This is a genomic window from Actinokineospora cianjurensis (assembly GCF_003663795.1).
Classification (GTDB): Bacteria; Actinomycetota; Actinomycetes; order Mycobacteriales; family Pseudonocardiaceae; genus Actinokineospora; species Actinokineospora terrae.
Genome location: NZ_RCDD01000001.1, coordinates 1,888,648 through 2,350,020 on the forward strand (window position 1 = coordinate 1,888,648; position 461,373 = coordinate 2,350,020).

General features: G+C 70.8%; 307 protein-coding genes, 1 tRNA gene and 1 pseudogene (2 of these 309 cut by a window edge). 187 read left to right on the top strand and 122 right to left on the bottom strand.

The features are described 5' to 3' along the window. A protein-coding gene (locus CLV68_RS34975) for a type I polyketide synthase (protein ID WP_425454844.1) crosses the window boundary here: on the top strand, positions 1 to 2,713 show its 3' end. It extends 7,484 nt beyond the left edge of the window; the window shows 2,713 of its 10,197 coding nt (coding positions 7,485-10,197); its start codon lies off the left edge, out of view; the stop codon is at positions 2,711 to 2,713. Positions 2,714 to 2,722: 9 nt separating this feature from the next. Here the strand turns inward: CLV68_RS34975 and CLV68_RS08905 are convergent, their stop codons facing one another. After that, entirely contained in the window at positions 2,723 to 3,907 is a 1,185-nt protein-coding gene (locus CLV68_RS08905) for an MFS transporter (protein WP_121389960.1), read from the bottom strand. A gap of 93 nt (positions 3,908 to 4,000) precedes the next feature. Between CLV68_RS08905 and CLV68_RS08910 the strand changes: the two genes are divergently transcribed. The 21 genes from CLV68_RS08910 (at position 4,001) to CLV68_RS09295 (ending at position 133,127) form a co-directional block, all read left to right on the top strand. Next, entirely contained in the window at positions 4,001 to 5,566 is a 1,566-nt protein-coding gene (locus tag CLV68_RS08910) for an acyl-CoA carboxylase subunit beta (protein ID WP_121389961.1), read from the top strand. Positions 5,567 to 6,331: 765 nt separating this feature from the next. Further along, complete coding sequence (locus CLV68_RS08915; protein ID WP_246009729.1) at positions 6,332 to 7,108, top strand: ABC transporter ATP-binding protein; 777 nt, start codon at positions 6,332 to 6,334, stop codon at positions 7,106 to 7,108. Continuing rightward, positions 7,093 to 8,976, top strand: coding sequence for a hypothetical protein (locus tag CLV68_RS08920; protein ID WP_121389963.1), 1,884 nt, complete (start codon positions 7,093 to 7,095; stop codon positions 8,974 to 8,976). Before CLV68_RS08915 ends, CLV68_RS08920 begins: the two co-directional genes overlap by 16 nt. 195 nt (positions 8,977 to 9,171) lie before the next feature. Then, complete coding sequence (locus CLV68_RS34980; RefSeq protein ID WP_246009730.1) at positions 9,172 to 24,906, top strand: type I polyketide synthase; 15,735 nt, start codon at positions 9,172 to 9,174, stop codon at positions 24,904 to 24,906. A gap of 22 nt (positions 24,907 to 24,928) precedes the next feature. Continuing rightward, the gene (locus CLV68_RS34985; RefSeq protein WP_425454845.1) at positions 24,929 to 48,511 is read left to right on the top strand and encodes an SDR family NAD(P)-dependent oxidoreductase; all 23,583 of its coding nucleotides are present in this window, start codon (positions 24,929 to 24,931) and stop codon (positions 48,509 to 48,511) included. Positions 48,512 to 48,579: 68 nt separating this feature from the next. Further along, positions 48,580 to 71,457, top strand: a complete 22,878-nt coding sequence (locus tag CLV68_RS34990; protein WP_246009732.1) for a type I polyketide synthase — start codon at positions 48,580 to 48,582, stop codon at positions 71,455 to 71,457. A 247-nt stretch (positions 71,458 to 71,704) separates the two neighbouring features. Beyond that, positions 71,705 to 86,308, top strand: coding sequence for a type I polyketide synthase (locus CLV68_RS34995; protein ID WP_246009733.1), 14,604 nt, complete (start codon positions 71,705 to 71,707; stop codon positions 86,306 to 86,308). A gap of 38 nt (positions 86,309 to 86,346) precedes the next feature. After that, positions 86,347 to 95,436, top strand: a complete 9,090-nt coding sequence (locus CLV68_RS09190; RefSeq protein ID WP_425454827.1) for a type I polyketide synthase — start codon at positions 86,347 to 86,349, stop codon at positions 95,434 to 95,436. Next, the gene (locus CLV68_RS09195) at positions 95,433 to 105,467 is read left to right on the top strand and encodes a type I polyketide synthase (protein WP_121389964.1); all 10,035 of its coding nucleotides are present in this window, start codon (positions 95,433 to 95,435) and stop codon (positions 105,465 to 105,467) included. The genes CLV68_RS09190 and CLV68_RS09195 overlap by 4 nt, the downstream gene beginning before the upstream one ends. Continuing rightward, positions 105,467 to 120,931, top strand: coding sequence for a type I polyketide synthase (locus CLV68_RS35000; RefSeq protein WP_246009734.1), 15,465 nt, complete (start codon positions 105,467 to 105,469; stop codon positions 120,929 to 120,931). The genes CLV68_RS09195 and CLV68_RS35000 overlap by 1 nt, the downstream gene beginning before the upstream one ends. After that, on the top strand, positions 120,928 to 121,821 hold the full coding sequence (locus tag CLV68_RS09245; RefSeq protein WP_121389965.1) for an ABC transporter ATP-binding protein: 894 nt from the start codon (positions 120,928 to 120,930) through the stop codon (positions 121,819 to 121,821). Before CLV68_RS35000 ends, CLV68_RS09245 begins: the two co-directional genes overlap by 4 nt. A gap of 10 nt (positions 121,822 to 121,831) precedes the next feature. Beyond that, the gene (locus tag CLV68_RS09250) at positions 121,832 to 122,569 is read left to right on the top strand and encodes an ABC transporter permease (RefSeq protein ID WP_121389966.1); all 738 of its coding nucleotides are present in this window, start codon (positions 121,832 to 121,834) and stop codon (positions 122,567 to 122,569) included. Positions 122,570 to 122,584: 15 nt separating this feature from the next. Beyond that, positions 122,585 to 123,190 carry a dTDP-4-dehydrorhamnose 3,5-epimerase family protein gene (locus CLV68_RS09255; protein WP_121389967.1) on the top strand — a complete coding sequence of 202 codons (606 nt, stop codon included), beginning with the start codon at positions 122,585 to 122,587 and terminating at the stop codon, positions 123,188 to 123,190. Continuing rightward, positions 123,187 to 124,122: an NAD-dependent epimerase/dehydratase family protein gene (locus CLV68_RS09260; protein WP_121389968.1), complete on the top strand. Its 936-nt coding sequence runs from the start codon at positions 123,187 to 123,189 to the stop codon at positions 124,120 to 124,122. The genes CLV68_RS09255 and CLV68_RS09260 overlap by 4 nt, the downstream gene beginning before the upstream one ends. A gap of 1 nt (position 124,123) precedes the next feature. Then, on the top strand, positions 124,124 to 125,314 hold the full coding sequence (locus tag CLV68_RS09265) for a macrolide family glycosyltransferase (protein ID WP_121389969.1): 1,191 nt from the start codon (positions 124,124 to 124,126) through the stop codon (positions 125,312 to 125,314). A gap of 63 nt (positions 125,315 to 125,377) precedes the next feature. Beyond that, positions 125,378 to 126,607, top strand: coding sequence for an activator-dependent family glycosyltransferase (locus tag CLV68_RS09270; protein WP_121389970.1), 1,230 nt, complete (start codon positions 125,378 to 125,380; stop codon positions 126,605 to 126,607). Next, complete coding sequence (locus tag CLV68_RS09275) at positions 126,594 to 127,307, top strand: class I SAM-dependent DNA methyltransferase (RefSeq protein WP_121389971.1); 714 nt, start codon at positions 126,594 to 126,596, stop codon at positions 127,305 to 127,307. Before CLV68_RS09270 ends, CLV68_RS09275 begins: the two co-directional genes overlap by 14 nt. 90 nt (positions 127,308 to 127,397) lie before the next feature. Then, the gene (locus CLV68_RS09280) at positions 127,398 to 128,825 is read left to right on the top strand and encodes an NDP-hexose 2,3-dehydratase family protein (RefSeq protein WP_246009735.1); all 1,428 of its coding nucleotides are present in this window, start codon (positions 127,398 to 127,400) and stop codon (positions 128,823 to 128,825) included. After that, positions 128,822 to 129,931, top strand: a complete 1,110-nt coding sequence (locus CLV68_RS09285; protein WP_121389972.1) for a DegT/DnrJ/EryC1/StrS family aminotransferase — start codon at positions 128,822 to 128,824, stop codon at positions 129,929 to 129,931. The genes CLV68_RS09280 and CLV68_RS09285 overlap by 4 nt, the downstream gene beginning before the upstream one ends. 158 nt (positions 129,932 to 130,089) lie before the next feature. Then, entirely contained in the window at positions 130,090 to 131,385 is a 1,296-nt protein-coding gene (locus CLV68_RS09290) for a cytochrome P450 (RefSeq protein WP_121389973.1), read from the top strand. Between the two features lie 1,160 nt (positions 131,386 to 132,545). Further along, positions 132,546 to 133,127, top strand: a complete 582-nt coding sequence (locus CLV68_RS09295) for a copper resistance CopC family protein (protein ID WP_121389974.1) — start codon at positions 132,546 to 132,548, stop codon at positions 133,125 to 133,127. Positions 133,128 to 133,541: 414 nt separating this feature from the next. On the opposite strand, the gene CLV68_RS09300 is transcribed toward CLV68_RS09295, so the two are convergent. Continuing rightward, the gene (locus CLV68_RS09300; protein ID WP_121391069.1) at positions 133,542 to 134,129 is read right to left on the bottom strand and encodes a DinB family protein; all 588 of its coding nucleotides are present in this window, start codon (positions 134,127 to 134,129) and stop codon (positions 133,542 to 133,544) included. A gap of 134 nt (positions 134,130 to 134,263) precedes the next feature. On the opposite strand from CLV68_RS09300, the gene CLV68_RS09305 reads away from it, so the two are divergent. Next, positions 134,264 to 135,973: a PstS family phosphate ABC transporter substrate-binding protein gene (locus CLV68_RS09305; protein ID WP_121389975.1), complete on the top strand. Its 1,710-nt coding sequence runs from the start codon at positions 134,264 to 134,266 to the stop codon at positions 135,971 to 135,973. On the opposite strand, the gene CLV68_RS09310 is transcribed toward CLV68_RS09305, so the two are convergent. Beyond that, entirely contained in the window at positions 135,970 to 138,411 is a 2,442-nt protein-coding gene (locus CLV68_RS09310; RefSeq protein WP_121389976.1) for a P-loop NTPase fold protein, read from the bottom strand. The two genes, CLV68_RS09305 and CLV68_RS09310, sit on opposite strands and share 4 nt — an antisense overlap. Positions 138,412 to 138,424: 13 nt before the next feature. Further along, a complete protein-coding gene (locus tag CLV68_RS09315; protein WP_121389977.1) occupies positions 138,425 to 139,288 on the bottom strand; it encodes a hypothetical protein in 864 nt (287 codons plus the stop codon). A 613-nt stretch (positions 139,289 to 139,901) separates the two neighbouring features. On the opposite strand from CLV68_RS09315, the gene CLV68_RS33325 reads away from it, so the two are divergent. Further along, positions 139,902 to 140,699 (top strand): hypothetical protein, encoded by a 798-nt coding sequence (locus CLV68_RS33325; protein WP_147459923.1) that lies wholly within the window; start codon positions 139,902 to 139,904, stop codon positions 140,697 to 140,699. After that, positions 140,693 to 140,911 carry a hypothetical protein gene (locus tag CLV68_RS09325; RefSeq protein WP_121389978.1) on the top strand — a complete coding sequence of 73 codons (219 nt, stop codon included), beginning with the start codon at positions 140,693 to 140,695 and terminating at the stop codon, positions 140,909 to 140,911. Before CLV68_RS33325 ends, CLV68_RS09325 begins: the two co-directional genes overlap by 7 nt. A 925-nt stretch (positions 140,912 to 141,836) precedes the next feature. On the opposite strand, the gene CLV68_RS09330 is transcribed toward CLV68_RS09325, so the two are convergent. Beyond that, positions 141,837 to 143,036 (bottom strand): cytochrome P450, encoded by a 1,200-nt coding sequence (locus tag CLV68_RS09330; RefSeq protein WP_121389979.1) that lies wholly within the window; start codon positions 143,034 to 143,036, stop codon positions 141,837 to 141,839. A gap of 417 nt (positions 143,037 to 143,453) precedes the next feature. Between CLV68_RS09330 and CLV68_RS09335 the strand changes: the two genes are divergently transcribed. After that, a complete protein-coding gene (locus CLV68_RS09335; protein ID WP_121389980.1) occupies positions 143,454 to 143,714 on the top strand; it encodes a hypothetical protein in 261 nt (86 codons plus the stop codon). A 224-nt stretch (positions 143,715 to 143,938) separates the two neighbouring features. On the opposite strand, the gene CLV68_RS33765 is transcribed toward CLV68_RS09335, so the two are convergent. Together CLV68_RS33765 and CLV68_RS09345 are read right to left on the bottom strand one after the other, a co-directional pair. Beyond that, the gene (locus tag CLV68_RS33765) at positions 143,939 to 144,394 is read right to left on the bottom strand and encodes an ester cyclase (RefSeq protein WP_170224169.1); all 456 of its coding nucleotides are present in this window, start codon (positions 144,392 to 144,394) and stop codon (positions 143,939 to 143,941) included. Beyond that, a complete protein-coding gene (locus tag CLV68_RS09345; protein ID WP_121389981.1) occupies positions 144,391 to 144,945 on the bottom strand; it encodes an acyl-CoA thioesterase in 555 nt (184 codons plus the stop codon). The genes CLV68_RS33765 and CLV68_RS09345 overlap by 4 nt, the downstream gene beginning before the upstream one ends. Before the next feature lie 367 nt (positions 144,946 to 145,312). On the opposite strand from CLV68_RS09345, the gene CLV68_RS09350 reads away from it, so the two are divergent. Together CLV68_RS09350 and CLV68_RS09355 are read left to right on the top strand one after the other, a co-directional pair. After that, a complete protein-coding gene (locus tag CLV68_RS09350) occupies positions 145,313 to 148,291 on the top strand; it encodes a glycine--tRNA ligase (RefSeq protein WP_121391071.1) in 2,979 nt (992 codons plus the stop codon). Between the two features lie 692 nt (positions 148,292 to 148,983). Continuing rightward, positions 148,984 to 149,385: a histone-like nucleoid-structuring protein Lsr2 gene (locus CLV68_RS09355; RefSeq protein ID WP_092775693.1), complete on the top strand. Its 402-nt coding sequence runs from the start codon at positions 148,984 to 148,986 to the stop codon at positions 149,383 to 149,385. 62 nt (positions 149,386 to 149,447) lie between these two features. Here CLV68_RS09355 and CLV68_RS09360 read toward each other — a convergent pair whose 3' ends face one another. The 4 genes from CLV68_RS09360 to CLV68_RS09370 form a co-directional block, all read right to left on the bottom strand. After that, positions 149,448 to 149,795: a hypothetical protein gene (locus tag CLV68_RS09360; protein WP_121389982.1), complete on the bottom strand. Its 348-nt coding sequence runs from the start codon at positions 149,793 to 149,795 to the stop codon at positions 149,448 to 149,450. A 262-nt stretch (positions 149,796 to 150,057) separates the two neighbouring features. Beyond that, entirely contained in the window at positions 150,058 to 151,146 is a 1,089-nt protein-coding gene (locus CLV68_RS09365; RefSeq protein WP_121389983.1) for a hypothetical protein, read from the bottom strand. Positions 151,147 to 151,200: 54 nt separating this feature from the next. Next, positions 151,201 to 151,347: a hypothetical protein gene (locus tag CLV68_RS33770; protein WP_170224171.1), complete on the bottom strand. Its 147-nt coding sequence runs from the start codon at positions 151,345 to 151,347 to the stop codon at positions 151,201 to 151,203. A gap of 570 nt (positions 151,348 to 151,917) precedes the next feature. Further along, positions 151,918 to 153,081: a cytochrome P450 gene (locus CLV68_RS09370; protein WP_121389984.1), complete on the bottom strand. Its 1,164-nt coding sequence runs from the start codon at positions 153,079 to 153,081 to the stop codon at positions 151,918 to 151,920. 97 nt (positions 153,082 to 153,178) lie between these two features. Between CLV68_RS09370 and CLV68_RS09375 the strand changes: the two genes are divergently transcribed. Next, entirely contained in the window at positions 153,179 to 154,216 is a 1,038-nt protein-coding gene (locus CLV68_RS09375) for a TetR/AcrR family transcriptional regulator (RefSeq protein ID WP_121391072.1), read from the top strand. A gap of 403 nt (positions 154,217 to 154,619) precedes the next feature. On the opposite strand, the gene CLV68_RS09380 is transcribed toward CLV68_RS09375, so the two are convergent. The 4 genes from CLV68_RS09380 to CLV68_RS09395 are packed head-to-tail and all read right to left on the bottom strand — an operon-like array spanning position 154,620 to position 157,025. Further along, positions 154,620 to 155,243, bottom strand: a complete 624-nt coding sequence (locus CLV68_RS09380; protein WP_121389985.1) for an alpha-ketoglutarate-dependent dioxygenase AlkB family protein — start codon at positions 155,241 to 155,243, stop codon at positions 154,620 to 154,622. Further along, positions 155,234 to 155,695: a hypothetical protein gene (locus CLV68_RS09385; RefSeq protein WP_121389986.1), complete on the bottom strand. Its 462-nt coding sequence runs from the start codon at positions 155,693 to 155,695 to the stop codon at positions 155,234 to 155,236. Before CLV68_RS09385 ends, CLV68_RS09380 begins: the two co-directional genes overlap by 10 nt. Next, complete coding sequence (locus CLV68_RS09390) at positions 155,695 to 156,450, bottom strand: methylated-DNA--[protein]-cysteine S-methyltransferase (protein ID WP_121389987.1); 756 nt, start codon at positions 156,448 to 156,450, stop codon at positions 155,695 to 155,697. Before CLV68_RS09390 ends, CLV68_RS09385 begins: the two co-directional genes overlap by 1 nt. Continuing rightward, entirely contained in the window at positions 156,447 to 157,025 is a 579-nt protein-coding gene (locus CLV68_RS09395; RefSeq protein WP_211346448.1) for an RNA polymerase sigma factor, read from the bottom strand. Before CLV68_RS09395 ends, CLV68_RS09390 begins: the two co-directional genes overlap by 4 nt. Before the next feature lie 116 nt (positions 157,026 to 157,141). Between CLV68_RS09395 and CLV68_RS09400 the strand changes: the two genes are divergently transcribed. Further along, positions 157,142 to 158,425 carry an aminotransferase class V-fold PLP-dependent enzyme gene (locus CLV68_RS09400; protein ID WP_121389988.1) on the top strand — a complete coding sequence of 428 codons (1,284 nt, stop codon included), beginning with the start codon at positions 157,142 to 157,144 and terminating at the stop codon, positions 158,423 to 158,425. Between the two features lie 5 nt (positions 158,426 to 158,430). On the opposite strand, the gene CLV68_RS09405 is transcribed toward CLV68_RS09400, so the two are convergent. Continuing rightward, complete coding sequence (locus tag CLV68_RS09405; protein WP_121389989.1) at positions 158,431 to 159,459, bottom strand: TRM11 family SAM-dependent methyltransferase; 1,029 nt, start codon at positions 159,457 to 159,459, stop codon at positions 158,431 to 158,433. 118 nt (positions 159,460 to 159,577) lie between these two features. On the opposite strand from CLV68_RS09405, the gene CLV68_RS09410 reads away from it, so the two are divergent. Continuing rightward, positions 159,578 to 160,171: an ArsR/SmtB family transcription factor gene (locus tag CLV68_RS09410; protein WP_121389990.1), complete on the top strand. Its 594-nt coding sequence runs from the start codon at positions 159,578 to 159,580 to the stop codon at positions 160,169 to 160,171. A gap of 22 nt (positions 160,172 to 160,193) precedes the next feature. Beyond that, a complete protein-coding gene (locus CLV68_RS09415) occupies positions 160,194 to 160,901 on the top strand; it encodes an SRPBCC family protein (RefSeq protein WP_121389991.1) in 708 nt (235 codons plus the stop codon). 262 nt (positions 160,902 to 161,163) lie between these two features. Here the strand turns inward: CLV68_RS09415 and CLV68_RS09420 are convergent, their stop codons facing one another. Beyond that, positions 161,164 to 161,514 (bottom strand): hypothetical protein, encoded by a 351-nt coding sequence (locus CLV68_RS09420; RefSeq protein WP_121389992.1) that lies wholly within the window; start codon positions 161,512 to 161,514, stop codon positions 161,164 to 161,166. Positions 161,515 to 161,671: 157 nt separating this feature from the next. Here CLV68_RS09420 and CLV68_RS09425 point away from each other — a divergent pair, with 157 nt between their 5' ends. The 9 genes from CLV68_RS09425 to CLV68_RS09465 all read left to right on the top strand — a co-directional run bounded on the left by CLV68_RS09425 (position 161,672) and on the right by CLV68_RS09465 (position 175,407). After that, entirely contained in the window at positions 161,672 to 162,496 is an 825-nt protein-coding gene (locus CLV68_RS09425) for a helix-turn-helix domain-containing protein (RefSeq protein WP_170224173.1), read from the top strand. 324 nt (positions 162,497 to 162,820) lie between these two features. Next, positions 162,821 to 168,964, top strand: a complete 6,144-nt coding sequence (locus CLV68_RS09430) for a PA14 domain-containing protein (RefSeq protein ID WP_211346449.1) — start codon at positions 162,821 to 162,823, stop codon at positions 168,962 to 168,964. Positions 168,965 to 169,110: 146 nt separating this feature from the next. Further along, positions 169,111 to 169,608 carry a hypothetical protein gene (locus CLV68_RS09435; protein WP_147459924.1) on the top strand — a complete coding sequence of 166 codons (498 nt, stop codon included), beginning with the start codon at positions 169,111 to 169,113 and terminating at the stop codon, positions 169,606 to 169,608. Positions 169,609 to 169,727: 119 nt separating this feature from the next. Further along, on the top strand, positions 169,728 to 170,855 hold the full coding sequence (locus CLV68_RS09440; protein ID WP_121389995.1) for an efflux RND transporter periplasmic adaptor subunit: 1,128 nt from the start codon (positions 169,728 to 169,730) through the stop codon (positions 170,853 to 170,855). Further along, positions 170,852 to 171,538, top strand: a complete 687-nt coding sequence (locus CLV68_RS09445) for an ABC transporter ATP-binding protein (RefSeq protein ID WP_121389996.1) — start codon at positions 170,852 to 170,854, stop codon at positions 171,536 to 171,538. Before CLV68_RS09440 ends, CLV68_RS09445 begins: the two co-directional genes overlap by 4 nt. Continuing rightward, on the top strand, positions 171,535 to 172,734 hold the full coding sequence (locus tag CLV68_RS09450) for an ABC transporter permease (RefSeq protein ID WP_121389997.1): 1,200 nt from the start codon (positions 171,535 to 171,537) through the stop codon (positions 172,732 to 172,734). The genes CLV68_RS09445 and CLV68_RS09450 overlap by 4 nt, the downstream gene beginning before the upstream one ends. Positions 172,735 to 172,742: 8 nt before the next feature. Continuing rightward, the gene (locus tag CLV68_RS09455) at positions 172,743 to 173,279 is read left to right on the top strand and encodes a DUF5666 domain-containing protein (RefSeq protein WP_121389998.1); all 537 of its coding nucleotides are present in this window, start codon (positions 172,743 to 172,745) and stop codon (positions 173,277 to 173,279) included. Then, positions 173,276 to 173,959, top strand: coding sequence for a response regulator transcription factor (locus tag CLV68_RS09460; RefSeq protein ID WP_121389999.1), 684 nt, complete (start codon positions 173,276 to 173,278; stop codon positions 173,957 to 173,959). Before CLV68_RS09455 ends, CLV68_RS09460 begins: the two co-directional genes overlap by 4 nt. 56 nt (positions 173,960 to 174,015) lie before the next feature. Beyond that, positions 174,016 to 175,407 carry a sensor histidine kinase gene (locus tag CLV68_RS09465; protein ID WP_211346450.1) on the top strand — a complete coding sequence of 464 codons (1,392 nt, stop codon included), beginning with the start codon at positions 174,016 to 174,018 and terminating at the stop codon, positions 175,405 to 175,407. A gap of 250 nt (positions 175,408 to 175,657) precedes the next feature. Here the strand turns inward: CLV68_RS09465 and CLV68_RS09470 are convergent, their stop codons facing one another. Genes CLV68_RS09470 through modA form a run of 3 tightly spaced genes read right to left on the bottom strand, consistent with a single transcriptional unit; the run spans position 175,658 to position 178,196 of the window. Continuing rightward, positions 175,658 to 176,680, bottom strand: coding sequence for an ABC transporter ATP-binding protein (locus tag CLV68_RS09470; RefSeq protein WP_121390000.1), 1,023 nt, complete (start codon positions 176,678 to 176,680; stop codon positions 175,658 to 175,660). Beyond that, positions 176,677 to 177,444 carry a molybdate ABC transporter permease subunit gene (gene modB / locus CLV68_RS09475; protein ID WP_211346531.1) on the bottom strand — a complete coding sequence of 256 codons (768 nt, stop codon included), beginning with the start codon at positions 177,442 to 177,444 and terminating at the stop codon, positions 176,677 to 176,679. Before modB ends, CLV68_RS09470 begins: the two co-directional genes overlap by 4 nt. 26 nt (positions 177,445 to 177,470) lie before the next feature. After that, positions 177,471 to 178,196 (bottom strand): molybdate ABC transporter substrate-binding protein, encoded by a 726-nt coding sequence (gene modA, locus CLV68_RS09480; protein WP_121390002.1) that lies wholly within the window; start codon positions 178,194 to 178,196, stop codon positions 177,471 to 177,473. Between the two features lie 171 nt (positions 178,197 to 178,367). On the opposite strand from modA, the gene CLV68_RS09485 reads away from it, so the two are divergent. Together CLV68_RS09485 and CLV68_RS09490 are read left to right on the top strand one after the other, a co-directional pair. Beyond that, a complete protein-coding gene (locus CLV68_RS09485) occupies positions 178,368 to 178,904 on the top strand; it encodes an EF-hand domain-containing protein (RefSeq protein ID WP_121390003.1) in 537 nt (178 codons plus the stop codon). Positions 178,905 to 178,954: 50 nt separating this feature from the next. Continuing rightward, positions 178,955 to 179,557 (top strand): flavodoxin family protein, encoded by a 603-nt coding sequence (locus CLV68_RS09490; protein WP_121390004.1) that lies wholly within the window; start codon positions 178,955 to 178,957, stop codon positions 179,555 to 179,557. Between the two features lie 10 nt (positions 179,558 to 179,567). Here the strand turns inward: CLV68_RS09490 and CLV68_RS09495 are convergent, their stop codons facing one another. The 4 genes from CLV68_RS09495 to CLV68_RS33775 form a co-directional block, all read right to left on the bottom strand. Beyond that, positions 179,568 to 180,155, bottom strand: coding sequence for a hypothetical protein (locus tag CLV68_RS09495; protein ID WP_147459925.1), 588 nt, complete (start codon positions 180,153 to 180,155; stop codon positions 179,568 to 179,570). Between the two features lie 11 nt (positions 180,156 to 180,166). Next, a complete protein-coding gene (locus CLV68_RS09500) occupies positions 180,167 to 180,865 on the bottom strand; it encodes a response regulator transcription factor (RefSeq protein WP_246009736.1) in 699 nt (232 codons plus the stop codon). Next, positions 180,862 to 182,031: a hypothetical protein gene (locus tag CLV68_RS09505; protein ID WP_170224174.1), complete on the bottom strand. Its 1,170-nt coding sequence runs from the start codon at positions 182,029 to 182,031 to the stop codon at positions 180,862 to 180,864. Before CLV68_RS09505 ends, CLV68_RS09500 begins: the two co-directional genes overlap by 4 nt. A 102-nt stretch (positions 182,032 to 182,133) precedes the next feature. Then, complete coding sequence (locus CLV68_RS33775) at positions 182,134 to 183,267, bottom strand: sensor histidine kinase (protein ID WP_170224176.1); 1,134 nt, start codon at positions 183,265 to 183,267, stop codon at positions 182,134 to 182,136. A 221-nt stretch (positions 183,268 to 183,488) separates the two neighbouring features. Between CLV68_RS33775 and CLV68_RS09520 the strand changes: the two genes are divergently transcribed. After that, positions 183,489 to 183,761, top strand: coding sequence for a hypothetical protein (locus CLV68_RS09520; RefSeq protein WP_121390009.1), 273 nt, complete (start codon positions 183,489 to 183,491; stop codon positions 183,759 to 183,761). On the opposite strand, the gene CLV68_RS09525 is transcribed toward CLV68_RS09520, so the two are convergent. From CLV68_RS09525 to CLV68_RS09535, 3 genes are read right to left on the bottom strand one after another with little or no spacing between them, the layout of a single operon-like run. After that, positions 183,758 to 184,582 (bottom strand): ABC transporter permease, encoded by an 825-nt coding sequence (locus CLV68_RS09525; RefSeq protein WP_121390010.1) that lies wholly within the window; start codon positions 184,580 to 184,582, stop codon positions 183,758 to 183,760. The two genes, CLV68_RS09520 and CLV68_RS09525, sit on opposite strands and share 4 nt — an antisense overlap. Then, positions 184,583 to 185,407 (bottom strand): ABC transporter permease, encoded by an 825-nt coding sequence (locus tag CLV68_RS09530; RefSeq protein ID WP_121390011.1) that lies wholly within the window; start codon positions 185,405 to 185,407, stop codon positions 184,583 to 184,585. Then, on the bottom strand, positions 185,407 to 186,360 hold the full coding sequence (locus CLV68_RS09535; RefSeq protein WP_121390012.1) for an ABC transporter ATP-binding protein: 954 nt from the start codon (positions 186,358 to 186,360) through the stop codon (positions 185,407 to 185,409). Before CLV68_RS09535 ends, CLV68_RS09530 begins: the two co-directional genes overlap by 1 nt. A 255-nt stretch (positions 186,361 to 186,615) precedes the next feature. Between CLV68_RS09535 and CLV68_RS09540 the strand changes: the two genes are divergently transcribed. Both CLV68_RS09540 and CLV68_RS09545 read left to right on the top strand, forming a co-directional pair. Beyond that, complete coding sequence (locus CLV68_RS09540) at positions 186,616 to 186,936, top strand: hypothetical protein (RefSeq protein WP_121391077.1); 321 nt, start codon at positions 186,616 to 186,618, stop codon at positions 186,934 to 186,936. 36 nt (positions 186,937 to 186,972) lie between these two features. Then, positions 186,973 to 187,746, top strand: a complete 774-nt coding sequence (locus CLV68_RS09545; RefSeq protein WP_121390013.1) for an SDR family oxidoreductase — start codon at positions 186,973 to 186,975, stop codon at positions 187,744 to 187,746. Positions 187,747 to 187,750: 4 nt separating this feature from the next. On the opposite strand, the gene CLV68_RS09550 is transcribed toward CLV68_RS09545, so the two are convergent. The 7 genes from CLV68_RS09550 to CLV68_RS09580 all read right to left on the bottom strand — a co-directional run bounded on the left by CLV68_RS09550 (position 187,751) and on the right by CLV68_RS09580 (position 214,524). Then, positions 187,751 to 189,478: a carbamoyltransferase family protein gene (locus CLV68_RS09550; RefSeq protein ID WP_121390014.1), complete on the bottom strand. Its 1,728-nt coding sequence runs from the start codon at positions 189,476 to 189,478 to the stop codon at positions 187,751 to 187,753. Positions 189,479 to 189,492: 14 nt separating this feature from the next. Next, positions 189,493 to 190,635, bottom strand: coding sequence for a glycine amidinotransferase (locus CLV68_RS09555; protein WP_121390015.1), 1,143 nt, complete (start codon positions 190,633 to 190,635; stop codon positions 189,493 to 189,495). A gap of 129 nt (positions 190,636 to 190,764) precedes the next feature. Next, positions 190,765 to 191,796 carry an isopenicillin N synthase family dioxygenase gene (locus CLV68_RS09560; RefSeq protein ID WP_121390016.1) on the bottom strand — a complete coding sequence of 344 codons (1,032 nt, stop codon included), beginning with the start codon at positions 191,794 to 191,796 and terminating at the stop codon, positions 190,765 to 190,767. Continuing rightward, complete coding sequence (locus CLV68_RS09565; protein WP_121390017.1) at positions 191,793 to 197,585, bottom strand: type I polyketide synthase; 5,793 nt, start codon at positions 197,583 to 197,585, stop codon at positions 191,793 to 191,795. The genes CLV68_RS09560 and CLV68_RS09565 overlap by 4 nt, the downstream gene beginning before the upstream one ends. After that, the gene (locus CLV68_RS09570; RefSeq protein ID WP_121390018.1) at positions 197,582 to 203,452 is read right to left on the bottom strand and encodes a type I polyketide synthase; all 5,871 of its coding nucleotides are present in this window, start codon (positions 203,450 to 203,452) and stop codon (positions 197,582 to 197,584) included. Before CLV68_RS09570 ends, CLV68_RS09565 begins: the two co-directional genes overlap by 4 nt. A gap of 12 nt (positions 203,453 to 203,464) precedes the next feature. Further along, the gene (locus tag CLV68_RS09575) at positions 203,465 to 207,685 is read right to left on the bottom strand and encodes a type I polyketide synthase (protein WP_121390019.1); all 4,221 of its coding nucleotides are present in this window, start codon (positions 207,683 to 207,685) and stop codon (positions 203,465 to 203,467) included. Continuing rightward, positions 207,682 to 214,524, bottom strand: a complete 6,843-nt coding sequence (locus CLV68_RS09580) for a polyketide synthase (RefSeq protein ID WP_121390020.1) — start codon at positions 214,522 to 214,524, stop codon at positions 207,682 to 207,684. Before CLV68_RS09580 ends, CLV68_RS09575 begins: the two co-directional genes overlap by 4 nt. Positions 214,525 to 215,044: 520 nt before the next feature. On the opposite strand from CLV68_RS09580, the gene CLV68_RS09585 reads away from it, so the two are divergent. From CLV68_RS09585 to CLV68_RS09600, 4 genes are read left to right on the top strand one after another with little or no spacing between them, the layout of a single operon-like run. Then, positions 215,045 to 215,911, top strand: a complete 867-nt coding sequence (locus CLV68_RS09585) for a 3-hydroxyacyl-CoA dehydrogenase family protein (protein WP_281274645.1) — start codon at positions 215,045 to 215,047, stop codon at positions 215,909 to 215,911. Next, on the top strand, positions 215,912 to 216,157 hold the full coding sequence (locus tag CLV68_RS09590) for an acyl carrier protein (protein ID WP_121390021.1): 246 nt from the start codon (positions 215,912 to 215,914) through the stop codon (positions 216,155 to 216,157). Further along, entirely contained in the window at positions 216,157 to 217,365 is a 1,209-nt protein-coding gene (locus CLV68_RS09595; RefSeq protein WP_121390022.1) for a class-II aminoacyl-tRNA synthetase family protein, read from the top strand. Before CLV68_RS09590 ends, CLV68_RS09595 begins: the two co-directional genes overlap by 1 nt. Then, complete coding sequence (locus CLV68_RS09600) at positions 217,343 to 218,476, top strand: acyl-CoA dehydrogenase family protein (RefSeq protein ID WP_121390023.1); 1,134 nt, start codon at positions 217,343 to 217,345, stop codon at positions 218,474 to 218,476. The genes CLV68_RS09595 and CLV68_RS09600 overlap by 23 nt, the downstream gene beginning before the upstream one ends. Positions 218,477 to 218,589: 113 nt before the next feature. Here CLV68_RS09600 and CLV68_RS09605 read toward each other — a convergent pair whose 3' ends face one another. The 4 genes from CLV68_RS09605 to queC are packed head-to-tail and all read right to left on the bottom strand — an operon-like array spanning position 218,590 to position 221,264. Continuing rightward, a complete protein-coding gene (locus CLV68_RS09605) occupies positions 218,590 to 219,543 on the bottom strand; it encodes an epimerase (RefSeq protein ID WP_121390024.1) in 954 nt (317 codons plus the stop codon). Positions 219,544 to 219,574: 31 nt separating this feature from the next. Continuing rightward, positions 219,575 to 219,934, bottom strand: coding sequence for a 6-carboxytetrahydropterin synthase QueD (gene queD / locus CLV68_RS09610; protein ID WP_121390025.1), 360 nt, complete (start codon positions 219,932 to 219,934; stop codon positions 219,575 to 219,577). Further along, the gene (gene queE, locus CLV68_RS09615) at positions 219,934 to 220,572 is read right to left on the bottom strand and encodes a 7-carboxy-7-deazaguanine synthase (protein WP_246009738.1); all 639 of its coding nucleotides are present in this window, start codon (positions 220,570 to 220,572) and stop codon (positions 219,934 to 219,936) included. The genes queD and queE overlap by 1 nt, the downstream gene beginning before the upstream one ends. Further along, a complete protein-coding gene (queC, locus tag CLV68_RS09620; RefSeq protein WP_121390026.1) occupies positions 220,572 to 221,264 on the bottom strand; it encodes a 7-cyano-7-deazaguanine synthase QueC in 693 nt (230 codons plus the stop codon). The genes queE and queC overlap by 1 nt, the downstream gene beginning before the upstream one ends. A gap of 144 nt (positions 221,265 to 221,408) precedes the next feature. Here queC and CLV68_RS09625 point away from each other — a divergent pair, with 144 nt between their 5' ends. From CLV68_RS09625 to CLV68_RS09635, 3 genes are all read left to right on the top strand, one after another. Next, positions 221,409 to 222,428 carry a tRNA-guanine transglycosylase gene (locus tag CLV68_RS09625; protein ID WP_121390027.1) on the top strand — a complete coding sequence of 340 codons (1,020 nt, stop codon included), beginning with the start codon at positions 221,409 to 221,411 and terminating at the stop codon, positions 222,426 to 222,428. 12 nt (positions 222,429 to 222,440) lie between these two features. Next, on the top strand, positions 222,441 to 223,286 hold the full coding sequence (locus tag CLV68_RS09630) for a class I SAM-dependent methyltransferase (protein ID WP_121390028.1): 846 nt from the start codon (positions 222,441 to 222,443) through the stop codon (positions 223,284 to 223,286). 66 nt (positions 223,287 to 223,352) lie between these two features. Beyond that, a complete protein-coding gene (locus CLV68_RS09635; protein WP_121390029.1) occupies positions 223,353 to 224,309 on the top strand; it encodes a 2-oxoglutarate and iron-dependent oxygenase domain-containing protein in 957 nt (318 codons plus the stop codon). Here the strand turns inward: CLV68_RS09635 and CLV68_RS09640 are convergent. Further along, positions 224,306 to 225,625 (bottom strand): ATP-grasp domain-containing protein, encoded by a 1,320-nt coding sequence (locus CLV68_RS09640; RefSeq protein WP_121390030.1) that lies wholly within the window; start codon positions 225,623 to 225,625, stop codon positions 224,306 to 224,308. The two genes, CLV68_RS09635 and CLV68_RS09640, sit on opposite strands and share 4 nt — an antisense overlap. Positions 225,626 to 225,972: 347 nt before the next feature. Between CLV68_RS09640 and CLV68_RS09645 the strand changes: the two genes are divergently transcribed. Then, entirely contained in the window at positions 225,973 to 227,913 is a 1,941-nt protein-coding gene (locus CLV68_RS09645) for an ABC transporter ATP-binding protein (RefSeq protein WP_121390031.1), read from the top strand. Positions 227,914 to 228,247: 334 nt separating this feature from the next. Here CLV68_RS09645 and CLV68_RS09650 read toward each other — a convergent pair whose 3' ends face one another. Together CLV68_RS09650 and CLV68_RS09655 are read right to left on the bottom strand one after the other, a co-directional pair. Then, complete coding sequence (locus tag CLV68_RS09650) at positions 228,248 to 228,916, bottom strand: response regulator (RefSeq protein ID WP_121390032.1); 669 nt, start codon at positions 228,914 to 228,916, stop codon at positions 228,248 to 228,250. Continuing rightward, a complete protein-coding gene (locus CLV68_RS09655; RefSeq protein ID WP_246009739.1) occupies positions 228,892 to 230,094 on the bottom strand; it encodes a sensor histidine kinase in 1,203 nt (400 codons plus the stop codon). The genes CLV68_RS09650 and CLV68_RS09655 overlap by 25 nt, the downstream gene beginning before the upstream one ends. 109 nt (positions 230,095 to 230,203) lie before the next feature. Between CLV68_RS09655 and CLV68_RS09660 the strand changes: the two genes are divergently transcribed. Together CLV68_RS09660 and CLV68_RS09665 are read left to right on the top strand one after the other, a co-directional pair. After that, positions 230,204 to 230,941, top strand: coding sequence for an ABC transporter ATP-binding protein (locus CLV68_RS09660; protein WP_121390034.1), 738 nt, complete (start codon positions 230,204 to 230,206; stop codon positions 230,939 to 230,941). Further along, positions 230,935 to 233,328 (top strand): ABC transporter permease, encoded by a 2,394-nt coding sequence (locus CLV68_RS09665; RefSeq protein ID WP_211346451.1) that lies wholly within the window; start codon positions 230,935 to 230,937, stop codon positions 233,326 to 233,328. The genes CLV68_RS09660 and CLV68_RS09665 overlap by 7 nt, the downstream gene beginning before the upstream one ends. 29 nt (positions 233,329 to 233,357) lie before the next feature. Here CLV68_RS09665 and CLV68_RS35975 read toward each other — a convergent pair. The 4 genes and pseudogenes from CLV68_RS35975 to CLV68_RS35855 form a co-directional block, all read right to left on the bottom strand. Then, positions 233,358 to 233,733 (bottom strand): annotated as a pseudogene (locus CLV68_RS35975) (acyltransferase domain-containing protein); the annotation flags it as partial. Positions 233,734 to 234,507: 774 nt separating this feature from the next. Beyond that, positions 234,508 to 235,971, bottom strand: coding sequence for an ABC transporter ATP-binding protein (locus tag CLV68_RS09675; protein WP_211346452.1), 1,464 nt, complete (start codon positions 235,969 to 235,971; stop codon positions 234,508 to 234,510). 125 nt (positions 235,972 to 236,096) lie between these two features. Beyond that, positions 236,097 to 237,620, bottom strand: coding sequence for an ABC transporter ATP-binding protein (locus tag CLV68_RS09680; RefSeq protein WP_342772777.1), 1,524 nt, complete (start codon positions 237,618 to 237,620; stop codon positions 236,097 to 236,099). A gap of 158 nt (positions 237,621 to 237,778) precedes the next feature. After that, entirely contained in the window at positions 237,779 to 237,985 is a 207-nt protein-coding gene (locus CLV68_RS35855) for a hypothetical protein (RefSeq protein WP_342772762.1), read from the bottom strand. Positions 237,986 to 238,037: 52 nt separating this feature from the next. Here CLV68_RS35855 and CLV68_RS09685 point away from each other — a divergent pair, with 52 nt between their 5' ends. Further along, the gene (locus tag CLV68_RS09685) at positions 238,038 to 238,679 is read left to right on the top strand and encodes a TetR/AcrR family transcriptional regulator (protein WP_121390036.1); all 642 of its coding nucleotides are present in this window, start codon (positions 238,038 to 238,040) and stop codon (positions 238,677 to 238,679) included. A 1-nt stretch (position 238,680) separates the two neighbouring features. Here CLV68_RS09685 and CLV68_RS33780 read toward each other — a convergent pair whose 3' ends face one another. Next, positions 238,681 to 240,930 carry a hypothetical protein gene (locus tag CLV68_RS33780; protein WP_170224177.1) on the bottom strand — a complete coding sequence of 750 codons (2,250 nt, stop codon included), beginning with the start codon at positions 240,928 to 240,930 and terminating at the stop codon, positions 238,681 to 238,683. Positions 240,931 to 241,820: 890 nt separating this feature from the next. Between CLV68_RS33780 and CLV68_RS09695 the strand changes: the two genes are divergently transcribed. Then, complete coding sequence (locus CLV68_RS09695; protein ID WP_121390037.1) at positions 241,821 to 244,004, top strand: hypothetical protein; 2,184 nt, start codon at positions 241,821 to 241,823, stop codon at positions 244,002 to 244,004. Beyond that, on the top strand, positions 244,001 to 245,833 hold the full coding sequence (locus CLV68_RS09700; protein ID WP_121390038.1) for an SNF2-related protein: 1,833 nt from the start codon (positions 244,001 to 244,003) through the stop codon (positions 245,831 to 245,833). Before CLV68_RS09695 ends, CLV68_RS09700 begins: the two co-directional genes overlap by 4 nt. Positions 245,834 to 245,977: 144 nt before the next feature. Here CLV68_RS09700 and CLV68_RS09705 read toward each other — a convergent pair whose 3' ends face one another. Next, entirely contained in the window at positions 245,978 to 246,904 is a 927-nt protein-coding gene (locus CLV68_RS09705) for a cation diffusion facilitator family transporter (RefSeq protein WP_121390039.1), read from the bottom strand. Between the two features lie 153 nt (positions 246,905 to 247,057). Between CLV68_RS09705 and CLV68_RS35585 the strand changes: the two genes are divergently transcribed. Beyond that, positions 247,058 to 248,221, top strand: coding sequence for a lytic transglycosylase domain-containing protein (locus CLV68_RS35585; protein ID WP_281274646.1), 1,164 nt, complete (start codon positions 247,058 to 247,060; stop codon positions 248,219 to 248,221). On the opposite strand, the gene CLV68_RS09715 is transcribed toward CLV68_RS35585, so the two are convergent. Beyond that, complete coding sequence (locus tag CLV68_RS09715; RefSeq protein ID WP_121390040.1) at positions 248,218 to 249,318, bottom strand: ABC transporter ATP-binding protein; 1,101 nt, start codon at positions 249,316 to 249,318, stop codon at positions 248,218 to 248,220. The two genes, CLV68_RS35585 and CLV68_RS09715, sit on opposite strands and share 4 nt — an antisense overlap. Positions 249,319 to 249,524: 206 nt before the next feature. On the opposite strand from CLV68_RS09715, the gene CLV68_RS09720 reads away from it, so the two are divergent. Continuing rightward, a tRNA-Arg gene (locus CLV68_RS09720) sits at positions 249,525 to 249,596 on the top strand. Positions 249,597 to 249,800: 204 nt separating this feature from the next. Then, positions 249,801 to 250,625, top strand: a complete 825-nt coding sequence (locus CLV68_RS09725) for a DUF72 domain-containing protein (RefSeq protein WP_121390041.1) — start codon at positions 249,801 to 249,803, stop codon at positions 250,623 to 250,625. 63 nt (positions 250,626 to 250,688) lie between these two features. Here CLV68_RS09725 and CLV68_RS09730 read toward each other — a convergent pair whose 3' ends face one another. The 7 genes from CLV68_RS09730 to CLV68_RS09760 form a co-directional block, all read right to left on the bottom strand. Further along, a complete protein-coding gene (locus tag CLV68_RS09730; RefSeq protein ID WP_246009741.1) occupies positions 250,689 to 250,889 on the bottom strand; it encodes a hypothetical protein in 201 nt (66 codons plus the stop codon). Between the two features lie 74 nt (positions 250,890 to 250,963). Then, positions 250,964 to 251,509 carry a hypothetical protein gene (locus CLV68_RS09735; RefSeq protein WP_121390043.1) on the bottom strand — a complete coding sequence of 182 codons (546 nt, stop codon included), beginning with the start codon at positions 251,507 to 251,509 and terminating at the stop codon, positions 250,964 to 250,966. Continuing rightward, on the bottom strand, positions 251,493 to 252,884 hold the full coding sequence (locus tag CLV68_RS09740; protein WP_121390044.1) for a hypothetical protein: 1,392 nt from the start codon (positions 252,882 to 252,884) through the stop codon (positions 251,493 to 251,495). Before CLV68_RS09740 ends, CLV68_RS09735 begins: the two co-directional genes overlap by 17 nt. Continuing rightward, positions 252,881 to 253,168 carry a hypothetical protein gene (locus tag CLV68_RS09745; protein WP_121390045.1) on the bottom strand — a complete coding sequence of 96 codons (288 nt, stop codon included), beginning with the start codon at positions 253,166 to 253,168 and terminating at the stop codon, positions 252,881 to 252,883. The genes CLV68_RS09740 and CLV68_RS09745 overlap by 4 nt, the downstream gene beginning before the upstream one ends. Before the next feature lie 157 nt (positions 253,169 to 253,325). Then, the gene (locus tag CLV68_RS09750) at positions 253,326 to 254,006 is read right to left on the bottom strand and encodes a DUF305 domain-containing protein (RefSeq protein ID WP_246009742.1); all 681 of its coding nucleotides are present in this window, start codon (positions 254,004 to 254,006) and stop codon (positions 253,326 to 253,328) included. Further along, positions 254,003 to 254,842, bottom strand: coding sequence for a thioredoxin-like domain-containing protein (locus tag CLV68_RS09755; RefSeq protein ID WP_121390046.1), 840 nt, complete (start codon positions 254,840 to 254,842; stop codon positions 254,003 to 254,005). Before CLV68_RS09755 ends, CLV68_RS09750 begins: the two co-directional genes overlap by 4 nt. A 124-nt stretch (positions 254,843 to 254,966) precedes the next feature. Next, positions 254,967 to 255,653 carry a thioredoxin-like domain-containing protein gene (locus CLV68_RS09760; protein WP_121390047.1) on the bottom strand — a complete coding sequence of 229 codons (687 nt, stop codon included), beginning with the start codon at positions 255,651 to 255,653 and terminating at the stop codon, positions 254,967 to 254,969. Between the two features lie 58 nt (positions 255,654 to 255,711). Here CLV68_RS09760 and CLV68_RS09765 point away from each other — a divergent pair, with 58 nt between their 5' ends. The 6 genes from CLV68_RS09765 to rho all read left to right on the top strand — a co-directional run bounded on the left by CLV68_RS09765 (position 255,712) and on the right by rho (position 263,858). Continuing rightward, the gene (locus CLV68_RS09765; RefSeq protein ID WP_121390048.1) at positions 255,712 to 256,572 is read left to right on the top strand and encodes an arginine--tRNA ligase; all 861 of its coding nucleotides are present in this window, start codon (positions 255,712 to 255,714) and stop codon (positions 256,570 to 256,572) included. 5 nt (positions 256,573 to 256,577) lie between these two features. Then, on the top strand, positions 256,578 to 258,014 hold the full coding sequence (gene lysA, locus CLV68_RS09770; RefSeq protein WP_121390049.1) for a diaminopimelate decarboxylase: 1,437 nt from the start codon (positions 256,578 to 256,580) through the stop codon (positions 258,012 to 258,014). Next, entirely contained in the window at positions 258,011 to 259,327 is a 1,317-nt protein-coding gene (locus CLV68_RS09775) for a homoserine dehydrogenase (RefSeq protein WP_121390050.1), read from the top strand. The genes lysA and CLV68_RS09775 overlap by 4 nt, the downstream gene beginning before the upstream one ends. Then, positions 259,324 to 260,400: a threonine synthase gene (thrC, locus tag CLV68_RS09780; protein ID WP_121390051.1), complete on the top strand. Its 1,077-nt coding sequence runs from the start codon at positions 259,324 to 259,326 to the stop codon at positions 260,398 to 260,400. Before CLV68_RS09775 ends, thrC begins: the two co-directional genes overlap by 4 nt. After that, the gene (thrB, locus tag CLV68_RS09785) at positions 260,397 to 261,293 is read left to right on the top strand and encodes a homoserine kinase (protein ID WP_121390052.1); all 897 of its coding nucleotides are present in this window, start codon (positions 260,397 to 260,399) and stop codon (positions 261,291 to 261,293) included. Before thrC ends, thrB begins: the two co-directional genes overlap by 4 nt. Positions 261,294 to 261,749: 456 nt before the next feature. Continuing rightward, complete coding sequence (rho, locus tag CLV68_RS09790; RefSeq protein WP_121390053.1) at positions 261,750 to 263,858, top strand: transcription termination factor Rho; 2,109 nt, start codon at positions 261,750 to 261,752, stop codon at positions 263,856 to 263,858. A 9-nt stretch (positions 263,859 to 263,867) separates the two neighbouring features. Here the strand turns inward: rho and CLV68_RS09795 are convergent, their stop codons facing one another. Further along, complete coding sequence (locus CLV68_RS09795; RefSeq protein ID WP_121390054.1) at positions 263,868 to 264,260, bottom strand: hypothetical protein; 393 nt, start codon at positions 264,258 to 264,260, stop codon at positions 263,868 to 263,870. 236 nt (positions 264,261 to 264,496) lie between these two features. Between CLV68_RS09795 and rpmE the strand changes: the two genes are divergently transcribed. From rpmE to prmC, 3 genes are all read left to right on the top strand, one after another. Then, the gene (gene rpmE / locus CLV68_RS09800) at positions 264,497 to 264,718 is read left to right on the top strand and encodes a 50S ribosomal protein L31 (protein ID WP_092775607.1); all 222 of its coding nucleotides are present in this window, start codon (positions 264,497 to 264,499) and stop codon (positions 264,716 to 264,718) included. An 81-nt stretch (positions 264,719 to 264,799) separates the two neighbouring features. After that, positions 264,800 to 265,876, top strand: coding sequence for a peptide chain release factor 1 (gene prfA, locus CLV68_RS09805; protein ID WP_121390055.1), 1,077 nt, complete (start codon positions 264,800 to 264,802; stop codon positions 265,874 to 265,876). 3 nt (positions 265,877 to 265,879) lie between these two features. Next, on the top strand, positions 265,880 to 266,746 hold the full coding sequence (gene prmC / locus CLV68_RS09810) for a peptide chain release factor N(5)-glutamine methyltransferase (RefSeq protein WP_246009743.1): 867 nt from the start codon (positions 265,880 to 265,882) through the stop codon (positions 266,744 to 266,746). Positions 266,747 to 267,648: 902 nt separating this feature from the next. Here prmC and CLV68_RS09815 read toward each other — a convergent pair. Beyond that, positions 267,649 to 268,224 carry a hypothetical protein gene (locus CLV68_RS09815; protein ID WP_147459928.1) on the bottom strand — a complete coding sequence of 192 codons (576 nt, stop codon included), beginning with the start codon at positions 268,222 to 268,224 and terminating at the stop codon, positions 267,649 to 267,651. A 173-nt stretch (positions 268,225 to 268,397) separates the two neighbouring features. On the opposite strand from CLV68_RS09815, the gene CLV68_RS09820 reads away from it, so the two are divergent. The 11 genes from CLV68_RS09820 (at position 268,398) to atpD (ending at position 279,507) form a co-directional block, all read left to right on the top strand. Beyond that, on the top strand, positions 268,398 to 269,222 hold the full coding sequence (locus CLV68_RS09820; RefSeq protein WP_121390057.1) for a hypothetical protein: 825 nt from the start codon (positions 268,398 to 268,400) through the stop codon (positions 269,220 to 269,222). Between the two features lie 1,055 nt (positions 269,223 to 270,277). Next, complete coding sequence (locus CLV68_RS09825) at positions 270,278 to 270,925, top strand: L-threonylcarbamoyladenylate synthase (protein WP_121390058.1); 648 nt, start codon at positions 270,278 to 270,280, stop codon at positions 270,923 to 270,925. A 95-nt stretch (positions 270,926 to 271,020) separates the two neighbouring features. Beyond that, positions 271,021 to 272,175, top strand: coding sequence for a glycosyltransferase family 4 protein (locus CLV68_RS09830; RefSeq protein WP_246009744.1), 1,155 nt, complete (start codon positions 271,021 to 271,023; stop codon positions 272,173 to 272,175). Continuing rightward, positions 272,172 to 272,690 carry a Cg1360 family ATP-synthase-associated protein gene (locus CLV68_RS09835; RefSeq protein ID WP_121390059.1) on the top strand — a complete coding sequence of 173 codons (519 nt, stop codon included), beginning with the start codon at positions 272,172 to 272,174 and terminating at the stop codon, positions 272,688 to 272,690. Before CLV68_RS09830 ends, CLV68_RS09835 begins: the two co-directional genes overlap by 4 nt. 210 nt (positions 272,691 to 272,900) lie before the next feature. Further along, positions 272,901 to 273,683, top strand: a complete 783-nt coding sequence (gene atpB, locus CLV68_RS09840) for a F0F1 ATP synthase subunit A (protein WP_121390060.1) — start codon at positions 272,901 to 272,903, stop codon at positions 273,681 to 273,683. Between the two features lie 59 nt (positions 273,684 to 273,742). Then, positions 273,743 to 274,009, top strand: coding sequence for an ATP synthase subunit c family protein (locus CLV68_RS09845; protein ID WP_121390061.1), 267 nt, complete (start codon positions 273,743 to 273,745; stop codon positions 274,007 to 274,009). A 37-nt stretch (positions 274,010 to 274,046) separates the two neighbouring features. Next, complete coding sequence (locus tag CLV68_RS09850; RefSeq protein ID WP_121390062.1) at positions 274,047 to 274,601, top strand: F0F1 ATP synthase subunit B; 555 nt, start codon at positions 274,047 to 274,049, stop codon at positions 274,599 to 274,601. Positions 274,602 to 274,613: 12 nt separating this feature from the next. Next, positions 274,614 to 275,450, top strand: coding sequence for a F0F1 ATP synthase subunit delta (locus CLV68_RS09855; protein ID WP_121390063.1), 837 nt, complete (start codon positions 274,614 to 274,616; stop codon positions 275,448 to 275,450). Positions 275,451 to 275,493: 43 nt separating this feature from the next. Further along, positions 275,494 to 277,134: a F0F1 ATP synthase subunit alpha gene (gene atpA, locus CLV68_RS09860; RefSeq protein WP_121390064.1), complete on the top strand. Its 1,641-nt coding sequence runs from the start codon at positions 275,494 to 275,496 to the stop codon at positions 277,132 to 277,134. Positions 277,135 to 277,144: 10 nt separating this feature from the next. Further along, a complete protein-coding gene (locus CLV68_RS09865; protein WP_121390065.1) occupies positions 277,145 to 278,071 on the top strand; it encodes a F0F1 ATP synthase subunit gamma in 927 nt (308 codons plus the stop codon). Next, complete coding sequence (atpD, locus tag CLV68_RS09870; RefSeq protein ID WP_121390066.1) at positions 278,071 to 279,507, top strand: F0F1 ATP synthase subunit beta; 1,437 nt, start codon at positions 278,071 to 278,073, stop codon at positions 279,505 to 279,507. Before CLV68_RS09865 ends, atpD begins: the two co-directional genes overlap by 1 nt. A gap of 61 nt (positions 279,508 to 279,568) precedes the next feature. Here atpD and CLV68_RS09875 read toward each other — a convergent pair whose 3' ends face one another. Together CLV68_RS09875 and CLV68_RS09880 are read right to left on the bottom strand one after the other, a co-directional pair. Next, positions 279,569 to 280,909 (bottom strand): hypothetical protein, encoded by a 1,341-nt coding sequence (locus CLV68_RS09875; RefSeq protein ID WP_121390067.1) that lies wholly within the window; start codon positions 280,907 to 280,909, stop codon positions 279,569 to 279,571. 1 nt (position 280,910) lies between these two features. Beyond that, positions 280,911 to 281,426, bottom strand: coding sequence for a SigE family RNA polymerase sigma factor (locus CLV68_RS09880; RefSeq protein WP_121390068.1), 516 nt, complete (start codon positions 281,424 to 281,426; stop codon positions 280,911 to 280,913). Positions 281,427 to 281,546: 120 nt separating this feature from the next. Between CLV68_RS09880 and CLV68_RS09885 the strand changes: the two genes are divergently transcribed. The 3 genes from CLV68_RS09885 (at position 281,547) to CLV68_RS09895 (ending at position 284,044) form a co-directional block, all read left to right on the top strand. Next, positions 281,547 to 281,912, top strand: a complete 366-nt coding sequence (locus CLV68_RS09885) for a F0F1 ATP synthase subunit epsilon (protein WP_121390069.1) — start codon at positions 281,547 to 281,549, stop codon at positions 281,910 to 281,912. A gap of 27 nt (positions 281,913 to 281,939) precedes the next feature. After that, complete coding sequence (locus CLV68_RS09890) at positions 281,940 to 282,377, top strand: DUF2550 domain-containing protein (protein ID WP_121390070.1); 438 nt, start codon at positions 281,940 to 281,942, stop codon at positions 282,375 to 282,377. Positions 282,378 to 282,754: 377 nt separating this feature from the next. Beyond that, the gene (locus CLV68_RS09895) at positions 282,755 to 284,044 is read left to right on the top strand and encodes a helix-turn-helix domain-containing protein (protein WP_121390071.1); all 1,290 of its coding nucleotides are present in this window, start codon (positions 282,755 to 282,757) and stop codon (positions 284,042 to 284,044) included. 51 nt (positions 284,045 to 284,095) lie between these two features. On the opposite strand, the gene ggt is transcribed toward CLV68_RS09895, so the two are convergent. After that, positions 284,096 to 285,904, bottom strand: a complete 1,809-nt coding sequence (ggt, locus tag CLV68_RS09900; RefSeq protein WP_170224178.1) for a gamma-glutamyltransferase — start codon at positions 285,902 to 285,904, stop codon at positions 284,096 to 284,098. A gap of 124 nt (positions 285,905 to 286,028) precedes the next feature. After that, a complete protein-coding gene (gene murA / locus CLV68_RS09905) occupies positions 286,029 to 287,300 on the bottom strand; it encodes a UDP-N-acetylglucosamine 1-carboxyvinyltransferase (protein ID WP_121390072.1) in 1,272 nt (423 codons plus the stop codon). Positions 287,301 to 287,362: 62 nt separating this feature from the next. On the opposite strand from murA, the gene CLV68_RS09910 reads away from it, so the two are divergent. Both CLV68_RS09910 and CLV68_RS09915 read left to right on the top strand, forming a co-directional pair. Beyond that, complete coding sequence (locus CLV68_RS09910; protein ID WP_121390073.1) at positions 287,363 to 287,935, top strand: cob(I)yrinic acid a,c-diamide adenosyltransferase; 573 nt, start codon at positions 287,363 to 287,365, stop codon at positions 287,933 to 287,935. 229 nt (positions 287,936 to 288,164) lie between these two features. Continuing rightward, positions 288,165 to 289,343 carry a chymotrypsin family serine protease gene (locus CLV68_RS09915; protein ID WP_147459929.1) on the top strand — a complete coding sequence of 393 codons (1,179 nt, stop codon included), beginning with the start codon at positions 288,165 to 288,167 and terminating at the stop codon, positions 289,341 to 289,343. Positions 289,344 to 289,388: 45 nt separating this feature from the next. Here CLV68_RS09915 and CLV68_RS09920 read toward each other — a convergent pair whose 3' ends face one another. Continuing rightward, positions 289,389 to 289,694 carry a hypothetical protein gene (locus CLV68_RS09920; protein ID WP_147459930.1) on the bottom strand — a complete coding sequence of 102 codons (306 nt, stop codon included), beginning with the start codon at positions 289,692 to 289,694 and terminating at the stop codon, positions 289,389 to 289,391. Positions 289,695 to 289,935: 241 nt separating this feature from the next. Continuing rightward, positions 289,936 to 290,223 carry a hypothetical protein gene (locus CLV68_RS35590; protein WP_121390076.1) on the bottom strand — a complete coding sequence of 96 codons (288 nt, stop codon included), beginning with the start codon at positions 290,221 to 290,223 and terminating at the stop codon, positions 289,936 to 289,938. A gap of 88 nt (positions 290,224 to 290,311) precedes the next feature. On the opposite strand from CLV68_RS35590, the gene CLV68_RS09930 reads away from it, so the two are divergent. After that, positions 290,312 to 292,333, top strand: coding sequence for a protein meaA (locus CLV68_RS09930; protein ID WP_121390077.1), 2,022 nt, complete (start codon positions 290,312 to 290,314; stop codon positions 292,331 to 292,333). Here the strand turns inward: CLV68_RS09930 and CLV68_RS09935 are convergent. Next, positions 292,330 to 292,881 carry a cysteine hydrolase family protein gene (locus tag CLV68_RS09935; protein ID WP_121390078.1) on the bottom strand — a complete coding sequence of 184 codons (552 nt, stop codon included), beginning with the start codon at positions 292,879 to 292,881 and terminating at the stop codon, positions 292,330 to 292,332. The two genes, CLV68_RS09930 and CLV68_RS09935, sit on opposite strands and share 4 nt — an antisense overlap. 71 nt (positions 292,882 to 292,952) lie before the next feature. On the opposite strand from CLV68_RS09935, the gene CLV68_RS09940 reads away from it, so the two are divergent. Next, entirely contained in the window at positions 292,953 to 293,894 is a 942-nt protein-coding gene (locus tag CLV68_RS09940) for a GlxA family transcriptional regulator (RefSeq protein ID WP_121390079.1), read from the top strand. On the opposite strand, the gene CLV68_RS33785 is transcribed toward CLV68_RS09940, so the two are convergent. Next, positions 293,891 to 294,046, bottom strand: a complete 156-nt coding sequence (locus CLV68_RS33785; protein WP_170224180.1) for a hypothetical protein — start codon at positions 294,044 to 294,046, stop codon at positions 293,891 to 293,893. The genes CLV68_RS09940 and CLV68_RS33785 overlap by 4 nt on opposite strands. Positions 294,047 to 294,073: 27 nt before the next feature. Here CLV68_RS33785 and CLV68_RS09945 point away from each other — a divergent pair, with 27 nt between their 5' ends. Further along, on the top strand, positions 294,074 to 294,715 hold the full coding sequence (locus tag CLV68_RS09945) for a C40 family peptidase (RefSeq protein WP_121390080.1): 642 nt from the start codon (positions 294,074 to 294,076) through the stop codon (positions 294,713 to 294,715). Here CLV68_RS09945 and CLV68_RS09950 read toward each other — a convergent pair. Both CLV68_RS09950 and CLV68_RS09955 read right to left on the bottom strand, forming a co-directional pair. Continuing rightward, positions 294,712 to 295,359: a response regulator gene (locus tag CLV68_RS09950; RefSeq protein WP_121390081.1), complete on the bottom strand. Its 648-nt coding sequence runs from the start codon at positions 295,357 to 295,359 to the stop codon at positions 294,712 to 294,714. The two genes, CLV68_RS09945 and CLV68_RS09950, sit on opposite strands and share 4 nt — an antisense overlap. Beyond that, the gene (locus tag CLV68_RS09955) at positions 295,356 to 296,504 is read right to left on the bottom strand and encodes a sensor histidine kinase (RefSeq protein ID WP_170224182.1); all 1,149 of its coding nucleotides are present in this window, start codon (positions 296,502 to 296,504) and stop codon (positions 295,356 to 295,358) included. The genes CLV68_RS09950 and CLV68_RS09955 overlap by 4 nt, the downstream gene beginning before the upstream one ends. A gap of 371 nt (positions 296,505 to 296,875) precedes the next feature. On the opposite strand from CLV68_RS09955, the gene CLV68_RS09960 reads away from it, so the two are divergent. Continuing rightward, the gene (locus tag CLV68_RS09960; RefSeq protein WP_121390083.1) at positions 296,876 to 298,423 is read left to right on the top strand and encodes a chitinase; all 1,548 of its coding nucleotides are present in this window, start codon (positions 296,876 to 296,878) and stop codon (positions 298,421 to 298,423) included. Between the two features lie 61 nt (positions 298,424 to 298,484). On the opposite strand, the gene CLV68_RS09965 is transcribed toward CLV68_RS09960, so the two are convergent. Both CLV68_RS09965 and CLV68_RS09970 read right to left on the bottom strand, forming a co-directional pair. Continuing rightward, positions 298,485 to 299,258, bottom strand: coding sequence for an enoyl-CoA hydratase-related protein (locus CLV68_RS09965; protein WP_121390084.1), 774 nt, complete (start codon positions 299,256 to 299,258; stop codon positions 298,485 to 298,487). Positions 299,259 to 299,316: 58 nt separating this feature from the next. Then, positions 299,317 to 299,856, bottom strand: a complete 540-nt coding sequence (locus CLV68_RS09970) for an NUDIX domain-containing protein (RefSeq protein WP_211346453.1) — start codon at positions 299,854 to 299,856, stop codon at positions 299,317 to 299,319. 44 nt (positions 299,857 to 299,900) lie between these two features. Between CLV68_RS09970 and nucS the strand changes: the two genes are divergently transcribed. Continuing rightward, on the top strand, positions 299,901 to 300,560 hold the full coding sequence (gene nucS, locus CLV68_RS09975) for an endonuclease NucS (protein WP_170224184.1): 660 nt from the start codon (positions 299,901 to 299,903) through the stop codon (positions 300,558 to 300,560). Here the strand turns inward: nucS and CLV68_RS09980 are convergent. Next, positions 300,557 to 301,180: a hypothetical protein gene (locus CLV68_RS09980; RefSeq protein WP_121390087.1), complete on the bottom strand. Its 624-nt coding sequence runs from the start codon at positions 301,178 to 301,180 to the stop codon at positions 300,557 to 300,559. The two genes, nucS and CLV68_RS09980, sit on opposite strands and share 4 nt — an antisense overlap. Positions 301,181 to 301,599: 419 nt before the next feature. Between CLV68_RS09980 and CLV68_RS09985 the strand changes: the two genes are divergently transcribed. The 5 genes from CLV68_RS09985 to CLV68_RS10005 all read left to right on the top strand — a co-directional run bounded on the left by CLV68_RS09985 (position 301,600) and on the right by CLV68_RS10005 (position 308,688). Next, positions 301,600 to 302,388 (top strand): phytanoyl-CoA dioxygenase family protein, encoded by a 789-nt coding sequence (locus tag CLV68_RS09985; protein WP_211346454.1) that lies wholly within the window; start codon positions 301,600 to 301,602, stop codon positions 302,386 to 302,388. Further along, positions 302,388 to 304,163: an NAD-dependent epimerase/dehydratase family protein gene (locus CLV68_RS09990; RefSeq protein WP_211346455.1), complete on the top strand. Its 1,776-nt coding sequence runs from the start codon at positions 302,388 to 302,390 to the stop codon at positions 304,161 to 304,163. The genes CLV68_RS09985 and CLV68_RS09990 overlap by 1 nt, the downstream gene beginning before the upstream one ends. Positions 304,164 to 304,244: 81 nt before the next feature. Continuing rightward, positions 304,245 to 306,050, top strand: a complete 1,806-nt coding sequence (gene asnB, locus CLV68_RS09995) for an asparagine synthase (glutamine-hydrolyzing) (RefSeq protein ID WP_121390089.1) — start codon at positions 304,245 to 304,247, stop codon at positions 306,048 to 306,050. A gap of 94 nt (positions 306,051 to 306,144) precedes the next feature. Next, on the top strand, positions 306,145 to 307,362 hold the full coding sequence (locus CLV68_RS10000) for an MFS transporter (RefSeq protein ID WP_246009745.1): 1,218 nt from the start codon (positions 306,145 to 306,147) through the stop codon (positions 307,360 to 307,362). 36 nt (positions 307,363 to 307,398) lie between these two features. Beyond that, on the top strand, positions 307,399 to 308,688 hold the full coding sequence (locus CLV68_RS10005; RefSeq protein ID WP_121390090.1) for a UDP-glucose dehydrogenase family protein: 1,290 nt from the start codon (positions 307,399 to 307,401) through the stop codon (positions 308,686 to 308,688). 54 nt (positions 308,689 to 308,742) lie between these two features. Here the strand turns inward: CLV68_RS10005 and CLV68_RS10010 are convergent, their stop codons facing one another. Continuing rightward, on the bottom strand, positions 308,743 to 309,882 hold the full coding sequence (locus CLV68_RS10010) for a substrate-binding domain-containing protein (RefSeq protein WP_170224186.1): 1,140 nt from the start codon (positions 309,880 to 309,882) through the stop codon (positions 308,743 to 308,745). A 292-nt stretch (positions 309,883 to 310,174) separates the two neighbouring features. Here CLV68_RS10010 and CLV68_RS10015 point away from each other — a divergent pair, with 292 nt between their 5' ends. The 8 genes from CLV68_RS10015 (at position 310,175) to CLV68_RS10050 (ending at position 317,580) form a co-directional block, all read left to right on the top strand. Next, positions 310,175 to 311,863 carry a sodium:solute symporter family protein gene (locus tag CLV68_RS10015; RefSeq protein WP_121390092.1) on the top strand — a complete coding sequence of 563 codons (1,689 nt, stop codon included), beginning with the start codon at positions 310,175 to 310,177 and terminating at the stop codon, positions 311,861 to 311,863. Between the two features lie 11 nt (positions 311,864 to 311,874). Then, positions 311,875 to 312,138, top strand: a complete 264-nt coding sequence (locus CLV68_RS10020; protein WP_121390093.1) for a hypothetical protein — start codon at positions 311,875 to 311,877, stop codon at positions 312,136 to 312,138. A gap of 45 nt (positions 312,139 to 312,183) precedes the next feature. Continuing rightward, positions 312,184 to 313,173, top strand: a complete 990-nt coding sequence (locus tag CLV68_RS10025) for a DUF3558 family protein (RefSeq protein WP_121390094.1) — start codon at positions 312,184 to 312,186, stop codon at positions 313,171 to 313,173. Positions 313,174 to 313,207: 34 nt separating this feature from the next. Continuing rightward, on the top strand, positions 313,208 to 314,197 hold the full coding sequence (gene dhaK / locus CLV68_RS10030) for a dihydroxyacetone kinase subunit DhaK (RefSeq protein WP_121390095.1): 990 nt from the start codon (positions 313,208 to 313,210) through the stop codon (positions 314,195 to 314,197). After that, positions 314,197 to 314,826, top strand: a complete 630-nt coding sequence (gene dhaL, locus CLV68_RS10035) for a dihydroxyacetone kinase subunit DhaL (RefSeq protein ID WP_121391088.1) — start codon at positions 314,197 to 314,199, stop codon at positions 314,824 to 314,826. Before dhaK ends, dhaL begins: the two co-directional genes overlap by 1 nt. Next, on the top strand, positions 314,823 to 315,464 hold the full coding sequence (gene dhaM / locus CLV68_RS10040) for a dihydroxyacetone kinase phosphoryl donor subunit DhaM (RefSeq protein WP_121390096.1): 642 nt from the start codon (positions 314,823 to 314,825) through the stop codon (positions 315,462 to 315,464). Before dhaL ends, dhaM begins: the two co-directional genes overlap by 4 nt. Positions 315,465 to 315,578: 114 nt before the next feature. Continuing rightward, a complete protein-coding gene (locus CLV68_RS10045; protein WP_121390097.1) occupies positions 315,579 to 317,360 on the top strand; it encodes a 3-hydroxyacyl-CoA dehydrogenase family protein in 1,782 nt (593 codons plus the stop codon). Positions 317,361 to 317,373: 13 nt separating this feature from the next. After that, positions 317,374 to 317,580: an FmdB family zinc ribbon protein gene (locus tag CLV68_RS10050; protein ID WP_121390098.1), complete on the top strand. Its 207-nt coding sequence runs from the start codon at positions 317,374 to 317,376 to the stop codon at positions 317,578 to 317,580. 43 nt (positions 317,581 to 317,623) lie between these two features. On the opposite strand, the gene map is transcribed toward CLV68_RS10050, so the two are convergent. Then, positions 317,624 to 318,388 (bottom strand): type I methionyl aminopeptidase, encoded by a 765-nt coding sequence (gene map, locus CLV68_RS10055; protein WP_121390099.1) that lies wholly within the window; start codon positions 318,386 to 318,388, stop codon positions 317,624 to 317,626. Between the two features lie 46 nt (positions 318,389 to 318,434). On the opposite strand from map, the gene CLV68_RS10060 reads away from it, so the two are divergent. Continuing rightward, complete coding sequence (locus tag CLV68_RS10060) at positions 318,435 to 318,701, top strand: helix-turn-helix domain-containing protein (protein ID WP_121391089.1); 267 nt, start codon at positions 318,435 to 318,437, stop codon at positions 318,699 to 318,701. 90 nt (positions 318,702 to 318,791) lie between these two features. On the opposite strand, the gene CLV68_RS10065 is transcribed toward CLV68_RS10060, so the two are convergent. Then, on the bottom strand, positions 318,792 to 319,727 hold the full coding sequence (locus tag CLV68_RS10065) for a carbohydrate kinase family protein (RefSeq protein WP_170224355.1): 936 nt from the start codon (positions 319,725 to 319,727) through the stop codon (positions 318,792 to 318,794). Between the two features lie 208 nt (positions 319,728 to 319,935). Between CLV68_RS10065 and CLV68_RS10070 the strand changes: the two genes are divergently transcribed. Continuing rightward, complete coding sequence (locus CLV68_RS10070; RefSeq protein WP_143073385.1) at positions 319,936 to 320,169, top strand: hypothetical protein; 234 nt, start codon at positions 319,936 to 319,938, stop codon at positions 320,167 to 320,169. A 141-nt stretch (positions 320,170 to 320,310) separates the two neighbouring features. Here CLV68_RS10070 and CLV68_RS10075 read toward each other — a convergent pair whose 3' ends face one another. Together CLV68_RS10075 and CLV68_RS10080 are read right to left on the bottom strand one after the other, a co-directional pair. Then, the gene (locus CLV68_RS10075) at positions 320,311 to 320,673 is read right to left on the bottom strand and encodes a HesB/IscA family protein (protein ID WP_092775567.1); all 363 of its coding nucleotides are present in this window, start codon (positions 320,671 to 320,673) and stop codon (positions 320,311 to 320,313) included. 122 nt (positions 320,674 to 320,795) lie between these two features. Then, complete coding sequence (locus CLV68_RS10080; protein ID WP_121390101.1) at positions 320,796 to 321,824, bottom strand: glycerate kinase family protein; 1,029 nt, start codon at positions 321,822 to 321,824, stop codon at positions 320,796 to 320,798. A gap of 44 nt (positions 321,825 to 321,868) precedes the next feature. On the opposite strand from CLV68_RS10080, the gene CLV68_RS10085 reads away from it, so the two are divergent. Beyond that, positions 321,869 to 322,519, top strand: coding sequence for a DUF3043 domain-containing protein (locus CLV68_RS10085; RefSeq protein ID WP_121390102.1), 651 nt, complete (start codon positions 321,869 to 321,871; stop codon positions 322,517 to 322,519). Between the two features lie 64 nt (positions 322,520 to 322,583). Here CLV68_RS10085 and CLV68_RS10090 read toward each other — a convergent pair whose 3' ends face one another. Then, positions 322,584 to 322,904 (bottom strand): hypothetical protein, encoded by a 321-nt coding sequence (locus CLV68_RS10090; protein WP_121390103.1) that lies wholly within the window; start codon positions 322,902 to 322,904, stop codon positions 322,584 to 322,586. 214 nt (positions 322,905 to 323,118) lie between these two features. On the opposite strand from CLV68_RS10090, the gene CLV68_RS10095 reads away from it, so the two are divergent. The 5 genes from CLV68_RS10095 (at position 323,119) to CLV68_RS10115 (ending at position 325,704) form a co-directional block, all read left to right on the top strand. Then, entirely contained in the window at positions 323,119 to 324,012 is an 894-nt protein-coding gene (locus CLV68_RS10095; protein ID WP_121390104.1) for a helix-turn-helix domain-containing protein, read from the top strand. Between the two features lie 5 nt (positions 324,013 to 324,017). Further along, positions 324,018 to 324,206 (top strand): DUF397 domain-containing protein, encoded by a 189-nt coding sequence (locus tag CLV68_RS10100; RefSeq protein WP_121390105.1) that lies wholly within the window; start codon positions 324,018 to 324,020, stop codon positions 324,204 to 324,206. Positions 324,207 to 324,210: 4 nt separating this feature from the next. Beyond that, positions 324,211 to 324,393 (top strand): DUF397 domain-containing protein, encoded by a 183-nt coding sequence (locus CLV68_RS10105; protein ID WP_121390106.1) that lies wholly within the window; start codon positions 324,211 to 324,213, stop codon positions 324,391 to 324,393. 85 nt (positions 324,394 to 324,478) lie between these two features. Continuing rightward, positions 324,479 to 325,273 (top strand): DddA-like double-stranded DNA deaminase toxin, encoded by a 795-nt coding sequence (locus CLV68_RS10110; protein ID WP_121390107.1) that lies wholly within the window; start codon positions 324,479 to 324,481, stop codon positions 325,271 to 325,273. Beyond that, positions 325,270 to 325,704, top strand: coding sequence for an Imm1 family immunity protein (locus CLV68_RS10115; RefSeq protein WP_170224188.1), 435 nt, complete (start codon positions 325,270 to 325,272; stop codon positions 325,702 to 325,704). Before CLV68_RS10110 ends, CLV68_RS10115 begins: the two co-directional genes overlap by 4 nt. 284 nt (positions 325,705 to 325,988) lie before the next feature. Here the strand turns inward: CLV68_RS10115 and asnB (CLV68_RS10120) are convergent, their stop codons facing one another. Then, positions 325,989 to 327,917, bottom strand: coding sequence for an asparagine synthase (glutamine-hydrolyzing) (asnB, locus tag CLV68_RS10120; RefSeq protein ID WP_121390109.1), 1,929 nt, complete (start codon positions 327,915 to 327,917; stop codon positions 325,989 to 325,991). A gap of 305 nt (positions 327,918 to 328,222) precedes the next feature. On the opposite strand from asnB (CLV68_RS10120), the gene ctaC reads away from it, so the two are divergent. From ctaC to CLV68_RS10140, 4 genes are all read left to right on the top strand, one after another. Then, complete coding sequence (gene ctaC / locus CLV68_RS10125; RefSeq protein ID WP_121390110.1) at positions 328,223 to 329,182, top strand: aa3-type cytochrome oxidase subunit II; 960 nt, start codon at positions 328,223 to 328,225, stop codon at positions 329,180 to 329,182. A 50-nt stretch (positions 329,183 to 329,232) separates the two neighbouring features. Next, complete coding sequence (locus CLV68_RS10130) at positions 329,233 to 329,634, top strand: cytochrome c oxidase subunit 4 (RefSeq protein WP_121390111.1); 402 nt, start codon at positions 329,233 to 329,235, stop codon at positions 329,632 to 329,634. Positions 329,635 to 329,814: 180 nt separating this feature from the next. Further along, on the top strand, positions 329,815 to 330,459 hold the full coding sequence (locus CLV68_RS10135; protein WP_121390112.1) for a hypothetical protein: 645 nt from the start codon (positions 329,815 to 329,817) through the stop codon (positions 330,457 to 330,459). Continuing rightward, positions 330,456 to 331,601, top strand: a complete 1,146-nt coding sequence (locus CLV68_RS10140) for a PrsW family intramembrane metalloprotease (protein ID WP_121390113.1) — start codon at positions 330,456 to 330,458, stop codon at positions 331,599 to 331,601. Before CLV68_RS10135 ends, CLV68_RS10140 begins: the two co-directional genes overlap by 4 nt. Before the next feature lie 102 nt (positions 331,602 to 331,703). On the opposite strand, the gene CLV68_RS35595 is transcribed toward CLV68_RS10140, so the two are convergent. The 4 genes from CLV68_RS35595 to CLV68_RS10155 all read right to left on the bottom strand — a co-directional run bounded on the left by CLV68_RS35595 (position 331,704) and on the right by CLV68_RS10155 (position 334,369). Continuing rightward, complete coding sequence (locus CLV68_RS35595) at positions 331,704 to 331,826, bottom strand: hypothetical protein (protein WP_281274648.1); 123 nt, start codon at positions 331,824 to 331,826, stop codon at positions 331,704 to 331,706. A gap of 628 nt (positions 331,827 to 332,454) precedes the next feature. Then, positions 332,455 to 333,492, bottom strand: a complete 1,038-nt coding sequence (gene trpD / locus CLV68_RS10145) for an anthranilate phosphoribosyltransferase (RefSeq protein ID WP_121390114.1) — start codon at positions 333,490 to 333,492, stop codon at positions 332,455 to 332,457. A gap of 1 nt (position 333,493) precedes the next feature. Next, positions 333,494 to 333,904 carry a hypothetical protein gene (locus tag CLV68_RS10150; RefSeq protein ID WP_092775555.1) on the bottom strand — a complete coding sequence of 137 codons (411 nt, stop codon included), beginning with the start codon at positions 333,902 to 333,904 and terminating at the stop codon, positions 333,494 to 333,496. 57 nt (positions 333,905 to 333,961) lie between these two features. Beyond that, positions 333,962 to 334,369, bottom strand: coding sequence for a hypothetical protein (locus tag CLV68_RS10155; RefSeq protein WP_121390115.1), 408 nt, complete (start codon positions 334,367 to 334,369; stop codon positions 333,962 to 333,964). Positions 334,370 to 334,452: 83 nt separating this feature from the next. Here CLV68_RS10155 and ctaE point away from each other — a divergent pair, with 83 nt between their 5' ends. From ctaE to CLV68_RS10180, 5 genes are all read left to right on the top strand, one after another. Continuing rightward, on the top strand, positions 334,453 to 335,082 hold the full coding sequence (gene ctaE / locus CLV68_RS10160; protein WP_092775553.1) for an aa3-type cytochrome oxidase subunit III: 630 nt from the start codon (positions 334,453 to 334,455) through the stop codon (positions 335,080 to 335,082). A gap of 82 nt (positions 335,083 to 335,164) precedes the next feature. Then, entirely contained in the window at positions 335,165 to 335,962 is a 798-nt protein-coding gene (gene qcrC, locus CLV68_RS10165; protein ID WP_092775552.1) for a cytochrome bc1 complex diheme cytochrome c subunit, read from the top strand. Continuing rightward, positions 335,959 to 337,092 carry a cytochrome bc1 complex Rieske iron-sulfur subunit gene (gene qcrA / locus CLV68_RS10170; protein WP_121390116.1) on the top strand — a complete coding sequence of 378 codons (1,134 nt, stop codon included), beginning with the start codon at positions 335,959 to 335,961 and terminating at the stop codon, positions 337,090 to 337,092. The genes qcrC and qcrA overlap by 4 nt, the downstream gene beginning before the upstream one ends. Continuing rightward, positions 337,089 to 338,741, top strand: a complete 1,653-nt coding sequence (gene qcrB, locus CLV68_RS10175; RefSeq protein ID WP_121390117.1) for a cytochrome bc1 complex cytochrome b subunit — start codon at positions 337,089 to 337,091, stop codon at positions 338,739 to 338,741. Before qcrA ends, qcrB begins: the two co-directional genes overlap by 4 nt. 106 nt (positions 338,742 to 338,847) lie before the next feature. Next, positions 338,848 to 339,786: a serine hydrolase gene (locus CLV68_RS10180; protein WP_246009746.1), complete on the top strand. Its 939-nt coding sequence runs from the start codon at positions 338,848 to 338,850 to the stop codon at positions 339,784 to 339,786. Here the strand turns inward: CLV68_RS10180 and CLV68_RS10185 are convergent. Further along, entirely contained in the window at positions 339,783 to 340,061 is a 279-nt protein-coding gene (locus CLV68_RS10185) for an Lrp/AsnC family transcriptional regulator (RefSeq protein WP_121390118.1), read from the bottom strand. The genes CLV68_RS10180 and CLV68_RS10185 overlap by 4 nt on opposite strands. A 94-nt stretch (positions 340,062 to 340,155) precedes the next feature. Between CLV68_RS10185 and CLV68_RS10190 the strand changes: the two genes are divergently transcribed. Together CLV68_RS10190 and CLV68_RS10195 are read left to right on the top strand one after the other, a co-directional pair. Beyond that, on the top strand, positions 340,156 to 340,578 hold the full coding sequence (locus CLV68_RS10190; RefSeq protein WP_170224189.1) for a YbaB/EbfC family nucleoid-associated protein: 423 nt from the start codon (positions 340,156 to 340,158) through the stop codon (positions 340,576 to 340,578). Between the two features lie 504 nt (positions 340,579 to 341,082). Next, a complete protein-coding gene (locus CLV68_RS10195; protein ID WP_121390119.1) occupies positions 341,083 to 342,801 on the top strand; it encodes a DEDD exonuclease domain-containing protein in 1,719 nt (572 codons plus the stop codon). A gap of 226 nt (positions 342,802 to 343,027) precedes the next feature. Here the strand turns inward: CLV68_RS10195 and CLV68_RS35980 are convergent, their stop codons facing one another. Continuing rightward, positions 343,028 to 343,975 (bottom strand): cold-shock protein, encoded by a 948-nt coding sequence (locus CLV68_RS35980; RefSeq protein WP_121390120.1) that lies wholly within the window; start codon positions 343,973 to 343,975, stop codon positions 343,028 to 343,030. Positions 343,976 to 344,205: 230 nt separating this feature from the next. Here CLV68_RS35980 and CLV68_RS10205 point away from each other — a divergent pair, with 230 nt between their 5' ends. The 6 genes from CLV68_RS10205 to CLV68_RS10230 all read left to right on the top strand — a co-directional run bounded on the left by CLV68_RS10205 (position 344,206) and on the right by CLV68_RS10230 (position 352,204). Next, positions 344,206 to 345,558 (top strand): NYN domain-containing protein, encoded by a 1,353-nt coding sequence (locus tag CLV68_RS10205; protein WP_121390121.1) that lies wholly within the window; start codon positions 344,206 to 344,208, stop codon positions 345,556 to 345,558. Between the two features lie 6 nt (positions 345,559 to 345,564). Beyond that, complete coding sequence (locus CLV68_RS10210; RefSeq protein ID WP_246009747.1) at positions 345,565 to 347,742, top strand: D-alanyl-D-alanine carboxypeptidase family protein; 2,178 nt, start codon at positions 345,565 to 345,567, stop codon at positions 347,740 to 347,742. Positions 347,743 to 347,870: 128 nt separating this feature from the next. Continuing rightward, on the top strand, positions 347,871 to 348,056 hold the full coding sequence (locus CLV68_RS10215; protein ID WP_092775543.1) for a hypothetical protein: 186 nt from the start codon (positions 347,871 to 347,873) through the stop codon (positions 348,054 to 348,056). 458 nt (positions 348,057 to 348,514) lie between these two features. Next, on the top strand, positions 348,515 to 349,570 hold the full coding sequence (locus CLV68_RS10220; RefSeq protein ID WP_121390122.1) for a C40 family peptidase: 1,056 nt from the start codon (positions 348,515 to 348,517) through the stop codon (positions 349,568 to 349,570). Positions 349,571 to 349,680: 110 nt separating this feature from the next. After that, positions 349,681 to 351,036, top strand: coding sequence for a peptidase MA family metallohydrolase (locus tag CLV68_RS10225; RefSeq protein WP_246009748.1), 1,356 nt, complete (start codon positions 349,681 to 349,683; stop codon positions 351,034 to 351,036). A 19-nt stretch (positions 351,037 to 351,055) separates the two neighbouring features. After that, the gene (locus tag CLV68_RS10230; protein WP_121390123.1) at positions 351,056 to 352,204 is read left to right on the top strand and encodes a glycosyltransferase family 4 protein; all 1,149 of its coding nucleotides are present in this window, start codon (positions 351,056 to 351,058) and stop codon (positions 352,202 to 352,204) included. Positions 352,205 to 352,245: 41 nt separating this feature from the next. Here CLV68_RS10230 and CLV68_RS10235 read toward each other — a convergent pair whose 3' ends face one another. The 6 genes from CLV68_RS10235 to CLV68_RS10260 all read right to left on the bottom strand — a co-directional run bounded on the left by CLV68_RS10235 (position 352,246) and on the right by CLV68_RS10260 (position 356,210). Then, positions 352,246 to 352,494 carry a hypothetical protein gene (locus CLV68_RS10235; RefSeq protein ID WP_121390124.1) on the bottom strand — a complete coding sequence of 83 codons (249 nt, stop codon included), beginning with the start codon at positions 352,492 to 352,494 and terminating at the stop codon, positions 352,246 to 352,248. A gap of 34 nt (positions 352,495 to 352,528) precedes the next feature. Beyond that, positions 352,529 to 352,765, bottom strand: coding sequence for a hypothetical protein (locus CLV68_RS10240; protein WP_121390125.1), 237 nt, complete (start codon positions 352,763 to 352,765; stop codon positions 352,529 to 352,531). Continuing rightward, the gene (locus CLV68_RS33790) at positions 352,762 to 353,016 is read right to left on the bottom strand and encodes a hypothetical protein (protein ID WP_170224191.1); all 255 of its coding nucleotides are present in this window, start codon (positions 353,014 to 353,016) and stop codon (positions 352,762 to 352,764) included. Before CLV68_RS33790 ends, CLV68_RS10240 begins: the two co-directional genes overlap by 4 nt. Next, positions 353,013 to 354,047: a C40 family peptidase gene (locus CLV68_RS10250; protein ID WP_211346456.1), complete on the bottom strand. Its 1,035-nt coding sequence runs from the start codon at positions 354,045 to 354,047 to the stop codon at positions 353,013 to 353,015. Before CLV68_RS10250 ends, CLV68_RS33790 begins: the two co-directional genes overlap by 4 nt. Positions 354,048 to 354,050: 3 nt before the next feature. After that, positions 354,051 to 354,386, bottom strand: a complete 336-nt coding sequence (locus CLV68_RS10255; protein WP_121390126.1) for a hypothetical protein — start codon at positions 354,384 to 354,386, stop codon at positions 354,051 to 354,053. 87 nt (positions 354,387 to 354,473) lie between these two features. Continuing rightward, on the bottom strand, positions 354,474 to 356,210 hold the full coding sequence (locus CLV68_RS10260) for an AMP-dependent synthetase/ligase (protein ID WP_211346457.1): 1,737 nt from the start codon (positions 356,208 to 356,210) through the stop codon (positions 354,474 to 354,476). Between the two features lie 78 nt (positions 356,211 to 356,288). Here CLV68_RS10260 and CLV68_RS10265 point away from each other — a divergent pair, with 78 nt between their 5' ends. The 11 genes from CLV68_RS10265 to CLV68_RS10315 all read left to right on the top strand — a co-directional run bounded on the left by CLV68_RS10265 (position 356,289) and on the right by CLV68_RS10315 (position 366,682). After that, positions 356,289 to 356,669, top strand: a complete 381-nt coding sequence (locus CLV68_RS10265; protein ID WP_121390128.1) for a polyketide cyclase / dehydrase and lipid transport — start codon at positions 356,289 to 356,291, stop codon at positions 356,667 to 356,669. Between the two features lie 10 nt (positions 356,670 to 356,679). Beyond that, complete coding sequence (locus CLV68_RS10270; RefSeq protein WP_121390129.1) at positions 356,680 to 357,468, top strand: metallophosphoesterase family protein; 789 nt, start codon at positions 356,680 to 356,682, stop codon at positions 357,466 to 357,468. Between the two features lie 983 nt (positions 357,469 to 358,451). After that, positions 358,452 to 358,889, top strand: a complete 438-nt coding sequence (locus CLV68_RS10275) for an SRPBCC family protein (RefSeq protein ID WP_121390130.1) — start codon at positions 358,452 to 358,454, stop codon at positions 358,887 to 358,889. Then, positions 358,890 to 360,023 carry an ArsA family ATPase gene (locus CLV68_RS10280; protein WP_121390131.1) on the top strand — a complete coding sequence of 378 codons (1,134 nt, stop codon included), beginning with the start codon at positions 358,890 to 358,892 and terminating at the stop codon, positions 360,021 to 360,023. A gap of 166 nt (positions 360,024 to 360,189) precedes the next feature. Continuing rightward, entirely contained in the window at positions 360,190 to 360,552 is a 363-nt protein-coding gene (locus tag CLV68_RS10285) for a hypothetical protein (protein ID WP_121390132.1), read from the top strand. Further along, positions 360,533 to 361,435, top strand: a complete 903-nt coding sequence (locus CLV68_RS10290; RefSeq protein WP_121390133.1) for an ROK family protein — start codon at positions 360,533 to 360,535, stop codon at positions 361,433 to 361,435. Before CLV68_RS10285 ends, CLV68_RS10290 begins: the two co-directional genes overlap by 20 nt. A gap of 313 nt (positions 361,436 to 361,748) precedes the next feature. Further along, positions 361,749 to 362,234, top strand: a complete 486-nt coding sequence (locus CLV68_RS10295; protein ID WP_121390134.1) for a TspO/MBR family protein — start codon at positions 361,749 to 361,751, stop codon at positions 362,232 to 362,234. Positions 362,235 to 362,273: 39 nt separating this feature from the next. After that, positions 362,274 to 363,641: an amidase family protein gene (locus CLV68_RS10300; RefSeq protein ID WP_121390135.1), complete on the top strand. Its 1,368-nt coding sequence runs from the start codon at positions 362,274 to 362,276 to the stop codon at positions 363,639 to 363,641. After that, a complete protein-coding gene (locus tag CLV68_RS10305; RefSeq protein ID WP_147459932.1) occupies positions 363,638 to 364,468 on the top strand; it encodes an aminoglycoside phosphotransferase family protein in 831 nt (276 codons plus the stop codon). The genes CLV68_RS10300 and CLV68_RS10305 overlap by 4 nt, the downstream gene beginning before the upstream one ends. A 214-nt stretch (positions 364,469 to 364,682) precedes the next feature. Continuing rightward, entirely contained in the window at positions 364,683 to 366,071 is a 1,389-nt protein-coding gene (locus CLV68_RS10310; RefSeq protein WP_121390137.1) for a class II 3-deoxy-7-phosphoheptulonate synthase, read from the top strand. 203 nt (positions 366,072 to 366,274) lie between these two features. Beyond that, positions 366,275 to 366,682: a peptidase inhibitor family I36 protein gene (locus tag CLV68_RS10315; protein WP_246009749.1), complete on the top strand. Its 408-nt coding sequence runs from the start codon at positions 366,275 to 366,277 to the stop codon at positions 366,680 to 366,682. A 324-nt stretch (positions 366,683 to 367,006) separates the two neighbouring features. On the opposite strand, the gene CLV68_RS10320 is transcribed toward CLV68_RS10315, so the two are convergent. After that, positions 367,007 to 367,456, bottom strand: coding sequence for a hypothetical protein (locus tag CLV68_RS10320; protein WP_121390139.1), 450 nt, complete (start codon positions 367,454 to 367,456; stop codon positions 367,007 to 367,009). Next, a complete protein-coding gene (locus CLV68_RS10325) occupies positions 367,453 to 368,223 on the bottom strand; it encodes an alpha/beta hydrolase (RefSeq protein ID WP_246009750.1) in 771 nt (256 codons plus the stop codon). Before CLV68_RS10325 ends, CLV68_RS10320 begins: the two co-directional genes overlap by 4 nt. Before the next feature lie 178 nt (positions 368,224 to 368,401). Between CLV68_RS10325 and CLV68_RS10330 the strand changes: the two genes are divergently transcribed. Then, positions 368,402 to 369,130, top strand: coding sequence for a lysophospholipid acyltransferase family protein (locus tag CLV68_RS10330; protein WP_121390140.1), 729 nt, complete (start codon positions 368,402 to 368,404; stop codon positions 369,128 to 369,130). 132 nt (positions 369,131 to 369,262) lie between these two features. After that, complete coding sequence (locus tag CLV68_RS10335) at positions 369,263 to 370,420, top strand: hypothetical protein (RefSeq protein WP_121390141.1); 1,158 nt, start codon at positions 369,263 to 369,265, stop codon at positions 370,418 to 370,420. Positions 370,421 to 370,489: 69 nt separating this feature from the next. On the opposite strand, the gene CLV68_RS10340 is transcribed toward CLV68_RS10335, so the two are convergent. Further along, complete coding sequence (locus CLV68_RS10340) at positions 370,490 to 371,581, bottom strand: hypothetical protein (protein ID WP_121390142.1); 1,092 nt, start codon at positions 371,579 to 371,581, stop codon at positions 370,490 to 370,492. A 43-nt stretch (positions 371,582 to 371,624) separates the two neighbouring features. Between CLV68_RS10340 and CLV68_RS10345 the strand changes: the two genes are divergently transcribed. Together CLV68_RS10345 and CLV68_RS10350 are read left to right on the top strand one after the other, a co-directional pair. After that, on the top strand, positions 371,625 to 372,128 hold the full coding sequence (locus CLV68_RS10345; protein ID WP_121390143.1) for a polyadenylate-specific 3'-exoribonuclease AS: 504 nt from the start codon (positions 371,625 to 371,627) through the stop codon (positions 372,126 to 372,128). Between the two features lie 100 nt (positions 372,129 to 372,228). Next, positions 372,229 to 373,254 (top strand): 6-phosphofructokinase, encoded by a 1,026-nt coding sequence (locus tag CLV68_RS10350; protein WP_121390144.1) that lies wholly within the window; start codon positions 372,229 to 372,231, stop codon positions 373,252 to 373,254. A gap of 627 nt (positions 373,255 to 373,881) precedes the next feature. Here the strand turns inward: CLV68_RS10350 and CLV68_RS10355 are convergent. Continuing rightward, the gene (locus CLV68_RS10355; RefSeq protein WP_121390145.1) at positions 373,882 to 376,035 is read right to left on the bottom strand and encodes a Stk1 family PASTA domain-containing Ser/Thr kinase; all 2,154 of its coding nucleotides are present in this window, start codon (positions 376,033 to 376,035) and stop codon (positions 373,882 to 373,884) included. Positions 376,036 to 376,180: 145 nt separating this feature from the next. Between CLV68_RS10355 and CLV68_RS10360 the strand changes: the two genes are divergently transcribed. Then, on the top strand, positions 376,181 to 376,549 hold the full coding sequence (locus CLV68_RS10360; protein ID WP_211346458.1) for an Rv2175c family DNA-binding protein: 369 nt from the start codon (positions 376,181 to 376,183) through the stop codon (positions 376,547 to 376,549). Here the strand turns inward: CLV68_RS10360 and CLV68_RS10365 are convergent. From CLV68_RS10365 to CLV68_RS10380, 4 genes are all read right to left on the bottom strand, one after another. Next, positions 376,543 to 377,439: a phytoene/squalene synthase family protein gene (locus CLV68_RS10365; protein WP_121390147.1), complete on the bottom strand. Its 897-nt coding sequence runs from the start codon at positions 377,437 to 377,439 to the stop codon at positions 376,543 to 376,545. The genes CLV68_RS10360 and CLV68_RS10365 overlap by 7 nt on opposite strands. Continuing rightward, positions 377,418 to 378,839, bottom strand: a complete 1,422-nt coding sequence (locus CLV68_RS10370; protein ID WP_147459933.1) for a hypothetical protein — start codon at positions 378,837 to 378,839, stop codon at positions 377,418 to 377,420. The genes CLV68_RS10365 and CLV68_RS10370 overlap by 22 nt, the downstream gene beginning before the upstream one ends. Positions 378,840 to 378,915: 76 nt before the next feature. Next, complete coding sequence (gene crtI, locus CLV68_RS10375) at positions 378,916 to 380,454, bottom strand: phytoene desaturase family protein (RefSeq protein ID WP_121390149.1); 1,539 nt, start codon at positions 380,452 to 380,454, stop codon at positions 378,916 to 378,918. Positions 380,455 to 380,456: 2 nt separating this feature from the next. Next, positions 380,457 to 381,533, bottom strand: coding sequence for a polyprenyl synthetase family protein (locus CLV68_RS10380; RefSeq protein WP_121391096.1), 1,077 nt, complete (start codon positions 381,531 to 381,533; stop codon positions 380,457 to 380,459). 156 nt (positions 381,534 to 381,689) lie between these two features. Here CLV68_RS10380 and metF point away from each other — a divergent pair, with 156 nt between their 5' ends. Continuing rightward, positions 381,690 to 382,571: a methylenetetrahydrofolate reductase [NAD(P)H] gene (gene metF, locus CLV68_RS10385; RefSeq protein WP_121390150.1), complete on the top strand. Its 882-nt coding sequence runs from the start codon at positions 381,690 to 381,692 to the stop codon at positions 382,569 to 382,571. A 23-nt stretch (positions 382,572 to 382,594) separates the two neighbouring features. Here the strand turns inward: metF and CLV68_RS10390 are convergent, their stop codons facing one another. Next, positions 382,595 to 383,296 (bottom strand): LppM family (lipo)protein, encoded by a 702-nt coding sequence (locus CLV68_RS10390; protein ID WP_121390151.1) that lies wholly within the window; start codon positions 383,294 to 383,296, stop codon positions 382,595 to 382,597. Between the two features lie 63 nt (positions 383,297 to 383,359). Here CLV68_RS10390 and CLV68_RS10395 point away from each other — a divergent pair, with 63 nt between their 5' ends. After that, positions 383,360 to 385,027, top strand: coding sequence for a DUF885 domain-containing protein (locus CLV68_RS10395; protein ID WP_121391097.1), 1,668 nt, complete (start codon positions 383,360 to 383,362; stop codon positions 385,025 to 385,027). On the opposite strand, the gene CLV68_RS10400 is transcribed toward CLV68_RS10395, so the two are convergent. Together CLV68_RS10400 and CLV68_RS10405 are read right to left on the bottom strand one after the other, a co-directional pair. Then, on the bottom strand, positions 385,024 to 385,593 hold the full coding sequence (locus CLV68_RS10400; protein ID WP_121390152.1) for a GNAT family N-acetyltransferase: 570 nt from the start codon (positions 385,591 to 385,593) through the stop codon (positions 385,024 to 385,026). The genes CLV68_RS10395 and CLV68_RS10400 overlap by 4 nt on opposite strands. After that, complete coding sequence (locus CLV68_RS10405) at positions 385,590 to 386,099, bottom strand: YbaK/EbsC family protein (RefSeq protein ID WP_121390153.1); 510 nt, start codon at positions 386,097 to 386,099, stop codon at positions 385,590 to 385,592. The genes CLV68_RS10400 and CLV68_RS10405 overlap by 4 nt, the downstream gene beginning before the upstream one ends. Positions 386,100 to 386,330: 231 nt before the next feature. Between CLV68_RS10405 and CLV68_RS10410 the strand changes: the two genes are divergently transcribed. The 6 genes from CLV68_RS10410 to CLV68_RS10435 all read left to right on the top strand — a co-directional run bounded on the left by CLV68_RS10410 (position 386,331) and on the right by CLV68_RS10435 (position 390,262). After that, the gene (locus tag CLV68_RS10410; protein WP_092775510.1) at positions 386,331 to 386,741 is read left to right on the top strand and encodes an SAV_6107 family HEPN domain-containing protein; all 411 of its coding nucleotides are present in this window, start codon (positions 386,331 to 386,333) and stop codon (positions 386,739 to 386,741) included. Next, entirely contained in the window at positions 386,738 to 387,496 is a 759-nt protein-coding gene (locus CLV68_RS10415; protein ID WP_121390154.1) for a maleylpyruvate isomerase family mycothiol-dependent enzyme, read from the top strand. Before CLV68_RS10410 ends, CLV68_RS10415 begins: the two co-directional genes overlap by 4 nt. 133 nt (positions 387,497 to 387,629) lie before the next feature. Continuing rightward, the gene (locus CLV68_RS10420) at positions 387,630 to 388,334 is read left to right on the top strand and encodes a VOC family protein (RefSeq protein ID WP_121390155.1); all 705 of its coding nucleotides are present in this window, start codon (positions 387,630 to 387,632) and stop codon (positions 388,332 to 388,334) included. Positions 388,335 to 388,400: 66 nt separating this feature from the next. Continuing rightward, positions 388,401 to 388,901, top strand: coding sequence for a SigE family RNA polymerase sigma factor (locus CLV68_RS10425; protein WP_121390156.1), 501 nt, complete (start codon positions 388,401 to 388,403; stop codon positions 388,899 to 388,901). Positions 388,902 to 388,913: 12 nt separating this feature from the next. Then, positions 388,914 to 389,483 carry an META domain-containing protein gene (locus tag CLV68_RS10430; RefSeq protein ID WP_121390157.1) on the top strand — a complete coding sequence of 190 codons (570 nt, stop codon included), beginning with the start codon at positions 388,914 to 388,916 and terminating at the stop codon, positions 389,481 to 389,483. A 50-nt stretch (positions 389,484 to 389,533) separates the two neighbouring features. Continuing rightward, positions 389,534 to 390,262, top strand: coding sequence for a VOC family protein (locus CLV68_RS10435; protein ID WP_121390158.1), 729 nt, complete (start codon positions 389,534 to 389,536; stop codon positions 390,260 to 390,262). 83 nt (positions 390,263 to 390,345) lie between these two features. On the opposite strand, the gene CLV68_RS10440 is transcribed toward CLV68_RS10435, so the two are convergent. Continuing rightward, positions 390,346 to 394,989, bottom strand: coding sequence for an ATP-dependent helicase (locus tag CLV68_RS10440; protein ID WP_121390159.1), 4,644 nt, complete (start codon positions 394,987 to 394,989; stop codon positions 390,346 to 390,348). A gap of 281 nt (positions 394,990 to 395,270) precedes the next feature. Between CLV68_RS10440 and CLV68_RS10445 the strand changes: the two genes are divergently transcribed. The 9 genes from CLV68_RS10445 (at position 395,271) to CLV68_RS10485 (ending at position 405,829) form a co-directional block, all read left to right on the top strand. Then, positions 395,271 to 397,208: an Hsp70 family protein gene (locus tag CLV68_RS10445; RefSeq protein ID WP_121390160.1), complete on the top strand. Its 1,938-nt coding sequence runs from the start codon at positions 395,271 to 395,273 to the stop codon at positions 397,206 to 397,208. Positions 397,209 to 397,213: 5 nt separating this feature from the next. Further along, complete coding sequence (locus CLV68_RS10450) at positions 397,214 to 398,941, top strand: Hsp70 family protein (RefSeq protein WP_121390161.1); 1,728 nt, start codon at positions 397,214 to 397,216, stop codon at positions 398,939 to 398,941. Positions 398,942 to 399,090: 149 nt separating this feature from the next. Beyond that, positions 399,091 to 399,285, top strand: coding sequence for a DUF3046 domain-containing protein (locus tag CLV68_RS10455; protein WP_121390162.1), 195 nt, complete (start codon positions 399,091 to 399,093; stop codon positions 399,283 to 399,285). A gap of 185 nt (positions 399,286 to 399,470) precedes the next feature. Beyond that, positions 399,471 to 400,511 (top strand): recombinase RecA, encoded by a 1,041-nt coding sequence (gene recA / locus CLV68_RS10460; RefSeq protein ID WP_092775501.1) that lies wholly within the window; start codon positions 399,471 to 399,473, stop codon positions 400,509 to 400,511. 674 nt (positions 400,512 to 401,185) lie between these two features. Then, the gene (locus CLV68_RS35035; RefSeq protein WP_246009856.1) at positions 401,186 to 401,656 is read left to right on the top strand and encodes a regulatory protein RecX; all 471 of its coding nucleotides are present in this window, start codon (positions 401,186 to 401,188) and stop codon (positions 401,654 to 401,656) included. A gap of 382 nt (positions 401,657 to 402,038) precedes the next feature. After that, on the top strand, positions 402,039 to 402,320 hold the full coding sequence (locus tag CLV68_RS10470) for a hypothetical protein (protein WP_092776021.1): 282 nt from the start codon (positions 402,039 to 402,041) through the stop codon (positions 402,318 to 402,320). 33 nt (positions 402,321 to 402,353) lie between these two features. After that, the gene (locus CLV68_RS10475) at positions 402,354 to 403,136 is read left to right on the top strand and encodes a hypothetical protein (RefSeq protein ID WP_121390164.1); all 783 of its coding nucleotides are present in this window, start codon (positions 402,354 to 402,356) and stop codon (positions 403,134 to 403,136) included. Between the two features lie 22 nt (positions 403,137 to 403,158). Beyond that, a complete protein-coding gene (locus CLV68_RS10480; RefSeq protein ID WP_121390165.1) occupies positions 403,159 to 405,072 on the top strand; it encodes a fumarate reductase/succinate dehydrogenase flavoprotein subunit in 1,914 nt (637 codons plus the stop codon). A 1-nt stretch (position 405,073) separates the two neighbouring features. After that, the gene (locus CLV68_RS10485) at positions 405,074 to 405,829 is read left to right on the top strand and encodes a succinate dehydrogenase/fumarate reductase iron-sulfur subunit (protein WP_121390166.1); all 756 of its coding nucleotides are present in this window, start codon (positions 405,074 to 405,076) and stop codon (positions 405,827 to 405,829) included. An 81-nt stretch (positions 405,830 to 405,910) separates the two neighbouring features. On the opposite strand, the gene CLV68_RS10490 is transcribed toward CLV68_RS10485, so the two are convergent. The 4 genes from CLV68_RS10490 to CLV68_RS10505 all read right to left on the bottom strand — a co-directional run bounded on the left by CLV68_RS10490 (position 405,911) and on the right by CLV68_RS10505 (position 409,188). Continuing rightward, positions 405,911 to 406,792, bottom strand: coding sequence for an amino acid ABC transporter permease (locus tag CLV68_RS10490; RefSeq protein ID WP_121390167.1), 882 nt, complete (start codon positions 406,790 to 406,792; stop codon positions 405,911 to 405,913). Further along, positions 406,789 to 407,439 (bottom strand): amino acid ABC transporter permease, encoded by a 651-nt coding sequence (locus CLV68_RS10495; protein WP_121390168.1) that lies wholly within the window; start codon positions 407,437 to 407,439, stop codon positions 406,789 to 406,791. The genes CLV68_RS10490 and CLV68_RS10495 overlap by 4 nt, the downstream gene beginning before the upstream one ends. Before the next feature lie 72 nt (positions 407,440 to 407,511). Next, complete coding sequence (locus CLV68_RS10500) at positions 407,512 to 408,396, bottom strand: glutamate ABC transporter substrate-binding protein (protein ID WP_121390169.1); 885 nt, start codon at positions 408,394 to 408,396, stop codon at positions 407,512 to 407,514. Positions 408,397 to 408,459: 63 nt separating this feature from the next. After that, complete coding sequence (locus tag CLV68_RS10505; protein WP_211346533.1) at positions 408,460 to 409,188, bottom strand: amino acid ABC transporter ATP-binding protein; 729 nt, start codon at positions 409,186 to 409,188, stop codon at positions 408,460 to 408,462. 187 nt (positions 409,189 to 409,375) lie between these two features. Between CLV68_RS10505 and CLV68_RS10510 the strand changes: the two genes are divergently transcribed. Both CLV68_RS10510 and CLV68_RS10515 read left to right on the top strand, forming a co-directional pair. After that, positions 409,376 to 410,053, top strand: a complete 678-nt coding sequence (locus CLV68_RS10510) for a response regulator transcription factor (RefSeq protein ID WP_121390171.1) — start codon at positions 409,376 to 409,378, stop codon at positions 410,051 to 410,053. Between the two features lie 22 nt (positions 410,054 to 410,075). Further along, on the top strand, positions 410,076 to 411,482 hold the full coding sequence (locus CLV68_RS10515) for a sensor histidine kinase (protein WP_121390172.1): 1,407 nt from the start codon (positions 410,076 to 410,078) through the stop codon (positions 411,480 to 411,482). Here CLV68_RS10515 and CLV68_RS10520 read toward each other — a convergent pair. Further along, a complete protein-coding gene (locus tag CLV68_RS10520) occupies positions 411,479 to 412,420 on the bottom strand; it encodes a TAXI family TRAP transporter solute-binding subunit (protein ID WP_121390173.1) in 942 nt (313 codons plus the stop codon). The two genes, CLV68_RS10515 and CLV68_RS10520, sit on opposite strands and share 4 nt — an antisense overlap. Before the next feature lie 115 nt (positions 412,421 to 412,535). On the opposite strand from CLV68_RS10520, the gene miaB reads away from it, so the two are divergent. Then, positions 412,536 to 413,999 (top strand): tRNA (N6-isopentenyl adenosine(37)-C2)-methylthiotransferase MiaB, encoded by a 1,464-nt coding sequence (miaB, locus tag CLV68_RS10525; protein WP_121390174.1) that lies wholly within the window; start codon positions 412,536 to 412,538, stop codon positions 413,997 to 413,999. Between the two features lie 504 nt (positions 414,000 to 414,503). Continuing rightward, the gene (locus CLV68_RS10530; RefSeq protein WP_121390175.1) at positions 414,504 to 414,989 is read left to right on the top strand and encodes an Rv2732c family membrane protein; all 486 of its coding nucleotides are present in this window, start codon (positions 414,504 to 414,506) and stop codon (positions 414,987 to 414,989) included. 652 nt (positions 414,990 to 415,641) lie between these two features. Here CLV68_RS10530 and CLV68_RS10535 read toward each other — a convergent pair. Further along, positions 415,642 to 416,976 carry a DUF349 domain-containing protein gene (locus CLV68_RS10535; protein ID WP_121391098.1) on the bottom strand — a complete coding sequence of 445 codons (1,335 nt, stop codon included), beginning with the start codon at positions 416,974 to 416,976 and terminating at the stop codon, positions 415,642 to 415,644. A 734-nt stretch (positions 416,977 to 417,710) separates the two neighbouring features. Here CLV68_RS10535 and CLV68_RS10540 point away from each other — a divergent pair. The 3 genes from CLV68_RS10540 to dapF all read left to right on the top strand — a co-directional run bounded on the left by CLV68_RS10540 (position 417,711) and on the right by dapF (position 420,660). Next, positions 417,711 to 418,433, top strand: coding sequence for a class III extradiol ring-cleavage dioxygenase family protein (locus CLV68_RS10540; protein ID WP_121390176.1), 723 nt, complete (start codon positions 417,711 to 417,713; stop codon positions 418,431 to 418,433). After that, the gene (gene miaA / locus CLV68_RS10545) at positions 418,430 to 419,515 is read left to right on the top strand and encodes a tRNA (adenosine(37)-N6)-dimethylallyltransferase MiaA (protein WP_211346459.1); all 1,086 of its coding nucleotides are present in this window, start codon (positions 418,430 to 418,432) and stop codon (positions 419,513 to 419,515) included. Before CLV68_RS10540 ends, miaA begins: the two co-directional genes overlap by 4 nt. Positions 419,516 to 419,829: 314 nt before the next feature. Further along, positions 419,830 to 420,660 carry a diaminopimelate epimerase gene (gene dapF / locus CLV68_RS10550; RefSeq protein WP_121390177.1) on the top strand — a complete coding sequence of 277 codons (831 nt, stop codon included), beginning with the start codon at positions 419,830 to 419,832 and terminating at the stop codon, positions 420,658 to 420,660. A gap of 476 nt (positions 420,661 to 421,136) precedes the next feature. Here dapF and CLV68_RS10560 read toward each other — a convergent pair whose 3' ends face one another. Continuing rightward, positions 421,137 to 422,474 carry an MFS transporter gene (locus tag CLV68_RS10560; RefSeq protein ID WP_121390179.1) on the bottom strand — a complete coding sequence of 446 codons (1,338 nt, stop codon included), beginning with the start codon at positions 422,472 to 422,474 and terminating at the stop codon, positions 421,137 to 421,139. 114 nt (positions 422,475 to 422,588) lie between these two features. Between CLV68_RS10560 and CLV68_RS10565 the strand changes: the two genes are divergently transcribed. From CLV68_RS10565 to CLV68_RS10575, 3 genes are all read left to right on the top strand, one after another. Continuing rightward, positions 422,589 to 423,059, top strand: coding sequence for an ArsR/SmtB family transcription factor (locus tag CLV68_RS10565; RefSeq protein ID WP_246009858.1), 471 nt, complete (start codon positions 422,589 to 422,591; stop codon positions 423,057 to 423,059). Positions 423,060 to 423,156: 97 nt separating this feature from the next. After that, the gene (gene hflX / locus CLV68_RS10570) at positions 423,157 to 424,602 is read left to right on the top strand and encodes a GTPase HflX (RefSeq protein ID WP_425454828.1); all 1,446 of its coding nucleotides are present in this window, start codon (positions 423,157 to 423,159) and stop codon (positions 424,600 to 424,602) included. 116 nt (positions 424,603 to 424,718) lie between these two features. Continuing rightward, on the top strand, positions 424,719 to 425,765 hold the full coding sequence (locus CLV68_RS10575; protein WP_170224195.1) for a hypothetical protein: 1,047 nt from the start codon (positions 424,719 to 424,721) through the stop codon (positions 425,763 to 425,765). A gap of 1 nt (position 425,766) precedes the next feature. On the opposite strand, the gene lexA is transcribed toward CLV68_RS10575, so the two are convergent. Next, the gene (gene lexA / locus CLV68_RS10580; protein WP_121390182.1) at positions 425,767 to 426,462 is read right to left on the bottom strand and encodes a transcriptional repressor LexA; all 696 of its coding nucleotides are present in this window, start codon (positions 426,460 to 426,462) and stop codon (positions 425,767 to 425,769) included. A gap of 309 nt (positions 426,463 to 426,771) precedes the next feature. Here lexA and CLV68_RS35045 point away from each other — a divergent pair, with 309 nt between their 5' ends. The 6 genes from CLV68_RS35045 to CLV68_RS10610 all read left to right on the top strand — a co-directional run bounded on the left by CLV68_RS35045 (position 426,772) and on the right by CLV68_RS10610 (position 434,104). Then, complete coding sequence (locus CLV68_RS35045) at positions 426,772 to 427,260, top strand: LysM peptidoglycan-binding domain-containing protein (RefSeq protein WP_121390183.1); 489 nt, start codon at positions 426,772 to 426,774, stop codon at positions 427,258 to 427,260. A gap of 437 nt (positions 427,261 to 427,697) precedes the next feature. Further along, positions 427,698 to 428,174 carry a transcriptional regulator NrdR gene (gene nrdR / locus CLV68_RS10590; protein WP_121390184.1) on the top strand — a complete coding sequence of 159 codons (477 nt, stop codon included), beginning with the start codon at positions 427,698 to 427,700 and terminating at the stop codon, positions 428,172 to 428,174. A gap of 124 nt (positions 428,175 to 428,298) precedes the next feature. Continuing rightward, on the top strand, positions 428,299 to 431,100 hold the full coding sequence (locus CLV68_RS10595) for a vitamin B12-dependent ribonucleotide reductase (protein ID WP_121390185.1): 2,802 nt from the start codon (positions 428,299 to 428,301) through the stop codon (positions 431,098 to 431,100). Positions 431,101 to 431,359: 259 nt separating this feature from the next. Continuing rightward, complete coding sequence (locus CLV68_RS10600; RefSeq protein ID WP_121390186.1) at positions 431,360 to 432,046, top strand: ferritin family protein; 687 nt, start codon at positions 431,360 to 431,362, stop codon at positions 432,044 to 432,046. A 159-nt stretch (positions 432,047 to 432,205) separates the two neighbouring features. Beyond that, positions 432,206 to 433,129: an NADP-dependent oxidoreductase gene (locus CLV68_RS10605; RefSeq protein ID WP_342772764.1), complete on the top strand. Its 924-nt coding sequence runs from the start codon at positions 432,206 to 432,208 to the stop codon at positions 433,127 to 433,129. A 75-nt stretch (positions 433,130 to 433,204) separates the two neighbouring features. Continuing rightward, entirely contained in the window at positions 433,205 to 434,104 is a 900-nt protein-coding gene (locus CLV68_RS10610; RefSeq protein ID WP_121390187.1) for a neutral zinc metallopeptidase, read from the top strand. Between the two features lie 4 nt (positions 434,105 to 434,108). On the opposite strand, the gene CLV68_RS10615 is transcribed toward CLV68_RS10610, so the two are convergent. From CLV68_RS10615 to CLV68_RS10630, 4 genes are read right to left on the bottom strand one after another with little or no spacing between them, the layout of a single operon-like run. Continuing rightward, positions 434,109 to 435,155 (bottom strand): DUF2293 domain-containing protein, encoded by a 1,047-nt coding sequence (locus CLV68_RS10615; RefSeq protein ID WP_121390188.1) that lies wholly within the window; start codon positions 435,153 to 435,155, stop codon positions 434,109 to 434,111. Positions 435,156 to 435,167: 12 nt separating this feature from the next. Next, entirely contained in the window at positions 435,168 to 435,977 is an 810-nt protein-coding gene (locus tag CLV68_RS10620) for an SWIM zinc finger family protein (protein ID WP_121390189.1), read from the bottom strand. Next, positions 435,970 to 438,984 carry a DEAD/DEAH box helicase gene (locus CLV68_RS10625; RefSeq protein ID WP_121390190.1) on the bottom strand — a complete coding sequence of 1,005 codons (3,015 nt, stop codon included), beginning with the start codon at positions 438,982 to 438,984 and terminating at the stop codon, positions 435,970 to 435,972. Before CLV68_RS10625 ends, CLV68_RS10620 begins: the two co-directional genes overlap by 8 nt. 58 nt (positions 438,985 to 439,042) lie before the next feature. Beyond that, positions 439,043 to 441,058, bottom strand: a complete 2,016-nt coding sequence (locus tag CLV68_RS10630; protein ID WP_121390191.1) for a prolyl oligopeptidase family serine peptidase — start codon at positions 441,056 to 441,058, stop codon at positions 439,043 to 439,045. A gap of 39 nt (positions 441,059 to 441,097) precedes the next feature. On the opposite strand from CLV68_RS10630, the gene CLV68_RS10635 reads away from it, so the two are divergent. Then, a complete protein-coding gene (locus CLV68_RS10635; RefSeq protein WP_121391102.1) occupies positions 441,098 to 442,006 on the top strand; it encodes a TIGR03619 family F420-dependent LLM class oxidoreductase in 909 nt (302 codons plus the stop codon). On the opposite strand, the gene CLV68_RS10640 is transcribed toward CLV68_RS10635, so the two are convergent. After that, positions 442,003 to 443,598 (bottom strand): mucoidy inhibitor MuiA family protein, encoded by a 1,596-nt coding sequence (locus tag CLV68_RS10640; protein ID WP_211346461.1) that lies wholly within the window; start codon positions 443,596 to 443,598, stop codon positions 442,003 to 442,005. The two genes, CLV68_RS10635 and CLV68_RS10640, sit on opposite strands and share 4 nt — an antisense overlap. Before the next feature lie 9 nt (positions 443,599 to 443,607). Next, positions 443,608 to 444,618, bottom strand: coding sequence for an adenosine deaminase (add, locus tag CLV68_RS10645; RefSeq protein ID WP_246009751.1), 1,011 nt, complete (start codon positions 444,616 to 444,618; stop codon positions 443,608 to 443,610). Positions 444,619 to 444,884: 266 nt separating this feature from the next. Here add and CLV68_RS10650 point away from each other — a divergent pair, with 266 nt between their 5' ends. The 3 genes from CLV68_RS10650 (at position 444,885) to CLV68_RS10660 (ending at position 448,434) form a co-directional block, all read left to right on the top strand. Next, positions 444,885 to 446,690 carry a Xaa-Pro dipeptidyl-peptidase gene (locus CLV68_RS10650; RefSeq protein WP_121390192.1) on the top strand — a complete coding sequence of 602 codons (1,806 nt, stop codon included), beginning with the start codon at positions 444,885 to 444,887 and terminating at the stop codon, positions 446,688 to 446,690. A gap of 102 nt (positions 446,691 to 446,792) precedes the next feature. Next, positions 446,793 to 447,308, top strand: coding sequence for a M23 family metallopeptidase (locus CLV68_RS10655; protein WP_121390193.1), 516 nt, complete (start codon positions 446,793 to 446,795; stop codon positions 447,306 to 447,308). A 100-nt stretch (positions 447,309 to 447,408) separates the two neighbouring features. Continuing rightward, entirely contained in the window at positions 447,409 to 448,434 is a 1,026-nt protein-coding gene (locus tag CLV68_RS10660) for a DUF4192 domain-containing protein (protein WP_121390194.1), read from the top strand. 280 nt (positions 448,435 to 448,714) lie between these two features. Here CLV68_RS10660 and galE read toward each other — a convergent pair whose 3' ends face one another. The 3 genes from galE to CLV68_RS10675 all read right to left on the bottom strand — a co-directional run bounded on the left by galE (position 448,715) and on the right by CLV68_RS10675 (position 451,906). Then, complete coding sequence (gene galE, locus CLV68_RS10665) at positions 448,715 to 449,671, bottom strand: UDP-glucose 4-epimerase GalE (protein ID WP_121390195.1); 957 nt, start codon at positions 449,669 to 449,671, stop codon at positions 448,715 to 448,717. A 97-nt stretch (positions 449,672 to 449,768) separates the two neighbouring features. Next, complete coding sequence (locus CLV68_RS10670; RefSeq protein WP_121390196.1) at positions 449,769 to 451,211, bottom strand: galactokinase; 1,443 nt, start codon at positions 451,209 to 451,211, stop codon at positions 449,769 to 449,771. Further along, a complete protein-coding gene (locus CLV68_RS10675; protein ID WP_092786856.1) occupies positions 451,208 to 451,906 on the bottom strand; it encodes an iron-dependent transcriptional repressor DtxR in 699 nt (232 codons plus the stop codon). Before CLV68_RS10675 ends, CLV68_RS10670 begins: the two co-directional genes overlap by 4 nt. 101 nt (positions 451,907 to 452,007) lie before the next feature. On the opposite strand from CLV68_RS10675, the gene CLV68_RS10680 reads away from it, so the two are divergent. The 3 genes from CLV68_RS10680 to CLV68_RS10690 all read left to right on the top strand — a co-directional run bounded on the left by CLV68_RS10680 (position 452,008) and on the right by CLV68_RS10690 (position 456,882). Beyond that, complete coding sequence (locus CLV68_RS10680; protein WP_246009752.1) at positions 452,008 to 452,862, top strand: sulfurtransferase; 855 nt, start codon at positions 452,008 to 452,010, stop codon at positions 452,860 to 452,862. A gap of 158 nt (positions 452,863 to 453,020) precedes the next feature. Continuing rightward, positions 453,021 to 454,202: an acetoin utilization protein AcuC gene (locus CLV68_RS10685; protein WP_121390198.1), complete on the top strand. Its 1,182-nt coding sequence runs from the start codon at positions 453,021 to 453,023 to the stop codon at positions 454,200 to 454,202. 1 nt (position 454,203) lies between these two features. Continuing rightward, the gene (locus CLV68_RS10690) at positions 454,204 to 456,882 is read left to right on the top strand and encodes a bifunctional acetate--CoA ligase family protein/GNAT family N-acetyltransferase (RefSeq protein ID WP_121390199.1); all 2,679 of its coding nucleotides are present in this window, start codon (positions 454,204 to 454,206) and stop codon (positions 456,880 to 456,882) included. Between the two features lie 37 nt (positions 456,883 to 456,919). Here the strand turns inward: CLV68_RS10690 and CLV68_RS10695 are convergent, their stop codons facing one another. The 4 genes from CLV68_RS10695 to CLV68_RS10710 all read right to left on the bottom strand — a co-directional run bounded on the left by CLV68_RS10695 (position 456,920) and on the right by CLV68_RS10710 (position 460,411). Continuing rightward, positions 456,920 to 457,621 (bottom strand): anti-sigma factor family protein, encoded by a 702-nt coding sequence (locus tag CLV68_RS10695; protein WP_121390200.1) that lies wholly within the window; start codon positions 457,619 to 457,621, stop codon positions 456,920 to 456,922. Continuing rightward, positions 457,618 to 458,166 carry a sigma-70 family RNA polymerase sigma factor gene (locus CLV68_RS10700; RefSeq protein ID WP_121390201.1) on the bottom strand — a complete coding sequence of 183 codons (549 nt, stop codon included), beginning with the start codon at positions 458,164 to 458,166 and terminating at the stop codon, positions 457,618 to 457,620. The genes CLV68_RS10695 and CLV68_RS10700 overlap by 4 nt, the downstream gene beginning before the upstream one ends. An 84-nt stretch (positions 458,167 to 458,250) precedes the next feature. Then, on the bottom strand, positions 458,251 to 459,114 hold the full coding sequence (locus tag CLV68_RS10705) for a DUF1996 domain-containing protein (RefSeq protein ID WP_121390202.1): 864 nt from the start codon (positions 459,112 to 459,114) through the stop codon (positions 458,251 to 458,253). A gap of 112 nt (positions 459,115 to 459,226) precedes the next feature. Further along, positions 459,227 to 460,411 carry an acetyl-CoA C-acyltransferase gene (locus tag CLV68_RS10710; RefSeq protein WP_121390203.1) on the bottom strand — a complete coding sequence of 395 codons (1,185 nt, stop codon included), beginning with the start codon at positions 460,409 to 460,411 and terminating at the stop codon, positions 459,227 to 459,229. Between the two features lie 124 nt (positions 460,412 to 460,535). On the opposite strand from CLV68_RS10710, the gene CLV68_RS10715 reads away from it, so the two are divergent. Beyond that, positions 460,536 to 461,373: the 5' portion of a carotenoid oxygenase family protein gene (locus CLV68_RS10715; protein ID WP_121390204.1), read on the top strand. The gene runs 665 nt beyond the window's last position; only the first 838 of its 1,503 coding nucleotides appear in the window; it begins with the start codon at positions 460,536 to 460,538; the stop codon falls past the right edge of the window.

The following is a 461,373-nucleotide window of genomic DNA, read 5'->3' on the forward strand; positions in this document are numbered from 1 at the left end:
CGCCGTCGATCCTGCTGGTGCGCCGGTCATCTCCGTCGAGAACGTCGTGCTCCGACCGGTCACCACCGCTGTGTCCGCCGCGCCGCCGCTGCACCGCTTGGCGTGGCAGCAGGTCCAGCGGGTTGAACCGGGCGCCGGGACGTGGGCGGTCCGCGGCAAGGACGTGTTCGGTGCGGCACAAGGACTCTCCGCCGCAGGTGCGACCCTGGTCGACGCCGATGCGGACCGGGTGGTCTTCAGCTCCGCCGGACCTGACCTGCTCTACCGCGTCACCGAGGTGCTCGCGGTGACCGCCGATGCCCAGGTGATCGTCCTGACCCGGGGGGCGGTGGCCGCCGAACCCGGTGACGACGTCCCCGACCTCCCCGGCGCCGCTGTCTGGGGTCTGCTCCGGGTCGCGATGAGCGAGGACCCCGGCAGGCTCCGGCTGGTCGACGTCGACGCCGACCCGTGGGCCGCGCTCGTGTGCAGTCCTGACGAACCGCAGCTCGCGATCCGTTCCGGTGCGGTTCTGGCCCCTCGCGTCGTCCAGGACCCCGGCACCGACCTGGTGGCCCCGACGGGCCCGTGGCGGCTCGACACCACCGGCCGCGGCACCCTGGAGAACCTCGTCCTCGCCCCTGTGACCCCACCTGACCTGGGGCCGGGTGAGGTCCGGGTCGCGGTGCGGGCCGCTGGGCTCAACTTCCGGGACGTCCTCAACGCGCTGGGCATGTACCCGGGTGAGGTCGCGATCGGCGGCGAAGCGGCCGGTGTCGTGATCGAGGTCGGGCCGGAGGTCACCGAGATCGCCGTCGGGGACCGCGTGCTCGGGCTGTTCTCCGCCGCCTTCGCGCCCGAGGCGGTCACCGACCAACGGCTTCTCGTTCCCCTGCCCGAAAACTGGGACTTCGCTGACGGCGCATGCGTTCCTATCGTCTACGCCACCGCCTACTACGGCCTCGTCGACCTGGCGAACCTCAGCGACGGCGAGTCGGTCCTCGTGCACGCGGCCGCCGGTGGTGTCGGTATGGCCGCGGTGCAGTTGGCCCGGCACCTCGGCGCGGAGGTGTACGGCACGGCCAGCCCGTCGAAGTGGGCCGCGACCGGCTTGGCTGACGAGCGCCTGTCGTCGTCGCGCGACCTCGCGTTCGCCGCCAAGTTCCCCGAGGTGGATGTCGTGTTGAACGCCCTGGCGGGCGAGTTCGTCGATGCCTCGCTGGGGTTGTTGCGGCCCGGTGGTCGATTCCTGGAGATGGGCAAGACCGACATCCGCGCCGATGTGTCCGATGTGGACTACCGGGCGTACGACCTGGCCGAGGCGGGTCCGGATCGGATCGGCGAGATCCTGGGTCGGGTCATGGCGTTGTTCGCCGAGGGTGCCCTGACCTTGCCCCCGCGTCGGGCCTGGGACGTTCGCCAGGCGCGTGCGGCGTTCCGGTACATGAGCCAGGCCAAGCACGTCGGCAAGGTCGTGCTGACCCTTCCCGTGCAGCCGGACCTCGACGACCCGGTGCTGATCACCGGCGGTACGGGGGCGCTTGGCGGGGTTGTCGCTCGACACCTTGCTGCTGCGGGTCGCCGCCACATCGTGCTGCTCAGCCGTAGTGGCAAGGCGCCCGACGGCTTGGTGTCCAGTGTGGAGGAACTGGGCGCTGACGTGCGGGTTGTCGCGGGTGATGCGGCAGATCGCGAGCTGGTGGCGGGCCTGGGCGTCCGATCCGTCTTCCACGCCGCTGGAGTCCTTGACGACGGAGTGTTCTCCGGTCTGACTCGAGACCGGCTGGCCGCCGTGCTGCACGCCAAGGCCGACGCCGCGGTGGCGTTGCAGGAAGCCGTGCCGGACGCGGTCGAGTTCGTCCTGTTCTCGTCCATCGCCGCCACGATCGGCACCCCGGGCCAGGCCGCCTACGCCGCCGCGAACGCGTTCCTCGACGGTCTCGCGCACCACCGGCACACTCGTGGCCTTCCCGCCCGCGCGCTGGCCTGGGGTCCGTGGGACCTCGACGGCGGCATGCTCGGCCCGCTGACCGACGCCGACCGGGACCGCCTTGCCCGGACCGGATTCCCCCCGCTCACCCCCGACGCGGGTATGGCGATGCTCGACCGCGCGCTGGCCGATCCCACCCCCGCTGTCGTCGCCGCGACCATCGACACCCGCGCCCTCGACGACCCGCCCACCGTCCTCAGTGCACTCGCCCGCCCCGCTCGCCGGGTGGCCGAGGCCGCCGCTCCGCAAGACCTGGGCGCCCGACTGCTCGCCCTGCCCGGCGCGGAACGCACCCGGGTGCTCGTCGACCTCGTGCGCGCCAACGCGGCCACGGTCCTCGGCTTCCCCGGCACCGACGCCATCGACCCGGCCAGGGCGTTCTCCGACCTCGGCTTCGACTCGCTCACCGCCGTCGAACTCCGCAACCGCCTCACGACCACCACCGGCGTCCGCTTGCCCGCCACCCTGGTGTTCGACCACCCCTCGCCTGCCGCCCTTGCCGAGCGCCTGCTGATCGACCTGGTTCCCGCGCCGCCGAGTCCCGCCGTGACCGTATTGTCCGAATTGGACAACCTCGACGCCGTCCTGCCTTCGCTGTCCACCGAGGAAGCCGCGCGGGTCCGCGCCCGGCTCGCCGCGCTGCTGACCAAGTGGACCCCGGCGGACGACGCCACCGACGACGACCTGGACGAGGCCACCGAGGACACCATCTTCGCCCTGATCGACAGCGAGCTGGAGGGCTAGCCGAGGTGTCTACAGTGGATGCGAAGGCAGGTCGGCGTCGCGGAACGCCGAGGTCAACAAGGCCAGCGCGGCAACCGTCATCCCGGTGCCGCCGACGATGATCGCCGTCGGCAAGGACACCAGGTCACCGATCACCCCGCCGATCGGGGCGCCGATGGTGATCATGCCCCAGTTGAACGACCGGATGGTGGCGTTGCACCGGCCCTGCAGCCGGTCCGGGGTCACCTGCTGCCGATAGGTGACGTCGTGCGGCCCCTCGACCCCGAGGCCGAGCCCTAGGACGAACTGGCCTGCGAACACCGCCCAGTCGCCGCTCAGCACCAGGACGAACCCGGCGGCGACCAGCAACCGGCCTAACACGATCGTCCGCGCCAACCCGAGCTTGCGGTGCACGCGCAACGACACCGCGCCGCCGAGCACGGTCCCCACACCCGCTGCCGCGTAAGCGAAGCCGAGCCCGGTCGCGCCGACCGCGGTCACCGCGTACGGGACGAACGCCGTGCTCGCCATCGCGGTGAACAGGAACCGCAGGTGCGAGGTGATCGAGAGCGGCGCCAGCATCCGGTGCCGGTAAACCCATCGCAGACCTTCGCGCAATTCGGTGAGAAGGTGCCGCTCGACCCGTTCCGGCACTTCTTCTTCCACCCGCAGAGTGGCGACCAGGATCCCGGACACCGCGTAGGACACGGCATCGGCGAGCACGGCCAGCGGCGCGCCGAGGAACTTGATCAGCGCACTGCCCAGCAGCGGCCCGGAGGTCTGCGCGACCGAACTGGTCTGCTCGATCCGGACATTCGCCCACGCCAGGCGGTCGCGCTCCACGATGCGCGGCAGGAACGACTGGAACGCCGCGTCGCCGAACAGCGACAGCGCGCCGACGCCGAACACGACCGCCACCAGCGCGGGCATGCTGAGCCGGTCGAACGCCGCGAGCACCGGGACCAGCCCCAGCAGCGCGGCCCGGCCGAGGTCGGTGCCGATCATCATCGGCCGTCGCCTACAGCGGTCGACGATCACGCCTGCGACGAGCCCGAACAGCAGGTACGGCAGCCACCTGGCCGCGTTGAGGACGCCGACCTCGGTCGCCGACGCCGACAGCACTACCACCGCGATCACCTGGACGGCCACCGTGGTGATGTACGTCCCGAACATCGAGATCGCGTCGGCCAGCCAGAACCTCCCGAACGCCCCCATGCCCCAGACCCTAGCCGGCCCAGGGGGGACTAGGGGTACCCGCCCCGCGCGGGCACGTCCTACCTTGGGATCGAGTCGTGAGGAGGGCCGGGCATGTCGACCACCGCGGACCGGATTTCCGACCTCACCGCCCGGCGGGCGCAAGCCGTCGAGATCGCCGAGAAACGCGCGGTCGACCGGCAGCACGCCAAGGGGAAGCTGACCGCCCGCGAGCGGATCGACCTGCTGCTCGACCCCGGTTCGTTCACCGAGCTCGACGAGTTCGCCCGGCACCGGTGCACCGACTTCGGCATGGAGCAGAACCGGCCGTACGGCGACGGCGTCGTCACCGGGTACGGCACCGTCGACGGCCGCCAGGTGTGCGTGTTCTCCCAGGACTTCACCACCCTGGGCGGCAGCATGGGCGAGGCGTTCGGCCTCAAGGTGCTCAAGGTGATGGACCTGGCGCTGACCATCGGCTGCCCGGTGATCGGCATCAACGACTCCGGCGGCGCGCGCATCCAGGAGGGCGTCGTCTCGCTGGCGCACTACGCGGAACTGGGCATGCGCAACGTGCGCGCGTCCGGTGTGGTGCCGCAGATCTCGCTGCTGATGGGGCCGTGCGCGGGTGGCGCGGTGTACTCGCCCGCCATCACCGACTTCACGGTGATGGTGGACAAGACCTCGTACATGTTCGTCACCGGGCCCGAGGTCGTGTCCGCCGTGACCGGTGAGAACACCACGCTCGACGAACTCGGCGGTCCGGCCGTCAACAGCGAGGTGTCCGGCAACGCGCACTACGTCGGCGATGACGAGCAGGACGCCATCGCGTGGGTGCAGGCGTTGCTGGGATACTTGCCCAGCAACAACATGGACCCGCTGCCGGTGTACGACCACGATCATGAGTCCGCGGTGACCGAACAGGACAGTCGGCTTGACACGCTGATCCCGGACTCGGAGAACCAGGGTTATGACGTCACCGAGGTGATCCAGGCCATTGTGGACGATGGCGATTACCTTGAGGTGCAACCGGAGTACGCGCGCAACATCGTGTGCGTACTGGCCAGAGTGGACGGTCACTCGGTCGCGGTGGTCGCCAACAACCCGCTCGTGAACGCCGGTGCGATCGACATCGCCTGCTCGGAGAAGGCGGCGCGCTTCGTCCGGTTCTGCGACGCGTTCAACATCCCGATCGTCACCCTCGCCGACGTCCCCGGCTACCTGCCCGGCGTCGTCCAGGAGCGCAGCGGCATCGTCCGCCGCGGCGCCAAGCTGATCTACGCCTACGCCGAGGCCACCGTCCCCAAGGTCACCGTCGTCCTGCGCAAGGCGTACGGCGGCGGCTACGCCGTGATGGGCTCCAAACACCTCGGCGCCGACGTCAACCTCGCCTGGCCCACCGCCGAGATCGCCGTCATGGGCGCCACCGGCGCGGTCCAGATCCTGCACCGCAAGACCCTCCAGGCCGCCGACCCCGCCGACCGCCCCTCCGTAGCCGCGGGCCTGGCCGACGAGTACCGCCGAGCCTTCAGCAACCCCTACGCGGCGGCCGAGCGGGGCTACGTAGACCGAGTGATCCAACCCGCCAGAACCCGCCTCGAAATCTCCACCGCCCTGCGCGTCCTGCGCACCAAACGCACCACCCCGCCCGCGCGCAAGCACGGCAACATCCCGCTTTGATGTCCACTGTGGACATTTAGGCCCGTGCGGACGCCGTTGTCGATCACTCGCCGGACGACTTCTCTCTCGCCGCCCCTGCTGCGGGCCTCTTCGGCTGCATTGTTGACTCTGACCAGGTGATTCTCCTTCCGGCCCGCTCTCGGATTCACCCGGTCCAGCGACAGAAGTTATCCACATGTGGATCTTCGGCGGGCTGTGTGAAGATCGTCTGTCGGTGGATGCCGGTAGAGTGGGACCTGGGACGCCCCCCGGAGCGGGTGGGGGCTGGGCGGGGTCGGGACCGCGTGCGCGCGAAGCGGTTGGGGTGGGGGCTACGGCGCGCACGGGGTGGTGTGGCGGGGTTAAGGGGCGTATGAGGTGGCTCTACCGGCTGTCGGTGCCCCTCAGGGGCTACCGGGCTAAGACGCCATCACTAGTCCGTCGAGCCAAGGCGGCGTTGCTGCCTGCCGAAGCTTGTTGTGCCACGGCGGCGCTGCTGCCTTTATGCCAGGGCGGCACTGCCCATCGCGCACAGGTGGGGAATCGCCGAAGGGGTGAGCGCGTAGTGGACCGTGGTCCAGACCGCCGTCCCGAGGGGTGCGTTCGAAGTGGGGCAACGGATGCGCGTGGTGCCGTGGGAGAAGTGTGATCCGGGGTTCACCCCGGTGACGGCGAGCAACGGTACGATCACCCGCCACGGGTCGGGCTGGGTATGTCCGGCGCGGTCTTTCCGTCCGGGCGCTGGTGGCGTTGGGGCGGCCACGAGCCTGAAGGGGATCCCCAAGCGTGAACGCGGTGGAGGGTGGGTCGGCGGCGTTGCGGCTGTTCGGTCTGCACAAGGTGTTCGGTGAGTACACGGCGGTCGAGCACGCCGAGCTGACCGTCGCGGCAGGCTCGTTCTACGGGCTGGTCGGGCCGAACGGGGCGGGGAAGACGACGGCGCTGTCGATGGCGGTCGGGTTGTTGCGGCCGGACGAGGGCCGGTCCGAGGTGTTCGGGGTGGACGTCTGGGGTGACCCGCTGGCGGCGCGCAAGCTGATGGGGGTCCTGCCCGACGGCCTCGCCCTGCCCGAGCGGCTCACCGGTCGGGAGCTGCTGACCTACCTGGGGCAGTTGCGCGGCCTCGACGCCGCGACCGTCGCCGAGCGCGCCGCCGAGCTGCTCGAGGTCATGGAGCTCACCGGCGACGCCGAGCGCACCCTGGTGGTCGACTACTCCACCGGCATGCGCAAGAAGATCGGCCTGGCCACCGCGCTGCTGCACGCCCCCCGCCTGCTGGTGCTCGACGAGCCGTTCGAGGCGGTCGACCCGGTGTCGGCGGCCACCATCAAGCGCATCCTCAACCGGTTCGTCGCGGGCGGCGGTTCCGTGCTGCTGTCGAGCCACGTGATGGCGCTGGTCGAGCAGCTGTGCGACACGGTCGCGGTGATGGCCAAGGGCCGGGTCGTCGTCGAGGGCCCGCTGGACGTGGTGCGCGGCGGGTCGTCGCTGGAGGACACGTTCGTCGAATTGGTGGGCGTCAAGGTCGGCGGCGGGGAGGGCCTGTCGTGGTTGGCGTCCTGATCCGGATGAAGCTGGCCGTCCTGCGGCACACCATCGCCGGTCCCCGGGCGACCTGGATGCTCACCGGCGGCCTGGCCGGGCTGGCCATCGCCGCCGGGACGATCGCGCTGGCCACCACCGAGGCCGCCCCGGGCACCGTGGCCGACCTGCTCGCGGTCACCTTCACCATCTGGGCGCTCGGCTGGATGCTGGGTCCCGCGTTCGGCGGCGACCCGGTGCTGCGCGCCGAGCAGTTCGCGCTGGAACCCGTCCCGCGCACCCGCCTCGCGATCGGGCTGCTCGGCGCGGCCTTCGTCGGTGTCACCACGGTGGTCACCCTGATCGCCTTCACCGCGCTCGTCGTCTACGCGGCCCGGCTCGGCGCCGCGGCGGTCGTCGTGTCGATCCCGGCCGTCCTGCTCCAGCTGACGCTGGTCGTGCTGCTGTCGCGGCTGGCCGCCCGGTTCTTCGGCGCGCTGGCCAGGTCCCGCACCGGCGCTGCGGTGACCGCGGTGATCACGGCGACGATGATGGTGCTCAGCCAGTCCGGCTGGATCGTGTTCATCGCGCTGGACGTGGTGCTGGAAACGGGGTTCTCGCGGGCGTTCTCGCTGACCGTGCGCGCGTTGCCCTCCAGCTGGGGTGTCGTGGCGGTCGAGGCCGCCGGGCGCGGGGACTGGCTGTGGGTCGTCGGACCGCTGGTGGCGCTCGCGGTCCTGGTCGTGCTGCTGGTCGTGCTGTGGGGGCGGGTGCTCGGCCCGCAGCGGCTCGCCCGGCCGGTGGTGCGCGGCAGCACGGCGGCGTCGGCGGCGAGGTGGGCCGATCGCGGGCCGGTGGCCGCCGTGTACGTGAAGGAGGTCCGCACCTGGCTGCGGGATCCGTTGCGGGTGCAGGGTCTGCTGGTCGCGCCGGTGTTCGCCATCCTGAGCGGGCTGCTGCCGCTGATGTTCGGCTCGACCGGGTTCCTGCCGTTCGTCGGGGCGATCACGGCGTTGCTGGCGGCCACGACCAGCGCGAACCTCTACGGCCAGGACGGCACCGCGCTGTGGTTGACGCTGATGGTCCCCGGCACCGAGCTCGCGGACGTGCGGGGGCGGCAACTGGCGTGGCTGACCTGGTTCGGTCCGCTGTCGCTCGTGCTCACCGTCGTCGGGACCGCCATCCACGGCGACCTGTGGCCGTGGGCGCTCGCCGCGACAGCGGCCATCCTCGGCGGCGGCGCGGGTCTGGTGCTGCTGGTCGCGGTCGACCAGCTCGTGCCGGGGCCCGACCCGCACCGCGCCAAGAACTCGCCGCTCGAACACGGCGACGTCACCGGCCAGGGCTTTGTCGCACTGTTCCTCGTCTTCGCCGCGGCGACCCCCGCGCTGAGCGTCGTGCTCGCCGGTGAGCTCCTCGACCAGCCGCTGCTGAGCTGGGCGGGCGGTCCGGCAGGCGTGCTGACCGGGCTCGTCGCGTACTGGGTGATCGGCGGCGTCGCGGCCAAGCGGCTGGCCTCGCGCGGGCCGGAGCTGCTGTACCTGATGCGCGCTGGCAAGGAGCACGAGGCGGCGCTGAGCGCGGAGACCTCCGTGATCAAGGCGATGCCCCGGCACCGGCGCGGCCTGCTGTGGACCAGCTTCTTCATCGGCTGCCTCGCCACCTTCCCGCAGGGCCTGGTGCCGCTGGGGATGAAGCTCAGCGGCGAGGTCGAGCGGGTCTGGTTCCTCGCGCTGTACCTGCCGGAGGGCGCGCAGTGGCCGGTGATCGCGCTGATGCTGCTGCTCGGCCTGTCCGCGTTCGGGCTGGCCGGGTGGGTCTACCTGGTCGAGTCGCGCAAGCTGAAGGTCCGGCTGGAGCGCACGGCGCAGGAGCGCGCGCGGATCGCGGAACCCGTCTCGGTGGGCTGAGCGCGGATCCCCGACGGCGGCCCCGGTCCTCGCGACCGGGGCCGCCGTTTTCGTGCCCGGGTTTAGGGGCGGCGTAGGGGTGTTCGCGCTGGAAGCGGCTAACTAGGGTCCCGAGTGAGGAAATGGAGGGTTTCCGTCCCGGCTCCGGTGGGTTTCCGCGCGGGAATCCGCGGTATCGAGTGGGTTGAGGCAGTCATGTCGCCAGTGCGCGCCGAGGCCATCGCGGTGGTCGGGTTCTCCTGCCGTTTCCCCGGTGCCGTCGACCCGGGGGCCTATTGGGAGTTGTTGCGGGACGGGGTCGACGCGACTTCGCCGGTGCCCGCCGACCGGTGGCGATTGCCCGAGGTGCCCCGGGGTGGGTTCCTCGACCACGTCGACCGGTTCGACGCGGCGTTCTTCGGGATCTCCCCGCGTGAGGCCGCCGGGATGGACCCGCAGCAGCGGCTCGCCTTGGAGTTGGCCTGGGAGGCGCTAGAGGACGCGCGCCTGTTGCCCCAAGACTTGCGCGGTAGCCGTACCGGTGTGTTCGTGGGTGCGATCTGGGACGACTACACGACCCTGTTGCGCCAAGAGGGCGCTGTCGACCGGAACACGCTGACCGGGACTCACCGCAGCATCATCGCCAACCGCGTCTCTTACCTGTTCGGGCTGCGTGGGCCTAGTTTGGCCGTTGACGCTGGTCAGTCGTCGTCTCTGGTGTCTGTGCACCTGGCGTGTGAGAGCCTGCGCAGCGGTGAGTCCGACCTGGCCATCGCCGGTGGAGTGAGTCTTAACCTGGCCGAAGAGAGCACGGTGAGCGCGCTCAAGTTCGGTGGACTCTCCCCGGATGGTCGTTGCTTCACCTTCGACGCTCGGGCTAACGGCTTTGCCCGGGGTGAGGGCGGCGGGCTGGTCGTCCTGAAGCCTCTGCGGACAGCACTGGCTGACGGCGACAGGGTCCACGCGGTGATCTTGGGGAGCGCCGTCAACAACGACGGTGGCGGCGCCAGCCTGACCGCTCCTAGCCGCTATGCCCAGGAAGACGTACTGCGGACCGCTCACCTCGGCGTTGACCCCAACGACGTCGGTTACGTCGAACTGCACGGCACCGGCACGCCGATGGGGGATCCGATCGAGGCCGCGGCCCTGGGGGCCGCGCTGGGACAGCACCGGTCCGCTGTGCTGCCTGTGGGTTCGGCGAAGACGAACCTCGGGCACCTGGAGGGCGCGGCCGGGATCGCGGGTCTGATCAAGGCCGCGTTGGTCGTGGAACACGGGCTCGTCCCGCCGAGCCTCAATTTCGAGTCGCCGAATCCGCGTATTCCGCTCGACGAGCTGAATCTGCGGGTGCAGACCGAATTGGCGCCGTTGAGTGGTCCGGGAATCGTCGGGGTCAGCGCGTTCGGCATGGGCGGGACGAACTGCCACATCGTGCTCGGCCCGGGGGCGGAGAAGTCTGCGGAATCCGCGGGCGGCGGGCTTTCCCTCGCTTTGGTCAGCGGTAAGACAAAGGCCGCACTGCGGGAACAGGCTCGACGGCTGGCTTCGGTCGACGCGTCGGTCCACGACATCGCCCATTCATTGGTGACGACCCGGACCGCGTTCGACCACCGCGCCGCTGTCGTCGCTGCCGACCTCGACGGGCTCAAGGCCGCGTTGTCCGCTGTTTCCGCAGGTCTTCCCGCCGCGGGGGTCGCCGAGGGCAGGGTGGTCGAGGGCAAGGTCGCGTTCCTGTTCTCCGGGCAGGGCTCGCAGTGGGCGGGGATGGCCGTCGACCTGCTCGACTCGGACCCGGTCTTCGCCGCGAAGATCGCCGACTGCGCGCGGGCGCTCGACCCGCACGTCGACTGGTCGCTGCCGGACGTGCTGCGGTCGGGGGAGTTCGACCGGGTCGACGTCGTGCAACCGGCGCTGTTCGCGGTCATGGTGTCGCTGGTCGAGGTGTGGCGGTCGCTCGGGGTCGTGCCGGACGCGGTCGTGGGGCACTCGCAGGGGGAGATCGCCGCCGCGCACGTCGCCGGGGTGCTGTCCCTGGACGACGCGGCGAAGGTGGTGGCGCTGCGGGCGCGGGCGATCACGGCGTTGGCCGGTCAGGGCGGGATGCTGTCGGTGGCCGCGCCGGACGCGGATGTGCGCGCGTGGCTGGCGGACTGGCCGTCGCTGTCGGTCGCCGCGGTGAACGGGCCCTCGGCTGTCGTGGTCGCCGGTGATCCTCCTTCACTGGACGGTTTCGCGGCGGCGGTTGGCGTTGACACCAAACGGATTCCGGTCGACTACGCGTCCCACTCGATCTATGTCGAGTCCATTCGCGACGAGATACTGGCGACGCTGGCGGATGTCGCTCCGAGCGCTGGGAACGTGCCGTTCCTGTCGACAGTGACAGGGGAGTGGACCTCGGATCTCGACGCGGACTACTGGTACCGCAACCTGCGCGGCACCGTCGAGTTCGCCGCCGCCACCCGGACGCTCGTCGAGTCCGGGTTCCGGTTCTTCGTGGAGTCCACGCCGCACCCGGTGCTCGCTGCCGCCGTCCGGGACACGGTGTCCGAAGTGGACGCGGTGGTGGTCGGGTCGTTGCGCAGGGACGACGGCGGGCGGGAACGACTGCTGGGCAACGCCGCCGAGCTGCTGGCGCACGGGGTGGACATCGTGATCCCCGCCGGGTCGGTGATCGACCTGCCGACCTACGCGTTCCAGCGGGAGCGGCACTGGCGGCCGGGCAACGCCGAGGTCACGCAGGCCGTGCCGGGCGAATCGCCTCGGGACGTGCTCGACCTGGTTCTCGCGCACACCGCCGTGGTCGGCGGGTTCGGCGGCGCCGTCGACCCGGCACTGACGTTCAAGGACCTGGGATTCGAGTCGCTGACAGCGGTCGAACTGCGGGACCGGCTCTCGGCGGCCACCGGGGTCCGGTTGCCGACCACACTGTTGTTCGACCACCCGACGCCCCAGGCGGTCGCGGAGTACCTGCGCGGGGCGTCGACCCCGGTCGTGCGGCGCCGGGTCGCCGTCGCCTCGGACGAGCCGATCGCGATCGTGTCGATGGCGTGCAGGCTCCCCGGGGGCATCGACTCGCCGGAAGCCCTGTGGCAGTTGGTCTCGGAGGGGCGGGAGGCGTTGAGCCCGCCGCCGACCGACCGCGGCTGGGACCTGGACGGCCTGCCTGAGCGCGGTGGGTTCCTCGCGGACATCGCCGGGTTCGACGCCGCGCTGTTCGGGGTGTCACCGCGCGAGGCGCTGGCCATGGACCCGCAGCAGCGGCACTTGCTGGAGATCACCTGGGAGGCGATCGAGCGCCTCGGCGTGGACCCGGCCTCGTTGCGCGGCAGTCGAACCGGGGTGTTCGTCGGTGCGATGGCGCAGGAGTACGGGCCGCGCATGCACGAGGCGGGCGACGACACCGCGGGTTACCTGCTGACCGGCAACACCGCGAGTGTCGCATCCGGACGGATCGCCTACACGTTCGGGTTCGAGGGACCGGCCATCACCCTGGACACGGCGTGCTCCGGAGGGCTCGTCGCGCTACACCTGGCCGCGCGGTCGTTGCGATCCGGTGAGTGTGATCTCGCGTTCGCCGGTGGCGTGACGGTGATGTCCACCCCGGGCATCTTCGCGGAGTTCACCCGCCAGGGCGGGCTGTCGGCTGATGGCCGCTGCAAGGCATTCGGGGCGGGAGCGGATGGCACCGGTTGGGCGGAAGGCGTCGCGGTCGTCGCGGTCCGCCGCCTCTCGGACGCCTTGCGCGATGGTGACCGGGTGCTGGCCGTCGTCCGGGGGACCGCGATCAACTCCGACGGCGCGTCCAACGGCTTGACCGCGCCCAACGGACCTGCCCAGCAACGGGTCATCCAGGACGCACTGGCCGCCGCAGGATTGACTCCGTCCGATGTGGACGTTGTGGAGGCGCACGGTACCGGCACCACCCTCGGCGACCCCATCGAGGCCAACGCCCTTCTGGCCACCTACGGGCAATCCCGGACCACTCCGTTGTGGCTCGGTTCGGTGAAGTCGAACATCGGCCACACCCAGGCCGCCGCCGGTCTGGCGGGGCTCATCAAGCTCGTCGAATCGCTCAACCGCGACGTTCTCCCGCCCACACTGCACGCCACCACCGCCACCCCCCACGTCGACTGGACCACCGGTTCCGTCGAACTCCTCACCGAGTCCCAGCCCTGGCCGCGTACCGACAGCCCTCGTCGCGGTGCCGTGTCGTCGTTCGGCATCAGCGGCACCAACGCCCACGCCATCATCGAGGAACCCCCGGTGGCGGTCGAGCAGGCCGCGGTGTCCGGACCTGCCTTCCCAGTGGTGCTGTCGGCTCGGTCGGACGAGGCTTTGCGGGCTCAGGCGGCGCGGGTGCTCGGCGTGGGCGTCGAGATCGGATTGCTGGGCAAGGCTTTGGCGACTACTCGGTTCGCTTTGGACTACCGGGCGGCGGTACGCGGCGGCGACATCGACGCGGTTCGTGCGGGGTTGGCGGATCTCGCGGGCGGACGAGACTCGGCCCTGGTCAGCACGGGGCGCGCGGCGGCGAGGAAGGTCGCGTTCCTGTTCACCGGGCAGGGGGCGCAGCACGCGGGGATGGGGCAGGACCTGCGGGTCTTCCCGGCGTTCCGTGCGGCGTTCGACGAGATCCGGGACCGGCTGCCGGTCGACGACGACGCCATCGACCAGACGGTGAACGCCCAGGCCGCCCTGTTCGCCTTCGAGGTCGCGGCCTTCCGCCTGCTCCAGTCCTGGGGCGTCCACCCCGACGCCCTGGTCGGCCACTCCATCGGCGAGATCGCCGCCGCCCACGTCGCGGGCATCCTCTCCCTCCCGGACGCCTGCGCCCTGGTCGCCGCCCGATCCCGCCTCATGCAGGCCCTGCCACCCGGCGGCGCGATGCTGGCCGTCGAGATCTCCGAGGCGGAGTTGGCCCTGGAGTTCCCCGAGGGCCTGCCCGCCGGGGTCGATCTGGCCGCGGTGAACTCGGATCGTTCGATTGTCGTATCGGGGGATCGTAGGATTGTTGAACTGTTGGATCGTAGGTTTGGTGAACAGTCCCGGCGGGTGAAGCGGCTCGCGGTGTCGCACGCCTTCCACAGCCACCACATGGAGCCGATGCTCGCGGACTTCCGCCGCGCCGTGGCCGGGCTGTCGTTCGCCAGTCCGACGATCGCACTGGTCAGCACCGCGCCGGGCGACCCGAGCACGCCGGAGTACTGGGTGCGGCAGGTTCGGGAGCCGGTCCGCTTCGCTGACGCCGTCGCCGGGCTGGACGGGTCGGTGTTCGTCGAGTTGGGGCCGGACGCGGTCCTGTCGGCGCTGGTCGCGGACGGGATCCCGGTGGCAAGGGGTACTCGACCGTCGACCGAGGTCATCGCTGACGCCCTCGGTGAGCTGTGGGTCCGCGGCGTCGAGGTGAACTGGCAAGCCGTCCACGCGGGCCCCAGGACCCTGGTCGACCTGCCGACCTACCCCTTCCAGCACGAGCGCTTCTGGCCGACCCCCACCACCTCGGGCCTGGCCGCCGCCGGTCTCACCCCCACCGACCACCCCCTTCTCGGCGCCGCCGTCACCCTCGACGACGGCCTCGTCCTCACCGGCAGTCTCTCCCTCGCCACGCATCCCTGGCTTGCCGACCACGCCGTCCGCGGCACCCCGGTGCTCCCCGGCACCGCGTTCGTCGACCTGGCCCTCCACGCAGGCGCCCAGGTCGGCAAGCCCGTTCTTGCCGACCTGACCCTGCTCGCCCCCCTCGTAGTCCCCGCCACAGAGTCGGTCCGCCTCCGCGTCACGGTCACCGGCCCCACCATCACCATCGACAGCCACACCGCCGACACCTGGACCTCCCACGCCACCGGCACCCTCACCGCCGCCAGGTCCACCTGGAGTGCGGTCGATCTCCCCGCGGGCCACGCTGTGGAACCCGCCTACGACACCTTGGCTGAGCTGGGGTTCGAGTACGGCCCGGCTTTCCGGGGACTCCGTGCCGCGTGGCGGGATGGGGACACCGTGCACGCGCGGGTCGAGCTGGATGGGCCGCAGGCCACCGTGTTCGACTCGGTCTTGCACGCTCTCGGTCCCGCGCTCGCCCGCGATGGCGCGCCGCTGCTGCCGTTCGCGTGGTCCGGGGTCACCCGGCACTCGGTCGCCACCACGCTGCACGCCAGGATCACCCGGCGCGGCGAGGACGAGTACGAACTCCACGCCGTCGACCCCGCCGGGAATCCGGTGCTGACCGTCGACTCCCTGGCGTTCCGCCCCGCGCGACTGCGGGATACCGGCGTCGCCTATGTCCTGGACTGGCAGCAAGCACGGGCGACAGCGCCGGTCGGTGAGACCGCCGTCATCGAGATCCCCGATGGCTCACTGGTCGACCGGGCGCACGCGGCTGTGCGGCTTGCGCTCGGTGTGGTCCAGGACTGGCTGACCAGTGGCTCCGGCGAGTTGGTCGTCAACACCGCAGGCGCGGTGTCCACTCAGGACGAATCGGTGGACCCGGCCGCCGCCGCCGTGTGGGGCCTGGTGCGTTCGGCCCAGACCGAGCACCCCGGCAGGTTCGTCCTCGTCGACGGCGAGCTCCCGTCGACCCTCCCGGCGGGTGAGTCGCAGGTCGCGGTGCGGGCAGGCAGCACGTTCATCCCCCAACCAGTCCGGGTTCCCGTCGATGGGCAAGCCGACTGGGGCGACAGAGTCCTCGTCACGGGTGGCACCGGCGGACTTGGCGCCCACGTCGCCCGCCACCTCATCCGGCTCGGCGTGCAGGTGGTCCTGGTGAGCCGCCACGCCACATCCAGTGCGGCGGCACCGGAACTGGCCGAGCTGGGCGCCACGATCGTCGACTGCGACGTCACCGATCGAGCAGCCGTCGCCGACCTGCTCGCCACCCACCCGGTCGCCGCGATCATCCACGCCGCCGGGACCCTCGACGACGCCCCCGTCCACGCCTTGGACGCCGACCGCGTCGACGCCGCGATCCGATCCAAAGTGGATGGTGCGAGCAACCTGCACGAGTTGAGCGACGGCCTCAGCGAGTTCGTCCTCTTCTCCTCCGTCGCGGGCACCTTCGGTACCGCGGGGCAAGCCGCCTACGCTGCCGCGAACGCCTTCCTCGATGGACTCGCGGCCCATCGCCGCGCCTCCGGTCTGCCCGCGCGCGCCGTGGCGTGGGGCCACTGGGCGGACGGCATGGGTGCCACCGTCGACCGGTCCCGCTTCGGCCACCTCGGTGGCACGCTCACCGCCGCGCAGGGCATGACCCTGCTGGACCAGGCCCCGGACCGCGCCCACGTCGTCGCCGTCGCGACCCCGCTCAAGACGCAGCCTGCCGCCGCGGTGGCGCCTGCCGATGTTGATTCCCTTGTCCTCCAGAGCATCGCGACCGTGCTGGGCCACTCGTCGACCGATCGCGTCGACCCGACTCGGACGTTCAAGGACCTGGGCTTCGACTCGCTCACCGGGGTCGAACTGCGCAACCGTATCGCCGCCGCGACCGGCCTGGCGCTGTCCGCCACCATCGTGTTCTCCCACCCCACCCCGGCGGCCCTCGCCCAGTTCGTCGAGGCGGAACTCGCGGACGGCCCTGCCAAGTCCACTGTGGTCGTCACAGCGGCGGTCGACGACCCGATCGCGATCGTCGCCATGGCCTGCCGCTACCCGGGCGGCGTGGACAGCCCAGAGTCACTGTGGCAGATGGTGGTCGAGGGCCGTGACGGTATCAGCGAGTTCCCCACCGCACGGGGTTGGGACCTCGCCGGGCTCTACCACCCCGACCCGGACAACCCCGGCACCACCTACACCCGGCACGGCGGCTTCCTGCACGACGCCCACCTGTTCGACCCCGAGTTCTTCGGCATCTCCGCCCGCGAGGCGCTGGCGATGGACCCGCAGCAGCGGATCATGCTGGAACTCTCCTGGGAGACCTTCGAACGCGCGGGCATCGACCCGACCTCCCTGCGCGGCAGTCGAACCGGTGTGTTCGCGGGTGTGATGTACCACGACTACGCCTCGGGCAGCGTTCCGTCCGATGTGGAGGGATACATCGCCACCGGTGGTGCGGGCAGCGTGGTGTCCGGTCGGTTGGCCTACACCTATGGCTTCGAGGGGCCCGCGGTCACGGTCGACACGGCGTGTTCGTCGTCGTTGGTGGCGCTGCACTGGGCCGCGAAGGCGTTGCGGTCGGGCGAGTGCGACATGGCGTTGGTCGGCGGTGTGACGGTCATGTCGACGCCGACGGTGTTCGTCGACTTCAGCCGCCAGCGCGGGCTCGCGTCCGACGGCCGGTGCAAGTCCTTCGCGGCAGGCGCAGACGGGACGAGCTGGGCCGAGGGTGCCGGACTGCTCCTGGTCGAGCGCTTGTCGGACGCGCAACGCAATGGCCACACGGTGCTGGCTGTCGTCCGTGGGACCGCGGTGAACTCGGATGGCGCGTCCAACGGCTTGACCGCCCCCAACGGGTTGGCGCAGGAACGGGTCATCCGACAGGCGTTGGCTGACGCGGGACTCGCGGTGTCCGATGTGGATGCCGTGGAAGCGCACGGAACCGGAACCGCGCTGGGTGACCCGATCGAGGCGTCCGCGCTCCTCGCCACCTACGGCCAGGACCGCGACGAACCGCTCTGGCTGGGCTCCTTCAAGTCCAACGTCGGCCACACCCAGGCCGCGGCCGGCGTCGGCGGCATCATCAAGATGGTCCAGTCGATGCGCCACGACACCCTGCCGCCCACCCTGCACGTGGACACCCCGTCGCCCCACATCACCTGGACCTCCGGGGCGGTCTCGCTGCTCACCGAGGCGCGCCCGTGGCCCGAGGTCACCCGACCGCGTCGAGCCGGGGTGTCGTCGTTCGGCATCAGCGGCACCAACGCCCACGCCATCCTCGAACAGGCACCCCCAACCCCTGGCGACACGAGCCCGCTCCTCGATCCGGCTGTCGACGCGCCGTTGCTGCTGTCGGCGTCGTCGCACGCGGGGCTAGTGGCCCAGGCCGCGCGGTTGCTGGAAGTGGAAGCAGGCTCGGCGGACCTCGCGGTGTCGCTGGCGGCGCGTCCCCTGCTGCCGCACCGGGCGGTCGTGTTCGAGCGGGCTGGTTTGGCCGATCTTGCGGCTGACCTGGTGTCGGGCTCGGTGATCCGCGGTGCGGCGAGCTCGCACCGGCTCGCCTTCCTGTTCACCGGACAGGGCTCGCAGCGGGCGGGCATGGGCGAGCAGCTCCGGGCCTTCCCGGTGTTCGCGAGCACCTTCGACGAGATCCGGGCCCGGGTCCCCTTCGACGACGCCGCGATTGACGAGACCGGTCACGCGCAGCCCGCGATCTTCGCCCTCCAGGTGGCGCTGTTCCGCCTGCTGGAGTCCTGGGGTGTCCGCCCTGACGTGCTGATCGGCCACTCCATCGGCGAGCTGGCCGCCGCCCATGTCGCGGGCATCCTCTCCTTGGACGACGCGTGCACCCTGGTCGCAGCCCGTGCCCGCCTGATGCAGGCGCTTCCGACCGGCGGCGCCATGCTGGCCGTCGAGATCTCCGAGGCTGACCTGGTCGCCGAGTTCCCCGATGGCCTCCCCGCCGGGGTCGACTTGGCCGCGGTGAACTCGGATCGTTCGATTGTCGTATCGGGGGATCGTGGGATTGTTGAGTTGTTGGATCGTAGGTTTGTTGAACAATCTCGTCGGGTGAAGCGGCTGGTGGTGTCGCACGCCTTCCACTCGCACCTGATGGACCCCATGCTGGGGGAGTTCCGGCAGGTCGTGGCCGGGCTGTCGTTCAGCAGTCCGACTGTCCCGATGTCGACCAGTTCGGCCGGTGACCCGAGCACGCCCGAGTACTGGGTGCGGCAGGTGCGGGAGACGGTCCGGTTCGCCGACGCGGTGGCGCGGGTCGAGGACGGGACCCGGTTCCTGGAGTTGGGGCCGGATGCCGTGCTGTCCGGGCTGGTCGACGCGGGGACGCCGACGGTGCGCGCCGGGGTGGACGAGCGGACGTCGGTGCTCAAGGCGCTGGCCGTCGCGCACGTCAACGGACGCGCGGTCGACTGGCGGGCGGTGGTCGAGCACTGGGGTGGTCAGCGGATCGACCTGCCGACCTACCCGTTCCAGCGCGAGTCGTTCTGGATCTCCCACACCGCGGTGGCGCCGGTCGACGGCCGGTTCTGGGCGGCCATCGAGCATGAGGACATCGAGTCCCTCGCCGCCACCTTGCAGGTGGACGACCGAGAGAGCCTCGCCCGCGTTCTCCCAGCCCTGGCCTCTTGGCGGCGTTCCCAGGCTCTGGTGTCCACAGTGGAAGACTGGCGCTACCGCATCACCTGGCACCCGCTGGACCTCCGGGCGGAGCAGCTCGCAGGCGCCTGGGCTGTGGTCGGACCTGATCCGGCCGACGTCGCCAACGCCTTGCGCGCGTCGGGCGCCACCATCGTCACCGAGTTGACGGAGGCCACCGGCATCATCTCGACGGGCGACCTGGACGACGCCCTCCGCCTCGTGCAGACGGCCACGGTCCCCGTGTGGTGCGTTACCCGTGGCGCCGAGAGCGACCCGGGCCAGGCCGCCATCTGGGGCTTCGGGCAGGTCGCGGCCCTGGAACACCCCGAGCGCTGGGGCGGGCTCGTCGACATCGCGGAACCTCTCACCGCGCGCTCCGCGGGTCGTCTCGCCACTGTCCTCAACGGACAGGAGAACCAGGTCTCGCTTCGTCAGAACGGAGCGCTGGCCCGGCGGCTCGAACGCGCCCCGCATAGTGCTCCTCGTCCAGGGTGGCGGCCGAGCGGACCTGTCCTGATCACCGGAGGCAGCGGGGCCATCGGCGCCCACGTTGCCCGCTGGTTGGCCGGTCGCGGTGCCACGTCGCTCATCCTCGCCAGCCGCCGCGGTCCTGATGCTCCCGGTGTCGCCGATCTCGTGGCCGAACTGGCTGATCTGGGTGCCCGAGCCACAGTTGTCTCGTGCGACACCGGCGACCGCGACGCCGTGGCCGCCCTGCTCGCCGAGCACCCGGTCACCGCCGTCTTCCACACCGCGGGCACGGTCGACGACGGCGTCATCGAGTCCCTCACGCCGGACCGCTTCACCGCCCTCATGCGATCCAAAGTGGACTCGGCGGCCCACCTCGACGAACTCGCTGGTGACGTCGACGCGTTCGTCGTGTTCTCCTCCCTCGCGGGCGCCATCGGCAACGCGGGCCAAGCCAACTACGCCGCCGCCAACGCAGCCCTCGACGCCCTCGTTGCCCGCCGTCGAGCCCAGGGCCGTCCCGCCACCGCGATCGCCTGGGGCCCCTGGGCTGACGCGGGCATGGCCGCGGGCCCAGTCGCCGACCGACTCCGTCGCGCGGGCCTGAACCCCATGCCTCCCAACGCTGCCCTGGCCGCCCTGGCCCAGTCGCTCGACGGCGACGAGCCGCACACCGTCGTCGCCGACGTCACCTGGGCACGATTCCCCGCTCGTCCCGACCGCCTCCTTTCCGGCTTCGTCGAGGCCGCGGCCCTCCCGGAACTCCCACCGGCAGACCTGGCCCGCCACCTTGAGACCCTCGTCCGCACCCACGCCACCGCCATCCTCGGCCGCCCCAACCCCGTCCCCGCGGATCGCGCGTTCCGCGACCTGGGCTTCGACTCGCTCACAGCACTGGAACTCCGCAACGCCCTCGCCACGGCCACCAACACCCCACTGCCCGCCAGCCTGGTCTTCGACCACCCCACCCCGGCCGCCGTCGCCGCCCACCTGCAGACCGTGCTCGGCCATGAACTCCCTGCTCGCCCACAGGCCGAATTGCCAGTCCCCCACGCGGTGGCGGACGACGCCGTGGTGATCGTGGGCATTGCCTGCCGGTTCCCGGGCGGGGTGACGGGGCCGGATGACCTGTGGCGCTTGGTCAGCGACGGTGCGGACGCCGTCGGCGGATTCCCCGGTGACCGGGGATGGGACCTGACCGGAGCGCCGGAGTTCGCCCGGGTCGGCGGATTCCTCGACGACGTGGCCGGGTTCGACGCGGCGCTGTTCGGGATCTCGCCGCGCGAGGCGTTGGCGATGGACCCGCAGCAGCGGGTGTTGCTGGAGGCCACCTGGGAAGCGTTCCAGGCGGCTGGGCTCGACCCGGCTGGGCTCAAAGGCTCCAGCGTCGGGGTGTTCGCCGGGACCAACGGGCAGGACTACGCACCGCTTGTCGCAGCAGCGGGTGAAGGACTTGAGGGACACCTCGCGATCGGCAGTGCGGCGGCGGTGTTGTCGGGTCGGGTGGCGTACGCGTTCGGGCTCGAAGGCCCGGCGCTCACCGTGGACACCGCGTGCTCGTCGTCGTTGGTGGCACTGCACTTGGCCGTGCGTGCGCTGCGCGGCGGCGAATGTGACATGGCGTTGGCCAGCGGTGTGACGATCATGTCGACGCCCACCGCGTTCGTGGAGTTCGGACACCAGGACGGACTCGCGTCGGACGGCCGGTGCAAGGCTTTCGCCGCGGGGGCGGACGGAACCGGTTGGGGTGAGGGGGTTGGCGTTCTCCTGCTGATGCGGCACTCGGACGCCATCGCGGCGAACCGGCCCGTCCTGGCGGTGGTCCGTGGCACGGCCGTCAACCAGGACGGCGCGTCGAACGGGCTTACCGCGCCCAACGGGCCGTCGCAGCAACGTGTCATCCGGGCGGCGCTCGCCGACGCCGGGTTGCGACCATCCGATGTGGACGCTGTGGAGGCGCACGGCACCGGCACCGCCCTCGGCGACCCGATCGAGGCCCAGGCGCTTCTGGCGACCTACGGCCAAGACCGCCCGCGGCCGCTCTGGCTCGGGTCCATCAAGTCCAACATCGGCCACACCCAGGCCGCGGCGGGCGTCGCCGGGGTCATCAAGATGGTCCAGGCCATGCGGCACGGCACCCTGCCTCGCACCCTGCACGCCGACGCACCCTCCCCGCACATCGACTGGTCCGGCCCGATGCGCCTGCTCACCGAGGACCAGCCGTGGCAGCCGGGCCCGCGCCGTGCCGCCGTCTCCGCCTTCGGCATCGGCGGCACCAACGCCCACGTCATCCTCGAACACGTTGCCCCGCCGCCGCCCGCTCCTGAGCCGCAACTCCCCACCGCCTGGGTCCTCTCCGCCCACACTGCCGAAGCCCTTCACGCCCGCGCGACCAGCCTCGCCCATCTCGACTTCCCGGCCACCGGGATGGCCCGCGCGCTGGCCGCCACCGACCCGCGTCTTCCCCACCGCGCGGTCGTGGTGGTGGACGGTGATCTTGGGGAGCGTCTGACCCGGGTGTCGTCGGTCGAGCACCGGGCTCACTCGGCGTTCCTGTTCACCGGGCAGGGGTCGCAGCACGCGGGCATGGGACAGGAGCTCTACGCCGCCTATCCCGTCTTCGCCGACGCTTTCGACGCGGTCCGTCTCCGGGTCCCCTTCGACGACTCCGCTATCGACGAGACCGGGAACGCCCAGCCCGCGATCTTCGCGCTCCAGGTGGCCCTCTTCCGGCTCCTGGAGTCCTGGGGTGTGCGTCCCGACTACCTGGTCGGTCATTCGATCGGTGAGGTGGCCGCTGCTCACATCGCAGGCATCCTCTCCTTGGACGACGCGTGCACCCTGGTCGCCGCCCGAGCCCGGCTCATGCAGGCCCTGCCCCCCGGCGGCGCCATGCTGGCCGTGGAGATCTCCGAGGCAGATCTGGTCGCCGAGTTCCCCGATGGTCTCCCCGCCGGGGTCGACTTGGCCGCGGTGAACTCGGATCGTTCGATTGTCGTATCGGGGGATCGTGGGATTGTTGAGTTGTTGGATCGTAGGTTTGTTGAACAATCCCGCCGGGTGAAGCGGCTGGTGGTGTCGCACGCCTTCCACTCGCACCTGATGGACCCGATGCTGGCGGAGTTCGAGCGGGCGTTGAGCGGGCTCTCGTTCAGCGGGCCGACCATCCCGTTGGTGACCACCGCGACGGGCGACCCCGCGACGCCGGGGTACTGGGTCAGGCAGGTCCGGGAGACGGTCCGGTTCGCCGAGGCGGTCCGCCGACTGCCCGAGGACACCCGATACCTCGAACTGGGGCCGGACGGAGTGCTGTCGGCGCTCGTCGACACTGCGGCGCCGACATTGCGGCGACGACAAGGGGAGGTGGCCACCCTCCTGGCGGCGGTGGGCCACGACTATGCCCGCGGTGGCACTCCACAGTGGACGAAGATCCTCCCGCAAGGCGCTCCCGTCGCCCTGCCGCCCTACCCGTTCCAGCACCAGCGCTTCTGGCCCAAGACCAACCCAGCCGACTCCTGGTGGTACGAGGTCGACTGGACCCCCACCTCCCAGCACCCCAGCACCCCCACGGGCACCTGGCTCCTGGTCGACCCCACCGACGACATCACCGCGGCCTTCGCGGACGTCGACACCATCACCCGCACCAGCCTGGAAGACATGCGCGACCTCCCGGTCACCGCGGTCTTCGCCACCACCCCGACCCCTGAGACCGCCCTCGCCCTCCTCCAGAACGTCAACGCCCCCCTGTGGTGCGCGACCCGAGGAGCTGTCTCCACCCCCGGCGCTCCAGCCCACAATCCCCACCAGGCGGCCATCTGGGGCTTAGGTCAAGTCGCCGCCCTGGAACTCCCACGCCGCTGGGGCGGACTCCTAGACCTGCCGGAAACCGTTGACCCTCAACAGCTCCATGCCGCACTAGTCGGCACCGAGACTCAACTGGCCTTGCGCGAGAACGCAACTCTCGCCCGCCGACTCACCCGCACCACCCCTAACCGAACCCGCACCTGGACTCCCACAGGGACCGTTCTCGTCACCGGCGGCACCGGCGCGCTCGGTGCCCACGTCGCCCGTTGGCTGGCTGACCGGGGTGCCCCGCACCTGCTTCTCACCAGCCTGCGCGGTCCGCAGGCGCCATCGGCCGAGGCACTGGCCGCCGACCTGCGCCACCGCGGCGCCGAGGTCACCGTCGTCGCCTGCGATGTCACCGACCGCGACGCCCTCGCCACCACGATCGCGGGTCACGAGATCACCGCCGTCTTCCACACCGCCGGAACGGTCGACGACGGGGTGATCGACACGCTCACCCCCGCGCAGTTCGACACCGTCTGGCAGGGCAAGGCAGCCGCGGGCCACCTCGACGAACTCCTGCCCGACGCCCACCTCGTGCTGTTCTCCTCCTTCGCGGGCGTCGTCGGAAACCCGGGCCAGGCCAACTACGCCGCCGCCAACGCCTACCTCGACGCCCTCGCCGAACACCGCCGCGCCCAGGGCCGTCCCGCCACGGCCATCGCCTGGGGCCCTTGGGCGGGAACGGGTCTGGGCGCCGAAGCCGCGGCGTCGGACCAGCAGCACCGCACCGGCGTCACCGCGTTGGATCCGGCCCGGGCGATCGCGGCCCTGGCCACCGCCCTCGACGCGGATCTGACCACCGTCGCCGTCGCCGCCATCGACTGGTCCCGCTTCGCCAACGGCCGCCCCCTGTTCGAGCGCCTGATCGCGACCGCGCCGACGACCGCCGCGCCTGACCTGCGCGCGGTGCTGGCCGAAACCCCTGCGGGCCAACGCGATTCGCTCCTGCTCGACCTGGTCACCGCCCGCGCCGCATCGGCTCTCGGGCACCGCGAAGGCGAGCTGGTCGACCCGCGGCGCGCCTTCCGCGACCTGGGCTTCGACTCCCTCACCGCCGTCGAACTGCGCAACCAGCTCGACGCCGCGACCGGACTCGCGCTGCCCGCCGGGGTCGTGTTCGACCACCCCACCCCCGAGGCGCTGGCCGCGTACCTGCTCGACGAGCTGACCGAGGACCCCGGGTCACCCGCGGTCGCCGAGCTGGACAAGCTGGAGGCCGCGCTCGCCGAGCTGCCGCCGACCGGGGCCGAGGCGAGCGCGATCACCACCCGCCTGCGCGGCCTGCTTGCCCTGCTGGAACCCGAGCCGCAAGCGGTGGCCGACGACCTGGCCGACGCCTCGGCGGACGAGCTGTTCGACCTGATCCACCAAGAGTTCGGCAAGTCCGGATGATGTTCGTGGCGGGGAGTCGCTGATCATGGCGGATGAGAAGAAGCTGCTCGAGAACCTGAAGTTCGTCACCGGCGAACTCCGGGTCGCGCGCCGCGCGCTGCGCGAGGCGCAGGAGCGGGCAGCCGAGCCGATCGCGATCGTGGCGATGAGCTGCCGCTTCCCCGGCGGCGTCGAGTCACCCGACGACCTGTGGCGGCTGGTCAGCGAGGGGCGCGACGCCATCGGGCCGTTCCCCGACGACCGCGGCTGGGACCTCGACGCCCTGTTCGACCCCGACCCGGACACCCTCGGCACCAGTTACGGCCGCACCGGCGGCTTCCTCGACAGCGCGACGCGGTTCGATGCCGGCCTGTTCGAGGTGTCCCCGCGCGAGGCGACGGCCATGGACCCGCAGCAGCGCTTGCTGCTACAGGCGTGCTGGGAGGCGCTGGAACGCGCCGGGATCCCGCCGACCTCGTTGCGCGGTGAGTCTGTCGGCGTCTTCGCCGGTACCAACGGGCAGGACTACGCGAGTGTGATCGCGGCCGACCAGGAGGCGGCGGAAGGCTACCTCGCCACGGGAAGCGCGGCGAGTGTCCTTTCCGGACGTGTCGCGTACTCGTTCGGGCTGGAGGGCCCTGCGGTCACCGTGGACACAGCGTGCTCGTCGTCCTTGGTGGCACTGCACCTGGCTATTCGATCGCTGCGGGCTGGTGAGTGCCGGTTGGCACTGGTCGGCGGCGTCACGATCATGGCGACCCCGGCTGCGTTCATCGAGTTCAGCCGACAACGCGCGCTCGCCCCGGACGGGCGGTGCAAGGCGTTCGGCGCAGGCGCGGACGGCACGGGCTGGGGCGAGGGCGTCGGCGTGCTGGTGGTCGAGAGGCTCTCCGACGCGCTCACCGCAGGCCACCGGGTCCTGGCGGTCGTGCGGGGGAGCGCGGTCAACCAGGACGGCGCGTCGAACGGGCTGACCGCCCCGAACGGACCGGCGCAGCAGCGGGTGATCCGGGCGGCGCTGGCGGACGCGGATCTCGGTACGTCCGATGTGGACATGCTGGAGGCGCACGGCACCGGCACCCGGCTCGGCGACCCGATCGAGGCCGAGGCACTGCTGGCCACGTACGGCCGCGACCGGACCGAGCCGCTGTGGTTGGGCTCGGTGAAGTCCAACATCGGTCACACCCAGGCCGCGGCGGGCGTCGCGGGCATCATCAAGGCCGTCATGGCGTTGCGGCACGGCGTGCTGCCAGCCACCCTGCACGCCGATACTCCGACGCCGCAGGTGAACTGGGCCGCCGGAGCCGTGGCGCCGCTCACCGCGAACCGGCCCTGGCCCGCGGTCGACCGACCGCGCCGGGCCGCGGTCTCGTCGTTCGGGGTCAGCGGCACCAACGCGCACACGATCCTGGAGCAGGCGCCCGAGGTCGACCCGCCGACGGTAGCCGCTGATCCGCGCGCGGTGCCGCTGGTGCTGTCCGGGCGCACGGATGCGGCACTCCGCGAGCAGGCCGCCGCACTTCGGTTGACTGGCAACGGTTTGCTCGACACCGCGTTCTCGCTCGCGACCACGCGTTCGGCGCTCACGCACCGCGCGGTCGTCGTCGCTCGCGACGCTGCCGCCGCCGATGCCGCGCTGGCCGAGATCGCCGCTGGCGCGACGCCCGCGTCCGTCGAGTTCGGACTGGACGTGCCGGGCCGGTTGGCGTTCCTGTTCACCGGTCAGGGTTCACAGCGCCAGGGCATGGGTGACGGCCTGCGCTCGTTCGACGTCTTCCGGACGACCGCCGACGAGATCGCCGCCCGCCTCCGCTTCGACGGGTCGGACCTGGACCGGACGGGCAACGCCCAACCCGCGCTCTTCACCCTCCAGGTGGCCCTGTTCCGGCTGCTGGAGTCCCTCGGCGTCCGCCCTGACCTGCTCCTCGGCCACTCCATCGGCGAACTCGCCGCCGCCCACGTCTCCGGCATCCTCACCCTCGACGACGCGTGCACCCTGGTCGCCGCCCGAGCCCGGCTCATGCAGGCCCTGGCCCCCGGCGGCGCCATGCTGGCCGTCGAGATCTCCGAGGCCGACCTCCTCCGCCAGTTCCCCGACGGCCTGCCCGCAGGCATCGACCTCGCCGCGGTCAACTCGGATCGTTCAATTGTCGTATCGGGGGATCGTCAGATTGTTGAACTGTTGGATCGTAGGTTTGTTGAACAATCGCGGCGGGTGAAGCGGTTGGTGGTGTCGCACGCGTTCCACAGCCACTTGATGGACCCGATGTTGGACGAGTTCCGGCAGGTGGTCGGCGGGCTGTCGTTCGCCAAGCCGACGATCCCGCTGGTGAGCACCGCCACCGGCGACCCGGCCACGCCGGAGTACTGGGTGCGGCAGGTCCGCGAGCCGGTGCGGTTCGCGTCAGCGGCGGACGAGGTGCGGCGGCGCGGAGCCAACCGGTTCCTGGAGCTGGGGCCGGACGGTGTGCTCAGCGCGTTGGTGGGGGACGGCGCCGCACCGCTGCTGCGCTCGGGCCGCGACGACCACGAGACCCTGCTGCACGCGCTTGGCCGCGTCCACACCCTCGGGACCCGCGTCGACTGGGCTGCCCTGCTGCCGGGCGGCAACCGCGTCGACCTCCCCACCTACCCCTTCGAACGCGTCCGCTACTGGCCACGCCCCTCCGCCCGCGCGGACCTCACCGCCGCGGGCCTGGCCGCCGCCGAACACCCCATGCTCGGTGCCGCGGCCCCCCAACCCGACGGCGGCCACCTGTTCACCGGTCGCCTCACCTCGACCACCCACGCCTGGCTCACCGACCACAAGATCCAGGGCGACGTGCTCGTCCCCGGGACCGCCTTCGTCGAACTGGCCCTGCACGCGGGCACCCAGGTCGGCCACCCGGTCCTCGACGACCTCATCATCGCCGCCCCCCTGCCCCTGACCGGCCCCCTCCGCCTCCAGGTCACCGTCACCCCGCCCGCCGACGACGACACCAGGACGGTGGAGATCCACTCCACCCCCGACGGCACGACCTGGACCCGCCACGCCGAAGGCCGCCTCTCCCGCGCTGCCTCGTCGACCCCCCACGTGCAGGCGCCGATAGCCGACGCGGTCGGTTCCGGGGCGCAGACGGCGGGCCATCCGAGCGCCGAGTTGATCCGCCGTGCCGATGGGCACCCCTCCGGCGCCACGCTGCCCTGGCCCCCAGTGGCGGAACCGGTCGATCTCGAGTCCTTCTACGCGGCCGCGGCGGACAACGGGTTCGCCTACGGACCCCTGTTCCAGGGCCTCCGAGCGGCCTGGCGGAGCGACGACGCCTACTACGCCGAGGTCGCGCTCCCCGAGCACGCCCACCGCGACGCCACCCGCTTCGGCCTGCACCCCGCCCTCCTCGACGCCGCGCTGCACCCGACCGGGCTCGACCCCGCCAAGGCCGGCCTGCCGTTCGCCTGGTCCGGTGTCACCCTGCACAACCCGGGCGCCACCAGCCTTCGCGTCGTGATCAGGACTACCGGAGCCGACACGTATTCCCTCGCCGCCACCGACCCGGCGGGCGCCCCGGTCATCACGATCGCCGGTCTGACCCTGCGGAAGTCCGCCCGCCGCGATGCCGATCTGTTCGCCATCGACTGGACGCAGCTCCAGGCCGCGGAGTCCACCAAGTCCGTCACGCGCGGTACCCCCACCGACTGGCTGCCCGCCGACGCTGTGGTGTGGCAGGTTCCCGCAGGCGATATCGAGTCCACTGTGGTCGATGTGCTCGCCGGGATCCAGGTGTGGCTGGCCGACGAACGGTTCGGCGACTCGACCCTGGTCCTGCACACGCGCAACGCCGTCGCCGCGCTTCCCGGCGACGAGATCACGGACATCGCTGGTGCGGCTGTCGGCGGCCTGATCCGATCCGCACAGTCCGAGCACCCGGGCCGGTTCCTGCTCCTCGACGCCGAGAGCACCCCGTCGGACGAGACCATCGCGTCCCTGCTGGACCTCGATGAACCCCAACTCGCGTTACGCGGCAACGAGATCCTCGCCCCCAGGTTGGCCCGCGCCACCGGCACCCTCGCCCTCCCGGCCACGTCCACCTGGCGACTCGACCCGGGCGGCGACTCCCTCGACGCCCTCACCCTGACCCCGATCACGATCGACGCGCCCGGCCCCGGCCAGGTCCAGATCGCGGTCCACGCGACTGGCGTCAACTTCCGCGACGTCCTCATCGCGCTCGGCCAGTACCCGGAGCGCGCCCTGCTCGGCTCCGAGGGCGCGGGCGTGGTCACCGCGGTCGGACCGGACGTCGACCTCAGGCCGGGCGACCGCGTCTTCGGCTTGTTCGCCGGGGGTTTCGGACCATCGGTCGTGGTCGATCGGCGGATGGTGGCGCCGGTACCGGACGACTGGTCGTTCGCCGAGGCCGCGACCGTCCCGATGGCGTTCCTCACCGCCTACTTCGGACTGGTCGACCTCGCGGGTCTGCGCGCGGGCGAGCGGGTGCTCGTCCACGCCGCCGCCGGTGGGGTCGGCATGGCGGCCGTGCAGGTCGCGCGGCACCTCGGCGCGGAGATCTTCGGGACCGCGAGCCCGGCCAAGTGGCGGGCCACCGGGCTCGACGACGACCACCTCGCCTCGTCGCGAGACCTCGGTTTCGCCGCCAAGTTCCCGAACGTCGACGTTGTCCTCAACGCGTTGGCTGGCGAGTTCATCGACGCCTCGGTCGGGCTGCTCGCCGCGGACGGCCGGTTCATCGAGATGGGCAAGGCCGACCTCCGCGCCGACATCCCTGGGTACCGCGCGTTCGACCTGGGCGAGGCCGGACCGGACCGCCTCCAGGAGATGCTCGTCGAGGTGCTGGACCTGTTCGCGCGCGGCGTGTTCACGGTGCTGCCGTGGCGGGCGTGGGACCTCCGGGAGGCGCAGGCGGCCTTCCGGTTCGTGGGCCAGGGAAAGCACATCGGCAAGAACGTGCTCACCATCCCCAGGTCGGTCGATCCACAGGGGACAGTTCTCATCACCGGTGGTACTGGCGTCCTCGGCCGGATCATCGCGCGCCACCTGGCCGACGAGTACGGGGTGAGCAAGTTCGTCCTCGCCAACCGCAGCGGCACGGGAGACGTTCCCGGAGCACGGATCGTTGCCTGTGACACGTCCGATCCGGACGCTCTCGCCGAGCTGGTAGCGGGAATCCCCGACCTGACAGGCGTGATCCACGCGGCGGGTACCGCTGACGACGGCGTGATCGACGCCCTCACTCCCGAGCGTGTGTCCAGTGTGCTCGCGCCCAAGGCCATCGGGGCCATGGTGCTCGACGACCTCGTGGGCGACATCGCGCTGTTCGCCCTGTACTCGTCGGCATCGTCGGTGTTCGGCTCGCCAGGGCAGGCGAACTACGCGGCGGCGAACGCGGTCCTGGACGCCATCGCACACCGTCGCCGGTCCCGTGGTTTCGCCGCGGTGTCACTGTCCTGGGGCCTGTGGGCGACGTCGAGCGCGATCAGCGGCTCCCTGGACACCGTCGACCTCGCCCGTGCGACCCGGGTCGGCCCGGCGCTGACCGAGGCACACGGCCTGGCACTGTTCGACGCCGCCCAGCTCGACGGCCGTGCTCACCTGGTCACGATCGCCTACGACCCGGCCACCGCAAGGAAACTCACCCCGGTCCCGGCTCTCTTGCGCGGACTGGTGCACACACCACGTCGCGTCACCCGCACTGGATCAGTCGACCACCTGCGCGCGCTCAGCCCGGCCGAGGCGGGCCGCGCACTGCTCACGACCGTGCGCGCCGAGATCACCGCCGTGCTCGGCCACACCTCGGCCGACACGGGCCGCCCGTTCAAGGAAATGGGCTTCGACTCCCTCACCGCCGTGGAGTTCCGCAACCGGCTCAACACCGCGACCGGCTTCCGGCTCCCGGCCACCGCGATCTTCGACTACCCGACGCCCGCCGCGCTCGTCGACCACCTCCGTTCGCTGCTGCCCGCCGAGGAACGGCGGATCGAGGTCGTAACTAGTCCGAAGTCGACAGACGAACCGATCGCGATCGTCGGCATGGCCTGCCGCTTCCCCGGCGGCGTCAGCTCCCCGGACGACCTGTGGGACCTGGTGTCGCAGGGGCGAGAGGGCATCGGGCCGTTCCCGACCGACCGGGGCTGGGACCTGGGCGCGCTGTACAACCCGGACGCGGACGTCGTGGGCACGACTTACGCCCAGGCGGGCGGGTTCCTCGACGACGTCTCCGGGTTCGACGCGCGGCTGTTCGGCGTGTCGCCGCGTGAGGCGACCGCGATGGATCCGCAACAGCGGCTGCTGCTGGAGGCGACCTGGCAGTCGTTCGAGGACGCGGGGATCGACCCGAGCACCGTGCGCGGCTCCCAAACCGGGGTCTTCGTCGGTGCCGCGCACTCTGGTTATGGCGTCGGGATCCCGTTGCCGGAAGGCGTCGAGGGCCACTTCCTGACCGGTAGTTCGACCAGTGTGGCGTCTGGCCGGTTGGCGTACTTCTTCGGGCTTGAGGGTCCGGCGGTCACTGTGGACACCGCGTGCTCGTCGTCGCTGGTGGCGCTGCACCTGGCGACGCAGGCGCTGCGGTCCGGTGAGTGCACGATGGCGGTCGCCGGTGGCGTCACGGTCATGGTGGGGCCAGGGATCTTCACCGAGTTCTCCCGCCAGCGCGGACTTTCCGTCGACGGTCGGTGCAAGTCGTTCTCGGCTGAGGCCGATGGGACCGGGTGGTCCGAGGGCGTTGGCGTGTTGCTGGTGGAGCGGTTGTCGGACGCCGTCGCCCGCGGGCACCGGGTCCTCGCCGTGGTGCGGGGTTCGGCCGTCAACCAGGACGGCGCGTCGAACGGGCTGACGGCGCCGAACGGTCCTGCGCAGCAGCGGGTGATCAAGGCGGCGCTGCGGTCGGCCGGGCTCTCGGCGTCCGATGTGGACGCTGTGGAGGCGCACGGGACCGGAACGGTTCTCGGCGACCCGATCGAGGCGCAGGCATTGCTGGCGACGTACGGCCAGGATCGTGACGTGCCGTTGTGGCTTGGGTCCCTGAAGTCGAACATTGGCCACGCGCAGGCCGCGGCGGGCGTGGCGGGGATCATCAAGATGGTGCAGGCGTTGCGGCACGGTGTGTTGCCGCCGACGCTGCACGCTGCTGCCGCGTCACCGCACGTCGACTGGACGTCGGGCTCGGTGTCGCTGGTGACCGAGTCGCAGCCGTGGCTCCGACGGGACCGGCCGCGTCGAGCGGGGATCTCCTCGTTCGGGGTCAGCGGCACGAACGTGCACACGATCATCGAAGAAGCCCCGCAGTCACCCGGCATGGCGGCCGTGGAACCGGCGCACCCGGTGCCGATCGTGGTCAGCGGCCACTCACCACAGGCACTTGCCGCCCGGCTCGACCAACTGCGTCTGCTCGCCGAGTCGGCTCGGCCGGTGGACCTCGCCCGCGAACTCGCGGCTCGGGCCCGGCACCCGCACCGGGTCGCGTTCGCGGCAACCACCACCGCTGACGTCCTCGATGGCCTGGCCACCACCGCGCCCGAGGTCGTGGCCGATGGGGTCGCGTTCCTGTTCACCGGTCAGGGTGCGCAACGCCAGGGCATGGGCCGCGAACTCCACGCCGCTTTCCCGGTCTTCGCCGAAGCCTTCGACGCCGTCCGCGACCGGATCCCCTTCGATGACTCGGCGATCGACGAGACCGGGAACGCCCAGCCCGCGATCTTCGCCCTCCAGGTGGCCCTGTTCCGCCTGCTGGAGTCCTGGGGCGTCCACCCCGATGTCCTCGTCGGCCACTCCATCGGCGAACTGGCCGCCGCCCATGTCTCCGGCATCCTGTCGCTGGACGACGTGTGCACCCTGGTCGCTGCCCGCGCCCGCCTGATGCAGGCACTCCCGCCCGGTGGCGCCATGCTGGCCGTGGAGATCTCCGAGTCTGACCTGCGCCAGCAGTTCCCCGATGGCCTCCCCGAGGGGGTCGACCTCGCGGCGGTGAACTCGGATCGTTCGATTGTCGTATCGGGGGATCGTGGGATTGTCGAACTGTTGGATCGTAGGTTTGTTGAACAATCTCGTCGGGTGAAGCGGTTGGTGGTGTCGCACGCGTTCCACTCGCACTTGATGGACCCGATGCTGGCGGAGTTCGAGCGGGTCGCGGCCGGGCTCTCGTTCGCCACGCCGACGATCCCGCTGGTGAGCACCTCGACAGGGGACCCGGTCACGCCGGGGTACTGGGTGCGGCAGGTGCGGGACACGGTCCGGTTCGCCGACGCGGTGCGGACGGCCGGGGCAGGCACGCACCTGGAACTCGGGCCGGACGGGGTGCTGGCGGCGCTGGTCGACAACGGCATCGCCACCTTGCGGGCCGGGCGCGGTGAGGTCACCTCCGTGATCTCCGCGGTCACCGCCGCCCACGCGCGCGGGGCCGGCCTCGACATCGCGGCGCTCGTGCCCGCCGGTGCCCGGGTCCTGCTGCCCACCTACCCGTTCCAGCGCGAACGGTTCTGGCTCGACCACGCCCCCACCACGCCCGTGCTGGACAGCTACCGCGTCACCTGGACCGCGATCGACCCGACGCCCACCACCGGGGTGTGGCTGGTCCCCGACGACCTTCGGGCTCCCCTCAGGGCCGCGGGTCTGACCACCACCGACGACCCCACCACGGCCACCGGCGCGGTCATCGGGCCGACCATTGCCGACCTGCCCGGACTCCTCCGAGACACCCAGGTCCCGCTGTGGGTCATCACCCGCGGCGACACCCGACGCACGGCGCAGATCGCGGGCCTGGGTCGCGTCGCCGCCCTCGAACACCCCCAGCGCTGGGGTGGCCTCGTCGAACTGCCGGAGAGCCTGGACGCCCAAGCGGTCGCCCGCCTGGCCGCTGTCCTCGGCGGCGCGCACGACCAGGTGTCCATCCGCCCCGATGGCGTGTTCGCCCGGCGGCTCGTCAAGGCCACCGCGCGCGCAGCCGCTCCGTGGCATCCACAAGGGACGGTGCTGGTCACGGGCGGTACCGGTGCTCTCGGCGCCCAGGTCGTCCGGCACCTCGCCGCCCGTGGCGTCCGCGTGGTCGTTGCCAGCCGCCAAGGCGTTGCCGCGCCGAGAGCCGCTGATCTCCCCGCCGAGGTCGTGACCTGCGACGTGGCAGACCGAGAGGCGCTGTCCTCCCTGCTCGCCACGCACCCGGTCACGGCGGTTGTCCACGCCGCGGGCGTGGGCGAGGACGCACCGCTCGCCGACCTCACCCCCGATCGACTCGCCTCTGTCCTGCGCCCCAAGGCGGATGCCGCCTGGTTGCTGCACGAACTGGCGCCCGAGGCTCACCTGGTCCTGTTCTCCTCCATCGCGGGCGTGTGGGGCAGCGGGGGGCAGGCCGCTTACGCCGCGGCGAACGCCGGCCTGGACGCACTCGCCGAACACCGGTCCACGCTAGGGCTCCCCACGACGTCGATCGCCTGGGGACCGTGGGCCGAAGCGGGAATGGCGGCCGGTGCCGCAGCCGACTACCTGCGCCGCCGAGGTCTCCGACCCCTGTCGCCTGCGCGCGCTCTGGCGGCGATGGACTCCGCCATCGCCAGTCCGCACCCCACCAGCGTCATCGCCGATGTCGACTGGCCCACATTCCTGGCGACCTTCACCTCGGCCCGCCCAAGCCCTCTGCTCGCCGAGTTCACCTCTGACCCGGAGTCCTCTCCGGACAACGATTCCCGCTCGTCGCGACTCCACGGGCTCTCGGCGGCGGAACGCCACCGCGTGGTGCTGGACCTGGTGACCACGGCTGTCGGCGGCGTCCTCGGCTACCGCGACGCCATCGACCCGGCCTCGACCTTCAGCGACCTGGGCTTCGACTCGCTCACCGCGGTCGACCTGCGCAACCGCCTCACCACGGCGATCGGGATCGCCCTACCGTCCACTTTGGTCTACGACCACCCCACGGCCCTCGCGCTGGCCGACCACCTGGTGTCCCGGTTCGCCGTGCCGTCCCCGACGACCGAGGCCAGGCGTGCCGTCGTTGACGACGACCCGATCGTCGTGGTCGGCATGGCGTGCAGGCTCCCTGGCGGCGTCACCTCGCCGGATGACCTGTGGGACATGGTCGTCGAGGGCCGCGACGGCGTCGGCGGGTTCCCGGTCGACCGGGGCTGGAACCTCGGGGGTGCCGACTTCCCGCTGGTCGGCGGGTTCGTCCACGACGCCACCGGGTTCGACGCGGAGCTGTTCGGGATCTCGCCGCGAGAAGCCGTGGCGATGGACCCCCAGCAGCGGGTTCTGCTGGAAGCGGGTTGGGAGGCCGTCGAACGCGCGGGGATCGACGCGGGCACGATCCGGGGTACCCGCGGCGGGGTGTTCGTCGGCGCTTCCGGTTCCGGGTACGGGTTCGCGCAGGAGTCCGACGAGGGCAGCGGGCACCTGATCACCGGGACCGCGACCAGCGTGATCTCCGGTCGCCTCGCGTACACCCTGGGGCTCGAGGGCCCGGCGCTCACCGTGGACACCGCGTGCTCCAGTGGTCTGGTCGCGCTGCACCTGGCGGCCAGGGCCCTGCGGCACGGTGAGTGCGAGTTCGCGATCGTCGGCGGTGTGACCGTCATGCCCAGCCCGGCCGGGTTCGCCGAGTTCGCCAAGCAGGGCGGGCTCGCGCCGGACGGCCGCTGCAAGGCGTACGCGGAGGCCGCCGACGGGACCGGGTGGTCCGAGGGCGTCGCGGTTGTCGTCGTGGAGCGGCTCTCGGACGCGGTGACCAAGGGGCACACCGTGTTGGCCGTGGTCCGCGGCTCGGCGGTCAACTCCGACGGCGCGTCGAACGGCCTCACGGCACCCAACGGGCCCGCGCAGCAGCGGGTGATCCGCGACGCGCTCGCCGACGCCGGGCTCACCGCGTCCGAAGTGGACGCCGTGGAAGGCCACGGCACGGGCACGCGGCTGGGTGACCCGATCGAGGCCCAGGCCCTGCTGGCCGCCTACGGGCAGGACCGCGCGGAGCCGCTGTGGCTGGGCTCGGTGAAGTCGAACATCGGCCACACCCAGGCCGCGTCCGGGCTCGCCGGGCTGATCAAGACCGTCCAGGCCCTGCGGCACGGGGTGCTGCCCAGGACCCTGCACGTCGACTCGCCATCGTCCCATGTGGACTGGTCGGCAGGCGACGTCCGGCTGCTGGCCGAGCAGCGACCCTGGCCCGCGGGCGAGCGGCCCCGGCGAGCGGGCGTCTCGTCGTTCGGCATCAGCGGCACCAACGCGCACGTGATCGTCGAGTCGGCGTCGGTCGAGGTGCTGGCTGCCGAGGGAGAGCGGGAGCAGTCGCCGATCGCGCCCTTGGTGCTTTCCGCCCGGAGCGAGGCTGCGCTGCGGGCACGGGCGGCTGACCTGCGGCGGGTCGACGCCGATCCCCTGGACCTCGCGCACTCACTGGTGACGACGCGGGCCACGCTCGACCATCGGGCCGTCGCGCTGGATCTCGCCGCGCTGGCGGGTCTGGCCGAGGGGACTGGTGCGTCCGGGCTGGTCACCGGGGTTGCCGGGCCTGGTCGGCTGGCGTTCCTGTTCACCGGTCAGGGGTCGCAGCGGGCGGGGATGGGACAGGCGCTCCGGGTGTTCCCCGTGTTCGCGGCGGTGTTCGACGGGGTTGTGTCGCGGGTGTCGTTCGACGATGGTGCCATCGACCAGACCGGCAACGCCCAGGTCGCCCTGTTCGCCCTTGAGGTCGCGCTCTTCCGCCTGCTCGAGTCCTGGGGTGTCCGCCCTGACGTGCTGATCGGCCACTCCATCGGAGAGGTGGCGGCCGCCCACGTCTCCGGCATCCTGTCGTTGGACGACGCGTGCACGCTGGTCGCCGCCCGTGCCCGTCTGATGCAGGCGCTTCCGACCGGTGGCGCGATGCTGGCCGTGGAGATCTCCGAGGCGGAGTTGATCGCGCAGTTCCCCGACGGGCTGCCCGCTGGTGTTGATCTTGCGGCGGTGAACTCGGATCGTTCGATTGTCGTATCGGGGGATCGTGGGATTGTCGAACTGTTGGATCGTAGGTTTGTTGAACAATCCCGTCGAGTGAAGAACCTGGTGGTGTCGCACGCCTTCCACTCGCACCTGATGGACCCAATGCTGGCGGAGTTCCGGCAGGTGGTCGAGGGGCTGACGTTCACCAGTCCGACGATTCCCGTGCTGGCTACCTCGACGGGTGACCCGAGCACGCCCGAGTACTGGGTGCGGCAGGTCCGGGAGACAGTCAGGTTCGCGGGCGCGGTCACGCAGGCCCGGGGGATCGGAGCCACCAGGTTCCTGGAACTCGGGCCGGACGGTGTGCTCACCGCCCTGGCCCGCGAGGCAGGTGGCGGTGTCTTCGCAGGAGCGCTGCGTGCAGGGCAGCCCGAGCCGGATGCCCTGCTCCGCGCGGTGGCGACCCTGCACGTCCACGGCGTCAGCGTCGACTGGGCCGCGATGCTCAGCCCCTGGCGTGGCCGCAAGATCGACCTACCCGTGTACCCGTTCCAGCGGAAGCGCTACTGGCTCGGCACCGAACGCCTGCCCGCCATCGAGAACTGGCGCTACGCGACGGAATGGCTCCCCCTCTCGCTCACGCCTGCCCCGCGCGCGGGCGTGTGGTTCGTCGACGGACCGGTCCCGGCCGACATCACTGCCGCGATCACCACCTGCGACGACCCTGCCGAAGCGACCGGGATCCTCCGCCTCGCCGGCACCCCGGCAGACGTCCTGTCCGCAGTGGACATCAACCTTCCCGTGTGGACGATCACCAGGAATGCCCTCGACGGCGTCGACGGATCCGCGACCTGGGGCCTCGGCCGAGTGGCCGCGTTGGAACTCCCGCACTGGCGCGGTCTCATCGACCTGCCCACGACGCTCGACGAGCACACGGCAGGTCTGTTCCGTGCCGCACTCGCAGGCGATGAAGACCAGGTCGCCATCCGCGAGGACGGGGCCTTCGCCCGCAGGCTCCGCCGCGCCGCGCTGTCCCCGGCCGAACCGTGGCGCCCCCGATCCGTGCTGGTCACCGGCGGTACCGGCGCGCTGGGCGGACACGTCGCCCGGTGGCTCGCCGACCGCGGCGTCGGCAAGATCGTCCTCGCCAGCCGCAGCGGTCGGAACGCGCCGGGTGCTGACGCGTCGCGGGCCACGGTCGTCGCCTGCGACGTCACCGATCGCGAGGCGCTCGCCGCCCTGCTGGCCGAGCACCCGGTCGACGCGATCATCCACACCGCCGGGATCGTCGACGACGCGCCGTTGACCGGCACGACGGTCGAGCAACTCGCCCGGGTCGCGCACGCCAAGGTCACCGGCGCGCTGACCCTGCACGAACTCGCCCCCGACGCCCACCTCGTCCTGTTCTCGTCCATCGCGGGGACCTGGGGCGCGGGCGGGCAAGCGGCGTACTCGGCGGCCAACGCGGCGCTCGACGGACTCGCCGCGCACCGCAAGGCGCTCGGCCTGCCGGTCACCAGCATCGCGTGGGGGCCGTGGGCGGGCGCGGGCATGCTCGCCGCGGACGGAGCCGAGGAGTACCTGCGCCGCAGGGGTTTGCGACCCATGCGACCGGATCACGCCCTCGCCGCCCTCGCCCAAGCGCTCGACCACCCGGCCACCACCGTGACCATCGCTGACGTCGACTGGCCCCGCTTCACGGCCACGTTCACCGCGGGCCGCCCCAGTCCTCTGTTGACAGAGTTCGTCCCCGTTGTCGAGGCGCCGGTTCGCCCGGGCCCGATCCGGACCGACCTCGTGGCGCTGGTGCGCACCGAGGCCGCGGCGGTGCTGGGGCACGACTCGATCGACGCGATTGCCGCCGACCGGGCGTTCGCCGACCTCGGGTTCGACTCGCTGACCTCGGTCGAACTGCGCGACCGCCTGGCGGTGGCCACCGGTGTGCCGCTGCCCGCGGGTCTGGTGTTCGACTACCCCACCCCCGCCGCGCTCGCCGGGTTCCTCGCCGGTGGATCCACTGTGGACGAGGGGATCGCCACCACCTCGGTCGACGACCCGATCGCGATCGTGGCGATGGCCTGCCGGTTCCCCGGCGGCATCGACACGCCGGAAGACCTGTGGGCGGCGCTCGTCGGCGAGCAGGACGTCACCGGGCCGTTCCCGACCGACCGCGGCTGGGACCTCGCCACCCTGGTCGACCCGGACCCCGGGAACCCCGGTACTTCCTCTGTGGACAGAGGCGCGTTCCTGGTCGACCCGGCGCGGTTCGACGCCGACCTGTTCGGGATCTCCCCGCGCGAAGCGGTGGCGATGGACCCCCAGCAGCGGCTGCTCCTGGAGACGACCTGGGAGGCGTTCGAGCGCGCGGGCATCGATCCGAAGTCGCTGCGGGGCAGTCGAACCGGGGTGTTCGCCGGGACGAACGGGCAGGACTACACGCGGCTCACGCTCGCGGTCGACGTGCCGGAGGGGCACGTCGCCACCGGTGGTGCCGCGAGCGTGATGTCCGGTCGGGTGGCCTATGTGTTCGGGCTCGAAGGCCCAGCCCTCACCGTGGACACCGCGTGCTCGTCGGCGCTGGTCGCCCTGCACTTGGCCGCGCAAGCGGTGCGCAACGGCGAGTGCGGGCTCGCGCTCGCCGCCGGTGTGACGGTCATGGCGACCCCCGGTGCCTTCGTCGAGTTCAGCAGGCAGCGCGGACTCGCGGCGGACGGACGGTGCAAGCCCTTCTCCGAGGCGGCGGACGGCACGGCATGGGGTGAGGGCGTCGGGGTGCTGCTGGTCGAGCGGCTGTCGGACGCCCAGCGCCACGGCCACCCCGTGCTGGCCGTGCTCGAAGGCTCCGCGGTCAACTCCGATGGCGCCTCCAACGGCCTGACCGCGCCGAATGGTCCGTCCCAGCAACGCGTGATCCGCGCTGCCCTGGCATCTGCGGGCCTACGCCCGTCCGATGTGGACGCTGTGGAGGCACACGGCACCGGCACCACACTCGGCGACCCCATCGAGGCCGAGGCGCTACTGGCGACCTACGGGCGCGACCGGGACGTGCCGCTGTGGCTGGGCTCGGTGAAGTCCAACATCGGCCACACCCAGGCGGCCGCGGGTGCGGCAGGCGTGATCAAGACCATTCTGGCGCTGCGGCACCAGACCCTGCCCGCGTCCCTGCACGCCGACACCCCGACCACCCACGTCGACTGGTCGGCGGGCGCCATCGAACTGCTGGCCACGGCCCAGCCCTGGCCCGTGGCCGAGCGGCCGCGGCGGGCTGGCGTCTCGGCGTTCGGGATCAGCGGCACCAACGCGCACGTGATCATCGGGGAAGCGCCGGATCAGCCTGCCGTTCCCCGGTCTGCTCCGGCGCCGACCGTGCTGCCGTGGCCGGTGTCGGGCCACTCACCCACCGCGCTCGCCGCGCAGCTGGCGCGTCTCGCGTCGGTCGGGTCGCCCCCTGTTGACGTCGCTCGGACGCTGGCCGCGCGGGCCGCCTTGCCGCACCGGGCCGTGCTGCTCGGCGACCGGACCATCACGGCTCCCGAGCCACGCCCCGGTCGGCTCGGGTTCCTGTTCACCGGGCAGGGCTCGCAGCGGGCGGGCATGGGCGAGGGGCTGCGCGCGTTCCCGGTGTTCGCCGAGACCTTCGACGCCATCCGCGCCCGGATCCCCTTCGACGACGCCGCGATCGACGAGACGGGCACCGCCCAGCCCGCGATCTTCGCCCTGCAGGTGGCCCTGTTCCGGCTCCTCGAATCCTGGATCATCCACCCCGACGTCGTGGTCGGCCACTCCATCGGCGAGGTGGCCGCCGCCCACGTCGCGGGCATCCTCAGCCTCGACGACGCCTGCACCCTGGTCTCGGCCCGCGCCCGGCTCATGCAGGCCCTGCCCCCGGGTGGGGCGATGCTGGCCGTGGAGATCTCCGAATCCGACCTCGTTGCCGAGTTCCCCGATGGCCTGCCCGCTGGGGTGGATCTCGCTGCGGTGAACTCGGATCGTTCGATTGTCGTATCGGGGGATCGTGGGATTGTTGAGTTGTTGGATCGTAGGTTTGTTGAACAATCCCGTCGAGTGAAGCGGCTGGAGGTGTCGCACGCGTTCCACAGCCACTTGATGGACCCGATGCTGGCGGAGTTCGAGCAGGTCGCACGGGGACTGCGGTTCGGCGCTCCCGCGATCCGGCTGGTGAGCACGGCGACCGGTGATCCGAGCACATCGGGGTACTGGGTGCGGCAGGTGCGGGAGACGGTCCGGTTCGCCGGGGCGGTCGCGGAGGTCGAGAACGCGGCGTTCGTCGAGCTGGGGCCGGACGGCGTGCTGTCCGCCCTGGTCGAGGCGGGAGCGCCGCTGCTGCGCCGGGACCGCGACGACGTCGAGACCGCGCTGGCCGCCGTGGCGCACGCGTTCACCAGCGGCGCCAACCCCGACTGGACCGCCGTCCTCGCGCCCTGGGGTGGGCGGCTCGTCGACCTGCCCACCTACCCCTTCCAGGGGGACCGCTACTGGCAGCAGGTCACGGCCACCAAGCCCGCCGGTCTGAACGCCACCGACCACCCGCTCCTCGCCGCCACCATCACCCCCGCGGCAGGCACCCGGACCCTGTTCACCGGCGTCATCTCCACCGCGACCCACCCCTGGCTGGCCGACCACCGCGTCCACGGCGAGGTGGTCGTCCCCGGCACCGCCGTCCTGGACCTCGTCCTGCACGCCGCCGCGACCACCGCCACCCCGGCCGTCGACGAGTTGACCCTGCACGCCCCGCTCGCCCTCGGCGGCCCGACCGAACTCCAACTCGCCCTCGACGGCGCCACGGTCACCCTCCACGCCCGCCCCGACTACGGCCAGTGGACCCACCACGCCACCGCCACCCTCACCACGCCGTCGGACCCCACCGCGATCACCCCGGCGGACGCGCCCGAGATCGACCTCACCGGGCACTACCCGGCCCTGGCCGACGCCGGACTCGCCTACGGCCCGACCTTCCAGGCGCTCACGAACGTCCGACTCCTCGACTGCTCCAGCGAGCCGGACTGGCTGCTGCACAACGAGATCCGCGCCGAGGTCACCACCCCCGGCGGCGCAGGCCACGGCCTGCACCCCGCCCTGCTCGACGCCGCCATCCAAGCCGTAGCGGCAGCCGAGCCCGGCGGCGCGGCCAGAGTGCCGTTCGTCCTCAGTGGAGTCACGCTCCACTCCACCGGGGCGTCCCGGCTGTCCGTGCGCGTCGTGCCCACCGGGCGCGACACCGTGCGGGTCCACGCGCAGGACCCGGGTGGCCTGCCGGTCATCACCATCGACTCGCTCACCCTCCGCCCGGTCAGCACCGCCCGCGCGGGCGCCCTCTTCGAGATCGACTGGGTGCCGACCGACCTCCCCCGGGTGCGGCCGGACCACGTCTGCCGACCCTCCACTGTGGAAGACGCGCTGGCAGCGATCCACGACTGGCTCCGCACCGACTCCGGAACCCTCGCCGTGGCGACCAGGGGCGCGGTCGTGGCCGTCCCGGCCGACACGATCACCGACCCGGCCAGGGCCGCGATCTGGGGACTGGTGCGAACGGCGCAATCCGAGCACCCGGACCGGTTCGCGCTCGTCGACACCGACGATGACCCCGTTGTCATCCCGGGCGAACCCCAGGTCGCGGTCCGGGCAGGGGTGCCCTACTTGCCCAGGCTCATCCGGGCCCGACCTGTCATCACCCTCCCCGAGACCCCCTGGCGGCTCGTCCCCGGCGGCACGACGCTCGCTGACCTGCGCGCCGAGGAAGTCCCCGTCGTCGGGCTCGCGCCGGGTGAGGTGCGGGTCGCCGTGCGCGCGGCGGGCGTCAACTTCCGGGACGTGCTCATCACCCTCGGCACGTACCCGGACCAGGCCGACCTGGGGTCCGAGGGTGCCGGGATGGTCACCGAGGTCGGTCCCGATGTCGTGGACCTGCGCGTCGGTGATCGCGTCTTCGGCCTGCTCGGTGGTGGGTTCACGCCCAGCACCGTCGTCGACCACCGGCTCCTCGCGTCCATTCCGGACGGATGGTCGTTCGCTCAAGCGGCCGCCGTCCCGATGGCGTACCTCACGGCCTACTACGCGTTGGTCGACCTCGCCGGTCTGTCGAGCGGCGAGCGCGTCCTCGTCCACGCGTCGGCGGGCGGCGTCGGCGGCGCGGCCGTCCAGATCGCCCGGCACCTCGGCGCGGAGGTCTTCGGCACCGCCAGCCCGGGCAAGTGGGCCGCGACCGGACTGGACCACGACCACCTGGCCTCATCGCGGGACCTCGCCTTCGCCGACAAGTTCCCCGAGGTCGACGTCGTGCTCAACGCGCTGGCGGGCGAGTTCATCGACGCCTCCGCCCGGTTGTTGCGACCGGGCGGGCGGTTCCTGGAGATGGGCAAGGCGGATCTCCGCACGGACATCCCCGGCTACCGCGCGTTCGACCTGTGGGAAGCCGGTCCGGACCGCCTGCGCGCGATGCTGACCGAGGTCATGGCCCTGTTCGCCCAAGGCGCGCTGACCCTGCCACCGATCCGTTCCTGGGACCTGCGCACCGCGTCGGCCGCGTTCCGGTTTGTCGCGCAGGGCGGCCACACCGGCAAGAACGTGCTGACGGTGCCGCACTCCTTGGATCCACAAGGGACAGTTTTGGTCACCGGTGGAAACGGAGCGCTCGGCACACTGCTGGCAGGCCACCTGGTAGCCGAGTACGGAGTGCGCCAGGTCATCTTGGCCAGCAGGCGCGGCGCGGGGCCAGACCTCGGCCCGGCGGTCACCCACGTGTCCTGCGATGTCGCCGACCGCGCGGCCCTGGCTGGTCTGATCACGACCATCCCCGACCTCAGCGCCATTGTGCACGCCGCAGGCACTACCGATGACGGCTTGATCGAGTCGCTCACCTCGGACCGGCTGAGGTCGGTCTCCGCCAAGTCCGACGGCGCACTGCACCTGGCAGAGCTGGCGGGCGACACGCTGCTCGTGCTGTACTCCTCCGTCGCCGCCACGCTCGGCACGCCCGGTCAAGGCAACTACGCCGCTGCCAACGCCGTGCTCGATGCCGTGGCGCACTACCGAGCCGCGCGCGGACTACCCACCGTGTCGGTGGCGTGGGGGCTCTGGGAGCGGGTCGGTGAGCTCAGTGGCCACTTGGACGAGGCTGCCCTCGCCCGCGCCGCCCGTCTGGGTGCCCCGCTGTCCGATGTGGATGGACTGGCCTTGTTCGACGCGGCGCTGCGTGATGGGCGACCGCACCTGATCGCCGCCGCTCTTGACGCAGGCCGGATCGGTGCGGACGGACCGGCCATGCTGCGCGGGTTCGCTCGACCCGCCCCGAAGAAGGTCGTCGTCGACAGGTCCCGATCATCGCTCGACGCCGTGCGGACCGAGGTCGCCGCCGTACTCGGTCACGCCACTGTGGACACGATCGACCCCGTCAGGTCGTTCGCCGAGCTGGGATTCGACTCGCTCACGGCCGTCGAGCTGCGCAACCGGCTCACCACGGCCACCGGGCAGCGGCTCCCGGCGACCCTGATCTTCGACCACCCGACGCCCGCCGCACTCGCCGCTCACCTCGACGCCGAGGTCGTGGTCGAGCAGGCCCCCGTGCGGGCCCCGGTCGACGAGCCGATCGCGATCGTCGCCATGAGCTGCCGCTTCCCGGGCGGGATCGAGTCACCGGAGGACCTGTGGCGGTTGGTCGCCGAGGGCGGTGACGCGATCGGGCCGTTCCCGGAGGACCGCGGCTGGGACCTCGACGAACTGCTGCACCCGGAGCGGGGCACCAGCGACACCGATCGCGGTGGGTTCGTCGAGGGGGCAGGCCGGTTCGACGCCACCCTGTTCGGCATCTCGCCGCGCGAGGCGTTGGCCATGGACCCGCAGCAGAGGTTGCTGCTGGAGGCTTCCTGGGAGGTCTTCGAGCGGGCCGGGATGGACCCGTTGTCGCTCAGCGGTACCGACGCGGGCGTGTTCGTGGGTGCCGCGGCGTCGTTGTACGGGGCGGCGGTGCGGTCCTCCGAAGTGGAGGGTCACCAGATGACCGGCACCGCGACCAGCGTGGCGTCGGGTCGGCTGGCCTACTTCTTCGGGCTCGAGGGTCCGGCGGTCACCGTGGACACGGCGTGTTCGTCGTCGCTGGTCGCCCTGCACTGGGCGGCGCAAGCGCTGCGGTCCGGCGAGTGCTCGATGGCGCTGGTGGGTGGCGTCGCGGTGATGGCCACACCGGGGATGTTCACCGAGTTCTCCCGGCAGGGCGGTTTGGCAGCGGACGGTCGGTGCAAGTCGTTCGCCGCCGGGGCCGATGGGACCGGGTGGTCCGAGGGCGTCGGTGTGTTGCTGGTGGAGCGGTTGTCGGACGCGGTCGCTCGGGGCCACGAGGTGCTGGCTGTCGTGCGGGGTTCGGCTGTGAACCAGGATGGCGCGTCGAATGGCCTGACCGCGCCGAACGGCCCATCGCAGCAGCGGGTGATTCGGGCGGCGCTGAGGTCGGCTGGTCTCGCGGCGTCCGATGTGGACGTTGTGGAGGCGCACGGGACCGGCACGGTACTGGGTGACCCCATCGAGGCGCAGGCCCTGCTGGCTACGTACGGGCAGGATCGCGACCAGCCGTTGTGGTTGGGGTCGCTGAAGTCGAACATCGGTCACACCCAGGCCGCGGCGGGCGTCGCGGGGATCATCAAGATGGTGCAGGCGCTGCGGCACGAGGTGCTGCCGGTGACCCTGCACGCGCAGACGCCCGCCGAGCACGTCGACTGGTCGTCGGGCTCGGTGTCGCTGCTGACGGAGTCGCGGCCGTGGGCCCGTGGGGGTCGGCCGCGCCGGGCGGGGATCTCGTCGTTCGGGGTCAGCGGCACGAACGTGCACACGATCATCGAGGAAGCTCCCGCGCAGGTCCTGCCGCCCCGCGCGGTCGATCCGACGCCCGCGGTCGTCCCGCTCGTCGTGTCAGCGGGTAGTCAGGGTGCGTTGGACGCTCAGTTGGCGGCGGTCTCGACGGTCGCCGCCGCACCGGTCGAGGTCGCCCGCGCGTTGATCGCCACCCGCGCCGATCTACCGCACCGGGCGGTCCTGCTCGACCCACTGGCCCCGCCTGTCGCCACCGGGGTCGCGGGTCCTGGGCGGCTCGTGTTCCTGTTCACCGGCCAGGGATCGCAGCGGGCGGGGATGGGTCAGCAGCTCCGGACCTTCCCCGTTTTTGCCGATGCCCTCGATGCTGTCCGGGCCCGAGTCCCCTTCGATGACGCCGCGATCGATGAGACGGGCACTGCCCAGCCCGCGATCTTCGCGCTCCAGGTGGCGCTGTTCCGCCTGTTGGAGTCCTGGGGCGTGCGGCCGGACGTGCTCCTGGGGCACTCCATCGGCGAGGTGGCCGCCGCTCACGTCTCCGGCATCCTGTCGCTGGACGATGCCTGCACCCTGGTCGCTGCTCGTGCCCGCTTGATGCAGGCTCTCCCGGCCGGTGGGGCGATGCTGGCGGTGGAGCTCTCCGAGTCCGAGCTGGCTGCCGAGTTCCCCGATGGCCTGCCCGCTGGGGTGGACCTCGCGGCGGTGAACTCGGATCGTTCGATTGTCGTATCGGGGGATCGTGGGATTGTTGAACTGTTGGATCGTAGGTTTGTTGAACAATCCCGCCGGGTCAAGCGGCTGGTGGTGTCGCACGCGTTCCACTCGCACCTGATGGACCCGATGCTCGATGAGTTCGAGCGGGTGGTCAGTGGGCTCTCGTTCGCCGATCCGACCATCGCCCTGGTGAGCACTGCCGAGGGTGACCCGACCACACCGGGGTACTGGGTGCGGCAGGTGCGGGAGACGGTTCGGTTCGCCGGGGCGGTCGCGGGGCTGGGCGACGCGACCTTCCTGGAGTTGGGGCCGGATGGTGTGCTGTCGGCGCTGGTGGGCAGCGGGGCACCGATGCTGCGGGCAGGCGAGGATGAGCCGAGCACCGCGATCAGCGCGGTGGCGGCCGCCCACGTTCGTGGCGTACCGGTGAACTGGGCCGCCGTGGTGGGAGACGGACCGCGTGCCGTGCTGCCGACCTACCCGTTCGACCGGACGCACTTCTGGCTCACCGACGAACCGGCGGCGGCGGACACCTGGCGCTACCGGGTCGACTGGACCGAGGTGACCCCCGAACCCGCCACCGGCCACTGGCTGGTCGTGGGCGACAACGACCCCGCCATCGTCGAGGCGCTCCGCAAGACCGCGGAGGTCACCGAGGTCAGCCTTGCGCAGGTAGCCGACACCCCGGCCGACGGGATCCTCGTCCTGCCCGACTCGGCCGAGACCGTCCTGCACGTCCTCAAGGCCAACCCCTCGGCGCCCGTCTGGGCCGCCACCCGGGCAGGCAGTACCGACCCCGACCAGGCCCGGGTGTGGGGACTGGGCCGCGTCGCCGGTCTTGAGCGGCGGTGGGGCGGGCTCATCGACATCGACGGCGAGCCCACCACGCTTCCCCTGTCCGGCAGCGAGGACCAACTCACCCTCCGCGACGGCCGTGTGCTCGCCCGGCGCCTGGCGCGGGCGCCGAAACCCAGCGGGACACGGTGGACCCCCGATGGCCCGGTTCTGATCACCGGCGGGACCGGAGCACTCGCCGCCCATGTCGCCCGCTGGCTGGTTCGTCGTGGTGCCAGCCACCTCGTGCTGACCAGCCGCCGCGGACCGGGCGCGCCCGGGGTTGACGCGCTGGTCGCCGAACTGGGTGTCCGGGTCGACGTGGTCGCGTGTGACGCCGCGGATCGGGACGCCTTGGCCGCCTTGACGGCTGAGTACCGGCCCACCGTCGTCGTCCACGCCGCCGGGGTCGCGGGCACCACCCCCATCGCCGATCTCGACGACCTCGCCGACACGCAGCGCGCCAAAGTGGACGGTGCCCGGCACCTCGACGAGCTGCTCCCCGACGCCCACCTCGTGCTGTTCTCCTCCATCGCGGGTGTCTGGGGCAGCGGCGGCCAAGCTGCTTACGCCGCGGCGAACGCAGCACTCGACGCACTCGCCGCTCGCCGCCGCGCCCGGGGGCAGAAGGCGACCGCCGTGTCGTGGGGACCGTGGGCCGATGGTGGTCTCGCGTCGGGTGAGGCCGAGTCCTACCTGCGGGAACGCGGCCTGGCCCCGATGTCCCCGGACCGGGCCGTCGCGGCCCTGGGTGATGCCCTGGCAGCGGACGACACCCACGTGGTCGTCGCCGACGTCGACTGGGACCGGTTCCTGCCGACCTTCACCGCCACCCGGCCCAGCCCGTTCCTCGCCGCCTTCCAGGCAGTCCCCGCCGACGCCACCGGGCTCACCGACTTCGCCGCCCGCCTGACCACCGCGACCCCGGCCGAACGTCAACGGGCGTTGCTCGACCTGGTTCGCCGCACCGCCGCGGAAGTACTCGGCCACACCTCGGTCTCCGCCGTCCCCGCCCGCGCGGGCTTCGCCGACCTGGGCTTCGACTCGCTCACGGCGGTGCGGGTGCGCACCCGGCTGGCCGAGTCCACCGGCCTCGACCTGCCCACAGCGCTCGTCTTCGACTACCCCACCCCAGCCGCGCTGGCCGACCACCTGGCTGATGAGCTGGCCGTCGACCCCGAGGAAGCCGAGATCCGCCGCGCGCTCGCCGAACTCCCGCTCGACCGGCTGCGCGCCGCGGGCATCCTCGACCTGCTGCGCGTGGTCCCCGAACCGTCCACTGACGACAGCTCCGAGATCGACCTGATGGACGTCGACGCCCTCATCCAGTCCGCTTTAGACAACCCGGGTGCGTGACCGGGTGAGCCCCTCGCAGCGGTACCTGACCGTGCCAGCCCCGGCGGCGCGAACCCGTGGAGTCCAGCATGAGCCGTGAGCAGCAGATCGTCGAGGCGCTGCGGGCGTCGCTGAAGGAGACCGAGCGGCTGCGCAAGCAGAACCGGGACCTGGTCGCCGCCGCGGGGGAACCGATCGCCATCGTCGGGATGGCCTGCAGGCTGCCCGGCGGGGTGACCTCGCCGGACCAGCTGTGGGACCTGGTGTCGCGCGGCGGCGACGGCATCACCGGGTTCCCGGGCGATCGGGGCTGGGACCTGGTCAGCGACGTCGACTACGCCCGCGCGGGCGGATTCGTCGACAGCGCAACCACGTTCGACGCCGGACTGTTCGGGATCTCGCCGCGAGAAGCCGTGGCGATGGATCCGCAGCAGCGGCTGTTGCTGGAATCCAGCTGGGAAGCCCTGGAGCGCGCCGGGATCGCGCCCGACTCGTTGCGCGGCAGTGCGACGGGCGTGTACGCCGGTGCGTCCAACTCCGGCTATGGCGCCGGGGTCGCGCTGCCGGAGGAAGTCGCCGGGCACGCGCTCACGGGGACGGCGAACAGTGTGATCTCCGGGCGCGTCGCGTACGCGCTCGGGTTGGAGGGGCCCGCGGTCACCATCGACACGGCGTGTTCGTCGTCGCTGGTCGCCTTGCACATGGCGATGCAGGCGCTGCGTGCCGACGAGTGTTCGATGGCGCTGGTGGGTGGCGTGACCGTGGTGCCGTCGACCGCGGTGTTCGCGGAGTTCGCGCGGCAGAACGGGTTGGCTGCCGACGGTCGGTGCAAGTCCTTCGCTGGTGCGGCGGACGGGACCGGGTGGTCCGAGGGCGTCGCGGTGTTGGTCGTGGAGAAGCTGTCGGACGCGGTGGCCAACGGGCATGACGTGTTGGCCGTGGTGCGCGGGTCGGCGGTGAACTCCGATGGCGCGTCGAATGGTCTGACAGCGCCGAACGGCCCTTCGCAGCAGCGGGTGATCCGGGCGGCGTTGGAGTCCGCCGGGATGTCACCGTCCGATGTGGACGTGGTCGAGGGGCATGGCACCGGGACCCGGCTCGGGGATCCGATCGAGGCGCAGGCACTGCTCGCGACCTACGGGCAGGGCCGGGTGGAGCCGCTGTGGCTGGGGTCGCTGAAGTCGAACATCGGGCACACGCAGGCGGCCTCCGGTGCGGCAGGCGTGATCAAGATGGTGCTGGCGCTACAGCACGCGACACTGCCCAAGACGCTGCACGTGGACACGCCCACCCCGCACGCCGCATGGGGTCGCGGCGCGGTGTCGCTGCTGACGCAGGCGCGGCCGTGGCCCGAGGTGGACCGGCCCCGGCGTGCCGCGGTGTCGTCGTTCGGGATCAGCGGGACCAACGCGCACATCATCCTGGAGTCGTACGCGGCTGAACCGGCTGAGGTGCCCGTCGAGCCGGTTCTCGCCGGGACGCCGTGGGCGCTGTCGGCGCGTAGTGCGGAGGCGCTCCGGGCTCAGGCTGACCGGTTGGCGGCGGTCGAAGAGTCTGCTGTGGACATCGCGTGGTCGCTGGCCACGACTCGGGCCGTGCTGGACGAGCGGGCGGTCGTGGTCGGCGGCCGCGTCGGGTTGGACGCGGTGGCCCGCGGGGAGTCGGGTCCTGGTGTTGTCCGGGGCACGGCGGTCGACGGCGATCTGGCGCTCCTGTTCACGGGTCAGGGGTCGCAGCGGGCGGGCATGGGGCAGGCGCTGCGGGTGTTCCCGGTGTTCGCGGAGGTCTTCGACGACCTCCACGCCCGCCTCCCGTTCGACGATTCCGCGATCGACCAGACCGGCAACGCCCAGGTCGCCCTGTTCGCCCTCCAGGTCGCGCTGTTCCGGCTGGTCGAGTCCTGGGGCATCCGTCCCGATGTCCTCGTCGGCCACTCCATCGGCGAGGTGGCCGCCGCGCACGTCTCCGGCATCCTCTCCCTGGATGACGCGTGCACCCTGGTCGCCGCTCGTGCCCGGCTCATGCAGGCATTGCCTTCCGGTGGTGCGATGCTGGCCGTGGAGATCTCCGAGGCTGACCTGGCCGTCGAGTTCCCTGAGGGGCTCCCCGAGGGTGTTGATCTTGCGGCGGTGAACTCGGATCGTTCGATTGTCGTATCGGGGGATCGTGGGATTGTCGAACTGTTGGATCGTAGGTTTGTTGAACAATCTCGTCGGGTGAAGCGGCTGTCGGTCTCGCACGCGTTCCACTCGCACCTGATGGACCCCATGCTCGACGAGTTCGAGCGAGTCGTCCGTGGGTTGACGTTCGGCTCGCCTGCGATCCCGGTGGTGGCCACATCGACGGGTGACCCGGGCACGCCGGAGTACTGGGTGCGGCAGGTCCGGGAGACTGTGCGGTTCGCGGACGCGGTCGGCGGGCTGGACGAGAGCACGCGGTACCTGGAACTCGGGCCGGACGGAGTCCTGTCCGCGCTGGTGGGCGGTGTACCGGCACTGCGGGCGGGTCACGACGAGCCGGACTCGCTGCTCACCGCCGTGGCGCGGCTGCACGTCGTCGGTGTCCCGGTGGACTGGACGGCGGTCCTGCCGCGAGGTCGACGTGTGCCGCTGCCGGTCTACCCGTTCCAACGCGCCCACTACTGGCTCGCACCGGCTTCCACCGAGGCCGCGGTCGACGACTGGCGCTACCGGATCGACTGGTCCCCAGTGCACCCGAGGCCAGCCGGTGACCAGGGCTGGCAGGTCATCGGCGACGACCCCACCCTCGCTGACCTGCCCAGGAGCGACAACCCCGCCGCCGTCCTGGTGGCCCCGGGCGCCGACCCGGCGACCGTCATCGACCTGCTGCGCACCGCGACCGCCCCGATCTGGGTCCTCACCCGAGGCGCGGTCTCCACGAGCCCCACCGACCCGGTCACCGACCCTGCGGCCGCTCAACTCTGGGGGCTCGGGCAGGTGGCGGCCCTGGAGCACCCCGACCGCTGGGGCGGCCTCATCGACCTCGACGCCACTTTTGACCTGGCCCGGCTCGCCGCCGTCCTCGCCGGTGACGAAGACCAGGTCGCCCTCCGCGGCGACGCCACCTACGCCCGACGTCTGGTCCCCGCTCCCGCGAACAGCGGCACGCCTTGGCGCGCAACAGGAACTGTCCTCATCACCGGCGGCACCGGCGCGCTGGGTGGCCATGTCGCCCGGTGGCTCGCGGGTCGAGGCGCCCAGCACCTGCTGCTCACCAGCAGGCGCGGCCCCGACGCGCCCGGAACCGCTGACCTGGTGCGAGAACTGGCTACCCTCGGCACCCGAGCCGAGGTCATCGCCTGCGATGTCGCCGACCGCGACGCGCTCACCGCGCTGCTCGCCGAACACACTGTCACCGCCGCTTTCCACACCGCTGGCGTGGTCGCCTCGACCTCGCTCGCCGAGACCACTGTGGACGAGTTCACCGCGATCACCCGCGCCAAGGCGGACGGCGCTGCCACCCTGCACGAACTTCTGCCCGATGCCCACCTGGTGCTGTTCGGCTCCATCGCGGGCGTCTGGGGCAGCGGCGGCCAAGCAGCCTATGCCGCCGCGAACGCGCACCTCGATGCCATCGCGGCTCAACGGCGTGCTCAAGGGAAACCCGCGACCTGCGTCTCCTGGGGGCCGTGGGCCGGTTCGGGCATGCTCGCTGACGCCGATGCCGAGGACTACCTGCGCAAACGTGGTCTTACGCCGATGTCCCCGGTTCGGGCGGTGGCGGCGTTGGGTCGTGCGCTCGACGCGGGAGACACCAACGTCACCGTGGTCGACATCGACGGACCACGATTCGCCGCCGTCTTCACCTCCGGAAGGCCAAGTCGACTTCTCCCTTGGAGCGCGCCAACTGTCGCGGTGAAGTCCACGTGGGACGACAGCGGTGCTCTTGACCTGGTGCGTGCCGAGGTCGCCACCGTGCTCGGCTACACCGGCGCGGTCGACGCGCGGAAGCCGTTCAAGGACTTGGGGTTCGACTCGCTCACCGCGGTCGAGCTCCGGGACCGGCTGGTCAGTGTGACGGGGCAGCGGCTCCCGGCGTCCTTGGTCTACGACTACCCCACCGCGACAGCCCTTGCCGAACACCTCCGCCGCCAGGCACGAGGCGAGACCGCGCGAGCGCGGACCGAGGTCGTCACGCGGACCGACGAGCCCATCGCGATCATCGCCATGAGTTGCCGCTTCCCGGGTGGTGTCGACTCACCCGAGGCGTTGTGGGACCTGGTCGCCAACGGCCGTGAGGTCGTCGACGAGTTCCCCACCGACCGGGGCTGGGACCTCGACGCCCTCCGGTCCAGCTCGCACTCGCTGCGCGGCGCTTTCCTGCGCGACGCAGCCGAGTTCGACGCCGACCTGTTCGGCATCTCCCCGCGTGAGGCCACCGTCCTCGACCCCCAGCAACGCTTCCTCCTCGAGGCGACGTGGGAGGTGTTCGAGCGAGCCGGGATCGACCCGACCTCGCTCCGGGGTGAGCCGGTCGGTGTGTTCGCGGGCACCAACGGTCAGGACTACGCCGGGGTCGCGCTGGCCTCCGAGGGCATGGCGGGATACCTGTCGACGGGGATCACGGCGAGTGTCCTCTCGGGACGGATCGCCTACAGCTTCGGGCTTGAGGGTCCCGCGGTCACGGTGGACACGGCGTGTTCGTCGTCGCTGGTCGCGTTGCACCTGGCCGCGAAGGCCCTGCGGGACGGTGAGTGCTCGCTCGCGCTGGCCAGTGGCGTGACGGTGATGGCGACGCCGGGTGCGTTCGTCGAGTTCACCCACCAGCGCGGACTGGCGGCGGACGGCCGGTGCAAGCCGTTCGCGCAGGCGGCCGATGGCACGTCGTGGGGCGAGGGCGTCGGCGTCCTGCTCGTGGAACGGCTCTCGGACGCGGTGGCGAACGGGCACCGCGTGTTGGCGGTCGTTCGCGGCTCGGCGGTGAACTCGGATGGCGCGTCCAACGGCCTCACCGCGCCGAACGGTCCGTCCCAGCAACGGGTGATCCTCTCCGCCCTGGCCGCAGCGGGCTTGACACCGTCTGATGTGGACGCCGTGGAGGCACACGGCACCGGCACCGTGCTCGGCGACCCGATCGAGGCGCAGGCGCTGCTGGCCACCTACGGGCAAGACCGCGCGACGCCGTTGTGGCTGGGTTCGGTGAAGTCCAACATCGGTCACACCCAGGCCGCCGCGGGCGTCGCCGCTGTGATCAAGATGGTGCAGGCCATGCGGCACGGCGTCCTGCCGATGTCGCTGCACATCGACACACCGACCGCGCACGTCGACTGGTCGGCAGGTGCGGTGTCCCTGCTCACCGAGTCCCAGCCGTGGACGCCGGGCCCGCGCCGGGTGGGCGTGTCGTCGTTCGGGGTCAGCGGGACGAACGCGCACGTGATCCTGGAATCGGCCCCGGAGAGCGCGAAAGCCTTGACTGCCGGGGGATCGGGGCCAGTCGAGGCGGGGGTGTCGTCGCTGGAGGCGGGCGGACCCAACTGGAGTGCTGCCACTGAGGTGACTCGCGAATCCATTGTGGACGACAAGCAGCCCGGGTCGCGAACTGGTGTGGCTTCCGCGTGGGTGCTGTCGGCCGGTTCCGCGGTGGGGGTTCGGGAGCAGGCGGCGCGGTTGGCGCGCTTCCTGGAGGACCACCCGACCAACCCGGAAGCGGTCGCGCGCACGCTCGTCCACGGTCGGGCGGCGCTGGGGTACCGGGCCGTCGTGCCGGGTGGCGATCTTGCCGCGCTGGGGCGGGTGGCCGAGGGCGGCGGAGGCGTTGTCGAGGGGTCGGTGGTGGACGGGAAGCTGGTCTACCTGTTCACCGGTCAGGGGTCGCAGCGGGCGGGCATGGGGCGCGAACTGCGCGTGTTCCCGGTGTTCGCGGCGGCGTTCGACGAGGTCGTGGCCCGGGTGTCGTTCGACGATGGCGCCATCGACCAGACCGGCAACGCCCAGGTCGCGATCTTCGCCCTCCAAGTGGCTCTCCACCGACTCCTGGAGTCGCTCGGCATCCACGCCGATGTCCTCGTCGGCCACTCCATCGGCGAGGTAGCCGCCGCCCATGTCTCCGGCATCCTCTCCCTGGACGACGCCTGCACCTTGGTGTCAGCTCGGGCTCGGCTCATGCAGGCCCTGCCCCCGGGCGGGGCGATGCTGGCCGTCGAGATCTCCGAGTCTGACCTGCGCCAGCAGTTCCCCGATGGCCTCCCCGAGGGGGTCGACCTCGCGGCGGTGAACTCGGATCGTTCGATTGTCGTATCGGGGGATCGTGGGATTGTCGAACTGTTGGATCGTAGGTTTGTTGAACAATCTCGTCGGGTGAAGCGGCTGGTGGTGTCGCACGCCTTCCACAGCCACCTGATGGACCCGATGCTGGGCGAGTTCGAGCAGGTGGTGCGGGAACTGTCGTTCGCCAGTCCGACGATCCCGCTGGTGAACACCTCGACCGGGGACCCGGCGACGCCGGAGTACTGGGTGCGGCAGGTCCGGGAGACGGTTCGGTTCCACGAGGCGGTCAGCGGGCTCGGCGACGTGGGCACGTTCGTGGAGCTGGGGCCGGATGGGGTGCTGACCGCTCTCGTGCGGCAGAGCCTGGACGCGGGCGCCGTGCCGCTGGTGCGGGCCGGGAAGCCGGAGATCGACACCTTCGACCACGCGCTGGCCACGCTGTTCACGCGCGGTGTGCCGGTGCAGTGGCCGACCCGGGGGCCCGGGGCGGATCTGCCCACCTACGCCTTCCAGCGCCGCCACTTCTGGGCCAGGCCCAAGCCCACCCCGACCGGCCTCCAGCCCGCCGACCACCCGCTGCTCACCGGCTCCACCCCCCTCGGCGACGGCGGCCACCTGTTCACCGGCACCCTCCCCGCCGAGGGCTGGCTGGCCGACCACGTCGTCCACGGCGCCGTCGTCCTCCCCGGCACCGCGCTCCTCGACCTCGCCCTCCACGCAGGCGCCACCACCGGCACCCCCCACCTCGACGAACTCACCATCGAGGCCCCCCTCACCCTCCCCGCCACCCTCCAACTCTCCGTCGCCGCCCCGACCTCAGACGGCAGCCGCTCCTTCGCCATCCACTCCACCACCGGCACGACTTGGACCCGTCACGCCTCCGGTGTCCTCAGCGCCACCGAAGCCGAACCAGTCCTCCCCGCGGATGTCGCAGGCGAACACATCGCTGCCGCCCCCAGTCCGTATGGCACCCGCTCGTTCGCCGTCCACGCCACCACCGACGCCACTTGGACCCGTCACGCTTCCGGTGCCCTCGGCGCCGCCGAAGTCGAACCGGTTCTTCCTGTGGATGTGGCAGGCGAACACGTCGCCGCCCCCGCCCCGGATGGCACCGGCTCGTTCGCCGTCCGCGCCACCACCGACGCCACTTGGACCCGTCACGCTTCCGGTGCCCTGAGCGCCACCGAAGTCGAACCGGTCCTTCCTGTGGACGTGGCAGGCGAACACGTCGCCGTCGCCGCTTCCACTCCGGACGGCACCCGTTCGTTCGGCGTCCACGCCACTACCGGCACGACCTGGGCCCGCCATGCCTCCGGTGTCCTCGGCGCCGCCGGAGCTGAACCGGTCCTTCCTGCGGACGTGGCGGGCGAACCCATCGCGGTCGATGACCTCTACCCCGCGCTGGCCGCGGCTGGGCTTGACTACGGGCCCGCGTTCCAAGGCATTCACGCCGTCCGCCGCACCGGGCAGGGCTTGATCGTCGAAGTCAGTGCTCCCGTTGACATCAAAGGGTTCGGACTGCACCCGGCACTGTTCGACGCCGTGCTGCACGCGCTGGCGCTGGACTCCGATGGCGGCGAGCCCGTGGTTCCGTTTGCCTGGACCGGCGTCACGCTGCACGCCGCCGGGGCAGACCGCCTTCGTGCCCACCTGACCCGGATCGCCCCTGACGCGGTTCGAATCGTCGTCACCGACGATGACGGCGCGCCTGTGGCCAGTGTCGAGTCGCTGACCCTGCGCGTGGCGGCGAAGTCGGCTCGATCGCTGGACAACGCTCTGTTCACAGTGGACTGGGTTCCGGTGGCGGCGAGCGCCGACATCGAGGTTCGCGATGTCGTCGTCCCCATGCCCGACACCGTCGCCGACACCCTCGCGCTGGTGCAGGCGTGGATCAGGCACAACCCCGACCCGCGGCTCGTGCTGGTCAGCTCGGGTGCTGTGGCCGCGCTCCCCGGCGATGACATCACGGACCTGGCGGCCGCGGCGTCGTGGGGCCTGGTGCGTTCGGCCCAATCCGAGCACCCGGACCGGTTCGTGCTGGTCGACGCCGCCCAGGGGTGCGACCTCGCGGGCGTGCTCGCGCTGGACGAGCCGCAGCTGGCCGTGCGTGACGGCATGGTTCTCGCGTCCCGCCTCGTCCGCGCCCAGCCGGGCATCGCCATTCCCGACGAACCCTGGCGCCTCGACGTCACCACCGGTGGCACGCTGGAGAACCTGGCCGCACTGTCCACACCGGACCAACCGCTGCGCCCCGGTGAGGTGCGCGTCGCGGTCCGATCGGCGGGGATCAACTTCCGGGACGTCCTGATCGCGCTCGGCAGCTACCCCGAGCAGGCCGTCATGGGCTCCGAGGGCGCGGGCGTGGTCGTCGAGGTCGGGGCCGGTGTAACCGACCTGGCCGAGGGCGACCGGGTCTTCGGGCTGCTCACCGGCGGGTTCGGCCCGCACGCCGTCGTCGACCGGCGGCTGGTCGCGCCGATGCCGGAGTCCTGGTCGTACACCGAGGCCGCCGCGGTTCCCATGGCGTTCCTGACCGCCTACTACGCGCTCGTCGACCTGGCGGGTCTGCGCGCGGGTGAGCGCGTCCTCGTGCACGCGGCCGCGGGTGGTGTCGGTATGGCGGCTACCCAGATCGCCCGGCACCTCGGCGCTCACGTGTCCGGGACGGCGAGCCCGGCCAAGTGGCCGTCGACCGGTCTCGCTGACGAGGACCTGGCTTCCTCGCGGGACCTCGGGTTCGAGCAGAAGTTCGGCGCGACCGGGTTCGACGTCGTGCTGAACTCCTTGGCAGGCGAGTACATCGACGCCTCAAGGCGGTTGCTGGGCGACGGCGGCCGGTTCATCGAGATGGGCAAGGCGGATCTGCGTGACCCGGCTGGCTTCCCCGGTCTGACCTACCGCGCGTTCGACCTCGGTGAAGCCGGGCCGGACCGCCTCCAGGCCATGCTCCAGGAGTTGATCGCCCTCTTCGGACACGGTGGACTCCGGCTGCTGCCGACCAGGGCGTGGGACATCCGTGACGCCCGTTCGGCGTTCCGGCACCTCGGGCAGGGCCGCCACGTCGGGAAGAACGTCTTCACCATCCCGCGCCCACTGTCCACAGTGCTCATCACCGGCGGGACCGGCGTGCTCGGGTCGGCGTTGGCGCGCCACCTGGTCGACCAAGGCGTTCGCAGGCTCGTGCTCGTGTCCCGGAGCGGGCAGGCGAGTCAGGAGTTGCCGGGCGCGGACGTGACCGTCGTGTCCTGCGACATCAGCGACCCGACCGCGTTGTCCGAGGTGATCGCCGAGTACCAGCCCACTGATGTGATCCACGCGGCCGGTGTCGCCGACGACGGCCTGATCACCGACCTGACCCCGGACCGCCTGCAGACCGTCTTCGGGCCGAAGGCCGACGCGGCGCGGGTCCTTGCCAGCCTCGAACTCGACTCACTGACGTTCTACTCGTCGGCCTCCGCCACCTTCGGCACCCCAGGCCAGGCCAACTACTCGGCCGCCAACGCCTACCTGGACGCCCTGGCTCACCAGCTTCGCGCTCAAGGCAAGAACGCGGTGTCGCTGGCGTGGGGCCTCTGGGCGGAAGCCAGTGGGATCACGGCGAGCCTCACCGCCGCTGACCGTGAACGGCTGGGGACCGCGCTGTCCACTGAGGACGGACTGGCCCTGTTCGACCGCGCCCGGACTCTCCCGCAAGCGCACGTCCTCCCCATGCGAGTTGACGCCCGGTCAGCCCATCCGCTCCTGCGGGGGATGACCGTTGGCGCGCAACGGCGTGCGAAGGCTCTGGCACTGACCTCGGACAACGCGCTCGACCTCGTGCGGGAACACGTGGCCGCGGTCCTGGGCCACGCGTCCGCCGACGCGGTCGACCCGCGCCGGGCGTTCCGGGACCTCGGCTTCGACTCACTCACCTCCGTCGAACTGCGCAACCGGATCAACTCGGCCACCGGCCTGCGCCTGCCACCGACGGTCGTGTTCGACCACCCGACCCCGGTGGCGCTCGCGGCCCTCCTCTCGGAAACCCGACCGGCGGCCAAGAAGGCCGTGGTCCGCGCGGTCGACACCAGCGCGGACGGCATCGTCATCGTGGGCATGGCCTGCCGGTTCCCCGGCGGCGTTGGGTCGCCGGAAGAGCTATGGGACCTGGTGGTGTCCGGAGTGGACGCCATCGGCGAGTTCCCACGCGACCGGGGATGGGACCTCGACGCGCTGTACGACCCGGACCCCGAGCGCCTGGGTACCACCTACACGCGGGCAGGCGGGTTCGTCAGCACGGCAACCGAGTTCGACGCCGGGCTCTTCGGGATCTCGCCGCGTGAGGCGGCCGCGATGGACCCGCAACAGCGTCTCCTGCTGGAGACCACGTGGGAGGCGTTCGAGCGGGCGGGCATCGACCCGATGTCGTTGCACGGCAGCAAGTCCGGTGTGTTCATGGGCGTGGCGACCTCGCTGTACGGGTTGGACAGCGGGCCGTCCGAGGGGCACTCGCTGACCGGGATCGCGACGAGCGTGGCGTCCGGCCGACTCGCTTACACCTTCGGGCTCGAAGGTCCGGCGCTGACCGTGGACACCGCGTGCTCCAGCAGCTTGGTCGCGTTGCACCTGGCCGTGCAGGCGCTGCGGAATGGAGAATGCACGCTCGCGGTGGCCGGTGGCGCGACGGTCATGGCGACGCCGGGGATCTTCACGGAGTTCAGCAGGCAGAAGGGATTGTCGGTCGACGGGCGGTGCCGCTCGTTCGCGGCCGACGCCGACGGGACCGGCTGGGGCGAGGGCGTCGGGATCCTCGTGGTCGAACGGCGGTCGGACGCGGTCGCCAACGGGCACGAGATCCTCGCGGTGGTGCGGGGAACGGCGGTCAACTCCGATGGCGCCTCCAACGGTCTCACCGCACCCAACGGGCCGTCGCAGCAGCGGGTGATCGAGGCGGCCCTCGCGGTCGGCGGCCTGGCCCCGTCCGATGTGGACCTGGTGGAAGCGCACGGTACGGGAACCGTTCTCGGTGACCCGATCGAGGCGCAGGCGCTGCTGGCGACCTACGGGCAGGACCGGGCAGAGCCGCTGTGGTTGGGCTCGGTGAAGTCGAACATCGGTCACACGCAGTCAGCCTCGGGTGTCGCAGGCGTGATCAAGGTCGTCGAGGCCCTGCGGCGCGGTGTGCTGCCCGGCACCCTGCACGCCGAGGAACCGACGCCGCACGTCGACTGGACCGCGGGCTCGGTGTCACTGCTGACCGAGTCGCGGCCGTGGCCCCGGGTGGAGCGGCCGCGCCGGGCCGGGGTGTCGTCGTTCGGGGTGAGTGGCACCAACGCGCACGTGATCATCGAGCAGGCGGGGCCGGATCCGGTGGCGGTCGCCGAGCCTCGCGCGGCCGATCCGGTGGTGCCGTGGGTGCTGTCGGCGGCCTCCGCTGACGCGCTGCGGGCGCAGGCGTCGCGGCTGGCGGCGCACTCGGCTGAGCTGGACCCGGTCGACGTCGGGTTGTCGCTGGTCAGCGGGCGGGCTGATCTCGACCACCGACTGGTCGTGGTGGGTGCGACCACGGATGAGCTGCGGACGGCACTCATCGGGGCCGAGGGGCAGGTGATCTCCCGGGGGCGGGTCGCGTTCCTGTTCACCGGGCAAGGGTCGCAGCAGGCGGGCATGGGCCAGGAGCTGCGGGTCTTCCCGGCGTTCAAGGCCGCCTTCGACGACATCCGGGCTCGGCTGCCGTACTCGGACGAAGCCATCGACGAGACCGGCAACGCCCAGTTGGCCCTGTTCGCCGTCGAGGTGGCGCTGTTCCGCCTGCTGGAGTCCTGGGGCGTGCGGCCGGACGTCCTCGTGGGGCACTCCATCGGTGAGGTTGCCGCGGCTCACGTCTCCGGCATCCTGTCGCTGGATGACGCGTGCGCTCTGGTCGCTGCCCGTGCCCGCTTGATGCAGGCCCTGCCCTCGGGCGGGGCGATGCTGGCGGTGGAGATCTCCGAGGCTGACCTGGCCTTGGAGTTCCCCGAGGGGCTGCCTGCCGGGGTGGATCTTGCGGCGGTGAACTCGGATCGTTCGATTGTCGTATCGGGGGATCGTGGGATTGTCGAACTGTTGGATCGTAGGTTTGTTGAACAATCCCGCCGGGTGAAGCGGCTGGTGGTGTCGCACGCGTTCCACTCGCACCTGATGGACCCCATGCTGGGCGAGTTCCGGCAGGTCGTGGCCGGGCTGTCGTTCGCCAAGCCGACGATTCCCCTGGTGAGCACTGCTGCTGGCGACCCGAGCACGCCGGAGTACTGGGTGCGGCAGGTGCAGGAGACAGTCCGGTTCAGCCAGGCGGTGCGCGAGTCGGGCGCGGCGACGTTCGTCGAGGTCGGGCCAGGTGGGGTGCTGTCCGCACTGGTGCACCACAGCGTGGACGATGCGGTGACGGCTCCGGCAGTGCGCCCGGGAGACGAGGTGCCCGCACTGGTGCGGGCAGTCGGGACGGCGTGGACACGGGGTGTCGCCGTTGACTGGTCCGCTGTCTTCGCCCAGTGGGGCGGGCGGCGGGTTGCCCTGCCGACCTACGCGTTCCAGCGCAGTCGGTACTGGCTGGAGCCCCGGCGGCGAATCGAGTCCACTGAGGACTGGCGTTACCAGGTCGACTGGGCGCCGGTTGACGATGGCTCTGTCACCGCAGGCAAGTGGGCTGTCCAGGGCGCGGCGGACGTCGCAGCCGCGCTGAAGTCGGCGGGTGTCACCGTTGTCGATGACGTTGCGGACGCTGACGGATTGGTGGTCGAGGTCGACGCACCCGGGCTCCTGCGCGTGGTGGCGGAAGCGACGGTCCCGGTGTGGGCCGTGACCCGGGGTGGGGTCGACGCGGCCGAGGTCTGGGGTGTCGGTCGCGTCGCCGCGATCGAGATGCCGCAGGTGTGGGGCGGGCTCATCGATCTGCCCGCCGGTGCCGATGCGCGCGTGGCGGCAGTGCTGGGCGGCAAGGAGGACCAGGTTGTCCTGCGGCCCAACGGCGCCGTGGCGCGAAGGGTGCGACGGGCGCCCCTGGGGCACCGGCAACAGTGGACAGTGGACGGACCAGTCCTGATCACCGGCGGCACGGGCGCACTCGGCCTGGAAGTGGCGCGGTGGCTGGTCACCCGGGGCGCGACCGAGGTGGTCCTGGTGAGCAGGCGCGGCGGCACGGCCCCTGACCTGGGCGTCCCCGTGTATGTGGAGACCTGCGACATCGCCGACCGGGACGCGGTCTCCGCGTTGTTGGCCCGACACCCGGTGACGACGATCGTCCACGCGGCAGGCGTCGACACCCGAACCCCGCTCATCAGCGCGGATCCGACCGCGTACGCCGACGTGACCCGCGCGAAGGTGCTCGGCGCCCGCCATCTGCACGAACTGGCCCCGGATGCGCACCTGATCTTCTTCTCGTCCATCGCGGGGGTGTGGGGGAGCAGCGGCCAGTCCGCCTACGCGGCCGGGAACGCCTACCTCGACGCGCTCGCGGAACACCGAGTGGCCGAAGGCAGGCGAGCGACGTCACTCGCCTGGGGGCCTTGGTCGACCGGGATGGCCGCCGGTTCCGCATCCGACTACCTGCGTCGACGCGGCCTCACCCCGATGCGCCCCGACCGCGCCCTGTCCGCGTTGGGTGACGCCCTCGACGGCGGCGACACCGCTGTGGTCATCGCGGATGTGGACTGGGAACGCTTCATCCCGGCGTTCACCTCGGTCCGGCCGAGCCCGCTGCTGGCCGAGTTCGTACCCGCCGACTCCGCGCCGACGCACAGCTCGTGGGCGTCGACCATGGCCAATTTGTCCACTCAGGAGCGACTGGCGTCCGTGCTCGCCCTCGTCCGCAAGCACGCCGCCGACGCGCTCGGTCACCCCGACTCGACGACCATCGAGCCCGGCAAGCCGTTCAAGGAACTCGGTTTCGACTCGCTCACGGCGGTCGACCTCCGCAACCGGCTGGCGACCACCACCGCCATCGCGATCCCGGCGACCGCCGTGTTCGACCACCCCACCGCGCGGGCCCTCGCCGAATACCTGATCAGCTTCCTCGCCGAGGAGAAGCCCAAGTCCGCACAACTGGTCCAGACGCGCGACACGACGGATCCCGTCGTGATCGTCGGCATGGCGTGCCGCTACCCGGGTGGCGTGAACTCTCCCGAGGACCTGTGGGACCTGGTCACTAAGGGAACCGACGCGATCGCGGACTTCCCCACCGACCGCGGCTGGGACCTCGGCGCCGACGTCACCTACGCCCGCCGCGGCGGATTCGTCGACACGGCAACCCAGTTCGACGCGGACCTGTTCTCCATCTCGCCGCGCGAGGCGCTGGCGATGGACCCGCAGCAGCGGCTCGTGCTGGAGACGGCCTGGGAGGCGTTCGAGCGCGCGGGCGTGGACCCGTTGTCGTTGCGGGGATCGGCCACCGGCGTGTTCGTCGGCGCCTCGAACTCGGGGTACGGGACAGGCGCGGAACTGCCCGCCGAGATCGAGGGCCACTTCCTGACGGGAACCGCGAACAGCGTCATGTCCGGACGGATCGCCTACACGCTCGGGCTTGAAGGCCCCGCGGTCACTGTGGACACCGCGTGCTCCAGCAGCCTCGTGGCCCTGCATTGGGCCATTCGGGCCCTACGGGATGGTGAGTGCGACCTCGCGTTGGCAGGTGGCGTGACCGTCATCCCGTCGCCAGCGGTGTTCGCGGAGTTCGCCACCCAGGGCGGGTTGGCGGCGGACGGCAGGTGCAAGGCGTTCGCTGACGCGGCTGACGGCACGGGTTGGTCGGAGGGCGTCGGTGTCCTCGTGGTGGAGCGGCTGTCCGATGCACTCCGCAATGGACACCGGGTGCTGGCGGTGGTGCGCGGATCCGCGGTGAACTCCGACGGGGCGTCGAACGGGTTGACAGCACCGAACGGCCCGTCGCAGCAGCGGGTGATCAAGGCGGCGCTTGCCTCGGGCGGACTCACCGAGTCCGATGTGGATGCTGTGGAAGGTCACGGGACCGGTACCCGGCTTGGTGATCCGATCGAGGCGCAGGCACTGCTGGCGACCTACGGGCAAGACCGGGACGAGCCGCTGTGGTTGGGGTCGCTGAAGTCGAACATCGGGCACGCGCAGGCGGCGTCCGGTGTCGGCGGCGTGATCAAGATGGTGCTGGCGCTGCGCCACGGGGTGCTGCCGCGCACGCTGCACGTTGACGCCCCGTCCTCGCACGTGACCTGGGGTGCTGGGGCGGTATCGCTGCTGACCGAGTCGCGGCCGTGGCCCGAGGTGGACCGGCCCCGGCGTGCGGCTGTGTCGTCGTTCGGGGTGAGCGGGACCAACGCGCACACGATCCTTGAGGAGTACCCGGGCGCCGATCCGGCTGTCGAGGCCGAGGACCTTGTGCTGCCGTGGGTGGTTTCGGGTCGTAGTGCGGAGGCGCTGCGGGCGCAGGCGTTGCGGCTCAAGGACTTTGCAGGGCGCTACCCGGACACGGCGGTCGCGCGCGCGTTGGTTGCGAGTCGAGCCGACCTGTCGCATCGGGCGGTGGTCACGGGGGCCGCGGCGCTGGAGGCGTTGATCGCCGATCGTCCGGCACCGGGGTTGGTGCGGGGTGTCGCCGGGGATGGGCGCTTGGGGTTCCTGTTCACCGGGCAGGGATCGCAGCGGGTGGGGATGGGCCGGGGGCTGTACTCGGCGTACCCGGTGTTCGCGGCGGCGTTCGACGCGGTGTGCGCGCGGGTCTCGCTTGACGAGCCGCTCGCCGATGTCGTGTTCGGTGTTGGGGCGTTCGGTGACGGTGCGCTGCTGGACCAGACGGCCTACGCCCAGGCCGGGTTGTTCGCCCTGCAGGTCGCGGTGTTCCGGCTGGTGGAGTCGTGGGGCATCCGGCCCGACCACCTCGTCGGGCACTCGATCGGCGAGCTGGCCGCCGCCCACGTCGCCGGGGTGCTCTCGCTGGACGACGCCTGCGTACTGCTCACCGCCCGCGCGCGGCTGATGCAGGCACTGCCCCCCGGTGGGGCGATGCTCGCGGTCGAGGCTTCCGAGGCCGAGTTGGCCGCCGAGTTCCCCGAGGGGCTTCCGGCGGGGGTCGATCTGGCGGCGGTGAACTCGGATCGTTCACTTGTCCTATCCGGGGATTGTTCAACTGTAGAATTGTTGAACAGTCTGCTGGTCGACCGCGGCCGCCGGGTGAAGCGGCTCTCGGTCTCGCACGCGTTCCACTCGCACCTGGTCGACCCGGTGCTGGGCGAGTTCGCCGAGGTCGTCGAGACGCTGGCGTTCCGGCGACCGGAGATCCCGCTCGCGCTGACCTCGGTGGGCGACGTGGCGACCCCGGAGTACTGGGTGCGGCAGGTCCGCGAGACCGTCCGGTTCGCCGACGCGGTGCGGTCGGTCGACGTGGGCACCTGGCTGGAGCTCGGTCCGGATGGCGTGCTCGCCGCCCTGGTGCAGCAGACCGTCGCGGCACCGGCCGTGCCTGTTCTGCGAGGTGGGCGCGACGAGGTCGAGTCCACAGTGGATGCCGTGGGGCACCTGCACGTGAGCGGGGCGCGGGTCGACTGGACCGCGATCCTGGGGCGCGCGGTTCCGATCGACCTGCCGACGTACGCGTTCCAGCGGGAGCGGTACTGGCTCGACCAGGCGGTCGCCGCTGACGACGGCTTCTGGGCCGCTGTCGAGTCGGGGGCGGTGCGGGTCTCGGAAGGTGAGCGCGAGCAGTTGACGGCCGTGCTCCCGATGCTGACGGCACTGCGCCGCGACCACCGCGAACGCTCTACTGTGGACTCCTGGCGCTATCGGGTCACCTGGCGGCCGCTCGTCGACACCTCGCACGTCGTTTCGGGGCGCTGGCTGGTGATCACGCCTGATGGCGCGGTTCCGGACGACATCGCGGGTGCGCTGGCCGGGGTGGAGATCGTGTCGGCCGCGGCGGGCGCCCTGCCAGTGGTCGACGGGCTTGACGGCGTGGTGGCGCTGGTGCCTGTCGAGGACGTGCTGAGCCTGGTCCAGGCGGACCTGCCCGCGCCGCTGTGGTGCGTCACCAGGGGCGCGGTCGCTGTCGACGGGGAGTCCGTCGACCCGGAGCAGGCCCGGGTGTGGGGGCTGGGGCGGGTGGCCGCGCTGGAGGTTCCCGGGCGGTGGGGTGGCCTGGTGGACGTGCCCGCGGAGTTGACGGGGCGTGCGGCTCGGCGGTTCGCGGCGGTACTCGCCGGTGACGAGCGTGAGGTCGCCGTCCGAGCGTCCGGGGTGTTCGGGCGTAGGTTGCGGCGTGCCGCTGTGGGTGCCCGGGGGACGTGGTCGCCGGATGGTCCGGTCCTGGTGACCGGCGGGACGGGGGCGCTGGGCGCGGAGGTGGCGCGGTGGCTGGTCGAGCAGGGTACGACGGAGTTGGTCCTGGTCAGCCGCCGGGGGCCGGACGCTCCTGGGGCCGCCGAGCTCGTTGCCGGTCTGGACGCCTCGGTGAGCATCGTTGCGTGCGACGTCGCCGACCGGGACGCCGTTGCGCGGCTGCTCGCCGAGCACCCGGTGCGGGCGGTGTTCCACGCGGCGGGCACCGTTGACGACGGAGTGCTCGACGCGCTCACCAAACCGCGCCTGGACGCAGTGTTGCGATCCAAGTCCGCCCGATGGCTGGACGAGCTGGCCGTTGCGGCGACCACCTTCGTCGTGTTCTCGTCGCTGGCCGGGGTGATCGGCAGCGCTGGCCAGGGCAACTACGCCGCCGCGAACGCCGAACTCGACGCCCTGATCGAGTCGCGCCGCGCCAGGGGCCTGCCCGGCCTGTCCGTCGCCTGGGGCCCGTGGTCCGGCGCGGGCATGGCCGCCGACGTCTCGACCCGCCTCCGCCGGGGCGGCCTGCGCCCACTGGCCCCCCGCCGCGCGCTGACCGCTCTCGCCACGGCCCTGTCCGCAGCCGACACCACCATCACGATCGCCGACGTCGACTGGCCCAACTTCACCTCCACCAGCCCCCTCCTGGAGGACTTCCCCACCCGCCACCACACCCCCGAACCCGTCCGCGACCTCCTCGACCTGGTCATCACCCACACCGCCGCCATCCTCGGCCACCCCACCGTCGCCCCCGACCGAGCCTTCCGCGACCTCGGCATCGACTCCCTGACCGCCCTCGAACTCCGCAACTCCCTCGCGGCCGCGATCGCACACCCCCTACCCGCAAGCGTGGTCTTCGACTACCCCACCCCCGCCGCCGTGGCCGCCCACCTGGAAACCCTGGTTATCCACAACCCCACCACCCATCCACAGCCCGCCGCCGACCCTTCCCCCAACCCCACGGAGCCGGTAGACTGGACCAGGGCCGCCCCCCGGAGTGGGTGGGGGCTGCCGTCGCGGGCGGGCGCGCGCGAGCCGGGGGTGGACGAGCCCGGCAAGTCGCCCGATGGGGTGGCCCTGGACATCTCTCCGGGATCGCCCGTGTCCATCTCGGAGGCACCTGAACCCGGCCTCGCCGCTGTCGAACCCAACCGTGCCGGGCTCGAGGCCGTCGAAGTCGCCTGTGGCGGCGGCGCGACTGGCGCTGCCGTGGCAGGACCGACGGGGCTGCGGGATGGGGTGGATGAGGACTCCGTGGTGATCGTGGGGATGGCGTGTCGGTTGCCGGGGGGTGCTGAGGGGCCTGAGGGGTTGTGGCGGGTCGTTCGGGATGGGGTTGATGGGATGGCGGGGTTCCCGGACGACCGGGGGTGGGATCTCGGGCGGTTGTTCGACGACGACCCGGAGCGGGTGGGGACCTCGTACGCGCGGGTCGGCGGGTTCCTCAGCACCGCCACCGAGTTCGACGCGGCGTTGTTCGGGATCTCGCCGCGGGAGGCGGTGGGGATGGATCCGCAGCAGCGGCTCATGCTGGAAGCCTCGTGGGCCGCGATCGAGGACGCCGGGATCGACCCCCGGGGGCTGAAGGGCAGTAGGACCGGGGTGTTCGCGGGCACCAACGGGCAGGACTACCCGGCCCTGCTGGTGGGCAAGCCCGAGCTGGAAGGGCACATCGGGACCGGGAACGCGGCCAGTGTCCTTTCCGGACGGATCGCCTACACCTTCGGGCTTGAGGGCCCAGCGCTGACAGTGGATACCGCGTGCTCCAGCAGTCTTGTGGCGCTGCACCTCGCGGCGAAGGCGCTCAGGGGTGGCGAGTGCGACATGGCCCTGGCGGGCGGCGTGACGATCATGTCGACGCCGGGGGCGTTCATCGAGTTCAGCAGGCAGCGGGGGCTCGCGCCGGACGGGCGGTGCAAGGCGTTCGCGGCAGCGGCGGACGGCACGGGCTGGGGTGAGGGCGTCGGCGTCCTCGTCGTGATGCGGTTGGGCGACGCGCTGAAGGCCGGTCGGCGGGTGCTCGCCGTGGTCCGTGGTACGGCCGTCAACCAAGACGGGGCGTCGAACGGGCTCACCGCACCCAATGGCCCCGCGCAGCAACGGGTCATCGAAGCCGCCCTCGCCGACGCGCACCTGCGGACGTCCGATGTGGACGTTGTGGAGGCGCACGGCACCGGCACCTCGCTCGGTGACCCGATCGAGGCGCAAGCGCTGCTCAACACCTACGGCCAGGGCCGGGACGAGCCGCTGTGGATCGGGTCGGTGAAGTCCAACATCGGGCACACGCAGGCCGCCGCCGGTGTCGCGGGCATCATCAAGGTGGTCATGGCCATGCGCCACCGCGAACTGCCCAAGACGCTGCACGTCGACGCACCCAGCGCCCAGGTCGACTGGTCCACCGGCGACGTCGCGCTGCTCACCGAGCCGAGAGAATGGCCCGCGGACCGACCGCGCCGAGCGGGCATCTCGTCCTTCGGCGTGAGCGGCACCAACGCCCATGTGATCGTCGAGGACTACCCCGCGGCCGCCATTTCCCAGGTGGAGCTGGAAGAACCGGTGCCATTCGTCCTCTCCGCCGCGTCACCCGAGGCGCTCATCGGCCAGGCGCGGGCACTGCTGGGCACCAAGCCGACGCTGGACGTCGCCGCGTCGTTGCTCGATCGCGCCAAGCTCCCGCACCGGGCCGTGGTCATCGCCGCCGACGCGGACGAGTTCGCAACGGGCCTGCGTGCAGTGGCTGACAAGGGCCAGGCAGGCAATGGCGGACTGGCGATCCTGTTCACCGGTCAAGGATCGCAACGAGCGCGCATGGGACGCGAACTCCGGGCCTACCCCGTGTTCGCCCAAGCCTTCGACGACATCCGGGAACAGCTCTCGTTCGACGACAACGCGATCGACGACACCGTGCACGCCCAGGCTGCGATCTTCGCCCTGGAAGTGGCCCTCTACCGGTTGGTCGAGTCGTGGGGGATCGCGCCGGATGTCCTCATCGGACACTCGATCGGGGAGGTCGCCGCGGCCCACGTGTCCGGAGTCCTGTCGCTCGATGACGCGTGTGCTTTGGTAGCGGCCCGTGGTCGTCTGATGCAGGCCCTCCCGGTCGGCGGCGCGATGCTCGCGGTCGAGGCCGAACCGCACGAGATCGACTTGCCGCCAGGTGTCGCCCTCGCGGCGGTCAACGGCCCGCGCTCACTCGTGGTCTCCGGTGACGAGGACGCGGTGGACGCCCTCGCCGAGCGCTGGTCGACCGAGGGGCGGCGGGTGAAGCGACTCGTTGTCTCGCATGCCTTCCACTCGCACCGGATGGACCCGATGCTGCCGGAGTTCGGCGCGATCGTGCACCAGTTGACCCTGGTGCCCGGCCACCGCGCCGTCATCTCCACCGTTCACCCCGATGCCGACCTGAGCAGCCCCGACTACTGGGTCCGCCAGGTCCGCGAGCCGGTCCGCTTCACCGACGCGGTGGCCGAGGCCCGACGACGCGGCGTCACCCGGTTCCTGGAACTCGGTCCGGACGGCGTGCTGACCGCGCTGGTGGGTACCGACGCCGATGTCGCCGTGACGGCGCTGCGAGCGGGCAAGGGCGAGCGGGAGACGGTGCTCGCGGCAGTCGGACGGCTGCACGAGGCAGGCGTTGACGTCGACTGGCGGCCGCTCGTGGCGGGCGGACGGCAAGTCCCGCTCCCCGCCTACGCGTTCGACCGGCAGCGGTTCTGGCCGTTGGCGGCCAAGCGTTCCCGCGTCGACGACCTCACCTACGGCATCACCTGGGCACCCGTCGCGGCCCCGAACACCCAACTCAACGGAACCTGGGCCGTCCTGGGTGACGACACCCGCGGCATCGGCAAGCTCCTCGAATCCCACGGCGCCGAGGTCGTCACCGAAGAGGCCGACGGGCTCGCCGGGATCGTGTCCCTGCTGGGCCTCAACGACACCGTCGACCTGCTCAAGCGGGACGGCGCTCCCATCTGGTGCGTCACCGAAGGCGCCGTGTCCATCGACGGCGAGGCCACGGACCCCGAGCGGGCTCAACTCTGGGGCCTCGGCCGGGTCGCCGCGCTGGAACGGCCACGACGCTGGGGTGGTCTGATCGACGGCGACGGCCCCGGCGTGATCGCGGCCCTGGCGGGAACCGAAGACCAGGTGGCCGTGCGCAACGGTGAACTCCGGGCAAGGCGCCTGACAAGCACCAAGTTGTTGCCCGCCAAGACATGGCGCCCCACCGGACCCGTCCTCGTCACCGGCGGCACCGGCGCACTGGGCATCGAGGTCGCCCGCTGGCTGGTCGACCGAGGCGCCGACGAACTCGTCCTGGTCAGCCGCCGTGGAGCGGACGCGCCCGGGATCGCTGAACTGGTCGAGAGCATCGACGCCCGTGTCCACGTGGTGTCCTGCGACCTCGGTGACGAGGAAGCGGTCCGGCAAGTGCTGCGGGACCACCCGGTGACCGCCATCGTCCACGCGGCAGGCGTCGCCGGAGTCGCCGACCTGGTCGACCTCGGCGCCAACACGATCGCCGATGCACTGCGCGCCAAGGCAACCGGCGCGCGGCATCTGGACGAACTGGCCACTGTGGACACATTTGTGCTGTTCTCGTCCATCGCGGGGGTCTGGGGCAGCGGAGGCCAAGCCGCGTACGCCGCCGCCAACGCCGCACTGGACGCGATCGCCCACCGCAGGCATGCGGAGGGCAAGCCCGTCACCTCGGTGGCATGGGGCCCGTGGGCAGGCGCGGGCATGGCGGCTGGATCCGAGGACTACCTGGGCAAACGCGGCCTCACCGCCCTCGACCCCGCCGAAGCGCTCGAAGCCCTCGGCGCCGCACTGGACGCGGGCGTGCCGACCGTGACCGTGGCCGATGTCGACTGGCCCCGGTTCGCCGACTCCTTCCACACCGCCCGCTCCGGAACCCTGTTCACCGAGCTCCTGCCGAACGACCCGCGACCGGTCGACAGCGACCTGCGGGAACGCCTGGCCGGGCTCTCGGAGGCCGATCGGGACGCGACGCTGCTGGCGCTGGTCACCGCTGCCGTCGCGGAAGTCCTGGGCTACACCGGTGTCGACCCGAACCGGGCCTTCCGGGACCTCGGGTTCGACTCCCTCACCGCGGTCGAGCTGCGCGGCAAGCTGGTCGCGGCGACCGGCCTCGCGCTGCCCTCGTCGCTGGCCTTCGACTACCCGACCGCCACCGAGCTGGCCAGGCACCTGCGCGCCGAGCTCAGCCCGGCCACCGGGGTCGACGCGTTGTTGGCCGAGCTGGACGCGGTGGAGTCCGCCTTCGCTGGCGCGGCCCCGGACGGGCTGACCCGGATCAAGCTCGCCGTCCGGCTGCGGTCGTTCCTGGCTGGCTGGGACGGGGCGGCCACGGCCGAGCCCGCAGGCGACCTGGACGCCGCCGATGACGACGAATTCCTCTCGCTCATCGACCAGGAACTCGGCCGCTGACCCCCAGGTGTGCCATTGTGGAAAGGGCGGAAAGGTGCGGCGGAATTGCGCGGCGCCAATTCTCCTGACCGCCACCGGGTGTCAAGCCCCTAATGCCTGGCCAGCTAGGGGGGCTAGGGGGTTGTCCGGCCAGGACGGTGCTTCCTAGGGTCTGAGTCGTGTTCTGGCCCCGGAATGCCCGCCGATTTTCGACGGCGGGCAGGCGGGATTTGTGCGCGGACGTCGGCCCTGGAGAAGGTGGCATCGGGTGACTGACGAGAAGAAGTATCTGGAATACCTCAAGCGCCTCACCGCCGACCTGCGCCAGGCCCGCCGCCGACTGCGGGTGGCCGAGGACAGGCCGCACGAGCCGATCGCCATCGTGGGCATGGCCTGCCGCTACCCGGGCGGGGTCACCTCCCCCGAGCAGCTGTGGGACCTGGTCGCGCAGGGTCGGGACGGGGTCTCGCCGTTCCCCACCGACCGCGGCTGGGACGTCGTGTTCGACGACGACCCCGACGCGCCGGGGACCAGTTACGCGCGTGAGGGCGGGTTCGTCCACACCGCCGCCGAGTTCGACGCCACCCTGTTCGGCATCTCCCCGCGCGAAGCGGTCGCGATGGACCCCCAGCAGCGCATCTTGCTGGAGACCGCGTGGGAAGCCGTAGAGCGCTCCGGTTTCGACCCGCTGTCGTTGCGCGGTAGCCGTACCGGCGTGTTCATCGGTTCGTCGTCTTCCGCTTACGGGGCTGGCCTTCGAGAGTTACCGCCAGGTGCAGAAGGCCACCTGCTCACCGGCAACGCCCCTAGCGTCGTCTCCGGTCGTGTCGCCTACACCCTGGGGCTAGAAGGCCCTGCCGTCACCGTTGACACTGCCTGCTCCAGCAGCCTTGTCGCGCTTCACCTGGCTGTGCAGGCATTGCGCGCCGGTGAATGCGACCTGGCGCTGACCGGCGGCGTCACCGTGATGACCTCCCCGGGCATCTTCACCGAGTTCAGCCGCCAGAAGGGTCTAGCCGCGGACGGCCGCTGCAAGGCATTCGCCGCTGCCGCCGATGGGACGGGGTGGGCCGAGGGTGCGGGCGTGCTGGTCGTAGAGCGGCTCGCCGACGCGAAGGCGCGAGGGCACCGGGTCCTCGCTGTAGTGCGCGGCACCGCAGTCAACTCCGACGGCGCCTCTAACGGACTGACGGCACCCAACGGCCCCTCCCAAGAGCGGGTCATCCGCGCCGCGCTCGCCAACGCCCGTCTTGCCCCGGCCGACGTCGACGCCGTTGAGGCGCACGGCACCGGTACGACCCTCGGGGACCCCATCGAGGCGCAGGCGCTGCTGGCCACCTACGGGCAGGACCGCGACCGCCCGCTGCGGCTCGGGTCCGTGAAGTCCAACCTCGGCCACTCCCAGGCCGCCGCCGGTGCCGCCGGGATCATCAAGGTCGTCCAGTCGCTGCGCAACGACCTGCTGCCCAAGACCCTGCACGTCGACACCCCCACCCCGCACGTTGACTGGGCGGCGGGCGCCGTCGAACTGCTCACCGAGCCGTCGCCGTGGCCGCGCGACCCCGCGCGCCCGCGCCGCGCCGGGGTGTCGTCGTTCAGCGTCAGCGGCACCAACGCGCACATCGTGATCGAGGAAGCCGAACTCGAGCCAGCCGAGGCCGAGCCGGTCGCGCCGCCCGCCGTTGTGGCCTGGCCGGTCGCCGCCCGCACCGGCGACGCCCTGCGCGCCGCCGCCGCCACTCTGTCCGGTGTGGACGGACGGCCGGTCGACATCGCCTGGTCGTTGGCCACCGGCCGCGCCGGGTTGGAGCACCGCGCCGTGGTCGTCGGTACCTCGGTCGACGAACTCCGCGCCGGTCTTGCCGCCGTCGAGCGCGACGAGTCCGCGGTGAACGTGATCACCGGGATCGCCCGCGCCGAGGCGGCCCCGGTGTTCGTCTTCCCAGGTCAGGGCTCGCAGTGGGCGGGCATGGCCACCGGCTTGCTGGCCGGTTCGCCGGTGTTCGCCGCGCGGATGGCCGAGTGCGCGCACGCGCTGTCCCCGTACGTCGACTGGTCGCTGCTCGACGTCGTCCGCGAGGGCGACCTGGACCGGGTCGACGTGGTCCAGCCCGTGCTGTGGGCGGTGATGGTGTCGCTGGCCGAGCTGTGGCGCTCGGTCGGGGTGACGCCCGCGGCCGTGGTCGGGCACTCGCAGGGGGAGATCGCGGCGGCGGTGGTCGCCGGGGCGTTGAGCCTGGCCGACGGCGCGCGGGTGGTGGCGCTGCGCAGCCAGGCGATCGCGGAGGTGCTCGGCGGGACCGGCGGCATGGTGTCGCTCGCCCTGCCGCACGAAGAGGCCGCCACGCTGGTCGAGCGGTGGCCGGGCCTGTCGGTGGCCGCGGTCAACGGGCCGCAGTCCACTGTGGTGTCCGGTGACGTTGCCGGGCTGGACGAGCTGTTGGCGCACTGCGAGGACGCGGGCGTGCGTGCGCGGCGGGTGCCGGTGGACTACGCGTCGCACTCCGCGCACGTCGAGCGGCTGCGCGACCGGCTGGACTTCGCCGGTCTGACACCCAGGTCGGCCGAGGTGCCGTTCTACTCGGCGGTGACCGGCGGCATCGTCGACACGGCCGCGCTCGACTCGGACTACTGGTACCGCAACCTGCGGGAAACCGTGCGGTTCGACCAGGCCACTTCAGCGGTGCTGGCGGCAGGGCACACCGTGTTCATCGAGGTCAGCGCGCACCCGGTGCTCACCGTCGGCCTGCAGGACACGGCCGCCGTCGCGCTGGGCACGTTGCGCCGCGACGAGGGCGACCTGCGCCGGTGGATCACCGCCGTCGCCGAGGCGCACGTCGCGGGTGTGCGCGTCGACTGGTCGGTCTTCGCGGCCGGTGGTGTGCAGGTAGACCTACCGACGTATCCGTTCCAGCGGCAGCACTACTGGCTATCGGCCCCTGTGGTCGCGGCCGAGTCCTGGCGCTACCGGGTCGACTGGAAGCCATTCACGCCCGGCCAGGGCGCGACGGGGACCTGGGCCGTGGTGCGGACCGAGGGCGTGGACGGACAGTGGTGCCTTGACGCGTTGGCGGCTAGAGGCGTCGACACGGTCGAGATCGTGCTCGCGGACGATGACCTCGACCGGTGGACCCTGGCCGAACGCATGCGCGAGGTCGGTTACCCAGACGGTGTCGTGTCCCTGCTGGCGTTCGACGGCCGACCGCACCTCGACGACGACGCGGTCACGATCGGCGTCGGTGGCACCCTCACCCTCGTTCAGGCTCTCGGCGATGCTGGGGTAACCGCGCCGCTGTGGTGCGTCACGCGCGGGCTAGACGATCCGATTCAGGCCCAGGTGTGGGGCCTCGGTCGGGTCGCGGCGCTAGAGGCGCCTACGCGATGGGGCGGGCTGGTTGACCTGCCTTCCGGAGGCGACCCCACCGCGCTCGTGGCTGTGCTGGGTGGCAGCGAGGACCAGGTGTCCGTCCGAGGGTCGAGTGTCTTCGGTCGACGGTTGGAGCGGTTGGCTGAGCCACGCGCCACGGCGCCGTTGAAGCTGTCTGGGCCCGTGCTGGTCACCGGCGGCACTGGAGCCTTGGGGGCTTCGGTTGCGCGATGGCTGGTCGGTAGGGGTGCCTCCGTCGTCCTGGCCAGCCGTCGCGGGATGGATGCCCCGGGCGCGGCAGAGCTATCGGCTGAACTGGGTGCACCGGTCGTGGCGTGCGATGTCGCTGACCGGGCGTCTCTGGAAGCGGTCCTGGCAGAACACTCCGTGGTGGGTGTCGTGCACGCCGCCGGGGTGGATCACTCGGTGCCGTTGGACGAGACGGACGTTGCCGAGTTCGCCGACGGGCTGCGCGCGAAGGTCCTCGGCGCCGCGAACCTCGACGCACTCCTGAGCGATGCCGAACTCTTCGTCCTCTTCTCCTCGATTGCCGGAGTCTGGGGTAGCGGCAACCAAGCCTCTTACGCCGCCGCGAACGCCTACCTCGACGCTCTCGCTGAGTCTCGGCAGGCACGCGGCCTGAGGGCGACCTCTATCGCGTGGGGAGCCTGGGCGGACGCCGGTATGGCAACCCGAGGCGGTGCGGGTGAGTACCTCAGGCGCCGGGGCATCAACCCGATGTCGCCGCAGCGCTGCCTGGCCGGTCTGGCCGCCGCCGTCGACGCGGGTGAGACGGCCGTGACCATCGCCGACATCGACTGGACCAGGTTCGTCCCGACCTTCACCACCTCGCGGCCCAGCCCGCTGCTCGCCGCGTTCGCGCCGGACGTCGTCGTCGCCTCGGACGTGCCCGCGGGGGCGCCGCTGGTCCGGGCGCTGGCCGACCGCACCCCGGCCGAGCGGCGACGGCTCGTCGTGGACGCCGTGCGGCACGAGACCGCCGTGGTCCTCGGCTATTCCGACCCGGTCGACTCGGACCGGCCGTTCAAGGACCTGGGCGTCGACTCGGTCACCGCCGTCGAGGTCCGAAACCGGCTCACCGCCGTTGCCGGGGTCGGATTGCCCGCCACCGTGGTTTTCGACTACCCGAACCCGGTCGCGTTGGCCGACTTCCTGCTGGCCGAACTCCACCCGGAGGACACCGCTACCGCGAACGCGGTGACCCGGGTCGGCCACGCGGAGTCGGACGGCGTGGCCATCGTCGGGATGAGCTGCCGCTTCCCGGGTGGCGTGGACAGCCCGGAAGCGCTGTGGCGGCTGGTCCGCGACGAGGTCGACGGCGTTTCCGTCTTCCCGACCGACCGCGGCTGGACCGTCGACGGGCCGTACGCGCCGGAGGGCGGGTTCGTCTACGACGCGACCACTTTCGACGCGGACCTGTTCGGGATCTCCCCGCGCGAGGCCGCCTCGATGGACCCGCAGCAGCGAGTGCTGCTGGAGGCCGCGTGGGAGGTGTTGGAGCGCGCCAACATCGACCCGTACTCCCTGCGCGGCACCGACACGGGTGTGTTCGTCGGCGCCTCGGCCTCGGGCTACGGGGTCGGGATGAACACCGCCAGCGGGTCCGAGGGGCACTACCTGACGGGCACGTCCAGCAGCGTCATGTCGGGCCGGGTCGCTTACACGTTCGGGCTTGAGGGCCCAGCGGTCACTGTGGACACTGCCTGCTCGTCCAGCCTCGTCGCGCTGCACCTGGCGACGCGGGCGTTGGCGGCGGGGGAGTGCGGGATGGCACTCGTCGCCGGGGTCGCGGTGATGACCAGCTCGGACATCTTCTCGGAGTTCAGCCGCCAGAACGGGCTCGCCGGTGACGGGCGGTGCAAGTCGTTCGCGGGTGCCGCCGACGGGACCGGCTGGGGCGAGGGGGTCGGCGCGCTGCTGATCATGCCGCTGGCCGAGGCGCGGCGGCAGGGGCGCGACGTGCTCGCCGTCGTGCGCGGGTCCGCGGTGAACTCCGACGGCGCGTCGAATGGCCTGACGGCGCCGAACGGTCCGTCACAGCAACGGGTGATCCGGGCGGCGCTGGCATCGGCCGGGCTGTCCGCGTCCGATGTGGACGTTGTCGAGGGGCACGGGACGGGGACCCGGCTCGGCGATCCCATCGAGGCGCAGGCGGTGCTGGCGACCTACGGCCAGGACCGGGCCGTGCCGCTGTGGCTGGGGTCGCTGAAGTCGAACATCGGCCACACGCAGGCCGCGTCCGGGATGGCCGGGATCATGAAGATGGTCATGGCCATGCGGCACGGGGTCCTGCCGCGCACGCTGCACGTGGACGAGCCCACCCCGCACGTCGACTGGACCGCCGGGGCGGTGGAACTGCTCCGCGAGGCCCAGCCGTGGCCTGCCGGGCGGGTGCGCCGGGCGGGTGTGTCCGCGTTCGGGGTCAGCGGGACCAACGCGCACGTGATCATCGAGCAGGCGCCGGAAGTCGCCGACGAGTCCGTCCGACCGGCCGTTGCGGCGCCCTGGGTGGTGTCCGGCAAGACCGAGGCGGCACTCGACGCCCAACTCGGCGCTCTGGAAGCCCTGTCGCAGAACGCTTCCGACGTCGCCCACACCTTGGCGGTCGGCCGGGCGGCGTTGGGGCACCGGGCAGTCGTGCTCGACGGCGACACCGTCGCGCGCGGGATCGCCGAGCCGCACCGGCTCGGGTACCTGTTCACGGGTCAGGGGGCGCAGCGGCCGGGGATGGGCGAGGAGTTGCGGTCCGCGTTCCCGGTGTTCGCCGAGGCGTACGCCGCTGTCGTCGCCCGGGTGCCGTTCGGGGACGACCTGGACCAGACCGGCAACGCCCAGCCCGCGCTGTTCGCGTTGCAGGTGGCGCTGTTCCGGCTGTTGGAGTCGTGGGGGCAGGCGCCCGACCTGGTCATCGGGCACTCGATCGGCGAACTCGCGGCTGCCCACGTCGCCGGGGTCTTCTCGCTGGACGACGCGTGCGCCCTGGTCGCCGCGCGGGCCCGGCTCATGCAGGCACTCCCGCTGGACGGGGCGATGCTGGCGGTCGAGATCTCCGAGGCCGACCTGGCGGGCGCGTTCCCCGATGGCCTGCCCGCGGGCGTCGACCTGGCGGCGGTCAACTCGGATCGTTCGATTGTCCTATCGGGGGATCGTAGGATTGTTGAACAGTTGAATCGTAGTTTTGGTGAACAATCCCGGCGCACGAAGTCCCTGCGGGTCTCGCACGCCTTCCACTCGCACCACATGGACGCGATGCTCGCCGAGTTCGCCCAGGTCGCCGCCACCGTGACCTACCACGAGCCGGTGATCAGGATGGTCCCCACGGCGACAGGGGCCAGGGTCGACGCGGCCGAGTACTGGGTCCGGCAGGTGCGGGACACGGTGCGGTTCGGTGACGCGGTCGCCGGACAGGTCGCCGACTTCGTGGAGCTGGGCCCCGACGGGGTGCTGAGCGCCCTGGTCGAGGGACACGCGGCGCCGGTGCTGCGGGCAGGCCACGGCGAGGTCGAGAGCGCGGTCCGGGCACTTGCCGGGGTGTGGGTGCGCGGCGCCGAGGTCCACTGGGCGGAGGTCATCGGTGGCGGCGCGCCCGCGGACCTGCCCACCTACCCGTTCCAGCGGCAGCGGTTCTGGCTGGACACCTTCCCCGCGGTCATCGAGGGGGCCGACGACGAGATCGCGTTCTGGGCGGCTGTCGAACACGGGGACGTCAGCGCGCTGGCGGCCAGCCTCGACCTGGAGCAGGACGCCCTCGACGCCGTCCTGCCCGCGCTGACCGCGTGGCGGCGGAGCCGCGGCGATCGCTCCACTGTGGACTCGTGGCGGTATCGGACCACCTGGACCCCGGTGCACGAGCCGGAACGGGCCGAGCTCGGTACCTGGTTGGCCGTCGCGTGCCCGCAGGACGTCCGCGACGCGCTGCGCGGGCACGGTGCCGAGGTCGTCGAGCTCGACCTCACCGGCGACGAGACCGACCGCTGGAGCCTCGCGCAGCAGGTCTTGGGCGAGTTCGACGGCGTCATCGCGGGCACGCTCAGCGGTCCGCACCCCGAGTACCCGGACCTCCCCGCGGCCCTAGCGCTGCCGGTCCTGCTCATCCAGGCGCTCGGCGACGCGGGGAACACCGCGCCACTGTGGTTCGTGACCAGGGGAGCCCAGTCCGTCGGACGGGCCGACCAGCCGGTGGACGCCGACCAGGCCGCACTCTGGGGCTTGGGTCGGGTCGCCGCCCTGGAGTTCCCCAGCCGCTGGGGCGGGGTGGTCGACCTCCCCGACCAGTTCGACTCCCGCGCCGCCACCCGCCTGGTCGCCACCCTCACCCACACCGAGGACCAGGTCGCCATCCGCGGCTCCGGCGTCTACGCCCGCAGACTCACCAGGGCGGCAGCAGGCGCGGCGAACCCCTGGCACGCAAGGGGAACGGTCCTCATCACCGGCGGCACCGGCGCCCTCGCCGCCCGCGCCGCCGACCTGGCTCTCGACCGGGGTGCCGAACACCTCCTCCTGCTCAGCCGCAGCGGCCCCGATGCCCCACGCGCGCAGGAACTCCAGGCCAAGCACGGCGACCGGGTCACCATCAAGTCCTGCGACATCGCCGACCGCGAAGCCCTCGCCGACGCCATCGAGGGCCACGACATCACCGCCGTCTTCCACACCGCGGGCATGGTCGAGGCCGTGCCGTTGAGCGAGACCGGCCTCGGTGAGTTCGCCGACGTCCTGCGCGCCAAGGCAACCGGCGCCAGGAACCTGCACGAACTCCTGCCCACCGCCCACCTCGTCCTCTTCTCCTCCATCGCCGCCACCTGGGGGAGCGGCAACCAGGCCGCCTACTCCGCCGCGAACGCCTACCTCGACGGTCTCGCCGAGCACCGCCGCGCCCGCGACCTCCCCGTCACCTCCGTCGCGTGGGGACCGTGGGCCGGGGACGGCATGCTGGTCAGCGAAGACGCCGAGGAGTACCTGCGCCGTCGCGGACTGTCCGCTATGGACCCCGATTTGGCTATCGCGGCGTTGGCGAAAGCGCTCGACCACGGTGACACCACGGTCACCGTCGCCGATGTCGACTGGTCCCGGTTCACCCCTGCGTTCACCACGTCCCGCCCCAGCCCGCTGCTCGCCGAGTTCACCGAGCAGGCCGCCACGCCCGAGGTGAGGCCGGTCGACCAGGGCGACCTGCTCACCCTCGTCCGCACCAGCGCGGCCACCGTGCTCGGCCACCGCGACGCCGAGGCGATCGAGCCGACCCGCCCGTTCAACGACCTCGGGTTCGACTCGCTCACCGCCGTCGAACTGCGCGACCGCCTGGTCAGCGCCACGGGCCTGGCGCTGCCTGCCACCCTCGTCTTCGACTACCCCACGGCGAAAGCCCTCGCCGACCACCTCGCCGGTGACCTGCGCACGCCCGAGCAGACACCCACCACATCGGACCCCAACGAGCCGATCGCGATCATCGGCATGGCCTGCCGCTACCCCGGCGGCGTCAGCTCCCCGGACGAGCTGTGGGAACTGGTGCGCACCGGCGCCGACGGCATGGGGCCGTTCCCGACCGACCGGGGGTGGTGGCTCGACGGCCTCTACGACCCCGACCCGGACAACCCCGCGTCATCCCACGCCCACGAGGGCGGCTTCCTCTACGACGTGGCCGACTTCGACGCCGCGCTCTTCGGCGTGTCCCCGCGTGAAGCCGTGGCGATGGACCCCCAGCAGCGCCTGCTGCTGGAAGCGTCCTGGGAGGCGTTCGAGCGCGCGGGCATCAACCCGTTGTCGCTCAAGGGCTCCAGCACGGGAGTCTTCGCGGGAACCAACAGCCATGACTACATCTCGCTGCTCGCCGAGGCCCCGGAAGGCAGCGAGGGTTACCTGGCGACGGGCAGCTCGGCGAGTGTCGTCTCCGGTCGCGTCGCCTACACCTTCGGGCTTGAGGGCCCAGCGGTCACTGTGGACACGGCGTGCTCGTCGAGCCTGGTCGCGCTGCACATGGCGGTCCGGGCACTGCGGGGCGGCGAGTGCGACATGGCTGTCGCGGGTGGTGTCGTCGTCATGTCGACCCCAGGTGTGTTCACCGAGTTCTCCCGCCAGAACGGTGTCGCCCCGAACGGTCGCTGCAAGTCCTATGCGGACGCCGCAGATGGCACCGGCTGGGGCGAGGGCGTCGGTGTCCTGATCGTCGAGCGGCTCTCTGCCGCCCGGCGCAACGGGCACCGAGTGCTGGCCGTGGTCCGTGGCACCGCCGTCAACTCCGACGGCGCGTCGAACGGCCTGACCGCACCCAACGGGCCGTCGCAGCAGCGCGTGATCCGGGCAGCGCTCGCCGACGCCGGACTCACCACGTCCGATGTGGACGTCGTCGAGGGGCACGGCACCGGAACCCGGCTCGGTGACCCGATCGAGGCCCAGGCCCTGCTGGCCACCTACGGCCAGGAGCGGGAGACGCCGCTGTGGCTGGGGTCGGTGAAGTCGAACATCGGCCACACCCAGGCCGCGTCCGGCGTCGCGGGTGTGATCAAGATGGTGCAGGCGATGCGCCACGGCCTCCTGCCGCGGACCCTGCACGTCGACACCCCCAGCAGCCAGGTCGACTGGGCCGCCGGTGCCGTCCGGCTCCTCACCGAGCCCGTCAGCTGGACGGATCAGGGCAGGCCGCGCCGAGCGGGCGTGTCCTCGTTCGGTGTCAGCGGCACCAACGCCCACATCGTGCTGGAGTCGTTCTCCGACACCGAGGCGCCCGCTCCGGTCGAACGCCCGAGCGTGCCGTGGGTGCTCTCGGCGGACTCCGCCGAGGCACTGACGGAACAGGCGGGCCGTCTGTCCACAGCGGAGGCCCACCCGGTCGACATCGCCTGGACGCTCGCCACCACTCGGGCCGCGCTGCCCTACCGAGCCGTGGCTTTCGGCGAGGATGGACTGCGGGCACTCGCGGACGGCAGGCTGCTCGTCGGCACGGCCAAGTCCGCCGGTCCGGTGTTCGTGTTCCCCGGCCAGGGCTCCCAGTGGATCGGCATGGCGGTCGACCTGCTCGACGAACCGGCCTTCCGGGACCGCATCGAGCAGTGCGAACGCGCGCTCGCCCCGCACGTCGACTGGTCGCTGCTCGACGTCCTGCGCGGCGGCGACCTCGACCGGGTCGACGTCGTCCAGCCCGTGCTGTGGGCGGTGATGGTGTCGCTGGCCGAGCTGTGGATCTCCGTGGGCGTCCGGCCCGCCGCCGTGCTCGGCCACTCCCAGGGCGAGATCGCGGCAGCCGTCGTCGCCGGTGGACTGACGCTGGAAGACGGCGCCCGCGTCGTCGCCCTGCGCGCCAGGGCCATCGCCGAGCTGCTGTGCCCGCAGAGCTCCCCGCTCAGCGACATGCACCGCCAGTGGGAGGACTGCTGCGGCCTCAGCGGCGTCGAGGGCGGCATGGTGTCGCTCGCCGTCCCGCACGCCGACGCGCGGCGCCTGATCGAGTCCTGGCCGACCCTGTCCGTCGCCGCGGTCAACGGCCCACTGTCCACAGTGGTGTCCGGCGACGTCGATGCACTGGACGAACTGCTCGCCATCTGCGCCGACTGCGACATCAGGGCCAAGCGCATCCCGGTCGACTACGCCTCGCACTCCGCCCACGTGGAACGCGTCCGTGACCGCCTGCTCACCGACCTCGCCCCGATCACCCCGGTCACCGGCACCATCCCGTTCCACTCCGCGGTGACCGCTGCCGCCCTCGACACCGCGAGCCTCGACGCGAACTACTGGTACGACAACCTGCGCGACACGGTCCTGTTCGAGCAGGCGGCCGGAGGTCTGATCGACGCGGGCAGGACAGCGTTCCTAGAGGTCAGTGCGCACCCGGTGCTCACAGTCGGCCTCCAGGAGACGCTCGACGCTAAGGACGCCACCGGCACGGTTCTGTCCACTCTGCGCCGCGACGAGCCCGGCCGGTGGCTGACCGCGCTCGCCGAGGCTCACGTGGCGGGCATCGACGTCGACTGGACCGAGGTCCTGCGCGACTGGGGCGGCCGAGTCGTAGACCTGCCGACCTACGCCTTCCAGCGCCGCCGCTACTGGCCGAAGCCCGGCACCAGCACGGACGTCACCGCCGCCGGTCTCGTCGCCGCCGCGCACCCTCTACTCGGCGCCGCCGTCCCGCTCGCCGGTGACGAAGGCACCGTGTGGACCGGTCGGTTGTCCCTCGCGACACACCCGTGGCTGGCTGACCACGCCGTCAACGGTTCGGTGCTGCTGCCAGGAACCGCATTCGTCGACCTCGCCTTGCACGTCGGCGCGCACGTCAGCGAACTGACCCTGCGTGCCCCGCTCGCCCTGCCCGAGCGCGGTGCCGTCCACCTCCAGGTCCGCAGCGACGGCGTCGACCTGACCGTCCACTCACGACCCGAGACGGGCGGCGACTGGACCACCCACGCCACCGCGACGCTCAGCGACAAGACCATCACGCCCGAGTCGCTGCCGTGGCCGCCGACCGGCGAACCCCTGAACACAGAGGGCTTCTACGCCACACTCGCCGAGGCGGGATACGGCTACGGACCCACCTTCCAGGGTCTCACCGCCGCCTGGAAGGCCGGAAGCGACGTCTACGCCGAGGTCGAGCTAGCGGATCCGGGCAGCTTCGGCATACACCCCGCCCTGCTCGACTCCGCACTCCACGCCGCGTCCCTCGGTGGTCTTCTCGGCGGCGGCACCCTGCTCCCGTTCGCCTGGACCGGCGTCACGCTGCACGCCACCGGCGCCACCGCCCTGCGGGTGCGGATCAGCCCGCTCGGCGCCGACACCATCGCCGTCACCGCTACCGACCCGCACGGCACGCCCGTGATCACCATCGACGCCCTCGCACTGCGCCCGTTCGCCACCGCCCGTGACACCGAGTCCCTGTTCCGCGTCGACTGGATCCCCGTCGCCACCGGCGATCCAGTCGAGTTCACCACCTTCGACGACCTGACCGACGGCCCGGTCCCAGCGCACGTCCTCTGGTCCCCGACGATGTCGGACCCGGAAGCCGCGGCGCAGGAAGCCTTGGTCAGGGCCCAGGACTGGGCGATCGACGAGCGCTTCGCCGACTCCCGGCTGGTCCTGCTCACCCGTCACGCGGTGGGCACGGCTCCTGGCGAGGACGTCCGCGACCTCGCTGGCGCCGCCGTTCATGGCCTGTTCCGCTCGGCCGTGAGCGAGAACCCCGGTCGCTTCGGGATCGTCGACCTCGACGAGCACCCCGACTCCCGGTCCGCCCTCCCCGCCGCGCTCGCCGTGGACGAACCACAGGTCGCCATCCGGCGCGGCCAGGTGCTCGCCGCCCGGCTCGCCCGCGCCACCGCGCCCGACCTGGATCCCAGGCCCGGGACCAGGCTCGACGTGCTCGGCGACCGCACCATCGACAACCTCGCGTTCGTGCCGGACCCGTCGAGGGACCTCGGCCCGAACGAGGTCCGGGTCGCGATGCGGGCCATGGGCGTCAACTTCCGCGACGTCGCGATCACCCTGGGCCTGGTGCCCGACCAGCAGGGCATGGGCACTGAGGGCGCTGGTGTCGTGCTGGAGGTCGGCGCCGAGGTGTCCGATGTGGAGCCGGGCGACCGCGTGTTCGGCGTGTTCACCACCTGCTTCGGTCCGGAGGCCATCACCGACCGCCGGGCCCTTGCCCGGATGCGTCCGCAGTGGAGCTTCGCCGAGGCCGCCTCCGTTCCCACGCCGTTCCTCACCGCGTACTACGGCCTGGTCGACCTGGGCGGCATGGCCGAGGGCGACGCGGTGCTCGTGCACGCGGCCTCCGGCGGTGTCGGGATGGCGGCGGTCCAGCTGGCCAGGCACTTCGGTGCGGAGCCGTTCGGCACCGCGAGCCCGGCCAAGTGGTTGGCGACAGGTCTGGACGACGCGCACCTGGCGTCCTCGCGGTCGCTGGACTTCGAGGACCGGCTACGGGACGCGACCTCCGGCCGCGGGTTCGACGTCGTGTTGAACTCCCTGGCGGGCGAGTACGTCGACGCCTCGCTGCGGCTGCTCGCCGACGGCGGCCGGTTCATCGAGATGGGCAAGACCGACATCCGCGCCGGACTCCCCGGCTACCGGGCGTTCGACCTGGTCGAGGCCGGACCGGACCGGTTGGGCGTGATCCTGGCCGAGGTGCTGGCCCTGTTCGACCGGGGCGCGCTCGACCTGCTGCCGATCACCGGGTGGGACCTGCGGCAGGCGCCCGCCGCCTTCCGGCACATCGCTGGTGCGCGGCACATCGGCAAGAACGTCCTCACCCTGCCCGCCCCGATCGACCCGGGCGGCACGGTCCTGATCACCGGCGGCAGCGGCGTCCTGGCGGGCTTCCTCGCCCGGCACCTCGTCGACGTCCACGGGGTGCGGGACGTGTTGCTGGTCAGCCGCTCCGGCAACGCCCCGGCCGACATGCCCGAGCAGGCCCGCGCGATCGCCTGTGACGCCACTGATCGCGAGGCCCTCGCCAAGGTGCTCGCGGACGTGCGACTCACCGGTGTCATCCACGCCGCCGGGGTCCTCGACGACGGTGTGCTCGGCTCGCTCACCCCCGACCGCCTCGCCGCCGTGCTGCGCCCGAAGGTCACCGCGGCGCTCCTGCTCGACGACCTGACCGCGGGCCACGACCTGGCGTTCTTCGTGCTCTACTCGTCCGCATCGTCCACTTTGGGCACAGCGGGCCAGGCCAACTACGCAGCCGCCAACGCCGTTCTCGACGCCCTCGCCCATCGCCGCCGCGCCCGGGGCCTGCCCGGCCAGTCGCTCGCGTGGGGGTTGTGGGAGCAGGCGAGCACCATGACCGGGCACCTCGGCCAAGCCGCCAAGGCGCGCGCGGGCGGGACGATCACCGCCGCACGGGGGATGGCACTGTTCGACGCGGCGATCGCCCTGCCGGACGCGCACCTCGTGCCGATCAACCTCGATCTCAAGGCCGTCCGGGACGTCCCGCCGTTGCTGCGCGGGCTGGTCCGGCCGAGCGCACCGACCAGGGTGCGGGCCGGAGCCGCGAAGCCGGTCGACCTGGCCGAGCGGCTGGCCAGGCTGCCGGAGCCGGAGCAGCGCCGAACCTTGCAGGACATCGTCCGGGAGCACGCCGCCGCCGTCCTCGGTCACGGGGACGCGGGCGCGGTCGGTCCCGAGCGCGCGTTCAAGGAACTCGGCTTCGACTCGCTCACCGGGGTCGAACTGCGCAACCGGCTCGCGGGCGCGACCGGGCTGCGGTTGCCCGCCACGCTGGTGTTCGACCACCCGACACCGGTCGACCTCGCGGACCGGCTGTGGGGGGATCTGGTCAGCTCTGGCGACCCGGACGCCGCTGCCATCGCCGACCTCGACCGTCTCAGTGCGACAGTGGCCGCGCTCCCGGTGGGGGCCTTGGCCGACAGCGCGCTCGCGGACCGCCTGCGGGCGTTGCTGGAGACCGTGACCGGTGGCCCAGGGGTGGCCGGTCGGCTGGAGTCGGCCTCCGCCGACGCCGTCTTCGACTTCATCGACAAGGAACTCGGCGTGTCGTGACACCGGCCTGACCAGCAGCCCCGACCCGGACGGATGTGGTGGAGGACCCCGACATGGCTGACGACGAGAAGCTCCTGCGGTACCTCAAGCGGGTCACCGCCGACCTCGCCGACACGCGCGAGCGGCTGGCGGAGTTGCGGGAACCGATCGCCGTCGTCGGCATGGGCTGCCGCTACCCCGGTGGCGTGCGCACCCCGGACGACCTGTGGGACCTGGTCCGCGACGGGCGCGACGCGGTCACCGGGTTCCCCGAGGGGCGGGGGATCGAGGTCGACCCGGTCGCGGTGCGCGGCGGGTTCCTCGACGACGCCGACCGGTTCGACGCCGCGCTGTTCGGCATCAGCCCGCGCGAGGCGCTGACCATGGACCCGCAGCAACGGGTGCTGCTGGAGGTCGCGTGGGAGGCGTTGGAGCGGACCGGCATCGACCCGTTGTCGTTGCGCGGCAGCCGAACCGGGGTGTTCGCGGGGGCGGGCGCGTCGAACTACGGCATCGGGCTGGAGATCCCGGAGGGCGCTGAGGGGCACCTGCTGACCGGCAGTGCCGCGAGTGTCGTGTCCGGACGGGTGGCGTACTCGCTCGGGCTTGAGGGTCCGGCGGTCACTGTGGACACCGCGTGCTCGTCGTCGCTCGTCGCGCTGCACTTGGCGGTCAAGGCGTTGCAGGGGGACGAGTGTTCCCTGGCGCTGGTGGCCGGGGTGACGGTCATGGCCGGGCTTGGCCTCTACAGCGAGTTCGGCGCGCAGGGCGGGTTGGCTGGGGACGGGCGCTGCAAGGCGTTCTCGGCTGACGCCGACGGCACCGGGTGGGGTGAGGGCGCTGGAGTGCTGGTGCTGACCCGGCTCTCCGAGGCTCGTCGGCGCGGGTACGACGTGCTGGCCGTCGTGAGCGGCACGGCGGTGAACGCGGACGGGGCTTCGAACGGTTTGACAGCACCGAATGGTCCGTCGCAGCAGCGGGTGATCCGGGCAGCGCTGGCCGCGGCCGGACTGTCGCCGTCCGATGTGGACGCCGTCGAGGCGCACGGCACCGGGACCGTGCTGGGCGACCCGATCGAGGCGCAAGCCCTTGCCGCCGCGTACGGGCAGGACCGGGCCGAGCCGCTGTGGCTGGGGTCGGTGAAGTCCAACATCGGCCACACCCAGGCCGCCGCCGGGGTCGCCGGGGTGATCAAGTCGGTACTGGCACTGCGCCACGGGGTGCTGCCGCGGACACTGCACGCCGGTGAGCCGTCCCCGCACATCGACTGGACCGGTCTCGGGCTGCTCAGTTCGGCGCGACCGTGGCCGGAGGTGGACCGCCCGCGCCGGATCGGGGTGTCGTCGTTCGGCATGAGCGGCACGAACGCCCACGTCATCCTGTCCACCCCTGAGCAGGCCGACGACCAGCCGAGCCAGGCACCGCGTGCTTCCCGGCAGACACCGTGCCCGGTCTCCGGGCACAGCCCCGAGGTGTTGCGGGAGCAGGCGCAGCGGCTGCTCGGCGGGCTCGGGGGGAGCGTGCTCGACGTCGCGCATACCCTCGCCACCGGTCGGGCGAGCCTGGATCACCGAGCGGTCGTGCTCGCGGCGGATCGCGACGAGCTGATCGACGGGTTGCGCGCCGTTGCCGCTGGCCGGACCGCTGGGAACGTCGTGACCGGCACGGCGGACGACGGCCGCACGGCGTTCCTGTTCACCGGTCAGGGCGCGCAGCGGGCGGGGATGGGCGAGGAGTTGGCCGCCGCGTTCCCGGTGTTCGCGACGGCGTTCGCCGAGGTGCGGGCGGCACTCGGGGTCAGCGAGTTCGGGGACCTGGGGCGGACCGAGCACGCGCAGCCCGCGATCTTCGCCTTCGAGGTCGCGCTGTTCCGGCTCGTGGAGTCGTGGGGGGTGCGGCCGGACTACCTGGTCGGGCACTCCATCGGCGAGATCGCGGCCGCCCATGTCGCGGGGATCCTGACGCTGGCCGACGCGTGCACGCTGGTCAACGCCCGTGCCCGGCTCATGGGTGCCCTCCCCGAGGGCGGCGCCATGCTGGCCGTGGAGATCAGCGAGGCGACCCTCGCGCGACGGTTCCCCGGTGGGCTGCCGGACGGCGTGGACCTGGCGGCGGTCAACTCGGATCGGTCAGTTGTGCTATCCGGGGATCGTAGGATTGTTCAACTGTTGAAAGAGCGGATTGTTGAACACTCCGGCCGGGTGAAGGACCTGGCCACCTCGCACGCGTTCCACTCGCGGCTGATGGACCCCATGCTGGCCGACCTGCGCGCGGCCATCGCCGGGATCGCGCACGGCCGCGCGGCACTGCCCGTTATGTCCACTGTGTCCGGTGAGCTGCTGATCGACGTGGACGCCGACTACTGGGTGCGGCAGGTGCGCGAGCCGGTCCGGTTCGCGGCCGCCGTCGAGTGGCTGCGCGCGGCGGGCGTCACCCGGTTCGTCGAGGTCGGCCCGGACGCCGCGCTCACCGCCGTGGTCGACGGCGCCATCGCCCTGTCCCGGCGTGACCGCGACGAGGTCGACGCCCTGGTCACCGGCCTGTCCCGCGCCCACGCCACCGGCGTCGGCGTCGACTGGCGCGCCGTGTTCGAACCCTGGGGCGGCAAGCTCGTCCCCCTCCCCACCTACGCCTTCCGTCGCGACCGGTACTGGCTCAACCCGGCGTCCGCGGGCGGCACCGAGGACGACGCGTTCTGGACCGCCGTCGACCGCGCCGACCCGGCCGCGCTGGCCGCGACCCTGCGCACCGACGAGACCGCCGTCCGCGCGGTCCTGCCCGCGCTGGTCGACTGGCGCCGCGGCCAACGGGACCGCACCGAGGTCGACACCTGGTGCTACCGCGCCACCTGGACCCCGGTGACCGGCCTGACCGCGCCGAGCGCCCCCGGCACCTGGCTGGTCGTCGTCCCCAGCGCGAAAGCCGACGACCAGGCCGTGATCGGCACCGTGCGGGCGTTGCGCGGCCACGGGGTCGACGTGGTGGAACTGCCGCTGGCCCGCACCGAGGTGGACCGCTGGTCGGTCGCCGCCCGGCTGCGCGACGTCGCGGGCACGGGCTTCGCCGCCGTCCTGTCCCTGCTGGCCGACGACGACTCGGCGCACGCCGAGTACCCGCCGATGACCTCCGGCCAGGTCGCCACCCTGATCCTGCAGCAGGCGCTCGGCGACGCGAACCTGGACGCTCCACTGTGGATCGTCACCAGGGGCGCCGTGTCGATCGGCCGCGCCGACCGGCTCACCGCGCCGAGCCAGGCCCAGCTGTGGGGCGCGGGCCGGGTCGCCGCACTGGAACTGGGCGTCCGGTGGGGCGGCGTGGTCGACATGCCGGTGCCGGACGACCGTGCCGCTGCCGCGCTGGTGGCTGTCGTCACGAGCGGCGAGGACCAGGTCGCGATCCGCTCGACCGGTGTGTTCGGCCGCAGGCTCGCCCGAGCCGTCCCCACCGCCGGGATGCCCTGGGCGCCGCGGGGAACCGTGCTGGTCACCGGCGGGACGGGCGCGTTGGGGACGCACGTGGCCGCCTGGCTGGCCGAGCAAGGCGCCGAGCGCGTGATCCTGGCCAGCCGCACCGGCATCGGGGCAGGCGAGGTCGTCACGCTCGACGTCACCGACCGCGAGCAGGTCGTCGCGTTCCTCGCCGAGCACGAGATCGGCACCGTCGTGCACGCCGCCGGGGTCTCGGACCTCGTGCCGCTCAACGAGACCGGCCTCGCCGAGTACGCCGAGGTCCTGCGCGCCAAGGTCGTCGGCGCCGCGCTGCTCGACGAACTGCTGCCCGCCGCCGAGTTCGTCTACTTCTCCTCCGTCGCCGCGACCTGGGGTGGTGGCGGCCAGGGCGCCTACGCCGCCGCGAACGCCTACCTCGACGCGCTGGCCGAGTCCAGGCGCGGCAAGGGCCTTCCCGCCGTGTCCGTCGCATGGGGACCGTGGGAAGGCGCCGGGATGGCCGCCGACAGCCACGACCAGTTGCTGCGCCGGGGCCTGCGCCCGATGTCGCCTGCCAAGGCGATCAAGGCCCTCAGCCGCGCACTCGACAGCCGCACCGACCTCACCGTGGCCGACGTCGACTGGGCCGTGTTCGCCCCCGCCTTCACCAGCGCCCGCCGCAGTCCGCTGCTCGCCGACCTGGTCGACGAGAACCCCGAGCCCCTCGCCGCCGGAGACGTGCGCGCCCAGTGGGTGTCCAGGCTGGCCGACCTGCCCGAGGGCGACCGCACCGGCGTCCTGCTCGACCTGGTGCGCGCCGAGGTCGCCGCCGTGCTCGGCTACCGCGGGCCGGACGACATCGGCGCGCAGTTGCCGTTCAAGGACCTCGGCATCGACTCGCTCACCGCCGTCGAGGTCCGCGACCGGCTCGCCGCCGCGACCGGGCTCACCCTCACCGCGGGCCTGGTGTTCGACTACCCGAAGCCCGCCGCGCTCGCCGAGTACCTCGTCGCGGAACTGACCGGGACCACCCGTGTCGTGGACGTCGCGGCGCGGGTCACCGTCGACGAACCGATCGCGATCATCGGCATGGCGTGCCGCTTCCCCGGCGGCGTCACCACACCGGAAGACCTGTGGCGGCTGCTGCTGGCGGGCGACGAGGCCATCTCCGCGTTCCCCACCGACCGCGGCTGGGACCTCGACGAACTGTTCGCCGAGGACGCCGACGGCGGCACGTCTTATGTTCAGGCGGGCGGGTTCCTGCACGAGGCGGCTGACTTCGACCCGGCGTTCTTCGGGATCTCCCCGCGCGAGGCCATCGCGATGGACCCGCAGCAGCGGCTCCTGCTGGAAACCGCCTGGGAGGCGGTCGAACGCGCGGGCATCGACCCGCACGACCTGCGCGGCAGCCGGACCGGCGTGTTCGCGGGCAGCAACGGGCAGGACTACAGCTACCTGCTGCTCAGTTCCGAGGACGATGTCGAGGGGCACCTGCTCGCGGGGGCCACCGCCAGCATCCTGTCCGGCCGGGTCGCCTACAGCTTCGGCTTCGAGGGACCCGCGCTCACCGTGGACACCGCGTGCTCGTCGTCGCTGGTCGCGCTGCACCTGGCCGCGCGGTCGCTGCGGTCGGGCGAGTGCGACCTGGCGCTGGCCGGTGGTGTGTCGGTGATGTCGACACCGGGGCCGTTCGTGGAGTTCAGCCGCCTGAGCGGGCTCGCCCAGGACGGCCGGTGCAAGGCGTTCGCCGACGCGGCCGACGGCACGGGCTGGGGTGAGGGTGCGGCGCTGCTGCTCGTCGAGCGGCTCTCGGACGCGCAACGCAACGGGCACAACGTGTTGGCAGTGCTGAAGGGGAGCGCGGTCAACTCCGACGGGGCTTCGAACGGCCTCACCGCGCCGAACGGGCCGTCCCAGCAACGGGTCATCCGCGCCGCTGTCGCCGACGCGGGCCTCGAACTGTCTGATGTGGACGCTGTGGAGGCGCACGGTACCGGCACCACACTCGGCGACCCGATCGAGGCGCAGGCGCTGCTGGCCACCTACGGGCGCGACCGGGAGCGGCCGCTGCTGCTCGGCGCGGTCAAGTCGAACCTCGGGCACACCCAGGCCGCGTCCGGTGCCGCAGGCGTGATCAAGATGGTGCTGGCGCTGCGCCACGGGGTCCTGCCCAGGACGCTGCACGTCGACGCCCCGACGTCCCAGGTGGACTGGACGAGCGGGTCGGTCGACCTGGTCACCGACACCACCCCCTGGCCAGCGACCGGACGGCCGCGCCGGGCCGGGGTGTCGTCGTTCGGGGCCAGCGGCACCAACGCCCACCTCATCCTGGAGGAGGCAACCCATGGCCAGGACGATCCCACCGAGTCGACCTCCCGGCAGACCGGACGGGCCCTGCCCTTCGTCGTGTCGGCTCGCTCCGAGCAGGCCCTGCGCGGGCAAGCCGAGGCGCTGCGCGCGAACCTGACCGCCGCCCTGTCCGACATCGCCAACACCCTCGGCGGCCGGAGCACCTTCGAGCACCGGGCCGTGATCGTCGCCGACACCGAGGACGGCCTGCGCCAAGGTCTCACCGCTCTCGCCGAGGGCACGCCGCATTCCGCTGTCACAGTGGGGAAGGCGGGCGCGGTCAAGATCGCGTTCGTGTTCCCGGGGCAGGGCTCGCAGTGGCGGGGGATGGCGCTGGAACTGCTGGACGAGCCGGTGTTCGCCGATCGGTTCGCCCAGTGCGCGCACGCGTTGGCACCGCACATCGACTTCGTGCCCACCGAGGCCCTTGCCGACGAGGACGCACTGGCCAGGGTCGACGTCGTCCAGCCGGTGCTGTGGGCGGTCATGGTGTCGCTCGCGGCACTGTGGCAGGCACACGGGGTCACGCCCGCCGCGGTCGTCGGGCACAGCCAGGGTGAGATCGCGGCCGCCGCCGTCTCTGGCGCGCTGAGCCTCGCCGATGCCGCCGCCGTGGTCGCGTTGCGCAGTCAGGCGATCACGGAACTGGCGGGGCTCGGTGGCATGGTGTCCATCCCGCTCGGTGAGGACGTCGTGCGCGACCGCGTCGCCGCGTGGGGCGAGCGGATCTCCGTGGCGGCCGTCAACGGTCCGGAAGCGACAGTCGTCTCCGGTGAGCCCGGCGCGCTCGACGACCTCCTGGTGGAGCTGAACGGCGACAACATCAGGGCACGACGCATCCCCGTCGACTACGCCTCGCACTCCGCCCAGGTCGACCGCCTGCGCGAGCGCATCACCGCCGCACTCGCCCACATCGTGCCCCGCCGCGCCGCCATCCCGTACTACTCCGCGGTGACCGGCGACCTGCTCGACACCAGCGGGCTCGGCGCCGAGTACTGGTTCGCCAACCTGCGCGAGACCGTGCGGTTCGAGTCGGCGACCTCCGCCCTGCTGCGCGACGGCCACACGCTGCTGATCGAGTCCAGCCCGCACCCCGTGTTGACCGCGGCGATCCAGGACGCCACCGCGATCGGGACACTGCGGCGCGACGACGGTGGCCGGACGCGGTGGCTGACCGCGCTCGCCGAGGCCCACACCCGGGGTGCTGTCGTCGACTGGCGGCTCGACGGCCGGTTCGTCGACCTGCCCACCTACGCCTTCCAGCGGCAGCGGTACTGGCCCAAGCCGCACACCGAGGCGCCCGCGCCGGTCAGCAACCCGGGCGAGGCGAGGTTCTGGGCCGCCGTCGACCGCGCGGACGGTGCCGCCGTGGCGGAGGCGCTGGGTGTGCCGGAGTCTGCCGTCGAATCGCTGCTGCCCGCCTTGGCCGGATGGCACCGGCAGGTCGGCGCCGAGTCCGCTGTGGACGGGTGGCGGTACCGGATCCGGTGGTCCGCCGTCGACGAGGTCCGCACGCCCGTGCTCACCGGTCGGTGGCTGGTGGTGGTCAGCGAGGCGTTGGCGGGCTCCCCGATCGCGCGGGCTCTCGGAGACACCGAAGTACTGGTGATCGACCCCACCGAGGAGTCGTTGATCGCCAAGCTGAGCGGCTACGAGGTCGACGGGATCCTGTCGCTACTCGCCTTGGACGAGACCCCTCACCCGGTGCACACGGCGCTCCCGGTCGGCTTGACCGCGACGCTGTCGCTGCTGCACGCCGCTGCGGAAGCCGACATCGCTCCACTGTGGTGCGTCACGCAGGGCGCGGTCGGGACGGCCGGAGAGGTGCCGGTGAACCCCGGTCAGGCGCAGGTGTGGGGCCTGGGCCGGGTCGCCGCGCTGGAACACCCCAGGCAGTGGGGCGGACTGGTCGACCTGCCGGTGAACTTCGACGAGCGGGCCGCGAGCAGGCTGGTCGCCGCGCTGACGCGAACCGATGACGAGGACCAGTTGGCGGTCCGCGCGTCCGGCACCTTCGCCCGACGCCTGGTGCGGGCCGCGACCGGCTCGACCGCGCCGATCCGGTCGTGGCGGCCGGGCGGGTCGGTCTTGGTCACCGGCGGGACCGGAGCCATCGGCGGGCACGTGGCGCGGTGGCTGGCCGAGAACGGCGCCGAGCACCTCGTCCTCACCAGCCGCCGGGGCCAGGACGCCCCCGGCGCGTCGGACCTGGTGGCCGAGTTGTCGGCGCTGGGCGCCAAGGTCGACGTGGTGTCCTGCGACCTGGGCGATCGCGCTGACGTGGCCAGGATGCTGTCGGAACTGGACAGTCCCGTCACGACGGTCATGCACACCGCGGGCATGGGCACGCTGGCGCCGCTGGAGTACACGAGCGTCGGCGATCTGGCGTACCTGATCACCGCGAAGGTCGCCGGAGCCCGGCACCTCGACGAACTCATCGACCCCGCCCAACTCGACGCGGTGGTCTACTTCTCCTCCATCGCGGGCGTGTGGGGGGTGGGCAGGCACGGCGGGTACGCCGCGGGCAACGCCTACCTCGACGCCCTGGCCGAACACCGGCGCAGCGAGGGCGTGCCGGTGCTCTCGGTGGCGTGGGGGCCGTGGGACGGCGGCGGGATGGTCGCCATGACCGCCGTCGAACCCATGCTGCGCCGAGGCGTCCCGCTGATCACCCCGGGCCCGGCGATGGTGGCACTGCGCCAGGCCCTCGACCACGGCGACACCGTCGTCGCGGCGGCGGAGGTCGACTGGGCGAAGTTCGTGCCCGCCTTCACCTCGTTGCGCCCCAGCCGGTTGCTCGCCGAACTCCCGGAAGCCGCGTCCCGGCAGGTGGCCGCCGTGGTCCCGGCCGAGGCGGCGGCCGACTTCCGCACCCGGTTGGCCGGTTTGTCCGAAGTGGAGCGGTCGCGGACCCTGCTCGACCTGGTGCGCGCGCACGCCGCTGTGGTGCTCGGTCACCCCGGCCCCGAGGCGATCGACCCGGACCTGGCGTTCCGCGAGGTCGGCTTCGACTCGCTGACCGCCGTGGAACTGCGCAACCGCGTCGCCGCCGAGACCGGGCTCGCGCTGCCCGCGACACTGGTGTTCGACCAGCCCAACCCGACCGTGCTCGCCGCCCACCTGCGCGCCATCGCGCTGCCGGACGAACCCGAGGACGACCTGCCCTCGATCGCCGAGCTGGACCGCATCGAACTCGCACTGTCCACTCGGGCCGACGACGACATCGCCAGGGTCCGGGTGGTCATGCGGTTGGAGTCCCTGCTCGCCGCCCAGCGCGGCACCGGGTCCGGCGGCGACCTGCTCGACCGGCTCGGATCGGCCACCAACGACGAACTGTTCGACCTGGTCGAGAAGGACTTGGGGCTGACATGAGCGACAACGGCACCGCCGCCGAGCGCAAGCTCCGCGACTACCTCGGCCGGGTCATCGCCGAGCTGCACGACACCCGCGGGCGGTTGCGGGCTGCGGAGTCGACCGAGCAGGAACCGATCGCGATCGTCGCGATGAGCTGCCACCTGCCCGGCGGGGTGTCCTCGCCGGAGGACCTGTGGCGGATGCTGGTGGACGGCGGCGACGGGATCACCTCGTTCCCCACCGACCGCGGCTGGGTCGGCGACACCCTGACCCACCCGGACGGGCACACCTCCGTCGCGTCGGCGCAGGGCGGGTTCCTGCACGACGCAGGCATGTTCGACCCGGGCTTCTTCGGGATCAACCCGCGCGAGGCGCTGGCGATGGACCCGCAGCAGCGGCTCGTGCTGGAGGGCGCCTGGGAGGTCGTGGAGCGGGCGGGTATCCACCCGAAGTCGTTGCGCGGCAGCCAGACCGGTGTGTTCGTCGGCACCAACGGGCAGGGCTACGGCGCGGGTATGCAAGCGGGGATGGCAGGCTCTGAGGGTTACCTGCTCACCGGTGGTGCCACGTCTGTCGTGTCCGGGCGGATCGCCTACACGCTGGGGCTTGAGGGTCCGGCGGTCACTGTGGACACCGCGTGCTCGTCGTCGCTGACGGCACTGCACCTGGCGAGTCAGGCATTGCGCTCCGGGGATTGCACACTGGCGCTGGTCGGCGGGGTCACGGTGATGCCGCACCCGACCGGGTTCCACGAGTTCAACCGGCAGCGGGGATTGTCCTCCGATGGCCGGTGCAAGGCGTTCTCGGCGGGCGCCGACGGCATGGGCATGGCCGAGGGTGCCGCCATGATCCTGGTCGAGAAGCTGTCCGACGCCGTCCGCAATGGACACCCGGTGCTGGCGGTGGTGCGCGGGTCGGCGGTGAACCAGGACGGCGCGTCGAACGGGTTGACGGCGCCGAACGGCCCGTCGCAGCAACGCGTGATCCGGGCGGCGTTGGCCAACGCCCGACTGTCCCCGGAGGACGTCGACGCGGTCGAGGCGCACGGGACCGGTACCGCGCTGGGCGATCCGATCGAGGCGCAGGCGTTGCTGGCGACCTACGGGCAGGACCGGGACCGGCCGCTGTGGCTGGGGTCGCTGAAGTCCAACATCGGGCACACGCAGGCCGCGGCCGGGGTGGCCAGCATCATCAAGATGGTGTTGGCGCTGCGCAACGAACTCCTCCCGCTGACGCTGCACGCCGAAGAGCCGACCCCGCACGTGGACTGGTCGTCGGGCTCGGTGGAGTTGCTGACCGCCGCGCGGCCGTGGCCCGCTGGGGAGCGGGTTCGGCGGATCGGGGTGTCGTCGTTCGGGATCAGCGGCACGAACGCGCACGTCATCGTCGAGGAGGCACTAGTCGAGGAAGCGCCGGTCGCGGAGGTCGTCGACCGTGACCTGGCCGCGCCGCCGGTGGTGCCGCTGCTGGTGTCCGGGCGCACGGCCGCGGCGTTGACCGCGCAGGCCGACCGGCTGTCCGGTGTGGACGCGGAGGTGGTCGACCTCGGGTTCTCGCTGGCCACGTCGCGGCAGTCGTTCGAGCACCGGGCTGTTGTGCTGGCAGCCGATCGGGAGTCCGCTTCCGCTGGTCTGGCGGCCATCGCGGCAGGGGAGAGCAGCCCGGACGTGTTGCGTGGGGTGGTCGAACCCGGTCTGGTCGCGGTGCTGTTCACCGGACAGGGCGCGCAGGTCGCGGGGATGGGGCGCGAGCTGCACGAGACGTACCCGGTGTTCGCGCAAGCGTTTGACGCCGTGGCGGCGCGGATCGGGCTGCCGCTGCACGAGATCGTCTTCGGTGACCCCGGCACGATCGACCGGACCGACAACGCCCAGGCCGGGCTGTTCGCGGTCGAGGTCGCGACGTTCCGGCTGCTGGAGTCGTGGGGGGTGCGGCCGGACCTGCTGGTGGGCCACTCCATCGGCGAGGTCGCGGCGGCGCACGTCGGCGGGGTGCTCTCGCTGGACGACGCCTGCGCGCTGGTCGCCGCGCGCGGCAGGCTGATGGCCGCGCTGCCCGAGGGCGGGGCGATGCTGGCCATCGAGGCGTCCGAGGCCGAACTGGCCACCGAGTTCCCCGACGGCCTGCCCGAGGGGGTGGACCTCGCGGCGGTGAACTCGGATCGTTCACTTGTCGTATCGGGGGATCGTAGGATTGTTCAACTGTTGAATCGTAGGATTGGTGAGCAAGGGCGCCGGGTCAAGGAACTGGCGGTCTCGCACGCGTTCCACTCGCACCTGGTGGAGCCGATGCTGGCGGAGTTCGCCGAGGTCGTGGCCGGGCTGGAGTTCCACCCGCCGGTGATCCCGCTGGTGTCCACTGTCGAGCTGGACGCCGATGTGGCGACGCCGGAGTACTGGGTCCGGCAGGTCAGGGCGACCGTTCGGTTCCACGCGGCGGCGACCCGACTGCGCGAGCGGGGGGTCACCCGGTTCGTCGAGGTCGGCCCGGACGGGGTGCTGAGCGCCCTGGTCGGCGATGGTGCCGTGGCGTTGCAGCGGTCGGGGCGGCCTGGCGTGGAAACGCTGCTGCGGGGCGCGTCCCGGCTGCACGTCGCCGGGGTCGACCTGGACTGGGCCGCGGTGTTCTCCCCTTGGGGCGGAAAGCCCGTCCCGCTGCCGACCTACGCTTTCCAGCGCCAGCGGTACTGGCCCGCGCTCAACGCGGCCGGGGACGTGACCGCGGCCGGGCTCGGCGGTGCGGACCACCCGTTGCTCGGCGCGATGGTGTCCCTGGCGGGCAGCGACGGGCTGCTGCTCACCGGCCGACTGTCTTCGTCCACTCAGGACTGGCTGGCGCAGCACCGGGTGCACGGCGCCGCCCTGTTGCCGGGGACGGCATTCGTCGACTTGGCGCTGCGGGCGGGTGAGCAGGTCGGTTGCCCCGTGGTGGACGAGCTGACGCTGAGCACCCCGCTGGTCGTGCCGGATCGGGGCGCGCTTCAACTCCAGGTCGAGGTCGGATCGCCGACGCCGGATGGCAACCGGCCGATCACCGTCCACTCACGACCCGACGACGGCGACTGGACCGCGCACGCCACCGGTGTCCTGTCACCGCCGCGCGCTGGTGGTGTGCCGCTCGACGAGTGGCCACCCAGTGGTGCGGAACCTGTTGACACCACTGGGTTCTACGACGTGGTCCAGGCCGTCGGGCTCGACTACGGTCCGCTGTTCCATGGCCTCCGCGCGGCGTGGCGGCTCGGCGGCGAGGTCTTCGCCGAGGTCGAGCTGGACGCCGACGGGGAGCGGTTCGGCGTGCACCCGGCGCTGCTCGACGCGGCCTTGCACGCGATCGCCGTCGGTGGGCTGCTGGACGGTACCGAGGTCCGGCTGCCCTTCAGCTGGTCCGGTGTCACCCTGCACGCGGTCGGCGCGACGGCCCTGCGGGTGCGGATCAGCCCGGCGGGCCCGGACACTGTGTCCCTGGTGGCAGCGGACGCGACCGGAGCGCCGGTGATCACGGTTGACTCCCTCGTGCTCCGCCCCGCCGCGACCACCGACCCCACCACAGCTCCCCGCGACACCCTCTTCCGTCTCGACTGGCTCCCCCTCGACGGCGGCGAACTCGTCTCCTGGACGCTGGTCACCGACCTGTCGGACGCCACGGGTGACCTGGTCGCCGTGCGGGTCGACGGGGAGGACATCGGGGCGGCGGTTCGGCGGGCGTTGGCGTTGGTCCAGCAGTGGTTGGCCGATGAGCGGTTCGCCGAGTCGCGGCTGGTGGTGCTGACCGGCACGGGTCCCGCGGCAGCCGCCGTGTGGGGGCTGGTGCGGGCGGCGCAGACCGAGCACCCGGGGCGGTTCGTGCTGGCCGAGGCCGACGCGCCGTTCGTCGGGCTGGACACCGACGAGGCGCAGTTCGCCGTCCGGGACGGCGTCGTGCTCGTGCCCCGCCTCGCCCGGGTGCCGCGCGCGCCGGAGCCGGAGCGGATCGGCGGCACCGTGGTGATCACCGGCGGCACCGGCACCCTCGGCTCGCTGGTCGCCCGGCACCTCGTCACCAGGCACGGCGTCACCGACCTGCTGCTGCTCAGCCGCCGTGGTCCGCTCGCGAGCACCGACCTGGCCGACCTGGACGCGAACATCGAGGTCGTCGCCTGCGATGTGGCCGACCTCGACCAGCTCCGCACCGCCCTCGGCGGACGGGACATCGGCCTGGTCGTGCACGCCGCGGGCAGCACCGACGACGCCCTGGTCGAGAGCCTCACCGACGACCGGATCGACCCCGTCCTGGCCAAGGCGCACGCGGCGCTGCACCTCGACGCGCTGGTCGACGACGGTGTTCCCGTCGTGCTGTTCTCCTCGGCCGCCGCCACGTTCGGCGCCGCCGGGCAGGCCAACTACGCCGCCGCCAACGCCGTTCTCGACGCCGTCGCGCGCCGTCGCCCGAACGCGGTGTCGGTCGCGTGGGGCCTGTGGGCGGAGACCAGCGGCATCACCGGGCGGCTCGACGACGTCGAACGCGCCCGCGTCACCCGTGCCGGGGCCGCCCTCACCACGGCGGAGGGCCTGGCCCTGTTCGACGCCGCGCTCGCGGGCACCGAGCCCAACCTCCTCGCGATGCGCCTGGACCTCCCCGCCCAGCTCGACGGCGTCGTCCCGCCCCTGTTGCGCGGTCTGGTCCGCGGGCGGGCCAAGCGGGTCGAGGCGGCCCCGACCGCTGGGCTGGGTGCTCGCCTGGCCGCGTTGGGTGACGCCGAGAGCGGGCGGGTGCTGCTGGGTGTGGTGCGCGCCGAGGTCGCGGCGGTGCTCGGGCACGGGTCGGTTGAGCTGGTCGAGGCGAACAGCTCGTTCAAGGACCTCGGGTTCGACTCGCTTACCGCGGTCGAGTTGCGTAACCAGCTCGGCGCCGTGACCGGTCTTCGGCTGCCCGCGACCCTCGTGTTCGACCACCCGTCGCCGCGCGCTCTGGTCGAGTTCCTGCTGCCGAAGCTGCTTGGTGCGGTGGGTCCGGTTACCGCTGCCACGGTTGTTAAAGCCACCGACGAGCCCATCGCGATCGTGGCGATGAGTTGCCGCTACCCCGGTGGTGTCGACAGCCCGGAGGCACTGTGGCGGCTGGTCGCGTCGGGCGGTGACGCGATCACCCCGTTCCCCACCAACCGCGGTTGGGACACCGACGGCCTCTATGACCCGGATCCCGAGTCGGCCGGTAAGTCGTACGTGCTCGAAGGCGGGTTCGTGCACGACGCGGACACCTTCGACCCGTCGCTGTTCGGCATCTCTCCGCGCGAGGCGCTGGCGATGGACCCACAGCAGCGGCTGATGCTAGAGGCGTCGTGGGAGGTCTTCGAGCGCGCGGGCATCGACCCGACATCGGTGCGCGGATCCCGGACCGGTGTGTTCGCGGGTCTGATGTACCACGACTACGCCGCCACCATGCCCATCCTGCCTGAGGGCGTAGAGGGCTACCTGGGCACGGGGACTTCGGGCAGCGTCTTGGCCGGGCGGGTGTCCTACACGTTCGGGCTGGAAGGCCCGGCGATGACCGTTGACACTGCCTGCTCCAGCAGCCTTGTAGCGCTGCACCTGGCCGCGCAGGCTTTGCGGTCCGGTGAGTGCGACATGGCGCTCGCCGGTGGCGTGACAGTGCTGTCGACGCCCGCGGTGTTCATCGACTTCAGCCGCCAGCGCGGGTTGGCCTTCGACGGCAGGTGCAAGTCGTTCGCGGCGTCCGCCGACGGCACCGGGTGGTCCGAGGGCATCGGGTTGCTGCTGGTCGAGCGGCTCTCGGACGCGATCGAGCGCGGGCACCCGGTGCTGGCGGTCGTGCGCGGGTCGGCGGTGAACCAGGACGGCGCGTCGAACGGGCTGACCGCGCCGAACGGGCCGTCGCAGGAGCGGGTCATCCGGCAGGCCGTCGCCAACGCCGGGCTCGAACTGTCCGATGTGGACGCCGTGGAGGCGCACGGCACCGGGACCGTGCTCGGCGACCCGATCGAGGCGCAGGCGTTGCTGGCGACCTACGGGCAGGACCGGGACCGGCCGCTGTGGCTGGGGTCGCTGAAGTCCAACATCGGCCACTCGCAGGCCGCGGCGGGCGTCGGCGGCGTGATCAAGATGGTGCAGGCCCTGCGGCACGGGGTGCTGCCGCCCACCTTGCACGTCGACCAGCCCTCACCGCACGTGGACTGGTCGGCCGGGGCCGTCGAACTGCTGACCGCGCCAGTCGCGTGGGAGAGCGGTGAGCGTCTACGCCGCGCGGCGGTGTCGTCTTTCGGAGTTAGCGGGACCAACGCGCACACGGTCCTAGAGGAGTACCGGGCGCCTCTGGTCGACGGGTCCGCTGCTGCCGTGCCGTGGGTGTTGTCCGGGACCTCGCTAGAGGCAGTGCGCTCGCTCGCGGGCTCGTTGGCGACAGTGGACGAACTGCCCGGTGACGTGGCGTGGACGCTGGCCACAGGTCGGGCGGACTTGGACCACCGCGCTGTAGTGCTGGATCCCGCCGGGTTGAGCGCTGTCGCTGACGGGACCGCGGGGGCGATCACCGGGGTCGCCGGGCGCGGCGGGGTCGCGTTCGTGTTCCCCGGGCAGGGCTCGCAGTGGGCCGGGATGGCCGTGGGGCTCCTGGAGTCGCCCGTGTTCGCGCGGGCGTTCGACGAGTGCGCCGAGGCCCTGGCGCCGTTCGTGGACTGGTCGCTGCGGGACGCGCTCGCGGGCGAGGGCCTGGAGCGGGTCGACGTCGTGCAGCCCGCGCTGTGGGCGGTGAACGTGTCGCTCGCGGCGCTGTGGCGCTCCGCCGGGGTCGAACCGGCCGCCGTCATCGGGCACTCGCAGGGGGAGATCGCCGCCGCCGTGGTCGCGGGGGCGTTGAGCCTGGCGGACGGGGCTCGGGTCGTCGCGCTGCGCAGCAAGGCGATCGCGGAGGAGCTGCGCGGCGGCGGGATGGTGTCGCTCGCGGTGTCCATGGCCGGTGCCGCCGAGCTGATCGCGGGGCAGCCACTGTCGGTTGCTGCCGTCAACGGCCCGTTGTCCACCGTGGTCTCGGGTGACGCGGACGCGCTAGAAAAGCTGCTGACTACCTGCGAGGAGCGGGGACTGCGCGCGCGCCGTATCCCAGTGGACTACGCCTCGCACTCGGCTCACGTCGAACTCATCGAACAGCGACTGCTGCGGGATCTAGCGCCGGTGTCGCCCCGGGTTGGTGAGTTGCCGTTCTATTCGGCCGTCACCGGTGACCGGATCACGACCGACCGGATGGACGCGCGCTACTGGTACGACAACCTGCGCGAGACAGTGCGGTTCGAGGACGCCACCCGCGCGCTGCTGCGGGACGGCAACAACCTCTTCGTCGAAGTGAGCGCCCACCCTGTCCTGGTCACCGGGCTGCAAGAGACCCTCGATGGGCGCTCTGGGGCCGTGCTGGGCACGTTGCGGCGCGAAGAGGGTGGCCTAGAGCGGTGGTGGGCCGCGCTGGCCGAGGCGTACGTCGTGGGTGTTCCGGTCGACTGGGCGTCGGTCTTGCCGCGTGGGCGGTTCGTCGAACTGCCGACCTACCCGTTCCAGCGCACCCGGTTCTGGCCGGATCCCGTTCAGGTACCTGGTGATGTCACCGCTGTCGGGCTCGGTCTAGCCGGACACCCGCTCTTGGGGGCGTCCGTGCCGGTGGCCGGAACGGACGATGTCGTGTTCACCGGGCGCCTGTCGACGGCGACCCACCCGTGGTTGGCCGATCACGCCGTGCTGGGAACCGTGTTGCTGCCGGGGTCCGCTTTCATCGAGTTGGCGCTGCATGCCGGGGCACAGGTAGGCATGCCTGCGGTAGGAGAGCTGACCATCGAGGCGCCGCTGACCGTGGGCGACGAGGGCGTCTCGGTGCAGGTAGTCGTATCCGGCGCCGCTGTGGCCGTGTACTCGCGGTCGGGGGAGACCTGGGTCCGGCACGCCGCTGGGACGTTGACAGCGGAAACGGCCGCAGGCACTCGGTTGGACGTCTGGCCACCGTCAGCCACACCAGTGCCGTTGGGCGACTTCTACGCGGCCGCGGCCGAGGCGGGGTACGGCTACGGACCCGTGTTCCAGGGGCTGCAAGCGTTGTGGCAGGGCGACGGAGAGGTCTACGCGGAGATCGCCGGGCCCGCCGGTGACGGTTTCGGCCTGCACCCGGCCCTGCTCGACGCCGCCCTGCACGGGATCGGCGCGCTGCGGGACGACGACGGGGTGCGCCTGCCGTTCGCCTGGACCGGGGTGGCACTGCACGCCGCCGGGGCGTCGACGCTGCGGGTCCGGCTCAGCGGCGGCGACTCCGTGCGGGTGGACATCGCGGACGGCACGGGTGCCCCGGTGGCCACTGTGGACGGTCTGGTGCTCCGCCCGCTCACCGCCGACCAGCTGGAAGCCCGGCCATCGGACCTGCTCTACGCGGTCGACTGGGTCCCCGCCGCGCCCGGACCGGTACCCGCGTCGTGGGCCGTGGTCGGGCCGGACCCCGATGGCGCCGCGGAGCACCTCGCGGGGGTCGTGCCCGCCGTCGACTGGCACCCCGACCTCGCCGCGCTGGTGGAAGCCCTGGACGCCGGGATGCCGGTGCCGGAGGTCGTGGTGGTGACCGCGACCGGCGTCGGTGACCTCCTGGGCGCTGTGCAGGCGTTCCTCGGTGCCGAGCGGCTGCAGGACACCAAGGCCGTGGTGCTCGGGTCGGGTGCGCAGCGCGGGCTGGTCCGGTCCGCCGCCGCCGAGCACCCGGGCCGGTTCATGCTGGTCGATGGGGTGGACGGCCTCGCGGCGCTGCCCGACGAGCCCGAGGTGTCGCTGCGGTCGGGCGCGGCGTTCGTGCCCCGGCTGGTGCGGGCGCAGGGTGCCGCGCGGGTGCTCGGCGGCACGGTGTTGATCACCGGCGGGACCGGCGGGCTCGGCGCGCTGCTGGCCGGGCACCTCGCCGAGCGGCACCGGGTCGAGCGGCTGCTGCTGGTGAGCAGGCGTGGCCTGGACGCTCCCGGAGCGGCTGAGTTGGTGGCCGAGTTGGACGTGCCGGTCGAGGTCATCGCCTGTGACGCGGCGGATCGGGACGCTCTTGCCGAAGCGCTGCGGGGGCGCACGGTTGACGTCGTAGTGCACGCGGCTGGTGTGCTTGACGATGGTGTGATCGCGTCGCTGACGCCGGAGCGGGTCGCCGCGGTGATGCGACCGAAGGCCGACGCGGCCGCGAACCTGGACGAGTTGCTCGGCGACGCGGAGTTCGTGTTCTTCTCCTCGGGCGCCGCCACATTCGGTACGCCCGGCCAGGCCAACTACGCGGCCGCGAACTCTTACCTGGACGACCTAGCGGCTCGTCGCCGTGAACGCGGACAGGCAGCGGTATCCATCGCATGGGGCCTGTGGGCGCGCGAGACGGGTATGACCTCCGGCGCTGATCGATCCGGGCCAGCGCTCTCGGACACCGAGGGACTCGCGCTGTTCGACGTCGCTCTCGGCGCCGACCGGGCGCATGTCGTCGCCGCACGTATAGACCTACCGGGCTTGCGCGCACGTGGTCACGTACCGCCGCTGCTGCGTGGCTTGGTGCCTACTGTCGCCCGCCGGGAACAAGACTTGACCACGCGGCTTGCGGGCAAGGGCGCGGCGGAGCAAGGCGAGATTCTGCTGGGTCTTGTCCGCGACCACGCCGCTGCCGTGCTCGGACACGCCACCGGTGACGCTGTCTCGCCGGATCGCGGGTTCACCGAGATGGGCTTCAGCTCCCTGACGGCGATCGAGCTGCGCAACCACCTCGCCTCGGTCACCGAACTACGGTTGCCGACGACCCTGATCTTCGACTACCCGACCCCGGCGAAACTCGCGGACTACCTGCTCGACCGCGTGGGCGTCACGGAGACGTCGCCGCTGCTCACGCGCCTCGACCACGTCGAGGCGGACCTGGCGAGCGCGGACGACGACGTCCGGGCCAGGGCCGTGGCCCGCCTGCACGCCCTGGTCGCCCGCTACGACGCGGTGCCCGCGGTGGCGTCGTCGCTCGCGGAGGCGTCCGACGACGAGATGTTCGCCTTCATCGACAACGAGCTGGGGGCGTGATGACCTCCGCCGGGGGCACGGAGGCCAAGCTCCGCGACTACCTCAAACGGGTCACGACCGACCTCGCGCACACCCGGCAGCGGCTGAACCAGGTCGAGCGCGAGCCGATCGCCGTCGTCGGCATGGCCTGCCGGTACCCGGGCGGGGTCGACAGCCCGGACGCGTTGTGGGCGTTGGTGCGCGACGGGGTCGACGCCATCGGTGGCTTCCCGGCGGACCGCGGCTGGGACCTGACGCCGTTCGAACAGTCCACGGTGGCGTTCACGCGCGAAGGTGGCTTCCTTGAAGGCGTCGCCGACTTCGACCCGTCGCTGTTCGGGATCTCACCGAACGAGGCGCTCGGCATGGACCCGCAGCAGCGGCTCGTGCTGGAAACGTCGTGGGAGGCGATCGAGCGGGCCGGTGTCGACCCGCTGTCGTTGCGCGGCAGCCGGACCGGCGTGTTCACCGGCGTCATGTACCACGAGTACTCGGCGCGGGCCCTGGATATCCCGCCGGGCGTGGAGGGGTTCCTCGGCACCGGTAGCGCGGGCAGCGTCGTCTCCGGTCGCGTCGCCTACGCACTCGGCCTTGAAGGGCCAGCGGTCAGCGTCGACACCGCGTGCTCCAGCAGCCTGGTCGCGATGCACCTCGCCGCGCAGGCCCTGCGCAACGGGGAATGCTCGCTTGCCTTGGCAGGCGGGGTGTCCGTGATGGTCACCCCCAACACGTTCGTCGACTTCGGTATGTCCGGTGGCCTTGCCTCCGACGGGCGGTGCAAGTCGTTCTCCGCCTCCGCTGACGGCGCGGGCTGGGCTGAGGGCGTTGGCGTGCTGTTGCTTGCTCGGCTCTCTGACGCCGAACGAGACGGGCTCCCCGTACTGGCTGTCTTACGCGGCAGCGCCGTCAACTCCGATGGCGCCTCTAGCGGTCTCACGGTCCCCAACGGTCCGTCCCAGCAGCGGGTCATCAGGGCTGCCTTGGCCAATGCGCGTCTGAACACCGCCGACATCGACGCGGTGGAGGCCCACGGAACCGGGACCTCGCTCGGTGACCCGATCGAGGCCCAGGCCGTACTCGCCACCTACGGCCAGGATCGCGCTGAGCCGTTGTGGCTGGGGTCGCTGAAGTCCAACATCGGCCACGCCCAGTCCGCCGCCGGGGTCGCAGGCGTGATCAAGATGGTCATGGCCCTGCGCCACGACCTGCTCCCGCGCACACTGCACGCCGACACCGCCACCCCGCACGTCGACTGGGCCGCGGGCAACGTCCAACTCCTCACCGAGCCCCGGCCGTGGCCGCGTGGCGACGATCCGCGCCGGGCCGGTATCTCCTCGTTCGGGGTCAGCGGCACCAACGCCCACGTGATCATCGAGGAGTACAGGCCCGAGCCCGCCGAGCGGCCGGAAGGGACTGTCCCGGCGGTCCTGCCGTGGGTGATCTCGGGCAAGACCGCTGAAGCGCTGCGCGGCCAGGCTGGTCGCCTTCTCGACCACGTGCAGGCAGCGCAACCGGTCGACATCGCGCGTTCGCTCGTCCAGTCGCGAGCGGTGCTAGACCACCGTGCCGTCGTGCTGGGCGGATCGGCGGAGGAGTTCACGAAGGGACTCGCGGGGCTCGCCGAGGGCCGCGAGGTCCCGGGTGTCGTGGTCCGGACCGGGGACATCGGCCAGGGCGGCGTCGTGTTCGTGTTCCCCGGGCAGGGGGCGCAGTGGCCGGGGATGGTCGCGTCGCTGCTGGAGACCGAGCCGGTGTTCGCGGCCAGGATCGAGGAGTGCGCCGCCGCGCTCGCGCCGCACGTCGACTGGTCGCTGCTGGACGTGCTGCGCGGCGGCGGCGACCTCGCGCGGGTCGATCTGGTCCAGCCCGTGCTGTGGGCCGTGATGGTGTCGCTGGCCGAGCTGTGGCGGTCGGCCGGGGTCGTGCCCGCTGCCGTTGTCGGGCACTCGCAGGGCGAGATCGCGGCGGCCGTCGTGGCGGGCGGTCTCTCGCTCGCGGACGGCGCGCGGGTGGTCGCGCTGCGCAGCAAGGCGATCGCCGCCGGGCTCAGCGGCGGCGGCATGGTGTCTCTAGCGCTACCGGAGTCGGAGGCCGCTGAACTCGCTGCTCGCTGGCCTGGCGTCAGCGTTGCGGCTGTGAACGGCCCATCGTCCACTGTGGTATCGGGCGATGCGGTGGCGCTAGATGAGCTGGTAGAGCACTGCACGGCCGCTGACATCCGAGCAAGACGCGTCCCCGTGGACTACGCGTCGCACTCACCTCACGTCGACTCGCTCCGCGAACGCCTGATCGCGGACCTGGCCCCGATCCGGCCGCACACCGGCAGCATCCCGTTCCACTCCGCCGTGACCGCCGCCCGCGTCGACACAGCCACCCTCGATGCCACCTACTGGTTCACCAATCTGCGTGAACCGGTCCGGTTCGAGGCGGCCGTAAGAGGGCTGCTTGAGTCCGGCCGCTCCCTGTTCGTCGAGGTCAGCCCGCACCCGGTGCTCACCTACGGCCTGAACGAGACGGTCGCGGACTCCGGAACGTCGGCCGCTGTGCTCGCGACCCTCCGCCGCACCGAAGGCGATACCCGCCGTTGGCTCACCGCCCTGGCTGAGGCCCACGTCCATGGCGTCACGGTCGACTGGGCAGCCCTCACCCAGCCCTGGGGCGGTGCCCGCGTCGACCTGCCCACCTACGCGTTCCAGCGCAAGCGGTACTGGCTCAACACCCTCCACACCACCACGATCCCCGCCTCCGAGAGTTGGCGCTACCAACTCGCATGGCAGCCCGTCGCCCTTAACGCCGTTAAGGGCGACGCCCCCTGGGCCGTGGTCACCAGAGGCGATCACCCTCTAGCCGCCGCCATCGCTGAGCACCTCGGTGCCACCGTCGTTGACATCGAGGCGGTGGACACTCTTGTCCAGTCTCGGCCTGGCGGCGTGCTGTCGCTCTTGGCACTAGAGGAGCAGGCGACAGCCGAGTACCCGGCGGTGCCGCAGGGCTTCGCGGACACGATCACGCTGATCCACGCCTTGCACGCGGCCAAGCTCCAAGTGCCGCTGTGGTGCGCGACGGTCGACGTGGCGGCCAACCCGGTGCAGGCACTGGTGGTCGGCCTGGGGCGGGTCGCGGCGCACGAGTACCCGTGGTGGGGCGGACTGGTCGAGCTCCCGGCCGAGGTCGACGACCAGGTGCTGGACGGCCTGACGGCAGCGCTGGGGCAGCGGGACGAGGACCAGCTGCGCATCCGCCCCGACGGCGTCCACGCGGCCCGCCTGCGGCGCGCGGCCCAGCCTTCCCAGCGGCGCCCGTGGTCACCGTCCGGCACGGCCCTGATCACCGGCGGCACCGGGGCGATCGGCACCCACGTCGCGCGGATGCTCGCCCGTGGCGGCGCCGAGCACCTGCTGCTGCTGAGCCGCCGCGGCCCCGCCGCACCCGGGGCGGCCGACCTGGTGGCCGAGCTGGAAGACCTCGGCGCGCGGGTGACCGTGCTGGCGTGCGACCCGGCGGACCGGGAAGCGCTGGCGGCCGTCATCGCCGAACACCCGCCGACCTCGGTGTTCCACGCCGCAGGAGTGGTCGACTCCAGCATCCTCGACTCACTCACCCTCGACCGGGTCGACACCGCGCTGCGCGCCAAGGTCACCGCGGCGGTCAACCTGCACGAGCTGACCACCAACCTCGACGCGTTCGTCCTGTTCTCATCTCTAGCCGGTGTCTTCGGCGCGGCAGGAGAGGGCAACTACGGCCCAGGCAACGCCTTCCTCGACGCCTTCGCCCACCATCGCCGCGCGCTGGGACTCCCCGCGACCGCTATCGCGTGGGGATCCTGGGATGGCGCGGGAATGGCCGAGGGCGCTATCGGCGACGCCATGGCCCGCCACGGTGTTCCCCGCATGGCACCAGACCTGGCCCTTGACGCACTGCGTGCCGCTATCGACAACGACGACACCGCTATCGCCGTCGCAGACATCCGCTGGGACACCTTCGGCTGGTTCTTCACCGCGACCCGCCCCAGCCACCTCCTCGACGACCTCACCGGTGCCACAGAAGCCGGAGAGGCCGAGCCGGACGAGGACCAACCGCTGGCCGACCGGCTCGCGCGTGTGTCTGCCGCCGAACGCAACCGCACCCTGCTGGCCCTGGTTCGCGAACAGGTGTCCCTGGTGCTGGGCTACGACTCGGGCAACGCCGTCGAACCGAACCGTGCCTTCGGTGACCTGGGACTGGCGTCGGCGGGCGCGGTGGAGCTGCGCAACCGGATCACCCTCGCCACCGGGCTGCGCGTGCCCGCCACGCTGGTGTTCGACCACCCGACCCCGGCCGCGCTCGCCCGCTTCCTCAGCGCCGAGATCACCACCGCGCCTGCTGAACCCGCCACCCCACAGGTCACGGCCGCTGCGCCACTCGTGGACGACCCGATCGTGATCGTCGGCATGAGCTGCCGGTTCCCCGGTGGGGTGCGCTCACCCGAGGACCTGTGGGACTTGGTGGTCAACGGGGTCGACGCCATGGCGCCCTTTCCTGACGACCGTGGCTGGGATCTAGCCGCGCTTTACCACCCGGATCCGGACAACCCCGGCACCACCTACGCCCGCGAGGGTGGTTTCGTCGATGACGCCACCGCGTTCGACGCGGGCCTGTTCGGGATCTCCCCGCGTGAAGCGTTCGCGATGGATCCCCAGCAGCGGCTATTGCTAGAGGCCACGTGGGAACTATTCGAGCGGGCGGGCATCGACCCGCTGTCGCTGCGCGGATCCCGGACCGCTGTCTATGCGGGAACCGGTGGCCAGGACTACATGAGTTTCCTGACCGCGTCCGCGTCTGGCAGTGAGGGCTACCTCGCCACGGGCGGCTCGCCGAGCGTTGTCTCCGGTCGTGTCGCCTACACGTTCGGCCTCGAAGGCCCTGCTCTTACCGTCGATACGGCCTGTTCCAGCAGCTTGGTCGCCTTGCACCTGGCAGCGCACGCTCTGGGGCGCGGTGAATGTGATCTCGCTGTGGTGGGCGGGGTGACGGTGTTGTCCGGCCCTGGCATCTTCACCGAGTTCAGTCGCCAGCGCGGGATGTCGACCACGAGCCGGTGCCGCTCGTTCGCGGCCTCCGCCGATGGCGCTGGCTGGGGCGAAGGCGTCGGGGTCCTCCTGGTCGAACGCCTCTCCGACGCCCGACGCAACGGGCACGATGTCCTCGCCGTGGTCCGAGGCACCGCCATCAACTCCGATGGCGCCTCCAACGGCCTGACCGCGCCCAACGGTCCCGCTCAGCAGCGCGTCATTCGCGCCGCGCTCGACTCCGCCGCGCTGACCCCGGTCGACATCGATGCCGTTGAGGCTCATGGCACCGGTACGGCGCTAGGGGATCCGATCGAGGCTCAGGCGCTGCTCTCCATTTATGGGCAGAACCGCGAAGAGCCGCTGTGGCTCGGCTCGGTGAAGTCCAACATCGGTCACACCCAGGCCGCTGCGGGCGTCGCAGGCGTCATCAAGGCCGTCATGGCCCTGCACCACGGTGTCCTGCCCGCGACGCTGCACGTCGACGCCCCCACACCGCACGTCGACTGGACCGCCGGAGCCGTCTCGCTCCTCACTGACCAACGCCCCTGGCCCGTCGTGTCCAGGCCACGCCGGATGGCTGTTTCCTCGTTCGGCATCAGCGGCACCAACGCCCACACGATCCTGGAACAGGCACCGCTACCGGAACCGTTGGCACCCGCACCGACCAGCCCGACTCTGCCGCTGCCGATGTTGTACTCGGGAGACACCGCAGCCGCGTTGGAGCGGCAGATCACTGCGGTGTCTCTTGTGGACGAATCTGAGGCGGACGTCGCGTGGTCGCTAGCGGCAACGCGGGCGGATCTCAGCCATCGCGCCGTCCTGGTGGGTGGTAAGCGCGTCCAAGATGTGGTCGCGCATGGCGAACTGGCATTCCTCTTCACCGGCCAAGGCTCGCAGCGCGCGGGAATGGGCGCTGAGCTGTACGCGGCTTTCCCGGTGTTCGCGGATGCCTTTGACGCCGTGGCTGAGCGAGTCGACCTGGATCGCCCGCTGCTAGAGGCGCTCGGCGACGAGAGCATCAACCAGACCGTCTACACGCAGACGGGCCTCTTCGCGTTGCAGGTCGCCTTGTTCCGGCTCGTCGAATCCTGGGGCATCGTGCCTGACGTGCTGGTCGGCCACTCCATCGGAGAACTGGCTGCCGCACACGTTGCCGGGGTCTTGTCACTGGATGACGCCTGCGCGCTGGTGTCCGCGCGCGGACGGCTGATGCAGGCGTTGCCCGAAGGCGGGGCGATGCTGGCGGTCGAGGCCGCCGAATCCGACCTGGACCTCGGCGCGGGCGTCGACCTTGCGGCTGTGAACGGCCCGCGCTCGGTGGTGGTGTCAGGAGACGCGGCCGCTGTGGGCGAGCACGCGGCTAGATGGAGCGAAGAGGGCCGCAGGGTCAAGCGGCTCACGGTGTCCCATGCGTTCCACTCCCACCGCATGGAACCGATGCTGGAGGACTTCGCGCGCGTCGCCGAAGGTTTGACCTACCTGCCTCCGCAGATCCCGGTTGTCACTACCGCCCCAGGAGCGGTCGATAGCGCTGACTACTGGGTCCGTCAGGTTCGCGAACCCGTCCGCTTCGCCGACGCGGTCGGATCCCTCTCCGGGGTCACCACCGCGCTCGAACTCGGTCCCGACGGCGTGCTCAGCGCCCTGGCCCAGCAGATCGCCGCCGAAGTGGTAGCCGTCCCTGCCCTGCGCCCCAACCAGGATGAGCCCACCACGCTTGTCGCCGCTCTTGCCCGTCTGCACTCCCGTGGTGCTCACGTGGACTGGCAGGCATACCTGAGGCCCTGGGGCGCACGCCGCGTCTCGCTGCCGACCTACCCCTTCGAACGCGACCGCTACTGGCCCGACCCCGCGCCGGAACCGTGGTTCTACCGAGTCGAGTGGCAGGAGTTGTCGACCGCGCCGAGCCGCCTGTCCGGCCGTTGGCTCGTCGTCGGCTCCGAGGAGATCGCCTCTACCCTGCGGCAGGCCGGGGCCGCCCTCGCCGAAGACGGCCAGGACGGCCTGGCAGGCGTCGTCGTCGTTGTGGAATCGGCCGCTGACGTCCTCGCTGCGGCCCGCTTCGACGCCCCGGTGTGGTGCGTGACGGTTGGCGCCGTCTCGCTCGCTGAGGAGGCTCCTGAGCCCCGGAGCGCCGCTGCCTGGGGGATCGGGCGGGTAGTCGCGCTGGAAGACCCGGCTCGGTGGGGCGGGCTGATCGACGTCACCGACCTGGCGGACCAAGGCGTCGTCGCGGCGCTGCGGTCGGGTGAGGACCAGGTCGCGGTGCGGTCCGGCGGCCTGTTCGGTCGACGGCTGCGTCGGGCCGAGCGCCCCTCCGCGGCGGTGGCGGTTCCCGCGGGCACCGTGCTGGTCACCGGTGGGACGGGTGCGCTGGGTGGCCACGTCGCGCGGTGGCTGCGGTCGCGCGGGGTGACCGATCTTGTGCTGGTCAGCAGGCGCGGACCTGATGCTCCAGGTGCCGCCGAACTGGCAGAGGAAGTCGGCGCGCGGGTCGTGGCATGCGACCTCACCGACCGCACGGCCGTCGCCGAACTCCTCGCCCGGTTCACCGTGTCCGCTGTCGTCCACGCCGCCGGAGTGCTCGACGACGGTCTTGTCGCCGGGTTGACGCCCGACCGCCTGGCTGCGGTGGAGGCGGCGAAGGCAGGTTCAGCGGAACTGCTGGACGAACTCATCCCCGCCGACGCCCTGTTCGTCGCCTTCACCTCCCTCGCGGGTGTCTTGGGTAGCCCCGGGCAGGGCGCTTACGCCGCCGCGAACGCTTACCTCGACGCGCTGGTCGAGCGCCGCAAGCTAAGAGGCCGCCCTGCACTGTCCTTGGCCTGGGGAGCTTGGGCAGGGGAGGGGATGGCCGCCGCGGTGGCTGACCGCCTCGTTCGGACCGGTATGCGTCCGATGCCCGTCGCGCGCGCTCTCAAGGCGCTGTCGGACGCATGGGGACAAGAAGGCTCGCTCGTCGTAGCGGACATTGACTGGGATCTACTCGGTCCGGGTTTTGCCTCCGCCCGTCCAAGCCCGCTGCTCTCGGACCTTGCCCACAGGGCACCGAGTCCACAGCTGCCCGCGGAGCCGTCCCGACGCGCACGCGGAGACCTGGCCGCGGTGGTAGTCGAGCTGGCCGCGTCCGTGCTCGGGCACGCGGACACCACCGCGATCGAGACTGGCCGCCCGTTCCGCGACCTGGGGTTCGACTCGCTGACCGCGCTCGAACTGCGCAACCTGCTCGCGGCGGAGATCGGTGTGCCGCTGCCCGCGGGCCTCGTCTTCGACCACCCGACCCCCGCCGAACTCGCCAAACACTTGGCGGAGCTGGTCAACCAGCCCGCCGTAGAGGTCGTCGACAGGCAAACCGCGCGCGCAGTGGCCGATCCGATCGCGATCGTGGGGATGAGCTGTCGTTTCCCCGGCGGCGTCGACAGCCCGGAAGCGTTGTGGGACCTGGTGCGCGGCGGTGTCGACGCGATGGTCGACTTCCCCGGCGACCGCGGGTGGGACCTCGACGCCCTCGGCGGATCAGCGGCCAGGGTCGGCGGCTTCCTCGACGACATCGCCGGGTTCGACGCGGGCCTGTTCGGGATCTCCCCACGCGAGGCCCTGGCCATGGACCCCCAGCAACGCCTCTTGCTGGAAGCGTCGTGGGAGGTGTTCGAGCGGGCGGGCATCAACCCGCTTTCCGTCCGTGACAGCGACATCGGCGTGTTCGCGGGCACCAACGGGCAGGACTACGCCACCCTGCTTCTCGGGTCCGACGCCGCCGTCGAAGGGCACCTAGGCACCGGCAACACCGCGAGCGTCTTGTCGGGACGCGTCTCTTACGCGTTCGGTCTCCGTGGTCCCGCCATCACCGTCGACACTGCCTGCTCCAGCAGCCTGGTAGCGCTACACCTCGCCGCTAGGGCGCTACGAGACGGTGAGTGCTCGATGGCGTTGGCCGGAGGCATCACGGTCATGCCGCAACCCAGCACGTTCATCGAGTTCAGCGTTCAAGGCGGGCTTGCCTTCGACGGCCGGTGCAAAGCGTTCGCGGATGGCGCTGACGGGACCGGCTGGGGCGAAGGCGTCGGAGTTCTTCTCCTGACCCGTCTGTCGGACGCCATCGCCAAGGGCTACCGAGTCCTAGCGGTCGTGCGGGGTAGCGCGGTCAACCAGGACGGCGCCTCCAACGGGCTCACAGCCCCTAACGGACCCGCGCAGCAGAGGGTCATCCGCGCAGCACTAGCCGACGCGCAACTCCAGGCAGCGGACATCGACGTCGTTGAAGCACACGGCACAGGTACCGCGCTCGGGGATCCGATCGAGGCCGAGGCGCTGCTCTCCACGTACGGCCGCGACCGGCAGGCCCCACTCTGGCTGGGCTCTGTCAAGTCCAACATCGGGCACACGCAGGCCGCGGCCGGGGTCGCCGGGATCATCAAGATGGTCATGGCGCTGCGCCACCGCGAACTGCCCAAGACCCTGCACGCCGCGCGCCCCACCGCCCACGTGGACTGGTCGGCTGGCTCGGTCACGCTGCTCACCGAGAACCAGCCCTGGCAGTCAGAGGGCCTGCGTCGCGCGGCAGTGTCATCGTTCGGCCTTAGTGGCACCAACGCGCACACCATCATCGAGGAATACCCGGTCGAGGCTCACGGCACCGCGCGAGACGAGAACCAGGACCTGCCGTGGCTGCTGTCGGCCCGTAGTGCTGGAGCGCTGCGTGACCTGGCTGTGCGACTTGGTCAGGTAGAGGCCGACCCGATTGATGTTGCGACAACGCTGGCGAGTGCCCGAGCGGTCCTAGAACACCGGGCCGTGGTCTTCGGTGACCACGTGGCCGGGCTCGCAGCACTGGTTGCCGGAGAGGACTCGCCGCACCTGCTCCGAGGGGTCGTGCGGACTCCGATGGTGCCTGCGGAGCCGATGGCGGACGACTGGGTGGCGCTCGCCCGGGCCCATGTCGAGGGTGTTGACGTCGACTGGCCCACCAAGGCCCGCGAGTGGGGCGGGAACATCATCGACCTCCCCACCTACCCGTTCGACCGCACGCGCTATTGGCCGGACACCACCAGGTCTGTGTTCAGTGTCGATCCCGAAGAGCAGTCCTTCTGGACAGCGGTAGAGCAAGAGGACGCCACCGCTGTTGCCGACACCCTCAGGGTTGACGTCGACACGCTGGCAGACCTCTTGCCCGCGCTGTCCGCTTGGCGCAAGGCGCGCCGGGTTGAGTCCATCGTGGACTCTTGGCTCTACCGCGTCACCTGGCGTCCGGTTGAGTTACCTGCCGCAAAGCTCGGTGGTCGCTGGCTCGTCGTCACCACCGACGACGGCTGCCCCACCGACCTCACCGAGGTGGCCCCGGACGCGACCGTGGCCAGACTGGCCGACGGGCTACCAGCCGGCGACTGGGACGGCGTCCTGTCGCTGCTCCCCGCCCGCGACACGATCACGCTGCTGCGCACCACCGACGCACCGATCTGGGCCGTCACCAGGGGCGCCGTCAGCACCGGCCGGGCCGACGCGCCGCCCGACCCCGAGCAGGGGCTCCTCTGGGGCCTCGGCCGGGTCGCCGCCCTCGAACATCCAGCCCGCTGGGGTGGCCTGATCGACCTCCCCACCACGCTGGACGACCGGGCCCGCACCCGCCTGCGCGCGGTCCTCGCAGGCGCTCTCACCGGCGAGGACCAACTCGCCATCCGCCCGGCAGGCGTCTTCGCGCGACGGCTCACCCGGGTCAGCGTCAGCCACCGGCCGGAGCCGACCATCAGCGGCCGGATTCTCATCACCGGCGGCACCGGCGCGCTCGGTGGGGCCGCCGCCCGGTGGCTCGCCGACCATGGCGCGACCGACTTGCTGCTGGTCAACCGCTCTGGAGCGCAAGCACAAGACCTCGTCGATGATCTCGCTGCTCGTGGGGCAACCGCGAAGGTCATCGCCTGCGATGTGGCCGACCGGGACGCTCTGGCCGCGCTCTTGGCCGAGCATCCCGTCAGCGGCGTGATCCATGCGGCAGGGGTAGCGACCACTGTCCCGTTGGAGTTCACGTCGCCTGACGAGTTCGACGACGCACTCAGCGCCAAGGTTCTCGGCGCGCGTCACCTCGACGAACTCCTGCCCGACGCCGAGTTGTTCGTCCTCTTCTCGTCGATCGCCGGTGTGTGGGGCAGCGGCGGGCAAGCCTCTTACTCCGCCGCGAACGCCTACCTCGACGCGTTGGCCGAGCGTCGTCGCGCCCAGGGCAAGGCAGGAGCCGCACTTGCCTGGGGTCCATGGGCCGGGGCAGGTATGGCCGAGCGGGCTCACGACTACCTGCGCAAACGCGGCATCAACCCACTACGGCCAGATCTCGCTGTCGCAGCATTGGCGCTGGCTGAATCGACCACGGTCGCTGACATTGACTGGGCCAGGTTCGAACCGTCGTTCACGACTGGACGACCTAGCCCCCTGCTGGCCGAGTTCACGACGGTTACCGCTGACATCCCCGTTATCACCGGCATCGACGGTATCCGCGAGCTGGTCTGCCTAGAGGTGGCTGGCGTACTCGGTTACCCCGAGCCGGTGGCCGCGGATGTGCCGTTCACCGACCTGGGCGTCGACTCGTTGACCGCCGTGCAGGTCCGTGACCGGGTCGCGGCCGCGACCGGCGTCCGGTTGCCGTCAACCCTGGTCTTCGACTACCCGACGCCGGACGCCGTCGCCGACGAACTGGTCGTCCGGATCGGCGGCGGCGCCGACACCGACGTCGCCGTACCGGTGGGTGTCGCGGACGACGCCATCGCCATCGTCGCCATGAGCTGCCGCTTCCCGGGCGGGGCGACCTCGCCCGAGGCGTTGTGGGACCTCGTTGCCAACGGGGTGGACGCCCTGTCGCCGTTCCCCGACGACCGGGGCTGGGACCTCTCGGCGGCCGGGGAGATCACCGCCGAAGGCGGGTTCGTCCACGACGCCACGGACTTCGACGCGGAACTCTTCGGCATCTCCCCGCGCGAAGCCGCTGCGATGGACCCACAGCAGCGCCTGCTGTTGGAGTCCACCTGGGAACTCCTAGAGCGCGCGGGCATCGCCCCCGACTCACTGCGTGGCAGCACTACCGGTGTGTTCGTCGGCGCCTCTGCTTCCGGGTACGGCGCAGGCGGGGTGCTCCCGGCAGGCTCAGAGGGCCACGCGATGACCGGAACCTCGAACAGCGTCCTGTCCGGCAGAGTCGCCTACTCGTTCGGCCTGGAAGGTCCAGCGGTCACCGTTGACACTGCCTGTTCCAGCAGCCTCGTCGCACTACATCTCGCCGCACAGGCGCTGCGCTCCGGCGACTGCGCGCTGGCGGTCGCGGGCGGTGTCGCCGTCATGCCGACACCCACGGTCTTCGCCGAGTTCTCCCGCCAAGGTGGCCTCGCCACGTCCGGGCGGTGTCGGTCGTTCGCGGATGGCGCTGACGGCACCGGCTGGGGTGAGGGCGTCGGCTTGCTGCTCGTCGAGCGGCTGTCCGACGCGCGCCGCAACGGACACCAGGTACTGGCCGTGGTCCGCGGCTCGGCCGTGAACTCCGACGGCGCCTCGAACGGCCTGACCGCCCCGAACGGTCCTTCCCAGCAGCGGGTGATCCGGGCCGCGCTCGCGGGTGCCGGGTTGGCGCACTCCGAGGTGGACGCGGTCGAGGCGCACGGCACGGGAACCGCGTTGGGCGACCCGGTCGAGGCACAAGCCCTGCTCGCCACCTACGGCCGGGACCGAGCCGAACCGCTGTGGCTCGGTTCGGTGAAGTCGAACATCGGCCACACCCAGGCCGCCGCGGGTGCCGCCGGGATCATCAAGATGGTCGAGGCGATGCGCCGTGGTGTCCTGCCGGGCACGCTGCACGTCGACGAGCCGTCCAGTCACGTCGACTGGGACTCCGGCGCGGTGCGGCTCCTCAGCTCGCCGCGCCCGTGGCCCGAGGTCACACGCCCACGGCGCGCAGGCGTGTCGTCGTTCGGCATGAGCGGCACCAACGCGCACGTCATCCTCGAAGGCGTCCAGGAGACACCGGTAGCGCTAGAGGACGGCACCGCACCGACAGTCGTGCCGTGGGTGGTGTCCGGTCGATCCGACACCGCACTACGAGCCCAGGCACGGCAACTGCTCGCCGTCGCAGACCACGACCTGGTTGGCGCCTCCCGCGCATTGGCGACTGAGCGCGCCAGGTTGCCCCACCGCGCCGTCGTTCTCGCTGGCGACACTGTGGGACTGCGGCGCGGGCTCACAGCGCTGGCCGAAGGTCGCACGGATGCCGCTGTCGTGCGCGGAACAGCAGGCAAAGGCGGGCTGGCCTACCTGTTCTCCGGCCAAGGCGCGCAATGGGCAGGCATGGGCAAGGGCCTCTATGCCGCCTTCCCCTCTTACGCCGACGCGTTCGACGCGGTCTGCGCCCACCTAGACCTGCCGCTGCACGACATCATCGACACCGAGAACGTCCACGAGGCCACCTACACCCAGACCGGCCTCTTCGCCGTCGAAGTCGCGCTGTTCCGGCTGCTGGAGTCCTGGGGACTCAAGCCGGATGTCCTGGCCGGACACTCTTTCGGCGAACTGGCAGCGGCGCACGTTGCGGGCATCCTGTCGCTTCAAGACGCCTGCATGCTGGTGAGTGCCCGCGCACGGTTGACGCAAGGGCTCCCCGAAGGCGGCGCCATGCTCGCCGTACGCATGACCGAGGCCGAAGTCCTTACGGCTATCCAGGGCCACCAGATCGATATCGCCGCCATCAACGCCCGCGACTCGGTTGTCCTGTCCGGCGACGCTGACGTCATCGACGAACTGGAGGCTCTAGCCCGCTCCAGCGACCGTCAGGTCAAACGCTTGCGGACGGCCCGCGCCTTCCACTCGCACCGCATGGAACCCATGGTGGAGCCATTCGCCGAGGTCGCGCGAAGTGTCGCCTACGGCCCCGCGAAGCTCCCGATCGTGTCGACCCTGACCGGGCAACTCGACACCGGCGACATGTCGACACCGGACTACTGGATCCGCCAGATCCGATCCACCGTCCGCTTCGCCGACGCCATCCGGGCGCTCCGCGACCGCGGTGCGACCAGGTTCCTGGAGATCGGCCCCGACAGCCAGCTGACGGCCCTCGCCGACCAGACCCTCACCCACCCCGGCGACACCCGCCCCGCGACCGCCGTCGCCGCCCAGCGCGCGGGCAAGGACGAAGCCACCTGGCTCATCTCGGCCTTGGCCGCCCTGCACGTCAACGGCCAGGACATCGCCTGGAACCTGGTCCTGCGCGGGTGGGGTGGCCACCGGGTCGACCTGCCCACCTACGCCTTCCAGCGCAAGCGCTACTGGGTCGACGCCGTGGGCGCGCCTGCCGCGACCGAGCAGGCGCCTGCACCCCTGGCCCCCACCTCGACACTCGAACTCGTCCAAGCCGCGACCGCGCGGGTCCTTGGCCACGCGGACCCGGCGGCTGTCGAGGTGGACCGCGAGTTCCTCGAACTGGGCCTGGACTCCCTGACCGCGCTCGACCTGCGCGCGCTCCTCAGGGAGGAGACCGGCGTCGACCTGCCCGCGAGCATCGTGTTCGACCACCCGACCCCGGCCGACCTTGCCCGTCACCTCAAGGGCGAGCCGACCGCGGGCACGTCCGCCGGGCTCTTGGAGGGCCTCTACCGGGAGGCGATGCGGACCGGCCGGGTGTCCGAGTTCCTCAAGTTCCTCGGCGACGCGGCCAAGTTCCGCCCCGCGGCCGACCGCCTCACCGAGGTCACCTCGCCCGCGCGCCGGGTAGCCCTAGCGAGCGGCGACGCACCTGGTCTCCTCTTGTGTTGCAGTGGCCTGACCGCAGGCGGTGGCCCCCACGAGTTCGCGCGACTCGCGGCCGCGCTTCGCGGTAAGCGCGAGGTGGCAGCCATACCGCTGCTCGGCTACGCCCGCGACGACCTCCTTCCGTCCACACAAGAGGTCGCGTTGGACTGGCTGGCGGATGCCGTCCCGACCGACACCCCCGTCTACCTTCTCGGCCACTCCGGTGGCGCCACCCTCGCTCACAGCCTCGCTAGCAGGCTCGCCGCTCTCGGCAGACCCCCGGCCGGGCTGGTCCTTGTCGACATCTACCCCTTGGACCACCCGGTGATGACCGAGTGGTCGGGTGAGCTGTCCGAGGGCGTGTTCGAGCGCCGCGACCAGTACGTGCCCATGGACGACGCCAGGCTCACCGCGATGGCCTGGTACGGGCGGCTGTTCTGGCAGGTGCCCGACCCCGAACCCGCCATCCCCACGCTCCTGGTGCGCGCGACAGAGCCGTTGGGGGAGGCGACCGGTGAGTGGCGCAGCGATTGGCCCGGTTCGTCCACTGTGGACGTCCAGGGCAACCACTTCACCATGATGTCCGAGCACGCCGGATCGACCGCGGCCGCGGTCCACCACTGGATCGCCGCGCTCGTCGGCGAGCAGCCCCACGAAAGGAAGCACCAACGATGACCGAAGTCCTGGCCCGCGCGAGCGGCGTCACCCGGCGCTACGGCGACGTGGTCGCCGTGGACGACCTCAGCGTGGAGATCCCGGCCGGGCAGCTGCTCGGCCTGCTCGGCCCCAACGGCGCGGGCAAGTCCACCCTGATCAACATGTTCGTCGGCCTGCGCAAGCCCACCTCGGGCGCGGTCGAGCTCTTCGGCCACGACCCGCGCGACGTGCGGGCGCGGCGGCGGATGGGGATGACCCCGCAGGAGACCGGCATGCCGGAGACCCTGCAGGCGGGCGAGGTGATCGAGTTCGTCGCCGCGCACTACCCGAACCCGATCTCGCGCAAGGAGCTGCTGGCCCAGTTCCACCTCGAGGACGTCGAGCGCCGCCAGACCGGTGGCCTCTCCGGCGGCGAGAAGCGCAGGCTGGCCATCGCGCTGGCCTTCGTCGGGCGCCCCGACCTGGTGTTCCTCGACGAGCCGACCACCGGGCTCGACGTCGAGGTGCGGCGCGCGCTGTGGGACGGGGTGAAGGCGTACAACGCCGCGGGCGGCACCGCCGTCATCACCAGCCACTACCTCGAGGAGATCGAGGAGCTGGCCCAGCGGGTCATCATCATCGACAACGGCCGCGCGGTCGCCGACGACAGCGTGGACGCGCTGCGCCGGATCAGCGGCCTGCGCAAGGTCACCATCCGCGCGCTCGAGGTGCCCGCGCTTCCCGGTGTCGTCGGCGTCGAGCAGGCCGGTGACGTGGTCAGCCTCATCACCGCCGACTCCGACCAGCTGGTGCGCGACCTCGTCGCCTCCGGTGCCCCGTTCGCCGACCTGGAGGTCAGCTCGGGCTCGCTGGAGGACGCCTTCCTCGCCTACACCACCAAAGCCCCGACCGCGGCCCCCACGGCCTAGGAGACCACCCGTGAACACGATCGCCGCCTACACCAAGTTCGAGATCCTGGGTGCGATCCGCATCCCGATGGTCTTCGTCGCCCTGCTGTTCCTGCCCACCGTGGGCATGCTGCTGTTCGTGGTGCCCGCGCTCGGCGACGACCCGGTCGCCGCCACGCTGAGCACCGGCTCGATGTGCCTGTTCACCGTGCTGATCATCTGCTCCGCCCAGTACGGGCTCGGCATCGCCGACGCGCGGATGAAGCCGTGGGGCGGCTATGTGCGCACCCTGCCAGGCGGTCCGCTGCCCAAGATGGTCAGCATGATCGTGATGAGCTCGGTGTTCGTGGTCGCGGGCAGCATCCCGCTCATCGGCATCGCCGTCCTGGGCACCGAGGCCACCGCGTCCCTGCTCGACATCGTGCTCGGCCTCGGCGCGCTCGTGCTCGCCGTGGTGCCGTTCTCGCTGCTGATGCTGGCCATCGGCTACGCGGTCAACCCTTACCTGGTCAGCGTCATCACCAGCATCGCGCCGATCATCTTGGCCTACCTCGGTGGCCTGTTCACCGACCCGAACAGCACCGGTGGCTTCACCGCGAACGTGTCCCCGTTCATCCCCACGCGCGGATCGGCCGAACTGGTGTGGGCCGCGATCGGCGACTACACCCCCAACACGCTGTCGATGGTGATGCTGGGCGTCTGGACCGTGGTCCTGGCGTTCCTCGCCTACCGCGCCTACCGGTCCGACGAGGGCAAGCGTTTCCGCTGACACAGGAGGAGCACCGTGCAGTTCCGCAAGCTCAAGGTCGACGGCGCGCTGGAGTTCACCCCCAAGGTGTTCCCCGACGACCGCGGGTTGTTCCTGTCGCCGTTCCAGGAACCCACGTTCGTCGAGGCCACGGGCCACAAGCTGTTCCCGATCGCGCAGACCAACCACAGTCGTTCCCAGCGGGGCGTGGTGCGCGGTGTGCACTTCACCGTCACGCGCCCGGGTTCGGCGAAGTACGTGTACTGCGCGCGCGGTAAGGCCATCGACATCGTTGTCGACATCCGCGTCGGTTCCCCCACCTATGGGCAGTGGGACTCGGTGCTGCTCGACCAGGACGACTTCCGCGCGATGTACTTCCCGGTGGGCTGCGGGCACGCGTTCATCGCGTTGGAAGACGACACCGTCATGTCGTACATGGTGTCCAGCAGCTACGTCCCAGAGCACGAGTTGGCGCTGTCGGTGCTCGACCCGGCGTTGGGGCTGCCGATCCCGGAGGACATCACCGACCCGATCATCTCTGACCGCGACCAGGTAGCGCCGACGCTTGCCGACGCGCGCGAGGCCGGGATCTTGCCGGTGTATTCGCTGTGCCAGGAGATCGAGCAGGAGCTCTACAGGTGAAGGTCGTCGTCCTCGGCGCCTCCGGGTTCATCGGCTCGGGCATCGTCCGTGCTCTCGCCCAGCGGCAGATCCAACTGCGACTGGTCGCCCGCCGACCTACTCCGGTACCCGCCGACGCGGTCGCCGAGGTCGAGACGCGGGCGGTGGATCTGTGCGAAGGCGTGGCCGAGCACGTCGCCGACGCTGACGCGGTCGTGCATCTTGTCGCCTACACCGACGGTGGCTGGCGCGTCGCCGATGGGGACAAGACTGCTGAACGGGTCAACGTCGGCCTTGTCGCGGATCTAGTCGAGGCCCTGCGGGCGCACTCGACGCCGCCGGTCGTCCTCTTCTCCGGTACCGAGACGCAGGTCGGTCTAGCTGACCGCGTCCGCATCGACGGAACGGAGACGGACAACCCCCTCAGCGCCTACACCCGGCAGAAGCTCGCGGCGGAGAACCTGCTCAAGGACGCCACCCGCGACGGCGTGATCCGAGCCGTGTCGCTGCGGTTGCCGACCATCTACGGCGAGCAGGGCGACCGCGGCGTGGTGGCGTTCATGGCCCGCAAGGCGTTCGCGAACGAGCCGTTGACCATGTGGCACGACGGCACCGTCCGCCGCGACCTGGTCTTCGTCGACGACGTAACCGCCGCCTTCGTCGCAGCCCTCGACCACGCCGACGCGCTCGCCGGGCGGCACTACGTCCTGGGCAGCGGCGTGGGCGTGCCACTGCGCAAGGTGTTCGAGTTGGTCGCCGCGGAGGTCTCCGCCCTCACCGGTGCGCCACCCGTGCCCGTGGTGTCGGTACCGCCGCCGGGGCATATGGAGCCGACGGACCTCAAGAGTGTCGAGGTGGATGCCTCGGCGTTCCACTCGGTCACCGGGTGGACGACTCGGGTGGGACTAGAAGAGGGCGTTCGCCGCACGGTCGCCGCGGTCGCTGGGAGCTGACATGCGTGTGTTGCACCTGAACAACTCCGGCTTCGGCCACGTCATCCCCTCGTTGGGCGTGGTCGAGGAGTTGGTCCGCCGTGGTCATGAAGTCACCTATGTGACAGCGGCAGGCCCGGTGGCCAAGGTGGAGGCAACAGGCGCGACCGTGCTGCCATACGAGTCACGGCTACCGGGCATAGACCTCTCGGAGTACAACACCGCCGACGAGACAGCCGCGCTCACCGGGATCTACCTGACCGAGAGCGAGGAGATCCTCAAGGCGGTCGACAAGCACTACGAGGGCGTTCCGGACGTCATCTCCTACGACCTCACCGTCTACCACGCCGCTCGGGTGCTGGGCCGCCAGTGGGACGTCCCACTCGCCCAGTGCCTGCCCGTGTTCGCCTCCAACGAGCACTTCTCCCTGCTGGAGAAGATGGTCGAGAAGATGGGCCGCGCCGACCTGACCCACCCCGAACTCCAGTCGTTCTTCCGCCGCCTGACCGCGCTGCTGGCCGACCGCGGCCAGGCGGACACCGACCTGGAGGACTTCATCGGGCGCACCGAGGACCTCAACCTGGTGTACTTCCCGCGCGCGTTCCAGTTCGCGGGCGACACCTTCGACGACCGGTTCGTCTTCGTCGGCCCCGGCCTGGCCGCCGACCCGACCACGTGGACGCCCCCGGCGGACGACAAGCCACTCCTGTTCGTCTCCCTCGGCACCTGCGTGAACCGCCGCGCGGGCTTCTTCCGGGCGTGCGTGGCGGCCTTCCGCGACCAGCCGTGGAACGTCGTCATGGCCGTGCACGAGGGCGTCGACCGCGCCGAACTGGGACCCATACCGTCCAATGTGGAGGTCCACGGCTGGCTGCCGAACCTGGACGTGCTCGCCCACACCACGGTGTTCTTGTCCCACGCGGGCCTGGGTAGCGTCATGGGCGCGTTGTCGCGCGAGGTGCCGTTGGTGGTGGTGCCGTCATCCCCGGAGGACTGGGTCAACGCGCGACGGGTGGCGGAACTGGGCCTCGGCAAGGTAATCCGCGACGAGTTGCCCCCACCTGCCCGACTCCGCGCCGCGGTGTTGGAGGTCGACAGGGACAAGCGGACCCGCGAGCGCGTCGCCCGCATGCGGGCCGACATCGAAGCGTCCGGCGGTGGCGCTGCCGGAGCCGATGCCCTTGAAGCGTATGCGTCTAAGAGGGGCCGTTAGGGGTTGTTAGCTCTCTCAAACCGCCCATACCGTCCAGGGCAAATCGGACGATAGGGGCAAGACGTGCGAATACTCTTCGTGGCGCACTCCGAGAAGACCCACTACTTCAGCATGGTGCCGTTGGCGTCCGCCCTGCGCACCGCGGGCCACGACGTGCGGGTCGCCACGCAGCCGGACATGGCCGCCGCCGTCGTCGAGTCCGGGTTGGTGGCCGTGCCGCTGGGCACCGACCACAAGTGGAAGCAGGTCATGCAGGAGAAGGGCGACGACTCCTGGGCGGGCCGGGTCGTCGACGCGGTCACCAACGACGTCGACCACGACGCGCTGTTCACCTTCTTCGACGAGACCACCCGCGACTACTTCCGCACGGTCAACAACGAGGAGTTCGTCGCGGACCTGGTCGCGCACGCCAGGTCCTGGCGGCCGGACCTGGTGGTGTGGGAGCAGTTCACCTGGGCGGGGGCGATCGCCGCCGAGGCCGTCGGCGTCCCGCACGCCCGCATGCTCTGGGGGGCCGATGTCGTCACCCGCGGCCGCCTGCGCTTCCTCGACGGCGTCGACCACCGGGGCGACCCGCTCGCGGACTGGCTGACCGAGCTGCTCACCCGGCACGGCGGCGAGTTCAGCGAACGCGTGGTCACCGGCCACTGGACGATCGACCCCGGCCCGCCCAGCCACCGCATCGACAACGGCCTGGACGTGCAGCCGGTCCGCTACATCCCCTACAACGGCCCGGCAGCGCTACCCGCGTGGCTCACCGAGCCGCCGACTAAGCCCCGCGTCGTAGTCACCGCAGGGGTGTCGGTACGCGGCTACTTCGGCTTCGACATGTTCTCCCTAGGCGCGTTGCACGCCTTTGCGGACCTCGACATCGAGATCATCGCGACACTGCTACCGATGCCCGGTGAGACTGTCGACGACGCACCGGCCAACGCCAGGGTGTTCGATTTCGTCCCCATGGCCGGTCTTCTGCCCACCTGTGCTGCCGTCGTGCACATCGGCGGCGCGGGCATCCAGTCCACCGCCGCTGTGTACGGCGTCCCCCAGCTTGTCCTCCCCGGGTTCTGGGACACCGTCGTTCGCGCTACCAAGCTCGTTGAGTCCGGCGCGGGCCTGTCGATCCTGCCGCACGAGGTGACCTTGGAGCGCGTAAGAGAAGACCTGGTGCGCCTCCTGGAAGACCCGTCGTTCAAACAAGGGGCCGAGAAGCTCCGCGAGGACGTTCTCTCCGCGCCCTCGCCCAACGACGTCGTCGCCGAGCTGGAGCGGCGGGTGGCCGATGTACGGGCGTGAGTTCGCCGAGATCTACGACCTCCTGCACCACGGCCGCGGCAAGGACTACCACGCCGAAGCCGCCTTCGTCGCGGACCTGGTCCGCGCCAGGGCACCGCACGCCAGGTCCCTTGTGGACATCGCCTGCGCCACCGGCGCGCACCTGGTGGCCTTCGCCGAGCTGTTCGACGAGGTCGCCGGGGTCGAGATCTCCGAGCCGATGGTCCAGGTGGCGCGCAAGAAGTTCGACGGCGAGGTCGTGCACCTCGGCGACATGCGCGACTTCGCCCTCGGCCGCCGCTTCGACGCCGTCACCTGCATGTTCGGCTCCATCGGGCACACCATGTCCGAGACCGAACTCGACGCGGCCCTGACCTGCTTCGGCGAGCACCTCAACCCCGGCGGCGTGCTCGTGGTCGACCCGTGGTGGTTCGCGGAGACGTTCACCGAGGGCTACATCGCCGGCGACGTCGTCGAGCTGGAGGGCCTGACCGTCGCCAGGGTCTCGCACGCCACCCGCGTGTCCTGCAAGTCGCGCATGGAAGTCCACTACACCGTCGCGCGCCCCGAGGGCATAACCCACTTCGCCGAGACCTACCTCGCGTCCCTCTACACCAGACAGCAGTACGAGGACGCGTTCGCGCGCGCGGGGTTCACCGCCGACTACCTCCCCGGCGTCCAGAACGGTCGGGGTGCGTTCGTTGCGGTAAGAGGGACCTAGGGGTGGCAAGGGGTTGTCGCCTCTATGAAGCCTTCCTAGGTTCGCAATGAAGAGGAAATCCGCCGACACCGTAGGCGTTGGGACACCACCGTGACCGAACTGTCCGAGGCCATGCGGGTGGACTTCGCCGCCGGGGTCGCCCGCTCCGCGCTCGCAGGCCCCACCGGCGACTTCGACGGCTGGCTCGCCGACTGCCGCGCCCGGTTCCACACCCGCGTCGAGCCGGTGCCGCTCGACCGGCTCGACGGCTGGTCGGCGCACCAGGAGACCGGCGACATCGGCCACCGCAGCGGCAAGTTCTTCACCGTGCGCGGCCTCGACGTCGAGGTGGCCGGTGCCGCGGTGCCCCGGTGGAGCCAGCCGATCATCAGCCAGCCCGAGATCGGCATCCTGGGCATCCTGGTGCGCGAGTTCGACGGCGTGCCGCACCTGCTCATGCAGGCCAAGGTCGAGCCGGGCAACGTCAACGGCGTGCAGCTGTCGCCGACGGTCCAGGCGACCCGCAGCAACTACACCAGCGTGCACGGCGGGAAAGCCGTGCCGTACCTGGACTACTTCCGCGACACCGGCAGGCACACCGTGCTCGCCGACGTGCGCCAGTCCGAGCAGGGCGCCTGGTTCCACCGCAAGCGCAACCGCAACATGGTGGTGCTCGTCGACGAGCCGGTCGAGGTGCTCGACGGGTTCAGCTGGCTCACCCTGGCCCAGGTCCACCAGCTGCTGCGGCTCGACGACCTGGTCAACATGGACACCCGCACCGTGCTGTGCTGCCTGCCGTTCTCCGGCGCCGGGCTGGCCGGGCGCTACCCGGGCCTCGACGGGGTCCGCGCCGACCTGGTGCACGCGCTCGACCCCGCCGCGGCGACCGCGCACACGATGGGCGAGGTGCTGAGCTGGATCACCGACTCGCGCACCCGCCACGACGTGTCGGTCCGCGAGATCCCGCTCGCCGAGGTCACCGACTGGCGGTGGGTCGACGGCAGGATCAGCCACGACAGCGGCCTGTTCTTCGACGTCGTGGGGGTCTCGGTCACCGCGGCCGGGCGCGAGGTCGGCCGCTGGGACCAGCCGATGCTGCGCCCCCGCGGGCAGGGCCTCGCCGCGTTCCTGGTCCGCCGGGTCGACGGCGTCCCGCACGTCCTCATGCACGCCAGGGTCGAGCCGGGCTACTTCGACGTCGTCGAGCTCGCCCCGACCGTGCAGTGCACCCCGGACACCTACGCCAAGCTGCCCGCCGCGGCCCGGCCCGAGTTCCTCGACGAGGTGCTGTCCGCCGACCCGAGCCGAATCCTGTTCGACGCCGTGCACTCCGAGGAGGGCGGCCGGTTCATGCACGCGCGCACGCGGTACGTCGTCGTGGAGTCCGACGCCGACGTGGCCGCCGACCACCCCGACTACCGCTGGCTCGCCCCGCACCAGCTGGCGACCCTGCTGCGGCACAGCCACTACCTCAACGTCCAGGCGCGCAGCGTGCTCGCCTGCCTGCACAGCCTGGTCACCCCGGAGGGAACGCCATGACCACCCGCGTCTGGGACTACCTGCCCGAGTACGAGAACGAGCGTGAGGACATCCTCGACGCGGTCGACACCGTGTTCCGGTCCGGCCAGCTCGTCTTCGGGCCGAGCGTGCGCGGGTTCGAGGAGGAGTTCGCCGCCTACCACGGCCTCGCCCACTCGGTCGGCGTCGACAACGGCACCAACGCGCTGGTCCTTGCGCTGCGCGCGCTCGGCGTCCGCCCCGGCGACGGGGTCATCACGGTGTCGAACACCGCCGCGCCCACGGTCATCGCCATCGACCAGGTCGGTGCCACGCCGGTGTTCGTGGACGTGCACGAGCGCAACTACCTGATGGACGTGAGCCAGGTCGAGGCCGCGATCACCCCGCGTACGACCTGCCTGCTGCCGGTACACCTCTACGGGCAATGCGTCGATCTCGCACCTCTAGAGGCGTTGGCGGCCAAGCACGGGATCCCGATCCTGGAGGACTGCGCCCAGTCCCACGGCGCCCGCCAGAATGGCCGGATCGCCGGCGCTACCGGCAAGGCCGCCGCGTTCTCGTTCTATCCGACGAAGGTCCTTGGCGCGTACGGCGACGGTGGCGCTGTCGTCACCGATGACGCTGACGTGGACGGCGAACTCCGCAGGCTCCGGTACTACGGCATGGACAAGCAGTACTACGTCGTGCAGACACCCGGCCACAACTCCCGGCTCGACGAGGTCCACGCCGAGATCCTCCGCCGCAAGCTCCGCAGGCTCGACGGCTACCTGGAGGCCCGCCGCAAGGTCGCCGCCCGCTACGCGGAAGCCCTATCCGACACGGACCTGATCCTGCCGTCGGTAGAGCCGGGCAACGACCACGTGTACTACGTCTACGTCGTCCGCCACCCCCGCCGGGACGCGATCCTGGAGGCCCTCCAGGCATACGACATCTCGCTCAACATCAGCTACCGCTGGCCGGTGCACACCATGAGCGGCTTCGCCCACCTCGGCTACGGGCCGGGCTCCCTGCCGGTGACCGAGAAGCTCGCCGACGAGATCTTCTCCCTGCCGATGTACTCCTCGCTGTCCGAAGACCTCCAGGACAAGGTCATCAGCGCGCTGCGTGAGGTACTGCGCACGGTGTGAGGTGATCGGGTTCCCGAGCGAGCAAAACGGACTGAAGTTCGCCAACCGGACGCCGTGTGAGTTGGGTCATGTCGTCCACGCCTGCCTGAGAGGTCGCTGAGACCGCCGGGGGCACCCCGGTAGGGTCGGCTCCGGGAAGCGTCCCGGGGGAGGTCGCCATGGGTCTCATGCGGACGGTCGGCGGGACCGTCGCGTCCAGGCTTGCGCGCACCGCGCTGGCCCGGTTCGTGCTGCGCAAGGCGGGCACCAAGGCGCTGGCGCTGCTGCCGGAGGGGGCGCTGATCCCGCTGCGCCGCGACGGGCTGGAGCCGACCGCCGAGCTGGACCGGATGCGCGAGCAGGCGCCGATCACCCGGCTGCCGATCCCGTTCGGGGTCAGCGTCTGGCTGGTCACCGGGCACGCGGAGAACAAGCAGGTGCTGGCGGACACCACCTCGTTCAGCAACGACTACACCCACCTCGGCGAGATCATCGGCGCCCAGGGCGAGAACCCGGGCGGCCTCGGGTTCGCCGACCCGCCCGACCACACCCGGCTGCGCAAACTGCTCACCCCCGAGTTCACCATGCGCAGGCTCGCCCGCCTCGGCCCGCGCATCGACGCCATCGTCGAGGGTTGTCTGGACCGGATGGCCACCTCATCCGATCCGGTGGACCTGGTGGAGAACTTCGCGCTGCCCATCCCGTCGCTGACCATCTGCGAACTGCTCGGCGTCCCCTACGCCGACCGCGACGAGTTCCAGCGCCTCGCCGTCGCCCGGTTCGACCTGTTCAGCGGCGCGGGCGCCTCCATCGGCGCCATCTCCGAGTCCCTGATCTACCTCGAGGGCGTGGTCAAGGCCCAGCGCGCCGACCCGGGCGACGGCCTGCTCGGCATGATCATCCGCGAGCACGGCGACCTGGTCGACGACCGCGAACTGGCCGGGCTGGCCGACGGCATCCTCACCGGCGGTTTCGAGACCACCGCCAGCATGCTCGCCCTCGGCGCTCTGATGCTGCTGCGCGACCCGTCCACCAGCACCCTGCTGCGCGCCGACCCCGCCGCCATCGGCCCGTTCGTCGAGGAACTGCTGCGCTACCTGACCGTGGTCCAGGTCGCCTTCCCGCGCTTCGCCCGCCGGGACCTGGAGATCGCGGGCGCCCGCATCAGCGCGGGCGACGTCGTCGTCTGCTCGCTGAGCGCCGCCAACCGCGACACCACCCTCGTCGGCGCTGCCCCGGCCTTCGACCCCACCCGCCTGCCCACCCAGCACATGGCCTTCGGCCACGGCGCCCACCGCTGCATCGGCGCCGAACTGGCCAGAATGGAACTCCGCGCCGCCTACCCGGCCCTCGTCCGCCGCTTCCCCGACCTCCGCCTCGCCATCCCCGAATCCGCCCTCCGCTTCCGCAAGACCTCGATCGTCTACGGAGTAGAGGAAATCCCGGTCACCACCCGCCCCACAGGCACCCGCTGACCCCGGTCTCACCCTTCAGGCCCGCACCGCTCCGGCTGGCACTCCTAGCCCGCCCCGTGGCTCGCACCGTTCTGGCAGGCTCCCCCGTCACCCGCATCGCTCCTGCTCGCTCCGTGGTCCGCATCGCTCCGGCTGGGACCCCTGCCGCCTCGTGGCCCGCACCGCTCCCGGCAGGTACTCCTGCTCGCCCCGTGGTCCGCACCGCTCCGGCTGGTACTCCTGTCCGCTCCGTGGCCTGTATCGCTCTGGCAGGTACTCCCGCCCGCCCCGTGCCCGTATCGCTCCCGGCTGGCACCCCTGTCCGCTCCGGGGCCTGTATCGCTCCGGCAAGTACTCCTGCCGCTCCGGGGCCCGCATCGCTCCGGCTGGCACCCCTGTCCGCCCCGTGGCCTGTATCGCTCCCGGCAGGTACTCCTGCCCGCCCCATGCCCGTATCGCTCCGGTTGGCACTCCTGCTGCTTCGGGGCTTGCACCGCTCCGGCAGGTACTCCGCCGCCCCGGGGCCCGCACGCCCGGGCGACACCCGCGCCGACCTAGGCATCAGCCCCGCAGGCTGGGCGCGCACGCTCGGCGGTACCTGCGCTGACTCCGGCCCCCACGGCCCCATCGGCACCCCGCTGATCTGGGCGCGCCCCGCCCGACAACACCTCGCTGCCCGGGCCCCGGCTCCGTCACAACGTCCCCGCCAGCCCCCGAAATCACCGCCTCGCGCGCGCGGTCCCGACCCTGCCCAGCCCCCACCCACTCCGGGGGGCGTCCCAGGTCCCACTCTACCGGCACCCCCCGACAGTCGATCTTGGAGAAGGGGGTCCCAAGATCCAGATGTGGATAACTTCTGTCGCTGAACCGGGTGAATTGGCGGCGGTCTGGGCGATCGTGCTGCTGGTCAGGGCGCTGGTCTTGGGTGTCGAGGTGGCTCGACGGTCGAACTGAGTTCGGGGGGCTTGTTCGGGGATGAGGTGACGTGTGCACGTGGTCAGGGCTGTGGGGCGCCGGAACAGCCGGGCGGGCAGTGCCGGGGGCGATCACCGGGGATGGGGCTGGGTACGCTCCGGCACCGAGGGATCTGGGTGTTCGCTCGCGCCGTCCCCGTCGGGGCCTGGCCCCGGCGCGCGAGGTGGTCGGGGTCCCGCCCTGTTCCGACGTAAGGAAGGTCCACGATGGTCCTCCGCCGCCTCGCCGCCACCCTGCTCTTGGCGGGCGCAGCAGTACTGGGCACCGCGGTGCCCGCCTCGGCGCACGCCGAGTTGAAGTCGAGCGACCCGGCCAAGGGCGCCACCGTCGCCCAGGTGCCCACCAAGGTCACGCTCACCTTCACCGACACCGTCACCACCGTGGTCGACTCGGTGTCGGTCAGCGGTCCCGACTCGGTGCGCTGGGTCGTCGGCACCCCCGAGGTCGCCGGTGCCGTGGTGACCGTGCCGGTGACGCCGGTCGGCCCCGCGGGCGCCTACCAGATCGAGTACCGGGTGAACTCCGACGACGGCCACATCGTCAGCGGGGCCGTCGACTTCACCATGTCGGTCGCCGCCGCCCCGGCGCCGACCACCACGACCGAGGCCCCGGCCACCACCCCGCAAGAGGTCGCGACCGAGGCACCCGCCACGACCACGACCCCGGCGGCCCAGCCCGCCACCCTGGACGAGGGCATCCCGAAGTGGGTGTGGTTCGTCGTCGGCCTCGCCGCCCTGGTGGCGATCGTGGTCGGCCTGCTCGTGCGCTCCCGCCGCTCCCGCCAGTAACGGGCCAACGAGCACCACGCAACACACGCCAGGCGACCGAACGACGTCAGGCGGGCAGCACGGACGCCAGGCCGTGCTGCCCGCCTACGGCATGCCCGGTCCGCCTACGGCATGCCCGGTCCGCCTACGGCATGCCCGGTCCGCCTACGGCATGCCCGGTCCGCCTACGGCATGCCCGGTCCGCCTACGGCATGCCCGGTCCGCCTACGGCATGCCCGGTCCGCCTACGGCATGCCCGGTCCGCCTACGGCATGCCCGGTCCGCCTACGGCATCCGGCCGCAGAGCACAGCCGCGCGCCAGCGACAACAGCGTCAGGTCGCGGCACGCCAGCAGCGACCCACGCCAGCAGCGATCGCCCGCAGACGGTCAAAGCCAAGGCGCGCCGACCACCAACGAGCACAGCGGAAGGCAGGTCAGGCCGAGTCCGCCCTCCGCGCCACCTCCTCCAACCCGGCCCAGTACTCCGCCCACCACGCCGCGTCCCCCTCCGGCATGTTGTCCACTTCCTGCCGCAGGCCCGCCGCGCCGTCGATCAGTTCGCGCACGATGTCGGCGTGCCCCGCGTGCCGGTGCGTCTCGGCGATCATGTGCACCAGCAGTCGGTGCAGTGTGGTGTCCGCGCGGTCGGCGGCCCAGTGCGGTACCCGGGCGGGCGCGTCCAGGGCGTGGGCGGCGATGGTCGCGTCCGAATGCGCCCAGACGTCGCGGTACAAGCCGACGATGTCCGCCCGCGATTCCTCCGCCGTGGCCCACATGTCCGCGTTGGGCTCCGCGCCGTCCTCCATCCACGGGTAGCTCACCGGGAACGGGCGGCCGAAGCTCGACCCGAAGTAGGCGGTCTCGCAGCCCGCCACGTGCTTGACCAGCCCGAGCAGGTTCGTCCCCGTCTGGGTCAGCGGTCGCCGGATGTCGTACTCGGACAGCCCCTCGAGCTTCCACAGCAGCGCTTCGCGCGCCACCGTGAGGTAGCGGAGCAGGTCGTCCTTCGGGTCCGAGGTCATGGCCGCCAGCATCCCACCGACCCCCGACACTTGCGCGCGGCTGAACCACAGGTGAACGGATGGCGGTCATGGTGTCCAGCCGGGACGCCGCTGCCTAGGCTTTCGCGCGGTGGCGGCGGGGGAGGGAGATCAACGTGACCGACCTGCGGGACGCGTTGCGCGGGGTGTTGGACTTCCTCGGGGCTGGCAACCTGGTGCTGGGCATCGTGCTGCTGGTCGCGACCCCGTTCGTCGACCGGTTCCTGATCCGGCGCAAACGGGTCAGCTACCGGGTGCACTACAACTCCAAGATCGGCCTCGGCCCGGAGAAGCTGACCGACGAGACCGCTGGCGGTGATTCCGCGCAGCTGACCAGGCTGACCCGGCTGCTCGACCGGCTCAGCATCGTGGTCATCCGCATCCGCAACACCGGCGGGTACGACATCGACCCCGACGACTTCGACCGCCCGCTGACCTTCACCTTCGGCGAGCGGGTGGTGTGGAACGCGCGGATCTCCGAGGCCGGGTCGGTCGAGGTGCGGGAGAAGTTGCGCGCCGGACTGCGGTTCTTCCGCACCGACGGCACGGACGGCACCGACTCGGCGGCCAACGGCCAGGTGGGGCCGCCGGTGGCCGACGAGCGCGACAGCCTGCGCACGGTCAGGGACAAGATGGCCCAGCGCATGGTCCGCTGGATCGGCGGCCAGGCGCCCGCGCCGAAGGAGCCGGAGGCCGAGCCGCGCTGGCACGGGGTGCGGCTGGAGACGCTGGCGCTCAAGCGCAAGCAGAAGATCAAGCTGGTCGTCGTGCTGGAGGAGCCGGAGGACCACCCGGGCGGTGAGACGAGCAAGGAGATCACCGCGACCGGCAAGCTGGCCGACAACGGCATCATCAAGGACGAGAAGCGGCAGCGGCGGTTCACCCTGCCCAGGCTCACCGGCGCGTTGGCGTTGGCGCTGACCGCGTTCCTGGTGCTGAGCCTGGTGTTCGCCTCGCCGCCGGTGGACCCGTCGGTCCGCTGCGTCGCCGGTGAGCTGACCATCCGGGGTTCCAGCGTCTTCATGCCCACCATGAAGGCCATGGCCGCCGACTACACCGCGGCCTGCCAGGACGCCAAGATCACCACGCAGGCCACCGGCAGCATCGACGGCGTCCGCTGGCTCGCCTCGGCCGAAGCGGCAACCTCGGCCGCGCTGTCGGACGGCCTGCAGAACACGAACGGCCTTGTGGCGCAGCAGTTGGCCATCGTGGTCTACCACGTCGTCGTGCACGCGGGCGTCCCGGTCGAGACACTGTCCACAGCGGACTTGCGGCGCATCTACGACGGCACCTACACCGACTGGAACCAGCTCAACCCGCAGTCGCCGTCCCTGCCGATCCGCATCGTCGGCCGCGGCCAGTCCTCCGGTACCCGCCAGCTGTTCGAGAAGCAGGTCCTCAACGGCGGTGAGGGCGGCCTGTCCTCGGACGAGTGCGTCGAGAAGAACCGCGACCCCAGGGCGCGCACCATCCGCTGCGAGCGCGAGTCGAACTCCGACGTGGTCGCGATGATCGGGGCCGTGCAGGGCGCCATCGGCTACGCGGACGCGCCGTCGGTCGCCGAGGCACGCAAGAAGGGCGACCTCAAGGCGGTCAGCATCGACGGCAAGACCTTCGACACCGCGGCCGCCCTGGCGTCGAACTATCCTTTCTGGACGGTTGAGCACCTCTACCTCAAGGGCGAACCCGGCAAGGACACCCTGTTGGAGGCGTTTGCCGAGCACGTCCGCAAGCACGACAGCGCCCGGTTGCGGCTCAAGGACTCCGGCTACTTACCTTGTGTCACACCGCAGGGCGCTCCGCTGGAGCTGTGCAGTACCCGCTAGCCGCCGCAGGCTTCGCGGATCAGGTCGGGTGTGAGCTGCTTGGCGAGGATGACCAGGGATTCGTCGGCGAAGACCGGGTGTAGCGCCTCAGGTGCCTGATCTGCCTTGGTGTCGGCCAACAGGATCGCTTCCGGATTGGCGCGCAGATAGTCCGCGAGGCTCGGCCAACGGATCTCGACGACTGTCCACAGTGCCAGGGATTGGACCGGGACCACATTGCCCTCCAGGGTCCGCACGGCACGCGACATGCTGTAGGTGTTGATGAACCGCTTCATCGCCCGCGGGTTCGGCGGCAGCAGCCCGGCGTAGCGCTGGAGGCTGTGCTCGGTCGCGATCACCGCGGCCGGGGTGCTCATCCGCCGCAGCGCCTCCTCGGCCACGCGGCCGCGGACCACCGGGCTCGCGGTGCTCAGCGCGTCGACGACCTGGGCCTCGGTGACGCTGCGACCGAGTTGGGCCAGCACGCGGCCTTCTTCCGCCGCGATCTCCTGCGGTCGTGGGATGTCGACGGTGCGCAGGAGTTGGCGCAGGTAGTCCTGTCTACGCGGGGAGTCGATCGCCGGGACCTGGACGCGCAGCTGGAAGAACTTGTCCAGGAACAGGTAACCCAGCGGCCTGCCCGGCTCGGCGACGGCGGTGCTGAACTTCTCGTACGCCTGCTCGTAGCTCGCCCGGATCCAGGCCCCATCCGCGGCGACGACGAAGTGTGCTCCGGTGTCGCGCACCAACGTCTGCACGGTGTCCAACAATTCGACCACAGTGGACTCCTTGCACCTGTCGAGGTCGTCGACCAGGAACACGATGGGTCGCTTCGCCCGCTTGGCCAACCAGCTGAAGTGGCGGTTCACCTCCAGCATCGGGTTGGTGTTCGACTGCTCGAACAGCCGTGCCCCCCGCGCGGAGTCCCACAGCAGGAACCGGCTCGCCACCAACGCGCCCGCCCAGAGGGTGCCGACGCCCGCGATCGCCCCGGTGACGGACTTCGCGATCTCTGCGACGTTCTTGAAGTCCGAGGCGAACAGCCACCAGACGCCGAAAGCCAGCGCCAGCAACAGGATGAACGCGAGTACGACCGGCGCCCCCACGCGTCGCAGCCGGGCGAAGGACTCGCTGATCCTGAGCCCGAACCGGCCGAGGAACCCGCGCTGGCCGCGGATCGCGGTGCGCAGGGCGGTCAGCAGCGCCCACCAGGACGGGCCGACGCCCGCCTCGCGCCACGCGTCGAACGGCACGGTGGTGAAGTCGCGGTCCAGTTCGGTGCGCAGGAAGCCGAGGATGGTGCTCTTGCCGGAGCCCCAGGGGCCGTCCAGGTGCACGAGGAACGAGGAGTCGACCTGGCGGAGTTGTTCGGCGATCAGTGTCGCGAGTGGACGTCGGTGCAGGTCGTCCTGCGTGGCGGGGGCGTCGGCGGCCCATTCGACGTGGTCGGTGGTCGGGCGGGCCCACACGCGGACCGTGCCGTCCTCGCCGCCGCTGACCACGACAGGGCGTTCGTCTACGGTGCCGAAGGCGACTCCGCGCACCGGGCCGGTGTGACCGGGGAGGTTGATGAGGCCGCCGGTATCCGGCTCCCACAGCCGAACCAGCCCGTCCTCGCCGCCGATCGCGACCGTGGTGACACCGCTGATCGTGGTGACGGCGAGCGACACGGGCTTGGTGCCGAGCACGAGTCCGGGGCCACCAGGAGCGAGGTCGATGACATGGTTGTGAGCTGTCGCGAGGAATGCTCTGGACGCGCCAGTGGCGACACCAATGGCTGGGCCGCCCGAGGGGTGTGTCGGGCGGTCGTCGGGGTCCCAGGTCGTCATGGCCCCGTTGGCCGAGACTGACATCGGGACCAGGTCCTCGGACAACGCGACACCGGTGACGAAGTGTTCATGGCCACGGAGTTCTCGTAAGGTGCCGTTGGTCCAGAGGTGCACGATCCCGTCGTCGCCGCCGCTGATGACGGTGCTGCCCTTGCCGGCGGCGACCGCGTTGGCGATGCCGTTGTGCTGGTAGAGGGTGATGCTCTCGCCGCTGCCGTAGAGCGGCCAAGCGCGCACGGTGCCGTCCTGGCCCGCGCTGAAGACCTGGCCGGGGGAGTACCGGCTCGCCGCGACCGACCAGACCGGGCCCGCGTGTCCGCGCAGTCGCCGTTCGCCGAAGTGCTGGAGGTTCCACAGCCGGACCACGCCGTCCTCGCCCCCGGCGGCCAGGATCGCGGGCGTCTCGTCGGCGACCACGACCGAGGTGACCTTGGTGCCGATGTCGAACACCTGCTGCTCGCGGTAGGGCGCCATGGTGGGTTTGGCGATGTCGGTGCCGGACTTGACGACCTGGTCGGCGTCATCCGGCTGGTCGGTGAGCACGTACCCGGAATCGGCCGACAGCGACGCCAGGTCGGCGCCGCTGTGGCCTCCTTCGATGTGGAGGCGGATCTCCCGCTGCGGCGCCATGCGCCGAGATTACCTAGCCGAAGAAGACCGAGGTGGCCGAGTTGTCGAACCCGAGCGCGGCCAGATCCGGCACGTCACCGGTCACGACCAGCGACTTGCCCTCGCAGTCCTTCTCCGACCACAGCTTCAGCGACCCCTGCGCGGTCAGCGACGACGCGTTCCTCGGGCGGGCGAGGTTCTTGCAGCCCGGACCCGCGGTGCCCTCGGCCGCGCCGTTCTCGCTGAACCGCGGCTCGTCGAACAGGACGACGCTGGTGGCCTTCGCGCTCTGGGCGCCCGCCTTGGTGCCGGTGGGCGTCACGCCGAACCAGGTGCCGCCGACGCCCTGGCCGTTGGTGTCCCCGGCCTTGGTGTCCTTGGCGAACCGGTACACCGGCCAGCCACCGATCGTGACCTGCCTGCTGCCGTCGTCGCGGGTGACGAACCCGACCGCTGACTGCTGCACGCCCGACACGAACACCTTGCCGCGCTTGGCAACCGTCACCGGCGGCCATTGCTTCGCGCACTCCCCGACGCACACCGACTTCGACGGCGCCGCCGAGTCCTTGTCGAACCGGTACAGCGTGAGCCCGGCCCCGTTGACCACCACCGGGTCCAAGGCCCCCGCCTTGCCCGCGGTCAACTCCACCCACCTGCTCGAACTCTCCGCCCTGGCCGAGTTCACCGTGCCGTCCTGCCCCTTGGCCCAATCGCCGGTCCCCTCGGCCGCGTTGTTCGCTTTCGCCGTACCCGCGAGGAACGACGCATCGCCCTGAGTGTCCACTGTGTACTCATCGGTCGCCGCGACCTCAGTGGACACCGGCTCGGTCGTCCCACCACAAGCCGACAACACCAACATCCCCGCCGCGATGACGACGAACCCGCTCTTGCGCCCCATGCCAACTCCCCGATCTCCCGACAACCTCTCGACCTCCCCAACACGGCCGCCCCCTCCCCCCGGTTCACCCAACGAGTGATTCCCTCCCCGCTATGACCGCTTCCCCCAGGTCGAGTTGTCCACAATCCCCCCGGTTGTCCACAGATCCCCACAACTCCCGTTGACCGCAACCCAGCCCCGATAGACTGGCCTCGGGGACGCCCCCGGAGTGGGTGGGGGCTGCGCCCGGACGCGCGCGCGAAGCGGTTGGGTGTGAGAGCTCCCGAGAAGAGAGTGGTGAGGCTCTGAGGTGATCTCAACGAGTTCCAGGTGAGTCGGCCGTGTTCGAAATGCGTGACGAGTGCGGCTTTAACGATGTGGCCGATCTTGCTGGGGCTGGCGGTGAAGTGCCGCAGGGCTCGCCAGTGTCCGGCGAGCAGGGCGACGCCGCGTTCGCCGAAGCAGCGCAGGCCGTGGAGCTGCAGTCACGGTGCTCCCGTGAGACGTCATGCCTTCGGTGCGGGAATCTCTGTTGGTCAGTTACCTCAGTTATTCAGTGACGAGCCGCATGCGATAAGATTCTGCGCCATCGTCTCCGGCTGCCGTCTGCGGCTGTAGGAAGAGGAGAACAGCGATGGGCTTCGATTTAGGCGATGTGCCGACGTGGGCGGGTACCGTCGTTGCCTCTATCGCCGCAGCGATAGCTACATGGAACGCAAGATCTGCGAAGCGACAAGCGATTGCGGCGGACGTCTCTGCTCGTGAAGCACGCAAGCAGACGAAACTGGCTGAATCAGCCAATGAAACCGCAAATTTGGCGCTCCGCGCCGCCCAGGAAGCGGCGAATGCAGCGATCGCCAGCGCAGAATATTCGCGCGAAGCAAACGAGATAGAGCGAAGCCGAGATGAGCGCGCACGACGGGAGCGTATGTCGTCTGCGATGGCTGAAGCAAGCCGACTGTGGCTCTGGGGTGGAAAAGTTCGCACCGTCGCGTTTGAGGAGCGTGGAGAACCGAAGATGCTCAGGTCATCGATCCTTCCTTGGCTATTTGGCAAGGATATCCGGCAAGACGAGATTGAGGCACTAGGGTTCGAAGCGTCATTTTCGTCGGGAAGGCAGGCCGGGTTCGATCGCATTGCTATCGTCCGCATAGAGTGCGCTGGGTTTCCGCACTGGCAATGGCGCAGGATTGACGACTACGGCCCACCGAGGCTTATGTGGTCGAAACTCGAACGTAGGTTCAAGTATGAAGTAAGGGGGGTTTTTGTAAATGCGGACGGGAGCTTCATGACAGAAGCGCCTGATGGCTTCTTGGAAGGTGATGAGCGTTCGCGAATCTCCATCACTCTGCGCTATCGCGACAGTAATGGTCAGTACTGGACTCGTACCGACCAGTATGATCCAAAGCCCGCAGACGAAGGTGAATGTTGACCTATTTGACTAGTCTGGCGCGGATCCTGAATATAGTCACATTGAGGCAATTCCGGCAGAACGCCGAGGTCACCGCGTTGGCGCGGGACCACGGAGCCTGTCGTGTCAATGGATATCGCTACCTTGACGAGGTCATCGATGTGCTTGCCGACCAGGCGCTGGATCTGCATGACGCCTTGGAGAAGGCCAAGCCGACGGGCTCGCGTATGTGATCCTCGACAGAAAGATCTTCTCCACTGATCCGTGTAGCGAGAAGGCCCTGAGTGTCAAGGAAACAGATCGGCATCTGGCACTCCGGGAAAGCCACAAGCCTGGCGGCAACGTTTGAGCACTCTTTGGACCGGACGGGCTTCCGCGACGGGTGGCCGAGGTCGAACCCGGCTCAACCCACGACCTGACCGCGGCCCGCGAGCACGTCCTCGGCGCCCTGTGCCGAGCTCGACCTACCCGCGCTCGCCGACGGCGGCTCCGAAGGCGAGGGCATCGGGGTGCACACCCCGATCAAACAACCCGCCGGTGACCAAGAAACTCGATGTCGATAACCGCACCTACAGCACCCTGCTCCGTGGCCTGCGCTGCATCGGCGAACCCGGATTCGCCGTCCTCGCCGTCCGCTGGCGGACACTCCACCACGCCACAGCTAGCCCGGCAAGATCGGCCTCATCGTCAAAGCCGCCCTCGTGCTCGCCCATTTCGAACATGACCTACTCACCTGAAAGTTGGTGAGATCACCTCTCTGTGCTGCATTCACTGGGTAAAGGCGGCTGGAGAGCGAACGCCGGACGGTGGGTGAGACAAGGTCAGCGATTCGTCTGGGTGGATTGCTGGAGCTACGGACGTGCGTGGATTCGGGCGGCGGAGGCTCTAGTGCCGAGAAGGGCAACAAGGGTGTGCAAGACGCGATGGCGGCTTGCGCTGGAGGAGAGGTGGTGGCGGGAGAGGCGAGCGCCTGGCGGTGGGCCGCGAGCAGGGCCGCCGGGGAAGGTGGGGTCAGGAGCAGGAGATGGCCGCCAGCTGGCCAACGCCCGCTGCACCCGGCCGGGAAGGCTGCTAAGGCGACGGGGCGTCGGTAAGGATGAGGCTGTGCGGGCGAGGTGGCGGTGGCGGGAAGACGGCACCTGGGAGAGGGATGCGCGGTCAGCGGCCTAGGTGGAGGGGGAGTTCGGTGAGGCCGCGGAGGTTGAAGTGGGAGTGCCAGTGCAGGTCGTCGGTGGCCAGTTCGATCCGGGAGTAGCGGGCCAGTAGCTCCGTGAACACCGTGCTGGCCTCGAGCTTGCCCAGTACCGCGCCGAGGCAGTAGTGGTTGCCGGAGCTGAAGGCGAGGGACTTGGGGTCCGTGCGGGACAGGTCGAGGCGGTCCGGGTCGGGGTAGCGGGCGGGGTCGCGGCCCGCGGCGTCGAAGAGGACGAGGACGGTGTCGCCCGCGGGGATGAGCTTGTCGCCGATGGGGGTGTCCTCGGTCATGATGCGGGCGGCGAGTTGGACCGGGGGGTCGTAGCGGGACAGTTCCTCGACGGCGGTGCCCATCAACCCGGGGTCGGCGCGCAGGGCGGCCAGTGCCTCGGGCTGCTGGAGCAGGGCGAGCATGCCGTTGGCGATCAGGTTGACCGTCGTCTCGTGGCCCGCGTTGAAGATCAGCAGGATGTTGGCGACGATCTCCTCGTCGGTCAGCTTCTCGCCGTCGGCGTCGGCCTGCATCAGCACCGAGAGCAGGTCGTGCTCGGGGTCGGCGTCGCGGCGGGAGTCCATCAGGTCCAGCAGGTACGCGCGGAACTCGGGCTCGGCCTTGTTCATCGCGATCCGCCGCTGCGGGGTGACGCCAGGGTCGATGACGTAGCCGACCTTGTCGGTCCAGTCCCGGCACTTCGCGCGGTCTTGCGGCGGGATGCCCAGCAGCTCACCGACCACGAGGATCGGCATCGGCAGCGCCAGCCCGGTGATCAGGTCGACCGGTCCGTCGCCCATCTCGTCGATGAGCCGGTCGACGACCTGCTGGATCCGCGGCCGCATCCGGTCGATGTTGCGCGGGGTGAACACGCGCGCGATGAGCCTGCGCATCCTGCGGTGCGCCTGGCCGTCCTGCATCAGCATCCACTTGCTGGTGCTCTTCACCACCGGGCAGGTCGGCCCGCCGCGCACCATCGCCCAGCCCGGGTCGGCCGGGAAGTTGCTCGACGCGGACGGCGCGCGCAGCAGGGCGTCGACGTCGTCGTAGCGGGTGAGGACCCAGTAGCCGAACGGCGAGCGGTGCACCGGGTCGGTCTCGCGCAGCCGCCGGTAGTAGCCGAAGCGGTCGGCGGCAAGAGCCGGGTCGTTGAGGTCGAAAGTTGCGGTCATCGCGGGATCCGTCCCAGACAGTCCTGGTCGCTCGACGGCTCCGATCGTGCTGTTCCCCACAGGCACCGTCAACCCCTAGGTGGACCCCTAGTGACGAACCCGGTCACGCTCCGGAGTTTCCCAAGGCCATCACCGTGGGTGATCTAGGTGGTGGCGTTCGGTACAAGATCACTCGGTCGCGAGGCATCTCAGAGAGTCGTCAGCCGAGGTCATGGCGTTACTTTACGGCTCAACGTGTACGCCGTACGAGTGATACTTGGTTGCGAGTCGGTTGTCATAAGTCACGACGTGTAACTGATGTTATGGGTCGGTGCGATGGAACGGGCAACAGAGCCCCCGTGCGGACCAACGAGCGCCAGGACCTCCGCGCTCACCATCGGCACCCGGGCTTGGCACTCCAGAAGAATCGACATCGCCATGACACTGCTGTGGATCTTCGGTGGACTCGCGGTCATCGCCGCTCTCACCTGGCGTCTGCGTCGGGCCTCGGCACTGGTCGACCGCATGCTGCTCGAGGAACGAGTCGGCGCGGAACACGACGCCAGGATGGCCGACCACGCACTCGCGATCGAGGTGGAGCAGGAGCGGGAGCGGACCGTGGACTGGCCGCACCCGCCGCGCCTGGCCTGGTCGCGGCCGCAGTCGCGCACCGCCGCGCACAACCGGCTCGCAGGCTAGGGCGGACACTCCCGCCCGGCAACAGAAATGACCTCTACCCAGCGAAAGACCTGAACGCCCGGGCCGGGTGGCCCTGGCCGGTCACCCGAGGAGGGGCGAGGATGGAACGGGACAGCAGGGACTGGACGCGGTGGGCGCCGCGTCGCGGGCGGGGCAAGCGACCGCTCGGTCCCCCGGTCGGTGGGCGCCGACCGGGGGACCACGCCAGCGGGTGCGGGGGACGGTCAGTACGGGTCGCCGAGCGCGGCGCGCAGCCCCCGGTGGTCGACCCAGCCCAGGTGCGCGCGGGCCAGTGAGCCGCGGAAGGACCACAGGTGGTGCTGGCACCAGGTCGCCGAGCGGCCGTGCCGCTGGCTCGGTGCCAGGTTCGACCCCAGGTAGGTGCCGGACAGCTCCAGCCGGGTCTCGACCGTGTCGGCCCCGGTGCGCCTGGCGCTGAGAATGCGGGCGTGGATATCGGGCATCAACCGCCGCGCGGCCATCACCGAATGGCGCAGGCCGGATATCCCGTCGTCGAATACCCGGATGTCGGAGAGATCGCGGATATCGGGGTGGGCGAACTCGGCGAGCACGGTGTAATCACCCTCGTTCACCGTTTCCCGGACGAACGCGACGGCCACGTCGACCTGGTCGACGGTGCCGCCGACCACGGGTGGGCCGAGGGCGAGCACGCCGGTCACCGCTGTGCGGGGAGCGCGACCTCGGCCAGTGCTGCGCAGAGGGCTCTGCGGTGCTCGCGGCGGATGGCCGCGGCGCGGTGCTTGGCGTACTCGGCGTCGGTCTCCGGGTGCACCGGGCGGACCGGGCGCGGCGCGCCGTCGGCGTCGACCGCGACGAACACCAGGTGCGCCTCGGCGATCACCTCGAGCTCGTCGCGCCCCTGCCAGCGCCGGGCGCTGACCTGCACGCCGACCTCCATCGAGGTGCGGCCGGTGCTCTCCACGTGCGCGACGGCGGTGACGATGTCGCCCGCCCAGAACGGGGTGAAGAAGGTCATGTCGTTGACCGAGGCGGTGACCGCGTGGCCGTCGCTGTGGCGCACCGCGGCCGCCCAGCCGACCTCGTCGGCCAGTTCGAGGATCAGCTTGCCCTTCCCGGAGCCGAACATGTTCTCGTCGCCTGGCCAGATCACCCGGGACAGCTCGCACCGCGAGTGGCCCATCGGCCGCCCGGTCGGCAGCGGCTGCGCGTCGGTCAGCGGTGCCCGTGTTGGTGTGTCGACAGGGGTCATCGGAAGTGGTTCTCCAAAGGGGTATTCGGTCACGTCGAATGCGGAAACGCCCGCGGCGGGGGAGGCGGGGCCAGTCTAAACGATCACTTGGGTGACCCCGGCCAATTTCTCATGATCACCGAATATCTCCCTGTGTCGGGCGACAAAGTTGACTGGCTGTGATCGAAGTGGGCCCAAAATGTCGGATACCGCTAGCTCGATCCGGTGATGGTGGCGCGAATGTCGCGGCGCGGTGCCCGGCCGGGTGCTCCAACCTGTGGGTGACCCCGCTGACACCGACGCGTGCGCGGGGATGACCGGGAGGCACCCCTCTAGACTTCGCGGGCACCCCCCACCAGCCCGTTAGTGAGGTTTCGCCGTGCTGACCATGCAGGACGCGTTGCTGGCGTTGACCAGGTATTGGACCGAGCGCGGCGCCATGGTGGTGCAGCCGTTCAACACCGAGGTCGGCGCTGGCACCCTGAACCCGGCCACGGTGCTGCGCGTGCTCGGCCCCGAGCCGTGGCGGGTCGCCTACGTCGAGCCCAGCGTCCGCCCCGACGACGCGCGCTACGGCGAGAACCCGAACCGGTTGCAGACCCACACCCAGTTCCAGGTGATCCTCAAGCCGGACCCGGGCAACCCGCAGGAGCTCTACCTCGGCAGCCTCCAGGCGCTCGGCATCGATGTCGCCGCGCACGACGTCCGCTTCGTCGAGGACAACTGGGCCTCACCCGCGCTCGGCGCCTGGGGCCTGGGCTGGGAGGTGTGGCTCGACGGGCTGGAGATCACCCAGTTCACCTACTTCCAGCAGGCCGGTGGGCAGACCCTGGACCCGGTGTCGGTGGAGATCACCTACGGCGTCGAGCGGATCATGATGGCGCTGCAGGGCGTCGCGCACTTCAAGGACATCGCCTACGCGCCGGGCATCTCCTACGGCGAGGCGTTCGGCCAGGCCGAGTACGAGATGAGCCGCTTCTACCTCGACGACGCCGACGTCGACACCCAGCGCAGGCTCTTCGAGGACTACGCCGCCGAGGCGCGCAGGCTGCTCGACGCCCGGCTGCCGGTGCCCGCGCACATCCACGTGCTCAAGTGCTCGCACACCTTCAACGTCCTCGACGCGCGCGGCGCGGTCAGCACCACCGAGCGGGCCAAGGCGTTCGCCAGGATGCGCGGCCTGGCCCGCGAGGTCGCCGGGCTGTGGTCGCAGCGGCGGTCCGAATTGGACCACCCGCTCGGCATCGTGCCCCCACTGCCGCTGGCCGCCGCGCCGACCGAGTTCCCCGCCGTCGACGGCACGCACCCGCTGCTGTTCGAGATCGGCACCGAGGAACTGCCCCCGCACGAGGTGACCCGCACCGCGGCCGCCCTCGAGCGCGCGCTGACCGAGAAGCTGGCCGCGACCAGGCTCGGCCACGGCACCATCACCACCTACGCCACCCCGCGCCGGGTCATCGCCGTCGTCGACGCCGTCGAACCGGTCGAGCCGGACGCCGAGCGGACCGTGCGCGGGCCGAAGGCCGCCGCCGCGTTCGACGCCGACGGCAACCCGACCAAGGCCGCCGCCGGGTTCGCCAGGGGCCAGGGTGTCGACCCGGCGGAACTGCGCCGCATCGATGTCGACGGCGTCGAGTACGTGGGCATCACCCGCACCGACATCGGCAAGGGCGCGGTCGAGGTGCTCAGCGGCGTGCTCGGCACCGTCGTCGCCGAACTGCGCGCGGACAAGAACATGCGGTGGAGCGACCCGAAGCTGTCGTTCACCAGGCCGGTCCGCTGGCTGCTCGCGCTGCTGGGCACGACGCCGGTGCCGGTCGCGGTCTCCGCGCTCACCGCCGAGCGCACGACCCGCGTGCACCGCACCGCCGCGGCCCCGGTCGTCGAGGTCGCCTCGGCCGAGGGCTACCTGGACTTCCTGGCCGGGCACGGCATCGTCGCCGACCAGCGGCGCCGCCGGGACCTGGTGGTGTCGTCGGCCGCCGAGTTGGCCGCGACCGTCGGCGGTGTGATCGACGGCGCCTCGGCGCTGGTCGACGAGATCACCAACCTGGTCGAGGAGCCCAACGCGGTGCTCGGCTCGTTCGACGCCCGCTACCTCGAACTGCCCGCCGAGATCCTCACCACCGTCATGCGCAAGCACCAGCGGTACCTGCCGGTGCGCGACGCCGACGGCGCCCTGCTGCCGCACTTCGTCGCGGTGGCCAACGGCGCGTGCGACCACGACAGGGTCCGCGCGGGCAACGAGGCCGTGCTGCGCGCGCGCTACGAGGACGCCAGCTTCTTCTGGCGCGCCGACCTGCGCACGCCGCCGGAGCAGATGAAGGAGGGCATCGCCAAGCTGGCCTTCGAGGAGAAGCTCGGCTCGGTCGCCCAGCGCGCCGACCGGATCGCCTCGGTCGCGCTCACCCTCGGCGCGGCCGCCGGTCTGTCCGAAGAGGACGACGCGGTGCTGCGCGCGGCCGCGGGCCTGGCCAAGTTCGACCTCGGCTCGCAGATGGTCATCGAGCTGACCAGCCTCGCGGGCACCATGGCCAGGGAGTACGCCCGCCGCGCCGGGCAGCCGGAAGCGGTCGCGCAGGCCCTCTACGACATGGAACTGCCCCGCTCCGGCGGCGGCGCGGTGCCGACCACCGTCGCAGGCGCGCTGCTCGCCCTCGCCGACCGGTTCGACCTACTGGCCGGGCTGTTCGCCGTCGGCGCCAAGCCGACCGGAAGCTCCGACCCGTTCGGTCTGCGCCGGGCAGGCGCCGGTGTCGTGGCGATCCTGCGCGCTTTCCCGCAGTTGAGCGGGCTTACTGTCCCGTTCGGACTGTCCACTGCGGCCGATCAGGTGCGCGCCCAGGGCATCGAGGTCGATGGCGCGGTGCTCGGTGAGGTCGCCGAGTTCGTCAAGCGCCGCTACGAGCAGGTGCTGCTGGACGCGGGCACCCCGCACGAGCAGGTCGGCGCGGTGCTCCCGCTCGCCGACGCCCCCGCGGCCGCCGACGCCGCGGTGGCCGAACTGGCCGGTCTCACCACCGACCCCGGGTTCGCCGGTCTGGTCGCCGCGCTGCAGCGGGTGCGCCGGATCGTGCCTGCCGACACCGCGGCGGGCTACGACCCGGCCGCGCTGGTGGAACCGGCCGAGCTGGAACTGCACCAGGTGTTCACCAAGGCCCACGCCGCCGGTGGCGCCGGGCTGGCGGGCTTCGTGGTCGCCGCGTCGCCGCTGACCGAGCCGGTGAACACCTTCTTCGACGCCGTGCTCGTCATGGCGCCGGAACCCGCCCTGCGCGCGGCCAGGCTCGGCCTGCTCGCCTCGATCAGGGACTGGGCCGCGCCGGTGCTCGACTGGCAGGCCCTGGGCACCTCGCTGGAGGCGTAGGCCGCACCGCCGCGCACGACGACCCGGTCCAGGTTCGCCTGGGCCGGGTTTTCGCTATCCGGGCCACGTCCACGCGGTCAGTCTTACTGAGCAACCCACTCCGCCGCATTGTGCGCGCTGGGGCATTCGCCGGGACCGGCGGCGATCGGCGAATGTCGAACCAGCCCCCCGCGCCGGTGTCTCTTTTCGGCGGGGGACCGCTGTTCCGACCCCTCTGTTAACGAACACCGTGGGTGGTCGTCCGGTGGCCGAATTGCGTGGTCGCGTGACCCGGCGGCGTCCCGTTCGCCCGGCATTCGACCACCACCCCTGCCCGCGGTACGAGGCTGAACGGGTGTAATCGCCCGGGACGGGTGAGTCGAGTGCGCGGGCTAATCCCGACCGCCCGCCGTCGTCCGGATTGCCCGGAGGCGGCTTTCGCCCGCCGTCCGCCACGCCGCCGCGCGCTCGCCCCGACCGGCGGAATGGTCCACCGCGCCCGGGTGCCCGACTCGACGCGAAATCGGGTGTCCACCGGCGGATATGTGCCGAGGCACCCAACTTTCGCCGATGCGCGCACCGGCCGCGGCCGACACGCGAGGCATTAGCCGGACGGCACCTATTTGAAACACCGTTGCGCAGCGGGTACTGTTCACCGCAAGTGGGGAGCTGTTTTCAATTCCCGTGACACCCCGTGTGCAGTGAGGTGCCCTATGGCTCAGAAGACCATCGTCCAGCTTTACGACGACCTCGACGGCTCGGCAGGCGAGGACATCCGCCCGGTCGAATTCAGCCTGGACGGGGCGAACTACGAGATCGACCTGAATGAGGCGAACGCGACCCGCCTGCGCGAGCAGCTGGCCGAGTTCGTCGCCGCCGCCCGGCGCACCGGTGGTCGCGTCAAGCGCCACTCGGCGCCGTCGACCAAGCCCGCGGGCGACACCAGGTCCAAGGAGCAGACCAAGGCGATCCGGGACTGGGCGCGGCAGAACGGCCACGACATCTCCGAGCGCGGCCGCATCCCCAGCGCCGTCGTGGAGGCATTCGAAGAGGCGCACACGGTGAAGGCCAAGGGCAACGGCGGCAAGGCCAAGAAGGCCGCGTTCTCCGGCTGAACCAGCCACCGGGACGGACCGCGGCGGGGACGACCCGCCGCGGTCCCGCTGTGCTCCCGCGGCTAGAAGCTGACCCCGCCCTCGATGTCGCGGGCCTGCAGCACCTTGCCGCTCACCGTGCCGGTGATCTGGTTGATCACGCCGCCGTGCTCGGCGCGCAGCCCGGCTGATTCGACCGCCCAGTTGGCGCGCAGTTCCTCGGCGAACTCCGGATCGGCCCGCTCGGCCTGTTCCAGTTCCGCGGCGAGCGCGACCACTTCCGCGGACTCCGGTGCCGCCCCCGCCGCCGCGGTGAGCGCGGCCTCGGCTTGCGCACGCCGGGCGAACCTGGCTCGCACCAGTTCGTGGAGCGCGCCTGCCGACTTGGCCGCCAGGGCGGCCGCGATGGATACCAACACCGGTTCGGGCATCCGAACCCCTCCTTAAGCCTGTGTTCGTTCCACCCACCGTACGACCTTCCCGGCAGGGCGGGCACCGCCGACCCGAGTCCGCTTCCCGCTCCGGAATTCCGCCGGTCGGTGACCGGTGGCGCGGCGGTTTCTCGGCACCCGCCGCTAAGCCCGGTCGGCGTCCACCGGTGTTCCCCGGTTATTCACGTTCCGCCGGTGCGCCCGCGGCCGGTGGGTTATCCACCACCAAGATCCACGGGGTGAATCGGGTCGGCCACTCGGCCTACCCCGGTCGGCCGGTGTCGGCGCTCGGCGGGAAACCGCATTCGGCCAGGTCCGCGTGTTCGGCCAACTCCACGCGCAGCGGTTCGGCCCCGGCGCGGACCTCGGCGAGCAATTCGGCGTCCACGACCGGTATCCGGTTCGCCAGGTCGCGCAGCAACGGCGCGACGACCTCGGCCGCCACCGCTTCCCGGTCCCGGACATCGGCCTGAAGCGCGGTGAGCGGATCGACTCCGCGCGGCGCGCTCTCACCGCCATTGAGAACCACCAGAACCGGGGCGCCCGCTTCTCTTAGCACCGCCGCGGCCCGCGCGTCGGCATCACACCAATGGCCGCGGACCACGTGGAGCACGACATCTATATCCAGGCCGGTCACCACGTGCAGGTCGGTGCTGATGGTGACCGCGCCGGTGCTGGGCAGGTCGTACAGCGAGATCGGCACCCGCTCGCGCTCGACCAGGACCTCGCGGACCGCGTGCGGCGCCCTGGCCGCTGCCGCCGCGGCGTCGAGCGGGTCGTCGTACCGCAGTGGGCGACCCCGCCGGTCCAGCAGATCCACAGAGGACGCCTGGATGGCCCGCAGGTCGGCCAGCAGGCTGGGGTGGGCGCAGGCGAGGTAGCCCTGATCGCCCGGCTCGGGGTAGCGCCAGGCGCGCAGGTCGGCGGCGGAGGTGGGCGGCTCGGGCAGGCCGAGCAGCAGGTGCCTCGGCCGCAGGTGGGACGCGCGCAGGTCGGCAAAGGTACGGGGGAGCAGGGTCGCCCGACGGCGGGGACCCGCGCGCAGGACCAGCCGCGCCCCGGGTGCGGCGGGCAGGGCGGCGGGGTTCAGGCCCGCGATGGACCGGGCCAACGTCGACTTGCCGGTGCCCCGCTTGCCCCCGACGGCGACCGCGATCGCCGCCCGGTCCAGCCTGGCCACCACCCGGCGCAGGTCGCCGATCACCGCGGACACCCCGGCCAGCACCCCGGCCCCGGCGCCCGCCCTGGTCAACGCCCGCTCCGCGCGCCGCCACGCCTCGACCTCGGCCACCACCCCGGGAACCCGCGCGCGCCTGGCCGCCACGAACGCCGCGACCTCGTCGTCGAGCACCGCGCGACGCTATCGCCGATCAGCCGCCCACCGGGCCGATCGGCGGATTCCCGCTCACGCGACGCCGAGGTACCGCACGGGCGTGTAGTCGAGTTCGCCTGGTCCACCCCAGACGTAGACGCGGTGCTTGACCGGCGTGGACCCGAAGTCGTAGGCGAGGCGCTCAGCCCGCCCACACCTGTCCCGCCAGCCTGCCCGCACCCGCCGAGCCGATTCCGCCGGCCCGTGTGCGTCCCTGCCTGCCCCGATCGCCCCTGTCATTCCCGCCGCACCCGGCAGACCCGGCTCTGTCTCGCTGCGTTTCGCTGGCCCTCACTTCACCCTGCTGGCCCGCGACCGCCAATTCGCCCACGCACTCCGCCCGAATCCGCACTGCTGTTCTGCGCGACATTGTCGTCACCGAGCCCCTGACCCCGTCCAGCCTGCGTGACCACATCAGTCAGTCCGACTGCCCCGCCAGGCCAACCCCACCCGCCCCCCCGACCGCCCCCGCCGCACGGCGCCCTACGCCTCAAGATCACGCGCGCACTCCGCCGCCCTCGGAACCCCAAGGCGACCCAAGCCCACCCGCGCGATTGCGGAGGCCCTCCCCGCCCACCCCAGCCCCCACCCTCTCCGGGGGGCTGCCCCGACGCCAGTCTATCGGGGTGGTGGTGTGGGGCGGGAGAACTCGGCGGCATCTGTGGACAAAGGACTGCTTGTGGATAACGCGACCTGGGCGAAAAGGGCGGCCGGGTAAGGGGATTACCCGTTCGGAGGGTGATTGTGCGGTTATCCGGCCAGGTGTACCGGGAGTTCGGCCAAGCGCCAGGTGCCTGGGTCTGGGGTGCGGGTGAAGTGGTCGGTCGCGGGCCGGAGGGAGGGGAAGCGGGCCAACAGGGCGGTGAGGGCGATCTCGGTCTGCAGTCGGGCGAGGGGCGCGCCGAGGCAGAAGTGGGGGCCGTGGGAGAAGCCGAGGTGGGTGGGGGCGCCCAGCGGGCGGGTGATGTCGAGGGTGTCGGGGTCGGGGAAGGCGTCGGGGTCGCGGTTGGCGGAGCAGATGGCGACGGTCATGGCGGCGCCCCGGGGGATGATCGCGTCGCCGACGCCGATGTCCTCGGTGGCGAAGCGGGGGGTGGTGAGCAGTTGCGGTCCGCACCAGCGCATCAGTTCCTCTACAGCTGTAGACGCGAGCCCCGGGTCGGCGCGCAGCAGGTCGAGCTGCGCGGGGTGGGCGAACAGGGCCGCGACGCCGTTGGCGATCAGGTTGGTGGGGGTCTGCCCGGCCAGCGCGAGGTGCCAGACGAGGGTCACCAGCTCGGTCTCGGTCAGTTCGCTGTCGAGCAGGTGCGACAGGATGTCGTCCCCCCGCCGCGCCCGCTTGGCCGCCACCGCCGCCTCCGCGCTGGCCATGATCTTGGGGATGGCGGCGAGGAACCCGGGGCCGTAGCCCGCCGCGACCGCCCGCCCGTACTCCAGCCAGACCGGTCGGTCCGCCTCGGGGATGCCGAGCAGCTCGCAGATCACCACCATCGGCAGCGGCCCGGCGAAGTCGCGCAGCAGGTCAGCGGACGCGTCCAGCGAGTCGAGCAACCGACCGACGGCGGCCTCGATCCGCGGCCGCATGACGGCCGTCCGGCGCGCGGTGAACGCGGGCGCGGCCGCACCGCGAACACGCGCGTGCTCTGGCCCGTCCATCTCCGCCATGGTGTGCATGTACCGCTGGCAGTGCTCGGGGATGCCCGGCGGCCGCAGGAAACTGGCCTCGCTGAGCACGAACCGCGGGTCGTTCAGCACCTCCCGCGCGGGTTCGTGCCGGGTGACCGCCCACATCGGCGGCATGCCCGCCCCGGTCAGCTTCGCCACCGGTGACACCGCCCTGGCCTGGGCGTACGCGCTGAACGGGTCGGCGAGCACGGCCGGATCGGTGACCGGGACCTCGGGAACGACGGGCATGAGCGACCTCCGCAGGTAGATGTTCTGACCAGATGATGTCATCATCTGAACGGGCTGTCACGGCAACGGCGATGATGTGCGCGTGAAGGGTGCGAGGATGAGCCGGGCGGAGATCCAGGAGACCAACCGGGCGCGGATCCTGGACGCCGCGCGCGAGGAGTTCGTGGCCCGGGGCTACCGGGACGCCAAGGTCGACGACATCGCGGCGCGCGCCGACCTGACTAGAGGCGCGGTCTACTCCAACTTCCCCGGCAAACGCGCTCTCTACCTAGAGGTGCTCGCGGCCCGGGCGGAGAAATCGACGCCACGCGATCCGTCAGCGGACACGCTGTGGGACGCGGTAGGGGCATTCGCGCACGCCTGGGTCGCGCGGCTGGAAGAACCAGGTCTCGGCACGTACTTGGCGCCCGAGGTAGTCGACGATCTCGCGTTGCCCTACACGCGGCTGCGACAACTCAGCGCCCTCTTGCTCGGACTGGCGATGGAGCGCCTAGAGCCCGTGCCTTCCCCAAGCGGAGCGCCACCGGCCCGACGAGTGCGACAGGCTCAGGCAATCCTGACAACGTTGCACGGGACTACAGCGCTCGCCCGGGTCGCACCGGGCTTGGTAGAGCCCTTTGACGTGATCAGCGCCTGCGAGCAGTTGACGCGATTGGAACTGAACGACTGGTGGTCCTATCCGCACAACCCTGTCCCCGCGCACTCCGTCGACGAGCCGTGGCCGGAGACGACCGCACGTGACCTCGTCAGCGGTGAACCGGTGCACATAGACGGCGTCGTCGCTGTCGTAGGCACTCACCGGTTGATGGCGGTGGAAGAAGCGTTGCGGCTAGGGCATCGGGTGACTCTCGCGGTGGTGACAAGCCAGCCTGCTGAGCTGCATCCACTGACCCGGCTCGTGCTCGCCGAGACCGTCATCGGCTTGCGACAGTCCTTTCGGGGAGCGTTGCCGCTATCTGTGATCCGCGATGACACGCTCGCCGAGCGGGTGGGGATCACGGCGGTGAGCGACGCGACCGAGGTGGCGCTGCTGGTGCGCGGTGGCCGGATCGTCGCCATGGCCGAGGGGGCTGGTGCCTGCCACGCAGTGTCGGGCAGTCGAGCGGGGGTGTCCCGGACCCCGCCCATCGGGTGACCCCGCGGGGTCCGGGACGGCGTGCGCTAGCCGAGTAGGCCACCGAGGAGACTGGTGACGGTGCTGATCACGGTGTTCAGGATGCCGGTGACCACGCCGAGCAAGGGGCCGAGCAGTTGGCCGAGCATGTGAAACCTCCTCTGATCGAACCGGTCGGGGCGGACAACCCCGACACCGTTCTTTGTACGGTTCGGACGGTCGGGGAGCGAGCAAGTCCGCACTGTGGAGTGACACCCGAAAGAGTGGATTGGCGAAACGTTCTTGCCCCCTGATCGGGGGAATCGCGTCTACCAGCGGGTTGACGCAAAACCGAGGAATGCTCATCGGTGGGGTGTTCTACCCCGTTCGGTACGGAGCGCGTCACGCAGTGCGGCTGTGTGGGTGACCGTCGCCGCTGGACGGACTAGTCCAACCCGGACACTCGCAGGGTGATGTTCAGCCGCCCGCCCAGCCCCAGGTCGGGATCGGCCGTACCCGGCCTGATCTTGGTCACCCCGTGGTAGGCCAGCCGCGACTCGCCGCCGAACACCACCAGGTCACCGGACCGGAGATCGACATCGGTCCACGGGCGACCCCGGTCCTCGGTGTTGCCGAACCGGAACACCCCGGTGTCGCCGAGGCTGAACGACACCACCGGGTCCGGCGACCGCTCGTCCTTGTCCTGGTGCAGCCCCATCCGCGCCTCGGCGTCGTAGAAGTTCACCAGGGCGATGTCCGGCCGGTAGTCCCCGGTGAACCCGGCTGCCGCGACCGCCCGCCTGCCGAGGTCGCCGAGCCACCGCGGGAACGGCAGCACGGTCGAGCCGTCGTCGAGGGTCCTGGTGTAGCGGTACGGCGCCCAGTGCCAGCCGAGGCACACCATCCGCACCGACATGACCCCGCCGTTGGGCAGCCGCTGCTGCCGCATCCCCGGCGACCACTCCCGGCACGCGGCCAGCAGTCCGCGCTGGGCGTCGAGGTCGAGCCAGTCCGGCAGGTGCACCGCTCCCGGCGCGAGGTCGAGGCGGGGTCGGGGAATCAGCTCCACCGACCCTCCACTGTGCTCACTCCACTGCGGACATCCGACCGGTGGAGCCTGCCGTCGAAGAACGACCAACTCGACCCGTCCGACCCCGCGCCGGACAGTCCGTCGACGTCGCCGACCAGCCCCGGCAGGGCCGGGTCGGCCAAGCCGGAGAAGGCGATCGTCCGACCAGGCCGCCACTGCGGCTGGGCCACCAACCGCCGACCCATGCCCGCCCAGGACGCCGCGTCGTCCGCGATCACCCACAGGTCCGGGCTCCCGCCCGCGAACCGGCACGCCTGCCGCAGCCAGGACGCCGCCTCCGGTGGCCACGACACGACCGCGCACACCGTCCCCGCCCAGGCCGCGACGAACGCCGCCGCCGCGGCCGTCGACCTCGGGTCCCGCCCGTGCCCCACGTTCACCAGCCCGCCCCCGCGCCGCCGCGCCAGGGCCAACACCGTGTCCAGTTCCATTACCCTGCCGGGGTGCAGAGTTCGCACGGCCGCAGTCCGGCGGCACGCACGGCGGCCAGGGTGCGCAACCCGCGCGGGTCCGCTGCCGTCCTGGCCCTGGTGCAGGTCGGGTAGCAGTACACGCCGTCGGAGCCGATGTAGGCGACGCGGGACCTGGCGAAGTCCAGCAGTTCGTCCACATTGGTCTCTTCCGCGCGCAGCAGCCGCTCCTTGAGCTCGGCGCCGAAGACGTACTGGCCGAGGCTGCCGTCCGAGCGGGTCACCCGGTGGCACGGGATCAGCAGCGGCACCGGGTTGTTGCCCAGCGCCGTGCCGACCGCGCGGACCGCCTTGGGCCGCCCGATCGCGTGCGCGACCCAGGCGTACGGGCGGGTCTGGCCGGTCGGGATCTCCCGCGTCGCGGTCAGCACGTCCCGCTCGAACGGGGTCAGCACCCGCAGGTCGACCGCAACCCCGGCGGCGTCCTGGCCGCGCAACGCCCGCCGCAGTCCCGCGGGCACGTCGCTCGCCCGCCGCAGCGGGCGCTGGAACAGGGCGTGGAAGCGGTCGCGGAAGGTGTCGTCGTCGTCCCCGACCGAGGCCGCGGTGCGGATGTAGCTCACGCCGACCTCGGTGAAGGCGACCAGCAGCTCGCCGACCGGGCCGTCGACCCTGGTCCAGTCCCCGTACAGGGCACCGGTCAGGTCGCGCGGTGGTGCCACCGCCAGGCCGCCCAGCCGCAGCGCGAGCGGGTCGTGGCTGTCCTCGCCGGTCATCGGACCACCTCCTTCGCGTACTGCTCCCGCAGCCGGGCCAGGCCGCGGGAGACGTGTGACTTCACGGTCCCCTCGGGGATCCGCATGACGGCGGCGATCTCGGCCACCGGCAGCTCGACCACGTGCCGCAGCACCACGGCCAGCCGCTGGTTCTCCGGCAGCGCCGACACCAGGGCACCCAACTCGCCCCTGGTCTCGCTCCCGGTCACCATGTCCTCGACGGTCGGCCCCGGCGCGGGCCGTTCCGGCACGTCCGCCATCGCCACCGCCGGGCGCCTGCTCGCGCCGCGCACCGTGTTGCGCCAGGTGTTGAGCAGGATCGTCAACAGCCACGACCGCGGCCGCAGCGCGAGGATGCGCGAGCGGTCGTAACCCAGCAGCGCGCGGTAAGCGCGCAGGAAGCACTCCGCGGCCAGGTCGTCGGCATCCGCGCCCGCACCGACCCTCAGTGCCACCGAGTAGACCACCCGCTGGTAGGCGCGGACCATGCCCGCGAACCCCACGTCGAGGTCCTCGACGATGGCCGCGAGCATGACCACGTCGTTGTCGGCGTCGCTCTCGGGCAGGTCATCCATACTCAGGTAAACACCGAGGGGCCTTCCGGCGTTGCACATCCGTTCGCCTTCGAGCGTACCTGCGTTCCAGGGCCGTGGCCTGCGACACTGGGGCACGCCTGCCCCGAGGAGCACCCATGGACCTGACCCGTCGCCGGTTCCTCGCAGCGGGCTCCGGGCTCGCGGTAGCGGCAGGTGCCGTGGCCTGCACCGCCGAGGAATCGGCTACTGCGACGCCGTTCAACCCGACCGATTGGGGTTCGGTCCGCGGGCAGTTTCCGCTGACGCGCGACGTTCGACAGTTCTCCGCCTACGTGCTCGCCGCACCCCCGCGGCCGGTGAGTGACGCGATAGACCGGCATCGCGCGGGATTGGACCGCGACACACACGCTTACCTTGACGCTCAAGCAGGCGCTGCTGAAGAGGCCGTGCGCGCGGCCGCTGCGGAGTACCTGGGTGGTCGTGCCGAGGACATCGCCTTCACCGACAGCACAACCATGGGGCTTGGCCTGCTCTATGCAGGGATTCGCCTCTCACCCGGACAGCACGTTCTTACGACGGAACACGACTTCTACTCCACGCACCACGCGCTCAAACTCCGCGGCGCCGAGGTCCGTCGCGTCCGCCTCTACGACACCGCCGCGACTGCCTCCGCCGAGGAGATCGTCACCAGGCTCCGCGCCGGACTGACGCCCGAGACCAGGGTCGTCGCCATCACCTGGGTGCACTCCGTGACCGGGGTGAAGCTGCCTGTTCGCGCCATCGCGGACGCCATCGCCGCGCACAACGCCTCCTTGCCACCCCGACAACACGCCCTGCTGTGCGTCGACGCGGTGCACGCGCTCGGTGTCGAGGCGGCCACCCCGGCCGACCTCGGCTGCGACTTCCTGATCTCCGGAACGCACAAGTGGCTGTTCGGGCCTCGGGGCACGGGCATCATCTGGGCGCGCCAGGGTGCCTGGGCGGCGGTCGCGCCCGTGCTGCCGTCGTTCAGCGGACCGGCGTTCGACGAGTGGCTCAACGGCACCCCGGCAGGTCCGACCACGGCCGAGGTGGTCACCCCGGGCGGTTACCACTCGTTCGAGTACCGCTGGGCGCTGGCCGAGGCGTTCCGGTTCCACCTGGCCATCGGCAGGGACCGGGTCCTGGCGCGCACCAGGGCCCAGGTCGACCGGGTCCAGGCCGAGCTCAGGGGGATCCCGTCGATCACGGTGGTGACGCCTGCGGCGCCCGAGTTGTCGGCCGGGATCATCTGCTTCGACGTGGCGGACACCCCGCCGCAGGCCGTGGTGGCGGCGCTCTCGGCCAAGGGTGTGTCGGCGACCGTGACCCCGTACAACGAGCGGCACGTGCGGGTCGGGCCGAGCATCGTCACGTCCGACGAGGACGTGGACGCTCTTATCCGCGCGCTGCGTCCATAAGGGACCTACTTCCGCGCTACCACCACGTCGCGCACGATCGCCTGGTCGACCCGGTGGGAGAAACCGAGGTAGGCGCCTTCGTCGAGCGGCGTCAGGTCTGCCTCTGCCAGGGCGTCGACCAGAGCGGTGCGTGGGGCGACGTTCGTGTTCCAGGACAGGGCAATCGTTCCTCCCGGGCGCAAGAGCCGAGCCCAGCCGGGTAGTGCTGCCCGCATCAGTTCCAACGGGCCTCGGTGGAGGCCACCGCCTGCTCGACTGCCGTGCTGCACGCCGTAAGGGGCGTCGGCGACGATGAGGTCGAAGGTGGCCGCGCGGTGGAACCTGGGCGCCTCAGTGGTGTCCGCGTTGACGTAGTCGAGGCTGAGGGCGTCGCCTGCCTTGTAGCTCTCCTTGTCGACGCCGACGGACGCTGTGAGGCGGCGGGCGACGACCTTGCCGTCGCGGCGGACGCGGGTGACGTCGGCGGTGTGCTTGATCCGCTTGCGCTTGAGCCAGGTCTGCAGGAACGCCGAGTAGGCGTCGAAGTCCTTGGCGTCCAGGTCGATCCCGGCCGTGTCGTAGCCGTACATCAGGGCCTGGTTGAGCGTGGTGCCCCGGCCGCACAGCGGGTCGAGCACGCGGAGCCTGCGGTCCAGCATCTCCCCGGCGAACTCCGATGACGTCACCGCCAGGTTCAGCATCAGCTTGGTGAAGTGCTCGTTGGTCTTACCCGAGTACTTCTGGATGGTGACCAGGTCGTCGTCGAACTTGTCCAGCGGCGTCAGCTCTACCGGGGCCAGGAGATCGCCCTGTCGTTCGAACAGCGCGTAGGCCGACGACAGGTTGGCCAGGTAGCGCACATCGCGCTCGTCAAGGCTGTCGGCCTCGAACGCCAGGTAGGGCACTCCGCCGATCCGTACCGGCTCGATCCCGCCGACCCGCCCGCCCAACGCCCGGTCACCGAACACGGCGAGCTCGGCGGCCATCAGGTCCACCGAGGAGTCGGCGTAGACGCGGTTCAGCGCGGGCCGCACGAGCAGCGCGTAGGTGGGCATGGGCTCCCGTTCCTCGAGGTTTTCAGCGGATGGCCAGGTCAGAGCAGGGTACGGGCCGCGCGCACCGACAACTCGGGTCGTCCTTGACAAGAAAAGTTGTCGGTGAGAGGGTAGGCCCATGTTCGAGGTAGCGGTGATCGAGGACTCGGCGGCAGCCGAGGTCACGCTGGACCCGGTGCGGTCGGCCCTGCTGGCCGCGCTCGCGGAGCCCGGTTCGGCCAGTTCGCTGGCCGTGACCGTCGGGCTGCCGCGCCAGAAGGTCAACTACCACCTCCGTGCGCTCGAGAAGCACGGGCTGGTCGAACTGGTGGAGGAGCGGCGCAAGGGGAACTGCACCGAGCGGGTTCTTCGCGCTACCGCTGCCTCTTACGTCATCTCGCCCGCTGCGCTCTCCGCGGTCGCCCCTGATCCGTCGAAGTTCCCCGACCAGCTCTCCGCGCGGTGGCTGCTCGCCCTCGCTGCCCGACTGGTACGCGAACTCGGCCAGCTCATCGTCGGCGCCACCGCGGCCAAGCAGCGGCTGGCGACCTACGCCAGCGACTCCGAGATCACCTTCGCCACCGCGGCCGACCGGGCCGCCTTCGCCGGTGAACTCCAGGAAGCCGTGGCGGACCTGGTCCGCAAGTACCACAGCGAGGACGCGCCGGGCGGCCGCAAGCACCGGTTCATCGTCGCGCTGCACCCCAGCCTCAAGCCCCCGCAAGACCACTGACCCGTCCGTGAAGGAGCACACCATGTCGAAGCAGTTCGAGATCCGCCGCGAGATCGTCGTCGAGGCCACCCCGGAGCAGGCGTTCAACGCCATCACGGAGAACAACGGCTCGTGGCTGTTCCCGATCCCGTACCCGAACCCCGACGGGACGGTCGACGAATCCGGCAGCCGGGTCACCGCGTGGAACCCGCCGCACGAGGTCTCGGTCCGCACCGAGGGGCCGGACGGCTGGTTCAACGCGCTGGAGCACATCATCGAGGCGCGCGACGGTGGCACTACCGTCCTGCGGTACGTCCACAGTGGCATCTTCACCGACGACTGGGACACCCAGTACGACGGCGCGGGCAAGCACACGGACTTCTACCTGCACTCCCTCGGCCAGTACGTGAAGTACTTCCCGGGACAGGCCGCGACCTACGTTGCCGCTGACGGTCCTGAGGCGTCTACCGCGCAAGGTTCGGTTGACGTGCTGCGCCGCGCGTTGGGGGTTACCGGCGTCGGTCAGCGCGTACGGGTGGAGGTTCCCGGTATCGATCCCGTCGACGCGGAGGTCGACTACCTGGAGGGACAGTTCGTCGGCCTCCGGTCCGGTGACGCTCTCTACCGCTTCTACTGCCGCGAGGTCTGGGGCGCGCCGGTGTCGTTGGCGCACCACCTGTTCGATGCCCCTGCCGAGACCGACAAGACCGCCGCCGCGTGGCAGAACTGGCTGAACTCGGTGTTCGCCTGATCCAGCGCTGGTCTGCCGGAAATGCCCGGCGGCCTAGGACCAATTGCCACCGAAACGCCCCGGGACTGTCCCGGGGCGTTTCTCCGTCTCCGGCGCACATTCGCGGAACCGGACTCAAGACCGGCGGCTGACCTGTCGAAAGGTGTGCTTACAATCCATCACCTCCACCGATCGCGGGAACAGCCCCACCACACCAGCGCCGCATAGACCAGCAGCACCGGCACGATGAGTCCTAGGACCATCTGCCACACCTCGCCCCCGCTCACGGGATCCACAACGAGGTCGGCCGGATGACCAGGTTCGGTGCCCCCGGTTCGCCCGGTGCGGGCAGGCTCAGCAGGTCGTTGACCACTTCCACCAGGTCCGAGCCGTCCTTCATCCACACCACCCCGTCCTCGACGAGGCGGTTCGCCAGCACGTGGTGCTGGTCGAAGACGAACACCGCGTCGGTGTAGCGCTCCTCGGTGTTGGTCGCGGCGACCGCGACCAACTCGTCGTCCTCGGTCAACAGGTGGAATCGCCACTGCCGGTCGCGCAGGGCGACCAACGCGCCCAGTTCGGGGAACCGACGCAGCGCGTCCTCGGCCGAGATGGGCTCGCGGGTACCGGTCATCACCAACTCCGTGTGATCTACAATCGAAAACCGAATGCCCCGAGTCTCGCGCCACCGAGCCGAGTCCTGCGACGCGTTTGCCGTACGTGCATCAAGCGATTCTTTCACCCGGCCGGTCACTCTTCGTCGTCTCCGGCCGTCGACAAAGGGGAGAGCCATGCCGAGGACACCGAAAGCGGTCGCGTTGGGACGCGTGCTGCGCCGCTGCCGGGAGGCGTCCGACCTGTCGCTGCGCGAGGCCGCGCGGTCGCTCAACCGGGACGTCCCGAGCCTGTCCCGCTACGAGAACGGCATCCGGATCCCCAAGCCGGAACTGGTGTCCCGCATGCTGACCGCCTTCGGCGTCGACGGCCCGCGCCACGACGAACTGATGACACTCGCCTACCGGGTGGGTGATCCACAGTGGCTCGCCACCACCGACGCCGAACGCCGCCAACAGGCAGAAGCCTATGTGGAGTACGAACGCGCCGCGACCAGCATTCTGCAAGTCTCGCCCTTGGTCTTGCCCGAGCTCTTGCAGACACCCACGGTTCTTAGGTCCACGCACCGCACCGAAGCCGAGGTCCAACACGCACTACGCCGCCAACAGGTCATCACGGGCCCCAACCCCATCCGACTGACCGCCCTGATCGGAATGCCCGCCCTGCACCAACACATCGGCGGCACCACCGCAGCCGCCGAACAACTCCAACACCTCCTAGCCCTCTCCCGCCGCCCACATATAGAGCTACGGATAACCCCCTCCGGCCAAGGCTGGCACCCGGGCCTAGAAGGCCCCTTCACCATCGTCGACTCAACCCCAATAGGCCCAGTTGCCTTCGTGGAAACACGTTTCTCCACCCTCTGGCTCCACAACCCCACCGACGTATCCCCCTACCGCAGGGACGCCGAATCCATCCGCACCCTCTCCCTATCCCCACACGACACCAACACCTTCCTCGCCACCACCGCCCACCGCTTCCAGATGGCCGGTTGCCGGTAAGGGCACCGAGGCATGTGTTTGATGATGTCTCGGTGAGCGCTAACACGTGTTCTTGGTTGATCTCGTGCCTGATCTCTTAGGCCACCTGTGTGAAGGCGCTTGACATCACGGCCAAGTTGCCTGTGTCAAGCGGGGGCCGTGTGAGCAAACTGCCCCTCGGCAACCCGAACGGCGGATCGCGGCATGCGCGAGAACTCGACATGCTCGATTCGTTGCGATGGTGCGGTTTGTCCGAACCGCCAGAGATCTGGGGTGATCGTGAAACGTCGCTATAGCGGCGCGCGCGTAGGCGTGCGTCCGATGAGGGCTGTCCGGGGTGCGGGTGTGGCCTTGGTCGCCATGGTGGTCATTTCCGGGGTGACGGCGGTGACACCTGCCGCTGCGGCCGCGCCCAAACCTGGTCCTTCTACTGCTGTTGATGTTCGGACGTTGCCGCTGGCTGATGCGCCTGCGGCGGCGGGGAAGCGTGTGCCCGCGTCGCGGGTGGACGCTGATTTCGCTCCGTTGGCGCGGGCGGCTGATCCGGGTTCGCGGTTCGACCCGGTGCGGTCGCGGGTGGTGTCGCGGTCTGAGTTCGTCGAGGAGTACGTGAACCCGGATGGGTCGCGCACCACCAAGCAGTCCGCGGAACCGTTGAACGTCAAGGATGAGGCGGGGAACTGGCAGGCGATCGACGCCTCGTTGGAGGTCGACAGGTCGGGTCGGGCGAGGGCGAAGCGGCATCCGCTGAACCCTTCCCTGGGGGCTTCGGCGGACGATCCGGCGTTGGTCGGGATCGAGGTCGACGGCGCGAAGGTCTCCCTCGGTCTGGATGGTGCGGCGAAGGGCCGCACGGCCAAGGTCGCGGGCAAGAACGCCGACTACACGGATGTGGCGCCGGACACGGACCTGAGGTACGAGGTCACGGCGAGTTCGGTGAAGGAGACGATCGTCCTGCGCAAGCCGGGGCGTTCGTCGTGGCGGTTCACCCTGGACACCGGCAGCTTGACCCCGCGTCTTGCGGGCGATGGCGTGGAGCTGGTGGACGCCGCCGGGAAGATCAAGGCGGTGATGCCGCCGGTTGAGACCTGGGACTCGGCTGGTGACGGCAAGGACAAGGCCCCGGCGCAGACCGGTGGCCGGTACGCGTTGGAGCGGGTCGGGGGCAAGTGGGCCTTGACCGTCTCGGTCGACGAGGCGTGGTTGAAGGACTCGAAGCGGGTCTACCCGGTCAGCGTCGACCCGACGTTCAGCTTCAACACCGACAACGCGTGGGCGTACAAGTCGGACGGGTACTCGTGTCAGCACTGTGGTGTGCGGATCGGCAACTCCCAGTCCGGCTCCGGTGGTGGCGACACGTACTGGCGGTCGGCGTTCCACTTCAACTACCCGTCGCTGTCGGGTAAGACCGTGGTCGGTGTGCGCCTGGATGTCGCGCGCTCGGGTGGCGGTGGCTACAACAAGGCGTGGGGCACGAACCTCTACGACCTGAACAACTTCAGCTTCAACGGCCCTGGCCCGTTCCTAGCGTCCTCGGTCGTCGGTGATGTCGGCAGCTTCCAGAGCACCGCGTTGACCAACTTCATCAAGCACGCGGTCGACACGAACAACTGGGCCTACTGGTTCATGCTGACCGGCACCGAGAACCCCGGTGTCTACACCTACAAGAACCTCAACGCCGTCCTCTACGTCGACACCGGCAGCGCACCCCCGGCCCCGGTTCTCTCGGCGCCTGCGGACAACAGCGTGCTCACCTCGCTGACCCCGACCCTGGCGGTCAACCCGGTCACCGACGCCGACGGCGACGCGGTCAAGTACTGCTTCACCGTCGCCACCGGCACCGACGGCAAGTCCGGCCAGGTCGTCGACTCCGGTTGTGTGAGCACTCCGACGTGGACGATCCCCGAGGGTGTGTTGACCGATGGTGCGGCCTACACCTGGAAGGCAACGACAGCATCGGGTTACAGCCTGACGCCGTCCACCTGGGTCGGGCACTTCAAGGTCGACCAGCGCATCGGCGACCACGGCCCCTCCCCGATCGACACCGCGGGGCCGGTCACGGTGAACCTCGCCAACGGCAACGTCTCCACCAGCGCGGCGAGCCCGACGTTCACCACGGTAGGTGGTACCGCGGGGCTCACGTTCTCGTACAACTCGCAGCAGCCGGTGAACACAGGTGTGAAGGCGTCGTACTTCGACGACGTGTCGCACGCGGGTCTGATCAACGACCAGCAGGTTCCGGTGCTGGTGCGCAACGAGCCGCAGATCAACGTGAACTGGGGTACCGGTTCGCCGCACTCACCCGCCTTGGGTGGCGACTGGTGGCTGGTCCGCTGGGAAGGCTGGTTCATCCCGCCGGTCACCGGCACCTACCAGTTCGCCGGTATCCACGACGACGGACCGGTCATCTGGATCAACAACACCAAGGTCTACGACGTGCCCAACGCCGTCACCGCCCTGAACTGGGGCGCGGCAACGGGTATCGCGTTGACCCAGGGCGTCGCGGTGCCGATCAAGGTCGAACTGCAGGAGATGCAGGGCGCCGCCGAGATGCACCTCTACACTCGCACCACCTCCGGCGGCTCGGTGCCGGAGCAGGTCGTCAAGTCGGAGTGGCTGGCCTCCACCGACAGCCCGCCGCTGCCCAAGGGCTGGACCCTGTCGGCCGACCTGGACGGCACCGGCGGCACCTACACCGAGGCCAAGGTCGTCGACCAGACCATCGTCCTGACCGACGCCACCGGCGCCAAGCACACGTGGACCAAGAAGTCCACCGGCGGCTACGCCCCGCCGGAGGACGAAGAGGGCACCCTCGGTTTGGACAACTCGGGCCGGGTCACGTTGACCCAGGGTGCCGACATCTTCGTCTTCCGCACGGACGGCAAGCTCGACACGCAGTCCAATGTGGCCGACTCCCGCAAGCCCGCGGCGTTGCAGAACCTCTACAACGGCACCCCGTCGCGACTGGTCCAGATCAAGGACCCGGTGTCCAACCGCTACCACCAGCTCTACTACAACCGCCCGGGTGAGGACTGCTACGGCGGTGCCTCGATCCCCAGCGGCGCGGACTCGTTGCCGCCCGCCCAGATGCTGTGCCGCATCGTCTACTGGGACGGCTCCACCACCCGCCTGTGGTACAAGTCCGGGCAGTTGTTCCGGGTGGAGGACCCGGGCAGCGAGATCACCGACTACACCTACACCAACGGCATTCTCACCGGTGTCCGGGACGCCATCGCCGCGGACTGGGTCGCGGTCAACCCGGGAGTCCGTGACACGGCGGACGCCTACTCCGCGATCGGGTACGACAACACCGCCGCGATCAAGCCGGTCGCCACATCGGTGACCTTCCCGGCCCCGTCGGTCGGCGCGCCACGGCCGAAGCAGTCCTACCGCTACGACCGGCCCAACCGCATCGCCTACACCGACATCGCGGGCATCACACCGGCGATCGGGTTCTCCAGCAAGGTCACCTACGACGACGCCGACCGGCTTCTGTCCACAACGGACGCAACCGGCAAGGTTTCCTCGCAGACCTGGAACGTCAAGGACCAGAAACTCACCACCACCGACCCCGCAGGCCGGGTGTCGACCACGGTCTACGACAGCCAGGACCGCCCGACCGACAACTACGGCCCCGCACCGGCGTCGTGCTTCGCCGGCCAACTCCCGACCGTGGCCTGTGCGAGCACCGTGCCGAGGACATCGACCGGCTACGACGAGAACATCAACGGCCTGGCCGTGTCCTGGTACGACAACAACACCTTGTCCGGTGCGCCGAAGGTCTACACGACCGGTTTCGGCGACCCCACCGGCACCTTGCAGCAGACCTGGCCCGGAGTCCCCACCACCGGCATCCCGGCGGACTACTTCTCGCTGCGAGCCACAGGTGACATCGTGTTCCCGGCTGCCGGTACCTACAACTTGCGCATCCTGGGCGACGACGGCATCCGCGTCTGGGTGGACGACCAGTTGATCATCGACAGCTGGATCGGCACCTACCCGCTGTGGCGCAACGCCAACGTCACCAGCACCGCGGCAGGTCAGGCCAAGAAGATCCGCATCGACTACTTCGAGGTCAACCTCGGCGCCCAACTCGAACTCCACTGGACCACCCCGGCCAACGTGCAGGAGATCGTCCCCGGCTCGGCACTGCGACCGCGGCACGGACTGACCACCTCCAGCACCACGCACCAGTCCGGCGGCGTGGCGAACTCGACCAGCACGACGCGCTACGACCAGAACGGGCTGGACGCGACCTACGGCCAGGTGACCAGTGCGACCTCCGGCGGGTTGTCCAGCTCCATCGGCTACGAGGCGCCAGGGGTGGGGTACCTGCGCAAGACATCGAAGACCGCGCCGACCGGTGCGGTGACCTCCTACGAGTTCTACGGCGACACCGAGACGCGCGACGACCCGTGCGTCGCGGGTGACGTGCAGGTCAACCAGGGCGGGCTGGTCAAGAAGACCACCGCTGTGGCGCCCGCCGCGGGCCCGGCCCGCGTCGACGACCAGATCTACGACGCTTCCGGCCGCATCGTGGCCAAGGCGGTGTCGGGTGACTGGACGTGCACCACCTACGACGTCCGCGACCGAGTGGTGTCCGTGAAGGTTCCCGGCAACGCCGCCGCAGGTGAGCGGACGGTCACCACCAACTACGCGGTTGGCGGTGACCCGTTGACCACTTCTGTCACCGACTACAACGGGACGACGACCACCCAGACCGACCTGATCGGCCGCGTGGTCGCCTACACCGACGCCAACGGGGTCCGCACCGAGACCACCTACAACCAGGCGGGCCGGGTGACCCTGGAGAAGGTCGTCCCGCCCAACGCCACCGACACCCCGCAGGAGATCACCAACACCTACGACGACGCGGGCCGGGCGCTCACCACCTCGCTCGGGTCGACGGTCCTGGCCACCTCGACCTTCGACGCCGCGGGCGAGTTGGTGTCGGTGACCTACGCGAACGGCAGTTCGCTGACCGGCATCGGCAACGACGACGCTGGCCGCACCACGGCGCTGAACTGGAAGACCAGCGCCAACGTCGCGGTCACCTCGGCGGTGACCCGCACCAGGGCGGGAACCATCGTCGACGAGACCCTGGGTGGTGTCGACGCCCGACCGAGTCAGCCGAACTTCGTCTACGACTCCGCGGGTCGGCTCACCGAGGCGTGGGTGCAGGGCCACCACTACACCTACGACTTCACCTCGAACGCGCCTGCCGCCTGCCCGACCGGCAAGCAGGTCACCGCGGGTCTCAACACCAACCGAGTCCGCCTGCTCGACGAGACGGCGAGCGGCACGGCCGAGACCGGCTACTGCTACGACGCCGCCGACCGGCTGCTGACCACCACCGGGGCAACCGCCATCACCGGGGTGCAGTACAACGGCCACGGCTCGACCACCCAGTACACCGATGGCGCCGCGACCACGGTTCTCGCCTGGGACAACGCCGACCGCAACATCCAGGTCACGACCACTGGCGCGGACCCGGCCGCGGTGTCCTACACGCGGGACTCCACCGGTCGGATCCTCCGCCGCCAGACCAGTCAGGGCGACGTCCACACCGATGTCCGGTACGGCTACACCGGGGACGGGGACACCCCGGACTACGCACTGGCGGGGACCGACAAGAAGTTCCTCACCCGGAGCATCAGCCTGCCGGGTGGCGTCCTCTACACCTGGAAGCCGGTGACCGCCGACCAGACCTGGGACCACGCGAGCGTGCGTGGTGACCTCGTGCTCACCACGACCTCGACCGGTGTGCAGTCAGGTTCCCTGCGGACCTACGGGCCGTTCGGGGAGACGGGGAGCACGAGCAACGACGGCGTGCCGGACAACCAGCCGGGGCACTTCGACCACGGCTGGCTCGGGCAGCACCAACGGCCGTACGAGCACGCTGGGTCCCTGTCCTTGGTCCAGATGGGGGCGCGCCCGTACAGCCCGCTCCTCGGACGATTCCTCTCCGTCGACCCGGTCGAAGGCGGTAGCGCCAACGACTACGACTACACCAACGCCGATCCGATCAACAACACCGACCTGGACGGCCAGTTCTCTTGCAGCTGGTGCAGGTCGATGTGGAACGGCGCGAAGAACCTCGGCAAGAAGGCCCTGAACAACGGGCTGGTACGCGGTATCGCGGTGGGTATCGCCGTCGGTGCGGTGTGCGTCGGTACCGCGGGTGTCGGCTGCGCCGTCGGTGTGGGCGCGCTCGCGGGCGGCCTGCTCGGTGGAGCGAACTGGTATGTCAACCACCGGTCGGAAAGCCCGGTGCGCCATGTCGGAATGGGCGTTCTCAAGGGTGCGTTCAGCGGGTTCCTGAGCTTCCGCTTCGCGAAGGCGGCAGCTGCGAGGTACCCGGTCGCGGTGTCCCACCGGGCGTCGGCGTACGGCCGGGCAACGAAGTACTTCAAGCCCGCCAAGCTCTGGGCGATGGGCAGGCGCGCGTCGTCGCTGAGGCAGGCGGCGTTCAAGGCGCGGTACCGTTGATCTGAGGTGACCCGGGCGGCCACGCGGCCGCCCGGGTCACGCTCGGTGTACTGGCAGGATCGCCTGTCGTGGTGTCAAGCGGAGGTGTGATGGCGGGTCGGTTCCTCAGCGGTAGCCGCCCTATCAATGGTTTCGGCTTGGCTGTCATGTGTGTGTTGTCCGCGTTGGTACCCAGCTACCTGGTGCTCGAGTGGGGAGCCGGACTGCCCGCGATCCCGATCGCCGCTGTGGTTGCTGCTGGGGCGTGTGAGGTGATCTGGCGGTCGGGGCTGCGGCCGCGCCTGTTGTGGAACGAGGGCGGGCTCACGGCGGTGTGGGCGGTGCGGGTGCGGGCGCTCCGGTGGTCGGAGATCGCCAGGATCGACGTGCGGGGCAACGCCTTCCTGGTGGCCACCGGCGACGGGGAGTCGCTGCGCTGGGAGTTTGACCGGGTGTGGTGGCTGGCCAGGTTGTCCCGCCGGTACGCGGATGTCGGTAGTGGTGTCGGTGCGCGGTTGCAAGAGGCACTGGACAGCGGCCGGGCGGGCGGTGAGCTGCACCGTCCCCCGGAGTTCCGCGCGCGGCGGCCGTGGCTGGTGTTCGTCCTGGTGGTCGCGGCTGCGGCGGCGCTGACTCCGTTGGTGACGAAGCTGATGTTGGCCTGACCCGCCCCGCTTCGATGTCCCGGCCCCTCACGTTCGCGTGGGGGGCCGGTCGGTGTTCACAGGGAACTGCCGGCTTTCGCGTAGGTGGGGCACAGGGTTGGTGTCGAGGATAACCGGCCATGAGACGTGGGTGGCTCGTCAATGGGCTGTTGGTTGTGGTGTTGGTCGGTGTGGGGGTCGGCGGGTACTTCGTGTTCTTCGACTCCGGGACCGAGCAGGCGGCGGCTGCGACAACGCGGACCGCTGAGGTCGCCGCGCGCGATGTGACGGAGACCGTGACCGCGTCGGGGACCGTTGAGGCCGGCTATACCGGTACGGCGTCGTTCGGGGCGTCCGGGACGGTGGCGACGGTGAGCGTCAAGGTGGGGGATGTGGTGACCAAGGGGCAGACCCTGGGCGCGCTCGACACCACCGAGGCGAAGCTGGAGCTGTCGATCGCGCAGAACAGCCTCGCGCAGGCCGTGGACAGCCGGGACACCGCCGAGGCGGCGGGCAAGGACACCGATCAGCTCGACAACCAGGTCACCCAGGCCGTCCTGAACCGGGACAAGGCCAAGGCTGCGTTGGCGGACATGACGTTGGCCGCGCCGGGCGACGGTACGGTCACGTCGGTCAACGTCACCGTCGGCGGTAAGTCGGGATCGGGTGGGTCGTCGACGGGGACTACAGCGACCGGTGACTTCGTCATCACGGACCTGAAGAACCTCACCCTGCACGCGGACGTGGCCGAGAGCGACGTCAGCAAGCTCAAGGCAGGGCAAACGGCGACCGTTACCGTCAACGCGCTGCCCAACCAGCCCATTCAGGCGGCGGTAGCGGCGATCGACCTGCTGCCCACCACCGCCAACAACGTCGTGCAGTACGGCACCACGCTCGCCCTGACCAGCCCGCCCGCGAACCTCAAGCCGGGCCAGTCCGCCAGCGTCACCGTCACGGTCGCGAGTGCGACGAACGTGTTGGCCGTACCTTCGGCGGCAGTGCAAACGGTGGGCAACGCCAGTTCGGTCACTGTCGTGGTGAACGGACAAGAGACTCGTCGCACCGTTGAACTCGGCGTCAAGGGTGACACTTACGTCGAGGTCACCTCTGGGCTTACCGCGAACGAGCAGGTTCTTCTGCCGCAGGTAGCCACAAGCACCCAGAACAACAACAACCGCAACGCGGGCGGTCTAGGTGGCACAGGTGGCTTCGGCGGCACCGGTGGCGCAAGGCCCGGCGGTACTGGTGGAACCGGACCGGGCCGGTGACGGCCCCAGTCATCGAGGTCCGAGACCTGCGCAAGACCTACGGCAGCGGAGACACAGCCGTGCACGCGCTAAGAGGTCTCGATCTCACCGTCGCGCGCGGGGACTACCTCGCCATCATGGGCGCATCGGGCTCCGGTAAGTCCACCTTGCTCAACATCCTCGGCTGCCTCGACGTGCCCACCTCCGGCCGGTACCTGCTCGACGGCATCGACACCGTCGAGTTCGGCGAGGCCCAGTTGGGCATCCTGCGCAACCGCAAGATCGGGTTCGTGTTCCAGTCGTTCAACCTGATCCCGCGCACCTCCGCGCTGGCCAACGTCGAACTGCCGCTGGTCTACGCGGGCGTGCGCCGGGCGGAGCGGCGGGCCAGGGCGATGGCGGCGCTGCGGCTGGTCGGCCTGGACGACCGCGCCCACCACCGGCCCAACGAGCTCTCCGGCGGGCAGCAGCAGCGCGTCGCGATCGCCCGCGCACTGGTCACCGCCCCCGCGATCGTGCTGGCCGACGAGCCGACCGGCAACCTCGACACCCGCAGCAGCCAGGACGTCATGGGCATCCTCGACGCGCTCAACGCCAGCGGCCGCACGGTCGTCCTGATCACCCACGAGGACGACGTCGCCGCGCACGCGAACCGCGTGGTCCGGGTCGTCGACGGCCACATCGCGCAGGGGGTGCCCGCGTGAGGTTCACCGAGGTACTGGCCTTCGCGGTGCGCGGGGTGACCGCGAACAAGCTGCGATCGGCGCTGACCACGCTCGGCATCATGATCGGCGTCGCCTCGGTGATCCTGCTGATCGCGGTCGGCAACGGCGCCTCCCAGTCGGTGCAGCAGAGCATCGCCGGGCTGGGCACCAACGTGCTCACGATCTCGCCGCAGCGGGCCCAGGCTGGCTCGTCGACCAAGCCGCTGACCACCGCCGACGCCAAGGCGCTCGCCGACCCGGTCGAGGCGCCCGCGGTGAAGTCGGCGTCCCCGGTGACCTCGACCTCGGCGACCGCGGCGCACGCCGACGTCAGCTACAGCATCTCCCAGTTCGTCGGCACCGACCCGGCCTACTTCTCCACCACCAACAGCGCGGTGGCCCAGGGCGCGCTGTTCACCGCGGACGACCTGGCCCAGGGCCGCAAGGTCGTGGTCATCGGGGCCACGGTGGCGACGCAGTTGTTCCCGTCGGCCAGCCCGGTCGGCCAGTCCATCCTGGTCAACAACATCCCGTTCACCGTCGTGGGCGTGCTGGCCACCAAGGGCTCCAGCGGGCTGCAGGACGCCGACGACACCGCCGTGGCGCCGCTGAGCACCGTGCAGAACGCGCTCACCGGGTACGGCAGCCTGTCCCAGATCGTCGTGCAGGCCACCAGCGCCGACACCATCAGCGCGGCCCAGGCCCAGGTCACGACCATCCTGGACGGCCGCCACAAGATCGGCTTCGGTGCGACGGCCGACTACCGCGTGCTCAGCCAGGAGCAGTTGCTCACCGCCCGCACCGCGACCACCGACACCTTCACCGTGCTGCTGGCCTCGGTCGCGGCCATCTCGCTGCTGGTCGGCGGGATCGGCGTCACCAACATCATGCTGGTCACCGTCACCGAGCGGATCCGCGAGATCGGCATCCGCAAGGCCGTCGGCGCCCGCCGGGGCGCCATCCTCGGGCAGTTCCTGCTGGAGGCGACCATGCTCAGCCTCTTCGGCGGCCTGCTCGGCGTGGCGGCCGGCTTCATCGGCGCGCGGTTCACCATCGCGGGCATCACCCCGGTGATCGTGCCGTCGTCGGTGCTGCTCGCGTTCGCCGTGTCCGCGCTGATCGGCCTCTTCTTCGGCAGCTACCCGGCGAGCCGCGCCGCTCGCCTCCGTCCCATCGAAGCTCTGCGACACGAATAGGGGAAACCGTGACCACACCAGACCAAGACCCGCTGTTGGCCCAACCGGTCGGCGGTGACATCGACAAGGAGTTGCGCGCGGCGGGTAAGGGGATCAGCAAGGTCACCATCGGTCTCGCGGTCGCTGTGCTCGTAGTGCTCGCGTTCGGTGGTGGGGCACTGGCGCACAAGGCCCTCGCGTCGACCACTACGACCGCGGCGCCCGCTGTCGGAGGTAGAGGCGCGGGTGGCTATGGCGGCTTCGGCGGCGGACAGGGCGGGCAACCCGGACAAGGCGGTCAAGGTGGTCAAGGCGGTCAGCCAGGACAGGGTCGGGGAGGGACCACCGGCACCATCGACCACGTCGAGGGTTCCACCGTGTACGTGAAGACCCAGGACGGTAAGGTCGTCAAGGTGTCCACATCGGACTCCACGACGGTCGACCTGGTCAGCGCGGGCAAGCTCGCCGACCTGGCCGCGGGTGACACGGTCGTGGTGCTCGGCCAGCAGGCCGCGGACGGGTCGGTGACCGCGCGGTCGCTGACCCGCAGGCAGGCGGCGGGGTGACCCCGGCGTCGCTGCTGGTCGTCGAGGACGACGACGGCATCCGGGACCTGCTGGCGACCAGTCTGCGCTTCGCCGGGTTCACCGTGGCCACCGCCGCGACCGGCGCCGACGCGCTGCGCCAGGCCGAACGGCTGCGCCCGGACCTGCTGGTGCTGGACGTGATGCTGCCCGACCGGGACGGGTTCGACGTGCTGCGGCGGCTGCGCGCGGGCGGGCACGGCGTGCCCGTGCTGTTCCTGACCGCGCGTGACGCCAACCAGGACAAGGTCACCGGTCTGACCATCGGCGGCGACGACTACGTCACCAAGCCGTTCAGCTTGGAAGAGGTCATCGCCCGGGTCGCCGCGATCTTGCGCCGCACCCGACCCGCGGGCGGTGAGCCTGAACGGCTGACAGTGGGTGACCTGGAGCTGGAGGTCGACAGCCACACCGTGCGCAAAGCGGGCCGCGCGGTGGAGCTGTCGCCGACTGAGTTCAAGCTCTTGCACTACCTGCTGCGCAACGCTGGTCGAGTGGTGTCGAAAGCGCAGATCCTCGACCAGGTGTGGAACTACGACTTCAACGGCGAGGCTGGCGTCGTGGAGTCCTATATTTCGTACCTGCGCCGCAAGGTCGACGATGGCGAGACCCGCCTTATCCACACTGTGCGCGGGTTCGGCTATGTGCTGCGGTCTCCGTGAGCGGCTTGTCACGGGTTAAGGCCGCCTTCGGACGGTTACCGCTACGGGTCCACCTGGTGCTGGTCATCGTCGTGCTCACCGCGGCCGGCCTGCTCGGTACGTGGGCGATCGGCTCGCAGGTGATGCAGGACTACCTGCTCGGCCAGGTCGACGCCAGGCTCGACCGGATGAGCGGGTCGGCTCAACGGCAACTGCTCACCGGTTTCGAGCCCGCGCGCGCGAACAGGGGCCAGGCGTGGGCACAGCAAGAGGTCGTGGTGCTGCGCCACGCGGACGGCCAAGTGCTCGACCTGACCCCGCGCCGCGACAGCGGCCCACGGCCCGCGTTGCCCGCGTTCGGCACGGTCCCGTCGGGCACCTACGTGACCGTGGACTCGGCGGACGACTCGACGCCGCGGTGGCGGGTGCTGGTCCGGCCCGCCGGGGCGGACGAGGTGGTGGTCGCCGCCAGCCAGGCCGATGTCGACACCGCCGTCGACGACCTGCGGCGGACCTTCCTGCTGATCAGCCTCGGCGCGTTGGTGCTGCTCGCGGGCACCGGCTACGCGCTGGTGCGGGGCAGTCTGCGCCCGCTGGAGGAGGTCGAGTCCACGGCGGAGGTCATCGCGGCCGGTGATCTGTCGCGCCGGGTGCCCGTGCGGCGCCCGGGCAGCGAGGTCGGGCGACTGGCGGTGTCGCTCAACGGCATGCTCGGCCAGATCGAGCAGGCATTCCACGCGCGCGCCCGGTCGGAAGAGGCCGCGCGGGTGTCCGAGGGGCGGATGCGCCGGTTCGTCGCCGACGCCAGCCATGAGCTGCGTACGCCTCTTACTTCCATCCGCGGCTATGCGGAGCTATACCGGCAGGGTGCCGCTGCGGACGTCAGTGAGGTCATGGCCCGGATCGAGGGGCAGGCCGAACGGATGAGCGCGTTGGTGGCGGACTTGTTGTTGTTGGCGAGCCTGGATCGCCAGCGCCCGTTGGAGCTAGCGCCCGCCGATTTGGCTGTCATCGCTGTTGACGCTGTCCACGAGGCCAGGGTGGTCGCGCCCGGTAGGTCTATCTCGCTGAAGCTGGACATCGGCGATGAGCAGGCGGTGGTGCTGGGCGATACCCAGCGGCTGCGGCAGGTCGCGTCGAACCTGGTCGGCAACGCCCTGCGGCACACCGAGGGCGCCATCGAGGTGCGGGTTCGGTTGATCGGGCCGAGAGCGGCGTTGGAGGTCAGCGACGAGGGTCCTGGTCTTACGCCAGCGGACATGCAGCGCGTGTTCGAGCGCTTCTACCGGGCAGACCCGTCACGAACGCAGGAGAGCGGCGGTACGGGCCTAGGGCTGGCGATCGTGGACGCGGTTGTCTCTGCCCACGGCGGCTCGGTCGCGGTGGAGTCTGAACTCGGTAAGGGGACGACGTTCTCGGTAGAGCTACCTCGACTGCCGGAAACGTGGACCGACCAACACCGGGACTGAGGTGCTGCCGCCGAACTCCGCCGCTGACTCGTCCCGCCATCGGTAGGGGAAGACCTCAACGCCTGTGTCTACGGCGACCGTCAGGGTTGTCGTGAATGACAGCACGTCAATGACCGCGACCACCCACCCGGCTTCTGCGATCTCTTTCGCTCCCGACAGGCCCCAGTCGAAGCGGAACCGGTAACCATCCTGCGCATACGGACTCTTACCCACGCGCGCGATCTTGCCGCGCCGAGCCCGGATAGGCGACTCACTTGTACGTCTGAAGACTCTCCGGGGCGACCGTTGCCCATAGAGGCGCGTCGAGATCCAAGTCGGCCATGATTGCTGGGGCGAGGTCCGCGGAGATGCCGCCCTCTAGGTGGATACGGGCGGTGTGGGCGTGCTGCTCGACCCCGACCACGCTTGTATTCCATGTGTTGGGCGCGCTGGACTGCACGTGGTGCAGGGAGATCGCCGAAGGAGGACAGGCGACGTAGATGGCGCCGGTGTTGGCGCTGACTGTGGTGAGGGCGATACCGATGTCGAGAGTGACCGCGGTGCCGTTGGCGTTACCGCGCAACAGATTGAGCCCAACCAGGTCCGCGATGTAAGGCGTGCGTGGATGCCGTGCTACCTCGCGAGGCACGCCCGTTTGCGTTACCTGGCCGTCCTCGATGACAACCAGGCGATCGCCAAGGGCCATCGCGTCCACCGGGTCGTGGGTCACCAAGACCGTGCACCCGGGGAAGCCACGCAGGTGGCGGCCCAGTTCCGCGCGCACCTTCAGCCGGGTCGCCGCGTCCAGGGCGGCGAGCGGCTCGTCGAGCAGCAGCACCGCCGGTTCGGTCGCCAACGCCCGCGCCAACGCCACCCGCTGGGCCTGACCGCCGGACAACGCGCCGGGCCGCTTCCGCGCCTGGTCTCCGATCCCCACGGCATCCAGCCACGTCATGGCCCGCGTCCGCGCAGTGTCCCGCGGCGTTCCTCGCGCCCGGAGTCCAAAAGCGACGTTCTCCAGAGCGGACATGTGCTGGAACAGGAGATAGTCCTGGAACACCATCCCGACCTGACGCTGCTGCGGCTGCACGAATGTGCGCGGCGGCTCATCCCACACCCGCCCGTCTAGTCGGATGTGACCATCTTGCAGCGGGAGCAGCCCAGCGAGTGCGCGCAAGGCGGTTGTCTTACCGGCGCCGTTAGGCCCCAGCACTACGACCACCTCGCCTGGCGCAACGGTCAACGGTAGGTCTAACCCAGCGCGGTCCACTCGCAGCACGGCATCGAGGGTCATCCGCCCACCCACCGGTTGCGCAAACTGGCCAAGACCGCCACGGACACGACGAGCAGCACCACGCTCAACGCGATCGCCGCTTGCGGATCGGTCTCCAACGCCAGGTAGACGGCCAGCGGCATCGTCGTGGTCTCACCGGGGAAGTTGCCCGCGAACGTGATCGTCGCGCCGAACTCGCCCAACGCGCGCGTCCAGCACAGCACCGTGCCCGCCACCACCCCCGGCATGACCGAGGGCAGCGTGACCCGGCGGAACGCCAACCACCGCGACGCCCCCAGGGTCGCCGCGGCCTCCTCCACCCTCGGGTCCGTCGCCCGGAGCGCGCCCTCCACCGAGATCACCAGGAACGGCATCGCCACGAACGCCTCGGCGACCACCACCCCGGCCGTGGTGAAGGGCAACGACACTCCGAACCAGCTCTCCAACAACCCGCCTATCGGTCCCCTCTTACCCAGGACCAGCAACAACGCCACACCGCCCACCACGGGTGGTAGTACCAACGGCACAGTCACGAGTGCGCGAACTAACCGGCGTCCAGGTATGTCACCGCGAGCCAAGACCCACGCGAGCGGAACACCCAGCACCACACACACGACCGTCGCCAAGCTCGCGCACACCAACGACAACCGCAGCGCTTCGCCTACCTCCGCGCTCAGCAGTCGCGAGGGGAACTCAGCCCACGACGTCCGTGTGAGCAGACCGATCAGCGGTAGGACCAAGAACGCCAGGCCGAGCACGGCGGGCGCGATAAGGACGGCGGGCAGCCTCCCCTTGCCTACCCGCCGCCCGCTCACGGCGCTGAGAACCCGGCTTCGGCGAGCACGGCCTTACCCCGGTCGGACCGGACGAAGTCGACGAACGCCTTGGCCTGGGCAGCGTTAGGTGCCTTGCCCAGCACCGCGATCGGGTAGTCGTTGACCGCCTTGCTCGCCTCGGGGAAGTCGATGCCCTCGACCTCGGCGCCCGCGGCCTTGACGTCGGTCCGGTACACCAGCGCCGCGTCGACCTCGCCGAGCCGGACCTTCGTCAGCGCCGCCTTGACGTCCTGCTCCAGGGTGTCCGGCTTGGCCGTGATCCCGGCCGCGGCCAGCGCCTTCTTCGCCGCCGCGCCGCACGGCACCTGCTCGGCGCACAGCGCGATGTCGAGGCTCTCGTCGGCGAAGGCGGCCAGGCCGGTGACCTTGCCGGGGTTGCCCTTGGGGACCGCGATCTCCAACTGGTTCCTGGCGAAGGTCACCGGGTCCTTGGCGTCGGTGACCTGCTGCATGTTCGCTGGCGCGGCCGAGGCGAACACGTCTGCGGGCGCGCCCTCGGTGATCTGCTTGGCGAGCGCGGAACTGCCCGCGAAGTTGAAGGTGACCTTGACCCCCGGGTTGGCGGCCTCGAACTCCTTGCCCAGGGCGGTGAAGGTCTCGGTGAGTGACGCCGCGGCGAACACCGTCACCGTCCTGGGTGGTTCTTCCTGGCTGGAGCAGCCGGCTAAGACGAGGAGCACGGCGAGGAGCAGGGCGCGCATCCGGACCTCCGCAGATTCGGTGATATCGGCAGTCTAGTCACGCGACTGCGGTTCTGCGCCGTGCTGATGGCTGTGGGTAATCGCCCGTTTGCCCCCGCGCACCACTGGAGTGGAGGCTGCCGGGGCGCCGCCGGTGGGTGAGGCTTGACCTCCACCGAGCGGGGAGGCGGCATGGCCAGCGGGTTCCAGCGCGACAAGATCACCGGCGTGTTCACCGCGATGGACCACGACGGCGACGGCCTGCTCACCGAGACCGACTTCACCGCGCTGGCCGACCGCTGGCGCCAGGCCCGCGGCGCCCCGGTCGGCTCCGACGACCACCAGCGCATCGCCACGATCATGGTCGGCTGGTGGCACACCCTGCGGGTGGCCGCTGGCGGCGCCGACCAGGCCACCGTCGACGACGTGCTCGGCGTGGTCGACCAACTCCACGCCGCCCCCGACGCGGTCACCGAGACCGCGCACGCCATGTTCGACGCCGTCGACGAGGACGGCGACGGCCGGATCACCCCCGCCGAGCACCAGCGCCTAGTCGACGTCTGGAACGGCCGCCCCACCACTCTCGGCACCGTCTTCACAACCTTCGACCTCGACGACGACGGCACCCTCTCCCGCGCCGAGTTCACCACCCTCTGGACCGACTTCTGGGCGGGCGACGACCCCGCCGCACCTGGGACCTGGCTGTTCGGCCCGCTTGCCGGCGAGTGAAACCCGCGCGGACGGGTACCCGCAGGTCCGACCGGACCGAAAGGAACCCCGTGCGCGCCGTGGTGCTCAACTGCTCGCTGAAGCCCTCCCCCAATACGTCCAACACCCAACTGCTGGCCGACGTCGTCCTCGGTGAACTCAAAGGCCGCGGCGTCGCCGTGTCCGTGCACCGGCTCGCCGACCTGTCCATCCCACCCGGTGTCGAGACCGACCTCGGCGACGGCGACGACTGGCCGCGCGTGCACGCCGACCTGCTGGCCGCCGAGATCCTGGTCGTCGCCTCGCCGACCTGGGTGGGCAAGCCGTCCTCACTGGCCCAGCGCGCGCTGGAGCGGATGGACGCGATGATCTCCGAGACCGACGACGACGGCCGCCCGGTCGCCTTCAACCGTGTCGCGGGCGTGGTCGTGACCGGCAACGAGGACGGCGCGCACCACGTCATCGGCGAGATCGCGGGCGGCCTCGGCGACATCGGGTACACGATCCCGGGGCAGGCTTTCACCTACTGGAACATGGGTCCTGGGCCCGGTCCGGACTACACGGACACCGATCACGGCCACGAGTGGGCGCACGACACGGCCAAGACCATGGCGCACGTGCTGCACTCGACGGCCAAAGCGCTTGCCTCTAGTCCTATACCGCCGCGGTCGTGAACTGCGTGAGTCAGGGGAGGGCGAGGCGGGGTGTATAGCCCGCGGCGAGGATCGCGACCGTTGATGGCGGGGTCAGGACGTTCATGGGGCCGTCCGGGAGGGGGCGGGGGTCCGCGTAGCCCGCGGGGGTCCAGCGGTGGATCCGGTCCTCGGCGACCAGCCAGTGGTCGTCCTGGAAGGTGATGAAGCTGCCGTGTGGGGGGTTGGTCATGACGGTGGTGCGGCGGCGGCCGTTGTGCAGAGACCGTTCGGCGTCCAGGACGCGGTCCATGGTGTCGGCGCTAGGCGAGTCCTCTGTGGACCAGAGCGCGCGGTAGCGGAGATAGTCGGCGCGGCGGCACTCAGCGCAAGGGCGGTGGCCCGCCGCTAGAGCCACGGCTTCGTCCAGGAAGAACAGCTCGGTGTAACGGCCGGGGGCCATGACCGGGCGGTGGCGGCCGCGGAACTCGAGTTCGCAAGTGATCCAACGGCGGACCTGGGCCCTACGGACGATCTCGCCGCCGTGGTTGTGCAGGACGCCGCGGTTGCCCATGAGGCTGCCGCGGTGCGGGGTCTCGATGAGGTCGCCGCTAGGGGCCACCCGGTTGCGTCGTGCCACTACGGCCCAGGTTACTGGTCCCCAGCGGCGTGCGACCGGTACTCCCCGATCTCGTCCGCGCGGATCAACCCGTCCTCTATGGCGCGCGCGAGCAGTGCGGTCTTAGTGGGCGCCGGTCGCCCTATCTTCGCGTACTTGACCCTGGCCCGGTCGATGTACTGGCGCACGGTCGCCTCACTCAGCCCCATCCGCCTGGCCACCGACGCCTTCGACATCGACTGGAACCACAGCAGCAGCGCCGTCCGCTCCTGCACGGACAGGTGCGGTGCCTCGGTCAACAGCGCCCCCGCCACCGACGGCGTGACGTACGGCCGGTCGGTGGCCACCGCGACGATCGTGTCGACGCAGTGGCTGCCCGCCTCGTGCTTGGACAGGAACGCCGACGCCCCGGCCTCCAGCACGGTCAGGATGGTGCTCGGGTCGTCCATCGCCGAGTAGACGACGACCCGCCTGCCCTCGGTGCACAGCCGCGCCACCCGGTCCACCACGATGGTGTCGCCCAGTTGCAGGTCGAGCAGCAGCACGTCCGCCTCGCCACCCGGCCCGGCGAGGACCTCGTCGATGTCGTCGCCACTGGCCACGACCGTCGCCCGCTTGCCGGGATCGGTGGTGATCCAGGTGGTGACGCCGTCGACGACCACCGGGTGGTCCTCGATGATCGCCACGGTCACGGGCCGGTCGGTCATGGGCGCCTCGCTCGGGTCGGTCATGCGGTGCTCCAGCGGGTCTGCAGCCAGAGTTCGGTGCCGTCGTGGTCCTGGGTGAGGGTGACGCCGGTGGGGGTGGTGGGGTGGACGTCGGGGGCGTCGGCGACTACCGCGACGGTGACGTCGGTGCTGCTCGCGACCACGGTCACCCTGGCCGTGGATCTAGCAGCGCTCAGGCCCACTACGGGCGCCTCGGTCAATGCGCGGCGGATGTCGACCGGTAGGTCCGGCACCGCGCCGACCACCGACAGCGACACCTGGACCCCGCGCCGCTCGGCCACGTCGGCGCCCGCGCGCAGTTCGTGCAGCAGCGAGTCGGGGACGTCGTCGGTCTCGGCCATCAGGCGGCGCAGCCGGGCCGCGCCCGCCGCCGCCCTGCGCCGCACAGTCGGGTCGGCCGGGTCCGCTCCCGCGACCAGCTCGGCCAGGAGCGTGGCGGTCACCCGGTGCAGCTCCTGGTAGCGCACGGCCCGGTCCGCGGCAACCGCCTCCGCCGCCGCCCGGTGCGCCGTCGCCGCTGTCCTGGCCGCCGAGCTGCGCGCCGCCCACTGGGCCGCCGCGTGCAGGCCGTGCGCGCCGAGGCTGTAGCCGAGCTGGAGGGTGAACGCCCCGAGCAGCACCATGATCGCCCGCGACACCTGCTCACTGCTGCCCACGTCGAGCACCACCATCCCGACCACCAGGATCGCGGTGTCCGCCACCAGGAACGCCACCAGGTGCGCCGCCCGGTGCCGCCAGAACGCGATCACCGCCACCCACCCCACCGACCCCCACGCCCAGTTCGCGGGCAACACCACCGCCCCCGGCGCCGCCACCAGCAACAGCACGTCCACCCCGAGCGTCCCCACCCCCGCCAGCCACGCCACCCGCCGCGACCCACCCCGCAGCAGAACCGTCGCCGCCACACCCCCGACCACCAGGTACAACACCCACCCGGCAGCCGCCGCCCACTGCCTGCTGTAGACACCCCAGTTGGTCGCGGTGGCCGCCAGGTCGTACCCCAGGTGCCAGAACGCCGCGATCACCACCGCCGCCACGGTCGCCCCCCGCGCGTACCGCTCGGCCACCACCACGCTCGGGTCAGCGCTCATCGCCACGTCCCTGGTGCTCGACTCCGGGCTCGCCGACCAGGCATCGCTGCCGCGTATGTGCCCGCTCAGGGCGGACATCGGGTTGGCCTGCGTCGGGCAGCACGGTGGCCGCTGATGGGAATCCGTTCGCTGCCGTGCGCATCGCGGTGCCGGTGTTCCCCGGCTTCGGGTCGCGGCTCATCAGGTGGCCGCCGGTGGGCAGGGGGTGGTGTCGGGCCAGCGGAGGGTGATGGTGGTGCCGGACGGGGTCGAGGTGATGGTGGCGGCGCCGTCCACCGTGCGCATGCGGCCGAGGATGCCTTCGCGGACGCCGTAGCGGTGGTGGGGGATGGTGGTGGGGTCGAAGCCGGGGCCGGTGTCGGTGATGGTGACCAGGATCGAGGCGCAGTCGGTGGTCAGCGTCAGGCGGGCGGTGTCGGCCGAGGTGTGGCGGGCGGTATTGGCCAGGGCCTGTGCGGCGGCGGCCGAGAAGGCAGTGGCGACCAGGACCGGCACCTTGCACGGGACTAGATCCGCCGTGACGGCTACCTCTGCCCGGTCCGCGACCGCGCGCAGTTGGTGACGTAAGTCGACGTCGGTGTCAGGCTCGCCGAGATCGATGCTGCCCTCGACCACCGCCAGGTCTGCTGCGGCCCTCGTTCGTAGAGCCTGGGACGACGCGGTGACGCCATCGGTGCCGATGGTCGTCAGCGTCGCCAGCACCGTGTCGTGCAGCCTGCGCTTGTGCTCCCGCTCGTCCGCGCGCCGCGCGAGCATGACGGCGGCCGCACGTTCAGTGGCCTGGAGGTCGGCGAGCGCGTCGTCGGCCACCGCGGCGGAGCGGCGCAGCACCGTCATCAGCGCGGCCGTCGCGGCGATCTGGATCAGGTGGATGCCCAGCGTCCCCAGTGCGCCCCCGACCTGCCACGCGCCGACCACGTGCACCGCGGCCACCAGCAGACCGGCGGGCACGGCCAGCCGCGGCCGCCACGCGAAGTGCGCGATCACGATCGTCATCGAGGTCAGCCCGTCCACCCAGCTCGCCCCACCCGACCGCAGCTCCGGTGCCACCAGCCACGGCTGCGCCAGGCACAGCACGACGGTCAGCGCGATGTCGACCAGCACGACCCAGCCGCGCACCCCGCGCCGGACCACCGTCCACGCGAACCCCGCCGACCACACCACGCTCACGCCGACCGCGAGCACCACCCAGCCCAGCCCCGCGCGCGCCGACGCGATCGCGGCCACCCCGCCGAGCACCGCCGTGGCACCCCGCATCGCCGCGGCGCACCGCGCGACCACCCGATCCAGCGCGGCCTGGGCGTCCTCGGTCACGGCCACGCCCCTGTGATCGATCCGGGCCCCGCCACCGTTTCGCGTTCCACCCAACTCGGCGGGCGACCGCCGGTCCGCGGCCACCCTGTCCAACGCACCCGGCTCCCCGGGGATACGGTCCTGACCGCCGATCGGCTGTCAGCCGAAGACCGGTCGTTCCCCCGGGACTCGCCCCGGGCTCTACTGACCCCCATGGAATCCCACCGGAGAACGCGGCCCCCGTGCCCGGCGACGCCCTGATCATCACCCGGCTGGCCGCGGCAATCGGCGCCGCGGTCGCCGACCGGGGCCCCATCGACCTCCGGTTCGCCCTGATCGCCCGCACCGCGGGTCTCCCGGCGGGCCTGCGCTGGCTCATCACCACCCTGCGCAAGGGCACCGGCGTCGTCGGCTTGATCGCGGTACTGCGCGGCCTACTGGAGGCGGTGGAGTCTGGTGAGCCGCTGCGGACAGCTTGGCGGGTTGTGGCGGTGATCGAGGCGGCGCGGCGTTAGCTGAGGAGGAGTTTGCCGATGCGGCGGGAGGTGCCGTAGAGGCCCGCGGCTGTCAGGGCCAGTAGGTAGGCGATGTGGCCGAGTAGGGATGGGGTCAGTACGCCGACCGAGAAGCTCCTGGCCAGTTCCACGCCGTGGTAGAGGGGGGAGAGTTCGGCGATCACCCGCAGCGGCAGGGGGTAGCGGTCCACCGGGAAGAAGGTGCCCGAGAACAGGAACATCGGGACCACGAGCAGGTGGATGTACTCGAACTGAGCCGACGACCGGAGCAGGGTCGCGCACACCATGCCGATCGCCGCGAAGGCCATCGACACCAGGAGTGCGACCGGGACGAGCAGCAGTGCCCACGGGGTCGTCACCAGGCCCATCGTGGCCATGACGCCGAAGAAGGCGACCGCGTACAGGCCGCTGCGCAGGACCGTCCAGGTCAGTTCGCCCAGCGCCACGTCGTACGTGCCGAGCGGGGTGGCCAGCACCGAGTCGTACAGGCCGTCGAAGCGGAGCTTGTAGAACATGCTCATCGTCTCCGACACCGCGCCGTTCATGGCGGAGGCGACCAGCAACGCGGGGGCGACGAAGGCGACGTAGCTGAGTTCCACCCCGCCGGGGCCCACCACGACCGGGACCAGCGCACCGAAGCCGATCTGGAACGCCAGCACGTAGAACAGCGGCTCGAAGATGCCCGACAGCAGCACCATCCACGCCCGCGCGTACAGCAGTGCCGACCGCTCGACCAGCCGCCGCGCCATTCCGGCGTAGCTGCCCGACGGCAGGACCCGCTGCAGCACCGCCGTCCGCCGCCCAGTGTCCACAACAGACATTCAGACCACCAGCCTGCGGCGGAAGCACCGGCGCCCCAGCACCAACCCGAACACCAGCAACCCCACCAACACCGCCAGGTGGCCCACCGCGGGCCACAACCGCAACCCGCCCAACGCGACACCGCGCGCCAGTTCGTTCCCGTGCCACAGCGGCGAGATCCAGGCCAGCGGCCGGACCGCGACCGGCAGCCGGTCGATCGGGAAGAACGTGCCCGCGAACAGCGTCATCGGCATCACCACGAACCGGTTCACCGCGGCGAACGCGTGCCCGTCACCCTTGGTCGTCGCCGCGAACGCCATCACCGGGGTCGCGCACGCGGCGCCGGTCAGGATCGCGATCGGCGCGACCAGCAGCGCGCCCGCGCTCGTCCAGCCGCCCACCACAGCCGTGACCACCAGGTACAGCACCGCTCCCAGCACCAGCCGCAGCGTGATCCACACCAGTTCGGCGGTGAACAGCTGCCCCGGCGTGACCGGCGACGACGCGACCGCCCAGTAGTCCTGCTTCCACTTGAACCCCGACAGCACCGGCAACCCGGCCTCGGCCACCGCGATCGTGATCAGCCCGCTGACCAGGATCGTCGGTGCCACATAAGCGAGGTACGGCATGCCGCCGGTCAGCGGCCCCGGCCGCACCTGCGACCCGAACCCGATCCCCATCGCCGCCAGGAACAGCACCGGCTGCAACCCCGACGACAGCAGGCTCGCCGTCCAGTGCCGCCGGTACCAGGTCCACTGGCCCTCCACCCGCAGCAGCACCGCGCGCCACGGCCGGACCACCACACCGGTGGCCACCGCGACCGGCTGGTCGAGCGTCGCGGTCATCACTCCACCAACGTCCGGCCGGTGAGCCGGAGGAACACGTCCTCCAACGTGGACCGGCGCACCAGCGTCGAGGTCGGCCGCACGCCTCGATCATGCGCGCGGGCGGCAGTGGCGTCACCGTCGGTGGTGTAGAGCAACAGCCGGTCGGGCAGGACCTCCACCCGGTCGGCCAGATCGCGCACGGAGTCGACCGCGCCGTGCTGGTCGCCGGGGGAGAAGCGCAGTTCGAGCACCTCGCGGGTCACGTACCGGGCGATCAGCTCCGCCGGGCTGCCCTCGGCGACGATCCGGCCCGCGTCCATCACCACCAGCCGGTCGCACAGCTGCTCGGCCTCGTCCATGTAGTGCGTGGTGATGATGAGCGTGACACCCCGCTGCTTGAGCGCGAACAGCTTCTCCCACAACAGGTGCCGCGCCTGCGGGTCCAACCCGGTGGTCGGCTCGTCGAGCAGCAGCACCTCCGGGTCGTTGACCAGCGCGCGGGCGATGGTCAGCCGCCGCTTCATGCCGCCGGAGAGCGGCTCGACGTCGTGGTCGGCGCGGTCGGTGAGCCGGGCGAACTCGATCAGCTCGACCGCCTTGGCGCGCACCTGCTTGCGGGTCAGCCCGAAGTAGCGGCCGTAGACGTGCAGGTTCTGCCGCACCGTCAGCTCGCGGTCGAGGTTGTCCTCCTGCGGCACCAGGCCGATCCTGGCCCGGATCGCCGGGCCGTGCGTGTCCGGGTCCATGCCGAGCACCCGCAGGTCGCCGCCGCTGCGCGGGGACATGCACGACACCATGCGCATCGTGGAGGACTTGCCCGCGCCGTTGGGCCCGAGGAAGCCGAACGCCTCACCGCGGCGCACCTGGAAGTCGATCCCGCGCACGGCCTCGAAATCGGCGAACCGCTTCACCAGGCCGCTACCGGCTATCACCGGCGCGCCAGTATCCGAACTCACGAGCGCTGTCTCCATTTCTCCCGCCGCGGGCGTGGCCGTGAGCTCGGCGGTAATCGTCCCGACACTACCAGCGACGGACTCGTCCGGGTGCGGGTCGGTGAAACACCCACCACCGGCCGGGCGCTGTACGGTCCCAGTGGGCGGCAACGCGATCGGTGATCCACTGTGTCCATCCACTGTGGACGATCCACAAGTCCTGGGGTCGCTCACAAGGGTGATGTGCGCGCCACGACCGAACACCTGTTCGACTTCCGGGTTAGGGTGTCGCCCATGTACGACAACCGCCCGGCCGATGTGGCCGTCCGTTACCGCGTGAGCAACATCGGTGAGCGCGTGGCCATCCTCCCCGCGACCTGCAAGGTCGGCACCCACTCGCTGGCCAGGGTCGGTTACCTGGCGCAGGCGAGCGAACACGAGGGCGTGGTCCGCGTGTCCTGCAACGCCTGCAACGAAAACGTCGACGTCGACCACTTCTGGGCGCTCACCCTGGTCGGCGCCCCACCGGCCAGGGTGGAACTCGACGACACCCCGTACGCCGACGTCGTCCCGGTCATGGTCGACCCCAGGGGCAAGGTCGCCAGACTGCCCTGACGGACGGTCGCCGGGCTGCCCTGGTAGACAGGTCGGGTGACCGATCTCCCGCAGCGCGGCCGCGTCGCGCTGGTGACCGGGGTGAGCAGGCGCGCGGGCATCGGCTACGCCACCGCCCGCAGGCTCGCCGCCGCGGGCGCCACCCTGTTCCTGCACCACCACGCCCCGCACGACGCCGACCAGCCGTGGGGCGCCGACCCGGACGGCCCGGCGGCGCTCGCGGCCGAGGTCGGCGCCGCGCACCTGGGCCTGGACCTGGTCGCTCCCGGCGCGCCGGAGCACCTGCTGGCGACCGCCGCCGCCACCGCGGGTCACGTGGACATCCTCGTGTGCAACCACGCCCGCAGTGGCGGCGACGGTCCGCTGGGCACCCTCGACGCCGCGATGCTCGACGCGCACTGGGCGGTGAACACGCGCTCGACGCTGCTGCTCGTCCAGGCTTTCGCCGCCCAGCACGACGGCCGCCCGGGCGGGCGGGTGGTGCTGATGACCTCCGGCCAGGACCTCGGCCCGATGACCGGCGAGATCGCTTACGCCGCCAGCAAAGCCGCGCTCGCGGGTGTCACCAAGTCCCTCGCCGACCACCTGATCGACCAGGGCATCACGGTCAACGCCGTCAACCCCGGCCCGGTCGACACCGGCTGGGTCACGCCGGAGATCCGCGACGAGGTGCGCGCCGGGTTCCCGACCGGCCGCTGGGCCGAGCCGGACGACCCGGCACGGCTGATCGCGTGGCTCACCTCGCCGGACGCGGACTGGGTCACCGGGCAAGTCATCAACTCCGAGGGTGGGTTCCGCCGGTGGCGGTGACGGACTACGCGGTGACGGGCCGCGCGGTGGGTGACTTGCGCACCAGGAACGGCCCGATCGCCAGGTAGTCGATCTCGGTCTTGAGGAACGTGGCGACCGCGTCGGCTGGCGTGCAGATGATCGGCTCCTGGTCGTTGAACGAGGTGTTCAGCACCATCGGCACCCCGGTGCGCGCGTGGAACTCCCGGATGATCCGGTGGAACCCCGGGTTCGTCGCCTCGTGCACCGCCTGGATGCGGCACGTGTTGTCGACGTGCAACACCGCGCCCATCCGCGCGTACTTCTCCGGTCGCGCCGGGTACGCCATCAGCATGTAGTCGCCCGCCGTGGTCGGCTTGGCGACCTCGAACCACTCGTCCACGAACTCGCCGAGCACGCTGGGGGCCAGCGGCCGGAAGTACTCGCGGTGCTTGACCTTGTGGTTCAGCGTCTCCCGCATGGCCCGCTCGCGGGGGTCGCCGATGATGCTGCGGTTGCCCAAAGCACGCGGCCCCAACTCCATCGCGCCCTGGAACAGCCCGATGACGTTGCCCGCGACCAGGAGCTCCGCGACCGAGGCGGCGAAGTCGGCCGGCTGGTCGACCACCAGGGTCGGGTGCTTGCCCAGTTCGGCCGCGATCTCGGCGTCGGTGAACGACGGACCCCAGTAGGCGTGCGGCATCGACGGCGACCGCTCCTGGCCGAGCACGTGGTTCCACACGTGCAGCGCCGCGCCGACCGAGAGACCACCGTCGTGCGCGGCGGGCTGGACGTAGAGCTCCTCGAAGTCCGAGCGCTCGAAGGCGATCTGGTTCGCGACGCAGTTCAGCGCGACACCACCGGCCAGGCACAGCCGGGTCGACCCGGTGAGGCGCCGCAGGTGCTCGGTCATGTGCAGGACCAGCTCGTTCGTCTTCTCCTGCAACGCCGCGGCGACGTCCTGGTGGACCTGCTCCAGGTCCCCGGTGCGCGCCTGCACACCCAGCACCTCGACCAGGCCGGATGTGTCGGCTGACGGCGGGTAGTACAGGATGTCGGCGAACCGCAGCAGGTCGGTGGCCATCTCGAAGCCGCCGTCCGGTGTGGTCCAGGCCAGGCGGTCGAACGCGGCGGCGAAGCGGGTCGGGTCGCCGTACGCGGCCAGGCCCATCACCTTCGCCGCGTCGTACACGCCGAATCCCAAGTAGACCGACACCAGCTCCCACAGGTACCCGATGGACGCCGGGTACCGCACGCTCTGCACGCACTCCAGCTTGCCGCCGTCGGCGCGGTAGAACCGGGTGGAGAACGCGTCGTCGCCGAGCGCGTCGACCACCAGCACCGCGGCATCGTCGAAAGTGGACGCGAAGTAGGCCGACGCGGCGTGCGCGGTGTGGTGCGCGACCCAGTGGAACTCGCCGGTGAAGCCGAGTTCGGTGAACCGGAGCGGGATGTCGGGCAGCTTGGCCAGGAACTGCTCCTGCTTGTCGCGCTCGTCCCACGGCGACGGCAGGCCCTTGGCCAGCACGTCGGCGATGATCTCCGGGTCGGCGGCGACGGTCACGTGGTCGACGTCGGCCAGGGTGATCCCCGCGGTGGCCAGGCAGAAGTCGATCGCGGCCCGCGGCAGCTCGTCCGGGTTGTCCGCGCGGGCCTCCTTGCCGTGCTTGACCCGGTTGAAGCGCTCCTCCTCGGCCGCGGCGAGCACCACCCCGTCGCGGACCAGGCACGCGGAGGACTCGTGGTAGACGGAGTTGACCCCGAGGATGTACATGGCGAACCTTCCGCTCAGGCCAGTGGCTGGTAGTCGGAGTTGGGGAAGTAGTCCTCGCCCGCGCCGACCCGGCGTACGTCCCAGGTGGCGCAGTGCAGCGACCCGCCGTACTCGAACACGTTGCGGAACGGGACCGGGAAGACCTCGAAGTCCATCTTGTACAGCAGCTCCTGCAGCGGCTTCTCCTGCTGCTCGCAGATGACCTTGTTCGGGCCGATGCTGAGCACGTTCATCGACAACCACTTGGAGGACTGGCAGAACTCCGGCATCTCGTTGTTGCCCGTGGTCGGCTCCGGCGCCTCGACCAGCTCCCAGTCGTTGGCCTCGAACAGCTCCTCCTCACCCTCGCGCAGCGGCCGGTCCGGGTTGGTCAGCACCAGCCCCGGGCGCAGCGGCACGAACGTGCAGTCGATGTGCGAGGGGAAGAAGTCCAGCGGGAAGTGCACCGGCCGCACCCGGAAACCCTTGGGCTCCAGGTGCCGCTTGAGCCAGGTGATGCCCGCCCGGTTGGTGGTCATCGACTCCTGCACCACGATGTCGCGGCCGAAGCGGCTCATGTCGGCCGCGTCGAACACCACCTCGTCCTGGGTCACGCAGAACTCGAACGAGTGCATCCGCTCGTGCCGCTCCGCCAGCGGCCAGTCCCAGAACCCGTCGCGGTACATCTTGTCCGCCATCGACGGCTTCGGCGCGGTCGTCCACACCACCCGCGGGTCGGCGTTCCAGTACTCGTACACCAGCTCCCGGTACGGCTGGTACTCGAAGAACCGCGACCGCCGCGACATCGGCGCCTCGATGATCTCGTTGCCGATGGTGATCATCACGTCCCGCGGGCACACCGCGCAGTACTGGTTGGCCGCCTCGAAGTCGGGCGTGCGCACCGACTGCGAGAAGTCGTGCGGCGCGGGCCTGCGCACCCGGACACCCTCGGACTCCAGAAGCGACACCAGCCCGGCCAACTCCTCGTTGGCCCGGTCGACCGCCTCGGCGGACTTGGGCCCGGACGGGAACGGCGTCCCCGGCGGCGCGTTGCGGATCTGCGGCCGGTTGCCCGGCTCGGTCGGCTCGAAGTTGGCCCCGTCGGCCGACCCGACGACGATCTCCTCCAGCGGGTCCCACTCGTTCCACGAGTTGACGACCTCGGACACTTGCTGCATGCGGTTGCCTGCCTTCAGTGTGCGGAAACGGATCTTTCACATATCGGATGCACCAGTGTCGGATGGACGGTGCCATGTCGGGAACGATGCCGGGTGGGGAAGAGGGGGCGGGTGGTGGGAGAGAGTGATTCAGTCATACGCTTTTGCGAAAAGATCGACTACGTAAGGACCGAACTCGCACGGCTCGTAGCGCGGCGGGTTGTCGGCGTCGACGCACTGCGGCAGCGGTTCGACCACGGCGTCGAAGCGCGGCTCGAAGAAGAACGGGATGGAGTAGCGGTCGCTGGTGCCCGGGATCTGCACCCGGTGCCAGGTCGCCTGGTAGCGGTCGTTGGTCCAGCGCTGCATCATCAACCCGATGTTGACCAGGAACGTGCCGGGGATGTGCGGCGCGGCGATCCACTCGCCCTCAGCGTTGCGCACTTCCAGCCCGCCGACGCCGTCCTGTTGCAGCACGGCGAGGAACCCGTAGTCCACGTGCGCGCCGAACCCCAGTTCAGTCTGGTCGATGGTGACCCCGTCCGGCGCGTGCGGGTGCGCCTCCCGGCTGAACGGCGGGTAGTGCACCATCCGCAGGTCGCTGAGTTCGGCACCCTCGTACTGGGCGAAGAAGTGCTCGTCGAGCCCGAGGCTCAGCGCCATCCCGGCGGCGATCCGCGCGCTCAGCCCCCACAGCTGGTCCCAGGACCGCATCATGACGGTGCGGAACTCGGGCAGCGCGGTCGGCCACTGCTCGGGGTCGTCGAGCGGGTGCCCGTCGCGCGGGGCGCGCACGGTGGCCGCACTCGCGGCGTCGCGCCCCCACTTCGGTTGCAGGTCAAGGCATTCATGCCAGTCCGTCTTGCCGGCGGTGACCTCGCCGCCGAGCGGGACGAAGCCGCGGAACTGGTCGGTGTTGCCGCCGAGCCGGATCGCCATCTTGTCCGCGAGCGGCAGTGCGAAGAACGCCTTGGCGGCGGCGAACATCGTGGCGCTGTCGGCCGGGGCGATGCCGTGGTTGGTGACGTAGAAGAAGCCCACGTCCCGGCAGGCCGCGCCGATCTCGTCGACCACCCGCCGCCGCGCGGCCGGGTCGGAGTCGGCGGTGACCAGCGCGCCGATGTCGATCACCGGGACCTCGGTGAACGCGGTGTGGTTGTCCACGGTCGGGCTGCTGGTCATCGCGGGTCTCCTGGGGTGGGCAGCCGGTCGATCGGGCGGTCCCGGTCTGCCAGTGCGGTCAACAACGTCAGGTAGTGCTCGCACCACCGGCGCACCGTGGCGGCGTCGAACGAGTCGGCCCGGTAGTCGCAGTCGAACCGGATGCCGGTGCCGGTCTCGATCCCGTCGATCCGGAAGTCGACGAGCGCGAACCCGGCGGGCACCGGCTCGAACGCGCCGGTCAGGCCGTCGAACTCGGGCACCGGGATGGACCGGTCCAGGTTGAACACCGTGCGCAGCGGCGCCGGGTAGTCGTCGCCGGGGTGCAGTCGGGCGAAGGGGACGTCCTGGTTCTCGAACGCCGCCACCACCGTAGCCCGGATCTGGCGCAGGTAGTCGCCGACCGTGAGACCGGGCGTGATCGTGCTGCGGATGGGTAGGAAGTGGGCGCAGTAGCCGACAACAGAGCCGCTGCCGGGGAACCCGCGACCCGCGTGCGGCACGCCGATGACGATGTCGTCCTGCCCGGTCGCCTGGTGGGTGAGCAGCCCGTATCCGGCCAGCAGTGCCATGAACAGCGTCGCTTGGGCACTCTTCCCGGCTTCCTTGACGGTGGTGACGTCCTCAAGGGAGAAGGTGATCCGCTCGCCTCGCCGCGACGTCGAGGGCGTCTCCGAGGGGAACACAGTGTCTGGGAAGCCACCTGCGAACTTTTCTGCCCAGTAGCGTTCCTGAGTGGACAGATCACGCGACCGGTCGACGAAGTCCCGGTACTGGAGCGGGTCCGGCAGCTCGACCTGCTTGCCGTGCCGTGCAGCCGAGTACGCGGCGGCCAGTTCCTCCAGCACCACCGCCATGGACCAGCCGTCCGAGATCACGTGGTGGGTCAGCAGCGCCAGGTGGTGGGTGTTCTCGTCGACCCGCAGTACCGCGACCCGCCACAGCGGCCCAGCGGCCAGGTCGAACGGCTCTGCCAACGCCCGGTCCCACCAGTCCGGTCCGGCTTCCTCGACCGGCACGTCGACCAACGGCAGTACCACAGCCCCGTCCCGGAACACCGTCCGTAGAGCCTCATGCCGGGAACCGACCACCCGCACCGCGTCGCGGAGGGCGGCCAGATCCAGATCCCCCGTCAGCAGGACGTCTTCGGCGACTGTCCACTGTGGTGTTCCGGCGGGCAGGGCAAGCACCGCCCGCTGCTCGTCGCCGATCGGTGCGGCCACCGGCGTCACCGCAGGCAGGAAACCGCCCACGCGCATGGCCGCGATGGCCTCCTTGGCGGCCGTGATGATCACCGCGATGTCCTCGTCGGTGTGTGCGGTGGACAGGAAGCAGGTGCGGCCCTCCCACAGGTAGACGCCGCGGGTGAGCAGGTGGAAGTGGAAGACCTCGATCTCCAGCGGCTGGTAGGCGTAGCTGGCGTTGCCCTTCCACGCGAACCGGAACACCGAGGCGAACCGCAGCACCCGGATGGGCACCGACTCGGCCCGGAAGAACTCGTTGAGCGTGTCGGCGAGCCCCGCCGCCCGCTCGGTCAGCCGTCGTTGCAGGTCGGGGCCCTGCTCGCGCAGGTGCAGCAGCATGGCCTTGGTCGAGGCCATGGCGTACGGGTGCATCTCGAAGGTGCTGCCGATGTAGGTCTTCTGGCTGTCCGGGTCCGGCCCAGGCCCGTCGACCCAGTCGCCACCGTCGACCTGGTCGAGGAACTCGGCCTTGCCCGCAACGATGCTCACCGGCAGGCCGCCGCCGACAACCTTGCCGTACGTGGCGAGGTCGGCCCGCACCCCGAAGTGCGCCTGGGCACCGCCGGGGTGCACCCGGAAACCGGTGATGACCTCGTCGAAGATCAGCGGGATGCCCAGTCGGGTCGTCAGCGCCCGCAGGTCACGCAGGAACGCCTCGGGCTGCAACGTCGGGTTCCGGCTCTGCACCGGCTCGACGAGCACCCCCGCCAACTCGTGCGCGTGCGACTCGATGGTCTGCAATGCGGATGCGGCGCCATAGGTGAGCACCAGTGCGTCCGCCGCCGCACCGGGTGCGATGCCGGGCGCCATCGGGACCGACCGCTCCGGGTCGCCCAGGACGTCCGGCAGGGCGAGGACCCGGTCGTCCTGGCCGTGGTAGGAGCCGGAGAACATCGCGAACCGGGTCTTGCCGGTCTTGGCCTGCGCGATCCGCAGCGCTCCCCGGACGGCGTCGCTGCCGGTGACGGCGAAGAACATCCGCTCCATCCCGGTCAGCTCCCGCACCAGCTCCGCGACGTCGTCGGCCAGGTCCGTGATCGGCCCCAGCTGCAAGCCCCGGCCGAGGCGCTCGGTGACGGCGGCGGTGACGAACTCCGGGTCGTGCCCGCAGAGCAGCACGCCCACACCCATGGCGATGTCGACGTACTCGTTGCCGTCGATGTCGTGGAAGCGCGCACCGGTGCCACGGTCGGCGATGATCGGGTACGACACCGACCTGGTCTCCGGGCGCACGGACCGCATCCGGGTGTCGGCCCGGATGGCCCGGTGATCGGTGGCGCGGGTCAACGAGCCCGCCGTGCGCTTCTTGTGGGTGGCGAGCAGGTCGTCGAGGTGATCGCGCTGCTGGTCGGTCAACTCCCGGACCGGGGCGGGGGCGGGCTTCGGGGCCTGTGCCCGGACGGGCTGGGGTGCGGTCTTCGCGCCGGAGAGGATGTCCAGCTGTCGCGACATGATCTCCAGTTGGGTGGCGAACAGCTTGCCCACCGCGTCCTGGTCATCCACGGCGACCGGGGTGGGCGGCAGGACAGGAGCCGCCGGTGTCGCGATCGGGGTCTGGCCGGGCAGCGGGTGCCCGGCGGGCACCACTGTGTCCAGGTGGGCGGCGACGGCCTCGACAGTGTCCAGTTCGTCGAACAGGTGCCCCACGGTCAACGTGACCCTGTAGAGGTCGATGATGTCCTGGATCAGCTTGGCGATCAGCAGCGAGTCGGCGCCGAGGTCGACGAACGTGGTGCGCGGCGGCAGGTCGGCCAGCTCCAGACCCGCGCCGAGCCGGTCCCGCAGGTCGTCGAGGATCACCCGCCGCCGGTCGGTCGTGCCTGCCTGTACCGCGCTGGTTGGCGCTGTGTTGGTTGGCGCTGTGTTTGTTGGCGCTGCTGTGTTGGTTGGCGCTGCTGTGTATGTTGGCGCTGCGCTGGTCACCGGTAGCCCCTCCTGGCGTGCTCGCTCGTCGAACCAGTGCCGTTCGCGCTGGAACGGGTAGGTGGGGATCGGGACCCGGCGGCGCGGGTAGGGCTCGTCGAACGCGGTCCAGTCGATCTCGGCCCCGGCGGCGTAGAGGTCGGCGACGCTCTGCAGGACCTGCTTCCAGTCGTCGCGCCCCTCCCACAGCGACGACAGCCACCGCACCGGCGGCCCTTGCCAGCTCTGCCTGCCCAGCAGCTGCAACACCGGCTGCGGGCCGATCTCCAGCACGACCTGGCAGCCCTCGCCCGCCAGCGTCGCCATGCCGTCGGCGAACAGGACGGGCTCGCGGGTGTGCCTGCGCCAGTGCTCGGCATCGATCGACTCGACGATGCCGCCGGTGACGTTCGAGATCATCCGCACCGTGGGCGCGCGATAGGTGGCTTTCTCCGCGGCGGCCACGAGTTCTGGAAGCACTGGTTCGACCAGCGGTGAGTGCGGTGCGTGCGGGATCTTGAGCGGACGACCGTCCAAACCAGACGCCTTGGCCGCGATCAGCGCCTCGGCCACGGCATCGGCGTCACCGGCGATCAGAGTCTCACGTGGACCGTTGACCCCCGCGACCCCGACCTTGGTGAACGGGGCGAGTACCGGCTCGACCTCTTCGCGGGAGGCCAGCACGGCTGCCGTCGCGCCGCCGGAGGTCGCGTCCTCGATGAGTCGAGCGCGCCGGGTGAGCAGCGCGAGGGCGTCGTCCAGGTCGAGGAACCCGGCGGCGTGGGCGGCGGCGAACTCGCCGGTGCTGTGGCCCATCACCACGTGCGGCCGCACACCCCAGGACTCCCACAGCCGGGTCAGCGCGTACTCCAGGGCGAAGATCGCGGGCTGGGCGTAGGCGGTTCGGTCGATGAGACCGGTGGTGTCCGAGTACAGGATGTCGAGCAGCGGCACGTCGAGGGCGCGCAGGCTCTCGTCGCAGCGGGTCAGCGCGTCCCGGAAGACGGGGTGGGTCTCGAAAAGCACCTTGCCCATGCCCGCGTACTGCGAACCCTGGCCGGTGAACAGGAACGCCACGCGCGGCTGCTCGTCTACCTGGCCGCTAGCGGACGGCCTTCCGTCCAGGAATCGGGTCAACGCCTTGACGGCCTCGTCGCCGGTCGACGCGGTGATGGCCAGCCGGTGCGGGAAGCGGGTGCGACCGATCGCGGCGGTGTGGAAGTGGTCTCCGATGTCCTGCGCGCCTTCCAGGGCGGCGGCGTGCCGTGTTGCGAGGTCGCGCAAAGCCTCGGGTGAGCGGGCCGACAGGGGGAGGACGTGCCGTGGCCGGTCAGGTGCGTCCGGTGTGGACTGTTCGGGCGCGGCGGTGAGCACGACGTGTGCGTTGGTGCCGCTGAAGCCGAACGAGCTGACCCCGGCTGCCGTCGTGCCCTCCGGCCAGGGCGTGACCTCGGTCGGCACCGCCACGGCGTCCCACGGGATGTGCGGGTTGGGGCGGTGGAAGTTGCGGTTCGGTGGTATCTCCTGGTGGCCGAGCGCGAGCACCGCCTTGATCAGGCCCGCCGCCCCGGCCGCTGCCTCCAGGTGGCCGATGTTGGTCTTCGCCGCGCCGAGCAGCACCGGCGTCGACCGGCCCGCGAACACCGCGCTCAGTGCGCCGACCTCGACCGGGTCGCCGAGTTGGGTGCCGGTGCCGTGCGTCTCGACGTAGCCGACGGCCGCGGGCTCGATCTTGGCGTCGGCCAGCGCCGCGCGGATGACCTCTTGCTGTGCGGGACCATTGGGCGCGGTCAGGCCATTGGTGCGACCGTCCTGATTCACCGCACTGCCCTGGATGACCGCCCGGATCGGGTCTCCGGCGGCGATCGCGTCGTCGAGCCGCTTGAGCACCACCACCCCGGCGCCCTCACCCCGACCGTATCCGTCGGCCGCCGCGTCGAACGTCTTGCACCGACCGTCGGTCGCCAGCGCGTTGCCATCGGCGAACGCCACGAACGCGTCCGGCGACACCATCAGGCTCACGCCGCCCGCCAAGGCCAGGTCCGACTCGCCGCGCCGCAGACTGGCGATGGCCAGGTGCACCGCGACCAGCGCCGACGAGCATGCTGTGTCCAGGGCCAGGTTCGGGCCCCGCAGGCCGAGTAGATAGGACAGACGTCCACTCGCGACGCTCAGCGCGTTGCCGGTGAGGTCGTGCATCTGGACCGGGCCGCCCGCCTTGGCCCGCATGACCGGCAGGTACTCCGCCTCGGAGATCCCGACGAACACCCCGGTCCTGCTCCCAGCCAGCGACCTCGGATCACGCCCGGAGTCCTCGACCGCCTCCCACGCGACCTCAAGCAGCAACCGCTGCTGCGGGTCGATGTGCCTGGCCTCACGCGGCGAGATCCCGAAGAACCCCGGCTCGAACCCCGCGATGTCCGCCAGGAACCCGCCCCGCTCGGTGCCGCCGCCCCACCGCCCTTCCGGCACGGTGGAGATCGCCTCGCCGCCGGAGCGCAGCAGCTCCCAGTAGGCGGTCGGGTCCGGCGCGCCGGGGAACCGGCAGCCCAGGCCGATGATGGCGATGGGCGAGTCGGCTGACTCCAGTTCGCGCACCCGGCCTTGGAGGGTGCGGATCGCGGACAGGGCGCGGTGCAGGCGTTGGTCGTCGGCGGTGGTCACAGGGCTCCCTCCGGGAAGTCGCCGAGGAGCGCGTCCAGTTCGGCGCGCGGGTCCGAGGTGGTGAGGTCGAGGAGATCGACCAGGTGGTCGCGGAGTTGGGCGACGGTGGGGTAGTCGAAGGCGACGGTCGCGGCCAAGGGGACGTCCAGGGCGCGGTGCAGGCGGTTGCGGAGTTCGACCACCATCAGCGAGTCCATGCCCAGCTCGGTGAACGCCGCGCCCGGGTCGACCCGGTAGTCCGGTGGGAGGCCGAGCAGGCGCACCAGTTCTTGGTTCAGGTGATCCAGCAGTGCCTGAGGACTCTCGGGGCGCGTCGAGATGACTGGAGCATGCTCCACAGTGGACCTTGACGTTGGGTGGACGACCAGTTGTGCTGCTGGTGAGCCCAGGAGGCTGACGGCGGCGTCGGCGCCCTCTGCTGGCGGGATCAGCGGGGTGTCGGCCAGGCGTTCGGTGTGGGCGGCCATGCCGATCTCCGCCCACGGGCCCCAGTTCAGGGCCAGGCCGGGCTTGCCCTCGGCGCGGCGGCGCGCGGCGAGACCGTCCAGGAAAGCGTTTGCGGCGGCGTAGTTTCCCTGGCCGCCGTCGTCGAGGAGCGCGGCGATCGAGGAGTACCCGACGAAGAAGTCCACGTCACCGGCCAGTTCGTGCAGGTGCCAACCGGCGTCGACCTTCGGCGCGAGCACGGCGTGGAACCGGTCGGCGCTCTGGTGGGCGAGGATGCCGTCGTCGAGCACACCGGCGGCGTGGACGACCCCTCGCAGCTGGCCGAACTCGGCGAGGATCTTCTCCACAGTGGACCGATCGCTGAGGTCCCCTGTCCGCACATCCACCCGAACACCCAGGGCCGCGATCGTCGCCTCCTGCTCTGGACCGGGTGCCCTGCGGCTGGTCAGGACGAGGTGTCCGGCACCGCGATCCGCCAACTCCTGGGCTGTCCGCAGCCCTAGCGCGCCCAGGCCACCGGTGATCAGGTACGTGCCGTCCTGTCGCAGTTGGACCGGTCGGTCGAAGGTCAGCACGACCTTGCCGACGTGCCGGGCGCGTTGCATGAACGTGTACGCCCCCACCGCGTCGGTCCGGGGGAAGGTCGTCACCGGCAGTGGCCGAAGTGTTCCCGAGGCGAACCCGGCCGCGACCTCGGCGAACAACCCGGGCACCAGCGCCGGGTCCAGCTCGCCGTCATCCCCGAGGTCGAACGGGAAGTACCCGACGTCCGCGCGGACCTGCGACCTGATGTCCAGCTTCCCCATCTCGACGAACCGGCCGCCCTCGGCGAGCACCGACAGGCCCGCGTCGATGAACTCCCCGGTCAGGCTGTTGAGCACGACGTCGACCGGCGCCAACCCCTCGGCGAACGAGGTCGACCGCGAGTCCAGCACCTGCGTGACCCCCAGCGCCCGCACCGCGTCCCGTTTGGACTCACTGGCGGTCGCGATCACCTCGGCACCGAGCGCCAACGCGATCTGCACCGCCGCCTGCCCGACCCCGCCGGACGCGGCGTGGATCAGCACCCGCTCCCCGGCCCGCAGCTCGGCGAGCCTGGTCAGCGCATACTGGGCGGTGAGGAAGGCCAACGGGATCGTCGCCCCCTGCGCCAACGAAAGCCCAGCAGGCAGGGCGGTCGCATACCCGGCGTCGACGGTCACGTAGTCGGCGAACCCGCCCTCGGCCATCGCGATCACCCGATCACCAGGCGCGAAGACGTCCACCTGTGCGCCAACGGCGACCACCGTGCCCGCGCACTCGAACCCGAGCCGGACCTGCCTCGCGTCGGCGGGGTAGTGCTCGCCCATCATGCCGAGCGACACCAGCACGTCCCGGAAGTTGAGCCCGGCCGCGGCGACCTCGATCTCGATCTCACCCGGTCCCGGCTCACGGCGGGCCACCGGCTCGGACCGCGGGTTCTCCGGCGATCCGTAGGAGTCGAGCACCAGCCGGATCGGCTGACCGGAGAGGTCCACAGTGGCCTTGCGCAGGACCGGGATGTGGTTGACGCCGTTGCGGACCGCGTTGTGCGGGTGGTCCGTGCCGAACGGGATGGCGTCGAGGGAGTCGACGTCGATCGTGGTCGCCTGGAGCTCTGGGTGTTCCGCGGTGATGGTGTGCGTCAGCCCCCACAGCGCGGTGTGGGCCGGGTCGGGGAGGTCACCGGGCGCGACGGCTTGTGCGGTGCGGGTGACGACGTAGAGGCGCGGTGGCACCAGTTCCTTGGTGAGGTGCTGCACCAAGGCCAGGAGTTCGGTGGTCACGTGGTGCGCGTGTGCCGCGGCGTCATCCGTGGTGGTGTCGGGGAGGTAGACAACCGAGTCGAAGCCGTCGACCGGATGACGCGGGTCTCGGGTCTGCGTGCCCGGGATGAGCGGTTCGCCGATCACGAGCACGCGGCTGGCCGCACTCGAGTCGCTGGCCACCGGTTCCCAGTGGACTTCCTGGAGCCAATCGGTCCAGGCGCGGGTCAGCGCGGGGGCCGGGCGGTCCTCGAACCCCTCGACCCGGACGACCGGTGCGCCGTCCGCGTCGAGCAGGTCGATGTCCCAGCGCTCACCCGAGCGCCGGGCGTGCACCCAACGCCCCCGGGCATCGGCGTCCGCCCCGATCCACAGGCTGCGCACCGCGAACGGCACGCGCGCGCCATCACCGGACAGCGCCTCGGTGGCCTGGAACAACGCGTCCAACAGTCCCGGGTGGACAGGGGCGACCTTCCGCGTGCCGGATGGCCTCGTCACGGCGGCCAAGACCTCGCCATCGCCGGTGTGCACCTCGGTCAGCCAGCGGAACCGCGGCCCGAGGTCGATACCGCCATCGGCCAGCCGCTGGTACAGCTCGTCAGCCGAGACCGCCGCCGTCACCCGCGCTCGGATCGCCTCCAGCGGCTCGCCACGAGCCGCCTTCCCCTGTCCGATCGACCCGACAGCATGGACCGGTGCGGCGGCCTCCACGTCGTCCGGCACGCTGATCAGCTGGAAGTCGTTGCCGGTCAGCTCGATCTGGACGGTCTGGTTGGCCGCCAACGCCAACGGCTCCGGGAACACCACGTCGGTGAGGACCACATCACCGGGTGTGAGCACCTCGGCCGCGCTCGCGACCATGGCCACGTGCGCCGCCGCAGGTGACACGACCCGGCCGCCCACCCGGTGTTCGGCGAAGAAGTCCGTCGCGGTCAACTCCGACTGGAACACCGTCGACCGGTGCGCGGGCAACCGCAGCCGCACGTCCAGCAGCGGTCGAACCCGCCCCTTGTTCTGCGGCTTGGCCGCCAGCCAGTGCCGATCCCGCTGGAACGGGTAACCCGGGATGGTGACCTTCCGGTGCCCACCGTCCACAGCGGACCAGTCGACCGGCACGCCCCGCAGGTGCAGCTCCGCCGCTGTCGTCAACGGCTCCGCCCAGTCGCGCCCGGGCCGCAGGCTCGGCAGCCACGTCGCGTCCGGCGCGCTGAGCTGCGCTGATGCCAACAGCACCGGCTTCGGGCCGACCTCGACGAACACCCGCGCCCCCGCCGCGTGCGCCGCCAGGACACCGTCGGCGAACCGCACCGGCTCCAGCGCGTGCCGCACCCAGTACTCCGGGTCCGCCAGGTCCTCGACCACCTCGCCGGTCAGGTCCGAGATCACGGTGATCTCCGGCGCGGCGAAGCTGACCTTCCGCGCGGCCGCCCGCAGCCCGTCCGCCACCGGGGCCATCAGCGGCGAGTGGAACGCGTGTGACACCGGCAGGTACTTGCCCGGTACACCCAATTCGCCGAGCACCGCGGCCACCTGGTCGCGGTCACCGGACACCACCGCCTCGCCGGGCGCGTTCACCGCCGCCACCGACACCAGTGGGAACCGGGCTACCACTGGCGCCACCACGTCTTCCGCGACCCGGGCAGCCGCCATCACACCGGGCTGCTGGGCCTGCATCAACCGGGCGCGCTCGACCACCAGTGCCAGGCCATCCGCGACGCTGAACACGCCCGCGACGCAGGCCGCGACGATGCCGCCCACGCTGTGCCCGAGCACGACATCCGGCCGCACACCCCACGATTGCCACATCCTGGCCAGCGCGTATTCGACGGCGAACAGCGCGGGCTGGGTGTTGTCGGTGCGGTCCAGGTCGCCGCCCTCGTAGAGCAACGGGACCAGGCGGTCCACCACCTCGGCGCACTCCAGGATCGCCGCCCGGAACGCCGGTTCCCCCTCGAACAGCTCCCGCCCCATGCCCGCGTACTGCGATCCCTGACCGGAGAACAGGAACGCGACCTTCGGCGGTGCCTGGTGTGTCGTCACATGGCCGGTCGACGCGCCTGCCCGCAACCGTTCGGCCAGCTCGGCGGCGGTGCTGCCGGTGACAGCGAGCCGGTGCTCGTGGTGGTCGCGGCCGGTGTTGGCGGTGAAGCAGACCTCGGCGGCCGGCGGCCCGGTGTCCAGGAACTCGGCCATCCTGGTCGCCGCGTCGGCGAGTGCCTGCTCGGTGCGACCGGACAGCGTCAGCACCCTCGGTCGGTTCGGACTGTCTACTGTGGGCTGCTCTGGTGCCTCGGCGAGGATGATGTGGGAGTTGGTGCCGCTCATCCCGAAGGAACTGACCCCGGCCACCCGGTGCTCGGCCCACGGCCGGAGCGCGGTCGGGACCTCGAACGGCAGCCGCGACCAGTCGACGTGCGGGGTCGGGTTTGTGAAGTGCACGTTCGGCGGGATCACCCCGTGCCGCAGGGCCAACACCGTCTTGATCACGCCCGCGATCCCGGCCGCGCCCTCGGTGTGGCCGATGTTGCTCTTCACCGCGCCCAGCACCACCGGGTGCGCGCTCTTGCCGAAGACCGTGTCCAGCGCGCCGACCTCGATCGGGTCGCCCAACGCGGTCCCGGTGCCGTGCGCCTCGATGTACCCGACCGCACCGGCCTCGACCTCGGCGTTGCGCAACGCGTCCCGGATCAACGACACCTGCGCGCCCTCGTTCGGCACGGTGAACCCGCTCGCCGGGCCGTCGTGGTTGACCGCGGACCCGCGGATCACCGCCAGCACGGTGTCGTTGTCGCGCTCGGCGTCCGAGAGTCGCTTGAGGACGATCATCCCGCACCCCTCGCTGCGGCCGAACCCGTCAGCGGACGCGTCGAAGGTCTTGCACCGGCCGTCCGGCGCGAGCGCACGGGTCTTGGCCAGCGACAACGATGTCGTTGGTGCCAACCGCAGGTGCACGCCCCCGGCCACCGCGTGGTCGCACTCCCCGAGCCGCAACGCGCTCACGGCCTGGTGGATGGCCACCAGCGAGCTGGAGCACCCGGTGTCGACGGCGATGTTCGGGCCCTGGAAGCCGAAGACGTGCGAGATCCGGCCGGACGCGAAGCAGAACCCCGTTCCGGTGGCGTCGTAGTGCTCCAGCTCGCCGGAATCCTCGACCAGCCGCGCGTAGTCGTTCTCCGCGATGCCCACGTACACGCCGGTCTTGGTCCGGCGCAACGACCGGGGCGCGATCCCGGCGTCCTCCAATGCCTCCCAGGTGACCTCCAGCAGCAGCCGGTGCTGCGGGTCCAGCCGGGCGGCTTCCTTGGGGGAGATGCCGAAGAACAGCGGGTCGAACCGGTCGACGTCGGCGAGGAAACCGCCGCTGCGCGTGTTGATCGTGCCGGGGGTGTCCGGATCGGGGTCGTAGAAGGCGTCGACGTCCCACCGGTCCGGCGGCACCTCGGTGATCGCGTCCACCCCGTCGCGCAGCAGCTCCCAGAACCGCGCCGCCGACGCCGCACCGGGGAACCGGCACGCCAGGCCGACCACCGCGATCGGCTCGCGGGCGCGGGCGAGCCTGTCCTCGAGCCGGTCGATCACGCGCACCGACTGGCGCAGCGCGGTGACCAGCTCGTCGGTCGACCCGGGTCCGGACATCCGTGGTTCCTCTCAGTCCTCGTCGAGGTGGGTGTTGGCGCTGCGCGTGATGCGGGCGAGGAGATCGGCGGCAGACGTGTCGTCCACCTCTTCGATGGTCTCTTGTGGACCGATGCCGATCTCGTCGGCCAGGTGGGGGACGAGGTCGTCGAGCGTCGCGTACTTGAAGACGGCAGTGGGCGGGATGGCGATGGCCAGAGCAGCGGTCAGCCGGGCGTGGAACTCCACGGCCATCAGCGAGTCCATGCCCATGCTGAAGAAGCCCTGGTGCCTGCCGAGTTCCGACCGTTCGCCGAGGACATCCCGCAGGATCAGTTCCACCTGCTCGCCGAGGAACGCCACCTTGTCCTTGGCCGCGTCGATCTCGGTCCGCAGCGAGGGGCCGGTCTGCGGCTCGTCCGGCTCGACGCCGAAGAAGCCGGGGGCGGCGCCGGTCGTCGTGCTGAGCTTGGCCCAGTCCGCGTTCAGCACCGCGACGTTCTCCCCGCCCGCGAGGGCGATCGCCAGTCGGGCGCCCCGGTCCGGGGAGAGCATGCGCAGTCCCGATTTCTCGTGCGACTCGGTGGCGGCCATGCCGATGCCGGACCACGGACCCCACTGGATGGCGGCGCCGGGAAGCCCGGCGGCTCGGCGGTGCGCCATCAGACCGTCCAGGAAGGCGTTCGCGGCCGCGTACGCCCCAGAGGCGAAGGTCGGGATGAACGCCGACACCGAGGAGAACGCGACGAAGAAGTCCAGGCCGGTCGCCTGCTGGTGCAGGTGCCAGGCACCGTCGACCTTGGGGGCCAGCACGGCGTCGAAGCGCTGCGCGCTCTGCTGGGCCAGGATCGCGTCGTCGAGCACCCCGGCCGCGTGCACGATGCCGCGCAGCGGACCGTGTTCTTGTAGCAGGGCCGCCACGGCGGCCGCGTCGCTGATGTCTGCTTGGTGAATCCGGACGGTGGCGAACCGCTCGATCTCGGCGATTCTCGCGCGCTGGTCGGCGGACGGCTCGCGGCGGCTGGTGAGGACGATGGTGCCCGCGCCGCCCTTGGCCAGTTCACTGGCTGTGCGTAGTCCCAGTGCACCGAGGCCGCCGGTGACCAGGTACGTGCCGTCCCGCCCCAGGTCGACTTTGTCCGGCGTCGCTGCCGCGCCGAGTTTTGGCCAGTGGTGGATTCCCCGACGGATGACCGTGAACGGGGCGTTCGTGGGCAGGTCTATGTCGTCGGTGTCGACAGCGGTGAGGCGCACCTCGGGGTGCTCGGCGGCGATGGTGTGGATCAGGCCCCAGAGCGCGGTGTGCGCGGGATCGGTTGTCTCGCCGGGCGTCAGCGCGTGGGCGTTGCGGGTGATGACCCGCAACCGCGGGGGCTTCGGCCGGGCGGTGATGTCCTTGACCAGGGCCAGGAGTTCGGCCGCCAGCCGGTGGGTGTGCGCGACCGGGTCGCCGTGGCTGGGCTCGGGTTCGAAGCGGACGGTGTCCACAGTATCCACAGGGGCCTGTGGACTGGTCGGCTCCCACATCACCTGGTGCAGCCACTGGTCGTCTGATGTGGACTCCGGGGCGAACCAGTGCCGCTCGCGCTGGAACGGGTAGCTCGGCAGTGCAACCCGCTGGCGGTGCGGGAGGTACGGCTTCTCGTAACCCGCCCAGTCGATCGGGTACCCGCGCACGTACAGCTCGGCGAGGCCCTTGGCGTGCTCGTCGAACTCACTGTTGCGGCGCGCGCTGGGCAGCCACGCGTAGTCGTCGCCCGGGAGCAGTGCCCTGCCGAGCGCCGAGAGCACCGGCTGCGGGCCGACCTCGATGAACACCCGCGCGCCCAGCTCGTCCAACGCCCGCACACCATCGGCGAACAACACCGGTTCCAGCGCTTGCCGCACCCAGTACGCTGGGTCGGTCATCTCGTCGCCGACCAGCCGACCGGTCACAGTGGACACGATGGGGATGGTCGGCCCGGTGAGCGGGATTCCGCGCAGCACCTCGGTGAACTCGTCGACGATCGAGTGCATGAGCGGCGAGTGGAACGCGTGCGAGACCTTGAGCTCGCGACCGGTCACACCCTGCGCGGCCAGCTCGTCAGTAGCCAGGTTCACCTGAGCGCTGTCACCGGAGATGACGATCTCTTCGGGCCCGTTCACCGCTGCCACACCCACCAGGGGATGCCGAGCGACGACCTGCTCGACCAGCGCTCGATCGCCCCGCAGCGACACCATGACCCCGCCGTCGGGCAGCGCCTGCATCAACCGACCGCGTGCCACGACTACCCGGAGCGCGTCCTCAAGCGAGAACACCCCCGCCAGGCAGGCGGCCGCCAGTTCGCCGACGCTGTGGCCCAGCAGCGCGACCGGCGTGACGCCGCACGACTGCCACACCCTGGCCATGGCGTACTCGTAGACGAACAACACCACCTGCGCGTACTCCGTGCGCGCCAGCGTCTCCTCGTCGGGTTCACTCGCCAGCAGCGAGTTCAGTGGAGGATCCAGCTGACCCGCGAGCAGCTCCTCGCATTCGCTGACAGCCAAGGCGAAGACCCGGTTGCTCCACAGCGGTGAAGCGCCCATCTTCGGGTACTGCGCGCCCTGCCCGGTGAACAGGAACGCCACGTTCGGCGCCCGGTGACCAGCGGGGACGTACCCGGTCTTGGCGGCGCTCGCCCGCTCGGCCAGTTCGTCCAGTGTGGACGCCACAACCGCCGCCCGGTGCTCGAAGTGACTGCGCGCGGTAGCGGCGGTGTAGCTGACGTTGTGGATGTTGGCCCCACCCGCGCCACCCGCCGCGAACTCCGCCAGTCGCCGCTGGGCCGCACGCAGCGCGGACTCGGATGCGGCGGAAACCGTTACGACGCTCGCCAGCCGATCGCCGATCGGCCCGTGCTTCTCCGGTCGCGGGTCGACCGGATCGGCCAGCACGATGTGGCAGTTGGAGCCGCTGAACCCGAACGAGCTGATCCCGGCGACCCGACGGCCCTCCGGCCACCGCTCGGTCGTGGTCGGCACCCGCAGCGGCAGCGACCAGTCCACGTACGGGCTGGGCTCGTCGAAGTGCAGGGTGCCCGGGATGACGCCGTGCCGCACCGAGAGCACCGCCTTGATCACGCCCGCGATCCCCGCCGCCGACTCCAGGTGCCCCAGGTTCGACTTCACCGCGCCCAGCACCAGCGGCCGGTCCCGCTCGCCGAACACCGCGCCGAGCGCCGCCGCCTCGATCGGGTCACCCAGCGCTGTGCCGGTGCCGTGGGTCTCGACGTAGCCGACCTCCGTGGGCGAGAGGCCCGCGTCGCGCAGCGCCTCCCGGATCACGGCCTGCTGCGACGGTCCGTGCGGCACGGTCAACCCGCTGCGCCTGCCGTCCTGGTTCGTGGCGCTGCCCAGCACTACGGCCAGGATGTCGTCGCCGTCGCGCTGCGCGTCGGACAGCCTCTTAAGCACGACCATGCCGCAGCCCTCGGCGCGCACATAGCCGTTAGCTGCCGCTGAGAACGGCTTACACCGGCCGTCCGGGGCCATCATCCGGGCCTTGGACAGGCTTATGGTCTCGTGTGGGGTAAGGATCTGGTTGACCCCACCCGCCACCGCTACGTCGCACGCGCCCGTCCGCAGATCGCGTGCCGCGAGGTGTAGCGCGACCGACGACGACGAGCACGCCGTGTCCACCGACAACGACGGCCCGGTAAGACCCAGGAAGTACGAGAGGCGACCGCTGGCGGTGCTGGTGGTGCTACCTGAGCTGAAGTACCCGTCGATGCTGTCCTCGCCGTGGAGGACCATCGCCTCCCGGTAGTCGACATTGCTGATGCCGACATAGACCCCCGTTCGACCGGGCAGCTCTCTTACCGGCATCCCGGCGTGCTCGAATGCCTGCCAGGTGACCTCTAGCAGCATCCGCTGCTGCGGGTCGATGCCCGCCGCCTCTCGCGCCGAGATGCCGAACGCGGCGGTGTCGAACCCGGCCGGGTCGGGCACGAACCCGCCGTACCGGGTGGTCATCCGACCGGGGCGGTCCGGGTCGGGGTCGTGGTAGGCGTCGACGTCCCACCGGTCCGGCGGCACCTCGGTGATCGCGTCCCGGCCCTCGACCAGCAGCCGCCAGAACTCGTCCGGCCCGTCGGCGCCGGGGAACCGGCAGCCGATGCCCACCACGGCGACCGGCTCCGGGGCGAGCACCCTGGCCAGGTCCAGCTCGGCCTCCAGGTGCTCGATCCTGGCCAGTGCCTTGCGCAGCAGCGCGTCGTAGTCGGGGCTGCTCACGAGCCGCCTCCGGTCAGACCGAGCTTGGCCGCCAGCAGCCGCGCCACGTCCTCGGTGTCGTGCTGCGGTTCATCCAGCCCCAGCACCGTGACCAAGTGGTCCGTGAGGCCGGACAGCGTCGGGTAGTCGAAGACGACCGTCTGCCCGAGCGGCTCACTCACCGCTGCCTGGAGCCGGTTACGCAGTTCGATCGAACTCAACGAGTCCAGCCCTAGCGAGAAGAACCCCACGTCAGGTCCTAGTCCGCTATCGGTCCCGATGCTGCGCACGACCTGTTCGCGTACCTCGGCGGCGAGCAGGTCACGGCGCTTGTCCTCCGGCGCCGCATCCAGCTCTTGCCGGAACGAGCGATCCGCGGGCTTGGCCGTCTTCTGCTGGAACCGAGCGAGCACCGGCGGCACGCTGATCTGGTGGTTGAGGAACCTCGGCCAGTCGATCGGTAGGACTGCCCGCACGCCGTTAGTGCCGAGCAGCGCCGTCAGCGCAGACAGCCCGTCCTCAGTCGGGATGACACCTTCGCCCAGGGAGTTCAGCTTGTCGTTCAGACCCAACCGCGCGCTCATGCCCGTGTCCGCCCAAGAGCCCCACTGCACTGCTAGCGCGGGCAGCCCCAGACCGCGCCGGTACTCGGCGAGCCCATCGAGGAAAGCGTTTGCGGTGGCGTAGTTCCCCTGGCCGGGGGACCCGAGCGCGGAGCTGATCGAGGAGAACAGCACGAAGTGGTCGAGGCCCTCGGTCAGCCGGTGCAGGTGCCAGGCCGCGGCCGCCTTGGGCCCCAGCACGGTGCGGAACCGCTCCGGGGTCTGCTGGACCAGCACCCCGTCATCGAGGACGCCCGCCAGGTGGAAGACGCCACGGAGGGTGTCGAGTTCGGCGAGGAATGCCTCCAGCGCCACCGGATCGGTGACATCCACCTGGGCGGTGCGCACCTCGACCCCGGCATCCCGGAGTTCGCCGATGACCTTCTCCGCGTCCGGGCCGGGAGCCGAGCGCCCGACCAGCGCGAGCCGCCGGGCGCCCAGGCGGTGCAGCAGCCGTGCGGTCTCCAGACCGAGGCCGCCGAGGCCGCCGGTGATCAGGTACGTCCCCTCGGGACCGATGGCGGGCGCCGTGGCGGGGGCGGTCGCGCGCGACAGGCGAGCCACGTAGCGGGTGCTGCCCTGGTACGCGACCTGGCTCTCCTCGCTCGACAGCTCGCCTGCCAACACCGCGGTGGGGCCGTCCGGGTCGAGGTCGACCAGGGTGAGGTCCAGGTCGGGGTGCTCCAGGGCGATCACCCGACCGAGCCCCCACAGCGCGGCCTGGGCGGGGCTGGTGACCGCGCGGGTCCCGGCTGGCTGCGCGCCCCGGGTCACCAGGACGAGCTTGGAGCCGACATCGCCCACCTCGCGGACCAGCCGCAGCACCGGGGCGACGAGGTCCGCCGGGTCCGTGCCGGTCGACTCGGCGGGCAGGCAGACGACAACGGTCCGACCCGGGGTCAGCTCACCCGTGTCGCCCAGGTCGGCGAACTCGCCGCCGGTGATCACCAGCGGCCGCTCGCCCGACGGGGGACAGGCGGGCGCGGCGACCCACTCCGTCGCGTACAGCCAGTCCCGCCACACCTCGGCGCCCAGCATCGCCCGCCGGGTGGCCAGCTTGAGCAGGACGCCGCGCATGGTCAGCACCAGCGTGCCGTCGGCGTCGAACAGGTCGACGTCGCCGTGCAGGGTCTCCGGGGTCTCGCTGTCGCTCGGGCGCAACCGCGCGTGGCACCAGGCGTGCGCGCCGACCTTTCCGTGCAGGGTGAGCCGCTCGACGCCGACGGGCACGTAGGTGCGCCTGCCGTACTTCTCCGGGTAGGTGACCGTCAACGCGAGGAAGCACGCCTCCAGCAGCACCGGGTGCACGCGGTGCTCGGTCTCGCCGCGCAGGGCGGTGGGCAGCGCGATCTCGGACAGGCAGCTGGTGCCGTCCCGCCACAGCCTCTTGGTCGCCCAGAACAACGCGCCGAGGTCGATCTCCCGTTCCCGTTCGCCCTGGTAGATCTCCTCGACCGGGATCTCGGCGGTGAACCGGGACCGCACCTGGGCCAACGGTTCGACGTCGAGCGGGGCCGCTGGGGCCGCGGTGATGCCCGAGGCGTGCAGGGTCCACTGTGGATCACCGGGCGCCCTCGAGTGGACGCGCAGGCGGTGTTCGTCGCCCTCCGGTATCAGGGCGATCTGGACCTGGCGGGCAGTGTTCTCGTCGGCGAAGGGCATCGCGCGGTGCACGAAGAAGTCGCGCACGACCGCGCCCTCGCCGCCGAACGCCTCGTGGTGGGCGGCCAGGCCGGTCTCCAGGAACGCCACGCCGGGCATGACGATCGACTGGAACACCCGGTGGTCACCCAGCCAGGACAGCGCCCGCGGTCCGAGGGTCGCCTGGAACCGGATGTCGTCGCTGTCGGCGATGTCCAGCCGTTGCCCGATGAGCGGCTTGCCCTCGACCGGGGGTGCCTGCGGGACGGGCGGGTCGATCCAGTGCCGTTCCCGCTGCCACGGGTAGGTCGGCAGGGCCACCTTCCGGTGCTCGCTCTGGAACAGGCCAGCGGGGTCGATATCGATGCCTGCGGCGAACAGGTCACGCGCGCCGCGCAACAGCTGCTCGCGTTCCCGCTCTGGTCGCAGTGTGGGCACGAGCAACGCATCAGCGTCCACGTGGGACAGCAGCGTCGGCTTGGGGGAGACCTCGACGAAGACGTCCACACCGGACTCGACGAGCGTGCGCACGCCGTCGCCGAACCGGACGGTGTTCAGCACGTGGTCGACCCAGTACTGCGGCGTCGCGATGTCGCCCTTGGCCGTGGCGACAACCGGGATCGTCGGCTCGTGATAGGTGACGCCAGCGGCGATCTCGGCGAACCGCTCCAGCATCGGCTGCATCAACGGTGAGTGGAAAGCGTGCGACACCACCAGTTCCTTGGTCCGCACACCCTGCCGGTCCAGCTCGGCGCGGATCGCCTCGACCTCGGAGGAGGCACCGGAGATCACCGTCGCGGCAGGCCCGTTCACCGCCGCGATCGACACGCCGTCGTGCTGGGCGAGCAACTCCGCGACCGTCGCCTCATCGGCGGCCACCGACACCATCCGGCCCGGCGCGTCGAGCTCCTGCATGAGCCTGCCCCGGTGCGCGACCAGGATCACGGCGTGCATCAGGGAGAACACCCCGGCCAGGTGCGCGGCGACGAACTCGCCCACGCTGTGTCCGATGAGCACATCCGGCCGGACTCCCAGCGACAGCAACAGCTTCGCCACCGCGTACTCGACGGCGAACAGCGCGGGCTGGGCGTGCGCGGTCTCGTTGACCCGGTCGTCGGCGAGCACCTCGTGCAGGTCGAACATCCCGGACAGCAGTACGGCGCACTCGTCGAACGCCTCCCGGAACACCGGCTGCTCCTCGTAGAGCGCCTGGCCCATCCCCGGGTACTGCGAGCCCTGCCCGCTGAACAGGAACGCGACCTTCGACCGCCGCCGCTCCTCCACAAAGGACTCAAGTGCTCGACGGGCATCGTCCCGGGTACCCACCACGGCGGCGAACCGGTGCCCGAACACCTGCCGCCCGGTCGCGGCCGTCGCACACACGTCGGACAACGGCAGGTCGTGCCCGGCCAGGTGATCACCGTACCGGGAAACCAGCTCCCGCAACGCTTCCGGTGTCCGAGCGCTCACCGCGAGCAGGTGCGGACCAGGCGTGCCGGGCGCGTCTGGGCGGTCCGGCGCCTGCTCCAGCACGACGTGGCAGTTGGTCCCACCCATGCCGAACGAGCTGACCCCGGCCCGCCGCACACCGGACCACTCCGGCCACGGCGTCGCCTCGGCGGAGACGAAGAACGGGCCCGCGCCGAAGTCGATCTCCGGGTTGGGTGCGGTGAAGTGCACCGTCGGCGGCACCGTGCCGCGCTCGACCGCCAGCGCCGCCTTGACCAGCCCGGCGATCCCCGCGGCCTCGTCCAGGTGCCCGATGTTGGACTTCACCGACCCGAGCACGCAACTGCCCTCGGGCAACGGGCCGTCGACCTGGAACGCCGTGTTCAACGCCGCCACCTCGATGGGATCGCCGATCGCGGTCCCGGTGCCGTGCGCCTCGACGTACCCGACACTCCCGGCCGGAACCCCCGCGTCGGCCAGCGCGTCCGCCACGACCTCCGCCTGGCGCTGCACGCTCGGCGCGGTGAACCCCACCTTGGCCGAACCGTCGTTGTTCACCGCCGACCCCTTGACGACCGCGATCACCCTGTCGCCATCGGCCAGCGCGGCGTCAAGCGGCTTGAGCAGCACCACACCACAGCCGTTGCCGAACAGCGTCCCGTCGGCGCGCGCGTCGAAAGCCCGGCAGTGCCCGTCGCGCGAGCGGACCATGCCCTCCTCGTAGAGGTACCCGCCGTGCTGCGGGACGATCACCGACACGCCCCCGGCCAACGCCATGTCGCTCTCGCCCGACCGCAGGCTCTGGCACGCCAGGTGCACCGCCACCAGCGACGTCGAGCACGCCGTCTGCACCGCCACGCTCGGCCCGCGCAGGTCGAGCTTGTAGGACACCCTGGTGGGCAGGTAGTTGCGGTCGTTGCCCAGCTTCGCCTGGAACTGCGCCAGGTCCGCCTCGACGAACGGGCCGCTCGCGCCGGGGGTGATGTTGTTCACCAGGTACGTGCTCAGGCTCGACCCGGCGAACACGCCGACCGCGCCGTGGTCCGGACCCGGCCGGTAGCCCGCGTCCTCGAACGCCTCCCACGCGCACTCCAGGAAGATCCGGTGCTGCGGGTCGGTCGCCGCCGCCTCCTTCGCGTTGATGTCGAAGAACGCCGCGTCGAACCGGTCGACATCGGGCAGCACCGCCGCGGCCCGCACGTGGTCGGGGTTGTCCCGGAGCGCAGGGTCGACCTGGCCGAGGTCGTCGAACCCGGTGATCGACTCGACGCCCGCCACCAGGTCCCGCCAGAACGCCTCGACATCGCCCGCGCCGGGGAACCGGCCCGCCATGCCGATGATCGCGATGTCACCGTGCGCGTGCCGGGCCCGCCTGCGCGCGGTGGGCGCGGGCGCGTCCCGGTCCAGGTGGGCGGCGAGTGCCCTGATCGTGGGATTGCCGAACAGGTCGACGAGGGGGAACGGCACGCCGGTGCGCTCGGTCACCGCCTGCCGCAGCGCCACCAGGTGCAGCGACGTGCCGCCGATGTCGAAGAAGTTGTCGGTCGTGCTGACCTCGGCGAGCCCCAGCACCTCGCGCCACGCCGCGCTGAGCAGCCGCTCGGTGGGGGTGCGGGCGGCCACGACCGGGTCGTCGGCGAGCCGCTCGAACTCCTCCGGCGGGATCAGCGCGCGGCGGTCGGTCTTGCCGCTCGCCGTCCTCGGCATCGCCGCCAACTGCTCGTACGCCTCGGGGACCATGTACCGGGGCAGCCGCGCGGACACCAAGCGGTGCAGGTGGCGCGGGAGGGTCTCGTCGTACTCGCCCGTGGTCACCACGTGCGCGACCAGCCTGCGCACGCCCGCGACCTCCTGGGCCAGCACCACCGCCTCCCGGACCCGCGGGTCCGACTCCAGGACCGCCTCGACCTCGCCCGGCTCGACCCGCGCGCCGTGGATCTTGACCTGGTCATCGGCCCGCCCCAGGTGGTCCACCGTTCCGTCGGGCAGGATCCGGGCCAGGTCACCCGTGCGGTAGAGCCTGCCCGGCCCGAACGGGTTGTCCAGGAAACGCTGCGTCGTCTCCACCGGCCGGTTGAGGTACCCGGACGCGACGCCGACGCCACCTATGTAGAGCTCGCCCTCCCGCACCGGCCGCAGGTCCTCGTCGAGCACGTGCACCTCGACACCGGTGATGGGCCTTCCGATCGGGACCGTCGCGGGCCAGGCCGCCGGGTCGCCGTCGAGGGTGTGCGTGGTCGCGTCCTGGAACTCCGTGGCGCCGTAGTGGTTGTGCAGCCTCCCGCCGGTGGTGCGGCCGAAGAACTCGCGCAGCGCCGGGGTCACGCGCAGCCGCTCGCCGGTCGTGACCACGTCCCGGATGGCCAGTGGCCCCGGTCGACCCGCGGCGGCGTCGGCCAGCTGGGTGAGGGTGGTGACCGGCGCGAACAGCCGCTCGATCCCTTGCCGCTCAAGGAACTCCGCCAGCGCGAACGGGTCCCTGCTGGTCTGTTCGTCCGCGACGACCAGCGTGCCGCCGAAGCACAGCGTGGCGAACACCTCGTGGAAGGAGAAGTCGAAGCTCACCGCGCACACCTGCGCGGTGCGGGACTGGTTCGCCCCCGGTCGCGTGCGTTCGTGCCACCACAGCAGGTTGACCAGCGACCGGTGCGTCATCGGGACACCCTTGGGGCGCCCGGTGGAGCCCGAGGTGAAGACCGCGTACGCCGGGGAGTCAGGGTCCACCTGGACCGGTGCCCGCTCGTCTGGTTCGAGGTTGTCCTGTTCCTGCCACGTGTCGTCCAGCACCAAGGTGGTGGCCGGGAACGGGGCGGGCCGCGCGCCATCGGTCACCAGCACCGCGATGTCGGCGTCCTCGGCGATCGCCCGCAACCGCTCGACCGGGTCCTCGACGTCCATCGGCACGTAGCAGGCACCGGTCTTGAGCACGCCCAACATCGCCGCGAACAGCTCCGGGCCGCGCCGCAGGTGCAGTGCCACCAGGGAACCCGGACCGACACCCGTCCGCAGCAACCAGGACGACACCTGTTGCGCCATCCGGTCGAGTTCGGGGTAACTCACTTGGCGGTTGCCCTGCACCACCGCGACCGGTCCAGCCGGACGCCCGGTGAGCAGCCGCTCCACGAGTCCGTGCACCGTGATCACCGGCACAGCGGCGCGGTCATCCATCTACGAGCCCCCAACGAGCGAGTGTCGACGCCTGCCCGATCGCGGCGCGACTCGCGCCCCGACAAGGTCTTGCGCTCCGACTTCTGGTCCGACAACTGGTCCGATAACGACGACTGGCCCGACTGCGATTGCTGGTCCGACAGCGGGGCGAAGGCGCGGCAGCACCCCCACCACACAGCGGCACTCCGGTGGCGAGAACCACCTCGCATTCGACTATACCCAGCGGCGCCAGGAGTTCTACTCCCTCGCGAGTGGAACGGAACCGACCCCCTGCCGCATCAGTGCCTGTTGGGGTAGTGTCGGTCGAGGGCCGCCGATCGGGCCCGTTGGTTCAGCGCGCGACGGATCGTCCACAGTGGATCCCACCGTCAATTCCGGCACTACCCGACCGGGTATCCGGGCGGGGTCGCCGTGCCGTCTTCCCGTGCGTGGCAACCGGTGTCGAACTCACACGATTTCCCACCCGGTCGACGGGTGGTTCGGCGAGGGGGTTGAATCGGCAGTGGCCAGCGTTCATACCGTGGGCGTGGTCGGGGCTGGGGTCATGGGCCGGGGCGTCACGATCGCCCTGCGCCAGGCCGGGTTCTCGGTCGTGCTCATCGACCGCGAGACCAGTGTCCTGGACAGCGTACGACGCACGATCGCCGACGACGTCCGGCTCTACGCGTTGCTGGCGCCGGGGTCGGCCATCACCGCCGCCGAGGTCGTCGACGGCACGGTGTTCAGCACCGACCTCGCCGACCTCGCGGGCGCCGACCTGGTGGTGGAGAACGCCACCGAGCGCTTCGAGGTCAAGGCGCCGATCTACCGGCGGCTCGGCGAGCTGCTCGCCCCCGGCACCCCGATCGGGGTCAACACCTCGGCCATCCCGATCACCCGGCTCGGCGGGCTGACCGGGCGCCCCGAGGACGTGGTGGGCACCCACTTCATGAACCCGGTGCCGCTCAAGCCGACCGTCGAGGTCATCCGGGGTCGTCGCACGTCGGAGGACACCCTGGGGCGGATGCGGGAGTTCATCACCGCGCTGGGCAAGAAGAGCGTGGTGGTCAACGACTCGCCCGGGTTCGTCACCAACCGGGTGATGATGCTGACGGTCAACGAGGCGGTGTTCCTGCTGCACGAGCGCGTGGGCACCGCCGCGGACATTGACCGGCTCTTCGTCGAGTGCTTCGGGCACACCATGGGGCCGCTGGAGACCGCCGACCTGATCGGCCTGGACACCGTCCTGCTCTCCATCGAGGTGCTGCACGACGAGTTCAAGGACAGCAAGTACCGACCGTGCCCGCTGCTGACCAGCATGGTCGACGCGGGGCTGCACGGCCGTAAGAGCGGGCAGGGCTTCTTCCACTACGGATCCGGCGCTGGCGCGTCCGGAAAGGCGGGGTAGATGGGCGCGGACAGCAAGGCCAGGATCCGGGAGTTCGTCCTGGACAACATCGCCGAGACCGAACTGGCCGACGGCGACGACATCTTCGAGCGCGGCCTGGTGCGGTCGATGTTCGTGATGCAGTTGGTGGTGTTCGTGGAGCAGGAGTTCGGCGTCCAGGTGACCGGCGACGACCTGCAGTTCGACCACTTCCGCAGCGTCGACCGGGTCGACGAGCTGGTCGCCCGCAAACTCGCCGCGGTGTGATGCGCGCGCTGCGGGTGGCGCTGCCCGAACCGGTTCCCGACGGGTTGGCGCCAGAACTGGCGAAACGGCTGTTCTTCGTCTCCAGCGCGATAGCCGAGTTCGACCTGGTGGCCGAGGGTGGCGTCATCACCGCGGTCGACCTGGTCCTTTCCGGCGAAGTGGCGGAATCGGCCATCACGGCGAAAATCGGGAAAGTCATCGCGGCCGAGGTGTTGACGCAGCGCGCGTTGCCGCCGCGGCAGGTGTGGCGGTCGCCGGTGTCGGTCGAGTCGTTCACCGACCCGTTCCCGCTGCTGCTGGCCACCGACGCGGCGTTCGTCGCGGGGGAGGGGCAGGTCGGGTTCGGCGAGCCGTTGCTGTCCCTTGTGGACCACCTGGACGCGCGGCTGCGGTCGATCGCGCTGGAGCTGCCCCGGTCGCGGGAGTTCCGGTACCCGACGTTGTTGCCCACCAGCGTGTTGGACCGGTTCGGGTACTTCGGGTCGTTCCCGCAGTTCGCGATGTTCGTCACCAGGCTGCACAGCGACATCGACGTCTACACCGGGTTCGTCGACCGCTACCGCGCCGCGGGGCGGCTGCCGGACGACCTGTTCGACCAGTGCGGCGACAAGGACTACTGCCTGCCGCCGACGATGTGCTACCACACCTACCACCAGTACACCGGCCGCCAGTTGGCCGAGGAGATGGTGGTGACCGCGCGCGGCAAGTCCTTCCGCCACGAGTCCCGGTACCACACCAGCATGGAACGCCTGTGGGACTTCACCATCCGCGAGATCGTGTTCCTCGGCGGCGAGTCGTTCGCGACCGAGTGCCGCGACGCGGTGATGGCCGGGGCGTACGCGCTGCTGGAGGAGTTGGGGCTCGCGGGGCACTGCGAGGTCGCCAACGACCACTTCTTCGGCAACGCCGACACCGCTGGCAAGATCCTGTCGCAGCGGATGATGGAGCTCAAGTTCGAGCTGCGCGTCCCGGTCGCGGCGGACCGCACGATCGCCGTCGGCTCGTTCAACCTGCACGGCCACTTCTTCGGCGAGTCCTTCGGCATCACCGGTCCCGACGGCGCGGGCGTGGCCAGCGGGTGCGTCGGGTTCGGCCTGGAGCGGCTCGCGTACGCGTTCCTCTGCCAACACGGCACAGACCCCGCCGGTTGGCCCACCTCCGTCACCGACCGGATTGGGGACCCAGGTGCTGCACGGTCTCACCGCTGACCAGCGCGACGCCCAGACCGCCTTCGCCCACTTCACCGACGAGCGCCTCATCCCGCACGCGGGCGCCTGGGACCACGCCGAACGCCTCGACGACGCGGTCATCAAGGACCTCGCCGCCGCGCGCCTGCTGGTGCCCACCTTGCCCTCGGAGGCGGGTGGCACGGGGATGGACGTGGTGACGTACGGGTTGTTGAGCGAGGAGTTGGGGCGCGGCTGCGGGTCGGTCCGCAACCTGGTCGCGGTGCAGGGCATGGTCGCGCACGCCATTCTCCGTTGGGGCAGCAAGGAACTGGCCGACCGCTGGGTCCCGGCCATCGGCACCGGCACCACCATCGGCGCGTTCGCCCTCACCGAACCCGATGTCGGCAGCGACGCCCGCAACGGCACGACCACGGCGCGCCGGGTGCCGGGCGGGTTCGAGATCACCGGCCACAAGAAGTGGCTCAGCTTCGCCCAACGCGCCGGTGTCTTCCTGCTGTTCGCCCGCCTGGACGACGACCCGGCCGCGTTCGTGGTCGAGCGGGACACGCCGGGTTTGGTCGTCTCGCCCATCACCGGCCTGCTGGGGCTCCGGGCGTCGGAGTTGGGCGAGGTCGTGCTGGACTCGGTCGTGGTCCCCGAGTCGAGCCTGCTCAGCCACGGTCGGCTGACCTTCGACCTGGTGGCAACGTCCTCATTGGACTACGGCCGTTACAGCACCGCCTACGGCTCGGTCGGTCTGGCCCAAGCCTGCTTGGACGCCACCCTCGACTACACCCGAACCCGCACCCAGTTCGGCGTCCCCCTCGCGGAGCACCAACTGGTCCGCCAATCCCTCACCGACATGATCACCTCAGTGGAAGCCGCGCGCCTGCTGTGCCACCAGGCAGGCACCATGCGCGCCGCCGCCCACCGGGACGCCATCCGCCAAACCCTGATAGCCAAGTACTTCGCGTCCCAATCCGCGTACACCACCGCCACCACCGCCGTCCAACTCCACGGCGCCAACGGCGTGGGCCCCGCCTATCCCGTCCAACGACACCTCCGCGACGCCAAGATCCAGGAGATCATCGAGGGCACCAGCCAGATCCAACAACTCCAGATCGCCGACCTGACCCTCACCCAGCGCTGACCCATCCCCAACTCCCACGTTGTCCACAGCCCACTCCCCACCCACTCGCTTCTGTCGGCGGTTCCTGGGATCCTGTGGCTCAGCCGGCATGAACGTCGCTCAAGAAACCGGTATCAGGCCGAGGCACGCCGAGCACGCACCAGATCCTCAGCCGCGTCCCGCCACCGCGCGTGGTCGAACGTGAATCCCGCCTCCAGCAGCCGCCCCGGAACCACCCGGCGGCTCTTCAGCAGCAGTTCGGTGTCCGACCGCATCGCGAACGCCCCGACCTCGGCCATCCACTTCGTCGCGGGCAGCCCGAGTGGCATCCCCCAAGCCCGGCGCAACACCCGCATGAACTCGCGTTGCGGCAGCGGTTCCGGTGCCGCGACATTGACCGCGCCGACAACCTCCGTGGCGAGCAAGAACTCCACCGCCCGCAGGAAGTCGTGCCCGTGGATCCACGACACGTACTGCCGTCCCCCTCCCACCGGTCCGCCGAGGCCGAGTCGCGCCATCCACGAGAGCACGTCGAAGACGCTGCCCCGGTCCGGGCTCATCACCATCGCGGTCCGCAGCGCGACTTTGCGCGTTTCCGGCGCGGATGCTTCCTGCTGCGCCAGCTCCCACTGCCGTGCGATCTCGACGCTGAACGCCCAGTACCCCGGCACGTCGGGCTCCGACCCGCCGATGATGCCCGTCGCTTCGTCGTTGGGTGCATCGTTGCGATGGGCGTAGATCGTCGCCGTGCTCATCTGCAACCAGACCCGGGGTGGCGCCGCGGCCGTCGCGATCGCGGAGCCGACGACCCGCGCCGAGTCCACCCGGGACGACATCATCTCCCGCAGGTTCTCCGAGGTGTACCGGCAACTGACGCTGCGCCCGGCGAGGTTGATCACCGCGTCGCAGCCATCGATCTCACCGGCCCACGCCCCCAGCGTGCGCCCGTCCCAGCGAACCGACCGCACACCACCGCCGACGTCGACCGCCCGCCGACTCAGCACGACGACGTCGTGTCCGGCCGCGGCCAGCGCGCGACTCAGGAATCCCCCGACATTCCCGGTCCCGCCGGGCACCACGACCTTCATGAGTCAGGCTACCGCCGGCGGACAACGCCCATCAGTGCGATTCACCACGGTACGTGCAGCCCGAGGTGCACGTCTCCCGCACCGTGATGGCCGACAATGGCAACGTTGCCCGAAGCCGCTCCCACAGCCACTCCGCGAGCACCTCACTGGTCGGGTTCTCCAGACCGGCGACATCGTTGAGGTAGTAGTGGTCGAGTTCCGCGATCACCGGTCGCACTGCGGCCTTCAGGTCGCCGAAGTCCATGACCCAGCCCGCGACCGGGTCCACTGGCCCGGATACCGCTACCTCCACCCGGTAGGAGTGCCCGTGCAGACGCGCGCACTTGTGGCCCTCCGGGACGTTCGGGAGCCGGTGCGCGGCCTCGAAGGTGAACTCGCGGAAGATCTCCATCAGGCTATTCCCAGGTACTTGTGGGTCTGCAGGCTCAGGTGCCACTGCGGGTTGCGCAGGCAGTACTCGACGGTGGCGCGCGTGTTGGCCTCGACGTCCGGGCCGTCCATCGGCTGGAGCAGGAAGTGCGCGAAGTCCAGGTGCTCGAACCGCTCCGGCCGCGCGTCGGGCTGCGGGTAGACCAGCTTCAGGTCGTCGCCGCTGGTCAGCACGACCTCGGCGGTGGACTTCGGCGACACGCAGACCCAGTCGAGCCCGGGCGGCGCGGGGCGGGTCCCGTTCGTCTCGACCGCGACCTCGAACCCCGCGTCGTGCAGCGCGTCGACGGCGTCCTTGTCCAGCTGCAGCAGCGGTTCCCCGCCGGTGCAGACGACGTACGGCTTGCTGCGCGGGTGCGCGGCGCCCGCCCACGCGGCGGAGATGGCGGCGGCGAGGTCGGCCGCGGTGGCGAACCGGCCGCCCCCGGGGCCGTCGGTGCCGATGAAGTCGGTGTCGCAGAACGTGCAGATGGCGCGGTGCCGGTCCTTCTCGCGGCCGGTCCACAGGTTGCAGAGGCTGAACCGGCAGAACACCGACGGCCTGCCCGCGTGCGTCCCCTCGCCCTGCAGGGTGTAGAAGATCTCCTTGACCAGGTACATCAGGCCAGCGCCGGGTCGGTCAGCCCGAGGTCGGCGAAGCCGCGGTCGCGCAGCAGGCAGGAGTCGCAGCTGCCGCAGGCCCGACCGTCGACCGGGTCGTAGCAGCTGTGCGTGAGGCCGTAGTCGACCCCTAGCTCCAACCCGCGCTGGATGGTCTCCGCCTTCGTCAGCGCTACCAGCGGCATGTGGATGGTGAGGTTCTGGCTGCCCTCGACGCCCGCCTTCGTCGCCAGGTTGGCCATCGCCTGGTACGCCTCGATATACTCCGGCCTGCAATCCGGGTACCCGCTGTAGTCGAGCGCGTTCACCCCGATGAAGATGTCCTGCGACCCCAGCGTCTCGGCCCAGGCCAGCGCGAAGGACAGGAAGATGGTGTTGCGCGCCGGGACGTAGGTGATCGGGATGTCCTGGGTGACCCCGTCGACGCTGTCGTGGTGCGGGACGTCGATCGAGTCGTCGGTCAGCGCGGAGCCGCCGAACACGCGCAGGTCGATGTCGGCCACTACGTGTTTGCTGGCCCCGAGCGCCGTCGCGACCCGTCCGGCAGCCTCTAGTTCTACCGAGTGCCGTTGGCCGTACCGGAAGCTGAGCGCGTAGGTCTCGAAGCCGTCCGCGGCGGCGATCGCCAGGACCGTCGCCGAGTCCAGACCGCCGCTGAGCAGCACAACCGCCTTCGGCTTCGTCGCAGTCACGCTTGTCCGACCCTCTCCGTGTTCCACAGGCCAGGTGCCCGCGTTCCCCGGGCCAGCCTACTCCGGTCGGGTCAGTGGCCCGGCTCACCCAGGGCTGCCGCGCCTGCGTCGGTGACGGGTGTTCACGCTGGTTAGACTGGGTCGATGCGGGCCTCGCGGGTATTCGTGACCAATCGGGAGAGCAAACACCGGCTTCCCCTGTTCCTCCCGGTGTACCAGCCGCACCGCCAGCACGGCCTGCTGGAGAGCTGGGTCGACGGCCCCAGGGTGGACGGCTGCATCGTCAACTCCTACTTCCTCTACAAGCAGCGCGACCTGCGGGAACAGGTCCTCCAGCAGGGCCTGCACGACTACCTCGGGTTCGACGGGCTGGTCACCACCGACTCCGGCGCGTTCCAGGGGTTCACCCGCAAGCTGTACCTGGACAACCGCGACATCGTCCGGTTCCAGGACCGCATCGGCAGCGACATCCTCGCCCCGCTCGACCTGGTCACCCCGCCAGGTGACTCCCGGTCGACCGCCGAGGCGAAGCTCACCGCCACCGAGAAGCGCATCCGGCAGGCGCTCGGGCTGGTCGAGCGCGGCATCCTGGCGGGGGTCACCCAGGGCGGTCGGTACATGGACCTGCGCCACCGCAGCGTGCGCACCCTGCGTGACATGGGAGTGCGCTACCTGGCGCTGGGCAGCCTGGTGCCGTTCTTCAACCGCAACCACGACATGGGCTTCGTCGGTGCCGTCGCTAGAGACGCACGCGAGGTCATCGGCCCGGACGTACCCATGCACCTCTATGGCGCGGGCGATCCGTGTGAGCTGCCGTTCCTAGTGGCCTGCGGGGTCAACATCTTCGACTCGGCCTCTTACGGCCACTTCGCCCGCGACGGCTGGTACATGACCCCCTACGGCGCCATCCGTGACCCCGGACCGCTGAAGGCGGGGGAGTACCGCTGCGCTTGCCCTGCCTGCGCCGAGGACCCCACCTCGTTCCCCGAGGGCGAGGACCTGTTCTTGCACAACCTGTGGACGATCTGCGCCACCATGGAGGAGATCAACGCCCGGCTCGACGCGGACACCCTGGACGCGTACCTGGCGGAGATCCTGGAGGTGCACGGCAGGTGGTTCCCGAACAGCGCCCTGGAGCGCTCGTGGCGGGAACTGGTGGGCTGAGCCATCGACCTGATGCGCTCGCTGGCCGCTGACCTGGCAGGCGACATAGTCCGGCGCTACCGCATCGAGCACGACGACGCGGTGGACATGGTGGTCGAGTCCTTCGGCCGCAACCGCGCCCTGGTCAGCGCGGTGTGCGACGCCGAATCGGTGGACAAGGTCAAGCGGTTGCGCGTCTACCGGGACGCCGCGACCGCGGCCAAGAAGGAGATCTACCACCACCTGCGCCGCTACCGGCCCGCCGAGTCCTCCGCGACCGCGGCCGTCGACAGGCTGGTCGAGGAGCACTCCGCCGAGGCCATCCAGGCAGTGGTCGCCGGGCACGTGTCCACAGCCGAGCGCCTAGGCACCATAGACAGCTTCTTCAGCCAACTGTTCGACCACATCGGTAGCCCTAACAGCATCATTGACGTCGGCTGCGGTGTCTTGCCGTTGGTGTTCCCGCTCGACGACCCTCCGGTGAGCCACCTGTGGGCTGTCGACACCGACCCCGAGGCCATCCGCGCGGTGTCCGCGCACGCCCGCGTCGACCAGCGGATCCACCCGGTGCGCTGGGACCTGGCCGAGGACTGGCCCGCGCTGGTCGAGCAGGGGCTGCCCGCCCGGCTCGACGTCGCCCTGGTGCTCAAGGTGCTGCCGGTGGTCGCCCGCCGCTCGCCCAAGGCCCTCGATGTCCTCGCCCGCACCCCGGCCGACCTGCTGGTCTTCAGCGGCTCCCGCACCGCGATGGCCAAGCGCCAGGACATCGAACGCCGCGAGACCGGCGTGCTGCGCCGGTTCTTCACCGAGTACGGCTTCACCGAGGTGGGCGAGTTCCGCACCGAGGACGAGATCTGCCTGGTAGTCCGACCGGGTTGATGTTCTCGGAGCCCGCCTCGGACGTCGGTAAACTGCCCTCGTTTCGGCGTTGACCGGGGAGGCAGCGTGATTCCCACCGTATCCCTCGACGACGTGGTGGCCAGGGACCCGTGGACGGTGGATGTGGTCCACACGGCGACCCGGGACATCGGGCTGTTCTACCTGGACGGCGGCCCCGGTACCGCGTCCCACCCGTTCGACATCTCCCGCCGGTTCTTCGCGCTGCCGCCAGCCGACAAGCGGGCCCTGTCGATCTCCTTGTCCCCCGCCTACCGCGGCTACGTGGGCGTCGGCGAGGAGAGCACCAACGGCGCGGCGGACCTGAAGGAGTCCTTCGAGTTCGGCAAGGAGGACATCCCGCCCGCCGTCGCCGATCCACCGCCGTACTACCGGATGTACGGCGGCAACCAGTGGCCCGCCGAGGCCCTGCTGCCCGGCTTCCGCGCCGCCATCGAGGCGTACTCGGCGCACCAGGCCAGGATCGGCGCGGCGGTGGTCGGCGCGTTGGCGGCCACCCTGGACCAACCCGCCGTGCTGGGGCGGCCGGACGCGCCGTTCGGGACCGAGTTGTCGTCCTTCGCTCGGGTCATCTACTACGCCAACCCGTCCGGGTACGCGGACGGAGCCCGGCTGGCCGCGCACACCGACAGCGGGATGGTGACAGTCAGCGTGCAGGACACCCCCGGGCTGGAGGCGCGTACGAGCTCAGGGGAGTGGATACCGGTAGTGCCACCGGACGGGTGCTGCGTTGTCTTCACAGGTGAACTGTTGGAGCTATGGAGCCGTGGCTATTACCGCGCGTGCGTGCACCGGGTGCACAACGCGTCGCTGGCCCGCGATCGCGTCTCGCTGATCACCTTCTTCCTCCCGGACCTGCGCAGCACCCTGCGCCCCTTGACCACCGCGGACAGTGCCCGGCTCGCAGGCGCCGTCGTACCCCGGGGCAATTCGTGGCTGACCGACGACGGGGCGGCGTTCGTCGTGGGGGAACGGGAGTGGGCCAGGGTCGGCGAGATCTTCTAGTGCGACTCGGCGAACCTCAGCTGGACCCGTTTGCGGGTCTCGGCGTAGAGCCGCTCGATCTGGTCGACGTCGTGGCAGTCGTAGAAGGCGTCGTAGCAGTAGAGCCAGTTCACCCGGTTCGCCTTGGAACCGTCGCGCGGCGGGATGTGCTGGCCCTCCCGCAGGTACTTCTGCTCGAAGCTGAACTCCGGCTGGGCGTGCACCCAGGACAGGCCCTCCAGTTCGCGGAAGGTGCCCGACTCGTGCGCGTTGACGAACACCCCGAGGGTGAACCCGTCGCGGCCCTCGAACTTCTCCGGCAGGGCCTCGCCCACCAGCAGCTGGAACCGCATCTGCCGGGTGTCGACGCCGAACCAGTTGTCCAGCGTCTGCGGCACGGCACCGCCGCCGAGGCGCGGGTTCAGCTCGATCATGTGCACCGCGCTGCCGTCCCACTTGAACTCGATGTGGACGAAGGTGTCGTCCACGCCGAGCGCCGTCACCGCCTCCTGCATCGCGGCGTGGATGACCGCGTGCTCGGACTCGCTGAGGAACGGCGTCGGGCACAGGTTCGCCGTCTCGAACCGGTAGGCGCCGTCGGAGTCCCAGAAGTACTTCTCCTGGGTGAGCATGCTGGTCAGCCTGCCGTGCTGGACGAACGCCTCCAGCGACAGCTCGCGACCGGTGACGAACTGCTCCACCAGCAACTGCCTGCGCGGGTCCCACTCTCGGCCGTCGTCGGTGCGGAAGGTGTGGATGCCGTTGTCCTCGGCCAGTTCGGTGAAGACGGTGCTGATCAGGTCGTACCCCTGCTCGGGGCCGTCGATGATCTCCACGTAGGACCCGCCGCTGCCCCAGATGGGCTTGACGATGAACGGGTAGCCCAACCGCTCACCCAACTCCGCCACCCGCTCCCGGGACAGCTCGTCGCGGTCGAGCACGACGAACCCGGTCGGCATGACCTCCGACAACACCTCGCGCAGCAGCGGTTTGATCCGGCAGTTGAGCTGCCCGCGCCTACCGGGGAACGAGATGCCCAACCGGTCCGACACCCCCAACTGCATGTGCCAGACCTTGTCGTTCAACGTGACCCAGTTGGCCAGCCGCCCCCGGTACGGCTCCAACACCGCCGCCGTCACCTCGGTCGAGTAGACGTCCTCGCACGCCAGGACCACATCGGCGTGGTCGACGTACCGCTGCACCGACTCCGGCGCGGCCAACACCAGCGATCTCAAGCCCATCTTGCGCAGCAGACCACACCGGATCTCGACCTCCCCGAACCCCTCGAGCCCGGGAAGCGCCACGTCGACGTAGAACTCGTCGCCGTTGTCCTGCATCGGTTTCACCCCTGTTGCCGTCAGCCGAGTCGACCCGGTCGTGGACCTGTGCGCGAGCAGCCGACAACCGCGCCCGTCGCGACAACGGCCCCAGTCGCGACACCGGCCCCCGACCGCGCTTCTGTGTCCCACCACCGAGCCTAGTGGGATCCGCCGACAATTGCGAACAACTCCAACGATCCGCGGGCGTACCCGGGTGGACACCAACCCCACCGGCGACTTCACCGGATGGGGTGAGATCCGCAGGTCCACCCCATCGCCCGAGCCACCGGGGAGATCACGACCGCGCGGGATTGTCGGTGTTCGCCCGGATCCTCGTACCCGGAAGCCACGAAGGGGGAGAACCGATGGCACGCACGAGGTCGACACCGGCGGCACCGCTGGCGGAACTGTCCGCGCCGGTGTGGTTCGGGCACGCCGACCAGGTGATCGGAGCCAGCCTGGCGCGGCTGGTAAAGGCACTGCCGAGAGCGTTGGGGTTGGTGGCCGGGGTGGCGTGGCGTGCCGACCGGGTCGCGGTGCTCCTCGGGTTCCTCGCCCAGGTGGTGTCCGGGCTCGTGACGGCCCTCGGTCTGCTCGCCGTCACCACCGTGCTGGCCTCGCTGTTCGTCGCCGGACCGACACCGGAGCGGTTAGCGGACGCCGGTCCGGCTTTGGCGGTGCTGGCGGCCGCCTTCGCGGTGCGCGGGATCGCGGACACGGTGGTGTCGGGGGCGACCATGCGGTTGAGCCCCAAGGTCCGGCACCGGGTGGAGCGCGACCTGGCCGAGGCGTTATCGCGGGTCGACCTGGTCGCGTTCGACGAACCCGCCTTCCACGACGACCTCGAACGGTCCCGGTACGCGGGCATGGACGCCGTGGAGTCGGCCACCCAGCAGGCCATCGTGGTGGTCGGCGGGCTCATCTCGCTGGCCGCCACCGCCGCGACGGCCGCGCTGCTGCACCCGCTGCTCCTGCCGGTCCTGCTGCTGTCCGTCGTGCCGGAGACCTGGTCGACGCTGCGCAACGCCCGACTGGAGTACGAGTTCGTCGCGACCACCATCGAGACCGGGCGCAGGCGGTCGCTGACCACGGACCAACTGGCCGCCAAGGAGTCCGCCGCCGAGGTGCGGGTCTTCGGCGCCCAGGCGTTCCTGCTCGCCGAGCACGACCGGCACTCGCGGGTCATGGAGGACGCGCAGATCGCCCTGGGGGCCAGGCAAACCCGGGTCAGCCTGGTCGGGCGGGCGCTCTCCGGCGCGGGCATCGCCTTCGCCTACCTGACACTCGGGTGGCTGCTCTACATCGGCGCCACACCACTCGCCGTTGCCGGGGCGGCTCTGCTGGCGATCCGTACTGTGCGCTCGTCACTGACACAGGTGGTGCTCGCCGCGAACCGACTGTTCGAGAAGTCGCTCTACATCAGCGATCTCCAAGGATTCTTGGCGCTCGTGGACAAGAGGACCAGGAAGCCGATCGGCAGGCAGGCGCCGGTAGCGCCAGAGGTCATCGACGTGCGAGGAGTGTCGTTCCGCTATCCGGGCGCGACCAAGGACGCGCTCACAGACGTCGACCTGACGATCCGGCGCGGTCAGGTCGTCGCGCTCGTGGGCGAGAACGGGTCGGGTAAATCGACGCTGGCCAAGCTGCTCGCCGGTCTCTACGCCCCGGCGTCGGGGGTGATCAGGTGGGACGGGGTCGACCTGCTCACCGTCGACGCCGCGTCCGTCGCCGACAACGTGGCCGTGGTGATGCAGGACCCCACCCGGTGGCCGCTGACCGCCCGGCACGCGGTGACCCTGGGCCGCCCCGACCGCGTCGACCCCGGCGAGCACCACCTCGACCGGGTCGCCCGCGATTCCGGCGCCGCCGCCGTGGTCGCCACGCTGTCCCACGGCTGGGACTCGTTGCTCACCACCAGGTTCCGCGACGGCCACGACCTGTCCGGCGGCCAGTGGCAACGCCTCAGCGTCGCCAGGGCCCTCTACCGCGACGCCCCCGTGCTCATCTGCGACGAACCCACCGCCGCCCTGGACGCCCGGGCCGAGGCCGCCGTCTACCACTCCCTCCGCACCCTCCACACAGGCCGCACCGTCATCCTCATCACCCACCGCCTGGCCTCCGTCCGCCACGCCGACCTCATCGTGATCCTGCACCAGGGCCGCGTCACCCAAACCGGAACCCACCACCACCTCATGACCACCAACCCCCACTACGCCGACCTCTACAACCTCCAAGCCAACTCCTACCGAGACACCCCGGAAGACCTCCACCACCCCCCAACCCCCCGCCCCGCCGAAACCCCCTAGAGCCGAGCCCCACACTGCTGAATTGTCGGGCGGCGTAGTCGAGGTGGGCTTGAGTGTGGACCGGCAGGTCGGTGCCTTTGGGGAGAGTGTTGGTGTAGGAGTCCGTTGGTGTTCTCGGTTACGAAGATCATTCCACCCGCCGGTTGAAACCAAGGCGCCCCGGATCGGGGAATCCGGCGCCTGCGGTCCATTAGGCGCATGGGCGTTGTGGCTGCGGGTATCAATGCGCGGTGGCGGTGGCGGTGGCGGTGGCGGGGCGTGCCGGGGCGTGACGACAGTGGTGTGGTGGGCAGGTTCGTGTGGGTGTCGCGCCCCGTGATGAGGCGGGCTGGTGTTAGGGCGGGTCGGTGTCGCGGAGGTAGGCGAGGACGGCGAGGACTCGGCGGTTTCCGTCGGTGGCGGGCGGGAGGTCGAGTTTGGTGAGGATGGACGCGATGTGCTTGGCGACGGCGGCCTCGGTGATGACCAGGGTCGTGGCGATGGACGCGTTGGAGCGACCCTCGGCCATGAGCGCCAGCACCTCCCGCTCGCGGCTGGTCAACCGGTGGATCGGTTGCTGCGTCTGGGAAACCAGCGAGCGCACGACCTCCGGGTCGATCGCCGTGCCCCCGTCGGCCACCCGGACCACGGCGTCGACGAACTGCGCGATGTCACCGATCCGGTCCTTGAGCAGGTAGCCGATCCCCACGCCCCCACCGGAATCGAGCAGGTCCGCGGCGGAGGTCTGCTCGACGTACTGGCTCAGCACCAGTACCGGCAGGTCGGGCCAGGCCCGCCGCAGGGCCAGCGCCGCCCGCATGCCCTCGTCGGTGAACGTCGGCGGCATCCGCACGTCGGTCACCACGATGTCCAGTGTGTCCGCGTCCACCGCCGCCAGCAACGCGTCCGGGTCGCCGACCGAGGCGACGACCGTGTGCCCGAAGCGTTCCAGCAGCCCGACCAGCCCTTCGCGCAGCAGCACGGCATCGTCGGCGACGGCTATTCGGAGTTGCCGGTCCCGCACGGTATCCCCACTCGCAGCGTGGTCGGTCCACCGACCGGACTGGACACCACCAGTGTGCCCTCGACCACGGCCAGCCGGTCGGCCAGGCCCTGCAACCCGGACCCCCGACCGATGTCCGCGCCACCGACCCCGTCGTCGACCACCTCCACCAGCAGCAGGTCGTCGCGCACCTCGCCCCGCACCGAGCACCGGGTCGCCCCGCTGTGCCTGGCCACGTTCGTGAGCGCCTCGGACACCGCGTAGAAGGCCGCGGACTCGATGGTGGCGGGCAGGCGTTCGGTCACCTGCAGGTCGACCTTCACCGGCACCTCCGAATGCCCCGCCACGTCCTGGATCGCGGCCGCCAACCCCCGATCGGTGAGCACCTTCGGGTGAATGCCGCGGATCAGCTCCCGGAGCTCGGCCAGCGCGTCGACCGCCAGGGCGTGCGCGTCGTGCAGTTCGGTCGCCAGCGGTGACCCCGGTGGCGCGTCCAGCTGGGCCAGGCCCAACTTGATGGTCAGCATCACCAGTCGCTGCTGCGCCCCGTCGTGCAGGTCGCGCTCGATGCGCCGCCGCTCGGCCTCGAACGCGTCGACCAACCGCGCCCGCGAGCGGATGATCTCGCCCAGCGCCCGGTCCTGCGGGAAGAGGAGTGCTCTCGCCAGCGCCGCCCGCGCGCCCATCCACGCGGTCATCGGGTAAGCGGCCACGAACAGCAGCATGCCGCCCATGGCCGCCAACCAGATCCCGAGCCAGGTCGACGCGTCGGGTTGCAGCGGCGCGCTGAGCAGGAGCAGGGGCGCCCCCAGCGAGAAGACCAGCACCCCGACGTCGATCCACCACAACGCCATCATCGAGGTGACCACGTAGCCGAGTTGCCGGGGCGCCAACCGCCTGCGGATCGGTACCTGGGCGGCCAGTTCCGGGTCCAGCAGCCGCAGCCGCCACAGCTCGAACGGCAATCCGACCAACCGCACGAAGATGACGGTCAGCACCGCGGCGACCGAGATCACCACCAGATCGGGCGCGCGGAGCTTGAAGATCAGCAGCAGCGGGATCGCCAACACCGCGCCACCCGACACCCCGCTCATCGACAGGTACGCCAAGGAGCGCCACGGCCACGCCGAGGTCAGGAATCGGAATGGGCCGCGCGTGAGTGCCGAGAGGGCGTCGTGGCGCGGGGATGACGGGAACACGACGTCCAGAATAGGCGGGGGATCCGGGCTTGGCAGTAGTGCTAGGTATAGTCCCAACACTCGCCCTAGCACGATTGTCGCGGGCCACCCGGCACGATTTCCTTGTCGCATGCCAACACCAGACACCGTCCGGCTCCGATCGGTCAGCAAGGTCTACGGTTCCGCGTCCCGCTCGGTCACCGCGCTGCACGAGGTCTCGACCGAGTTCCGCGCGGGCTCGTTCACCGCGGTGATGGGTCCTTCCGGATCGGGCAAGTCCACACTGCTGCACTGCGCCGCGGGCCTGGACCGCCCGACCAGCGGCGAGGTCCTGCTCGGCGACACCGACCTCGGTGAGCTCGACGAGACCCGGCTGACCGAGCTGCGCCGCGAGCAGATCGGCTTCGTCTTCCAGTCCTACAACCTCGTCTCCGCGTTGACCGCCGCGCAGAACGTCGCGCTGCCGCTGCGGCTGGCCGGTCGCAGACCCCAGCCGGGTGAGGTCGACGGCGCGCTCGCCGAGGTCGGCCTCGCGGAGAGGGGCGCGCACCGGCCGAGTGAGCTGTCCGGTGGCGAGCAACAGCGGGTCGCCCTGGCCAGAGCACTGGTCACCCGGCCGGCCGCGGTCTTCGCCGACGAGCCGACCGGCGCCCTGGATTCCAAGACCTCCCGCGATGTGCTCACCCTGCTCCGCGCGGTGGTCGACCGGCACCGGCAGACCGTCGTCATGGTGACCCACGACCCGGCGGCCGCCGCTTACGCCGACCGAGTGCTGGTCATGGTCGACGGTCGGATCACCCAGGAACTGACCGCGCCGCTGACCACCGAGTCGGTTGCCCTGGCCAGCCGCGGGGGGCTGTCGTGCTGAGCATCGCGTCCCTCAAGAGCCGCTGGACCACGTTCGTCGGCACCTTCGTCGCCGTCTTCCTCGGTGTCGCGATCCTGTCCATGACCGCCTCGGTCCTGTTGTCCGCCCAACCCACGATCCCCGACCGCTACCGCGGCTCACCGGTCGTCGCCCAGAGCAGCCCGGTGGACCAGCAGGACGGCAGGTTCACCGACACCAAGCCGTGGTCAGCTGCGAAAGCGGCAGACCTGATTCGCTCGTTCGAGGCATTACCTGGGGTGGCGCGGGCGATCCCCGACCGCACCTTCTACGCCCAGCCCGTCCTCGGCGGTGTCCCGACCGTGGGCGTTGACGAGGGCCACTCCTGGTCCAGCGCGGACCTGGCGCCGTACCGGCTCGTGTCCGGCAGTGCCCCGGCCACGGCGGGCGAGATCGCGGTATCGCGCACCGTCGGGGTCGGTCCGGGGACGACGCTCACGGTGCTCACAGCGGCGGGTGCTGCCCGGTACCTCGTGGTGGGCACGGTGGACGGTCCCGGCGTCTACCTCAGCGACAGCGAGGCCGGTCGGTTGGCGCCAGGTGTGCGTGTGATCGGTCTGCGTCTCGATCCGGGCGCGGATCAGGACGCGGTCCAGGCAGGGGCGCGAGCCGCGCTGGGTGGGGAGGGGCAGGTGCTGGCCGGTGCGGCCAGGGTCGCGCTGGAACCGATGGCGGACCAGCGGGTGCGGTGGATCGGTGACCAGGTCCTGACCGGCCTCGGCAGCCTGGGTGGATTCGTCTCGATCTTCGTCGTGGCGTCCACCTTCGCCTTCGTGGTCGTCCAGCGGCGCCGGGAACTCGGGCTGCTGCGGGCCGTCGGGGCGACACCCCGGCAGATCCGCCGGATGCTGCTCGGCGAGGCGGTGGTGATCGGCGCGGTCGGCGGGGCGCTGGGAGTCGGATTGGGTGCGATCATGGCGCCCGTCCTCGGCGACCTGCTCGTCAGCGCGGGACTGGAGCCACCGACGTTCACCGTCGAGACGCGGTTCCTGCCGCTCGCAAGCGCTTTCGTGGTCGGGTTGCTGGTCGCGGTGGCTGGCGTCTGGTCAGCGGGGCGGCGCGCGGCGCGGATCCGTCCACTTGAGGCACTCCGCGAGGCGGCGGTGGAGACCAAGCCGATGACGCGGGCCCGGTGGTGGGCCGGGGGAGTGTGCGCCGGCCTCGGCTTGCTGCTCGTCGCGCTCGCCGTGGTGGGTGATCCGGACGACATGATGACGAACTCGCTGTACGCGGCGATGGCGTTGATCGTGGGCGGCACCCTGCTGTCCCCGGTGGTCATCCCACCCATCGTCCGGGTGCTCACCTATCCGCTGGCCACGGGCGCGCTCGGCCTGGTGGTGCGGGAGAGCGCGCTGACCTCGGTGCGCCGCACGGCGTCGACCGCCGCGCCGGTGCTGCTCACCGTCGGACTCGCGGTCCTGGTCGCCGGGATGGTCGAGACGTCCACCGGGGGCTACGCGGTAGCGCGGGAGTTGGCGACCCGAGCCGAGGTCGTCGTCCTCCCGAACGGCACACCAGGTCTCTCAGCTCAAGCCGTCGCTGCCACGCCGGGTGCCGCGTTGCTGCCTACCGAACTCTATGGCGACAACTCCACGCACTATCCCGCGACGGGCGTCGACCCCGTGGAGTTCGCCAAGACCAACACCAGGCTCACGGAGTCAGTCGCGGGCCTGAGTGGCCCGGACACGGCTGCCATCACCGAATCGGCCGCTCGCAGACTCGGCGTGCGGGCCGGTGGCACCACCGGACTGACCTTTGAGGACGGTCAGAAGGTCACCCTGCGAGTGGTGGCCGTGCTCCCCGACGGGTCCTCACCTACCCCGATCCTCTTACCCCGGCAGACGGTTCGAGAGCACGCGCCGTCAGCCTTGACCTCCGCGGTCCACGTCAGCGGCCCCGCTCCCGCGTCGGCACCCCTGGGGGCGCAGGTCCTCGACCGGGCGACCTACGCGGCCAACGCGGACGCCGAGGAAGACCGCCTGGTCCGACTCTTCGTCGTCCTCCTGCTGGTCGTGGCGCTCGGCTACGCCGCCCTGTCCATCGCCAACACCCTCCTGATGTCCACCACCGGAAGGATCGCCGACTTCACCACCCTCCGCCGCGCAGGCGCCACCCGCCGCCAGGTAACCCTCGCGGTGGCAGGCGAGTCCGTCCTGGTGGTAGCCATCGGCGCCACCTTGGGATTCCTCATCGCCCTCGTGGCCCTGTTCAGCATGACCACCGGCCTCTCCCACACCCTCGGCGCCCCAGTACCCCTCACCGTGCCCTGGCCAGTCCCCCTAGCCGCCATCACCACCAGCCTTGCCCTGGCCCTCACCGCCACCACCCTCCCCACCCACCTAACCCTCCGCGACCACTCAGTGACCTGACCCAAGAAACACCAACCCCACCGCGCGCCTGCGAACCGGACCGTTTCCCGCACCTGCCGCACCCAGTACCCCGGTGTGGTCGGGTCACCCTCGGCAGTGCTCACCAGGGCGATGGTCGGCTCGGCGAACGAGAGCCCACTGACCACCCGCTCGAACTCATCGAGCATCGGGTCCATCAGGTGCGAGTGGAACGCGTGCGACACCACCAGGCGCTTGACCCGGCGGGATTGTTCACCAAACCTACGATCCAACAGCTCAAAGAATGCCCGCGACATGGGCGGCGGCCACCTCGCCAATGGAGTGCCCAACGAGGACATCAGGGTGGACGCCCCAGGACTCCAGCAGGCGGAACAGCGCCACCTGGAGCGCGAAGATCGCGGGCTGGGCAGTGCCCGTCTCACCGATCGCAGCGTCATCGAAGGGGGCCAGTCACGAGCCATACACAGAGGGCTATTCAGGCGGTTTCATTCTCGCTCCGTGATCATCAAGTTGGGGCGGTTGAACTGCGCGGTGGCCCGTTTGAGGCAATTCGGTTACTACGCCAACAATCTCAACCAACAGGCCGCCTGACCTGCATTAGACCATCGGTGGAATCGCGTTCAGGCGGAGGTGGCGGAGTCCGTTCGGCGTGTCGCAGTCGCACGATCACCGCCGTAACACCTGTGCTGGGCGAGACCCTCAACGACCACATTCCCGCGGCTGACGACGTGGGCGGTCAGGTCCGTCATATCGTGATCGGAACACTGTCGCCATGCTGGTCATGGGCCATTGATCGGCCCACGCCCAATTGGCTGAATCCGTCCGCCAGCAACAGCGAACGCAAGCAGAAACGGCAGGTATGATGACCTAGTCAGATCTATCGGCTGAACTTCAATCCACCCAGCACGGTTCCCTGTGAATCGGCTAACGGCGTCATCTTCGAAATGGACAACCCTGAACCGGCGCCCATCGTCGATCGGCGCGCCCCGAGCGTCGTGGCCGTTCACGAGAAGAGCGTCAATCGGGAAGGAAACCCGAGTGCTGCTTGGATCGGCCGCGCAAGGGCTCTCAAAGTCCGATTCTCAAATCCGACTCCGGTTCGCCTAATACCACCTTCGCAACAACCGCCACCGCCGTCTTCGGTCGACAGATCTGCCGCCAGGCTCTGAAATTGCGCTGCGAGCGTAACGAGCGGTCGTGTCAGGTGCTCGCGGAGTTCGGCTCCTCCGCCGGGAATTGGGCGGCGTACAGGTGGGCGTAGGGGCCGTTGGCGGCGAGGAGTTGGTGGTGGGTGCCCTGTTCCACCACGGCGCCGGAGGTCATGACGATGATGAGGTCGGCGGAGCGGATGGTGGAGAGGCGGTGGGCTATGACGAAGCTGGTGCGGTTGTGGCGCAGGGCGGTCATCGCGTGGTGGGTCGCGAGTTCGGTGCGGGTGTCGACCGAGCTTGTCGCCTCGTCGAGTACCAGGATGGGGGATGGGGCCAGGGCGGCGCGGGCGAGGGTGATCAGTTGGCGTTCGCCGGTGGACAGGCTGTTGTCGTCGATCAGGGTGTCGTAGCCGTGGGGCAGGGTGCGGATGAGGTGGTCGACGTGGACGGTGTGGGCGGCGGTGGTGATGTCGGTGGGGGTTGCGTCTGGTGCGCCGTAGGCGATGTTGTCGGCGATGGTGCCGTGGAACAGCCAGGTGTCCTGCGGTACCACGGTGATCGCGGCCCGCAGGTCGTCCCGCGTCATCGTGCGGGTGCCGACCCCGTCGAGCAGGATCGTGCCCGCGGTGGGGTCGTAGAAGCGCAGCAGCAGGTTCACCAGGGTCGACTTGCCCGCCCCGGTCGGTCCGACGATCGCGACCGTCTGTCCTGGTTGGACGGACAGCGACAGCCCGTCGAACAGCGGCTCCTGGTAGCCGAACGCCACATCCCGGAACTCCACCGCGCCGGTGACCCGGGTCGGGCGGCGGGGTTCGGCGGGGTCCGGTGGCTGGTCGTCGGCGTCGAGCAGGGCGAAGACGCGGGACGCGGACGCCACGGCGGACTGGATGCGGCCCGCGAGGAAGCCCAGCGTGGTCACCGGCTGGTTGACCTGCGTGACGTAGTGGATGAACGCCTGGATGTCGCCGACGGTCAGCGCGCCCGCGGTGACCCGGACCGCCCCGAGGACGGCGACCACCAGGTAGTTGACGTTCCCGAGGAACGCCACGGCAGGCGCGATCAGACCGGAGGTGAACTCGGCTCGGACACTCGCCGCCCGCAGTTGCTCGTTGTGCTCGGCGAAAGTCCGCGCCGACTCCGCGTGGCGACCGAAGGCGGTGACCACCTCGTGCCCGGTGTACACCTGCTCGACGTGCCCGCTGAGCTGCCCGGTCGCGGCCCACTGCGCGTCGAAGTCGGGTTGCGCGCGCCTGCCGATCACCCTGGTCACCAGCACCGCCGCGGGCATCGTCACCAGCAGCACCGCGGTGAGCAGCGGCGAGATCAGCAGCATCGCGACCAGCGCGCCGGTCGCGTTCACCAGCGACCCCAGCACCCGGAAGGTGATGTGCTGCACCGTCTGCGCCACGTTCTCGATGTCGTTGGTCGCCCTGGACAGCAGGTCGCCGCGGGGTTGGGTGTCCAGGTAGCCCACCGGCACCCGGCTCAGCTTCGCACTGGCCTGCTCCCGCAACCGGTACGCCAGCCGTTGCGATCAGCCTCCCCTGGGCGATCAGGCACACCCAAGACCCCGCCGACAACAGCCCAGCAAGGACGAGAACCCGTGCCATACCGGCGAAATCCCCACCGATGGCGGCATCAGTCGCCGCCCCGAGCAACGCGGGGACGGCGATCGTCAGCCCCAGCCCGGCCACCCCCGTCGCCACGACCCCGAGCGCGCGGCTCCGGTCCGGGGCCATCGCGCCGAACAACCGGAACACGGTGCGGCGGAACTCGCTCATCGTTCCCCCTGGGAGTGCAGGATTTCCCGGTAGGTCGGGCTGATCCGCGACAGTTCCGCGTGCGTGCCGACGGCCTCGACACGGCCCTCGTCGAGCACGACGATCCGGTCCGCCGATCGGACCGTGGACAGCCGTTGTGCGACGACCACCCCGGCCGCGTCCCCGATCTCGTCGGCAAGCGCAGCGCGTAAAGCGGCCTCGGTCGACGCGTCCAGCGCCGAGAACGAGTCGTCGAACAGGTAGATCCGAGGTCTGGCACAACCAATGCCCGCGCTATCGCCAACCGTTGACGTTGACCACCGGAGACAGTGCTACCTCCCTGCGCGACCGGAGTGTCCAGACCAGCAGGCATAGCGGCCACGAAGTCCCGTGCTTGCGCGACCTCTAGTGCGTGCCACAGCTCGTCGTCGGTAGCGTCAGGAGACCCGTAGCGCAGGTTCGACGCAATGGTCCCGGAGAACAGGTATGACCGTTGCGGCACAACGCCAACCAGGTCCGCTAAGGCCCGTCTGCCGAACTCGCGGACATCGACCCCGTTGATCGACACCAGCCCCCTGTCGACGTCGATGAGCCGCGCCACCAGGTTCACCAGCGTGGTCTTGCCCGCCCCGGTGGACCCGACGATCGCGGTCGTCTGCCCAGGTAGGGCCACGAGATCGACTTCCCGCGCGGTCGCCTTCTCGGCACCCGGATAGCCGAAGGTGACCGCCCGGACGGCCAGCCCCACCGGCCCGGCAGGCAGCGGTGCCCCGATCACCGGCTCGGGCACGCCGGGTTCGGTCGTCAGCACCTCGGTGATCCGATCCGCGCTGGCCCGCGCCCGCGGCACCATGTCGAACACCGCCATCGCGACCATGACCGCCATCAGGATCTGGGTGAGGTAGCCGAGGAACGCGACCAGCGCCCCCAGCCGCAGGTCCCCGCCGACCACCCGCGGCCCGCCCAGCGCCGCCACCGAGATCGCCGCCAGGTTGATCACCAGCAGCGCGGACCCGCCGGAGAACGCCTGCAACCGCCCCAGCCGCAGCGCCACCGCCATCAGGTCGCCGTTGGCCGCCGCGAACCGGCGCCGCTCGTGCGCGTCGCGCCCGAACGCCCGGATGACCCGCACGCCGGTGATCTGCTCGCGCAGCACCCGGTTCACCGCGTCCGTGCGGACCTGCGTGCGCCGCGACGGCGGGGTCGTCAGCCGGGTGATCACCCCGATCACCGCGGCCGCGACCGGGATGGCCACGAGCAGCACCCCGGACAGCGGCACGTCCGACCCCATCGCGAGCACGACCCCGCCCACCGCCAGGAACGGCGCGCTGAGCAGGGCCGACAGCGGGGTGAAGACCAGCACCTGCAGCTGCTGGACGTCGTTGGTGGTCCGGGTGATCAGCGTCGCCGTGCCGAACCGGCCGAACTCCCGCGCCGAGAACCGCTACACGCTCGCGAACACGGCCACCCGCAGGTCGGCGCCCACCCCCATCCCCACCTTGGCGCCCAGGTACACCGCCCCCGCCGCGCACCCCGCCTGGACCAGCGTCGCCCCGAGCATCAGCGCGCCCAGGCCGAGGTGTGGTCGGTGTCCCCGGCCAGCACGCCGTTGTCGATCACGTCGGCGTTGAGCGTTGGCAGTAGCAGCAGCCCGAGGGCCTGGACCAGCTGCAACACCACCGCCAAGGCCACCGTCCTGGCGTACGGGCGGGTCCACTGCCGGAGCCGGGAGATCATCACCGGCTCGACGCTAGCAGAATCGTGCACCGGGTGTACTTATTTATCGAGACGAGAAATAGACCTGGTGTAGGGTGGCCGCGTGGATGATCAGCCTGGCCTGCGCGAGCGGAAGAAGGACACGACGCGGCGCCTGCTCTCGGCCGCCGCGCTGACCCTGTTCGAGGAGCACGGCTTCGAGCACGCCTCGTGCGCCGCCATCGCCGAGGCGGCCGAGGTCTCCAAGAAGACCCTGTTCAACTACTTCTCCCTCAAGGCGGACCTGGTGCTCGAGGTCGCCCGCCGCCCGCACGTCGACGAACCCGCCACCGTCGTCCGCCAGCGCCCACCGGGGCAGACCCCGCACGGCGCGCTCCGCGACCACCTGCTCACCGGCCTGGCCGAGCGCCGACCGGTCACCGGCCTGAGCGACGACCCCGACGTGCTCCGGCTCAACCGCCTGATCGACATCACTCCCGCCCTGGCCGAACGGGTCGCCCAGTACCAGCAGGAGAGCCTGCGCCTGCTGGTCGAGGCCCTGGTCGACGAGGGCACGCCGGACCTGGTCGCCCGCCTGGTCGCCGCCCAGGTCCACGGCGCGCACCAGGTCCTCGTCGCCGAGAACACCCGCCGCGTCATGGCGGGCGAGCCGCTGGAGGCGATCCACGCCGACGCGGTCGTGGCCACCGAACACGCCTACCACCTGCTCGAACACGGCCTCGGCGACCTGCTGCGCCGCCCCTAGCTCACCGCTTGCGCGGCGCGATCCGGAACAGGGTGCCGACCTTCACGCCGGACCGCGCCAGGCCGCGCATCTGGGCCACGATGTGCTCGGTCTGGGCCCACGCCGGGAGGAAGAGGTGGAACTCGGCCTGGCGCAGCGCCCCGCCGAGCGACTCCTGGAGGGCGTGGTCGGAGAACGGGATCCCGGGGCCGAGCCTGCGTTTGACGGCCTTCTGCAGCGCGTCGTAGGTGTCCTCGGCGAACGGGTTGTCCGCGGAGAGCAGCGTCGTGGCCTTGGCGTCGCTCCACCGCAGGCCGCCCTGGGTGCCGAACGCGGTGGAACCCAGCGACGGCACGTGGGTGGAGTCGCCCGCGACGTGCTTGCACTCCAGGTTGTAGAGCTTGATGAGATCGCCCTGCTTGGACACCCCGAGGCCGTCGTACCCGTGACCGCCGCCGTGCAGCTTGGCGTCGATCACCGTCATCCTGGGCAGCCCGTACGCGGCGAAGTACCCGGAGGCCACCCCGTAGCGGATGATGTGCTCGAACTCGGCCGAGGACATGGTCGCCAGCTTCAGCTCCGACATCGGCACGTTCACCACCTCGACGGCGCGCTGCACGGTCCGCGCCGCGACCTTCGGCACCCTGGCCGCGACCGACTCGATGGACAGCTGCGCCTCCTTGCCGCCCACCCCGATGTGCCCCTCCTTGCCCGCGTCGCCGCCGCCGATGATCTCGATGACCGCGTCAAGCGCCTCGCCCGCGGCGACCTGCTCGATGCCGCTCGCCGTCGCCAGGGCCGCCCTGGCCAGGTCCTCGCGGCTCGCCCCGGTCGCCTTCATGGCGATCTCCTCGGCCGACCGGAACACGCCGTCGCGCCAGGCCACCAGCTTGCCCATGGCCGCGGACTCGGGGCCGACCGCCGCGACGATCTTCTGCCAACTGCCCACGTTGCGCACCGTCGCGGCGGGCCCCAGCGAGGTGACCGACCGCTCGATCGCCTCCTTCGCGCCGACCGTGGCACCGCGCGCGATCCCCTTGAGCGCCACCGCGTCCGCGACCCGCGACTCCAGCGCCTTGACCGCCTGCGTCGACGTGCGCATCGCCTTGCCCAGCCCGTACACGTCCAGCAGCGCCGCCGCGGTCGCCACCAACGCGCCGAGCATCGCGTCGTCGGCCTGCTCCTGGGTGACGATCGAGTTCTGGTCGGTGACCGTGGACTTCGCCGCCGTCTCCAGCTTCGCCCACTCGTTCCAACTCGCCGCCGCCGTCCCGGCCGACGACGCCAGGCTGATCACCGCCACGATCGGCGTCGCCGCACCCGCCGTCCCGACCTCGACCGCGACGATCAGCGCCAACGTCACCAGCCCGACCAACTTGCTGCCCGCCGCCGCGTCCTCGGCGTGCTCTTGGACGGAATCGGCGGCGAGCTTCTGGGGGAAGAGCTGTTGGTAGGCCGGGTCTGCCGCTAGGACCTGCCGGTGCACGGGAGTCATGTCGGCGAAGTCGAGCGCGCGGGACTGGATGTCGCTCTTGGTCTTCGCGGCGTTGCTTAGGACATCCTTCAGCGCGGCCGTAAGAGCATTGCGCGCGGCGTTGGTGTCCTGTTGCAGCAACGGGTCGGTGCCGCCGCGTGCTGCTAGGGCGTACAACGCGGGGTTCTTGTTGAGGATGCGCGCACTGGTCTGGGTTAGCTCTGTGTGCACCGCTAGCACTGTCTCGTAGTTGGCGATCCCCAGCGCGGGGTCCGGATCCGGCACGGACCGCGTCGTGGGCGGGTTCTGGGGGTCGAACGTCACCAGCGGCCTCGGCACCGGAACGGGTGATCCGCCGATCGGGGAGGAATCGCCGTCCCGCTGCGCTCCCGGCTGCGGCGGTCCATACCCGACGTTCAGCCTGCGCAACGCCGCGAGCCGAGCCTGCGCGTCCTTGATCTGCTGCGCCAACCGCTTCTGCTCCTCGATGGCGACGTCGTTGCCCGCCACCGGCTCCCCGTTGAGCCCGATCCCCAGCCGCTTCGCCTCAGCCTCGATAGCCCGCGTGTTCGCCTCGACATTGCCCGCCGCCCGCTCCCGCACCCGGTCCCCGAACCCGGTCCGCAGGTCGTTCATCCACGGGATGAACTTGACCTCCGCGCCGTGGTCCGCGCATTCCTTCCACAGCGCCCAATCCTGCTCGGTCAACCCATCCCGGTACGCCGACATGGCCCGCCACGCCGACTCCAGCGTGATCTCCTCTTCCCGCCCCACCCAGAGGAAACTGTGGTCCAGCACCAACCGGCAAATCTTGCGCCCCTGATCGAGCGAAATCCCCCCGAACGGCCGATGCTCCCGCAACAGGCTCGCGTCAGTCCCCACCAACACCTCATCCAGCGGCTTCTTCTCCCCACTCCGCTGCACGACCATCCGCGACACCGCCGCATTCCCCACCAACCCCTGCAACCCCAGCGCCTCCCCAGGCACCAACCGGGGTAATCGCCCCTCCGCCCGCCCACCCCCCTTGACCGACCCCGACCCCCCACCCACAACCCCGACCCGCACCCGATCCATCCCGCCACCCACCCGTCCCATAGCCCGATTCGAGGGTACGACCGCCCGCTCACCCCACGGAAGACCGCAACCAGCCCCACCCGTTGGTGCACCTGAAATTGCCCTTTTGGCCTATTGCCAGAACCCGCTGGAAGCAATCACCTGATGTTCTTCGACCGACCGGCGGGGTGTCGCGTCGTATTTCTGCCAGAATTCCCGATGGGCGCCACCCCTGGCGTTGGACGAATTTTCTGCTGTGCTTCACTGGTTGGGCCGCGCTTCTGCGGCTGGCGAAGTGTCGACCCTGACCACCACGATCGTGCTGGTACGGCGAGGCGCTCTCCGTGTCTTCCTCCTCCTCACTGCTCTGACCGCTTCCACGACGCGATCGCGCACCTGCCATTCGAGCGGGTGTGTGACGTTTCCTGGTACCGGAACCGACCAGTCGACCACCGTTGCGCTGTTGTCGCGCACCCGTGGTTCCCCGCCGTCCTAGTGGCTGCGGTGGTCTATTCCACAGGTCGAGCACCTATTCGCGAAGGTGCCCCGTGGTAACCAGAATCCAGTCCGGAAAGGTGCACGCGCACCGCTTCCGGCCACTCCTCGAGTCCGAGGCGGTAGGCGGAGCCCCGATAGTGGGCGAGGTCCCCCTCGACCAGTTCACCGTCCTGAGCCCCGACGTCGAACTCAACGCCGAGCGCAATGCCGTCGTAGAGGCCGACGGCGCCCCGTTGAGCCGGTTCGGCGCACGGCTGCGCGCGACGATCGCCAAGCTCCGCGCGATATCCCCCGGGCAGGTCCCGCTGGGCCTCGTCCGGGCACTGGAAGCCGCTTCCGCCGATGACGAGTACAACATCCGGCAATTGGCCCAGACCCAGATCAGCCGCACCGGGTCGGGGACGATGTACGGGGCACTCCTGCGCTTGCACAGCCCCGTGGTCGAACCGTCGATGATCAACGGGCGGATCCTGGCCCAGACCCAGGCGGCCATGGCGGGTGAGGAGCACGCGCCCGTGGTCCGGGCGGTCGACGCCGAGGTCTTGCGGTTGCCGAGGCTGCTGGTCGATTCCGCCGACCAGGTGCGCCATCAGGCCGACGAAGCCAGGCGTCTGCTGAGTCTGGACCTCTACAAGTACCAGGGTAGCGATGATCGCGAGTTCATCGATGACCTGATCCTCAAGGGTGTCAAGGAACCCCCGCTGGTGGTCCCGTTCCACCTGGACGCGGGTGAGAGCGGGTCGGGCTGGCTGCTCAAGGCGGTTGACGGGGCGCGCCGGACCACGGCGAGTCAGATGATCTTGCACTCCCTGACCGGTCGCGACGCGCGGTTCGCCATGCGGCACTGGTCCGACGGCAGGGGAAAGCTGGAGATCCGCGACATGACCGCCGCCGACGTCCTGCTCGCCAGGCGCTTGCTGACCTTCGAGGAGAGCTCCCTCACCGGCCTGTTCCCGATGGCCTCCGGTCACACCGCGCGCGATCAGGAACGCCAGGACCAGTGGCGGCAGACCATCGCGGTGCGGTCACCCGCCATCCGCGCGGCGCACCGGGTCCGCACCTACTTCGCTTTCGTCGTCCTCGATGTCGAGGCATTCGGTGGGGCCACCTTCCCGCACCCGGCCTGGCAGGTCGTCAACGACGCGGTGCGCCAGCGGCACATGCCCAGGGCAGCGGCCAAGCAGTGGGCGGCGAACGACGTCTGGACGCTCTACGCGATCGATCTGATCGAGGAGTTCGCGAGCCGGGGGATCATTGACGAGGTCGAACGAGCGGCACTGCTCAACCCGCGCGCGGTGGACTTCGCCGATGTCACCCCAGTCAGCCCGGAACGCCCGTATCGCAACAGGCTCGCTGCGATCGCGCACCTCGCCGCCCTGGCGTGCACGGGGGACACGGTCGACATCACCAACCAGGTGCTCGCCGAGAACCAGGAGCGCAGGCACTCCCACGGGCGTGGCCAGATCGTCGGAGCCCAGGCACGGCTGCTGCTCGGTCTGCACGACGACGCTACCGGCGCCTCCATCTCCTCGACGATCACGAGCATGTGCAAGGACAAGGTCTTCTACCGGCTCGACCTGCACCCGGGCGCCACGACCTGGGCGAACCTGATCGGGAGTTCTCCTGAGGACCTGCTCGCCGGGGCCATCGACGACCTGGTCCAGCGGTACGTCCAGAAACCCGCCGACCGCGCGGAAGTCGGTCCTTTCGGGCCGCACCAGCGGGCCCTGGGATTCCTGGGTGGGCTCGCGCTGGCCGCCAACCCGCGGCTGCTGGAGCAGGACGAGCACCTGACCCGCACCGGCCGCGGCGGTCGTGGTGGTAGAGCGAGCACCATCGGCAGGCACGAACCTGCGGTGTTGTTGCGGCACATGATGTCCAGCGACGAAGGGTTGCGTCAACTCGCGGAGATCGTGCGTGCGACCACGCTGGCCGTACCCCGGGTGCCCGCCGACGCCGACGGTGCGCTGACCGAGACCAGGCTGCGCACCGACTTCCTTCCCGAGCTGGGGCGATCGGCCACGGACGTCAGATCCGTGCCCCACGAGGACACAGGGCAAGATCCGCGCGTCGCCTGGCTGATGATGAGCGACAAACTGGAAGAACTGGTGGACGGACTTACCGAGCATGTCGCGCAGATGCGCGGGCACGAGTTCGACGACCGCGTGGTCGGGCCCGCGTTGGAGTTGGAAGGACTTCCCGCCGAGGTTGTCGACCCGCTGAAACCCAAGGTCAACGAGCTGGCCGAGTTCCTCGCCGACGCGAGCGCGTTCTGGCGGATCGCGCGGCGCAGGACGACCTCGGTGGGTGACCCGGAGTGAGACCGCTGGTATCGGTGCGGGTCGAGGACACGGTGCTCGTCGCCCGAATGCTCGACGAGGTCGACGAGCAGCACTGGACAGAGGTCATCGAGTGGTTCGGCGGACTTGGGTTCGACACCGCCGGTGAGGTCGTCCGGGTGCAGGCTTGGGACAGTCCCCGCTTCGCGGGCTGCCTCGTCACCGCACCAGCGGACCGGTTCCAGTGGCGGCTCAGTGCCGGGGCGGAGGCGGTGCTGGCCAGGCAGCGGGCGATCGCGGCCCAGTTCCGCGAGGTGCTCGCCGTTGCCCCGGTCCGTGATCCCGACTGGCCGGATGCCGTGCCCGAACCCGCTGAGTTCGGCTTTCGGCGCGCCCTGACCCCGGCGCAGCGCAGCGACGTGGTCCGGCTGATGGCCATGCGCCACGGAGGCAACTTCGGCGTACCCGGCAGCGGCAAGACCACCGTTGCCTACTGCGTGTGGGCAGCCGAGCGTGCGGTGGGCGCGATCGATGGTCTGCTGGTGCTGGCACCACTATCGGCATTCGAGGCGTGGCGCGACGAGCCTGCCGCCTGCTTCACCGAGGCGGCCGTGCCGCGGGTGCACCTCATGCCGGAACCGATCCCGGCGGGCGCGGACGTCGTTGTGCTCGGCTACTCGCGACTGACCCAGCCGCACGTGCTGGCCGAGGTCGACGGCTGGGCTGCCACACGCCGGGTCATGGTCGTGTTCGACGAGAGCCACCGCGTCAAGGCGGGCCCGGCCGGGACATGGGGCAGGGCCGCGGTCCGACTGGCCGCGCGCAGCGAGCGGCGATACGTCTTGAGCGGCACGCCGATGCCCAACACCGCCGCCGACCTCGCCGCCCAGTTCGACCTCTGCTGGCCCGGCTACGGCCATGACCTCGCCTCCGGCGCACTGCAAGGGGTGCGCGACCGCGTATACGTTCGCACGACTAAGAAGCAACTCAACCTGCCGCGATTGCACACCACGATCGAGCGAGTGCCCTTGGAGCCCGAACACAGGCGCTTGTACGACGCTCTCGCGGGTAGTGCCACTGACACCCTGGCTGACCCTGCGCTCGTAGCCGACGTCGAGGCTTTGGGGTCGGTGCTGTTGCGGCTGATCGCTGCCGCCACGAACCCTGCCGCGATATTCGACGTCGGTACACCGTTGAGCCTGCCGACACTGGTTGACCGGTCGTTGCCCTTGGAAGACCTGGTTCGCAACACCGCGGCCACGGTCCGACCCGCTAAACTCATACGAGCAGCGCAACTGGTTGATGCGAATGCCGCGGCTGGCCGTAAGACCCTGGTTTGGTCGGTTTTCGTTGCCAACATCGCCGCAATGGCAGACCTACTGGCCGCACACCACCCCGCAGTAGTCACCGGCGCTGTCGCCATTGCCGATCCCAGGCTTCCCACTGACCGCGCCAGGGAACTGGAGCGCTTCCGCAACGACGATCGCTGCACGGTCCTGATCGCCACGCCGCAAACCCTCGGCGAGGGAGTCAGCCTGCACACCGCCTGCGTCGATCAGGTCCACCTCGACCGCACCTTCAACGCGGGCCTGTACCTGCAGAGCCTCGACCGCACCCACCGACTGGGGATGGACGCGGCCAGCAATCCCACCGTCACCGTCCTGCTCGCCGAGAACACCGTCGACCAGCTGGTGCACGACTCCCTGGCCGCCAAGATCCGCGACATGTCCAACGCCCTCAACGACCCGACGCTCGCTCGTATGCACCTCCCCGACACCGATGCCACCCTCACCCCCCAGGACCTCCTCTTGGACGGCAGCACCTCAGCCCAAGCCCTGGCCACTCTCCTCCGCCGGGTACGTGGTCACTGAGCACGTCCGCACCGACCGATATTTGATTCATGGTGCCAGGATTCCGCGCAAGGTCGCGAGCCCCGGCAAATCGGTCCTGGGGCCGTGGGAATTCGAAACGTGGCAAAGCAGAAATGTGCTTGGCGGCGATGCGAGTCGAATCAGCTACCAGGAGAGTTGTCTGCACTTGGTGGCGGCGTCGCGGTGTTCGACTTGGAGGGTGGCGTGTTCCAGGCCGTACTCGTGTTGGAGGAGTTCTCGCGCGGCGGCCAGTACGGCGCTTTGGTCCGCGTTCTCCGCCATCGTCAGGTGTGCCGACGCGACCTCCATTCCCGAGGTCAGGGTCCACACGTGCAGGTCGTGCACCTCGGCGACGCCGGTCAGGGCGCCGAGGCGGGTTGCCACCTCGTCGACGTCGACGCGTTCCGGGGCGTGTTGGAACAGGATTCGCAGGGCCCGGCGCGCGAGGGACCAGGTGCGGGGGAGGACCCAGATGCCGATGGCGACGCCGATGATCGGGTCGGCCAGGCGCCAGCCGGTGGTGAGGGTGATGAGGGCGCTGATGAGGACGCCGACGGAGCCGATGAGGTCGGCGACGACCTCCAGGTAGGCGCCGCGGACGTTGAGGCTCTCCTCGGCGCCGTCGCGGAGCAGGAGGAAGGAGACGACGTTGGCGGCGAGCCCGGCGGCCGCGGCGAGCAGGACCGGGAGGCCCGCGACGGTCGGGGGGTCGCCGAAGCGCTCGACGGCCTCGAAGACGACGTAGCCCGCGACGCCGAACAGCAGGATGGCGTTGGCGAGTGCGGCGAGGACCTCGGCGCGGTACAGGCCGAACGTCCGGCTCGGCCTGGCCACCGCGCGGCGGGCGGCCACGATCGCGGCCAGCGCGAGGCCGACGCCGACGACGTCGGTGAGCATGTGCGCCGCGTCGGAGATCAGGGCGAGCGAGCCGGTGGCGAGGCCGACGGCGAACTCGACGACCATGATCGCGGCGGCGATGCCGAAGGCGGCCCAGAGCCTGCCTGCCAGCCGCCCCGATGCGCTTCCCGCGGGCAGGCCGTGACCGTGGCCGTGCCCATGTCCGTGTCCCACCGCGCACCCCTCTCCCCGTCGCCGTCCAACATATAGTCACATGCGCATACATACAACACACTGTGACCCGATCGGCGCCGTTAGCCACTCGAACGAGGGATCATGGTCGCGGACTCCCCGAGGTGCTGTCAGCGCTCTGGTAAACGGGAAGGCGTGGTTACCCCATCGCAGCCGGGGGGCGCGCGCCCGGTCACCGCCCTCGCCCTCGTCCTGTTGTCGCTGGCCACGGCCGCGGCCCAAGCCTCAGGACCCGCCCAACCCCCGGCGAACGCGGCCCCCATCGCGATATCGCCGGTGCGCGATCCGGACCCCGCCGCGGCGGACCAAGCGGGGTCCTCGACGCCACAACTGCTGGCCGCGTTCCCCGCGGTCGGCCCCGTCACCCAACTCCCGGCGCCGATGCCCGTCGAACGCGTCGAGGCCCAGTCGCCGGTCACCTCGACCGGGGTGCCGAGCAACATGCTCGACGCCTACCGCAAGGCCGAGCGGCTGGCCCCGCGCGCGTGCGGGCTGAAGTGGTACCACCTGGCCGCGATCGGACGGGTCGAGTCGGGGCACGCGGCCGGTGGGCGCGCCGACGACAACGGCGACACGGCGCCGCGCATCCTGGGCCCGGTGCTTTCTGGCGGCCCCGGCATCGCCGCGATCTCGGACACCGACGGCGGTGAGCTGGACGGTGACACAACCTGGGACCGCGCGGTCGGCCCGATGCAGTTCATCCCGTCGACCTGGCAGAAGTACGCCGCGGACGGCAACGGCGACGGCGTCCGTAGTCCGCACAACATCTATGACGCTGCCGTGGCCGCAGGGCGCTACCTGTGCTCGGGCGGCATGGACCTGAACAACGTCGACGACCTCGGCGCGGCGATCTTCCGCTACAACCACTCCGGCGACTACGTGGTCGCGGTGACTACCTGGCTGACGGCCTACTCGGGTGGCGTGACGCCTATCCCGCCCGCGCCGCCGGTTGAGGAGGCGCCTGTGGTGGCGGTACCGGAGCAGCCGCCGTCACCGTCGCCGGAACCGGCGCCTACGACGTCACAGCCGCCCTCGGAGACGCCAGCCCCAACGGAGACGTCAGTACCGAGCGAGCCGCCGTCTACGGAGCCGTCAGAGCCGCCGGACCCGTCCGACGCGGTAGCGCCCACTGAGACGACAGAAGCCGCGCCTGAGGTGACGACAGGGGCGGCTATCCGACCCGCGCGTCCGCACCGGCCACACCCGAACCGGCCGGGCCGTGAGAGCTGCGAGAGCGGGGAAAACACCTCCGGCGCGGCTGCGACAACCGCGCCGGAGGGTGACTGCGCGGCGGGCTAGATCAGCCGGTCGCCGGACTCCGGGTGGAACAGGTGGATCTCGCTCGGGTCGCGGAGCACGACCCGCACGGTCTGCCCGAGACCGGGCGGGGTCCGGCCGTCGACGCGCAGCACCAGGCGCGGGCCGGTGGGGTCGTTGGCGACCGAACCGTGCACCAGGGCGTCCGCGCCGAGCTCCTCGACCAGCTCGACCACCAGGTCGAACGCGTTGGGCGAGCCCGCGGGCACCAGGCCGAGCGACTCGGGCCGGATGCCGACGGTGACCGTGCCCAGGTTCTCCTTGGCGATCGCGGCCACCGTGTCGCGGGTCAGCGGGACGTTCAGCTCACCGAGGGCGAGCGTGCCGCTACCGACCATGCTGGTGCGCAGGTTCATCGACGGCGAGCCGATGAACCCGGCGACGAAGGCGTTGGCCGGGTTGTCGTAGAGCGCGCGCGGGGTGTCGCACTGCTGGAGCAGGCCGTCCTTGAGCACGGCGACCCGGTGGCCCATGGTCATGGCCTCGACCTGGTCGTGCGTCACGTAGATGGTGGTGGTGCCCAGGCGGCGCTGGAGCGCGGCGATGTTCGCGCGGGTCTCGACGCGCAGCTTGGCGTCGAGGTTGGACAGCGGTTCGTCCATCAGGAAGACGGCCGGGTCGCGCACGATGGCCCGGCCCATGGCGACGCGCTGGCGCTGGCCGCCGGAGAGCGCCTTGGGCTTGCGGGCCAGGTACTTCTCCAGGTCGAGCAGCTTGGCCGCCTCGGTCACCTTCTCGCTGATGACCTGCTTGGACAGCCCCTGCAGCTTGAGCGCGAAGCCCATGTTCTGCGCGACGGTCATGTGCGGGTAGAGCGCGTAGGACTGGAACACCATGGCGATGTCGCGGCCCTTCGGCGGCACCGCGGTGACGTCGCGGTCACCGATGCGGATCGCGCCCTCGTCCACGTCCTCCAGCCCGGCGAGCATCCGCAACGCGGTCGACTTACCCGACCCGGACGGCCCCACCAGGACCAGGAACTCCCCGTCCTCGATAGACAGGTCCAACCCGTCCACCGCCCGCACCGGCGGCGACCCCGGGTACACCCTCGACGCGCCCTCGTACCGGACCTCGGCCACAACACCCTCCCAGCCGTCGCGCCCGAACCCGTCCAGACGCCCCGCCAACCCACACGAACACCCTGAGCAATCGCCAAGAGGCTAGTGCTGATTCTCTCAAAGGTCCAGACCACTTCGCCGCCGAAGCCCGACCGTGACCCACCCCCCGCCACAGCCCCGCACCCCCGTATGCGCTACTCTTCCCCCCGTCGCACAGCCGACAAGCCGCCCCCGTAGCTCAGGGGATAGAGCACCGCCCTCCGGAGGCGGGAGCGCAGGTTCGAATCCTGCCGGGGGCACTCACTCTGAACGACCTGTGTTCGCGGAATGCGCGAACTGGGTCGTTCGTTGTTTTCTCTGGGGTGCGACCCCAGGCCCGCCCGGAGGGCTTTGCCCCCGGACCCCCAGTTGTGGCGCATGTACGTGGGTTTGTGGTGCGTGTGTGGGTTGTTTTGGGCTTGGGGGGTGGTGGTGGGGTGGCGCGGCTTTATGTTGGGTGTGCGATGTGGACGCACAAGGCGTGGGGTGGGCGGTTTCTGGCGCCGTCGTTGGCTGCCAAGGAGCGGCTGAGAGCTTATGCGGGGTGGTGCAATGCGGTTGAGGGCAACACCACGTTCTATGCGATTCCTGCGCGGGAGACCGTCGAGACCTGGGCGCGGCAGACTGGTTCTGGGTTTCGGTTCGTGGTGAAGGTGCCCAAGGTTGTCACGCACGAGCGCCGGTTGGTCGGTGTCGAGAGTGAGATGCGGGCGTTCCTGGACGCGATCGAGCCGCTGGGGGAGCGGGCGGTGCTGTGGACTCAGTTGCCCGGCTCGTTCGGTCCGTCGGATGTCGAGGCCCTGGGCCGGTTCCTGCGCAGGTTGCCCGCCGACCGCAGGCGTGCGGTGGAGGTGCGTCATCCGGGGTTCTTCGCCGACGCGGGATCGGCGGCGTCGCTGGAGGGGGTGCTCGCCGGTGCGGGTGCCGAGTGGGTGCCGTTCGACACCACGGTCTTCTTCCAGAGCCCGCCGACCAGCGAGGCCGAGGAGGACGCCTGGGGCAAGAAGCCGCGGCTGCCACGGCGGACGCGCGCACTGACCGACCAGCCGATCGTCCGGTACCTGGGCCGCGACTCGGTCAGTGAGACAGTCGACGGCTGGCAGCCGTGGACCGAGGTCGTCGCCGAGTGGCTGCGGGAAGGCCGGACGCCGACGGTTTTCCTGCACACTCCGGACAACGACGACGCCCCCGCGCTGGCCCGCCGGTTCCACGACGACGTTCGAGCGCTCGTGCCCGACCTCGACGCACTACCCGAGCCCGAGCCGATCGAGCCCGCGACCCTGTTCTGAGCGGCATCGAGCGGGACAAGTGCATTCCCCGATCTTTCGGCCGGGATTTCTCGAGGACAGACCCTACCGGTGATCTTGCTGCTCGTGTCCGGCCTGCGACTTCTTTGTGCCGCGGCGGAGCAACTGGTGGAGCAGCCACAGTCCTATTGCGACTGGCGTCAGGATCAGGGCGAACAGGGTTCCGGCGAAGATGCCATAACCATGGGGATCGGTCGACCATCCGATCGCGCTGAACACCACCATGCCGACGAGCAGCACGATCACCGCTGTGGTGCAGGCGAATGCGGCGAGTACGAGGTGTTGGAGGGCTGTCCTTGCTCGGCTCCGCGGTGGGGGCGTCATCCCGGGTCGGGGGTGCAGATGGTCAGGAATGACTTCTGGTTCTCCCGCTGGACGTCGGCTGGGGACTTCCAGCCGGTTTGGCCGAACAGGTAGGTGTCGGGTGGGTGTTGGGGGGATTCGCGGAGTACCTGGGGGATGTCGAGCCTGGCGCCGTTGGCTTTCGGGCCGTCGACGGCGAAGTTGAGGGTGGTTGCCTTGGTCCAGTCGTAGTCCGGGGGGAGGGCTTTCCGGATCTGGAAGGGGCCGTCGGTGTTCGGGAACGCAGTCAGCAGGTCCATGCGCTCCACCGGCACGCCCGGTAGCGGCGCGGTCCACCGCTGGTCCGCGCTGGCCTGCGTGCCGGAGTCGAAGATCAACGTCAGGCCGGTGACGCCCTCGCACGGGGTGCCGGTCCACAGCTTCAGGACGCCGTCGTCGACGCGGAACCCGGCTGCCGGGGGCAGCGAGGGCTCGAACTGCGCCCTGGTGTCGCACGCCGCGGTCGCCGCCGCCACGAGCAGGGCCGCGCAGGCGACCCGCCACCGCCTAGCGGTATCCGCCATCGGAAAGCCCCGCGTCTTCCTCGGTCTCGTTGCCGCCGGTGACCTGCTCCCACACGTACGACGCGAGGAAACCGGTGTAGCCCTCGCGCGCCCACTGCTGGGAATGGCGCTCCTCGTGGTGCAGCAACCGGTCCATGTCGAGATTGCCCTGGTAGGCGCCGTTGTCGCCCTCGTACCACGCGTGCCCCGAGCCTGCCACGTCTCGGAGTTGCTGAGCCGGGTCGGCTGGGTTGTCGATGTTCAGCATGAACGTGTCGCCCCAGGTGGTTCCGCCGCGTTGGCTGAACTGGTCCTGGATGAGGTTTCCGCCCAGGCCCATCATCATGCCGTTCGGGGTGGTCACCAACCGCCCGCCGTTGCCGTGCACGAATCCCACGTCGTCGTTGTAGCTCCAGGAGTTCTCCCGTTGCCGGTCGACGATGCGCTGGAGTTCCGCGGACCCGTACGGGGTGGGCGCGAAGTCGCCGCCGGTGCCGTAGTCGGTGCCCGCGTTCATGATGTAGGTCATCCGCACCGCCTTGGCGGCGTCGTCCCCGCTGATGTCGGTCGGCATCAGGAAGTACGACTTGAAGGTGCCGTCGCCGTCGGAGTCCTCGCGGATCTCCTCCATGCCGTCGAGGACGGCGAAGTCCTCCGGCGTGATGTGGTGGTCGACGATCATCTGCTTGATCGTGTCCACCGAGACGCCCCGCCGCACCGCGTTCTCCAGCCACTGCCGGTAATGCCCGGACGCCGGTGGCCCGGTCAGCAGCCCGGCGTCGCGCAAGGACTGTTCCATCTCGACGACCTGGGCGTCGATCTCCCCACCCTTCCTGGCGCCCGCCAGGGTGGTCGCGTCGTGGTCGCTGATCTCGCGGTCCTGCGCCAGCCGCATGACCCTGGCGAGGGTGGCGTCGATGTTGGTGGCCGCGGTGAGGATCGCCCTGGTTTCCTGCTCCAGCTGCTTCCTGATGGTCTCGCGGTGCCGCTGGGCCTCGGCGCGGTCCTCGGCCTCCATCCGCGACCTGGGTGGCGGGTCGGCGGGCTTGTTGTCCACGATCGTGCCGTCGGCGGCGATGCCGAACTGGTAGGTGGCGGCGAGGGAGTCGTTGTTCGCGACCCGGGACTTCAGCGCGGCGACGTCGTCCGAGGCGACCTGCAGGGCGAGTTCGACGGCGGACAGCTCCGCGATCAGGATCTCGGCGTCGTTGCGCGTGTCGCCCAGCGAGGTGCGTGCCCGCTCACCGGCGGGTCCGTGCCAATCGGGCAGTCTCCTGGCGTCGTCGAGCTCGTCCTGCAGCCCGATGAGCTTGTCCCGCCGCCCGCGCAGGTTCGTGGCGGCCGCGTCGAGCGCCTCGGCGTCCCACCGGCGGACATCGTCATAACCGACAGTCATCGCCCGAACGCCCCCGCCGCGGAGTCCTCGTTCTCGGCATACGCCGTCGCGGCCGCCGAGACCGATTCGCCCCACTGCTCGATCTCGCCCGCCCACCCCTTCGCACGCTCGGTGAACGCCGACGCCAGCCCAGGCGCACATCTCGCCGCATCCCCACCCGGCAACGCCCCGGCGACCGCACCCAACCCGGCCCCCGGATCCACCACCCGCGCCTGATCAGCCGCGGACCCCGCCGCCTTGGCCGCGTTCCGCAACTGCCCGATCTCGACCTCGTACCCGCTCACAGCCCGTGACCACCACCCCTGAATCGGCCATCTGCGGGCGAGGGTACTGGAGCCGAGGAGCAGGTACACGCGATTCGCGAGAGTGCGGTGGGAAAGGCCGGCCCTATCGCGGCAACGAAAAAGGGCCGCGACGAAAGGGTCGGGGATTCCGGCCGGATCAGCCGGGGAGGGGTTGGGCGCCGCGGTCTTTGAGCATTGTGGTGAGGAGGTCTACCTCGGCTTTTTGGCCTGAGGCGATTTTCTGGGCCAGGTTGCGGACGTAGCCGACTCGGGCGTGGTCGGCGGCGTAGGTGGCCATTTCGAGGCCGCCTACGTGGTGGCGGAGCATGAGTTGGAGGAAGTAGACGGTGAACTCGGTGCCTTTGAGGGCGCGGAGTCTCATCAGTTCTTCCGAGGTGGCCATGCCGGGCATGAGGTCGACGCCCGCGCCGTCGGAGTGGGTGTGGGCTCCGGCCATCCAGCGCATGTGGGGCTGGTCGGCGGGTGACAGGGTGGGTTGGCCCCACGCGGTGAGCCAGCCGCTGAGTTGGCCGCTCTGGTCCAGTTGGGTCGACTCGATGTCGAAGGCCAGTTGGCGGACCTCGGTGTCCTCGCTGCGGTCGCGGGCCATCCCGGCCATCGTGATCGCCTGGAGGTGGTGCACGCGCATGTCCTGGGCGAAGCCGACGTCGATCGAGTCCGCGCTCGGGGTCTCGGGGGCGCTGCCGGTGGTGGCGAGGGTGATGAGCATGCCCGCCGCGGCGCCGACCAGGAGGACGACCACGGCGGCGGCCACGTAGACGAGCGTCGACCGCCCGCTCGAGAAGGAGCGGGCGGTCGGCTCGTCGGGCGTGGTCACTGGGAGGGCGCGGCCGCGGACGTGGTCGGCGCGGCCGGGGCGGAAGCGGGGGCCGATGCCGACGGGGCCGTGCCGGCGCCCGGGGTCTTGCCGTCCATGCCGACCGCGTCGGCGCCGGGCTTCTCGGCGACGAAGGGCGGCGGGTTGGCCGGGTCGAAGCCGGTCTGGTTGCTGTCGCAGCGGCCGCCGGGCTCGGGGTTCTGGTAGTTGTTCGCGCGCAGCGACTTGATGAACTGCTCGATGCGCTCGTCCTCGGCGCTGTCGAGCTTGAGCTGGTGGCCCCACGACTGCAGCGAGATCGGCCGGTCGAGGCCGGGGTAGGGCGACATCACCATGTACGCGGTGCCCTCGACCTTGGACTTCAGCTTGTCCAGCTCAGCGCCCTGCACCTTGTCCGGGTTGTACGCGATCCAGACCGTGCCGTGCTCGAGGGTGTGGACCATGTTCTCGTTGCGCACCGGCGCCGGGTAGACGATGCCGGTGCAGTCGGCCCAGACACCGTCGTGCGGGCCGCCGAACGGCGGGCTCTGGTCGTAGGCGACGCGCTGGGTGGCCTGCACGTGCTGACCGGAGGCGTAGGCGACCTTCACCACGCCGCTGATGGCCTCGGACGGGTCCTTGTTGTCGTCGGAGGCGATGAACTTCTGCGCCGCCGAGACCTGGAAGTACGCATAGGTGAACACGCCACCGGCCAGCAGCACGATCGCGGTGATCCCGGCGATCAGCGCCCAGGGCGGGCCCTTCTTCGTGACGACGGAGGCCCGCGCGGCCGAGACCGCGCTCTTCTTGCCACCCTTGCCGCCCTGTGGGCCCTTCTTCTGCGTTCCGCTGGCCATGCCGTCCCTCGGACCTCTGAGCGCGTCGGCTCCCCCGTCCGGGAAGCCCCGCACCTGGTGGGTGCGGAGGCCAAGTCTAGGGAACGGGTGTCTGGTCGGTGTCAACCGAGGTCCGGGTACCGCCTCACCGGCCGGTCGGCGGGATCGCGCCAGGTCCGGGGTCCGACGGGTCGAACTTGGGCGGGTCGTCCTGGTCGAAGCGGTCGGACCCGAGCGCGGCGCAGGACGCGCCCGGCTCGGGGGTCAGGTACTGGTTGGCCCTGGTCGCCTGGATGAACTGGTCGACCCGCTTGTCGTCGACCCCGTCCACCTGCAACTGCCGCCCCCACGACTGCACCGACACCGCCTTGCCCTGGCCGGGGTACGGCGACATGACGGTGTACGGCTTGCCGGTGACCTTCTTGGCCAGCGCGGTGACCCCCGCCTTGTCGAGCTTGTCCGGGTCGTAGGTCAGCCACACCGCGCCGTGCTCCAGCGAGTGGACGAGGTTCTCGGTGCGCACGGCCACCTTGTAGACGACGCCGTTGCACGGTGCCCACACCGCGTCGTGCGCGCCGCCCAGCGGGGGCTTGTGGTCGTAGGCGACCCGCTCGGTCGGCTTGACGTGCTGGGCGCCCTTGTACTCGATGGCCAGCACACCGTCGATCTTCGACGTCGGGTCCTGGTTGTCCTCGGTCGGGCTGAAGCCGGTGTCCGCCGGTGCCTCGGCCTTCGAGGTGACCCCGATCGGGCTACCCGCTTCCGTGCTCGAACAGCCGACGAGCGCGACGCAGGCCGCGGCGAGCGCGAGGTGACGGGCGTACCGAATCATGTGGGTGAGTCTATGGACCCCAGGCAGGTGCCGGGACCCCGATACCTAGACTTGCCCGGTGACCCCCGCCGTGCTCGCTGACCTGGTTCGTTCCGCCGCCGTGCGCGTGCTGGACGACCGCGGGCTCGACACCGGCGCCATCCCCGACGACGTCGCGGTCACCCGTCCCCGCGATCGCAGCCGGGGCGACTACGCCACCGCCGTCGCCCTCCGGGCCGCGGGGAGCCTGGGTGTGCCGCCCCGGCTGCTGGCGCACTGGCTGGCCGACGAGCTGGTCACCCACTCCGCCGTCGCCGAGGCCGAGGTCGCGGGCGCCGGGTACGTCAACCTGTGGTTGACCGCCGAGACCCGCGCCGACGCCGTCCGCCGCGCCATCGACTCGCCCGCGCTGCCCACCCGCGAGATCACCCTCCCGGCGACCGTCCGCACCACGACCGGTGAGATCGCGATGGCCGACCTGGTCGAGGAGGTCGGCGCCGACGCCGCCCGGTTCGCCGCGCTCAGCGACTCCACAGTGGACGTCGACGTGCTGCGAGCGCGGACCGAGGAGAACCCGTTCCACTGCGTACGCTACGTCCACGCGCTGCTGTCGTCGTTGATCCGCAACGGTGAGCGGCTCGGCGTCGTACCCACCACAGTGGACGTCGACCTGCTCGACCACCCCGACGAGATCGACCTGGCCCGCACCATCGCCGAGTTCCCCGACGCCGTCACCGGCCCCCCCGCGCGGACCGTCCGCTACCTGCGCAGGCTCGCCGACCAGGCGTGGGACTTCACCGACCACCACCACGTCCTCCCGCAGGGCGACGAGGAACCGCGCCGCGGGCACGACGCGCTGTTGGCGCTGTGCGCAGGCGCCCGCCAGGTCTTGGCCCACGGGCTGGGGCAGCTCGGAATCACCGCACCGCAACGATTGTAGGAACCATGAGGGCACACCCGGCAGGTCCGCGGCACGCGGATGTCCTGTCGTCGAGCAACACCGCCAGTGAGCGGCCGACCAGCGCGGCCGCGCTCGACGAGCTGGTCGAGTACGTCTGGCCGCGCAACACCGCCCGCGGTGACGACGGGGCGGTCCGGGTCGCGGGCGTCGACGTCCGCGAGCTGGCCGAGACGTACGGGACCCCGGTGTTCGTCGTCGACGAGGACGACTTCCGGGCCCGCTGCCGCGAGCACGCGCAGGCGTTCGGCGACCCCGCGCTGGTGCACTACGCCTCCAAGGCGTTCCTGTCCGTGGAGATCGCCCGCTGGGTGGCCCAGGAGGGCCTGAGCATCGACGTGTGCAGCGGCGGCGAGCTCGCGGTCGCCCTGCGCGCCGAGTTCCCGCCGGAGCGGATCACCCTGCACGGCAACAACAAGTCCACCGCGGAGCTGGCGCAGGCGCTCGACGCCGGGGTCGGCACGGTCGTGGTCGACTCCTTCTTCGAGATCGCCCGCCTCGACCACCTCGCCCGTGAGCGCGGCGTCGTCGCCGACGTCCTCATCCGGGTGACCGTCGGCGTCGAGGCGCACACCCACGAGTTCATCGCCACCGCGCACGAGGACCAGAAGTTCGGCTTCTCCCTCGCGGGCGGCGACGCGGCCGAGGCGGCCAGGCGGGTGCTCAAGTCGGGCGGCCTGCGCCTGGTCGGCCTGCACAGCCACATCGGCTCGCAGATCTTCGACGCCGACGGCTTCGAGGTCGCCGCGCACCGGGTCATCGGCCTGCTGGCCGAGCTGCACGCCGAGCACGGCGCCGAGGCGCTCACCGACGTCACCACCGTCGACCTCGGCGGCGGCCTGGGCATCGCCTACACCGCGCAGGACGACCCGCCGCCGCCCGGCTGGCTGGCCGAGCAGCTGCGCACCATCGTCACCAAGGAGTGCGAGCAGGCCGGGCTGCCGCAGCCGAGGATCGCCGTGGAGCCGGGCCGGGCGATCGTCGGGCCCAGCATGATCACCGTCTACGAGGTCGGCACCACCAAGGACGTGTCCCTCGGCCACGGCACCGGCCGACGCTACGTCAGCGTCGACGGCGGGATGAGCGACAACATCCGCACCGCGCTCTACGACGCCGTCTACGACACCCGCCTGGTCTCGCGCTCCAGCGACGAGGGCGAGCGCGGCGCGCGGGCCGTGCTGTCCCGAGTCGTGGGCAAGCACTGTGAGTCCGGTGACGTTGTGGTGCGAGACTGCTGGCTGCCCGACAACCTTGCACCCGGCGACCTGCTGGCCGTCGCGGCGACCGGTGCGTACTGCTACGCCATGGCGAGCAACTACAACCGGCTGCCCCGACCGGCGGTGGTGGCCGTGCGCGAGGGATCGGCGCGGCTGCTGCTGCGTCGGGAGACCGTGGACGACCTGCTCAGACTGGAGACCCCTTGACCGCGGCGACGAGCGTGACAGCCGAACCGATCCGTGTCGCCCTGCTGGGCTGCGGCACCGTCGGCACCCAGATCGCGCGCCTGCTCACCGAGCAGGCCGACGACCTGGCCGCCAGGGTCGGCGCCAGGATCGACCTGGTCGGCATCGCGGTGCGCAGGCCCAACAAGCACCGCGACGTGCCAGCCGAGCTGCTCACCACCGACGCGGCCGCCCTGGTCACCCGCGCCGACGTCGACGTGGTGGTCGAGGTCATCGGCGGCATCGAGCCGACCAGGGGCTGGCTGCTCGACGCCCTCAACGCGGGCAAGTCGGTGGTCACCGCCAACAAGGCGCTGCTGGCCGAGCACGCGGGCGAGCTGTTCGAGGCCGCCGACCGCACCGGTGCCGACCTGTACTTCGAGGCGGCGGTCGCCGGGGCCATCCCGCTGCTGCGCCCGCTGCGCGAGTCGCTGGCCGGTGACCGCATCACCCGGGTGATGGGCATCGTCAACGGCACCACGAACTTCATCCTCTCCGCCATGGACGAGACCGGCGCCGGGTACTCCGAGACCCTCGACGAGGCGTCCCGGCTCGGGTACGCCGAGGCCGACCCGACCGCGGACGTCGACGGGTTCGACGCCGCGTCCAAGGCCGCGATCCTGGCGTCGCTGTCCTTCCACACCCGGGTCACCGCTGGCGACGTCTACCGCGAGGGCATCTCCGCGGTGACCTCCGCCGACTTCGCCGCGGCCCGCGCGCTGGACCGCACCATCAAGCTGCTGGCCATCTGCGAGCGGGTGCAGACCGACGACGGCGAGACCGTCGCGGTCCGCGTGCACCCGGCGATGATCCCGCGCAGCCACCCGCTGGCCGGGGTGAGCGGCGCGTTCAACGCGGTGTTCGTCGAGGCGGAGGCCGCGGGCCAGCTCATGTTCTACGGGCAGGGAGCGGGCGGTGCACCCACCGCCAGCGCCGTGCTCGGCGATCTGGTCGCGGTAGCCCGCAACCGGACCGTCGGCGGGCGCGGACCGCGCGAGTCGGCCTACGCCGACCTGCCGGTGCGCCCGATCGCGCAGGCGTCGACCAGGTACCACATCAGCCTGGACGTCGCCGACCGCGCGGGCGTGCTCTCGGCGGTCGCCGCCGAGTTCGCCCAGCACGAGGTGAGCATCGCCGCCGTCCGCCAGGAGGGCCGGGCGCACGACGCGAGCCTCGTGATCGTCACCCACTCGGCACCGGACGCCGCGCTACGCTCCACAGTGGACAAGGTCGCGGGGCTGCCGTTCGTGCACGAGGTGGTCAGTGTGATGCGGGTCGAAGGCGAGGACTCATGACCATCCCCACCGGTGTGCGGCCAGGTTGGCCGGGCATCATCGAGGCGTACCGGGCGCGGATCCCGCTGCCGGCGGGCGCGAAGATCATCACCCTCGGCGAGGGCAACACCCCGTTGCTGCCAGCGCCGTACCTGTCGGAGCGCACCGGCAGCACCGTCTACCTCAAGGTCGAGGGGCACAACCCGACCGGGTCGTTCAAGGACCGCGGCATGACCGTGGCCATGACGCACGCGCTCGCCGCGGGCCTCGGGGCCGTCATCTGCGCCTCCACCGGCAACACCTCGGCGTCGGCGAGCGCGTACGCCGCCCGCGCCGGGCTCACCTCCGCGGTGCTGGTGCCGCGCGGCAAGATCGCGCTCGGCAAGCTCGCCCAGGCCGTCGCCTACGGCGCCAGGGTCCTGCAGATCGACGGCAACTTCGACGACTGCCTGGAACTGGCCCGCAAGACCGCCAACGAGTACCCGGTCGGGTTGGTCAACTCGGTCAACCCGGTGCGGTTGGTCGGCCAGAAGACCGCGGCGTGGGAGATCTGCGACGTCCTCGGGCGCGCGCCGGACGTCCACTGCCTGCCGGTCGGCAACGCGGGCAACATCACCGCCTACTGGCGCGGGTACCGCGACTACGCCGAGGACGGCATCACCACCGGCACGCCCAGGATGTTCGGCTTCCAGGCCGAGGGGGCCGCCCCGATCGTGCGCGGGGAGCCGGTGCCCAACCCGGAGACCATCGCGACGGCGATCCGGGTCGGCAGTCCGGCTTCCTGGGCCGGTGCGGTCGCCGCCCGCGACGAGTCCGGCGGGCTCGTCGACGCGGTCAGCGACCAGCAGATCCTTGAGGCGTACCGGTTGCTGCCGCTGCGCGAGGGCGTGTTCGTCGAGCCGGGCTCGGCGGCCAGCATCGCCGGTCTGCTTGCCACCGCCGCGGACGGGCGGCTGCCGCAGGGGTCCGTCGTGGTCTGCACCGTCACCGGGCACGGCCTCAAGGACCCCGACACCGCGCTCGACGGGCTGGTCGAGGTCGAGCCGGTGCCGGTGGACGCCTCGGCGGTCGCCTCCGCGCTGGACCTGGGGTGAGCGGGGGCGTCCGCGTCCGGGTGCCCGCGTCGTCGGCGAACCTGGGCGCGGGGTTCGACGCGCTCGGGCTCGCCCTCGCACTGCACGACGTGCTCGAGGTCCGCCCCGGCTCCTCCCCGCTGACCGTCGTGGTCGGCGGGGAGGGCGCTGGGGAGGTCCCGCTCGACGAGACGCACCTGGTCGTGCGCGCGCTGCGGGCGGCGAGCGCCCACCTCGGGCACGACCCTGGCGGCCTGGAACTGACCTGTGCCAACGCGATCCCGCACGCGCGCGGTCTCGGGTCGTCCGCCGCGGCCATCGTCGGCGGTATCGCGGCCGGGTACGGCCTCGCCGGGGTGGAGTTGGTCGGGACGGCGCTGGAGGACGCGCTGCACCTGGCCGCCGAGTTCGAGGGGCACGCGGACAACGTCGCGGCGAGCCTGCTCGGCGGGCTCGTCCTGGCCTGGACCGACGAGACCACGGGCCGCTTCCGCGCCGCGCGCGTCGACCCGCACCCGGACCTGCGTCCGGTCGCCGTCGTACCCGCCGAGCAGTCCGCGACCCACGTGACCAGGGGTTTGCTGCCCGCGGTCGTCCCGCACGCCGACGCCGCGTTCGCCGCGGGCCGCTCCGCGCTCGCCGTGCACGCCATCGCCGCGCGGCCGGACCTGTTGCTGCCCGCCACCGCGGACACGCTGCACCAGGACTACCGCGAGAAAGCGTGGCCGGACACCTTGCGCGTGGTCCGCGAACTGCGCGCCAGGGGCGTCGCGGCAGCGGTTTCCGGTGCCGGGCCGACCGTTCTCGCACTGACCACGGACGGTGTCCTGCCCGCCGGGGTCGACGTCACCGGTTTCACGGTCATCCCCGTTGCGGTGGACCGATCGGGCGTTCGGGTAGACCCACTCGGCTGAGCGGGAACACCCGCGGTCACCGCGGCGGTGACCCGACCGGGACCACCAGGGCACTGCGCGTGACTCAGATCACCGTCTTCCGTGGCGAAACAGGGGCGACGCGCTGTGAGCCGGTTGTTGCACCTTGAGTGACTGCCGTCTACCCTCGGGGTCGTTCAGTCACCGCGCGCACGGGCGCCCGGTGTCGTTCCGGGGAGTTCTTTCCCCGGGTCGCATCATCTGCCGGGGTATCGGCTCAGTCCTTCACCAAGGTCCGAGTCGGCGCTCGCGGGTACCCGATGGCCGCGGTGGCCAGCAGCTCCCTGTTTTGGCGGCCGTGTCGCAACGGTTGGCCCGGACCCGTGGCCGCCTCCGCGGCGCGGCAGTTCAGCACAGGGCAGTCACGCCGTCTCGCGTTCCGTCGGACGGCGGCCGCTGGTCCACGTTGGAGGCGGGGACCGGTCAGGAAGGACATGTGTGAGCAATACCGATCTACTGAGCAGCGACCCGAAGGCGCAGGCCGACGGCGGCGCACCCCGGCGCAGGGCGGGCCTGTCCGGCATGGTCCTCGCCGAACTGCGCGAGCTCGCAGGCCAACTGGGGATCACCAGCACCACCGGTATGCGCAAGGGCGACCTGATCGCTGCCATCAAGGAGCGGCAGGGCGGCGGCTCCGGCGGGACCGCGCAGCAGTTGCCGCTCAACGGCGCCGACACCGCGGTCGAGGCCAAGCCCAAGCGCGAGCGGGCGAGCAAGGCCGAGCGGCCCGCTGAGGTGGCCGAGGTAGCCGCGCCTGCCGCGCCGGTGGAGACCGCCGCGCCGGAGGCGCAGCGCCAGGACGGTGGCCGGGACAACCGGCGCCGCCGCGGGTCCAGCCGCGCGGCGGGCAGCCCGGAGGCCATCGCGGCCACCGCGGCGCAGGCACCGGTCGAGCAGGCCCCCGCGGCCACCCAGCCCGCTCCGGTCACCCAGGCCACCCAGCCGGTCCAGGCCGAGCAGCCGCGCCGCACCGAGTCCAGGGAGGACGGCAGGCCGGAGCGCCGCGACCGTCGCGACCGCAACGACCGGGGCGACCGCAACGACCGCGGTGACCGCCAGGACCGGGGCGACCGCGGTGACCGCAACGACCGCGGCGAGCGCAACGACCGCAACGACCGGGGCGACCGCAACGACCGGCCCGACCGGGGTGACCGCAACGATCGCGGTGACCGCAACGACCGGGGTGACCGCAACGACCGCGGTGACCGGGGCGGCGACCGCAACCGGCCCGACCGGCAGGACCGGCAGTCCAACCAGTCCGACCGGCAGGACAACCGCCCGCTCGACGATGACGACGACGGCGAGGGCGGCGGTCGCCGCGGTCGCCGCTTCCGGGACCGCCGCCGTCGCGGTGGCCGCGTCGAGGGTGGCAGCGCCGGGCAGAACGACACCGACGTCCGCGACGACGACGTCCTGCTCCCGGTCGCCGGGGTGCTCGACGTGCTGGAGAACTACGCCTTCGTGCGCACCTCCGGCTACCTCGCAGGCCCCAACGACGTCTACGTCTCGCTGTCGCTGGTCCGCAAGTACGGGCTGCGCCGCGGCGACGCCATCACCGGCCAGGTCCGCCAGCCGCGCGAGGGCGAGGCCCAGCGGCAGAAGTTCAACCCGCTGGTGCGGGTGGAGTCGATCAACGGGCTCGAGCCGGACCAGGCCCGCAACCGGCCGGAGTTCACCAAGCTCACCCCGCTCTACCCCAACGAGCGACTGCGCCTGGAGACCGAGCCGCACATCCTCACCACCCGCGTCATCGACCTGGTGATGCCGGTGGGCAAGGGGCAGCGCGCGCTCATCGTGTCCCCGCCCAAGGCGGGCAAGACCTCGGTGCTGCAGGCGATCGCCAACGCGATCACCACCAACAACCCCGAGGTCTACCTCATGGTGGTGCTCGTCGACGAGCGCCCGGAAGAGGTCACCGACATGCAGCGCTCGGTCAAGGGTGAGGTCATCGCCTCCACCTTCGACCGGCCGCCGGGCGACCACACCACGGTCGCGGAGCTGTCCATCGAGCGCGCCAAGCGCCTGGTGGAGATGGGCCACGACGTGGTCGTGCTGCTCGACTCGATCACCCGCCTCGGCCGCGCGTACAACCTCGCGGCCCCGGCGTCCGGCCGGATCCTGTCCGGTGGTGTCGACTCGACGGCGCTGTTCCCGCCCAAGCGCTTCCTCGGCGCGGCGCGCAACATCGAGGGTGGCGGTTCGCTGACCATCTTCGCCACCGCGCTGGTGGAGACCGGTTCCGCCGGTGACACCGTGATCTTCGAGGAGTTCAAGGGCACCGGCAACGCCGAGCTCAAGCTGGACCGCAAGATCGCCGACAAGCGGATCTTCCCCGCCGTCGACGTCGACCCGTCCGGCACCCGCAAGGAGGAGCTGCTGCTCCCGCCGGACGAGCTCGCGGTCACCGTCAAGCTGCGCCGGGTGCTGCACGCGCTCGACAGCCAGGCCGCCATCGAGCTGCTGCTCGACCGGCTGCGCAAGTCCCGCACCAACATCGAGTTCCTGATGCAGGTCGCGAAGACGACACCGGCCGGGAACGACGTCTAGTCGTCGTCCTCAGCCACCTCCGAGTCCCCGCGGGCCACTGGCGCGCGGGGACTCGGTCGTCGCGGCCGCGACCAGCGCCACCGCGGCCGGGATGCCCAGGCACATCGCCAGCCCGTTGGGCACCGCGACGCCGTGCAGCGCGAGCCCGGCGCCGAACACCGCGACCGGGTAGGGCAGCGCCAACGCCGCCCGCTGCGCCGACGACCACCACGTCACCGACGGTCCCAGTGCGACGGTCACCGCCGCGGCCGCGCCGAGCAGGCCGCTGGAGAGCGTGACCGGCCAGGACGCGCCCAGCAGCAACCCGCCGAGCGCGGTCAGACCGAGCACGGACAGCGTGAACAGCACGGGCACCGCCAGCCACGCCACCGGCGTCAGCGGTCTGCCCAGGGCAGGGCGCACCCGTCGATTCTCCGTCGGATCCGGCACTTCCCCGGGGCGTCATCGACGAGTGGACCCGGGGCTGCGGCGGGAGGACGCCCTGGTCCGACGAGCGGTGGAATACCCCGACCGGGGGCCGCGTTGCACCGTTCGCCAGCACGTCTGGCAGACTGTCAGGTCGAGTCCGGCTCCGGTTCACCCCGCCAGTAACAGCTGGTCAGCGGGGACCCGGCGGCCACACGAGAGAGGCGACCACCGTGAAGAACGGCATCCACCCCGAGTACGTCACGACGTCGGTGACCTGCGGCTGCGGGAACACCTTCAGCACCCGCAGCACCAAGACCTCCGGCAGCATCTTCGTCGAGGTCTGCTCCGCCTGCCACCCGTTCTACACGGGCAAGCAGAAGATCCTCGACACCGGCGGCCGCGTCGCCAGGTTCGAGGCCCGCTACGGCAAGCGGGACAAGACCGCCAAGTAGCCACGCTCACGGCGCCCGCCCGGTACTCGGGCGGGCGCCGTTCGCATGGCGGGGCCTGGTCACACCACGAGGGGAGTCGGCGTGGACGCCGGAACACTGAGCCAGCTGCGGGCCGAGCACGCCGAGCTGGAGTCCGAGCTGGCCGACCCGTCGGTGCACGCCGACCAGGACCGGGCGCGCAAGCTGGGGCGCCGCTACGCCGAGCTGTCGCCGGTGATCAAGGCGTACCGCGAGCTGGAGGCCACCCGCAGCGACCTGGAGGCCGCCCGCGAGCTGGCCGACGAGGACGCCGCGTTCGCCGCGGAGGCCGAGGAGCTCGCCGCGCGCATCCCCGGGCTGGAGACCAAGCTCACCGAGCTGCTGCTGCCGCGCGACCCGCACGACGGTGCCGACGTGCTGCTGGAGGTCAAGTCCGGTGAGGGCGGCGAGGAGTCCGCGCTGTTCGCAGGCGACCTGCTGCGGATGTACCTGCGCTACGCCGAGCGGCACGGCTGGAAGGCCGAGGTCCTCGACGGCACCGAGTCCGACCTGGGCGGCTACAAGGACGTCACGGTCGCCATCAAGAGCAAGGGCAGCGACCCCGACGGTGTCTGGGCCAGGCTCAAGTTCGAGGGCGGCGTGCACCGGGTGCAGCGCGTCCCGGTGACCGAGTCGCAGGGCCGCATCCACACCTCCGCCGCGGGCGTGCTGGTCGTCCCCGAGGTCGAGGACTCCGAGGACATCGGCGAGATCCCGGACAAGGACCTGCGCATCGACGTGTACCGCTCCTCGGGCAAGGGCGGCCAGAGCGTCAACACGACCGACTCGGCCGTGCGCATCACGCACCTGCCGACCGGCATCGTGGTGTCCTGCCAGAACGAGCGCTCCCAGCTGCAGAACAAGGCCCGCGCGATGATGGTCCTGCGCGCCAGGCTGCTCGCCGCGGCCGAGGAGGAGGCGGCCAGGCAGGCGTCCGACGCGCGCCGCAGCCAGATCCGCACCGTGGACCGCTCCGAGCGGGTCCGCACCTACAACTTCCCGGAGAACCGCATCTCCGACCACCGCGTCGGCTACAAGGCCCACAACCTCGAAGCCGTCCTCGACGGCGAACTCGACGGCGTCCTCGACGCCCTGGCCACCGCCGACCGCGCCGAACGCCTCGCCAACTCGGCGGGCTGACCCGTGCGCCACCCCCTGCGCCTGGCCATCCGCGACGCGGAACGCATCCTCACCGCGGCCGGGGTGGACTCCCCGCGCACCGACGCGGAACTGCTGGCAGCACACGTGTTGGCGGTTCCCCGGGGCCAACTGGTGATGATCCCCCTGGTCTCCTCCGGCGAGGTCGACCAACTCGCGGGCCTGGTCCGCCGCCGCGCCGCCCGCGAACCGTTGCAGCACCTGACCGGTTCGGTGGCGATGGGCTCGGTCGAGGTCTCGGTGGGACCGGGGGTGTTCGTGCCCCGCCCGGAGACGGAGTTGCTGCTGGAATGGGGACTCGCCGCCCTGTCCGATGTGGACTCACCGGTCGTGGTCGACCTGTGCGCGGGTTCCGGCGTGCTGGCCTTGGCGGTCGCGGCGGCGCGGCCGGACGCTGTCGTGCACGCGGTCGAGCTGGACTCGTCCGCACTGGCTTGGGCTCGTCGCAATTCCGACGCGCGGGTGAGCGCGGGGGACAGGCCGATCCGTTTGCACCACGGGGATGTGACGGATCCCGCGCTGCTGTCCGAGATGGACGGACAGGTGGATCTGGTGCTGTGCAACCCGCCTTACGTGCCGGAGGGGACGCCGGTACCGCCCGAGGTGTCCGGGTTCGACCCAGCCCGAGCGGTCTTCTCCGGCGCGGACGGGCTTACGGTGATCCGCTCAGTGGTCTCCCTCGCCGCACGACTGCTGAAGCCGGGCGGATCGGTGGCCATCGAACACGACGACTCACAGGGCGAGTCGGTACCTGCTCTGCTGCGCGCCCGCCGCGTTCTGTCCGATGTGGACGCTCGCCTGGACTTGGCCGGTCGCCCTCGGTTCGCCACCGCTGTTCGGGTCGTCAGCTGACTTTCGCGGTCAGCTGACTTTCGGCCCGAACTTTCACCCGGTTCAGCGACAGAAGTTATCCACATGTGGATCTTCGGCGGCCTGTGTGAAGATCTTTTGTCGGGGGGTGCCGATAGACTGGCACTGGGACGCCCCCCGGTGTGGGTGGGGGCTGGGCAGGGTCGGGACCGCGTGCGCGCGAAGCGGTTCCGGTGGGGTCAAGGCGTCTGGGCGGGGTTAGCGGACTTGCGTGGGGCTAGGAGGCTTGCGCGGGTTGGAGGACCTGCGTGGGACGGAAGGCTTGCGCGGGTTAGCGGACTTGCGCGGGGTTAGAAGGATTGCGCTGGGGTTAGACGATTGCGGCGGGTTAGCGGACTTGCGCGGGATTAGAAGGGTTGCGGCGGGTTAGAGGACTTGCGCGAGGTTAGAGGACTTGCGCGAGGTTAGAGGGATAGCGCGGGGGTTAGAGGGTTGCGGCGGGTAAGAGGGATAGCGCGGGGTTGGAAGAGTTGCGGCGGGTTGGAGGATTGGGCGGAGGGGCTGGGGTGGAGCTGCTCTGGGTGGGGCACCGTGGGGTCGTGTTCGCTGCCCTGGGGGCCGATGCGCCGACCGGGTGTTCGCCGGGACTCGGTTGCGACTGACGTAGCCGAGAAAGACCGCCTCTGGGCCGCGCTGGGCGCCGGGTAGAGGCAGGCGGGGAAGACGGGGCGCGTCGGGGTGTGTGCCGCCGCGCAGGAGGCTGGGCGGGTGTTCGTGGAAAGGGGCTCTCGGCTGAGGTGGCGTCGGGGTGGGCTGTCGCGCATGGGGGAGTGGGCGGGCCCGCGCGGCGAGAGGGGAGTGGGTCGCCCGGAAGCGGGATTCGTAGTGGGTACGGTCACTCGTGGTGCAGCGAAGTCCACTAAGGAGTGAATCTGGTCAGCGGCTCAGGGGGTGCTGTTGTCGACCATGGTGTTGAAGATCGACTTGGTGTCCGACCAGCGGTCCGTGGTCGAGCTGGCGTAGAGGAAGTACTCGGTCCCGGCGATCCGCCAGTACATCGAGTGGGCTCGGCGCCTGCCCGCGGCCGAGTCGTGTTCGAACTCCCAGTCCACGGCGAGCACGTCGTGGTAGGTGGTGGTGCCCAGGCTGAAGCGCTGGAAGCCGCGGTGGGCCTCGGCGAAGCGCTGTTCGTAGTCCACGTGCGCGGCCACCAGGTCCGCCGCCGGGGCCGCTGAGCCGCCGTAGCGGACGTAGCGGGTCGGGTCGGTCGGGTCGGTCGCCTGCATGGCGCCGGGGCCGCTGGAACGGGTGATGGTCCAGCCGACCGGGATGGTGGTGATCAGGCCGCCGGGGCCCGCGACGCGCTGGTAGCCCTCGGGGACCGGCATCGCGACCGGGGACGGGCCCGTCGTCGTGGTCGACGGCGGGGTGGGGCCCTCGGTGTAGATGTACACCGGATACGCCTGGACCTGGGGTTCCTTGGGGGCGACGAGCAGCACCGTGCCGACCGCCGCGCTCACCGCGGCGTAGGCCACCACGAGTGAGGACGCCAGCCATCGCGAGCTGAGCTGGTATCCCCTGCCCGCTCGATGTCCCCGTCGGCGGTAACTGGTCGTGGTGGCTCCCTTGGCGTCCGGTGGGTCAGATCCCCGGTATGGCGTACTGAGGGTAGCGTGCGCACCTGGGTGATCCAATGCTTCGAACATGGCAGGACGTCACCGCCAAGTGGCGGCTGGTGACCGACAGCGACCACGGCGCCGACTCCGGTCCGGTGGCCGCCCGGCAGTTCGCCGCGGCGGCCCGCGCCGAGTTGCTCGCCGGGCACCTCGACGCGGCTGCGGCCGGGTTCGCGCAGGCCGCCGCGCTGCGCACGGATCCGCTGGACCAGGTGGGAATCGGCGACGTCCAACTGGCCCGCGGCCACTGGCGCACCGCCGCGACCCACTACCGGGCCGCCGCGGACCTCGACCCCGACAACGTGCTCGTCGCCCTGGCCGTGTCGCAGGTGATGGTCGCGGCCGGTGACGCCGAAACCGCCGTCCACGATCTGGAACGCCGCTTCGGCACAACCGCCGACCCGGTACTGCGCTACTACCTGGCCAGCACGTGGACCTCGGTCGGCGACCAGGCCCGAGCGGCCACAGAGGACGAGGTCCTCGTCATCGCCAACGAGCACCAACTCCACCTGTGCGAACAAGCCGCCACCCGAATCCTCGCCCTCGACGTCGAAGACCACGAACTCCGCCGCGGCGCCGAACGCCTCCTGGCCGAGGTCCGCTCCGGTCGCCGCTGGCAGTGGCGTCCTGAGGGCATCGCGGTGAGTCTCGCGGTGTTGGCGGTGTCGTTGGGGCTGACGTTGGTCGCCGTTGGTGGAATCACGGGCAGTGCGTTGCTGGTGGCGGCAGGGATCGTGGCGGGGAGCGGGTTGCTGTACCTGATCGTGGTGCGGTTCCGCCGACAGGCGTGGCAGGAACGGGCTACGGATCTGGCTGATCGGATTGTTCGGCCTGGGGCTTGAGGTTGGGGCTGGGTGGGCGGTGCGGTTGTCCACAGGGGATGGCTGGCTCGGCCTGTTTTGTGGGTGGTGCTCGGTAGGCTGTGTATCGGGGGGTGCTTTGGCGGGTTTGATCTTGAGCTGGGGGTGTTCCGGCTCTCGTGCTCGCCTGCGGCGTCGATGATCAACGGCTCGCCTGCGGCATTGCGTGGGGGCGCGAGAAAGCGAAGAGCTCGATGCGGCGAACTTGTTTTGCGCGGGGCCCCTACGACACCCGGGCAGAACCACAAAGCAGGGGCCGAAAAGCAGGCCCTGCCACGTGAGCGACGCTACGGGTGTCGTCCCCCCACACAAAACAAGTCCGCCCCATCGAGCCGGCCTGGCACCAGCGGATCCGAGGAGCGCGTGGTCGGCCAACGTTGTTCAGGGGTGCGTGGGGGCCAACGCCGTAGAGGGGCGCGGTGGGGCCAACGTCGCACAGTCTCGATCGGTTGGGGCCGGTGACTCCGAGGGGCGCGTGGATGGCCAACGGCTGAGAGGGGCGGTTGTCGGGCAACGTTGTTCGGGGGCGAGTGTGGGCCAATGCCCGAGACGGGCACGTGGGAGCCAGCGCCTGGGAAGGGCGCGTGGAGGCCAACGCCTGTGTGTGGGCACGTTGAGGCAATCGTCCTAGAGGGGCGCGTGAGGACCGACGCCTGAGAGGGGCGCGTAAGGGTCAACGGCTGGCCATCTCGCCTGGGCGGGCCAATACGGCGAGTCGGGGGCTCTGGCCGAGCAAGATCAACTCCGCTCCGGGGGCCCACCCTCCCGGGGTCTGGGGGCCCATCTCTGAATCTATCGCTTTGCCCGTCCTGTCAATAGCTCCGCGCGCGCCCTGTGGACAGCTGACGACCATGTGGACAACCCGAACCAGGCAACCCGGCCCAGACCACCGGTGCCAGCCCGCCCAAGGTCCGCGACGCCGGGCTCGGTGGGGGTTTGCCGTGGTTCGTGACTGCGGGTGGGGGGCGTTGAGATGGGGTTCGGGTGGGAGTGGATCTGCTTGTCGCGGCTGGGGTGGGCAGGGATAGGCTGGCTGGGTGACGGTGTTCGACTGTGGTGATCGTGGGCAGCGGGCCGATGGGCTTGGGGCCGCGGCCAGTGCCGTGCGGTCCGGGCGGCTGGTGGTGGTGCCGACCGACACCGTGTACGGGATCGGGTGCGACGCGTTCTCCGCGACCGCGGTTGCCGGGTTGTTGGCGGCGAAGAACCGGGGGCCGGACATGCCGGTCGGGGTGCTGGTCGGGTCGTGGTCGACCATTGACGGGCTGGTGCTCTCGGTGCCGCACACCGCGCGGACGCTGGTGGAGGCGTTCTGGCCGGGGGATCTGTCGATCGTGCTGCCGCACGCGCCGTCGTTGAACTGGGACCTCGGGCGGACCGGGGGGACGGTGATGCTGCGGATGCCGCTGCACCCGGTTGCCATCGAGTTGTTGCGCGAGGTCGGGCCGATGGCCGTCACCAGCGCCAACAAGTCCGGTCAGCCGCCCGCGGCGACCGCGCAGGAGGCCGTCGAGCAGTTCGGCGACCTGGTCAGCATCTACCTCGACGGTGGTCCCTCCGGTGACCTCGTTCCGTCCACGATCGTCGACCTGACCGGGGACGAGCCGCTGGTGCTGCGCGAGGGCGCGGTCAGCGTCGCCGCCGTGCGCGAGGCGTTGGGCACCGAGGTCCGCACCGCGCGGTAGGGTCGGTCCCTCCCCGGCTTGACCCCTGTGAATTTCCCGTCCGACCAGCAGGAGACGCGACCCGCCGTGCCCACGTCCGACCCGAGTGCCCGCGCGTGATCCCCACGGGCGAGTTCGCTCCCGCGGGCCTCCCGGTCCGCGAGTACCTGCTGGTCGGGTTGGTCACGGCGGTGCTGACCTTCCTGCTCACCGGTCTGGTCCGGCTCTTCGCGATCCGCTTCGGCGCGGTCGCCTACCCCCGCCAGCGCGACGTGCACGTGGTGCCGATGCCGCGGCTGGGTGGGCTCGCGATGTACCTGGGGGTGTGCGGCGGGATGCTGCTGGCCCACCAGTTGCCGGTGCTGCGCCGCGCGTTCGACTACTCGTTCGACCCGACGGCCGTGCTCATCGGCGGTGGCCTCATCGTCGCGATCGGTGTCCTCGACGACCGGTTCGAGCTGGACTCGCTGACCAAGCTGGCTGGCCAGACCACCTGCGCTGGCATCCTGGTGCTCTACGGCATCCAGTGGCTGGTGCTGTGGGTGCCGTGGGGCGGCGACGAGAACGTGTTCGGGTCGGTGCTGATCCTCGACCAGAACCAGGGCGGTCTGCTGGCCATCCTGCTCGCCGTCACCCTCATCAACGCGATCAACTTCATCGACGGCCTCGACGGGCTCGCCGCCGGGGTCGGCATGATCGCCGCGGCCGCGACGGCGGTGTTCTCGCTGCACCTGCTCACCGTCTCCGGCGGCGACGTCGGCAACTACTCGCCCGCGCTGATCGCCGCGACGCTCGCCGGGGCCTGCCTGGGCTTCCTGCCGCACAACTTCCAGCCCGCGCGGCTGTTCATGGGCGACTCCGGCTCGATGCTCATCGGTCTGATGCTCGCCGCCGCCAGCACGACCGCCTCCGGGAGGGCGAACCCCAGCATCTGGGGGGTCACCGACGCCATCGCGCTGCTCTCGCCGCTGCTGATCGTGATGGCGGTGCTGTTCATCCCGGTGCTCGACCTGCTGCTGGCGATCATCCGCCGCACCAGGCGCGGGGTCAGCCCGTTCTCCGCCGACAAGATGCACCTGCACCACCGGCTGCTCGAGATCGGCCACTCCCAGCGCCGCGCGGTACTGCTCATCTACTTGTGGGCCTGCCTGCTGGCCTTCGGCGCGGTCGCGGTCACCGTCTACGACATCTCCGCGGTCGTCTGGGTGGTCGGCGTCGGCGTCCTGATCGCGGTGATCATCTCCGTCATCCCTAGACTGAGGTCACGATGAGCGAGCACAACCCGGACACCGACGGCCAAACCGGTACCGACACCACCACGGCGAGCACGGTGCCCAGCACCCACGCCGAGTCCCAGCTGCTGCTGGCCGACCAGATGTGGCGCGGCGCCAGGTGGCCGGTCGTCGGCGCCTGGGTGGTCGGGGTCGTGGCGTGGACCGTGGTCGGCGGGGTGGCCGGGCTGTGGAGCTCGGTGATCGGCGGGACCGTTGCCGCGCTGTCTGGCTGGGGAACGCTCGTGCTGATGCGCCGCACGGTGGGCTTGAACGTGCAGCTGCTGATGGCCGCGGTGCTCGGCGGTTTCGTGGCCAAGATGTTCGTGTTGCTGATCACCCTCGTGCTGGTTCGTGCGATCCCCGGGGTGCACATCTACGCGTTGGCGACCACCATGTTGGCGGTGGTCCTGGTCAGCGCGATCGCCGAGACCGCGGTGTTCCGGCGGACGAAGATCCCCACTTTGATCCTCCCGGCACAGGACCAGGCCACCGGCAGCACCACCGAGAACTGAAAGCAGTACGGCTGTACGGCCCCCCGACCGGGGCTGATATGGTGCGCGCGGACACCAGTGGTGGCGCCCGAACCTCACCCCTTCGTGGGATTTCGCAGGGATGGCAGCCGCTGCCAGGTACCCCGTGAGCGTCAGGTACGTTACGTCCTGATCGTGACGATTCCCCCGGCGGAGGACCCGACGCCGGCCGGGAGAACCGGAAGGAGCCCAGTGGGCAGGCTTGTGCTGGCGGAAGAAGGCACCTTTATCCCCCCAGGCGCCAAGGATTTCGATCTTCCCGCCATCTTCGGTGGCGTCACCAAGCCGATGGTGTTGGTCGTCCTCTCGGTGATCATCATCCTGGCGTTCTTCCTGCTGGCCAGCCGCAAACTGGCGGTCGTGCCCGGGAAGTTCCAGTTCCTCGCGGAGTCGGTCTACGACTTCGGCCGCAACGGCATCGCGCGTGAACAGATCGGTTCCAAGGATTTCAAGCCGTTTGTACCCCTGATTCTCTCGCTGTTCACCTTCACCCTGGTGAACAACATCTTCGGCATCATCCCGATCATCCAGTTCCCGACCTTCTCGCACATCGGCTTCCCGTTGGCGCTGTCGGTCCTGGTGGTCTTCCCGATCTACCACATCGTGGGCATCCGCAAGTTCGGCCTCGGCCGCTACCTGAAGAAGTCGGTGCTCCCGCCGGGGATCCCCAAGCCGGTCTACATCCTGCTGACCCCGATCGAGATCTTCCTGAAGTTCTTCATGGACCCGATCACGCTGGCGATCCGGGTGTTCGCCGCCATGTTCGCCGGTCACCTGATCCTGCTGGTGTTCACCCTCGGTGGCGAGTACCTGCTGCTCGAAGCCGGTCCCGCGCTCAAGCCGGTGTCGGTGATCGCCTTCGCGATGGCCATCGCCATGACCTTCCTGGAAGCGCTGATCCAGGTGCTGCAGGCATACATCTTCGCGCTGCTGTCCGCGGGCTACATCGGTATGGCCCTCGCGGAAGACCACTAGTCCAGTCCAAGCCCCGGTTCGTCCGACGAGGACGAGTCGAGTTCGAAAGGGATACGCACGTGAGCTCTGCTGTTGTTCTCGCCCAGGCCGCTGAGTCCGCTGGCAGCATCGCCGACCTCAACAAGGGCCTCGCCATGATCGGCTACGGCCTCGGTGCCATCGGCCCGGGTATCGGCGTCGGCATCATCTTCGCCGCCGTCATCAACGGCACCGCCCGCCAGCCGGAGGCCGAGGGCAAGCTGCGTGGTCTGGCCTTCCAGACCTTCGTGCTGACCGAGGTGCTCGCCCTGATCGGTCTGGTGCTCTACTTCATCGCTTCCGCCTGACCGACGTCACTGCGGACCTAAGTCTTAGGGAGACGCCGTGGTGTCGTCGTCACTGATCACCATCGCTGCCGAGGGCAGCCCAAGCCCGGTCATGCCGCACCTGTCCGAGGTCATCCTCGGCCTGGTCGCGTTCGGGATCCTGCTGTTCGTGCTCAGCAAGTTCGTTGGCCCCAAGTTCGAGGCGCTCTACACCGAGCGGACCGCCAAGATCGAGGGTGGCATCGAGAAGGCCGAGGCCGCGCAGAAGGAGGCCGAGGCCGCGCTGGTGCAGTACAAGGCGCAGCTGGCTGAGGCACGGGCGGAGTCGGCTCGCATCCGCGACGACGCCAGGGCCGAGGCCGAGCAGATCAAGGAAGAGCTGCGCGCGCAGGCCCAGGAGGAGTCCGCGCGGATCGTCGCGCAGGGCCAGGCCCAGTTGGAGGCGCAGCGGGCCCAGATCGTCGCCGAGCTGCGCGCCGAGCTGGGGCGCCAGGCCGTCGAGCTGGCCAGTCGCATCGTGGGTGAGTCCCTTGAGGACGAGGCCCGCCGCCGCGGCACGGTCGACCGCTTCCTGACCGACCTCGACTCGGTCTCCGCACCGGCGAAGCGCTAGGGGACGTCCTCGATGACCTCAACTGTGACCGGCGTGCTGCACGCGGCCAGCCGGGAAGCCCTCGCCGCCGTCGAGCTCACGCTGCTCGACGTGCTCGAGGCCGCCCCGGCGGGTTCGGCGGCACTGGGCGGCGAGCTGTTCGCCGTCGTCGGCCTGCTCGACCGGGAGATCGGTCTGCGCCGCACGCTGGCCGACTCGTCGACCGCACCGGAGGCCAGGTCGCGCCTGGTCACCGACCTGCTCACCGGCAAGGTCGGCGTCGGCGCGCTCAAGGTGCTGACCACCGCGGCCTCGGCCCGCTGGTCGAGCCCCCGCGAGCTGGTCGACGGCCTGGAGTCGCTCGCGGTCACCGCCCTGCTGGTCGGGGCGGAGCGCGCGGGCAGGCTCGACGCGGTCGAGGACGAGCTGTTCCGGCTCGGCCGCATCCTGGCCGACCAGAGCGAGCTCGAGCAGGTCCTGTCCAACCGGACCGGTGACCTCGGTGGCAAGCAGGCGCTTGTCCGCGAGCTCATCGGGTCCAAGGTGGACGCGACGACCGAGACCCTGGTGCAGAACCTGGTGGCCCGGCCGCGTGGCCGCCAGTTGGTGCCCGGGCTCGAGGCGCTCGCCGCCGAGGCGGCGCGGCGCAGGGAGCGGTCGGTGGCCCACGTGGTGTCCTCCGGCGCGCTCTCCGCCGAGCAGCAGGACCGCCTCTCGGCGACCCTGCAGCGGATCTACTCGCGGCCCATCGCGCTGCACCTGGAGATCGACCCCGCCATCGGCGGCGGTCTGGTCATCCGGGTCGGCGACGAGGTCATCGACGGCAGCACCTCAGGACAGCTCGACGCGCTGCGGCGTCGGTTCTCCTGACCCCAACTTCCCCCGAAGCAACGAAGTGAGAGCAGGAACTTTCATGGCGGAGCTGACGATCTCGTCGGACGAGATCCGCAGTGCGATCGAAAACTACGTCTCCAGCTACTCCCCGGACGTCAACCGGGAAGAGGTCGGAACGGTTTCCGACACCGGCGACGGCATCGCCCACGTGGAGGGCCTGCCCTCGGCCATGGCCAACGAGCTGCTGGCGTTCCCGGGCGGCATCGTCGGCGTGGCGCTGAACCTCGACGCGCGTGAGCTGGGTGTCGCCATCCTCGGTGACTACGACAAGATCGAGGAGGGCCAGGAGGTCAAGCGGACCGGCAAGGTCCTCTCGGTCCCGGTCGGCGACGCCTTCCTCGGCCGGGTCATCGACCCGCTGGGCAACCCGATCGACGGCCTCGGCGACATCGCCGCCACCGGCGAGCGCGTGCTCGAGCTGCAGGCGGCCACCGTGGTGCAGCGCCAGCCGGTCGAGGAGCCGCTGCAGACCGGCATCAAGGCCATCGACTCGATGACCCCGATCGGCCGCGGCCAGCGCCAGCTGATCATCGGTGACCGCAAGACCGGCAAGACCGCGGTCTGCGTCGACACCATCATCAACCAGAAGAAGGCGTGGGAGACCGGCGACCCGAAGCAGCAGGTCCGCTGCATCTACGTCGCGGTCGGCCAGAAGGGCTCCACCATCGCGGGCGTCAAGTCCGCGCTGGAGGAGGCGGGCGCGCTGGAGTACACCACCATCGTCGCCGCCCCCGCGTCGGACTCCGCTGGCTTCAAGTGGCTGGCCCCCTACACCGGCTCGGCCATCGGCCAGGACTGGATGTACCAGGGCAAGCACGTCCTGATCATCTTCGACGACCTGACCAAGCAGGCCGAGGCGTACCGCGCGATCTCGCTGCTGCTGCGCCGCCCGCCGGGCCGCGAGGCGTACCCCGGCGACGTCTTCTACTTGCACTCCCGCCTGCTGGAGCGCTGCGCGAAGCTCTCCGACGAGCTCGGTGGCGGCTCGATGACCGGTCTGCCGATCATCGAGACCAAGGCGAACGACATCTCCGCCTACATCCCCACCAACGTCATCTCCATCACCGACGGCCAGTGCTTCCTGGAGTCCGACCTGTTCAACGCGGGTCAGCGCCCGGCGGTCAACGTGGGTACCTCGGTCTCCCGCGTCGGTGGCGCCGCGCAGACCAAGGCGATGAAGTCGATCTCCGGCACGCTGCGCCTCGAGCTGGCCCAGTTCCGCGAGCTGGAGGCGTTCGCCGCCTTCGCCTCCGACCTGGACGCCACCTCGCGGGCGCAGCTGGAGCGCGGCACCCGGATGATGGAGCTGCTCAAGCAGGGCCAGTACTCGCCGCTGCCGGTCGAGGAGCAGATCGTCTCGATCTACATCGGCACCAAGGGCTTCCTCGACTCGCTCGCCGTCGCCGACGTGCGCCGCTTCGAGTCCGAGCTGCACGAGCACCTGCGCCACCGCCACGCTGGCGTGCTCGAGGAGATCAAGGTGACCGGCAAGTTCTCCTCGGACAACGAGGAGCGCCTGGTCGCCGCGGTCACCGCGTTCAAGGACTCGTTCACCGCGGGCTCCGGTTCCTCGGTGACCGACGCCCCCGCGTCCGCGCTCGACGCCAACGAGGTGGGCCAGGAGACCGTGAAGGTCAACAAGTCCGCTCCGACGGCGTAGGCGGGCCGCCATGGCACAGCTTCGCGAGATCCGGCAGCGGATCAAGTCGGCCCAGTCGTTCAAGAAGATCTTCAAGGCGCAGGAGCTGATCGCGACCTCGCGGATCAGCAAGGCGCAGTCCAGGGTGGCCGCGGCCAAGCCGTACGCCGACGAGATCACCTCGGTGCTGACCGCGCTGGCGACCGGCGCGACCAGCCTCGACTCGCCGCTGCTCACCCCGCGTGAGCGCTACCGGCGGGCCGCGGTGCTCGTGGTGACCTCCGACCGCGGTCTGTGCGGTGGCTACAACGCCAACGCGCTGCGCCGGGCGGAGGAACTGGTCACGCTGCTGCGTGAGCAGGGCAAGGAGCCGGTGGTCTACGTCATCGGCCGCAAGGGGCTCAACTTCTACAAGTTCCGCCAGCGGTCGGTGAAGGCGAGCTGGACCGGCTACTCGGAGCGGCCCACCTACACCGACGCGGTCGCCGCCAGCGAGGCGCTCATCCAGGCTTTCCTGCACGGCGCCGACGACGTCGACGACAAGCCCGGTGTCGACGGTGTGCTCGGCGTCGACGAGTTGCACATCGTCTACACCGAGTTCACCTCGATGCTCTCGCAGAAGCCGGTCGCCGTGCGGATCGCCCCGCTGGAGATCGAGTACGTGGAGAACCCGGGGCTGACCTCGACGTACGAGTTCGAGCCGAGCGCGGAGACGCTGCTGGGCAACCTGCTCCCGAAGTACATCAACACCCGCATCTTCGCGGCACTGCTGGAGTCGGCCGCGTCCGAGTCAGCGGCCCGCCGCACGGCGATGAAGTCCGCGACGGACAACGCCGACGAGCTCGTCAAGAGCTTCACCCGTGTCGCCAACCAGGTCCGCCAGGCGCAGATCACCCAGGAGATCAGCGAGATCGTCGGTGGCGTCGAGGCGCTCGCTGCCGCAGGAAGTGATGACTAATGACTGCCATTCAGGAACCAGGCACCAAGAACGCGGTCGGTCGCGTCGTCCGGGTGATCGGCCCCGTCGTCGACGTGGAGTTCCCGCGCGGATCCGTCCCCGAGCTCTACAACGCGCTCAAGGTCGAGGTCGACCTCGAGTCGCTGCGCAAGACCATCACCCTCGAGGTCGCCCAGCACCTGGGTGACAACCTGGTGCGCTGCATCTCCATGGCGCCCCAGGACGGCCTGGTGCGCGGCGCCCCGGTCACCGACACCGGCGAGGCCATCTCGGTCCCGGTCGGCGACGCGGTCAAGGGCCACGTGTTCAACGCCCTCGGCGAGTGCCTGGACAAGCCGGGCCACGCCGCGGACGCCGAGCGCTGGCGCATCCACCGCCGCCCCCCGGCCTTCGACCAGCTCGAGGGCAAGACGAAGGTCCTCGAGACCGGCGTCAAGGTCATCGACCTGCTCACCCCGTACGTCGAGGGCGGCAAGATCGGCCTGTTCGGCGGCGCGGGCGTGGGCAAGACGGTGCTCATCCAGGAGATGATCACCCGGATCGCCCGCAACTTCGGTGGCACCTCGGTGTTCGCCGGGGTCGGCGAGCGCACCCGCGAGGGCACCGACCTCTTCCTCGAGATGGAGGAGATGGGTGTTCTCCCGGACACCGCGCTGGTCTTCGGGCAGATGGACGAGCCGCCGGGCACCCGCATGCGGGTCGCGCTGTCCGCGCTGACCATGGCGGAGTACTTCCGCGATGTGCAGAACCAGGACGTGCTGCTGTTCATCGACAACATCTTCCGGTTCACCCAGGCCGGTTCCGAGGTGTCGACCCTGCTGGGCCGCATGCCGTCGGCCGTGGGGTACCAGCCGACGCTGGCCGACGAGATGGGTGAGCTCCAGGAGCGCATCACCTCGACCCGCGGTCGCTCGATCACCTCGATGCAGGCGATCTACGTGCCCGCCGACGACTACACCGACCCGGCCCCGGCGACCACCTTCGCCCACCTGGACGCGACGACGGAACTCTCCCGTCCGATCTCCCAGAAGGGCATCTACCCGGCGGTCGACCCGCTCACCTCGTCCTCGCGGATCCTCGACCCGGCCGTGGTCGGCGACGAGCACTACCGGGTGGCGCAGGAGGTCAAGCGGATCCTGCAGAAGTACAAGGAACTGCAGGACATCATCGCCATCCTCGGCATGGACGAGCTGTCCGAAGAGGACAAGGTGACGGTGAACCGGGCGCGCCGCATCGAGCGCTTCCTGTCCCAGAACTTCTTCGTCGCCCAGAAGTTCACCGGCGAGGAGGGCTCGTTCGTCAAGGTGGCCGACACCATCGAGGCGTTCGACCGCGTCGCCAAGGGCGAGTACGACCACATCCCGGAGCAGGCGTTCCTCTCCATCGGTGGCCTCGACGACCTGGAGCGCAAGTACCAGGCGTTGACCAAGAAGTGAGCTAGGCCAGAACGCGCGAACGGGCCGGTGTCCTCAGTGGACACCGGCCCGTTCTGCGTGGTCACTCGCGCAGCAGGCTGTGTGCCTCCGTGCGGCCTCGCGGGTCCGCCAGGTGGACGGTGGGCACGTCCGCCGGGATGAGCGCCGCGTCCTTGCCCGCGTTCACCCAATCACCGCCAACCCCGCCGTCGAGCCGGGCCTGGTAGGTCAACACCATCCCGGGGGCCACGGCGAGGCGACCCGCCTGGCCGGGGAGTTCGCAGACCCCCACCAGTCCGCCGGTGTCCTTGCGCACCAGTCCGCAGTAGGTCCAGCCGGTGATCTTGGCGGCCGCGTCCCGTTGGGCCAGGAACAGGCCGTCCATGATGAACATGCTCACCACCTCGATGGCCACCACGCTGCCCCCACCCGGCAGGTCGACGATGAACTGGGCGCCGGTGGGCGTGACACCGGCAAGCGGGTCGAGGAGGTTCGCCGCCATGAGCGTCTCGTGCACGTTGTCGCCCAGCGGGCGCGACGTGCTGCCGCTGACCCGGAACACGTCGCCGGGTTCGGTGCGCAGGACGCCCTCCGGGACCGGCTTCGCCTGCCGGTCGGTCCCCAGCGACCATCGCGTGCCCGGCAGGATCGTCAGGCTCTGGTCGTAGCCCGCCGCCACCGGGTCGCCGGTGACGACGCGGATGTTCTCGGGTGGCCCCTGGGCGTCGGTTTCCCCGAGCCAGACACCGTCGCGTTCCACCATGGGCTTCCAGTCGCGCTCGGCGCGACCTGACGTGGCGGCGATCCTCCACGTCGTGGAGACGCTCAGGTTCTTCGCTCCCAGCGCGATGACGGTGCGGTTGTTGGGACCGTAGACGAACGCGAAGCCCTTCGTCGTGGTGCCGTAGGGCTGCGGGAAGGAGTTCACCAGGACGGGCTTGGTGCCGACGAGCAGTCCGACGACGCTGCGCCCCTCGATGATGGTCCCGTCCGACGCGTAGCCGGTGGAGTCGCTCCGCTCGACCTCCTGCACGACCACCGCCACCTTGCCGCCGTCAGTCGTGCCCGCCCAGTAGACGTGCGGGCGGTCCAGGCGGGCCTTGCCCGGCTCGTTGGGCATGCCCGTGTCGAAAGCGGTCACGGCGGCGTCCAGGTATGCCTGGTCGCCTGCGAGGTCGCCGCGGGTCGGTGTGGTCAGCATCGGGTTGACGCCCGTGGTGATCTGCGGCGGGTCGGCCTTGGTCATCTCGACGACGACCAGCCCCGCCGCGGCGATGACCACGGCCATGGCGCCTGCCAGGACCACGCGACGGCGGGTGCGGCGTCGTTTGCCGCCGCGCAGGACAGCCGCGGCCAGGGTTGGAGGGGCCTGTAGGCCCTCTGTGGCCTCCCGCAAGGCGCGGGAGAGCTCTGTGGTGTCCATCTCATCCCCTCGTCTTCTCTGGTGCGGTTTCCGCGAGCAGCTCGCGTAGCCGGGCCACTCCCCGCGCGGTCTGGCTCTTGACCGTCCCCGGCGACACCCCCAGTGCCGCCGCGGTGTCGGCCTCGGACAGGTCGTCGAAGAACCGCAGGACCAGCACCGCGCGCACCCGCGGCGGCAGTGTTCCCAGGGCCTTCGCGATCCGGTCGCGGTCCAGCACCTCGCGTTCGTGCCCGCCCGTGCCCTGCTCCCGCGCGTGGTCGAGCGGCGACTCCGCCACCCGGCGCGACCTGCTCCGCCACCGGTTGGCCGAGGCGTTGGCCAGCGCCCTGCGCACGTAGGGCTCCAGGTCGCCGCGGACCCGGCGGCGCTTGGCGTAGACGCGTTCCAGCACGTCCTGCAGCAGGTCCTCGGCCGCGCCCCGGTCACCGGCGCAGAGCAGGTACGCGGTGCGCAGCAACGCGGTGGACCGGTGCGCCACGAACTCGGTGAACTCGTCGTCCGGTCTGATCGTGCTCACCCCCTGTGTTCGACTCGTCCCGATCGGGACTTCCGCCCCTTCTGACACCGGCCTGGCTGGGGTGGTTGTCGGGTGGCCGACTAGACTGGCCGACAACCGCGAGCTGTGAGGGAGATACGCGTGGCTGAGATGTCGGTCCAACTGGTCGCCGTGGAACGACGCCTGTGGTCGGGCACCGGCACCTTCGTCGTCGCGCAGACCACCGAGGGTGAGATCGGGATCCTGCCCGGTCACGAGCCGGTCCTCGGCCAGCTCGTGCACGGCGGCGTCGTGAAGATCGTCACCGGCGACGGCGAGACGATCACCGCCGCGGTCTACGGCGGCTTCCTGTCGGTCACCGCCGACGCGGTGAGCATCCTCGCCGAGTCCGCCGAGCTCTCCACCGAGGTCGACGTCGACAAGGCCCGCGCCGCCCTCACCGCGGCCGACCCGGCCGAGCGCGACCGCGCCGCGGCGGGCCTGCGGGCCGCCGGACAGTCAGCCTGATGACGGCCTAGCGGGCAGGGGGCGGCCGTGGACATGAGCGTGCTGGTTGTCGCCCTCTTGGCCGCTGTCCTGGTGGTGCTGCTCCTGCTGGTCGCCCGCCGCGTCCGCCTGCTGCGCTCCGGCGGCATCCACGTCGCCGTCCGCACCCGCCTCGACGAGTCCGGCAAGGGCTGGGCCTGGGGCGTCGGCCGCTACCACGGCGACCAGTTCGCCTGGTTCCGCGCCATCAGCCTCCGCACCGGCCCCGACCGCGTCCTACACCGCGACGGCCTCGAAATAGCCTCCCGCCGAGAACCAGACCACGGCGAAACCCCCAACCTCCCCCACGGCTCCCAAGTCCTCCGCTTCGACCCCCCGGACGGCGGAGCCCCCGTGGAAGTGGCCATGGGCCCAGACGCCCTGACCGGCTTCCTCTCCTGGATGGAAAGCGCCCCACCCGGCACCCGCCTCCCGTGGGCTAGCTGACCGCCTGCATCCGCAGCCAGTGCAACACCCACTCGCCGGTCCGGTCCCTGCTCACCCCGCGCACGTCCTCTTCTGCCAAGGGCCCAGCCTTGTCAGCTCACCCCACAGCGTGGTGCGTGTGTCGAGCACGGTCGTCATCCCGCTCTACCTCCGCTTGCGTCGTCCGCTCGGTCACGACCGAGCGTGGCGTGGGTCGCCCTCGTGAGGCGAGACCGCCACTGGGTTCATGTCGACACAACGGGTCGTTGTTGAGGGGGTGCTATCGGCTGATATGCCCGGCATATATGCCGCACGTCTTCGCGTGACCTGGCTGGCCGGTGGTTGTTACCTTGGGTACCTGGTCGGCTACCAGGGTCGACCCGCCGAAGGGACAGCGCATGTGGGGCGACCCGCACGAGCGGCCGAACCCGGAACTCTGGGAACTGCCCGCGATGCGCGCCGCCCTGGCCCGCCGCGACATCTCCGCCGTCTACCTGCTGCTCAAGCGGTACGGCATCTCCCAGCGGCGCATCGCGTCGATGACCGGACAGGCCCAGCCCGAGGTGTCCGCCATCACCCGCGGCAGGCAGGTGATGGCCTACGACGTGCTCGACCGCATCGCGGGTGGGTTGGGGATCCCGCGGGGGCACATGGGGTTGGCCTACGGCGCGCCCAGTGAGGACACGGACGGGGTGGTGGCGGTGCCGGATCGACGGGAGTTCATGGGGCTGTTGGCCAAGGTGGCGATGGGCGCGGCGGTGACCGGTGCCGATCTGGCGCTGTTGGCGAACCCGGCCGTGGCAACGCCGGTGCCGAGCCGGGTGGGGGCCACCGAGGTCAGTCAGCTGCGGGAACTGACGCGGGTGCTGTGGGCGCAGGAGCGACAGCTCGGTGGTGGGGCCGTGCGTGACGCGGTGATCGCGCAGTTGGCATGGGCGCGTGGGCTGCTGCGGGGTACCCACACCGATGAGGTCGATGCACAGTTGCGCGTGGTCTTGGCCGATCTTCTCGCGCTCGCCGGTCGGGCTTCGCACGACGTGGGCTTGTCGGGCTCTGCCCTGCGGTACCTCGGACAGTCTGTTGTCACCGCACAGCAGGCCCATGACCCCGCCCGGGTGGCTTTGGCGTTGGGGCAGATCGGCCGGGTCTACAGCCAGCACGGCGAGAGCGGCCAGGCCCGGGACTCCCTCGGCCTGGGCATGGTCGCTGCCGAACGTGTGCGGTCAGGTCAGCTCACATCGCTGTTGCTGTGCAGCCAAGCTCGCGCCTACGCCGAGTCGCGGGACCCGGCCCGGGCGATGGAATACCTCACGCGTGCCGAAGACGCCATGACGCCTGGTCCGGAAGCGACGGAACCCAGTGGCTTCAACCCGACGCTCCTGGCCAGTGAGCGCGGTCGGGTGCTGACGATCCTCACCATCCACGACCCCCGCCACGCCCCCCGGGCCATCGAAACCTTGACCGCGTCGAACCAGCGCCTCGACCCGGCCCGCACCAAGCGCTTGGCGTTCGGGCTGACCGAGTTGGCCACCTGCCACCTGCGCGGCGGCGACACCGAGACCGGCGTGCGGCTAGGTCACCAAGTGGTCGACATGGCCGCGGGCATCCGCTCGGGGCGCCTCGCCGAGCACCTCAGGCTCCTCCGCGCGGCGGCCCACCGCCAGCCCGAACTGGCCCAGCGCATCTAGCGGAACGGGCCGCCCCCACCGTGCGGGGCGGCCCGTTCGGTGAGCTGGGAACTACCTGGCGGGGTGGACGACGCCTGCGGAGGTGCCGTTGCGGCGGGTGGGTTCGCCGACGGCGAGGATTTGGCCTCGGTCGGTGAACTCGAGGGTCGCGGCGGCGCCGATCTCGGCCTGTTCGGTGAAGGTGTGCCCATACCGGGCAAGCAGCGGATTACCCGTGATGAACGCCGGTTCGGCCGTCACGGACGCGGTGTTGCGCTGGGTGGCACGAGGAGCGGCGACCGCGTCCGGCAGGGAGAGGCCGAAGTCGACGCGGTTGATGATGATCTGCAGGACGGTGGTGATGATCGTGGAGCCGCCCGGGGAGCCGAGGGCGAGCCAGGGGTTGCCGTCCTTGAGGACGATGGTGGGGGACATGCTGGAGCGGGGGCGCTTGCCCGCGGCGGGGAGGTTCGGGTCGGCCGCGGTGCCCTGGGTGGGGGTGAAGTTGAAGTCGGTGAGCTCGTTGTTGAGCAGGAAGCCGCGGCCGGGGACGACGATGCCGCTGCCGCCGACCTGCTCCAGGGTGTTGGTGTAGGTCACCACGTTGCCGCGGGCGTCGGCGACGACGAAGTGGTTGGTGTGGACCTCGTTCTCGCTGGTCGGCGTGGCCGAGGGCGGCGGCGGGGTGCAGTCACCGGGGTTGAGCGGGTTGCCGGGGGCGACCGGTGCCGGGGTGGCGCGGATCGGGTCGATACGGCAAGCGCGGACGGCAGCGTAAGAGTCCGACAGGAGCTGCGCGGTCGGGACGTTCACGAACTTCGGGTCACCGACATAGCGGCCGCGGTCGGCGTAAGCGAGCTTGGTGGCCTCAAGGTAGAAGTGCAGCGCCTGGTCACGCGGGGCCTTCGAGAGGTCGAACCGCTCCAGGATGTTGAGCGACTCGCCGACGGTGGTGCCACCCGACGACGACGGCGCCATGCCGTACACGTCCACGTTGCGGTACCGGACGTGCGTGGGCGCCTGGTCCAAGGTCTTGTAAGAGCGCAGGTCGCCGATCGCGAGCTTGCCCTTGGGCGGGACGATGGTCGCGTCAGAGGCCAGCGGCGGGTTCTGGGCGGCGTTGGCCACATCGCGGCCGACAGCGCCACCGTAGAAGGCTCGCGTGCCGTTGCGCGCGATCTCCCGGTAGGTCTTGGCCAAGTCAGGGTTACGCAGGGTGGAGCCCACGGCAGGCGGAGCGCCGCCCGGTAGGTACAACGCGGCAGTTGAGCTGAACTGCTTGAACCGGGGCTGGTTCTGCTCGATCTCCTTGCGCAGCTGCGGCGTCACGGGGAAACCCCGCTCGGCGACCCGGATCGCGGGCTGGAGCGCGTCGTCGAGGTCGTAGCGGCCCCACCGCTGCAACGCCCGCTCCCACACGGCCAGGTTGCCCGGCGTGCCGACGGACAGGCCGCTGGTAACAGCGTCCGCGAACGCATAGGGCTGACCGGTCGCGGGGTTGATGAACAGGTCCTTGTCCCCGGCAGCGGGCGTGGTCTCGCGCCCGTCGATCGTGGACACCTTGCGGGTCTTGGCGTCGTAGTAGACGAAGTAGCCGCCACCGCCGATACCGGCCATGTTGGGGTCGGTCACCCCGAGCACCGCGGCGACCGCGACCGCCGCGTCCGCCGCCGTACCGCCGCGCCGCAGCACGTCGAGCCCGGCCTGGGTGGCTTGCACGGTGTCGGAGACGACCGCGCCCCCGTACCCCTGGGCCACCGGCACCTTGGGCAGCTCACGGCCCTGGTCGGGCGCGGCAGAGGCGACTGGCGCCACGACCAGGGCCCCCGTCACGGCGACCACCGCCACCGAGCTGATTCCTATACCGCGCCGAGCACGCATCAGGACCTCTTCCCGTTGGTCTCACAGGGGTCCTGTTGTACTCGGCCACCCCCGGGCCGGGGACCGCTGTTCGGACCGCATCACCCGGTGGGTCAGGTGGGTCGGCGTGGGCCGAACGGGTGAGTCAGGCCCGGGTGGGGTCGCCGAGCACGCGCTGCACGTCGGCACCGAGGCGCTGCATGTTCTCCACGAACCTCGGGTAGCCGCGGTCGATGTGGAACACGTCCCACACCTCGGTGACCCCGTCCGCGCACAGCCCGGCCAGCACCAGCCCCACGCCCGCCCGGATGTCGGAGGCCCACACCGGCGCGCTGGAGAGCCTGGGGACCCCCCGCACGACCGCGTGGTGGCCGTCCGTGCGGGCGTCGGCGCCCAGCCGGATCATCTCCTCGACGAACCGGAACCGGGCCTCGAACAGGTTCTCGGTGATCATCGAGGTGCCGTCGGCGACCGCGCTGAGCACGATGGCGAACGGCTGCAGGTCGGTGGCGAACCCCGGGTAGGGCAGCGTCACGAAGTCGACCGCGGTCGGCCGGTCGTGCTGCACGACGCGGAACCCGTCGTCGAAGGTGACGACCTCGGCGCCCGCGGTCCGCAGCTTCTCCAGGACCAGGTCGAGGTGGTGCGGGTCGACGCCCTTGACGGTGATGTCGCCCTGGGTCATGGCCGCGGCGAAGGCCCAGGTGGCGCCGACGATCCGGTCGCCGACCACGCGGTGCTCGGTCGGGGTGAGCGAGGTGACGCCGTGCACGGTGAGCGTCGAGGTGCCAGCCCCGGCGATCTTGGCGCCCATCTGCTGCAGCATGAGGCACAGGTCGACGATCTCCGGCTCGCGCGCGGCGTTGTCGATCACCGTGGTGCCCTCGGCGAGCACGGCGGCCATCAGGATGTTCTCGGTGGCGCCGACGCTCGGGAAGTCCAGCCAGATCTGGGCGCCGCGCAGCTCGTCAGCGCGGGCGACGACGCAGCCGTGCTCGATCTCGCTGCTCGCACCGAGCTGCCGCAGCCCGTTCTGGTGCATGTCCAGCGGCCGCGAACCGATCGCGTCACCGCCCGGTAGCGCTACCACTGCCTTCTTGAGCCTGCCGACCAACGGGCCGAGCACGCACACCGACGCGCGCAGCTTGCCCATCGACGCGGAGTCCGCGCGGTGCTCGAGCTCGGCGGGCGTGGTGATCAGGACCGTGCCGCCGTCGATGTCGACGGTGCAGCCGAGGCTGCGCAGCACGTCGCCCATCAGCGGGACGTCGAGGATCTCCGGGCAGTTGGTGAGGGTGGTGGTGCCCTCGGCGAGCAACGCGGCCGCCATCAGCTTGAGCACGCTGTTCTTCGCGCCCACGACCTCGACCTCGCCGACGAGCCTGGCCCCGCCGCGCACCTGGAAATGCTCTGTCACGGGGGCAATGATGCCCCTGCGGTCCGCATACCGGACCCCCGGGGCGGTCTAGGCTTGGCCGCATGTCGGTACGCATCAACCGCGTGTACACGAAGGTCGGCGACAACGGCACCACCGCACTCGGTGACGGCTCCCGCGTCCCCAAGACCTCCCCCCGCCTCACCGCCTACGCCGACGTCGACGAGGCCAACTCGGCCATCGGCGTCGCCATCGCCATCGGTGCCCTCCAGCCGGACATCGCCGAGGTCCTGCGCACGGTGCAGAACGACCTGTTCGACGTGGGCGCGGACCTGTGCACACCGGTGGTGCCGGACCCGCCCTACGAGCCGCTGCGGATCACCGAGGAGTACGTGACCCGGCTCGAGTCGGTGATCGACGCCTTCAACGACCGCGTCGGGAAGCTGACCTCGTTCATCCTGCCCGGGGGGACGCCCGGGGCCGCTCTCCTGCACACGGCACGGACGGTGACGCGGCGGGCGGAGCGCGGCGCGTGGGCCCTGGTCGAGGCCGAGCCGGAGACCACGAACGTCTTGGCGGCCAAGTACCTGAACCGCCTGTCGGACCTGCTGTTCGTGCTGTCCCGCGTGGCGAACCCCGGCGGCGACGTGCTGTGGAAGCCGGGCGGGGAGCGCTAGCAACGACGTGAACCGGCAGGTGTGACCCCCCGGTTGTCGCTGTGGCCCAGTCGTCATCCGGGGAATACCCGCTGTTCACCGCCTCGCAAGATGGGGTCGGCGAGGTGTTCGAATCGTGCCGGTCCGGCACCCTGCTGGCTCATTGTCCGGTTTGTCCGCGCGGGCCTAGCGTTGTTCTCGCAGCCGAGATCTGGGGAGGCTGCACCTGACAACGTCTGGGGAGCATTCGATGTCAAGAAGATCCATACGGGGTTTGGCCGTGCTCGCCGCCGCCGCGGTGATGGCCACCGTGCCCGCGGCGGCGAGTGGGCAGCCGAAATCGGAGGACGCCGGATCAGCCACAGCGCCGGTGGCCGACCTGGTCGCCGACCGGATCGGCGGGCTCGGGCTCGCTGACTACCGCGACGTGTTCGGCGGGCTGCGAGTCGAGTCGCCGACAGCGGTGACGGTCTACGCGCGCGACACCGGTCGTGCCCAGGAGTTGGTCGCGGCCGCTCGCAAGGACCTGCCCGACGGTGTGGGCGCCGAGGTCGCGGTGGACGTCCGGTCGAGTCCGTTCACCCGAGCGGAATTGCACGACGCGCGCACCGCTTTGTGGAAGCACGACAACGACAAGGCGTACTTCGCCATCCAGGTCCCCGCCCAGGCCGATCGGTTGATCGTCCACGTCGCCGACCCCGGCGCGGTGGCCTCCGCGCTGTCCGCGCGGCCCGTCGTCGAACTGGCGCACGGGATCACGACTCGCGACGTCGAGTTCACCAAGGGCGAGCGACCGGTGAACACCAGCCGGGTCGACGACTCCGCGCCGTACAAGGGCGGGATCCCCCTGGAGGAGTACTGGTACTGGGACTACATCTGCACGTCCTCCTTCGGTGCCAGGAACAGCAGTGGCGCGGAGTTCCTGATGACCGCCCAGCACTGCTTCGACAGCGGCGACGGGGTGTACGACCACGCCGACGACTACCTCGGTGACGTCGCGTTCACCAACGTCTACCTGGACACCGCGGCCATCGCCACCGACGCCGGGTCGGGGGTGTACATCGACAGCGTGAACCAGCGGTCGTACAACCGGGCGGCCTACTCCTGGAACGGCCAGACGGTCTGCCAGAGCGGGTACACCAGCAACAAGGTCTGCAACATCGTCGTCTGGGCCGACAGCATCGAGTGGCAGGACGAGGACGGCCAGGTCCGGTGGGGTGTCGCGGGCTCGGCGGGCGTCGGCGTCGCCACCGCCTGCCCCGGCGACAGCGGCGGTCCGGTGTGGACGATCACGACCACGTCGGCGACCGAGAGCCGGGGGATCACCAGCGCGGGCGGTGTCGCGGTCGGCAACTGCTTCCAGGACGCCTACTGGACCGAGACCGTGTCGATCCTGAACGCGCACGGCCTCACCCTGCTCACTTCCTGATCGGGTGGTGGTGGTGCCGGGACAGCCTGTCCCGGCACCACCACGTCAGCCGAGGTCTTGGACGAGCTCGACGACCTTGTCGCCGCCGTACCGGAACTGGCCGTCGACGTGCACGAGGGCACAGCCGGAAGTGCTGATCTGCACGACGCGACGCCCGGTCGGGTAGTCGAGCAGCAGGTCGTAGCGGGGACCGCGATCCATGGTGCACACGGTTTCCCTGCGGAACGGACGCAGCGAGTTCAGGCTCGCGACCACCTGGTCGAGGTCATGGCCGACCGGATCGGACCACTTCTCCGGCGCGCCGTCCTCGCCCGGGCACAGCCGAACCGACACCGGCACCGCGTCAGGCACCAGCGCTCCCGCGCTCACCTGCCCCGACACCGGGACCGGCAACTGCCCAGTGGGCGGCGGACAGCCCACAGCCGACCCGGACGCGGATCCCGAATACCAGATCATCCCCGTCGCAGCCACGGCGACGAAGGCGATCACCCCGGCCGCTTGCCAATTCGTCCTCAGCCCGAGAGCAGCCACGGCGATCCCCCTGGTGCGGTGTACGGCCTCTTTAACTCCAGATTACACAAGCCGGGCAGCCTCAGGACCCCAGCAGCACGTCGATCGCGGTGCGTTCGTCGGCTGGGAAGACGAGGATGCGGTAGGCGTCGCCGTCGGGGGTGGTGGCTGTGGTGGATTTGACGCCTGCGTGGCGGAGTTGGTCTTCGACGGCTTTGGCGGCGGTGCGGGTGGGGGCGGTGGCGACCTGGCGGAGCAGGCCGTAGTCGTGGTGCGGGTCGGGGGTGTGGAAGGCCCAGCGCAGGACCAGGCCGAGCAGGCCGATGACCACGAGGGCCACCAGCAGCAGGTACGGCGCGGGCAGGTCCATGTGCTCATCATGCCGCGTGTGAGCAAGTCCACCCGCCAAGGTGGTTACCGGCCAGTACCCTCGGGTCACAGTGAACGGAGGTTAACCGGTGCCGTATCCCTCTGATCGCGAGCGCGACCGGCCGTGGGTCATGCGGACCTACGCGGGCCACTCCTCGGCCGCCAAGTCCAACGAGCTCTACCGGCGCAACCTGGCCAAGGGGCAGACCGGGCTCTCGGTGGCCTTCGACTTGCCCACGCAGACCGGCTACGACCCCGACCACGAGCTGGCCAGGGGCGAGGTCGGCAAGGTCGGCGTCCCGGTCGGGCACCTCGGCGACATGCGGACGCTGTTCGACGCCATCCCGCTCGGCGCGGCGAACACCTCCATGACGATCAACGCGACCGCCATGTGGCTGCTCGCCCTCTACGTCACCGTCGCCAAGGAGCAGGCCGAGGTCGAGGGCGCTGACTGGCACGAGGTCGTCGCGCGGCTGGCCGGGACCACGCAGAACGACATCATCAAGGAGTACCTGTCCCGCGGCACCTACGTCTTCCCGCCCGGCCCCAGCCTGCGCCTGATCACCGACATGGTGGCGTTCACCGTGGCCAACGTGCCCAAGTGGAACCCCATCAACATCTGCAGCTACCACCTGCAGGAGGTCGGGGCGACGCCGGTGCAAGAGGTCGCGTACTCGATGTGCACCGCGATCGCCGTCCTTGACGCTGTCCGTGACTCCGGCCAGTTGCCGCAAGAGGAGTTCGGCAACGTTGTCGCGCGGATCTCGTTCTTCGTGAACGCGGGCGTTCGGTTCATCGAAGAGATGTGCAAGATGCGTGCCTTCACCGAACTCTGGGACGAGATCTGCCGTGACCGCTACGGCATCGATGACCCTAAGCAGCGCCGTTTCCGCTATGGCGTGCAGGTCAACTCTCTAGGTCTGACCGAGGCTCAACCCGAGAACAACGTCCAGCGGATCGTGCTGGAGATGCTCGCGGTTTCCCTGTCTCGCAAGGCAAGGGCACGCGCGATCCAACTCCCCGCGTGGAACGAGGCTCTTGGCCTACCGCGCCCGTGGGACCAGCAATGGGCGTTGCGCATGCAGCAGGTTCTCGCCTACGAGACGGACCTGCTGGAGTACGAGGACATCTTCGACGGCTCCGCGGTCATCCAGGCGAAGGTGGACGAGATCCTCACGGGCGCGCGCGCCGAGATCGACCGCGTCCAGGCCATGGGTGGTGCCGTTGCCGCTGTCGAGAGCGGCTACATGAAGACCCAGATGGTCGGGTCCCTAGCCGAACGCCGCCGTCGTATTGAGGTAGGCGAAGAGGTCATCGTTGGGGTCAACAAGTTCGACACCACCGAGCCGAGTCCATTGCAGGCCGAAGGCGCGAAGGCCATCGAGACCGTTGACCCTATCGCCGAGCGGGAGGCCGTTGAGGCTATCCAGCGGTGGCGCGCTTCCCGGGACGAGTCCGCCGCACAGGACTCTCTGGACGCCCTGCGCACAGCGGCCAAGACCGACGCGAACCTGATGGCCGCGACCCTCGCGTGCGCCCAGGCAGGCGTAACCACGGGGGAGTGGGCTGCCGCTCTGCGCGAGGTCTTCGGCGAGTACCGCGCCCCCACGGGTGTCTCCGGTGCCTCCGCCGCGGGTGAGGCAGGGGTCGAGCTGGCCAAGGTCCGCGAGTGGGTCAAGGCCACCGGCGACGAGATCGGCGAGCGGCTGCGCATGCTGGTCGGCAAACCGGGGCTCGACGGCCACTCCAACGGCGCCGAGCAGATCGCCGTAAGAGCCCGCGACACCGGGTTCGAGGTCGTGTACCAGGGCATCCGGCTTACCGCAGACCAGATCGTGTCCGCCGCGGTGCAAGAGGGCGTGCATGTGGTGGGGTTGTCGATCCTGTCCGGCTCACACCTGGAGGCCGTGCCCGCGGTCGTAGAGGGTCTGCGAGCCGCGGGCGCGGGCGACATCCCGGTGGTGGTGGGCGGCATCATCCCGCCGGACGACGCCAAGACGCTGCTAGAGGGCGGTGTAGCGCGGGTCTTCACGCCGAAGGACTACGAGATGACCCAGATCATGTCCGAGATCGTCCGGGTCATCCGGGAGGCCAACGGACTCCCGGCTTAACCGAGCAGCGTCAGCACTTCCTGCGTGCTGGTGACCGTGGCGAACCCGCCGCCGTGGAGGTTGGTGGCGGTCGCCCGGGACAACTCGTCGGCGGTCAGGACAGTGCCATCCGGGCCGGCTTGGTCGAACGTGAAGGTCGCGTCCAACGCCACGTGCACCTCGTAGCCGAGGTTGCCGCCAACGCGCGCGGTTGTCTCAACGCACATGTTGGTCTGGATGCCCGCGAGCACGATCCGGTTGATGCCCTTGGCGGTGAGCCACTGGTGCAGGTCGACGGCGCCGTGGAAGGCGGAGTTGACGTGCTTGGTGAACATCAGGTCCGGCTCCGCGCCGTCCAGTTCCGGCTTGAACCGCGCCCCGGGAGTGCCCTGCTCCAGCGGCGACCCCTTGAACAGGGAGTCGTGCCGCACCAACACCAGCGGCTGCCCCGCCGTGGTCCAGGCGTCGAGCAGGGTCTTGATGTTGGACTCCGCCGCCGGGTTGTTGCGCTTGCCCGCGCGCGGGTCGTCGAAGCCGCGCTGCACGTCGATCAGGATCAGTGCTGTCATGCGGTCAACGGTGCCGGGTCCGCCCAAGGTTCTCCAGGTGCAGAAAAGGCGCGATGCGATACTTTCCTGCCATGCGCGCGATCGGGGTTCTCCTGCTGCCGGGCACCCGGCTGTTCGACTTCGCCGTCGTCAACGAGGTGTGGTCGGTCGGCCGCACCGGCGTCGGCCCGTTCGAGGTCCGGCTCTGCGGCCCGGCCAGGCGCCCGGTCGACCTGCACCCGGCGGGCACGGCCACCCCGACGCACGGCCTCACCGGGCTGACCGGCTGCGACCTCGTCCTCGTGCTGGGCCGAGCCGATCCGGCCGCCGAGGTGCCCGCCGCCGTGCGCACCGCCCTGCGCGCCGCGCACGCGTCCGGCACCACGGTCGCCGCCCTGTGCTCCGGCGCCTTCACCCTCGCCGCAGCGGGCCTGCTGGACGGCCGCAGGGCCACCACCCACTGGGCCCTGCTGGACGACCTCGCCGCCGCCTACCCGACCACCCTGGTCGAGCGGGACGTCCTGTTCACCGAGCACGACGGCCTGCTCACCTCGGCAGGCGTCGTCGGCGGCCTCGACCTGTGCCTGCACCTCGTGCGCCGCGACCTCGGCCCCCGCGCCGCCAACACCCTCGCCCGCAGGCTGGTGATGCCCCCGGTCCGCGAAGGCGGCCAGGCGCAGTACGTCGACGCCCCTATCCCCAACCGCCCCGAACGCGGTGACATCGCCACGACGATCGACTGGGCGCTCTCGGTCTTGAGCGATCCGATCGGCATCCCGGACCTAGCCGCTAGAGCCCGGATGAGTCCCCGTGGATTCCACCGGGCATTCGTCGCCGCAATGGGCGACACACCAGGTCGCTGGCTCTTGCTCCAACGGCTCCGGCTGGCTCAACTGCTCCTGGAGACGACAACCCTGTCCGTTGACCGTGTCGCCACCCGCAGCGGCCTCGGCACATCCGCCAACCTGCGCCGCCGCATGCGAGCCGAGTTCGGCACCACCCCGTCGACCTATAGGCGCACCTTCGCGAGCTAGCGGTCTGTCTCGGCCACGCGTTCGCGGAGGCGGTCGCGGATCTCGTCTGGTGTGTAGGCGCGGCGTTGGCGTTCTGCGCGGGCTATGGCTGCTCCGGTAGCGGCAACGCCGACGACCCCGGCCAGCCCTAGGAACTTCCAAACGCGTCGCATGTGCCGAGGTTACCTAGGCTCAGGGGCATGGGCTCTCTCACTCTGGACGAGGCCGTCGGCCTGACCCGCACCGGTGACCTGTGGCTGTTCCGCGGCCGCACCCCCGCCGACCGGGCGATCCAGACCCTCACCAACTCGCCGGTCAACCATGTCGGCATGGCGGTCGTGCTCGACGACCTGCCGCCGCTGATGTGGCACGCGGAGCTGGGCCGGTCGCTGCCGGACCGCTGGACCGGGGAGCGCCAGCGCGGTGTCCAGCTGCACGACCTGCACGACGCCGTGGTCGTGTGGGCCACGAGGTACGGGCAGAAGGGCTGGCTGAGGCAGCTGCCGGAGCCGGTCACCCCGGCCCAGGAGGACGCCGTCCTGCGCACCATCGCCCGGCTGGACGGCACGCCGTTCCCGTCGACCGCGCGGCTGGCTGGCCGGTGGGCGAAGGGGCGGGTGCCGCTGACCCGATGGCAGAAGCCGAGGCAGGCGGAGTTCGAGAGCGCGTACTGCGCCGAGGTCGTGGCCGCCACCATGATCGAGATGGGCCTGCTCCCGGCCACCGACCGGGCCCACGCCTACGACCCCGGCACCTTCTGGAGCGGCGACGGCCTCGACCTGCCGCACGGCCTGGAGATCGGGGTCGACGTCCCGCCGGGCAGCACCCCGGGCGGCAGCTAGCCGACCAGGCCCGCTTCCTGGGCCAGCACCGCCGCCTGGACCCGCGAGCGCAGGTCCAGCTTGGTCAGCACCCGCGACACGTGGGTCTTCACGGTGGCCTCGCCGATGCCGAGGCGGCGCGCGATCTGCTGGTTGGACAGGCCCTCGCCGACGCAGACCAGCACCTCCGACTCCCGGTCGGTCAGCTGGTCGAGGCCGGGCGGCGACACGACCTCGCGGGGTTGCGCCGCGGCGAAGGCGTGGATCAGGCGGCGGGTCACGCTCGGTTCGATGACGCCGTCGCCCGCGGCCACTACGCGGATCGCATCGATCAGGCGGGGTGCGTCGACGGCCTTAAGAAGGAACCCGGACGCGCCCGCGCGGAGCGCCCCATAGACGTAAGAGTCCATGTCGAACGTGGTGAGCACTAGGACCGCGCAGACACCGTCCGCGACCAGCCTGCGGGTGGCCTCTATGCCGTCGACCTCCGGCATGCGGACGTCCATCAGCACCACGTCGGGCCGTAGAGCCGTTGCCTTGCGAACCGCCGCGGCACCGTCACCGGCCTCGGCGACAACCTCGATGTCAGGGGCGCTGTCGAGGATCATCGCCAGGCCGTTGCGGATCGCGGCGTGGTCGTCGGCCACCAGGACCCTGATCGTCACGCTTCCTCCACTGGGAACTCGGCACGCACGCGCCAACCGCCTTCGACCGGTCCCGCGGAGAGTGTCCCGTGGACCGCGTCGACTCGTTCGGCCATCCCCAGCAGACCGGCCCCAGCGGGGTTCAGCGGCCCGGCAGGCTTATCGCTGGTCACTTCGACTACCAGGGTCTCGCTGGACCGGTTGATCCGCAGCAGCACGACCGCACCCGGTGCGTGCTTCACGGCGTTGGTAAGCGACTCCTGCACGATCCGGTAGGCGGTGAGGTCCACTGCTGCCGGTAGGTCGTCTATCCCGTCCACCTCAACCGTGACGGTCAGTCCTGCCGCGTTCGCCGAGCGGACGAGACGCTCGAACTCGGCTAGCCGCGCGGGCGAGGTGAACGCGTCTTGCCCGTCAGTCGAGCGCAGGAGCCCGATCATGGCGCGCATCTCGGCCAGCGACGCCAGGCTGTTCTCCCGCATCGACCGAAGCACGGTCCTAGTCCGCTGCGGGTCGTGTTCGCGCATCGTGAGCAGGGCCTCGGACTGGATCGCGATGGCCGATAGGTGACCGGCGATCACGTCGTGCAGGTCGCGCGCCATGCCGGCCCGCTCGGCGGCCACTGCCGCGTCCCGGTCGAGCTCGGCGATCCGCGCCAGTTGGTCCGCCCGCGCCCGCTCCGCCTCGGCGATCTCCCGCTGCTGGCGCACGTTGAGCGCCCACCAGACGGGCATCGCCGGTAGTGAGCACGCGCTGATGATGATGAGTAGCGCTAGCCGGAACGAGTCAGCGAAGACGATCGTCACCACGATGACCGCGCCGAGGTAGCACCACAGGATGATGACCACCGTCTGGCTTGACCGTCGCGATCCATAGAGCACAGCCAGGTAGATCAGGTCACCGAAGGCCAGGGCAATCGCCAGCGTCAGGCCCATCGCGATGTCTATGGCCAACAAGGGCACGCCTGCGGCTAGCGCTATCGCCGGTGCCTTGTGCTTAGCGAGTTGGAGCAGGCATAGACCTGCCAACACCACGTATCGCACCCAGAACGGCCCCTTGACCGCCGCCAACTCGATGAGGCTGGGCCCGTCCAAGACGAGGAGGACAACACCGAGCAGGTAGACGAAGACGATCTGCGCGAGCCGCCTGCCCCACTCGTTGACCACCCGACAATCACAGCACACGCCTGCCTGCCCCGACTCAGCCGACAGTCGAGCCCGGGGTCCCCCGAAGTGATGACACCGGTCGCGGCGTCCCATGATCGTCCACAGCGGACCGCGCGGCGGCGCCAGGCCCGGTGTGACCACAAAGGACGGCCGGGGCGTCGATCACCGGGCAGGCGGGCGGTCCCGCCGTGCGCCATACGCCGAGCGGGGGTGGTCACGCACCGTTGATGGTCCACCGGCGCGCGGGGGACGCGCGGGGTGAGCAGGGGTTGCCGCTCGGCGCCCCGGGGGTTGACAGCGCGCAATGGTCTAGTCCATTTTGAGGTGGTCCCGATCACCCTGCACCTGCACATGCCCCCTTGGAGGCAGCCATGACGTCCCGCGCCAAGCGGGCGATCATCGCCCTGCTGTCCGCCCTGTCGGTCACCACCGGCCTGGTCCTGGCCTTCGCGGGTAGCGCCGCCGCGGCCAACCTCGTCGCCAACCCCGGATTCGAGGCAGGCAGCCTCTCCGGCTGGACCTGCTCCGGCGGCGGTAGCGTCACCGGCTCCGACAAGCGCACCGGCAACTACGCGCTGACGGCCGCCCCTGCGGGCTCGGACAACGCCCGTTGTTCGCAGACCGTCACCGTTAATCCGAGCTCGCGCTACACCCTGACCGCGTGGGTCAAGGGCTCTTACGTCTACCTCGGCGCCTCCGGGACCGGCACCACTGACGTCAGCACCTGGAACCCCGGTGGCTCGTCGTGGGTGCAGTTGTCGACCAGCTTCAGCACCGGCGCCAGCACCCGGTCGGTCACCGTCTACCTGCACGGCTGGTACGGCCAGCCCGCGTACCTCGCCGACGACGTGAGCCTCGACGGCCCGGGTACCCCGCCGACCTCCACCACCACTACGACCACCACGACGACGACCCGCCCCACGTCGTCCACCACCACGACGACTACCCCGCCGTCGAGCACCACCACCACTACGACGTCGTCGACCTCCACTACGACGACCACCACCACGCCCAACCCGAACCTGCCGTTGCCCAAGCACGTGCTGACCGGGTACTGGCACAACTTCGACAACGGCGCGAAGGCCCTGACCATCGCGCAGGTGCCGACCACCTACGACATCATCGCGGTGTCCTTCGCCGACGCGGTGCCCGCCGTGCGCGGCCGGGTCGAGTTCAACCTCGACCCCGGGTTGTCCAAGAAGCTCGGCGGCTACACCATCGAGCAGTTCAAGGCCGACGTGAAGACCGCCCAGGGCCGCGGCCAGAAGGTCATCATCTCCGTCGGTGGCGAGAAGGGCACCATCTGGGCCGGTGACACGACCTCGGCCACCGCGTTCGCCAACAGCGTGATCGAGCTGATCCGCACCTACGGCTTCGACGGTGTCGACATCGACCTGGAGAACGGCGTCAGCGCCCAGTACATGGGCCCGGCGCTGCGCAGCATCTACAACGCGGGCGGCAAGATCATCACCATGGCCCCGCAGACCATCGACGGCCAGTCCTCCGGTCAGCAGTACTTCCAGCTGGCGCTGGCGGTCAAGGACATCCTGACCATCTGGAACATGCAGTACTACAACTCCGGCACGATGCTGGGCTGCGACCAGCAGGTCTACTCCCAGGGCACGGTCAACTTCCTGACCGCGCTGGCCTGCATCCAGCTGCAGAGCGGTCTGCGCGCCGACCAGGTCGGCCTCGGCCTGCCCGCGTCGCCGTCCGGGGCCGGTGGCGGCTACCAGTCACCGACCAACGTCAACAACGCGCTGAACTGCCTGGCGCGGGGCACCAACTGCGGCACGTTCAAGCCGTCGACCACGTACCCGGACATCCGGGGCGCGATGACCTGGTCGATCAACTGGGACGCCTCTAACGGGTACGCGTTCGCCAACACGGTGGCGCCGTTCCTGGACACCCTGCCGTAAGAGGGGGCCGACCGGTTGAACGTGCGCGGCGGGGCGAGGGTGCCCGCCGCGCACGTTCTGTTCAGTCAGGCCAGACCGGCGAGCGTTTCTCCAAGAAGGCCGCCATCCCCTCCTTGGCCCCCTTGAGCTGAGACGCCGACGCCATGACCTCTATGGCCAACGCGTAGGCGTCCTGCTCAGGCCGGTCCAGCTGCGCATAGATCGTCTGCTTCCCCAGCGCCTTGGACGCTCCGCTGCCTCTAGTAGCGCGCCGCACCAGGTCCTCTACCGCGTTGTCGAGCTCATCATCCGGCACCACCCGATTGATCAGCCCCCACTCCTCAGCGGTCCTAGCGTCGATAACGTCACCGGTAAGAACCAGCTCCATCAGCCTCTTACGCCCCACAGCCCGCGCCACCGGCACAGCAGGCGTGTGACAGAACCACCCACCCTTACCGCCCGGCAGCGCAAACCCCGCCGACTCGGCCGCGATGGCCAGGTCGCAGGTAGCCACAAGCTGACACCCCGCCGCCGTAGCCAACCCATGCACCCTCGCAACCACAACCTGCGGCACCGTCTGGATGGTCCGCATCAACTCGGTGCACAGCCTGAGCAGCCCTCTTACCCCCAGCAAGTCCCTAGCCGCCACATCCGCGAAGTCATGCCCGGCCGAGAACACCGGCCCCGCCCCCGCCAACACAATCCCCTTGGCATCCGACGTCCCCGCCACGCAGAACGCCGCGAGCAACTCAGCCAAGTGCTCCGCCGACAACGCGTTCCGCCGCTCCGGCCGATTCATGGTGATCCGCACGGTCTCACCCTCACGGGTGACAAGGATGTGCTGGTAGTCGGACATACCCCGACCCTAGCCACCCACCCGCGGCACCCGCCCCATCAACCGCGGTATCAGCTGTTCACGCGGAAGCGTGGTGCTCGTGCAAGAGCAGTTGCGTATAGGCGGCGACGGTCTGGGCGTCGGTGATGTCGCTGGTGCGGATCATGGATTCGAAGGTGGCGCGGGGGAACCAGGCGGCGCGCATGTCCTGTTCCTCGAGTTCGCGGGCGGGTGGGCCCTGGGTGAGGTTGGTGGCGAGGTAGACGTGGCCGCGTTGGCTGGACATGCCCGCGGCGACGTCGAGGGTGCCGATGGGGGTCATGGTGGCGGCGATGAGGCCGGTTTCCTCGCGGAGTTCGCGGGCGGCCAGTTCCCCCGGTGGGAGGACGGCGCGGTCGGGGGCGGTGCCCTGGGGGAACTCCCAGCGGCGCAGGCCGAGCGGGTAGCGGTACTGCTCCACCAGCATCAGGCGCTCGCCGTCGAGCGGGATGACCAGGGCGTAGTCGGGTTTGTCGATCACACCGTAGATGCCGGGGCTGCCGTCGTGGCGGCGGATGCGGTCTTCGCGGACGGTCATCCAGGCGTTGGCGTAGACCTGTGTCGAGTCGAGGCGTTCCACAGGGTGGATCCTGCCGTGCCCGCCGGACGGGCTAACCTGCCCCGGTGCGTCTCGTGATCGCTCGTTGCCAGGTCGACTACGCCGGGCGGCTCACCGCCCACCTGCCGATGGCCAACCGCCTGCTGCTGGTCAAGGCGGACGGCTCGCTGTCGGTGCACTCCGACGACCGCGCGTACAAGCCGCTGAACTGGATGACCCCGCCGTGCTGGCTGACCGAGGAGCCGGGGGTGTGGACGGTGCAGAACAAGGCGGGCGAGAAGCTGGTGATCACGCTCGCCGAGGTCATGCACGACTCCGCGCACGAGCTCGGCGCCGAGCCCGGCCTGGTCAAGGACGGTGTCGAGGCGCACCTGCAGGAGTTGCTCGCCGAGCACATCACCACCCTCGGCGACGGCTACACCCTGGTGCGCCGCGAGTTCCCGACCGCCATCGGCCCGGTCGACATCATGTGCCGCGACTCCGGCGGCGCCTCGGTCGCCGTCGAGATCAAGCGCCGCGGTGAGATCGACGGGGTCGAGCAGCTGACCAGGTACCTGGAGCTGCTCAACCGCGACCCGCTGCTCGCCCCGGTCCGCGGTGTGTTCGCCGCGCAGCTGATCAAGCCGCAGGCCCGGGTGCTCGCCGAGGACCGCGGCATCCGCTGCGTCACCCTCGACTACGACACCCTGCGCGGCATCGAGTCCGACGAGTTCCGCCTCTTCTAGGCGTCGAAGAACGACACCATGGCCTGGTGGCGCGGATCGGGCTGCCCGTCGGGGGAGACCCAGTTGACCGCGCCCACCCGCGCCTCCCACGCCCGGTGCAGGCTGGTGATCGACTCGATGAGGTCGCCTGCCAGACCGGCCGCCTCGTAGAGGTCCTGGTCCGTCGACTGCGAACTCGCCGCGACGATGAGACCGCGCACCCGGGTGGAGTGCCCGTAGCGGAAGCTGCCGGTGCCCAGCAGGTGCGGGTCGACGAGGACCGCGTCGCCGTGGTCCCGGCCGGTTCTGCGGTGGCCGGACGCCTTGGCCGCGGCGTTGGGCAGGAAGCGGGTCCCGTCGTCGCCGACGGTGATGGCGGCCAGGACCACGTCCTCGTCCGGTTCCCACGCCCGCGCGGTCGGGTCGAGCACCACGAAAGCCATGCTGGCCCTCGGGTAGCGGCCGTGCGGCGCCGCGTCGGCCGCGTTGTGGTTGCGCCACACCGATTCCGCGCGCCGCAGCCCGACCGCGAGGAGCACCTCGGCGAACGCGGCGCCGTCGAGCATGTAGTCGTAGGGGTTGCGCCGGTGCCGCGCCCGCACCGCGAGTCCGTCCGCCGAGACGCCTTCCGCGAGGCTCATCCGCTACTCCTTGCAGTCCATCGTGAATACCGCCCGAATTCGTCGCCGGGATACTCGCAGTCCTTCGTGGAAAGCGCCAGTGGTGCCGCTCACGATGGGCACCTATTGGTATAGACCTTGCCGGGCAAGTTGGTCCTATGCCACGATGATCACGCGCTGCCGAGACTGGGGGAGGACACGGTGCGAGGTGCCCGTGCGCGGCGAACTCCGCGATCATCGACTGTTCCTGTGCTGCTCAACCGACCGCCTGTGACCTGGGCGCGCTGAGTTCCAGCACCGACGAAGCGGCGAATTCCGGCATTCACGCCGGTTCGCCGAATGTTTTCCCATTGTGTCACGGGGTGCGTGATTTCCGTATTCACCAAACCCGGCCGTGTGCTGCCCGGCCGGGATGGGACTACCTGGGGAAAGGTATGGTTGTGACTGCGAGCACTTCCCTGACTCGAACGCAGGTGTTCGAGCGGGACGGTTTTGTCTCGACCGGTGAACTGTTGTCAGCGGCCGAGGTCGAGTCCTACCGCGACCTCTACGACCGCTTCCTGCGCGGCGAGATCGACAGCGGCGACAAGCGCTCCGACCTCGGCTCGCACGCCCCGCGCCGCGACGGCGTGGCGGAGAACATCACCCAGATCATGTGGCCGTCCGCGCTGCACCCGCCGCTGGCCGACCTGCCGCTGCACGCCAGGGCGCTGGCGGTGGCGCGCGGGCTGATCGGCGACGACGCGATGCTCGACTTCGACATGCTGATCCACAAGGCGCCGCACTCGGCGACGCCGACCCCGTGGCACCAGGACGCCGCGTACTGGATCGACCTGCCCGACACCCGCGCGGTGTCGATCTGGGTCGCCCTCGACGACGCCGAACCGGACAACGGCTGCATGTGGTACATCGCGGGGTCGCACCGCGAGCCGCTGCGCCCGCACCGCCCCACCGGCGACGGCAAGAACATCCAGACCGACGCCACCGAGGGCGAACCCGGTGCCACGCCCGTCCCGCTGCCCGCCGGTCACGGCGTCGCGCACACGGGCGGCACGCTGCACTCCTCGCGCGGCAACACGACCGACCGGGTGCGCCGCGCCTACATCCTCAACTACCGCCCCGCCGCGATGATCGCGCTGGAGCGCGGGCAGGGCGAGGACCACGGCCTCGGCACCAACGAGCGCAAGGTCCGCAACGCGGGCGCCACCGCCGACGAGACGGGGGCGTGATGGGAGAGGTCAAGCTCAGCGGCGCGGTGATGACCCACCCGAAACGCCTGGCGGAGGCCCAGGTCATCGCCGACGCGGACACCGCGGGCCGGATCGCGGTCATCCTCGATCCCGAACCGGAGGGCAAGCCGACCGCGTTACGCGTGGCACCGCTGTCGTGGTCGTGCGTCCCCGACGACGCGACCCACCACGTGGTGCTGCAGGACGATGTCGTGCTGGCCCAGGGGTTCTACGACCACGCCGAGCGCGCGGCCGCTGCCTTCCCGGACGAGGCAGTGGCCTTCTACGGCGGCTGGGAGGCCCGCAACGGCGCGGTGGCGCGACTGGCCGCGCTCACCGGCGTCGAGTGGGCGTACACGCTGCAAGAACACGTGCCCTGCCAGGCACTGATGCTCCCGGCCGAGTTGGCCCGCGGCTACGCGCGGTTCCAGCGGGAGCACGGCGACGGCTGGCCCTACGACGTCGTCATCCAGCGCTACCTCAACGACCGCGGCGTCCCGGTCCGCTTCTGCACGCCGAGCACGGTCCAGCACGACGACCTGCCCAGCCTCGCGGGCAACAGCTACCACGGGTTCCGCCAGGCCACCTGGTTCACGCCCACGCTCCGCGAGCACACCACCGACCGGTCCCCGCGCTTCCCAGTTGTCCCGTTCTACCAGTACGGCGAGGCGCGGACGGCCGTCCAGCGCGGCGCCGAGTGGGAGTTCCTGGAGACCGACCGGTACCTGCGCCGGATCGGTTTGCTCGACCAGGCAAGGAAAGACCGCGCCGCGGTGAGCACCGACCTGCGGGAACCCATCAGCACCGCGGTGTGGCTGACCGGGTTCGCGTTGGGCGTGGTCACGGCCGATGCCCCCGAGCCGGATCCGGTCGCCGCGGTCGCGGTCATGGACACCTTGGGACCAGGCGGTTTGTGCGAGGACTACACGGCCGAGGAGTTGCTCGGCCTCGCCCCGGCGGTGCGGGACCTCGCCCTGGCCGCGTTCGAGAAGGGCCGCGCCGCCGGACCCGCGAGCACGCTTGCCGAGGTCGCCACAGCCGTGGTCACCGGTGGCGATCCGGACTTCGCCCGCCAACTCGCCCGCTACCTCGCCGACGAGGGCGACCACGCCGAACACCTTGTCCACATCGGACAGATCGACCGGCCGGTCGACCTCTCGGCGATCGAGGGAGCAGGCGCGCTGCGCGTGGTCTACCTCAGCTCGGCCGCCATCTACCGGGGCAGCGACAGCCTGGACATCAGCGAGGACGCCCTCGGCGAGCCGACTGACCCGATCGCCCGCGCGTGGTGGCACGAGGAGCAGCGGGTCCGGCAGTGGGGCGAGCGCACCGGCGTCCCCGTGCAGGTCCTGCGCGTCGCCGACCCGGTCGGCCCGCACGCCCCCGAGGGCACCCCGGCCCGGCGCTGGGTGCACCTGGCCTGGACTCGACGCCCGTTGACGCTCGATGATCGTGGCGTGCACCAGATCCTCGACCACCGGGACCTCGCCGACGCCATCCACGCGGTGCTCGTCAACCCAGCGACCCAGCCGGTCTACAACGTCTCGTCCGCCACCCACGGCGAGGAGGAACTCGCGGGCCTGCTCGCCGAGGTCTCCCGCCGCACGCCGTGGGAATCGGCCGAGAACCCCGACTTGCAGCGCTGGACCATGTCGACCGGCCTGATCGAGGCCGAGCTCGGTTGGCGGCCCCGGTACCCGGTCCGGGAGGCGTTGCGCGCGCTCGCCCAGTGGTACGCCTGCGACATCCACGGCGACTACTCGATCCCACGCTAGGGCTGACCCAGTTCCGCGGTGGCCGCGTGCTCGGACGGCGCGCGGCCACCGCACCCCCCTCACCCCTGGAGCACGAGACACATGTCCGGTATCGCTGGTTGGGTCGACTTCACCCGGGACGTGGCGGCCGAACGCGCCGTCGCGGCCGCCATGACCGACACCCTGGCCGGGCGTGGCCAGGACGGCGCGGGCCTGTGGTGCGCCCCCCGCGTCGCACTCGGCCACCGCCGCTCCGGTGGCGAACACCTGCCCGTCTCCGGCACCGACAGCACCGGTGCCCAGATCGCCGCGACCTACGCGGGCGACATCCACAACCTGCCGGAACTGCGCGTCCGCCTCGGTCTCGGCGGCTCGGTCGGCGACGTGCTGCTGCGGGCCTACCAGGTGTGGGGCCCGGACCTCGCCCGGCACGTCCACGGCACGTACGCCATCGCGGTGTGGGACGCGCGGCGCGAGGAACTGCTGCTGGTCCGCGACCGCATGGGCGTCAAGCCCTTGTTCTACGCCGAGATCGCCTCCGGGGTGCTCTTCGGCTCCGAACCCAAGGCGATCCTCGCCCACCCCGACTTCCAGCCCGCCGTCGACGCCACCGGGTTGCGCGACATCCTGTCCGTCGCGCGCGTGCCGGGTCAGGCGTTCTTCAGCGGGATGCGGGAAGTGCTGCCCGGCGGCACTGTCCGGATCGGACGATCGGGCACGTCCGAGCAGCGGTACTGGCAACTGCGGGTCGGTGAGCACCCCGACTCACTCGACAAGACCATCGAGACCGTGCGCGACCTGCTGGAAGTCTGCGTCGCGCAACACATGTCGGCCGACCAGGTCCCGATCTCGCTGCTGTCCGGCGGGCTGGACTCCAGCTCGCTCACCGCCCTCGCCGCCAAGGTCGCCGCCGACCGGGGCTGGGGCGCGGTGCGATCGCTGGCGGTCAACGACCAAGACCCCGGCGCGGGCGCCGCGGACGGCAACGAGGACCACATCTACGCGCGTGTCATGGCCGATCACGTCGGCGCCGACCACAGCGAGATCTCCTTGTCGGGCTTGGACTTGCTCGACCCGCGGCTGCGCGCCGAGGTGCTGGCCGCCTACGACGTCCCGATCAACAAGGGCGACCAGTACGCGTCGCTGCGCCTGCTGTTCGGGGTCGCCCGCGAGCACGCCGCCGTGGCGTTCTCCGGTGAACTCGGCGACGACGTGTTCGGCGGCTACAACTGGAACCGGCTGCCGGAGTGGATCGCGACCGGCACCTTCCCGTGGGTCGAGGAAGGCCGCCCCCGCTTCACCGGCTACGACACCCTCTTCGACCCCGGCCTGCTGACCGAGTTGGACCTGCGCGGCCACGAACGCGACCGGCACGCCGCCGCCGTCGCCGAGATCGGGGCGAGCGCGGCGATCGACGACCCCGCCGAGGCCCGCTACCGGGAGGTCACCTACCTCGCGCTCACCCGGCACGCGCGCGTCCTGTTCGACCGCCTCGACCGGCTCGGCACGTCGGCCGGTCTCGACATCCGGGTCCCGTTCGCCGACCCCCGGTTGGTCGAGTACACCTTCAACATCCCCTGGGCCATGAAGAAGTTCGACGGACGAGAGAAGAGCCTGTTGCGGGCGGCCATGAACGGCCTGCTGCCGGACTCGATCTCGTTGCGGGTCAAGACCCCCTACCCGAACCTGCGCGCCGGTGCCTACGACCAGGTACTGCGGGAACGGCTCGCCGGGGTCGTGCTCGCCCCGGACAGCCTGATCGCGCCGCTGATCTCGTCGTCCCTCAAGGACTCCGTCCGCGCGCGCGGTGCCGACGCGCTCGCCGACGGGGTCAGCCGGGCCGCGCTGGAAACCGCGCTGCAACTGGAAAGCTGGTTGCGCGGCTACGGCGTCCGACTGGCCATCTAGGCCGAACCCGGTGTCGGGTCGGTGAAATCCCGCCGACCCGACACCCCCGACCTCCTAGGCTTCCAGCACCAGTCCGATCCCGAAGGGGGCCAGCGTGGCCGCGCCCGTCACCACCACCGAACCCAGCCGAACCCGGCTGTGGACCTCGAACTTCGCGCTGTACTTCGTGGCGCGGATCGTGTCGATGCTGGGCGACATGATGATCCCGGTCTCCATGTCGGTCGCCGTGCTCGGCCTGGGCTACGGGGTCACCGGCGTCGGGCTGGCCCTCGGCGCGTGGATGGGCGCTTTCGCGCTGTTCGTCGTGTTCGGCGGGGTGTTCGCCGACCGGTTCCACCCGCTGCCGCAGATGATCGGCGCCGACGCGGTCCGCTGCGCGCTGCAGGCCGGGCTGGCGGTGTACCTCTGGGTGGGCCACCCGCCGCTGTGGTTCATCGTCGTCGCCTCGCTGTTCGGCGGTGTCGCCACGGCGATGTTCCAACCGGGCCTGACCAGCATGGTGCCGCAGGTCGCCAGTGATCCGCACAAGGCCAACGGCGTGCTGCGCGTCAGCCAGGGCCTGGCCACGATGCTCGGTCCGGCGCTGGCGGGCGTCCTGGTCGCCAGCTTCTCGGTCGGCTGGGCGTTCGCGGTGGACGCGGCGACCTTCGCCATCAGCGGGATCTGCCTGCTGCTGCTGCGGGTCCCCCGGTTCGAGGTGGACCGCTCGGAGTCCACCCTGGACAACCTGCGCTCCGGGTGGCAGGAGTTCCGGTCCAGGTCGTGGCTGTGGGCGGTCATCCTGATCTGGTGGGTGCTGGGGGTCACCGTCTGGGGACCGATCCACCCGCTCGGCGCCGCCTCGATCATCGCCGAGCACGGCAAGGCGGCCTTCGGGTACGCCGAGGCCGCGTTCGGCGCGGGCAGCATCCTCGGCGGCCTGGTGGCCATCAAGCTGCGCCCGAACCGGCCGCTGTTCGGCGGCGGGATCGCGATGTTCCTGTTCCCGCTGATGCCGCTGGGCGCCGCGCTGGTGCCCTCGGTTCCCCTGTTGCTGCTGCTGTACGCGATCAGCGGGATCGGGTGGGCGTTCTGGGGTGTGCAGTGGGCGACCACGGTGCAGACGCAGATCCCCGAGGACAAGCTCAACCGGGTCGCCGCCTACGAGATCGCGGGCTCCATCCTCGCCGTCCCGCTCGGCCAGGTCCTCGCCGGACCGGCCAGCGCGCTGTTCGGCGTGCACCAACTGCTCTTCGTCGCCACGATCGCGGGCCTCGGGTGCGCCGTCGCGCTCCTGGCCACCGCGCCCATCCGCCGCCTCACGCGGGTCTAGCCGGACCGAGGGCGGCCGCTCCCAAGGAGACACCCCATGCGGTACCGCATGACAGTGATCGGAACCGGGTACCTCGGCATCACCCACGCCGCGTGCATGGCCGCGCTCGGGTACGAGGTGCTCGGCCTGGACATCGACGTCGACAAGATCCGCGGCCTCAACCAGGGCGAGTTGCCCATCTACGAGGAAGGGCTCGGCGAACTGCTGCGCGCGGGCCTGGCTTCGGGGAAGCTGCGGTTCACGACGTCCTATGAGGAGGCCGGGGAGTTCGGGGACGTCCACTTCCTGTGCCTGGGAACCCCGCAACGCGCCGGGGGATTCGCCGCCGACGTCTCGCAGATCGACTCGGCACTGGCCGCCCTGACCCCATGGCTGTCACGGCCGTCGCTGGTCGTGGGCAAGTCGACCGTGCCGGTGGGGACGGCGCGACGGCTGGCCGACGGGTTGCCGGAGCACGTGGAACTGGCGTGGAACCCGGAGTTCTTACGCGAGGGGTTCGCGGTCGAGGACACGCTGCACCCGGACCGGATCGTGCTGGGCGTCGCCTCCGACGCGGCGGAGCGGGTGCTGCGGGAGGTGTACGCGCCGCTGGGGGACGTGCCGCTCGTGGTGACGGACTACGCGACGGCGGAGCTGGTGAAGGTGGCCGCAAACGCCTTCCTGGCAACGAAGATCTCCTACATCAACGCGATGGCGGAGGTGTGCGAGGCCGCGGGGGCGGACGTCGTGCGGCTCGCCGAGGCGCTGGGCCACGACACGCGGATCGGGCGCCGGTTCCTGGGGTCAGGGCTCGGTTTCGGGGGCGGGTGCCTGCCGAAGGACATCCGGGCGTTCGCCGCCAGGGCCGACGAACTGGGCGTCCCGCTGACCTTCCTGCGCGAGGTCGACGCGATCAACACCCGCCGCAGGCACCGGACCGTCGACCTGGCGAGGGAGTTGGTCGGCGGCTCGTTCACCGGCCGCCGGGTCGCGGTGCTGGGAGCCGCCTTCAAACCGAACTCCGACGACATCCGGGACTCACCCGCTCTCGACGTGGCCCTGGCCGTCCACCGGGCCGGGGGCCTGGTCTCGGTCCACGACCCGGCCGCCATGGACAACGCCCGCAAGGCGTACCCGGTCCTTGGCTACGCCCCGACCCCCCAAGACGCCATCCGCGACGCCGACGTGGTGCTCCTGCTGACCGAGTGGCAGGAGTTCACCGACCTCGACCCCACCGCCCTCGGCACCCCAACCTCCATTGTGGACGCCCGCAACGCCCTCGACCCGCACTCCTGGCAAGCCGCGGGCTGGACCTACCGAGCCCTCGGCCGCCCCGCCCTGCTCTGACCCGGTGGTCGGCGGCGTCCCCGGCCGCCGCCGACCACGTCGACCAGCACGGGCTCAGGTCCCCGCCTCGGCGAAGCCGCGCTTGCGGATGATCTCCTTGCCCGCGGGGGACCCGGCGAACCGGATGAACGACGCCACGACGCTGTCGTTGGCCGGTTCACCCCTGGTGTAGAACAACTCGGGTGCGGTGAACGTGTACTTCCCGCGTTGACCGGGGTCCTGGGGGTCGATGCCGTCGATCTTGACCACCTTCAGGTCCGGCTGCTGCGCGGCGAGGCCGAGTTCGCCGTAGCCGATGGCGCCGGGGTGCCGGGAGATCTGCGCCAGCACGTCCGATGCCTCGGGGGTCTCGCAGCGCACCGGCTTGGTCGCCGGGATGTCCGGTGTCGGTTCGCAGTCGCGCGAGAGTTGGAGCACGCTCTCGCCTTCGGCCAGCACGTTCGTCTCGAACGCGACGCGGGTGCCGGACAGGTAGTTCCGGCTGACGATGGTGATCCGCTGCCCCGAGTCCCACGTCGCCCGCTCGCCGCGGTAGATCTTCTTGAGCTCGTCGCGGCTCAGGGACGCCACCGGGTTGTCCTTGTGCACCACCAGGGCGAAAGTGACCTGGCCGACCTGGTGGGGGCGCAGCGTGGCGTAGTCGCCGAGCGCGGGACCGTCGCTCATGGCCAGGCCGATCGGATCGGTCGCCTTCGCGAACCTGAGCCGGTTCAAGCCGGATCCGCTGGAGGTCGCGGACACGGCGATGTCGGCGTCGGAGCAGAGCTGCTGGTAGGCAAGACGCAGGTCCTCGGCGACCGGGGCGAACGCGCTCGACCCCTCGACGAGCAGCGCGCCCTTCGCGCAGTCGTCGTTCGGCGATTTCGTCAGCCCCACGGCGATCAGCCCGCTGGAGGCGGTGATGATCGCGGCGACTGCGGCGATGAACTGCACCCTTCGCCTGCTGGGGCCGTCGCCGCGGGTCGTGTCGCGCAGGATCTTGCCGCCGTTGAGGATGCCGCTGCAGGTGACCGCCGACCTCGCCGGGTCGGCGGGCGTCCCGGACAGCAGGACGAGCAGCTTGATGCGGTGGTCCCGGTTGAGCGGGACCTTGGGCAGTTGCAGCGCGTTGTCCCCGATCGGCGGCCAGGTCGGGTCCTGCCGCAGCAGCAGGCGCAGCGCCGGGTCGGCCTCGACCAGTTCGACGTCGACCACCCGCCTGCCCGCGAAGTCCAGGTGCAGCGGTGCCTCGAAGTCCAGCGCGCCGATGTCGGCCTTGCCGTTGGGTCGCGTCGAGCGCGTGTGGTCTCACATAATGACCTCACTTCGAGCGCGCACAGTAGCCGGCGGGGCGGGTCGGGGTGATCGAGTTCACCGCGGGTTCGTCGGTCGTTGGGCAAACCGTTCGCTGTACGGGAGCGGTCCCGGCAGCTTCGCCGTGCGCGGTGCTCCTGGCGGGTTCATGCTGTCCCGGTGATCACAGCGAGGTGACTGGGTGGTGGTTGGTGTGCACCTTCTCGCGGAGGCCGACCTGCGGTTGGACGCGGCTCCGATCGACTACGTGCTGCTGGGTGTCTATTTCGTCGTGGTGCTCGGGATCGGGGCGCTGGCGCGCAGATCGGTGTCGAGCAGCCTCGACTTCTTCCTGTCCGGGCGGTCGTTGCCCGCGTGGGTGACCGGGTTGGCGTTCATCTCGGCGAACCTGGGCGCGGTGGAGATCTTCGGGATGACCGCGAACGGGGCCCAGTACGGGATCCCGACGATGCACTACTACTGGATCGGTGCCATCCCGGCGATGGTGTTCCTCGGTCTGGTGATGATGCCGTTCTACTACGGCTCGAAAGTGCGCAGTGTCCCCGAGTTCCTGCTGCGCCGGTTCGGGAAGTTCGCGCACCTGGTCAACGGCCTCAGCTTCGCCGCCGCGCAGGTGCTCATCGCCGGGGTCAACCTGTTCGCGCTCGCCACCGTGGTCAACCTGCTGCTCGGGTGGCCGTTGTGGCTCAGCGTCGTCGTCGCGTCGGTCATCGTGCTGGCGTACACCTCGTTGGGCGGGTTGAAAGCCGCTGTCTACAACGAGGTCATGCAGTTCTTCGTGATCGTGGCGATGATGCTGCCGCTGACCTTCGTGGGGCTGCACAAGGTCGGCGGCTGGGACGGGCTGGTCGCCAAGATCACCGCCGCCTCGCCGGGCACCGCGTCCGAGCAGCTGAACTCGTGGCCGGGCATGAACCTCACCGGCATCGGCAACGCCACCCTCAGCGTGCTCGGGATCGTGTTCGGCCTGGGCTTCGTGCTCTCCTTCGGCTACTGGACGACCAACTTCGCCGAGGTGCAGCGGGCCATGTCGGCCAAGAGCATGTCGGCGGCGCGGCGGACCCCGCTCATCGGCGCGTACCCGAAGACCTTCATCGCGCTGATCATCATCATCCCCGGCATGATCGCCGCGGTGCTGGTGCCGGAGTTGGCCGCGTTCAAGCAGGGCCAGGACACCGGGGTCACCTACAACAACGCCATCCTGCTGCTGATCCGCGACCTGCTGCCCAACGGCATGCTCGGCATCGCGATCACCGGTCTGCTTGCGGCGTTCATGGCGGGCATGGCGGCCAACGTCAGCTCCTTCAACACCGTCTTCACCTACGACCTGTGGCAGGCGTACGTCCGCAAGGACAAACCCGACGAGTACTACCTCAGGGTCGGCCGCGTGGTGACGGCGCTGGGCTGCCTGGTGGCCATCGGCACCGCGTTCATCGCCAGCAACTTCACCAACATCATGGACTACCTGCAGACCCTGTTCGGCTTCTTCAACGCGCCGCTGTTCGCGACCTTCCTGCTCGGCATGTTCTGGAAGCGGATGACCCCGCTGGCCGGTGGACTCGGCCTGATCGCGGGCACCGCCTCGGCGATCACCGTCGACGTGCTCAACCGCAACGACGTGCTGAACCTGGCCGGGCAGGGCGCGAGCTTCGTCGCCGCGAGCGCCGCGTTCGTGGTCGACATCGCGGTCAGCGTGCTGGTGTCGCTGGTGACCCGGCCCAAGCCGGACGCCGAACTGGTCGGCCTGGTGTGGTCGCTCACCCCGCGTGAGCGGCTGCGCCACGACGACACCGGCGAGAACGCGGGCTGGTACCGCAAACCGGGGGTGCTCGCCGCCGGGGTGCTGGTCGTGACGCTGGCCCTCAACATCATCTTCTGGTGAGGAGCGGGGACATGGCTGAGAAGCGGGCCGCGGGCCTGTTCGACCTGCGCGGGGTGCTGGCGCTGCTGTTCGCGGTGTACGGGTTCGTGCTGACCGTGCTGGGCATCGCGTTCACCACCCAGGCGGACCTGGACAAGGCCGCGGGGGTGAACGTGAACCTGTGGATGGGCCTCGGGATGCTGGCGGTGGCGCTGCTGTTCGCACTCTGGGTGCGCCTCCGACCGCTCACCGTGCCCGAGGGCGAGCAGCCGGAGCAGTCCGAACGGGACGCCTGACCGGTTCCCCGCACGGGCCGGGCCGCGGGTGGTTACCGTTGGCCCGTGCGGGGTTCCTTATCACTGATCGCGGCCGGTGCGGCGCTGGCGCTCGTCGCCGGGTGCGGCGCGTCGGTCGACCTGTCCAAGTCCACGTCACCGCGGCGCACGGTGCCAGCCGGGTCCGGCCTCGGGCCGACCACCTCGGCGCCCGGCCCGACCGGCACCGTCGACCCCGAGGTGCTGCGCCGGGTCGACCCGTGCGGGCTGCTCGACGAGGACGCGCTCAAGCCGCTGGGCCAACCGGCGGAGAGCAGGTTGCGGGACTTCTCGCAGTGCTCGAACTACATGAAGGACAAGGACGGCAGGGAGCTCAACTTCACGCTGAGCGTCGGCGACCTCACCATCGGCCAACCCGACGCGGGTTCCGAGATCGACGGCCTGCCCTACGTCCAGTCCGAATTGGACGACAAGTCCGCGTGCTTCGCCACCGCGATCACCGAGACCAACCCCAACCGCGGCATCACGGTGCAGGTCGGCCGCCGGGACAAGGGCAACCTGTGCGTCCCGGGCAAGGCCGTGCTGCAATCGGCGCTCGCCAAGATCCGCACGAGCCCGCCGCGGCTGGAACTGGCGAAGAACACCCTGGTCGAGCTGGAGCCGTGCACGCTGATCTCGGAGACCGTCATCGCGACCGCGGTCGGCGCGAACTCCCGCAAACGGCCCAGCGGGGCGCACGCGTGCTCCTGGAACGGCGACGGTGTGTCGTTCATGCTCACCTTCCGCATCGGTGTCCGCCCGGACACCATCGCCGACTCCGCCGGGACCACCCCGATCAACCTGGGCGACGGCGTCACCGCCCAGCAGAAGCCCGACAAGGACGGCGCCCGCTGCCGGGTCGAGTGGGCGCACGCCGCGTTCCCCGGTGACGACGAGCGCGCCGAGGTCGTGGCGCTGGACTACAGCCGGTACTCGGACAAGGTGGCGGGCGAGGACCCGTGCGCGAAGGTGCAGACCGTGGCCAAGTCGCTGATCCCGAGGTTGCCCAAGCGGTAGCGGGCGGAGTAGGAACGGGTGGGGGAGGCGAGTGATGAAGAAGATCATCAACAACCCGGCCGACGTGGTGACCGACGCCCTGCGCGGGTTGGCCGCCGCACACCCCACCCTGCTGCGAGTGACCCAGGACCCGGCCGTCGTGGCCTGGGTGGGGACGCCGGTGGCGGGCAAGGTCGCCGTCATCTCCGGTGGTGGGTCCGGCCACGAGCCGCTGCACAGCGGGTTCGTCGGCCCCGGCATGCTCGACGCCGCCTGCCCCGGCGCGGTGTTCACCTCACCGACCCCGGACCAGATCCAGGCCGCCGCCGCCCAGGTCGACGGGGGAGCGGGCGTGCTGCTGCTGGTCAAGAACTACACCGGCGACGTCCTCAACTTCGAGACCGCCGCCGAGTTCCTCGACAACACCCGCACGGTCCTCATCGACGACGACGTCGCGGTCCAGGACTCGTCCTTCACGGCCGGGCGCCGGGGCGTGGGGGCGACGGTGCTGGTGGAGAAGATCGCCGGGGCCGCCGCCGCTGCCGGTGCCGACCTGGACACCTGCGCCCGCCTGGCCGAGGCGGTGGTGGCTGGTGCGCGGTCGATGGGGCTGGCGTTGACGGCGCCGACCGTGCCGCACGTGGGCTCGCCGAGCTTCGTGCTGCCCGACGACGAGGTGGAGGTCGGCATCGGCATCCACGGAGAGCCCGGCCGCCGCCGTGAGCCGCTGGCCGACGCGTCCGCTCTCGTGACCGCTTTGCTGGAGCCGATCCTGGACGACTTGCCGTTCACGGCGGGGGATCAGGTGTTGCTGTTCACGAACTCCATGGGCGGCACACCGCTGCTGGAGCTGTACTTGGCGCACGGGATCGCCGAGGAGTTGTTGGCGGCGCGGGGGATCACGGTGACCCGACGGCTGGTTGGCCCGTATGTCACGAGCCTGGACATGCAGGGCATCAGCTTCACCGTGCTGCGACTGGATTCCGCGCTGACCGACCTGTGGGACGCGCCGGTGCACACGGCGGCGTTGCGCTGGGGCGTGTGATGGGCTGCGACGCCCGCTCGGTGGCCGCCGCCGTGGTGGCCGCGGCCGGGGTGGTCGGGGAGCACCGGGACGAGCTTGTGCGGCTGGACCAGGCCATTGGGGACGCTGATCACGGCGAGAACCTGCGGCGGGGGTTCGGGTTCGTGGTGTCGGCATTGGCTGAGTCCACTCCGGACACGCCTGGCGGGGTGCTGAAACTGGTGGCGTCGGTGCTGATCTCGAAGGTCGGCGGGGCGGCAGGGCCATTGTTCGGGACGGCGTTCTTGCGGGCGGCCGGGGCGGTCGGTGCTGTTGAGGAGTTGACGCCGGAACTGGTGAGCGCGGCATTGGGGGCCGCGCTTGGTGGAGTGGTGGCACGGGGCAAGGCGGCGGTGGGGGACAAGACGATGGTCGACGCATTGGCGCCTGCTGCCTCGGCTCGGGGTGCGGACATCGCCGCTTTGTTGGCGGCAGCGGCAGCCGCGGCTGATGTCGGGGCCTCGTCGACTGTTCCTCTGGTGGCCCGGAAGGGGCGGGCTTCGTACTTGGGGGAACGCGCGATTGGGCACATGGACCCGGGGGCGCGGTCGGTGGCGCTGCTGCTGCGCTCCTTCGCCAACTCGGCGGCGGGATCGGGGGTGGGGTTGTGACTGTTGGCATCGTGATCGTGTCGCATAGTGCGGCGTTGGCGGCCGGGGTGGTCGAGGTGGCGGCGGCGATGGCGCCGGATGTCGTGCTGGTGGCGGCGGGTGGGTTCGACGGTGGGCTGGGAACCGACCTCGACGCGGTGACGGACGGGATCGCGGCGGCGCAGGGTGGGGATGGGGTGGTGCTGCTGTACGACATCGGCAGCGCGAAGATGGTCGCTGACCTGGCCGTGGAGATGCTGGGGGATCCCGAGCAGGCCGCCGTGGTGGACGCGCCGCTGGTCGAGGGCGCGGTCGCCGCGGCCGTGGCTGCCCAGGGCGGCGCCACCCTCGACGAAGTCCTCTCGGCCGCCGCCAGTGCACTCAACCTCAAGGACGTCGAGCAGGTGGACGGCGTCGAACTCACCCTGGTCGAAGACCTCCACGCCCGCCCGGCGGGCCTCCTCGCCAGATCCCTCGCCGATCTCGATGCCGCGGTGACCGTCACCCACAACACCCGCTCGGTCGACGCTCGCAGCCCCCTGGCCCTCATGTCCCTCAACGCCCAGACCGGCGACCACATCGCCCTCGCCGCCACCGGCCCCGACGCCGATGAGGCACTACAGCGCACAAAGAGCCTGGTCGAACGCGGTTTCGCTTAGCCGGAGGCAGTCGAGCGGAACCGGTCCAGTGGCGCACTTCACGCCGCGGGCCCCAGCCCCCGTGGCATCATCGGCGCAAGATGTTACCGGCAGGTAGCTACGCGGGAGGTCGCTGTGGCGCGGGAGTTCACCATCGTCGGCGTTGTCGGGTTGGGCACCATGGGGGCCGGGATCGTCGAGGTGCTGGCGCGCAGTGGCGTGCGCGTGGTGGCCGTTGACGTCGATGCCGCGGGGGTGGAGCGGGGGCGCGGGCACGTCGAGCACTCCACCTCGCGGGCGGTCGCCAAGGGCAAGCTCGACGGTGCGGCGCGCGACGCCCTGCTGGGGTTGATCAGCTATGGCACCGCGTTGGCCGATCTCGCCGAGGTCGACCTGGTGATCGAGGCCATCCCGGAGTCGTTGGACCTCAAGACCAGCCTGTTCGCCGAGTTGGACCGGATCGTGCGGCCCGAGGTGGTGCTGGCGTCGAACACCTCGTCGCTCTCGGTCACGCAGATCAGTGTCCACACCGGACGGCCGGGGAAGGTGGTCGGGTTGCACTTCTTCAACCCGGCGCCGGTGCTCCGGCTGACCGAGGTCGTGCGCACGGTCGTCACCGAGCCGGACGTGGTCGCCGACGTGGTCGAGTTCGCCAGGCGGTTGGGCAAGGAGCCGGTGGTGATCGGCGACCGGGCCGGGTTCATCGCGAACGCGCTGCTGTTCGGGTACCTCAACCACGCCGTCGCCATGTACGAGTCCCGTTATGCCACAAGGGAAGACCTCGACGCGGCCATGCGGTTCGGCTGCGGCTACCCGATGGGCCCGCTGGCGCTGCTCGACCTCATCGGGCTAGACACCGCGTACGAGATCCTGGAGACGATGTACGGCCAGTCGCGCAACCGGCTGCACGCGCCGACGCCGATCCTCAAGCAGATGATCACCGCGGGTCTGTTGGGGCGCAAGAGCGGCCGCGGCTTCTACACCTACGACGGCCCAGACTCGCCGACCGTGGTGGCCGACGCGCAGACGCCCGGAACGTCCTCTGAGGACGCAAGGGGAGTGCGCGAGGTGCGGCGGGTCGGCGTGGTCGGAACCGGGACCATGGCCACCGGCATCGTGGAAGTGTTCGCGCGCAAGGGGTTTGACGTCATCCTGCGCGCGCGGTCGGCCGAGAAGGCGGCTGCGGCGATCGGCAAGGTCGGCAAGTCGCTCGACCGCCAGGTCGCCAAGGGGAGACTGTCTGAAGAGGACCGAACTGCGACGCTGGGACGGATCACGCCTGCGGTCGAGTTCGCCGAGTTGGCCGACTGCGATCTCGTGATCGAGGCGGTCGCGGAGGAGTTGTCGGTCAAGCAGGCCGTGTTCGGCGCGTTGGACGAGGTCGTGCAGCCGGGCGCGGTGCTGGCGACCACCACGTCGTCACTGCCGGTCATCGAGTGCGCGGCGGCGACCTCCCGACCGCAGGACGTCATCGGGCTGCACTTCTTCAACCCGGCGCCGGTGATGAAGCTGGTCGAGGTCGTCTCGACGATCTCCACCGGGGCCGACGTCGTGGCGACCGCGGGGGCGGTGTGCGCGCGGGTCGGCAAGCACCCGGTGTACTGCGGCGACCGGGCCGGGTTCATCGTCAACGCGCTGCTGTTCCCGTACCTCAACGACGCGGTGCGCATGCTGGAGGCGCACTACGCCGACGCCGACGACATCGACACCGCGATGAAGGTCGGCTGCGGGCTGCCGATGGGACCGTTCGAACTGCTCGACGTGGTCGGCCTCGACGTGTCACTGGCCATCGAGCGGACCCTCTACGACGAGTTCCACGAGTCCGGCTACGCCCCCGCGCCCCTGCTGGAGCACCTGGTCACCGCGGGCCGACTGGGCCGCAAAACCGGGAAGGGTTTCCGCGACTACAGCCGGTGAGGATAATGACCCCGTGCCCACCTACGAGTTCCGCTGCCGCGAATGCGGCGCCACCTACGACGTCAACCGCCCCATGATCGCCGCCAACGACCCCGCCCCCTGCCCCGACGGCCACCACGACACCGTCAAGCTCCTGACCATGGCGGGCCTGTCGGGCCGTTCCGGCGCGGGGGCACCCCCTGCGGGCGGCGGCTGCTGCGGTGGGGGTTGTTGCGGCTAGGGCAGGAATGTGTGCCAGGCCGTCCGATGCTGCCTGGCGGGAGTTAGAGGGTCGTGAGGATCCGGGGGCCGTCGTCGGTGATGGCGACGGTGTGTTCTACGTGGGCGGCTCGGCGGCCGTCGGTGGTGCGCAGGGTCCAGCCGTCGTCGTCGGTGGTGAAGGGGTCGGTGCCCGCGTGCAGCATGGGCTCGATGGCCAGGACCATGCCCGCGCGCAGGCGCAGGCCGCGGCCGGGGCGGGCCTCGTTGGGGACCGACGGGGACTCGTGCATGGAGCGGCCGATGCCGTGCCCGCCGAAGTCCGGGGGGATGCCGTAGCCCGCGCCGCGCGCGATCGTGCCGATGGCGTTGCCGATGTCGCCGAGGCGGTTGCCGGGGACGGCCACCCCGATCGCCGCCGCGAGGGCCCGTTCGGCGGTCTCGATCAGGCGCAGGTCCGCGGGGTCGGGCGTGCCGACGACGAAGGACATCGCCGCGTCGCCGTGCCAGCCGCCGACGTGGGCGCCGAAGTCGATGCTCAGCAGGTCGCCGTCGCGCAGGCGGGTCCGGTCGGGGATGCCGTGCACGATCGCGTCGTTCACCGAGGTGCACAGGACGGCCGGGTACGGGGTCGGCGCGAACGCGGGCAGGTAGTCCAGGAACGACGACCCCGCCTTGTGCTCGGCCAGCACGTCCCGCGCCACCTCGTCCAACTCCAGCAGCGTGACCCCCACGCCCGCGGCCGCCCGCACCCGCGTCAACGCCGTGGCGACCACCCGTCCCGCAACCCGCATCGCGTCCAGTTCGGCCGCGGTCTTCAGCTCGATCATGCGGATAACTATACCGGTATAGCTATCCCGCGCTAGCATGGCACCCATGGTCCGGCCCCCACTCAGCCCCGACGAACGCCTCCGCGGCGAACTCCTCGGCACCCTCCTGCGCACCGCCCGCGGCCCCCGCAGCATGGTCGAGGTAGCCGCCGCCGCCGGAATCTCCGTCGAAACCCTCCGCAAGATCGAACGCGGCCGAGTCCCCACCCCCGCCTTCTTCACCGTCGCCGCCATCGCAGGCGCGGTGGACCTACCCCTGGCCGACCTGATCACCGCCACCGCGCCTGCGCAACCAGACCAACTCACGGCCTGACCTGGCGCACCGCCCAGGCATGCATCAGTGGCCTGTTGACATGAACGGGGCCGCCACCCAAGTAGGTGACGGCCCCGAGAAGCTGAGAGGTCAGCCAGGCAGGATGGCGGCGATCTCGGTGCCTGCCTCAGGGCCGAAAGCCTCGCTGATGCGCGACACCGCCGTGGGCTTGGCGTACTTCCACTCCTGGGGGCCGTCCGCCTCCAGGACCAGGACCGCGACCATTGAGCCCAACTGGGCCGCCCGCTCAAGGCTCAACCCCTGCGTAAGCGCCGCCAAGAAGCCCGCGCGGAAGCCGTCGCCGACGCCGGTCGGGTCTACCTTCGCGAGTTCCGGCACGGCGCCGACCTGCAAGGACGTCCCGTCCTGGGTGACGATCTCCACGCCCTTCTCGCCCAGGGTTGTGATGCGGAGGCCGACGCGGGACATGACCTCGGACTCGGACCAGCCCGTCTTGCGGCGCAGCAGTTCCCACTCGTAGTCGTTGCCGAACAGGTAGTCCGCGCCGGTGATGAACTCGCGGATCTGGTCGCCGTCCATGCGCGCCAGTTGCTGGGACGGGTCCACCGCGAAGGTGTAGCCGCGTTCACGGCTCTCCGCGGCGTGGCGGAGCATGGCGGCGGGGTCGTTCGGGCTGATCAGGACGAGGTCGAGACCGCCGACGGCCGCCGCGATGGGGGCGAGTTCGATCTGGCGGGCCTCCGACATCGCGCCCGCGTAGAAGGACGCGATCTGGCACTGGTCGTCGTCGGTGGTGCACACGAAACGCGCGGTGTTGGCGACCTCGGAGACGTGGACGCCCGAGGTGTTGACGCCGTGGCGGTCCAGCCAGGAGCGGTAGTCGGCGAAGTCGTCGCCCGCCGCGCCCACCAGGACCGGGTTGGTGCCCAGCACCCCGAGGGCGAAGGCGATGTTGGCGCCGTTGCCGCCGCGCCGCACGACGAGGTCGTCGACGAGGAAGCTCAGCGAGATGCGGTGCAGCTGTTCGGTGACGAGTTGCTCGGCGAACTTCCCCGGGAAGTGCATCAGGTGGTCTGTGGCGATGCTTCCGGTGACGGCAACGGGCACGGGAGCCCTCCCTGTCTCCTCGGCCCGGCGACGCCTGATCGACGTCGAACCAGGCTCGGCGCGGTCATGCGGTTCTACCACCCACCCGGGTGGCATCCGATCACCTTCGAACACTACCGCCTGGTACCACTGGGAACTGCCGCCATCGGGGCCTAGCGTGGCCAGGATGAGCGCATCACAGCAGGTGAGGACCCTGGTCGACGCAGAACCGGAATCCTCGCCACATCACCGGGCCGCGCAGCTGCCGGAGAGCATGGGCGAGCTCATCGCCGACTGCGCGGGCATCCCACCGGAGCTCACCCACCACCGCCCGGCGCTACCCGGCCCGCGCGTCCCAGCCCCCTGGCAGGTCGACGACGCCACCCACGCCCAGGTAGCCGACCTCGACGAATACGTATAACTCTCCCCCGCCGCCCGCCCCCGCCCGGCACCGTTCCCGGCTCGGCGGGCGCATCGCCGCCCGGACAGACGAGGCGACCAGGCGGACCCGAGACGCGCGAAGGGCCCGTGACCAGGTCACGGGCCCTTCGCGGCGCAACGACTAGTGGAACGAGTCGCCGCAGGCGCAGCTGCCGCCCGCGTTCGGGTTGTCGATGGTGAAACCCTGCTTCTCGATCGTGTCGACGAAGTCGATGGTCGCGCCCTGCACGTACGGGGCACTCATCCGGTCCACGGCGACCTTCAGGCCGTCGAAGTCGCGGAACAGGTCCCCGTCGAGGGTGCGCTCGTCGAAGAACAGCTGGTAGCGCAGACCCGCACAGCCACCGGGCTGAACGGCGATGCGCAGGTGCATGTCGTCGCGGCCCTCCTGCTCGAGCAGGGCCTTGGCCTTGACGGCGGCGGCGGCGGACAGTTCGACACCGTGGGTCGCCGCCTCGGTGCCAGTCTCCTGAGCGGTGGTCATCGTTCTCCCTGGGAAAGTCCTACGCGGGCTCGTAACCGACTCAACAGCGCTCGCCCGGCCTTTGTTCCGTGCCTACCGCGTCCATGGTGGCACACCCGGGACCCCGAGCGGCACGGATGCGGTCACCGCCACTGCCTCGCCACGTGTTCGGCCAGGTCAGCCAGGGTTCCCACGGGGTCGAACAACGCGGCGTCCACCGAGCCCGCGTGTTCGGCGACCGCGTGCGCCTCCGCGACCCCGATCGCACCGGCCTGCCTGCGACCCACCGACACCTGACCGGCGAGCACCACGCACGGCACGCCCCGCTCCGCCGCCGACCGCGCCACCGACGTCACCAGCTTCCCGCGCAGCGACTGCCAGTCGAAGCTGCCCTCACCGGTGACGACCAGGTCGGCCCGGTCCAGCACGTGGTCGAGCCGGGTCGCCGCCTGCACCACCTCCGCGCCGGACACCACCGACGCCCCCAGCGCCATCAACGCGAACCCCAGTCCACCGGCCGCGCCCGCCCCTGGCCGTTCCCGCGGGTCTGCCCCGTACCGGATCGCGACCTCGTCCGCCCAGGCCGCCAGCCGCGCCTCCAGCCGGTCGACCGCCGCCTCGTCCGCGCCCTTCTGCGGACCGAACGTCGCCGCCGCGCCGTGCGGGCCGAGCAGCGGGTTCTCCACGTCGACCGCCGCGAACAGCTCCGGCAGCGGACCGTCCAGCACTTCCAGCGCGCCGCGTCCGCCGTCCGTGGTCGCCGAGCCGCCCAGCCCGATCACCACCCGCGACACCCCGGTGTCGCGCGCGGCCAGCACCAGTTCACCGACGCCCCTGGTCGTGGCCGTCTCGCACGCCTCGACGCGCCGGTCGTCGGGCACGAGGTGCAGGCCGACCGCCTCCGCCGACTCCAGGTAGGCGACCCCGTCGTGGGTCAGCCACTTGGCGTCGACGGGCTCGCCCAACGGCCCGGTCACCGAGGTCAGGTGGGGTGTGGCGGCTTCCAGGGCGCCCAGCAGCACCTCGACGAACCCGGTCCCGCCGTCGGCCAGTGGACGGGTCACCAGGCTGTGGGCCGGGGCGCCCCGCCGCCACCCCGCGGCGATCGCGTCGGCGGCCTGGGCTGAGGTGAGCGTCCCGCCGAAGCAGTCGGGAGCGATGACGACTCGCACGGGCGCAGCGTAGCGACCGACGGGCTTGTCCTACCCTTGTCGGCGTGAGGTTCCTGCGCCGCAATTCCGCCGACAAGTCCGAAGCCACCGAGGTGGGGGATGACGCCGTCACAGTCGGCGACGCTGCGCCCAGGGGCCACACGCCCGGTAAGGGCAAGCCGACCCCCAAGCGCCGCGAAGCCGAGGGGCGTAAGCGCGGCCCGGTAGCGCCACCGCCGAAGACGACGCGTGAGGCGCTCAAGCGTGCGCGCGGCAACAAGGAGGACCGCAAGGCCCTCTCCGCGCAGCGCCGCGAACAGCGCGCCGAGCAGCGCCGCCGGATGGCCGACGGCGACGACCGGTACCTGATGCCGCGCGACCGCGGGCCGGTCAAGGCGTACGTGCGAGACCTGGTCGACAGCAAGCGCAACCTGCTGGGCCTGTTCATGCCGCTGGCGATCCTGGTGTTCGTGTCGCTGCTGTCGACCTCGCTGGTGGTCCAGCAGTACGCGACCCTGGTCTGCCTGGTGATGCTGGTCGCGATGGTCGTCGAAGCCGTGCTGAACGGGCGCCGCGTGGTGCGCCGCGTCCGCGAGAAGTTCCCGAAGGAGACCGTCGGCGGCGCCGGGATCGGGTGGTACGCCTTCGTGCGGGCGACCCAGCTGCGCAAGCTGCGCGTGCCCAAGCCGCGGGTCACACCGGGTACCGCCGTCTAGCTCTACCCGACGTGTGGGGCCGTTTCCTCCGGGGAGCGGCCCCACACGTCTGTGCGGAGGGGGCTCAGGTCTCGTCGGGGGTTTCCGGGGCTGGGGCTGCCCAGACGAGGCGGGCCTGGGTGTTGTCGCGGGTGAAGAGGGGGAGCGCGGACTCGGGGGCGGTGAGCGTCATCCGCAGGGGGCGGTAGATGCCGACCAGTTCGGCGCGCTCGGGGAAGGCCATGCCCCAGGCGGCGATGCGGGCGTCGTGGCGGTCGCCGAACTCCTCGACGATGGCGAAGACGCGGGGGGCCTCGTCGGCCACGGCGTCCGCGAGCAGGGCGGCGAACTCGGGCTCGTCGCAGGCCGGGGGCCTGGCGCAGGCGGCGGTGGTGATGGTGGTCATGAATTGCCTCCGTCGTGGGCTAATATTGGACCCCGCTGGTTCTTGTCGTCGCCGCAACGGTTACGGTCACAACCGTGCACCTTCACGATTTGCCAGCGTCACTGGCTACCCAGTGCTGATGAGCTTATTGTGGAACTCCAGTTTGTATAGTCACCTAAACGAGTGATCCGGTGCGGGTCACTCAACGTGATCGGCTGTGGAAGGATCTACGGCCATGACGAGCCCATCGCGGTCGATCAGCATGCAGCGGCGGCTGCTCGGCGCGGAGCTGCTGCGGCTCCGCGAACTGGCCGGTCTGACCCAGGACGAAGCCGCCGAGCACCTGGGCAAGGCGGGCAACAAGATCAGCCGCGTCGAGTCGGGGAAGATCGGCATCGACAAGACCGACCTGGACGTGCTGCTGGAGCGCTACCAGGCATCGGAGAAGGACCGCCTCTGGTGCCGAGAACTGTCCCGCCTCTCCAAACCCAAGCGCGGCAGGCCAACCGGCGAGACGACGCTCTACCTGGGACCGCGCTGGTTCCGCGCCTTCCGGGACCTGGAGACCGACGCCAGCGAGATCAAGGCGGTCGGCGCGGAGGTCGTTCCCGGCATCCTGCAAACCGACAACTACATCCGGGCCATGTTCGACGCCCAGGGCACCGAGGCCGCTGGCGACGAGATGGATGCCACTCTGCGCGTTCGTGCTGACCGGCGAACCTTGCTGACCAGGGATGACGCTGCCCGGTTCGCCTGGGTACTCAGCGAGTCGTCGCTACGCCGCCAGTTCGGCGGCCCAGCGATCATGGCCGAGCAATTGAGGCACTTGGCCGAGGTCGCCGCGTACCCGAATGTGACCCTCCAGGTCATACCGCTGGACAGCCGTTCCTACGAGCCTTGGAGTGCTCCGTTCACGCTCTTCCGATTCGGCCATGAGATGGCCAATGACATCGTCTACCTGGAGATGTACTCCGACGCCGCCTACCTCGACAAGCCACCGGAGACGGTTCGCCGTTACAGCGAGCTGTTTGGAAGATTGCAGGGGGTAGCCCTCGGGCCGGTGGAATCGCGACACTTGGTGGAAACCGTGGCGAACGAGTACGCCGCGGTGGCAACGACAGGGAGATGACAGCTATGTCTGACTGGGCCACGGTCCCGTTCCGCAAGTCCAGCCGCAGCGGCACCAACGGCGGCGACTGCGTAGAGGTGGGCTTCCGCCCCGGCTTGGTCGCCGTCCGGGACTCGAAGTCCCCCACCGGTGGCCTGATCGTGCTCCCCGCTAGCGCCTGGGCAGGGTTGATGTCCACAACCACAAGGAGCTGACCCCATGACCGACTGGGCCACGGTCCCGTTCCGCAAGTCCACCCGCAGCAGCACCAACGGCGGTCAATGCGTGGAGGTGGGTTCCCGCCCCGGCCTCATCGCCGTCCGGGACTCCAAGTCTCCTGCTAGCGGCCTGATCGTGTTCCCCACCAGCGCGTGGACCAAGGCGCTGGCCTCACTCAAGTAGTCCCCAGGTCGCCCGTCCACACCGGACGGGCGACCTGCCCGCGCAGCCCCGGTATCGGTGATCCTTTGCGAGGAGGGTTCCACTCGTGGCGATCCCGGACGAGGTTCGGCGGTTGCGACAGGTGCGCAACGGGCTGCTGGTGAAGCGGGGCTGGACGCGTGGTGTCGAGCTGAAGGTCGCCGAGATCGAAGCCGAGGCATACCGCCTGCTGGGCGACGCGGCCCGGCACAGCGAGGTGGTCCGGTCACTCGCGGAGGTTCGGGCCAAGCTCGACGCACTCCGGGAAGCGCTGGGGCTGGCTGTCGACCTGGTTGGTCAAGCCATCGCCCATCACTCGCGGACCACAGGCATCGGTTCCTCGCAGGCGAGTGCTGCTCCGAGGACCATTCCGCCAGGCCCCATGAGCCCGGTACGCGGCCCGGCAGGCGCCTACGTCGCGAACCAGCACGGCGACCTCTACCCCGAGGAAGCCATTCCGTACCACGAAGCCCTCCAGAGGCGAGTGGTTCGCGGTTCGGGGATGCCGATCGCCGGGTGGATCCAGCTCGACGGCGCCCACATCGGCGAGATCACAGCCACCCCGAACGACCCGTGGGCCGAGGCATCGGCTGAACGGATGGCAGACCTGGACCCGCGGCGTGCGGCGTTCGTGGCTCACCACGTGGAGATGAAGGTGATCGCCATGATGGTGAGCCTGGGATCCCGACACGGCCAGGTGATCATCAATCACGCCCCTTGCGGCTCCGAGCAAGGAGATCCACCGGGCTGCCACACGTCGATCCCCCGATGCCTGCCGACGGGTCGTACGCTCACGGTCCTCGGGACCGACCGCAACGGCGAACCCTTCACACGCACGTACCACGGGAAGGCGAAGTGGTGACCGATTCCCGCGCACCCATCACCCACTGGGGTTTCATCGCCCGGGACGAACTCTCGGACGATGTCGACGTGGTCGGAGAGGTGTCCGCGCTCAACGCGGCAGGCGTGGATGTCGGATGGATGTGGGAACTGGGCGAAACCCGGCCAGACCCCGAAACCGAGGAAGAGGGGCCGACACTGGCCTTCGGTGTGCACAACGCCGTGGGCTTCCTCCAGTGGCACGACGGTGCGGACGTGCTCGTCCCGACCACGGGGACCAACGCCGACTGGGTGGAGTACCGCAGTGCGGGACTGCACCCCGCGCTTATCCGACCCCACGCGGAAGTGCCCGTGGAACTGGTGCTGGCCGCCGTGGTCGAGTACCTGGACACGGGTCAGCGGCCGACTTGTGTCGAGTGGGAACCAGGTGCCTCGCTGAGGTCCCGGTCCTAGCAGGCCCTCCCCACCGTGGTGCGGCGTACGGTGTGGTGGTCGTGCGGGAGGGGGCTCGGGCGACTGTGCTGGCGCGATTGGGCGTTTTAGTGGCTGAGGCCGAACAGCGAGTGGTTCTTGAGGTATGCGTGAGGGTGCTTGGCACGGATCATCCCAACACCCTCACCAGCCGCAGGAATCTCGCCGCTGTACTTGCCCGCAAGTCAGTTGACTAATAGCCCAATGCGGCTGCAAACCAGGAGGGGCCGCCACCCCGGTCAGGATGGCGGCCCCTCGAAGTCCGACTAGAGCTTCACCGGGTAATGCGGCTCAGGCACCACCGGCGTGATGCGGCGCTCGATGAAGATGCCGTGCCACAGCATGAACACCAGCAGCGCCCAGATCCGCCGACTGTGGTCCAGCGTGCCCGACCTGTGCTCCTCCAGCAGCCGCATGACCGCGTTCTTGTCGATCAGCGCGTCGGTCTGCGAGGCCATCACGATGTCGCGGGCCCACTCGTACATCTCGTCCTTGAGCCACAGCCGGATCGGGACCGGGAAGCCCAGTTTGCGGCGGTTCAGCACGTGCGCGGGCACGATCCGGCGCAGCGCCTGGCGGAGGGCGAACTTGGTGGTCTCCTTGGTGATCTTCTCCTCAAGGGGTACCTCCGCCGCCACGCGGAAGACCTCGGGGTCCAGGAACGGGACCCGGAGTTCCAGGGAGTTGGCCATGGTCACCTTGTCGGCCTTGACGAGGATGTCGCCGCGGAGCCAGGTGAACAGGTCGACGTGCTGCATTCGGGTGACCGGGTCCCACGAGACCGACTCGCGGTAGTGCGGGGCGGTGACGTCGCGGTGGCCCACGCCTGGGTCGAACGTGCGGAGCACCCCGCGCAGTTGGTCGTCGCGGAAGATGCGGGCGTTGCCGTAGTAGCGCTCCTCCAGCGAGAGCGAGCCACGGCGCAGGAGGTCCTTGCCGCGGGTGCCCTCGGGGATCTTCGCCGAGACGCGGCCCATGAACTTGCGCAGGGAACCCGGCACGCGCTCGAACGGTGCCAGCGACAGCGGCTCCCGGTAGATCGTGTACCCGCCGAACAGCTCGTCGGCGCCCTCGCCGGACAGCACGACCTTCACGTGCTTGCGGGCCTCGCGGGCGATGAACCACAGCGGCACCAGCGCCGGGTCGGCCACCGGGTCGTCGAGGTACCAGACGATCAGCGGCAGCGCGTCCATCATCTCGTGCGCCGACACCGTGCGGACCACGTGCTTGACCCCGATCGCGGCCGCGGACTCCGCCGCGACGTCGACCTCGGAGTAGCCCTGGCGCTCGAAGCCGGTGGTGAAGGTCACCAGGTCCGGGTTGTGCTCGCGGGCCAGCGCGGCGATCGCGGTCGAGTCGATGCCGCCGGAGAGGAACGAGCCCACGGTGACGTCGGCGCGCATGTGCATCCGGACCGAGTCGCTCATGACGTCGGCGATCCGCTGGTACAGCGCCTCGGCGTCGGCCGGGCCGCGCACCGGGGTGGGGGAGAACCGCGGCTGCCAGTAGCGCTTGGTGACCGGCTCCTCGCCCGGCACCAGCGTGAAGCAGGTGCCGGACTCGATCCGGTGAACAGCGGTGTGCATCGACGCGGGCTCCGGCACGTACTGCAGCGTCAGGTAGTGCTGCAGCGACCGCCGGTCCAGCTCCTGCTTGATGCCCAGCAGCGGCGCCAGCTCCAGGATCGACTTCTTCTCGCTGGAGAACGCCACCCCACCGGGGCCGGCGGCGTAGTACAGCGGCTTGATGCCGAACGGGTCGCGCGCGCCGAACAGGGTCTGCTTCTGCGAGTCCCAGATCAGGAACGCGAACATGCCGCGCAGCCGGGTGACCGCCGCCTCGCCCCAGTAGTGGTACGCCGCGACGATCGTCTCGCTGTCACCGTCGGTGAGGAACCGGGCGCCGTGCCGCTCGGTCAGCTCCGCGCGCAGCTCCAGGTAGTTGTAGATCTCGCCGTTGAACAGCAGCGTGTACCGCTGCGGCGTCTCCGGCGGCCCCCACGGCAGTGGCTGGTGGGAGTGCTCCAGGTCGATCATGGACAGCCGGTTGAAGCCGAAGACGACCTCACCGCCGGTCCACGTGCCGCTCTCGTCCGGGCCGCGGTGGCGCTGGCAGCGCATCGCCGCGCCCACCGCCGACCGCGCCGCAGCGGCGTCCATCTCAGAAGGGCAGACCAGGCCAAGCAGACCGCACACGCTTCTCGCGCACCTCTCCGTGTCGAGCTCCGGCACCGAGCCGGGTGAACCAGGATGTCCGGCGGGGAAGACGTCAGTATGCCGGGCGTGGTTGCCCGCGCCGGGACGTGGTCACAGGTGTGACCGACATCCGAGTCACAGGTGTGACCGACATCCGATCACCCCTCGGGGGGTGTGGCCCGGGTCGCTGGGCTAGGCTCCGCATTGCTCCCACGAGCGCCGATCGCCGCTGCCCAGCGGTGGGTCCGGGGCCAGGCGGGGGCAGCGCAAGTGCGTGGAGTTACCGCTCGAGGAGGAGTCGCGCAGTGGGCACACCCAAGGCCGCAGGCAACCGTTCGCCGGTCGCCCGGCTGACCAAGGTCGCCGGTCTTGTCGCGCTCGTCGTCCTGGGCGCCACCGGCTGCTCCACCGACGAGGTGCTGCGGTTCGGCTGGCCCGAGGGCGTCACCCCGCAGGCCGAGCGGATGCGCGAGTTCTGGACCTGGTCCGTGGTCGCCGCGCTGATCATCGGCGTGATCACCTGGGCGCTCATCCTGTGGCCGGTGGTCGCCCACCGCAAGCGCGGGGAGACGCTGCCCAAGCAGTTCCAGTACAACCACTTCCTGGAGTGGATCTACACCGGCATCCCGGTGGTGATCGTGGTCGTGCTGTTCTACTTCACCGCCACCACCCAGAACTACGTCCAGGCCGAGACCGACAAGCCGGACGTCACCGTGGACGTGCTCGCGTTCCAGTGGAACTGGGAGTTCGACTACAAGAACTACCGCAACACCAAGGGCGCCCTCGACGTCCCGGCCAGCCCCGGCGACACCACGGTCCGCACCATCGGGTCGTCCGCCGAGATCCCGCTGCTGGTGCTGCCGACGAACCGGACGATCCAGTACAACCTGCGCTCCCGGGACGTCATCCACGCCTTCTTCGTGCCGGAGTTCCTGTTCAAGCGGGACGTGTTCCCGTACCCGGACAAGAACAACCAGGACGCGACCTTCCAGAACCGCATCGACAAGACCGGCTCGTTCGTCGGCCGGTGCGCCGAACTGTGCGGCACGTACCACGCGGTGATGAACTTCGAGGTCCGCGCGATCACCCCGGAGCAGTTCGACCAGTACCTGGCGCTGCGCACCAAGGTGAACCCCAAGACCGGCAAGGGCTACACCGCCGCCGAGGCGCTCACCGAGATGAACTGCGGCGAGCTGTGCTCCCCGGTCGCGGTGACCACCAAGCCGTTCAACACCGACCGCACCGCCCGCACCGCCACGAACTGAGCGGTCCACAGCGGACCACGTGCTCGAACAGGTGAAATTGTGAGGACACCATGAAGGTCGAAGCCAGGCTGTTCGACATCACCACCGCCTTCTTCTTCCTATCCGCCATCGTCTACGGCGTCTGGTCCAAGGAGCCGGTCGGCACGGTCGGCCTCATCCTCACCGGCGGCCTGTCCCTGATCGTGGGCACCTACTTCCACTTCATCGCCCGCCGCCTCGACCAGCGCCCGGAGGACAACCCGGACGCCGAGGTCAGCGACGGCGCCGGTGAACTGGGCTTCTTCAGCCCCGGCAGCTACTGGCCGGTGTCCCTCGCCGCCTCCGCCGCCCTGGCCGCCTTCGCCATGGCGTTCTGGCAGATCTGGCTCCTGGTGATCGCGATCGTGCTGATCCTGATCACCGTCGGCGGGCTGGTGTTCGAGTACCACACCCGGCCCAACTCGACGGACTAGTACCGCGCTCCGACGGCCCCGCACCCACCCGGTGCGGGGCCGTTGTGCTTCCCGCGTGCTCGCGCCCTGCGGCGTTCCTCCGGGGTGCCTATGGTGCTGGTGTGGCGGAAATCGCCACCGCGACTCCCTGGGGTCTCGGGTTGTCGCGCCACCCGCCCGCACGGTGGAGGGACAACCCCGATGGACCTGGCGACACGGCGAGCACCGGACGGGTGGGTACCGGTCGAGCACCGGGTGGTGGGGCTCGACCGGCGGTCGTTCCTGCCGGGGCTGGTCACCCTGGCCGTGGCCCTGGTGCTGATCTACGGCCTGCCCGCGCTGAACGCCGCGATCCCGTGGGACAACGAGGTCCGGGCCGGTGACGTGCTGGACCTGGGGGCGGGGGCGACCGCCGTCCCACCACCGGGTTGGCAGCTCGAGGACGGCACGCTGACCGGGGGCGCGGCCGCGTCCCCGACGAGCCTGCGGGTCGTGCTGGTCCGGGGCGGGTCGACCATCGTCCTCACCGGCGCGGCCTTCACCGGGGGTGCGGCCGCCTTCCTGGACCAGGTACAGCGGTCCGAGGACGACGACACCCCCGGCGTCGACGGTCCGCGCGGGACGGTGATCACGGCGTCCGGCCTGGTGGGGGTCGTGCAGGGCCGCGGCGGGCCGGGTGGTGACGGACTCGACGCCGCGTTCAAGGTGGCGGCGGGCACCCCGGCGGAGATCGACGCGGCACCGGCCCTGCTGGTGCGGGTGAAGGCGCCACCCGGGCAGTTCGAGCAGGTGCGCGACGAGGTCGCCGCGCTGCTGCGCAGCATCACGCCGGGAGCGGGCCGATGACCTCCGCGACCAAGGCGGCCCAGCTGACCGCGATCGACCAGTCCGGCTGGGGGCAACCCTTCCGGCTCTTCCAGCCGCACAACGTCGCCTTCTGGGTGTACGTGCTCGGCGTCGGCGGCGGCGCGGTGACGATGGTGCGGTACTTCGGCTCGGCGGGGGCCTTCTACGCACCGGCCATCACCGGCGGCGTGCTGCTGTTCGGGATCTACCTGGTGCCGTGGCTGCTGTTGCTGCGCCACCACAACCGCTACACCGCGCAACCCGCCGGGCTGCTGGCGACCGGGTTCCTCTGGGGCGGCGTCGCGGCGACGTTCTGGATCGCCCTCCCGGCCAACGGCGCGCTGCTGGAGATCTGGACGAAGCTCGGCGGCACCTCCTTCGCCGCGAACTGGGCCGCGGGCCTGACCGCGCCGATCAACGAGGAGTGGGGCAAGGCCCTGGGGCTCGTCCTGCTCATCGGACTCGCCCCGCGCCTGGTCCGCAGCGCCTACGACGGGTTCATCATCGGCGCGTTCATCGGCCTCGGCTTCGAGGTCTTCGAGGACGTCCTCTACGTCTACAACGGTGCCACCCAGGCATTCGGCGTCAACCAGCTCGGGACCTCGGTGCAGATGTTCCTGCTGCGCGGCGCGTCCGGGATCGTCTCCCACGCGCTGTTCAGCGCCATCTTCTGCGCCGGGCTCATGTGGGTCCTGGGGCGCACGCCGGGGGAGCGCACCGTGCCGCGGGGCGTGCTGACGATGCTGACCGCCATGGTCTTCCACTTCGCCTGGGATGACATGGGCGGCCTGTCCGGCGGGACCGGCCTGGCCGTCGTGCTGCCGTTCCTCATCGCGGCCATCGAACTGCCGGTCCTGTTCGCCGTCCTGCGCCGCGCCGCGGGCCAGGAACGCACCTGGACCAGGGACCTGCTCGCACCGGAGGTCGAGGCGGGCACCCTCGACCCTGCCCTGCTCGACGCCGTCAGCGGCCTGCGCAAGGACCGCAAGGCGCTGCGCAAGAAGCTGGGCAAGACCAAGGCCCGCCACCTCCTGGAAAGCGCGGGCGACCTCGCCCAGGAGATCGCCCGCGCAGGCGGCACCGACACCGACCGGGTCGCCCACGCCCGCCACGAACTGCGCCGCATCCGCGACACCCGCTGATCAACGAGCGAAGGGCCCGCACCCACTGGGTACGGGGCCTCTGCTGCTGGTTCAGGGGCCGTGGTCCAGCGGGCGAGGAGTCGCACCGCTGTCGTTCAGGACTCAGACGAGTTCCTGGGAGCGGGTGATCCACCGCGCCAACAGCTGCTCGGCCGCGCCGCTGTCGATGGCCTGGGTGGCCTCGTCGAGGCATGCCTCAGCATCCGTGTACCGGTCACCGGTCACTCCGCGATGGCACCCACCGCGTCAGGACGACACAGCTTCGGGGTGCGGACCGGGTCTTGCGTGCCCTGCGGTTCCTCGGCCGTGAAGTGCGCGGTCGACAGCCTCGGTGGCTCACTCCACCTGGGACGATCCCGACTGCGGTGCCCTGGGGTCGCTGATATCACGCGAAGGGCCCGCACCCACTTGGTACGGGCCCTTCGTGCAGTTCAGGACTCAGGCAAGTTCTTGGGAGCGGGTGATCCACCACGCCAGCAGCTGTTCCGCCGCTCCGCTGTCGATGGCCTCAGCGGCTTGGCCCAAGCCAGCCTCGAAGTCCGCGTACAGGTCGCCGGTGAGGCCGCGGTAGGTAGCAGTGGCACCCGCCGCCGGTGGAATCGGCGAGCTGAGCCCGTCGAGTCGCTGGCGCTCTCGACCTGCCTCTCGGGCATGTGTGTCGCGTGCCGGGCAGGTCTGCCGGAGCGCGATGTGCCTGCTCGGGCCTGACTGGGCTGATCGTTACACCTGGGACGATCAGCCCAGCCTGCCGCCTTGCCTGCGCGGAAGCCCGTCCCTTTTACGACGGCTTGGTGGATTCACGCGCGAAGGGCGCGTACCGGAGGTATGGGCACTTCGCGTGGTTCAGGGCGGTCTAGGCGAGTTCTTGAGAGCGGGTGATCCACCGCGCCAACAGCTGCTCGGCCGCGCCGCTGTCGATGGCCTCAGCGGCTTGGCCCAAGCCGGCCTCGAAGTCCGCGTACAGGTCGCCGGTGAGGCCGCGGTAGGCGGCGATGGCTCCAGCCGCGTTGAGGACGACAGCGTCGCGGACGGGGCCCTGTTTGCCGCCGAGCAGGTCGCGGACGACCTGGGCGTTGAAGGGGGCGTCGCCGCCGCGGAGGTCGGATGGTTGGGAGACGGGGATTCCCAGGCGGGTGGGGTCGAAGGTGGTGGGGGTGACCGTTCCACCTGAGACGATCCACACCGAGGTCGTGGTGGTGGTGGTGATCTCGTCGAGGTTGTCGTCGCCGCGGACCACGAGGACCGACGCGTCACGGGAGGCGAAGACCTCGGCCATGACGGGGGCCAGGCGCAGGTTCGCGCAGCCGACGAGACCGGCGCGCGGCTGGGCCGGGTTCGTCAACGGGCCCAGCACGTTGAACGCCGTGGGGATGCCGATCTGCGCGCGCACCGGACCCGCGTGCCGCAGCGCCGGGTGGAACGCCGACGCGAAGCAGAACGCGATGCCCACCTCGCGCGCGCACGTCGCCACGCCCTCGGGGGACAGCTCGATCGCGACCCCCAGCTCCTCCAGCACGTCCGCCGTGCCGCACTTCGAGGACGCGGCCCGGTTGCCGTGCTTGACCACCGGGGCGCCCGCCGCGGCGGTCACCAGGGACGTCATGGTGGAGATGTTGACCGTGTGCGCCTGGTCGCCACCCGTGCCGACCACGTCGACCGCGTGCCCGTCGAAGCGGACCAACCGGGCGTTGGCCATCATGCCCTCGGCCAGGCCGCCGATCTCGGCCGCCGTCTCGCCCTTGGCGCGCAACGCGACCGCGAACGCCGCGATCTGCGCGGGGGTGGCCGAACCGGACATGATCTCGTTCATCGCCCAGGACGTGTCGCCCGCGGTGAGGTCGGAGTTGTCGAGGAGCTGGTTGAGCAGGGACTTCCAGGTCCGCTCCGCCATCTCAGCCCCGCACTAACGGCAGCCGCTTGGTCCGCAGCACGTCGGCGACGGTCTCGGCGGCGGTCAGCGGGTCGAGCGGGTGCACCACGACGGCGTCGGCCTGCGACCAGGTCGCCAGCCAGCGGTCGTCCTTGCGCCGCACCGCGATGACGATCGGCGGGCAGTCGGTGATCTCGTTCTTGAGCTGCCTGCACAGGCCGATGCCGCCGGTCGGCTGGGCCTCGCCGTCGAGAATCGCCAGGTCGATGCCGCCCGCGTCCATCTCCATCAGCACCTCGGACACGGTGCCGACCTCGACGTAGGCCACCCGGCCGATGTCCGCGGCCGGCCTGCGCCCGACAGCTGTGATGATCGTCTCGCGCACCTCGGGACGGTGGCTGAAGACCAGGACCTTCAGTGCTGCTGTGCTCATGCGCGGCGTCCTGTCGTGATCGGGTGGGCGGACACCCACGATGTTATCGGTCTCACGTCAGCCCGGTTGCAAGACGTCCCACCCGCGCGCGTCCCCGCCGAGCCGACTGGCCAGGCTGACCATCCTGGACCGCTCCCGCGAGCACTCCAACGCCGACACGACCTGCCCGCGCGCGGCCACGACCAGCACGAACCCCGCCTCGCCCGCACCGAGTTCCCGCAGCGTGTAGCCGTCCTGACCCACCACGGCGGTCGCCTCGTCCACCCGGGCGACTGGCAGCGACAGGTGGTGGCGCAGCACCGCCGGATCGGGCGCGCGGAAGTCACCGGACCGGGTGAGAGCCGTCGACGCGGCCTCGGCGTCGTCGAAGCACTCGGCGACCACCACCAGACCCGGCGCGTCCGCGGTCAGCCCGGGACGCTCCCCCTTGGTGAACGCCGTACGGAGCCTGCTGAGAAAGCCCACGTCCCCGCCCCTCTCCCCGCCACACGGGTGTGACGCGGTCTACTCGCGACCCGACCGGGCGAGCCCACTACTCGCAAGACATAATGCGACCCGTGACTGCAGCAGCGCCCTCCATTGGCCAGCGTGTGCACTCGCTGAACCGGCCGAACATGGTCAGCGTCGGCACCATTGTCTGGTTGTCCAGCGAGCTCATGTTCTTCGCCGGGCTGTTCGCCATGTTCTTCACCGTCAAGGCGCAGAACAGCACCGGCCACTGGCCGCCGCCCCTGGAGGCGGGCGGGGAGCCCATCCACCTGGACGTCCCGTACGCGCTGCCGTTCACCATCATCCTGGTGGCCTCGTCGTTCACCTGCCAGCTCGGCGTCTTCGCCGCCGAGCGCGGTGACGTCTTCGGCCTGCGCCGCTGGTACCTCGCGACCCTGGTGATGGGCGCGATCTTCGTCGGCGGCCAGGCGTACGAGTACTACAACCTGGTCAACGAGGGCGTGACCATCCCGTCCGGGGCGTTCGGCACGGTCTTCTTCCTCACCACCGGGTTCCACGGCCTGCACGTCATCGGCGGCCTCATCGCCTTCGTGTACCTGCTCATCCGCACCAAGCTGAGCAAGTTCACCCCGGCCCAGGCCACCTCGGCGATCGTCGTCTCGTACTACTGGCACTTCGTCGACGTGGTGTGGATCGGCCTGTTCGCGGTCATCTACCTGGTCCCATGACCGCCGCACCAGGTCCCGCAGCCGTCAAGCCCGCCACCACCAGCACCACCGGGCCCGAACCGACAGCAAGGGTTGCCGCTCTATGAACAAGAAACTGCCGCGCCGCGGCAAGCTCCGCAGGCGCGTGGCCGGTCTGCTTGCGCTGGGTTTCGCGCTGATGTCGGTCGGCGTCCTGTACTCCGCGTTCGCGCCGGAGCCGCCGGTGGCCCGCGCCGAGGGTGACCCGGCCCTGGTGCGCGAGGGCGAGCAGATCTACAACACGACCTGCATCAGCTGCCACGGCGCCAACCTGGAGGGCGTGGCCGACCGCGGCCCCAGCCTGGTCGGCGTCGGCGAGGCGGCCACCTACTTCCAGACCGCGACCGGCCGGATGCCCGCGGTCCGCCAGGAAGCCCAGATCGAGCGCAAGCCACCGAAGCTCGACCCGCACCAGATCGACGCCATCAGCGCGTTCGTCGACTCCAAGGGCGGCGGCACCAAGCTGCCGGAGGAGAGCGGCAAGGCCCTGGTCGGCGACAACCCGGCCCGCGGTGGCGAGCTGTTCCGGCTCAACTGCGCCTCCTGCCACAACTTCACCGGCCGCGGCGGCGCGCTGTCCTCGGGCAAGTACGCGCCCAAGCTGGACGGCGTCACCGAGACCCAGATCTACGCGGCCATGCTGACCGGCCCGCAGAACATGCCGAAGTTCTCCGACCGGCAGCTCACGCCGGAGGAGAAGAAGGACATCGTCGCCTACGTCAAGTCGGTGACCGACGGCAACAACAACCCCGGTGGCAACCCGATCGGTGGGCTCGGGCCGCAGTCCGAGGGTCTGATCGCATTCATCGTGGGGATCGCCGCCCTGGTCGGTGTGACCCTCTGGATTGGGGCTAAAGCATGAGTTCCACCGACCCCCAGCAGCTGCCGACCGAGGAGGAACTCGCGGGCATGTCCCGCGAGGAGCTGGTCCGCCTCGGTGGCAAGCTCGACGGTGTCGAGGTCGTCGAGTACCCGGACCCGTGGCCGGTCAAGGGCACCCGCGCGGAGAAGCGCGCCGAGCGCCTGGTCGCGCTGTGGTTCCTGCTCGCCGCCGTCGGTGGGCTCGCCTTCGCAGGCGTGTTCCTGTTCTGGCCGTCGGCCTACACCGCGCCGGACACCGACGGGTACTTCCTGTACTCGCTCTACACCCCGCTGCTCGGCGCCACCCTCGGCCTGTCGGTCATCTCGGTCGGCCTGGGCACGCTGCTCTACACGAAGAAGTTCATCCCGCACGAGATCGCCGTGCAGCAGCGCCACGAGGGCGCCTCGTCCGAACTGGACAAGGCCACCCTGCTGGCGCACCTGGCCGACTCGGGCACCCGCAACGGCATCGCCCGCCGCTCGCTGATCAAGCGCACCGCCGGGCTCGGCGCGGGCGCGATGGGCCTCGGCGTGGGTGTCTTCGCCCTCGGCGGCCTGGTCCGCGACCCGTGGGCGCAGACCGACTCGCCCAACTCGCTGTGGCACACCGGCTGGAAGTCCGACAACGGCGAGCGCGTCTTCCTGCGCCGGGCGACCGGCGACCCGGAGGAGGTCGTGCTGGTCAAGCCGTCCGACCTGGACGCGGGCGGCATGGAGACGGTGTTCCCGTTCCGCGAGTCCGAGCGCGAGGACCACGAGGCGCTGTCGAAGGCGCTCAAGCGCTCCGACAACCCGGTCATGATCATCCGGTTGCGGCCCGAGGACGCGGCCAAGGTGGTGAAGCACCAAGGTCAGGAAGACTTCAACTACGGCGACTACTACGCGTACACGAAGATCTGCAGCCACCTCGGCTGCCCCACCTCGCTCTACGAGCAGCGGACCAACCGGATCCTCTGCCCGTGCCACCAGTCGCAGTTCAACGCGCTGGAGTACGCCAAGCCCATCTTCGGTCCGGCGACCCGCAAGCTGGCCCAGCTCCCCATCGCGGTCGATGAGGAATCGGGTTACCTTTACGCCAGGAGCGATTTCATCGAGCCGGTTGGGCCCGCCTTCTGGGAGCGCAAGTCATGAGTGCCATCACCTCGCCCACGAAGCCAACCAACGCCGCCCTGCGCGCGGCCGGTGGCGGCGCGAAGTGGGCAGACGACCGGTTCCACCCGGCCGGTGGCCTGCGCAAGCAGCTGAACAAGGTCTTCCCGACGCACTGGTCGTTCCTGCTCGGCGAGATCGCGCTCTACAGCTTCATCGTGCTGCTGCTGACCGGCACCTACCTGGCGCTGTTCTTCGACCCCTCCATGCAGGAGGTCGTCTACCAGGGTTCGTTCGCCAACCTGCGCGGCCTGGAGATGTCCAGGGCGTACGAGTCCACGCTGATCATCAGCTTCGACGTGCGCGGCGGCCTGTTCGCGCGGCAGATGCACCACTGGGCCGCGCTGCTGTTCATGGCCTCGATCGTCACCCACATGTTCCGGGTGTTCTTCACCGGCGCGTTCCGGCGCCCGCGTGAGGTCAACTGGGTCATCGGCGTGAACCTGTTCCTGCTCGGCGCCACCGAGGGCTTCGCGGGCTACTCGCTGCCCGACGACCTGCTCTCCGGCGCGGGCCTGCGGATCATGTCCGGCCTGCTGCTGTCGATCCCGGTGCTGGGCACCTGGGTGCACTGGCTGCTCTTCGGCAGCGAGTTCCCCGGCGAGGACATCGTGCCCCGGCTCTACACGGTGCACATCCTCCTGCTGCCGGGCATCCTGCTCGCGCTCATCGGCATCCACCTCGCGCTGGTCTGGTACCAGAAGCACACCCAGTTCCCGGGCGTGCGGCGCAAGGAGACCAACGTCGTCGGCGTGCGCATCATGCCGGTGTTCGCGGTCAAGGGCGGCGCGTTCATGGCCGTCGTCGTCGGCGTCACCGCGGCGCTGGGTGGTCTCTTCCAGATCAACCCGATCTGGAACTTCGGACCGTTCAACGCCTCGCACATCTCGGCGGGCACGGTGCCCGACTGGTACATGGGCTGGACGGACGGCCTCATCCGGTTGTGGCCCGCGTGGGAGATCTACCTCGGGAACTACACGATCCCGGCGGCGTTCTTCCCGTTCATGCTCGGCCTGCCGCTGCTGGGTGGCATCGCGACGGTGTACCCGTGGATCGAGCGCAAGTTCACCAAGGACTACGCGCACCACAACCTGCTCCAGCGGCCCCGGGACGTCCCGGTCCGCACCAGCCTCGGCGTCATGGCGATCACCTACTTCATGGTGTCGCTGCTCTCGGCGGCCAACGACGTGCTGGCGGAGAAGTTCTTCATCTCGCTCAACGCCACCACCTGGATGGGCCGCATCGGGCTGCTGGTGCTGCCGCCGATCGCGTACTTCCTCACCTACCGCATCTGCCTCGGTCTGCAGCGCTCCGACCGCGAGGTGCTGGAGCACGGTGTGGAGACCGGCATCATCAAGCGGCTCCCGCACGGCGAGTTCATCGAGATCCACCAGCCGCTCGGCCCGGTGGACGACCACGGCCACCCGATCCCGCTGGAGTACCAGGGCGCGGCGGTGCCGAAGAAGATGAACAAGCTCGGCTCCGCCGGTGCCCCGGTCGTCGGCTCCTGGCTCACGCCGGACCCGGCCGAGGAGACCGCGGCGCTGGCCCGCGCCAGGGCGGCCCAGCACGGCGAGCAGGCGGCGCTGGAGGCCGGTTCGTCGGTCGAGGACCTGTCGAAGAAGCACTGAACTGACTGCTCGTGTGGGGCGGCACCCGGTCGGGTGTCGCCCCACCCGCGTTCGTGGCCTGGTCAACCCGTGCCACGCGTCGAGGATTCGCGATAGCCTCGCTGCCGTGATCGAGCGGGTGTTACGCGCAGTGACGGTGGCGGTCGTGGGGCTGTGGCTCGCCGGGTGCGGTGCCGACCCGGTCGCGGTCTCCGCCGGGGAGGCCCCGCACCACGCCGTGGCCCCGTCGTCCGCGTCCGGCTCGTCACCCGGAGCGTCGTCGGGCTCGTCGCCTAGTGTCGAGGCCCAGGGGTGCCCGTTGCCGCAGTCCGGGTTCGACTGCGACTTCCAGCGCCGCTTCGCCGCCGCCCAGTACTACGCGGCCGGTCGACCGGGCACCGTGGGCATCGTCGTCCGCGACCGCCAGACCGGCGCGGTGTGGCGAAACGACCACGCCGGGGACATGACCTGGACGGCGTCCACGATCAAGCTGGCCATGGTGGTCGACCTGCTGCGCCGGGACCGGGAGCGGTCGATCCGGCTGTCCGCGCACGACCGCGAGCAGATGACCGCGATGCTGCACAAGTCCGACGACGACGCCGCGACCGCGCTGTGGACCAAGTACGGCGGGGCCGACCACACGGCGTTCAACCGGTCGTTCCCCCGGTACGGGATGACCTCGGTGCAGCCCCAGCGCGGGTACAGCAAGGTCTACCCGTACTGGGGCTTCCAGAAGTGCACCGCCGACGACCTGGACCGCCTGATCAACTACGTGCTGGGGGAGCTGCCGGCCGCCGACCGGGGGTTCGTCCTGGAGCAGATGCGCCAGGTCGCGGCCAACCAGCAGTGGGGGGTGTGGGGGGCGGGGGCGGCCGCGCACCCGGGCAACAAGGACGGGTGGTCTGAGGAGGACGGCGGGTGGGTGATGAACACCGTGGGCTTCGTCGGCCCGGGTGAGCGCTACACGCTGGCCATCATGAACAACCTGGCCGGGCGCGGCGGGTACGACGAGGGCCGCCAGACCGACACCGAGATCGCGCGGGTGATCTTCGAGGGGCGCTTCTAGTCGTCGCCGAGGTCGAAGGCGGCCTGGGTGTCGTGGCTGGAGAAGGAGCGGTAGGCGATGTGCGTCGCGGTGTCCAGGACGCCGGGGATCTTGCTGATGTGGCCGGGGATGAGGCGGGCCAGGTCCTCGTGGTCGGTCACCCGGAGGATCGCGACCAGGTCGATGTCACCGGCGCACGAGTAGACCTCGGCGACGCCGTCGACGTCCGCGATGGCCTGGGCGGTCTCGGCGATGGCGTCGGTGGCGGCGCTGATCAGCACGATCGCGGTGATCATGGTGCGGGGCCCCTCTCGCGGGTGTGCTCGACCCGGCCAGCCTAGAGCAGCGGGCCGCTACGCTCGTGCCGCGAGCCGAGGGAGAGGACACGGGGTGCAGACACCGGACGAGTGGCTGGCCGACTTCGAGGCCAAGGTCGCCGACCTGCAGCAGAAGGCCACCGACTTCAAACAGGCCGTCGAGTCGTCGGCCACCACCAAGACCTCCACCGACGGCTCCATCGCCGTCACCGTCGCCCCCAACGGAGCCCTGACCGGCCTCACCCTCACCGACGTCGCCCTCGGCACCACCGGCAAGGCCCTGGCCGACCAGATCATGGCCCTGGTCGTCACCGCCCGCCAATCCGCCGCCGACTCCGTCGCCGAAGCCTTCACCCCCCTCGGCGGCGCCGCCGACATCGTCCAGCACATCGAGCCCCCTGCCGAGCCGACCTCGGAACCCCGCCGTCGCCCAGTCACCGACGACGAGGACTTCTCGGAGTCGACCCCGGTCTACAAGGACAACGACAGCTGGTGACCCTCGCCCGCCGGGGAAGTGTCGGTGGGGTGGGCCGCGTGCTTCGAGTCGATCTCGGTCTGGTGGCGATTTCCGGCTGGCAGCCGCGTTGATCGGGCTGGCTGAGGATGCCGCCCGGTCGCTGGTGGAGTTGCCCGGAGTCAACGCCGGTCGATCCGCGCGACGGCCGCTGGAGGAGCCGGGCAGGTCGCGATGCAGTGGACGCGGCTGCCGAGTGGTGACCTGCTGGTCTTCGTCGAGCAGCCGCGTGGGCGCGCGAGCACTTCTTTGAGATCGACTGGGTCTGCTGGCCGACGACAGCTGGTGACCTTCGCCCGCGGGGGAAGTGTCGGTGGGGTGGGCCGCGTGCTTCGAGTCGATCTCGGTCCGGTGGCGATGTCCGGCTGGCAGCCGCTGCCGCTGACGAGTGCCTTTCGGGATCCGCCCGGTTTATCGGGCCAACGACAGCCGGTGCACCACCTTCGCCCGGGGAAGTGTCGGTGGGGTGATCTAGCTTCGGGTGTGATGAGCACGACGACGAGCACCCGCGCGCAGTTGGCCTTCGACGAGCTGGGGACCCCGTTGCGGGATACGACGTTCGTCGTGTTCGACCTGGAGACGACCGGGGGGAGTGCGGAGCAGGACGCGATCACCGAGTTCGGTGCGGTGAAGGTGCGCGGCGGTGAGGTGATCGGGGAGTTCGCGACGCTGGTTGATCCGGGGCGGGGGATTCCGCCGGAGATCGTGCAGCTCACGGGGATCACGAACGCCATGGTCTACACGGCGCCGCGGGTGGATGAGGTGTTGCCCGCGTTCCTGGAGTTCGCCGCGGGGTCGGTGTTGGTCGCGCACAACGCCGGGTTCGACGTGGGGTTCGTGAAGGCTGCCTGCCAGCGGCTGGGGTACGCGTGGCCGAAACCTGCCGTGGTGTGCACGGTGCGGTTGGGCAGGCGGGTGCTGAGCCGCGAAGAGGCGCCCAGCTGCAAGCTCTCCGCGCTGGCGCAGCTGTTCCGGGCCACGACGACGCCGATCCACCGTGCGCTCGCCGACGCCCGCGCCACCGTCGACGTGCTGCACGGTCTGCTGGAGCGGGTCGGGTCGTTGGGCGTGCAGTCGCTGGAGGAGCTGCTCGACTACATCCCCGAGGTGACGGCCGCGCAGCGCCGCAAGCGCACCCTCGCCGAGCACGTGCCCAACGAGCCGGGTGTGTACCTGTTCCGCGGCCCGTCCGACGAGGTCCTCTACGTCGGGACCGCGACCGACCTGCGCCGCCGCGTCCGCCAGTACTTCACCGCCAGCGAGACCCGGCGCCGCCTGCGCGAGATGGTCGCCCTCGCCGAGCGGGTCGACACGATCACCTGCGCGCACCCGCTGGAAGCCGAGGTCCGCGAACTGCGGCTGCTGTCGGCGCACAAGCCCGCGTACAACCGCAGGTCCAAGAACCCCCGCCACGGCTGGTGGGTTGTCCTGACAGACGAACCGTTCCCCCGGTTGTCCCTCGTCCGCAAGCCCCGCGACGGCGCGCTCGGCCCGTTCCGCGCGCGCGGGCACGCCGAGGAGGCCATGGCCGCGTTGCAGGAAGCGACCGGCATCCGCCCGTGCTCGCTGCGGATCGCGGTCGGCGGCGGCGAGGCGGCCCCGTGCGCGCTGGCCGAGCTGGGCCGCTGCGAAGCGCCGTGCGTGGGACGCCAAACCCCCGCCGCGTACGCCCCGGCGGTTGACGCTGCCGTCTCGCTCGTGGCAGGTCGTGACCTGGCCCCCTTGAACCGGCTGCACTTACGGCTGACTGACCTGTCGTCCAGTCAGCGCTACGAACAGGCAGGCGCGGACCGAGACCGGATGCGCACACTGATCCGCGCCCTCGACCGCGGCCAACGCCTCAGCGCCCTCGCCCAGGTCCCCGAACTCGTCGCGGCCCGCCCGGACGGCAGCGGCGGCTGGGAGTTCGCCGTCGTCCGACACGGCAGGCTCGCCTCGGCCGGGGTCGCCCGCCGGGGGGTGCCGCCGATGCCGGTCGTGGCCGCGCTGGTCGCGTCCGCGGAGACCGTCATCCCCGAGCCGGGCCCGCTGTTCGGCGCCCCAGCGGAGGAAGTCGGCGTCGTCCTGCGCTGGCTCGACAAGCCCGGCACCCGGATGGTCCAGTGCTCCCACCCCTGGTCGGAACCCGCCCACGCCGCCGCCAGCTGGCGCCCCTGGCTCGACCGCGCCGACCGAGCCCGCGCCTCCACCCTGCCCCGCGACTAGCTGACGGTCCTGGGCGACGTCGAACTGCACCCGGACGGCACGGCTGCGCGACCACACCGAGCAGGCACCCGGCGGTGGGACTCGGGAGTCCCCGTCCGGCGCGGGATTGAGGGCAAGTCCCGCTTCGGCCGGGTCCGCTGGGTCGTCGAACTTGCTGACGGCACCATCGACGGGGATGACCGAGCACTCTCGTCGGGAAGTGATCAGCCATCGGTGGGCTGCCTCGTCAGAGGCGTTCGACGCGGTCGGCCTGTGGGCCCCGGTCGCTCTGGCGCACCGCGTACCGGACCCGGTCACCCTTCTGCAGCGGCTCCGACCCCATGATCACGGACACGTGGGCGAAGAGATCGTCGCCGCCCGCGTCCGGGGTGATGAAGCCGAAGCCGCGGTCGCCGTCGTAGCGCGCGACGACGCCCTCGCCGCCTCGTGCGGGCACGTCCCGCGCGGCAGGCCCCGCGGCCGCGGCAGGTGCCGACCGCTGCGGTGCCGTCTGGGGTTCGGCGCCCCGGACCAGGTGCACGTCGCGGGCCTGCGGGCCCTTGTCCCCACTGATCACCTCGTAGGCGACGCGGTCGCCCTCCGCGAGCCACGTCAGCCCCTCGGCCAGGTTCCGGGCGTGAACGAAGACGTCCCCGGCGCCGGAGTCGGGGTTGATGAAGCCGAAGCCCTTGTCCTCGTCGTACCAGGCCACCGTGCCGTCGGCACCGTCCGCGGTAGCAGTCGCGGCGGGCGAGCCTGCCCCTGCTCCCAGTGGGATCACGTGCCCGGCCTGCGGGCCGCGCTCGCCTTCGACGATCAGGAAGGCCACCCGCTGCCCCTCGGTGACCACGCCGCCGGTCACGATGGCGGAGCTGTGCACGAAGATGTCGGCGCCGCCGCCGTCCGGCGACGCGAAGCCGTACCCCTTGCCCGGCTCGTACCAGTTAACGGTGCCGAGCAGGCCCACGGCGCTGCCGGTGGCCGCATCGGCGGTGACGCGAACGCGCAGCGCCTGAGGCCCGCGGTCGTTCTCGCCGACCTCGAACACGACGGCCTGACCCTCGCGGAGCACTTTCGCGCCGCCGTCCTCGACGATCTCGGAAGCGTGCACGAACACGTCCGGCGAGCCGTCCTCGGGCGCGAGGAAGCCGAAGCCCCGTTCGGCGTCGAACCAACGGACGGTCCCTTGCGGCATCAAAGGCTCCAGGTCGAGAGGGCGGGCACTGGCCCCCAGTCTCTCTGACGGACTTCCGGTCCGTCGGGCCGGGCTCCACAGGCGGGCGGCGCGGAGCCAGGGGCGTACTTGCTTGCGCCTGCTCCCCGTGGCGAGGAATCGACACTGGTGGAGGACTGACCAGCGCGTCGTCCATCCGCCGCGGTGCGGTTCCTCGCTGCGTGTTCGCGGCGCAGGGCTAGCCTTAGGGGATGGCCCTGTCCTCGCTGCCCGAACCCCCCGCGGGGTCGGAGTCGTCCACATCGGACGATCCGGGTCCCGTCGTGGAGTGGTCAGGGCTGCCGGACCCGGTTCGCGGGCGGCTCGCCGAGTTGGCGGCGGAGGCGGTCGGGGCGTTGCCGAAGGTCGACGTGCCGCAGCAGTTGCGGGCGGTGGCGCGGTTCGCGCCAGCCAAGCGGGCGCGGCTCGGCGGGTCGGCGATCATCGCCTGCCTGCGGGACGTGCCCGGGTTCCGCACCGCCGTCGTGCAGTGGTGCCGCGACCACAAGCCCGCCGCGCTCGACCTCGGGGGAGACGACCCGGTGACGGTCGCGGCCGCGGCGGTGCTGCTCGGCGAGGAAACCGCGGTGCACTACCTGGAACTGGTGTCGCGGCGGGCGTCGGACTCGTCGCTGCGCGCGGAACGGGACGCCGCGGTCACCCGGTTGCGCAAGGTCGAGACCGAGCTGGAGCGGGTCAAGACCGAGCTGGCGTCCTCGAGCGGCGCCGCTGACAGCGTCCGCGCCGAGGGTGAGGTCGAGCTCGAGCGGCTGCGCAAGCGACTGCGGGAACAGGGCGCCCGGCTGCGCGCCGCGAAGGACGCCGCCGTCGCCGCTGAAGCCGCCGCCGAGACGATCCGGACCGAGGCGAACGCCGAGTTGGCCGTGTTGACCGAACAGCGCGACCGCGACCGTGAACGCGCCGAGAACGAACGCGCCCGCGCCGCCCGCGCCGAGGCCGACGCCGAGATCGCCCGCCAGTCCGCCCGCGAGGCCAGGCAGGCCGACGAGGTCCGACTGGCCCTCTTGGTCGACACTCTGGACGGCGCCGTCACCGGCCTGCGCCGCGAGCTAGCTCTAGGAGGCGGCGGCCCCCGTCCCGCCGACCTGGTGCGTGGGGCCACAGCAGCCCAAGGCGTCGTAGGACGTGTGGAGGACCCGGCAGCGCTAGAGCGGCTGTTGGCACTACCTGCCGTGCACGTGGTCGTCGACGGCTACAACGTCACCAAGACCGGCTACGCCGAACTGTCCCTGGCCGACCAACGCGACCGCCTCATCCGCCAACTCGCCTCCCTCGCCGCCCGCACCTCCGCCGAGGTCACCCTCGTCTTCGACGGCGCGGGCGTGGTCGCCGTCCCGGTCACCGCCCCCCGCGGCGTCCGCGTCCTGTTCAGCGACCCCGGCGTCCTCGCCGACGACGTCATCAAGGCCCTGGTCACCGCGGAACCCGAAGGCAGGCCCGTGGTAGTCGTCACCTCCGACCGAGCCGTAGCCGACGCGATTCGCAGGCGCGGCGCACACCCCGTGCCCTCCGCCGTCCTGCTCGCCAGGCTCGGCCGCGTGTAACCCCGTATGCGCTCGGCCCTCGCCCTCGGCGCGGCGGTGCTGCTCCTGGCAGCCCCGCCACACCACCCGGCGCCCGCGCAGCCCCAGATCGAAGCCGGGACGCTCTACTCGGCGCAAGTCAGGTCCGAGCGCGCACAGGCCGACCCGCCGCAGGTTGAGGCTGGGGTGGCGCCTGGCACTGTGCCGCCCGATACACGGCCAGGTGAGGCGTTCGCGGACTACAAGCCCGCCGCATCGCAGTGGCCCGCGACGGACGTCCGACGCGTGTTCGCCGCCCCCGCAGCGGCCGCGTCCCAGCAGCCCGCTGTCCAAGCGCACGCCAAGTCGTCGCAGCTCAGTGCCACGTTTGCCACCTACGGCGGAGCGTTCCAACAGCCTGTGGTCGAGCCGCAGGCCGAGCAGCGTGCGTCTGGGGTGAGGCCAGGCGGCATGCCGCTGGATGTGCGGCTGGGCGATGCTTTCGCTGCCCGGGTGGCCGCGTTCCAGCGACCTGCGGTGCGCGCACAGGCCGACCCGCCGCAGGTCGAGGCCGGAGTCGGGCCCGGGACCATGCCTCCCGATACACGGCCAGGGGAGGCGTTCGCCGATCCCAAGGTGGCGGCGTTGCAGCGGACCGCGACCGACGTCCAGCGTGAGCTCGCGACCCTCTCCCAGCTCGCGCACTCCGCCCAGGACGAGTTGGACAAGGCAAGTGCGCAGGTCACCGGGGCCACCACGCGCCGGGCCGAGGCCGATCGGGCCGTTGCCGAGCAGCAGGCCGAGGTCGACGCCTATACCTCCGCGCTCTACTCCACTCTTGGCAAGCCGGATGCCGTGCGCGTTCTGCTCACCGCGGGCAGCCCGGACGACTTCCTGGCGGGGAATTCCCTGGTCGGGCGGCTGCGGGCGGATCTTGACGCCCGGCTTGGGGCGGCTGTCGACCGGCAACGAGCGGCTGCGAAGGCCGAAAGCGACGCCCTCGGTGCGCAGCAGACGGCCAGTGAGCGCAGGGCGGAGCTGGACCGGCGCAGTGCGGACGCCTCCAACCGGGCCGCGGCGGTGTCGTCCGAGTTGCGCGGGAAGCTGGCGGACACCGATGCCGCCGTAGTCGCGTTGCAGAAAGCGCAGCTGGAGCGGAACACCACTACGGCAGCCAACTGGAAGGCTTACACCGACCGGCTCGCGGCGGCGAAGGTCGTGCTGCCGAAGGCCGCGGACCTGCGTGATCCCGACCATCTACCTGCCGGGCTGCTCCCGCTCGTTGGCACTAACGGTGCTCGTCAGCCGGGTGTGGCGCAGGTGGTCGTAGGTGGTGATCGGCTGTTGGTGCTCCCCGAGGAGACGCAGAAGGCGGTGACTCTAGCCGTCGGCGCGCTAGGGAAGCCCTATGTGCCGGGTATCGGTGGAGAAGGCCCGACCGCGTACTCCTGTGATGGACTTGTCCGTGCGGCTTATGCGTCGAGTGGCATATCCCTGCCCGGTGCCGTAGGTGAGCAGTACGGCGTTCTAGCACCGGTCACCGACCCTAGGCCCGGAGACGTCGTCTTCATCGGGCCCGCACGGCTCGGTGCGCAGAGCGTCGGGATCGTCCTGGATGAGAAGTCGATGCTCGTGGCCGACGCCAGGTTGGCCGGTGTGGTCGTGGCGGACCTACCTGGGGTCGACACCGTGCTGGGCTTCGGCAGGCCCTCCCTGGCGCTCCGAGACCCCCAAGCGGCACCCAAGGCCACCGACGGTGGGCTTACCTGGCGCTGCGGTGGGGTCCAGCTCCCAGCCCGGTCCGTGGGGGAGGCCGCCAGCGCCTGGGGTGGCTACCCGAACGGTCTTATCCCGCTCACGGCCCTCTGCCCGATCGGCGTCGGTAGTCACGCCCTGCGCTGCGACGCTGCTCAGGGCTACCAGGCCATGTCGGCGGCCTTCGGAGCCGTGTTCGGCCGCCCACTATGCGTCACAGACTCCTACCGGGCTTACACCGCGCAAGTGCAGCTCTACGCGGTCAAGCCCGCTTTGGCCGCCGTCCCCGGAACCAGCAACCACGGATGGGGACTGGCCGTCGACCTCTGCGGCGGCGTTCAGACCGCTGGCTCGGCCGAATACGCCTGGATGATCGCCAACGCCCCGGCGTTCGGCTGGTCGAACCCGCTTTGGGCCCGCCGGGGCGGCGGCCGGGAAGAACCCTGGCACTGGGAGTACGTGGCCGCCTAAGTCGCCATTGATCGACTCGTTTGGGGTAACTTCTCGAACAGGTGAGCGAAATTGTCGGTGCCCTCTCCTAATGTCGTCCTTGATCGACGGCACTGATCGACGGCTGGGGTATCGGAAGGGGATGGACCATGGTCATCGACTGCGACACCTGCGAGGTCCGCGGCGACGCGTGCAAGGAATGCGTGGTCACCGCCCTGCTCGGCGCGCCGCCCACGGTCGACCTCGACGAGCGCGAGTGCGCCGCCATCGACGCGCTGGCCAGCGCGGGCATGGTGCACCGGCTGCGGCTGATCCCGATCGAGAAGTCCGCCTGACGGACCCGACACGCCCGGGGTGAATCCGGCTCGCGGTGAGTGGTCGCTTCGCGCGCCGAGCGGTTTGGGCGATCTGCCACCTGCGGGTGAACTGCACTGTTGTCGTCATCACAGACGGCAGTCGGTACTGCTCCGTTGGTGTTTTCCGCCGGCTGGCAAACCTTTTTCGCCCTCGCCGGTGGACGCGTGGGCTTACTTTTCGTAACCTGTCCGAGATCTCGCGGCCCGCAGCCACCACCCCGAGGTGGCGACGCGAGATCGCCGCCGAATCGGCCCCCTCCCCGGGCTGAACCGGATTCCCCCACGGTGGGGCTGTCCTCGATCGGGCGCGTTGTGGCTGAGCTGTTGTGGCCCTGCCGCATGCGCCGACCCGGTCGGGTGGTCCCCGGTGCCTGGGCGCACCGGGTGATCGTGATCGGCCCCGTCGGCGGTGCGACAGACGAAGGAGTACGCGCGACGTGTCGTCGCATCGACTCAAACGTGCCAAGCGCGGTGCCCTGACGGTCACGGCCGTCATCGCCGTGGTCGCGTTCTCGCCGTCCCCAGCCTTCGCCCAGCCACCCGCGCCGCCGACCACCGCGAGCGAGGCGCTGGCGAAGTACCAGGAGCTCAACAAGCAGACCGAGAAGGTCAACGAGGACCTGCTCAAGGCCAAGACCGACCTGCAGGCCAAGCAGGTCGAGTTCGACAAGGCCACCAACGACGTCGCGCTCGCCGCGGCCAACGAGAAGCAGGCGCTGGCGCTGGAGGAGCAGTTCCGCGGCCAGGTCGACCTGCTGGCCAACGCCTCCTTCCAGGGCGCCAGGTTCAACAAGATCTCCGCGCTGCTGACCGGGTCGTCGGCCGACGACTTCCTCGAGCGGGCCTCCGCGCTCAACGTGCTCGCCGAGGACAACCAGGAAGCGCTGCAGAAGTACACGACGGCGGTCACCACCGCGGCCGACTCGCGCAAGCTCGCCGAGGACGGTCAGCGCAGGGCAGCCGAGGCCAAGGCCGCCGCGGAGAAGCTCGCCGTGGACGTGACCAAGACCCGCGACGACCTCGAGGCGCAGAAGCGGGTCGTGCAGGACGCCTACAGCAAGCTCTCCTCCAAGGAGAAGACCGACCTGCAGGGCCCCAAGGACGACGGTGTCTACCTCGCCCCCGCCGGTGCCGCCGGTCGGGCCATGGAGGTCGCCCTCGCCCAGCGCGGCAAGCCCTACGTGTGGGGTGCCGAGGGCCCGGGCAGCTACGACTGCTCCGGCCTGGTGCTCTACGCCTACGCCGCGGCCGGGGTCAGCCTCCCGCACTCCAGCCGCGCCCAGTACGGGTACGGCAAGTCGGTGTCGCGCAGCGAGCTGCAGCCCGGTGACCTGCTGTTCTACGGCAGCAGCGCGGGCTCGATCCACCACGTCGCGATGTACATCGGCGGCGGCAGGATCGTGCACGCCTCCACCTCGGGTGTCCCGGTGAAGACCGACACCGTCGAGGGCGGCGGCCGCGACTACTTCGGTGCTCGACGCATCGTCGGCTGAGTTGTCTTAGCGCGGACCCGGGGCCTTGGTCGGCCCCGGGTCCGTTCGTTTTCCCGCGTGAGCCGCCGCACGTGGTCGCCTCCCGGGGTCTGCCGCTCTAGGATTTGCCGGTGGCCACCAGGGCGAGGGCGAGAGCGTGGCTGAGTGCCGTGGTCGCCGCGCTGACCCTCGCCGGGCTCACCGTGGCGAGCCTGCCGCACGCGCCCGTCGAGCAACCGGGCCAGGTCGGGCAGGCCCAGCCGATGGGCGCCATCCCGCCGCCGAGCGAGTCCGAGCAGACCGCGGCCGTCGAGCGCGCCACCGCCGTCGACGACCTGCTGCACCGCCGCGCCACCGCCATGGTCAACCGGGACGAGGCCGCGTTCACCGCCACCCTCGACCCGCGGGCCGACCCGGCGTTCCTCACCGAGCAGCGCGCGCTGTTCGCCAACCTCGCCGACATCCCGCTCGACACCTGGTCCTACCTGCTCAGACCCGACGACACCCTGGACCTGACCACGCTCGCTGCGCCTGCCGCCGACCCGTCGGCCGAGCTGTGGGCGCCCGCGGTGGAGCTGCGCTACGGGCTGCGCGGCATCGACCAGATCCCCACCACCCGGCCGATGGGGTTCCTGTTCGCCAAGCGCGCGGACACCTGGTACCTGCGGTCCGACTCGGCGCTGACGGACCTGGGGCGGCGCAGTTGGCGTGGGCCGTGGGACTTCGGTCCTTGTGTGGTTACCCCTACCGTGCACGGGCTGGTGGTAGCGCACCGGGGGAGTCAACCGATGGTTGACCGTCTTGTGCGCGAGCTGGACTCTTCGGTTGCCGCGGTCAGTCAGGTGTGGGGGGACAACTGGCCTAAGAAGGTCGCGTTGATCCTGCCGGACAGCCCAGTGGAGATGCGTGCCCTGGTCGGGCCGGACTTCCCGGTCGAGTCCGTGGTGGCGGTAGCCATCGCCGATAGGGTCGACACCGCTCGTCATACCGCTACCGGGCAGCGGGTGGTCTTGAGCCCGACCGGCGCTAGAGCCTTGTCGGTGGCGTCGCTGCGGGTAGTCCTAAGACACGAGATCACCCACGTCGCCGCGCGCGCCGAGACCGTCGACGGGTCCCCGATGTGGCTGCTGGAGGGCTTCGCGGACTACGTCGGGTACCGCGACAGCGGGATAACTCTCGCCCAAGGTGCCCCTGACCTGGCCAAACGCGTCCGCGACTCGGGTCCGCCCGCCGCGCTGCCCGAGGATCGCGACTTCCGCGCCCGCGACCGCAGCCTGGACCTGGCGTACCAGCAGGCGTGGTCCATCGCCCGCTTCCTCGCCGACCGCTACGGCGAACCCCGCCTGGTCGACCTGTACCGCGAACTCGCGGGCGCGGGCCCCATCTCCGCCAGCGACACCGACGACCTCCTCCGCCGCGTCATCGGCGTCGACCGCGCGGGCCTGCTCAAGCAGTGGCAGTCCTACCTGCGCGCAACCCTGCGCTGACCGCCGCTAGGTTGGACGGGTGCGCAAGACCCTCCTGGTCACCAATGACTTCCCCCCGCGACCGGGGGGCATCCAGTCGTACCTGCACTCCTTCGCCAAGTGGCTCCCCGGCCAGGAACTGGTCGTCTACGCCCCGGCCTGGGACGGCGCGGAGACCTTCGACGCGGCCCAGCCGTTCACGGTGGTCCGCCACCCGGGCAAACTGATGCTGCCCACCCCCGCGGTGGCCCGCCGAGCCCGCGAGATCCTTCGCGCCGAAGGCTGCGACTCAGCCTGGTTCGGCGCGGCAGCCCCCCTGGCGCTACTCGCCCCGGTACTGCGCAAGGCAGGCGCCCGCCGGATCGTCGCCAGCACCCACGGCCACGAAGTCGGCTGGTCAATGCTGCCTGCAGCACGGCAGTCCTTGCGGCGCATCGGTTCTACGACCGACGTGGTGACTTATGTGAGCGGGTACACGCGCTCCCGGTTCGCGGCCGCTTTCGGTCCACAGGCGGCATTGGAGCTACTTCCGTCCGGTGTGGACACTGAGCTGTACCGACCGGACGCCGGTGCCAGGTCGTCGATTCGCTCGCGGCATGGATTGGGCGACCGGCCGGTGATCGTGTGCGTTTCCCGCCTGATGCCTCGCAAGGGGCAGGACGTGTTGATCCGGGCGTTGCCCGCTATTCGGTCGCGGATCCAGGACGCTGTGCTGCTGTTGGTGGGCGGGGGGCCTTACCGGTCGCGGCTGGAGAGTTTGGCCGCGCAGACCGGGGTTTCCTCGCACGTGGTGTTCACGGGGGCTGTGCCGTGGGAGGAACTACCCGCGCACTACGCGGCCGGGGACGTCTTCGCGATGCCGTGCCGGACGCACGGCAAGGGACTGGACGTCGAGGCGCTGGGGATCGTGTTCTTGGAGGCGGCTGCTACTGGGCTGCCGGTGATCGTGGGGGACTCGGGCGGGGCACCGGAGACGGTGCAGGACGGGAAGACCGGGCACGTGGTCGACGGACGCGCGGTGGCGGACATCGCTGCGCGGATCGTGGAACTGCTGGGAGATCCGTCACGCGCCGCGGAAATGGGCGCCGCAGGCCGAAAGTGGATGGAAATGGACTGGACCTGGACAGCCCGCGCCGCCCGCCTACGCCACCTCTTGGACGGCGAAACCGTCTACCGCTTCGGCGTCTGACGGTCCTGTGTGGACGGTAGAACTCGCTCGGCGGTACCAGGTCAGCCGTCCGAGCGGCGGAATGCCGCCGCCACATCCAGCGCCACCCGAGCCGCCCGCTGCGCTGCCTGGGTCTGCTTGTCCTTCTTGTTCAGGCCCATCTCCTCGTCACCGAGGTCGCTCACGCACTTGAGCATCGCCCCGCCCACGAACTCCTTCGCCTTGAACGCCTCCCAGACAGCGTGCAGCACCCCGTGCGCCTCGGTCTCCACCCCGCCCACGTCGGCGGACAGACCGAGCAACGACGACAAGAGCGAGCAGGCAGAGACGTCTGCCGGAGCGTGATCAGTCCAGCAGGTCGGTGTAAGGGGCCAAGACCGCCATGCCTTCGGCCAAGGCTGTGGTGGCGGCGGTTTTGGTGAGGGTGTGGAGTTCGGTCGCCAGGGCTGTAGCGGTCATGTGGCGTTGGGATGTGCCCAGGGTCAGGGCGATGAGTTTGCCTTCGAGGTTGACCGTTACCTCGATGCCGTGGGGGCCGCTTGCCGAGGCGGTGATGGCGTTGAGTTGTTGGGCGATGGTCATTGGACGCGCCAGGTTTCGGGGGGTTGGGGGGCGGGGGTGGGGAGGCCCAGGAGGGTTGGGTCTGCGCCGTTGAGGAGGTGGTGGATTCGGGTGTTGGCCTCGGCGGTGGCTTGGTCGATGACGGTGAGGATCACAGTGGCCAGGTCGGGGCGGCGGAGGGCGGAGGTGGTGATGGACAGGGAGGACAGGATGCCGCCGGGGTGGACGGTGGCTTCTACGCCGTGGGCGCGGGCTGTGGCTGTGGTGGTCATGATGGGTGCACGCCTCCGTAGAAGGTGTTGTGGGACAAGGTATGCGTGCGGCGGGCCACGGAGTCGCCCGCGTTTCCCTCGATGAGGGTTACCTTGTCGCCGTTGACCTTCTCGACGATGCCGATGTGGGTGCTGGTGGACGTGTTCTGGGGGCCGGTGCCGAACAGCAGTACGTCACCGGGTTTCGCGCGGCTGAGGTCGTGGTAGGCCAGGCCCTTCTTCTTGCCCCAGGTGAAAACGGCTCCGGTAAAGGGAAGCAGCGGGATGTTCACGCCCGCGCGTCGCCAGACCCAGGTGGCGAACGACGAGCACCACGGGGCGGCTGGGCCGTACTTGTTCGCGTTGCCAGGGCCTTCGTGGTATCCGAGCTGACTCGCGGCGACCTGGGTGATCCGATGCGCACCCCCAGCACCTGAACCGCCTGAACCACCCGAGCCGCCAGAGCCGCGCGAGTCACCAGAACCGCGCGAGCCGTCAGGACCGGCAGGCTTGGGCTGCTTGCGCGGCTCATGAAGCTCCCGCAGCCGGTGCGCCGCGTCCGCCAGCGCCACCTTCGTCTCCGCCACCTGCTTCGCCGACTCGCCCGTGTACTGCCGCACCAGGTCCGCGACTTCCCCCACCGCGCGCATCAACGCAGGCCGCTGCCCCACGGCCAACCCGGCGTCGAGGACCCGCACCGCCCGCTCGGTGTACTCGTCCAGCAACCGCACCACCGCCCCGTGCCCCGTGACCAACGCCTCCGCTGCCCCCGCCGTGATCACAGCCGCCTTCCCCGCGGCGTCCCCGGTCCCACGCAACGCCGACCGCGTACGGTCCGCGCGCCGCGAGAAGCCGTCCGCGTCACGCCCGACCCAGTCCGCCAGCACGGCGTGCGTGTCGTCCCGGTGCTTGACGCGGTGCTCGGTCAGTTCCGAGTGGACGGAAGCAAAAGATTGTCGTGCAAGGGAAGCGTCCTCGGCCTTTCCTGCCAACTGGTTGCGGTGCTCGACCATCGTGGCCGCGAAGTGCCGGGCGACCTGTCGTGTGTCCACTCGCTACACCAGCCGAGCCGCGTTGTCGCGGTCCTGGCGCCGGTGCTCGGCCCCGGCCCTGGCGACCGCGATCCCCAGCCGCTGCACCTCGTCCGCCGCGTCCCGCACCCGGTCGCGCAGGTCGACCGCGCAGTCGCGCACCGCGTCGGCGAACCCGGACTCCCGCCCGATCCACCCGAACCCGGTCCCGTCGACCTCGGCGAGGCCCCGCCCGCTGCGCCGCACGTCCTCGGCCATCGCGTCGGCTTGCCTGCCGTACCGCGCCAACGCCCCCGGGTCGACCGCGAGACCACCGCCCAACTCGCCGCTGATCAGCCCGACCACGTCATGCTCGTCCATCCCGACCTCCTCGCCCCAACCCTCGCCGCCCCCGCGCCCGGCCGGAACCACCCGTGCACAGGTGATCACGACGGCTGCACACCCGGGCTAGCTGTAGAGGGTCGTCACCTCGGCCGCGCGGGTCTTCAGGATGGCCTCGCGGCGCAGTTTCAGGCTGGGCGTCAGCTCGCCCGCCGACTCGGTGAAGTCGTCGCGGAGCAGGACGAACCGGCGGATGCCCTCGGCGCGCGAGACCAGCGCGTTCGCGGCGTCGACGGCCTTGCGGACCTCCGCGCGCAGACCGGGGTCGTCGGTGGACAGGCGGCTCCAGCCGCGGGTGTTGAGCTCGTCGTGGTCGAGGGTGATCAGCGCGGCGATGTAGGGCTGCCGGTCGCCGACCACCAGGCACTGGCTCACCAGCGGGTGGCGGCGGACCGCGTCCTCCAGCACCCCGGGGGCGACGTTCTTGCCGCCCGCGGTCACGATGATCTCCTTCTTGCGGCCGGTGATCCGCAGGAACCCGTCGTCGTCGATGGCGCCGAGGTCGCCGGTGTGCAGCCAGCCGTCGACCAGCGCGTCGGAGGTGGCCGCCGGGTTGTTCCAGTACCCCGGCGAGACCATGTCCCCGCGCAGCACGACCTCGCCGTCGTCGAGCACCCGCGCGGTGGCACCGGCGACCGGCCGCCCGACCGTCCCGACCCTGGTCGCGTCCTCGGTGTTGACGCAGATCGCGGCCGCCGTCTCGGTCAGCCCGTACCCCTCGTACACCGGGATCCCGGCGCCGCGGAAGAAGTGCGCCAGGTGCTCGCCCAGTGGCGCCCCGCCGGAGATCGCCGCCCGGCAGCGGCCACCCAGCGCCGCGCGGATCCTGGCGAGCACCAGCCGGTCGGCGACGACGTGCTTGGCCAGCAGCAGCAGCGACCCCGGGGCGCGGCTGTACTCGACGGCGACCCGCTCGGCCACGTCGAACACCTGCCCCAGCCCGTTCGCCGCCGCGCGCTGCCTGGCCGTGGCGTGCAGCTTCTCGAACACCCGCGGCACCGCGACCACGAACGTCGGCCGGAACGAGCGCAGGTCGTCGGTGAGGGTCTTGACGTCCGGCAGGTGCCCCAGCGTCGTGCGGCCGAGCACGCAGGCCAGCGCGATGGTGCGGGCGAACACGTGCGCCAGCGGCAGGAAGACCAGCATCGAGTTGCCCGGCCGCAGCAGCGTGGGGAACGCGGCGAGGTCGGCGCGGGCCTGGGCGAGCAGGTTGCGGTGGGTCAGCACCACGCCCTTGGGGCGGCCGGTGGTGCCGGAGGTGTAGACGAGGGTGGCGGTGTCCGCGGCCAGGGGAGTGCGCACCGCGTCGTCGGCCACGTCCGCGCCGAGGCCGGTGAGCTCGTCGATCGCGGAACCGTCGAGCTGCCAGATCCAGTCGACCTCGGGCAGCCGGTCGACGACGCCCTCGACCACCGCCCGGTGCGCCGCCGTCTCCACGACCACGGCCCTGGCGCCGGAGTCGGCCAGGATCCAGGACACCTGCTCGACCGAGGACGTCTCGTACACCGGGACGGTCACGCAGCCCGCCGCCCAGATCGCGAAGTCGAGCAGCGTCCACTCGTAGCGCGTCCGCGACACCAGCGCGACCCGGTCACCGGGCGCCAGACCGGCCGCGACCAGGCCCCTGGCGACGGCGCGGACGTGCGCGGCGAAGTCGGCGGCGGTCACGTCCACCCACGTGCCGCCCAGCCGCCTGCGCAGCGCGACCGCGTCGGGGAAGCGCTCCGCGTTCGACCAGACCATGTCGGTGAGGTTCTCCGCGTCGGTGACCGCGGCCGTCCTCGGCACCCCGTACTCCCGCACACCGACCTCCTGGCTCGCCGCGCTGGACCGTAGCGGGTGGTGGGTCGCCCGCCACGACCACCGTGGCATGCTGCGCTGGTGCCGCAAGTCGACGTGGTGGACGAGACGTTCCTCGCCGTGCCGCCGCCCGCGGTGGCCGCGGTGTTCGCGGACCCCGCCGCGTGGCCCCGGTTCTGGCCCGACCTGCGCCTGGACGTGTACGCCGACCGGGGCGCGGAGGGGCTGCGCTGGACCGTGCGCGGCGCGCTGGTGGGCACCATGGAGGTCTGGCTGGAGGCCGTGCTCGACGGCACCCTCGTGCACTACTTCCTGCGCGCCGACACCCCCGGCCCGCTCACCCCGCGCCGCCTCGCCGCCGAACGCACCCGCCGCCAACTCACCGCCAAGCGGGTGGCGCTGGGCCTGAAGTCGGCCCTGGAGGCAGGGCGGGCCCCCGGGGTGGCCCCCGACCCCGCGTAACCTGGTCGCCGTGCGGGTCCATGTGGTGTCCGATGTGCACGGCAACGCCGAGGCGCTGGCGCGAGCGGGCGAGGGAGCCGACGCCCTCCTCGTCCTCGGCGACCTCATCGACTTCGTCGACTACCACGACCACTCCGGCGGCATCATGGGCCGCGTCTTCGGCCCCGACCGAGTAGCCGTCTTCGCCCAACTCCGCCGCGAACGCAAACACGACGCCGCCGCAGGCTACGCCCGCAGCCTCTGGGAGGGGTTGTCGGACGCCGCTTCGGTTGTGGAAGAGGCAGTGCGCAGCCAGTACAAGGAACTTTTCGCGGCCATGACGGCGCCTACGTTCGCGACCCCGGGGAATGTCGACCAGCCCGCATTGTGGCCCGAGTTCGTTGGCGACGGGGTGCGGGTGCTGGACGGGGAAAGCGTGGATATCGGGGGACTGCGGTTCGGGTTCGTGGGGGGTGCATTGTTGCCGCCGGGAGTGGTGCCTCGGCGGGGGTCGGTGTTCCGGCCCTATTTGCGCACTGTTGAGGATTTCGACGCGGGAGTGGCTGCTTTGGGGGCGGTTGACGTGTTGTGCAGCCATGCGCCGCCTGATTTACCCGAGCTGACTTATGACGTGTTGGCCCGGCGGGCGGAGATCGGGTCTGGGGGGTTGCTGCGGGCCATTGTGGAGCATCGGCCTCGGTGGGCGGTGTTTGGGCACGTGCACCAGCCGTTGGCGGCTCGGGTGCGGGTGGGGTGGACTGAGTGCGCCAATGTGGGGCACTTTCAGCGGACTGGGCGGGCTTATGTGCTGCGGTGGTGAGGTTGTGCACAGGGGGGTGGATCGGTCTGCCCGGTTTGTCGGTGCTGCTCGGTAAGCTGTGTATCGGGGGGTGCTGTGGCGGGTTTGATCTTGGGCTGAGGGGTGTCCGGCTCTCGTGCTCGCCTGCGGCGTCGACGGAACCGCCTCGCCTTCGGCATTGGCCGGGGCGCGATTTAAGTGACAAGCTCGATGGGGCGAACTTGTTTTGCGCGGGGCCCCTACGACTCCCGGGCAGAACCACAAAGCAGGGGCCCAAGAGCAGGCCCTGCCACGGTGAGCGACGCTACGGGTGCCGTCCCCCCACACAAAACAAGTCCGCCCCATCGAGCCGGCTTGGCACCAGCGGATCCGAGGAGCGGTGGTCGGCCAACGTTGTAGAGGGGCACGTTGGACGAATGCTGTAGAGAGGCACGTTGGGCCAACGTCTGAGAAGGGCATGTTGGGCTAGGGCCCGGAAAGGACACGTTGGGCAACGCCCGAGAAGGACACGTTGGAGCAACGCCGGTGAGGGGCGTGTGGGGGCCAACGCGTGAGAGGTGCACGGTTGGGCCAACGATCGTGAGGGCCGGGTGGTGGGCCAACGTCGTAGAGGGGCGCGTGGTCGGCCGACGTGGTTTTGGGGGCGCGTGGGGGCCAACGATCGTGGAGGCCGGGTGGAGGCCACCGTCGCTGGGTTTTCACCCGGCTTGGACCGGCCGCTATGGGCCGGCGGTCGTTCAGCCCGGGGACTTGTCCACAACCCCGGCAACCATCCACAGCCCCCGGTCGAGCCCTATTGACAGATCGGCGGGGGCGATAGGTTCAGAGATGGGGCCCCGGGCCCCGGGAGGGTGGGCCCCCGGAGCGGAGTTGATCTTGAGCTGGCAGTGGGCAGCGCGGCTGGCGGTGGGGGTTGTTGGGGTGAGCGGGGGTGTGGGGGAGTGGTGGGGGGCTGCGGTGCGTTGGGGTAGGGGCGGGGTGGGGTACCGGGTAGCCTGCCGGGCATGGCCGATGAGTCCACGCAGTCGATTGTTGTCGAGGCGCCGCCGGAGAGGGTTATGGCGGTGATCGCGGACTTTCCGGCGTACCCGGAGTGGGCGAAGGCGTTCACCACGGCCGAGGTCGTGGCCGCCGGGGCTGATGGGCGGGCCGAGCAGGTCGCGTTCAGCCTGGAGTCCGGGCCGTTCAAGGACACCTACACGTTGGCCTACCAGTGGTCGGCCGACGGGCTGGTGGTCGACTGGTCGCTGGTGAAGGGGCAGATGCAGCGGTCGCAGAACGGGCGGTACGCGCTGACCCCGGACGGGGCGCGGACCACGGTCACCTACACCCTGTCCGTGCAGCTCGCGGTCCCGATGATCGGCCTGTTCCGGCGCAAGGCGGAGAAGATGATCATGGATACCGCGCTCAAGGAGCTCAAGCGCCGCGTCGAGCAGGGCTGAGTGCGGGTACTGCTGTTCACCGGGAAGGGCGGGGTCGGCAAGACCACCCTCGCCGCGGCCACCGCCGCCCTGCTCGCCAGTCGCGGGCAGCGGACGCTGGTGGTCTCCACCGACCCGGCGCACTCCCTCGCCGACGCGCTGGCCGTCCCGCTCGGGCCGCGACCCTCCCCAGTGGACACCGCGCTGCACGCCGCGCACATCGACGCCAGGACCCTGGTCGACCACTCGTGGCCCGCGCTGCGCGAGCACCTCGGCCGGTTCGCCGCCGGGCTCGGGCTGGCCGCGGTGGACGCGGAGGAACTGACCGTCCTCCCCGGCGTCGACGAGATGCTCGCCCTCACCGAGGTCGCACGGCTCGCGCGCACCGGCGAGTGGGACGTGGTGGTCGTCGACTGCGGGCCCACCGCGGAGACCCTGCGCCTGCTCGCCCTGCCCGAGGCCATCGCGGCCTACCTGGACCGGGCCCGGGCGCGCCTGGTCGCCGACCTCCGCGCGGTCGCCGCCATCGCCGGTGACCTCGCCGGGCACCTGGCCGACCTGCGGTCCCTGCTCACCGACCCCGCCACGACCGGCGTCCGGCTCGTGTTCACCCCGGAACGCCTGGTGGCCGCCGAGACCCGCCGCACCCTGGCCGCCCTCGCGCTGCGCGACATCCACGTCGACGCCCTGATCGCGAACCGGCTCGTGCCGCGCGCCCGCCGTTGGCACGGACCGGCCGCGGCGTGGCTGCGCGCCCGTCGGTCCGAACAGGACGCTGTGCTGTCCGAACTGGACACGGGCTCGGTTCCGCTGCACCTGGTGGAACACCTGGCCCACGAACCCGTCGGCAGCACCGCCCTGCTGGACCTCGCCACCCACCTCTACGGCGACACCGACCCCCTCACCACCCGCCCGCCGGGCCCACCGCTGCTGTCGATCACCCCCGACGGCCAGGACCACCTCCTCCGCCTCGCCCTGCCCCTGCCGGAAACCGCCACCGTCGACCTGGCCCGCATCGGCGACGACCTGGCCATCACCATCGACGGCGTCCGCAGGCTGATAACCCTCCCCGCCCTCCTCCGCCCCCACACCATCACCGACGCCGAGTCCGACCCCACCGGCCTCCTCGTCCGCTTCGCCCCGGAGCACCCATGACCGCCCAGTGCCTCGCGCCCCGCCCGCGGGTCGGCCCCGCCGACTCTCGGCGGGCGGCCGAGTTTGACGTTGTGCGGCGAACGGTTTCGCCGCCTGCTCCGCGCCACGACCATATTGCCGCGCCGGATCTCGCTGGCCACCTCGTCCGCTTCGCCCCGGAGCGGTCATGAGCGCGCAGGAGCCGGGAACGCGGTTGGCGGAGGAGATCGCGCTGCTCCTTTCCCTGGCAGCGGAGCGGGTGGGGCCCTGGTTGGACCGCGTGGCCGGGGAGAGCAGCACCTCGCCTTGTGAGGCGTGTCCGGTTTGCGCGGTGATCGCCTTGGTGCGGGGCGAGCCGAATGAGTTGGCGGCCAAGGGGGTTGAGCGGTTGGCCGATGTGGTGGCGTTGCTGCGGGCGGTGTTGGCGGATCGGTGGGAGCCGGGGGAGCCGCACATGCCGGGGTTCCGGCCGGAGCCGCCTGCCAACGGGCGGGTTCAGCGGATTCCGGTTCGTCGGGCGGGAGCAGCCGGTGACGACGATCGGGGTTGATGTCGGCGGGACCAGTGTCCGCGCGGGAGTCGTGGACGACGCGGGCGTGGTGCTGGCCACGGCGCACGGGTCCAGCCGAGAAGACGTGGACGACGAGATCTGCCGGGTGGTCGGGGAACTCCGGGCCGAGCACGCGGTGATCGCCGTGGGCCTCGCGGTCGCCGGGTTCGTCGCGTCGGACCGCAGGACCGTCCTGTTCGCGCCGCACCTGCCCTGGCGGGCGAGCGCGGTGGCCGATCGGCTGGCGCAGCGGATCGGCCTGCCGGTCGTCCTGGAGCACGACGCGAACGCCGCCGCGGTGGCCGAGTACCGGTTCGGCGGCCTGCGCGGCGCCCGGGTCGGTCTCCTCGTCGCCCTCGGGACCGGCATCGGCGCGGCACTGCTGATCGACGGCTCGGTCTACCGGGGCGCGTTCGGAGTCGCCCCGGAACTCGGCCACCTGCGCCTGGTACCCGACGGCCGGGAGTGTCCGTGCGGCAAGCGCGGGTGCTGGGAGCGGTACTGCTCGGGCACCGCCCTGGCCGCCACCGCGCGGGACATGGGCGCCGCCGAGTCGACCGGCCGCGAGGTCGCACAGGCCGCACGCGCGGGCGACCCGCTCGCGTTGGCCGCCGTGGACGAGATGGCCCGCTGGCTCGGCGACGGACTCGCGCTGGTCGCCGACGTCTACGACCCGGAAGTGGTGGTCATCGGCGGTGGCGTCTCCGGGTCGGCCGACCTGTACTTGGACAAGGCGGTCGACCGGTACCGCGCGCTGATGACCGGCACCGGGCACCGGCCGGTGGCGCGGGTGGTGCGCGCGCAACGCGGGGACGAGGCGGGCATGGTCGGCGCGGCGGCGCTGGCGGCGGGTTGGGTAGGCGGGGCCGGCCGCGTGGGCTGACCGGACGGGTTGGTCGGGCGGGTCGAGCAGGTGGCAGGGACGGTTGCGGGTGGCCAAGGTCGATCAGTCCGACGCGGTCGCCCTGGCGCAGGTAACCGGCGGCGCGGACGGCGGTGTTCAGGCTGCCGCCCGGGCGGACCTGCACGCCGGGCGTCGAGGTGGGTTGGCCGGTCGGGTTGATCAGGCGGGTTGGCCGGGTGGGTTGTGCAGGCGGGTTGATGGGGCGGGTAGTGCGGGCAGCCTGAGCAGGGCTGATGTTCAGCAGGCTTAGCTTCGAGTTGTGAGCCCGCCCGACCTGGGGTGGACTGGTGCCATGGTCACCCGTTCGAAGGACTGGCTCGCCCTCGTCGGCTTCCTCGTGCTGAGCTACGGGGTCGCCGCGCTCGGGTCGCTCGCCACGCTGGACAACGTCCGCGGCTGGTACGCGACCGCCGACAAACCCTGGTTCACCCCGCCGAACTGGCTGTTCGGTCCGGTGTGGACGGTCCTCTACGGCCTGATCGCCGTCGCCGCCTGGCTGGTCTGGCGCCGCCGCGACCGCGAACCGGGACGCGTCAAGGCCGCCCTGGTCATCTGGGGTGTGCAGCTCGCGCTCAACCTCGCCTGGACCCCGGCGTTCTTCGCGCTGCGCTGGCTGTGGCCCGCGTTCGCGGTGATCCTCCTGCTCGACGTCGCCGTGGTCGCCACCATCGTGCGGTTTCGCCAGGTCCGACCGCTCGCGGCGTGGCTGCTGGTGCCCTACCTGGCCTGGATCCTGTTCGCCTCCGCGCTCAACGCGGGCGTCGCCGCGCTGAACTGAAGAGCTGAAACTCCGCTCGCGCCCGTCTAAGGTGCGGCCATGGACGAACTGCTCTGGGCCGGGGCCGACGCCCAGGTACGGGCGTTGCGCGACGGCTGGACCACCGCGCCCGAGCTGCTGGAGTCGGTGTTGCGGCGGGCGGACGACCTTGCCGGGACGCTCAACATCTTCCGCACCGTCTATGCCGAGTGCGCACGGGAGGAGGCCAAGGCCGCCCAGCGCCGCATCGATGCTGGTGAGCGGCTTCCGTTGCTCGGCGTGCCGGTCGCGGTGAAGGACGACCTCGACGTCGCGGGCGACTTCACCGCGCAGGGCGGGCGACCCCAGTTCCCGGTGGCCGAAAAGGACAGTGCGGCCGTCGCACTGCTGCGCGCGGCGGGGGCCGTGATCATCGGCCACACCCGCACGCCGGAACGGTGCCTGTGGCCGTTCACCGAGTCCAAGACCGCGGGCGCCACCCGCAACCCGTGGCACCCGGCGCACACCCCGGGCGGCTCCTCCGGTGGTTCGGCCGCCGCGATCGCCGCGGGCATCGTCGGCGCCGCCACCGGCTCGGACGGCGGCGGGTCCATCCGCATCCCGGCCGCCGCGTGCGGCGTGTTCGCCCTCAAGACCAGCCGCGGCCTCGTCCCCACCGCACCGCGTCCCGCCGAGGGCTGGCAGGGGCTGTCCACGATCGGGCCGATGGGCCGCAAGGTCGCCGACGCTGCCCTGGTGCTCGACGCGCTCGCCGACACCCGCGGCTACCGCGCCGCCGCCGACGCCGTCCCCGAGCCCACCAGGGTCGCGCTGTCGTGGCGCACCCCGCTCGGCGTCCCGACCCTCGCCCCCGCCTGGCGCCGCGCCGTGCTCGACGCCGCCGACACGCTGCGCTCGCTCGGCCACCGCGTCGTCGAGGCCGACCCGCCGCTCGGCGCGCGGCCGACGCCGCAGTTCGTGATCCGCTACCTGCGCGGGGTCGCCGAGGACGTCGCCCGGCTGCCGCACCCGCGGTGGCTGGAGGCGCGGACCAGGCACATCGCCGCGATCGGCAGCCGCGTGCCGGACCGGGTGCTGCGCTGGGCCAGGGCCGCGGAGGCCGACCTGCACGCCAGGATGGCCGGGTTCCTCACCCACCACGACGTGATCTTGCAGCCGTCGTGGACCCGCACGCCGCCGGAGGTCGGGCTGTTCCGCGGTAGCAACGTGATCGCCACCTGGCTCGGGGTCACCGCCCGCATCCCGTACTTCCCGACCTGGAACGTCCTCGGGTACCCGGTCGCCGCGCTGCCGGTCGGGCACGACGGCCGCGGCCTGCCGGTCGGCGTCCAGCTGATCGCGCCGCCAGGGTCGGAGAAGCTGCTGCTGTCGCTGTCCGCGCAGGTCGAGGGCGTCCGGCCGTGGGCGCACCGGCGACCCGCGTTGTGAGCACCGTCGAGGAGCGGATGCGCCGCCGCCACGGCGACTCCGTGCTGCCCTGGCTCGCCGACCTGCCCCGCCTGCTCGACCGGCTGGCGGCCGACTGGGGCCTCGCGCTGGGCGAGGCGTTCGCCGACGGCAACTCCGGGGTGGCGCTGCGGGTCAGCCGGGACGGGACGCCGCTGGTGCTGAAGGTCTCGCCGGACGCCGAGGTGCTGGGAACCCAGGTGCGGCTGATGCGGTTGTACGGCCGGACCGCGCCCACGATCCACGCTGAGGCCAAGGGCGCTGTCCTGATGGAGTACGTCGACGGCGTCGCCCGCTGGCCGGAGCCGGACTGCTTCGCCGCGCTCTTACGCGACCTGCACGCTGTGCCCGACCCGGCCAGGCACGCCCGCGCCGACCTGGCGACCGGTGTGGCTAACTTCTTCCCCCGCTTCACCCCCACTGGCCCGGTGACCGCGGGCCTCTTACTCCGCGCCCGCGCTCTTACCGACGAACTCGTCGCCACGCAAGGCACACCGGTGCTGCTGCACGGTGATCTGCACCGCGACAACCTGCTCGACGCCGGACCGCGGGGCGTGGTGGCGATCGACCCGGCGGGCACCCTGGGCGAGGCCGAATTCGACGCGGTGGATTACGTTCTCGGTCAATCGGACGTCCGCGTGCGATTAGCGGACCTGGTTTCCGTGACGTCGCTCTCCTCCGCGCGCCTGGAACGCTGGTGCCTGGCGTTGGCACCCTTGATCGCAATTGGCCTGCTGCGCCGGGGTGAGCCAATAGACCACCTGGTCGGATTTCTGGATGATCTTGAGATCGCCGGAGGTGGTCACTGAGCGTCAGGTCGCGCGGACGTTCTGGCTGGTCGCGGTCGCGGGTCGTCACCACGGTGGGGTGACAGGTGCCAGGGGGCGGATGGGGTTGCGCCGCGCCGGACCGGGGTGCAATTCGGCCGGGCCGGGGTGTTACGCATTTCCGCCGGGGAGAAGGGCCGGTGAAATATTTCGTCCCGCCGCCCAACCCGGTGGACCGAACTCGTAGTCTGGTGAGGTGAACTGGACCGTCGACGTGCCGGTGGACACCCTCCCGGAACTGCCACCGCTGCCGCCCGCATTGCGCACCCGACTCGACGACGCCCTGTCCCTGCCCGCGGCGCAGCAGCCGGAGTGGCCAGACGGCGAACAGGTGCGCCAGGTGCGCACGCTGCTCGAGAGCGTCCCGCCGATCACCGTGCCCGCCGAGATCGACCGGCTGCACCGGCGGCTGGCCGAGGTCGCCCACGGCCGGGCCTTCCTGCTGCAAGGCGGCGACTGCGCCGAGACCTTCGCCGACAACACCGAGCCGCACATCCGCGGCAACATCCGCACGCTGCTGCAGATGGCCGTCGTGCTCACCTACGGCGCCAGCCTGCCGGTGGTCAAGGTCGGCCGCATCGCCGGGCAGTACGCCAAGCCCCGCTCGGCCAAGAACGACGCCCTCGGCCTCCCGGTCTACCGCGGCGACATCGTCAACTCCCTGGTCGCCACGCCCGAGGCCAGGATCCCCGACCCGTCCAGGATGATCCGCGCCTACGCCAACGCGGGCGCCGCGATGAACCTGCTGCGCGCGCTGACCGGCGCGGGCATGGCGGACCTGACCATGGTCCACGACTGGAACCGCGACTTCGTCCGCACCTCACCGGCCGGTGAGCGCTACGAGGCGCTGGCCACCGAGATCGACCGCGGCCTGCGCTTCATGCAAGCCTGCGGCGTCGAGGACTCCTCCCTGCACAGCGTCGAGGTGTACGCCAGCCACGAGGCGCTGCTGCTCGACTACGAGCGCGCCCTGCTGCGGATGGACAACGCGGGCCCCGACGCCAAGCTCTACGACCTCTCTGCCCACTTCCTCTGGATCGGCGAACGCACCCGCCAACTCGACGGCGCCCACATCGCCTTCGCCGAACTGCTCTCCAACCCGATCGGCCTCAAGATCGGCCCGACCACCACCCCGGAGATGGCGGTCGAGTACGTCCACCGCCTCGACCCGCGCAACGAACCCGGCCGCCTGACCCTCATCAGCCGCATGGGCAACGGCAAGGTCCGCGAGGTCCTGCCCGCCATCGTGGAGAAGGTCGAGGCATCGGGCCACCGCGTCATCTGGCAGTGCGACCCCATGCACGGCAACACCCACGAGTCGTCCACCGGCTACAAGACCCGCCACTTCGACCGGATCGTGGACGAGGTCCAGGGCTTCTTCGAGGTCCACCGCAGGCTGGGGACGCACCCGGGTGGCATCCACGTGGAGCTCACCGGGGAGGACGTCACCGAGTGCCTTGGCGGCGCCCAGGAGATCTCGGACGCCGACCTGTCGGGTCGCTACGAGACGGCGTGCGACCCCCGGTTGAACACGCAGCAGTCGCTGGAGTTGGCGTTCTTGGTCGCGGAGATGCTGCGCTCCTGATTTCTCTTTGTTGTCGAGGCGGTGTCCCTTGCTTGATGGGGCACCGCCTCTTTTTTGTCCATTTGCCTGCCGGTGGACACGTGTGCCGCGGGTGGACGTGAACCGCCCGGAAAGTTGACGAAATCCCGGCCTGGCTCCGAATTCCCCGCGTGTGTGGGATGGTTGCCGTGCGAATCCACCGCAGGGGAATGAGGAGTGCGATCATGACCAAGGGGATAATCCGAACCACAGTCGCCGCAGCCGCGACCGTGGCGTTCGCGGCCATCAGCGTGACACCCGCCTCGGCGGCGACGGCGCGCAACGGGATCTGCGAGGTGGGGGAGTTCTGCCTGTACTGGGGCCAGAACAGGAGCGGGTCGGTCTCCGACTTCGCCACCTCCATCCCGAACTACGGCGACAACCAACCCACCTGCTACGAGTACAAGACCCCCAACCTGCCGGGCTACGGCCTGTGCGTGAAGAACAACGCGACCTCGGCGTGGAACCGACGCTCGTCCACGGTCACGGTGTACTTCAACAGCAACTACGGCGGCGCGTCCGACCCGGTGGGGGCTGGGCAGGCTCGCGATCTTGCTAGCACTTATGCCAATAACGCGTCGCATTTGTTGTAGGGCTGGCGATTGGGGTTGGTGTCGCCTTCGGGTGGGCCGGGGTCTGCGTGGCTGTTGCGGTGTCGGTTGACCGGCGCGGGTTGATCTTGTGGCCCTGCCGCGTGGACGACGCTACGGGTACTGCTCCCCCACACAAAACAAGTCCGCCCCATCGAGCCGGCCTGGCACCAGCGGATCCGAGGAGCGGTTGTCGGCCAACGCCTGAGAGGGGCGCGTGGGGGCCAACGATCGTGAGGGCCGGGTGGAGGCCAAGTTGTTAGGGGCGCGTGGTTGGCCAACGATCGTGAAGGCCGGGTGGGCTGGGGAGTTTGGGGTGGGGGCTAGCTAGACCTGTGCGCCGTTGTCGTCGTCTGAAGGGGGTGGGGATTTGCGGGCTCGGAGGAGGAGTAGGGCTATGCCTGCGGCCAAACCGACCAACGCTGTGGGGGTGGTGATCCTGGCGTCCCAGTTGAGGATGCTGGAGAGGGTCAGCAGGGCCACGCCGGCGATCATCAGGGCGATGGCGATGACGGTCATGGGGCGCAGGCGGGGCAGTGGCGGGGGTTCGGGGGGTTCGTAGTGCTCGTCGTTGTTGTCGTTGGACCAGTCGATCTCGGTGTCGTGGGTGCGCCAGGTCGAGGCGGGGAGGGCGGCGGGGGTGTCCGGTGGGGGTTCCGGGGCGGCGCGGTCCAGGTCGGGGATGTCGCGGCCTACGCCTTCGCGTTCCAGGTCGGCGACGATCTGGGCGAAGGCGGCGTCGACGTCTTCCGGTCCGTCGCCTGGGCGGCCTTTCACTGGGGATCACCTGCCCGGTCGGCACGCACCCGCCGGACGAACTCGACGCTGCGGTCGAAGATGACCGGCGCGTCGTGGTCGAGGGTGGCGACGTGGTAGCTGTTGTCCAGGACGACCTCGGTGACGTCGCGGCTGGAGATGCCAGCCAGCACCGCGGCCGCGTTCTCCGGCTCCACGACGTGGTCGACCGCCGAGCGCAGCAGCAGCACCGGCTGGTCGACCCTGGGCAGGTCCCGGCGCACCGTCCCCCACAGCTTGGCCAGACTCGCCAGCGCGCGCAACGGTGTCCTCGAGTACGCCTGCTCACTGACCCCGGGCTTGGCGATGTCGTCGCTGATCGGCGCGACCGACGGCACGACCCGCGACAGCACCGGCAGCAGCCGCGCCGCGGGCCGGGTGGTCAGCACCGACGGGTTCACCACCACCAGCCCCGCCACCTCGGACCCGTGCTCCTGGGCCAACCGCAGGCACAGCGCCCCGCCCATGGACAGGCCGAAGACGAACACGCTCGCGCACCGCGCCGTCAACTCCGCCAGCGACGACTCCAGTTCGGCGTACCACTGCGGCCAGGTCGTGCGGTTCATCTCCCGCCAGTGCGTCCCGTGGCCGGGCAGCAGGGGCAGCCGCACGCTGAACCCCTCCGCGACCAGCCGGTCCGCCCAGGGGCGCATGCTCACCGGCGAACCGGTGAAGCCGTGGCTGAGCAGCACGCCGACCTCGGACGAGCCGTCGTGTGCGAAGCGCAGGCCATGGTCGAGCGCAGGCACCTCGCGCCCCTCCTATGATCTTCACCGGCGAGCGTGGGACACGGCCATCGTCGCACGAACCGGGCCGCGCGCGCCCCTGTCGACCGGGGCGAATCTCCCCGAGCCCCGCCGTTGTGCTGGGTGCCACGGCGTTCGTAGGCTCGACGGTGCACAACGGGGAGACGGGAGCACTGGTCACGTGCTGTATTGGCTGATGAAGCGGGTGGTGATCGGCCCCATCCTGCACCTGTTCTTCCGGCCCAGAGTGGAGGGGCTCGAACACGTGCCCGCGACCGGGGGCGCGCTGCTGGCCAGCAACCACCTGGCAGTGTCCGACTCGTTCTTCCTGCCGCTGGTGGTGCCGCGCCGGATGACGTTCCCGGCGAAGCTGGAGTACTTCACCGCGCCCGGGCTCAAGGGCCGGTTCAAGAAGTGGTTCCTCACCGGCATCGGCCAGATCCCGATCGACCGCTCCGGCGGCAACGCCGCGCAGGCCGCGCTGGACACCGTGATCCGGCTGCTGCGCGAGGGCCACCTGGTGGGGATCTACCCCGAGGGCACCCGGTCGCCGGACGGGCGGCTGTACAAGGGCAAGACCGGGGTCGCCAGGATCGCGCTGGAGGCCAAGGTGCCCGTGCTGCCGGTCATCATGATCGGCACCGACAAGGCCAACCCGATCGGGTCGAAGGTGTGGAAGCCCTACCCGATCCGGATCCGCATCGGCCCGCCGCTGGACTTCAGCCGGTACGAGGGCCTGCAGGGCGACCGGTTCGTCGAGCGGTCCATCACCGACGAGATCATGTACGCCCTGATGGAGCTGTCGGATCAGGAGTACGTCGACATGTACGCCGCCAAGGCCAAGGAACAGCAGGCGGTGGCCCTCCCGGAGCAGGCGCGCGACCGCGACCGGATGCGCGAGGCGAGCTAGCCGGACCGACCGCGAAAGGTGAGCTTTCCTCTTCCTGTTTGGGCTCATCGGGTGAAAGGTGCCGCCGAGGGGGAACGCTGCGGCCCCGGCGGCGAAACACCCCGGTCAACCAGCGAATCCAGGTGGGGTGCGGTGTCGACCGAAGACGCGGTGGAGTCGGGGCGGCTGGCCAGGTTCGCCGGGCTGGTCGGGGTGGTCCGGCAGACCGACCGGCTCATCGGGGTGGGTACCCGCGCGCACACGACCCCGGCCAGGCGCAGGGGCCGGTCCCGGCTCGCCGAGCTGACCAGGGCGGCGGTGTCGCTGGACTGGGTCGGTCCCGCGGTGCAGGTCGCCGGTGAGCTGGTCACCTCGACCACGCCGCCGGTCGACTGGGACCGCGGCGCGGTCACCTCGGCCGTGCACACCCACATCGCCGCCGTGGACCGCCCCGGGCCCGACAGCGCGCTGGCCGGTTCGGCGTCGCGCGCCAGGGACCTGGTGGCCGAGCACACCGACGGCGGACGGCGGCCCGCGCTGCTGATCGCGCCGTTCCACCCCGAGGACACCAACCCCGGCTCGACCGGGATCGCCGTGGCGCTGCGCCGCGCGTGGACGGCCAGCCCGTGGCACGACGACCTGGCGCTGGTGCCCCGACTGGTCCAACGCCCGCTGCGCGACTTCGACACCGACGTGTGGACCATCCGCGGCACGCTGGCCGGACTCCCCGTCGTGCTGCTCTACGGCCGCCTCGTCGGCGACCGGCTGGTGCCCGCGCTGGCCGCGTGGAACCTGCTCCCGCAGTCGCCGAACACGGTCCTGGAGACCACGTTCCCCGCCTTCGACCTCCCCAGCGGCGTCGACTGGGCAGGCCGCCTGCGCCTGGGCGACCACCTCGGCCGGATGTTCGCCCTCACCGTGGGCAACCTGGGCGACTGGTTCCACCTGCTCACCCACGACCGCGTCCCGCACCTGCACCGCCTGGTCCCACCCGACCACGTCCCGGAACGCCGCATCCTCGCCACCAGCGCCGCCGACGCCCACGACGTCCTGATCACCCGCACCCGCCTCGGCGAACACCGCACCCACGTCCGCCAAGCCCGACTCCTCGCCGAGGGCGGCCTCCCGGACATCGCGGGCTCAGCCGCTCAGGCCGTCCTCACCGAGATCACCCGCAGCGCCGACCTCTCGGTCACCGAACGCGTCGTCCTGCTGCGCGAACTCGTCGGCGTCTTCGGCCTCATCGGCGCCGACGACCACCTCCTCACCACCGAACGCCTCCTCCACACCGCCAGCATCACCCGCGTCTGAACCGTCTGGTCGTGTCCTCGGGCTCCGCCATCGTGCACACCGCAGGCGTCACCCGCGGCTGAAGTCCTTTCAGCGCAAGGAGTCCAGTTCGGCGGTCCACAGCCGGTCGCCCACGACGGCGTGCAGGGTCGGGCCGATGGCCACGGCGGCGGTGGGTTTGCCGGTGGGGCCGGTGATGGTGTGGACAGTCCACGTGGTGGTGTGGTGGAGGGCTTTGAGGGTGTCGCCTTCGCTGACCAGTTGGAGGACGCCGGTGGGGGTCGGGACCGGGGCGGGGAGGACGTCCTTGTCGGTCACCGGGTAGTTCGGGGTGTCGGGGAGGAGGGTCCACGCGTCGCCGGTGAGGTGCCAGAGGGCGAGAGAGCCGTTGAGGCGGCCCGCGGCGTAGCAGTCGGACTGGTCGCAGTGGACGGACATGGCGGCGCCGGGGGACGGGGCGGGCAGCGGGGTCTTGGTCCAGCCGGTGACGCCGGTGGTGGAGTGCCAGGTGACGGGCTCTTCGCGGCCGTTGGCGAACTGCCAGCCGACGACCATGATCCCGGCGCCGAAGCGGGTCGCGGCGATGGGGAACGGCAACGCGTCGCGGCTGGCCTCCAGCGCGGTCCCGGCGGAGGGCTGCCTGATCCAGTCGTCGCCGACGGGCAGCCAGGTGGCGATGTCGAAGCCGCCGGTGGGGTTCTCCCAGTTGCCGACGATCGCGGGCGTGCTCGGGGTGACGACCACGCCGACCAGGTCGCCCGCCCCGTACCCGCCGAAGGTGCTGAACGCCTGGCGCTTCTCGACCACGCCGCTCGCGGTGCCGTCCCACGCGCTCCAGCGGACGTTGCCGTGCGCGCCGCCGCGTTCGCCGCCGACCGCGTACAGCCGGGTGCCGTCGGTGTCCACCTGGGTCCAGCGGGCGAGGTTGCCGTACGGGGTGGCAGGCGTGGCGGGGACCTCGGTGACGGCCCCGCCCGGGTCGCGGCGCAGCAGGGCGGGCACGACCGGTTGCCCGTCGCGTCGGACGCCGACCAGCAGCGACTCGCCGACCGGCGTGAGCGTCACCGGGGCGCCAGCCAGGTCGATCTTGGTGAAGGCGACCGGGGTCGGCCCCTGTGGACCGGCGCAGCCCGCCGCGACCAGTGTGGCGACCAGCACGGCCGCCAGTGCCCGTGTGCGCATGTCGATCAGTATCCACCGGGGGCCGGTGACCTAGGCTTGGTCGGTGCGTTACTTCTACGACACCGAGTTCATCGAGGACGGGCTGACCATCGACCTGGTGTCGATCGGTGTCGTCGACGAGGACGGCCGGGAGTTCTACGCGGTCTCGACCGAGTTCGACCCGGCCAAGGCCGGGCCGTGGGTGCGGGCCAACGTCCTGGACAAGCTGCCCCCGCCCGCCGACAAGTCCTGGTGCGACAAGACCGAGATGCGCCGCAGGCTGCTCGAGTTCCTCACCCCGCCGCGGGCGAAGGACAAGATCGAGCTGTGGGCCTGGTTCGGCGCCTACGACCACGTGGTGCTCGGCCAGCTGTGGGGCGCCATGCCCGCGCTGCCCCGGCTGATCCCCCGGTTCACCCGCGAGCTGCGGCAGCGGTGGGAGGACGTCGGCAAACCGCCGCTGCCCGCCCCGCCGGACGACGCGCACGACGCCCTCGCCGACGCCAGGTTCAACCTGGTCCGCTGGCGCGTGATCGACGACCTGTGGCAGCTGCGCAACGGTCGGTAACCGGCCCACCCTCCTTGCTATACCGATTCAGTTGCCGGCAGTCTGGACTCGGCAGCCGGTGATGACCATCACGGGCGCGAGCGTGGAAGGTCGGGTAGTCATGCGGGTCGGCGTACTCACCGGGGGTGGCGACTGCCCCGGGCTCAACGCGGTCATCCGGGCGGTCGCGCGCAAGGGGATCGAGACCCACGGCTGGGACGTCGTCGGGTTCCGCAACGGCTGGAAGGGCCCGCTCGAGGGTGACCTGAAGCCGATCGGGCTCGACGACGTCGAGGACATCCTCACCAGGGGCGGCACCATCCTGGGCTCCTCGCGCACCAACCCGTACAAGGTCGACGGCGGCGTGGACCGGATCAAGTCGGTCCTTGCCGAGCACGGCGTCGACGCCCTGATCGCCATCGGCGGCGAGGACACCCTCGGCGTCGCCAAGCGCCTCACCGACGACGGCGTCGGCGTGGTCGGCGTCCCCAAGACCATCGACAACGACCTCGGCGCCACCGACTACACCTTCGGCTTCGACACCGCGGTGCACATCGCCACCGAGTCGATCGACCGGCTGCGCACGACCGCCGAGTCCCACCACCGCGCCCTGGTCGTCGAGGTCATGGGCAGGCACGCTGGCTGGATCGCCCTGCACTCCGGCCTGGCCGGTGGCGCCAACGTGATCCTGGTGCCCGAGCGCGCGTTCAGCGTCGACAAGGTCATCGAGTGGGTCCAGCGCCGCTTCGAGCGCCAGTACGCCCCGATCATCGTCGTCGCCGAGGGCGCCCTGCCCGAGGGCGGCGACGAGGTCCTGCTGACCGGCGAGAAAGACGCCTTCGGCCACGTCCGCCTCGGCGGCGTCGGCACCTGGCTCGCCGAGGAAATCGCCGCCAAGACCGGCAAGGAATCCCGCGCCGTAGTCCTCGGCCACACCCAACGCGGCGGCACCCCCACCGCCTACGACCGAGTACTGGCCACCCGCTTCGGCCTCCACGCCGTAGACGCCGTAGCCGACGGCGACTTCGGCGTCATGGTCGCCCTCAAGGGCACCGACATCGTCCGGGTGAAGCTGTCCGAGGCCACCGCCGAACTCAAGACAGTGCCTCTGGAACGCTACGCCGAAGCCGAAGTCTTCTTCGGCTAGGCCGAGAAGAACGAGGAGGGCCAGGCCACGCGGTCTGGCCCTCTTTTGTAGAACCCCGAACACCACCCTCGGCCCTGCCACCTGTTGTTGCCCTCACACACCCCTCTCGGGCATTGGTCCGAACGCGTCCCTCTACAACGTTGGCCTCCACCCGGCCCTCACAATCGTTGGCCTCAACGCGCCCCTCTCAGACGTTGGTCCCACGCGCCCGCCACAGTCGTTGGCCCCAACACGCCCCTCTACAACGTTGGCCCCAGAACGCTCCTCGGATCCGCTGGTGCCAGGCAGGCTCGATGGGGCGGACTTGTTTTGTGTGGGGGAGGACTGCCCGTAGCGTCGTTCGCGGACAGGGCCATGCTCTTCGGCCCCTGCTTTGCGGTCCTGCCACGGGTAGTTCAGGGGCCCCGCACAAAACGAGTTCGCCGCATCGAGCAAAGCTCGAAACTCGCGCCAGGCCAATGCCGAAGGCGAGGCGTCGATCGTCGACGCCGCAGGCGAGCACGAGAGCCGCCACCCCTCAGCTCAAGATCAAACCGCCCACAGCAGCCCCCGATATACAGCTTACCGAGCAGCACCGACAGAACAGGCAGAGCGAGCCACAGACCTGTGGATAACTCGCCCCGCTCATCACCAGGCGAAGACGGAGACCTTGTCGCCCTTGCGGAGTTTGGTGCCCGCGGGGGGTCCCTGGGTGAAGACCCGGCCGTTGGGGTTGGAGAAGGGTTGGAGTTCCATGGTGAGGCCCAGTTGTTGGAGCATGGCCTGGGCTTCGGCGATGGGGCGTTGGTTGAGGTCGGGGACGGTCACCGCGGAGGAGGTGATCACCGAGACGCGTGTGGACGCGCCTGCCTCGATCTTGGTGCCGGTGCCGGGGTCGGTGCGGATCACCCGGCCGCCGTCGACGTCGCCGGAGAAGTCCTGGGGGCCGTCGAAGGGTTCGAAGCCCGCGGCGGTGAGGGCTTGGAACGCCTCGTCGCGGGTTTTGCCGCGGACGTCGGGGATGGGGCGGGGGGCGGGGCCCTTGCTCAGGACGATGATGACGCGTTCGTTGAGCTGGACCCTGGTGCCCGACGGCGGTTCCAGGCGCAGGACGCGGCCGGTGGGGACCTGTTCGTCGTAGGCGTTCTTGGCGTCGTCGACGGCGGCCTGGAGTTCTTCCTTGGCCACGGCGCGCTCGGCCTCGTCGCGGGTGGCGCCGGGGCGGACGTCCGGGACGACCGGTTTGCCGGAGGACACCAGGAGCTTGATCTCGTCGCCGCGCAGCGCCTCGACACCGGCGACCGGGTCGGTGCTGATCACCAGCCCCGCCTCGATGTCGTTGTCGCGCACGGTCGTCACGCTGGGGCTCAGGTCGGCCGAGCGCACCAACTGCTGCGCGGTCTCGGCGTCGCGGCCCGCCAGCGTGGGCACCTCGGTGTAGCGGCCGCTGGAGAACCACCAGATACCGGTGCCGAGCAGCCCCAGCACCAGCACCCCGATGACGCTCAGCAGCACCAACCGCCGGGTCGGGTTGGGCGGTGGCGGCGGCGGGACCTGCTGGGGCACCCCCTGCGCGGGGAAGCCGTACGGGGCCGACGGCGGACTGCCCGCCTGCGCCGCCGAGTCGATCACCTTCTCCAGGTCCGACCGCAGCATCGCGCGCGTCCCCTGCGGCCCGGCCGCGGAGAACCCGGGCATCGGGCGGACGACGGTCGCCGACGGCGGGGGAACCTGCTGCGGCGGGGGACCCGGCTGCGGCGGCGCCTGGACCGTGTTCTCGCCGGTGATCGCCGCGAACGGGACCTTGATCGTCTCCTCCGGGTCGAGCGCGGCGATGTCCTCGACCGCCGCGTGCGTCGGCCCGGTCGGGGCGGGCGGCGGGGCCGAGAGCGCGCCGGACACCCGCACGGTCTCGTCGACGTTCGCGACCCGCGGGATCGGCACCCGCATCCTCGGCAGCGACAGCGCGGCGCGGACCTGCTGCAGCTCGGCCAGGAACGCGGCGCCGTCGGCCGGGCGCGCCCCCGGGTCGCGGCGGGTCGCGCGGACCACCAGCTCGTCGAGCATCGGCGGGATGCCCGGCACCGCCGCGCTCGGCGGCGGGACGTCGTCGTTGACGTGCCGGTAGGCGACCGACAGGGCGTTGTCGCCGTGGTAGGGCGGGGAGCCGGTCAGCGCCTCGTAGAGCACGATGCCCGCCGAGTACACGTCGCCGCGCGCGGTCGCCGCCCCGGTGGTCACCTGCTCCGGCGAGAGGTACGCGACGGTGCCCAGGATGACGCTGCTCTTGGTGGTGCCGACGCTGGAGATCGCGCGGACCAGGCCGAAGTCGGCGACCTTGACGATGCCGCCGGTGCCGATCAGCACGTTCTCCGGCTTGACGTCGCGGTGGATCAGCCCGGCCCGGTGCGCGGCCGCCAGCGCGGACAGCACCGGCTCCATGATCGCCACGACCAGCGGGACCGGCAGCGTGGTGCGCTCGGTGAGCAGGTCGCGCAGGGTGCCGCCGCTGACCAGCTCCATCACCAGGTACACGTGGTCGCCGTCGAGGCCCTGGTCGTGCACCGCCACCACGTTCGGGTGGTGGATGCGGGCCGCCGACCTGGCCTCGCGCTCGAACCGCTCGACGAAGGACTTGTCGTCGGCGAACCGGGAGTCCATCACCTTGATCGCGACCGGGCGGTCCAGCCGGGTGTCGACCCCGCGGTAGACCGCCGACATCCCGCCCCGCGCCACCGGCGCGTCGACCCGGTAGCGCTGCTCCAGCAGCGCCCCGACGAGACTCGGCCCCTTGTCCTCCACAAGGGTGGATCGTACGGAGCCGCGCGCCCGCGTGTACCGACCCCCGCACATCCGCCTGGCCGGGGCGGCGGGTGGTGATCGAGCACCGCGCGGGCCGACCGGATGGTCGACTGCCCACATCCGGTCGATGTGGCATCGTTGGTGCGTGAGTTCAATCCCCGCGGCCGCCGACGTGCTCGACCCCGACGTCCCGGTGCTGCCGCTGCCCGATGTCGCCATCCGCCTCGACCAGCCGATCACCCGCGTGCACCAGGCGCTGCGCGACCACCACCTCATCGCCGTGCGCCGCCGCGGCGTGCTGATGGTGCCCGCCGAGTTCATCACCGACGACGGCGACGTCGTCAAGGGCCTGCCCGGCACCATCACCGTGCTCAACGACTCCGGCTTCAGCCCGGACGAGGTGATCCGCTGGCTGTTCACCGCCGACGACACGCTGCCCGGCAGGCCCATCGACGCGCTGCGCGGCGACCGCGGCCGCGAGGTCAAGCGCCGCGCCCAGGCCCTGGCCTACTGAGTTCCCCTGAGCCTGGCCAGCACGCACCTGGCCACGCCGGGCACCACCACCGACGCCTTGCGCCCGGCGGGCACCACCGCCCGCCGGGTCAGCACGTCGTACCCGGCGGCCGCGATCTCGTCCAGGATCGCCCGGTACAGCCGCGCCGCGGTCGCCACGCAGGGCCGTGACACCGGGTCCAAGAGCGCGATCCCCGGCTCGGCAGCCCGATACCCGGCGTGCGCCATCGCGGCGAAATGCGCCACTGCGCGCCGGGTAGTCCTATCCGGCCCGTTCACCCGAGCCCACGCCAGCCGCTCACGGTCCACTCCGAACGCGGCCAAGTGGTCCGCGGGCAGGTAAACCCGGCCACGGTCGAGGTCCTCGCCCACGTCCCGCAGGAAGTTGGTCAGCTGGAACGCCTCGCCCAGCGCGGCAGCGTAAGGGGCGGCCTCCGGTGACACGGTGCCCAATACTGGCAACAACATCAGCCCGATCACCCCGGCAGATCCGTGCGTGTACTCGGCCAGTTCGTCCAGGTTGGCGTAGTCGGTGACCGTCAGGTCCATCCGCATCGAGTTCAGGAAGACGCCGAACAGATCCCGGTCGATGTTCCAGCGCCGCACGGTGTCGGCGAGTGCGAGCAGCACCGGATGCCCGGTAGCGCCACCGTCGAAGGCATCTTTGAGCGCGCTCTCCAACGCCAAGAGCTCACCGGCAGGATCAGCTCCCGGGTTGTCCACGATCTCGTCGGCCACCCGCGCGAACCCATAGAGCGCGTGCACCGCGGGGCGGCGCGAGGGCGGCAACAGCCGGGTCGCCAGGTAGTACGTACGGCCGTGGTGGGCGTTGATCGCACGGCTGCCCGCGTAGGCCGAGTCCAGCGTCGTCAGCGCGCGCACCCGGCCCATTGGCCCTCCGGGCACGTCCCGCCCGCGGTGCGGTACGCGTCGACCAGCTGCTTGAGCAGGCCATACGCCGAGCCCGCGTCCCCGGTCGCGGTCACCAGGTCCACCCGGCACACCGACCTGGTCTCGCCCATGCACACCGCGAGCTGCCGGTCGGCCCGGTCGGTCCAGTGCTTGCCGGTGACCCCGTACTTCCAGACCTTCTTGCCGCCGTAGCCGATGGAGAACACGAAGTGCGAGCCGTCGGTCTGCCGCGCCTTGGTGTCGGCGGGCGCCGCCTTCGCCAGCGCGGTGACCTTGGTCAGGTCCGGTGCCTCGGCCAGCACCACGGTCGACCACTCCACGCTGTACGGGTGGTTGCCCGGAACGGAGTTGGCCCTGGCGAAGAACTGCACCCACTCCTGGCTCGACAGCGTGCAGGTAGCGCTACCCGCCTGGCCCGGCGCTACCGGACCCGCGAGTGCCTCACACGCCCCTAGTGGCGAGCTGTCGCCTTGCCACTTCCCGCGTACCGACACCCGGACCGCGGCCTTGGTCCCGTTGGTGAAACTCACGACGATCGAGCAACTCGCCGCGCCGCAGCCCTCGAAGGTGTGGCCGCTCTCCTGCACGGTGTTCAGCACGTCGACCGGCGCGGTCAGCTGCCCGGCCACCGCGGCCACGTCCTGGTAGAACTTCGCCAGCTCACCGGTCGCGTCGACGACCGTGGTGGACAGCTTCTTCACCGTCGTCGGCGCCGACTGGCCCGCCGAGTCCAGCTCCACCTTGAGCACCCCGTGCGGCTGCGCCTCCGCCAGGTACACCGCGCCGCTGACCAGCGGGATCCGGAACACCTTGGCCCCGGCGAGGTCGGTGCGCCGCCGGTCGGTCAGCGGCTGCTCGTCGTCGCGCGCCTTGTCGGTGTCGACCACCAGGTACTGGCTCATCGACTCCGGGCTGAACACGTCGGCCAGTTCCACGCCGATCAGCACCCCGGGCACCTTCACCCAGCGGTCGGCCACCGCGGTGCCCTTGTTCTCCGCGTTGCCCACCCCCGACAGCGCCGCCCAGAAGTCGGCGGCCGCCTTGAGGTAGGTGCCGCGCTCGACCACGAGCACCGAGGCCACCTTGCCGTTGACCGTCAGCGAGCCCGCGATCTCCCCGCCGCTCGCGGCCGCGAGGTCGAACTCGACCGGGTCGTTGGACGCCGAGGTCAGCGTGCCCTTGTAGCGCAGCAGCCCGGCCTCGCCGAGGTCGTCGAGCGACTGCACCGCCGACGCGGCGCCACTGGGCGGGCCGATCTCCGCTGGCACCGGCGACCCCGCCACCGCCGTGCTGCACGCGGCGGCCGTCACCAGCACCGCGCCGACCCCCAGTGCCCGGGTGAGCACCCGTGCCACGCCCCGCCAAGCCGCCCCGCGCATGTCGCCGCTCCCCGTCCGCCACCCGCCCACCGCGCGCATTATCGCGACACCGGGTGGCCAGGAGCCAAAGATAGCCTCACAACCCGCTCACGGACCGCCGCCGGGCCGCGCCCACCCCGGTACCGCCCGTCACCCGCAGCGCGGCCAGCCGACCGGAGATCACCACCGGCGGGATGCCCACCCCGGGTGTCGTCCCGCAGCCCGCCAGCACGACGTTGTCCACCCCGGGCACCAGGTTGCGCGGCCGGAACGGGCCGGTCTGGCTGAACGTGTGCGACACCGAGAACGGCGTGCCAGCCGCCAACCCCGACGCCGCCCAGTCCGCGGGCGTGACCAGCCGCTGGACCTCGACGGCGTCGGTGAACCCGGTCAGCCCGCGCCGCTCCAGGACCCGCAGCAGTTCGTCGCGGTAGATCGGTCCGATCCGCGCCCAGTCGACCGGGCCGGTGCGCAGGTTCGGCGCGGGCGCGAGCACCGACACCTGCTGCCTGCCCGCCGGTGCCAGGGTCGGATCAGTCGCGGTGGGTCGGGTGACCAGCAGCGAGGGATCACCCATGAGAACCCCCCGCCGGGTGATCTCGTCGAAGGTGCGCTCCCACTGCCCGCCGAAGAAGATCGTGTGGTGCGCCAGCGCGTCCCAGGACCGGGCGACACCGGTGTGCAGGACGACCGCCGACGGTGAGTAGCGGATCGGGACCGGTCGGCGCGGGGTCACGCCGAGCAGCCGGTAGGCGACCGGCAGGTCCGCGGTGACGACCACCGCGTCGCAGGTGATCCGCTCGCCCGCCGTGGTCCGCACCGCCCGCACCCGCGACCCGACCCGCTCCAGCCAGGCCGCGCTCGTCGAGTACCGGAACCGCACCCCGGCCTTGCCCGCCGCGTCCGCCATCACCCCGGCCACGGAGCCGACACCGCCCGGCCTGGAACTGCTGCCACGCGGGAAGTACACGCCCGCGACGGTGTCCATGTAGGCGATCACGGCGTACGCGGCCAAAGCCCGGCTCGGGGCAACCCCCGCGTAGAGGGACTGGAAGGAGAACAGCCGCTGTAACCGTTCGTCCGACAGGTGCCGCGCCACCGCGGGACCCAACCTGCCGAACCCGCCCAGACAGGCCAACCGAGCCAGGTCGACGCCAAGAAGGTCGAGGGGGGAGTCGAAGTTCGCGCCGATGAACCGATCGCGCTGCACCCGGTACAGGTCGGTCAGCCACGCCCGCAGCCGCAGGTACCCCGCTGCCTCCCGTGGACCGGCGACCCGGCGCACCTCGTCGGCCATCGCGTCCGCGTCGGTGTGCACGTGGATGGTGCTGCCGTCGGTGAAGTGCGCGCGGTAGGCGGGGTCGAGCTTGACCAGGTCGAGGTCCAAAGACGCACCGACCGCCGCTAGAGCTTCCTCGACCAGCTCGGGCATGGTCAGCACAGTCGCGCCGGTGTCGACGCCGTACGGCCCCATCTCCTCCCGGCGCGCGCGTCCACCGGCAGTCGGCGCTGCCTCCAGGACAGTCACCTCACGGCCCGCGCCCGCCAGGTGCAGCGCTGCGGACAGCCCGGACAGACCGGCGCCGATGACCACGACGTGGTCGGTGGGGCCGGGCACCACCCGGGTGCCGCCCACCGCTAGCTGGCCCGCTTGGTCGCGCTTACCGCCAACCCGGCCAGGACGTCACCGGCGGGCTCGGCCAGGTCGACCCCACCGAGCGCGCGCATCGCCGACTCGGTCAGCTCCCCGATCCGCTGCTCCACCTCGGCCACCGCGCCCAGGTCGACCAACAGCTCCCTGGTGCGCTCCACAGTCGCGGAGTCCAGGTTGTCGTTACCGAGCGCAGACCGCATAAGAGCCGCGTCCGCAGCCCGCCCCGCCGCGTCTGCCTTACCGAGCCCGATCGACATCAACAGGGTCCGCTTGCCCTCACGCAGGTCGTCGCCCGCGGGCTTGCCGGTCACGTCGGTGTCGCCGTACATGCCCAGCAGGTCGTCGCGCAGCTGGAAGGCCAGCCCGATGTCGGCGCCGAACGCCCGCAACGCCGCGACCAGGTGCTCGTCGGCCCCGGCCAGCGCGGCCCCCATGTGCAGCGGCCGCTCCACGGTGTACGCGGCGGTCTTCATCCTGGCCACGCTCAGCGACGCCGCCGCCGACTCGTCGCCCTTGGCCTGGGTCAGCACGTCCAGGTACTGCCCGGCCAGCATCTCCGCGCGCATCGCCTGCCACGGCACCAGCGCCGCCGCGCGCCGGTCGGCGGGCAGCTCCGCGCTCACGTACATGTCGTCGGCCCACGCCAGCGCCAGGTCGCCGAGCAGGATCGCGGCCGCGGCGCCGAAGCGCTCCGGCGTGCCGAGCCACCCCCGCTCCCGGTGCCGGGCGGCGAACTCCACGTGCACCGTCGGCTTGCCCCTGCGCACCGCGGAGTCGTCCATCAGGTCGTCGTGCACCAGCGCGCACGCCTGGATCAGCTCCAGGGCGCTCACCGCGCGCAGCACCGCCTCCGCCTCCCGCCCCGACCCCGCGCCGCCCGCGCCGCGCCAGGCCCACCAGGCGAAGGTGGGTCGGATCCGCTTGCCACCGCCGAGCACGAACGCCGCCAGCGACTCGACCGCCGAACCGAACGACGGCGCCATCTCGGCCATCCCGGCGCGCCGCTGCTCGAGGTAGTCGGACAGGTGGCGCTCGACGTGCACCGCGAGCGCCCCGTCCATGGAGTTGTCGATCACCTGGGTCCGCCGCACCCGCCTATCGTGCGCCGGGCGGCCTGGCCAGGGGCAACCGGGGGTCGACGAGTGTGACCGGCACCCCGGGTTGTCCAGACCTCAGGAACGGGGTTCCAGCGGGCGGTACTTCGCTAGGCTTGCCCCATGACGACCGTGGTGCAGCGCATCCGCGTGGGCAGGCCGGTGTTCTCGGTGGAGTTCATGCCACCCCGCGACAGCGCCGACGAGCAACGCCTGTGGAACGCCATCCGCGAGCTCGAGGGCCTCGACCCCGCCTTCGTCTCCGTCACCTACGGCGCGGGCGGCTCCAGCCGCGACCGCACCATCCGCACCACCGGGCGCGTGGCCAGGGAGACCACCCTGGTGTCGATGGCCCACCTGACCGCCGTCGACCACTCCATCGCCGAACTGCGCAACGTCATCGGCTGGTACGCCGCGCTCGGCATCCGCAACATCCTGGCGCTGCGCGGCGACCCGCCCGGCGACCCCAACGGCGAGTGGTCCGCGCACCCGGACGGCCTGCACTACGCCGACGAGCTGGTCCGGCTGGTCCGCGAACTCGGCGACTTCTGCGTCGGCGTCGCCGCGTTCCCCTACGGCCACCCGCGCTCGGCCGACCTCGACGCCGACACCGAAAACCTGGTGCGCAAGCTGCAGGCGGGCGCCGACTTCGCCATCGCCCAGCTGTTCTTCGAGCCCGAGGACTTCCTGCGGCTGCGCGACCGGGTCGCCGCCCGCGGCTGCGACGCGGACTTGCTGCCCGGCATCATGCCGATCACCACCCGCAAGACGCTGGCCAAGACCATCGAGCTCTCCGGCGCCCCGGTGCCCGCGCGCATCTCGGCGCTGCTGGAACCGCACACCGACGCCAAGTCCTTCCGCGCCGCGGGCATCGACCTGGCCACCGAGGTCAGCGAGCGGCTGCTGGCGGAGGGCGTGTCGGGGCTGCACTTCTACACGTTCAACCGGTCCAAGGCGACCAAGGAGGTCGTCAACCGGCTCGGCCTGGTGCCCGCCAGGACCTGAGCCGGTGGCGGGTCCGGTGGGGGCTAGTAGCGGCGCACGGTCGGTGGGCCCGCGGCGCGCACCGACCGCTTGTGGGTGAAGAAGGCCAGCGCCAGCACCAGCAGCGCCACCCCGATGGCGGACGCGCCGACGATGGTGACCCACTTGGTCCAGGAGACGCCCGACTTGTCGGTGTACTGGACCGCGGCGTCGAACTCGGTCACCGCGCCCGGCTTGGGCTTCCAGTTGATCGTGCCGTTGTCGTTGATGCCGTTGGTCCTGGTGACCGTGCCGGGGAAGGTCACCGTCACCTGCACCTCGGCCCGGTCCGCAGGCAGCTCGGTCAGGTCGACCGACCCGGCCATCGTCACCAGGTCACCCGAACGGCGGAAGCTGAGCCGGTACTGCTTGCCCGCGGTGATCGACTCGGCCAGCACGGTCACCTCGGGGAACGACAGGCCCTGGAAGGTGACGGTCTGGCCCACGTAACCGTCCGCGGTGTAGCTCTGCGCGCGGACCTTGCCCTTGAGCTCGGGCGGGATGGTCAGCGCGGGGCCGATGTCGCCCTGCTTGACCGCGACGGAGGCCACCACCAGCTGGCCGGAGACCAGGTCGTCCTCGGACACCGCGAACGACGCCTGCACCCGCACGCACCCGGAGAGGGTGACCAGCGCCAGCAGGGTGAGCGGGATCAGGGCCGCCCACCTGCGCGAACGGGATCGGGGGTGTCGCGTGACCTGGTGCACGCGGCCATCCTGCCGTACCCGTCCACCGCGCCCACCGCCGACTGTTGGGTAACGTGGCTGACCATGGCGTCCTCCCCGCACGACGGCGTGCACCAGATCTGCGACCGCTACGTCGACGACATCGCCGCCGCCGACCCGATCCTGGCGACCCTGGTCGGTGTCGCCGGGCACGACCGCGACCTGCCCGACCTGTCCCCGGACGGCATCACCGCCCGCGCCGACCTGGCCAAGGCCGCGCTGGCCGCCATCGGCGGCGTCGAGCCAGCCGACGCGGGCGAGGCCAACGCCAAGGCCGTGTTCACCGAACGGGTCGGGCTGCAGGTCGAGCTGTTCGAGGCCGGTGAGCGGCTCGCCGACCTGAACGTGATCGCCTCGCCGCCGCAGGACGTGCGGCAGGTGTTCGACCTGATGCCCAACGACACCGCCGACGACTGGGCCGTCATCGCCGCCCGGCTCGGCCAGGTGCCGACCGCGCTCGCCGGCTACCAGCAGTCGCTGCGCGCCGCGGCCGCCAAGGGCGACGTCGCCGCGCTGCGCCAGGTCACCAAGGTCGCCGACCAGTGCCGCACCTGGTCCACCTCGTTCTTCACCGACCTCGTCTCCGGCGCCCAGGTCGAGGGCGCGTTGCGCTCAGACCTCGACGCGGCCGCCGCGGGCGCCTCCAGCGCCTACGCGGGTCTCGCCGACTTCCTCACCGACGAGCTCGCCGCGAAGGCGCCCACCGAGGACGCCGTGGGCGAGGACCGGTACCGCCTGTGGTCGCGCGAGTTCACCGGCGCCCGGCTCGACCTGCACGAGGCGTACGAGTGGGGCTGGGCCGAGTTCACCCGGCTGGAAGCGGAGATGAAGCAGGTCGCCGACCGGATCTCCGCCGGGGCGTCGATCGCCCAGGCCGCCGCCGTGCTCGACGCCGACCCGCGCTACCAGGTCCGGGGCCAGAAGGCGCTGGAGGAGTGGATGCAGCGGCTGTCGGACCAGGCGCTGGCCGACCTGCGCGGCGTGCACTTCGAGATCCCGGACCCGTTGATGCGCCTGGAGTGCCGCATCGCCCCGCCCGGCGGCAGCGTCGGCGCGTACTACACCGGCCCCACCGACGACTGGGTGCGCCCCGGCCGCATGTGGTGGTCCGTGCCTGCCGACCGCGAGGACTTCTCGACCTGGCGCGAGGTCACCACCGTCTACCACGAGGGCGTCCCCGGCCACCACCTGCAGATCGCCACGGCGGTCTACCAGGCGGCGGACCTCAACCGGTTCCAGCGCCTGCTGACCTGGGTCCCCGCGCACGGCGAGGGCTGGGCGCTCTACGCCGAGCGGCTGATGCGCGAGTTCGGCTACCTGTCCGACGACGGCGACCTGCTCGGCATGCTCGACGCGCACCTGTTCCGTGCGGCGCGGGTGATCGTCGACATCGGCATGCACCTCAAGCTGCGGATCCCGTCCGGGCACGGCTTCCACCCCGGCGAGCGGTGGACCCCCGAGCTGGGCCTGGAGTTCATGCTCACCCGCACCATCACCGACCCGACCCACGTGCACGACGAGATCGACCGCTACCTCGGCTGGCCGGGGCAAGCGCCCACCTACAAGCTGGGCGAGCGGTTGTGGCTACAGGCCCGCGACGAGGCCAAGGCCCGTAGGGGCGACGCGTTCGACCTCAAGGCGTTCCACCAGGACGCGTTGGTGATGGGTGCGATGGGGCTCGACACGCTGCGCGAGCGACTGGCCGCTATCTAGGCGAGCGGAAGGGTACGACCGAGGACGCCGAACGGGCGTGGATCCCCCGCGAACTGGTACTCGCGTAGTACGTCGACGAAGTCCAGCTTGCGGTAGAGGTTCCACGCCCGGGAAGGCCCCTCGGGCGTGGACAGCAGTACGTGCGCGTTACCCGTACCTGTCACCAGTTTCCGGATCAGCTCGCCGCCGATGCCCTGCCCCTGGCTGTCCGGGCGCACGTGCAGCTCGGTGAGCTCGAAGTAGTCCTCCATCCACCGCTCGGCGACCTCGATGCCGTGCCGCTCGGTGACCCCGCGCTTGACCTGCTCGTGCCACCACTGCCCGGGAGCGCCCTGGTAGCCGTAGGCGATACCCGCCATCCGGTCCTCGGCGTCGAACGCGGCCACACAGCGCCAACCGACCCGCAGCATGTGCGCCAGCCACATCGGGGCCCGCTGCTCGGCGGTGCCCTTGGGGTAGCGCATGGCGTTCACGTACAGCAGCAGCGCCTCGCGCAGACGACCCCGCAGGTCGTCGCCGGTCAGCTCGGCGAAGCGGGCGACGCGGGGTGAGGGAGCGGCGGTCACGAGGACGGATCATCCTCCTCGACGCCGACCCGCGCAGCCGTGCCCCCGGTGAGGGTCACCAGATCGGCGTAGGTCGTGGGGAACACCGACTTGGGGTGACCGGCCGCCGCCCAGACCACCGGGTACCGCTCCAGGTGGCTGTCCACCAGGGTGCGCAACGGCACCGGGTGCCCGATCGGGGCGACGCCGCCGATGGCCTGGCCGGTGTGCTCCCGGACGAACGCGGGGGTGGCCTTGCCGACCTCGGTGACGCCTACGAGCGCGGCGAGCCTCGTAGTGTCGGCGCGGTGATCACCCGAGGTCAGGACCAGTAGCGGCGCCCCGTCCGCGACGAACACGAGACTGTTGGCGATAGCGCCGACCGGTACGCCTATCGCCTCGGCGGCCGCGGCGGCGGTGCGCACGTCGTCGTCGAGGAAGCGGATCCCGGCCGCTGCCTCGGGCAGTCCGGCCGCGCGCAGGGCGTCGGCGATCGCGGTGACGCCGCGGTGCTCGGGTGTGCTCACCGCTCCATCACACCACCCGCCGCCCGGCCGCGCCCCACACCCCCGCCACGTCACACCGAAGTTCGCTTGAACCCGGTCCCACCACGGGTTACGCTGACTTTGTTCGAACATGAGTTCGAACGATGCCCGGTGGTGGGGCGGGGGAAGCGCCTCACCACCGGGCGCCGCCGGCTTCCCCTCGGCGGGTTCGTCGCTGTCGTTCGTGACGTCTCGATCGGGAGGAGGCCCTAGATGACCAGCACGCTGGACTTCCCCGTCACCCAGGCACCACCGGCCGCCGCGGTGACCCTGCTCGGCCAGGCCGAGCGCGGGTTCGCCGCGGTGTCGGAGCGGGCGACCCCCGCGCACCTGTTCACCGAGTCCTACCTGTGCGCCCTGCGCGCCGCCGCCGCGCTGCTCGCCGCCCGCGGCCGCCCGCACCGGGGGCGGGCCAAGCCGACCAGCGTGTGGACGCTGATGGCGTCGGTGGCCCCGGAGATGCGCGAGTGGGCGGCGTACTTCGCCTCCTGCTCGGCCACCCGCGCCGCGGTGCAGGCGGGCATCACCAGCCGGGTCGGCCCGCGCGCCGCCGAGGACCTGCACCGGCAGACCGCCGAGTTCCTCGCGCTGATCCACCGCGCCGTGCACGGCACCCGGCGGTGACCGGGCTGCTCGCCGCGGACCGACTGCTCGACGTGCTGGAGACCGAGACCACCCTGCTGGCGACCAGCGCCGCGGCAGCCGACCAGGACCGCCCGGTCCCCGGCTGCCCCGGCCTGACCGTCGGCGAGACCACCCGCCACCTCGGCAGCGTCTACCGCATGGCGCTGACCTGGATCCGCACCGGCACCCGCCCCACCCACTGGCAACGCCAACCCCTCGACGGCGAACCCGTCGAGCACTACCTGCTCGACGGCCTGCGCGCCCTGCTCGGCGAACTCGAGGCCAACGCCGCGTCCGCCCCGTGCCCCGGCTGGCACCCGACCGACCAGACGTACGGCTTCTGGCGCCGCCGGATGGCCCACGAGGCGACGGTGCACCGCGTGGACGTCCAAGCGGCCGCGGGCGGGGACATCACACCGGTCCCGGAGGACGTGGCGGTCGACGGCGTGGACGAGGTGCTGACCCTGTGGTTCACCCACCGCCTGGCCGTCCTCGGCGTCTCCGGCACCCGCGCCACCACGGTCGCCGTCCGCACCGCGGGCCACACCTGGCTGGCCGAGGTCACCACAGACCGCACCACGGCCGCGCTGTCACCGCACCCGACCCCCGCCGCCGCAACGGTTACCGGCCCGCCCCAGGCCCTGTACCTGTGGCTCTGGGGCCGCACCGCCGTCTTCACCCCGGCCGTGGACCGCGAAGGAGACCTCGACGCCCTGACCCAACTCTGGGCCCTGCTCCGCCTGGCCACCCGCTGACGGTTCCACAAAGGACTCAAGGTCCTCCCCGGGCTCCCGACCGACCGGTGGAGCCCCCGAACGGGTAGCGGCGGCTGTGGTGGGGAAAGGCGGGAAACGACCCCGGTGCGCCGACAGGACTACGGTGTCGGACATGTCCACCCGGCTGGCGAGTCTCGTGATCGATGCGACCGACCCGGCGGCCGCCGCGCAGTTCTGGTACATCATGCTCGGCGGCACCGCCACCCCTGGCCGCGGCGGCTGCCACCGGCTGGTGGCGCCCGACCTGGGCGGGTGCGGGTTGGACCTGGCCTTCGTTCCCGCCAGGTGGGACAAGACGGCCAAGAACCGGATCCACCTCGACCTGGCGACGGAGAGCCCGCACGAGTACCAGGTGCTGACCTCGCTGGCCGCCGACGTGGGGGCGGTCGAGGTCAACGTGGGGCAGGGGCCGGGGGTGCCGTGGACGGTGTTCCGCGACCCGGCGGGCAACGAGTTCTGCATCCTCGAACCCGGGGACCTCTACCACCACACCGGGCCGCTCGCCGCGCTCGTCGTCGACGCGGTCGACCCCACCAGGCTGGCCACCTTCTGGTCGGCGGCGACCGGCTGGCCGCTGGTGCACACCGAGGAGAACTCCGCGGCGCTGCGGGCCAGCGAGCGGGCCGGGCCGTGGATCGAGTTCCTCCGCGTCCCCGACCAGCGCCGCGGCCCCAACCGCATCCGGCTGACGCTGGCGACCGACGACGAGTCCGACGCCTCGGACCTGCTGACCCGGGGCGCCACCGAGCACGGCGGCGCCTTCCACGACCCCGAGGGCAACGAGTTCCGGCTCGTGCCCAGCCGGGTGCCGACCTGATCCGACGCCGCGTGCAGCGGATCGCGCCCCCCGCTCCGTCTGGAAGTCAGGGCGGAAAGGGTGGGGATGACCTTCGACGAGTACGTGCGGGACCGCGGCCAGGCGCTGCTGCGGTTCGCGTACCTGCTTACCGGCGACCGCCACCTGGCCGAGGACTTGGTGCAGACCGCGTTGCTCAAGGCGCACGGCCGCTGGCGTCGCGTAGCGGCCGCCGACCACCCTGACGCCTACCTGCGCCGCATCATGGTCAACGCCAACATCGACTGGCAGCGCAAACGGTCCAACTCCGAGCTGCCGGTCCAACCGGGCGACGCGTGGTTCGAGGTGGCAGGCGCCGGTGATCACGCCGACCACGTGGCCGCCCGGGCCCAGACGTGGGGCGCGCTGGCGGCGCTGCCACCGGGGCAGCGGGCCGTGCTGGTGCTGCGCTTCTACGAGGACCGCGACGACCGGGCGATCGCGGAGCTGTTGGGCTGCGCGGAGAGCACCGTGCGGTCCCAGGCGTCGCGGGCGCTGAGCAGCCTGCGCACCGCGTGGGGCGAGACGATGGAGCCCGCGGGTGAGTAGGGAGGAGGACCGATGAACGAGGCGGAGCGACGACTGCGGGACGCCTTCACCGAGGGCGCCGCGTACGCCCCGACCGACGACGGCATGCTGGCCGCCGTCCACCACCGCGTCCGGCGGCGGCGGACCGCCCGGCAGGTGGTGGCCGCCGGGGTCGCGGTGATCGCGCTGGTCGGCGGCCTGGTCTTCGCGGCGGGGCGGGTTCGGGACGAGGTGGCGACGTCCGCGGCCGGTGCGGCGCGGTTGCCCGCCTCGGCCGGGGTGGTCGGCGAGTGGGAACCGGTGTCGCTCGTCGGGTTCACCGGCTCCATCGACACCCCGCGGCGCGAGCCGCCACTGGTCCGCTTCACCGACGACGGCCACTGGGAGGCGTCCGACGGCTGCAACGGGTCCGCGGGTCGCTACCAGGCGGACAACGGGGTCTTCAGCGCCACCACGGACGGCCCGTCGACGCTCATCGGGTGCGCCAATGTGCCCAACACCTACGTGCTGACCAAGGCGACGTCCTACACGCTGCGCGGGGACGAGTTGGTGTTCACCATGGACGGACCCATCGTGCTGGGGACGTACCGCAGGGTGGGCTGATCGGTGCTCGGCTTTCGGCGGGTGGCGGCTTCGTGCACTAGCGTCCAGACATGCCGACCCGCTTGGTCAACTTCGTGGTGGACGCCGCCGACCCGCCCGCCCTGGCGCGCTTCTGGGCCGACCTGCTGGGGTGGCCGACCACCTTCGCGGAGGACGGCGAGATCGACGTCACCGCCCCGGAGGAAGACGGCTGGGACATGGACTTGGTCTTCGTGCCTGCCCCGAACCCCAAGCTCGGCAAGAACCGCGTCCACCTCGACCTGTCCAGCGTGTCGCCGACCGACCAGGACGCGACCGTCCGCCGCGCGCTCGGCCTGGGCGCCCGCCCGGTCGACCTCGGCCAGGGCGACGTGCCGTGGGTGGTCCTCGCCGACCCGGAGGGCAACGAGTTCTGCGTCCTCGAACCCCGCCCCGAGTACGCCGACACCGGCGCCATCGCCGCCATCGTCGTCGACGCACTCGACCCCAGCGCCCAGGCCACCTTCTGGGCCGCCGCCACCGGCCACCGCATCATCCGCGACGAACCCGCCTTCGCGTCCCTGCACGCCCCCGACCGCCACGGCCCCTGGCTGGAATTCCTCCGCACCACAGACCCCAAACTCACCAAGAACCCCCTCCACCTCGACCTCGCCCCACACCTGGACGAGGACCAGCACACCGAGGCCGCCCGCCTCCAGTCCCTGGGCGCGACTCTCGCCGATGTCGGCCAGGGTGATGTGCCGTGGGTGGTGCTCACGGATCCCGAGGGCAACGAGTTCTGCATCCTCACCCCTCGCTGAACCCGCCCGGCAGCCTTCCCTTCCCTGACGCGGCTTGGATTGTTGATACGGGCCAACTCTTGCGGCCTGGTGGGGGCCTGGACTCAGGCGCGGAGGCGTAAGCCCTTGGGGGTGGCTCGGAAGCCCGCGTCGCGGAGGATGGTGGACAGGGTGGAGGTGAGGGCTACTTCGCCGTCGGCTTTTTGGACGGAGAGGGGGCCTAGCCAGCCTTCTTTCACGGCTCGGGAGAGGGCTTCGGCGGCGGCGCGCAGGGGTGGGGTGTCGTCGGTGAAGGTGAGGAGGGTGCGGCCGCCGCGTTCCACGTAGAGGGCGGGGGTGCCTTCGACGAGGACGGCGAGGGCGCCTGCTTTGCGGCCGGGGCGGTGTTTGCCCTCGCCGACCGGGTCCGGCCAGTCCAGGGCGGCGCCGTAGGGCTGGGCCGGGTCGGCCGCGGCGAGGACGACGGCGTCCAGCTTGGTGTCCGAAGTGGACTGGATCGGGCGCTGCATGCTGGCCGGGATCGGCCAGCCCTCGCCGAGGTGCACGTCGGGCGCCGGGGGAGCGGCGTCCGGGCGGGAGAGCGCGCGCAGCCGGTCCACCGCGCCGCGAGCCGCGAACTGCGACGCGCCCAGCCCCTCCACCACGTACCCGCGGATGATCTGCCCCGTGTCCTCCATCGCCCGCAGCACCTTGTAGACACCGCTGAACCCGCCGACCACCCGCTCGGTGTCCAACGCGCCGCGGGTCAGGACACCGTGCCGTTCCAGGAACGCCTCCGCGCGGGCGTGCGCGCGCCGAGTCGGGTCCTTTTCGCGTGCCACCACCAGCGACCACCGCCCGCCGACCGTGGGCGGACCCGTACGGCTCGGCATCACCGGTCGTGCCGCGCGCATGCGGGCGTACCGGCCGCGCGGGGCAGTCGGGCGCGGTTTGTGCGCGGCACCCTTGCCCGCGACTAGAGCCCGCAACGGTGCGATCGTGTCGTTGGTGACAAGACCGCCCCACACCAGGTCCCACAACGCGGTCACGACGTCCTGGTCGCCGGGGACCTCCGCGCCACCATCGACCAGGATCGCCCCTGCCCGTTCGGCGACCTGGCGGAAGAACAGCGCCCCAGTGTCCAAAGAAGACAGTACGGCCCCGTGCAGTGGTGTGTCCGGGACCGCTTCCTCGACGTCCGGCAGCAACAGGTCCGCCACGTCCGAGGGAGCCAACGCCACCCACCCGTCGCCACCCGCCAAGGCACCGCTACCGCACCAGGTGACCTCACCTGCCGCGGTCAGCTCATCGAGCAAGGCAGGCGTGTACCCGGGCAACCGGGCAGGCAGGATCAACGACTCCACGGCGCTGGCAGGCAATGGCGCCCCCGCCAACTGCTCCACCACCGACAGCACGTCGTCCGCCGTCGGCGCTGACCGCAACCGACGCCCGATCCCGTGCCAGCTCGGCAAGAACCGCCCCAGCGCGGCAGGCTCGACCGGCTCCACCTCCGCCCGCAGCCGCGCCAGCGACCCGCGCCGCAACCGCCGCAACACATCCGCGTCGCAGTACTCGGTGTGCGTGCCACCCGGCCGCAGTTCACCGCGCACCAACCGGCCCGCGCCCGCCAACCGCTCCAACACCCCCGTCACCACCGAGACCCCCAACCCGAACCGGGCCGCCGCCTCCGCGGCGGGGAACGGGCCGTGCGTACGGGCGTACCGCGCCAACAGGTCGCCCACCGGATCCGCGACCGGCTCGGTGAACGCTTCCGGTACGCCTACCGGCAACGCGGTGCCCAACGCGTCGCGAACCCGCCCCGCGTCCTCGATCGAGATGTAGCGCTCCTCGCCCGCGATCCGCACCAGCAGCGCCCGCCGCGCCGTCGCCAACTCGGCCAACCACTCCGGCTGGACGCCCCGCGCGGCCGCCTCCGCCTCGGACAGGTCGCCGAGGAACCGCAGCAGGTCGGCGGCGTCCTCGGCGTGCCTGGCGTGCCGCTTGGGGTCCAGCCGCTGCAGCGACTGCTCCACCTCGGCCAGCACCTCGGGGTCGAGCAGTTCGCGGATCGCCTCCGAGCCGAGCAGCTCGGCCAGCAGCGCGCTGTCGAGCGAGAGCGCCGCCGCCCGCCGCTCCGCCAACGGCACATCGGACCCGTAGAGGAACATCCCCACGTACCCGAACAGCAGGCTCCGCGCGAACGGCGACGCCGACGGGGTCTCCACCTCGACCACCCGCACCCGCCGCGCCCGCACGTCCGACATCAGCTCGCGCAGCCCGGACACGTCGTACACGTCCTGCAGGCACTCCCGCATGGCCTCCAGCACCACCGGGAACTGCTCGTACTTCGCCGCGACCGACAGCAGTTGCGCCGACCGCTGCCGCTGCTGCCACAACGGCGTCCGCCGCCGGGGATCGCGCCGGGGCAGCAGCAGCGACCTGGCCGCGCACTCGCGGAACCGGGACGCGAACAGCGCCGACCCGCCCACCTCCGCGACCACGACCTGCTCCACCTCCTCCGGGTCGAGCAGCACGTCCTCGACCCCGGCCACCACCTCCTGTCCCGCGTCGTCGACGGCGTCCGGCAGCCGCAGCACGATCCCGTCGTCGGAGTGCGCGATCTGCGCCTCCACCCCGCGCCGCTCCCGGAGCCTGGCCCCGATCGCCAACGCCCACGGCGCGTTCACCTGCGCGCCGAACGGCGAGTGCACCACCAGCCGCCAGTCGCCGAGCTCGTCGCGGAAGCGCTCCACGAGCACCGTCCGGTCGTCGGGCACGTGCCTGGTCGCCTCGCGCTGCTCCCGCAGGTACGCCAGCAGGTTGTCGGTCGCCCACTCGTCCAGCCCGGCCGCCGCCGCCCGCTGCCGCGCCGCCGGTTCGTCCACAGCGGACAGCTCGCGGACGAACGCGCCCAGTGCCCGCCCCAGCTCCAGCGGGCGACCCGGCGCGTCGCCCTTCCAGAACGGCATCCTGGCGGGCTCGCCCGGCGCAGGTGTGACGATCACCCGGTCGTGGGTGATGTCCTGCACCCGCCAGGCCGAGGTGCCCAACAGGAACGTGTCGCCGACCCGCGACTCGTACACCATCTCCTCGTCCAGCTCGCCGACCCGCGACCCGGCGCCGCGCTCGTTCGGCGGGGTCATCACGGTGAACAGGCCCCGGTCGGGGATGGTGCCGCCGGAGGTGACCGCGAGCCGCTGCGCCCCCGGCCGCCCGCGCAGCTCCCCGCTGACCCGGTCCCAGGTGATCCGGGGCCGCAGCTCGCCGAACTCCTCGCTCGGGTACCGGCCGGCGAGCATGTCGAGCACCGAGTACAGCGCCGAGTCCGGCAGCGACGCGTACGGCGCGGCGCGGCGGATCAGCGCGGCCAGGTCGGTCACCGTCCACGGTTCGAGCGCCGTCATCGCCACCACGTGCTGGGCCAGCACGTCCAGCGGGTTGCGCGGGTAGCGGACCGCCTCGATCGCGCCGCCTGCCATCCGCTCGGCCACCACCGCGCAGGAGACCAGGTCGCCGCGGAACTTCGGGAACATCACCCCGCGCGAGACGGCCCCCACCTGGTGCCCGGCCCGGCCCACCCGCTGCATCCCGGCCGCCACCGTCGGCGGCGCCTCGATCTGCACCACCAGGTCGACCGCGCCCATGTCGATGCCCAGCTCCAGCGAGGACGTCGCCACCACGCACGGCAGCCGCCCCGACTTGAGGTCCTCCTCGACCAGGGTCCGCTGCTCCCGCGACATCGACCCGTGGTGCGCCCTGGCCACCACCGGCTCGACCATCGTCGTCAGCCCGGACTGCCCGATGGCCTCGGCCGGGAACCGGGTCATCGCCTCGGACCCCGCACCCGCGAGCTCGTTGAGCCGCGCGGTCATCCGCTCGGCCAGCCGCCGCGAGTTCGAGAACACGATCGTCGAGCGGTGCGCGCGCACCAGGTCCAGCACCCGCTGCTCCACCAGCGGCCAGATCGATGGCCGCTCCGGGGCCTCGGCGGAATCCGGGTCGAGCGGGGTGGCCGGACCCTCGCCGAGGCTCGCCATGTCGGCGACCGGGACCTCCACGCTGACCTCGATGGTCTTCGCGATCGTCGGCCGGACCACGGTGACCGGGCGGCCACCGCAGAGGAACCCGCTGACCTCCTCCACGGGCCGCACCGTCGCCGACAGCCCGATCCGCTGCGCAGGCCGCTCCAGCAGCGCGTCCAGCCGTTCCAGCGACACCGCCATGTGCGAGCCGCGCTTGGTGCCCGCCACCGCGTGCACCTCGTCGACGATCACCGTGCGCACCCCGCGCAGCGACTCCCGCGCGGCCGAGGTGAGCAGCAGGAACAGCGACTCCGGCGTGGTCACCAGCACGTCCGGCGGTGTCCTGGCGAACGAGCGGCGCTCGTCGGCAGGCGTGTCGCCGGTGCGCATGCCGACCGTGATGTCCGGTTCCGGCAGGTCCAGCCGGTGCGCGGCCTGCCGGATGCCCGCCAGCGGGGCGCGCAGGTTGCGCTGCACGTCGACCGCCAGCGCCTTGAGCGGGGACACGTACAGCACCCGGCACCGCTGCTTGGCCTCGCTCGGCACGCCCTCGGCGGCCAGCCGGTCGAGCGCCCACAGGAACGCCGCGAGCGTCTTGCCCGACCCGGTCGGCGCGACCACGAGCGCGTGCTCGCCCGCCGCGGCCGCCCGCCAGGCCCCGGCCTGGGCCTCGGTCGGCGCGGCGAACGCGCCGGTGAACCACTGGCGGGTCGGGGCGGTGAACAGGTCGAGCGCTGCTGCGGTCACCCGTCCATGGTTACCCCAGGTGTCCGACACTGCCAGCAGGGCGGCCGGACCTGTGGATGGCCGGGGTGATTGTGGACAACTGCGCTCAGTGTCCACCCGGGACCTCGCCGTGTTGGCCGTGGGAGCCCGGCGCGGACCTGGGTACGGTAAGGCCCCACCCCGGGTGACCTCGGGCACGTGCGGATCTGGGAGACCAGGCCCGCACGGCGTGTCACGCATGGGAACATCTGCGACGACAACCTGGGGGAGAGCACGGTCGGGGTTGCGTTGAGGGGAGAGCAGTGAACGTCCTGTCGGTCGATCTCGGCACGTCGAACACCGTCGCCGTGCTGTCCGCGCACGGCCGCCCGCCTCGGGTGGTCGACGTCGACGGGGCGTCGATGATGCCCTCGGCGGTGTTCGCGGGTGAGGACGGCGGGTTGGTCGTCGGCCGCGACGCCGAGCGGCGCGCCCGCCTCGACCCCTCCCGCTTCGAGCCCAACCCCAAGCGCCGCGTCGACGAGGGCACGCTGCTGCTCGGCGACACGGTCGTCCCGGTCACCGACGCGCTGGCCGGTGTCCTGCGCCGCGTGGCCGAGGAGACCTCTCGCCAGCTGGGCAACAAGAAGCCCGACGAGGTCCGGCTGACCCACCCCGCGCAGTGGGGTCCCGTGCGCCGCAACGTGCTGCTGTCCGCGGCCAGGCAGGCGGGCATGGGATCGAACCTGGTCCTGGTTCCCGAACCGGTCGCCGCCGCCGCGCACTTCGCCTCCTTTCCCGGGCAGACACTCGGTTCCGGACAGGCATTGGCCGTCTACGACCTCGGTGCGGGAACTTTCGACGTCGCGATCGTTGGTGCTACGCAAAAGGGCTTCGTGGTCCTGGCCGAGGCCGGCCTGCCGGACCTCGGTGGCCTTGACGTCGACCAGGCGCTGTTGGAACACGTGGGCCGTCAGGTCTCCCACCGCGACCCGGCCGGTTGGCAGCGACTGCTGCGGCCTGAGTCCACCGGGGACAGGCGGGCGCAACGCGCGCTGCGCGAGGACGTCAAGGCGTCCAAGGAAGCGCTCTCGCGGCACCCGCAGACCGAGGTCCCGCTGCCGGAGCCGTTCGACGACGTCCTGGTGACCAGGGTCGAGCTGGAGGCCCTGATCCGCCCCGGCATGCTCCGCAGCGTCGAGCTGCTGGCCGCGACGATCCGGTCAACCGGCATGACCCCCGACCGGCTGGTCGGCATCTACCTGGTCGGCGGTTCGAGCCGGATCCCGCTGGTGGCGACGCTGATCGCCGAGCAGCTGCGGGTCGTGCCGACCAGTCTCGACCAGCCGGAGACCGCCGTCGCCCTCGGCGCGCACCACGTGCCCCAAGAGGGCATCACGATGCGCACCGGCGACATGTCCGGCACCATCGACGCCGTCCGCCGCTCCCGCGCCACCGTCCCGCCCCGCACCAGCGGCTTCAACGCGCAGGCACCGCAGCCGCAGTCGCAGCCCCAGGCCCCGCAGGTCCCCCAGCCCCCGTCGACCGGGCCGACCCCGGTGCAGCAGTACCCCAACTCCGCCCCCCAGCGCGTGCAGGGCCCCCCGTCGCGGCCGATCCCGGTCCAGGCACCGCCGTCGGTGCCGACGCAGGTCCAGAGCCCGCCGTCGATCCCGACCCCGGTGCAGCACCACCCCTTACCGATGCAGCGCCAGAACTCGAACAAGGTCTGGTACATCGCCACCGCCATCGTGGCCGTCGTGGTGATCGGCATCGTCAGCATCATCGTCGCCACCTCCGGTGGCTCCACGGTCAACGCCAACTGCGACGACACGACCACCGACGAGCAGGGGTTCACCGCCTGCATCCGGGAGATCGCGGGCCCGGTCGCCGACCACAACTGCGACTCGGGCACGAACATCCCGGGAGTGGGCGACCCGGACACCGCGGGCGCTGTCGCGGTGACCTGCAAGCCGGGCAACGGCTACTACGTCCTCTACTACCAGTTCCCCTCCGAGAGCCTGGTCGACACCAACATCGACGCGGCGTTCTCCACGCTCGGCGAGCAGGGGCACACCGGCGACTGGGACGGTGGCGGCAAGAGCGGCAAGTACCAGTACGCGGAGATCTCGGGCGGCGCGAGCCTGCTCATGTTCTCCGTCTCGGACACACCGGTCATGGGCACCGTGATGGCCCTGCCGGGATCCGACGACGTGCTCTCGTTCTTCAACGAGCACGTCAAGCCCGGTAGCGGCGCCTGATCCCGATGCGCGTCCTGTCCGTCGACCTCGGCACGTCCAACACCGTGGCTGTGCTGTCCGCGCACGGTCGCCCACCGCGGGTGGTCGAGGTCGACGGCGCTAACACCATGCCGTCGGCTGTGTACGCCGGCGAGGACGGTGGGCTTGTCGTCGGCAGGGACGCGGAGCGGCGGGCGCGGCTCGACCCGTCACGGTTCGAGCCCAACCCGAAGCGGCGGGTGGACGAGGGGACGTTGCTGCTCGGCGACGTCGTCGTCCCGGTGTCCGAGGCGCTCGCGGCGGTCTTGCGCCACATCATCGAAGAGGTCACCCGGCAGCTCGGCGGCGCACACCCTGACGAGGTCCGGCTGACCCACCCCGCGCAGTGGGGGCCGGCCAGGCGACACGTGCTGTTGTCCGCCGCCAAGCAGGCGGGCATGGGGTCCAACATCGTGTTGGTCCCCGAGCCGGTCGCTGCTGCCGCGCACTTCACCTCGCTCGGGCACCCGTTGCCGCCAGGTCAGGCGTTGGCCGTCTACGACCTCGGTGCGGGAACCTTCGACGTGGCCGTGGTTGCCGCTACACAGCAGGGTTTCGCTGTTTTGGCCGAGGCCGGTCTACAGGACCTCGGTGGCGTCGATGTCGACCAAGCCCTCTTGGACCACCTGGGGCGGCAGGGCTCTCACCGCGATCCGGCTGGCTGGCAGAGACTGCTGCGGCCCGAGTCCACGGCGGACCGGCGAGCCCGCCGCGCGCTGCAAGAGGATGTCAAGGCGGCCAAGGAAGCCCTGTCGCGGCACCCGCAGACCGAGGTGCCGATGCCCGCGCCGTTCAACGACGTGCTGCTCACCCGCGCCGAGTTGGAAGCCCTGATCCGGCCGAGCCTGCTGCGCAGCGTCGAGGTCCTCGCGGACACCACCCGCTCCACCGGCACCACGCCCGACCGCCTGGCCGGGATCTACCTCGTCGGCGGTTCGAGCCGGATCCCGCTGGTGGCGACCCTGATCGCCGAGCAGCTCCGGATCGTGCCGACCAGCCTCGACCAGCCCGAGACCGCCGTCGCCCTCGGCGCGCACCTGGTCAGCCGCGAGGGCATCAGCATGCGCACCACGACGGTCGAACCGGGCAGGCAACCCACCTACACGGCGCCGGTCACCGGACCGCTCACCGGTCCGCTGCAAGTCAACTTCCCGACGCCAGTGCGCCCGGTAGCGCCACCGAGGCGATCGAAGCTACCGCTGCTGATCTCCGCTGCCGTGGTCGCTGTTCTCGCGGTGGTCGCCGGGATCTTCCTGCTCATCCCCAGCGACGACCTCCCGAGCGCCTCGTCCTGCCAGACCAAGGGCGCCAAGGACTCCACGGGCTTCACCGAGTGCCTACGACAGCTCGCCGGTCAGGTCCCCGGTAGCGCCCAGTGCCAAGCGGGCAAGGCACCCGCGGACGTCACGTGTGCTCTACCTGAGTCCTACACCGTCAACTACGCCCACCTCGGTTCGCGCGAAGACGTGCAAGAACTATTCGACTCCGAGCTCATCGCCATGACTGATGGCGACCACGTCCTCGCCGAGTGGCGCGGCAACGGGCTCGCGGGGGACTTCCGCGCGGGCGTCAAGGGTGGCACCGGCGTCTTGGTCTTCACCGTGACCGACCGCCCCCTGGTCGGGTGGATCTCCCGCAGCGGGACCCGCGGGTCCGGGACGACACCGGACACGCTGGCCGACTTCTTCGCCGCCAAGGTCCAGCCGAGCGGTTAGCGCCGCCGGTTGCGCAGCGCGATGATCCCCAGCACGATCGCGGCGACCAACCCGCCGAGCACGGCGATGTCGATCAGGGTGCTCTCCAGCGCGGACGGCGGTTCGACGGGCACGGTCGCGATTGTGCCCTGCGCCTAGACTGGTCGTCGATGCGCATCACGACCTTCCGGGCCATGCTCGCCGACGAGTTCGGCGCGGGCCACGCCGAGACCATCGCCCACGACCACGTCTTCGCCGCCCTCGGTGGCCGCACCGTCGACCAGGCGCTGGACGCGGGTGTCCCCACCAAGGAGATCTGGCAGGCCGTCTGCGAGGCGTTCGAGGTGCCACCCGACCGGCGCTGATCGCGGCGGGCGTCGGCGTGTCGGTGCCGGAGGTCGAACAGGTGTTCGCTACTGTGGCGTCCGCGACCGGAGCCATCCACAACGGCCCCGTTTGTCCACAGACCGGCGGTGCCCGCCGAGAATCGTCGGTCCTTGCCCGTAGCGTGCTCGGCGTGAGCACGAAACAGACCCGAGGTGGATCGAAGATGCCAGCAGCACCCGACCGGGACAAGGCGCTCGAACTCGCCCTTGCCCAGATCGACAAGAACTTCGGCAAGGGCTCGGTGATGCGCCTCGGTGACGAGGGCCGCGCCCCGATCGCCGTCATCCCGACCGGCGCCATCGCCCTCGACGTCGCCCTGGGCATCGGCGGGCTGCCGCGCGGCCGGGTCGTCGAGATCTACGGCCCGGAGTCCTCCGGTAAGACGACCGTCGCGCTGCACGCGGTGGCCAACGCCCAGCGCGCGGGCGGCATCGCGGCGTTCATCGACGCCGAGCACGCGCTCGACCCCGAGTACGCCAAGTCGCTCGGCGTCGACACCGACGCGCTGCTGGTCTCCCAGCCGGACACCGGTGAGCAGGCGCTGGAGATCGCCGACATGCTGATCCGCTCCGGCGCGCTCGACCTCATCGTCATCGACTCGGTGGCCGCGCTGGTGCCGCGCGCCGAGATCGAGGGCGAGATGGGCGACAACCACGTCGGCCTGCAGGCCAGGCTGATGAGCCAGGCGCTGCGCAAGATGACCGGCGCGATGAACAACTCCGGGACCACCGCGATCTTCATCAACCAGCTGCGCGAGAAGATCGGCGTGATGTTCGGGTCCCCGGAGACCACGACCGGTGGCAAGGCGCTCAAGTTCTACGCCTCGGTCCGGCTCGACGTCCGGCGCATCGAGACCCTCAAGGACGGCGGCGAGCCGGTCGGCAACCGCACCAGGGTCAAGGTCGTCAAGAACAAGGTCGCCCCGCCGTTCAAGCAGGCCGAGTTCGACATCCTCTACGGCAAGGGCATCAGCCGCGAGGGCTCGCTCATCGACATGGGCGTCGACCAGGCCATCCTGCGCAAGTCCGGCGCCTGGTACACCTACGAGGGCGACCAGCTCGGCCAGGGCAAGGAGAACGCCCGCAAGTTCCTGCTGGACAACCCGGACGTGGCCGACGAGATCGAGAAGCGGATCAAGGAGAAGCTCGGCATCGGTGCCAAGCTCGACGCCGACGAGACCGCACCGGCCCCCGTCGAGTTCTGATGCCCGAGGACACCCCCCGGTCCGAGGGGGCCGGGTGGTGGCGCGAGCCCGACCCCGGGGCGGAAGCAGACCCCGCCCCGGGGGCTTGGTGGAGCGCGGACCCCGCTGAGCGAGCAGGGCGGGTCGAGCAGTCGCCGTTCGTCGAGTCGCCGTCCGCAGATCCGGGGTGGGCCGTCGAGCCAGGGCCGCCCGTGGAGTCGGAGCGGCTCGCCGAGTCCGGGTGGCCCGTGGAGCAGGGGCGGCCCGTGGAATCGGGGCCGTCCGGCGAGTTCGGGCGATCCGCCGCTCCCGGCGACACGTGGTGGGGTGACTCGGGAGCTGAGCCCGCCCGGCCGGATCCGACCGGGTCGACCGAGGGCGGTGCGCCCGACCGCGGTGCCGAGTCGGGGGACTGGTGGGCCGAGGGTGCTCCAGCCCCGGCCGGACCCCGGGGTGAGCAGGCGTGGTGGTCGGGTGGTTCCGCCGCGCCCACGCGGCGCAAGCCGGGCAAAGCCAAGCGCCAGAAGCCGACCGCGCCCGACAGGTCCACTGTGGATGGTCCGGCCGCGACGGTCGGGGCCGCTCCTGCTGTCGAACGCCAGAGCGCACCCGATCTCGCCGAGCTGCGCCGCCAGGTCGACGCCGTCACGCGCGAGCGCGGTGAACGGGAGCAGGAGAAGCCCGACCGCGACGACCTGGCCGCCAAGGCCCGCGACATCTGCTACCGCCAACTCGCCGCCCGGGACCGGACCAGGGTCGAGTTGGCCCAGGCGCTGCGGCGCAAGGAGATCCCGGACGACATCGCCGAGGCGGTGCTCGGCAAGTTCGACGCCGCCGGGTTGATCAACGACGCCGCGTTCGCCGAGAGCTGGGTGCGGTCCAGGCACACCCACCGGGGGCTGGGCCGCCGGGCGCTGGCCACCGAGCTGCGCCGCAAGGGGGTCGACGACGAGATCGTCGCCGAGGCCGTCGCCGCCGTGGACACCGACGCCGAGCAGGAGCGGGCTGCGGAGCTGGTGGCCAAGAAGCTCGGCACCATGCGGGCCCTCGACGAGCAGACCAAGATCCGCCGCCTTGTGGCCGTGCTGGCCCGCCGCGGCTACGGCGAGGGCCTGGCCTACCGGGTCGTGCGCGCGGCGCTCGACGCCGCCGAACCGCTCGACTAGCCGCGACGGACCCGTCACGCCCGGTGGTGATCCGCCCGGTCGGGCGGGGATTTCTCCGGCGTCGAGAAGCCGGGTCCCGACCGCCCGCGATGACCTTGAGGGTCGGCCACAGTGGGCAGTGTCACAACGGACACTTCGCCGCGATTTCCCTTGCCGCATAACGGTTGCACCTGCCGAAACAGTGTACGGTCCGCATGATCGTGTGCCCGAGATCACAGGTGTTGACCACCGTTGGCGAAGGGTCGATCACCCACCGACCCGCCGTCTGTGGTACTTGTCACATCTGCCGTTGCAAGGCACAGTCGGCGACGAGCGGTCATCACGGGTCCCCCCTGACGGCATGGACCCCGACCGCGACCAGACCGAGGTACGGAGGTGCGACATGTCGAGTACGGAGATCAGTGAGCTGCAGCGGACCATCGGCCAGCTGCGGCAGTGCGTCGGTGCCCTGCGGGCTCGGTATGGCGACGTGCCCGCCGTGCGCAGGCTGGCCAACGACCTCGAGCGCATCGACATCGACGTCGCCGACTTCACCACCGCGCCATCGACACCGGTGCCGAGGCGGGCGGAGGCGGCCGAGGTCGTCGTCGTGCCCGACACCCCTTACGACCCGGCGCTGTGGCACGGCGCCGACGACGAGGGCGTCGGCGGCTACCAGCGCTAGACCACCACACCACCGCTCAACGACGAGGACACCATGACGTCAGGTGTTGGCGCCCCCACCCGGGCGAGTATCTCCGCGCGCACCCTGCGGACCGACCGGTGGTGGCTCCCGCCCCTGCTCACGAACCTGGGCCTGTTCGCCTTCGTGGCGTACGCGACCGTCCGCTCGTTCATGGGCAAGTGGTACTGGATCGAGGACTACGGCTACCTCACGCCGTTCTACTCGCCGTGCCTGAGTGAGTCGTGCCTGCCGGGATCCAGCCACTTCGGCACCCCGCTGCCGGAGCTGCCCGGCTGGATCCCGCTCGGCTTCGTCGCACTGCCGTTCCTGCTCGGCTTCCGGCTGACCTGCTACTACTACCGCAAGGCTTACTACCGGTCGGTGTGGCAGTCGCCGCCAGCCTGCGCGGTGGCCGAGCCGCACGCGTCGTACTCGGGGGAGACGCGCCTGCCGCTGATCGTGCAGAACGCCCACCGGTACTTCTTCTACGTGGCGCTGCTGGTCTCGGTGGTCAACACTTACGACGCCGTCGTGGCCCTCACCCACGGCCTCGGCGTGGGGAACCTGGTCCTGCTCACCAACGTGGTCCTGCTGTGGGCCTACACGCTCTCGTGCCACTCGTGCAGGCACATCGCGGGCGGCAGGCTCAAGCACTTCTCCAAGCACCCCGTGCGCTACCGCGCGTGGACCTTCGTCTCCAAGCTCAACGTCCACCACATGCGGCTGGCCTGGACGACGCTGGGCACCCTCGTGCTGACGGACCTCTACGTGATGCTCGTCGCCAGCGGTGCCATCTCCGATCTGCGCATCTTCTAAGCACTTTTCTCGAGAGGAACACATGACCGAGGTCGAGCGCCACTCCTACGACGTGGTGGTCATCGGTGCCGGTGGCGCGGGACTGCGCGCGGTGATCGAGGCGCGGCAGCGGGGGCTGCGCGTGGCCGTGGTGTGCAAGTCGCTGTTCGGCAAGGCGCACACGGTGATGGCCGAGGGCGGTTGCGCCGCGTCGATGGGCAACGCGAACTCCAACGACAACTGGCAGGTGCACTTCCGCGACACCATGCGCGGCGGGAAGTTCCTGAACAACTGGCGGATGGCCGAGCTGCACGCCAGGGAGGCGCCGGACCGGGTCTGGGAGCTGGAGACCTACGGCGCGCTGTTCGACCGCACCGAGGACGGCCGCATCAGCCAGCGCAACTTCGGCGGTCACACCTACCCGCGCCTGGCGCACGTCGGTGACCGCACGGGGCTAGAGCTGATCCGCACCATGCAGCAGAAGATCGTGTCGTTGCAGCAAGAGGACTTCAAGGAGACCGGCGACTACGAGGCCAGGATCAAGGTCTTCGCCGAGTGCACGATTACCGAGCTGCTCAAGGACGGCGACAAGATTGCCGGTGCGTTCGGGTACTGGCGTGAGTCCGGTCGGTTCATCTTGTTCGAGACCCCGGCGGTAGTGCTGGCCACCGGCGGTATCGGTAAGTCGTTCAAGGTGACGTCGAACTCCTGGGAGTACACCGGCGACGGGCACGCGTTGGCCCTGCGCGCGGGCGCGACGCTCATCAACATGGAGTTCGTCCAGTTCCACCCGACCGGCATGGTGTGGCCGCCGAGCGTGAAGGGCATCCTGGTCACCGAGGGCGTGCGCGGCGACGGCGGGGTGCTCAAGGACTCCGACGGCAAGCGGTTCATGTTCAACTACATCCCGGACGTGTTCAAGGGCCAGTACGCCGACGGCGAGCAGGAAGCCGACCGCTGGTACACCGACCAGGAGAACAACCGCCGCACCCCGGACCTGCTGCCCCGCGACGAGGTGGCCCGCGCGATCAACTCCGAGGTCAAGGCCGGTCGCGGGTCGCCGCACGGCGGGGTGTTCCTCGACATCGCCAGCAGGCTGCCTGCCGAGGAGATCAAGCGCAGGCTGCCCTCGATGTACCACCAGTTCAAGGAACTGGCCGACGTCGACATCACCGCGGAGCCGATGGAGGTCGGGCCGACCTGCCACTACGTCATGGGCGGCGTCGAGGTCGACCCGGACACCGCCGCGGCCAGTGTGCCCGGCCTGTTCGCCGCGGGCGAGTGCTCCGGCGGCATGCACGGCTCCAACCGGCTCGGCGGCAACTCGCTGTCGGACCTGCTGGTCTTCGGCCGCCGCGCCGGTCTGGGCGCCGCGACCTACGTCGAGTCGCTCACCGACCGCCCGGCCGTCACCCAGTCCGATGTGGACTCCGCGGCCCGGTTCGCGCTGGCGCCCTTCGACCCGCCTGCCAACGGCGTCGAGGAGAACCCGTACACGCTGCAGAACGAGCTGCAGCAGTCGATGAACGACCTGGTCGGCATCATCCGCAAGTCCGACGAGGTCGAGCAGGCGCTGGCCAAGCTCGCCGAGATCAAGTCCAGGATCGGCAAGGTCACCGTCGAGGGCCACCGGCAGTACAACCCCGGCTGGCACCTGGCCATCGACCTGCGCAACATGCTGCTGGTCAGCGAGTGCGTCGCCAAGGCGGCGCTCACCCGCACCGAGAGCAGGGGCGGCCACACCCGCGACGACTACCCGATGATGGACGCCCAGTGGCGCAACACGCTGCTGGTCTGCTCGGCGGAGAACGACGACCCGCTCGTCCCGAGCGTGGCGATCACCCGCAAGGAGCAGGAACCGATGCGGGGCGACCTGCTGGAGCTCTTCGAGCTCACCGAGCTGGAGAAGTACTACACCGGCGGTGAGCTGGGCTCCCACCCGGGACGAGAGGACTGAGGTGCCCTACAAGGCGAAGTTCAAGGTGTGGCGCGGCGACGCCGATTCCGGTGAGCTGCGGGACTTCCTGGTGGAGGTGAACGAGGGCGAGGTCGTCCTCGACATCATCCACCGGCTGCAGGCCACCCAGGCGCCGGACCTGGCGGTGCGCTGGAACTGCAAGGCGGGCAAGTGCGGCTCGTGCTCGGCGGAGATCAACGGCAGGCCGCGGCTGCTGTGCATGACCCGGATGTCGACCTTCACCGAGGAGGAGACGGTCACGGTCACCCCGATGCGCGCCTTCCCGGTGATCCGCGACCTGGTCACCGACGTGTCCTTCAACTACCAGAAGGCCCGCGAGATCCCCTCGTTCACGCCCCCGGCCGACCTCGCCCCCGGCGACTACCGCATGCAGCAGGTCGACGTGCAGCGGTCGCAGGAGTTCCGCAAGTGCATCGAGTGCTTCCTGTGCCAGAACACCTGCCACGTGGTCCGCGACCACGAGGAGAACAAGGAAGCCTTCTCCGGCCCCCGCTTCCTGATGCGCGCCGCGGAACTGGAGTTCCACCCGCTCGACACCGCCGACCGGGTCCCCTCCGCGCAGGACGACCACGGCCTCGGCCTGTGCAACATCACCAAGTGCTGCACCGAGGTCTGCCCCGAGCACATCGCGATCACCGACAACGCCCTCATCCCCATGAAGGAACGCGTCGCCGACCGCAAGTACGACCCCGTCGTCTGGCTAGGCTCCAAGATCTTCCGCCGCGGCAAGTCCTGACGGAGCGGTTCCCGGCCCACTGGCAGAGCGGCCGCGAGCGGGTGGACTTCCCCCGCCCGCGGCCGCTCTGTCGTTGTCGGATCAGCCCCCGCCGCCGGTGCCCGCGCCTGCGGGGTCGGTGGCGGAGAGGGTGGCCGTCGCGGTCTTCTTGCCCTGGCTGAGGCGGCGTTCGACGTAGATGGCCAGGCGGCTGACCGCGTAGTTGACGGCGATGAAGATGACGGCGACGACGAAGTAGACCTGGATGGGGTTGCTCAGGTTCTGGATGATGATGCCCGCGGTGCGGACGGTTTCCTCGTAGCTGATGATGAAGCCGAGCGAGGTGTCCTTGAGGACCACCACCAGTTGGCTGATCAGCGCGGGCAGCATCGCCCGGAACGCCTGGGGCAGCAGGATCACCGACAGGACCTGGCCGCGGCGCAGGCCGAGCGACTCGGCCGCCTCGCGCTGGCCCTTGGGCAGGGAGTTCACCCCGGCCCGGACGATCTCGGCGATGATGACCGAGTTGTACGCGGTCAGGCCGATCACCAGGAACCACAGGTTGGGCAGGTCGACGCCGAAGCCGGGCAGCACCCGGGCGGCGAAGAAGATCAGGATGACCACCGGGATGCCCCGGAACAGCTCGATCACCCCGACGACCAGCCAGCGCCACGAGCGGCCCGCGGTGATCCGCAGCACCGCCAGCCCGGTGCCGATGACCAGGGAGAACGCCATCGCCAGGGCGGCGGCGACCAGGGTGTTGACCAGGGCGTCGCCGAGCAGGTTCCACACGTCGACGAAGTCGTCGGACGACGGGTCGGTCAGCGGGGCCCACTTGTCCTGGTCGAACTGGCCCTTCTCGGCGAGCCGGTTGCCCACCAGGGCCAGCACGCCCGCCAGCAGGACGCCCGCCGCGGCGCTGCCCAGCAGGACGCGGCGGCGGGTGCGGGGACCCGGCGCGTCGTAGAGCACGGACGTGGTCATCGGGCGATCGCCACCTTTCGCTCCAGCCAGGCCAGGCCGAGGCCGCTGGGGATGGTGATGACCAGGTAGCCGACCACCACGCCGATGAGCACCGGCAGGGCGGCCTCGCCCCTGGCCGAGGTCAGCGTGTCGCCGACGGCGAACAGGTCGCCGCCGATGCCGAACGCGCCTGCGATGGCCGAGTTCTTGATCATCGCGATGATGACGCTGCCCAGCGGCGGCACGACGGTGCGCAGCGCCTGCGGCAGCACCACCGAGGACAGGGACTGGCTGAAGGTCAACCCGACCGCGCGCGCGGCCTCGGCCTGGCCTGCGGGCACCGAGTTGATGCCGCTGCGCACCGCCTCGCAGACGAACGCCGAGGTGTAGAGGACCAGGCCGGTCACCCCGAACCAGAAGTACGCGCCGTTGACGCCGATCTCCGGTAGGCCGAACGCGCAGAAGAACAGCACCACGGTCAGCGGGCAGTTGCGGAACACGGTGACCCACGCGGTGCCCACCCAGCGCAGCGGCGGCACCGGGGACACCCGGAACCCGGCGATGACGGTGCCGATGACCAGCGCGCCGATCGCGGCGAACGCGCAGATCCGCAGCGTCTGCAGGAAACCGCTGAGGTAGAGCGGGAAGTTGTCGATGATGACGTTCACGGGTGACTCCGAGCCCGGTAAGGCCCCGGGGCGCCCGCCGTCGGCGGGCGCCCCGGAGGACGGGTCAGCAGATCAGCTGCAGGTGGCGGTCTCTGGCAGCTTCGGGGTGTTGGGCGCGACCTTGCCCGCGGTGTCCTTCCACGCCTTCTCGTAGCTGCCGTCAGCCGCGGCGGCCTTGAGGGTGTCGTTGATGAACTGGCAGAACTTGGTGTCGCCCTTCTTGATGCCGATGCCGTAGGGCTCCTTGGTGAACGGCTTGCCCACCAGCTTGTAGGCGCCCTCGGACTTGTCGACCAGGCCGAGCAGGATCACGTTGTCGGTGGTGACGGCGTCGACCTGGTTGTTCTTCAGCGCGTCGGCGCACTTGGAGTACACGTCGAAGAGCACCAGGTTCTTCTCGTCGATGTACTTCTTGATCGTCTCGGCCGGGGTGGAGCCGGTGACCGAGCAGACCTTGGCGCCCGCGTCCTTGAGCGAGTTCTGGTCGGTGATCTTGTCGTTGTCCTTCTTCACCATCAGGTCCTGACCGGCCTCGTAGTACGGGCCCGCGAAGGAGATCCGCTCCTTGCGCTTGTCGTTGATGGTGTAGGTGGCCACGACCAGGTCGACCTTGCCCTGCTCGATGACCTCCTCGCGGACCTTCGACGGGGTCTCAACCCACTCGATCTTGTCAGCGGCCAGGCCGAGCTTCGCGGCGACCAGCTTGGCGATCTCCACGTCGAACCCGGTCGGCTTGCCGTCGAGGCCCTTGAGGCCGAACAGCGGCTGGTCGAACTTGGTGCCGATGCGGATCTTGCCTGCCTGGTTGAGCGTGGCCATCGTGGTGCCCGCCTCGAACGATGCCTTGGCGTCCACCGACGGGTTGCCCGATCCGGAGTCGCTTGACTTCCCGCACGCGGTCAGCGAGAGGGCGAGTGCGGCGGTCACGGTGCCGACCATGAGGCTCCGGAGTCGCATGTGTGCTCCTTCGTTGTCGTCGGCTGCGGTCCAGCCGGGTGTGCTGCCTTCCCCGGGGGAAGGTCAGTGGGTGAGGATCTTGCCAAGGAAGTCCTTGGCCCGCCCGGACTTCGGCGCGGTGAAGAACTCCTCCGGCGTGCTGTCCTCGACGACCTCGCCGTCGGACATGAAGATCACCCGATGGGCGGCCTTGCGCGCGAAGCCCATCTCGTGCGTGACCACCAGCATCGTCATCCCCTCGGCGGCCAGCCCGGTCATCACGTCGAGCACCTCCTGGACCATCTCCGGGTCCAGCGCCGAGGTCGGCTCGTCGAACAGCATCACCTTGGGGCGCATGGCCAGCGCCCTGGCGATCGCGGCGCGCTGCTGCTGCCCCCCGGACAGCTGCGCCGGGTACTTGTCCGCCTGGTTGCTGATCCCGACCCGCTCCAGCAGCTCCAGGGCCGTCGTGCGCGCCTGCGCGGCGGGCACCTTGCGCACCCGGATCGGGGCCAGCGTGACGTTCTCCAGGATCGTCTTGTGCGCGAACAGGTTGAACGACTGGAACACCATGCCGACCTCGGCGCGCAGCCCGGCCAGCTCCTTGCCCTCCGCGGGCAGCGGGCGGCCGTCCACCTCGATCAGGCCGGAATCGATCGGCTCCAACCGGTTGATCGCCCGGCACAGCGTCGACTTGCCGGACCCGGACGGGCCGAGCACCACGACGACCTGCCCCTGCGGCACGTCGAGGGTGATCTCCTTGAGCACGTGCAGCGGACCGAAGAACTTGTCCACCGCGGCCATCCGGACCATCGGCCGGGCGGTGTTCGGTTCGGTCATGGCGTCCTCCGAGCGCTGGCGTACCGGGTGTGCGTCAGGGGTCTGGGGATGGGTGTCTGCGGAAACCTACTCCGGCTCGCCCACCTCTCCCATGGGCCTTGAGCAACACTTAGGGTCTCAACTCTGTCACACAACCGCCTGGGGATCGTGGAGGTGCGCGGTGCGCGTGCTGCTCGTGGAGGACGACGACCGGGTCGCCGACGCCCTGACCCCGGCCCTGGTCCGCCGTGGCCTCGCCGTGCGCAGGCTCGCGTCGGGGGCGGGTGTGCTCGACCTGGTCGGCGAGGTCGACGTGGTGCTGCTCGACCTCGGCCTGCCCGACGTGGACGGGATCGTCCTGTGTCGACAGATCCGCGCGGCCAGCGACGTGGCCATCATCGTGGTCTCGGCGCGCGGCGAGGTCGACGACCGGATCCTCGGTCTGCGCGCGGGCGCGGACGACTACCTCGTCAAGCCCTACGACGTCGACGAACTCGTCGCGCGGGTGCACGCCGTGCGCAGGCGCCGCACCGACCGCGGCGGCGGCCCGAGCGGGGTGTTCGAGCTCGACGGCGTTCGGGTCGACTTCGACCGCCACGAGGTCACTGTGGACGGTGCGCCGATCTCGTTGTCGCGCAAGGAGTTCCAGGTGTTCGCGCTCGTCGTCGACGCCAAGGGCGCGGTGTGCGGGCGCGAGCAGGTGCTGGCCGAGGTGTGGGGCAGGGCTGGCGCGGCGGAGAACCGATCATTGGACGTGCACGTGGCCACGCTGCGCACCAAGCTCGGACGGCCCACGCTCATCGAGACCGTTCGGGGGGTCGGGTACCGCTTGTCGGGTCAACCGGGCAGACTCGCCTGAGACGTACCCGGGGGGAGGCGCGATGCGGACGCGGTTGCTCGGCATGGTCTGGTTCCTGGTCGCGCTGCTGGTGTTCGGCCTCGGCGTGCCGCTCGCGCTGTCGGTCGCGGGGTCCGAGCAGCAGAAGCTGTTCCTGGACCGGCTCACCGACACCAACCGGTTCGCCTCGATGGCCCAGCGGCCGCTGACCGACGACACCGCCGACTCGATGAGCGAGGAGTTGCAGCGCTACTTCGAGCTCTACGGCGTCGCCGTGCTCATCGTCGACCAGGACAGCAGCCCCCAGGTCAGTTCCGGCTCCACCGGTGGCATCGCCCCGGTCGACCTCACCTCCGACGACGTGCGCAGGCAGGTGCAACGCGCGCTGGCCGGTCGCCGTCCCGAGTCGGGCGCGCTGCTGCTGCCGTGGAACGACCGGCCGCTGGTGCTGGCCGGTCCGGTGCTCGTGGACGGCGAGGTGCGCGGCGCGGTCATCACCGTGTCGCCGACTGAGAGCAGCCGCACCAGGGTGCTGTGGTGGTGGCTGCTGATCGCCGCGGGCGGGGTCCTGTCGTTCGGGTTGGCGCTGATGCTGGCGGTGCCGGTCATCCAGTGGATCCTGCGGCCGGTGCGGCGGTTGGACGAGGCGACCGGGTCGCTGGTGGCCGCGGTGGTGAGCGGCCGCGAGGCGGAGAAGGTCGCCGACGAGCACGGCCCGCCCGAACTGCGCAAGCTGGTGCGCTCCTTCGACCAGATGGCCGCCAGCGTCGGCGACGCCCTCGCCGCGCAACGCGCGTTCGTCGCCGACGCCTCGCACCAACTGCGCAACCCGCTGACCGCGCTCAAGCTGCGGCTGGTCAACCTGGAGGGCCACGTCGACCTCGACGCCGACGACCACCGGGTCGCCGCCGCGGCCGAGGCCGACCGGCTCAACCGCATCCTCGACGAGCTGCTGGCCATGGCGCGCGCCGAGAACACCGGCGGCGACCTGGTGCCGGTGGACGTCGACGCCGTGGTCGCCGAGCGGGTCGCGGACTGGCGCGTGGTGGCCGACTCGCGCGACATCACCCTGGACGTCGCGGGAGCCGCCGGTCCGGCGCGGGCGATGGCGCCCGCGCGCGGCCTCGACGGGATCCTGGACGCGCTGCTGGACAACGCGTTGAAGTTCACCGGCGCGGGTAGCTCGGTGCGCGTGTCGGTCGCGGTAGACGGAACCGCCGGGGTAGTGGCGGTCAGCGTGCGTGACCACGGACCTGGTTTGCGCGCGGACGAACTAGAGCGCGCCACAGACCGGTTCTGGCGTAGTGGCGCTCACCAGAACGTGCCCGGTTCCGGTCTGGGACTCGCGATCGTCAGCCGCATCGTGGCAAGGGCAGCAGGAGACCTGCGGTTGGACCTACCTGAGGGCGGCGGTCTCCGCGTCACGGTAGATCTACCGGTGCACCGCTAGATCTTCTCGCCGCGGTAGAACTTCTCGGCGCCCGGATGCAGCTTGATGGGGTCTGTCTCGATCGCTGACTGGAGGTCGATCGATAGCGCTGCCGGGGTCTGTTGGGCCAGTTCGGGCAAGGCCGCGAAGAACTCCCGGATCAAGCCCTCGGCGAGGTCGTCGGACATCTGGTCGGTGACGAGCAGGAAGTTCGGCACCGCCAGCGTGTTCACCGGCCTGCCCGCCAGGTGGTAGGTCGACGCGGGGATCGACGCCGAGTCGTACACCGGGTACTGCCTGCGCAGCGCTGGGATGTCGTCGGCCAGGTCCAGCAGCCGGATCGCCATCGCGTCGCCGAGCCCGGAGATGGCCTGGGTGGGCAGCCCGCCGGACCAGAAGAACGCGTCGATCCGGTTCATCCGCAGCGCCTCCACCGACGAGGCCAGGTCCAGGGACTGCTGGGTCAGCATCCCGGGGGAGTCCAGGCCGGTCAGCGCCAGGATCCGCTTGGCGATGAACTCCACCCCCGAGTCCTTCGCGCCGGTCGCCACCCGCATCCCGCGCAGGTCCGACAACTGCTGGATGGGGCCGTCGTCGCGCACCACCACGTGCAGGTAGTCGTCGTGGATGCGGGCCAGCGCGCGGGGCGACCGCGGCCCCGAGGTCGGCTTCGACGCCACGTCCGCGGCGCTGAAGGCGATGTCGACCTCGCCGGAGAGCAGCTTGTTGACGTTGTCCGGCGACCCGCCGGTGGCCAGCACCTCCGGGCGCTGCGTGCCGAGCCGCGCCTGCCACACCCCGGCCATGAACTGCGAGATCGTGTTGTAGACCCCGGCCTTGTTGCCCGCGGCGACCCGCAGCCGCACGGCGGGGAACTGCGTCTCGCACCCGGCCAGCAGCGTGAGCACGACCACGGCGAGGACCGCCACCGTCCTGCGCGCCCCACCACCACGTGCCATTGCACGATCGTGCCAGAGGGCCAACGGCGTGACGTGCGCTTCGCCGGGAAACGACAGCGCGGGTCGCCGGGGGTGCTCGGGCCGCTGACGGCGCGGCGTACCCTCGGACACCGAGATGAGCGCGCGAACCTACCAAGTCCGCACCTACGGGTGCCAGATGAACGTCCACGACTCCGAGCGGCTGTCCGGCCTGCTCGAGGACGCGGGCTATGTTGTCGCGCCCGAGGGCGCGCAGGCCGACGTCGTCGTGTTCAACACCTGTGCTGTGCGGGAGAACGCCGACAACAAGCTCTACGGCAACCTCGGCCACCTAGCACCGGCCAAGACGGCTAACCCTGACATGCAGATCGCGGTCGGTGGCTGTCTCGCGCAGAAGGACCGCGGCGAGATCGTCCGCCGCGCGCCCTGGGTGGACGTGGTGTTCGGCACGCACAACATCGGGTCGCTGCCGACCCTGCTCGACCGGGCCAGGCACAACCGCCAGGCCGAGGTCGAGATCCTGGAGTCGCTGGAGGTCTTCCCCTCCACGCTGCCCGCCCGCCGCGACTCCGCGCACTCCGGCTGGGTGTCGATCTCGGTGGGCTGCAACAACACCTGCACCTTCTGCATCGTGCCCGCGCTGCGCGGCCGCGAACGCGACCGGCGCCCCGGTGACGTGCTCGCCGAGGTGTCCGCCCTGGTCGCCGAGGGTGTGCTGGAGGTGACGCTGCTCGGGCAGAACGTCAACTCCTACGGCGTGGAGTTCGGCGACCGCTACGCCTTCGGCAAGCTCCTGCGCGCCTGCGGCGAGATCGACGGCCTGGAGCGGGTCCGGTTCACCTCCCCGCACCCGAAGGACTTCACCGACGACGTCATCGCCGCCATGGCCGAGACACCGGTCGTCTGCCACCAGCTGCACATGCCGCTGCAATCGGGCTCGGACCGGCTGCTGCGCGAGATGCGCCGCTCGTACCGGTCCGCGCGCTACCTGTCGATCATCGACAAGGTCCGCGCCGCGATGCCGGACGCCGCGATCACCACCGACATCATCGTCGGCTTCCCCGGCGAGACCGAGGCCGACTTCCAGGCCACCCTCGACGTCGTGGCCCAGTCCCGGTTCACCAGCGCGTTCACCTTCCAGTACTCCAAGCGCCCCGGCACCCCGGCCGCCTCGATGCCGGACCAGCTGCCCAAGCAGGTCGTCCAGGAGCGCTACGACCGCCTGGTGGCCCTGCAGAACGACATCGCCTGGCAGCTGAACAAGGAGCAGGTCGGCCGCACCGCCGAGGTCGTGGTCGCCACCGGCGAGGGCCGCAAGGACGCCGACACCCACCGCATGAGCGGCCGCGCCCGCGACAACCGCCTGGTCCACTTCACCCCCGGCGAAGCCCCCATCCGCCCGGGCGACGTGGTCGAGACAGTGATCACCTACGCCGCCCCGCACCACCTCGTCGCCGACGGCCCCCTCCTCTCCCACCGCCGCACCCGCGCGGGCGACAACCACGAAGCAGGCATCCGCCCCAAAACCCCCGGCGTCACCCTCGGCCTCCCGGGCTTCGGCATCCCAACCCCACTCCAGCCCACCGGCGGCTGCGGATGACCTCGCCCGTTCTGCTGCGCATGGTTCGCGGCGCCGCGTCCGGAGTTCCGCTGGCGATGGAGTGGAGCGCGCGGATGACTGTCGTGCGGTGTGGATGTGGCTCGGTGCGTGCTGTCGCCTGCTGGGCGCCCCTGGCTGTGGGTGGAGCGTGTGGATGACCGTCGCGCGCTGCGGATCTGGCGCCTCGGTGCGTGGTGTCGTCTACTGGGCGCGCCTGGCTGTGAGTGGAGGGCGCGGGTGACCGTTGTGCGATGTGGATCTGGCGCCTCGGTGCGTGGTGTTGCTTGCTGGGCGGCCCTGGGTGTGTGTGGAGGGTGTGGGTGACCGTCGTGCGATGTGGGTCTGGCGCTGAGCTGAGCTCGGTGCGTGGTGTCGCTTGTGGGGCGGCCCTGGGTGTGTGTGGAGGGTGTGGGTGACCGTCGTGCGGTGTGGATCTGGCGGTGTGCCGGGCTCGGTGCGTGGTGTCGCTTGCGGGGCGCCCCTGGGTGTGTGTGGAGGTTGTGGATGACCACCGACGACCAGGATCTCGCGGCGTTGCGGGCCGAGATCGACTCCGTTGAGCGTTCGGCCGTGGTGGACCTCGGCTTCCGGGCGATCGTGCTGTCCATCGCGGTGTTCGTGCTGATCGTCGGCTACGTGCTGCCGTGGATGGGCTCCGCCGCAGGCTGGCAGGTCCTCCTCGCCGCCGGCGACGCCACCGGCAAGGCAGGAGCCGTCCCCCGCCTCTTCGCCGCCACAGCTCTGGCGTTCGGCATCCTCGCCTCAGCCCTGGCCCTGGTGCTGCGCCGCTGGACCCTGACCTGGATCGCCGCCCTCGGCGGCTGGTTCGCCGCGGTCGACGGACTCCTGGCCATCTGGACCCGCCAGTCCAGCGCGGGCCTCAACTCCCCTGGCCCGGGCCCCGGCTTGATCATCAGCGAGATCGCCATGGTCACCCTGGCCGCCCTCTGGCTCAAGACCGCCTGGTCCCGCCCACCCGAGCCCCGCTAGCACCCCCGCCCTGCCTCTGTCTGTCAGCCCCCAGCGGTCTAGCCAGCCCACTTCGCCGCCCCCTCTCGGCGTTCGGCTCACGACTCACGGCCCCATCGCCAACCCAGGCCACCCCCACCTGCCGTGAGCCTGCACGCCCTCCAGCCACCAAAGTCCCTAGCCCTCTGTCCCGGTCGCCCAACTCTGGGCCTAGTCCGCCCACCCCTGGTCTCGGCAGCCCACCTCTGGTTCCGGTCCGCCCAACCCTTGCCCCCACAGCCCGACTCTGGCCCGCCCCTGCGCCGCCACCCTCACCGCGCCCAGGCACCTCTACCGCCCGCCGTTACCCCCACCTCAACGGCCTCGCGCGCGCACGCCAGTCCTGCCCCAGCCCCCACCCTCTCCGGGGGGCGTCCCAGGTCCCAGCCTACCGGGAGCCGCCGACAGAGGATCTTGAAACAGGCCGCCGAAGATCCACATGTGGATAACTTCTGTCGCTGGGACGGGTGAACTCCACAGGGGCGCAAATAGCTGTCGAGCGGGCCGAAGGAAGTGCGGCTGGCAGCCAGGGGTCGCTCGGGTGGGTTACAAGAGAAGAGGCCCGAGGGAAGTCGTTCGCGGGGACGGGAAACGGCCCCCGGCGGGAGTGCCGGGGGCCGTTTCGGAGGGGGTGTTAGCGGGAGGCGACGGCCTGTTCGGCGGCGGTGAGCCATTCGCGCCATTGGGCTGCTTGGGCTTCGGCTTGGTCGGCTCGGCGTTTGTCGCCCGCGGCCCTGGCTTTGGCGGCTTGGGTTTCGTACTGGTGGACGCGTTCGCGGAATTGGGCGGCCCTGGCCTCGGCCTCGGGGTCGGTGCGGCGCCATTGGGCGTCGGCGGCGGTGCGGACCTTGTCCTCGACGGCGCGGAGCCTGCCTTCGAGTTCGCGGATGCGTTCGCGGGGGACCTTGCCGACCTCTTCCCAGCGTTCTTGGACGCGGTGCAGTGCGGTGCGGGCGGCGTCGAGGTCGGTGGTGGTGATTTTCTCGGCCTCGGTGAGGAGGTCTTCCTTCTTGCGGGCGTTGTCGGCGAACTCGGCGTCGCGTTCGTCGAAGACGCTGGAGCGGCGGGCGAAGAAGGCGTCCTGGGCGGCGCGGAAGCGTTGCCAGAGGGTGTCGTCGGCGTCCTTGGGGGCGCGTCCGGCGGCCTTCCACTCGACCATGAGGTCCTTGTAGCGGCCCGCGGTGGGGCCCCAGTCGTCGGACTCGGAGAGCCGCTCGGCCTCCTCCACCAACTCCTGCTTGCGGGACTTCGCGGTGGCCCGCTGCCGGTCCAGGTCGGCGAAGTGCGAGCCGCGCCTGCGGTTGAACGTGTCGCGGGCCTTGGAGAAGCGGCGCCACAGGGCCTCGTCGGTCTTGCGGTCGACGCCCTTGATCGTCTTCCACTCGTCGAGGATGGTGCGCAGCCGGTCCCCGGCCACCTTCCACTGCGTGGACTCCTCGGAGAGCTTCTCCGCCTCCTCCACCAGCTCCTGCTTGCGCGCGACGGAACCGGCCCTGGCCTCCTCGCGGGCGTGCTTGGCCGCCTCGACCGCGACCGAGGCGTTGGCCAGCACGAAGTCGATCCTGGCCGCCAGCGCCGCGAGGTCACCGACCACGTGCGCCTCGGCCAGCCCGTCGCGGATGTGCTTGGCGTTGGTCGCCGCCTGCTTCGGGTCGCCCGACCCGGACGCCAGCCGGGACGCCAGCAGCTCGACCTCGGTGCGGATGTCGTCGAACCGGCGGGCGAAGTGCGCGAGGCCCTCCTCCGGCTCACCGGCCTGCCACGAGCCGATCGCGCGCTCACCCTCGGCCGTGGTCACGTAGACCGTGCCGTCGGCGTCTACGCGACCCCACTTGCCCGGGCTCGACGCCGCGACCGGTACCTGCGGTCCACCTTCCACGGTGGGCGCGGGGGCCACCGGGGCGCGGTTGCCCGCGACCTGGCTGGGAGCGGGGACGTCAGCGGGCGTCACGTCCACGACCGCGGCCACGGCGGGCTCGTCGGTCGCGGCGCGGTCAGCTACCTCGGGGGTGCCTGCGTCGTCAGAGCCGTGGGTGTCCGCGGTGCTGGTGTCGGCGATCGTGGAGGCGTCGTCCGCGGGGGCCTGCTCCTCGGTGGGTGCCGCCTCGACCGCGGTGGTGTCGACTGCTGCCGTCTCGACTACCGCTGTCTCGACCGCTTCCGCCTCGACCGCGCCTGCCTCAACCGGTGCCGCCTCGACTGCTGCCGACTCAACTGCTGCTGCCGACTCGACCGGTGCTGCCTCAACCGGTGCTGTCTCGACGGCTGTTGCCTCGACCGGGGCCGACTCGACCGGTGCCGCCGCGGCGGGCGTCGCCTCGGCCGTGGTCGCCGGTGCCGCCTCGGGCTCGGTGGGTGTCGGCGCTCCCGCGGACGGTGTCGTGACCGGAGCGGCCACCGCGGCCTGGTCCGGCTCGCCGCCGCTGTCCTGCTCCGCCACTGCCCCGGCGCCGTGGTCCCTGTCCGTCATGGCCGACTCCTCCTGCCTGCGTGCCCGCGTGAGCGGACGCCCCGCTCACGCGGGGCCCAGCACTGTGCGAACGGCCCTCGGGCCGTGCGGCTTCTCCTACCCGCGCGCATTCAAACAGGTCAGGAGGCGCCTGGGTACTCCGGAGGGCCGCAATGGTCATCATGGTGCCGCAAAAGGTGCTGTCCGTGGGCCGTCGGCGCCAAGTTTGTTCGACGGACAGTAACCTCGGGCCCGTGATCCGCCGAGTCGCCGTGGTGCCGCACCCGCCCCTGATCGTGCCGGAACTGACCGGCGGGGGCGACCGGGACGCCGACGCCGTGCGCGCCGACTGCGTCGCGGCCGCCGCGTCCTTCGCCGACGCCGCGCCGAGGTGGTTCGTCGTGGGCGCCTGCGACCGTCCCGGCCGGTACGGCCCCGAGGTGGCGGGCACCTTCCGCGGGTTCGGAGTGGACGTTCGAGTCGGCCTGGGCGCCAAGGCCGACCTGGCTTTCGCCGATCCGGTGCTGCCGTTGCCCGCCCTGGTCGCGGGCTGGCTGCGCGCCGCGGTCGGCGGACCGGACGTCACGGCGCGCATCGTCCCCGTCGATTTCTCGCCGACCGACTGCGCCGCCGAGGGAGCGCGGATCGCCGAGGAACTGGCCGGACCGGACCCGGTGGGCCTGCTCGTCCTCGGCGACGGCTCGCACCGGCACGGAGAACGGTCCGTCGGCAGGCCCGACGCCCGTTCCGCGGCCTTCGACGACGACGTCACACGCGCCCTCGCCTCGGTCGACCTCGACGCCCTCGCCCGGTTGGACCCGGCGTTGGCCGCCGAGTTGGGTGCGGTCGGTCGCGCACCGTGGCAGGTGCTCGCGGGCGCGGTGCGTGCCGACGGCCGGGAGTGGCGGTCGGTCGAGGCCCGCGTGTCCGCCCCGCTGGGGGTCGCGTATCACTTCGCCGTGTGGGAACCCGCGTGATCCGGGCGATCGCCATCGTCGGCCCCACCGCCACCGGCAAGTCCGACCTCGGGGTCGCCATCGCCGAACGCCTCGGCGGTGAGGTGGTCAACGCCGACGCCATGCAGCTGTACCTGGGCATGGACATCGGCACCGCCAAGATCACCCCCGCCGAACGCCGCGGCGTCCCGCACCACCTGCTCGACGTGCTCACCGTGACCGAGACGGCCTCGGTCGCCGCCTACCAGCGCGCGGCCAGGGCGGTGATCGAGGACATCCTGGCCCGCGACCGGGTCCCGGTCCTCGTCGGCGGCTCCGGCCTGTACGTCCAGGCCGTGGTGGACGAGTTGGAGTTCCCCGGCACCGACCCGGACATCCGCGCCCGCCTGGAATCCGAACTCGCCGCGGTCGGCTCGGCCCCGCTGCACGCCCGACTCGCAGAGCAAGACCCGGTCGCCGCCGAGTCAGTCCTACCGAGCAACGGCCGCCGCATCGTCCGGGCCCTGGAGGTCATCGAACTGACCGGCCGCCCGTTCTCCGCGACGATGCCCAAACCCGGCCCCGCCCGCTACGACATGGCCATGATCGGCCTCGACCGGGACCCCACCGCCCTCGACACCCGCGTCGACCACCGCGTCGAATTGATGTTCGCCACCGGCTTGGTCGACGAGGTCCGCACGCTGGAAGCCCACGGTCTCCGCGAAGGCAGGACCGCTGCCAGAGCCCTCGGCTACCAGCAGGTCCTCGCCGCCCTCGACACCACACGCGAGGCCAGTGGCAGTGCACCCCATCAGCCCTTCGACCGCACCGGCGACACTGTGCTCGACCGCAACGGCAACACCGTCATCGACCGCACCGGCGGCCCCAGTGGCCCGACAGCCCTCGACCGCGCCGGTGACCTCAGTGGCCAGGCCGCCCGAGACCGCTCCGACGACCTCGCGTTCGCCGAGGCGGCAGCGGACACCGCCCGAGCCACTCGCCGCTTTGTCCGCCGTCAACGCTCCTGGTTCCGCCGGGACCCCCGCATCACCTGGCTGGACGCCGCCCGCCCGGACCTCTTGGACGCTGCCCTTGCTCAGGCCGCCACCGTCGCCAAGACTTGACCCGACCTAGGTCACCAAGACCTGACCCGGTCATCGGCCTGACCCTCGCCACTGGCCTGACCTAAGTCAGTGGCCTGACCCACGCACTGGCCTGGCCCAAGCCACTGGTCTGTCTCACACCACCGGCCTGACTAGGGCGTCACGTCTTGGCCCACGTCGACAGCTCTTGGCCACGTTGGCGCTTCACCCGTGCAGGGTGCGGTCGGCGATGTTCAGTTGTGGATAGTGGCAGGTGCGTCCTCCTTTCGGGGTCGATTCCCCGGGGTGTCGATGGGGGCGGGGGCGTGGTGCGGGCGCGGCCGTAACCTGGTGGGGTGGCGATCGCGTTTCTCAAGGGGCATGGCACGGAGAATGACTTCGTGCTGCTGCCCGACCCCGATGGCGAGCTCGACCTGACCGCGGGGCGGGTGCGGGCGTTGTGCGACCGGCAGCGTGGCCTCGGGGCCGACGGGGTGCTGCGGGTCGTGCGAGCGAAGGCACTCGCCGACGCGCCCGCCGGTGTGGACGGCGACGCCTGGTTCATGGACTACCGCAACGCCGACGGGTCGATCGCGGAGATGTGTGGCAACGGTGTCCGGGTGTTCGCGCGCTACCTGAGTGACGCGGGACTCGTCGACGGCCCCGAGTTCCCGGTGTGGTCCCGGGCCGGAGTGCGACCCGCGACCGTCCACCCCGACGGCACGGTCACCGTCGACATGGGCCGGATCCGCGTGCTGGGCCAGTCGACCACCACGGTGAACGGCAGCACCCACACCGGCCTCGGTGTCGACGTCGGCAACCCCCACCTGGTCAGCGTGGTCGACTCGGTGGCCGAGTTGGACCTGACCACCCAGCCCGCCTTCGACCACGAGTTCTTCCCCCGCGGGGTGAACCTCGAGTTCATCGAGGTCGTCGGCTCCGCCGAGATCCGGATGCGCGTCCACGAACGCGGCGTCGGCGAGACCCGGTCGTGCGGCACTGGCACCGTCGCCGCGGCCGTCGCCGCCCTGGCAGCCAGGCGCCTGACCACCGGCGCCGTGACCGTCCACATCCCCGGCGGCACCGTCACCGTCACTGTCACCGACGACACCAGCACCCTCACCGGTCCGGCCGTGTTCGTGGCCGAGGGCACCCTCACCGAGTCCTGGTGGGACACCTACGCCTGATCTACCTCACCTCCTTCTCGTGTCTCGAACCGACGACCACTCGGGGCGCTCGTCCCGCCAGGTGCTCTCCGGCCCGTGGGTGATTGATACCCGTGAGTTGGGTAGGCGTCCCGGCTCGAGCAGGTCGGTGCGTCGCGTCGCGACCGCGACCTACGTCCTGGGCCTTGAGGGTGTCATTGGGGTGCCGGTCGGGGCCGAGGTCGTGTTGGACCTGTTGCTCGAGTCGGTGGTCGAGGGTGTGTTGGTGACCGGCACCGCCGGCGGGCCGCTGGTCGGGGAGTGCTCGCGCTGTCTGGACCCGATCACCGACGAGGTCACTGTCCGTGTCACCGAGCTGTTCGCCTACCCGGACAGCGCGACCGACTGTGTCGTTCTCGCCACCGCCCGCGCTCGCAAGCGATGCCCTCTTCCGCTGTTGCCGCCTTCCTCGGGCCGCCTCCTCGTCTGCGGCCCGGCTGTGTGCCTCCGGTGGCTCGTCACCCGAGGACGTCGTGGTCTGGACCTGCGTCGCGCCTGCTGCTGAGGCCGCCACCGGTGCGGGCCCGGGGGGCGAGGTTGGAGGTGGTGTGTCCGCCGTTGGCTTCCGTGGCCTCGGTCGTGATCTCCCGTTCTGTTCGCAACGGTGAGAACACCACCCACAGGCACGACAGGGCCCAGCCAGCGACCGCGATCCACATCGTCTGGCGGATCCCGAGCGCGGTGCCGAGCGCGCCGCCTGCCAGCGCGCCCAGTGGCAGCGTGCCCCACACCAGGAACCGGATGCTGGCGTTCATCCGGCCCAGCAGGTGGTCCGGGCAGATCGCCTGCCGGTAGCTGATCTGGGCGACGTTGTAGACGACGCCGGTGAACCCGATGGCGACCTCGCCGACCACGATCAGCCCGAGCCGCCAGTCCGGCCCGGCCAGCGGGATCAGCGGCCCGAACAGCGCGCCGACCGCCGGGACGAGCCAGATCGCCCTGGCCTGGCCCAGCACCCGGATCACCCGGGCCGACACGGCCGCGCCCACGATCCCGCCCACGCCCGTCAGGCCGAGCACCACGCCTACGGCCGCCGGGGACAGGCCGAGCACCCGGACCATGAACAGCACCAGCACCGCTCCCTGCACCCCGAAGAACAGGTTCCAGGAGGCCGTGCAGCCCGCGATCGCCCGCAACCGCCGGTTCGTCACCACGAACCGCAGGCCCTCGGCCACCTCCGCGCGCAGGTTCCGATCCGGTAATCGCTCCGGCCTCGGCTCGTCCGTGGTGATCCGCGACAGGCACAGCGCGGAGGCCAGGTAGCCCAGGCCGGTGCCCGCCAGGGTCGTGGCGGCGCCGATCAGGCCGGTCAGGCCGCCACCGAGGGCCGGTCCGCTGAAGACGGCCACCGATTGGCTCGCCTGGAGCTTCGCGTTTCCCTCCATCAGGTGATCTCGGCCCACCAGCGCGGGCAGGTACGACTGGTAGGCGATGTCGAAGAACACCGTGCAGGTGCCGACCAGCAGCGCCACCACCACGAGCTGGGTGAACGAGAGCACACCGAGCAGGCCCGCCACCGGGATGCTCAGCAGCAGCGCGGCCCGGACCAGGTCCATCCTGATCATCAGCGGCCTGCGCCGCACCCGGTCCACCCAGGCACCCGCAGGCAGGCCGATGAGCAGGAAGGCCGCGGTCTCGGCGGCGACGAGCACCCCCATCTGCCCCGGTGTCGCGTGCAGCACCCCGACGGCCAGCAGGGGCAGCACGACCGAGGCGATGGCCGTGCCGAACTGGGCGATCGTGTCGCCTACCCACAGCAGTCGGAAGCCGGGGTGGCCGCGCAGGGTGGAGGTCATGACACCAGGATGCCGCGAGTGATTGGAAACTGTCAATCACTTCTCGGTGCGCCGTACCCTGGTCGGGTGAGTGACGACCCGCGACCACCGCGCCGCGCCGCCAGCCCCGTCGAACTGGAGGCGCTCGGCTCGGCCGTCCGGCTGCGGATTATCCGGCTGACCTACCAGCGCCCGCTGACGAACAAGGAGATCGCCGAGCGGCTCGACAAGGACCCGGCGACCACGCTGCACCACGTCCGCAAGCTGGTCACGGCCGGTTTCCTGGAGCCGCAGCCCGCCAGGCGCGGCAACCGCGGCGCCAAGGAGATCCCCTACGTCTCGACCGGGTTGTCCTGGAGCCTGCGCTACGACAACGAGGAGCGGGTCGACCTCACCGAGGCGATGCTGCAGGCGTACCTGGCCGAGGTCGCCGGTACCGACCTGGGTGAACTCCACCAGACCAGGTTGGTCGTGCAGGTCGACGAGGACGACAAGTCGGAGTTCATGCGGCGGCTGGGTTCCCTGCTCGACGAGTACCAGAACCGCCCGCTGAAAGCGGGGGCCGAACGCACCGCCATCTACGTCGCGTGGTATCCGGGGGAATAAGTGGGTCGAATCCGCCGCTGCACCGTGCGACCATAGGGACACCACGACACCGGAGGGGTGCCGTATTTCGCATCAGAACGAAGGATGGGTTCACCAGGTGACAGAGGAAAGCACTCAGCACGGATTCGACGGCGCGTTGTCCGACCCGGCTGACCTCTCCCTGGGTGAACTCGAACTCGAGGAGCGGTCGTCGCTGCGGCGGGTCGCCGGGCTCTCGACCGAACTGCAGGACATCACCGAGGTCGAGTACCGGCAGCTGCGCCTGGAGCGCGTCGTGCTTGTCGGGGTCTGGACCGAGGGCACCGCGCTGGAGTCGGACGCCTCGCTGGCCGAGCTGGCCAGGTTGGCCGAGACCGCGGGCTCCGAGGTCCTGGAGGGCCTCGTCCAGCGCCGCGACCGACCGGACCCGGCTACCTACGTGGGCTCGGGCAAGGTCCTGGAGCTGGCTGAGGTCGTTCGCGCTACCGGCGCCGACACCGTTATCTGCGACGGTGAGCTCTCTCCGTCGCAGTTGCAGCAGCTGGAGGCCAGGCTCAAGGTCAAGGTCATCGACCGCACCGCCCTGATCCTGGACATCTTCGCCCAGCACGCCAGGTCCAGGGAGGGCAAGTCCCAGGTCGAGCTGGCACAGCTGCAGTACCTGCTGCCGCGCCTGCGCGGGTGGGGTCAGACGCTGTCCCGGCAGGCCGGTGGTCGAGCCGGTGGCGCCAACGGCGGTGTGGGTCTGCGTGGTCCCGGTGAGACGAAGCTGGAGACCGACCGCAGGCGCATCCGCGCGAAGATCTCCAAGCTGCGCAAGGAGATCACGGCGATGGCCACGGTCCGCGACACCAAGCGCGGCCAGCGCACCGCCAACGAGATCCCCAGCGTCGCCATCGCCGGGTACACCAACGCGGGCAAGTCCAGCCTGCTCAACGCCCTCACCGGGGCGGGTGTGCTGGTGGAGGACTCGCTGTTCGCGACCCTCGACGCCACCACCAGGCGCACGCAGACGCCAGAGGGGCACACGTTCACGCTGACCGACACGGTCGGTTTCGTGCGGCACCTGCCGCACCAGCTGGTCGAGGCGTTCCGCTCGACGCTGGACGAGGTGGCCGACGCCGACCTCGTGCTGCACGTGGTCGACGGGGCGGACCCGATGCCGGAGTGGCAGGTCAACGCCGTGCGCGAGGTCCTGCACGAGATCGGCGACCGGCGCGGCAGGGCGATGCCGCCGGAGCTGGTCGTGGTCAACAAGGTCGACGCCGCCACGGAGTTCGGCCTGGCCAGGCTGCGGCACCTGCTGCCGGGGGCGGTGTTCGTCTCCGCGCACGCCGGGACCGGCATGGACGAGCTGCGCGAGCGGGTCGCCGAGCTGCTGCCCCGCCCGGAGCAGGAGGTCGACGTGCTGGTGCCGTACTCGCGTGGCGAGCTCGTGGCCCGGGTGCACCGGGAGGGCGAGATCATCTCCGAGGAGCACACGGGCGCTGGTACCCAGCTGCACGCGAAGGTCAAGCCCGACCTCGCGGGCGTGCTGGAGGCGTACGCGCGCACCACGGTCTGACAAGCACGGAGCACAGGGCTCCCGGGGAGACAGGCGTCTCACCGGGAGCCCTTCGTGTGAACGCTGTGCCATCCACGCGCGTCTGCGTCTCTATAGCCGTGACATGACTACGGTGGATGGGGAACAGGGGAGGTGGCTGGGTGCGGGGGTTGGCGACCGCGGCATTGGTCGTGTGGTTGAGCGTGATGGGGGCAACGGTGGCGTCAGCGCAACCGCAGACACCCACCGACGCGTGCGTCCAGTCGGACAAGAGACTCAGCGAGCTGTCAGGGCTAGCGACGGATGGCGAGCGTTGGTACGCCGTGAACGATGGTGGCACCAAGTCGACTGTCTTCGTCCTGGGGCATGACTGCAAGGTCCAGAAGGTCATCAACGGCCCCACGGACCCGTTCGACGTCGAGGACATGGCCCGCGCGGCGGACGGCACCTTCTGGCTCGCGGACACAGGTGACAACGAGAAGAAGCGCGAGACCGTGGCGCTGATCGAGCTAACGCCCGCTGGTAAGACAACCTTGCACCGTCTGACCTATCCGGACGGTCCACACGACACAGAAACGCTGCTGCTCGACAAGAACGGCACGCCGTACCTGGTGACCAAGAGCCCGTTCGGCGTGTCCGAGGTGTACCGCCCGAGCGGAAAACTGGCCTCCCCCGGCCCAACTCCACTCGAACGGGTGGGAGAGGTGCAGATCAGCAGCACCGACACCAAGGGCGGCCCGGTCAACCCGGCGATCGGCTCGATGGTCGTGACCGGCGGGACCGTCAGCGCCGACGGCACGGTCGTGGTGCTGCGCACCTACACCGACGCCTACCTCTACCCGGCCCCGGACGGCGACATCATGGCCGCGCTCAAACGCAAGGGCGTGCGCGTCCCACTGCCCGACGAGAAGCAGGGCGAGGCGATCGCCCTCGAACCGGACGGCACGCTGGTGTCCGGCTCGGAGGGCGTGGGTTCACCCATCCGCGTGGTCAAGGGCGCCGCCGCACTGCTCACCACCGAGGCCGCGCCCCCGACCGGCACCAGCGGCGAGGCAGGCCCTACCGCGACGGGCACGTCCACCGACGGCAACGGCATGTCGACCGTGCCCGCGCTCGGCATCGCCGCGGTCGCGATCGGCGGCACGCTGTTCCTCATGCACCGCAGGGCCGCCAAGCGGTCCTGAATCAGAGCCTGCGCAGCACCGCGACGACCTTGCCCAGGATCGTCGCCTCGTCGCCGGGGATGGGCTCGTAGGCGTCGTTGTGCGGCAGCAGCCACACGTGCCCGTCGCGGCGCTTGAACGTCTTGACGGTGGCCTCGCCGTCGATCATGGCGGCCACGATGTCGCCGTTGTCCGCGGTCGGCTGCTGGCGCACCACGACCCAGTCGTCGTCGGCGATCGCGGCGTCGATCATCGAGTCGCCCGCCACCTTCAGCATGAACAGCGCGCCGTCGCCGACGATCTCCTTCGGCAGCGGGAACACGTCCTCGATGGCCTGCTCGGCCAGGATCGGCCCACCGGCGGCGATCCGGCCGACCACCGGGACGTAGGTCGGGGTGGGACCGGCCTCGGACTGCTCGATGAGCACCGGGCTGACCTGCTCGCCGCGCAGTTGCGCCGCGGAGGCGTCGGCGGCGAGCACCCCGATCGCGCGCGGGCGGTTCGGGTCGCGCCGCAGGTAGCCCTTCTCCTCCAGCGCGCGCAGCTGGTAGGCCACCGACGAGGTCGAGGTCAGGCCGACCGCCTCGCCGATCTCGCGCACGCTCGGCGGGTAGCCGTTGCGCTGGACCCAGGACCGGATCACCTCGAGGACCTGGCGCTGGCGCTGCGGCAGCTCGGCCGCGTCGACCCGCGCGTGGGCGGCCGGGAAGCTGCGCACGTTGTCCCCCGTCGCGGGCTTCCTCTTCTGCGCCCCCGCTGGCTTGCGACCACTCGTGCCTGACACTGCGCTGCCTCCCTGCGGCTACCACCGGCGGGCCGGCGCTACCCCGAGTTTGTCCTCGTCATGACCGTGGAGCGGACTTCGATCTTCTCCGACATCGACGTTAGCCCGCCGACCTGCGCAGATCAAACACCTGTTCGAGCGACACGCCGGGCGGGTCTCGATTTTGTCGGTGCCAGGTGGTAGACACTCGCACGGGCGTTCGATCGAACGGCAGTTCGAACGCGGTTCGGCGGGAGGTAGGCGATGGCGGCACTGGCGACATCGACGACGGTGGAGATCGAGACGGGGTCCAGGGCGGGTAAGCCCAGGTTGACCCTGGTGCACGGCTTGCCGGTGCGGGTGCCCGCACCCGGTCGGTCGGTCGGCAAGGGCAGGCTGCGACCACCCACCCGGCGGCGTCCCGTTGGCGCGCCACATGTGGTCGCCGCGCCCGACTGCGGCCCGCGGCGCGCCCCGATGTCGCTGCTCGTCGTTCTCGGCCTCGCGGCTCTTGTCGCCGCCTTGGTCTATGGCGTCGGCGCGCTCGCGAACTCGGTGGCCGTGCAGTCTGAGGTGCCGTCAACGACCACTGTGGTCCGCGTCGCCGCCGGTGAGTCACTGTCCGATGTGGCCGCCAAGATGGCCCCGGACAGCGACACGACCGCCGTGGTCGAACGCATCCGCGAGCTCAACGGCCTCGACGACGCCACCGTCCGGCCCGGACAGCCGCTGACCGTCCCCGTCTCGCGCTGACCCCGTTCCCGCCGGTGGTCCGCACGTGTTCATGATCACTCGGCCGGGTGAGATCCGCCCCGTGCCGGGTTCCGCCGGGTTTACCCGTGCCCGCCGCTGGGGATCGCACCGCCATGAGCCTGACAGCCGGTGTCCCATTCCTGCGGACGGGTGACCTGCGCCCTTCACCCGGTCGACGCAACCGCAGGGTGCCCCGGTGACAGCGCAGCGTGGTCGTCAAGCCTTTGTCGAAGCCCGTCGGCGTGTCTGAGTTGCGCCCATGTAGGGTCAGAGCATACGGTCGACCCCAATATCTAGTGGTTACACAGCTGTAGTTAGTCCACAGGTTGGGGTGGGTTATCCACCGACCATCCACGCGTTATCCACAGTTCGATCACCATGCGTGTCCGGTCGCGCTCCGCCGGAGGAGTGGACACGCGGGGAGTGCGGGAGAGGTCATGCGCTGTCCGTTCTGTCGGAACTCCGACTCGCGGGTCGTGGACTCGCGGGAGGTCGACGACGGGCAGGTGATCCGCCGCAGGCGCTCCTGCGCGCAGTGCAGCCGCCGGTTCACCACCGTCGAGGAGGCGATCCTCGCCGTGGTCAAGCGGTCCGGGGTCACCGAGCCGTTCAGTCGCGACAAGGTGGTGCGCGGCGTGCGGCGCGCCTGCCAGGGCAGGCCGGTCGACGAGGACCAGCTTCAGCAGCTGGCGCAGAAGGTCGAGGACGCCATCCGGGCCAGCGGCAGCGCCGAGGTCCCCAGCCACGAGGTGGGGCTGGCCATCCTCGGACCGCTGCGCGAGCTCGACGGAGTCGCCTACCTGCGGTTCGCCAGCGTGTACCGGTCCTTCTCCTCGGTGGAGGACTTCGAACGGGAGATCGCCGACCTGCGGGCCGCCATCGCCAAGGGGACGGCGCACGAGCATGAGCAGTAGGCGGCACAGGAGCAGACGACCCCGGGGCGGGGAGCGTCGACCAGGACTACGGCCGCATCGGACGGGGAGCCCGGACGTGGCCACGGCAGCACACGGCGTATTGGACGAGGGAGAGGGACCGGTCATGACCGAGACCGTCGAGACCGCGGTTGACCAGGTCGCGGGCGCACCGCGGCGGGGGCTGCGGGTGGAGCGCGTCTACACCACCGAGGGGGTGCACCCCTACGACGAGGTCACCTGGGAGCACCGCGACGTGGTGATGACCAACTGGCGCGACGGCTCGGTGAACTTCGAGCAGCGCGGCGTCGAGTTCCCCGACTCCTGGTCGGTCAACGCGACCAACATCGTCACCAGCAAGTACTTCCGCGGCGCGGTGGGCACCGCGGTCCGCGAGAGCTCCCTGCGCCAGCTCATCGACCGGGTGGTCCGGTCCTACGTGGCCGGTGGGGTCGAGCACGGCTACTTCGCCACCGACGCCGACGCGGTCATCTTCGAGCACGAGCTGACCTGGATGCTGCTGCACCAGGTGTTCAGCTTCAACTCCCCGGTCTGGTTCAACGTCGGCACCAGCTCCCCGCAGCAGGTCAGCGCCTGCTTCATCCTCGCCGTCGACGACACGATGGACTCGATCCTCAACTGGTACAAGGAAGAGGGCCTGATCTTCAAGGGCGGCTCGGGGGCGGGCCTCAACCTCTCCCGCATCCGCTCCTCCAAGGAGCTGCTGTCCTCCGGCGGCACCGCGTCCGGCCCGGTGTCGTTCATGCGCGGCGCCGACGCGTCCGCGGGCACCATCAAGTCCGGTGGCGCTACCCGCCGCGCGGCGAAGATGGTCGTGCTCGACGTCGACCACCCCGACGTGGAGGAGTTCATCGAGACCAAGGCCCGCGAGGAGAAGAAGATCCGCGTCCTGCGCGACGCGGGCTTCGACATGGACCTCGGCGGCTCCGACATCGCCTCGGTGCAGTACCAGAACGCCAACAACTCGGTGCGCGTGTCCGACGAGTTCATGCACGCGTTCGAGTCCGCGGGCCAGTTCGGCCTGCGCTCGCGCACCACCGGCGAGGTCATCGAGCGGGTCGACGCCAAGGGCCTGTTCGGCAAGCTCGCCAAGGCCGCCTGGGAGTGCGCCGACCCCGGCATCCAGTACGACGACACGATCAACGCCTGGCACACCTGCCCGGAGTCCGGCCGGATCACCGCGTCGAACCCGTGCAGCGAGTACATGCACCTGGACAACTCCAGCTGCAACCTGGCCTCGCTCAACCTGATGAAGTTCCTCGCCGACGACGGCACGTTCAACGCCGAGACCTTCGTCAAGGCCGTCGAACTGGTCATCACCGCGATGGACATCTCGATCTGCTTCGCCGACTTCCCGACCGAGCCGATCGGCGACACCACCCGCAAGTTCCGCCAGCTGGGCATCGGCTACGCCAACATCGGCGCACTGCTGATGGCCACCGGCCACGCCTACGACTCCGAGGGCGGCCGGACGCTGGCCGCGGCCATCACCTCGCTGATGACCGGCACCGCCTACCGCCGCTCCGCCGAGCTCGCGGGCATCGTCGGCGCCTACGAGGGCTACGCCCGCAACGCCGAGGCGCACCAGCGGGTCATGCGCAAGCACGCCGCCGCCAACGACCTGGTCCGCACCTACCACGCCAACGACGCCGCGGTGCAGAAGGTCGCGACGCGCGAGTGGCAGGCGGCGCTGGCGATCGGCGCGCGCAACGGCTGGCGCAACGCCCAGGCCAGCGTGCTCGCCCCGACCGGCACCATCGGCCTGATGATGGACTGCGACACCACCGGCATCGAGCCCGACCTCGCCCTGGTCAAGTTCAAGAAGCTGGTCGGCGGCGGCTCCATGCAGATCGTCAACCAGACCGTGCCGCGCGCGCTGACCTCGCTGGGCTACCAGGCCGAGCAGGTCGAGGCGATCGTCGAGTACATCGGCGAACACGGCCACGTCGTGGACGCCCCCGGTCTGCGCCCCGAGCACTACGAGGTGTTCGACTGCGCGATGGGCGAGCGTTCGATCGCGCCCATGGGCCACGTGCGGATGATGGCCGCGGTGCAGCCGTTCATCTCCGGTGCCATCTCCAAGACGGTCAACATGCCGGAGGCGGCCACCGTCGCCGACGTCGAGGAGATCTACTTCCAGGGCTGGAAGCTGGGCCTCAAGGCGCTGGCGATCTACCGCGACAACTGCAAGGTCGGCCAGCCGCTGTCGGCGGGCAAGGGTGCCAAGGCCAGCGCCAAGGCCGAGCCTGAGACGGTCGTCGAGTACCGCCCGGTCCGCAAGCGCCTGCCCAAGAAGCGCCCCTCGCAGACCGTGTCCTTCACCGTCGGCGGCGCCGAGGGTTACCTGCACGCGGGCTCTTACCCTGACGACGGCCTCGGCGAGATCTTCGTCAAGCTGGGCAAGCAGGGCTCGACGCTCGCGGGCGTGATGGACGCGTTCTCCATGTCGATCTCGGTCGGCCTGCAGTACGGCATCCCGCTGGAGTTCTACGTCTCCAAGTTCCAGAACCTGCGCTTCGAGCCCGCGGGCATGACCGACGACCCGGACGTGCGCATCGCGACCAGCGTCTTGGACTACCTGTTCCGCAGGCTCGCCCTCGACCACCTGCCCTACGACAAGCGCGCCCAACTCGGCGTCTTCACCGCCGACGAACGCTCCGCCCAGGTGGCCGCCGACTACAGCGGACCGTCCGAGGTGGACCTCGAGGGCATGCGCTCCTCGGTCGAGTCCAGCCCCCGCACCGCCGTCGAGGCGCCGGTCGAGGCCCACAGCTCGACCGAACTGCTGGAACTGCACCTCGGCAAGGCCGCCGACGCCCCGCTCTGCATGACCTGCGGCACCAAGATGCGCCCTGCGGGCTCCTGCTACGTCTGCGAGGGCTGCGGCTCCACCTCCGGCTGCAGCTGATCCACCGTCACTCAGGGGAGTTCACCCGGTCGGGTGGACTCCCCTGAGTGCTGTTCGCCTGCCGTGCTCCGTGCGGTCCAGCAACTGCTGGTAGGTGATGATCTCGGCGGCCACGATGAGGCTCCGGCGCAGATGGTGGTCTTTCCCGTGCAGCTTGGCTGTGGTGCTTTGGGGTCAGGGGTGTGGGCGTGCGCCGGAGTTGGTGTGGGACTGGTGAAGATCTCTTCGATTCGTTGTCCGCCAAGGCATTGTCGGGGGTATGACGGATGAGGAGTGGTTGGAAGAGTTCACGGAAGAGGCTGCTCGGCGGATGTTGCGGCAGGAGCCGGAGTGGGGGGATGGGGCGGAGTTGGACCCTGCTGTCGTCCGTAGTGTGCAACGGTTTCAGGTAGGTGAAGATGGGGATGGGGCGAACCTGGTTGAGAAGGCGGGGGACGGCCCCTATGGCGCGGCGGTTGCTCTGTTTGTTGCGGAGGAGCAGAACCACGCTCGTATGTTGGCGCGGTTGCTAGAGGCTGCTGGGGCGTCCACTATCCAGTCGCACTGGAGTGATGTTGTCTTCGTTTGGTTGCGTAGGGCGCTGGGGCTCAGGTTGGAGCTGATGGTCCTCACCATCGCGGAGGTGGTGGCGCTCGCGTACTACCGGGTGTTGCGCGACGGGGTCGGGGATCGGCTCGCGGGGGAGGTTGCCGCGCGGTTGTTGGCCGATGAGCGCAGGCATGTGCCGTTTCACCTGCATCGGCTCGGGCGGGTGTCGGGGGTCAGCCGGGTCGCGTGGCGGGTGTTGTTCCTCGGTGCTGTGCTCGTCGTGGCGGTGGACCACGGGTCGGCGCTGCGGGTACTCGGTGTCGCCCGGCGTGGGTTCGTGCGGGAGGCATTGGCCGAGTTCGCAGCGGCCACGTCGCCGGTGGCTGTTTACGAACTGGACGGTCTTCGCGTGAGGTGATCAGTGAGGCTCGAAAGGAGTCGTACCTTCGCCGCCTACCGTGCCGGACACCACCTGGCACCGGCGCGCGCGGAGGGACAGGTGGAGTTCGCCGACCTCCTGGCCGGTGAGCCCCGTCACCCTTGACTTCGACATTGGTCGAGGTTCGATGCTGGTCCCATGACCAAGACGATGACCGCGGTGGCGGTCACCCAGTTCGGTGCCCCCGAGGTGCTGCGCCTGATCACCCTCCCGCTGCCAGAGCCGGGACCGGGTGAGGTGCGGCTGCGGTTGCACGCGGCTGGGGTGCAGCCGTTCGACGTCGCGGTCCGCCGGGGGGTGGGGCCGCCCGCCGGGCAGGCGGTGCTGCCGCAGGTCATCGGCAACGAGTACGCCGGGGTGGTCGACGCCGTTGGCGCTGGCGTCGACTCGGTCTCGGTCGGCGACGAGGTGCTGGGGTTCGCCGTCTACGGCAGCTACGCCCAGTACCGGATCGCTCCCGCGGCGAACCTCGTGGCGAAGCCCGAGAGCATGCCGTGGGCCGTCGCCGGGTCGTTCACCGCAGGCGCGCAGACGGCATCGATGGCCATCGAGGACCTGGGGGTCCGTGTGGGCGAGACGCTGCTGGTGCACGCGGGCGCGGGGGCGGTGGGCACGATGGCGATCCAGCTGGCCCGGTTGCGCGGGGCGACGGTGATCGCGACGGCCAGCCTCGCCAACCACGACTACCTGCGGGAACTCGGCGCCATCCCGGTCGAGTACGGCGACGGCCTGGTGGAGCGGGTCCGCGCGGTCGCCCCACGGGGTGTCGACGCGGCGTTGGACGGGGCCGGGATCGACGCCCTCACCGCGTCGATCGAGCTGGGTGTCGACCCGGACCGCGTCGTCACCCTGGTGGTGTGGGACCGGTACGCGGAGTTCGGGGTGCGGCGGGTGACCGGGACCCGGTCGGCCGCGCGGCTGGCCGGTTTGGTCGACCTCTATGACCGCGGGTTGCTGCGCGCTCACGTGCGGTCGCGCTACCCGCTCGCCGCGGCTTCGCACGCTCATCGCGAGGTAGAGACTGGTCACGGCAGGGGAAGGGTGGTGCTTGTCATCCCCTAGCGGCTCTATGCTGACGTCACGCGCGCGGGGCTCGGGGGAGTCGTTCCGGTGCTGTGTCGCTGACCTGGGGGACAAGTGATCGGGAACGAACCGCGGTACGACTACGCCCCGGTGGGCAGCAGCAGGGTTTCCCGGCGCGACTTGCCGTTGGTGATCCTGGGTGTCCTGGGCACGTTCATCATGGGCATGTTCTGGTTCGCCGCCATGCGCGGCTACGGTGCACCCAGGGTGATCGAGGGAACCCCTTACGCGGTGGGCGAGCAGTCAGAGCTGTCTGACGCCGATACACCGGTCGACATCGCCAAGAACTCTCTGCTCGTGCCGGGACGAGAGGTGGCAGCGGCACAGTGCGCGATGCCGCCTCTTGGCACTACCGCGGCTCAGTTGGAGGCTTTCTACCGCGAAGGTCTGGTGTGTCTGGACCGTGCCTGGACGCCGGTGCTCCGCGCGATCGGCAAGCCGGTGGTCTCACCGAAGCTGTCGATCGCCGACGTCCCGAAAGCCCGGTGCGGGGTGACCCCCACCGAGGACGAGGCGCTGGCCTTCTACTGCAACCGCGACCGGACCATCTACATGCCCAGGGAGCGGCTGATGCGGTCGGCCGGCGACTCCGCGCCGTACCACCTCGCGGTCCTCGCCCACGAGTACGGCCACCACGTGCAGGCGTTGACCGGCATCCTGTCCGCCTCGGCGCTGCGGGAGGACACCGCGGCGGAGCACGAGGCGCTGGAGATCTCCCGGCGCACCGAGTTGCAGGCCAACTGCCTCGGCGGCCTGTTCCTCGACGCGGCCAGGCGCGGTGGCGCGTTGACGTCGGACTTCGTCGACGAGGCGGCCGACAGCTTCGGTGACACCCTCAGTTCCGAGACCCACGGCTCGCGACGAAACCAGTTGGCCTGGGCGAAGCGCGGAACCGCAGGCGGCACTACGGCCTCCTGTGACACCTGGTCCGCCGAATCGGTCGACGTCGAGTAGTCCGTTAGCCCTGCCGCCACAGGTTGAGCACGCGGTCGATGTCCTCGCGGATTCGTTCGCGTGCGGTAGCCCTGGGGACTCCCGCCATCAGCATCGCGTCGTAGTCGGTTTCCTCGTGCCGGATGGCAGCGACCACGGCCAGCGTCACCGCGTGCTCGTCGAGTGCCTGGCCCGCCGCCGACCGGCCGACCCGACCGCTGCTGCGGGTGCCCGCGTGCTCGGCGATCCCCTGGGCGCGGTCGGTGGCGAGACCGGGGAACAGGTCCCGGATCCGCTCGGCGAACGCGGCCTGGAACACCAGGTCCTGGGCCGCCCGACGGCCCCGGTCGCGGGCCTTGCGGCGTTCCCGCAGGTCCTCGTCGGCCAGGCACTGCTCCTCGGCCGTGTCCAGCGCGGCCCGCTCGACCAGCAGCCCGCGCCGGTCGAAGCGCTTGCGCGACTTGCTCCACCGCACCACCACCGCGGCCAGCCCGCTGGCCTTGCGGGCGCGCCTGGTCAGCGCGGCGTCCCCGGCGGGCAGGAACACCAGGTGGTCCATGTCGGCGCAGTCCAGGCACAGCGGCTTGTCGTCCTCGACGAAGTGGAAGTCGCCGGTCTCGCCGCACTGCGAGCAGTGCCAGCGCTTGTCCGGGTTGATCACGACGAGGTCCGGCGCCTTCGCCTGCCGTTGCACCACCTTCGCCAGGCGGGCGGGTGGCAGTGCCGGGTCGGCCCACTGGGTGCGGAACGCCTGCTCGACCCCGGCGTCACCGGAGTGGCTGAACCGCAGCACCCGCCGGTCCCGGGTCGCCGCCACGTAGTCCACTTCGGACTTGAGCAGGCCGAGCCCTGCGGCCCACTCGTGCAGGTAGGTCATCGCCTCGACCAGGCGCTCGGGCCCCACGGCGGCGAGGGTGTCCAGGTGCGGTTCCTGCCCCAGCTCCCACGACTGCACCGACCGGCTGCCCAGCCACCCCAGCTCGGAGAGGACCGCCAGCGGTGCGACCACCTTCTTGCGCTTGAGCAGGTCTTCCGCCACGGCCGTCACCCTGCGGTCCAGCCGTCCGCTCACCTCAGCCTCCGCTCACTGCTCGTCCGTGTCGGCCAGCGCTCGGTACGCGGGCCGCAACCATTCCACCAGAGGGCGTCCGCCGACCGTCAGCGGTAACGGGCCAAGTTGGTCCAACACCGCGTCCGGCGCTGCGCGGACCGAGGCCACTGCGGGCACCGTCACTGGTGATCCCCAGAAGTCGTCGAGTACGTCAACGAGCGCGTCCTCGTGCGGCGTCTCTGGCTGCAAGAGGGAGCCGCGCAACCCGTCCAGCAGTTGCTGTCTCCCGCGTCCACGCCAGGCAAGGATCTCGAAGGGGTCCGCGTCGAAGGATTCCGCCAGTAGGTAGCAGATCGCGGCTAGGTGCTTGCACGGTACTTCCCAGTCTGGGCACGAGCAGTCCATCGACAGCTCTCTTGCGCTATCGGGGAACAATCGCAGCCCCGCGCGCGCGAACACGTCCTCGATGTCTTGCGGTAGCTCACCTGCGAGCAGCTTAGCGCGGAACAACGCTTGTCCCGCAAGCGCTTTCTCCACCTCATACCACTCGGGTTCGGTGAACGCCTTGATCCCGATCCGCACTCGGTAGGGCTCTTGTCGCGATCCCTGAACCTGTGCCATGACGATGCTCGTGGACAACGACATGCTCAGCACCTGGCCAGCACGCGCGTAGCGCCTACCGCGCTCGAAACGCCCACCTAGCCCTAGAGCCTCTAGCGACTCGATGAATCGGCGAGACCACCACGTCCGCCCGATGTCACCGCGCTGGGTGCTGGCCCTAATGCCGTCTTCGACCGGGATCGCCTTGGTCGACTTGTCCCGCCACCACTCGTCGTCAGGCACCGACGGCCTCCGACGACAGGGTTACCAGCTCGCGCAGCTCGGTGGTCGACAGCTCGGTCAACCAGCTCTCACCGGTCCCCACCACGAGCTTCGACAACGCGCGCTTGGCCTCGATCATCGTGTCGATCTTCTCCTCGAGCGTGCCGAGGCAGACGAACTTGCGCACCTGCACGTCCTTGCGCTGCCCGATCCGGAACGCCCGGTCGGTCGCCTGGTCCTCCACCGCCGGGTTCCACCAGCGGTCCAGGTGGATCACGTGGTTGGCCTCGGTCAGCGTCAGCCCGGTGCCGCCCGCCTTGAGCGAGAGCAGGAAGATCGACGGGCCCGACCCGGACTGGAACCGGCGGACCATGGCGTCGCGCTGGGCGCGGGACGTGCCGCCGTGCAGGAACAGCACCTCCGTGTCGAACCGGGCCGCCAGGTAGGGCACCAGCATCGCGCCGAACTCGGTGAACTGGGTGAAGCACAGCGCCCGTTCCCCCTCGGCGAGCACCTGCTCCAGGGTCTCCTCGAGCCGGGCGAGCTTGCCGGAGCGACCCGCCACCCGCGACCCGTCGCCGAGGAAGTGCGCCGGGTGGTTGCACACCTGCTTGAGCTTGGTCATCGTGGCCAGCACGAGGCCCTTGCGCTGCACGCCGTCGGCCTCGTCGACCTTGGCGAGCATGTCGTCGACCACCGCGCGGTAGAGCGACGCCTGCTCGGTGGTGAGCGTGCACAGCTGGCGCATCTCCAGCTTGTCCGGCAGGTCGTCGACGATCGCCGGGTCGGTCTTGACCCTGCGCAGCACGAACGGCGCGGTGATGCGGCGCAGTCGCGCGGCGGCCTCCTCGTCGCCGTGCCGCTCGACCGGGACCGCGAACCTGGCCCGGAAGCGCGACAGTGGGCCGAGCAGCCCGGGGTTGGTGAAGTCCATGACCGACCAGAGTTCCGCGAGCCGGTTCTCCACCGGCGTGCCGGTTAGGGCCACCCGGTGCCGCGCGGGGAGCGACCGCATCGCCTGGGACTGCCTAGAGGCGCTGTTCTTGATGTTCTGGGCCTCGTCGAGCACGATCCGATCCCACGGCAGCGTCGCCAGCAGCGGTGCGTCACGGGAGGCGATGGCGTAGGTGGTGAGAACCAGGTCTGCCTCACCGACGGCATCAGCCAGGTCTATGCCAACGAGCCTGTCCGCGCCGTGGTGGATGTGCACGCGTAGACCTGGTGCGAACCGTTCGGTCTCCCTCTGCCAGTTACCGACAAGCGACATCGGGCAGACCAAGAGCGTCGGAGGTCTCTTGCCCTTCGCTCGTGTCGTTGCCTCTAGCGCCAAGAGTTGGACCGTTTTGCCCAGACCCATGTCATCGGCAAGGCACGCACCCAGGCCGACCCGGTCGAGGAACGCCAGCCAGGCAACGCCTCGACGCTGGTACGGCCGCAACTCGGCGGTGAAACCCTCCGGGGTCTCGACCGGCTCCAAGTGCGCCTCAACGGCGCCGGATAGCAAGTCCGCCAACCAACCTGAGCCGCTCACGCCGACAACCGGTACCGGCAGCCCCTCTTCCTCCGGCGGCATACCGGCGAGATCGAGCACTTCGCCGACGGTCATCTGCCCGGTTCTGGTGCGCTCCAGGAACGCCAGCCCCTCGGCCAAACCGCGCTGGTCGACCTGCACCCAACGGCCGCGTATCCGGACTAGAGGTACCTTCGCTGCCGCTAGATCGATCAGTTCCTGCTCGGTGAGTGTCTGATCTCCTAGCGCCAGATCCCAGCGGTAGTCGACCAACTCGTTCTTACCCAGAACCGAGTTGCGGCTCACTGTTCCTGCTGTGCCCCGACTCGTAGTAGTCAGCCGAAGCCCAACACCGGATGACACACTCCAGCCTGACGGCAGCAAGACGCCGAAACCGGCTTGGTCAAGCGCGGCGGCACTAGTGAGGAACCGGTAAGCGCCTTCGGTGTCCAGACTCAGCCCGGCAGGCGCGTGCTCACGCAGACAACCGTCCAGATCCGGGAACAGGCGTGCGGCCCGACCCAGTTCCGCCAAGAGCAACTCGTCCGGTCGCGTCACCCAGCGCCGCAGGATCGCCCCGCCGTCGCCTTGCCATACGTGCGTGGCCGGTACTAGGACGCTCGGGTCGTCCACCGCCCGCAGCAGCAGTTCCAGCGTCCAACCCAGGGTAGGGGAATCCTCCTCAGGTGCTCGTAGCCGGAAACAGGCGCGGACAGGTCCATCGAACTCGACCGCGGACCGCCACACGCGCAGGCTGTCGGCCAAGCGCGCGGCCTGCTCCGGGGGGACGTCGAGCAGCGGATCACCGGTCAGCGCCGCCAGCAGCGCCCGGCCCGCCGACGTGCTCGTGCCAGACGGGCCGAGCCGGGTCCCGGCCAGCCGTGACCGGGCCACCGAGTCCACGAACGCGTCCAGCACCGGCCGCAAGACGTCCTCGGCCCGCCTGCCCGTCAGCCCGTCGACCTGCGCGGCCCGCAACACCGGCGGCACCGCGTCGCGCAGTCGGGCGTACCTGGCCGAGTCCGTGCCCGACAGCGCGGGGCGCCAGCGGGCGACCAAGCCGTCCTCCTCGGCCACCACCGTCGGCAGCACCCGACCCCGGCCGACCAGGTCCTCGGCGAAGGCCACCACGGTCGCCATGAACCGCACGCTGGTGCCGGTGCGCACGTCCCCGAGCCGGGGCACGCCGTGCCGGGCGAACACAGCCGGTGACATCCTCGCCACCGGTACCCGCCACGGGTGCAGCCGCACCTCCCCGCGCGGTGTGACCCGCTTGGCCAACGGGTCGAGCACCAGTTCGGGGGAGGCGCAGGGGCCGGACGGGTACGACGGCAGCAGTACCGGCACCTCGTCCGACACGCCCACCACCAGCGAGGACAGTGCACGCGCGGGTACCGCGAAGGGGTGATCGGCGACCCCTTTGGCAGCCCTGCCCGGCCTGCGCGCGGGCAGGGCTGAGTCCTCCGCCCAGAGCGCTACCTCTCCGGCGACCGTAACGAGGCAGTGCAGCGCCAACACCCGGTAGACACTACCCAGCGGGACCGACGATCCCGCTGGGGCCGGTGGGCTAGTGCGGCTATCCGGCCAGGGTGCGCAGCAGGAACTCGTAGACGATCGCCGACATGAACGCGCGCTGCGAGTTGTCCGCCGCCGCGCCGTGCCCGCCCTCGATGTTCTCGTAGTACCGCGGCGCGTGTCCCAGTTCGATCATGCGGGCGGCCATCTTCCGCGCGTGACCGGGGTGCACGCGGTCATCCCTGGTCGAGGTCACGAAGAAGACCGGCGGGTACTTCGTTCCACTGTGGACGTTGTGGTACGGGGAGAATGTCTTCAGGTAGGACCAGTCGGCGGGATCGTCCGGGTCGCCCCACTCGGCCATCCACGACGCGCCCGCGAGCAGCAGGTGGTAGCGCTGGAGGTCCAGCAACGGGACCTGGCTCACTACGGCGCCGAACAGTTCCGGGTAGCGGGTCAGCATCACACCGGCCAAGAGGCCGCCGTTGCTGCCACCCTGCATGCCCAGCCGCTCAGGCGTGGTGATCCCTCTTGCGACTAGATCCCTCGCTACTGCCGCGAAGTCCTCGTAGGCACGTGGTCGGTTCTCCCGCAGTGCAGCCCGGTGCCACGCGGGGCCGTACTCGCCGCCGCCGCGGATGTTGGCCACGACGTAGGTGCCGCCGTGCTCCAACCAGCCACGGCCAAGGCCACCGCTGTAGCTCGGGGTAAGGGACACCTCGAATCCGCCGTAGCCGTAGAGCAAGGTGGGACCGCTCGTGTCCGTGCCGCTCACGACGAAGTACGGCACCTTGGTGCCGTCGTCGGAGGTCGCGAAGTGCTGCTCGACGCTCAGCCCGTCGGCGTCGAAGAACGCGGGCGCCTGCCGCAGCGTCTCCAACCCGCCACCGACCTCACCGCGCAAGAGCGTCGCGGGCTGCAGGTAGCCGCTCACGTTGAGCAGGTACTCGTCGCTCTCGTCGGGATCGGTGTCGATGACATCCGCGGACCCCACCTCGGGCGCGCCGGGTAGCTCTGCCCGGCTCCACTCGCCTTGACCCGGCGTCAGCACCTCTAGACGCGTCTTGACGTCGGAGAGCTCCACGAGGATCAGGTGGTTCTTCGTCCACGCGGTGCCGCTGAGCGAGGTGTGCTCGTCCGGGACGAACAGGACGGTCAGGTCGCGCTCACCGGTCATGAAGGTCTCGAAGTCGGCGGCCAGCAGCGAACCGGTCAGGTAGGTGGAACCGCCCACGGTCCAGTCCGAGCGCAGGGTGATCAGCAGCCACTCGCGGTGCACGTCGACGCCCGCGTCGTCCGGCACCTCGATCTTGGCGAGGTCGCCGTCCGCGGTGACCAGGTACTCCTCCGAGGTGAAGAAGTCCGGGAAGCGGCCCACGAGGTCGCGCTCGAAGCCTGGCGTCTGATCGCGGTACGCGTAGACGGTCACGTCCTCGGGCTTGCCTTCGAAGACCGTCTCCGCTGTCTCCAGCGGAGTGCCCCTACGCCACCTCTTGACGACACGCGCGTAGCCGGACGTGGTCAGCGAGCCTTCGCCGAAGTCGGTACCGACGTAGACGGTGTCCTCATCGATCCAACTGACCCTGGTCTTCGCCTCGGGGAGGGTGAACCCGTCCGCGACGAACTCGCCGGTCCGGAGGTCGAACTCGCGCACAACCGTGGCATCCGCACCACCGCGTGACAGCTCTACCAGCGCCAGGTTGTAATCGGGCTTGAGCACCGACGCGCTGTTCCACACCCAGTTCTCGCCCTCGGCCTCACCGAGCGCGTCGACGTCGAGCAGCACCGTCCACTCCGGCGTCGCGCTGCGGTACTGCTCAAGAGTCGTCCGTCGCCACAACCCACGCGGGTGGGCGGCGTCCTGCCAGAAGTTGTAGAGGTAGGCCCCACGCCGCCGCGGGTACGGGATGCGGTCGTCGGCGTCGAGCACCTCCAGCAGTCTCGCCTTGGTCGTCTCGAACCGCTCCCCGTCGGTGAGCACGGCGGTGGTCTCGGCGTTCCGGTCCCGGACCCAGTCGAGGGCCGTCTCGCCGGTGACGTCTTCGAGCCAGAGGTAGGGGTCGGCGTCGTCGGTCATGGGCGCCAGTCTGCCGGCGGGTGGGCTAGCGTGGGGGTCGTGGAGCTGGGATTCGCCTTGCCCGTGTCGGGCTCGTGGGCCACTGTCGACAACCTCGTGCGAGTAGCGACCCGGGCGGAGGAGTTGGGCTATCGGTCCTTGTGGACGATGCAGCGGCTCTTGTCTCCGCCTGACGACAGTTGGGGCGACGCCTACCGCAGCGTGTTGGACCCCATCGCCGCGTTGTCCTACGTGGCGGCCAGGACCAGTCGAGTGCGACTCGGTGTCGCCGTGCTCAACATGCCGTTCTTCGCTCCGTCTCTCCTAGCCAAGCAGTTGGCCACGCTCGACCTGCTCTCCGGTGGGCGTGTCGACGCCGGTTTGGGTATCGGGTGGTCCGCCGAGGAGTTCGCAGCTGTTGGTGCTGACTTGGCTGGTCGGGGCAAGAGGGCAGACGAGTACATCTCGCTGCTGCGCCGCCTCTGGACCGAAGAGGTCGTCGACCACGAAGGACCCCACTATCGGGTGCCCGCGAGCCGGACAGACCCCAAGCCTGCCCAGGCCGGAGGACCGCCGATCCTGCTCGGCGGCGCCGCCGAGGCCGCACTGCGCCGCGCGGGCAGGCTGGCCGACGGGTGGATCAGCAGCAGCCGGGCCGACCTGGCCACGATCGGCGAGTCGGTCCGGGTCGTGCGCGCCGCGGCCGAGGCGGCCGGACGCGACCCCGACCGGCTGCGGATGGTCTGCCGCGGTGTCGTGCTCATGCGCCCCGACCAGGGCGAACGTCCGCTGACGGGCAGTGTGGAGAAGATCAAGGACGACATCGGGGGCCTGGCGGAGCAGGGGATCACCGAGCTGTTCGTCGACCTGAACTTCGACCCGGCCATCGGTACCCCGGAGGCCGACCCGGCGGCGTCGATGGCGCACGCCGAGTCGGTCCTGACCGCCTTCGCCCCGATCGACGCCTAATCGCGCCAGCCGGTGAGGGTGACGTCCTTGGCCACGTCCACCCGGAAGCCGATGGTGATCTCGCCTGTCTCCGAGGGCGGCACCGTGAGCTTCCAGGTGACCTCGCCGATATCGGTTTGCTCTGTCGGCTGCGGCTTGAGGACCAGGTCGCGCACGACGACCGACTCGCTGCGTGACACCGGCACCTGGTCGACCACGGTGATCCGCGCCGGTCGCGGCCCGAAGTTGCTCACCTTGATCTGCCAGGTCGCCTCTTGGCGACGGGTGCCGCCCAGCACCGCCTTGGAGGCCGAGCGCTTGACCAGGTCTCGCTCGACGCGGACGCGGTCGTCGATGCCGAGGGTCAGCTCGACCTCCTCGCCCGGTGCCCACGCGGCCAGGTTGGTCACCCCGACGAACTCCGCGTCATGGAAGATCGACGCCCGGCCGGGCCGGATTGTGTGTTCGGAGGTGTTGGTCGCGGTCGCCCGCAGGTAAGCCTCTGTGCCGACCAGCGGGACCGTGACGTGGTCGAGCTCCGCGGACAGCTCGACGGTCGCGACAGTCGTGCGGTGAGCGCTACTGTCCGAAGGTACGGCTACCAGGCGTGATGGGCGGTAGACGGTCGCCGCCTCGCCGTGCTCCACGCTCGCGTAAGACTCAGCGATCGGTGGCGGCGGTGAGTAGCCCCCCGGAGCCGCCGCGGCAGGCATCGCGGCCCCGCCCGCCATGCCGAACCCTCGCTGCATGTCGTGGCCCTCGCCGGCAGACACGCTCTTCCGACTCGCCTGCGGGACAGGTCGTAGGACGTCGAGGTACCAGGGCGCCAGCTCGGGCACGTCCACGCTGGTCGCGGGCCGGGCCGTGGACAGCCGCAGGTCGCACTCCGGCCAGTCCTCGCCGGTGTGCTGCGTGACCAGCCCGTACCAGGTCAGCGTCAGCTTCGTGCCGACGAGGCGCACGTCGTAGCGGGACTCCCAGTTCGCCGAGTCGACGAGGTAGGAGACCTCCAGCTCCACATCGCCGTCCGCCGCCACCGCCAGCTCGACCTCGATCGCGGTCGTGTCCGGCAGCCGCTGACCTTGGCGCCCGGCGATCCGCCGCTCGACCTCGTCCAGCTCGGCCTGGGTGGTGCGCACGGAGTCGATCAGCTCGCGCCGCCGCGCGTACACCTCCGCCAGCTGCTCGGCCAGCGCGTCGCCCACCTGGGCCACCCGAGCCGGGTCGGTCTCGTCCTTGGCCAGCGCCTGCGCGAAGGTGCTGCCCGCGCGCCTGCCCAGCGTCGTGATCAGCTCGGCCCGCGCGTCCAGCACGCTGCCGCGGTCACCCAACTCCTGCAGCGCCGCGTGGAGGGTGTCCCTGCGCTCCTCGAGCTCGCCGAGCGGGGCGTCCTGGGTGCGATGGTGGTGCTCTGTGCGCACGTCGACGCCGAGCACCGTCGCGCGTCCGATGCCCGCCACGCGAATGGAGTCCGCGTGCAGGTACTGCGGTAGCCCACCGATGGTGACGCGGTGCTCGCCCGCGCTTAGCGCTACCTCGCCGCTACGGGTGATCCGCGCCTGTCCCGGATAGACGGTCACGGCGGTGATGCCTGCGTCAACTCGAATGGTCACGCCGCGAGGCTACTCACCGGAGCGCTCGACGGCATCGATCCTGGCGAGGAGATCGGCCTTGAGCTCGGGGCCGCAGAACGCGGACCGCACCCCGGTTCGAGCGATGTCGGCCAGCTCTCCCCGGCCAAGGCCGAGGTGCTCGTGGCAGAGCAGGTACTCGCGGTCGAGGTGCGTGTGGAACATGCCGGGGTCATCCGTCGCCAACGTGACCGGTACACCTGCCTCCAGCAGTAGCGGCAACGGGTGCTGCTTGATGTCGACCACGGCGCGCGTGCGGAGGTTCGACGTCGGGCACACCTCCAACGGAATGCCCTCGTGGGCCAGATGGCGCAAGAGGTCCCGGTCTTGAACCGCGCTCACCCCATGACCGATGCGTTCGGCGCCGAGTTCCCGGACCGCGGCCCAGATCTCCTCCGGCCCTACGGTCTCACCCGCGTGTGGCACCGAGTGCAGGCCCGCCTCCCGTGCCCGGTCGAATGACCGGCGGAACGACGCGCGCGGCATACCGGCCTCTTGACCGCCCACCCCAAAGGCAACGGTGCCTTCCGGCATGTGCGCGAGGACCCAGTCGACTGTCCTCTCGTCCTCGGCGCGCTCCAGACCTGCCGGGATGTCGAAGATCCAGGCCAGGACGACGCCATGTTCCGCGAGCGCCCTCTTACGCCCGTCGGCCAACGCGTCTGACAACTCCGCTGGGTCCATGCCGTTGTTGAGGTGGTCGAACGCGGTGATGGTCACCTCTGCGTAGTGCGCGTTAGAGGCAGCGAGATCGCGGGCGATGCCAACAAGCAAGGTAGTGATATCCGCGCCAGTACGGACTAGGCGCGAGACCTTGCCGTAGACGGTGATGAAGTGAGTGAAGTCGGTGAACTCGTAGTACCGCACCAGGTCGTCGCGATCGGTGGGGACACCGCCATCCGGGTGGCGGCGGGCGAGTTCGAGAACCGAGTCCAGTGGGGCCGAACCGACCAGGTGTAGGTGCAGTTCGACCTTGGGCAGGGCGTGGATGTAGGCGTGCACGGGTGACCTCTCGGAATGTGGGATGGGGTACGCGGGGGCACAACACGCGCGCATCACCAGGCGAGGTCGCCGCGCTCGTGATCTTCCCCGTAGAGCGGGAGCGGCACCAACCAGCCGAGGATCACGGACACGCCCCGAGTCTGGCCCAGCGGCTGTGGGGCGTCAAGACGACCATCCCTTGTAGACGGAGCGGAAGGCCCTTGACACCCGCTCCGCGGCGGGCAAGGGTGCGGGCAGGTCCCCTGCCGAAGATCTGGAGAACCCCTATGAGACGTGCGAGATCCGCCGTCGCTGGTGCGCTCACCGCCCTGTTGGCCGTGCCGCTCGTCGTGTCCCCGGCCGCTGCCGAGCCGGAACCACCCGCCCCCGTTTTCGTCGACGGTCAGGCGCAGCCCGTGTTCAGCCCCACCGACGTCGTGCGCGAGTCCCTGTGGGTCTCCGCGCCGGTCGACAGCGACAACGACGGCAAGGACGACCTGGTGCACGTGGAGGTCGTCCGGCCGAGGGCGACCGAGCAGGGGCTCCGCGTCCCCGTTGTGTACCAAGCGAGCCCGTACTACGCGGGCGGTAACCCCGTCGACAACCACAACGTCGACGTCGAGCTCAACGTCCCCGACAACCGTCCTGGTCCGAAGGTGGCAAGCGCTTCCCTCGACGGCCCGAACCCGGCTATCACCTGGCGGTACGAGCAGTACTTCACCGCACGTGGTTTCGCGGTCGTGTACGCGGAATCCCTCGGCTCTGGCCTGTCCACCGGTTGCCCCACGAGCGGCGGCCGTAACGAGACCATCGGCGCGCGCTCGGTCATCGACTGGCTCAACGGCCGTGCACCGGCGCAAGACTCTGCGGGTACCCGTGTCACCGCCGGTTGGACCACCGGCAAGGTCGGCATGATGGGCGTGTCTTACAACGGCACCCTCCCCAACGCGGTTGCCACTACCGGTGTGCAGGGCCTGGAGACGATCGTGCCGATCGCCGCCATCTCCAGCTGGTACGACTATTACCGCGCCGATGGCGCTGTCGTGGCCCCCGGGACCTTCCAGGGCGAGGACCTCGACGTGCTCGCCAAGTACGTCCACACCCGCGCGGACCGCACCGCGTGCGCGTCGGTCATCAACGACCTCACCGTCGAGCAGGACCGCGTCACCGGCGACTACAGCAACTTCTGGGACGAGCGCAACTACCTCAACGACGTGCGCAAGGTCCGCGCGTCGGTGCTCGCCGTGCACGGCCTCAATGACTGGAACGTGAAGATGACGCACGTGGCCCAGTTCTACGAGGCCATCAAGAAGCAGGGCGTCGAGCACAAGATCTGGCTGCACCAGTCCGGGCACGCCGACCCCTACAGTCTGCGCCGCGACCCGTGGCTGATCACGCTGAACAAGTGGTTCTCGCACTACCTGTACGGCATCGACAACGGGGCCCAGGACGGCCCTAGGCTGACCATCCAGCGCGAGGACAAGACCTGGGTCGAAGAGGCCGAGTGGCCCGCGCCCGCCGCGTCCCTCGCCACCCTCTACCCGGGCGCCGGTGGCGCTACCTCCGGCGCGTTGACCATCTGGCGGCCGGACCGCCGCGTGGTCGAGTCGCTGACTGACGACGCCAGCAAGCTCGCGGAGACCCTGGCCAACGCGCCCACCTCGCCCAACCGGTTGGTCTACCTGAGCCGTCCTTCGAGCACCCCGCTGCGCTTCAGCGGCAAGGGTGAGGTCTACCTGCGGCTGTCCTTCACCCGGCCCGCTGCCAACGTGACCGCGCTGTTGGTCGACCGCGGTCCTGACGGCAAGTCCACCGTCGTCACCCGCGGCTGGACCGACCCGCAGAACCGCAAGAACATCAGCCGCACCGAGACGATCCAGCCGGGCAAGTCCTACGACCTGCGCGTCGACCTGGTGCCGGACGACTACGTGCTGCCCGCCGGGCACCAGTTCGGCCTGGTGGTGCTCTCCAGCGACAACGACTACACCCTGCGCCCGGCACCGGGTGCGGGCTTCTCCGTCGACCTCAAGGGCAGCAACCTGACCCTGCCGGTCGTCGGTGGCCTGGAGGCGCTCAAGACCGCCGTCGGCTGACGTGTGGGGTGTTGACACGATCCTCTAGGGGTTCGTGGGTGTTCCTCCCGCGGTGAGGACCGTGGTCGGATCGTTCGCGACGTTCCCCAGTGGAGGTGGCGAATGATCCGGTCCTCGGTCGCTCTGGCAAGCACGACCGCCGTCGCGGCGGCTCTCCTCGTGTTCGGCGGGGGAGTCGCCTCGGCGGCGCCCGCGTTCCAACTCCCGTTCCCGTGCGGGCAGGTGTGGGACGGGCAGACCCGCACCAACCACAGCCCCGCCAACGCGGTGGACTTCAACCGCGCCAACGACGACGGCGACGCCGTAGTTGCCGCGGCCGCCGGTCGCGTGTCGCGAGTGGACAACGAAGGTAGCGTCAGCTACGGCCGGTGGATCGAGATCGACCACGGTTCCGGTTGGCGCAGCCGGTACGCGCACCTGTCGGCGCAGCGCGTCACTGTCGGGCAGAGCGTCTCGCGGGGCCAGTTGATCGGCAACGTCGGGAGCACCGGCGGGTCCACCGGGCCGCACCTGCACTTCGAGCAGACGCTCAACGGTTCCCCGCAGAAGGCCGTGTTCAACGGGACCCAGGCCCTGTACTGGGGAACCCGCGCCTACACCAGCCGCAACACCTGCTGATCCACCGGCGCCGCGGCCGAGTTGTCCACATGGCCCCGAGTTGTCCACCGTCGAGAACTGACCTCTGCCGCCCGGCTGCCCAGCCGCGCACAGTGGTCCCATGACGACAACCACGCTGCGCCACACCGACCAGATCATCGCCGCGCTCCCGTACCTCATCGGCTTCGCGCCGACCGAGTCCCTGGTCGCGCTGACCATCCGGGACAGCGGGGAGGTCGGCCCGGTCGTCCGGGTCGACCTGCCCGGTCCGCGGGGGCGGGTGCCGATGGCCGGGCACCTCGCCGAGATCATCACCGGCCACCAGGTCGCCGTCGCCCTGCTCGTCGTGGTGGGCGGCGGCGAGGAACCGCTGCCGCACAAACCCTTCGTCGCGGCGGTGACCACGGCACTCGCCGATGTCGGGGTGTCCGTCGAGCACGCGTTCTGGACCAGGGCGGTCGAGGCGGGCAGGCCGTGGCTGTCCTACACCAGCCCGGAGCTGTCCGGCACGGTCGCCGACCCGGACAGCTCCGCGGTCGCCGCCCAGTTCACCCTGCACGGCGTCGTCGTCTACTCCTCGCGCGAGGACATGGCAGACACCCTCGCCGCCGACCCCGAGGCCGACCTGGACCGCAGGGCGTCCCTCATCGACGCGATCGCGACCGCGGACGAGTCGACCACGGCCGAGAAACTGGCCCTGGTCCACGGCACCGTCGAGCGGTTCGCGATCCGGCCGCCCGGCGTTCGTCCACACGCGACCGGCCCGGCGCCGACCGATCCCGAGCTCGACGACAGCACACTCGCCCGACTGGCGGTCGCCTTGTCCGACCCGCACGTCCGCGAGGCGTGCCTGTCCATCGCCCTGGGTGCCCGAGACCGCGCCGCCGCGCGCCTGTGGACCAGGCTGACCCGCGCCTTGCCCGCACCTGAACGAGCGGAACCCGCCGTCCACTTGGCGGTCAGCAACTACCTGCGCGGCGACGGCGTCTACGCCAGGGTCGCCCTCACCGTCGCACTGGCCGCCAACCCACGGCACAGCCTCGCCGCCCTCTTGGACTCCGCCGCCCACCACGGCATCCCACCCGACGACCTCCGCGCGCTGATCGCCGAGGCAAGGACCACGCCCACCCGCGCCGGCTTCGGCTGATCGTGTGCCGCCGCCGAACCACCTGCGCCAGGGCCCACCACCAACGGCGTGGGCCGCGGTCCGGGTTGGTCGTGCCTGATCCCCGTGCTCGAGGTCGGCCAACGCGACGTCCGTGCCGTCGACCGGGCCATGATCTTGGTCGTACCGGACGGTGCGCTGCCTTGATCGTCCACGCTCGTTAGCGGTCGGTCCGTGCTGACTGCCAGCGAGCGTGCAGTGCCGACCACGGTGTTGACCGCTCGGCACCGGGTCTGTTGTGGACGGTCGAGGTGAGATGTGGTCAGGCGCGGTCGCGGGTGAAGGCCCAGGCGTCGGTGATGATGGTGTGCAGGTCGGTGCGTTCCGGCTTCCAGCCGAGGTTCTCGGCGGCAGCGGTGGCACTGGCGACGAGGACGGCGGGGTCGCCCGCGCGGCGGGGGGCGAAGTCGGCCGGGATCGGGTGTCCGGTGACGTCGCGGCAGGTCTGCACGACCTCGCGGTTGGAGAAGCCGGTCCCGGTGCCGAGGTTGTAGACCTGGTGCTCGCCCGCCCTGGTGTTCGCCAGCGCGAGCAGGTGGGCCTCGGCGAGGTCGAGCACGTGGATGTAGTCGCGGACGCAGGTGCCGTCCGCGGTGGGGTAGTCGTCGCCGTAGATGGAGATGGCGGGGCGGGTACCCAGGGCAACCTGCAGCACGATCGGGATCAGGTGGGTCTCGGTCGTGTGCCGCTCACCGAAGCGGCCGTAGGCGCCCGCGACGTTGAAGTACCGCAGGCTGACCGCGGCGATGCCGTGGGCCTTGGCATAGGAGGTGATGGCGTGGTCGATCGCGAGCTTGGTCGCGCCGTAGGTGTTGGTGGGGCGGGTCGGGGCGGTCTCCAGGATCGGGACCTGCTCCGGCTCGCCGTAGGTGGCCGCCGTGGAGGAGAAGACCAGGCGGGGCACGCCGTTGTCGCGCATCGCGTCGAGCAACCGCAGGGAGGTGAGGACGTTGCCTGCCCAGTACTTCGCCGGGTCCACCATGGACTCGCCGACCAGTGACTTGGCCGCGAAGTGCAGCACGCCGTCGAAGCCGCCGGTGAGCAGGTCGGCCGCCACGTCGGCGATGTCGGCCTGCACGAAGGTGGCGCCATCGGGCACCGCGTCGGCGTGGCCGGTCGACAGGTCGTCGACCACCACGACCTCGTGGCCGGTCTCCACCAACCGCGCCGCGCACACACTGCCGACATACCCGGCCCCGCCCGTCACGAGCAGCTTCACCGTCGTCCTCCTCCTGCTTGTCCGTGCGGTCGTCCCGGCGGTGGTCCCGCTGGGTGCCGCACTGGTCGTGGTCTGGCTGTTCGTCTTGTCGGTCGGCTCAGTGGTCGCGGCCCGCGCCCGGCGACGGCGCCGCGGCGAACAGCCTCGGCGCGGTCAGCGACCGGTCGGCGAACGCGGCGCGCACCGCGTCCCGCACGGCGTCGTCCACGGCCGGGGGCACCACCGCGATCGCGGACCCGCCGAAGCCGCCGCCGGTCATCCTGGCACCGAGCGCCCCGGCGCCCACCGCCGCCTCCACCGCGATGTCCAACTCCCGGCACGAGACCCGGTAGTCGTCGCGCAGGCTCGCGTGCGACGCGGACAGCAGCGGGCCGATGTCGGTGCCCGCCCGCAAGGCCGCCACGGTCGCGAGGACCCGGTCGTTCTCGGTGACGACGTGCCGCACCAGCGGGCGCAGGTCCTCGGGCAGCCCGCTCAGGTCCACGTCGGTGTCGACCTCGCGCAACGACCCGACACCCAGCAGCGCGGCGGCCCGCTCGCAGCCCCGGCGGCGGTCGCCGTAGGCCGAGTCGGCCAACGAGTGCCGCACCCTGGTGTCGATCACCAGCACCGGCGCGTCGAACGGGATGTGCTCGGCCGCCCCCGACCGCACGTCCAGGAACAGCGCGTGCCCCGCCACACACCGCAGCGACGCCGTCTGGTCGAGCAACCCCGTCGGCGCCCCCACGAAGTCGTTCTCCGACCGCTGCACCCACCGGGCGACCTGCTCCAACGAGGGCCGCCCACCTCCGCCCTCGCCTCCGCCCGCGGACGGCCCGATGGCGCCCACGTACCCGGCGGCCGCCGCCAAGGCGGCGCCGGGGGTCGTGCCGCCGGGGGTCGTGCCGCCGGGGGTCGTGCCGCCGGGGGTCGTGCCGCCGGGGGTCGTGCCGCCGGGGGTCGTGCCGCCGGGGGTGGATGGGGGTGCGATAGCGGGCGGGGATGGTGGGGTGGCTGAGGCGGGGGTGGTGCTTGCGACTGGGGTGCCGTCTGGTGGGAGGGCGGTGGCCGGGACTGGAGTCGGGCTGGAGGTCGGGATGGTGTCCGGGGTGGGGGTGATGTCGGACAGGCCCAGGAGGGCCAGGGCCACGGCGCACTGGAGGGCGTGGGAGGAGGAGAGGCCCGCGCCTGCGGGGATGTCGCCGGTGATGAGGAGGTTGGCGGATACCGGGTAGCCTGCGTCTCGGAGGGACCAGGCGACGCCGTAGACGTAGGCGGACCAGCCGGTGACCCGGCCGGGGGTGAGGGCGGCCACCGGGACTGGGTCGGCACGCTGGGGTATGCCGTCGTCGCCGACGGTGATGGCGGCTATGTGGCCGTCGGTGCGGGGGGACGCGGCCACCGCGACGCGGTGGGGCAGGGCGAAGGGCAGCACGAGGCCGTCGTTGTAGTCGGTGTGCTCGCCGATGAGGTTCACCCGACCGGGGGCCGACCACACCCCGACCGGGGCATGTCCGTGCACCTCGCGGAACCGCTCGGCGGCCCGGTCGGCCGGGGTCACAGCAGTCGGGCCAGCACCGCGTGCAGCATCGTCGGGCTCAGCTCGGCCGTGGTGCCCGCGCCGGTGATCGGGATACCGCTGCCGTCCTGGTTGGCCGGGCCGACCTCGATCACGTTGCCCGGCAGCGCCCCGACCGACTTCAGCTCGGTCATCAGGTCGGGGTCCATCTGGATGTGCTCGGCGATCCGGCGCACCTCGACCCGGCCGCCGCCGCGGCGGGAGACCTCGTCGACGCGCACCAGGCCCGCCTCGATCGGCGGGGCCGGCTCGTCGCCCTCGCCGAGCTTGTCCAGGCCGGGGATCGGGTTGCCGTAGGGCGAGGTGGTCGGGTGGCCGAGCAGCTTCACCAGCTTGCGCTCCACGGCCTCGCTCATCACGTGCTCCCAGCGGCACGCCTCGCTGTGCACGTGCTCCCACTCCAGGCCGATCACGTCGACCAGCAGGCGCTCGGCGAGGCGGTGCTTGCGCATCACCGCGACGGCCAGCGAGCGGCCGTGGTCGGTGAGCTCGAGGTGCCGGTCGCCCGCGACGACGACGAGGCCGTCGCGCTCCATGCGGCCCACCGTCTGGCTCACCGTCGGGCCGCTCTGGCCCAGTCGTTCGGCGATGCGGGCACGCAGGGGGACGACGCCCTCCTCCTCGAGCTCGTAGATGGTGCGGAGGTACATCTCGGTGGTGTCGATGAGATCGTTCACGCCGGTTCCCCTTCGTCGCCTCCATGTTAGTCGCTCGCTCCGACAGAGCAGCGGGGTAGTAGCAGGCAGTGACCAAGGGCCCGGGCCGGCAGGATGTGGGGGTGAGCGTCTTCTCCTCGGCACTCGTGTCGACCGCCGAACTGGTGTCGCTTCTCGACAGTGGACCCCGGCCCGTGTTGCTGGATGTCCGCTGGCGCCTCGGCGGCCCACCCGCCCGCGACGACTACACCGCCGGACACCTGCCCGGTGCCGTTTTCCTGGACCTGGACCGGGATCTGGCCGCCCCGCCGGGAGACGGCGGTCGACACCCGTTGCCGCGACCGCACGACTTGCAGGCCGCGCTGCGGGCGGCGGGCGTGCGCGCGGGCCACCCCGTTGTCGTCTACGACGCCGACAACGGGTCGGTCGCCGCGCGGGCCTGGTGGCTGCTGCGGTGGTCCGGCCACACCGAGGTGGCCGTCCTCGACGGCGGTTACGCGGCCTGGGTGGCAGGCGGCGGCGAGATCAGCACGGTGGAGCCATCACCTGAACCGGGTGACGTCGAGGTGCGCCCCGGCGCGATGCCCGTGCTCGACGCCGACGAGGCCGCGGCACTGGCGGTCGACGGTGTCCTGCTCGACGCCCGCGCGCCCGAGCGCTACCGCGGCGAGGTCGAGCCGATCGACCCACGGGCAGGGCACGTGCCGGGTGCCGTCAACGCGCCGTTCGCAGGCCACACCGGCCAGGACGGCCGCTGGCTCGCTCCTGAACTGCTGGCGGCCCGCTTCGCGGAGTTGGGCGTGCTCGGCCGGTCCGTGGGCGCCTACTGCGGTTCCGGGGTGACCGCCGCGTCGGTGGTCCTCGCGCTGGAGGTCGCCCGCGTCACCGCGCCGAGCGCCCCGGCCGCCCTCTACGCGGGGTCCTGGTCCCACTGGAGTCGCGACCCGCGGCGCCCCATCGCCACCGGGGACAACTGACCGGATCCCCGGTCGCCCGAGGCGGTCCACCGCGGATCCGGCATGGTCACGATGTGGTGGCCGCCGGTTGAAGACTTGGCCCCGCCGAGGAGTACGGGTCGCCACGGGATCACCGCCGGGTCACGGCGGCAGCCCGCCGGGGACACTAGGGTGCTGGCATGGGTGATCGGGTTGGTGCGGCCGTGGTGTGGGACCCCGCGTTGTTGGGGTACGACCTCGGCGGCGATCACCCGTTCAACCCCGTCCGCCTCGAGTTGACCATGCGGCTGAGCCGGGCGCTGGGGGTGCTCGACGGGGTCGAGCCGGTGGCACCGGAGCCCGCGGGCGACGCGGAGATCGGGCGGGTGCACCGGCCGGACTACGTGGCAGCGGTGCGGGAGGCGCCGATGGCCTCCTGGGACGTCGGCCACGGGCTGGGGACCTCCGACAACCCGGTGTTCGACCAGATGCACGCCGCGTCCGCGCTGGTGGTCGGCGGATCGCTGGCGGCGGCTCGGTGCATCGCCGAGGGGCGGGCCGACCGGGCGGTCAACCTGGCGGGCGGGCTGCACCACGCGATGCCGGACCGCGCCGCCGGGTTCTGCGTCTACAACGACTGCGCGGTGGCGATCTCCTGGCTGCTGGACAACGGGTTCGACCGGATCGCCTACCTCGACGTCGACGTGCACCACGGCGACGGGGTGCAGACCGTCTTCTCCGACGACCCGCGCGTGCTGACCGTCTCGCTGCACCAGCACCCGGCGACGCTGTGGCCCGGGACCGGGTCGGTCACCGAACTCGGCGGGCCGGGTGCGCAGGGGACCTCGGTCAACGTGCCGCTGTCGCCGGGGACCAAGGACGCCGAGTGGCTGCGGGCGTTCCACGCGACCGTGCCCTCGCTGCTGGGGGCGTTCCGACCGCAGGTGTTGGTGACCCAGTGCGGAGTGGACACACACGTAGAGGATCCGTTGGCGGATCTAGCGCTGACTGTCGACGGGCATCGTGAGATCTACCGGACGCTGCGGGATCTCGCGGAGCAGTACACCGACGGCAAGTGGCTAGTCATGGGCGGCGGCGGTTATGAACTGCTGCGGGTAGTGCCACGCTCGTGGACGCACCTGCTGGCCACCGTGCTCGACAGGGACATCCCCGTCGAGACCTCCGTCCCGGTCGACTGGGCCACCACGGTGCGCAAGCTCTCGCCTGATGTGGTGCTGCCGTCGGTGATGGGAGACGGCGTTGACGTTGCCTTCCAGCGTTGGGGTGGTGGGCGGGAGCAGCCAGTGGACACCGTGATCCGGGACGTGCGTCGGGCTGTCTTCCCGTTGCACGGCCTGGACCCTGACGACCCCAGGGACTGACATGGCCGACGAGCGCGACCCCTTCGCCTACCCGCCGCAGTGGGAGGCCGATGTGGTGCTCTCTGATGGCGGTACCGTCCACTTGCGCCCGATAGTGCCCTCGGACGCCGAGGCCCTCCGGGCCTTCCACGGCAGGTTGTCCGAACGCACCAGGTACTTCCGGTACTTCGGGCCGTACCCGATGATCCCGGACAAGGACCTCGCGCGGTTCAGCACCGTCGACCACCACGATCGCGTCGCCTTCGTCGCCCTCCTCGGTGGCGACATCGTGGCCGTCGGCCGGTATGAGCGGTTGCCCGGTGGTGACTCCGCGGAGGTCGCGTTCGTGGTGCAGGACGGTCACCAGGGCCGCGGCCTGGGGTCGATCCTGCTCGAGCACCTCGCCGCGGCGGCCAGGGAGCGCGGGGTCGGCCGGTTCGAGGCCGAGGTGCTCGCCGAGAACGCCCAGATGGTCCGGGTGTTCCGGGACGCGGGTTACCAGGTCAGCCGGGCCTTCGACGAGGGCGTGCTGCACCTGGAGTTCGCCGTCGACCTCACCGAGGCGTCGGTGGCGGTGGCGTGGTCGCGTGAGCAGGCCGCCGAGGCGCGCAGCGTGCACAACCTGCTGCACCCGAGGTCGGTGGCGGTGATCGGGGCGTCGACCGACCGCGCGAAGATCGGCAACGCCGTGCTGGGGAACCTGCTGGCCGCCGACTTCACCGGGCCGGTGTTCCCGGTCAACCCGGAGCACAAGTCGGTGCGGGGCGTCCGCGCCTACCCGACCGTGCTGGACATCCCCGACCCGGTCGACCTCGCGGTGGTCGCCGTGCCCGCCGCCGGGGTCGACGAGGTGATGGACGCCTGCCTGGCCAAGGGCGTCAAGACGCTGGTGGTCGTCAGTTCCGGCTTCGGGGAGACCGGGCCGGGCGGCCGTGGTGCCGAACGCAGGTTGGTCGACGAGGCCAGGGCGCACGGCATGCGGGTCGTTGGTCCTAACGCGCTCGGCGTGGTGAACCTGGACCCCGCCGTGCGCCTCAACGCCACTCTTGCGCCGACCTTGCCAGGGCCAGGCCGCACGGGCTTCTTCTGCCAGTCGGGAGCTCTAGGCACGGCCATCCTCGCTGACGCCGCCGCACGAGGTTTGGGTCTGTCCACTTTCGTCTCCGCCGGTAACCGTGCGGATGTCTCGGGCAACGATCTCTTGCAGTACTGGGAAACTGATCCGGCTACCGATGTCGTCTTGCTCTACCTGGAGTCCTTCGGCAATCCGCGCAAGTTCGCCCGCCTCGCACGGAGACTGGGGCGGAGCAAGCCGGTTGTCGTCGTCAAGTCGGGTCGCAACACGGTTCTACCGGCGTTGGCCAAGACAGGGGTGGCCGTTGACGACGCCAGCGTGCAGGCACTGTTCGAACAGGCCGGTGTCATCCGCGTCGAGTCCATCGCCCAACTCTTCGATACTGCCCTGCTGCTCGCCCACCAACCGTTGCCCCCAGGAGAACGTGTTGCGGTAGTCGGCAACTCTTCGGCTATCGGAGTCTTGGCTGCCGATGCGGCTCTAGGACAAGGATTGGTTCTCGCCGGTGATCCGGTGGACGTTGGCGCGCAAGCTGGGCCGGATACGTTCGCGGCCGCAGTCGCTGACGCTCTCCGCCGGGAAGACGTCGACGCGCTCATCGTCGTGTTCGTGCCACCGTTGGCGATCCCTGGCACCACCTATGCGCGAGCCCTAAGAGAGGCCGCGGAAGGACTACCTGAAGCCGGTACGAAGCCGATCGTCTCAACCTTCCTGGCCGCTGAAGGGATCCCGGCGGAGCTGGCCGTCCTAGGCCCAGATGGCGCTCCGACGCACGGCTCGATCCCGTCCTACCCCAGCCCTGAACGCGCCGCGCTCGCGCTGGCAAGAGCCACCACTTATGCCCGCTGGAGATCGTCGCCTCCGGGGATCTTCGTTCGCCCGGCGGATATCGATCCCGCGGCGGCCAAGTCCATCGTCGAAGCCGCGCTGTCTAGAGAACCCGCCGAGGTGGAGCTAACCGACGACGAGGTGATTGCGCTTCTCGGCGCCTACGGCATCGAGGTCATGCCGTTCCACGTCGTGTCGGATCCCGACGCCGCCGTCGCCGCGGGTGCCGAACTCGGTCTGCCGGTGGTGATGAAGACCGCGAGCAGGCAGTTCCGCCACCGCAGCGACCTCGTGGGCGTGCGCTTGGACCTGACCGCGGAAGACGCCATCCGCAACGCCTACGCCGAACTCACCGTCGTCGCGGGCGTTCCCGAGGTCTACGTCCAGCGGATGGCCCCGAAGGGCAACTCGTGCAGCATCGGCCTCCAGGACGACCCGTCGTTCGGCACCGTGGTGTCCTTCGGCCTCGCGGGTGTGGTCAGCAACCTGCTCGGTGACCGCGCCTACCGCGCCGTCCCGCTGACCGACACCGACGCCGCTGGCCTGATCCGGTCCCCTCGCGCCGCCCCGCTCCTCGCGGGCTACGCGGGCGGTGAACCGGCCGACCTCGCGGCGCTGCAACGCCTGGTGCTGCGGGTCTCGGCCTTGGCGGAGGACATCCCGGAGATCCGCGCCCTGATGGTCGAGCCGATCCTCGCCTCCGCCGCGGGCGCCTACGTGACCGGCGGCCGTGTCACCGTCGGGCCGCCGCCGTCCAAGCACGACAGCGGACCGCGCAGGCTCCGCTCCAGCGGCTGACCGCGTGCCCCCTGGTTGCCAGGGGGCACGCGGGACGTCATGCCGAGACGGACACGTACCTCTTGCCCTCGGTGGTGATGATCTCCACCGACCCGACGTCGTCCGGCGCGATCAACGCCGCCCCGTCGAGGTTCGTGCCCTTCTGCGCGCCATCGGGCGACACCAGCCAGCTACCGGCCTCTTCGCGTGTGCCGTCCTTACCGACCACGACGACCCGGCAGCGTTCACCGGCCGGGATACCGGTTACCGAGACGTTGAGCCGAACCCACCCGGCAGCGGGTACGACCTTCGCCGTCAGGCGGGCCCCTGTGTTCGGGTCACTCCCGGACAGGAACCGCGTCTTGACGTTCTGCGCCTCGGTAGGGCCAACGGTGACCGTTGGCTGTGCCACCGGCGTGCTCGTGGAGCGGCCGATGACCACTCCGGTCCCGAGCACCGCGGCGATGACCACGGCCGCCGCGACGCCCGCGATGGCGATCGACCGGTTGCGGGAGGCGTTCGCCTCGCTGCGGACCTGGCGCAGGGTGCGGGCCAGCAGCAGGTCGCCGTCGTCCGGCGGTCCGTCCAGCAACGCCTCCTCGGGCAGCTCACCCGCCATGTCTCGCACCTCCTCCAGCGCTTCCAGTTCGACGCGGCACTCGGCGCAGTCCGCGAGGTGCCGCTGCACCGCGGCGCGTTCGTCGTCGTCCAACACACCCAGCGCGTACGCGCCGAGCAGGGGGGTCTCGTGGGTGCTCATGCGGGCGTCCCCTCCAGCGCGGCTCGACCGGACATGGTCGCGCGCAGCGCACGCAGGGCGTAGTGCGACCTCGACTTCACCGTACCGGGGGCGATGCCGAGCTCCTGCGCGGTTTCGGCCACGCTGCGGTCCCGGAAGTAGATCTCCATGAGCACCGTGCGGTGCTCCTCGGAGAGGCCCTCGATGGCGGCGAGGACGCTCATCGAGTCCACTACGCGCTGCGAGTGGTCCACGGCCACCGGTACCGCCGTCGGCGACTCCGCGACCTCGGCGGGCCGGGCCGCCTTGGCCCTGACCTTGTCCACGATGAGGTTCTTGGCGACGGTGAACAACCAGGCGCGCACCGACCCCTCCTTGCTCATCAGGTTGTCGGCGTGCCGCCAGGCCCGCACCAGTGTCTCCTGGACGACGTCCTCGGCCGCTGCCCGATCGCCGGTGAGCCGCACGGCGTAGGCCAGCAGGGCCTTGCCGTGTTCCTCGTAGAGCGAGCGGACCAGCGCCTCGTCCCTCGATGTCGCCCGTGTCCGGGCGAACAGCCTCGCCATGCCGACTCCCTGTCCAACGGCGTCCGGTTGCGCTTTCCCGACTGACACGGCGCGCGGGGCGCGGCGGTTCGATCTATTTCCCGACTAGCACTGCTTGCCGGTGTTCACGCAGGTCACGAGCTCGGCCATGGCCGCGTCGGTCCGCACGTTGATGAAGTGCGCGTGGTCGGAGGCGGGCGCGCGGTCGGCGACCTCCGGGAAGCTGTCGATGCCGAAGTCGGCGCCGTCGGGCAGGTCGTAGCCCACCTCGACGCGCAGCTTGGGCACCGGGAAGCTCGACCGGGGGCACCACCCGTCCGCGCCGGGGAACCGCAGGTGCGCCTTGTGGTCCGGGCTGTCGAGGCCCTTGCCGTCCCAGCAACTGGGGAACTCGTATACGCGCAAGGTGCGGCTACCGGACGGGCAACTCGGGTAGGACAGGCTGATCCGGTCCGTGAACCCCGCACAGCTCCACGTACCGCGCGCGGACGGCCCTGCCTTGGCGTCGCCGGTGACCGTCTTGAGGAACCGCGGCATGGCCACAACTTCGCTGACAGGGCTACCGACGAAGGTGATGCTGACGGAGTCCGGTGTGCGTACCTCGCCGTGGTGTCCGCCCCGCCGTAGCACCGGCCAGTAGTAAGACGAAAGATCCCCGTCACGGCAGGTGGTCTTGGCGGAGGTAAGGACCTCATCGGTGCTGAACGCGTCGGTAGCGACGTTGCCGACGTAGTCATGCAGGTGGTGAGCGCCGTCGCGTACCCCGGGGGAGGCGACGAGGTTGTCGGAGTTCCGGTGGCCGTCCTCGTTGCGGCCGCAGTCCACCGCGTAGCTCCCGGTCGAGGCCGACGGGGTGGCCGAGGGGGCGGTGATCGGGGGGACCGACCGGATGTCGACGGGGTCGGTGGGGGCGGCGGCGCACCCCGCGGCGAGCACACCGACCAGGGCCAGCGCGCTGAGGCGAATCACATGATCACTTTGAGGCGGGGCCACAACCGGCCAGTGAACACGACCGCACCACCGGGTGGCGGCGGAGTGAATGGGCTGCGCCGAATGCCCCAGTACGGTCGCCTGGCGCCGCTCAGCCGCGTTCGAGCACCAGTCCGACGCCCAGACCGGCCGCCGCGCTCACCCCGGCCACCCCGAACCGGCCCGCCCGCCGTTCCAGTTCCTCCAGGCAGCCGCCCACCATGATCGCCCCGGTCGCGCCGATCGCGTGCCCCATGGCGATGGTGCCGCCGGAGGGGTTGAGCCGCTCCGGCCCGGCGTCGAAGTCGCGGCGCACCCGCAGGCACAGCGCGGCGAAGGACTCGGCGAACTCGACCACGTCGACCTCGTCGACCGCCACCGCGGCCCGCCGCAGCGCCAGGTCCATGGCGGTCTGGCCGCCGGTCAGCATGGTCACCGGGTCGTCGGCCACCACCGCGCTGGCGGCGATCCTGGCCCTGGGGGTCAGCCCGAGCCGCCGCGCGGTGCCGATGTCGCCGACGACCACCAGCGCGGCGCCGTCGGCGAGCCGGGGAGAGGTGGCGGCGGTGTGCCGGTGCTCGATGCGCGCCGGGCGGCCGCGGCCCGCCAGCGCCAGCGCGTCGTGGCCGTCGGCGCCGAGACCGGCGAACGCGGGCGGCAGGGTGGCGAGCACGTCGCGGCTGCTGTCGGCGCGCACCAACTCGTCGTGCTCCAGACCGCCGACCGGGACCAGGCTGCGGGCGAACGCGTCGGCCCGCCACGCCGCCGCGGCCTTGTGCTGGGACTCCAGCGCGTAGCCGTCGAGGTCGTCGCGGCTGAACCCGTCGAGGGTGGCGTTCAGGTCGGCCGCGACGCCCATGTGGACCGACCCCGTGCGCCGCACCACCTCCGCGTCGGTCCACAGTGGAGCCCGGTCGGTGAACGGCGGGACCCGGGACGTGCTCTCCACCCCGCCTGCGACCACCAGGTCCACCTCGCCCGCGCGGACCCGGGCCGCCGCCAGCGCGACCGCGTCGATGCCGGAGGCGCAGAACCGGTTGACCACGACCCCGGGCACGTGGTGGCCCCACCCGGCGAGCAGCGTCGCGGTCCTGGCCGGGTTGCCGCCCTGCTCGCCGACCTGCGACGCGCAGCCGAGCACGACGTCGTCCACCACCCCCGGGTCCAGCCCCCGGTCGACCAGGGCGTCTAGCAGCGGGACCAGCAGGTCCAGCGCCGACAGGTGGTGTAGTCCACCGCGGGCCGACCCGCGACCGCGGGGCGTGCGGACGTAGTCGAGCAGGTAAGCCTCACCCACCGCACACCCCCTCTTACGGAGCCTGGCCCGGTTACCGCCCCAGTTGTAGTCTCGGATTCCCGGCACTGGCAACCGCTGGGCCGTCCGCGCCCCGCGTCGCCGCCGCCGAACCAGGGGGTCCGAAATGGATGTGGAGGTCCTCGGGCGGGTGCTGAGCACGCTGCCCGAGCACGACGAGCACCCGTACCGCAGCGGTCCGTGGCGGCCGCAGACCGTGGAACGCGCCGCGGCCGACCTGGAGGTCGTCGGCGAGATCCCCGCGGACCTCGACGGCGTCTACCTGCGCAACACCGAGAACCCCGTGCACCCCGCGCAGGCCACCTACCACCCGTTCGACGGTGACGGCATGGTCCACGTCGTCGGCTTCCGCGACGGCAAGGTCTTCTACCGCAACCGGTTCGTCCGCACCGACGGGTTCCTCGCCGAGCAGCGGTCCGGGAAGTCACTGTGGGCGGGTATCGCGGAGAACCCCGACAGCGCCCTAAGAGCTGACGGCTGGGGCGCACGCGGGCGGATGAAGGACGCGGCGAGCACTGATGTCGTAGTGCACGCCGGTGTCGCCTTGGCCACCTTCTACCAGTGTGGTGAGCCCTACCGCATCGACCCGCTCACCCTGGACACCCTCGGCAAGTCACCGTGGACTCCCTCGGGTGGGGTGTCGGCGCACCCGAAGGTCGACCCGGTCACCGGCGAGCTCTTGTTCTTCAACTACGGCAAGGAAGAGCCGTACCTGCACTACGGCGTCGTTGACGCCAACGACAAGTTGGTGCACTGCACCGACATCGCCCTTCCCGGCCCACGCCTACCGCACGACATGGCGTTCACGGAGAACTACGCGATCCTCAACGACTGCCCGCTCTTCTGGGAGCCAGAACTCTTAGCCAAAGGCGCGCATGTAGCCCGATTCCACCCGGAGCTGCCGTTGCGACTAGGTGTGTTGCCGCGTCGGGGGAGTGGCGATC

Bases quoted from the DNA above. Each gene is read 5' to 3' on its own strand.
- CLV68_RS33790 (WP_170224191.1), bottom strand. From the start codon at position 353,016: ATGACCACCACAGCCACAGCCCGCGCCCACGGCGTAGAAGCCACCGTC.
- CLV68_RS09590 (WP_121390021.1), top strand. From the start codon at position 215,912: ATGGGCGCGGACAGCAAGGCCAGGATCCGGGAGTTCGTCCTGGACAAC.
- CLV68_RS09910 (WP_121390073.1), top strand. From the start codon at position 287,363: ATGTCGGTACGCATCAACCGCGTGTACACGAAGGTCGGCGACAACGGC.
- qcrA (WP_121390116.1), top strand. From the start codon at position 335,959: ATGAGTTCCACCGACCCCCAGCAGCTGCCGACCGAGGAGGAACTCGCG.
- CLV68_RS33325 (WP_147459923.1), top strand. From the start codon at position 139,902: ATGGGCTTCGATTTAGGCGATGTGCCGACGTGGGCGGGTACCGTCGTT.
- CLV68_RS10530 (WP_121390175.1), top strand. From the start codon at position 414,504: ATGACCACCGACGACCAGGATCTCGCGGCGTTGCGGGCCGAGATCGAC.
- CLV68_RS10475 (WP_121390164.1), top strand. From the start codon at position 402,354: ATGACGTCAGGTGTTGGCGCCCCCACCCGGGCGAGTATCTCCGCGCGC.
- CLV68_RS09415 (WP_121389991.1), top strand. From the start codon at position 160,194: ATGTCGAAGCAGTTCGAGATCCGCCGCGAGATCGTCGTCGAGGCCACC.
- CLV68_RS09980 (WP_121390087.1), bottom strand. From the start codon at position 301,180: ATGAGCCTCGCGGAAGGCGTCTCGGCGGACGGACTCGCGGTGCGGGCG.
- CLV68_RS09500 (WP_246009736.1), bottom strand. From the start codon at position 180,865: ATGACCGACCCGAGCGAGGCGCCCATGACCGACCGGCCCGTGACCGTG.
- CLV68_RS09355 (WP_092775693.1), top strand. From the start codon at position 148,984: ATGGCTCAGAAGACCATCGTCCAGCTTTACGACGACCTCGACGGCTCG.
- CLV68_RS09310 (WP_121389976.1), bottom strand. From the start codon at position 138,411: ATGGCGCCGCAGCGGGAGATCCGCCTCCACATCGAAGGAGGCCACAGC.
- CLV68_RS10005 (WP_121390090.1), top strand. From the start codon at position 307,399: ATGCGGTACCGCATGACAGTGATCGGAACCGGGTACCTCGGCATCACC.
- CLV68_RS09505 (WP_170224174.1), bottom strand. From the start codon at position 182,031: ATGTCCGCCCTGAGCGGGCACATACGCGGCAGCGATGCCTGGTCGGCG.
- CLV68_RS09605 (WP_121390024.1), bottom strand. From the start codon at position 219,543: ATGAAGGTCGTGGTGCCCGGCGGGACCGGGAATGTCGGGGGATTCCTG.
- lysA (WP_121390049.1), top strand. From the start codon at position 256,578: ATGAGGGCACACCCGGCAGGTCCGCGGCACGCGGATGTCCTGTCGTCG.
- atpD (WP_121390066.1), top strand. From the start codon at position 278,071: ATGACTGCCATTCAGGAACCAGGCACCAAGAACGCGGTCGGTCGCGTC.
- CLV68_RS09375 (WP_121391072.1), top strand. From the start codon at position 153,179: ATGAGCCGGGCGGAGATCCAGGAGACCAACCGGGCGCGGATCCTGGAC.
- CLV68_RS10505 (WP_211346533.1), bottom strand. From the start codon at position 409,188: ATGGTCCGGATGGCCGCGGTGGACAAGTTCTTCGGTCCGCTGCACGTG.
- CLV68_RS10500 (WP_121390169.1), bottom strand. From the start codon at position 408,396: ATGCGACTCCGGAGCCTCATGGTCGGCACCGTGACCGCCGCACTCGCC.
- CLV68_RS09470 (WP_121390000.1), bottom strand. From the start codon at position 176,680: ATGACCCTCGATGCCGTGCTGCGAGTGGACCGCGCTGGGTTAGACCTA.
- CLV68_RS09290 (WP_121389973.1), top strand. From the start codon at position 130,090: ATGGGTCTCATGCGGACGGTCGGCGGGACCGTCGCGTCCAGGCTTGCG.
- CLV68_RS09370 (WP_121389984.1), bottom strand. From the start codon at position 153,081: ATGCCCGTCGTTCCCGAGGTCCCGGTCACCGATCCGGCCGTGCTCGCC.
- CLV68_RS10210 (WP_246009747.1), top strand. From the start codon at position 345,565: ATGCGCTCGGCCCTCGCCCTCGGCGCGGCGGTGCTGCTCCTGGCAGCC.
- CLV68_RS35045 (WP_121390183.1), top strand. From the start codon at position 426,772: ATGGCGGCACTGGCGACATCGACGACGGTGGAGATCGAGACGGGGTCC.
- CLV68_RS10575 (WP_170224195.1), top strand. From the start codon at position 424,719: ATGGGGAACAGGGGAGGTGGCTGGGTGCGGGGGTTGGCGACCGCGGCA.
- CLV68_RS09640 (WP_121390030.1), bottom strand. From the start codon at position 225,625: ATGCAGGACAACGGCGACGAGTTCTACGTCGACGTGGCGCTTCCCGGG.
- CLV68_RS09440 (WP_121389995.1), top strand. From the start codon at position 169,728: ATGAGACGTGGGTGGCTCGTCAATGGGCTGTTGGTTGTGGTGTTGGTC.
- CLV68_RS10340 (WP_121390142.1), bottom strand. From the start codon at position 371,581: ATGCGCACACGGGCACTGGCGGCCGTGCTGGTCGCCACACTGGTCGCG.
- CLV68_RS33785 (WP_170224180.1), bottom strand. From the start codon at position 294,046: ATGCGACGCGTTTGGAAGTTCCTAGGGCTGGCCGGGGTCGTCGGCGTT.
- CLV68_RS35590 (WP_121390076.1), bottom strand. From the start codon at position 290,223: ATGGACCTGCCCGCGCCGTACCTGCTGCTGGTGGCCCTCGTGGTCATC.
- CLV68_RS09940 (WP_121390079.1), top strand. From the start codon at position 292,953: ATGCGCGCGATCGGGGTTCTCCTGCTGCCGGGCACCCGGCTGTTCGAC.
- CLV68_RS10095 (WP_121390104.1), top strand. From the start codon at position 323,119: ATGACGAGCCCATCGCGGTCGATCAGCATGCAGCGGCGGCTGCTCGGC.
- CLV68_RS10435 (WP_121390158.1), top strand. From the start codon at position 389,534: ATGCCGACCCGCTTGGTCAACTTCGTGGTGGACGCCGCCGACCCGCCC.
- CLV68_RS10660 (WP_121390194.1), top strand. From the start codon at position 447,409: ATGACGACAACCACGCTGCGCCACACCGACCAGATCATCGCCGCGCTC.
- CLV68_RS09405 (WP_121389989.1), bottom strand. From the start codon at position 159,459: ATGCCCACCTACGCGCTGCTCGTGCGGCCCGCGCTGAACCGCGTCTAC.
- CLV68_RS09755 (WP_121390046.1), bottom strand. From the start codon at position 254,842: ATGGCCAGCGGAACGCAGAAGAAGGGCCCACAGGGCGGCAAGGGTGGC.
- CLV68_RS09435 (WP_147459924.1), top strand. From the start codon at position 169,111: ATGTGTGTGTTGTCCGCGTTGGTACCCAGCTACCTGGTGCTCGAGTGG.
- CLV68_RS10450 (WP_121390161.1), top strand. From the start codon at position 397,214: ATGCGCGTCCTGTCCGTCGACCTCGGCACGTCCAACACCGTGGCTGTG.
- CLV68_RS10630 (WP_121390191.1), bottom strand. From the start codon at position 441,058: ATGACCGACGACGCCGACCCCTACCTCTGGCTCGAAGACGTCACCGGC.
- CLV68_RS09645 (WP_121390031.1), top strand. From the start codon at position 225,973: ATGGCACGCACGAGGTCGACACCGGCGGCACCGCTGGCGGAACTGTCC.
- CLV68_RS10350 (WP_121390144.1), top strand. From the start codon at position 372,229: ATGCGGGTCGGCGTACTCACCGGGGGTGGCGACTGCCCCGGGCTCAAC.
- CLV68_RS09570 (WP_121390018.1), bottom strand. From the start codon at position 203,452: ATGTCCGGACCCGGGTCGACCGACGAGCTGGTCACCGCGCTGCGCCAG.
- CLV68_RS09300 (WP_121391069.1), bottom strand. From the start codon at position 134,129: ATGACCTCGGACCCGAAGGACGACCTGCTCCGCTACCTCACGGTGGCG.
- CLV68_RS10240 (WP_121390125.1), bottom strand. From the start codon at position 352,765: ATGACCATCGCCCAACAACTCAACGCCATCACCGCCTCGGCAAGCGGC.
- ctaE (WP_092775553.1), top strand. From the start codon at position 334,453: ATGCGACCCGTGACTGCAGCAGCGCCCTCCATTGGCCAGCGTGTGCAC.
- CLV68_RS10425 (WP_121390156.1), top strand. From the start codon at position 388,401: ATGACCTTCGACGAGTACGTGCGGGACCGCGGCCAGGCGCTGCTGCGG.
- CLV68_RS09550 (WP_121390014.1), bottom strand. From the start codon at position 189,478: ATGTACATCCTCGGGGTCAACTCCGTCTACCACGAGTCCTCCGCGTGC.
- CLV68_RS10490 (WP_121390167.1), bottom strand. From the start codon at position 406,792: ATGACCACGTCCGTGCTCTACGACGCGCCGGGTCCCCGCACCCGCCGC.
- CLV68_RS09395 (WP_211346448.1), bottom strand. From the start codon at position 157,025: ATGGATGACCTGCCCGAGAGCGACGCCGACAACGACGTGGTCATGCTC.
- CLV68_RS10020 (WP_121390093.1), top strand. From the start codon at position 311,875: ATGGCTGAGAAGCGGGCCGCGGGCCTGTTCGACCTGCGCGGGGTGCTG.
- CLV68_RS09350 (WP_121391071.1), top strand. From the start codon at position 145,313: ATGCAGGACGCGTTGCTGGCGTTGACCAGGTATTGGACCGAGCGCGGC.
- CLV68_RS09540 (WP_121391077.1), top strand. From the start codon at position 186,616: ATGTACGACAACCGCCCGGCCGATGTGGCCGTCCGTTACCGCGTGAGC.
- CLV68_RS08910 (WP_121389961.1), top strand. From the start codon at position 4,001: ATGTCGACCACCGCGGACCGGATTTCCGACCTCACCGCCCGGCGGGCG.
- CLV68_RS09535 (WP_121390012.1), bottom strand. From the start codon at position 186,360: ATGGAGACAGCGCTCGTGAGTTCGGATACTGGCGCGCCGGTGATAGCC.
- CLV68_RS09760 (WP_121390047.1), bottom strand. From the start codon at position 255,653: ATGATTCGGTACGCCCGTCACCTCGCGCTCGCCGCGGCCTGCGTCGCG.
- CLV68_RS09245 (WP_121389965.1), top strand. From the start codon at position 120,928: ATGACCGAAGTCCTGGCCCGCGCGAGCGGCGTCACCCGGCGCTACGGC.
- CLV68_RS10255 (WP_121390126.1), bottom strand. From the start codon at position 354,386: ATGGACGAGCATGACGTGGTCGGGCTGATCAGCGGCGAGTTGGGCGGT.
- CLV68_RS09360 (WP_121389982.1), bottom strand. From the start codon at position 149,795: ATGCCCGAACCGGTGTTGGTATCCATCGCGGCCGCCCTGGCGGCCAAG.
- CLV68_RS09960 (WP_121390083.1), top strand. From the start codon at position 296,876: ATGACGTCCCGCGCCAAGCGGGCGATCATCGCCCTGCTGTCCGCCCTG.
- CLV68_RS09915 (WP_147459929.1), top strand. From the start codon at position 288,165: ATGTCAAGAAGATCCATACGGGGTTTGGCCGTGCTCGCCGCCGCCGCG.
- metF (WP_121390150.1), top strand. From the start codon at position 381,690: ATGACGACCGTGGTGCAGCGCATCCGCGTGGGCAGGCCGGTGTTCTCG.
- CLV68_RS09195 (WP_121389964.1), top strand. From the start codon at position 95,433: ATGAGCGACAACGGCACCGCCGCCGAGCGCAAGCTCCGCGACTACCTC.
- CLV68_RS09420 (WP_121389992.1), bottom strand. From the start codon at position 161,514: ATGACCGGTACCCGCGAGCCCATCTCGGCCGAGGACGCGCTGCGTCGG.
- CLV68_RS09740 (WP_121390044.1), bottom strand. From the start codon at position 252,884: ATGACTGTCGGTTATGACGATGTCCGCCGGTGGGACGCCGAGGCGCTC.
- CLV68_RS09330 (WP_121389979.1), bottom strand. From the start codon at position 143,036: ATGACCGCAACTTTCGACCTCAACGACCCGGCTCTTGCCGCCGACCGC.
- CLV68_RS10600 (WP_121390186.1), top strand. From the start codon at position 431,360: ATGACGGATGAGGAGTGGTTGGAAGAGTTCACGGAAGAGGCTGCTCGG.
- CLV68_RS10455 (WP_121390162.1), top strand. From the start codon at position 399,091: ATGCGCATCACGACCTTCCGGGCCATGCTCGCCGACGAGTTCGGCGCG.
- CLV68_RS10135 (WP_121390112.1), top strand. From the start codon at position 329,815: ATGGACCTGGCGACACGGCGAGCACCGGACGGGTGGGTACCGGTCGAG.
- CLV68_RS09875 (WP_121390067.1), bottom strand. From the start codon at position 280,909: ATGGACACCACAGAGCTCTCCCGCGCCTTGCGGGAGGCCACAGAGGGC.
- CLV68_RS10655 (WP_121390193.1), top strand. From the start codon at position 446,793: ATGATCCGGTCCTCGGTCGCTCTGGCAAGCACGACCGCCGTCGCGGCG.
- CLV68_RS09410 (WP_121389990.1), top strand. From the start codon at position 159,578: ATGTTCGAGGTAGCGGTGATCGAGGACTCGGCGGCAGCCGAGGTCACG.
- CLV68_RS10430 (WP_121390157.1), top strand. From the start codon at position 388,914: ATGAACGAGGCGGAGCGACGACTGCGGGACGCCTTCACCGAGGGCGCC.
- recA (WP_092775501.1), top strand. From the start codon at position 399,471: ATGCCAGCAGCACCCGACCGGGACAAGGCGCTCGAACTCGCCCTTGCC.
- CLV68_RS09385 (WP_121389986.1), bottom strand. From the start codon at position 155,695: ATGGAACTGGACACGGTGTTGGCCCTGGCGCGGCGGCGCGGGGGCGGG.
- CLV68_RS09820 (WP_121390057.1), top strand. From the start codon at position 268,398: ATGCTTCGAACATGGCAGGACGTCACCGCCAAGTGGCGGCTGGTGACC.
- CLV68_RS10070 (WP_143073385.1), top strand. From the start codon at position 319,936: ATGAGCGCATCACAGCAGGTGAGGACCCTGGTCGACGCAGAACCGGAA.
- qcrC (WP_092775552.1), top strand. From the start codon at position 335,165: ATGAACAAGAAACTGCCGCGCCGCGGCAAGCTCCGCAGGCGCGTGGCC.
- CLV68_RS09735 (WP_121390043.1), bottom strand. From the start codon at position 251,509: ATGGCGGATACCGCTAGGCGGTGGCGGGTCGCCTGCGCGGCCCTGCTC.
- CLV68_RS09295 (WP_121389974.1), top strand. From the start codon at position 132,546: ATGGTCCTCCGCCGCCTCGCCGCCACCCTGCTCTTGGCGGGCGCAGCA.
- ggt (WP_170224178.1), bottom strand. From the start codon at position 285,904: ATGCGTGCTCGGCGCGGTATAGGAATCAGCTCGGTGGCGGTGGTCGCC.
- modA (WP_121390002.1), bottom strand. From the start codon at position 178,196: ATGCGCGCCCTGCTCCTCGCCGTGCTCCTCGTCTTAGCCGGCTGCTCC.
- CLV68_RS10315 (WP_246009749.1), top strand. From the start codon at position 366,275: ATGACCAAGGGGATAATCCGAACCACAGTCGCCGCAGCCGCGACCGTG.
- CLV68_RS09990 (WP_211346455.1), top strand. From the start codon at position 302,388: ATGGGAGAGGTCAAGCTCAGCGGCGCGGTGATGACCCACCCGAAACGC.
- CLV68_RS09835 (WP_121390059.1), top strand. From the start codon at position 272,172: ATGAGCGAGCACAACCCGGACACCGACGGCCAAACCGGTACCGACACC.
- trpD (WP_121390114.1), bottom strand. From the start codon at position 333,492: ATGGCGGAGCGGACCTGGAAGTCCCTGCTCAACCAGCTCCTCGACAAC.
- CLV68_RS09530 (WP_121390011.1), bottom strand. From the start codon at position 185,407: ATGACCGCGACGCTCGACCAGCCGGTCGCGGTGGCCACCGGTGTGGTG.
- queD (WP_121390025.1), bottom strand. From the start codon at position 219,934: ATGGAGATCTTCCGCGAGTTCACCTTCGAGGCCGCGCACCGGCTCCCG.
- CLV68_RS09265 (WP_121389969.1), top strand. From the start codon at position 124,124: ATGCGTGTGTTGCACCTGAACAACTCCGGCTTCGGCCACGTCATCCCC.
- CLV68_RS09275 (WP_121389971.1), top strand. From the start codon at position 126,594: ATGTACGGGCGTGAGTTCGCCGAGATCTACGACCTCCTGCACCACGGC.
- CLV68_RS09895 (WP_121390071.1), top strand. From the start codon at position 282,755: ATGTGGGGCGACCCGCACGAGCGGCCGAACCCGGAACTCTGGGAACTG.
- CLV68_RS09390 (WP_121389987.1), bottom strand. From the start codon at position 156,450: ATGACCGGCGAGGACAGCCACGACCCGCTCGCGCTGCGGCTGGGCGGC.
- CLV68_RS09315 (WP_121389977.1), bottom strand. From the start codon at position 139,288: ATGGGGCGCAAGAGCGGGTTCGTCGTCATCGCGGCGGGGATGTTGGTG.
- CLV68_RS09865 (WP_121390065.1), top strand. From the start codon at position 277,145: ATGGCACAGCTTCGCGAGATCCGGCAGCGGATCAAGTCGGCCCAGTCG.
- CLV68_RS10380 (WP_121391096.1), bottom strand. From the start codon at position 381,533: ATGGACGGGGCGCTCGCGGTGCACGTCGAGCGCCACCTGTCCGACTAC.
- CLV68_RS09945 (WP_121390080.1), top strand. From the start codon at position 294,074: ATGGGCTCTCTCACTCTGGACGAGGCCGTCGGCCTGACCCGCACCGGT.
- asnB (WP_121390089.1), top strand. From the start codon at position 304,245: ATGTCCGGTATCGCTGGTTGGGTCGACTTCACCCGGGACGTGGCGGCC.
- CLV68_RS10285 (WP_121390132.1), top strand. From the start codon at position 360,190: ATGAGCGCGCAGGAGCCGGGAACGCGGTTGGCGGAGGAGATCGCGCTG.
- miaB (WP_121390174.1), top strand. From the start codon at position 412,536: ATGAGCGCGCGAACCTACCAAGTCCGCACCTACGGGTGCCAGATGAAC.
- thrC (WP_121390051.1), top strand. From the start codon at position 259,324: ATGACCATCCCCACCGGTGTGCGGCCAGGTTGGCCGGGCATCATCGAG.
- CLV68_RS09555 (WP_121390015.1), bottom strand. From the start codon at position 190,635: ATGCAGCAAGTGTCCGAGGTCGTCAACTCGTGGAACGAGTGGGACCCG.
- qcrB (WP_121390117.1), top strand. From the start codon at position 337,089: ATGAGTGCCATCACCTCGCCCACGAAGCCAACCAACGCCGCCCTGCGC.
- CLV68_RS10480 (WP_121390165.1), top strand. From the start codon at position 403,159: ATGACCGAGGTCGAGCGCCACTCCTACGACGTGGTGGTCATCGGTGCC.
- CLV68_RS10295 (WP_121390134.1), top strand. From the start codon at position 361,749: ATGGTCACCCGTTCGAAGGACTGGCTCGCCCTCGTCGGCTTCCTCGTG.
- CLV68_RS10300 (WP_121390135.1), top strand. From the start codon at position 362,274: ATGGACGAACTGCTCTGGGCCGGGGCCGACGCCCAGGTACGGGCGTTG.
- CLV68_RS10605 (WP_342772764.1), top strand. From the start codon at position 432,206: ATGACCAAGACGATGACCGCGGTGGCGGTCACCCAGTTCGGTGCCCCC.
- CLV68_RS10090 (WP_121390103.1), bottom strand. From the start codon at position 322,904: ATGACCACCATCACCACCGCCGCCTGCGCCAGGCCCCCGGCCTGCGAC.
- CLV68_RS10595 (WP_121390185.1), top strand. From the start codon at position 428,299: ATGACCGAGACCGTCGAGACCGCGGTTGACCAGGTCGCGGGCGCACCG.
- CLV68_RS09660 (WP_121390034.1), top strand. From the start codon at position 230,204: ATGCCAACACCAGACACCGTCCGGCTCCGATCGGTCAGCAAGGTCTAC.
- CLV68_RS10065 (WP_170224355.1), bottom strand. From the start codon at position 319,727: ATGCACTTCCCGGGGAAGTTCGCCGAGCAACTCGTCACCGAACAGCTG.
- map (WP_121390099.1), bottom strand. From the start codon at position 318,388: ATGATCGAGCTGAAGACCGCGGCCGAACTGGACGCGATGCGGGTTGCG.
- CLV68_RS10410 (WP_092775510.1), top strand. From the start codon at position 386,331: ATGACCAGCACGCTGGACTTCCCCGTCACCCAGGCACCACCGGCCGCC.
- CLV68_RS09335 (WP_121389980.1), top strand. From the start codon at position 143,454: ATGACACTGCTGTGGATCTTCGGTGGACTCGCGGTCATCGCCGCTCTC.
- CLV68_RS10370 (WP_147459933.1), bottom strand. From the start codon at position 378,839: ATGCGCGGGGCGGCTTGGCGGGGCGTGGCACGGGTGCTCACCCGGGCA.
- CLV68_RS10215 (WP_092775543.1), top strand. From the start codon at position 347,871: ATGGTCATCGACTGCGACACCTGCGAGGTCCGCGGCGACGCGTGCAAG.
- CLV68_RS10060 (WP_121391089.1), top strand. From the start codon at position 318,435: ATGGTCCGGCCCCCACTCAGCCCCGACGAACGCCTCCGCGGCGAACTC.
- CLV68_RS10560 (WP_121390179.1), bottom strand. From the start codon at position 422,474: ATGACCTCCACCCTGCGCGGCCACCCCGGCTTCCGACTGCTGTGGGTA.
- CLV68_RS10470 (WP_092776021.1), top strand. From the start codon at position 402,039: ATGTCGAGTACGGAGATCAGTGAGCTGCAGCGGACCATCGGCCAGCTG.
- CLV68_RS09525 (WP_121390010.1), bottom strand. From the start codon at position 184,582: ATGTCTGTTGTGGACACTGGGCGGCGGACGGCGGTGCTGCAGCGGGTC.
- CLV68_RS10685 (WP_121390198.1), top strand. From the start codon at position 453,021: ATGGGTGATCGGGTTGGTGCGGCCGTGGTGTGGGACCCCGCGTTGTTG.
- CLV68_RS09425 (WP_170224173.1), top strand. From the start codon at position 161,672: ATGCCGAGGACACCGAAAGCGGTCGCGTTGGGACGCGTGCTGCGCCGC.
- CLV68_RS10205 (WP_121390121.1), top strand. From the start codon at position 344,206: ATGGCCCTGTCCTCGCTGCCCGAACCCCCCGCGGGGTCGGAGTCGTCC.
- nrdR (WP_121390184.1), top strand. From the start codon at position 427,698: ATGCGCTGTCCGTTCTGTCGGAACTCCGACTCGCGGGTCGTGGACTCG.
- CLV68_RS10130 (WP_121390111.1), top strand. From the start codon at position 329,233: ATGAAGGTCGAAGCCAGGCTGTTCGACATCACCACCGCCTTCTTCTTC.
- CLV68_RS09965 (WP_121390084.1), bottom strand. From the start codon at position 299,258: ATGTCCGACTACCAGCACATCCTTGTCACCCGTGAGGGTGAGACCGTG.
- CLV68_RS08905 (WP_121389960.1), bottom strand. From the start codon at position 3,907: ATGGGGGCGTTCGGGAGGTTCTGGCTGGCCGACGCGATCTCGATGTTC.
- CLV68_RS10140 (WP_121390113.1), top strand. From the start codon at position 330,456: ATGACCTCCGCGACCAAGGCGGCCCAGCTGACCGCGATCGACCAGTCC.
- CLV68_RS10105 (WP_121390106.1), top strand. From the start codon at position 324,211: ATGACCGACTGGGCCACGGTCCCGTTCCGCAAGTCCACCCGCAGCAGC.
- CLV68_RS10520 (WP_121390173.1), bottom strand. From the start codon at position 412,420: ATGGCACGTGGTGGTGGGGCGCGCAGGACGGTGGCGGTCCTCGCCGTG.
- CLV68_RS35000 (WP_246009734.1), top strand. From the start codon at position 105,467: ATGACCTCCGCCGGGGGCACGGAGGCCAAGCTCCGCGACTACCTCAAA.
- CLV68_RS10395 (WP_121391097.1), top strand. From the start codon at position 383,360: ATGGCGTCCTCCCCGCACGACGGCGTGCACCAGATCTGCGACCGCTAC.
- CLV68_RS10650 (WP_121390192.1), top strand. From the start codon at position 444,885: ATGAGACGTGCGAGATCCGCCGTCGCTGGTGCGCTCACCGCCCTGTTG.
- CLV68_RS34990 (WP_246009732.1), top strand. From the start codon at position 48,580: ATGAGCCGTGAGCAGCAGATCGTCGAGGCGCTGCGGGCGTCGCTGAAG.
- CLV68_RS09580 (WP_121390020.1), bottom strand. From the start codon at position 214,524: ATGGATGACCGCGCCGCTGTGCCGGTGATCACGGTGCACGGACTCGTG.
- CLV68_RS10150 (WP_092775555.1), bottom strand. From the start codon at position 333,904: ATGAGCACAGCAGCACTGAAGGTCCTGGTCTTCAGCCACCGTCCCGAG.
- CLV68_RS09485 (WP_121390003.1), top strand. From the start codon at position 178,368: ATGGCCAGCGGGTTCCAGCGCGACAAGATCACCGGCGTGTTCACCGCG.
- CLV68_RS09725 (WP_121390041.1), top strand. From the start codon at position 249,801: ATGTGGACGCACAAGGCGTGGGGTGGGCGGTTTCTGGCGCCGTCGTTG.
- CLV68_RS09935 (WP_121390078.1), bottom strand. From the start codon at position 292,881: ATGACAGCACTGATCCTGATCGACGTGCAGCGCGGCTTCGACGACCCG.
- CLV68_RS10690 (WP_121390199.1), top strand. From the start codon at position 454,204: ATGGCCGACGAGCGCGACCCCTTCGCCTACCCGCCGCAGTGGGAGGCC.
- CLV68_RS10195 (WP_121390119.1), top strand. From the start codon at position 341,083: ATGAGCACGACGACGAGCACCCGCGCGCAGTTGGCCTTCGACGAGCTG.
- CLV68_RS10075 (WP_092775567.1), bottom strand. From the start codon at position 320,673: ATGACCACCGCTCAGGAGACTGGCACCGAGGCGGCGACCCACGGTGTC.
- CLV68_RS10185 (WP_121390118.1), bottom strand. From the start codon at position 340,061: ATGATCACCGCGATCGTGCTGATCAGCGCCGCCACCGACGCCATCGCC.
- CLV68_RS10420 (WP_121390155.1), top strand. From the start codon at position 387,630: ATGTCCACCCGGCTGGCGAGTCTCGTGATCGATGCGACCGACCCGGCG.
- CLV68_RS09345 (WP_121389981.1), bottom strand. From the start codon at position 144,945: ATGACCCCTGTCGACACACCAACACGGGCACCGCTGACCGACGCGCAG.
- atpA (WP_121390064.1), top strand. From the start codon at position 275,494: ATGGCGGAGCTGACGATCTCGTCGGACGAGATCCGCAGTGCGATCGAA.
- dhaL (WP_121391088.1), top strand. From the start codon at position 314,197: ATGGGCTGCGACGCCCGCTCGGTGGCCGCCGCCGTGGTGGCCGCGGCC.
- CLV68_RS10695 (WP_121390200.1), bottom strand. From the start codon at position 457,621: ATGAGCACCCACGAGACCCCCCTGCTCGGCGCGTACGCGCTGGGTGTG.
- CLV68_RS10515 (WP_121390172.1), top strand. From the start codon at position 410,076: ATGCGGACGCGGTTGCTCGGCATGGTCTGGTTCCTGGTCGCGCTGCTG.
- CLV68_RS10275 (WP_121390130.1), top strand. From the start codon at position 358,452: ATGGCCGATGAGTCCACGCAGTCGATTGTTGTCGAGGCGCCGCCGGAG.
- CLV68_RS09325 (WP_121389978.1), top strand. From the start codon at position 140,693: ATGTTGACCTATTTGACTAGTCTGGCGCGGATCCTGAATATAGTCACA.
- CLV68_RS10100 (WP_121390105.1), top strand. From the start codon at position 324,018: ATGTCTGACTGGGCCACGGTCCCGTTCCGCAAGTCCAGCCGCAGCGGC.
- CLV68_RS09625 (WP_121390027.1), top strand. From the start codon at position 221,409: ATGCGGGCCTCGCGGGTATTCGTGACCAATCGGGAGAGCAAACACCGG.
- CLV68_RS09560 (WP_121390016.1), bottom strand. From the start codon at position 191,796: ATGACCAGCAGCCCGACCGTGGACAACCACACCGCGTTCACCGAGGTC.
- dhaK (WP_121390095.1), top strand. From the start codon at position 313,208: ATGAAGAAGATCATCAACAACCCGGCCGACGTGGTGACCGACGCCCTG.
- CLV68_RS09630 (WP_121390028.1), top strand. From the start codon at position 222,441: ATGCGCTCGCTGGCCGCTGACCTGGCAGGCGACATAGTCCGGCGCTAC.
- queE (WP_246009738.1), bottom strand. From the start codon at position 220,572: ATGTACCTGGTCAAGGAGATCTTCTACACCCTGCAGGGCGAGGGGACG.
- CLV68_RS09285 (WP_121389972.1), top strand. From the start codon at position 128,822: ATGACCACCCGCGTCTGGGACTACCTGCCCGAGTACGAGAACGAGCGT.
- CLV68_RS09595 (WP_121390022.1), top strand. From the start codon at position 216,157: ATGCGCGCGCTGCGGGTGGCGCTGCCCGAACCGGTTCCCGACGGGTTG.
- CLV68_RS09400 (WP_121389988.1), top strand. From the start codon at position 157,142: ATGGACCTGACCCGTCGCCGGTTCCTCGCAGCGGGCTCCGGGCTCGCG.
- CLV68_RS35980 (WP_121390120.1), bottom strand. From the start codon at position 343,975: ATGCCGCAAGGGACCGTCCGTTGGTTCGACGCCGAACGGGGCTTCGGC.
- CLV68_RS10365 (WP_121390147.1), bottom strand. From the start codon at position 377,439: ATGGGCCGGGTGCGCGCGCTGACGACGCTGGACTCGGCCTACGCGGGC.
- CLV68_RS09855 (WP_121390063.1), top strand. From the start codon at position 274,614: ATGACCTCAACTGTGACCGGCGTGCTGCACGCGGCCAGCCGGGAAGCC.
- CLV68_RS34980 (WP_246009730.1), top strand. From the start codon at position 9,172: ATGTCGCCAGTGCGCGCCGAGGCCATCGCGGTGGTCGGGTTCTCCTGC.
- CLV68_RS10700 (WP_121390201.1), bottom strand. From the start codon at position 458,166: ATGGCGAGGCTGTTCGCCCGGACACGGGCGACATCGAGGGACGAGGCG.